Below are 328,256 nucleotides of genomic sequence, written 5' to 3'. Positions count from 1 at the left end.
GGTACGACAAACTCGCCGTCCGCTACGAAGCGACCGTGCTGGTCGCGGCCATCAACGAATGGCTGTGACCAGCACTTTCGCAACAGACCCTAGGCGGCCGGGCCGAAGTCGGGCCGTCGCTGTGTCCTGCGGCGCCCCTCCTCACCGGCGGGCCGGCCCTGGCCGGTGGCGCGGCCCCGGCGGCCCCGGCGGCTGCGGGACGGGGAAGACGCGGCGCGGGGACGTTCCACGGGCGGAGCGGCGATGACGACCGGAACGCCGGAAGGGGCCTGGGCGCCTGTGATGCGGCTCAGCTCCTCCTCACCCGAACGCACCTGCGTGATGTGGGGGGTGATGCCCGCCGAGGCCATCAGCCGGCTCATGTCGCGACGCTGGTCGGGGGTCACCAGGGTGACGACGCTGCCGGACTCCCCGGCACGGGCCGTACGACCGCCGCGGTGCAGGTAGTCCTTGTGGTCGCTGGGCGGATCCACGTTGACGACCAGGTCGAGGTTGTCGACGTGGATTCCGCGCGCGGCGACGTTGGTCGCCACCAGCACCGTCACATCCCCGCTCTTGAACTGGGCCAGGGTCCGCGTGCGCTGCGGCTGGGACTTGCCGCCGTGCAGGGCCGCGGCGCGGACACCGCTGCTCAGGAGGTGCTTGGTCAGCCGGTTCACCGCGTGCTTGGTGTCGAGGAACATGATCACTCGACCGTCCCGGGCCGCGATCTCGGTGGTCGTCCGGTGCTTGTCCGCGTCGTGCACATGGAGTATGTGGTGCTCCATCGTGGTGACCGCGCCGGCGGAGGGGTCGACCGAGTGGACGACGGGGTCGTGCAGGTAGTTCCGCACCAGCCGGTCGACGTTGCGGTCCAGGGTGGCCGAGAAGAGCATCCGCTGTCCGCCGGGACGCACCTGGTCGAGCAGGGCGGTGACCTGGGGCATGAAGCCCATGTCGGCCATCTGGTCGGCCTCGTCGAGGACCGTGATGTCGACGTCGTCCAGCAGGCAGTCGCCCCGGTCGATGAGGTCCTTGAGCCGTCCGGGCGTCGCGACGACCAGCTCGGCCCCGGCGCGCAGCGCACCGGCCTGCCTGCCGATGGACATCCCGCCGACGACCGTGACCGGCCGCAGGCCCACGGAGCGGGCGTACGGAGTGAGCGCGTCGGTGACCTGCTGGGCGAGCTCGCGGGTGGGGACGAGGACGAGGGCGAGCGGCCGTCGCGGCTCGGCACGCCGCCCCGCCGTGCGGGCCAGTACGGCGAGGCCGAAGGCGAGGGTCTTGCCCGAGCCCGTGCGGCCACGGCCGAGTACGTCACGACCGGCCAGGGAGTTCGGCAGCGTCGCCGCCTGGATCGGGAACGGCACGGTCACGCCTTCGTGGCCGAGCGTGGCCAGCAACCGTTCGGGCATGTCGAGATCGGCGAACGACTCGGCGGCGGGCAGCGCCGGCGTGATCGTCTTCGGCGGCGCGAACTCGCCTTGCACGGCCCGTCCGGCCGGTCGATTTCCGTAACCCTTGGAACGGCGCGGACCACCGGAACGGGGGGCGTTGGAGCGAGGCGCGCCGGAGCCTCCTCCGGAACGGTCATATGTGCGGGCACGCTTCATGCGGAACCTTCCTTGATGGGGCGCGTACCAAGGAATTCCCGCAGCACATGAGCGGCGCAGAGAATCTCGAGACGAGCCGAAACAGATGGGGGGCGAGCCGGGCCGACGGGGAAAGCGTCACCGGTCGGTGAAGTGGTGGAGTCTACCCGTCGCGCCCGGAAACGCAGCGAGCCGGGGCCCGCACCCAGAGGTGCGGGCCCCAGCCGCGAAGTACGCGTCGGCGCCGGTGTCAGGCGGGAACGATGTTCTCCGCCGTCGGGCCCTTCTGACCCTGCGCGATGTCGAACGACACCTTCTGGCCTTCCTGCAGCTCGCGGAAGCCCTGGGCGGCGATGTTCGAGTAGTGGGCGAAGACGTCGGGGCCGCCGCCGTCCTGCTCGATGAAGCCGAAGCCCTTTTCCGCGTTGAACCACTTCACGGTGCCAGTAGCCATGTCTTTTCTCCTTCGGAGGCGGTATCAGGAATTCACCCTGCGTGAATTCCGTGTCGCCGTGATGATCAACCCGTAGGAAATGAACCCTCTGGCAACCACACCTGCAACTGAGATCGACAGTAGCACGCTGCGATCAGCCCTGCGTGACCGACAATTCCGGTCCGGTCGACGGCCGGGGAATACGTATCGCGCCCCGCACCTATTCCTCACGTCGCGGACACAGATATCACTCTCCGCGGAGCACGGGATCCCTGCCGTGCGCTTCCGTCCGCACCCCTGTGACCTCCGACGACGGCGGAGGTACCGCTGCCACCGTCGCCGGTGGATCGCCCGCCGGCGAACGCGCCGGGTCCCCGTCACCGCGATGAAGGTCACATCCGCGGCTCCGGCCGGGGTCGGGGCCGCGGAGGAGGCGGTCGACCTCAGGCTGTGCTTCCGCGCCGAGCGGCTGTGCCGGGCCGGCGCGGGCGCGCCCGTGGTGTCCGGCCGCCACGCCCTCGACCCCGCCCGGTGGCGCGCCGCCGGGCGGGAGCACCGCGCCCTCGGCCGCCCGTGACGGACCGGCTCGTGACGGACCGGCTCAGGGGCTCAGCGCACCGGGAAGCCGAAGGAGTAGCCCTGCTCCTCGAGCCAGGGCAGGACGCGGCGCAGGGCTTCGACGGTCTGGGCGCGCTCGCCTCCCGCATCGTGGAAGAGGATCGTCGGCCCGTTGGAGATCTCTCGCTCGACGGTGGCGACGATGGCGTCGGTGCCCGGCTGCTCGAAGTCCTTGGTGTCCACGTTCCAGCCCAGCGGACGCATGCCCCGGGAGGCGGTCAGCTCGCGGCTGTAGGGGGTGAAGGCCCCGCCCGGCGCCCGGTAGTACATCGACCGTACGCCCCCGGACGCCTTGATGATCATGCGTTCGGCGTCGAGGATCTCCTTCTTCTGGTAGGCCTCGGACTTCTTGTCCATGGTGGTGTCGTGCGACACCGTGTGGTTGCACAGCCGGTGCCCGGCCGCGACCACCTTCTTCACGAGGTCCGGGTGGGCCTGCGCCTGCGTTCCCGTCACACAGAACGTGGCCTTCACCCCGTACTCCTCGAGTATGTCGAGCACTTGAGGGGTCCACGCGGGGTCGGGGCCGTCGTCGATGGTGATGTTGACGCCGCGCGGCCCCTTGTCCGAGGCGTGCACGATGGTCGCGTCGACCGGCTCGAGGTCGCCGCCCGGCGCGGCGGTCGCGGTCGCCTTCGGCGACGGACCGCCCACGGGGTCGGCCTGCGCGGTCCACACCGAGGCACCGACGGCGAGCACCGTCACCCCGAGCGCCGCCCCGACCATCTTGCCGTACCAGCCGCGCCCGCCACCGTGCCGTGCCATGCCCGCCCCGCTTCCACGCAGTTGTTCGCCGATCCCCGGTCACCTCGCGACCACCTGACAGGACGAGGGACGACGCCCACGGGATGCGTCCGTTACCGATCACGGACAATTCCGGGGGAGTTCGAGGACAACTCGACGAACACCGGCGACGGCACCCGGGGTGCCGGTGAACAGCACGCGCGTCTATGGTGATCCGATGTCGTCGATCAGGCAGGTCCAAGTCACCTTCGACTGTGCGGAACCCGAGCGCGTCGCCCGTTTCTGGTGCGAGGTGCTGGGGTACGTCGTGCCACCGCCGCCGGAGGGGTTCGCCACGTGGGACGACTTCGACCGCTCGCTGCCGCCCGAGCGCCGGAATTCGGCGTTCGCCTGCGTCGATCCCTCAGGTGTGGGCCCGCGGCTGTTCTTCCAGCGCGTTCCCGAAGGCAAGGCCGTCAAGAACCGGGTGCATCTCGACGTGCGCGCCGGCACCGGGCTCGTGGGTGAGGAGCGCCTCGCCGCACTCGAGGCCGAGTGCGCCCGACTGCTTGCTCTCGGCGCGGTGCACGTGCGCACACTGGTCGCCGACGGCTTCAACGAGTCGTGCATCGTGATGCAGGACATCGAGGGCAACGAGTTCTGTCTCGACTGAGGGGCCGTTCCCCCTCCCGTTCCCGGGACGGGAACCCGGAGCGTGCTCCTTCCGTCTTGCTCCCGACCGGCTGCTCCTTGGGAAAGCTGACAGAAGTTGAGACACATACCGCCGCAGAACTTTCCGCGAATACGCGAGAGACCCGAGTCCTCCGTACGGCGCCCGTCGCGGACCGCCCTCTGGACCCTGGCCGCCGTCGTGGCCCTCGGTTTCCTCGTCGCGCTGGAGTTCGCCGCGCGCCGCTACGGCACACCGGGGCCGATCACCCTTCAGGCGCGGGAGGTGATGTTCGCCCCCAAGTCGGGTGGCCTGCTGTACGCCGCCATGGCGTTGATGACGGTGGTGCTCACCTGGCGGGAGCGGTGCATCGCGGTGGCCACGGCGATCGGCGTCGACCTCGCCTTCCTGGTGGTCCGGTGGGCGCTCGACGCCGGGACGGACGGCGGCCACCCCTTCGGCATCGGCGCCCTGTGGGTGATCCTGGGCGCCGCGGTCGTCGCCGTCACCCGCCGCACCGGCCCGGAACGGGTCCTGCTGCTGAAAGGCGCCGGCCTGGCCCTGCTGCTGATGACCGGCCGCAAGACCGGTGACACCTGGCTGCTCATCACCTCGAAGACCCGCCCGGCGGTGCTCGACCAGTACGTGGCCACCGCCGATCACGCGCTGGGCGACCCGTCGTGGCTGGCGGGCCGGATCGTGACGGCCACCGGTCCCGTCGGCTTCAACCTCCTCGACTTCGTCTACGGCAACCTCGCGGTGGCCGCGGTCATCGCCGCGCTGTACCAACTGCGCCACGTGGCGGCCGAGCGCCGCTTCCCACGCCACCACCTGGTCCGCACGTTCCTGGTCATCGGCCTCGTCGGACCGGCCTTCTACATGATCTTCCCGGTGGTCGGACCGGTCTTCGCCTACGGCACCGGCGCCGAACACTGGTCGGCCGTCAGCCTGTGGGCGCCGGACATGCCGCCCAGCGCGCCCTGGGCCGTGGCCGACCTGTGGCCGCGGACACTGCCGCCGGTCACCGCCCCGCACCCCATGCCGTTCGACGGGATCACCCCGCGCAACTGCATGCCCAGCCTGCACACGGCGTGGGCGACCGCGATCTTCATCCATTCCCGCAAGGGACCCCGGCTCCTGCGCTACGCAGGAACGTTCTGGCTGATCGCCACGCTCTGCGCGACCCTGGGATTCGGCTACCACTACGGCGCGGACCTCATCGCCGGCGTGGTGTTCACGCTCACCATCGAAGTGGCCCTGCGCGCGTACGACCGCGGCTGGGACCGCGCAGGCATCCGGCTGGCCGTCTACGGGGCCTCGGTCCTCACCGCGTTCCTGCTGTCCTACCGCTGGCTGCCCCTGCAGATGGCGCAACACCCCTGGGCGGCCGGCCCCCTGCTCCTGCTGGCGACGGCCTCGGTGATCTACGGCTACGCACGCACCACGCAACTGTGGTCACGAGGGACCGCACCGGCGCGGCACCCCGAACCACAACCCGAGCCGATCTGAGCCGTGTCGCACCCGGCCGCGGGCCGGGGCACCGCCCGAGCGGGTCCCGGACCCGGCCGACGACCGGTCACGGGGTCGGGGAGGCGGTCAACGCGTCGACGAGCCGGGCGAACTCGGTGCGCTGCCGGTCGGTCAGCGTGGCGTAGAGCGGCGCCTGCGGCTCGTCGGTGCGTTGCTCGGCGCGCCGCCACCGGGGGACCAGGGAGGCGGCAACGGGATGTGGCTCCTGCCGGCCGTAGTGGGTGGCCTGCTCGACGCCGAGGTGGATGACCATCGCCTCCCGGGCGCTCAGCCCGGACAGGCGCACCGCCGCCAGATGGCAGGCGCCACGGTGTTCTCGCAGTACGTGGATCCGCTGCATGGCCGCACCGACCGGGTCGTCGGCGGGGCAGGGCTGCGCGCGCCGGCCGGCGAACAGGGGCAGGGCGTCGGCGTCGGCGGCGTCGATCAACTGCTGTGCCAAGCGGTTGAAGTGCTCCACGTCGACCTCGGCGGGGATGTTGGCGCGCCCCCATTCCCGGACGGCCCGTGCGTAACAGGCGGCGGCTTCCTCCGCCGGCGTCACGGCCCGTCCCGCCAGCCGGAATCGCGCGACGTGACCCGGATTTCCACGGCGCGGCGGGTGTCCGCAGACCGGGAAACCGCGCTCTCGACACCGCGGTACGTACAGGCGCATCCGGTACGACGACCGGAATCGGCACGCTGGGACGTCACGGGGAGCCCTCCGTGCCGGAGACCCTCCGCAGCAGCCCTCTCTCCATCGCCACCACCACGGCCCTCGTCCGGTCGTTCACGTCGAGCTTGGCGAACAGGCGGAGCAGGTGGGTCTTCACCGTCGCCTCGGCGATGACGAGCCGCCGCCCGATCTCCGCGTTGGTCAGGCCGTCCGCCACCGCGTTGAGAACGTCCGCCTCGCGGGCCGTGAGCGGGACCTGGGCGGGCTGCCGCATCCGGGCGACCAGCCTCTCGGCGACCCGGGGCGCCAGCACCGTCTCACCGCGGGCCGCCGCGTGGATCGCGTCGGCCAGCTGTTCACGGGTGGTGTCCTTGAGGAGGTAGCCGATGGCCCCGGCCTCCACTCCGCGCTCGATCTCCGCGTCGGTGTCGTACGTCGTGAGGATCAGCACCCGGGTACGCGGGAAGCGCGCCACGACCTCGGTCGTCGTGGCCACTCCGTCGAGCACCGGCATCCGCAGGTCGACCAGGGCGACGTCGGGCTCGTACCGCTCGACGAGTTCGAGGGCCGCCCGGCCGTCGCCCGCCTCGCCGACGATCTCGATGGTGCTCTCGGAGGCGAGGAGAGCCACCACTCCGGCCCGCATGACGGTGTGGTCGTCCACCACGATGATGCGGATCACTCCGCCGCCCACTCCGCCGCCCACTCCTGCGACCCGTCGGCCGGTCACGCCTTCGCCCCGCTCTCGTCCGGCGCCCGGAAAGCCATGGGAACCAACGCCAGTACCCGCGTTCCGTCCCCCACCGAACTCGTCACCGTCAGCCTCCCGCCCAGCTCCGCCAGCCTTTTGCGCATTCCGTCCAGACCGAAGCCCACCGACTCCTCGACCACGAATCCCGTCCCGTCGTCGGTGATCTCCAGTTCCACCCCGTACGCCTGCCGCGCCAGCACCACGCCGACCGTGGACGCGCGGGCGTGCTTGCGTACGTTGGCCAGGGACTCCTGGGTGCAGCGCAGCAGCGCGATCCGGGTCTGCTGGTCGCACACCAGGTCCTCCAGGTCGGCGTTCACGGTGAGCGCGGTGTCCTCGGCGAAGCGGTCCAGGGTCCGGCGCAGCGTCTGCGCCACCGAACCGGCCGCCATCTGGCCCGGCCGGTGCGCCGAGGCGACCAGTTCCCGTGCCTCGGTCAGGTTCTCCCGGGCCGTGGACTCGATCGACCGCAGCTGCTGGGCACTTCGCGCGGTGCCGGAGTCGAGCCCCGCCCGGGCCGCCTCGGCGAGCACGATGATGGAGGCGAAGCCCTGCGCGAGCGTGTCATGGATCTCCCGTGCCATCCGCTCCCGCTCGTCCGCCGCGCCCTGGCGCTGGTGCGCCTCGGACAGTTGCGCCTGGGTCCGCTCCAACTCGGCGATGAGCCGAGCCCGTTCCGCACTCTGCGCGACCACCGAGTGCGCCCACAGCCCGATGAGCACCCCCACGGCGACGACGATCAGCGTGGACACGAGCGTCTCGCTGAAGAACTCCACCGACCAGCCGTCCTGCCGCAGGACGCTCCCGGCCAGGGTGCCGGCCGTGGCGAGCCCCAGGAACGCCATCGAGGCCCTCGGGGTCCGCCCGAACATCCAGTAGTGCGGCAGCGTCACCATGAACAGCGCCGCGTAGTTGCCGCGCAGGTACGCGAGCCCGCCCAACGCCACCGCCAGCACCGAGAGGTAGACGTGCGGCCGTACGACGGGGTTGTCCGGGAAGCGGTCGAGGACCGCGTAACACAGCACCACACCACCCAGGAGCGCGAGCGCCGTGTACTTGCTCCCGCCGGGCCGGTCCATCGCCACGAGGCCGACGGCCATCACGGCGAACAGCATCCAGCACACCGCGTTCCAGCGGCGCAGTGACATGGCCCAGAAGGCGTCGGCGGTGGGCCCGGCGAGAGCGGTCATACTGATCAACGTACGGTGGCCGCTGAACGCGGGGTGGTCTTTTTCTCCGATGCGGTCGCCGCCCGCTGCGGGCGCGAGGGCCACCAGCTCGCCTCGCCCAGCAGCAGCATCGCCGACGGCAGCACCAGAATCCGGACCACGAAGGCGTCGAGCAGCACGGCCGCCGCCAGTACGAAGCCGATCTGCTTCATCTCGATGATGTGCAGGAAGACGAAGCTCGCGAAGACGGTCGTCATCACGACCGCGGCGCTGGTCACCACGCTCGCCGAGCTGCGGATCCCGTCGAGCACCGCCTGACGCGTGGGGACCCCGGCGGCCGCGGCCTCCCTGATCCGGCTCACCACGAACACCTGGTAGTCCATCGAGAGCCCGAACAGGATCACGAAGAGGAAGAGCGGGACCCGCGATCCGATCGATCCGGTGGAGTGGAAGTCCAGCAGCCCCTCGGCCCATGTCCCCTGGAAGACCAGGACGAGCAGTCCCAGCGCCGCCGCCGCGGACAGCAGGTTCAGCGCGACACCGATCAGACCGAGCACCACCGAGCGGAAGGCGTACACGGTCATCGCGAACGTCACCAGGAACAGCGCGCCGAGGACCAGCGGGAGCTTGCCGTTCTGGTGGGCGGGATAGTCGGCGTAGCGGGCGACGTCGCCGCTCACACCGAACTCCGCACCGTCGATCCCGCCCACCGCGGCGGGCACGTAGTCGTCCCGCAGCCGGTCGAGGGAGTCGTACGCCTGTTCGGAGTTGCCGAGGTGCGGCACCTTCAGCTCCAGGACACTGGTGCGGCGGTCGGCGGACGTCCGTATCCGCGGGGTGCCGGCGAACAGCGGGTCGGCGTCGGCCCGTCGGGCCACCGTGCGCAGGGCCGAGGTGACGTCCGCGGCGCGCGAGACGTCGGCGCGTACGACGACCTGGTGGGTGACCCGCTGCTCGGGGAACGCCTCGTTGAGCCGGTCGTACACGCGCATCGCGGGGATGTCGCGGGAGTGTGTGTCCCGGCTCATCTCCGTGATCTTCAGTCCGGCGAGCGGCGTGACGAGCGCCAGCAGACCGAGGACCGAGACGCACAGGGTGACCAGGGGATGCCGGGCGGCGGGCCGCAGCAGCGCGGCCCACATCCGGCCCCCGGCGCGCTTCCCTCCCACCCGGCGGACGGGCTTTCCGCCGTGTGCCCGCCGCAGTTCCTTGCGTTCCGCCCGCTTCCCGAGCTTGACGAGGAGTGCGGGCAAGGCCGTCAGCGAACTGGCCACCGACACCAGTACGACGACGATGGTGCCGGTCGCGAGCGAGGAGAAGATCACGTCGGAGGCCAGATACAGCGTCGCGGTGGAGGCGACGACCGCGAGCCCGGAGACCACGACCGCCCGGCCCGAGGTGGCGGCCGCCAGTTCCACCAGTGCCTCCGAGCCGAGCCGGCCGCCGGAGCGGGCCCGCTCCTCGCGCTCGCGCTTGAGGTAGAAGAGCGTGTAGTCGACGCCGACCGCGAGGCCGATCATCAGGATGACGTTCGTGCCGACGCCGGCGTCGGGGGAGATGTGTGAGACGACCATGGAGAGCCCGATCGCCCCGGCGATCGACGACAGCGCCAGCAGCAGTGGCACCCCGGCCATGGTGACCGACCCGAACACGACCATCAGCGTGATCAGCGTGACCGGAAGGGTGATCGCCTCGGAGAGCGCCAGGTCGTCGCTGCGCTGCTGACCGACCCCCTTGCTGATGGAAGGGCTTCCGGTCTCCTCGAGGAGCAGGCCGGGATGGCTCCGCTGCACCGCCGCGGTCTGCTCCACGAGCGCGTCGACCTTGTCCTTCGCGTCCCGCTCCTCACCCTTCAGCGTCACCTCGACCATGAGGATCGCGCGGTCGTCGGAGAGCAACGGGCCGGCCACGCCCGCGACATCGGGCAACCGCTCCATCCGCGCGGTGAGATCCTCCGCGGCGGCTTGTGCCGCGGCCCGGTCGAGAGCGCCCGACCTGGCGGAGATCAACACCTGCTCGGCGGCTCCGCGTTCCAGGTCTCCTTCAGCCGCCAGGGTCTCGGCGCGGCCGGCCTCACCGACCCGGTAGTCCGCGGTCTTCGCGCTGTTCATGCCGACAGCACTGCCGGCCCCCAGGCACAGCACCACGAACACCAGCCAGCCGACGATCGCCCACCAGGGGTGCCGCGCGCTCCAGCGAGCCATGCTCACAGAGAATGTTTTCATGCCCGAAAGCCTTGTTGAACAGGGCAGTCGCCGGACAGAGGTACTCGGTTGAACCCGTTGTCCACCGCTCGGTGGACAACGGCACGGGGGGAAACCCCACGTGCGTCGGGTTCCTTCACACGGGCCGCTCCGCGCCCGGCCGTCCCCGTCCGTTCCCCGCAGCCGCTCGGGATGCCTTCGGTCGGTTCCATCCGTCGGGCTCGGCATTCCGCCCTTCCACGCGCGAGCGCAGGGCCCGGCCACCGTGGTGGCCGGGCCCTGCGGGATGTAACGCGACTTCGGGACGTATCACCATCGATACCAGCGGCCGCGGCCACCGCCTGCCGAGGTGGAACGCATGACGAAGCCGAGCAGCCAGACCACCAGAACGGCGATGGCGATCCACCAAAGGACCTTCACGGCGAATCCCGCGCCGAAGAGGATCAGTGCGAGGAGCAGAACCAGCAACAGGGGAACCATATGTATCAACCTCCTGCGCCACCGTTTGCCCTGCGTCGGTGCCGTCATTCACTGATGACACCTTGTTTGTGAAGGAAAAGTGGGGGTACGCGGGCTCCACCACGACAGCGGCAAGGACGCTACGAGGAGGCGTGTTCCATGAGTGCCGGTGAGAAGGCCAAGGCGAAGACCGAGCAGGCCCGGGGCAAGGCCGAAGAGGCTTTGGGAAGCGCCGTCGGGAACGACCGGATGGCCGCCGAGGGGAAGGCCGAGAAGAGCACGGGAGACGCCCGCGAAGCCAAGGAGAAGGCCAAGGACGCCTTCAAGCACTGATGCCGCCATGGCGACGGGAAAGGGGGCTGTCCCGGAACGAGCCGGGACAGCCCCTTTCCCATGTGCTCGCGAAACCGCCGGGAATTCCCCGCCGGCCGCTGCTCGATCGGGCACGGCGGGGACACACGCGGCCCTCTCCCGCCGGCTCCGGCCTCCGGTACCGTTCCGCCTGCGGCCGTGGTTCAGAGATCGAGCTGGTACTCCAGGGCCTTGTGCGTGGGGACGTACCCCAGCGCGTCGTTGACGCGCCGCATGTGCGTGTTGCTGTCCGCCGTGTCGGTGACCAGGCCGGCGAGTGCGGGGTGGTCGGCGCGGGCGAGGCGGATCGACTCGGCCTTCATCCAGTGGCCGAGACCGCGGCCGCGGTGCTCGGGCAGTACGCCGGTGCCGTAGTGCAGCCCGTCCCCCTTGCCGTCACCCGGCACGACGAGCTCCGAGAAACCGACGATCGAGCCGTCCGACTCGCTGACGGCGACCACGGTGGTGAGCAGCTCCCCGCGGTCGGCGACGGCCTTGGCGGCGGCCAGAACCCGCTCGACGTCCCAGGCCACGACACCGTAATCGGTGTCGTCCATCGGCATGTCGTCCATCGCGCGGCGCGAGTCGGTGAAGGTCCCGGCCAGCTCCTCGGGGACGGCACCGCGCCAGGACGCGAGACGGTAACCGGGGTGCGGCCGCTCGACGATCGCGTTGATCCCGTCGGCCTTGCCGCTGTCCGGCCCGTCCAGCGCGAGCCGGGCATACGTCAGTGCCAGCACCTTGCGGAAGCCATGTGCGGCAAGGAAGTGATCGCCGGGCGTGCCCGCGTCGGCCTGCGCGACCACCGACCGCCTGTCCGCCTCCCGCGCGGCAGCCACCGCCGCCTCGAGGAGCCGCGACCCGACCCCCCGGCGCCGCTCCGCCGGGTGCACGTTCACCTGGAGCTCGGCCAGGTGCTCCTGGCCCTCCCGGGTGAACACCCGGAGGAACGCGGACCCGAGCGGATCACCGTCATCCCCGCCGGCCAGCCACGCGAGGCGATGGGCGGAAGGGGTGCGGTCGGGATCGGTGAGGGCAGTGATACGTATGGGCAAGGTGGCTCCGGTGAGGTCAAGGGGGTTGCGTACGACCACAGTTGACCATGCAACCGGCTGAGGGGCAGGGAGTTCATGGCCCCGGGGCCGGTGTACGACCGAGCTGTAACGGCCGTTCGCCGTGACGGCCGGCCTCGGGACCGGCGCCGGTCATACGGGCGGCCCGGTGACGAGGTCACCGTTCTCGTCGTAGGGCCAGGCGTTGGCGACGCACCCGTGCAGGCCCTTGATCTGCTGCATCATCACGGGGGCCAGTTGCCCGGCGCCCCCGCAGGTCACGTGTGAGTGGCCGAGGAAGTGCCCCACCTCGTGGTTGATGATCAGCGCCCGGTAGTCATGGATCGGCCCGTCGAAGGTGGGTGAGCCCTTGACCCAGCGCTTGAGGTTCACCACCACCCCTCCGGGAACCTCGCAGTTGTACTCGCCTCCGGTGTCCTGCTGGATGCCGGCCCAGCACAGGGCGTCCGCCGTCGCCGGTGTCGCGATCTTTATCGTGATGTCGTGCGGCGATCCCGCGCCCACCAGCTGGAACGCGTTGTCCGGGTCGTGGGTCCAGCCCCGCGGGGCGGCGAGTATCCCGGCGATCTCGTTCGCCGCCTGGGACGGCGAGATGTCGAGGCCGGTCTCGACCTTCACGACGTAGCGCACCGGGCGGGAGCCGCTGCCCACCTTCTCCCCACTGGCCTGCGCGGTGACGAACGTCCCGCTGCCCGTCGGGGGAACGTCGATCTCGGTCCGGCTCGCGGTGGGAGAGGGGGAGGGGGAGGAGGGGGGCGGTGTGGGAGTGGGGGTGACGTGCGTGCTCCGCGGGTGCGGCGCACCGTCCGACGCGTCGCTCCGCCCGCCTTCCAGCAAGTACGCCGCCGAACCCAGCAGGCCGGCGGTCACCAGCAGGCTGGTCAGCAGGCTCTGGCCCCGGCGGCGCGGCCGTTCCCGGCGTCGGTGACCGGCGCGGTGACCGGCGCGGTGACCGGCTGTGGTGCTGCCGGTGGCGGGTGCGGATTGCCGCTGTCGTGCCGAATGCATGGCAGCTCAATCTGGTGATCCCAGATGATCCCCATGAGCCGGTGCCGTCACGGAAAGATAACGACGCCCCGCGTTCCCCGGCCCATGTGATCGTTGTGTAACGGCGGTCGGAGAGGGACCTTCCTCGGGACGGTCACCTCGTCCGGTCTGCTTACACTGCCGAAATGCCACGGGTCCTGATCGTCGAAGACGACCTGGATGTCCGCAGGGCCGTCCAGCTGGGTCTGCGGCACCAGGGGCATGAGGTCTTCGCCGTGGAAACGGGGGAGGAGGGGCTGGAACAGCTCCGCCCCTTCCGGCCGGACGTCGTCGTACTCGATCTCATGCTGCCCGGCATGTCCGGCCTGGACGTGTGCCGCCGGATCAGGGACCGCGACCAGGTGCCGATCATCATCGTGACGGCCCGGGGGGACGACGTCGACGTGGTCGTGGGACTGGAGACCGGTGCGGACGACTACGTGGTGAAGCCCGTGCAGGCCCGGGTGCTCGACGCACGGATACGGGCCGTACTGCGCAGACAGGACGCGTCGCTGCCGGACGGCACCCGTCCCCGGGCGGAGACGCACGGCGAGCTGGTCGTCGACCGCGCCGGGCTCGTGGTGACGCACCGCGGCGAACCCGTCACCCTCGCCCCCTCCGAACTGCGGCTGCTGCTGACCCTGTCGGCCTCGCCCGGCCAGGTGTTCAGCCGCCAGCAACTGCTGGAAGCGGTCTGGGAACACAGTTACCACGGCGACATACGGCTCGTGGACGCCTGTGTGAAGCGACTGCGCAACAAGCTCGGCGAGGGCAGGAATCCCCGTTACGTGCAGACCGTACGCGGATTCGGTTACCGCTTCGGCACCTCATGAGCGACCGGAGGTCCGCCGCCGTACCGGGTGCCGGCCCCCGGTGGTTCCTCCGGGCGGCACTGGCGCGCATCCCGCTCCCCCTGCGCGGCCTGCGCCCCCGCCTGCTGACGTCCTTCGTCCTGGTGGCCATGGCCAGCTCCCTGGGCACCGGGGCCCTCGCCTTCCGCGAGGCGCGCACGGGGGTGCTCCAGCAGAGCCAGGACTCCGTCATCAACCGGTTCCGTACGAGCGTCGACGCCGTCGCGCCCTCCATCCCCCTTGCCCCGGACCAGTCGGACCTCCAGTTCGCGGTGGACCAGGTGCTGTACGCGAACCGTTCGTCGGGCTGGCGGATCATGGCCACGTACGGCGGCCACCGCGCCTGTGCGCCGAGCGCCGGTTTCGTCGAGCCGAGCCCCGAACTGCTCCGGTCCGTCCGGGACCGACGTGTCGCGGTGTTCCAGCGGATGAACGTCGACGGGCGTCCTCGTCTCGTCGTCGGCATGCCCGTCACGTACACCTCGGGCGAGGGCACGGAGCCCAGGCTCTCCGGGTTCGTGATGTACCTGGAGGTCCCGCAGACCACCGAAGAGGGGTACGTCGAGGCCATGGTCAGCGGCATCGAGCGGGCCACCCTGGTGGCCCTGTGCCTCGCCGTCGTCCTGGCGCTGCTCGCCGCGAGCGGCGTACTGCGTCCCGTACGGGCGCTGCGCCGGGCGACGCGCCGGATGGCCGCGGGGCATCTCGACGTCCGGCTGGACGTCACCGGCTCCGACGAACTGGCCGACCTCTCCCAGTCCTTCAACGAGACGGCGGCCGAACTGGAGCGAACCGTACGGGAGCTGCGTCGCCTGGAGGCCCAGGGGCGCCGCTTCGTGGCGGACGTCTCCCACGAGCTGCGTACGCCGCTGGCGGCGATGTCGGCGGTCACCGACGTGCTGGACCTGGAGGGGGAAGGGGAGACCGGTGAAGCGCTGCGGCTCATCAGCGAGGGAACGAACCGGCTGAGCGGACTGGTGAACGACCTGATGGAGATCTCCCGTTTCGACGCGGGGGCGGCCGAACTCAACCGGGACGAGATCGACCTGGCCGAGTCCGTACGGCGCACCGTCGCCTCCCGGTGGCGGCAGGAGCAGGTGGAGACCCGGCTGCCCGGACCGGGTGAGCTCCGCGCGCGCGTCGATCCGCGCAGACTCGACGTGGTGACGGCCAATCTGATCGGCAACGCGCTGCGGCACGGAGAGCCGCCCGTGCGGCTGACCATGGAGGTACGGGTGGACGGGGCGGGCATGGCGTGGGCCGTCATCGAGGTGACCGACAACGGGCCGGGGATCGCCGAGGAGGTCATGCCGCACATCTTCGAGCGGTTCTACAAGGCGAGCACCTCACGGGCCAGGAGCGAGAGCAACGGGCTGGGTCTGGCCATCACGGCGGAGAACGTGCGCCTGCACGGGGGGCGCATCCGGGCGGCGAACCTGCCCCGGGGCGGTGCGGTGTTCACGGTCGAACTCCCGCTGCACCGCGACGACACCGACACCGGTGCCGGCGGCGGGAGCACCCGGTGAAGGGCTCACGGACGGCAGCGCTGCTGTCCGGGCTCACGGCCGCGGTCGCGCTCACAGCGTGCGGAGTCCCCCCGTCCGGTGTCATCGAGGCCGGTGCGCCGGCGAGCGGCATGTTCTCCCCCAGCGCGGCACCACCCTCGACGCCCGCCACCGTCTCCCTCTTCTTCCTGCGCGACGGGGACCTGACGCCCTATCCCCGCCGGATCGACGACGCCGGAGACCTCGAGGCCGTCGTACACCTGCTGTTCGAGGGGCCGGCCGCGAACGGGACCGCGACGGCCACCACGGAACTGCCCCGCCTGACGGACGCGCCACGGGTGGTGGTCGCCGACGGTATCCTCTTCGTCCAACTCCCCGGCAAGACGGCTCCGCTGAGCCGTCGGGCCATGCTCCAGCTGACGTGCACGGTGAACCACGCGGAAGCCGACAGCGGCACCGCGCCCCGTTCCGCCATGTCCCTCAGCCTCCATGTGCTCGGGGACGGATGGACGATGACGCAGTCGGACCACGCGTGCCCCGTCGTGTCCCCTTCGCAGGAGCAACCGGAAGCACTGACCCCGTAGAAACCCTCCGGCTGACCACCGGACGGCCCCCGCTCGGGACCGGGACCGGAACCGGCCTTCCAGCCACGGTCGCCCGCCTGACCGCGCGGTGGCCACCACGGCGACGCTCCCCCTCGTGAACCACCCGACGATGCCGGCTACAGCACGATCGCCCGGCACGCGTCCGACCTGACCGAGCACAACATCCACGACGTCTTGCCTCGTCCCGCACGAGATCTGTGACTCACTCACGGCTCGTGCGCGCACCTCATACGGCCCGGAGACCCGTGTCACCTGATCACCGATGGGCAGGGCAACGGTGAGAACTCCGCGGTCGGCCGTGCGAGCGCTTCCGTCGGTCGGCGGGGTGGTGCAGGTCGCCAACCGCCCGCGCGCTCAGTCGATGTGTCGGTCCGGCTCTGCTCCGGTCCCGATCAGGAAGTCGGTCAGCGCTTCGGCGAGTTGTCCAGGCTGGTCCTCGGGGACGAGGGTGGACGAGTCGGCGATCTCGATCAGCTGGCCTTTCGGGTACAACTCCGCCAGTCGGGGGCCGTGTTCACGCGGCATCAATCGGTCTTCGGTCGCCCAGACGACCAGTACAGGGCGGTCGAAGTCACGCAGCCGCTCGCTCCATGCCAGCAAGGTTTCACGCTTGGGCGCCGAGGTGGCGAACTTGGCGAAGTCCCGGCGAATGGCCCTGCTCCGGGTCGCGGGAGCGAACCAGTCGTCCATGACCTCGTCCGGAATCCCCCGCAGGCTCATCCCGCCGTATCCTTTGCGGCTGTTCCGAAGCGCGGGGACACGCATCAGCCGCGTCAGAAGCCAGACGCCGCCGGGAACCCTGCACACGGTCGCCAACGCCTTGGCTGGTCCTGGGGGAAAGTTGTCGAACGCCTCGCAGGCCACCAGCACCAGCCGCGCGACCCTCCGGCCCTGCTCTTCCGACACCAGGAACTGGCCACCGCCCCAGTCGTTGAGGACGAGGGTCACTTCGTCCAGACCCAGCCGTTCGATGAACTCCCCCAGCAATCGCGCGACACCACGGTGGGAGAGGTCGGCGTCCGGGTTCATCGGCCGGCGATGACCGCCCAGGGGCAGCGTGGGCAGGATGCAGCGATACCCCTCCAGCAGGGGTACCACCTTGCGCCACTGTGTCTCGTTCATCGGCAGGCCATGACCGAACACCAGCACCGGCCCTTCGCCGCCGGTGTCCTGATAGTCGATCGGTCCGGACGACAGCGCGATCTCCGGCATCGTGCCCCCATTTGATAGATCGTTCTACTGTAATCTAGTGAAGGCCGACAGGACATGCCAAGACCGCGGTGCGGAAGGGGTGAAGAGTCATGACACAGGGACCGCCGGACACGCGGGCCAGGATTCAGAGTGCGGCCACGGTGCTGTTCCGGCGTAACGGCTACTCGGGCACCGGCCTGAAGCGGATAGCGACGGAAGCCGAGGCGCCTTTCGGGTCGATCTACCACTTCTTCCCCGGCGGCAAGCAGCAACTGGCCGAGGAAACGATCCGCACGTCCGGAGCCGCGTACGGCCGGATGGTGATGGCAGTGCTGGCCGGTGTTCCGGACCCGGTCGAGTCCGTCGTGCATGCCTTCGAGGCGGCCGCGGACGACCTTGCCGCGACCGATTATGCCGACGCGTGCCCGATCGCGACGGTGGCGTTGGAGGTTGCCGGTACCAATGAGGTCCTACGGGTCGCGACGGCGGAGGTCTTCGCCGAGTGGGTCAGCGCCGGTGAACAGTGGTTCGGTCGCTGGGTGTCCGACGAGAACGCGGCGCGGTCACTCGCCTACTCGATGATCATGATCTTGGAAGGGGCTTTCGTGCTCTCCCGGGCCGCCCGCGATCCGGAGCCCCTGCGAGTGGCCGGCCGGTCGATGGCCGAGTTGCTTCGCACAGCCATCGAGCAGACCCGCGAGAGCTGAATTCACTGAACGCGACAGGCGACCCGCCCCTGCCCAGGACAGTCGCACGTTCTCATAGGGGCTGAGCGCGGGATCGGCCGCGCGAAGACCCCACTGGCCGGGTGGAACGCTCGGGCAGCGCAGTTCGGGCCCTTGCTGATGCACGGGACCTGAGGGGCCGGCAGGCTGAGGGCTTCTCGTGTGGGAAGGCCCGCAATGTTCGGCACAAGACCCAGGTCGGCGACGCGTTCCGACGGCCGGAGTGGTGGGCCTGCGGCGTCCGCCCCGGCACTCGTGCCCCGGGTGTGCCCCATGTTCGCGTGGTTGCCGGGCGGGAATCGGCGAGGAAGCCTCGGAAACACCAAAACCCCAGGCTGCTGACCTGGGGTTTCATCATGGAGCGAGTGGCGAGAATCGAACTCGCGCTCTCAACTTGGGAAGCGACGGCGCCTGCGTAACCGGACACTTCTGGCCTGGTCGTTTGCTTCCGGCGTGGCCCCTGTGGGCGCAGGATCGCACCGTTGTCGACCGTGGTCGACCCGCCGTACGGGCACGCCATGGGCGCGCCGCCGACTCGGAGGCGCGGGAAGTTTTTCTGGGGAGTACCGCCGAAGCGCTGGAAGCGGCCCGCTCGATCGCGCCGCGCAGTCGATGCGCTTTCCCGGCCGGTCCGACGGGCGGATCAGCGCAGTCCGGCGAAGAGATCGTTCTCGGGTACGGCGGCGCCGGTGGTGTCCTTGACACGTACGAAGGTCTCCGTGCCCATCAGCTCACCGAACCTCTCCTTGCCCATCCTGAGGAAGAAGATGTTCTCGCCCTGACTCGCGTGCGCGGCCAGTGCGTCGAACTTCTGACTGCTGAACGCGGTCGTGTCCACCCACGTGGTGATCTCCTCGTCGGGGAGGCCGATCTCGGCCATCGCGGCGGCCTCGGCGGGATCCGGCTCCGGCATGTCCTCACCGAACTCGCGCATGATCTCGCCGAACCGCCGCATCCCCGAACGGGGCATCGTGGTCCAGTACACCTTCGGTGTCAGCGTGGTCATCTCCAGCGCCGCCATCGTGATGCGGTGGGCCTGGATGTGGTCGGGATGACCGTAGAAACCGTTCTCGTCGTAGGTGACGACCACATCGGGCCGGTAGTGCCGCATGAGTTCGGCAAGCCGCAGGGCGCCTTCCTCGACCGGGGTCCGCCAGAAGGAACCGGGGGCGTCGTTGCCCGGCCAGCCCATCATCCCGGAGTCGGCGTAGTCCAGCGTCTCCAGCTCGCTGACCTTCAGGACGTCACAGCTCGCCTCGAGTTCCTGACGGCGCATCAGGGCGACGGCGGCCGGATCATGCCCGGGGTCGCCCGGCTTGACGCCCCCCGGCCCGTCACCGCAGCCGCCGTCGGTACACGTCACGAGAACCGTACGGATGCCTTCCGCCGAGTACCGCGCGAGAACCCCTCCGGTTCCGGTGGCCTCGTCGTCGGGGTGGGCGTGTACTGCCATGAGCGTCAAGGGTCGGTCAGTCATGAAACAGTCCTCCTGCAGAGATATGTCGTGGAGCAGGCAGCGCGGCGGGCGTACCGCGATCCCCCGGGGCCCGGACCCTGACGGGACGACCTGCCGGCCTCCCCTCCGTGTCCCCCGCCGGCCCGGCGACGGCGCCCCCCATGCAACAGCGCCGCCCGGACCGGTTGTTCCCGCCACGACCGCTTGACCCGCACATCGGCGTTTCCACGCGCACGAGAGACGAACGCGCCCCGTACATGCCGGAGCCGGGGTTCGTGGCCGGGCCCGGGTCGCACCCCTGGTGACCGCAACCATGCCGGTCACGGCATGCCGGGTACCAGTCCGACCCGGTAGGCGAGGACGACGGCCTGGACGCGGTCGCGCAGGCCGAGTTTCGCCAGGATCCGCGACACGTAGGTCTTGACGGTCTCGGGCGTGATGAACATCGCCGCAGCGATCTCCGCGTTCGCCAGCCCTTCGGCGATCAGCTGGAGCACTTCCAGCTCGCGGGGGGTCAGCGCACGCACGACGTCCTGTCTGGCCGGCCGGGAGGCGTCGGCCGGTCGCAGATGCTGGGCGAAGTGGCCTATGAGACGGCGGGTGACGGCGGGCGCCAGCAGGGCCTCGCCCCGGGCGACGGTCCGGATGCCGTTGACCAGTTCCACCGGAGGCGAGTCCTTGAGGAGGAAGCCGCTCGCGCCGGCGCGCAACGCGTCGTAGACGTAGGCGTCGACGTTGAACGTGGTGACGACCAGTACCTTCGGCGCGCCTTCGGTATCGGGACCGGCCGGCACCCGCCGGGTCCGCGGACGCCGACTCGCCGGTCGCCTCCAGGACGCCGAGCAGGTACCGCAGCTCCGTCAGCGCCCGACGGCCGGTGTCGCTGACGGCCGCCAGTCCCTCGCCGGCGCGTTCCGGCGCGGACGTGACCAGGAACTGCGCCGCGTCGGCCTGGACCACCATGGCCGTCACGTGGTGGGTGACCACGTCGTGCAGCGGAACCATCTCCGGGAGAGGCGGGCATCCAGTTGGGGAGCGCCTTCGCGCATGCGCCGATCCCCGGCCCAGTCCCTCCGTCACCACAGACCGGTGGCCGAGGCTTCCACGGAACAGCCGAACGCCTGGCCCTCCGGGTTCATTTGCCGGGTTCTGGTCCGTACCACTGGAGTGCCTGGCCTGTGACGGCGGCGATGCATTCGAAGTCCCGGTCGCGGTGCAGGAGGGTCAGTCCCTGCAACTCGGCCGTGGCCGCCACCACGAGGTCGACGGCTCCGGCACTGCGGTGCTGTCCGCGTTGGGTGAGGATCTCCTGGACCTGCCAGGCGCGGTCGTAGGCGCGGTCGTCGACCGGCACCCAGCCGAAGAGCAGGCGCAGGTCCTCGATGCCTAGTGCACGGTCGGCGGCGGAACGCGCGCTGTAGAAGAACTCCAGCTCGGTGACGGGGCACGTGGCGATGAGCCCGGCTGCCGCCGCCCGGTCCCATCCGTATTGCTCGGCGTCGCCGCGCAGCAGACGGGCGAGTGCGCTGGTGTCGATCAGGAACTGAGCGGCGTTCACCGACGATAGTTCCCCTTGTCTTCAAGGAGATCGAGATCGAAGGCGCCCTCGGCGGCCGCCGCCCGCAGGCGGGTGAGGGCCAGAGCTCGCCGCCGGTTCTCCAGCACCTCGCGCAGCGCGGTGTTCACCGTCTCCTTCTTGGTGCTGGTGCCGAGGGCCTTGGCCACGTCAGCGACCAGTTGATCGTCGAGGTCTATCACGGTGCGAGTCATTGATGCACCTCCATGGATATATTGAGTGCCTTCAAGTATATACAAGGATGTCGCTCCTGCGGGATGGTGACCGCGGCCGGGCGCCGGTGCTCCCGTGCCCAAGGGTGACGGTGCGCGATGGAGAACAACCCCGGCGTGCCTGGCGGCGATCGTCTGATCACACGTACGCAGATCGCGGCCATGGCGGAGGTGACGCGAGCGGCCGTCACCACCGGGGAGCGGCGCGCGCCGGATTCCTCCGCTCCCCGGCGTACCGCCGGCCAGGACTACTTCCAAGGAGTCGGAGATCTTGAGCTGGCTCGACAGAAGGCGGGTGCCATCACACCACCGGGCGCAGGGAGAGGAGGAGCACAGCACCTACGGAGATCGGGCACGGCAGCGCGGATCGTCCAGTTCCGGGGCCCAGGAGAGTCCGACGGCGCACGACACCCGGCCGCATTCGGTCCACGGGAGAAGCCGTCTCCGGGTGATGTCGAGACCGTTCGCACGCTCATGGGTCTCCTGGCCGAAAGGGTAGGAGGCGCGGACATGTCCATCGGCTGTGTGAACCTGCTGGCCGCCCTGTATTTCTTGCGGATGACGAGGCCCGAGGGCCGGCAACGGGCGGTCGCCGGGCTCGACGACGACAACAAAGAACCCCCGGGTCACTGACCTGGGGGTTTCGCATGGAGCGGGTGACGAGAATCGAACTCGCGCTCTCAGCTTGGGAAGCGACGGCGCTTGCGTGAGCGTGAAGCTGCTGAACTGCGTGGATTCAATGTGCTGCGATAAGCGTGGGCGTCCTGTGGCACCGCTGTTGACCGTAGGTGTCCGCTCTGAAGGGCACGCTGTGGGCACGACACTGCGAGGTGGGCGACCACTGTGCTGATGTGGACTGCTCGGCGTGCGGGCTTGGGGGAGGCGCAGAGCGGCTGAGCGCGGCAGTTGCGGTCGCACATGGCTGCCGGGCCCTCGCCTCGGCTCGACCGAAGGACTAGGCACCTGGGTGTGTCGATCTGGTACATGGACTACCCTTGGTACATGTCCATGAAGCGCACGAACGTTTACGCCGACCCCGAAGACCTGGCGATCATCAAGGAGGCCGCGAAGCGCCGGGGGATAAGCGAGGCCGAGATCATCCGCCAGGGCATCCACCTCGCGGCCATGGCGAACAGGGTCTGGGACGAGCCGCTGTTCTCGCGCACCTTCGAGGGGTCGGGGCGCACGCCCTCCAGGTCGGAGGTCCGTGACACGGTCGCCGACGCCGTCCGTCGTGAGACCGGTCCGGATTCCGGAACCGCCGCGTGATCATCGTCATCGCCGACACGTCCGGCCTCCTGGCGGCCCTGGACTCGGCTCACCCGGAACACCGGGCGGCGAACGAGGCCATCATGGCGGCCGGCCTCCTGGTCATGTCCCCGCTGCTGCTGGCCGAGCTGGATCACGTCGCCACGCGTGAGCTGGGCAGGGCGGCCGCCCTCGGTGCGGTCGACGACCTCCGGCGCTGGATGGGCCGGGGGCGTGTCGTCATGCCGGAGATCACGGAGGACCACCTGGGCGCCGCCCAGTCCGTCCGTGTCCGCTACCGTGCGCTGGACCTCGACCTCGCCGACGCGGTCAACGTGGCGCTAGCCGCCGACTACGACACGGACGCGATCCTCACCCTCGACCGACGTGACTTCCGGGCCGTACGCCCCTTGGGCCACCACAAGGCATTCCGGGTATTCCCCGACGATCTCCCGCTCTGACCCAGGATCCTCCGCAGCCAAGCACCCCCTTCCGCAAGGGACATGCGGCCTCCCGTGACGAGTGCTCGGTGAAAGCGCGGATCGGTGCCGTGCAGCGGGGTGAGCGGCCTGGCGCATCAAGGAGCTCGTGTTCTCTGTACGCCCGATGATTCGGGTGCGGCAACGCCTGTGAAACGCGGCAACGGCGCCCCAACGAGCGAGCAGCCCCAGGCCGATGGCCTGGGGCTCGAAGAAGAGCGGGTGACGAGAATCGAACTCGCGCTCTCAGCTTGGGAAGCGACGGCGCTTGGGCGGGTCTGAGGCTGTGACCTGCGGTTTCGCTGGATACTGCCTGCGGACCAGTTGCCGGGAAACACCTTTACGAACCGCGGTTCTCCGTCCCTACGGGCACGCGGAGAGCACGCGGCCATCGTGGTCAGAGGGGTGAGGGGTCGAAGCCTTCGAGGTTCGGCTGTGAGCGGGTAGAGCGGCATACCTTCTATGTGTAGTTTGCGAGCGCGCATGGAGTGACCCGAGCCCGAATCGGTGGGCTTGATACTGGAACGGTGACCCATCTTGTTTCCGCCTACCACGCCGCCCTTCAAGGGCAGTGGGACAGACTCATCGGCTTGCCTGAAAGCTCATGGCTTGACGTAAAGAGCGGCATTTACCCCCTTGATGCCGATATTTCCATCGCCGAGCTATGCAAGGACGTCGCTGCGATGGCCAATAGTGACGGGGGCCTGCTGCTGGTTGGTCTACGGACCGAGCTGGTAAGCGGGCGCGAAGTCATCAGTGAGCTCAAACCGGTGCCTCAGGGACGCGTCGACCCCGGCCGCTATCGCAAGATCATCAATGAGCGTGTGCTGCCTCCTGTGCGGGACTTTCGTGCGGAATGGGTGGCCTGTGGTGAAGACAACGGAGTCCTTGTCCTCTATATACCTAGGCAATTGTCCGCCCATCAGCCCTTCGTGGTGCCCGCTGCAGACCCAAAGCGCCGCTTGGGTGTCGCTGTTCCAGTTCGGTCGGGCGACGATACATCGTGGATCACGCCGGCTGACTTGCAGCGATTGCTATCTCTTGGGTGGTCAGCGGATGGAGGGCTGTCTGAATTCCGACTGGCCGACCTTGCTGATCGAGCTACCGCCAAGCGCCTGCTGCGAGTGGTTCCGCTTGACGCTGTATGGCTCAAGCACCTGCGAGCAGGCGGCCCATTCCATCGGATCCCCAAGGTCGTCAGCGATGGCGTTCATGAGGCACAGGAGGCTTTGGACGGTGAGGTGCTCCGCTTTCGGAATCCTGACTTGATTGCTTCTACCGAAGATCTCAAGACTTCGGTACGTGAATTGAGCAACGTATTCGGTGGACTGCACGCACCCCTGGAGGGCCCCCTTACTTACTTTGAGGTACCGCCGGAGTGGAAGGGGAAATACCCAGAACGTTTCTATGGAGCTCTGAAACAGATTTCGGACGCGGCAGCCGCAGCACTTGAGGCGCACCAGGGCTGGGTGAACAAGCTGAATGAGCGTGGCTTCCTCGCTTGACGACTGAGCGGTGATCGAAATCGCGAGAGCAATGAGTTCTGCGTTCTCGGCCGCGCGATGACCAGACCCGGTCCGGAGCCGGGACCTCGCCCGGTTGGGCGAACGCCAGCTGGCTCGAGCGCCGCACGCATCGCACCAGCCGGCCGATCAGGCAGATCTGGATCAGCCTTGTTCCCCAGATCCTCCGGTGAGTGGCGGGTCATCGGCTATGGCGGAAGCGCTCAGAGGGGCACGATTGCGCAGTCGGCTGTGCAATCGTCTTGAAAGCGAGACCCTGCTATCGCCATTTGGCTCGTGACCGCTCGGCTATCCTTCGTGCACCGGAAGCATTCATTCGCATCCGCGCGAATTCGATGCTTACGTCAAAGTGCTGGGCAACTTCAGCGTCGGAGCGGTTCTTGAGGGCGGCCTTGATCGCAGCTGTTTTGGGAATGAGTAGTTCACCGGAAAGATGAACTGCCTCATTCTCTTGGGCCTTCATCGACGGATCCAAATTGCGACACCCGCCATCGCTGAACAGGGTCTCCGTGAACTCATGCTCCAAGAGGAGATGCGACATCTCGTGGGCGATGTTTGACCGGTGTCGCTGGGGAGTGTGTGAGGAGTTCACCACGATGAAGCGGGCGGTCCCCAGCGGGACCAAGGCGGCGGACCATTTACCGTCGCCAGCGGTGAGATGATTCACCGCTGCTTCGGAGCAGCCGTTGGCGGAGAGTTCGTCCATGTTGTAAACAGGAATGCCCCACTCATCGGTCAGGCGTTTCAGGTCAAGGCGAGACAGGGGGTCGCAGTCAATTCCCTTGCGCTCCTCGATCGCAAGGCCCTCGAGTGCCTTTTTGGTCCACCGCGATCCCATGCTCACTCCATAGCAGCTTTTCGCTCCGAGATGAATCGACGCATTGCTGCCCCGATCACTTCTTCCAGGTACCGAACATCGTCCTCCCCTAGGTCCCTGCGGGACCGAAGGAGGGGGGCGAGCTGTGCCAGAAGTTCCGGCTCTTCCGCTGAGTGGACGTCGGCGCCGTCGCCGGATTCGTCCACCATGAAGCTCTCCGCTGGAAGTGACAGCCACTGCACGAGCGCGGCGAAGGCGTCCACGTCTGGCCGGTGACCGTTGGCCAGACGGCTCATGGTCGAAGGGCTCACGCCGACCTGCCCCGCCAACTGTCGCCACGAGAGCCCTCTCGTGGTTCGCGCGGCGTCGAGGGCCGCGTACAGGGCGGCCACGTTCACGCGTGTCCTGGCCATCGTCCGCCTCCTTAGCAGTGTCGGTTGCTGTGCTCCCCCCTTTGTATCAGTGTTCGACTTCTCAAACACGCCGTGCTAGCGTGATCATGAGTGTTCGACATCTCAAACGGTGCGACGAACTCGGTTCAGCCATGCCGTCAGAGGGCGGCAGCGACCCCAGCAGAAAGGCAAGAGCGCAATGAGCACAGCCACAGGCCCCGAGGCCGGCCAGGACGAGCGCCAGCCCAAGACGGTCACGATCACCGTCAACAACCAGCCCGTGAACATGCCTGGTCGTGAGTTCGTCGGCCTGGAGGTCAAGCAGGCGGCAATCGCCCAAGGCGTGCCGATCGACCTTGGTTTCCAGCTCTCGATCAGGCACGGGAACGGCCGCTACGAGGTTGTCGATGACGACGAGGCGGTCCGGGTTCACCCCAACCAGGAGTTCCTGGCCGTGCCCCCGGACGACAACTCGTGAACGCCATCGCTTCGGTGATCACCGAAGCTGTCGAAGCCGTCCGGGTCCAGTTCGCCGATCATCGCGTCGACGTGGCTCCGGACGGCGCCGGCGGCGTCTTCATCACCATCCAGGACGTTTCGGTCGGTCACGCCTACGTTCCCCAAACCACCTGGCTGGGGTTTCACATCAGTGCCGCATACCCGGACGCTGACGTCTATCCGCACTACGTCGGACTGCTCACTCGAGTCGACGGCCAACGCCACGGGCCGGCGATCCAGGCTCCCGGCTGGCGCGGCCAGCCAGCACTGCAGATCTCCCGTCGCTCCAACCATCGTGACGCGGCCGTTGACAGCGCGGCGCTCAAGGCAGGGAGGATCCGCCGATGGCTGGCCGATCAGTGAACCCGCCTGCCGAAGGCTGGAGCCTGACCCTGCCCAGACAGCTCTGGGCGGACCTGTCCGTTCACCTTTTCGAGGCCGGTGGCGGGGCTGTGCTGCTGGCAACCGAGACCGAAGGGCCGCGCGGTCCGCGCCTGCTCGCCTACGAGATGATCCCGGCTGCCAACGGCATCGACTACATCCCAGGAGAGTACGGTCACCGGGCCTTGGCTCCGTCGTTCGTCCGGGACGCAGCCGTCCGTGCCCGGGATGAATCAGCGGTCTACCTTGCTGTGCATGCCCACGGCGGGCTGGAACGAGTTCGCTTCTCCTCGGTGGATCTCGCGAGCCACGAGCGCGGGTACCCAGCTCTCCAGCAGATCACCGGCCAGGCGGTCGGGGGAGTGGTCTTCACTCCGCATGCCGCAGCAGGGGACATCTGGCAACCTGACGGCAGCCGGGTGCCCTTGGCCGAGACCGTCATCCCCGGGGCCAACCTGATCCGCCTGCGGCCCATGCCAGCTACCGCTGCGCGGGCCGGAGCAGAGCACGAACGACAAGCGCGGCTTCTCGGCGATGCGGGCCAAGAGGCCCTCAGCCGGCTCCGAGTGGCGGTCGTCGGCCTAGGAGGAGTGGGCAGCATTCTCATAGAGGAGCTCGCCCGGCTTGGTGTCGGCACACTTGTCCTCATCGACGACGACAAGGTGGAAGCTACCAACCTCTCTCGTCTCGTCGCTGCTGAGTCGGACGATGTCGGCCAACTCAAGGGCGACCTTGCTGCTCGGAACGCGGCGCGCGCCAACGCCAAGGTCCGCCTGATCTCCATGTCCACTCGCGTGGAGAATCCCGCGGCACTCAAAGAACTGGCACGCAGCGACTGGATCTTCCTTGCCGCGGACAGCGCGTCCGCCCGGCACTGGGTGAACGCCACCGTGCAGCGATACCTCATCCCAGGGGTTCAGGTTGGAGTCAAGGTACCCGTTGATTCCGTCGGCCGCATCGGGCAGATCCACACCGCCACCCGGATCATGCTCCCCGGCGACGGTTGCCTGTGGTGCAACCGGCTCATTGACCGCACCCAACTCGCGATCGACATGCAACCCGAAGGGGAACGGGAGGCTGCTCACTACATACCCGACGTTCCGGCTCCCAGTGTGATCACGTTGAACACACTGGCGGCTGCAGAGGCGCTCAACTACTTCATGCTCGCCGTCGCTGGGCTTCACGACGACGATCACGACCGCGCCGCCGTGGTTCACCGTCCTCGGACTCGCCAGCGGGACCTTCAGGAACCCCGCCAGGACCCGGACTGTCGATGGTGCACATCCGCAGGACAACTGGGCCGGGCGGGTGGGGAGTCGCTGTGACACCACCTGGCGCTCACAGGGCCAAGTGGTGCACCGAGAAAGGGGCTGACAAGTCCCGATGAACGGGTGAGGCGCGCATCAGCTCTGCACGCCTCACCCGTTGCCACAGTGGGCTGATGACGGAGCGCTGCTGGCCTCAGCCCCGGCGACCGCCTGCGGGCTGGTGGGCGTCACCCCTGTCTGCCTTGGACGCTCTACTCAGGCTTGGCCAATGCGAGCAGCGACTCCCATGATCCCCTGGCGTCCTTGATGATCTTCTCCGTGGCGAAGAGGTATCGCCACGTACCGAACTCGCCGTAGTCCCGGACAAACCGCGCCCAATCCTCAGCGGCCTTCCGCTTGTCCAGCACTTCGGGATCGTTCGCCCGGTCGTTGGCCTTCCCCTCCACGACCCAATGGGTGCCCGCAGTGTCGAGGACGATGAAGTCCGGGTAGTACTTCTTCCCGTTGTCCCGCTCTATCCAGATGGGGCCCGGGTCGTAGTTGCGCAGCCACCACTGAACGCTTGGACTTGCGTCGAACAAGTGTGCAAGGGTGTACTCGGTGCTGCCTGCATCGAAGGAAGCAACAGGTTCGACCGAGTGCTCCCAACCCTCGTACCAGAGGTCCTTACGGAAGTTGGACCACTTGCTGACGACGTTCGAGGGCATGGGCGGCGGCGGAACGGTTGGAACGTCAACCAGCCGGAAAGCGTAGGTGGGCTGGAGCTTGCGGGTGTCGTAGGCGGTCTTGACCAGCTTGCCGAGGGCAGAGGCGGCCTGGGTGGCACGCAGTTCGCCCCACTCGTGCTCCTGGTCCTCCGCTGTGACACCAGCTCCCTTGAGGAACTCACGAACAACCCGTTCGGCTGCGCGGGACTCGGCGAGCGTCTCTTCCACGTAGCCGCTGCTCCAGATGCGCTCAAAGAGATCGTTACGCAGCTCGGAGATCGAGATGTGTTTCTGGGTGGCGTCAACGGACTCGGCTGCGGTGACCTGCATATCCACGCTGCTGTCCAGGCCACGTTGGGCGTCTACGGCCTGTCGGACCAACGGAATCTTGAACTCGTGCCTGTACGCAGCACCTTCGGACTGTGCGGCCGCGTTGTCGATGTAGCTGAAGGAGAAGCGAACCGGGAGGATCTCGCGTTCGCGCCTGGGGAAACGGATGTCAGGTGCACCGGGAACCTTGGCGCGAAGCGTGGCGACGGCCTTCCTGTCGCGTTCACCTTGCGCGAGCGCAGTGTCCATCGACTCGAACTGCATCAGCGTGGAGCCGTCCACCAAGTCGTCGCCAATGACACGCGGGCGAGAGGTGAAGGTCAGCATCTGCTGATGGTCGGCTTCGCTCGGCTGGTCTGGAACGGGGATTGGCTGCGGCCGACCCTCGTCCAAGCCGCCGCCGGCTGCGGGCAGGACATGCTGCAGCAGTGCGTCCTTGTTCGCCAGCAGTTGCCGGTAGGACTCATGGGCTACGAGGTCGACGGTGTCGACCATGGGAGTACCGACCCGCCGTCCGTAGGGAAGCCGCAGCCCTCGGCCCAGGACCTGCTCTGTCAGAGTCTCCGATGCGAGCGCTCGCAGACCAACGATGACCCCGATGTTCTTGACATCCCAGCCCTCCTTCAACTTGTTCACCGACACCACGACACGCACCGGTGAATCGGGTTCTTCTACCGCGGCCAGGGCGCGCAGCGCAGCGTCGCTCGACTGCGAAGTGATGGTGAGGACCTGGCCCTCGTCGGGGAACATGTCGTCCGCTGTGAGTCGATCCGCGACACGTTCGGCGTCAGAGATGTCGCGGCATACGACGAACAGGACAGGGTGCACTGGGGTCTTGTTCTGGGTCTCCGCCCACGCGGTCCAAGCGGCGTCCTTTATCCGCAGTAGGTGGCACGCATCGGCAAGTACCGTGCTCTCGTCCTTCCGCCCGTCCGGGCGATAGACGATCACAGGGATCTTCACGAAGCCGTCGGCGATGGCTTCCGCAAGGGAGTACTGGAAGATCGGCTTAACGCCAGACGCGGGCGTTGCGGTCAGACCGACGACGGCTCGTGCTCCAAGATCGTCGATGGCCTGGTTGAACGACTTGGCCTTTGAGCTGTAGACGTGGTGCTCGTCTGCGATAACGACGAGGTCGTCCACCTGCTGAAGGTGCTGATAGAGACCAGTTCCGATGAACTCGTCCTGTGCCCGGACCCGCCTGGACGTCTTGTCGCTGGGTCGGATCAACTGCTGGACGTTGAAGACGAACAGCTTCGTAACGGTGTCGTCGTGCAGGGCATCGCCTACCTGACCTCGGGAGAAGTTCTCCGAGGTGATCACCAACGGCTCGACGTCAGCACCGCTGACGAACTTCGCGTGCCCAGGGGTGAAGTTGGCGATCGTCTTCTCCTGGATGGTGGTTCCAGGAGTGACGACGAGGATGTTCCGAACTCCCTGTGCGGCCAGATAATCCACCAAGCCGGCCAGGATGTAGGTCTTGCCGACGCCCGTCGCCAGATCGCACACCACTTCACGGCCGTCCCCGTCCACGATCGCTTCGGCAACCGCACGGATGGCCGACGCGTTGGGTGCCCTGAGGTCCAGCCTTGCCGCGATGTCATCCACAAGCGAGGCGTCGTAGTCGATCCACGTCATCGCACGGCCTTCCCGCGGCGCACCAGATCGCGCGGAGCCTTCAGGACCTTGGACCCTCGGCTCAGCTCTGCTACGAGACTTTCAGCTTCGGGCGTGACGCCCCTGCCAACGATCACTGCTCGTTCCCCCTCGTCCAAATGCCCGATAACACCACGGGCCACGACCTCGTCCACGACACCGTCAACGACGGCCAGCCGTGCACGTCCCTTTGTGCCGCAGAACGGCCCCCTGTTGACGTCATCGGGCCGGAAGCCCAGCTGGGCCGCCACCACAGCGGCGAAGTCCTCGCCCTTGACCCAATCGGCAAGAAAGACCCGGCCGCCGACGATTTCGAACGCGGACGGGGAGGTCTTGAGGCTCCTGAAGCCGCCGCCGCCTTCCCATCCGACGGTCTTGGTGATGCCCCCCGGGTCATCGCCGGCGACGACCTTCTCCAAGCGGGGCTGGGTGAAGGTCTCCGCCGTCTCCTCAAGGATCTCGGCAGTGACCCAGCGGCGTCCCATCTTGTGCGCTACAGCAGCGGTGGTGCCGGACCCGGCGAACACGTCGACGACGATGTCGCCCGGGTCGCTGGCGATCTGAATCACGCGCTTCAGAAGCGCCTCAGGCTTCGGGGTCGAGAAGATCCGTGACCGGTCGAAGAGCTTGGTTACCTCGGCCTTCGCCTGTCGGTTGTCGCCGACCTCGTCATGGGTCCAGAAGGTGGTGGGTACGAGGCCACCCAGCTCCGACTGGAACCGCTTCCGGAACGGGAAGGTGCGCCCGGTCTTCCCCCACCAGAGCCGGTTGTCCTCGCGCAGGCTCTCGAATGTCTCTCTCGAACAGGACCACCAGCGGTTCCCCCGTGGGGAGAACACGTCCCCGTGCGGACCGACCACCTCGTAGCGTCCGTCCTCGTACGCGTGGGAGGCCGTGAGGTCGGACCTACGCCAAGGGCCGCGGGGGTCGTTGTCCGGGTTCCAGAACTCCTGGTCGCTCAACTCGGTGCGATCGATCTTGTTGAATACAAGATCGCTCTTGGAGCGGGCGTAGACGAGGAGGTAGTCATGCACTGATGAGAGGTGCTGGGCTGAGTTGTTGCGGGCGTGGATCTTCTGCCAGACAACAGTTCCGACGAAGTTGCCCCGCCCGAAGACCTCGTCCATGAGGACCCGGCAGTACGCCATCTCGGCATCGTCCAGATGCACCCAGACCGATCCTCCGGGGGCCAGGAGGTCACGGATGAGCAGAAGTCGGTCGCGCATCATGGTGAGCCATACGGAGTGCTCGAGCGCGTCGTCGTAGTGCTGGAACGCCTGCCCGGTGTTGAACGGCGGATCGATGTAGACGAGCTTCACCTTGCCGCAGTACTCATCGCGGTACTCGGGGTTGCGAACCAGAGCATGGAGGGCGTCGTAACTGTCGCCATGAATGAGGAGGTTGTCCGCCGCTGTTCCGGTGACGGTGCCGGTCTTGCCGGACTCCCACAGGAGACGGATTTCAGTGACCCGCGGATCTTGCCGTGAAACCCATTCGTATCCGCCGTCCGCCGTGTTCCGCAGGGCCTCACCCCTGCCGACCCACGACAGAGTCAGGCGCCCACTCGTCACCTGCGACCACTCCCTTGTACCTCGATCGGTCCGATGTCTCAGACCCGGACACCACCACTCACAGCAACGGTACCGGCCGCCGCCGACAGCGACCGAGGGTCGCGCGAGGGCGGTGCTGCTTCTCGGCGAGCAGGCATGGCTTTAGGGAGGCGGTGTGCGGTGCCTCACAGCCTGGCAGCTGTGCTGCGGTGCCCGGCTTCTGGGCACAGCCTCAGGTGAGGCAAGGCGACCGTGACGTGAGCAGCGCTGGGAGAAAGCGTGGCGCATCGCGCCACGACGTCCGGAAACCGATGGCGCTGGGACAGGCGGAGTGGTGCGGGCCAGGGATCCGACGTCGGTAACCTGTAGCTCATGTCTACTGCCCCGGTTCGCGTTCGTTTCGCCCCGTCTCCGACCGGCATGTTTCATGTCGGCGGTGCGCGGTCCGCTCTCTACAACTGGGCGGTGGCGCGACAGTCCGGGGGCACGTTCGTTCTGCGGATCGAGGACACGGACGCGGCCCGGAACAAGCCGGAGTGGATCGACGGGATCATCAGCGCGCTCGCGGCCATCGGGATCCACGGTGAGGACCCTGCCTTCGAGGGCCCGTACTTCCAGTCGCACAACGCCGACCGGCACCGTGAGGCGGCCCAGCAGCTGTTCATGGCCGGCCGGGCGTACTACTGCGACTGCACCCGGGAGCAGCTGAAGGAGCGCACCGGGTCGGAGCACCTCGGGTACGACGGGTTCTGCCGGGACCGGGGGCTGGCCTTCGAGGAGGGCCGGGCGCTGCGGTTCCGGACGCCGGACGAGGGCGAGACCGTGGTGGTCGACCTGGTCCGCGGGGAGCCGGCGTTCCCGAACAGCGCGATCGAGGACTTCGTGATCGCCCGCGGCGACGGCTCGCCGGTCTTCCTGATCGCCAACGTGGTCGACGACATGGACGAGGGGATCACCCAGGTCATTCGTGGTGAGGAGCACCTCTCGAATACGCCGAAGCAGCAGCTGCTGTGGGAGGCGCTCGGCGCGAAGCCGCCGGTGTGGGCGCACCTGCCGGTGATCGTGAACGAGAAGCGGCAGAAGCTGTCCAAGCGCCGTGACAAGGTCGCGCTTGAGGACTACCTGGCCGAGGGCTTCCTGCCCGAGGCGATGGTGAACTACCTGATGCTGCTGGGCTGGGGCCCGGGCGGCGACCGGGAGATCATGCCGTACGAGGAGCTGGAGCGGCTCTTCCGCGTCGAGGATGTCAACACCGCGCCGGCGTTCTTCGACGTGAAGAAGCTGACGGCGTTCAACGGCGACTACATCCGCGCCCTGTCGCCTGAGCAGTTCGCCGCGGCCTGGGCCCCGTGGCTGGTCGCCCCGTACGCCCCGTGGGCGCCGGAGGCGTTCGACAAGGACGTGTTCGAGGCGGTGGCGCCGCTGGCCCAGACCCGTCTGGCGCTGCTGTCCGAGATCACCAGCTACGTGGACTTCCTCTTCCTTGACGAGCCGGTGGAGGACGAGGCGTCGTGGAACAAGGCGATGAAGGCCGGCGCCGACGCCCTCCTCGCCGACGCCCGTGCCGAGCTGGCCGCCGTGGCGGACTGGAAGGCGGACGACCTGAAGGCCGTCGTGCTGGCCGTGGGTGAGAAACACGGGATGAAGCTGGGGAAGGCGCAGGCCCCCGTGCGGGTCGCGGTCACCGGCCGGACCATCGGGCTGCCGCTGTTCGAGTCGATGGAGCTGCTCGGCCGGGACCGGGTGCTGGCCCGCCTGGACGCGGCGGCCGGGAAGCTGGCCGCCGCCCAGGCGTAGTCCGAGGACGTCAGGCGACCTTCGCGAGGAGGTCGCCCCAGGCGTTGCCGAAGTAGTTCAGGTCGAAGCGGGCCAGGGCCTCGTGTGCGGCCTTGGTCTCGCCGTCCTGCACGGCGGCTCTCGCCCGGATCTGTGCGGCCAGGCGGCCGAGGTCGGGTGCGGGCTGGCCGGTCAAGGAGGCGAGGTCGCCGAGGCCGGCCACCGGGCGGATCAGGCAGGGCAGGCCGAGCAGGAGTGCTTCGGCGGCGCAGCGGCTCCAGCCCTCCCGCATGCGGGGAACGAAGACGCCGACGTCACAGGCGCGGAGGAGCCGCAGGTACTGCTCCCGATCCACGTCGTGGTGCGCGCCGTCGAAGCCGATGGTGTTGCTGCCGCTGGTGATCACGCGCAGCCCGGGAGCGTCGGCCAGAGCTGCCGCGACCTCCTCGACTCCCTTCCAGTGCACCGCCTTGCCGGCATAGACGCCGATCACGTCGTGGGTCAGCCCGAAGGCGGCGCGGCACTCGCCACGGTCGTAGCCGCGAGCTCTCTCGAGCTCGGCCATGTCGAAGGCGTTGTAGATCACCCGGACATTGCTGACGCCGTGGGTTCGGAGGAAGTCCGCCCAGTACGGCGCGACGCACACGACGGCGGCGCACTGCGGGAGGATCTGGAACAGCCGCTGCCAGAGCATCGCCTCGAACGGGGCGGAGTCGTGTTGCAGGGGCTCGTAGTGGTGGAGGACGAAGATCGTGCGGGCCCGCATTTCGGGGGTGAAGAGCAGCAGGCTCAGGTCGTCCCAGACGAAGACCCCGGAGGCGTCGGACAGGGAGCGGACGGTTGGTGCGAGGCGGGCGAGGTGGCGGAGCTTGCGCCAGCGCCTTACCCGGTAGGTGCGCTTGTGGTCCGGGACCGTGCGCCACTCGACGTCATCAGCGGTGGCCTCGTGGAGCATCCGGAGGTAGACCCGGCCGCCGGTCCGGCCGATCGGTTCCATCGAGTGGACGACCCGTTTCACGATGCGCCTCCTGTTGGCTTCGGGCGTACTCGGCGTGGAGCAGTGCGTTCATGGCCGCCAGGTGAGGGTTGAGGTCGCGGGCGGCAGCGGCGAGGGGGAGGTGGAAGTCCTCCAGGGTTCGGAGGAACCGGTCGCGGCGGCCGGTGTTCGGGGAGGCGGCCAGGTCCCGGAGGTTGTGGAGACGGTCGGCGAGGCGGACGAGGAGGTCCTCCGGGGGCAGCGCTTCCTGCTTGGCACGCCAGCGGGTTTCGTCTCCGTCAGCCTTGGCCCGTCGCTCCAGACGGTGGTCGGCGGTCAGTGCCCGGAGCCGTGCGGTGAACGGTGCACCGAGGCGGCGGGTGAGTTCTTCCTGTGCGTTCGGGGCAATCTCCAGGGCGTCGTGGAGGAGTGCGAGGAGGAGGGTTTCGGGGTGGGTGACGCGGATCTCCTTCCTGAGGATCGTGACGACAGCCAGCGGGTGTTCCAGGTAGGGAGTGCCCTGGTCACGGGTGTGCCCGCGGTAGGTCGTGAGGGCGAGGTCGCCGGCGATGCGGGCGCGAGCCCGTGCGTCCGTGTCCCAGGTGGTGCAGCCGAGTGCGGTCAGGACCTGGTGCAGGTGGAGGGAGCTCATCCGTTGCTCCTCGCGGAGAGAAGGGCCGAGGTGCGGGGGTCGGGGAGGTGGTCGGCGATGAGCAGCGTGTCTCCGACCGCGACGGCGTCCAGGCCGAGGTCCGCCGCGGCGGACACGGCCTGCTCGGCGGTTCGGAGGATCGGGGCGCCCTTGCGGTTGAAGGAGGTGTTCAGGAGCAGAGGCAGCCCGGTGCGCCGGTGGAACTGTTCGAGGAGTCCGCGCAGGCCCTGATGGTCGGCGGCGACGGTCTGGGCGCGGGCGGTGCCGTCGTGGTGGGTGATCGCGGCGACGCGGGACGCTTTGCAGCGGCGGACGGTGACGACGCGGTTCATGAAGGGGTCGCTGGCTGACATGAACCATTCGGTGGCGTGCTCGGCGAGGACGGCCGGGGCGAAGGGGCGGTAGGCGGCCCGCTTCTTGATGGTGTTGAGGCGGTCCCGTGTAGCGGTGTCGCCGGGGTGGGCGAGGATCGAGCGATGGCCGAGGGCCCTGGGCCCGAACTCGAGCTGCCCCTGCACCCAGCCGACGATGCGGTGCTCCGAGAGCAGCGCGGCCACCGTGGGGGCCAGGTCCGGGCCGAGGCCGGTCAGCGCCCGGTAGCCGGGCGGCGCTGCTTTGGCGGGCAGTGGGCCCGGGGGCGGGCCCCAGGCCGCGTCGGTTGGTGAGGGGAGGCGTTTGCGTCCGAGTTGGTAGTGCCAGCCGTAGAGCGCGGCGCCCACGGCGGTGCCGGCGTCGTGCGGCGCGGGTGCCACGAAGAGGGTGTCGAAGCCGCTGTCGGCGGCCAGCTGGCCGTTGAGGTGGGAGTTCAGTGCGCATCCGCCTGAGAACACCAGCGCGGAGGCCCTCGTGAGCCTGCGCAGGTGGCGGGCGATGTGGACGACCGACTCGGCGAAGACCTGCTGGACGGCTGCGGCCAGGTCGGCCCGCTCGTGGTCCGGGTGCTCCGTGACGTTGTCGGCGGTCCACGCGCGACCGCCGAGCAGCAGCGGGGTGCCGTTGTCTGCGGACCCCCAGGGGTGGACGATGCGGATCTCGCCGTCGTCGCCGAGTCCGACGAGTTCGCGGACCTGCGGCCCGTAGCGCTCGGGATCGCCGAAGGCCGCCAGCGCCATCATGCTGCCTTCCGGCTCGTCGCCGGGCGGGATCACCCGCCGGGCGAGGTTCCGGTAGAAGTGGCCGAGGGAGGAGTGGACGCGCCGGGGCCCGGCGGGGCCGGGGAGGACGGCCGGCATCCCTTGGTGGATGCGGTCGATGGCATCGGGCCGCAGGTCGTAGCCGGTGATGCGTTCACGGCCGGGTCCGAAGTCGGAGCCGAGGGAGGAACCACCGGCGTCGATGACGAGTCCGGCGGCGTGCTCGTGTTCGGAGAGCAGGTAGCCGGACAGCACGTGGGCGGTGTGGTGGGACATGAGCCGGAGGTGTTCGCCGAGCGGGGAGGGCAGGAGGGCGGCGAGTTCGTCGCGTTCCTCGGCCAGCCACCAGCCGGCGGCCGGGTTGGGGCGCATGGAGGCGGCCCAGACGGCGTCGATGTCCTGCGGTTCGAGGCCGGCGGCGTCCAGGCACCACTGGAGGGCGCGGGCCGGGGAGGTCAGGGTGCCCTTGCGGGAGGGGTGGTTGTGCTTGACGCCGCTCCAGCGTTCCTCTTCGGCCGCGTAGAGGCGGCCGTCGACGACCAGAGCGGCGCTGGTGTCGTGGTGGAAGTTCAGTCCGAGCACTGCGGGCATGGCTGTGTGCCTCCAGCCCGGATCAGGCGGTGAGAGCGGGCGCGGGGACGACCGCGGCGCCGGAGTCGGTGTATTCGTGGCAGCGCAGGCAGAAGCGGAAGTGGTGGGCGCGCGGGGCGAACACCTTGGTTGCGAAGTCCTCGTCCCAGACGCTGAATTCGCTGTCGTCCTTCGCCATGGCGTTGAAGCAGCGGTAGCAGGAGCCGTCCATCTCGATCATCAGGTGCTGGTCGAGGTAGCGGTCGCACAGGCCGCGCAGCTCGTTCGCCGGCTGGCCGACATCGACGTGGTGGACGTGGTTGGTGACGTGGATGGCTCCGGTCTTCTCGCACAGTGCGGCAAGCTGGGAGAGGCGGGCCGGGCTGATGCCTTCCAGCACGCTGTTGAGGACCACCGTCTTGCCCGCTTCTCGCAGGCGGGGCACGACGTCATGCACTTCGTCGTAGTTCTCGTGCTCGTCGTCGCAGCCGATGAGGACTTGGTCGTACGAGCGGAGGGTGGCCTCCATGATCCGCCGGTTGCGGGCCAGGGTGATGGCGTTCGTGCCCAGGACCATGACCTTGTCCGGCAGGCGGGTGCGGGCCGCGTCGCTGAGCGCCGGGAAGTCCCGGTGGACGGTGGGCTCGCCGCCGTTGATGTGCAGTTGCCGGAACGGGATCGTCTCCAGGCGGGACAGGACGGTCGAGAACAGCTCCATGGGCATGTTTTCGCCCTGGGCGCCGTCGGCGAAGATGCAGAAGTCGCAGGACCGGTTGCACTTCGTCGTGATCTTGATCTTCGCAGTCTTGAGAGTGCGGGGTAGGGGCGCATGCGCGGGCATGGCTGAACTCCTTGCGTCAGGGACGGAGGTCGGAGGCGGGGAAGCTGAGGAAGTCCTGGACGGTGGATCTCTCGCGGTGCCAGAGCGCGAGGGTGGCTCGCAGAGTCCCGGCGGTGGTCGGGCCGACGGGGATCAAGGCCGCCATGCGGGCGGCCAGTCGCTGGGCTTCGGCAGCCCCGGCCGCCGCGAGCGCGTGGAGCGTTCGGGCGGCGGCCTGGAGTTCCTTCGCCTCCCGCCGGATCAGGTAGCCGGTCTCCACACCGGGCGGCGGGGCCAGGTAGTAGAGCCAGCGGGCGACGCGGACGCGGAGCATCCCCGCGGTCATCACCCAGTCGGTACCGGCACGCCCTGCCCCGGGGAGCGCGGCAAGACCGCCGTCGGGAACGCGGCGCATCACAGCCTCCAGGGCGACGTGGGCCGTGCGCAGCAGATGGCGAGCGCTGCGGTGCAGGGCTTCGGGCCGGTCCTCGGCGTGCCGGAGGACCAGGTCGGCGTAACCGTCGAGCCCCGACGGACGCCACTGCGTGAGGGCGGCCGTCTTGCCCGGGCACCTGGTGCGGGTGGCGAGAGCGGCGGCGGCGAACCAGCACGGGGCGAGGTAGTGCCAGGCCACGCAGTGGCGGCGGTACCCGGCAAGATCCTCCACGACGTTGGCGGTGCTGTCCGCCGCGAGCCGGTACCTGCCGCCCAGCCGGCCCTGCAGGATCGCCCGGTAGAACCGCTCGTCGACGTCGCACCACGGTTCCATCCGGGCCCGGGACTTCCAGCGCTGGAGGTCGCGGCTGCTGCCGCTGATCAGCGACCACGTGGCGAGCTCGGGTGCGGAGACCAGCCGCCCGTCCGCCTCGGCGGTGGTGAACGCGAAGCCAGGCGGGTGCTCCAGGAGACGCCGGTGCAAACGCTCCCGGGTGACCGCGGCGGTGTGCGCGGCGGCCAGGCGCTGGTTCCATTCCTCCCAGTCCGCGGGCACGGAGGCCAGGAGCACACGGACGTCGAGGTCGGAGTGCGGGGCCAGCAGGTCGGCCGGCTGCCACTTGTGGGCCAGCATCACCGCACCGACGCCGTGGGCCTCCAGCTCGCGTTCGTACAGCGCGCCGAGACCGGAGTAGAGGGGAGGCGTTTCGACGGCGGTCATGGCTGCTCCCCGGTGGTGGGGCGGGTGCAGGAGGGCGGTGCCGAGTCGGTGGTGAGGATGGGGAGCAGGGGCAGGACGGGAGCGCCTTCGGGACGCTCCATTCGGTCCCAGCGCAGGTCGTAGTCGACGTAGTGGAAGCCCTGCCAGGCGTCGTTCGTGTTGCGGTCGAGCATGGCCTGGAAGAGGTGGGCGAACGCGTCGCCGAGGGTGCCGTCGGCGAGGTGGGGCTTCAGGGGGATATCGCGGTTGTGCAGGATGCAGGGGCGGGCCACCCCGGTCGGGGTGATCTTGATGCGGTTGGCGTCGGAGCAGGTGGCGCAACTCGAGTTGGAGATGAAGCCGATCGAGCCGGCCCAGCCGTCCGGGCGCAGGTACTTGCCGGGGCTGCGGACGCCGAGCTCGTCCCTGCGGACCTCGCCCGCGTCGGCGAACCACTCCTGAAGGCGGTCGCGGACCTCGGCCTCGCTGATGAATTCGCCGTCGAACAGGGCCTGCGCCGGTCCGATGTTCTGCAGCTCGATCAGCCGGACGGCGATCGGCAGCTCCCGGGCGAGCTCGGCCACGGCGAAGGCGTCCTGCAGGTACGAGCGCTGGAGCACGCAGTTGACCTTCACGCGCAGGCCGAGGGAGAGGGCCGCATCGAGGGTCCGACGGGTCACCCGTGGGTCGCCGCCGCCCATGATCTCGGCGGAGCGGGTGGGGTCGAGGCTGTGGAGACTGAGGTTGAGATACGTCAGCCCGGCCCGGTGGAGGCTGTCGACGCTCAGCCCGCGGCGCAGGTTGCCGTGGCTGGTCATGCCGATCGCCGCGTCGGGTCCGAGACCAGTGGAGAGGCCGGCGATCACGTCGAGGATGTCGGCCCGAAGGGTCGGCTCGCCGCCGGAGCAGTGGGCCTTCCTGATGTCCCAGGCGCCAGCTTCGGCGGCGATGGAAGCGTAGTCCGCGGCGGACAGAGGTCGATCCTTGTGCCCGTAGTCCGGCATGCAGCGCGGCTTGCAGAACACGCAGTCCAGGTTGCACAGCGAGTTGAGGGTGAAGGCCAGGTAGGGATGGTTGCGGCCCTTCGCCGCGAACGCGGCGACCAGGTCCTGGCGGAGTGCGGTGGGCATCGGTCAGCCTCCATCGAGGGGTGAGTGGACAGCGGGCAACTCGGCCACGCCGTCGAGCGGCCTGCCCGCGAGATACCGGCGCAGGTTGGCGGTGAAGAAGGCAACCGCCTCGTCCATGTACGTGCGGCTGAGCGTGGAACTCTTCGGCGTGATGACCACACGAGGGTGGTGCCGCAGAGGGTGGCCTTCCGGCAGGGGCCGCGGGTCGAAGACGTCCAGGCCGGCTCCGCGTAGCCGCCCGGTGTCGAGCGCGGAGAGCAGCGCCGACTGGTCGACCGTTGACGCGCGGCCGAGGTTCAGGAACACGGCACCGGCCTTGAAGGCGGAGAAGAGCTCCTCGTCGAAGAAGTCGGTGGTGGAGGCGGTGGCGGGCAGGAGGTCGACGACGACATCGGCGACGGCCACGGCCTGTCGTACGGCCGATGTGTGCACCCACGTGATTCCGTCGGCGTCCGTTTCGGGCAGCGTCCGGCGTACCCCGACGACCCGCATGCCGAAGCAGCTCGCTGCCCGGGCGAGGTGGCCGCCGATGCTGCCGCAGCCGACGATGGTCATCGTCGCGCCCGCCAGGTCGAAGAACTCCCCGGCCAGGTCGTCCTTCCACCAGGCCCGCTCCCGCTGGGCGCGCTGACTCGTGAAGAGGCCGCGGGAGAACCCGAGGACGAGTCCCATGGCGTGCTCGGCCATGGGTCTGCCGTGAAAGCCGTACGAGCGCGTCAGCACCACCCCGGCCGCGTGGGCCTCGGCGACGGGCAGGTGGTCGGTGCCTGCGGCCGGTGACGCGATCCACCTCAGCCGGGGCGCGGCCGGCAGCCACGAGGGATTGAACCGCCAGCCGAAGAACACCTGCGCCTCGGCCAGTTGCTGAGGTACCGCTTCCTCCGCGACAACGCGGAAGTCCACCTCAGGGAAAGCCTCAGCCAGGGTGCGCCTGTGCTCGGCGGACAACCGCCAGAACGCGTGCGGCGATTCCAGGTTGACCAGCACCGCCGGGTGGTTCACCGCGCACCTCCTGCCGATGCGGGAGCGAGCGCCCACGGGGCGAGGCGGCCGATGACGGAGCCGATGCTCGCCTCGTAGTCGTGTCGCGTACGCACCAGCTCCGCCCCGGCGCTCCGGAGCCGTTCGCGCTCTCGCGGCAGGACGGTCAGCGCCCGGTGCAGCGCTGCCGCCAGGGACTTGGGGTCCTCCGGTAGCGCCGTGAACCCGGTCTCGCCCTCGACGACGGTCTCCGCCAGCCCTCCCACGGCAGTCGCTACCACCGGGCACGACCCGGCCGCGAACGCCTCCAGCGGGATACGGCCGAAGGGCTCCTCTCGGGACGGGACGACGACCGCGCGCAGGGCGGGGCTGTGCAGCCAGGCCCGGATCGAGGGCGTGAAGCGCGTGATCAACGTGGCGTCCAGACCGTAGGCGTGGAGGCGCGCGGCCAGGGACGCCTGGTAAGGACTCGGGCGGTGATGGTCACGCTCGCCCGGGGTCACGGCGGCCAGGACCAGGTGCGGAGTATGTACCCCCCGTTCCTTGAGCAGCCGCAGAGCCTCCAGCAGGTCCTCGAAACCCTTCGACGGCACGGCGCGACCCATGGCGAGGAGAAATCCGGCGCGCGCCTTGAAGGGCAGCGGCGGGATGCTCACCGGCCTGGTGGTCTCCTCGCGGATCAGGCCGTTCGGAATACTCACCACGCTTGCTGGTGGGACGGCGCAGGTCTCGACGAGGTGGCTGCGCATGTGGGAGGAGATGGCACCGATCCAGCCACCCCGGGCGACGGCTGCCCGGAGGGAGTCCCGCTCCCAGCGGACCCGGGACGTGTCCTCGGGCCGCACCAGCGCCGTTGTCGACCGGGGCACCAGAAGCAGCTCCACGTCGGAGGACATCGTGCGGGCCAGACCGAGGAGGGGAGCGTCGAGACCGATGAGGAGACAGCGGCTCGCTCGCTCGGCGACCCGGACCGCCGCCTGACCGGCCTGCCGGCACAACTCCACCGAAGCACGGACCGAGTGCTGCGGCGCCTCGACCGCCGGGAGCGTGACGACCTCGGCCTCGGCCTGGCGCAGCATCTGCCGAACCTCACCGGCCCACCGCCCGTCGTGGCCGCCCGCACTCTCCAGAGCGCGTGGGGTCACCACGCAGAGCGAGCCGGGTGGAAGCAGGCGAGCGAGGGCGGTGAGGACCGCTCGGTTGCTGAAGCCGGTGCCGGACTCCGCGCCGTAGAAGCCCTCGTGGAGGGCGACGATGACACGGGGCCGACGGATGCCGGTCTCTCGCGTGGTCACGGGTGGTGGGGCGGTGTGGTCAGTACGCACGGGGTGATGCCTCCTTCGAGGACGGGTTGTGATCGCGCGAGTGGCATGCGGCAGCTGCCTATGGCCGTACCTCGCAGATGTCCGCCCCGAGGGCGCGGAGCTTTCCGGGCAGGTCGGCGTGGCCGCGCTGGAGTTGGTTGACTCCGCCGAGGGTCGTGACCCCACGGGCCACGAGACCGGCGACGAGCAGTGCTGAGCCGGTGCGGATGCTGACCGCCTCGATGCCGGCACCGTGCAAGCGCTGTGGGCCGGTGAGGCGGCACTGCGTCGGGGAGATCGCGTGGATGTCGGCGCCGAGGCGGGCCAGGTGGGGAAGCAGGCTGCCGTGGCGGTCCGGGTTGACGGAGTCGGCGAAGAGGTGGGTTCCCGGAAGCCCGAGCGCCAAGGCCATCAAGGGTGGTTCGAAGTCGGCGTCCAGGCCGCCCGGCGACAGGGAGACGATCGCTCGCAACGGGCGGCCGCTCAGCCGCGTGTTGTCCGCTCGGACGACGAGGGACTCAGCTTCCGCGGCCACCGGGACGCCGACTTCCTCCAAGGCATCGGTCAGGGAACGGACATCGGAGGCCCGCACCCCGTCGATGCGCCCGGACCCGCCGGTCGCGGCCAGGGCACAGGCGAGGACGCCGGCCTCGCTCTTGTCGCCCGGTACGGTCCACCTGACCGGTTCGTTTCCGCCCGTCGGCGGGGGCGTCAGCGAAAGAGTCGTGCCGCCGGAGTGGATCCCCCATCCCGCGGCTTGCAGGGCTTCCAGGACGCTGACCACTTCGGGGGAGAGGTTCGGCTGCCCCAGAGCTAAGGGCCGACGGGTGGCGACCGCCCGCAGCACTGCGGCGAGCGTTGCTCCCCTGGAGCGGAACGGCAGTACATGCGACACCCGGCCAAGCCGGGGCTTCCCCGCCTTGATCAGGTACGCGTCCTCGTCGGCGGTCACCTGGTCACCGAAGGCTTCGTACACCCGCAGGTGCGAGGCGAGTCCCTGGCCTGCGATCGGGCTACCGAGTGGCCAGTGCAGTCGTGCCCGGCCGTATGAGGTCAGCAGCGCGGGTACCAGATGGCCCGAGGCGTGGCCGTCCCCGGTGTTGGGAAGCAGAGGCGTGGCCGTGCCTCGGCGGCTCGGCGCGACCGTGACGACATCCGGGACGCCGACCGGTCCGCCGACATGCCAGCCGGCGCCGTGCAGCAACCCCAGCATGGTCTGGACGTCCGTGCTCGCGGGCACGTTGCTCAACTGAACGGTCTGGTGCAGTGCCGCCGCAGCAGCGATGAGAGCCAAGGCGGCGTTCTTGGACCCGTCGACCTTCACGGTGCCGGACAGGGGAGCGCAAGGTCGGACGGCGATCACCTCAGCAGGTCGGACGGACGCGTGGGCGATCAACGGCTTTCCTCTCGGACGGAACGTGCGGTGAACCCGGACCCACCCACGGGGCTCGTCGAACAGCCCAGGCCGTCGACAACGCCGAACTCGGCCCAGCAGCGCTTGCCGGGTGGCACATGTTCGGCACCCCAGCGATCAGCCAGAGCCGCAACGATGCACAGACCTCGCCCGCTCTCCTCGTCCAGGCCGGGCGACCGCCGTCTCGGCAGGGCGTCGCTGCTGTCGCAGACCTCGATACGCAGCACCGCACCGTCGAGCCGAACGACCACCGACGCCCCGCCCTGGCTGGCGTGGTCCACCGCATTGGCGAGCAGCTCCCCGGCCACCAGCTCGATGTCGTGCAGAGCTTCGGCGGGCAGGCTCAGCTGCCACACCCGCAGCTGCGCCGACAGCCGCCGGCGGGCGTCGACGACGGCCGAGGGCGTACTCGGGACGGAGAGACAGAGTTCCTTCGATGGCACCGGCGGCCTCCTGGTTCGGTGGAGCCACTCCAAGAAACCGGTGGCCACGTGGTGCCTGCGAGTCCGGATGCTGCCGCTGCATGACTTATGCACGTCCTGCATCGCAGCCAAGTGCACCACCAGTACGCTCGGTTGAAGAGGCAGGATCGGCGACGGCGGGAGGAGCCGTGGCACAGATGGCCGACACGCACAGCGAGGCCCGACGGATTGGTGAGGTGATCCGCCGAGCACGGGTTTTACAAGGCCGCTCGCAGGCGGAGGTCGCCCGCGGACTCGGTTACCACCAGTCCAAGGTGAGCCGCCTGGAGAACGGGCGTGGAACCGAGGACGTGCGCGTGCTGCGCGAGGTGGCACAGGTGCTGGGTATCCCGCTGCACAGCCTGGGCCTCACGGGTGTCCCGGAGGCCCGCACCGACGAGCCCGAAACCGAGGACATGCGCCGCCGCACCTTCCTTGCCGCCGCAGGCATGGCCGCCCTGGCCACTCCGATGCCCTCAGCGTCAGCTACGCATCTCGCACTGGTCGACTCGCTGCTTCCGGGCAACCTCCCCGAGAGCAGCGGGCCAGCCGTGGCGCAGACGGACCTGAAGGAACGGGTCACCTCGGTGCGCCGAATGTTCTACACCTGCGACTACGTCCAACTCGTGGCCGCACTACCGGGGTTGGTTGCCGACCTGCGACAGGCCGTCGGCGTCGCACCCAGCTCCGCGGAGCTGTCCGGTCTGCTGGCCACGACGTACCAGACAGCGGTGAGTCTGCTCCTCAAGCAGGGTGAGCACGGCAACGCATGGCTCGCCGTCGGCCGCGCCATGGCCGAGGCCGAGCGCTCCGGGGACCCCGTGGTGCTGGCCTCCAGCGTCCGCGTGCACGCACATGTCCTCGTCCGGGAGAAGCACGCCGCCCAGGCTGTGACGCTCGTCCGGCACACCGCCGACCAGCTCGCAGGCGCCTACGACCAGCGACCGCCCCGGTACCTCGCCGCACTCGGCCTCCTCCTGCTCCGGGGTGCGACCGCCGCCAGCGGCAGAGGAGACCGGTCGGCCACCAAGGACTTCCTGGCGGAGGCGAAGGAAGTCGCCCGGTACGTCAACCTCGATCAGCCGGACTCCTGGGCCAACTTCAGCCCCACGAACGTCGCCCTCCACGAACTCAGCGCCGCAGTGGCGTTCGGCGACGCCGGCATCGCGCTCGAGATCGCCCGCCCGCTCATGCGCCGGCACATCCCCGTACCGGAACGGCGAGCGGCACTGTGGGTCGAGTCCGCCCGCGCCTACAACCAGCAGGGCCGCCTCCCCGACGCCTACCAGGCGCTGCGCATCGCCGAGAGCTGCGCGGAGCAGGACGTACGCCGTCCGGCCGTCCGCGAACTGGTCGCCGACCTGGTCGCCCGGGACCGGCGCCGAGCGCTTCCCGAGCTACACCACTTCAGCCGCCAACTGGGAGTACCTGCGTGAACGAGCAGCCGAAGAAGCCGTTCCTGTATGTCGTCGTCTGTGCGGCAGGCATTGCCGGCGACGTGGGCAAGCTGCTCGCCGCTGCGCAGGATCGGGGCTGGGACGTGGGAGTGGTCGCGACTCCCAACGGTCTCGGCTTCATCGACGCGGCCGCTGTGGAGGAGCAGACCGGCTATCCCGTCCGCTCGGCCTGGCGCTCACCCGGTGATCCGCGACCGCTGCCGCGAGCCGATGCGATCGCGGTCGCTCCGGCCACCTTCAACACGATCAACAAGTGGGCCGCCGGCTTCGCCGACACGCTCGCCCTGGGCATTCTCTGCGAAGCCCAGGGTCTCGGAATCCCCACCGCGGCTCTCCCGTACCTGAACTCGGCGCAGGCCGCGCACCCCGCGTACTCGCGGAGTCTGCGCACGTTGCGGGAGATGGGCGTCCTGATCAGCTCGTACGAGCCGCACCCTCCGAAGAGCGGGGGCGGGGCGGATCGCTTCCGCTGGGAGGAGGCGCTGGAGTTGCTCGGGTCGAAGGCCGCCGTCTGACTGTCCGGGCTACGGACACATGGAGGGTACGCAGCTCCTCGGTCTGGGCAACGAAGAGATTCTGCGGCTTCTCAGGACTCAGAGCTTTCGAAACCTGGCAGTACGAAACGCTGGCGACTCCACCGGATTTCGCCGTGCTGTGAAGCGTAGAAGAGGCACGCAAACATCAGTTCCGTGTTGCTCGCGTGATGGCCGAAGGGAATGTTTTTTTCATTACCTTCATAAAGGGTGAAATTCGCCTCCCGGTCGCTATCGGTAAGCGTTGAGAAGTCGACGTCCAGCAGCTTGCAGATGTACAGGAACTCCTCGGTCTCCTTGCTGTCTCCGGATAGGTGTCGGTGGAGGCGGGCGGAAATATCGAGCATGGCTTGGCCTTTTTCAGTTACCCGGATCAGGCCGTGCGCGTTACCTTCCCGTGAGACCATCCCTGTCAATTCAAGCCTCAAAATTTCTTGCTTCAGGGTGGGGATGCCGATCATGTAACGCTTTGAGGCGCGGGTGTAATTGTCGAAGTACCCTTCTTGGCTGATCTGGTTAAGTATCCACACCGGGTACCCCAGATTGCCGGATGAGGCGAATTTCCTGACGTCTTCTGCTGTGATTCCGCCGAGGGCCACTCGCAACAGTAGGTCTTGATAGATGTCATGCCGAAGCCCATCACGTACTACCGCACGGGCCTGTTCGTCATCTGCAGTAAAGTCTGCCGGGACCCAGAAGATGCGAAGTTTTGCTAGGTGCGGTCGAAGAGGAGAGTTTCTGTAATCGCGGATAATCTCGTCCACGCGTCCGCGGGTGGCTACAGCGTCCCGGGCCACATATACGGTTGCTGACGCCTCATCGTCGGTCAGCAGCGTTCTAATGTCTTTGTCAATTCCGTCCCGGTTATGCATCCAGAGAGTTTGCCCAGATATGGCGCGCGTCCAGTCTCGTGTCAGGTTGCAGGAAAAGTCGAATCGCTTTCGACCGGACTCCTTACAATTGAAGAGTCGCGCATTGGTGGACCCTTCCATGATGTCGAGTGCGGTTTCGGAAAGGAACTTGTGCTCAACTGATTCGGCCATGCGTCCCCCTGAAGCATCTCGAATGCCGGCATCGTGCATGTTAGCAGCCGTGTCTGACACAGTACCGCTCATTGCCCTATTCAGGGGTGGTTATGCCAGGGGGAAACGTGAACCGCTGCGTTCCGAAATTGGTGTCCGCAGAGTTGGGCTCCTTCAGTTGACACCCGCCAGAGTGCGATCAGTGCTGTGGCGACGCCGAGGGGTGGCCCTCCAGCCGTGTTGGTGGGGCGGTTATGAGGCTGCGGCGGACGCGCGCGGGGGTAGCGCTGCGAGGATGGGCGGGGAGTTCCGCCGTGCGCCTGAGCCGCCAGGTCAGCACGTCGCTGACCCGTTCCGCTGTGTCGAGCTCGCGTCGCGCCGCGGCTTGGGCAAGGAGCGTGACGGGGTTGTGGCCTGCGGCTTCAACCTCTGTGAGGGTGGCGGCGAGGGCGGGCCAGCCAGCCTCGGTGAGAACGCGGTTCGCCAGTTCGGGCAGCGCGACGTGTAGGGCACGGGACTGACGTTGGCGTTGGTGTGCACGCAGGCGGCGGCCCTGCTGTTGCAGGTGGGCGAGTGGCTGCGCGGCGGTGGCTTGGTAGGCGGTGCGCAGGTGGGCGGCGGCTCGGCGGGCGGCCTCGGCTTGTTGGGCGTGGTGCTTCTTGGCGTGCCAGGTGGCTGCGGCGATGACCAGGAAGATCAGCATGTCCAGGGCCATGGCGGTGGTGGCGCTGTCTTCGCCTCTGCCGAGGGCCGGGCCGCTGTGGACGAGGTCGCGGGCGGCTTGGCGTAGGGCGCGGTCGTGGCCGTGCGCGGCTCGGACGTGGGAGCGGGAGGCGCGCTCGAAAGCGGTGGCGGCTTCCCGGAGGGCCTGCCGGGTGTGGGCCGCGGACGTGTCGGCCAGGGCGTCGAGGACTTCGCCGGTGGCGGAGACCTGGGCGGCGATGGTGCGGTCGTCACCCTGGTCGATGAGGAGGAGGGACTGCCAGGCGGCGGTTGCGACTCGGCGTCGGGCGGCGGCGGGTCCGGTCGCGGCACGCGAAGCCGGCCGAGGGCGATTGTCGGCGGGTTCTGTCCAGCGTTCCCGGAGGCGGGGAAGGGAGAGGTCCGGGGCGAGTTTGGAGCCGGAGTAGAAGACGGGTTGGCCGTCGCGGTTGTGGTTGCCGGGGAGGGCGACGGTGTAGCCGAGGGTGTCGCGCGAGGGAGCGGTGCGCCGACGGATGAGCAGGCCGGCCGCGGCGAGCCGGTCGAAGAACTCGTCCTCGGTGGTGGTGCCGGCGACCGCGCGGCGGACGGCTTCGCGGAGTTCTTCCCGCGTGGTGCGCTGCTGGTGGAGGCGTTGTGCCTTGTGCTGTTCGGCGCTGGTCGGACGCTTCGCGGCGGTGCCGTCACCGGCGGCCACGCGGTGGAGGTCGTAGTCGGTCTCGATGCGGCGGCATTCGGCCTGGGCGCGGGTGGCGGAGCGGTGATGGTTGGGTCGACGTCCGTCCTCGCGGACCAGGGTGGCGATGAGGTGGATGTGGTCGTCGGCGTGCCGGACGGCGGCCCAGCGGCAGCCTGCGCCGTCGCCCGGGTCGATGCCGGTGGCGGCGATGACGCGTTGGGCGATGTCGGCCCACTCGGTGTCGGTGAGGGGGCGGTCTCCGGGGGCGGCCCGGACGGAGGCGTGCCAGACATGCTTGTCGGGGCGGGCGTCGTCGGGGACCAGGTGTAGGGGTTCGTCCAGAAGCCGGGCGAGGTCGTCGAGCCTGGTAGCTGGGTCGCGGCCGGGGTCGGGGGTGAGGCCGTCGAAGGAGGCGACGAGGTGGGGGTCGGTGTGTTCCTCGCGGCGGCCGGGGCCGTAGAGGTAGGCGAGCAGGCGGACGGTGCTGGTGCCTTGCTTGTGGATGGAGGGGATCAAGCGGCGGGCCTTTCGGCGTGCGGGTCGGTGAGGCGGGCGGCGGCATGCCGGAGGTTGTCCACAGCGCTGTGGACGGCGGCGATCGTGGCGTCCAGGTCCTCGGGGTAGGTGCCGCTGTTCAGTGCACGGGCGGCCTGGTTCAGGTTGTTGTTCGCGTGGCCGAGCTGGCGCTGGAGGGCGAAGAGAGCGGCCAGGGTGTCCTGCTGGGTGGCGATAACGGCGGCGGTGCGGTCGAGGTCGCGTGCGGCGGCGAGAGCGCTGTGGGCGAGGAAGCCGGCGATGCTCATTCCGACGGCTTCGGCTCCGGCGGCGACGATCTCGTGCTCGCGCTCGCTGAGCCGCACGCTGTGTGCGCGGCGCTGAGTCCGGGCTCGAACCCGGGGCTTGGCCTGATGCCGCACCGACTGCTGCGGTCCGCCCTCGGCCGCAGCCTCCGCCTCCCGTGCCCCCTGGCTCGGGAGGACGCCCGTCACCCCTGGGGCGGGTGCCGGTTCGGACGCACCCCTCGCGGGGGAGTGTCCGAACCTCCAACTTGCTGCGCCAGCAGGTTGGTTGGCCTGCGGATTGTCGGCGGGTGAGGCGGTTTCCGGAGTCGTGCTCGGGTCTGTCATCAGGGTGCTTCCTTGTCGTACAGGGCGGACGGTGGTGGGACTGGTGGGGGCGCGGGCCGGGCATGGCCATGTGGTGAGGCGGGTCCAGGCCGGTCCCCAGCAGTTGAATGTCGGGGACCGGTCCCCGATGCGAAGCTTTCGCTCGGCCCGGGGCCGTTGCGGGAATGGAGGGGACGGTCCCCGTGACGATGCGTCAGCGGGACCGTCCCCCGAGGGAGCGGTCACTTTGCCGGTCCCCTGCATCAAGTGGGTTAAATGCCGGACTGTGCTGGGGCTATGCGGGGACCGGTCCCCACGGTCCCCGGCTCGCGGTCCCTGCTGCCACACGGGACCGGGGGAGATGCGGGACCGTAGGTCGGTTACTTCGTCCTGCTGCCGTTGCGTTCGAGTGCGGCGAGCAGGGCGGCGGTGTGTGCCTGGGCGCGGGTCATGCCACGCGGTGGAGCGGGTGAGGGGTTGCCGGGTGGGCCGTATGAGGCGCGACGGCCCGGCTGTGGGGCGCGCTCGCGGCTGATCCAGGCACGCCAGTCCGCAGCCCAGGCGGCGGCGCTGCGAGGCTGTGACGTCGCCCGGTAGGCGCGCCACTTCATATCCGCGGTGTGCAGGGCGGCCTCGCCGAGCCGGTCGAGATGGCCGTCGCGCTGCAGCCAGGCGCGGGCGTCGTCGTCGATCTGCCAGGCGTCGACGGGGATGGGCGCTGCTGAGCTGCTGCTACTACCGTTTGCCTTTGGTTCTCTTCTGTTCTGGGGGCCGGAATCCGTGCCCCCGAGGGTGCGGATTCCGGCACCCCCCGGGGCCGGATTGTGGCCCCCCGGGTCGGATTCCGGCCCTGCCGTCGGGCCGCCGGATGGGTCGGTTACCGACCCCCCGGGGGTCGGAATCTGACCCTTCGAGGGGTCGGTTACCGGCCCCTCGTCGACGCTTTGGTCGGCGAGGGCCCGGGCGGCCATCGGCAGGCAGTAGTACGTCTCGCCGCGAGGCCCCCGGCGGTCCGGAATCTGGACCAGCTCGCCGTCGGCGATCAGCTTGTCCAGCGCGTCGCGGACGGCGGTTCGGGACGCGTTCGCGCGCTTCATGAGGGCGGTCACCGACGCGTAGGCAATGCAGCGCCCATCGATGCAGCGGTCGGCGATCAGGGTGAGCACCATGCGGGCGGTGCCCTTGCTGCGGCTGTGTTCCCACACCCACTCACGGGCGTCATGACTCATGTGAAGGCGGCTCCAGGGACGAGGCGGTGGAGGGGTCGGTGTCCGGCACGGCCGGCGGCGGCTCGCAGAGGCGCGGCGCGGCCGATGGCTGGGGACAGCAAAGGAAGCCACAGGAATGTCGTAGAAGTCCAGTGCTTCTCCGAAGAACGGAACAGCCGAGCGCGAACACGCGCTGCGTCGCTTTTCAAAGACGGTAGACCCGGATCGCCGGTCGGAGAAATCGCGGCGGCCGGAGGGGTCGGAAACCGACCCCCCTGCAGACGCGGGCGAGGCGGCTGACAGCAGCGTTACCAGGGGCCGACAGCGTCCGTTCCGAGTGGTCTCGGGGCCCGCTGCCGGGCGCAACATAGCCGACGATCGCCGTTTAACCAAACCGGCAAACGCACGCTACAAACTTCGTCAGCGGTTCTGCGAAATGGGGTGGCCCATTCAAGGGTTATCGGCCACCGGTATGCGTACGAGCCGATCCGTCACAAAGCCTCGAGTAAGGAGATCTCGCCCGTGCATCAAACCGATCAACCTCTTGTCCCGGTGCCTGGCCGGCGAGTGAGGAAGGATCCGGCAGTACGTGGCTGACCGCCTCCTCACCGTTGCCGAAGCCGGGGAAGCGCTCGGCACGGGGGAACGCTTCATCCGTCGGCTCATAGCCGAGCGCCGTATCCGGTACGTCAAGCTGGGCCGACCGGTACGGATCCCCGCGAGCGCCCTCGACGAGTACGTCCAAGCACGCACCGTGGAACCGGCCGGTCGTCGCGGCCACCGGTGCGGAAGGGCGGCCTGATGGCAGGACGCACCCCACGCCGTCGGCGCGAGTTCGGGACCGTGCGGAAGCTTCCCTCCGGGAGCTGGCAGGCCCGCTACCTCGGCCCGGACGGTCAGCGTCACACCGCACCGGAGACGTTCGGCACCAAGACCGACGCGCAGAACTGGCTCAACCTCGTCCGCGCCGACATCGAGCGCAACCAGTGGACCGATCCCGACGCGGGCGCGATCAACTTCACCAAGTACACCGAACGATGGCTTCGTGAGCGCGGCCTTGCCCCGACCACGGTCGACCGCTACCAGGGCCTGCTGCGGCTCCACATCCTGCCTGCGTTCGGCGCCCTGGACCTCGACGAGATCGCGGCCCCCGCCGTCCGTGCCTGGCGGGCCGAACGACTGCAGGCGACCGGAGCGACCACCGTCGCGAAGTCGTACCGTCTGCTGAAGGCCATCCTCCAGACAGCGGTCGACGACGAGCTCCTTCGGACCAACCCATGCAGGATCAAGGGCGCCGGCACCGAGCATGCCGACGAGCGGCCGGTCGCCACCATCGAGCAGGTCTTCGCGCTCGCGGACGCCATGGGACCGCGGTGGCGGCTCATGGTGCTGCTCGGGGCGTTCGCCTCACTACGGCCCGAGGAACTCGCCGAACTCAGGCGCCACAGCGTCGACCTCGAGGAGTGCTCCCTGCGCATCACGCACGCCTCCCCGGAGCTGACCAACGGCCGGCGCGTCACAGGTCCCCCGAAGTCACGCGCCGGCCGGCGCACGGTTCACCTGCCGGACTTCCTGCTCCCCGAGCTACGCCGCCACCTCCAGTGGTTCGCCGAGAAGGAGCCCGACGGCCTGCTCTTCGTGGGGGAGAAGGGAGCACCGTTCCGGCGCTCGACCTTCGGCCGCAAGTGGCGCAGAGCCCGGGCGAAGGTCGGTATGCCGGACAGCTTCCGCTTCTACGACCTGCGGCACACGGGGAACACCCTCGCCGCGGATACCGGGGCCAAGCTGAAGGACCTCATGGTCCGCGCCGGACAGTCCTCCGAGCGCGCCCAGCTGATCTACCAGCACTCCACGGTGAAGCACCAGCGCAAGCTCGCACAAGGCATCGACGCGGCAGTGAGGCAGGGACTTCCGAAGGCTCCCTCGGCCGGGCCCAAGGTTCGCGGAATGTGACACGGCCCGTCAGGCCGCGTTCGCGCAAGCGAGTTTGCAGTGATGTGATGCAGGCCACATAAAATGCGTCTCATTATCCGAGACGATTGTGGGCAGAGCTGACTGCTGGGCGTTCAAGAGCCTGGTCTCGCACCTCGAATGAGGCGACTTAGGGCACGCGGAGGGCACGGAGCCCTAGAAGTGGTCTAGATAATAAACAAACCCCAGGCCGCTGACCTGGGGTTTCGATCTGGAGCGGGTGACGAGAATCGAACTCGCGCTCTCAGCTTGGGAAGCTGATGTTCTACCATTAAACTACACCCGCGTGATCCAGGACCCCGTAAACAGGTGGTGTCCGGACGCTCGGTCACTCTACCCCATGTCAGGCCCCCGGTGTTCGAGCCCGGGGGCCTGATGGTGTTTCAGGGGTGGATGCGGCTGCGGGGGGCAGAAGTTGGGGCGTACGGTGAAAGGGCGGGGTGCCGCCTGGAGTGCCGTTCCTTTGATCCCGTAATGTGGCTTTTGTCGTCAGGGCAGTTGGCCGGACGCGGCCTCTTGGGGAAGGGACTCTTGGACTTGATGGAGCGCACCGTCGTCCGCTGTGCCGATGGGCACGTGTTCACCGCCACCTCGTTTCCGATGCAGCAGGCCGAGCGACTCGGCCCCGGCCGGCTTCTGCGGTGTCCGCGCTGTACGCGGCTTCGCAGTGTCGTACCGGTGACCCTGCAGAAGCGGTAGCGCAGGAGAGACAGAGGACGCGGGCGCGTGGGGTGGCCGATGGTGGCCGGTCCGCGCGCTTTGCGTATTCTCGGGGCGTGCTTCTCTCAGACAAGGACATCCGGGCCGAGATCGACGCCGGACGGGTGCGGATCGATCCCTACGACGAATCCATGGTGCAGCCGTCCAGCATCGACGTACGCCTCGACCGCTACTTCCGGGTGTTCGAGAACCACCGGTATCCCCACATCGACCCCTCCGTCGAGCAGGCGGATCTCACCCGGCTCGTGGAGCCGGAGGGGGACGAACCGTTCATCCTGCATCCCGGTGAGTTCGTGCTGGCCAGTACGTACGAAGTCATCACGCTGCCCGACGATCTCGCCTCGCGGCTCGAAGGGAAGAGCTCGCTCGGGCGGCTCGGGCTGGTCACCCACTCCACCGCCGGGTTCATCGACCCCGGGTTCTCGGGGCACGTGACCCTCGAACTCAGCAACCTCGCGACGCTCCCGATCAAGCTGTGGCCCGGCATGAAGATCGGGCAGCTGTGCATGTTCCGGCTCAGCTCCCCGACCGAGCACCCGTACGGGAGCGAGCGGTACGGGTCGCGGTACCAGGGGCAGCGGGGGCCGACGGCCTCGCGGTCCTATCTCAACTTCCACCGGACGCAGGTGTGAGCGGCGTGCGCGAGAACCTCGGTTACGAGCAGTTCGGCGTCGCCGTCCGTGAGCTCGCCCAGACGATCGCCGACGACGGGTACGAGCCCGATGTCGTACTGAGCATCGCGCGCGGCGGTGTCTTCGTCGCCGGCGGGCTCGCCTACGCCCTGGACTGCAAGAACATCCACCTGGTGAACGTCGAGTTCTACACCGGCGTGGGGACCACCCTCGAGATGCCGGTCATGCTCGCGCCCGTGCCCGACGCCATCGACTTCACCGACAAGAAGGTGCTGATCGCGGACGACGTCGCCGACACCGGCAGGACGCTCAAGCTCGTGCGCGACTTCTGCCTCGACGCCGTCGCCGAGGTGCGCAGCGCCGTGGTCTACGAGAAGACGCAGTCGCTGGTGAAGTGCGAGTACGTCTGGAAGCGCACCGATGAGTGGATCAACTTCCCGTGGTCCGTCCAGCCGCCGGTCGTCAGGCGGTCCGGGCAGGTTCTCGACGCCTGAGAGCGACAGGAAAGAGGGGGCTCCCGGTACCGGGAGCCCCCTCTTCGTGCGTGCTCGCGTCAGAACGTGCCCAGCTTCACGATCGACAGCAGGGCGATCAGCTGGATCGCCGAGGCGCCCAGGGCCTTCGGCCAGGGGAGGTCGTGGGAGCGGCTGACCATGACCGTGAGCAGGGCGCCGGCCGCCACCCAGGTGGCCCAGCCGAGGATCTGGACGAAGGCGGCGTCACCGCCGGCGAACATGGCGAAGACCAGGCGGGGCGCGTCCGTGATGGACATGATCAGCATGGAGAGGCCGACCGTGGGCTGCCAGGCGCCGTCGCCGCCGAGCTGGCGGGCCAGGGTGTGGGTGACCACGCCGAGGACGAAGGCGCTGAGCGCCATCGCGACGGCGGTCGTCAGGACGATCGGGACGGCGTTCGACAGCGTGGCGTTGATCGCGTCCTCGCGCGCGGTGTCGAAGCCGAAGACGGCGAGCAGGCCGTAGAGGAAGGTGACGATGAGGGCGGGGCCCCACATCGAGTAGTCCCGCATCCGCAGGAACGTCTGGGCGGGGGACAGGACGATGCCCTTGAGCAGGTCCTTCCAGCGCAGGCGGGGGCCGGTCGGGCCGGCGGGCGGGGCCGCGCCGGCGCGGTAGGTGTCGCCCTGGTTGTAGGGGTCCTCGTTGATCGAGAAGGCCTGGGTGTGGCCCGGGTTGTTGGCCGCGTACGGGTCGTGCGGGCCGCCCTGGGCGCCGTGCGGGTACGCGCCGTCGCCGAAGTACTCGGGCTCGCCGTGACCGCCGTGGCCGCCGGGTACGCCCGGTCCGCCGTTCGCGTGCGGCCAGGGGCCGGCGCCGCCACCGCCGTACGACGGCTGTTGCGGGTACGGCTGCGGCGCCTGCGGGTAGCCGTACGACGGCCCCTGCGGCGTCTGCTGTCCGTGCGGGGGGTGTTGCGGTCGCGCGTGAGGAGCGCCGTTGTTGTTCCGGCCGCGTCCGATCCTGAATCCAGCCACGTCCTCGAACGTACCTGGTCCCGGGCGGCCGCGTGCCGGGCCCCGGCGTTCGGGCCCGGCTTTGCTGCCGAGCTGTGACATCCCCTAAGGGGACGTCAGCCGGGTCGTCCGTCCTCCGTAGGGCTCCGGGGCGGCCCGGTCCTACGGAGGACGGAGACCCGTGTCGGTCGGGGAAGGCGCCGCCGACCGCGGGCGGCGGTCAGCCGCCGAGGACCGTGCCGAGGTGCGGGGTGCCGGTGGCGGATACGCCCGTCGTTCCCGTGCCGAAGCTGATGGCGCCCGTGGTCGTCAGGCCGGTCGCCGAGCCGCGCAGGGACCAGACCGAGCCGTCGCCGGAGTTCTCGCCCGGCGCGGACAGGGACAGGTCGGCGCGGCCGTCGCCGGTGTGGTCGGTGAGGACGACGCGGGTGCCGAAGAGGTCGCCGGTCTCGGAGGCGCCGGGGACGCCCGCGGTGTTCTGGGTGAAGGACTGGGCGCCCTTGGTGGTGAGGCCCGAGGCCGAGCCGTACAGGACGGTGACGGCGCCGGTCCCGCTGTTCTCGCCCGCGGTGCCGACGGCGAGGTCGGCGTACCCGTCGCCGTTGATGTCGCCGAGGTCGACGCCGCTGCCGAAGCGGTCACCGGTCTCGGAGGCGCCGGGGACGCCGGCGGTGTCCTGGGTGAGGACGAGCGGGGCGCGGTCGGGGTCCAGGCCCTCCGGGCCGCCGTAGACGACCGTGACCTTGCCGCCCTTCGCGCCCTCGGCGTCGACGGAGGTCTCCCGGTCGTTGCCGACGGCGAAGTCGGGGTGGCCGTCGCGGTCGATGTCGCCGGCCGCGGAGACGTACCCGGCCGGCATCCGCTGCAGCCAGTCCGTGTAGTTGCCGATCCGCAGGTCGGCCAGGGAGGTGGCCGCGTCGCCGGTGTGCGCGGCGAGGCCGTGCAGGACCACCGGGCCGCTGCCGTCGCCGGGGGTGTCCGCGGAGGTGAGGTGGGTGACGCCGGGCGAGGAGGACCACCAGTCGTACTGCGAGCCGGAACCGCCGTTGTTCGTGCCGGACTTGGTGATCGGCCCGTCCACGACGGACAGGACGATCGGGCCGGTGGAGCCGACCGCGACGTCGAGGTCGCCGTCGTCGTCGAAGTCACCCGTGGTGAGGGCCTGGCCGTAGTGGTCGTAGTCCTCGTCGAAGAAGCTGAAGAGGGACCGGGCGCCGGACAGGCCGGACGCCGAGCCCCAGACGACGACGGCCGTGCCGCTGCTCGAGTCGCCGGTGACGTCCTCGCCGGGCGTGCCGATCAGGAGGTCGGCGTAGCCGTCGGTGTTCAGGTCGGCGGAGGCCAGGGCCGCGCCGAAGGCGTCGCCGGCCTCGGCGGCGCCGGGGACACCGGAGGTGTTCTGGGTGATCAGGGTGCGCGTCGAGGTCTTCGGGCCGCCGGCTCCGCCGTACACGACGGAGACCGCGCCGGCCTTCGGGTGGCCGCCGACCGTGGCGTCCGGGGCGCCGATCGCCAGGTCGGTGCGGCCGTCGCCGTTGAAGTCGTACGGGGTGGCGGCGGCCGGGGCGGCGTGCGCGGCGGGCGCGGTGAGGGCGAACGGGGCCAGGGTGGCCGCGACGAGTGTGACGGCGGCGGTGTGCAGGCGCATGGGGGACCTTGTGGTGGCGTGCGGAAGCGGACGGGATGTCACTGGGCGATCACCCAGGCGAAGTCGGCGCCGCCCTGGAGGGAGACGCCGCGGGCGGAGAGGAAGGTGGCGCCGGAGGTGGTCAGTCCGGAGGCGGTGCCGCGCATGACGGTGATGGCGCCGTAGCCGTTCTCGTAGCCGGCACCGGTGACGAGGTCGGCCTTGCCGTTCTTGTCGAGGTCGGCCAGGCGGACCGACATGCCGAAGGCGTCGTTGGTCTCGTTCGCGCCGGGGACGCCCGCGGTGTCCTGGGAGTACTGCTTGGCGCCCTTGCCGGTCAGGCCGGAGGCCGAGCCGAACAGGACGGTCACCGTGCCGGTGTCCTTCTTCGTGCCCAGGTCCTCGCCGAAGGCGCCGACCGCGATGTCGGCGTAGCCGTCGCCGTTGATGTCGCCCGCGCTCAGCGCGGCGCCGAACAGGTCGCCGTACTCGCCGCCGCCGGGCACGCCCTCCGTGTCCTGGTGGATCACGGCCGGCTTCTGCGCGGGGTCGGGTCCGTCCGGGCCGCCGTACCAGACGGTGATCTGGCCGCCCTTGTGGCCGTTGACCGAGTTGCCGTCGCTCGGGTCGCCGTAGTCGCCGAGGACGAGGTCGCCGTAGCCGTCCTTGTCGATGTCGGCGATCACGCCGTCGGCGCCGTCGGCGTGCGGGAGCTTGACGCGGGCGTAGTCCGACTCGGGGTGGGCGTCCCCGTTGCCGGGGTCGTGGCGGAAGTAGCTGATGTCGCCGGCCGGGTCGCCGTCGACGCCGAACGGGTAGACGCGCTCGGCCGTCCGGTCGCCGGTCATGTCGCCCGCGAACACCTCGTACGTCGAGCCGAGTTCGCCGACGTTCTGGTGGCTCAGGGGGGTGCCGGTGCGGGTGAAGGGGCCGTTGTAGAGGTGGGTGTGGCTCTGGCCGGTGACGGTCACGTCCGTGTCGCCGTCACCGTCGAAGTCGCCGGTCGCGATGCCGGAGGAGTAGCCGCCCCACTCGGAGAGGCCGGACGGCTGGGGCAGTCCCGCGCCGCCGGACAGTCCGGACTTGCCGCCCCAGAGGACGGTGACCGAGCCGATGCCGTCGCGTTCGCCGATGGCCTCGTACTGGGAGCCGACGACGAGGTCGGAGTAGCCGTCGCGGTCCAGGTCGGCGGCGGCCAGGCTGCCGCCGAAGCGGTCGCCGTACTCGGCCCCGCCCGGGACGCCGGTGGAGTTCTGGGTGATGATGGTCTTCTTCGCGGCCGAGACGCCGGAGGACGAGCCGTACAGCACGACGACGGCGCCCGCGTTCGACACGGAGCCCACGTCGGCGCTCGACGCGCCGATGGCGACGTCCCGGTATCCGTCGCCGTTGAAGTCGCCGGCCAGGCCGGAGGGGGCGGCGCCGGCCGACGGGGCCGACAGGGCGAGCAGACCGCCGGTGAGGGCGGCGGCGGTGGCGGTGGCCAGGGCGAGGCGCACGGAGCGCTGGTGCATGCGGAGTTCTCCTGCGGGTGCCGGACGCGGTCGGCGTGCCGGAAGGGTTCGGGGGGTGACATGCCGTGGTGCGGCGAAGGCGACGTACGCGCGGGTCGGGCGACCGGTGCGTACGCGCGGTTCATGATCGAGAACCGTAGGGGCCCTGCGCTCGTGGTGCGCGGGATTCTCGTGCGCTGCGGGCCGGGTCCGGCGACGGTCGCCGGACCCGGCCCGCGGCAGTGGCCGGGGCGGTCAGCCGTTGACGTGGAAGCCGAACATCGGGGAGCCCGTGCCCGACAGGCCGGCGGCGCCGAGGCCGATGCCGCGGCCGGTGGTGTTGATCTTCAGGCCGTCGGAGGTGAAGGCGACGGCGTAGCCGTTGGAGTCGTTCTCCCACGGCAGGCCGACGGTCAGGTCGGCCTTTCCGTCGCCGGTGACGTCGGAGAGGAGGACCTCGCCGCCGAAGCCGTCGCCCTCCTCGTTGCCGCCGGGGACGCCCGGGGTGTCCTGGTGCAGGGACTGGGTGCCGGTCTCGGAGAGGCCGCCGTTCCAGCCGTAGAGCACGGAGACCATGCCGGCGTCCTTGAACTCGCCCAGGTCCTCGCCCGGCGCGCCGATGACGAGGTCGTCGTGGCCGTCGCCGTTGATGTCGCCGAGGGAGACCTCGTAGCCGAAGTTGTCGCCGGTCTCGTTGCTGCCGGGCACGCCGGCGGTGTCCTGGCTGACCGTCTCGGCGGCGCCCTCGGGGCCGTACGACGTGCCGTAGACGATCTCCACGGCCCCGCCCTTGGCGGTGCCCGGGGTGTCCGTGGCGGGGTCCCACGAGTTGCCGATGACGATGTCGCCGTAGCCGTCGCCGTTCACGTCGCCGATGTCGGAGATGATGCCGGCGGGGAGCTTCTGGGCGCCCGAGGTGGTGGCTCCGGAGGAGGAGCCGGGCAGCCAGTAGTTGGCGTTGTACGAGTAGTCGCCGTCGCTGTCGCCCTCGTAGCCGTCGACCACCAGGTCGGTGCGGCCGTCGGCGTCGATGTCGCCGGGGGTGAGGTTGAAGATGTCGGTGCCCGGCACCTTGAGGATGGGCGCGGTGACGGTGTAGCGGCCGCCGGTGGAGCCGGACTTGGTGAAGCCGCCGCGGTAGATGTCGACCTTGTTGATGTCCGAGGCGATCGCGAGGTCGGCCCTGCCGTCGCCGTTGTAGTCGCCGGCGGCGACCACCTGTCCGAACCAGTCGTGGATGGAGCGGGTGGGGTCGGACACGGTGGTGCCGCCGGAGAGGCCGCCGGAGCCGCCCCACAGGATGACGACGGTGCCGCCGTTGGCGTCCGTGCCCGCGTCCTCGCCGGGGGCGCCCACGGCGAGGTCGGCGTAGCCGTCGCCGTTGAAGTCGCCGGGCGCGGTGTGGGCGCCGAACTGGTCGTCCTTCTCGGCGGCGCCCGGGACGCCCGCGCTGTCCTGGGTGAGGGTCTGGATCCTGCTCGCGCCGGCGCCCTCGGGGGAGCCGTAGAGGATCGTCACGGCGCCGGCGCCGCCCTTGCCGCTCACGTTGGCGAGCGGGGCGGTGACGGCGACGTCCCGGTAGCCGTCGCCGTTGAAGTCGCTGTCGAGGGCCGGGTCGGCGGCGGCCGCGGGGCCGGCCATGGCGACCAGCAGGCCGCCGGTGAGCGCGGCCGCGGTGGCGGTCGCGAGAGCGGTGCGGAGGTTCTTGTGCAAGGAGGTCTCCTGCGGTGTGCGGGACGGCCGCCGGGTTCGGCCGTCCACGGATGCTGGTGCGGTATGTCACCCGTGTTCGCCCCGAGTTGTCCTGTGGTTCACGGGTGATCGCCGATCAGGAGACCTCCGGGCCCCCCGGAGGGTTGTACGTGAGCATGACGAAGGGGCCGCCCGGTCGGACGGCCCCTTCGGTGAGGTGTCGCGTTACTTCACCGGCTCCGGTTCCGGGGCGCTCTCGCTCTCCTCGTCGCCCGCCGGGTCGGCCGGGGTCTTGACGGACTCCAGCAGCAGCTGGGCGACGTCGACGACCTGGACGGTCTCCTTGGCCTTGCCCTCGTTCTTCTTGCCGTTGACCGAGTCGGTCAGCATGACCAGGCAGAACGGGCAGGCGGTGGAGACGATGTCCGGGTTCAGGGACAGGGCTTCGTCGACGCGCTCGTTGTTGATGCGCTTGCCGATCCGCTCCTCCATCCACATCCGGGCGCCGCCGGCGCCGCAGCAGAAGCCGCGCTCCTTGTGGCGGTGCATCTCCTCGTTGCGCAGGCCCGGGACGTTGGCGATGATCTCGCGCGGGGGCGTGTAGATCTTGTTGTGGCGGCCCAGGTAGCACGGGTCGTGGTAGGTGATGAGGCCCTCGACCGGGGTGACCGGGATGAGCTTGCCCCCGTCGACCAGGTGCTGGAGCAGCTGGGTGTGGTGGATGACCTCGTAGTCGCCGCCGAGCTGCGGGTACTCGTTGCCGAGGGTGTTGAGGCAGTGCGGGCAGGTGGCGACGATCTTCTTCGCCGACTTGGGCTTCTTCGACTCCTCGGTGAAGTTGCCCTCGTCGTCCATCTCCTCGCCGAACGCCATGTTCAGCGCGGAGACGTTCTCCATGCCGAGCTCCTGGAACAGCGGCTCGTTGCCCAGGCGCCGTGCCGAGTCACCGGTGCACTTCTCGTCGCCGCCCATGATCGCGAACTTGACGCCCGCGATGTGGAGGAGTTCCGCGAAGGCCTTCGTGGTCTTCTTGGCGCGGTCCTCCAGGGCACCGGCGCAGCCGACCCAGTACAGGTACTCGACCTCGGACAGGTCCTCGATGTCCTTGCCGACGACCGGGATCTCGAAGTCGACCTCCTTGGTCCACTCCAGGCGCTGCTTCTTGGCCAGGCCCCAGGGGTTGCCCTTCTTCTCCAGGTTCTTGAGCATCGTGCCCGCCTCGGACGGGAACGCGGACTCGATCATCACCTGGTAGCGGCGCATGTCGACGATGTGGTCGACGTGCTCGATGTCGACGGGGCACTGCTCGACACAGGCGCCGCAGGTGGTGCAGGACCACAGGACGTCCGGGTCGATGACGCCGTTCTCTTCGAGGGTGCCGATCAGCGGGCGCTCGGCCTCCGCGAGAGCGGCGGCGGGCACGCCCGCCAGCTGCTCCTCGGACGCCTTCTCCTCGCCCTCCGTGGTCTTGCCGCCACCGGCCAGCAGGTAGGGGGCCTTGGCGTGCGCGTGGTCGCGCAGGGACATGATCAGGAGCTTGGGGGAGAGCGGCTTGCCGGTGTTCCAGGCGGGGCACTGCGACTGGCAGCGTCCGCACTCGGTGCAGGTGGAGAAGTCCAGCAGGCCCTTCCAGGAGAACTGCTCGACCTGGGAGACGCCGAAGACGTCGTCGTCACCGGGGTCGGTGAAGTCGATCGGCCTGCCGCCGGACGTCATCGGCTGCAGGGCGCCCAGGGCGGTCCCGCCGGTGGCCTCGCGCTTGAACCAGATGTTCGGGAAGGCCAGGAAGCGGTGCCAGGCCACGCCCATGTTGGTGTTGAGCGAGACCACGATCATCCAGATGAACGAGGTCCCGATCTTGATCATGGCGACCAGGTAGACCAGGTTCTGCAGCGCGGCGACCGACAGGCCCTTGAAGGCCAGGACCAGCGGGTACGAGGCGAAGTACGCGGCCTCGTAGTGGTCCACGTGGTGCAGTGCGCCCTCCAGGCCGCGCAGCACGTAGATCGCCAGGCCGATGGTGAGGATGACGTACTCGACGAAGTACGCCTGGCCGGCCTTGGAGCCCGCGAAGCGGGACTTGCGGCCGGGCCGCGACGGCAGGCTCATGAGCCGGATGGCGATGAGCACGGCGATGCCGAGCACGGTCATCACACCGATGAACTCGATGTACAGCTCGAACGGCAGGAAGCCGCCGATGACCGGCAGCACCCAGTCGGCCTCGAAGAGCTGGCCGAAGGCCTGGGCGAGGGTCGGCGGCAGCGTCAGGAAGCCGACCGCGACGAACCAGTGGGCGATGCCGACGACGCCCCACCGGTTCATGCGGGTGTGGCCGAGGAACTCCCGCACCAGGGTCACACTGCGCTGATAGGGATTGTCGGTCCGGGCGCCGGCCGGGACCGGCTGGCCCAGCTTGAAGTACCGGACGAACTGGCCGATCGCGCGTGCGAGCAGCGCAACGCCGACCACGGTCAGGACCAGCGACACGATGATCGCGGCGAGTTGCATGGGGGCTCCTCGGGCCTGCGAGGGGTGTGAAGAGGGATTTTCGGGACTTCGCCGGGGGCTCCATGACGGCTTCCCCGAGATTACTAAGCGGTAACTTATGCAGTCCGTTCGAGACTACCCTCATCCCCGGCCGCACTGTAGCCGGGCACGGAGTGATCTGGATCGCTGAGGGTCGCCTGTGGCGGAGCCCTCGGGGGCGTCCCGGATGGCGTCCGGGATCCGATCGTGTTATTCACGCTAAATCGGTCCATATGCCCCTAACTTATATCCGTGCTCTACGGGATCGCCGCCGCCGCCACCGCCCTGCTGCTCTCCGCCCTCCTCGCGGAACTGCTGCGGGTCCCCGCCCTGCGTCTGGGAATCCTGGACCGCAGACGCCGCTGGGCGCTGCCGCTGTCCGGGGGAACGGCCGTCGTGCTGGCGACCGGGCTGGTGGCGGGGCTCGGCGACCGCGCGGGACTCGCCCCGCTCGGCACCGGGATCGGGCGGCTGCTGGCCGCCGGGGCCTGGATCGGCGTACTCGGGCTGGCCGCCGACGCGTGGCGGCTGCGGTGGTGGATCCCGCTCGCCGGTACGGCCGTGGCGGCGGCGCTCGTCGTGCCGTACGGGGAGACCGGGGTGCCCGGGGGCGTGCTCGCCGTGGGGTGGATCGTGGCGGTCGCCGCCGCGTTCCGGGGGCTCGACCACGTGGACGGGCTGGCCGGCACCGTGGGGGCGGTGACCGCGTTCGGGGTGGCGGCCTGTGCGGCGATCGAGCTGATGGACGGGATCGCGGTCCTGCTGGGCGTGCTGGCCGCCGCGCTCGCCGGGTTCCTGCTGCACAACTGGCATCCCGCGCGGGTCGGCCTCGGGGCGGGCGGCTCGCTGTTCACGGGGTTCGTGGTGGCCTCGGCGGCGGTGTTCGTGCGGGCCGGACAGGGAATCGGGGCCGGTGCCGGGGTGTTGTTCGCCCTGACGGCCGTGGTGTGCGCCGACGCCGTACTGGTGGTCCTCGCGCGGCGGCTGTCCCGGTGGCCGGTGACCCGCGGCCGGCCGGATCATCTCGGGCACCGGCTGCGGCGGCTCGGGCTCGCCCCCCGGGCGGTGACCGTACTGCTCGGCGTCGGAGCGCTGGGCGGGGTGTCCGTGGGGGTGGCCGTCCACATCGGGCGGGTGTCCGGGGGTGCGGTGGTGTGGGTGGCGGCGGTGGCCGCGGTGGTCGTCCTCGCGTTCGTACGCCTTCCTGTCACCCCTGTTTTCCGTCCCCGCCAACGATCCTCCGAGGCATCGCCGCAGGTCACAGGGCGGTTGCGTGTAAGGAGTGGATAAGAGTTGAGCCTGCCCGACTCAGCTCTGTTGACCCCGCGCCGAGTGTCATGCATGCTTGAGTCCGTTCCACTCAAGTCAGTTGGAGGAATCGAAATGGCACGTGCGGTCGGCATCGACCTGGGCACGACTAACTCCGTCGTCAGCGTTCTGGAGGGCGGCGAGCCCACCGTCATCACCAACGCCGAGGGCGCCAGGACCACGCCGTCCGTCGTCGCCTTCGCCAAGAACGGTGAGGTGCTGGTCGGCGAGGTGGCCAAGCGTCAGGCGGTCACGAACGTCGACAGGACCATCCGGTCGGTCAAGCGCCACATGGGCACCGACTGGAAGATCGAGCTCGACGGGAAGCCCTTCAACCCGCAGCAGATGAGCGCCTTCGTGCTGCAGAAGCTGAAGCGCGACGCCGAGTCGTACCTGGGCGAGAAGGTCACGGACGCGGTCATCACCGTCCCGGCGTACTTCAACGACGCGGAGCGCCAGGCGACCAAGGAGGCCGGTGAGATCGCCGGTCTGAACGTGCTGCGCATCGTCAACGAGCCGACGGCCGCCGCCCTGGCGTACGGCCTCGACAAGGACGACCAGACCATCCTCGTCTTCGACCTCGGTGGCGGTACGTTCGACGTCTCGCTGCTGGAGATCGGCGACGGTGTCGTCGAGGTGAAGGCCACCAACGGTGACAACAACCTCGGTGGCGACGACTGGGACCAGCGCGTCGTCGACTACCTGGTCAAGCAGTTCCAGTCCGGCCACGGCGTGGACCTGGGCAAGGACAAGATGGCGCTGCAGCGCCTGCGTGAGGCCGCCGAGAAGGCGAAGATCGAGCTGTCCTCGTCCACCGAGACCACGATCAACCTCCCCTACATCACCGCGTCCGCCGAGGGCCCGCTGCACCTGGACGAGAAGCTCACCCGCGCCCAGTTCCAGCAGCTCACGGCCGACCTGCTGGAGCGCTGCAAGACGCCGTTCCACAACGTCATCAAGGACGCCGGCATCCAGCTCAGCGAGATCGACCACGTCGTTCTCGTCGGTGGCTCCACCCGTATGCCCGCCGTCGCCGAGCTCGTCAAGGAGATGACCGGCGGCAAGGAGGCCAACAAGGGCGTCAACCCGGACGAGGTCGTCTCGATCGGTGCCGTCCTCCAGGCCGGTGTGCTCAAGGGCGAGGTCAAGGACGTCCTGCTGCTCGACGTCACCCCGCTGTCCCTCGGTATCGAGACCAAGGGCGGCATCATGACCAAGCTGATCGAGCGCAACACCACGATCCCGACGAAGCGCTCCGAGATCTTCACCACGGCCGAGGACAACCAGCCGTCGGTGCAGATCCAGGTCTACCAGGGCGAGCGCGAGATCGCGGCGTACAACAAGAAGCTCGGCATGTTCGAGCTGACCGGTCTGCCCCCGGCGCCGCGCGGCGTCCCGCAGATCGAGGTCTCCTTCGACATCGACGCCAACGGCATCATGCACGTGACCGCGAAGGACCTGGGCACGGGCAAGGAGCAGAAGATGACCGTCACCGGCGGCTCCTCGCTGCCGAAGGACGAGGTCGACCGGATGCGCCAGGAGGCCGAGAAGTACGCGGAGGAGGACCACGCCCGCCGCGAGGCCGCCGAGTCCCGCAACCAGGGCGAGCAGCTCGTCTACCAGACCGAGAAGTTCCTCAGCGACAACGAGGACAAGGTCCCCGGTGACGTCAAGACCGAGGTCGAGACCGCCATCGCCGAGCTGAAGGAGAAGCTCAAGGGCGAGGACTCCGCCGAGATCCGCACCGCCACGGAGAAGGTCGCGGCCGTCTCCCAGAAGCTGGGCCAGGCCATGTACGCCGATGCCCAGGCCGGCCAGGCGGCCGGCGGCGCGTCCGCCGGTGCCGGTGAGGCCAAGGCCGACGACGACGTCGTCGACGCCGAGATCGTCGACGAGGACCGCAAGGACGGTGCGGCGTGACCGAGGAGACCCCGGGCTTCGACGAGCAGTCGCAGCAGCCCGACGTCCCCTCCGACGAAGCCGAGCCGAAGGCCGCCGCCCAGCCCTCCACGGAGGAGGGGGCGGCCCCGGCCGGGGACACGGGCCAGGAAGCGGCACTGGTGGCCCAGCTGGACCAGGCGCGCACGGCGCTCAGCGAGCGCACGGCGGACCTCCAGCGCCTCCAGGCCGAGTTCCAGAACTACCGGCGCCGGGTCGAGCGCGACCGGATCGCGGTGAAGGAGGTCGCCGTGGCGAACCTCCTGAGCGAGCTGCTCCCCGTGCTCGACGACGTCGGCCGCGCGCGGGAACACGGCGAGCTGGTCGGCGGCTTCAAGTCCGTCGCGGAGTCGCTGGAGACGGTCATCGCCAAGATGGGCCTCCAGCAGTTCGGCAAGGAGGGCGAGCCCTTCGACCCGACGATCCACGAGGCCCTGATGCACAGCTACGCGCCGGACGTCACCGAGACGACGTGCGTGGCGATTCTGCAGCCGGGGTACCGCATCGGCGAGCGCACCATCCGCCCCGCGCGGGTGGCCGTCGCCGAGCCGCAGCCCGGTGCGCAGACGGTCAAGCCGGCCGAGGAGAGCACCGAGGCGCAGGCCGATCCGGAGAACAAGGAGAGCGGTGGCCCGGACGAGGGCTGACGCGGGAGTCGACGCAGGGAAGGAGGGACGTCGGGGATGAGCACCAAGGACTTCATCGAGAAGGACTTCTACAAGGTCCTCGGCGTCCCCAAGGACGCCACCGAGGCCGAGATCAAGAAGGCGTACCGGAAGCTCGCCCGCGAGTTCCACCCGGACGCCAACAAGGGCAACGCCAAGGCGGAGGAGCGGTTCAAGGAGATCTCCGAGGCGAACGACGTCCTCGGCGACCCCAAGAAGCGCAAGGAGTACGACGAGGCGCGCGCCCTCTTCGGCAACGGCGGCTTCCGTCCGGGGCCGGGCGCGGGCGGCGGCTCCTTCAACTTCGACCTGGGTGACCTCTTCGGGGGCCAGGCCGGCGGCCAGCAGGCGGGCGGCGGCTTCGGCGGCGGTGGCCTCGGTGACGTCTTCGGGGGCCTGTTCAACCGCGGCGGCGCCGGGACCACGCGTACCCAGCCGCGGCGCGGCCAGGACATCGAGTCCGAGGTGACGCTCAGCTTCACCGAGGCGATCGAGGGTGCGACGGTCCCGCTGCGGATGTCGTCGCAGGCGCCCTGCAAGGCCTGTTCGGGCACCGGCGACAAGAACGGCACACCGCGTGTGTGCCCGACCTGCGTCGGCACCGGCCAGGTGGCGCGGGGTTCCGGCGGCGGCTTCTCGCTCACCGACCCCTGCCCCGACTGCAAGGGCCGCGGTCTGATCGCGGAGGAGGCCTGCGAGATCTGCAAGGGCAGCGGCCGGGCCAAGTCCTCGCGGACCATGCAGGTGCGCATCCCCGCGGGCGTCAGCGACGGCCAGCGGATCCGGCTGCGCGGCAAGGGGGCGCCGGGCGAGCGCGGCGGCCCCGCCGGTGATCTGTATGTCGTCGTGCACGTCGGCAGCCATCCGGTGTTCGGCCGCAAGGAGGACAACCTCACCGTCACGGTCCCGGTGACGTTCGTCGAGGCCGCCCTCGGCGGCGAGGTCCGGGTCCCGACGCTGGGCGGTCCGCCGGTCACGCTGAAGCTGCCGCCGGGCACGCCCAACGGGCGCACCATGCGGGCCCGCGGCAAGGGCGCGGTCCGCAAGGACGGTACCCGCGGTGATCTGCTGGTCACCGTGGAGGTGAGTGTTCCCAAGGACGTGGCGGGGAAGGCTCGTGACGCGCTGGAGGCGTATCGCGAGGCGACCGCGGACGACGATCCTCGGGCGGAGCTGTTCCAGGCCGCGAAGGGAGCTTGATCTGCATGGACGGCCGTCGACGCAATCCGTATGAACTGACCCAGGACACCCCGGTCTATGTCATTTCGGTGGCGGCCCAGCTCTCCGGCCTGCACCCGCAGACGCTGCGCCAGTACGACCGGCTGGGTCTTGTGTCGCCGGACCGCACGGCCGGCCGGGGCCGCCGTTACTCGGCCCGTGACATCGAACTGCTCCGTCAGGTGCAGCAGCTGTCGCAGGACGAGGGCATCAACCTGGCCGGAATCAAGCGCATCATCGAACTGGAGAACCAGGTCGCCGCCCTCCAGGCCCGCGCGGCCGAACTGGAGAACGCCCTCGACGGGGCCGCCGCGGCGATGCGCCAGCGCGAGGCCGCGGTGCACGCCTCGTACCGCCGTGACCTGGTGCCGTACCAGGAGATGCAGCAGACCAGCGCGCTGGTGGTGTGGCGGCCCAAGCGGCAGCAGCCGGACTAGGCGCGGATGTGAAGTGCGGTGGGAGGCCCGGAGGTTGAGTGAACCTCCGGGCCTCCCGGCTTATGCGCAGACACGTGTGTGACTATCGTATGGCTGCGTGTCCAGATGATCCTCGCCGGACATCCGCAGGTCTCTCACGAGTTCAGCGCACCGTGCTGTGTCCATCTCGTTAAGTGGCTGCCCTTGACGCCGGCGGGGGCTGAAGCGTTGGCTTTTCAGTCACATGGGCCGCAAAGCTGTGCCCACGTCCAAAACGCACCTGAAGTGAGCCCTCGCATGCGTCGTATCGCCATATCCGTGGCCGCCACCTCCATGTCCGTCATGCTCGCCGGATGCGGCGTGCTCAACGCGACAGGGAGCAGCGACGACGCGAGCCCGAGCAAGGGCGACGACGTCACCGTCGGCCTGCTGCTCCCGGAGAAGGCCAACACCCGGTACGAGCAGTTCGACTACCCCATCTTCAAGACGAAGGTGGAGTCGCTCACCAACAAGAAGGGCACCGTCGAGTACGCCAACGCCGAGGCGGACGCCGACAAGCAGGCGAGCCAGATGCAGCAGATGATCGACGACGAGGTCGACGTCATCGTGCTGGACGCGGTCGACGCGCACACCATCGCGGACAGCGTGCAGAAGGCCAAGGACGCGGGCATCCCCGTCATCGCCTACGACCGTCTCGCCGAGGGCCCGATCGACGCGTACATCTCCTTCGACAACGAGCTGGTCGGCGAGGTGCAGGGCCGTTCCCTGCTGGAGTCCCTCGGGGACGACCTCAGCATCACCGACAAGATCGTGATGATGAACGGCTCGTCGACCGACCCCAACGCCAAGCAGTTCAAGGCGGGCGCGCTCTCCGAGCTCAAGGGCAAGGTGACGATCGCCAAGTCCTACGACACCAAGGACTGGAAGCCGGAGAACGCCCAGGCCAACATGACCGAGGCGATCGAAGCGATCGGCGCGGACAACATCAAGGCGGTCTACTCCGCCAACGACGGCATGGCGGGCGGCATCGTCAAGGCGCTGGAGGCCGCCGGCGTGACCGAGATGCCCCCGATCAGCGGCCAGGACGCCGAACTCGCGGCGGTGCAGCGGATCCTCGCCGACGAGCAGTACATGAGCGTGTACAAGTCCTACCCGGACGAGGCCGAGAGCGCCGCGGAGATGGCCGTGGCGAAGGTCCAGGGCAAGGACATCCAGTTCGACGCGCTGACCCGCGAACGGGTGGACAGCCCCACGACCAAGGGCATCCCGGCGCAGCTCGTGCCCGTGATCGCGCTGACGAAGGAGAACATCGAGGACACCGTGGTCGCCGACGAGATCTACGACGTCTCGGACATCTGCACCGCGGCGTTCGCGGCGGCCTGCGAGGCGGTCAAGCTGAAGTAGCGACCCCGTCGATATCCGGCCACCCGCCGGTCCCCTGACCGGGGCCGGGTACCGGGGCCCGGTACCGGGCCCGGGCCGGGCTCGCGGACCCCGGCGCCCTCCTCCGCCCTGCGATGCTCCCCTCACTGCCTGAAGGGCGGGGGAGGTGCTCCCCCGCCGGCCCCCGCTCCCTGATCCGGCCACCCGCCGGTCTTCCGACCGGCGCCGGGCCGGGTCCGTGTTGCACAGCCGGTTCCGGCCGCGCATAGTTGCGCTGCGGAAAGTGGCTGAACCGGGGGTGGGATGGGCGATGGCCGGGCACGGGACGGACGGGCATCCACACGGTGCTGACCGACTGTGCGAGGCCGGGGATCGCGTGTATTCCCGGGCCGTACGGCGCGGACGGCTGCCGCGCCGGGACGCGGAGCCGGTGCCCTGTCTGCTGGAACTGGCTCTGCTGCACCCCGATCCCGACGACATGGACTGGCTCGTCCCCACCGCCCCGCAGGAGGTCATGACCCGGCTGCTGCGCGGGGTGTACGACGAGGTGAACGCGAGCCAGCGCCGGGTCGGCTCGGCCGTCGAGGCCTTCGAGCGGTACGCCGGCCTGGGCCGCCAGGTGCCCGCCTCGCCGTCGGCGGCGGAGGGCCCGGCCATCCGGGTGCTGGACGGGCTGGCCCGCATCCAGGCCGCGATGGACGAGGCGACACAGGCGTGCACCACCGAGGTGCTCACCGTCCAGCCGGGCGGCATCCGGCGCGAGGCGGAGCTGTCGGAGGGCCTGCACCGGGCGACGGCGCTGCGCGGCCGGGGCGTGCGCATGCGGGACCTGTACACGCACGTCGCCCGGCACGGGCACGGGCTGCTCAGCTATCTGGAGCTGATGGGCGACGCGGTGGAGGCGCGCACGCTGGACGAGGTGATCGAGCGGCTGATCCTCTTCGACCGCACGGTCGCCTTCATCCCCGCCAACACCGAGCGCACCATGGCGCTGGAGCTGCGCCACCCGGCGCTGGTGGAGTACCTGGGCACGGTCTTCGACCGGCTGTGGCGGCTCGCCATCCCGCTGACCGCCCCGCTGCCCGACACCGGCATCGAGGGCGTCTCGCACCGGGAGCAGTCCATCGCGGCCCTGCTCGCGGAGGGCCACCAGGACGCGGTGATCGCGGAGCGCCTGGGCATCAGCGTGCGGACCTGCCGGGCCCACATCGCCCGTCTGTCGGAGACGCTGGGCGCGGCCAGCCGTACGCAGCTGGGCGTGCGGATCGCCCAGGCCGGCCTGGACGGCTTCCGGCGCCCCGCCGTCACTCTGCCCGGTCGAGGATCCCGGACCGCCCGATGAGATAGCCCAGCTGCGCCCGGCTCCGGCTGCCCAGCATCGCGGCGAGTTTGGCGATGTGGACGCGGGCGGTGCGGATGTTCATCCCGAGCCGGTCGGCTATGACGGCGTCGGTGTGTCCCTCGACGAGCAGCTCGGCGATGGCGTGCTGGCGGGGCGTGACGCCGTTGACGGAGGGCTGCGGGACGGTCTCCGGGTACATGGGGGTGGCCAGGCGCCAGAGCCGGTCGAAGGTGGTGGCGAGGTACCCGACGATCGCCGGGTGCCGCATCTCCAGCGCCGCGGCGCGGTCGGCGCGGGCGGGGACGAACGCGACGGCGCGGTCGACGACGATGAGCCGCTCGGTGACCTCGTCCAGGCCGCGGGCCTCCACGTCACCGCGCAGCCGCTCGTAGCGGGCGGCGATCCCGGGGGCGTGCCGCAGCGTGTGCTGGTACAGGACACGGATACGGCCACCGCGGTCGAGCAGCGCCTGGTCGCGCCGGATCGCCGGCTCGTGGGAGGCCGGGGTGACGCGGGCGTACGTGCTGCGGGGCTGGATGGCCAGGAGTTCGCGGGCGTCGGTCATCGCCTCGTCGATGGCCTCGCCGATGTGTTCGCGCGTGGTGTGCAGCGTGAGCGTGGGCGTCGCCCGGGCGTCGTCGTGTCCGCCGGCCAGCAGCGGTACGAGCATCCCGGCCAGCCGCTCCTCCCGGCGCCGTTCGTCGGCGATCCGGTCCGCGGAGGCGCGCAGCAGGCGGTGCAGGCCGATGTGCGGCGCCACGGGCTCCCACGCGTCCCGGTCGTCCGCCGAGGGGTGCAGCAGGCCCAGGCCGGCCAGGCAGGGCGCCTCCCGCGCCTCCCGCGCGGTGACCCGTCCCTCCCGCAGGGCGCGTTCGTACAGGGCGGCACCCGGGGCGCAGAGCTCTTCCGCCCCGTGCTCCGCGTGCGCCGGCGAGGTCACCGCGGTGCTCCCTCCTGGTTGAGGATCCCGGACTCCGCGATGAGGTAGCCGAGCTGGGCCCGGCTGCCGCTGCCGAGGGTGGCGGCGAGTTTGGCTATGTGGGCGCGGCACGTCCGTACGTTCATGCCGAGGCGGCGGGCGATGGCCTCGTCCACGTGCCCCTCCACCAGGAGCTTGGCTATGGAGTGCTGTATCTCCGGTATGCCGTCGGGCGCCGTCTCGTAGGGGGTGCCGGCGGTCAGCGGGACCGCGCGGCTCCACATGAACTCGAAGACCTTGATCAGGTAGCGGACGAGGCCGGTGTGCCGCAGCTCCAGGGCGACCTGGCGGTCGTCGCGCACCGGGATGAAGGCGACCGTCTCGTCGCAGATGATGAGGCGCTCCACCAGCTCGTCGATGGTGCGGTACTCCGCCCTGCCGTTGGTGAACTGCTCCACGTAGGACAGGCGCTCGGGGTTGAACCGGGCGGTGTGCTGGTAGAGGGTGCGCATGCGCACGCCGCGTTCGGTGAGCAGCCGGTCGCGCTCGAATCCCTGCAGCAGACTGCGTTCGGGCCGGCGCCCGCTCGGCTGGACGGTGAGCATCTCCGTCCGGCACTGTGCGGTGGCCAGGTCCAGTGCGCTGTTGATGCGGTCGTTGCCCTCGAGCACCGTGATCGAGTGGGTGGGGGCGATCTCCTGGGCGCTCAGGGACATGAACGGCTCGAAAGTGTCGGCAAGTTCTATCGACAGGCGCCGGCGCTCGGTGATCTCCCGTTCTATGGGGCTCAATCGCTGGGACAGCGCGATCGAGGGAAGCACCGGACGCAACCACTGCGCATCGTCGGGATCCGGATGAAGGAGGGCGAAATCCATCAAGCAGGGCGCGGGTTCCACGTCCGCGCGGGTGATACGTCCCGCGCGGAGAGCATTCGCGTACAGTCGCACCCCCTCGTCGCACAGCTCGGTCACCGCGTGAGGATGTGCCGCCTTAGTCTGTTTTGTTCCCAAATCTCCACCCCACAGGGTCCTGAACATGCAGGAACATGATGCACCGATCGTGTGGCCATGATGTGCCCGAATGAGCCATCGTCGTACTCGACGGGGGACAGAGGGGACCTTCAAGTGAGGACGAAGCCGACTATGGGTAAGAAAATGCTTCGCTCGGTGCTTGTCGCCGCCTTCTCCGTCGGTGTGGCCTTCGGACTAGCGGGCGGCCTCTCCGGGGCGAAGGGAGACGTCCGGGCGGACAGCGTGTGGCCGCCGATCGTCGCGCAGGACACGGGCGCGGCCGACAGCGTGTGGGCGGCCGGCCCCGCGCGCACGGACGACAGCGTGTGGGCTTGACATGACTACTCCACCCGACGACCGCTCCTTCCGCAGGGAGATGGCGACCGCCTACCGATCAGGATGGCACTTCATCGATCTGGTCACCGCCATCCCCCACAGCGGCGACTCGTTGATGGTGACCGTCTTCGGTGAGCCGGTCGTCGTCACCCGCGACGAGGACGGGGACGTACGGGCGTACCGGTGCCTGCGGCGGCCCAGGGGGGCGCCGAAGCCCGTACGGTGTGCCATCCGGTACGGAATGATCTTTGTGAACCTGGACCAGCGGGACCATCGGCAGGTGGAGTCCGACTCCCCTGCCCCCCGGACCATCTCGGCCACCCCCCGCAGTGCCTGACGCGATTCCCCCGTCGTAAAAGATCGCGCAGGTGCTTCCCCCCGCAGCGGCGTCACCGTGACCTGAACACGGTGACGCCGCTGCAGTTTTCCAGGACATTTCCGGGTATCGGCCCGGTCGAGTGATGGCCGGAAGCCATCGCTCGGCGTACGAACCGTACGGCCGGCCTCACCCGCGCCCCATCGCGCGCGTGAGCGCGATCTCGATGACCACCCGGGACGGATTCGGCCGCGGTGTCCGCCCGTAGCGCTCCGCGTACCGCCGCTCCGCCTCCGCGACCCGCTCCCGCTCCGTACGGACCACCGCCCGCCCCTCCAGCGTCGCCCACCGCCGGCCGTCCACCTGGCACACCGCGACGGGAGCACCCCCGTCCCCCGCCGCCAGCACGTGCCGCACCTTCGCGCTCGACTCGTTCGCGACCACCCGGGCGAGACGCGCCCGGGGGTCGTACGTCACCGCGACGGGCACCACGTGCGGGGTGCCGTCCGGACGGAGGGTGGTCAGCGTGCACAGGTGCTTCTCGCGCCAGAAGCCGAGATACGACGCGTCCGGATCGCCCGGATCTACCGAGTACGTGGTGGCCATGGACCGGAACTTAACCGCCGTGGCCCTCCCGAGGCGCACCTTGAGTGGAATAGACTCAAGTTTGTGTACGCTGACCGAGTCAGCCACAAAGGCCGCTGAGGGTCACCGCAAGGAGGAGAACGGACACGTGGACGCCGAGCTGACCAACCGGAGCCGGGAAGCGCTGCAGGCCGCCGGGAACCGGGCCGTGACCGAGGGGCACCCCGACCTCACCCCCACCCACCTGCTGCTCTCCCTGCTCGCCGGGCAGGAGAACGAGAACATCACGGACCTGCTCGCCGCGGTCGACGCCGACCAGGCCGCCGTACGCTCCGGGGCCGAGCGCATCCTCGCCGGCCTGCCGAGCGTCACCGGCTCCACCGTCGCACCGCCCCAGCCCAACCGCGAACTGCTCGCCGTCATCGCGGACGCCCAGTCCCGCGCCCGCGACCTCGGCGACGAGTACCTCTCCACCGAACACCTGGTCATCGGCATCGCCGCCAAGGGTGGAGCCGCCGGCGAGGTGCTCGCCCGGCAGGGCGCCACCGCGAAGAAGCTGCAGGACGCCTTCCAGAAGACGCGAGGAGCCCGCCGGGTGACCACCGCCGACCCCGAGGGCCAGTACAAGGCCCTGGAGAAGTTCGGCACCGATCTCACCGCCTCCGCCCGCGAGGGCAGGCTCGACCCCGTCATCGGACGCGACCAGGAGATCCGGCGCGTCGTCCAGGTGCTGTCCCGCCGCACCAAGAACAACCCGGTGCTGATCGGCGAGCCGGGCGTCGGCAAGACCGCCGTCGTCGAAGGCCTCGCCCAGCGCATCGTCAAGGGCGACGTCCCCGAGTCGCTGAAGAACAAGCGGCTCGTCGCCCTCGACCTCGGCGCCATGGTCGCCGGCGCCAAGTACCGCGGCGAGTTCGAGGAACGTCTCAAGACCGTCCTCGCCGAGATCAAGGACTCCGACGGCCAGATCATCACCTTCATCGACGAACTCCACACCGTCGTCGGCGCCGGCGCCGGCGGCGACTCCGCGATGGACGCCGGCAACATGCTCAAGCCCATGCTCGCCCGCGGCGAACTCCGCATGGTCGGCGCCACCACCCTCGACGAGTACCGCGAACGCATCGAGAAGGACCCGGCCCTCGAACGCCGCTTCCAGCAGACCCTCGTCGCCGAACCCTCCGTCGAGGACTCCATCGCCATCCTCCGCGGACTCAAGGGCCGCTACGAGGCCCACCACAAGGTCCAGATCGCCGACAGCGCCCTTGTCGCCGCCGCCACCCTCTCCGACCGCTACATCACCTCCCGCTTCCTCCCCGACAAGGCCATCGACCTCGTCGACGAGGCCGCCAGCCGCCTCCGCATGGAGATCGACTCCTCGCCCGTCGAGATCGACGAACTCCAGCGCGCCGTCGACCGGCTGAAGATGGAGGAACTCGCCCTCGGCAAGGAGACCGACGCCGCCTCGCTCGAACGCCTGGAGCGCCTGCGCCGCGACCTCGCCGACAAGGAGGAGGAACTGCGCGGCCTCAACGCCCGCTGGGAGAAGGAGAAGCAGTCCCTCAACCGGGTCGGCGAACTGAAGGAAAAGCTCGACGAACTGCGCGGCCAGGCCGAACGCGCCCAGCGCGACGGCGACTTCGACACCGCCTCCAAACTGCTCTACGGCGAGATCCCCACGCTCGAACGCGACCTGGAGGCCGCCTCCGAGGCCGAGGAGGAAGCGACCGCCGTGGACACCATGGTCAAGGAGGAGGTCGGCGCCGACGACATCGCCGACGTCGTCGCCTCCTGGACCGGCATCCCGGCCGGCCGCCTGATGGAGGGCGAGACCCAGAAACTGCTCCGCATGGAGGACGAACTCGGCAAGCGCCTCATCGGCCAGACCGAGGCCGTACGCGCCGTCTCCGACGCCGTACGGCGCTCCCGGGCCGGCATCGCCGATCCCGACCGCCCCACCGGCTCCTTCCTCTTCCTCGGCCCGACGGGTGTCGGCAAGACCGAGCTGGCGAAAGCCCTCGCCGACTTCCTCTTCGACGACGAACGCGCCATGATCCGCATCGACATGTCGGAGTACAGCGAGAAGCACTCCGTGGCACGCCTCGTCGGCGCGCCCCCCGGCTACGTCGGCTACGAGGAGGGCGGCCAGCTCACCGAGGCCGTCCGCCGCCGCCCCTACAGCGTCGTCCTCCTCGACGAGGTCGAGAAGGCGCACCCCGAGGTCTTCGACATCCTGCTCCAGGTGCTCGACGACGGCCGCCTCACCGACGGCCAGGGCCGCACCGTCGACTTCCGCAACACCATCCTGGTGCTGACGTCCAACCTGGGCAGCCAGTACCTGGTCGACCCGCTCACCACCGAGACGGAGAAGAAGGAGCAGGTCCTGGAGGTGGTCCGGACCTCCTTCAAGCCCGAGTTCCTCAACCGCCTCGACGACCTGGTCGTCTTCTCGGCGCTGACCAGGCCCGAGCTGGAACACATCGCACGGCTCCAGCTCGACGGCCTGGCCCGCCGCCTCGCCGAACGCCGCCTCGCCCTGGACATCACCCCCGAGGCGCTGGCCTGGCTCGCCGAGGAGGGCATGGACCCCGCCTACGGCGCCCGTCCCCTGCGCCGCCTCATCCAGACCGCCATCGGCGACCGCCTGGCCAAGGAGATCCTGGCCGGCGAGATCAAGGACGGCGACACGGTCCGCGTGGACCGCTTCGAGGACGGCCTGCTGGTGGGGCCGGCGACGGGCAAGTCGCTGTAGCCCGCGGGTCCCGCCCCGGCCGAGGGGCCGGGGCGGGACCCGGTGCTCGTGCCGATGGCCGATTCCACGGCGGCTGTCGGCCGGGGCAGGTTGCCCGGCACGGGGCAAGAGAGAGAGGGTGGGATGTACGTCTGGTCTCAGCGACGGCCGGACGCCAGACGACGTAGGAGTGTCCCAGTATGACCATCGACCCGTCCTCGATTCCGAATTTCGGGGGCCAGCCCGAGCCGCAGCCGCAAGGACCGGCGGGCCCCGTCGTCCCGGATCAGGACCTCGTGAAGCAGCTCCTCGACCAGATGGAGCTGAAGTACGTCGTCGACGACGAGGGTGACCTCGCGGCGCCGTGGGAGCAGTTCCGTACCTACTTCATGTTCCGCGGTGAGGACGACCAGCAGATCTTCTCCGTCCGGACGTTCTACGACCGGCCGCACCAGATCGACGAGAAGCCCCAGCTGCTCGAGTCCATCGACGACTGGAACCGGCGCACCCTGTGGCCCAAGGTGTACACCCACACCCACGACGACGGCACGGTCCGCCTCATCGGTGAGGCCCAGATGCTGATCGGCATGGGCGTCAGCCTGGAGCACTTCGTCTCGTCGACGGTGAGCTGGGTGCGGGCCGCGATCGAGTTCGACAAGTGGCTCGTCGAGCAGCTCGGCCTGGAGCAGGAGATCGACGAGGCGGACGAGAAGCCCGAGGACGACGAGTAGTCCGTCCCCGGGCACGGCGTGGTGAGAGCCCGGTGCGGACAGCCGCTGTCCGCACCGGGCTCTCTCGTGGCCGGCTCTGTCACCTGCGCGGTCGTGGCCTGGAAACTTGTCAGCTCTCGTAGTGGTAGCGGCACTGCGCGATCAGGACGTTGTCCTCGGCGACCTTGTAGACCAGACGGTGCTCGTCATTGATGCGGCGCGACCAGTAGCCCCGGAACCCGTGCTTGAGTGGCTCCGGTTTGCCGATGCCCTCGTTGCCGTTCCGGACGATGTCCGCGATGAGAGTGTTGATCCGCTTCAGGGTCTTCCGGTCCTGAAGCTGCCACCACGTGTAGTCCTCCCAGGCGCGAGAGGAGAAGGTGATCTTCATGTGCGGCCTTCACCCGTCGGTCGTCAGCTCGCGTACGGTGCCGCCACCGTTTTCCAGCTCGTCGATGGACGCGAGCAGCCGCCGGGCGTTCGCCGGGCTTCGCAGCAGGTAGGCCGTCTCCTTCAGGGACTCGTAGTCCTCAAGGGAGACGATGACGACCGGCTCGTGTCCGGCCCGGGTGATGACGACCTCTTCGCGGTCGTCGGTGACGGAGTTGAGCACCTCGGCGTACCGCGCGCGTGACTCGGAATACGACATGGTCTTCACGATCGACCTCCTAAACGTACAAAAAATTGTACGTCGGTTTTGCGGTGAGGCAACCGTGAGACCCCGGGGCCGGGGCCGGGGCCGTTCACTCAAGGGCGGGCGCCTCCACGGATACGTCTGCCCATACCGTCTTGCCCACGGGGCGACGGGGCGCCGACCCCCAGCGCAAGGCCAGAACATCCACCAGGAGCAGCCCTCGACCGGACTCGCCTTCGGGACACGACGAGGGCGCGGACGCGGACGGCAGTCTCGCGGCGGCGGCGTCCGCCACCTCGACCCGCACCAGGCCCGCCGCCGCGTCGAGGGCGAGCCGCAGACCGAAGTCGCGCCCGGGAACCCGGCCGTGCCGCACGGCGTTCGCCGCGAGCTCACCGACGACGAGAGCGATCGCGCACGACACGTCCGACGCGGGCGGGTGGCCCCACGCCTCCATGCGACGAACGGCGAAACGCCGGGCGAGCTGCGCGCCGCGTGGTGAGGAGGTGAACTGCGCGGCAGCCGAGGTGGTCGTTCCTGTGAGCACGGCTTGGTCCGTCCCTCTCTGTCGATCTCGGGTCGTCTCGCGGCGTATGCGAGTCATCACGTTCCGTACTCAAGGTTCGTCCGATCGCTCTACGCTCAACAGAGGGCGCAGTATTACCTTTCAGGCCATAAGGACGGAAGTGACGCTTTGGCCAACGGAATTGACCCCAGTGCGTCGATGGCGGCGCTGTTCGGCGCGCGGGTACGCAGGCTCCGTACGGCGGCCGGGCTCACACAGGCAGAACTCGGCGCCAGGACGCACGTGGTGAGCACCCGGATCACGCAGATCGAGCGCGCGTCGGGAGCGAAGCCGACGCTGGAGCTGGCGCGTGCGCTGGATGCGGTCCTCGGTGCGGACGATCTTCTCGTCGAGCTGTGGCCGTACGTGTACCGGGAGGCGTTTCCGGACTGGTCGCGGAGGTTCATGGAGTACTTGGAACGGGCGGTGACCATCAGGCAGTACGCGGCTCATGTGGTGCCGGGTCTGTTGCAGACGGAGGATTACGCGCGGGCCGTTCTCGGCCTGGACGCTCTGCTGGACAATGGCGATCAACTGGAGGAGCGCGTAGCAGCCCGCATGGGACGGCAGGCACGGCTGGGCTCACCCGACCGGCCGGAACTGTGCGTGATCCTGGACGAGGCGGTATTGAGGCGTCCGATCGGCGGCCACGCCGTGATGCGGAAGCAGCTGGCGCGCCTGCTCGACGCTGCCGAGGAACGCCACATCACTGTGCAGGTACTGCCGTTCGACCAAGGCGGGCATGAGGCCATGGGCGGCTCGCTGACGATCCTGATCCTGCCGGACGGCTCGGAAGTGGCTTACACAGAGGGTTCGGACTACGGCCAGCTCATCGAAGAACCAGCCAACATCAGTCGCTACAAGGTGATTTACGATCGGCTACGGGCGGCAGCCCTGCCCCCGATCATGTCGCTCGACGTGGTCCGGTCCACGATGGAGGGCAACTACCGTGGCGCACTTCTTCCGTCCCGATCTGACCGGCGCCGCCTGGCGCAGGAGCAGCTACAGCAATCAAGCGGGGGGCGACTGCGTGGAGGTGGCCGACGGGTTCCGGGTCGTCGTGCCCGTTCGTGACAGCAAGGCCCCGTACGGTCCGGCGCTGTGTTTCGGGGCCGCCTCCTGGGCCGCCTTCATGGGCGGGTTGAAGTCCGGGCGGCACCGCGTCTGAGTCAACGGGGCACCGGTCGCAGGCCCTTGTGCGGGTCCGCCGGTGCCTCGTCCGCGAGGGTCCGGTGGGCCACTGACCTCCCCAAAGAACCGGGAGAAAGAAATACCCGCCCACCCACCCTCCCCGTCGGAAGGCCCGCGTCACCCGTCCGAGTGACCAGCTTGCAGGTGCGGGACGCGGGCGGTCACGTTCGCTGCGACAACCACAAACGAATACGGCCCCCGCCCAGGATTGCCGTCCCGGAACGAGGGCCTGACCGACCAGGAAGACGAACCCTTCCCAATGGCCGACTCGCAGTCTAACGCGCGCCTGCGCGCCGACGCCGGAGCTCCGACCTCCGGCGTGATCCACGTACGCACCCGCCTCACGACCGACTTCACCGTGATCGCCAACGCCCTCGCCCAGCGGCGCGGCAGCGCGGTCACCATCGGCGTCGCGGTCTACATCGCCTCCCTCCCCGAGGGCACTCTCGTGAGCATCGCCGCCCTGTGCGCGCACTTCACCGAGGGCGAGATCCTGATCTCCCGGGCGCTGAGGGAACTGGAAACTGCCGGATACCTGGAACGCCGCCGTGAACGCCTGCCCACCGGGCAGATCCGCACCCGGACGTACTTCTACGACGTACCGGGCGGCGATCCGCGGACGGACCCGGAAGGATCACCGAAGCCGCCCCGGCCCCGCAAGCCGTCCGCGGCCGAGCGCCCGGCTCCCTCCTCGGCGGCCGCGCAGGCAACTCCCGTACTCGCCCCGGACCAGCCGGTAGAACCGGCCGCGCTCGCGGACCCCGACCCGCGGGCAGTCGCCGTACTGGCCTCCCTCCGCCGGGTGGATCCACGTCTCGTCCTCTCCGAGCGGGAGGCCGCGCGTCTGGCACCGGCCGTCACCGCGTGGCTGGCGGCCGGCGTCTCCCCGTCCCAGATCAGGACATCGCTCACGGCGGGGCTCCCGGACCCGTTCCTGACCCGTCCGGTGGGTATCCTCGCCTTCCGTCTCCGGGAGACGCCGCTGCCCGCGCCACCCCCGGTCTCCCTCCCGCCGCTCCCCGCCCGCCCGGCCGTGCCGCGCTTCCAGACCTGCGACGGCTGTGAGCGCGCCTTCCGAGTCTGGAAGCCCTCCGCGCAGACCCGCTGTCGCGGGCCGACTGGAACCGTCGGCATCAGCTCCGCGGCAGGCATGCCGCCAGGGAGTGGAAGGGCTCCGAGCTGGAGCAGTGGGAGTACGAGATCACCAGCGGCGGCCGCGTTCGCTACCTGGTCGGCCCGGATACCTCGACCGTGATCCTGGTGTACGCCTCCCCGGGACACCCGAAGGACACCGAGTAGCCTCCGTCGCCCCACGTTCCTGAACCGCAGCTTCGCGTTACGGACGAGTCAGTGGAGCCGGGCAAGCCGCTTCACGGCCTCCTCCAGCACCCCCGTTCGCTTGCAGAACGCGAAGCGGACCAACGGGGCGCCCATGTCCTGGTGGTCGTAGAAGACGGCCGTGGGGATGGCGACGACGCCCGCGCGTTCGGGCAGGGCGCGGCAGAAGGCGATGCCGTCGGTCTCGCCCAGGGGGCGGATGTCGGCGGTGATGAAGTAGGTGCCGGAGGGGCGGTAGACGGTGAGGCCCGCCTCCTCCAGGCCGGAGGCGAGGACGTCGCGCTTGGCCCACAAGTCGTCCCGGAATCCGGTGAAGTACGACTCGGGCAGGGCGAGGGCCTCGGCGATCGCGTACTGGAAGGGGCCGGCCGAGACGTAGGTCAGGTACTGCTTGGCCGAGCGGACCGCCGTGACCAGGGGCGGGGCGGCCGTCACCCAGCCGACCTTCCAGCCTGTGAAGGAGAAGGTCTTGCCCGCGCTGGAGATGGTGACCGTGCGGTCCCGCATGCCGGGGAGGGTGGCCAGGGGAATGTGTTCGGCGTCGTCGAAGACCAGGTGTTCGTAGACCTCGTCGGTCACGACGAGCAGGTCGCGTTCCACCGCCAGCTCGGCGATCGCCGTCAGTTCCCCGCGGGTGAGGACCGTGCCGGTCGGGTTGTGCGGGGTGTTGATCAGGAGCAGGCGGGTGCGGTCGGTGACGGCGTCGCGCAGTTCGTCGAGGTCGAGGTGGAAGCGCCCGTCGCGCGGGCGGAGCGTGACGGGGACGCGGGTGCCGCCGGCCATGGCGATGCAGGCCGCGTAGGAGTCGTAGTACGGCTCGAGGGCGATCACCTCGTCGCCGGGCTCCACCAGGGCGAGCAGTGCGGCGGCGATCGCCTCGGTGGCGCCGGCGGTGACCAGGACCTCGGTGTCGGGGTCGACGGACAGGCCGTAGCGGCGCCGCTGGTGCGCGGCGACGGCGGTGCGCAGCTCGGGGATGCCGGGGCCCGGCGGATACTGGTTGCCGCGGCCGTCCCGCAGGGCCCGTACGGCGGCCTCCCTGACCTCCTCGGGGCCGTCGGTGTCGGGGAAGCCCTGGCCCAGGTTGATGGAGCCGGTCCGCAGGGCCAGGGCGGACATCTCGGCGAAGATCGTCGTCCCGAACTCGGCGAGCCGGCGGTTGAGGAGGGGGCGCGCGCTGGAGGTCATGGCGGTCATCCTGCGCCGAAGCTCTGGAGTTCCTCAACTCTGCTTTGGGCCGCGCGGGCGGAGGGCATCTCCCGGTCACACACGTGAGCGAGGTGCCCACGGGGGGCCGCTTCGGGGGATCACGGGGGAACGAGAGGAGGGTGACGTCATGGTCATCGGCATCATCCTGGTTGTGCTCTTCGCGGTGCTGGTCGCGGTCGTGAACGCGGCGCGCAGGCCCGCGCGGCGGGTGGGCGCCGGCCGTCGCGGCAGGGGTAGTGACAGCTGGTGGACGGGCGGTGGAGGCAGCGGCGGGTCCTGCTCGTCGTCGAGTTCCGGTGGGGGATCGTCCTGCAGTAGCGGCTCGTCCTGCGGAGGCGGGTCGTCCTGCGGGGGCGGCGGCGGATGCGGTGGGGGAGGCGGCTGACACGGGGCAGCTCGCCTCCACATCGGGGGATGACGTATCCGCGGCAGCGGGGTCCGCACCTGGGGCGGGCCCCGCTGTGCTGTTCCGGGACACCATGCACCGGCGTACGCCGTCACCTCGGGGCGTACGCCGAGGTTGAACAGTTGAGCTGAGGAGCCCCCCAGGGGATGGAAAGCCCACGAAGTTGGGTAAAAACGCTGTGGTGGCACCACAGTTCATGATTGCCTATAAATCACCGACGCAGCCCTCGGACTCCCCGCGGACCCTTCTTCCGGCCGGGTGACCGGGCTGACGGGCCGAGTTCCCCGGTGCGACCGGGGTGCGCGGACCCCCTTGTCTCCCTCTCCTTGTGTGCTCGCGGAGCCGATCCATGCTCACGACCCTGAACACCGCCTACTCCGACACGCGCGCGGCCGACCTCGCCTGGGCCCTGGGACGCGAGCCGCTTCCCGCGCTGGCCACACTCGATCTCGAACTGGCCGGAAGAAAGGTTCAGTTGAGATTGCTGGGGGCCTCTCACCAGGTGCTGCTGGAGGAGGAGCGGGGTCTCTGTTCGGAGACGGTGGCGTGCATCCCGGGCAGCAGTACGCCGCTTCCGCTGGGCGTGGCCAAGCGGGTGGACGACTGGGAGTACGAGTTCGCCGCCCGGGTGGAGGTGCTCTCCCCGGGCTCCTTCGCGGGCCGTGCCCAGGAGTTGCTGGCCCTGGTCTCCGACCATCCGCAGGGTCTCGCCGGGGTCTTCCCCGGCAGTCCGCACGCGTTCACGGCGATGCTCGCCCAGTCCCATGGGGGTCAGGTTCACTGGCGGACCTGGCACGCCTACCCGCAGGACGGGCAGTTGGTGGCGACGCGGACGAGGGTGGGGGTGCGGATGAGGTCGGCGGTGTGAGGCCGGCCGGGGAGATCGTTGCTCGTACCACTATCGGACAGGCGTAAACAAAGACCACACGTGTGGGTGACGTTGTGCGGTGGAGGCGTAACGTAACGTCGCTGGAGTGATCGAACCGCAAGCCCCCGCACCGCCCGGTTCCGCGCAGTCCTGGGACGGGCCGGGCGGGCCCGGTGGTGACGCGGGGAGTGCGCTGCGGCTGCCGGTGCGGCAGGGTACGGGGCGGTTCCTGGTCCTCGCGGGCGTGTTCGTCTGTGCGGCCTGTGGACTCGTGTACGAGCTGGAACTGGTCGCGCTGGCCACGTACTTGATGGGCGACTCGGTCGCCCAGACCTCCGTCGTGCTGTCCGTGATGGTCTTCGCGATGGGTATCGGCTCCCTGGCCGCGAAACGGCTGCGGCGGCATGCGGCGGCCGGATTCGGCGCCGTCGAGGCGACCCTCGCCCTCGTCGGCGGGTGCAGTGCGATGGCGTTGTACGCCGTGTTCGCCTGGACGGGCGGCTGGGGCGGGGTGTGGGCGAGCGGCCCGCACGCGCTGCTGGTCGCCTTCTCCCTGGCCACCGGGCTGCTGATCGGGGCCGAGGTGCCGCTGCTGATGGAGCTGATCCAGCGGATCCGACGGCAGGACGCGGGGGGAGCGGTGGCCGACCTGTCCGCCGCGGACTACGTCGGCGCGCTCGTCGGCGGGCTCGCCTTCCCCTTCCTGCTCCTGCCGCTGCTCGGCCAGTTGACCGGCGCGCTGATCACCGGCGCGGTCAACGCGGTCGTCGGCGGGGCACTGGTGCTCGGGCTGTTCCGGCAGGACCTCACGCGGCGCGCCCGCCGGCTGCTGGTCACCGCCAACGTGTGCGTGCTCGTCGTCCTCGCCTCGGCCGCCGTCCTCGTCGACGACTTCGAGCGGGCCGCCCGGCACGCCATGTACGGCTCCGACGTACGCGTCGCCCTGCAGACCGACGTCCAGGAGGTACTGCTCACCGGCGGGCGGGACGGGCGGCCCCTGAACCTGTTCCTCGACGGACGGCTGCGGGTCAGCGGCCGGGACGAACTCCGGTACCACGAGGCGCTGGTGCACCCCGCGATGACCGGGCCGCACACCCACGTGCTCGTCCTCGGCGGCGGTGACGGGCTGGCCGTCCGCGAGGTGCTGCGCCACACCGGCGTGCACCGGGTCGACGTCGTCGAGATCGACGCGGGCGTGGTGCGGCTGGCCCGCCGCGATCCGGCGCTGTCCGCGCTGAACGCGCACTCCCTCGACGACCCACGCGTACGGGTGACCACCGCGGACGCCTTCGACTGGCTGCGCGGGGCGCCCCCGGCGGCGTACGACGTCGTCGTCTCGGACCTGCCGCATCCCGGGATCACCGCGAGCACCAAGCTGTACGCGCAGGAGTTCTACGGGCTGGCCCGGCGGGTGCTGGCGCCCGGCGGCCGGCTCGTGGTGCACGGGGGTGCGGTGGTGTCCCGTCCCCGTGACTTCTGGACGGTGGACTCGACGCTCCGCACGGCGGGGTTCCGTACCTCCGCGTACCGGGTGAGCGGCCGGCGGACCGGTTTCGCCGCCGGACCCGACCGGAGTGCCACGGCCACCGCCCACGCCCACCGCGACTGGGGGTTCGTCCTGGCCGCCCGCAACCTCCCCGGGCCGCGCCTCGACCCCGCCGGACCACGTCCGCGCACGCTCACCGACGCCTCCCTCGCGGCGGACGTCCGGGCGGCGGAGCGCACCCGGGTCACCGGTCTGCCGCCGTCCACGCTGGTGCACCCCCGGTACACCGGCTGAGCCCCCTTACTACGTTCCGCGCCGACGCGCCGCGACTTCCCGCCGACGGGGGTGCAGCCCGGCGTCGCGTGGGTAGGCTCCGGACTCATGGAGCACGAGGTGTTCGTTCCGGTCGAGGCGGAGCGGCTCAGGGAGGTGCTGGACGATCCCGCGCGGGTCGCCCGGGCGGTGCCCGGGCTCCAGCACGACGCCGGTGCGGATCCCGTCGCCGGCCGGCTGAAGGTCCGCGTCGGCAGCCACTCCGTCACCTATCGGGGTGCCGTACGGGTGTCCGCACGGGACGACGGTTCCTACGCCGTCGAGGGTGATGCGGCGGAGACCCGCGGCAGCGGCTCGGTGAAGCTCGCGCTGCGGCTGCGCCTGCGGGACACGGAGGGCGGCACCACCCTCACGGTCGAGGGCACGGCGACGGCCGACGGCCGGGTCACGGAACTCCCACCGGACGCGGTGGCCTCGGCGGTGTCCCGCCTGCTGAACCGCTTCGCGGAGAACCTGGGGGCCGACGCGGCGGAGCGGGCCTTCGGCCCGGAGTCGCCCGAGCTCCTGTCGACGGGGGACTTCGAACCGCGGGCCACGACCGACTTCGAGACCACCCCGGACGCGGACGACGCCCCACCGCCCGCCCCGGACGTGGATGTCCCGTCCGTCTTCGAGGCGGAGGTTCCGCCGCCCTCCCTCGACGAGGACGACGACGAGGACGACGACGGCTCCGTCGCCGAGGCGGCGCACGCCCGGCGGACGATGATCGGCCGCAGCGCCGAGGAGGTGGACCACGCCCCGCCGCGCGGCCGCTACGCCCCCGTCCCCGCCCCGCAGACCGTCACCTCCGTCACCCCCCTGCGCTGGGCCGCACCGGCGGCGGCCCTGGCGGTCGCCTCGGCGGTCGTCGTGATCAGGGCGCTCCGCAGACGCCACTGAGCCCCTGACGGGCGGTCCTCGCGTCACCCGGGCCTACCTGTGCCGGTGGCCGCCGCCTCGCGTCGCGGGGGCCGCGCGGCCCGGCGCTTGCCGGGTGCCGCCCAGCCCCTTGAGGCATGGGGGGAGGCCCGACTGCCCGCGGAAGCGGGAGCGGGGGCGCGGTTGGCGGGGCGTGACTGCCCGCGGAGGCCGGGTGGGTGGGGAACCGTTGCGGCGACGCCCTCTTGATCACCCCAGTAGGGTCGTCACGTGAGTAACGAACACATCACGCTGACCGCGGGTGACGCGGAAGTGGACGTGCTGCCGGGGAACGGTGGGCGGGTCGGAGGGCTGCGGGTCGGGGGCGTCGAGCTGCTGCGGCAGGGGGAGCGGTTCGGGTGCTTCCCGATGGTGCCCTGGTGCGGACGGATCCGGGACGGACGGTTCCGGGACGGCGCGGCCGTGCGGCAGATGCCGCTCAACGCCCCGCCGAACGCCATCCACGGCACCGCCCGCGACGCCGCCTGGCGCACCGCCCGCAGGAACACCGACGAGGCCGTGCTCACGTACGACCTCGTCGAGCCATGGCCGTACGCCGGGCGCGTCACCCAGCAGATCGCGCTGACCGGGGACTCCCTGACGCTGACGATGGGCGTGGAGACGTACGAGTCGTCCTTCCCGGCGCAGATCGGCTGGCACCCGTGGTTCAACCGCGACCTCGGCAAGGAGGACGTGGTGATCGACTTCGCCCCCGTCTGGCAGGAGGAGCGCGGGGAGGACCACCTGCCGACCGGGCAGCGGATCGACCCCGAGCCGGGCCCCTGGGACGACTGCTTCGGCATGCCCGGCGGTGTCGACGTCACCCTCACCTGGCCGGGGCAGCTGGAGCTCAGGGTGACCAGCCGCCAGGAGTGGGTCGTGGTCTACGACGAGCAGCGCGAGGCCGTGTGCGTCGAGCCGCAGACCGGGCCGCCCGACGGGCTGAACACCCACCCGCGCCTGGTCACCCCGCTGGATCCGCTGGAGGCCTCGACGACCTGGACCTGGACCCGCCTCTAAGCTGGCCGTCATGAGTGACGTCAACGCAGTAATGCCGCCAGGCACACGCGGCGCGCTGCTGCAGCAGATCAAGGACAAGGCCGTGGTGCACGGCAAGGTGACCCTCTCCTCCGGTCTGGAGGCCGACTACTACGTTGACCTGCGCCGCGTCACCCTCGACGGCGAGGCCGCCCCGCTGGTCGGGCAGGTGCTGCTGGACCTGACCGACGGGCTGGAGTTCGACGCGGTGGGCGGGCTGACCATGGGTGCCGACCCGGTGGCGGCGAGCATGCTGCACGCCGCCGCCGCGCGGGGCCGGAAGCTGGACGCCTTCGTCGTGCGCAAGGCCGCCAAGGCGCACGGACTGCAGCGGCGCGTCGAGGGCCCGGACATCGAGGGCCGCCGGGTTCTCGTCGTCGAGGACACCTCCACCACCGGCGGCTCCCCGCTCGCCGCCGTCGAGGCCGTGCGCGAGGCCGGTGCCCAGGTCGTGGCCGTCGCGACGATCGTCGACCGGGCGACCGGTGCCGCCGAGAAGATCCAGGAGGGCGCCGGGGTTCCGTACCTGTTCGCCTACTCCAAGGACGAGCTCGGCCTCGACTGACCAGCCGGCCCCGACCAGCCCGCGGACAGCGGGATGGACCTTCCGGCCGAGTCTGGAAGGATGGGCGCGACAATGACGTCGCTTCCAAGGTTCCAGGTCAGGGCCGACAGCACGCAGTACGCCACACCGCACGCTTAAGGAGCGGACAGATGCCCATCGCAACTCCCGAGGTCTACAACGAGATGCTGGACCGGGCGAAGGCGGAGAAGTTCGCCTACCCGGCCATCAACGTCACCTCGTCCCAGACCCTGCACGCGGCACTGCGCGGCTTCGCCGAGGCGGAGAGCGACGGCATCGTCCAGATCTCGACGGGCGGCGCCGAGTTCCTGGGCGGCCAGCACAAGAAGGAGATGGTGACCGGCGCGGTCGCGCTCGCCGAGTTCGCGCACATCGTCGCCGAGAAGTACGACGTCAACATCGCCCTGCACACGGACCACTGCCCCAAGGACAAGCTCGACGGGTACGTCCGTCCGCTGCTCGCGGTGTCCGAGGAGCGCGTCAAGGCCGGCCGCAACCCGCTGTTCCAGTCCCACATGTGGGACGGCTCCGCGGAGACCCTCGCCGACAACCTCTCCATCGCCCAGGAGCTCCTCGAGCGCGCCCGCGCCGCGAAGATCATCCTCGAGGTCGAGATCACCCCGACCGGCGGTGAGGAGGACGGCGTCACGCACGAGATCAACGACTCCCTCTACACCACGGTCGACGACGCGGTCCGCACCGCGGAGGCCCTCGGCCTCGGTGACAAGGGCCGCTACCTGCTCGCCGCGTCCTTCGGCAACGTGCACGGCGTGTACAAGCCGGGCAACGTCGTCCTCCGCCCCGAGCTGCTGAAGGAGCTCAACGAGGGCGTCGCCGCCAAGTACGGCAAGCCGGCCGGCTCGCAGCCGTTCGACTTCGTCTTCCACGGCGGCTCCGGTTCCTCCCCGGAGGAGATCCTCACCGCGCTGGAGAACGGCGTCGTGAAGATGAACATCGACACCGACACCCAGTACGCGTTCACGCGTCCGGTCGCCGCCCACATGTTCCGCAACTACGACGGCGTCCTGAAGGTCGACGGCGAGGTCGGCGACAAGAAGACCTACGACCCGCGCACCTGGGGCAAGCTGGCCGAGGCGTCGATGTCGGCCCGCGTCCTGGAGGCCTGCCAGAACCTGCGCTCCACCGGCACCCGCATCAAGTAGCACGACGCGCGTCGAGCCCGGTACCCGCCGCGGTGCCGGGCTCTTCCGTATGCTCGCCGCATGCCCGACGTCCGGCTGTCCTCCCCGCAGGGCAAGTGGATCCTGCTCACCACGGTCCTCGGCTCCAGCATGGCCCTGCTCGACTCCACCGTGGTCAACGTCGCCCTCCCGCGCATCGGCCGCGACCTGGACGCCGACCTCGCCGCCCTGCAGTGGACCGTCAACGCGTACATGGTCACGCTGGCCGGGCTGATCCTGCTCGGCGGGGCGCTGGGCGACCGGTTCGGGCGGCGCAAGGTGTTCGTCGTCGGCGTGCTGTGGTTCGCGGCGGCCTCGCTGCTGTGCGGCCTGGCCCCCGACGCCGGCATCCTCATCGCCGCCCGCGCCCTCCAGGGCGTCGGCGGGGCGCTCCTCACCCCCGGCTCGCTCGCCCTCATCCAGGCCTCCTTCCACCCCGACGACCGGGGCCGCGCGGTCGGCCTCTGGTCCGGCTTCGGCGGCATCGGCGCGGCCGTCGGCCCCTTCGTCGGCGGCTGGCTGGTGGACGGGCCCGGCTGGCGCTGGGTGTTCCTGCTCAACGTGCCGCTCGCCCTGCTGTGCGCCCCCGTCGCCGTACGCCACGTGCCGGAGTCGACGGGCGGGAAGGCCGAGGGCCGGTTCGACGTCCTCGGTGCCGCGCTCGGCGCGATCGCCCTCGCGCTGGTGACGTACGCGCTGATCGAGGCCGACGAGGGCTCCCCGCTCGTCGCGGTCACCGCGGTCGCCGGCCTGGCCGCCGCGGTCGCCTTCGTCCTCGTCGAGAAGCGCCGCCCGCGCCCGATGATGCCGCTCGACATCTTCGCCTCCCGCCAGTTCTCGGCCGTCAACGTGGTCACGCTGTGCGTGTACGCGGCCTTCGGCGGGTTCTTCTTCCTCGCCGCGCTCCAGCTCCAGGTCGTCGTCGGCTGGTCCGCTCTCGCCGCCGGTACGGCCCTGCTGCCCACGACCGCCCTGATGCTGCTGCTCTCCGCCCGCTCCGGCGAACTCGGCGAGCGGATCGGCCCGCGCATCCCGCTCACCGTCGGACCGCTGCTGTGCGCCGCCGGGATGCTGCTGATGCTGCGCGTCGGCCCGGACGCCTCGTACGCCACCGAGGTGCTGCCCGCGCTGCTGGTGCTCGGCCTCGGCATGGTCACCCTGGTCGCACCGCTCACCGCGACGGTCCTCGCCTCCGTGGGCACCGAACGGGCGGGCCTGGCCAGCGGCATCAACAACGCCGCCGCCCGCGCGGCCGGCCTGGTGGCGGTGGCCGCGCTGCCGCTGCTCGCCGGGATGGGTCCGGAGGCCTACCGGCTCCCCGACGCCTTCGACGACGCGTTCCGGCGGGCGATGGTCCTGTGCGCGGGTGTCCTGGTGGTGGGATCGGCGATCGCCTGGGCGACCGTACGCCGCCCGGCACCGGACTGCCGGCACCCCGAGTGCCGCAGGCACGGGAGCGTGACGGTGCCGCCGCTGGAGGCGGGGACGGAAGTGGGGAAGGAGCCGTAGCGGTCCGGGTTACTGCTTGAGCGCGGTGTACGCCTCTTCGCTGCTGTCCCTGAGGAAGGTCCAGCACCGCTCGGCCTCGTCCGACTCACCGATCACCTCGGCCGCCCGCGCGAGCGCGGCGAGGCAGCGCAGGAAGCCGCGGTTGCCGCGGTGGCTCCAGGGGACCGGGCCGTGGCCCTTCCAGCCGGCCCGCCGCAGCGAGTCCAGCCCGCGGTGGTAGCCGGTGCGCGCGTACGCGTACGACTCGACCACCCGGTCGGCCTGGAAGGCGTCGTCGGCGAGCATCGCCCACGCCAGGGAGAAGGTCGGGTAGTCCGCCGCCACCTGCGCCGGCGGGGCGGACTCCTCGGAGAGGAGCGCGTAGGCCTTCTCGTTCTCGGGCAGGTGCGTCGGGTCCGGTCCGCCGAGGAGGTTCTGGTGCGTGGTCATGAGGGCCAGTCTGCCACCTCGTTGACGGACGCCGGCCCCGGACGCCGGTGGATGCCGCGGGCCGCCGCGGTGTGGTGGGCCACGAGGTCCGGGCGGCCGAGACGCCCGGCGAGGGCGGCCAGGACGAGGTGGGCCGGGCCCCAGGCCGCGGTGCCCATGCCGGCGACGACGAACTGGTCGGCGTGCGGGGCCAGCAGGTCGTAGAGGCGCCGGGGGTCGGGGGTGCCGAGGCGGGCGGCGACGAGACCCCACACGGGCAGCAGGAAGTCGGCCGTCCAGTCGTCCGCGACGTCCGTACCCCAGCGGGTGAGCAGCTCGTGGGCCTCGTCGGTGCGGCCGGCCTCGGCGACGGCCAGGACCGCGACCGGCCGCAGCGGCACCATGTCCGGCTCCCCGGCAGCCGCAACGAGGTCCCCGGCGAGCTCCGCGCCCCGGCCCTGGGCGCGCCGGCTGGTGTACGTGGTGACCAGGGTCCGCCACCGTGCGCCCCAGGGTGTGGCGGCGAAGCGGGTGGAGGCGTGGGTGCCGGCCAGTTCCTCCGCCTCGGCCCACCGTCCGTCGAGGGTGGCGCGGGCGGTCTGGGCGACCTTCACGATCGACTCCAGTTCCGGGCGGGGCGCCTCCTTGAGCAGCCGTCGGCAGCGGTCCAGTTCCCGTTCCCAGGCGGGCAGGTCGCCGGCGCGCAGCAGGCAGGCCATCGCGAAGGCGCGGGCGATCAGCTCGGTGGAGCGGGGCAGTCCGGGCAGTGCCGCCATCTCCGTCGCGGCGCGCAGGCGTTCGGCGTTGCGGCCCGGGGCGAAGCTCGCGAGGAGGTAGTTGCCGAGGGCGCGGGCGAGCAGCGCCGGGTCGTCGAGCCCGCGGGCCAGCCGGACCGCGTCGGCGGCGTGCCGCTCGCCCTCGGCGCGGCGCGGGCTGTAGTGCAGCTCGACGCCCAGGGCGCCGAGCAGTCCGGCCCGGTCGCGGTCGTCGAGCGGCCCGGCCAGCAGCTCCTCGATCGCTTCGACGACGGGCCGGTGGACGGTGCCGTACGGGCGCCAGTTCCACAGGGTGGGGGCGGCGAAGGCGGTGAGGATGCCGGTCAGGGCCCGGCGGTCGCCGGATGCGCGGGCCAGCTCGAAGGCCCTGTCCAGGTCCCGGCCGGCGCCGGTGGCGTCGCCGGTGGAGCGGCGGGCCTGGCCGAGCTCGGTGAGCAGCCGGGCGCGCTCCGCCCCGCCCTCGTCCGGCGGCAGTACGGACAGTGCCAGCTCCCACAGCTCCACGGCCTCGGCGTACGCCTGCTGCGCGGTGGCGTGCCGGGCGGCGGCCGACGCGTGCGCGACCGCCCGGGGCGCGCCGCCGACCCGGGCGGCCGCGGCGAAGTGCCGGGCCAAGGTGGCGGATTCGGCCGCGGGCAGCAGCGGTTCGAGCGCCTCGCCGATCCGCAGGTGCAGGCGGGCGCGGTCCGAGCGGCGCAGCCCGGCGTAGAGGGCGTCGCGGACGAGGGCGTGGCCGAAGCGGTAGTCGGGGCCGGCCGGCGGTTCGACGAGCAGACCGGTGGCGACGGCCGGTTCGAGCCCGTCCAGTACGTCCTCGACGGGGCGGCCGGTGACGGCCGCGAGCAGGTCGGCGTCCGTCTCGGCGCCGGCCACCGCGGCGGCGCGGAGCAGGTGGGCCGTCTCCTCCGGCAGGCGGGTCACCCGCCGCTCGATGACGTCCCTGACGCCCGCGGGCAGCGCGTCGTCGACCCCGCCCTCGCTCTGCCGCAGCCGCAGCACCTCGCCCAGGTAGAAGGGGTTGCCGCCGGTGCGGCGCAGCAGCGCCCGCGACAGGTCCTCCGCGAGACCGCGGGCGCGCAGGTACGCCGTCACGTCGGCGCCGGTGAACGGCCGCAGCTCCACCCGCGCCGCGCCTTCGAGGCGGGCCAGCGCGCCGAGGGTGTCGCGCAGCGGGCCGGGGTGGTCCCCGGGCTCGGGGCGGAGGGTGGCGAGGACGAGCACCGGCCGGCGCGCGACGGCGCCGGCGACGTGGGACAGCAGCCGCAGCGAGGAGACGTCGGCCCACTGCAGGTCGTCGAGGACGATCAGCAGCGGTTCACCGCCCGCGGGCAGCGCCGATACGACGCGCTCGTACCGCTCGTACAGGGCCGCGTCCGGGTCCGCCGCGGACACCCCGTCCGTCAGCAGGCCCCCGGCGGCCTCGCCGGCCGCTTCGCGCAGCACCCGGACCCACGGCCAGAAGGCGGGCGCGGTGCCGTCGACGCAGCCGCCGCGGGCCACCGTGAAGCCACGTGCCGTCGCCCGCTCCGCGACCTCGACGGCGTACCGGGTCTTGCCGATGCCGGCCTCCCCGGCCACCAGCAGCACGCCGCCGCTGCCGCGCCGCGCGGCGGCCAGCCGCTCCTCGGCGAGCGCCAGCTCGGTCTCCCGGGCGACGAGCCCGTCGGCCCGCGCGGCCGGCCGGGGCACCGGAGCGGGGGACGGCGGCTTCGGCGCCGGGAGCCGCAGCTCGGGCGCCTGCCCGAGCACCGCCTGCTCCAGGTCCCGCAGCTCGGGCCCCGGCCGCAGCCCCAGTTCGTCGTCGAGCCGGGCACGCACCCGGCGTAACGCGGCGAGCGCGTCGGCCTGGCGGCCGGTGCGGTACAGCGCGAGCACCAGCAGCGCCCAGCCGCGCTCGCGGTACGGCTGCTCTCCGGTCAGCGCCTCCAGGCCGGGTACGCAGGCGGCCGCCTCGCCCAGGGCCAGCCTCGCCTCGTAGCGGTCCTCCTCCACCGCCGCCCGCACCTCGGCCAGCCGTGACACCACCGGCCGGGCGAAGCGCTCGTCGGTGAACTCGCCCAGGGGCTCCCCGCGCCACAGCTCCAGCGCCCCGTCCAGTACCCGTACCGCCTCGGCGTGGTCCCCGCGCGCCAGCGCCGCACGCCCCTCGTCCGCGCCCGCGGCGAAGCGCTCCAGGTCGACCCGGCCGGGGGCGGCGGCGAGCAGATAGCCGGGCTCCCGGGTCAGCAGCAGCCGGGGCGGGGTGCGCGGCGTGCGGTCCGGCTCGAGCACCTTGCGCAGGTGCGCGACGTACGCCTGCAGGGTGCGGGTGGCCTGCGCGGGCGGTTCGCCGGACCACAGCTCGTCGATCAGCCGGTCCAGGGACACCACCCGGCCGGGTTCCAGCGCCAGCATCGCGATCAGGGCGCGCTGCTTGCGCGTGCCCAGATCCAGCGTCCGCCCGGCCGCGTCGGCGACCTCCACGGTCCCGAACAGCCGGAACTCGAGACGGTCCGACACGGTGTGCCCCCTTTCCGGGCCGCGGCCCGCGACCTCAACCCGATCCCAGCTCGACCCCAGACGGACGGGCCGAGGCTAGCGGCATCGCACAGCGGGACGGACGAGAGGGACACAACGATGACCATCGGAAACGATCTGCGGGCCGCCGTCAAGGGCCGGATCCTCACCCCCGGCGACGACGGCTTCGACGCCGCGCGCCGCCCCTGGAACCTCGCGGTGGACCAGCGGGTGGTGGCCGTGGTGGACGCGGCGGACACCGACGACGTCGCGGCCGTGGTCCGCCGGGCCCGCCTCGCGGGTCTCGCGGTCCTGGCCCAGCCCGGCGGGCACGGTGCCACCGGCGACACGGACGGCGCGGTCCTGCTGCGCACGGGCGGTCTGGGCGGCGTGGAGGTCCGCCCGGAGCGGCGGCTGGCCCGGGTGGGCGCGGGCGTGCGGTGGGGCGAGGTCCTGACGGCGGCGGGCCCGCACGGGCTGACCGGCCTCGCGGGCAGCTCCCCGGTGGTCAGCGTCACCGGGTACACGCTGGGCGGCGGGCTGAGCTGGTTCAGCCGCGCGTACGGCTTCGCCGCGAACAGCGTCCGCGCGTTCGACGTCGTGGACACCGAGGGCGCGCGCCGGCGGGTGACCGCCGGGACCGACCCGGAGCTGTTCTGGGCGCTGCGCGGCGGCAGCGGCGAGTTCGCCGTCGTCACCGCCGTCGAGTTCGACCTGCTTCCGGCACCCGAGCTGTACGGCGGGCGGATGCTGTGGCCGGCCGCCGCCGCGGCCGCCGTGCTCGACGCGTACCGCGAGGTCACCGCCGCCGCGCCGGACGAGCTCTCCGTCTGGTACGACCTGCTGCAGTTCCCCGGCGCCCCGGCGATGGTCGCCGTGGACGCCACCCATCTGGGACCGGCCGGGGAGGCGGCGGCGCTGCTGCGGGCGTTCGAGAAGATCGACGGCCGGATCAGTGACTCCCGGGGCCCGCTCCCGGTCGCCGAGCTGGGCACCATTACGGCCGAGCCGACCGACCCGGGCCCCGGTTCCTCCCGCGCGGAACTGCTGACCGGGCTGACCGACGACGTGGCGACGGCCCTGCTCGTCGAGCCGATCGACCCGCTGCTCAGCGTGCAGCTGCGCCACCTCGGCGGAGCGCTGTCCCGTCCCCCGGCGGACGCCGGTGCCTGCGGGGAGCTGACCGAGCCGTACCTGCTCTACACCTTCGGCATCCCGGCCACCCCCGAGAAGGCGGCGGCCGTCCAGGAGCGGCAGCGCGAGCTGGCCGACGCCCTCACCCCGCACACCAGCGGCCGCAAGCCGTACACCTTCCTCGCCCCCGGCGAGCGGGCCGCGAGCGCCTTCACGCCCGAGGCGCTGGGCCGGCTGCGCGCGCTGAAGCGCGAGCGCGACCCCCGCGGCACCTTCCGCACCAACTTCCCCGTCCTCGGCTGACCGCCGGACCCCGAAAGCACACCGTGAACCGCAACGGCACGGGAGACACCATGACCACCACCACACGCCGCAGTCCCGGCCGGACGCTGGCCCTGCTGGCCTTCGCCCAGCTGATCGTCTCCGTCGACTACAACATCGTGTACGTCGCCCTCCCCGAGATCGGTGCCGCACTCGGCTTCACCACCCACGGCCTGCAGTGGGTGATCAGCGGATACGCCGTCGCCTTCGGCGGATTCCTGCTGCTCGGCGGCCGGGCGAGCGACCTCTTCGGCCCGCGCCGGATGTTCGTCCTCGGCCTGTCCCTGTACGCGGCCTCCTCCCTGGCCGGAGGTCTCGCCCAGGACCCCCGGCTGCTCGTCGCGGCCCGTGCGGTGCAGGGCGTCGGCGGGGCCTTCCTCTTCCCGGCCACACTGACGCTGGTCGGCACGAGCTTCACCGAGGGACGGGAGCGCAACCGGGCGTTCGCCGTCTGGGGCACCGCGGGCGGCAGCGGCATGATCCTCGGCTCGCTGCTCGGCGGGGTGCTCACCGACGCCTTCGGCTGGGCCGCCGTCTTCTACGTCAACGTGCCGCCGGCCGCCCTCGCGGCCCTGCTCGCCCTCCCGCTGCTCGCCCCCGACGCGGGGCACCGCACGGCAGGCCGCCGGTTCGACGCCGCCGGGGCACTGACCGCGACCGCCGGGACGACACTGCTGGTCCTCGCCCTCGTCCAGGGCCCGGAGGCCGGCTGGACCTCGGCCGCGGTCCTGTCGGCCGCCGCCGCGGGACTCGTCCTGCTGACCGCGTTCGCCGCCGTGGAGAGGCGCGGCGCGGACCCGCTGACGCCGCCACGACTGCTGCGCAACAGCGACCTGAGCACCGCCATGGCCGTCACCTTCGCCTTCATGGCCACCCTCGGCACCCTGCTGTACTTCCTGACGGTCTACTTCCAGACCGTGCACGGCTACAGCGCCCTGCGCACCGGACTGGCCTTCCTCGTCCCGACGCTCGCGATCGCGGCGGGCTCGCAGACGGCGGGCCGGCTGGCCAACCGGTACGGGCTGCGCGCCACGATCGTCACGGCCCTCGCGGTCGCCGCCGCGGGCACGGCGCTGACCGCGCTGCCGATGGCGGCGGACGCCTCGTACCTCTCCCTGGTGCCCGGCCTGGTGGTGCTCGGCATCGGCCAGGGCGCCTGCTACAGCCTGATGTTCGGCGCCGCGGGCACCGGAGTGGCGGCGCACGAGCAGGGTGTCGCCGCCGGGCTGGCCTCCACCACGCAGCAGCTCGGCGGGGCGGTCGGGCTGGCGGTGCTGGTCGCCGTAGCGGGTCCGGCGGGCTCGGTGACCGGTCTGCGTACGGCGGTGTTCGCGGCGGCGGCGGGCACGGCGGTGACGGCCCTGGTGGCTCTGCGCTTCACCCGGCCCGCACCGTCCGCACCGTCCGCGCCCGTTGCGCGGGGCGCCTCGCCGAAGACGGCGTCCCGGGTCCCGGGCTGAGCCGGCCGTCCCGGGGCCCGCCTGTGAGCAGGCGGGCCTTGCGGTCGTGGGGGACGATTGCGCAGGATGCACCGTGGGGACCGGGGCCCCCGTGCCGGTAACGGCAGGGGCGGACCGCTACCCGGAGTACATGTACAGGAGACAGCGATGTCCCACGAGGCTCACGAGCAGCCCGAGACCCCGCATCTCGACTTCCAGGGCACGACCCCTTACGAGGACTACGTCAGGGCCGACGTCCTCACCCATCTGCAGCACCTCCTCTCCGACGACCCCGGAGAGATGGTCTTCCTGGTCACCACCCAGGTCATGGAGCTGTGGTTCACCGTCGTCGTCCACGAGTGGGAGACCGCGGCGAAGGCGCTGCGCGAGGACGACATCCCGACCGCGGTCGACGCGCTGAAGCGGTCCGTACGGGAGCTGGAGGCGCTGAACGCCTCCTGGAAGCCGCTGAGCGGGCTCACCCCGGCGCAGTTCAACTCCTACCGCGGCGCGCTCGGCGAGGGCTCCGGCTTCCAGTCGGCGATGTACCGGCGCATGGAGTTCCTGCTCGGTGACAAGTCCGCGTCCATGCTGGTCCCGCACCGGGGCGCGCCGCGGGTGCACGCCGAGCTGGAGAAGGCGCTGCACGAGCCGAGCCTGTACGACGAGGTGCTGCGGCTGCTCGCCCGGCGCGGGCACGCGATCCCGGACGACGTCCTGCGGCGCGACGTGTCGCGGAAGTACGAGCCCTCGGCCGAGGTGGAGGCCGTCTGGACGGCCGTCTACTCGGGCGAGGAGCGGGACGAGGTCGCCCGTCTCGGCGAGGCGCTGACCGATGTCGCCGAGCTGGTGTGGCGCTGGCGCAACGACCATCTGGTCGCCACCCGCCGGGCGATGGGCGCCAAGACCGGCACGGGCGGCTCCGCCGGGGTGGCCTGGCTGGAGAAGCGGGCGCAGAAGAGCGTGTTCCCCGAGCTGTGGACGGCGCGGTCGTATGTCTGAGTTCGCGATGAAGGCCGAGAAGCTGGACTCCTCCGACGAACTGGCTCCAAAGCGCGCCGAGTTCGTCCTCGACGACGTCGTCTACCTCGACGGCAACTCGCTGGGCGCGCTGTCGGTCGCCGTCCCCGGCCGGGTCGAGGACGTGGTGCGCCGGCAGTGGGGCGAGCTGCGCATCCGGTCCTGGACGGAGGGCGGCTGGTGGACGGCGCCGGAACGGATCGGCGACCGGATCGCGCCGCTGGTCGGCGCGGCGGCCGGGCAGGTGGTGGTCGGCGACTCGACCAGTGTCAACGTGTTCAAGGCCCTTGTCGGCGCGGTGCGGCTGGCGCGGCTGACCGGTACCGGGCGGGACGAGATCGTGGTCGACGCGACCACCTTCCCCACGGACGGCTACATCGCCGGGTCGGCGGCCCGGACGACCGGCTGCACGCTGCGTCCGGTGTCCCCGTCCGAGGTCCCGGCCGCGCTCGGTGAGCGTACGGCCGCCGTGCTGCTCAACCACGTCGACTACCGCACCGGGCGGCTGCACGACCTGCCGTCGCTGACGGCCGCCGTGCACGCGGCGGGGGCGTACGTCGTCTGGGACCTGTGCCACAGCGCGGGCGCGCTGCCGGTGGGGCTGGACGAGTACGGCGTGGACCTCGCGGTCGGCTGCACCTACAAGTACCTGAACGGCGGACCGGGTTCACCGGCGTTCCTGTATGTGCGCGCGGATCTGCAGGACCGCTTCGACTCCCCGCTGCCCGGCTGGAACTCCCACGCGGAGCCCTTCGGCATGCGTGCGGACTACGAACCGGCGGCGGGCGCGGCGCGCGGGCGGGTCGGCACCCCGGACATCCTCTCCATGCTCGCCCTGGAGGCGGCCCTGGAGGTCTGGGACGGGGTGACGGTCGACGCGGTGCGGGCCAAGTCCCTCGCGCTGACGGACTTCTTCCTGGAGTGCGTCGAGGCGTACGTCCCCGAGGGCCGGGTCGAGTGCCTGACGCCGCGGGCGCACGGGGAGCGGGGCAGCCAGATCGCCCTGCGCTGTCCGGACGCCGGTGACGTGATGAGGCGGCTGATCGAGCGGGGGGTGGTCGGCGACTTCCGCCACCCGGACGTGCTCCGCTTCGGCTTCACCCCGCTGTACGTCGGCTTCGCGGACGTGGAGCGGGCGGCGCGGGTGCTTGCGGAGGTTCTGGCGTAGGCGGGGTCCGGGGGCGATGTCGTACGAGATCGCCCCCGGGTCCGCTGACCGAGCGTGACATCCCCATGTCGGGGCACGTGGGCGTGCTGATACCGTCCCGGCCGAACGGCCGCGTTCCCTTCCGGTCCGTCACCCACGTTGCAGCGCTGAGAGGTTGAAGCATGACGGACGACGTCGCAGCCGCCCGGACCGCCGCCGAGGAGGAGTCGGCCTTCTCCCACCCACCCGTGGACCCCGATGTCACGGTGGCCTACGGCGACGACCCGGACCAGCTGATCGACTTCTACGCGCCGCGTGGGGAGGGCGGGCCCGCGCCTGTCGTGGTCGTCCTGCACGGGGGTGCCTGGCGCACGCCGTACGACCGGCGGCACATCAGCCCGTTCGCGGCCTTTCTCGCCGGGCGGGGTTTCGCCGTGGCCAGTGTCGAATACCGGCGCGGGGCGGGGGAGCCGGGCGGTGGCGATCCGGTCGCGGGGCGGTGGCCCGACACCTTCGACGACGTCACCGCCGCGATGGACGCGCTGCCGGGGCTGGTACGGGTGCACGTGCCGCAGGCCGACCCGCGGCGCGTCGTGCTCACCGGTCACTCGGCCGGTGGTCACCTGGCGTTGTGGGCCGCCGCGAGGCACGTCCTGCCGGCCGGCTCTCCCTGGCGCACGGACGGGCCCGCGCCGCTGCGCGGTGTGGTCGCCCTCGCGCCGATCGCGGACTTCGAGGTCGCCGACAAGCTGGGAGTGTGCGGTGGGGCGGGCCGCCAGCTCCTGGGCGGTGACGACCATTTCGCCGAGCGTCGGCCGCATGCCGACCCTGCGCTGCTGCTGCCCACCGGGATCGCCACCACCCTGGTGCAGGGGCGTACCGACGTCGTGGTTCCGCAGGCGGTCGCCGAGTCGTACGCGGAGGCGGCGGCGAAGGCCGGGGAGGTGGTGGGGGTGACGTTGCTGGAGGACGTGGGGCACTTTCCGCTGATCGATCCGGTGGCGGACGCGTGTGCGGTGGTGGCGGAGGAGATCGCCCAACTCGCCTGGTGAGCACTCTTGTTGCTCCACCCGGTCATACCCGTAGTACCTGAGAGCTACCCCGCAGGTGAGTCCCCCGGCGGGACGCGGGTTACGTACGCGGCTCCGTAACTTCCTTTCCTGGTAGGCCCGATGGGCGGGCTGAGGGGGAGGTACGACCACCATGGTGCGCGAGCGTGAGGGGTGCCCCGGCGGCACGACTGCCCGCGGGAGCGGTGGCACGACTGCCCGCGGATCGCGGGGGCGGCGGTGGTGGCGTGGGGTGCTTGCGGTGGCCGTCGCCTGCGCGGTGGCCGTGCCCCTCGCCGGGGCGGGTCGGGCGCGGGTGCCCTCGCCGGGGCCCGCCGTGCTCGCGGCGCCCTCCGCGGCGACCCTCGGGGGGATCTACGCCGCCAACCGGGGCAACGCCGAGGAGGCGGCCCGTATGGCCGACGAGTACGGGGACCGGGGGCGGGCCGCCGCCGACCGGGCCTTGGCCGGGCGGCAGTTGCTGGCCTTCGACGGGCGGGGGCCCGGGCTGGTCACCGAGGTGCTCGGAGATCTCGCGCATGCCGACCGCGTCGCCGTGCTCGTTCCCGGTTCCGACACCGGCATCGACACCTACGGCCGGTTCCGCGCCACCGCCCTCGCGCTGCACGAGCGGCTCGGTGCGGGTACCGCGGTCGTGGCCTGGCTCGGCTACGAGACCCCCGGCACCATCAGCACCACCGTCGCCACCACCGACCGCGCGGAGGAAGCCGCACCCCGACTGCGCGACGCGGTGAGCGACGTGCGTGCCGTCGCCGGACCGCGGGCCCGTGTCTCCCTCCTCTGCCACTCCTACGGCTCCGTCGTCTGCGCCGAAGCCGCCGACGGTCTCGACGTCGACGACATCGCCCTCCTCGGCAGCCCCGGCACCGGCGCCGACACCGCCGCCGCCCTGCACACCCGGGCCCGGATCTGGGCCGCCCGGGGCGCCGACGACTGGATCGGGAACGTCCCGCACCTCAGCGCCGACCTCCTCGGCACCACCGTCGGCTTCGGCACCGACCCCGTCTCCCCGGCGTTCGGCGCCCGGGTCTTCGCGGCCGGCGACGGCGGCCACAGCGACTACTTCGCCCCCGGCTCCGCCTCCCTGGCCAACCTCACCCGGATCGTCCTCGGCCAGACCCGGACGGTGACCTCATGAGCCGCCTCGCAGCCTCGGTACGCGACGCCGCCGGACGCGTCGACGCGGCCACCCCCGACCACCGCGACCGTGCCGTGGACGCCCTGCGCGCCGGCGCCGTCCTCGGCGTCGTCCTCGGCCACTGGCTGGTCACCGCCCTCGTCTCGGACGGCCGCACCCTGCGCACCGCCAGCCCGCTCCAGCACCTGCCGTGGCTGGCCCCCGTGTCCTGGGCGTTCCAGACCCTCGCCGTGTTCTTCCTGGTCGGCGGCCATGTGGCGACCCGTGGGTACGCCTCGTCCCGCGCCCGCGGCATCCCGTACCACCGCTGGCTGCACGGGCGGCTGGCCCGGCTGTTCAAACCGGTCGCCGCCGTCCTCCTCCTGTGGACGGTCGTCACGGTCGCGCTGCTGCTCTCCGGCGCCGAGTACGCCACCACCCGCACGCTGGTGAAACTGGCCCTGTCACCGCTGTGGTTCCTGCTGGTCTTCGCCGCCCTCACCGCCGCGACCCCGCTGCTGACGCGCCTCCATCCGCTGTGGCCGCTCGCCGTCGTCCTCCACGTCGACCTGTTCCGCTTCGGCCTCGGCGCCCCCGACCGGCTCGGCTGGCTGAACCTGGCGGCCGGCTGGCTGGTGCCGTACACCCTGGGCGCGGCCTGGACGCGCGGCGAGCTGGAACGCCGCAGGTCCGGCTGGATCCTCCTCGTCTCCGGTACGGCCGCGACGGCCGCGCTGGTCGCCTGGGCCGGCTACCCGGCGTCGATGGTCGGCGTCCCGGGCGCCGGGGTCTCCAACCTCAACCCGCCGACACTGGCCGCCGTCACCTTCGGCCTCGCCCAGTGCGGGCTCGCGCTGCTGCTGCGGGACCGGCTGCGCGGCGCGATGCGCGCACCGGTCGCGTGGGCGGCGGTGGCGATGGTCAACCTCTCCGCGATGACGATCTTCCTCTGGCACCAGTCCGCCCTGATGGCGACCACCGCCACCGGCCTCCTGGCCGGCCGCCTCCCCGGCCTGCACACCGTCCCCGACGGCCTCGGCTGGGTCGCCGCCCGGCTGGTGTGGCTGCCGGTGTTCGGCCTCGCCCTCGTGGTCTGCCGGTCCGCGTTCCGGTCCTGGGAGCGGGGCGGAGGCGGGCGGCGCGGGCGGTCCCGGGTGGTCCGCTCCCACCGGCCGGTGACGAAGGACGTACGGCATGTCTAGGCTGAACCGCGTGACAGACAAGGGGGCGGGGCTCGTCCGGCGGTGGCTGGGGGTCCTGCGGGACGACCTGTGGACCGCGCGGGTCGACCCCCTGCCGCCGTCGACCTGGCTGCGCTGGCTGCCGCACGGGATCGTGTGCCTGGCCGCGTTGGGCGTGCTGCTCGGTGACACGGCCCAGCTCGACGAGAACGGCGGGCTCGGCGGCATGACCGCCTTCGTGATCGCCCTCGCCGAGGCCGGCGCGATGGTGCTCGCGTTGTGGCGGCCGATTCCGGCGTGGTGGTTGTCGACAGGGGCCATGCTGCTCGGGCAGTTCGCGGTGCGGGCCCTGATGGCCGCCGGTGAGGACGAGTTCACCTGGCCCTGGACGGCGGCCGGGATGATCGCCCACCTGTTCGTCCTGCTGTTGCTCTCCCTGCGCGTGCGTCCCAGGGTGTCCCTGGAGACCCTGGCGCTGACGGCGCTCGCCACCTACCTCGTCGAGGGCGTGGTCGGTGCACCGAACTTCCAGCCGACCGGCAGACTCGCCGTCATCCTGTTCACGGTCGTCGTCATGTTCGGCATGGCCCTGCGCAGCCGCCGCGTGGCCCGCACGGCACTCGCGCGGCAGACCTCGCTCACCGCCGAGGAACGTGCCCGGCGCACCCTCCTGGAGGAGCGCAGCCGGATCGCGCGGGAGCTGCACGACGTGGTGGCCCACCACATGTCGGTGATCTCCATCCAGGCCCAGGTCGCCCCGCACCTCGTGCAGGACCCGACGGACGAACTCAAGGAGAACCTCGCCGGCATCCGGCAGAACGCCGTCGAGGCGCTCACCGAGCTGCGCCGCGTCCTGGACGTGCTGCGTTCCGAACACCCCGCCCCCGGCGAGCGCGCGGACGCCCCGCAGCCCACCCTCGACCGTCTCGAATCGCTGGTGGAGAACACCCGTGCCGCCGGACTGACCGTGACCACCGAGATCACCGGCGAACGGCGCCCGCTGCCGTCCGGCGTGGAGCTGTCGGCGTACCGGATCGTGCAGGAGGCGCTGAGCAACGTGCTGCGGCACGCGCCCGGCGCGACCGCCCAGGTCACCCTGGCCTACGATCCGCGGGGGCTGCGGGTGGCGGTCGTCAACACCGGCCCGGAGCGGGAGGCACCGCCGTCCTCCGGCGCCGGGCACGGGCTGCTCGGCATGCGGGAACGGGCCGTCATGCTGGGCGGCAGGCTGACCGTCGGCCCCTGGGCCGGCCGGGGTTACAAGGTCGACGCCTACCTCCCGGTCTCCGCTCCGCCCGCCACCGACCCCCTTCCCCAGGACGGCACCGCATGATCCGCGTACTCGTCGCCGACGACCAGCAGATGGTCCGGCAGGGCTTCACCGTGCTGCTCAACACGCAGCCCGACATCGAGGTCGTCGGCCAGGCGGTGAACGGAGTGGACGCGGTCGCACGGGTCGCCGAACTCGCCCCGGACGTCGTCCTGATGGACATCCGCATGCCCGAACTCGGCGGCATCGAGGCGACCGCTCTCATCACCACCGCCACCCCGCACATCAAGGTCCTCGTACTGACCACCTTCGACCTCGACGAGTACGTGTACGAGGCGTTGCGCGCCGGGGCGTCCGGGTTCCTGCTGAAGGACGCCTCCGCCGACCAGCTCGCCGAGGCGGTACGGGTGGTGGCGGCCGGGGACGCCCTGCTCGCGCCCGGGATCACCCGCCGGCTGATCGCCGAGTTCTCCCGGCTGGACGCCCGCCCCCGCACCCCGCTGAGACAGCGCGTCGGGGAGCTGACCGAACGCGAGACGGAGGTGCTCGCGCTGATCGCGCAGGGCCTGTCCAACGCGGAGATAGCGGTACGGCTGGTGGTGGCCGAGCAGACCGTGAAGACGCACGTCGGCCGCATCCTGGTGAAACTGGGCCTGCGGGACCGCACCCAGGCGGCGGTGTTCGCGTACGAGTCCGGGCTGATCCGCCCCTCCGGGTACTGACCTCGGGGTACTGACCTCCGGGTACCGACCTCCGGGTACTGAGGAGCAACGCGCCGTGACCCGCGTAGTACCTGAGACGGACGCCCGGGAACCCGCCTCAGCGGGGACGACCGCGACCACCCGGTCGGCCTACCGTGTGAGCGTGACCGAGACGACTCACCAGCAGCCCCCGGCCGCCCCGCGCGAGGACGGGGCCGGGACCCGCAGCCCCGAGTACCGGCTGGCCCGGAACTCCCTGCGGGGACTGCGCCAGGACCTGTTCCGCGACCCCTTCGCCTACCGCCCGCTGCCGCCCCGGCGCACGGACGGCCCGTTCGTCCGCCGGCTGCCCGCCCGGCTGCGGTCGGCCGCGCAGCACCTCCCGCACGCGGTGGTGGGGGCGCTGGCGCTGATCGCCCTGATGGCCGGCGCGCTGTCGAGCGGCCTGCCCGGCGGGGACGTGATGGCCCTGCTGATCGGTCTGCTGTGCGCGCTCCCGGTGCTCACCACGCTGATCCGGCCGGTCGGCGCGTTCTGGCTGTCCCTGGGGGTGACCCCGGTGGTCGCGCTGATCAAGAGCGGTCAGGGCGACTGGCCGTGGATGCCCGGCGCGTTCGTCTGCCACCTGGCGGTGCTGGTCGTCGTGGCGCTGCGCACCCGGCCCCGCACCGCCGCCTGGATGTGGGCCCTGACCGGCGTGTACGCCTTCCTCTCGGACGGCGTCCTCGGCGGGTCGTACTACTACACCAACAGCGCGCCCATGATGGTGACGTCCGCCTTCGCCCTGCTCGTGGTCTGCCTCTGGCACGTCCGTCGCACCGCCGAGCAGGAGGTGACCGCCCAGCAGACGGTGACCGCGCACGAGCGTTCCCGGCGCACGGCGCTGGAGGAGCGCACCACCATCGCCCGCGAGCTGCACGACGTGGTCGCCCACCACATGTCGGTGGTCGCCATCCAGGCCGAGGCCGCGCCCTACCGGGTGGAGAACCCGCCGCCGGAGCTGGAGCGCGCCTTCGCCACCATCCGCGAGAACGCGGTGGCCGCCCTCACCGAGCTGCGCCGCATCCTGGGTGTGGTCCGCGCCGAGGACTACGAGGCCCCGGACGCCCCGCAGCCCACCCTCGCCGACCTGGACGCCCTGCTCGTCAACGTGCGCGACGCCGGTCTCGAGGCGGAGAAGGTGGTGACCGGCGCGGTGCGGGAGCTGCCCCAGGGCGTGGAGCTGTCGGCGTACCGCATCGTGCAGGAGGCGCTGAGCAACAGCCTGCGGCACGCGCCCGGCGCGAGCGCCCGAGTGGAGATCGGGTACGTCCTCGGCGGACTCGGCGTGCGCGTCGTGAACGACCCGGCTCCCGAGCCGGACCTGATCAAGCCCTCGCCCGGCGCGGGCCACGGCATCACCGGCATGCGGGAGCGGGTCACCATGCTGAACGGCGAGATGACGGCCGGCCCGTCCGCCGACGGGGGCTACGAGGTCGCGGTGTTCCTGCCGGTCGCCTCGGTGAACGAAGGTGACGCATGACGATCCGTGTCCTGATCGTGGACGACCAGATGATGGTGCGCGAGGGCTTCTCGGTCCTGCTGGGCGCGATGCCCGACATCGAGGTCGTGGGCGAGGCCGTCAACGGCCGGGAGGCGGTGGAGCGGGTCCGCGAGCTCGCCCCCGACGTCGTCCTGATGGACATCCGCATGCCCGAGCTGAACGGCATCGAGGCGACGCGGGAGATCGTCGCCGCCGACGGCGCGGCGAAGGTGCTGGTGCTGACCACCTTCGACCTCGACGAGTACGTCTACCAGGCGCTGCGCGCGGGCGCCTCCGGCTTCCTCCTCAAGGACGCCTCCGCCCGCCAGCTCGCCGACGGGGTACGGGTCGTCGCGTCCGGGGAGGCACTGCTCGCCCCCACGGTGACCAGACGGCTCATCACCGAGTTCTCCAAGCTGTCCGAGGCCCCGCGCCTGATGCCGTCCGCGCAGGCGGCGTACGGCGATCTGACCGAGCGGGAGACGGAGGTGCTGGTGCTGATCGCGCAGGGCCTGTCGAACTCGGAGATCGCCGGGCGGCTGGTGGTGGCCGAGTCGACGATCAAGACGCACGTGAGCCGCATCCTGGTGAAGCTGGGCCTGCGGGACCGCACCCAGGCGGCGGTGTTCGCCTACGAGGCGCGGCTGGTCACCCCCGGCTGACCCTGGCCAGGGGGCGGGGCGCCGGGCTAACGTCCGTTCATGGCAGCCCTTCCCGACCTCGCGTTCGACCCGTGGGACCCCGCGTTCGTCGCCGACCCGTACCCCGCCTACGCCGAGCTGCGCGAACGCGGGCGGGTGCACTGGTTCGAGCCGACGGGCCAGTGGCTGGTCGCGCACCACGCGGACGTCTCGGCACTGCTGCGCGACCGGCGCCTGGGACGGACGTACCAGCACCGCTTCGGTCACGAGGAGTTCGGCCGCACCGCCCCGCCGCCGGAGCACGAGCCGTTCCACACCCTCAACGACCACGGCATGCTCGACCTCGAACCGCCGGACCACACCCGCATCCGCCGCCTGGTGTCGAAGGCCTTCACCCCGCGCACGGTGGAGCGCCTCAAACCGTACGTCCGTGATCTCGCGGACGACCTGGTGTCCGCGCTGGTCGAGGCGGGCGGCGGCGACCTGCTCAAGGACGTCGCCGAGCCGCTGCCGGTCGCGGTGATCGCCGAGATGCTCGGCATCCCGGAGGCGGACCGGGCGCCGCTGCGGCCCTGGTCGGCGGACATCTGCGGAATGTACGAGCTGAACCCGCCGGAGGAGACGGCGGCGAGGGCGGTCCGGGCGTCGGTCGAGTTCTCGGAGTACCTGCGCGAGCTGATCGCCGAGCGCCGCAAGAACCCGGGCGACGACCTGGTCTCGGGTCTGATCGCCGCCCACGACGAGGACGACGACCGGCTCACCGAGCAGGAGATGATCTCCACCTGCGTCCTGCTGCTGAACGCCGGCCACGAGGCGACGGTGAACTCCACGGTCAACGGCTGGTGGGCGCTGTTCCGCAACCCCGACCAGCTCGCCGCCCTGCGCGCGGACCACTCCCTGATCCCCACGGCGATCGAGGAGCTGATGCGCTACGACACCCCGCTCCAGCTCTTCGAACGCTGGGTCCTCGACGAGATCGAGATCGACGGCCGGGTCATCCCGAGGGGCGCGGAGATCGCGATGCTCTTCGGCTCCGCCAACCACGACCCGGCGGTCTTCACCGACCCGTCCCGCCTGGACCTGACCCGCGCCGACAACCCGCACATCTCCTTCAGCGCCGGCATCCACTACTGCATCGGCGCACCACTGGCCCGTATCGAGCTGGCGGCGTCGATGTCGGCCCTGCTGGAGAAGGCGCCGGGGCTGCGGCTCGCGGCGGAGCCGCAGCGGAAGCCGAACTTCGTGATCAGGGGTCTGGAGGGGCTGGCCGTGGACGTGGGGTGATCACCCGTTCGGATGATCACCGGCCGACTTCCGGTGATGGACGTGGATGACTCGTCAAGCTGGTGTCCGCCTGCGGAGGGAGGCACCATGACGGTTATGGCAGAACGCGCGTCATCCCAGTTGTCGGTGGACATGTTCGAGCGGATCGCCGAGTTCGCCGAGCGTGAGGACGAGACCGTCAGGTTCGAGTTCATCAACGGACGGATCGGGCTCAGGAAAGTGACCAACGGCAATCACGGCGCGATCATCATGTGGCTGATCCGTCAGTGCATGCAGGCCAGGCCCGAACTCGATCTCAGCCCGGTGCAAGGGCTGAAGGTGGAGTCCTACCGCAAGGGCCGGGCCCTTCCGGACGCGGTACTCGCCCCCGTCGCCCACTTCGCCGGACAGGGAGACTGGGCGGACATCGAGGGCGTGCTGATGACCGTGGAGGTCACGTCCTTCGACTCGGACACGCACGCTCGCGACCGTGTGGAGAAGCCCCAGGCCTACGCCGAAGCCGGGATCCCCGTCTATTTGCTGATCGACCGCGACCGCCGCTCGATTCTTGTGCACAGCGACCCGCACCCAGTGGCCGGCTACCGGAACATCCAGAAGCGCCAGCTGGGCGACAGGGTCGTGCTTCCCGAGCCCGTCGGTATCGAATTCGACGCCGAGGAGCTCAAGCCGTACATGGACTGACGACCCCGGTCACGCCGTCATGTCCCTCCGCCGCAACCCGGCCAGCCCCGCCCCGACCAGCGCCGCCGCGAGCGCCGTGAGGACCAGCACCGGCGCCCACGCCATCTCCCCGCCCGGCAGCTTCGGCAGATGACCGAAGGGCGACAGGTCCAGCACCGCCCGCGGTACGTCCAGCGCCGGCCCGACCCAGCCGATCAGCAGCACCGCACCGGCCACGCCCCACGCGACCGTCGCCGCCCGGGGCACCAGTCCGTACAGCAGGACCGCGACCCCACCGATCACCCACACCGCCGGGACCTGCACCAGGCACGCCCCCAGGATCACGCCCGCCTGCTCACCGTGGCCGAGCGCGAGGCCCACCCCCGCGAGCAGCATCAGCAGTGCCGCCCCGCCGAACGCCACCGCCAGATGCCCGGCCGCCCACCGCAGCCGTCCGACGGCCCCCGCGAGCACCGGTTCGGCCCGCCCCGAGGTCTCCTCGCCGTGCAGCCGCAGCACCGACGCCACGATGTACAGGGCGGCCACCAGGCCGAGCATCCCGGCCATCGCCGCGAGGAACGCGTCCGTCAGCCCCGACTGACCGCCCATCCGCTGGAAGATCTCCCGGGCGCCCTCGTTGTCGCCGACCAGATCGGCCGCACCCTCCGCCATCCCGCCGTACACCAGCCCCGCCAGCAGGAACCCGAGGCTCCAGCCGAGCACACCGCCCCGCTGCAACCGCCGGGCCAGCGCCCCCGCACCGCCCAGCCGCCCGGCGGCCGGCCCCGGACGGCTCGGCAGGAAACTCATGCCGAGGTCCCGGCGCCCGGCGAGCGCGTACGCCACCGCCCCCTGCACCAGCACCGCGCCCGCGAACAGCCCCAGCACCCACCACCGTTCACCGGCGAACGCCCGCAGGTTCGTCAGCCAGCCGAGCGGTGACGCCCACGTCAGCGGCGACGAGCCTCCCCCAGTGCCAAAAGCCTGGGAGGTGCCCCCATCGGTCGCCGAGTCGCCGCCCGCCCGCAGTACGAACGCCGCCCCCAGCACCGCCGCCGTCAGCCCCCGCGTGAGCCGCGCGCTCTCCGTCAACTGGGCCACGATCGCCGCCATCGTCGCGAACACCATCCCCGCTCCCGCGATCCCGAGCCCGAACGCGAGCGCGCCCGCCGCGCCCTGCCCGGCCAGGCCCGCCGTCACCAGCAGCGCCAGTACTCCGTTCGCGACGGCCGCCGCGAGCAGCGCCGCCGTCAGCGAGGCCCTGCGCCCGACCATCCCGGACGCCACCATCTCCTGACGTCCGCTCTCCTCCTCGTCCCTGGTGTGCCGTACGACGACCAGCAGACCGACCACGGCGGCCAGCGCCCCCGCGTACACCCCGACCCGCCAGGCGGTCAGCGCGCCGAGCGAATCGCCGAAGACGGGACCGACCATGGCGCGCAGCGAGGAGTTGCCGGCCATCTGGGCGACCAGGTCGGCGCGTTCGGCGGGAGTGCCGTACAGGCCCTTGAGCGTGTTCGGCATGGACAGCACCATCAGCGCGTTCACCGCGACCCAGACCGGGATCATCACCCGGTCCCGGCGCAGCGCGAAGCGCAGCAGGACGGCGGTGCCGGCGAGTTGGCGCGAACTCGTGGGCCGTACGGCGAAGGCGGCGGCGCTCATCGGGCGGTCACCTCGTCCTGGTAGTGCCGCAGGAACAGTTCCTCCAGCGTCGGCGGGGTGGACGTCAGCGACCGCACGCCCGACTCGCTCAGCGCGCGCAGCACCGCGTCCAGCTTGTCGGTGTCGACCTGGAGCCGCACCCGCCGCCCCTGTACGTCGAGGTCGTGCACGCCGGGCAGCCCGGCGAGCCCGTTGGGCGGCCCGGCGAGTTCGGCGCTCACGCTCGTCCGGGTCAGATGCCGCAGCTCGGCGAGCGAACCGCTCTCCACGGTGCTTCCCTTGCGGATGATGCTGACCCTGTCGCACAGCTCCTCCACCTCGCTGAGGATGTGCGAGGACAGCAGCACGGTCCGCCCGCGCTCCCGCTCCTCGGTGACACAGCGCTGGAAGACCTCCTCCATCAGCGGGTCCAGACCGGACGTCGGCTCGTCCAGGATCAGCAGGTCGACGTCGGAGGCGAACGCGGCGACCAGGGCGACCTTCTGCCGGTTGCCCTTGGAGTACGTCCGGCCCTTCTTCGTCGGGTCCAGCTCGAACCGCTCGACCAGCTCGGCGCGGCGGTGCGGGTCCAGGCCCCCGCGCAGCCTCCCGTACAGGTCGATGACCTCGCCCCCGGAGAGGTTGCGCCACAGCGTCACGTCACCGGGGACGTAGGCGATACGACGGTGGATCTCCACGGCGTCCGCCCACGGATCCCGGCCGAGCACCTGGGCGGCACCGGAGTCGGCGCGCAGCAGGCCGAGCAGGACGCGGATGGTGGTGGACTTCCCGGAGCCGTTGGGGCCGAGGAAGCCGTGGACCTCGCCGGTCTCGACGCTCAGGTCGAGACCGTCCAGCGCGTGGGTCCGGCCGAACGACTTGTGCAGTCCGGACACGGTGATGGCCTTCGTCATGTTTCGGAACGTACGCTTCTTTCAGAAATTTGTGAAGTTAAGGAAGCGTATGAATCGGCGACTAGACTTGATCACGGCGTCCACGGCGTCCACGGCGCCTGAGCAGGGGAGATGATCGGATCATGGCGGAACCGAGCGGGACGGCCCGGGACCCGGAGGCGGTCTCACGGTTCGTGGAGCACTTCGCGGCACAGATGGTGGAGGCCGGCCTCCAGCGCATGCCCGCCCGCGTCTTCAGTGCCCTGCTCGCCTCCGACGTCGGGGTCATGACCTCCGCCGAGCTGGGCGAACAGCTCAAGATCTCACCGGCCGCGGTCTCCGGCGCGGTGCGCTACCTGTCCCAGGTGCACATGGTGTCGCGCGAACGCGAGCCCGGCTCGCGCCGGGAGCGGTACCGGGTCCACGGCGACCAGTGGTACGAGGCCCTCACCAACCGCGAGGCCGTCATCAAGCGCTGGGAGGACGCCCTCCGGGAGGGCGTCACCAGCCTGGGCGCGGACACCCCGGCGGGGCGGCGGCTGACGGAGACGCTGGCCTTCTTCGAGTTCGTCGAGAAGGAGGTCGAGGCGATGATGGAGCGCTGGCGGGTGCATCGGGAGGAGCGGTTCGGGCAGGGGTGAGGGGCGGATCGGGAAGCTACCGCACGGGCACGATGAGCCCCCAAGCCGCCTCCCGCACCACCCACGTCCGCGTCCGCACCGGCCCCGACACCGCCGCGTCCGCCCGATAGCGGAAGTGCGCGCCCGACACGGTCACCGTCCGCCCCTCCGCCAGCAGCGGCGACGCCTCCGCCCCCACCGACGCCGGACGCACTTCCACCCGCGCCGTCCCGGAGACACCGGGCACGACCGAGACACCCTCCACCGGCTGCCCCAGATCGACGAGCGTCTCCCCGTCCACCTCCACCCGCAGCCGCGTCGGTCCCGCTTCCGGCGCGGAGACGGTTCCGGACGGCCGCGCCGGCACCAGGGTCCGTACCAGCGACCGGCACGTCCGCAGCCACGGGCGCCCCGCCCCGCCGCCCGCCTCCCGCACCCGTGCCGTGCCGCCGAGCGGCGGTATCCGCAGCGCACCGAGCACCACCCCGTCGCTGTCGTCCACCAGCAGGTCCATCCGCCGCTCCGCCCCGTCCAGCACCGCCCGCGCCGCCGCCACCGCACCCGCCGGCACCCCCAGCGACCGGGCGAGGGAGACCGCACCCCCCACCGGCACCAGCGACAGCGCGCAGTCGGCCAGTTCCCGCTGCCGGTGCAGCAGCTCCACCGCCCGCACCAGGGCCCGGTCGTCGCCCACCACCACCGGCCGCCGCGACCCGCGCCGCGCCAGCATCCGCGCGAACTCCTCCGGACCGTCCGGCAGACACACCTTCGTGCCCGCCGCACCCGCGCTGAGCACGTCTTTCGCGATCCGGACGGACTCGCCGTCCGCCCGTCGGGCGACCGGATCGATGACCACCAGGAGCTGATCGGACGTCGCGGAAAAGATCCTGGAAGTCGCCACCTCGGCCATGCCTCGCTTCCTCGGGTAGCATCTTTGTGCAAGAGCCCCTTGCGCTATTGCGCCAGGGGCTTCGTCTATTCCGGGGCATCCGGTCCGACGGTTGGCGGCCAACGATGGTCGCGGTGCACGCGGCGGAGATCCTCCGTGTGCGCCCTTGACCTTGGACATGCCCCGCCCGGAAGGGGTGTACGCGCGTGCCCGCACTTGTGCTGCTCGGTGCTCAGTGGGGTGACGAAGGCAAGGGAAAGGCGACGGACCTGCTCGGTGGTTCCGTCGACTATGTGGTGCGCTACCAGGGCGGCAACAACGCCGGCCACACGGTAGTCGTGGGTGACCAGAAGTACGCCCTCCACCTGCTCCCTTCCGGAATCCTGTCTCCCGGCTGCACGCCGGTCATCGGCAACGGCGTCGTCGTCGACCCGTCGGTCCTGTTCTCCGAGCTGAGCGGGCTGAACGAGCGAGGCGTCGACACGTCGAAGCTCCTGATCAGCGGAAACGCTCACATCATCACGCCGTACAACGTGACGGTGGACAAGGTGACCGAGCGCTTCCTCGGAAAGCGCAAGATCGGGACCACGGGCCGGGGCATCGGCCCGACCTACGCCGACAAGATCAACCGCGTCGGTATCCGCGTCCAGGACCTGTACGACGAGTCGATCCTCACCCAGAAGGTCGAAGCGGCCCTCGACGCCAAGAACCAGATGCTCACCAAGCTCTACAACCGGCGCGCGATCGCCGTCGACCAGGTGGTCGAGGAGCTGCTGGGCTACGCGGACAAGCTCGCCCCGTACGTCGCCGACACGGTGCTGGTGCTGAACCAGGCACTGGAGCAGGACAAGGTGGTCCTCTTCGAGGGCGGCCAGGGAACGCTGCTCGACATCGACCACGGCACGTACCCCTTCGTCACCTCGTCCAACCCGACCGCGGGCGGCGCCTGCACGGGCTCGGGCGTCGGACCGACGAAGATCAGCCGGGTCATCGGCATCCTGAAGGCGTACACGACCCGCGTCGGCGCCGGCCCGTTCCCGACCGAGCTGTTCGACGAGGACGGCGAGGCGCTGCGCCGCATCGGCGGCGAGCGCGGTGTCACCACCGGCCGTGACCGCCGCTGCGGCTGGTTCGACGCGGTGATCGCCCGCTACGCCACCCGCGTCAACGGCCTCACCGACTTCTTCCTCACCAAGCTCGACGTCCTCACCGGCTGGGAGCAGATCCCGGTCTGCGTGGCGTACGAGATCGACGGCAAGCGCGTCGAGGAGCTGCCGTACTCGCAGACGGACTTCCACCACGCGAAGCCGGTCTACGAGATGCTCCCCGGCTGGTCCGAGGACATCACCGGCGCCAAGTCGTTCTCCGACCTCCCGAAGAACGCCCAGGCGTACGTCAAGGCCCTGGAGGAGATGTCCGGCGCCCCGATCTCCGCGATCGGCGTGGGCCCGGGCCGTACCGAGACGATCGAGATCAACTCGTTCCTCTAGGTTCTCCTTCCCGGAGGCCCGGGGATCTGATGGGATGGCCGGTGCGGGGACCCCGGCCGGCCGTCCCGCTCGGGGGAGGCGCCCCCTGTGTCCGTCGTGAAGGAAGCGGGATGCTGCTGAGATTCCGGGTGGCCAACGTCCGGTCCCTGCGCGACGAGCAGGAACTGTCGTTCGTCGCGCCCGAGGACGACGAGAACGAGCGGGCCACCGCACGCGAGACGGAACTCTCCGACGGCCGGCGGCTCCCCGTCCACACCGTCCTCGGCGTCTTCGGCGCCAACGCCTCCGGCAAGTCGAACATGATCGCCGCGCTGCGGAACATGCGCCGCTGCGTGCTGCGCTCGTACGCCGACTGGACCTCGTACGACGGCACCCCCCGAGACGAGTTCGCCCTCGACCCCAAGGCCGCCGCAGAGACGTCCCTGTACGAGGCGGACTTCATCCTCGCGGACGGTGTGCGCTGGACATACGGATTCGAGCTCGGGCAGCGCAGGGTGGAGGCCGAGTGGCTGTACGCCTCCCCTCACCGGGGCCGCCGCGCTGCACCGCGTGGACAAGACGGCGATCAGTAATACCGAGTCTGCTCGGTTCGGCGTGAGCCCTGACCGTGTGCGGGTGTGGGCGGCCAACTACTCCTGCCCGGAACCCGCGTACGTCGATGCTCTCGCAGGCATGGCCAAGGAGCGGGCCGGCTCCCACTGGTGGGACGGGTACAGGGACTCCAACGCCTCGTTCATGCTTGATCTGGCGGAGCTGGAGCATCACGCCGTGGCTCTTCGCCACGTACAGATCACACATCTCCCCGGCCTGCTTCAGCATGAGGACCATGCACGGGCGGTGTTCGGTGAGGCTGTACCGCCGCTGTCCCCGGAGGCTCTGGACCTCCAAATTGATTTTCGGGTGCGTCGCCGGGCGCTGCTGGACCGCACGGACCCTCCGGCGTGCTCCTTCCTGCTCCATGAGGCCGCGCTGCGGATGCTCTTCGGAGGACCGGCCATCGTGAAGCGACAGTTGGAGCACCTGCTGGAGCAGTCCGAGCGCGAGGCCGTCACCCTTCGCGTGGTGCCCTTCTCGGCAGGCGGATTCCCGAGCGCGGGCAGCTCGACCATGTACGCCTGCGGTCCCGTCCGGCAGCTCGACACCGTTCAGATCGATGTGCCGAACGGTGTGACGTTCCTGGACTCGGAGACGCACCTGACGAACTACCGCTGTCGCAAGCCTGTGGTGGGCGGCGGCGGAGTTCACCGGCCGTAGAGTCGGATCTTCCGCGTGTGGGCGGCACGCCGATCGGGGGGTGTCGCCCACACGGCCGCAGACCACTCGTACCTCTTCGTCCTCCTGGTGCCTGCGGGTACCGTCGACAACACAGCGAATGTCCACCGACCAGGAGCATGCCGTGACCGCCCTGCCCGCGGAACCACAGGCCGACGAGCCGCTCATCCCCATGCCCGCGCTCACGCCGGGGGCGCTGCGGACCGCCGTCGAGACCCTGACGCCGAGCCGGATGCCGACGTTCGTGAGTGATCTCGTCGGCGCTACTACGCGCGCCCAGGAGCTCCAGTCGTTCGCGCCGCTGCGTACGTTCGTCCGTACCTGGGGTGTCCTCGTGGCCATCCAGCGCCACCCTTCGCGGGCTGCCCGCCTACGCCATCTGGAAGAGCTGGTGAGCGCTGGGGTGGAGGACCCGGTCGACGCCATGGCCGAGATCAGGAAGATCCACGCGGACGCCGAGGCTGAGGCCGGGCTATGCGTGACTGGAAATGGGACTACAACCCGAGCGAGGAGCACCTGACCGGTGGCCTTCCCGTCGGGGTGATCGCAGAGGTGGAGCGGATCGCCACCGAGTTGGCCGCGCTCGGACGTGACGCCGAGCTGGCGGGCAGCAGGCCGGAGGACAGGCCCGGAGGGTTGAGGAACTTCCCCCTGTTCGGTGGACGTGGTTTCCTCCAGTTCCTCGCCGTTCCTGGGCACGAGTGCGTCTACATCTGCAACATCGTGTGGTTCGGACAAACGTGAACAGCGCGCAGCTCATGGAAGGACCAGCCGATCTCATAAGGTTCCCATACGGCTGGTCGCGAGACGGTTGCGCGTTGACTGCTCGATCGCTGGGGACCCGGCAGGCGTCCGTAGGGCCCCCGCAGGCTGGTACCCCCGTGCCGGGCAGCGGTGGACGCGTGGACGTCTCCAGCCGTGGGCCGCGCGCATGGACAACCCCGAGCCGGAGATCCGTGTGCGCGACCTCGGACACCGGTGGGGAAGCTACCGCGCAGGGCCGGGGAACGGGGTGGTCTCCCTGTACTGGGCCACGTTCCAGCTCCCCATCCACCCGGTCGACTACGTGATCGCGCACGAACTCGCTCATGTACGGGTCTCAGGGCACGGTCCCGACTGCTGGAGGCTGCTGGGCCGGGCGCTGCCCGAGTGCCGACAGGTGAAGGCGGAGCTGGACGAGCCGGGGAGACGCGTCTGGATGGGTGATCTCGCCTCATGACTTGGGGTCGCTCTTTGAGCGCCCTACAGTCCCCTCGAAGTCAGGAATGGAACGGGCATACCCTGACATCAGGAGCGTGCATCGACACGGAAGAAGGTGAGTGCGATGCGCGTGATGCTCAAGGCGACGCTGGACACCGAGAAGGCGAACGAACTGCTCCGCAGCGGGAAGATGGCCGAGCAGGTCAAGGAGATCCTCGACCGGCTGCGGCCGGAGGCGGCCTACTTCGGTCCGATCGGCGGGCGGCGGACGATGGTGCTGGTCCTCCACATGCAGGACAGCTCGGAGATCCCCCCGGTGGGTGAGCCGTTCTTCACCCAGATGAACGCCGAGGTCGAGATGTGCCCCGTCATGAACGCGGAGGACCTGCAGAAGGGGCTCTCCGCGACGGGATGAGCCTCAGCTGAACACGATCATCGATCCCTGCGCCAGGCTCCGTGTCGCCGCCGCGTGCAGGCCCAGCCAGACGTGGCGTTCGCGGGCGAAGGGGCTGGGGTCGTACGGGGCGGGGACGGCCGGCTCCTCCAGCTCGGTCGGGCCGCGCGGGGGCTCGGGTGCGGCCGGGGGGTTCGCCGGGTCGATGCCGATGGACGGGGCGACCAGCTCCAGTTCCCGCAGCAGCGCGTGGGAGGAGCCCAAGGGGCCGCCGCCCGCGAGGAGTTCGTCGTTGGCGAGGGGGTGCGGGAAGTCGACGGGGACGTACGCGCCCGCGTGGTCGTAGTGCCAGACCAGGTGGGCCTGCTGGGCCGTCGTCTCGAACATCTCCAGCAACTGCTCGTAGTCACCGCCCAGTTCGTCCACCGGTGTGACCGGCAGCCCGCACACCTGGAGCAGGTACACCCGCCGCAGGAAGTGCAGCGCGTCGTAGTCGAAACCCGCGACCGGGGCCACCTCGCCGGTCAGCCCCGGCATGTACTGGTACACCGGCACCGGTGGCAGGCCGGCCTCGGCGAGCACCGCGTTGTACTGCGCGAGTTCCTCGGCGAACGGGTTGTCGGGCGTGTGGCACAACACGTCGACGAGCGGTACCAGCCACAGGTCACAGGCCAAAAGAGGACTCCTCGCACAGCGCGGTGGTCATGGTGGTCGGGGTGTTCGTCGTGGTCGGGGAAGCGTATCGGCGCCCGGCGCGGGCGGCTCCCCCCGTGCGGACCCTGGTGCAGGTCACTTACCCACACCACCGGCCGTCAGCCCCTCGATGAGGGAGAGGGAATGCGCGTTGTACGACTCGACGATCGCGCGGGCCGAATCGGTGTCACGGCGCGACAAGGCATCGACCAGATCGGTGTGTGCGGCCCACAGGTGCCCGCGCAGATCAGGCAGCCGCCGCAGATGCTGCACCACACACACCCACGTCTGGAGGCGCAGCCGGTGCAGGAAGTCGGTGAGGTACGGGTTGCCGAACACCGACCCGAGTTCGCGCCAGAAGCGCAGGTCGTAGCCGATCAGCACGGTGACCTCCCCGGCGAGGGCCGCGCGCTGCGCCTCCTCGCCGCGCCTGCGCACTCCGGCGAGGGCGGCGGCGACGCGGGGCTCGTCCGGCTGGAGGTGGGCCAGGTGACCGTCGGTCAGCGCGTGGAACATCCCGTCGGTCACCAGGGTGCGGGCCTCGATCATGTCCCGGAAGTCGTCGACGGAGTACTCGTGCACCCGGAAACCCCGGTGCTGGTCGGCGTCGAGCAGCTCCTGCGCCGACAGGTCGACCAGCGCCTCCCGGACGGGGGTCGCGGACACCCCGTACTGGTCGGCGATCTCCTTGACGGTGAACTCCTGCCCCGGCTGGAGCCGGCCGGCCAGCACCTCGTCACGGAGCGCGTCCGCGATCTGCTGCCGCAGGGTGCTGCGGGTCACGGCGCCGCCGCCGCTGAAGCCGGGCATGGTCGGGGCGTCTCCCTCGTCGCGTTCGAGTGGCGTGCACGCGGATGTCCACGGGCACGCCACCTTACGCGTTCGAACGGGCCCGGGGTGTTCGAAAGGGTGCGAGGCGGAGGCCTCCCCGCGCCCGCTCGCGCCGGCCTCCCGGGGTGGCTACTCCACGTAGCCGTCCGCCACCGACAGGGCCGCGTCCAGTGCCGCCAGCCCCTCCTTCAGCTCCGCCTCGCTCGCGTTGCACGGCGGCACCACGTGCGTCCGGTTCATGTTCACGAAGGGCCAGACGCCGGCCTCCTTCGCGGCGGCGGCGAAGGCCGCCATCGGGGCGTTCGCCTCACCGGCCGCGTTGTACGGCACCAGCGGCTCCCGGGTCTCCCGGTTCCGCACCAGCTCCAGCGCCCAGAACATGCCGGTCCCGCGGACCTCGCCCACGCTCGGGTGCCGCTCCGCCAGCTCCCGCAGTCCGGGCCCGACGACGGACGCCCCGAGGGTCGCCGCGTTCTCGACGACACCCTCCCGCTCCATCACGTCGATCGTCGCGACGGCGGCGGCGCAGGCCAGCGGGTGCCCCGAGTACGTCAGGCCACCCGGGTACGGCCGCTTCCCGAACGTCTCGGCGATCGCCCCGGAGATGGCGACACCGCCCAGCGGCACATATCCGGAGTTCACGCCCTTCGCGAAGGTCATCAGGTCCGGGACGACGTCGTACAGGTCCGCCGCGAACCACTTCCCGGTGCGCCCGAACCCGGCCATGACCTCGTCGAGGACGAAGACGATGCCGTACTTGTCGCAGATCTCGCGCACGCCCGCGAGGTAGCCGGCGGGCGGCAGCATGATGCCCGCCGTCCCCGGGATCGTCTCCAGGACGACCGCGGCGACGGTCGACGGCCCCTCGAAGGCGATCGTCGTCTCCAGGTGCTCCAGCGCCCGGGCGCACTCCTGCTCCTCGGTCTCCGCGTAGAAGCGGGAGCGGTACAGGAACGGCGCCCAGAAGCGCACGACCCCGGCCGTGCCGCTGTCGGAGGCCCAGCGGCGCGGGTCGCCGGTGAGGTTGACCGCCTGCTGGGTGCCGCCGTGGTACGAGCGGTACGCGGAGAGCACCTTGGGGCGGCCGGTGTGCAGCCGCGCCATGCGCAGGGCGTGCTCCACGGCGTCGGCGCCGCCGTTGGTGAAGAAGATCCTGTCCAGGTCCCCCGGGGTCCGCTCGGCGATCAGCCGCGCCGCCTCCGACCGCGCCTCGACGGCGAACGCGGGCGCGAACGTCGTCATCCGCGCCGCCTGCTCCTGGATCGCGGCGACGACCTTCGGGTGCTGGTAGCCGATGTTGGTGTAGACGAGCCCGCTGGTGAAGTCGAGGTAGCGCCGGCCGTCGTAGTCCCAGAAGTACGACCCCTGCGCCCCGGCGACGGCGAGCGGGTCGATGAGCTCCTGCGCGGACCAGGAGTGGAACACGTGCGCACGGTCGGCGGCCTTGACGGCGGCCCCGACCTCGGGGTTCGGCTGAGGGGTCATACGGCCGAGGGTAGGCCGGGGCCGCGGGGCCGCGACATCGGCGGCCTGTCTGCGGCGGGGGACTTTCCGCGACAGGTTGTCGACAGCAGTAATTGACAGGAAGCTGTCGTAATGACAAGATGCTGTCATCTGTTGGCGTACCCACAAGGGAGTGGTCATGACCCGCAAGCCCGTGCATCTCGCCCTCTACGACACCTTCGCCGACTGGGAGACCGGTCACGCCACCGCGCACCTCGCGCGCGCCGGCTACGAGGTGCGTACGGTCACCCCGGCCGGTGAGCCCGTCACCGGCATCAGCGGCCTCCGCGTCCTGTCCGACCTCACGCTCGACGAGCTGCGGCCCGAGGACAGCGCGCTGCTGATCCTCCCCGGCGCCGACCGCTGGGACGAGGGCGACGACCTCGCCCCCTTCGCCCGCACCGCCCGCGCCTTCCTCGACGCCGGTGTGCCCGTCGCCGCGATCTGCGGCGCCACCGCCGGACTCGCCCGCGAAGGGCTGCTCGACGAGCGGGCGCACACCAGCGCCGTCTCCTTCTACCTCGCGGCGACCGGCTACGCGGGCGGCGACCGGTACGTCGAGGCCGACGCGGTCACCGACGGCAATCTCGTCACCGCCGGGCCGACCGAGCCCGTCGCCTTCGCCCGCGAGATCTTCCGGCTGCTCGGGGTCTACGACGAGACGGTGACCGACGCCTGGTACCGGCTGTTCCACGACTCGGACCCCGAGGCGTACGCCGAGTACGCGAAGGCCACGGCCCGGTGAGCGAGGAACGTCAGGACCTGCTCAGCCGGGGCGCGCTCGGCACCTTCCGGCTGAACGGCCAGTTCCTCGCGGTCGCCGAGGAGCTGGCCCGGCCCGCCGGGCTCACCGCGGCCTGGTGGCAGGTGCTCGGCGCGGTCCTCGGCGAGCCGCTGCCGGTCTCCGGGATCGCCAGGGCCATGGGCATCACCCGGCAGAGCGTGCAGCGCATCGCCGACCTGCTGGTGGAGCGCGGACTCGCCGAGTACCGGCCCAACCCGGCCCACCGCCGCGCCAAACTCCTCGCCCCCACGGAGAAGGGCCGCACGGCGGTCAGCCGCCTCGACCCCGGCCACGCGGCCTTCGCGGAGCGGCTGGCGGAGGCGTACGGGGAGGCCGAGCTCGCCCGGGCCGTGGAGGCGCTGGAACGCCTGTCCAAGGTGCTGGACGCCCTCGGGCCGCCTGTTACGGAACCGTAGAGGTCGCCCAGCTCATCGGGTACCGGCCCCGCACTATCCTCGGGATGTTGCTCATTGGGGGGAGGCGGCGCGGCGATGGACAAGCTCGGGCCCGGGGATCCACAGGGAATCGGGGCGTACCGGCTGCTGGCGCGGCTCGGGGCCGGCGGCATGGGACAGGTCTACCTCGCCCGGTCCGACCGGGGGCGCACCGTCGCCGTCAAGCTGGTCCGCCAGGAGCTGGCCCAGCAGGAGGAGTTCCGGGCGCGCTTCCGCCAGGAGGTGCGGGCCGCGCGGCAGGTCGGCGGCGACTGGACGGCGCCGGTCCTCGACGCGGACACGGAGGCGCCCGTGCCGTGGGTCGCCACCGGGTACGTCGCCGGGCCCAGCCTCCAGCAGGTGGTCGGGCACGACCACGGGGCGCTGCCCGAGCGTTCGGTGCGCATCCTCGCCGCCGGTCTCGCGCACGCGCTGAAGGACATCCACGCCGCCGGCATCATCCACCGGGACCTCAAGCCGTCCAACGTGCTCGTCACCATCGACGGCCCGCGCGTCATCGACTTCGGGATCGCGCGGGCGCTGGAGACGGTGACCGACGGCGGGCTCACCCGCACCGGCGCGCTCGTCGGCTCACCCGGCTTCATGGCGCCCGAGCAGGTGCGCGGCGACCGCATCACACCGGCCTGCGACGTGTTCTGCCTCGGCTCGGTGCTCGCCTACGCCGCCACCGGCACGCTCCCGTTCGGCACCGCCAACAGCGGTGTGCACGCGCTGATGTTCCGCATCGCCCAGGAGGAACCCGACCTGGACCGGGTGCCCGAGGGGCTCGCCGATCTCGTACGCGACTGTCTGCGCAAGGACCCGGCGGCGCGGCCCACCCTCGACCAGGTGCTGGAGCGCACCGGCGCGGACGACACCGTCGTCGGCGGCCGCTCCCGCGACCCCTGGCTGCCGGGCGCCCTGGTCGCCCAACTCGGCCGCCACGCGGTCCGCCTCCTGGACGCCGAGGACCCGGAAACCCCGATGCCGCCCACACCGGCGGGCGCGCCTCCCGCCGCCCGGCCACCGGTACCGCCCGGGCCGGCCGGTAACGGCACGCCCGCCGGGCAGCCCGGCGGCCCGGCCGCCGCTTCGGCACCGGCAGCGTGGCCCTTCGGGCCGCCCGGGCCGGCCGAACCCGTTGCGCCCGCGCAAGGAGGCCCCGCCGGTGCGGCCGATCCCGCAGGGCAGCCCGGATCGGCCGCGTCCGGTGGGCCCGGACAGGTCGGTCCCGCGGGGCATCCCGGCGCGCCCGCCGCCGGGCAGCCGGGTGGCGTCCCCGCACCGGCCGCCGGGCAGCCGGTACCGCCCGGCGCGTACCCCGGCGCGCCCGCCGCCGGGCAGCCGGGTGGCGTCCCCACACCGGCACGTCCCGACGCGCCCGTCGGACCATCCGTGCCGCCTGGGGCGGGCCACCACGCCGGCACCCCCGAGCACGCCCGTGCCGCCGACGACTCCGCAGTGCCGCCCGCGGCCGGCACTGCCTCCCCGCCACCGTCCGGGCAGCCGGGGGCGAACCATCCGCCCACCCTCGTGGCGGGCCGGAACACCCCCGCCCCACCCCCGGCGCCGGGTCCGTACGGGCACCCCCAGCAGCCCGCGTACGGCTACCCCTACAACGGGTACGCCGCCGGCCGGACCCCGCCCTACGGGCCCCCGCCGTTCGGGCCGGGTCCGGCGCCGTACGGTCCGGCGTCCGAGCCGCGCCGGGACGGCCGCTCCACCGTGCTGCTCGTGGTGATCGCGCTGGTCGTCGCGCTGGCCGCGGGCGGCACCGTGTACGCCCTGATGAGCGGCGGAGACACCGACAACCGCGCCGGCGGCGACCCCACCACACCCTCGTCGCCCAGCGGCGCGTCCCGGAGTGCAGACCCCACCACCCCGGACGACCCACAGCCGACCGGCACACGGCGGCCCGGCACCTCCGCGCCCGCGGACGGGACCGTCCCCGCCGACTACCTGGGCAGCTGGTCCACCACCATCGACAACGCGAGCGGTGAGCACACCCGCAGGCTGACCCTCCAGCAGGGCGAGGTCGGTGACACGGTCATGTCCCTCGTCGCCGACGGGCCCACCGGCAGCGGCACCTACCACTGCGTCTTCGAGGCCCGGCTCACCGGAAGCTCCGGCGACCGGCTGGAGTTCGGTCCGTCCTCCGTGACGGTCGGGCAGCCGCGCAGCGCCTGCACCCCGGGCTCCGCCAGCGAGATCACCCTGCTCCCCGGCGACTCCCTCCAGCGCGTGAACACCGGCAACGGCGAACAGCTCACCTACACGCGGGACTGACGACCCGTACCGGACACGGCCGTCGAACGGGGCGGGTTCCTGCCCGTACCGGGAGGTCGAGCACGCCGTGACGAGCCGGCTCAGCGCGGCTCGGGCGGACGCTGCCGCGGCATGTTGGGGCGGGCCGACCCCTGCGGGGACGGGAAACGGCCGTGCGGGAGGGAGCCCTCCGGGCGCCCCGCACCCACCACCGCCGTCTGGATGCCCAGCGGCGCGCCACCCGTGCGGAACTCCACCATCCAGTCGGCCGTCTCGACCCGCACCAGCTCGGTGACGTCCTCCGAAAACCGCCGCAGCACCGACAGGCACCGTTCGGTCGCCTCGCTCGCCGTGCCGTCCGCCGGGCCGAGCACCTCGCGCACGCACTCCGACGCCCAGTCGAACTGGAAGGCGTGCAGCCGCCGTTGCACGGCCTGCGCGGTCGCCACGTCCCGCATCCAGCCGGACGTCATCCCGAAGAACCGGTCCCCGGCCACACAGGCCACCCCGAGCAGCAGCGCCAGATACCCCCAGGGCGCGGACCCGTCGGCCACCCCGGTCAGATCGAGCAGCGGCAGCGCGGCCCCGGTCAGCGCGCCCACGGCCGTCCCGGCCCGCAGCGCCCACGCGCACCGCCGCTTCCACACCCGGTCCGCGAGGTACCAGGCGGCCGTGTCCAGCGCGCCGCGCTCCACCCACCGGTACAGCTCGTCCAGCCGGAGCGCCGGCTCGCCCCAGTCCCCGAGCGGGAACTCCCGCCCCTCCAGGTCGCCCGGCCGGGGCCCGGCCGTCCCTTCGCCCCGCCCGTCCTGCGGCCGACCCTCGGGCTGCATCTCCGGCTGACCCACCCGGTATCTCCCTACTGACCCCTGCTGACTCCGCGTACTGTCCGTCCATGAAGTGTGACGCCAGGTGCTCACGCGCCTGACCCTTCCTACCGCCCAATGGGTGGCGGCGCCGGGGGTTCGGACTCTTTTCCGCTCGGAAGATGGCCGTGATCAGGTATAGGGCCCTGACCGTGACTCACTCGAAAGAGTGCCGGGGCGACGGTCCTCGTGACCACGTAGGCTCGTGCCGAACGGTAAAACCCTTACCGACGGACCGACCAAGGAGCCGAATCGTGATCCCCGGTGGTGGCCAGCCGAACATGCAGCAGCTGCTCCAGCAGGCCCAGAAGATGCAGCAGGACCTGGCCAGGGCCCAGGAGGAGCTGGCGAGGACCGAGGTCGACGGGCAGTCGGGGGGCGGCCTGGTGAAGGCCACCGTCACCGGCTCCGGCGAGCTGCGCGGCCTCGTGATCGACCCTAAGGCGGTGGACCCGGAGGACACCGAGACCCTCGCCGACCTGATCGTCGCGGCGGTCCAGGCGGCCAACGAGAACGCGCAGGCCCTCCAGCAGCAGAAGCTCGGCCCGCTGGCCCAGGGGCTGGGCGGGGGCGGCATCCCCGGTCTCCCCTTCTGACCTTTCCGACCTTTCTAAGACGGCCCGCGGGCCTCTACCGTACGTACTGAAGGAACACCAGGAAGGACGGCAGTCCGTTGTACGAAGGCGTGGTCCAGGACCTCATCGACGAGCTGGGGCGGCTGCCCGGCGTCGGTCCCAAGAGCGCGCAGCGGATCGCCTTCCACATCCTCCAGGCGGAACCGACGGACGTACGGCGTCTGGCGCACGCGCTGATGGAGGTCAAGGCGAAGGTCCGCTTCTGCGCGACCTGCGGGAACATCGCGCAGGAGGAGCAGTGCAACATCTGCCGCGACACCCGCCGCGACCCCGCGGTCATCTGCGTCGTGGAGGAACCCAAGGACGTCGTGGCCATCGAGCGAACCCGTGAGTTCCGGGGCCGCTACCACGTGCTGGGCGGCGCGATCAGCCCGATCGACGGGGTGGGCCCCGACGACCTGCGCATCCGGGAACTCCTGACCCGCCTCGCCGACGGCACGGTCACGGAACTCATCCTGGCCACGGACCCCAATCTCGAAGGTGAGGCCACGGCCACGTACCTCGCCCGCATGATCAAGCCCATGGGCCTGAAGGTCACCCGCCTGGCCAGCGGCCTCCCGGTGGGTGGCGACCTGGAATACGCGGACGAGGTCACCCTCGGCCGCGCCTTCGAGGGGAGACGACTCCTAGATGTCTGATGCCACGCTGCACGCGACGGACCGGAACCCGGACGACTTCGCGGTCCAGATCGCCGACCAGATCGAGAGCTTCCTGGTCGCCGTCACGGAGGTCGCCAAGGGCGACGAACCGGACTCGGCGGTCCCCTTCCTCCTCCTGGAGGTCTCCCAGCTCCTCCTGGCCGGCGGTCGCCTGGGCGCACACGAGGACATCGTCCCCGACGAGCGCTACGAACCCGACCCGGGCCCGGAGACCGACGTGGACGCACTCCGCGAGAACCTCGCCCGCATGCTCGACCCGATCGACGTCTACTCCGAGGTCTTCGACCCCTACGAGCCCCGCAGGGCCCCGGTCCCGGCCCGCATCTCCGACGACCTCACCGACGTCATCTCCGACCTCCGCCACGGCATGGTCCACTACCGCGCGGGCCGCACGTCGGAGGCCCTGTGGTGGTGGCAGTTCTCCTACTTCTCCAACTGGGGCTCCACGGCGTCCGCGGCGTTGCGCGCCCTCCAGTCCGTGGTCGCCCACGTCCGCCTGAACCAGCCCCTCGCCGAACTCGACGGCCTGGACACCGACCAGGGCATGGGCGACGACACCTTGGAGTTCGAGGCGGGCCAGGTCATGGCGGAGGAGATCGGGGAGCCGCTGGGCATGCGGCCGGTTCAGTGACGGCGGGTACCGCATACCGTTCCGTGAGAGCTGGTTCACTCGTCCAGCCGGGAAGGTAAGGAATCCCTTATGTTGCTTCGAGTCCTACGCTCGGACGCGAAGCACGAACTGGGAGATCAGCCTTCATCCCTCGGTGGAGTCAGGGCCGCTCAAACCGGCGGAGGAGGATCCGGTGTCCGCGGACCTCATTGAAACGGCGGTCGACAAGCTCGCGGACAGCGGACCTGTGCTGGGGAGCCCGCTCGTCGACCGGCTGTCCGGCTGCCGTACCCATGAATGACCAGTTGAAGTGGTTCAAGTCGAGCTACAGCGACGACGAAGGGGGCGACTGCGTCGAGGTCGCCGTGACCGACGCCGTCCACATCCGCGACTCCGAGAACCCCACCGGCCCCGATCTTCACATCACCGCGTCCGCCTGGTCGGCGTTCCTCGACGCAGTTCCTCCCGGAGTCTGAGCGGGAGGGCGCCGGTCGGGCCCGCGTGTGACGCGGGGCACTTTCCGAGTGGTCCGCCTCGCTTTGGGCATGAGCCCCCTGCACGGGCGGCCGGACGTCTCACCATGCGATATCGCGGAGGGGTTTTTCGGGCGCTCGATAGACTGAGCCGACCGCGTCGCACACATATGTGTGCGGACTGTGGAAAACGACGGACTGAGCGAGGAGCGCACGTGGGCCTTGTCGTGCAGAAGTACGGAGGCTCCTCCGTAGCCGATGCCGAAGGCATCAAGCGCGTCGCCAAGCGGATCGTGGAAGCCAAGAAGAACGGCCACCAGGTGGTCGCCGTGGTTTCCGCGATGGGCGACACGACGGACGAGCTGATCGATCTCGCGGAGCAGGTTTCCCCGATCCCTGCCGGGCGTGAGCTCGACATGCTGCTGACCGCCGGAGAGCGGATCTCCATGGCCCTGCTGGCCATGGCGATCAAAAACCTGGGCCACAACGCCCAGAGCTTCACCGGCAGCCAGGCAGGTGTCATCACCGACTCGGTCCACAACAAAGCCCGCATCATCGATGTCACGCCGGGCCGGATCAAGGCCTCGGTGGACGAGGGCAACATCGCCATCGTCGCCGGTTTCCAGGGCGTCAGCCAGGACACCAAGGACATCACCACGCTCGGCCGCGGCGGCTCCGACACCACCGCCGTCGCCCTCGCCGCCGCGCTCGACGCCGAGGTGTGCGAGATCTACACGGACGTCGACGGTGTGTTCACCGCCGACCCGCGCGTGGTGAGCAAGGCCCGGAAGATCGACTGGATCGCCTTCCAGGACATGCTCGAACTCGCGGCCTCCGGGTCCAAGGTGCTGCTCCACCGCTGTGTGGAGTACGCCCGCCGGTACGACATCCCGATCCACGTCCGCTCGTCCTTCAGCGGACTGCAGGGCACGTGGGTCAGCAGCGAGCCGATGAAGCAAGGGGACAAGCAGGTGGAGCAGGCTCTCATCTCCGGTGTCGCGCACGACACCTCCGAGGCCAAGGTCACGGTCGTCGGTGTGCCGGACAAGCCCGGCGAGGCCGCCTCGATCTTCCGCACGATCGCCGATGCCGAGATCAACATCGACATGGTCGTGCAGAACGTGTCCGCCGCGTCCACGGGTCTGACGGACATCTCCTTCACGCTGCCGAAGACCGAGGGCCGCAAGGCCATCGACGCGCTGGAGAAGAACAAGGGCACCATCGGCTTCGACTCCCTGCGCTACGACGACCAGATCGGCAAGATCTCCCTGGTCGGCGCCGGCATGAAGACCAATCCGGGCGTCACCGCCGACTTCTTCACGGCGCTCAGCGACGCCGGCGTGAACATCGAGCTGATCTCGACCTCCGAGATCCGTATCTCGGTCGTCACCCGCAAGGACGACGTGCCGGAGGCCGTCCGCGCCGTGCACTCCGCGTTCGGTCTCGACTCCGACAGCGACGAGGCCGTGGTCTACGGAGGCACCGGCCGCTGATGGCCGGGACCGCAGGACCCGGGCGTTCCGGGCGGCCGACGCTCGCGGTCGTGGGAGCGACCGGGGCCGTCGGCACGGTCATGCTCCAGATCCTGTCCCAGCGGGCGGACGTCTGGGGCGAGATCCGACTGATCGCCTCCTCGCGCTCGGCCGGCCGCAAGCTGGCCGTGCGCGGTGAAGAGGTCGAGGTCGTGGCGCTCACCGAGGAGGCCTTCGACGGGGTCGACGTCGCGATGTTCGACGTGCCCGACGAGGTCGCCGAGCAGTGGGCGCCCGTCGCCGCCGCGCGGGGCGCGGTGGTGGTCGACAACTCGGGCGCGTTCCGGATGGACCCGGACGTGCCGCTCGTCGTCCCCGAGGTGAACCCGCACGCCGTGCGGAGGCGTCCGCGCGGGATCGTCGCCAACCCGAACTGCACCACCCTGTCGATGATCGTCGCGCTGGGCGCGCTGCACGCCGAGTTCGGCCTGCGCGAGCTGGTCGTCTCGTCGTACCAGGCGGTCAGCGGCGCCGGACACGCGGGCGTGCGGACCCTGCGCGAACAGCTGTCCCTGGTGGCCGGTACGGAGCTGGGGACCAAGCCCGGTGACGTGCGGCGGGCCGTGGGGGACAACACCGGGCCGTTCCCGGAGCCGGTCGCGCTGAACGTCGTACCGTGGGCCGGTTCGCTGCGGGAGGACGGCTGGTCCTCGGAGGAGATGAAGGTCCGGGACGAGTCCCGCAAGATCCTCGGTCTGCCCTCCCTGCCCGTGGCGGTCACCTGCGTACGCGTCCCGGTGGTCACCACGCACTCCCTCACCGTGCACGCCCGCTTCGAGGCCGAGGTCACCGTCGACAAGGCGCGCGAGATCCTCGCCACGGCCCCCGGAGTGGTCCTGTTCGACAACCCGGCCGCGGGCGAGTTCCCCACCCCCGCCGACGTCGTCGGCACCGATCCGACCTGGGTCGGGCGGGTACGGCGGGCCCTGGACGACCCCACGGCGCTGGAACTCTTCGTGTGCGGGGACAACCTGCGCAAGGGAGCGGCGCTGAACACCGCGCAGATCGCCGAACTCGTGGCGGTTGAACAGTGAAAAGTTCTGGATCGCACAGGATTCGTTTGTAGGATCTGTGTGAGTCCTGTGCACCGGATTCCCGGTCGGGGCCTCTTGATCAGGTCGTTCCGGCAACAGAGGATGGAACGAGGCTCGTACGAGGATTCACCTCCCCGTTCTCCGCAACCGCGCGGAGGGCGGGGAGCGTCTTTGCGGTCGCCCCTACCGGGGGCGTGGAGGCGCTGCTCTCCGGACGTGGGGACGTCCGGAACCGGGCGTGGGGACGTCCGTTCATATGGGACACAGGGGAAGAGCGGGACGCATGAGGGCATTTGATGTGCTGTCGGTGGTGCTGCCCGACGCGGGCGGGCGGCCGGCCGCACCGGCCGCCGCAAAAGTGACGCCCGGCGCGTACAACCCTTACGGGGGGAAGCGTGTCCAACTGGCGTGGCTGAGGTACTCGATTTCACAGCGCCGCGCGGCACGGTCCTACGGCCGCCCCGCCCGGCTCGCCGACCCCGCATGTCCGGCGCGTCCGGCGGCGGCATGCCGGTGATCGCACCCATGCCCGCAGCGCGCCCCACCCGCATACCAGGTCAGCGTGACGGTACCGACGACGTCGTGGCGGCCGGTACCACCGTCGACCATCTCACCGAGACCTACCGCGCGCACTACCGCTCGTTGCTGGGTCTCGCGGCGCTCCTCCTCGACGACACCGCCTCCTGCGAGGACGTCGTGCAGGAGGCGTTCATCCGCGTCCACTCGGCCCGCAAACGCGTCCGGGACCCGGAGAAGACCCTGGCCTATCTGCGCCAGACGGTCGTCAACCTGTCCCGTTCCGCGCTGCGCCGCCGCATCCTCGGCCTCAAGCTGCTCTCCAAGCCCATGCCCGACATGGCGAGCGCGGAGGAGGGCGCCTACGACCAGCTGGAGCGCGACTCCCTCATCAAGGCGATGAAGGGCCTGCAACGCCGCCAGCGCGAGGTGCTGGTGCTGCGCTACTTCGCGGACATGACCGAGGCGCAGGTCGCCGAGACCCTCGGCGTCTCGCTGGGTTCGGTGAAGGCGTACGGCTCACGCGGTATCGCGGCGCTGCGGGTGGCCATGGAGGCACCGGTATGAGCGAGGGCAAGGACGCGCGACACGAGGAGCGCGGGCCAGAGGTCCGGGAGACCTCCGGTTCGTCCGCCGCCGCGCGGGAGCCCGAGGGGGTGCCCGAGTCCGAGGACGTACGGGAATCCGGCGACAAGAACGAGCCGAAGCACACGCACGCTGGGAACGGAACTGTGAACGACGGCCTGGACGAACAGAGCTCCGAGGGGCTCGACGCGGACGAGCTGGCACTGCGCACCCTGCTGCGGCAGGCGGTGCGGGAGGTGGAGCCGGGCGACGGCACCCTGGACTATCTGCGCCGGGCCGTGCCCGCCCGTCGGGCCCGCAAGCGACAGGCCCTCGTCGGCGCGGCCGCGGCCGCCCTCTTCCTCGGCACCGCCGTCCCCGCCCTCGTCCACGTCTCCGGTGTCACCGGCTCCGACGCCAACCCCTCCGCCGTCGGCCACGCCTCGCAGGCGCAGGGCGGCACCGGCCAGGGCAAGGACCCGGAGGGCGGCGAGAGCACCGCGGGCGGCGCCTCGGACCAGGTCGAGGGGACCGGCAAGGACGACAAGAAGGACGAGGACGAGGACGGGGCGAGCACCGGCTCCGGTACGGGTACGACGGAGGGGGCCGACCCCTCGGCCGGCGTCACCGCCGGGGTGCCCGCCTGCACCGCCGCCCAGCTCGGCCCGGCGGCCGCGTCCAGCGCCGCCCCCGACACCACGGGCACGGTCTACGGCTCGTTCCGGGTCGCCAACGTCTCCACCGCGAGCTGTACCGTCGAGGGCGCCGGCGTCGTGAGCGCGACCCCGCAGGGAGCGGCCGACGCCACCAAGGTGGGCTCGGCGCGGCATGTGGCGGGGGACGCGGCGGCCGGACTGCCCGACCCCTCCCTGGAGTCCGCGCAGCTGGTGCTCAAGCCGGGTGCGGCGTACGAGGTGAAGTTCGCCTGGGTGCCCTCCGAGACCTGCACCGCTCCGGGCGACAGCACGGGCGGCGGCACCGGCGGTCCCTCGCCCGACCCGACACCGACCGACAACCCGACCACGACGGCCGGTGCGTCCACGGGCACCGACAGTGGCACGGCCACCCAGCTGGTCAGGGAGGACGGCACGGTGGAGGGCAGCGTGACGGTGACGTACACGTCGGCCACGGGCTCGGGCCCGGCCTCCACGACGGTGAGCAACGCGTGCGCGGGCACGGTGTACTTCACGGGGCTGCTGACGGCGGTGTGACCGTACGACGGGGGCGGCCCCCGGCCCGTCGTCAGACCGCTGACGGACTCGACCGCTCCGGCTCCCGCTTTCCGTCCTCGTGCCCGTCCTCGTCCGGGGCCAGGCCCAGTTCCGCGTCGCGGGCGAACTCCAGCTCGCGGCGGAGCAGACGGAACCACATGAAGATCACGAAGCCCACGAAGGCGAACCACTCGGCGGTGTAGCCGAGGTTCTGGAACGCCTTCAGGTCCAGCCCGGTGCCGCTCGGCGCGGTCGCCGGCACCGCCTTCATCCCCGAGTCGCCGCGGTTGAGCGTGACCCAGGCGTCGTACACGTCGTACTCCACGAGGTTCACCAGCGACGCCGAGCTGATCGCCGCCGTCTGTCCCTGCGGCAGGCCGCCGCGGGCGCTGACACCGTTGTTGCCCGGTGTCTCGGACGCCTGGAGGGCGCCGGTGACGGTGACCTCACCGGTGGGCGCCGCGGGCACCTCGGCCGGGTCGGGGGTGCCGGGCAGCCAGCCCCGGACGACGGGCAGCGCCCGGCCGGTGTCGGTGCGCAGCAGGGCCAGGACGTAGTAGCCGTCCTTGTCGTCCAGCTTGCGGTCGGGCACCAGCAGCTGGGTGTCGTACCGGCCGCTCGCGGTGGTCTGCTTGCCGGAGGTCGCCTTGGTCACGGGCAGCAGGCCGTCCAGCGGCCTGGCCTCTTCCCGCTTGTCCGAGGTGACCCGCGCCTCGGCGTCGCGGTGGTCGTCCACCCGGTCCTCGAACCGGCCCAGCTGCCAGGACCCCATGAAAACGCAGAAGGGGATGGCGAGCAGCACGAAGACGTTGATCCCCCACCAGCGGGGCGTCAGCAGAAACCGGTACACGCCCTCAACGGTACGGGTCCGCGGGCGGTCCCCGTCCCGCGGGGGTCGGCTCGCCCACGAGGGGCCGGTGAAGGATCGGGAAGAAGTTGTCCACAGGCTGGGGGCCTCGGCGGCGCGATGCCCGCCGGGGCGGGCAGTATGGGGTCATGACTGAGAGCAACGGGTCCGACGCGCCGGGCCGGGCGGACCACCAGACCGAGCGAGTGGAACAGGGCGAGGGCATGCCCGACTGGGAGAAGCGCTTCCGGGCGCCCCGGGTGTCCCTGCCCGACTGGGCGGAGGACGCCCCCGACCGTTCCCTGTTCGTGTCGAACGCGACGGGGACCTACGAGCTGTACGCCTGGGACCGGGCGACGGGCGAGCAGCGGCAGGTGACGCACCGGCCCAACGGCACGACGGACGGCGTGCTCTCGCCGGACGGCGAGTGGATCTGGTGGTTCGACGACAAGGACGGCGACGAGTTCGGCGTGTGGCGCCGGCAGCGGTTCCCGGGCGGCGAGGACGAGCTCGCGGCACCGGGCCTCGACCCTTCGTACCCGGCGGGACTCGCGCTGGGCCGGGACGGCCGTACGGCGGTCGTGGGCCGTTCCACGGACGAGGACGGGACGACGATCCACCTGGTCCGCACGGGCGAGGGGCCCGTGGAGATCTACCGGCACCGCGAGTCGGCGGGCGTCGGGGACCTCTCCCACGACGGTTCGCTGATCGCGGTGGAGCACACCGAGCACGGTGACGCGATGCACTCCGCGCTGCGGGTGCTGCGGCCCGACGGTACGACGGTCGCCGAGCTCGACGACACCGAGGGCGGCACGCGGGAGCTGGGCCTGGAGGTGCTGGGCTTCGCGCCGGTGGCGGGCGACACCCGGCTGCTCATCGGTCACCAGCGGCGCGGACGCTGGGAGCCCCTGGTGTGGGACGTGGCGACGGGGGAGGAGAGGGACCTCGCGCTGGAGCTGCCCGGTGACGTGAGCGCCGAGTGGTACCCGGACGGTACGGGGCTGCTCGTCGTGCACGGCTTCGAGGCCCGCGGCGAGCTGTTCCGCTACGACCTGGCCGAGCGCCGGCTGGTGGAGATCCCCACCCCGCGCGGCGCGGTCTCGGGTGCGACGGCCCGGCCCGACGGCAGCGTGGAGTACCTGTGGTCGTCGGCGGCCCAGCCGCCGGCGGTGCGCTCCACGACGGGCGGGGTGGTCCTCGACCCGCCCGGGATGAAGTCACCCGGGTCGGTGCCGGTGGAGGACGTGTGGGTGGAGGGCCCGGGCGGGCGCATCCACGCCCTGGTCCAGAAGCCGGCCGGCGCGAGCGGTCCGCTCCCGACGGTCTTCGACATCCACGGCGGCCCCACCTGGCACGACAGCGACTCCTTCGCGGCCGGCCCGGCCGCCTGGGTCGACCACGGCTACGCGGTGGTCCGCGTCAACTACCGGGGCTCCACGGGCTACGGCCGTGCCTGGACCGACGCGCTGAAGCACCGGGTGGGCCTGATCGAGCTGGAGGACATCGAGGCGGTGCGGGAGTGGGCGATCACCTCCGGTCTCGCCGACCCGGCCCGGCTGATCCTCACCGGCGGCTCCTGGGGCGGCTACCTCACCCTGCTCGGCATCGGCACGCGGCCCGACGCGTGGGCGGTGGGCATCGCGGCGGTTCCGGTCGCCGACTACGTCACGGCGTACCACGACGAGATGGAGGCGCTGAAGGCGATGGACCGCACGCTGCTCGGCGGCACCCCGGAGGAGGTCCCCGACCGCTTCGAGGCGTCCTCCCCGATCACCTACGTCGACCGGGTGAAGACCCCGGTCTACATCTCGGCGGGCGTCAACGACCCCCGCTGTCCCATCCGGCAGATCGAGAACTACGTCAAACGCCTGGAGTCCCGGGACGCGGTCCACAAGGTCTACCGCTACGACGCCGGCCACGGCTCATTGGTAGTGGACGAACGCATCAAACAGGTCCGCCTGGAACTCGACTTCGCAGCCGAACACCTGCCCGCATAGCCGCGGGCAGCCGTACCGCTGGGGCGGCGCCCACCCTCCAGCGGCGGCAGGGCGCGCCGCTGTACCTCCGCAGCCGCGGGCAGGGCGCGCCGCTGTACCTCCGCAGCTGCGGGCAGTCGTGCCGCTGGGGGCGGCACGGGTGGGCGCAGCGGCACCCCGCGCACGCGGGCAAGTGAAGCCCACCCCCGTCCGGCGGCAGCTCCGCGCACGCGGGCAAGTGAAGCCCCCGTCCGGCGGCAGCGAGCCGGCGCACGCGCTACGTCGCGCTCCGCGCCCGCCGCCCCAGCAACTCCGCCAGCCCCCGCCGGGTGGCGGCCAGCACCACCCGGTCCTCGGCACGCAGCACGTACGTATCAGGGAGGTCCCACACCAGCCCGGAACCCGGCGCCCCCTCCCCGCCGGAGGCGGACCCCGCCGTGTCCAACGCCAGCACCCGCCAGGCTCCCGCCCGGAACGCCTCCCCCACCGTCCGCCCCTCCAACGGCGCATACCCGCCCACGACGACCGCCGCGAACAGCAGCACCCGCCGTTCCACGGGAATCGCCCCCAGAATCTGCCGCCCCATCATCGCCCCGGCGAACGCGGGCGCGGCCAGATGGGAAACACTCCGGCTCCGCGTCAGCGCCAAAGGGTGCGCGGTCCGCAACGTCCGGTACACCGCCTTCGCGAAGTCGTCGTCGTACAGCCGCAGCACCGCCCGCAGATCCGGCCGTACGGACCGCGCGTACAGCACCGCCTCCAGGTTCGTCGTGTCCGCGCTGGTCAGTGCCAGCAACGCGTCCGCACGGTGGATCTTCGCGGCCTCCAGCACCCCCTCCTGCGTGACGTCCCCCAGTACCACCGGAACCCGTAACCGCCGCGCCACGGCCATCCCCCGCGCCTCCGGGTCGGCCTCGACGCACACCACCGGAATGTGCAGCTCCCGCAGCCGTGTCAGCACCCGCGTCCCGATCTTGCCCAGCCCGAGCAGCACGACGTGCCCGCCCAGCCCGCGCGGCGGCTTCCGCAGCGTCGACGCCGTGCGGAACGTCCCCAGCGCCTCCAGTACGGCCGCCAGCAGCACCGGCAGCAGCAACAACCCCACCAGCATGGACAGCAGTTGCAGCACCTGCCGCCCGGTGGACTGGTGATGTGCGGGCTCGTTGATCGCGAAGAGGTCGAGCAGCGTGACGTACGTGGCGTGCAGCGGGTTGTCCTGTGTCACCACCGTCAGTGCGACGGCGAGGGCGATCACCGCCGCCACCAGCCCCGCCAGCGACCACCGCAGCCGTCGCGAGAACAGCGAGGCGAACGGCGGCCCGCCCCGCCCGGCCGGCAACGGCGGCCCGGAGTAAGCGAGCTGCTCCAGCACCACCGTCCCCCGCCCGGTCGCCGCCGCCACCGCCGTCGCGTCGGGCAGCAGTTGTGGCCCCTGCTCGCCGCTGTCCTCCGAACCCTCGTCGCCTGCGGGGTCGTTGCTGGTCGCGGAGAGCAGCGCGAGGGTGCACAGTCCCGGGTCGGCCACCTCACCCGGCCCCGGAGGCCGGCGCTCCACCGCCCGCAGCAGCAGTCCCTCCGCGTCGACGACCTTGCCGGTGCCGACGAGCGCGGTGGCGACCAGCGCGGGCGCGGCCGTGTCGGCGTCGGACAGCACGGTCGTGGCGATGTCGGCCCCGGCGCGTCCCGGCGTGCCACCACTGTCCGCCAACTCGGCTGCCTGATTGAGGAGTTCCTCGATGTGCTGTCCGAGCCGCCGGTTGTAGAGCCGGAGGACGAGCCGCAGCCGGGGGTTGAGCCGGCGGGCGGTCAGGGCGGCACGGATGTTGGTCTCGTCGTCGTCGTACACCAGCGCCAGCGCGGCGGCGTGTTCCACCCCGACCTCGGCGAGCACGGCCTCGGTCGGCTCGGCGGCCTCCACGATCCGTTCGCCGGGCGCCAAGGTGTCGTCGGACCCGCCGTTGCCCCGGTTGACGGCGGTCACGACCCGGTCGAGCAGGGCCGCGGAGGCCGCACGGGCCCGCCCGGCCATCGGCTGCCGCACGCTGCGCCCGGACGGCGGCACGACGAGGGTCACCTGTTCGCGGTACACACCGCGGAGTTCGCCGGCGAGCCGGTGCGCCAGCCCGTCGTCGCCGCACACCACCATGTGCGCGGACGGGTCGCCGGGCAGGGCCGGGTTGGGAAGGAGGCTCACCACAGGTGAAGAGACTGCCTCATCGTGACGGGTGGTTCCAGGCCGCGTCTGAACGGCCGCGCCCCGCCCTCCGTACCAAGGGGGAGGGACCCGAGCGCGGCCCCGCTCTCTCGCGCGCCCATCCACCGGAGGTGCACCCGGCCCGTGGCCATCACGAAACCGCCCCCGCGCGGCACCGCCGAGCCCGACGACGGCCGGGAGGAGGAGGCGCACGACGAGGAGTCCCGCCACCTCGACTCCTCCCTCCTGTTCACCCTGTTCCTGCTCACGGCCGTGATGTTCCAGGACCCTGTCCGCCGCGCCCTGGCCGCGCCGGTGATGCAGAGCTGGATGACGGTGTTCGTGGCGGTGGTCCTCCAGGCCCTCCCCTTCCTGGTGCTCGGCGTCCTGCTGTCGGCGGCGATCGCGGTGTTCGTCCCGCCGTCGTTCTTCGCCCGCGCCCTGCCGAAACGCCCCGCACTGGCCGTACCCGTCGCGGGCGCGGCGGGGGCGGTGCTGCCGGGCTGCGAGTGCGCGTCCGTACCGGTGGCGGGCGCACTGGTGCGCAGGGGGGTGGCGCCGGCGGCCGCCCTGGCGTTCCTGCTCTCCGCCCCCGCGATCAACCCGATCGTGCTGACGGCGACGGCGGTCGCCTTCCCCGACGAGCCCGGGATGGTCCTGGCCCGTTTCGTCGCGAGCCTGCTGGTGGCGTGCGCGATGGGCTGGCTGTGGCAGCGCCTCGGCCGCACGGACTGGCTGCGCCCGCCCGCTCGTTCCTCGTACGACGGTCGGAGCAGGGGTGCGGCGTTCTGGGGCTCGGTACGGCACGACGTGATGCACGCGGGCGGCTTCCTGGTGGTCGGCGCGATGGCGGCGGCCACGCTGAAGGCGGTGGTCCCGGCGGAGTGGCTGCGCGCGGCGGCCGGCAGCCCGGTGCTGTCGGTGCTGGCGCTGGCCGCCCTGGCGGTGCTGTTGTCGATCTGCTCGGAGGCGGACGCGTTCGTGGCGGCGTCGCTCACCCAGTTCTCGCTGACGGCCCGGCTCGCCTTCCTGGTCGTGGGACCGATGGTCGACCTGAAGCTCTTCGCCATGCAGGCGGGCACGTTCGGCCGCGCCTTCGCCCTGCGCTTCGCCCCCACGACCTTCGCCCTGGCGGTGGTCGTCTCGGCCCTGACGGGAGCGGTACTGCTGTGAAGCCGGCCCTGAACCACCAGGCCCAGGCGGCCCTGCTGTTCCTCCTCGGCGCGACCGTGCTGCACACCGGCCTGACCGACCTGCACCTGCGGTACGTCAAGGCGGGCCTGCGCCCGCTGCTCCTGCTGTCGGGCGCGGTACTGATCGCGACGGCGGCGGCGACGGCCCGGTACGCGTGGCGCCGCGGTCCGCGCCCGGGCCGGCCGCACCGGGAACCCCGTGTCTCCTGGCTCCTCGCCCTCCCCCTCTTCGCCCTGATCCTGGTCGCCCCGCCCGCCCTCGGCTCCTACAGCGCCACCCACACCGGTACGGCCCTGCAGAAACCCCTCGGCTACCCGGAGCTGCCCGAGCGGGGACCCCTGCGCCTGGGAGTCGGGGAGTACGCGGCCCGCGCGGTCTACGACCACGGCCGTCATCTGCGCGACCGCCCCATCGCCATCACCGGTTTCGTGGCCCTGGACGGCACCGGCGCCCCGTACCTGGTCCGGATGGGCCTCAACTGCTGTGCCGCCGACGCCCAGCCGGTCAAGATCGCCCTCACCGGGGGGATCCCCCCGGTGCTGCAACCGGACACCTGGCTGGAGATCACCGGCCGCTACACCCCGCGCCGCACGAAGGACCCCGTCAACGACGGCCCGGTCCCGTACTTCGAGGTCACCCGCGCCGAACCGGTCCCGGTCCCGCAGGACCCGTACGACGAGGCGTGGAGCGGCTAGGACCGCGACCGGCTACGACTGGTACGGCTGTTGCTGCGACTGCTGCCCGTACCCCTGCCCGCCGCCGACGGCCTGGGCCTGGAGCTGCTCGGCCTGCTCCCCGGTCACCTTCTGCTCCGCGCCGCAGAAGGTGCACTGGGTCGCGTACTTCGTCGAGACCGGGAACAGCGGCACGAAGAACAGGGTGAACTTGGTGACCCGCTTCCTGAGCGTGTGCGCGGAGGGATTCCCGCACTGCGCGCACACCAGCGTCAGTATCGCGAGCTGGTACAGATACCCCTTGGTACCAAAAATGATCATGTCGTCGTTCCTTCCCGGGCCTCGGCCCCCCGAACCACCCCACCAGATGGTGGCCGTGGTCGGCAACGTGACCGGCCACAACACTGCCGCACCCTGCACAAGCGCACCAGCCCCCGGTGTCGGCACGCTGAACCCGTGATCGAAGCCGGTGGTGACGCGGGTGTCGTCACGTAGGCAGTCCGCCCGGCCCCTGAAGAGAGAAGAGGCAACCGTGCAGATCACCGTCTCCACCGTGTCGCTCACCGTCGACGACGTGGCCGCCTCGCGACGGTTCTTCACCACCCACCTCGGCTACAAGGAGATCGCCGCCGCCGACGGATTCGCCTCACTGACCCGGGGCGACGCGGCCGTCGACATCGTCCTGCTGCGCCGGGGCACCGAGGTCCTGCCCGCCGACCAGCGCGACCGGCACGCCGCCGGAGTCATCCTGGCCTTCACGGTCACCGGCATCGAGGGCGAGGAGCGGCGGCTGCGGGAGCGGGGCGTGGCCATCACCATGCCGCTGCGCAAGGAGCCGTGGGGCGAGCGGCTCTTCCAGGTCACCGACCCCAACGGGGTCGTCGTCCAGTTCGTCGAGTGGGCGGCCCCCGAGGAGGCGGGCGCGGGCGGCTAGTCCTGTCGTCGGATTCCCGTCGTCCGCCCGGAGGGCGGGCCCCGCGGTGTCAGGTGCGTGCTCCCGGCGTGCCGGGCCCCGGCCCTCGTACCGGACGTGCCCGGGTCGGGGCCCGGTGCGTGCGGCGAGAGGGCGTGCACGGCGTCGTGGGACAGGTGGGAAGGTGACGGCAGGGCCTAGGGTGGACGTCGTACACCCGGACCGAGAGGGGATGGTGGAGATCACCGGGCAGGCCGATGCCGTCCACCGGACCCGCACCCCCCTGAGCAGGGCGCGGGTGCTGTCCGCCGCCGTCGCGCTGGCCGACGAGGGCGGGGTCGACGCGCTCAGCATGCGGAAACTGGCGCAGGTGCTCGGTGTTGTCCCCATGGCGCTGTACAAGCACGTGGCCAACAAGAACGAGCTGCTGGACGGCATGATCGACGTCCTCGTCGGCGAGATCGACCCGCCGGCCGCGGACACCGACTGGAAGACCGCGGTCCGGCTGCGGGTACTGTCCGCCCGCCGCATGCTGCTGCGCCATCCGTGGGCGTCCGGGGTCATCGAGGCGCGGACGAAGGCGCGGGCCGCGCCGACCCCCGCGGTGATGGCGTACCTGGACTCGATGATCGGGGTCTTCCGGGCCGGAGGCTTCTCGCTCGACCTGGTCCACCACGCGATGCACGTCATGGGCAGCCGGCTGCTGGGCTTCTCCCAGGAGCTGTTCGAGGACGGGGCCGGCCGTGAGCCGGACCCGGACGCGCCGTCGCCCGAGGAGATGGCCGCGCGCTACCCCCACATCACCGAACTGGCGATGGCGGTCGCCCACGACGAGGAGTCCGTCGTCGGCCGGGGCTGCGACGACCAGTACGAATTCGAGTTCGCCCTCGACCTGACCCTGGACGGTCTGGCCCGGCTGCTGCGCTGACCCCGGACGGTCCGGCCCGGCTTCCGGCCCGGTCCCTTCCCGGTCCCTTCCCGGTCCCTCCCCGGTCCCTCCCCGGTCCCTCCCCGGTCCCTCCCAGGCATCCGGCCCGGTTCCTCCCCGGCCCTTGCCAGGTGTACGGCGTACACCCATGATGGTGGGTGTACGCCGTACACCCATGAGGGGGATCCGGATGAAGGCGATCGTCCAGGACCGTTTCGGTCCACCGGACATCCTGAGGCTGGCTGACATCGACCGCCCCGAGCCCGGGGCCGGCCAGGTACTGGTGCGGGTGCACGCCGCCGCACTCAACCCCTACGACTGGCACATGATGCGCGGCGACCCGTACGCGGCCCGGCTGACGGCGGGGATGGGACTGACCCGGCCGAAGTCGCGGGTGGCCGGGCTCGACGCGGCCGGCCGGGTCGAGGCGGTCGGTGCCGGTGTGCGTGGGCTCCGGCCCGGCGACGAGGTGCTGGGCTTCTGCACGGGTGCCTTCGCCGAGTACGCGACCACCACCCCGGACCTGCTGGTTCCCAAACCCGCGCACCTGACCTTCGAGCAGGCCGCAGCCGTCCCGGTGGCGGCGGTGACGGCCCTGCGCGGCATCCAAACCGTGGGTCGGGTGCGGGCGGGACAGCGGGTGCTGGTCAACGGGGCCGGCGGTGGAGTGGGCACGTTCGCCGTGCAGATCGCCGCGAGCCTGGACGCCGAGGTCACCGGCGTGTGCAGCGCCCGCAACACCGACCTGGTGCGCTCACTGGGCGCCGCGCACGTCGTCGACTACACACGTGAGGACTTCACCGGCGCCCGCGCACGCTACGACGTCATCCTGGACAACGTGGGCAACCACTCCCTGTCCCGCCTGCGCCGGGCGCTCACCCCGACGGGCACGCTGGTGGGCAACGCCGGCGGTTCACCCGGCCGCGTGTTCGGCGCGATGGGCGCCACGCTGAGGCTGCTCGCGGCCGGCGCGGTCGCCCGGCAGCGGCTCCGGGTGATCCTTCCGGCGGTCCCGTCCGGTCCGGCCCAGGAGGATCTGCGGGCCGTCGTCGCCCTCCTCGGGTCCGGCCGCCTCACTCCGGTGGTCGGCCGGACGTACCCGCTGGCGGAAGCGGCGGCGGGTGTGCGCCGGGTGGAAGGGGGGCACGCCCGCGGCAAGGTGGTACTGACGGTGAGGTGAGGGCCGCCGTGGAGGTCGGACCGTGGGCTTCACCGCTTCCGGCCGGACGTCGTTGGCGAGGGTGCCGCCGAAGGCGCAGTCGGGGCGGGGTTCGCCGCACCCCCGCTCACCCCGGTCGTGCCGACGGAAGCGGACGGTGCGGCAGATCTCGCCGCCGCCGACGTTCAGGGCGAAGCCCAGCACGTCCGGGGCGTTCTTCTCCGGGCTGCCGATGGTGAAGTTCCTGCCGTCACCGGCGAGGTCCCGGAGGCCGCCTTCTTCGCCGACCGCACCACCCGGCGGGCGGCCGCCACCCTCGGCGTCCCCCGGGGCACGGTGAAGTCCCGCGTCCACTACGCCCCGCGCAGCCCCGGAACGGCCCTGGCGGAACGAGGCGTGCGCTGACCGCGGCTCGGGCGGTGCGGGGGAGCCTGTGCGGCCACGGGGTCAGGCCGTGCCGCACAGGCGGTCAGGCGACCGGCTCGGCCACGCGCGGCCGGTCCGAGGGGGTACGCAGGATCCCGGCCGCCGCGGCGGCGGTCGCGCAGAACAGGGCGGGGAGCAGGAAGGTGTGGTTGAGGGCCATGACGTGGGTCATCCAGCCGATGACGGCGGGGCCCGCGAGCATGCCGATGTAGCCGAGTCCGGCGACCCGGGAGACGTTGGTGCCGGCGGCCGCGGGGTCGGCGTGTCCGGCGGCGCTGAACAGTTGCGGGACGCAGCCGGACAGGCCCAGGCCGAACAGCGCCCAGCCCGCGAGTGCCGCCCAGATCCAGGGCGAGAGGGCCACGAGGATGATGCCGGCGGCGGCGAGGGCCGCGCCGTACCGCAGGACGGCGACCGGCCCGAAGCGCGCGGATATCCGGTCCGCCAGGAACCTGCCGATGGTCATGGTCGCCGCGAAGGCCCCGTAGGCGAAGGCGGCGGTGCTCTCCGACGCGCCCAGGACGGTCCTGAGGTGCAGGACGCTCCAGTCGTTGGCGGCCCCCTCGCACAGCATGACCAGCAGGGCGAGGACGGCCAGCAGCCAGATCCGGGCCGGAACGGCGCGCTTCTTCCCCTCGGACCCGTCATCGGCACCGGCCGCGGGGGCGTGCGGCACGGCGGGCAGCAGGCCGCGGGCCGACACCAGGGCGACGACGACGCCGAGACCGGCGGCGGTGGCCAGGGTCGGGAACGGGCCCCAGCCGACGTCGATGGCCGCGGCGCCGAGGAGGGCGGCCAGGACGCCGCCGACGGAGAACGTGGCGTGGAAGGCCGACATGACGGGCCGCTCGTACGCCTTCTCCACCTGTACGGCGTGCGCGTTCATGCTGACGTCGAGGGTGCCGTTGCCGAACCCGAAGAGCAGCAGGGCCACTCCGAGGGCCCATGGCTCCCGGGCGAGCCCGGGCAGGACCAGGGTCGCGCTGCACAGCACGCCGGCCAGCGGAACGACGGTGCGCGCGCCGAGCCGGTCGGACAGCCGTCCGCCGACCTGCATGCCGACGAAGGCCCCGGCCCCCAGCAGCACGAGGAACCCGCCCAGGGCCGCGTGACCGATGCCCACGCGTTCCTCGACAGCCGGGATCTGCACGACCCACAGGCCCAGCAAGGTGCCGTTGAGAACGAAATAGACGAACGTCACGGCACGGGCCACGCGCAGAGCTCTTTCCATGCGCGCACTCTAACGAACATGAGATCTGTTTGATAGATCCCTCTTCGCGCATCTTCATTGTTCGATGCGGGTGGTGTTGAATCACGGTATGACCACCGCGGAACGCCACCGTCTGATCGCCCATGCCGTCCAGGAGGCGGGAACGGCCACGGTCGCCGAACTCACCGGCCTGACGGGCGCCTCGGAGATGACCATCCGCCGCGATCTCGACCACCTGGCCGCGCAGGGCGTCCTCGAACGGTTCCGCGGCGGCGCCCGCACCCTGCTCCTGCGGGGGGACGAACCCCCCTTCGGCCTGCGCGCCCACGAGGCCGTCGACGCCAAGCGGCGCATCGCCGCCGAGGTGGCCTCCCTCATCACCGACGGCGAGACCGTCCTGCTGGACAGCGGCACGACCTGCCTGGAGGTCGCCCGCCTGCTGCGCGGACGACAGGTCACCGTGATGCCCCTGTCGCTGCAGGCGATCGACGTCCTCGGTGACGCCCCCGAACCGACCTCGCTGCTGGTCCCCGGCGGCCGGCCCCGCGCCGGCGAGGGAGCCCTCATCGGCCCCCTCACCCTCGCCTCCCTGTCGGCGCTGCGCTTCGACACCGCAGTCCTGGGCTGCTGCGGCCTGACCGCCGCCGACGGCCTGACCGCCTACGACCTCGACGAAGCGGCGGTGAAGAAGGCGGCCATCGCCTCGGCACGCCGTGTCGTCGCCGCCGCCGACGGCACCAAACTCGGCCGCACCGCCCACGCCCACGTCGGGCCGTCCGCCCTCGTCCACACCCTCGTCACCGACACCACGGCCCCCACCGACGAGCTCACCGCACTGCGGAACAACGGCACCACGCTGCGGACCGTCTGAACCCCGCCGCCGGTGCCGCCCCGCGGGTCGTCGGGCCGGGCCGGCGTGCCGGGCTTCACTCCCTCGTCCGGACGACGTTCAGCCCCCCTGAGCGTCGTCCACGAGGGTGGCGGTGTCCTCGGCCGGCGGGGCCTCGATGGTCACGGGCCGGTCGATGTCGAGGAAGGTGACGGTCAGGTCGAGCGGTCCGCCGCCGGTGCCGCCCTGTGCGCCATCGGTCTGCGCCTGCCAGCGGAACCGCTTGGCGCGGTTGTCGCCGTCGATCCACAGGTCCATGGTGAGGGCGTCGGAGACGCGCAGCCCCACGAACTGGTCGAGGCCCTCGATCCGGCGCTCCCGGGTCGCTTCGTCCGGGGCGGCGTCACGGGCGGCGCGCAGACCGTCGAAGGTGACCGTTCCCTCGTAGTGCGTGGTCCTGGTGCCGTCGACCGTCTCGGTCCCGACCATCCGCACGTCCTCGGACCCGGTCAGGAGGGTGGACTGCACGACCGGGCTGCTCTCCAGCTGACGGGGCAGGACGCCGTGGGAATTGTTGTCCACCGTGAGGCCTCCCCACGCGGCCGGGTCCGCTCTGAACCAACTCTTTCCCTTCACGGCCCTGCCGACGTACATCACCTCGTCGACGAACCGGACCGGCAGCCGGCCGCCCCCACCCCGACCGGCCGTGTCCATCTCCATGCTCATGGCCGGTGGTTCCGTCCTCATGAACGCGTCGGCCTCCAGCCGGCCCTTCTCCGGCAGGGTCCCGGTGATCCGGTAGTGGAGCGACACGATGTCCGCGGAGTTCGCCGCCGCCTTCGCCACCGCCGCCGCGGGCGTCACCCCGGACGGCTCCCCCTTCGCGGAACCACTCCCGCCGTCCCCTCCGCAGGCACCCGCTCCCCCGACGAGCAGCACGGCGGCGAACGCCGCGCCCGTCACTTTGCGCGGCACGGAACCACGCGACGAGATTTCCACAATTCCCCCCATGAGTCGGGCCGTTGAGCCACGTCAAGGCCGTGAGCGTATCCCGGTGCCGCCACCGCCGCCGCGCCGTGCGGGTGCTGCTCCGGAACCGTCGGCCGTGACGCTTCTGCGGCCGCACGGCCGGCTGACAGGTTCTTCAAGAGTTCTTCATCGGCTCCGTCCTACGGTCGGTCTGCCCGCCGCGTCCGCGGACGGGTTCGACAGGAGAGCGGGAGAACCGGTGAGGGCGAATCGGGTACTGCTGGCCGCGGCGGCCTCGGTCATGGCGCTGGCGCTGACCGGCTGTGGGGGCGACGAGGGCGAGCCGGAGATCCCGACGGCCGCGAGCGGCGGCGCGACCACGTCGTCCGCCGGCTCGGACGCGCAGGGCGGCGGGGACGACGTGGCCGCCTATGTGCGGGCGCAGCGCGAGTACGTGAAGTGCCTGCGGGAGAACGGGGTCGACGCTCCGGACCCGGATGCCAAGGGGAACATCGACTTCGGTGACAACCGGGCCCTGAAGAAGGACGCGAAGTTCCGGGCCGCCACGGAGAAGTGCGCCGACCACCTGGCGGCCGTGCCCGAGAGCATCGAGAAGGACAACCAGTCCAAGCTCACCGCCGAACAGATCGAGGTGAAGCAGCGGTACGCGAAGTGCATGCAGGAGAACGGGGCCGCCGACTTCCCCGACCCGGGCCCCGACGGCCTCGGGCAGGGGGACTGGGACCAGAGCTCCGCCGGTGCGAAGCGGGCCATCCGGATCTGCGGGCCGATCGTGGGCGTTCCGGAGTCCCCGGGCCCCGGCAAGGGCTGACCGTGACGGACACGGTGACGCAGACCGATGACGAGGCCGGAACGGTGTCCGAACCGCCGCGTGGCGGACGGGGACGGCGTACGGCGCTGATCGCCCTGGCCGTGGTCGTCGTGGCGGCGGTCGCCGTGGTGGGCGCCCTGGGCCTCGGCGGCGGCGGGGACGAGGGGCCGAGCGCGCCGCCCCGGGCCGGTTCGCTGGTTCCGGTGACCCGGGCCACGCTGACCGAACGCACCCAGGTGGACGGACAGCTGGGGTACGGCACGGAGATACCCCTGCCGGTCAAGGCGACCGGGACCGTGACCGGGCTGCCCGAAGCGGGGAGCACGGCGGAGCGCGGTGACACGCTGCTGCGCGTCGACGACCGCCCGGTGGTGCTGCTGTACGGGTCGCTGCCCATGTACCGGGACCTGGGGCTGACCACCACCGCGTCCGGGACCGGCACCGCGGACGGGACGGCCGGCACCGCGGACGGGGAAGCGGCCTCCGGCGGGCGCAAGCCGGACGGCGGGACCGGCGACACCGCCGCCGCGAACCCTTCCGCGACGCCGACGCCGACCGGGAGTGGGGACGGGACCGGGACCGGGTCCGTCACGGCGACGGAGCTCAAGGGCATGGACGTCCTGCAGTTCGAGACGAACCTGGCCGCACTCGGCCACACCGGCTTCACGGTGGACGAGATGTTCACCGCCAAGACCGCCGACGCCGTCGAACGGTGGCAGAAGTCGCTCGGGATGCCCGAGACCGGCACGGTCGGTATCGGTGACGTCATCTACTCCGCCGGCAAGGTGCGGATCGGCCGGCCGGGCGTCCGGCTCGGCGAAGCCGTCACCGAGAACGCCCTCACGTACACCGGGACGGCACGCAAGGTCGTCGTCGACGCCTCGGCCGCCGACGCCTCCTGGGCCGTACGCGGCACGGCCGTCCGGGTCCGGTTGCCGGACGGCAGGACCGTACGGGGCGAGGTGGCGTCGGTGGGCAGGCAGGCCAGTGCGCCCGAGGGCGGTTCCGGCGAGGACGGTTCGGGGCAGGGCGGAGCGACCGTGCCGGTGACCGTCACGATCAAGGACCAGAAGTCCGTGGGGCGACTGGAGAGCGGTCCCGTCACCGTCGAGTACGTCGGCCGTGAGGCCAAGGACGTGCTGACCGTCCCGGTCGCCGCGCTGGTGGCGCTGGCGGAGGGCGGACACGGGCTGGAGACGGCGGACGGCGGCTTCGTCGCGGTGAAGACCGGACTGTTCGCCGACGGCAAGGTGGAAGTAAGCGGTTCCGCGGTGCGCGCGGGACTGAAGGTGAGGATTCCGGAATGAGCGGCGGATCCCGGGCCGTCGTCGAGTTCGACGCCGTCTCGAAGACGTACCCGGGCCCGGTGGCCGCGGTCCGCGACGTGAGTCTGCGGATCGGACGCGGAGAACTGGTCGGGGTGGTCGGTCCGTCCGGCTCCGGCAAGTCCAGCATGCTCAACCTCATGGGCAGCCTCGACCGGCCCACCTCGGGCCGGGTCCTGGTCGACGGCTACGACGTGGCCGAACTGTCCGACCGCGAGGTCTCCGCGCTGCGTGCCACCCGGATCGGTTTCGTCTTCCAGCAGTTCCACCTCGCGGTCGGTGTACCCGTCCTGGACTCGGTGGCGGACGGACTGCTCTACGCGGGCGTCCCGATGCGGCGGCGCCGGGCCGAGGCGGCGGCGGCGCTGGCCCGGGTCGGGCTCAGCCACCGCGTCCGGCACCTGCCCCACCAGCTCTCCGGCGGTGAGCGGCAGCGGGTCGCCGTGGCCCGTGCCGTGGTCGGTGAACCCTCGGTCCTGCTCGCGGACGAGCCGACCGGCAACCTCGACTCCGCGTCGGGCGCGGCCGTACTCGCCCTGCTGCGCGAACTTCACGCGGCCGGCACCACCGTCGTGGTCATCACGCACGACCGTGAGATAGCCGCGCAGCTCCCGCGCCGCATCGAGATGCGCGACGGACGCCTGGTCGCCGACACGGCGGCCGGCGCGTCGATCGGGGCGACCCGATGACGGACGGCACCCCGAACTCCCACCGCGGCGAGCCGGGCGACCGGCTGCGGGCCGCCCGGCTCGGGCCCGCGGACGTCGTACGGCTCGGCGGTACGGGTCTGCGGACGCGTCCGCTGAGGGTCTTCCTCTCGGCGCTCGGCATCGCCATCGGCGTCGCCGCGATGATCGCGGTGGTCGGCATCTCCGGCTCCGGGCAGGCGGAGGTGGACCGGCGGCTCGACGCCCTCGGCACGAATCTGCTGCGGGTGGCTCCGGGCGAGTCCCTGACGGGCGAGAAGGCCCGGCTGCCGTACGAGGCCGTCCCGATGGTCCGTCGCATCCCGCCGGTGCGGCAGGTGGCCGCCACCGGCGCGACCGACGCGCACGTCTACCGCAACGACCACATCGCCGTCGGCCGGACCGGCTCGCTGACCGTGCTCGCGGCCGGCACCGATCTCCTGCCGGCCGTCGGCGGGCAGGTCCGCAGGGGACGCTGGCTGGACTCCGCGACCGACGAGTACCCGGCGGTGGTGCTCGGCGCCACCGCCGCCCAGCGGCTCGACGTGTACACCCCGGGCACCCGGGTCTGGCTCGATGGCCGCTGGTTCTCGCTGATCGGCGTCCTCGATCCGGTACCGCTGGCACCCGAACTGGACGGCGCCGCCCTGGTCGGATGGTCGGCGGCCCGGACCTATCTGCGCTTCGACGGCCATCCGTCGACGGTGTACGTCCGCGCGGAGGACAACCGGGTCGCGGCGGTACGGGCGGTGCTCCCGGCCACGGCGTACCCGGAGAAGCCGGGTGAGGTGCGGATCTCACGGCCCTCCGACGCGCTCGCGGCCCGCGAGGCCACCGAGTCGGCACTGACCGGACTGCTGCTCGGTCTCGGCGGAGTCGCTCTGCTCGTCGGCGGCGTGGGTGTGGGCAACACCATGGTCATCTCGGTACTGGAACGGCGTCCCGAGATCGGCCTCCGGCGAGCCCTCGGGGCGACCAGCGGCCAGATCCGCACGCAGTTCGTGACGGAGTCGCTGCTGCTGTCCCTCATCGGCGGTCTGGGCGGAACGGTCCTCGGGACACTGATCACGGCGGGATACGCCCTCAGCCGCGACTGGCCGACGGTGGTCCCGGCGTGGGCGAGCCTGGCGGGCATCGGCTCGACCCTGGTCATCGGCATGATCGCCGGCCTCTACCCGGCGGTCCGCGCGAGCCGGCTCTCCCCGACGGAGGCGTTGTCCGGCACATGAACGCCGCCGGATGTCCCCGGTCGGGGCCACCCGGCGGCGCGCGTCACTGCGTGGTGCCCGGTGCTGCGGAGGGTCCGTCAGAAACCGCAGTGGACGAAGCTGCCGCCGTCGCTCAGCAGGTCGTCACGGATCCAGCCGGTGACACCGGTGGCGTCGTTTCTGACGTACGTCCAGGTGTAGCCGTCGTTGCCGACGGTGTAGCAGTGGTAGTCCAGCGACTGCGTGTTGTAGGCGACGCCCTTGATGGTGCAGCCGGTGCTGGAACCGCTCCGCTCGTTGGCCCCGTTGGCCGTCTTGCCCCACGAACTGCCGTCCTTGTCGGAGACGTTCGTGCCGCACGAGGCGTGCGCGGCGGCCGGCGTCGCCAGCGACAGCGGAACAGCCACGGCGACGGCCGCGAGCACGGGTGCGAGAACCGCGAGTCGTTTCATGATGTACCCCCTGTGTGTGGTGTTGTCAGTGCCGCGTTCGCTGCCGGACGGGGCCGGAGCGGAGGCGGTGGCCTCTGCATCAGCAGGGATGCGCGCGGCCATATGTACGATCACACCGGAATTAAGGTGAAGAAATAATTCCGTTGGCGAGTGTCCGTTTTTCGTCCATGAGGGGCCCGAAAGTATCAAATTGATAGGAATAAGCCATTCCTTATGGGCGTTGGCCGATGACGCCCTCTTGAATTCCGAAAACGATTGAAGGAGGCACGGTGAGCTTTCGGATTCGCGTCCTCGGCATGCTCATGCTGGTGGCGTTGGCCGCCACCGCCGCCACCGCCTGGCTGACGCTGCGACAGGCCAACCGTCAGGTCCAGGAGACCGTCGCGGCCGGAGAGCAGGAGGTCTCCCGGATCACCGGCGCCCTGCGCGCGTACGGGTTCGCGCACGGCACCTGGGAGGGGCTCTCGCCCACGGTGACCGAGCTCGCCAGGGACACCGGCCAGCGCATCCGGGTCGTCACGGAGACGGACGTCCTGCTCGCCGACTCCGACGCCCTCGCCGGCCGGGCCCCCCGTGCGCCGAGCAGCCGGCCCGCGGTCCTGGTCGACCCGCGCCCCGCCCTGCGGTTCCCGGCGGGCCGGGCACCGCGGACCTCGGTGAAACTCACCGCCACGGCGATCGCCGACTACCGCGCGGCCGTGGCGTACGCGACCTGCCTGACCCGGGCCGGAGCGGAGCTGACGGCCGTCGCGGACGATGCCGGGATGCCCCGGATCAGCCCCGACCGGCGGCCCGCGCAGTGCGAGGAGCCGAAGCCGGGGGCGAACCCGCCGACCTCGCAGGACGTCGACGCGGTCAAGCCGTGCGGGACCGACCGACGGCCCACCGCCTGCCTGCAACGGGTGTTCGACGAACGGACCGCTTCCGTCGCCCCGCCCCGCCTGGAGATCCGCCTGGGCGTCCGCGACGAGTCACCCCCCACCCTGGCCGCCGCGCCCACCGTGGCCGTCGCGATGGGGGTCGCCCTCGCCGCCATCCTCGGCGCCCTGCTGCTGAGCAGGGCCGTACTGCGCCCCGTCCGGGCCATGACGCTGGCCGCGAAGGGACTCGGCGAGGGCGACCTGGAGCGACGGGTCCCCGTCTCCGGCCGGGACGAGATCGCGCAACTCGGCGGCGCCTTCAACCGCATGGCCGACTCCCTCCAGGCCGGCGAGGAGCGCCAGCGCCGCCTCATCGGTGACATCGCGCACGAACTGCGCACCCCGCTGGCCAATCTGCGCGGCTACCTGGAGGCCCTGCGGGACGACGTCGTCGAACCGACCCCCGAACTGCTCTCCTCCCTGCACGAGGAGGCGATGCTGCAGCAGCGGATCGTGGACGACCTCCAGGACCTCGCACTGGCGGAGGCCGGCGCGCTCACCTACCACCCCACCGAGGTCGACCTGAGGGAGCTGCTGGAAGCCGCCCGCACGGCCCATCACGCCCAGGCCGAGGCGGCGGGTGTCGCGCTCGGACTGGAGGCGGCCGGGCCCGTGTTCGTGACCGCCGACCCCGACCGCCTGCGTCAGGTCGTCGGCAATCTGGTCGGCAACGCGTTGCGGGCGACCGCGGCGGGCGGCAGCGTGACACTGGCCCTGGTCCCCCGGCGCGAGCTGGCCGTCGTGGAGGTGCGGGACACCGGCAGGGGGATAGCGGAGGAGGACCTGCCGCATCTCTTCGACCGCTTCTGGCGGGCGGACGCGTCCCGGGGCCGGGCGACCGGCGGGAGCGGCCTGGGCCTGTCCATCGCCCGCCAGATCGTGACCGATCACCGGGGAACGATCGAGGTGCGCAGCACGGTCGGGGCGGGCACGACGTTCACCGTCGTGCTGCCCGTGGTTCCGGGAGGCGGGCGTCAGGAGGCCGCGGATCCCGGACCGTCGTTGAGGCGGTAGCCCCGGCCGTACACCGTCTCCAGATGGCGCGGGTGCGCGGGGTCCGCCTCCAGTTTCCGGCGCAGGTTCATCACATGGGCGTCGACGGTCCGCTCCTGCACGCCGTGGTCGAAGCCGAAGACACGCTCGATGATCTGCGCCCGGGTGAAGACCCTGCCCGGTTCCCGGGCCAGTGCCTCCAGGACGGCGAACTCCTTGGCGGTCAGGGCCACGGGCTGCCCCGCCACCCGGACCTCGAAGCGCGCGGTGTCCAGCACCACCGCGCCGACCCGCAGCACCGCGGGCTCCGCCGAGCCGGCGGCCTTCCCCGACCGGCGCAGCAACGCCCTTACCCGCGCGGTCAGTTCGCGAGGGCTGTAGGGCTTGGTGAGGTAGTCGTCGGCGCCCAGGTCGAGACCGAGGAGCATGTCCTCCTCGGTGGTGCGGGCGGTGAGAAGGAGAATGGGAACATCCGATTCGGTCCGCAGAATGCGGCACACATCAAGTCCGTCGACCAGCGGCAGCATCACATCGAGGACGATGAGATCGGGTTTCGACGAGCGGGCCTTCTCCAACGCCGCCCGGCCGTCGCCCACGACCTGCACCGCGTTGCCTTCCCGCTCCAGATAGATCCGGACCAGCCGGGCCTGTTTCTCGTCGTCCTCGGCCACCAGAATCCGAGCGCTCACCGATTCTCCCCCAGCAGGATCCCGCGTACTCCCGAACGGTAGTGCACGACCCGTGACGACGCGCCGCCCCGCACGACGGCGGGAGCCGCACCTCGCCGGGGATCAGATCGAAGCCCCGTCGGCCGGCGAAGGCACGGTGCACGGACGCAGGACCATGAGCGAGTCCTCCAGGGCCGCCACCATGGCGAAGGGGAACCGGTCGAGCTCGAGACAGAGTGCGACGTCATCGGGATGGGATCCCTGGCGCACACCCTCCGCCAGCTCGGCGGCGGCGCGCGACGCGCCGGCGCGGCGGAGGAAGTCGGCCGCGTCCGTCCCGGCTCCGGTGGCCCTCCGGGCGATGTACTGAGCGCACGCCAGGTCTTCCTCGGCCCGCCCGTCCTCGCCCGTGACCACGAACGTGGCACTGCCGCATCCGCGAGTCCGCAAGAGCCGAGCCGTCGCCTCCGCCACCACGAAGCCGGCGCACAGCACCAGCGACGCCTCCTTGACCGCGAGGGCACCGACCGTCCCCGCCGTGGTCTTCTGCACGACGGTCCGTCCGCCGAGGTCGACGGACCGCAGCAGACCCGGCGAGTTGACGGCGTCGAACCCGGGCGCGGGCGGACCGTCCTTGAGCGCCGCCCAATCCGGGTGGCGGGCCTTGAGAGCCAGGGCTTCGTCCAGCGACTCGGCAAGGACGATCTTCTCCGCCCCCTGGGCAAAGGCCCAGGCGGCCACCGTGAAAGCACGCATGACGTCGACCACGACCGCCACGGACGGGACGTCGACCAGTTCGGTGATGCCGCGAAAACGGGCGTCCATTCCGGCCATGATTCCGCATGCCCGCCCCGAAGCGCCCGGAGAGTGACCCGCATCACGCCGACGGTCTCGGAACGCGACACCGCAAGACTGTGGAGACGACGACGCACCGGCCCGCCGTGCGAGTGATCCGCCTGGACGCCGCCGAGCGCGTGCCGCTCCTCCACCGGCGTGATCCGTTCGACGGGGCGGGCGTTGCTCCGGGAACCGCCCGGTGGCGGTGTCGAACCGGGCAGAGCGATCCGCGCCTGGCTGCGGCACCACCGGTGGCCGGCCGTCGTCCGTCGTCCGGTGCGGCGCTCAGGCCGCTGCGGACACCTTCCCGGCCGCGCCGGGCGCGGCTACCGGTCGCTCGTGATCGGTACCGGGGCCCACGTGCCGGGTATGCGCCGCCTGCTCACTGCGATCCGCCGTCGGGCCGAGACGGAGCCCCGGACATGACGCGGATCAGGGAACACGACGTACGCCGGATCACGGCTGAGGAATGACCGCGCCTTCGGGCCGGGTCCTGTGGCGGCGTCCATCGATTCCGGTGGGCCGGCGTCTTCGGGGTGTTTCCGCACGATGGCTCAGGCCACGAGGAGGCGCAGGCCCAGCTCTGCCGCGTCGAGGGCGACGAGGTCCCTGTTGCGTTCGGCCCACCGGCCCGAGGAAAGGTCGTCGCGCAGGCCCGCCACCGCCCGCTGCTCGGCCTGCGGCCCGACCCTGGTCCATACCGAGACCGCGCGGCGCACGTGTTCGTCCAGGTACGCCTCGGGGCGGCGCCAGTGGGCCTCGAAGAAGCCGTCGGCGCAGTCCCACGGGATGAGCACCGGCTCCGCGCGGCCCCCGATCGCACGGGTCATGTCGGCCAGTGAGGGCCAGTCGGCCAGAAGGCCGGCGAACTCGGGCAGGTAGTCACGGGTGAGCCAGAACCGCTCGAGCCAGCCGGGCGTACTGGCGTCGTAGGTGAAGACCACCACGCGGCGGGCCACCCGCCGCATCTCGCGCAGTCCGGCGACCGGGTCCGGCCAGTGGTGAACGGTGCTGACCGCCATCGCGGCGTCGAAGGACCGGTCGGGAAACGGCAGGCGCTCCGCACTGGCGGCCACGCACGGCGCCGCACCCGCGGGACGCTGCGCCCGCATCACCGCCGACGGTTCCACCGCCGTGACCTCGCGGTCCGTCGGCTCGTAGGAACCGGTGCCGGCCCCGACGTTCAGTACCGTCCGGGCGTCCCCGAGCGCTTCCCGGATCCGCGCGGCGATCCGCGGCTCGGTGCGCCGCGTCACCGGGTACGCCGACCCGATGGACTCATACAACTGCGCTCCGAACAGCTTCAGTTGATCCTCCGGTGTCGTCCTGACGCCCATGGCCCGTGCCTCCAGTTCCTCGTCGATGGCCGCCACCATGGCGGCGGTGCGATCGTGTTGTTCCCGCAGCAGGCCGCGCAGCCGCCGCAGACGCGCGACCGCGTCGATGGCCGGATCGTCCACCAGAGCCGCGATCTCGCGCAGTCCGAAGCCGAGGCGCCGGTAGCCGAGCACCTCCCGCAGCCGCTCCACGTCGCCGGCCGAGTAGGCCCGGTACCCGGCCGCGGTCCGCGCGGACGGCTCCACGAGGCCGATCTCGTCGTAGTGATGCAGCGTGCGGACGCTCACGCCGGCCAGCTCGGCCACGCGTCCCACGGTCAGGTGTTCCGCCATGGCACCGACCATGCGGCATGACGCCACGTGAGGGTCAAGCACGCCGCTCCCCGTACCGTGCCCGGCTCCACCGCGGCACCGGCCCGCTGCTCCGGGCTGCCGAGCGGTCATGGTGCTACTCGGTCCGCAGCGCGGTGGCCGTACGGGTCCAGGCCGCCCGGCCCGCCGGGACCAGCGCGCCCAGTACGGCGAGTACGACGCCACCGAGTCCCAGCAGGAGCAGCCGGGTCGGACCGTACACATCGAGCACGGACGACGGCATGGTGGTGCCCACGGCGCGCGCCGTCACCGGCATGACGAGGCGGTGCAGCACGTACCCCACCGGCACGCCCGTCAGCCCGCCGAGCCCGCCGATCGCGGCCACCGGGGCGAGCACGAGGCCCACGGTCTGCCGCGGCGTCATACCGATCGCCTTGCAGACGCCCAGGTCGTGGACGCGTTCCCGGGTGTCGAGGACCACGGAGTTGAGGACGCCGAGGCCGGCCACGATGACCAGCATGAGGGTGAGCAGCACGGCCATCGCGTCCATGATGAGGATGACCCCCTCCTGCTCCGCCGGGGGGACGGTCGTGGCGTCGCCCCCCAGCGGCCGTACGACCGACGCGAGCCTCCGGGCGTAATCGTCCGCCACGACACCGGGCTTCACCTCGACGAGGAACGTACTGGGCTCGGCAGAGGGGAAGTCGGCCATGTCCGCGTGGATCTCCAGCCGACTGCCCGAGGTGTCGAAGGACTCACCCACGATCTTCAGGTCGGCGCTCTCCTTGCCGTGGTTCACCCGTACGGTGTCGCCGACCTCGGTGCTGGTCCGCTCCAGGAAGCGGGTGGGTACCACGACCTGCCCCTCACCGGTGATCCAGTGCCCGGAGAGCATCTCGTAGCTGCCGTCGCGCGCATCGCCTTCGTAGAGGACGGCCTGGACCGAGCCGGAGACGCCGGCCACGACGACCTCGGTCCGGAGCTTGCCGTAGGAGGACGCCGAGCCGGGCTGGGACGTGACGGCGGCCCGGATCTTCGCCGGGTCCGCCCGCTCGGGCGCGGACGTGCCGGGCGTGCCGCGGCTCACGGGAGACGGGCTTGCCCCACCGCCCACGCCCGGTGGCGGCGGGGGAGCGACGGTGTCCAGCCTGGCCGTCGTGACCGTGACCGCAGCACGGCTCCCGGGGTCCTGCGAGGCACCGACCGCGCTCAGGGACGAGGTCAGTCCCACCGCGAAGGTCACCGCGACCGTGCCGAACGCCACCGCGAGCAGCATCGCAAGGGCACGGACCGGATGCGTGAACGGGGCGGCGAGGCCGTAGGTCACCGGTCGTGGCAGCGGCAGCCGCCCCAGCGCCCGGTGTGCCCACTGTCCGTGCCCCGCGCGCGGGGCCCTGCCGACCGCGAGGGCCTCGACCGTGTGCAGCTTTCCGGCCCGCCGCGCGGGAATCAGCGCCGCGAGCCCCACGACGAGCAGGGTGGCGGCCGGCACCGCGACATCCACCCACCAGGTCACCGAAAGGGGGACGGTGCCGTACACCGACTCCGTGTCGGCCGGCATCGACACGGCCAGGAGATTGCCGAGACCCACGCCTACGACGATGCCGACGCAGGCCGGAACCATGTGATGGGCCTGTTGGCGGCCACGGACCAGGAGAAGCCCGACGGCCTGGAGCCCCAGCCCGGGCTCACGCTGGTCGCGCGGGTACGCGCTGCCAGGACGCCGGTGAGCGTCGGGCTGTCGCTGCCGCCGCAACCGCTGCCCCCAGGTGTGGACCTCGCGGCGTACCGCGTCGTGCAGGAGGCGCTGACCAACACCGTCAAACACGCGCGCGGCGCGGAGGCGTCCGTCTCCATCGGCTACACCGGCACCGATCTGCAGATCGAGGTCACGGACACGGGCGGCGCGAAGGGCTCCCCGCCGGCGGAGGGCAACGGCCGTGGCCACCTGGGGCTGCGTGAGCGACTGGCCGTCTACGAAGGCGAACTGACGGCCGGACCGACACACGCCGGCGGCTACCGGGCCACGGCCCGCATCCCGCGGAGCGCGGCATGACGGCGGACAGGCCGCCGCTGCGCGTGGTCGTCGCGGACGACCAGGCCCTCGTGCGCACCGGCTTCAAGTTGATCCTGGCCGCGGACGGCATCGAGGTGACCGCTGAGGCGGCCGACGGGGCCGAGGCTGTCGCAGCGGTCCGTCGCACGCGGCCCGACGTCGTCCTCATGGACATCCGGATGCCGGAGACGGACGGCATCGAGGCCACCCGGCGCATCCTCGGCGGTGACGGCCCCCAGGAGACCCGGGTCATCGTCCTCACCACATACGACCTCGACCACTACGTCTACGCCGCGCTCACGGCCGGCGCCAGCGGCTTCCTGCTCAAGGACGTCTCCCCGGAACACCTGGTGGCCGCCCTGCGCCTGGTGCGGTCCGGCGATGCTCTCCTCGCCCCCACGATCACCCGCCGACTGATCGAACGCTTCGCCAAGCACGACGAACCACAGACCATCGCTCCGCACCGTGATCTGTCCGTCCTGACCCCGCGTGAACTGGAGGTGCTGCGTCTGCTCGCGACGGGCCTCAGCAACGCCGAACTCGCCTCCCGGCTCTTCCTCAGCCAGACCACGGTCAAGAGCCACGTCGGCCGCATCCTGTCGAAGCTGGACCTGCGCGACCGGGTCCAGGCCGTCGTCCTCGCCTACGAGACGGGACTGATCGCCCCGGAAGGAGGCGCCCCGGACCCGCACGGGTGATCACGCACGCAGCCCGACGACCAGAACCGCCGCCCTGCCCGTACGGCCCCCAGCTCGGCCCCCGAAACCACCCAGGGGCCCGACCCGCACTGCGGATCAGGCCCCTGACCTGGTACTTCACTGTCGGGGTGGCGGGATTTGAACCCACGACCTCTTCGTCCCGAAGCAACTTGGGCGGAGGCTCGACCTGCAGCGAGTGCGCCTCTCACCTGCGGCGATGATCCGCGAGTGTCCGTGCTTGTCCGCCGCTGTCCGTCGGCGTTGTCACGCAGTTAGACACTCACCGCGGATCGCACGATGCGGCACAGTCGTGGTCGGGTCGGGGGTGGCCCAGTAGAGAATGGCACGGTGGACGTAGCTGCGGAACTGCGCGCTCTTACTGGCTCTCTGTCGCGAGAAGGCGGGGTCTTCGGCCGCGTGGTCGACCAGGTCGGCGGATCCGTTTCGGGACTCGTTCGCCAAGTGGCCGCCGAGGCTGAAGAGGCTTGGAAGCAGTATGCAGTGGAAGGTGCAGTCGGCCCGGACACACCAGTAGAGATCGACGACGCACTCTTGCAGATCGACGCTGAGCGCGCAGTGGAGCTCTTGACCTACCTGGCGACCTACGACCTCGTGTTCCCGGGCCCAGCACGCCGAGGCCGCGCCCACGCCCGTAGAGCGGCGGAACGTGTTGTCCGTCTGCTGGGCTATGAGGCCGCCTGGTACACGAGTATCACTGAACTCGTGCCCGGAGCGCGAGCGTGGACCCCGGTCACCCGACATACCTTCGATGGGGTCGTTGCGGGACCGGCGGGTCCTTCACCGCGGTGTTGCTGCAGGTAGGCGAGGACTGATCCCCGCTGACACTCTGCCGCTGCCGCGTCAGAGGGCGCGACGCCGCCCCTGTCCGCTGTCGTCGATGTCAGCCATGGATGTCACCTCACACCGGCTGGGTCACTTGCGCCGCTTACGTGTCTTCGACTTGCGTTCGGCTTCCTTGCGCTTCTCAATGGTGTACGACGACCACTCGCCACGGTGCAGGTTGCATCGCGACGCACCGACCATCGCCAGCCGCTGGCACCGAGTGCCCTTCTCCGTGAGCGCTCCACACCTGGACTGCGTACGAGCCACGCTTCCCACCCCCGGTCTCGACCGTCGTGCGGACCATTGCAGGATTGCCGGGCACATGTCCTCTGTGGAAGGCGCACTGCTCCGCGCAGCGGTGCACGGTGGCCCAAGGCGGTTGCTCAAGGGAGCACGCTTTCCAACTGTGTTGGAGGGACGGCGAGCTGTGTGCAGAGGTGTTCACCTGCGTTCATGGGCTGCCCGCTCGTGGACTGCAGCCGACTCGTGGTCTCGCTTGAATGGCTGTGAACGGGGCTGAATGAGACGGAAACTGAGACGCCCGGGCGGGCTGGACTGGCTAGCATCCTCTGTGTCAAGGAGGAGCCATGGCACTGGGCCGCAAGGGATCACGACGCATCGTCGTTGACGGTACGGCCTATCGCTGGCGGTTGCGCCGCAGGCCGACCTACTTCCAGGCCCTTGCCTGGACACCGTGCACGTTCGTGGTTGAGCACGCAGACGTCCCCGGGACAACGCTCGTGGTCACGACCGACCAGCCGCACCCGAGCAACTGGTTCGGACGCGAAGCCAAGCCCGTACTGCCATCCGACGTTGCCCAGACCATCCAGCTTGCTCTTTGTGAGGGCTGGACCCCAACGGCTCCGGGCTCCCCGTTCCACCTGGACCTTTCCGCCGGCTTCACGCCGTCGCCCTGAACAAGCCAACAGGCTCTGAGCTTGGGAAGCTTGGGCTTTTGGTGACGGCTGCTGCGCTGACCTGCCGTGGGGTGGTGTTGAAGCCCGGAGCGGACTTGGCGCAAGTCCCCGCTGCTCCCTGCGGTTTCCCGCAGGATCTGGCACGCAAATGGCACGGACCCTTTGGGTGGGGAGCCGAAGGCGGGCCGTCGGGCGTCAATACCCATTGGCCTGCCTTCGGCCGCTCCAAGCCTCGCCGCCATCCGGGGTTACTCAGTCAAGAACTTCCTGAGGGCGAACCCCAGGGTGGCGACACCGATGAAAGTGGCACCTCCTGCCCCAAGTGAGGCGTATGCGGGTGCTCCCACCGTCCAGAGAGCGGCCGTGCTCAGCATTGCGACGACGAGCGCACCGAGCATGATGACCGCTGCCCAGAGGCCACGAAGCGATGAGTCGTGATCGGACAATCTGCATCAATCCCCTCATCAGTGGAGTCGCGGCAGCCTCTAAGCGGGCCGCTCTGCGATGTCCCGTGTGACTGACGACGATGCTGGCAGGCAGAAAATGGCAGGTCAAAAGGGGTGAATGTCGTCTGTAAAGGAGACGCCTGCGGTAGTGAAGGGCTTATTTCCCTTTGTGCTGCAGTGTGATGCGCTCTTGCTGTAGTCTCTCGACCGCTGTGGCGGAATCTATAGAAGACCCATGAACCCCCTGGTACCCCTGGTACCCCTGGTATCCCGGTTTCTCCTGCAGGAAGGCAAAAGACGTGTCGCCTGGTGAACGTCGGTCTGAGGCGCTCGGCTACCTCCGGGGGGCGGCGGACAGGGCGAAGAGACGGGGCTACATCCCGTTCCCGCCGGCGTTCGTCATAGCCCCTGAGGGTGACGGCGGACCTCCGCCTCTTGCTCGGCTCATCCAAGGCGGGCGTGGGGGCATGGTGCGCCTCCGGCTTTACATGTGCATCACCATGATGGCCACGAAGGAACCCTTTGATCTGCGGAAGCCGCCGGGCCCGAATGGCTGGACGCAGATGCTCGGACTCGACCCAAGGACGGGACCACGGCGAGTTGCCAGCAACTTGACGTGGCTGGCGGACAACAAGTTCATCGACCTCCAGCCGCAGTGGGGCCGGCCCTCAGCGATCACGCTGATGAGTGCCACCGGCGATGGAGGGGTCTACACACAGCCGAGAGAGGAAGGCCGGTACGTTGGCATGCCGGTCGAGTTCTGGACGCGCGGTTGGCTCCTTCAGTTGTCGCCGACGGCAACAGCCCTACTGTTTGCCCTCAGAGAGGCCCTCGGAGGACACTCGGAGCCGCAATACATCCATACGGCGAAGCGTCAGCGATACGGCCTGTCCTCGGACACGTGGACTAAGGGCCGCAACGAGCTCGAAGCGCAGGGACTGTTGACCGTCAAGCGCGAGCCGCAGGGCGACTTCTACGACTTCACGCGGCTGAGGAATGCCTATCAGCTCAACCTGGAGCGGCTGGACGACTCGCCCTCCTGGTCTTGACTGGGTTGCCGTTGCCTCTAACCTCGATCTTGCATGAGGGTCCGTCAGCTTGCTGACGGACCCTTTCAGCTTGTCCGCGGTGGTTATCTCTGCAGGTAGGCAGGTCGGTGGCCCGGCTGTCGCGTCGGGTGGGCGCCGGGTTCCACGGCTCCGGGTGGGTGGTGCTGCTCGTGGGGGCGGGGAGTTGCTGGTCAGCCGGGGTTCGGCAAGGCTGCGAGCCGTTGCAGGGCTTCGGTGATCAGGCCGGTCCAGGGCCAGTGCCTGGAGAGGCGGAGGATGCGGCGGCGTCCGGTGGTGACGAGCTGAGCGGCCGCGGAGAACAGCCGCAGCCGCAGGCGGCGGGGCTCCCACCTGCGGGCCTGGCCGGTGAGGGCGAGCATCGGCATCCAGGCCAGCAGCTCCAGGGCGATCTGGACGATCTCCAGCCAGATCTGGTTCTGCGCGGCGTCGTGAAGGGGGAGGTTGCGCAGGCCGGTGGCGCGGGCGGCACGGATGCGGTCCTCGGCGCGGGCCCGCTGCCGGTGCCGCAGCTCCAGTTCGGTGATCGGGGTGTTCTTGGTGTTGGTGGCGAAGCAGGTCAGGCGCATGCCGTCGGCGTCGGTGAGCCGCAACTGGGCGCCAGGGTGCGGCCGTTCCTTCCGAACGATCAGCCGCATCCCCTTGGGCCAGCCCTTGAGGCAGTCGCCCTCGATCTCGGCCACCCAGGCGCCGTCGCGGACTACGCCGTCGGGCTCGACGGCCGGCGTCCAGGCCGATGCCGGGACCTTCAGGACCGCGTGGTGGATGGCATCGGTGATGGTCATGCCGACCGAGTAGGACAGCCACCGGCCGCGGGCGGACAGCCAGTCGACGAACTCGTGGGTGCCCCCGCCGGAGTCGGTGCGGATCAGCGTCCGCCGTCCGCGCCGGTACTTCTTCGGCAGCTGCACCAGGGCGAGCCGGGCGGCTTCGATGTGGTCGGCGGCAGTGTTGCTGCCCGCGTTCCCGGGCCGCAGCAGGGCGGCCACCGGCTCCCCGGACCCGCCCCGGCCATGGTCGACGAACCCCATCAGCGGATGGTGCCCGAAGGTCTTCTTCCAGGTCGCGGCCGCGTCCTGCTTCTCGGAATGCGCGATGACCAGCACCCCGTCCAGGTCCACGACCACCTGCCCGGCCGCATCCGGTGCCGCGTCACCGGCCAACGTCCACACGTTCTCACGGACTTGAGCGCGGGCCTGGCGCAGTGCGGTCAGCGCACGCTTCCCGCCCGCTGCCAGCGCGTCGATCAGCCGGGAGACCGTGGGATCGGAGGCCACCGGCCCGAACACCGCCGGCTCGGCCCGCAGCATGCCCACATCGGCCAGGCAGTCGCCGCCCAGCGCGACCGCGAGCGCCACATCCAGCAGGACCTTGCCCGGATCATGGATCGCCCGTGGCTTGCGCCACGGCATCAGCGCCGCCGATATCGCCTGATCCAGACCGGTCTTGCGGACCGTCTCCACCAGCAGCACCCCGCCGGCCTGGGAAACCACCCCGTGACCACCGCCTTCGGTACGGACACGCGGGTAGAACCCGATACGCTTCTTCACCTGGAGAGTGCTTCTTTCACGCGACGACCTGGACCCTAGACAAGTCCCATCGTTGCAGGTCAGGAGCACTCTCCGTGTTTCTGATCAACCACCGGACGCCCTGCCACGTGAAAGCGCGAGGCTAACGCAGGTCTATCGCGACCAGCGTGAAACAACGAGGAGGAGCGGGAGCCAGTGAGACTGGGTCTCGCTCTCTTCTGTCGGCGTCCACCCTAGTCAGCGCTTGATTCCTGCCGAACCTCGGCGAGTGCCCCCGGCAGGGTCCGAACCTGCGCGAACGGCTCCGGAGGCCCTTTGGCTCTTCCGCACTGCCGCAGGTCATCGCCCTGCGCACGGTTGTCCGCGCGGGACGAGTCCACGGATAGTCCACGGCCGCGGAACACGGCTGTGGGACGTCCGGGGCCGGAAGAGCCGGTGCCGGTGCCGATGTTGCGGTACGCCTTCTGACTCCATATCTCTGTAGAGATTAGTCACCAACGCCATGACCGGAAACCCGCCAGATGGCTCATTGCGTCTGGTGGCATGGCGGGCACCCAGCAGGGGCGGGTATGGCCGCACTGGTGACGGTTCGCCGGCTTACCAAGCAGGAGGGGAGAAGCTGCAGCAGATCGTTCGCGGGGAAGCACCGATTGAGTGCGATTCCCATGGGGGATGATGCTGCTGACCTCGTCGGAAGGCAGTCCGGCCCCGTCGACAGCGCGAGAGCAATCCCGTGTGGCTGGTTGCCGGTGGCTCGGCCGCCGAAGGAGCTGTGGGGGCCCGCTCGGGAAGCGGTAAGCGTGGGCTCGTGCCGAGGCAGATGGCTGACAACACCCCAGAAGCTGACGAACTGACATGCGTGTAGCCGCACTCTTGGCACCGTTTGGCCACGCGATGCCACCGAATCAGCCAACAGCGCAGCCTCGTCACCCTCTCTGGCCGCCAGTAGCCGTGACGTGACGGCATGTCATCTGCTTCAATCAATGAACTTGTTTACAGTAACTGCGCAGGCGGGGGGCCAGGTTGACCAACACAAGGACGGACCCTGCCGTGATGGAGGGTGAGATGGGTCGCCCATCGGGGCCGAACGCCAGTAGAGCTGATGCGCAGCGGGTCCCCGCGCAGAGGGAGGGCCTGACAGAGCCTGGGAGCCCGCCACCCGATGGCGCCGAGGAGGATCTGGCTGCACGGCTTCGGGAGCGTGCTGCGTTAAGCCCTGAATTTTGGTCATTTATCGGCCGCTCGCGCCGTGAGGGTGGTCATGGCATTTTCGCTTACCCAGCAATGATGGTTCCGCAGCTACAGGGAGCCCTGCTGGAAGATGTGCAAGCAGTCGATCCAACCGTCTCGACCGTCCTCGACCCCTTCATGGGATCTGGCACGGTGATGCTCGAGTCGGCGCGGCGTGGACTGTCTTTTCACGGGACGGATATCAATCCCCTGGCGGTTCTTCTGGCGACCGTCAAGTCTCACATCTATGACCCTGAACTGCTTGCCAGGGTGCGCCAGCGCATTGCCGTGCGAGTAATAGAGGACGAAAGCCGCGAAATTATCGTCCACTTTACTAACCGAGATAAATGGTTTCGCGATGACGTGGCCATAGATCTGTCTAAGCTAAAAAGGGCTATCTCGGTCGAGCGCCCTAGGGTGGTCCGCCAGGCCTTCTGGGTTGCCCTGGCTGAGACCATCCGACTGGTGAGCAACAGTCGGACCTCCACGGTTAAGCTGCACTCGTACAGGCCCGAAGAAATTCAGGCGCGGCAGCTTAACGCGATCGATACGTTCCTGCGAATCTCTGCATCTCAAATTGAACAACTTGAGGATCAGGCTGTGGTTCTTGCGCAGGGATTGGATATGAATCCGAGCCTTTCCATCACCTGCACAGTCGCTGATGCTCGAAGTGCTGCAGGGGCAAAGTACCGCGCGACTGCGGACATTCTAATGACGTCTCCTCCTTACGGGGATAACGTTACGACAGTCACCTACGGGCAGCATAGTTACTTGCCATTGCAGTGGATCGACTCGGCTGACGTTCCTGGGATGAGGCAAGAGCTGCTTGAATATACGCGATCCATTGATTCAATCAGCCTGGGCGGAAAACTAAAAGGATCCCTCGATTGGGCCGACGAGTTGCGGGTCAAGTCGGCAGCATTCGCACAGTGTCTTGACCAATTGCACGGCCATCCACGCAACGCGCAGACCAGGATGGTTGCTTTCATTCGAGACCTGGATGAATCGCTTGACGCGATTGTCTCGCGTCTGCGTAGCAATTCCTGGATGTTCTGGACGCTTGGTGAGCGGAAGATTAGCGGTGTCCGCGTGCCTACGGTGGCCATCGTTCGAGACCTACTGGCAGCTCGCGGAGCTCGACACGTTGAAACGCTGGAAAGGAAGATCCCTGGTGGATCAAAGAGAATGGCGGCGCGGAACGCCAGCGTAGAGACGATGAACAGTGAAAGCGTCTTGGTCATGCGCGGCCCCTGTGACAACCATTGCGATTCCCGTTCGTGAAGGAAGGAGCCACGAATGTCTGAACCGCATGGACCCGAGGTGTTCCACCTAGAAGTCCACCCTTCGGTTGTCTTCAAGCTAGGTGAAGACCTCATCACGGACTCAATGCAAGCCCTTATCGAGCTTGTGAAGAATTCATATGACGCAGACGGCACCTGGGCAGAAATCACAATCGACACCGGTCTCTCTGCCGCAGGGAAGCAAGAGCAGCCTTCGATCAAGCTGAGTGACAATGGCTCAGGCATGACGATCGAGGATATCAGGCGAGGTTGGCTCACGATTAGCAATTCGGTCAAACGGGAAATGAAAGCTCGTGGGATAGCCACTGATCGCGGTAGGACACCTCTCGGAGACAAAGGACTCGGCCGGCTTGGTGCTCAGAGACTGGGCGATGTTGTCACTATCGTAACCCGCCCTAAGGGCGGGAACGTAGAGTATGAGCTGACCATTGACTGGCGTGAATTCCAGAGTAAGTCTTCACTTAGTGAAGTCGACCTGACTCTCTTGTCACGGCCAACCAGCAAGCGTCATGGTACGACACTAACTATTACTGACCTTCGTGAGCCAGAACAATGGCGCAGCGCAGCAATGAGCAGCACTGGCGAGGGCGCGTCCGCCCTCCAGAAGGACCTCTCAGTCATGATCTCGCCGTACGGTGATGAGAGAGGTTTAAAGATTCTCCTGAAGGTCGACGGCGAGCGCATCGACCTCTATGAGCTGCCCAAGCGGGTCCGCCAGGCAGCAGAACTTCGCTATTTCCTAGACTATGCCGATGGCACTCTAGAGATTGTTGGTGAAGCGGCCCTGAGCTATTGGGCGCCTCAAGATCGAGCGAGGCCAGAGGATAGAGCAGCTTTTGAAGCGTTGCTGCACAGTGATTCAGGCAATGCGTTTATGGATTGGCTGCACCAAAGTCGGGCTAAGCAGATGGAAGCCTTTGAGTGCCACCGGGCTGATTCTCCGTACCTGTTGCGAGCCCACCGGTCAATCCGGTTGGCAGATCTCGATAACGTGGCGCTACACGGGACGGGTGGAATCGGATCTGACAGTGCTCCTGCCGATCCAGGAAGATTCAACGGTGAAGTAGATTACGTGACTCTGGGGCAGGGGCAACCCGACGCGTTCGGCTCTCGAAGCGAGTTCCGAACGTATTTGAAGAGCTTGGCCGGCCTCCGCGTATACCGTGACGGGTTCGGCGTTCGGATGGATGAAGACTGGGTCGGGCTGCGGAAATCTCAGACGAGCGGTTCTTCTTTTTACGCGCTTCGGCCTGAGAACACGTTGGGCTTCATCGACATCTCCGCTCGCGATAACGGGCAACTGATCGAGACAACCGACCGCGAGGGTTTTGCTGACACGCCGCACTATCGCAACTTTATGGCACTTTTGCAGGCCTGGCGTTCCTTTACGGAGCAGTTTCAGACGTTCATTCGCCGTTCCTACAATGAGTATCGCCAGGAAACGAGTATCTCTGCGGCCGGGCTCGATCCGGAAGCCAGCACTGAGGTACTCATCCAACATGTCGAGAACACGCACAAGCACACTATTGTAACTGCGAAGCAACATATCAAAAGCATTCGGAAAGACGCAGACGAGGCCACCAAAGGCCACGAGCGGGTGGCTAGAGAGCTCGATGCAAGCCAGCGATCACTCTTCGCTGGCTCCGTAGATCCGGCCATTGAAAAAGAACTAACCAATCTGCGCGCTCGTGAAAAGCGAACTGAAGAGTCGGTCTCCGGGATCGAGGCAATTTTCGACTCCCTGGACTCAGAGCAAGCAGTGCTGGACGTACTTAAAAGTCAGTCGGAGCAGATTCGGTCTCAACTAGCACAAACCTGGGAAACAGTATCTCTGGGTCTCACGGCTGAAGCAGTTTCCCATGAGGTTGCACATGTCGCAGAGGGTATCTCCGTTAGGAGTACACAACTTCGCAGGTACCTCGTCGACGCTGAAATCGCGGACAGGCGAATCCTAAACTACGTGCAGTACATTCAGTCCGCCGCAAGTGCACTGAAGCGTCAATTGGGCCACCTAAATCCTGCGCTGCGCTACATGCGTGAGCGTCGGGAGCAGCTTTCAGTTTCCAGCTTCTGTGAGGAAATGGTTGGCTATCATCGTGAGCGATTGAGTAAAGGGCCAATCGCTATCGTCGTTTCGGTTGAACGCGATTTCGATGTTAAAGTGAACCGAGGGAAACTCACCCAGGTAATTGATAATCTCGTACTGAATAGCGAGTATTGGCTGCTCCAAGACCATCGGATGGGCGCGCAAGAGGCACCCGAGATCTCTATCAGAGTGAACTCGCCTGTGGTGACAGTTAGCGATAATGGTCGTGGAATCGATAGAAGCGTTGAAGCGACACTCTTCGAACCGTTTGTTTCTTTCAAGAAACGGGGAGAGGGTAGAGGGCTTGGGCTCTATGTCGTAACGCAGTTGCTCGATTCTGAGGGGTGCACAATCGAGCTAGCGTCCGAGCGTAATGTAAACGGGCGACTGTTCAAATTCCGTTTGGATCTAGGGGGGATGCGTGTTGAAGCGTGATGGGAACACCATGGAGGCCGCGGCGACTGGTGTCGACGCCAACGCGCCGGCCATCCCTGCGCAGCCAAGCTCCACGGTCGTTGTGCCCTTCGACGCCAAAGCGGCTTCACAGGAGCTGCTGACTCTTGCGCGAGTCGACCGGATTATCTGCGTCGATGACTGGTACGCCGAGCGTGAAGACGATGGTGAAGACGTCTTTGCTGCACTCGCCGATGGCCTGCTGCAGATGGCGGACTTACAGAAGATCGCTGAAACCATTCCGTCTTTGGAAGTCGATGAGGACTCCTCTACGCCACTGGAACTAGTCGCCGACGAGGTTAGAAAAGTATGGGGGAACCTAAACCAGGTCGAGCGTGCGCAGATCCGTTCCGCGGTCGACGGAGGGTTCGATTCTGACCCGCTAGAATCTTCGCCGGAAGAGGACGAGCCAGCCGCAGCGAATTTAAGGGAGTTGCTTGCCGACTCGCGAGAGTTCATCACTCTTTCCCTATCTTCCTGGCGCGAACAGCGGAGTGCCCTGCTAATCGACGGCAAGAGCACGTTGATTCTCTTTGACCGCGACTTCAGTAGAGAAGGGGCCTCAGAAGACGCCGGTGAGCGGGAAATCGCTGTTCTCCTGCATGATGCTCCAGAAAATTGGCGTATCGGTCTTCTGACTCACACAGTTGCCGATGCTGATGCAGAAATCGAAGTATGGAAGGCTCTTGCAAAGAAGTTTGATGCGGACTCCTCCCGATTTCTAGTCATCGCCAAAGGGCACCTGGCTGTTAGCCAGGTCGGCTTTCCCCGAATGCTGAAACTTACTCTGCTCGCGCCGGCGTTGGAGCGCATGCAACAGAGCCTTGCTGTTGCGGTGAAGGGTACATGGGGTGAGGCGATATCAAAGGTTGGGGACATCGACCCGTACACCCTGGAGGCCGCTCTGAACGGGGACAGGCTGACAGACGGGACATGGGGCCCTGAAACACTGCTCAGGATTGCCACAGCCTTCACCCAGGACTCAGTGCGTGCCAAACTGCGGGCCGATGAAAACGTACACAATTCGAACCGCATAGTGACGAAGCTGAGTCGGGTCAAATTGCCGAATTCGCCCGACCCTGACAGAGTCAGGAGAGAGCTTGCCGAGATTGAGCGGTTGGAATATTTCGAATCATCGGATCATTTGACGCAGTTGCATTTTCCACTAGAAGTGGGAGATGTTTTCTGCTTCCAGAAATTCATTGACAAGCCTCATTCTTTCGAACTGGCGAAGGGTGGGAAGAGCGGAGCTGAGAAAGAGGACGACTCTGCAGCTCGAGTGCCGAGGCAGGATGGCGCCGAAAACTACATGATCCTGCTGGCGCAGCCGTGTGATTTGGCAGTTCGACACAACGGTAAGAGAAACAATGACCTCGAATTTGTCAGGCTTGCGCCGTTAAAGCGCCCCGTCAATGGGCGAGTCATTGCGCAGCCCGGTGGGGGTAATGCGACTTCATTTGACCTCCCATTCTTCTTCTCGGAATCGGGTGGCGGTGTTGAAGTCAGGCTCAGTCAGCAGCAGTATGTGCCCCTGACGGCGCTTGATATGTGCGTGCTTAATGATCAAGGAGCTGGCTGGCTTTCCTCGGATCAAGCGATGCCTGACCACGTATTGCCAAATTGGCAGGAGCGTTTCAATATCTTGCGTTCCTGGGTTGTGAAGAAGGTGGCAGCGTACAAGGCTATGCAGCCTCACCGGATTGCAGGTAAAGGGGCCGATCAAATTACCGCCGCTCTGACTTGCACTGTGGCTTCGCCGGCCCTGCAGTCGCTCATCTCGATTGAGACCTCAACTGTGTTCTATGGTGTGAAAAGAGTTGGGCGCCTTCGAGAGCCTTATCGGTCGGCCTTGCTGTCAAGGATGTCGCAACGCGATTCTCGTGACGCGTTCGACCCGAGTCTTATTGACAAGGGTGATGCGTAGACTCGCTCGCCAGGCGGCACTTGCGTCAGACAGGAGCGAGGTCGGTGGAGCGGGTTTGGTCGGTGGCCTGCCCGGTTTGGGGTCGAGCATGATCAGGGGGCCGTACGCTGGTTGGCAACTCGGGCAGGCTTTGGGCCTGACCGCAATTAGCACGAGTGGCCCCCTGGTCTTGCTCGACGCGGGACCCTGACCGGGGAGGTGGCTAAAGCCGTGGAGCCGACCGCCCCAGCCACGATGCACCACTTCATTGGCGTCAAGGCGGCTGATCGCCATGAGCGTGGCACGGGCGCCGGCCGGGCTGGAGCGGGGCGGAGACAGGAGCGCAGGCCCGGCCGGGGGCCGGGCCGCGCGCGGTGAGCGGAGCGAGCCGCCTTGAACCAGTAGAGAAAGTTGTAACTCAAGTGGTGCTGAGGATGCGCCAGAGTGGAGCTGCGTACTGCTCCGGGCGCCTAGACAGCAGGAGTTGCCGCAGGTCGCCGCGCTGGGCGCCGTTGAGGTTCAGGACCTCGGTGAGGTGGCGGAACGTTGTGTGCGTGACTCCGCGGGCGTGGGCCTCTGACTCGAACTGGTCGAGTTGGCGCAGTACCGCTTCCGTGTCGAGTGCTGCCGGTGGCTGGTCCTTCAACCAGGTGGCCTTGTTGCGCTCGTAGTCAATCTCCGAGAAGCCGCAGATCTCGCGGCTGTGGGTCTCGGCTTCATCCAAGGACGTCGTCGCCATGATGGCTCGGGCCAGAGCGTTGTGGCTCAGTGCCTCGTCCAGGTCGACTTCGTGCAGCTGCGCGCTCGCGTCCGTGAGCGGCACAGGGAGGCCGGCGTCGCGTACCTCGCACGTGCCGCGCACTCCTCGGGCCGCCGCCGCGAGCATGCCCGTGGCTTCGGACGGGTGCCACTCCAGGACGCTGCTGATCGGGGCTACGTCCTCCGCTGTGAAGGTATGGACGACGGGGCCCAGCAGCGGGCAAAGATCGTCTGCTGACAGCTCGCCGTCCAGGCCGGGGCCGGCGACCAGGAGCCGGACAGTCGCTTCTACCCGGCAGCACGCTGCAAGGGTCAGTGCGTCGGCGAGTGGGCTCTTGAGGGTCGGTTCGTCGCCGCCGGCGAGGATGTCTCCGCCGACGTCCAGGAGGTCGATCGACTCCGGCGTCAGGTGGGTGACCAGCTCCTCCAGCTGGTTCGTCACGCCTTCGACTCCGCGCTGCGGGTCGAGAAGGGCGAACGTCTGGGGAAGCTCGGCTGCGAGGCGGGGAAGGGTAGACCCTACGGGAGCGATCGGACGGGCAGTCGCCGGTACTGACCGGACGGACCGGGTGACGGGTTCGAGGCCGGTGAAGTCGTGTGCGCTGCGGGGGCCCGCTACCGGGTCGACCAAGAGACGTTCCCACGCGTAGGTGAGGATCACCGCCTGGTCCTCGTCGCCGTACTGGGCGGCGTGAAGCATTGCGGCGGCGACTGCGTCGCCCCCTCCTCCTGCTGCGACGATCAACCGCGTCATGTGGTCAACATTACGGGTTCTGGTATTAGCCACTCACTCTATAGTGGCTAGAGGCCATAGCCACTTGGACGAGGAGGAGACGTGCCGCAGATCGAGGAGGCGCAGCCGAAGTACCTTCAGATCGCTCACCACATCCGCGATCAGATCCTTCGGGGCGACTTGCGAGCGGGTGACGAGGTGCCGTCGGAACGGCAGTTGGCCGCTGACTGGAAGGTTTCCCGCCCGACCGCGGCCCGCGCCCTGGAGGCACTGAGTCATCAGGGGCTCGTCGAGAAGCGGCAAGGCTCGGGTACGTACGTACGGAGCCTGGAAGTCAACCGGCGTGCGCGGGAGTTGTACGGCAGAGCTCGTCAGACCGGGAAGATCTACACGCCCGGTGAGTACGCGGTGATCACCTCGGCCGGGTGGATGGACGCTCCGGAACACGTCGCTGAGGCTCTCGGGCTGGTCAAGGATCGCCGGGCCGTGCATCGCCGGCGCGTGACCAACAACCAGGATGGGCCCATCACGTTGTCCACCTCCTGGTTCGCTCCCGATGTCGGTCAGCGCGCGCCCAAGCTCACGGATCCCGGGCGGATCCAGGAGGGAACCCTGATGTACGTCGAGAACATGACGGGACGGCAGGGGAGTTACGCCGAGGACCGTATGTGCGCTCGGGGTGCCACCGACGAAGAGGCCACCGACCTGAGTCTCGAACCGGGCTCTGCCGTGCTGGTCGTCCACCACGTCGTCTACGACATGCAGGACCGGCCCTTGGAGTTCGCCGAAGCCACGTACCCGCCGCACCGTTGGGCGTTCGAGCAGGGCTATCCGTTGACATGACCTGACAGGGCGTCAGTTGCGCGAACCGCTTGCGCGGCACAAGTGGCCAATGCCACTATCCAGTAAGTGGCTAAGGCCACTTACTGGAAGGGGGCACGGCGTGGCAGGTCGGCGACCGGATCAGGGCACGCGCTCAGCATGCCGAGGATGCCGGGGGCGCGGTTGGAAGCGCGTCGGTTCGCGTACGTCGGTGGCGCTCGCCACCTCCAACGACCAGCCCCGTGCCGCATCGAAGCGACGCTGCCTCGACTGCGACGGCAGCGGCAAGGAGTGAGCGCGGATGACCTACCGGCTCAACCGCTTTCCCAGCGAGGAATCACCGTGGCTCGGGGCGTTGACCCTGCATCCGATCCCGGAGTCAGTCCCCCGGGCTCGGCGCTGGTTCCGGAAGTTCATCGCCCCGTACAACCCGGCCTGCTCGGTCGACGACTGCGCGCTGATGATCTCCGAGCTGGTGACGAACGCCATCCTGTACGGGCGGGCCGACGAGGAGTGGTGCGTACGCGTGGAGTGGTTCCGGGAAGGAACCTCGCTGCGTGTGGAGGTGCACAACCCCGGTTTTCCGGTGAACGTGCGTCTTCGCCGGCCGGACGCCGACGACGCCCACGGGCGCGGACTGCTCTTGGTCGACTCCATCGCCGAGTCTTGGCACTCCGGGCCCAGCCGCTTTGGCGGGACGGTGGTCGCCTTCCTGATGGCCGATGCGTGGCCTGCCTGAGGGAGGCGTCCCCCGCTTCTACACCTGCCCGTGGATTGTCGCTAGTCTGGTTGACCAGTTGACTTGGCCAATCTCGACGGGCGGCGTGCATGGGATATGAGGTGGAGGCCCCCAAGTACGTGCGCCTCGCGCAGACCATTCAGGGCCGCATCGAGGACGGCACGTACCCGCCCGGCACCCGCGTTCCCAGCGAGAACCAGCTGGTGCAGGCGTTCGGGATGTCCCGGCCTACGGTCGTGCGGGCTTTGGAGCTGCTGAAGCGTGACGGCTGGCTGGAGTCTCGGCAGGGGTACGGAACTATCGTGCGCGGGCGTCCCGCAGACGTCGAGGAGAGGGAGCGCCGCGGGCGGGATGTGCTGACTCGGGACGAGTCGCAGACTCCCGGGCGACTCGTTGAGGTTGCGGAAGTCCCGGTGCCGACCCGTGTGTCCTCGGTCCTTGGTCTGCCCAAGCGCGCCAAGGTTCTGATGCGTCGCCTCCTGATCGAGGAGGACGGCGAAGCTGTTGAGCTGGTCTCCTCCTACTTCCCTGCCGGCCTGGTCGAGGGCACCGACCTGGCGAACGCCAACGTGCTGGAGTCCGGGACGCGGGCGCACCTGGAGGCACGTAAGAAGGTCCGCTTCGACCACGTGACGGAGCGCGTCTCTGCCCGGCTGCCCGACAATGCCGAACGTGAGCTGTTGGACCTGCCGGACGGCGTACCCGTCCTGAGCGTTCTCGTAATCGCCTGTGACGCCTCCGGGAGGGCACTCCAGGTCTCTGACGTGCTGCTGCCTGCCGACAGGCAAGAGCTGGAAGACACCTACCGCCTGAACTGACCCGGCTCGCGGGCGTGTTCACCCTTTCTCAGACTTGACAAGTCAACCTGTCATCCCTAGCTTCGAACTTGCTAAGTCAACTTGTCAGGTGACAGGTTGCCGACTCCGAAGGAGAAATCTGTGCGTGTGATCCGCATTGACGCCTCGTCCGCCACGGTCCTGCTCACCGAGCCGCCGGCCCCGAAGGTGCGGGACCGGAAGACCGGCGAGATCGCCAAGGACGCCGTGAGCGGCGAGGCACTGATGACGGTCGGCGTCGTCTACATCGACGAGGGCGAGTCGTCACTGATCCAGGTCACCATCCCGGAGAGCGGAGTCACGGACGGTCTGACCGTCGGTGCTCCCGTCTCCCTCCCCGGCCTGGTGGCACGTCCCTGGGAAAGCGTCTTCAACGGCCAGCAGCGGCACGGCATCGCCTACCGCGCCACCGCCGTCGCCGCGGGCGCCTTCCCGATGGCTCAGGCGGGCTGACCGACGTGATCGACCTGATGACGGTGGCCGAGGTAGGCGGGCCCCTCGCCGCGATAGGCGGCGCGGCCTACGCCCGGCACGCCCGTCCTGCCGCGTACTGGTCCACGGTCGGGATCCCGGCGTCAGTGGTCCGACTGCTGGCCTCGTACTCCTCGACCATGGACGCCTGCGGCCTGACCGTCGAACCGCCTCGCTGGCGGGCCTTGGCGGTCAAGGCCACCACCCGCCGGGAGATCCGGCCGGTCCCGCCTCGCCGGGGACTCATCCGGCCCACCGCGACCGGCCTGCGGTTGCGGCTCCGGCTCGCCCCCGGGCAGGAACCTGCCGACGTCGCCGCCTCGGCCGAGCGGTTGCGGCACGCCTGGGGCGTCCACGCCGTATACGTGCGCGACATTAAGCCCGGGGTCGTCGAACTGCGGCTCGTCGGCTTCGATGTGCTGCGCAAGGTACGGATGCCTCGCCGCTCCGGCGGCGGGTTACTGCGGGTGCCGGTGGCTCTGCGGGAGGACGCGACCGCGTTCGTCCGGGACTACCGCGCCGTACCCCATGAACTCGTGCTCGGTGCCACGCTGTCCGGCAAGTCCATGTACCTGCGCAACCTGATCGCCGGACTGGCGGCTCAGCCCGTGGTCCTGGTCGGCATCGACTGCAAGCGTGGCGTCGAACTGTCGCCCTTCGCTGCCCGCTTCACCGCGCTGGCCACCGACCAGCGACAGGCGGCCGAGCTGCTGCCCGTCCTCGTGAGCGAAATGGAGGACCGCTACGACCTGATCAAAGCACGGCAGGGCATCGCCCCCGGCACCCCCGATGAACTGATCACCTCGGATATCTGGGGAATGCCCGACGAGGAGCGCCCACCGCCCCTCGTGCTGTTCATCGACGAGGTGGCGGAACTCTTCCTCGTCGCGAGCAGAAAGGATGAGGACCGGCGGGACGAGATGGTCACCCAGCTCATCCGCCTCGCCCAGCTCGGCCGCGCCGCCGGCATCTATCTGGAGGTGTGCGGACAGCGCTTCGGTGCTGAGCTGGGCAAGGGCGCGACCATGCTGCGGGCCCAGCTCACCGGCCGTGTCTGCCACCGCGTCAACGACGAAGCCTCCGCCAAGATGGCCCTCGGCGACATCGCCCCGGAGGCCGTCTACGCGGCCTGCTCCATCCCCGCCGAACGGCCCGGCCTCGCCGCCGTGGGCGACACCTCCGGCGGCTGGTCCCGCATCCGCACACCGCACCTGACTCTCGCTGACGCGGCGGCCACCTGTCGCTCCGCGGCTCACCTCGCCCCGGACGTACCGGCACTTGCGCCCTTCCAGCCGTCGACCTCGACCGTGCCCGCTCAGTCACCTCAGCCTGTGACCGCACCGCACCCGGTCCCGTAGCCCCCGCACCGCTCCCACGGCCGGCGCGGCCGTCCCGCGCCAAGTCCCCACCCCCGCCATGCCTGAAGAAAGGAGAGCCGCCACCATGTGCCGCGACTGCGAGGACTTCGCCCGTACGGTCCTTCTGCTGGGCCATCTCGCCGCGTACGCCGAAACACCCGGCGCCGACGCGACCTTCGTGGAGGTCATGGGCTCCGCCTTGGCCACGTCGCTGCCGGAGCCTCCGCCGGGCCTCTTCCCCGGCGAGTCGGCCTGATGCCCCGCCCCACGGCCGTGCGCGCGGACGCGGTCCTGATCCAGGCAGTCATCGCCGGGGCCCTGTCCTTCGCCCACCTGCACGACCTCGCTGCCGCAGCCGGACAGACCGGATGGAAGGCGTGGGCATACCCGATCTCCGTCGACCTACTCCTCGTCGCCGCCTGGCACCGACTCCGTTCAGGAGCCGCGAAAGCGTCGGCCTGGTGCTGGTTCCTCGTCGCCCTGGTCGCCTCGCTCGGTGCCAACGTCGCGACCGCCGGCCTCCTCGACCTGACCGACGTACCCGACTGGCTGCGCATCCTCGTCGCCGGCTGGCCCGCGGTCGCCTTCCTCGGCGGGACCCTTCTCGCCCACGGAGCGCGGACGACACCGGACGAACCGAAAGCGACGCCGACCCCGAGGACAGAACCGGCCGCGTCAACAACTGCCGAGTCGCCCACCGCGCCCGTGCCGGACCCCGCCCAACCAGCCACACCCACACCCGCGCCTGTCCCACCCGCCCTCGTCGCCCTGGCTCGCAAGGTCGCTGAAGAACACAGGACCCGGACCGGCGCAGCCATCGACACCTCGACCCTTCGCGCCCGGCTCGGCGTCCCGATGCCGCTCGCGGAAGCCATCGCCGCGCAACTCACCTGATCACTGATCCACGGAGGTACTCCGACCGTGCGCCCGTCCACGCTCCGCGTGCTCAACCGCGCTGCCGAGCTGACCCGCCAGAACCGCCTCACCGAAGCGATGCTCATCGCCGAACCCGTGATCCTCACCGCCGACGCGTACGAGGGCGACGAGATCCGGCGCTGGCTCCTCGACCACGTCACCGACTTCACCGGAGAGAACGACGAGAGCTGGAAGGACCTGCCCTGATGCCCCGCACCCCGCGCTTCCGCCGAGTCGTCCGCATCGGCCCCGTACAGGTCGCCACCTACTACGACGGCCGTGGCCGCGAGCAGCACACCGCGGCCTGCACTGCTCCGCGCTGCGGCTTCGCCGCCGACTACGACAGCCGCGCCGCCGCCGAACTCGCAGCCCGCACCCACCGCTGCCGCGTCCGCTGAGGGAGCTCCCGTGACCGTCTCGCTGCCGCTCGTCCTGGTCCTGGGCCTCATCGCCTGGGGCGCGGTCCGGTTCCTCGGCGTCCGCGTCTGGATCGTCGTCGTGATCGCGCTCTTCGGCTTCCTGCTCTCCCGGACCTTCCTCGCCCCGGCCATCGACTCCGGTACCCGCTCCGGCGTCGACATCGTCAACGGCACCCGCGACTGACAAGGAGATACGCCGTGTTCCGTCCCAAGCTGCCCGACGTCCCGACCCCGACCGCCCTCAGCCACCACCACGCCCACAGCCCGGTGCCCTCCGCCGGCCGCACCCTCGCCCCCTACGTCGGCCCGGTCGCCGCGGTGGTCGTCGTGGGCGTCGTCCTCACCGCGCTCCTGGCGGCGGTCGCCGTCACGGCCGTGTCCGTGGCCATCGCCGCCGTCGTCCTGCGCTCCCTCGTCAGCAGCGCGAACAAGCGCTGACCGGCCGCCGGGGCGGCAATAAGCCGCCAAGCATCCCGCCGCCCCGGGGCCGTCCCTCCCAACTGCCGTAACAGCCGAAAGGAACCCCCATCATCACCCGGCAGACTCCGCCCCCGCTGGCGGAACTCTCCACACTGGCCTCCCTCGGCAACCTGCCCGAGCTGGCCCGCCAACTCTCCGGTCTGGGCGGATGCACGCACCCGATCCGTCTCGACGGCCACCGCACCGAGTACGCCGTCGACACCCGCACCGGAGAGATCGGCGCCGCCCTCCACCACCTCGACTCCACCGACCTCCCGGCCGGTCACCTACTGGTCCGCTGCAACAACCGCCGCACCACTCGCTGCGGGGCCTGCGCCGAGGTGTACCGCCGCGACACCTTCCACCTGATCACCTCCGGCCTGCGCGGCGGCAAGGGCGTCCCCGAACGCGTCTCCGCCCACCCCCGCGTCTTCGCCACCTTCACCGCCCCTGGCTTCGGCCCGGTCCACAACCGCCCCACCGGCCCGGCCCGAACAGTCCGTCCCTGCCGCTGCGGCGCCCTCCACGACCAGGACGACGCCGTACTCGGCACTCCGCTCAGCCCGGACACCTACGACTACGAAGCGGCCGTCTTGTGGAACGCGCACGCCGGCCTGCTGTGGCGGCGCTTCTCGATCTACCTGCGTCGGGAGGTCGCCAAGCGCGCCGGCCTCACCCAACGGGCTTTCCGTGAGCACGCGCGGGTGTCTTTCGCGAAGGTGGCCGAGTACCAGAAGCGCGGCGCGGTCCACTTCCATGCCGTCATCCGTATCGACGGCCCCACCGGCGGTGACACCTCACCGCCCGCCTGGGCCACTGCTGAGCTGCTCACCGACGCCATCCGCGCCGCCGCCACTGCCGCCCAGGTGGACGGCCCGACCATCGACGGCCGCACCCACACCTTCACCTTCGGCCGTCAGCTCGACATCCGCACCATCCGCTCCGCCGACTTCGACGACGGCCAGGAGCTGACCGAGCGGGCTGTGGCCGCGTACATCGCCAAGTACGCCACCAAGGGGGCCGAAACCGCGACCGGTGCACTCGACAGGCCGCTGAAATTCCTCGCCGAACTCGCCCAGCTCGACATCAGCGACCACGCCCGCCGCCTCGTCCGAACCGCCTGGATGCTCGGCGCCCGCAAAGAACTCGAACACCTCCGCCTGCGGGCCTGGGCCCACATGCTCGGCTTCCGCGGCCACTTCTCCACCAAGTCCCGCCGCTACTCCACCACCCTCGGCGCCCTCCGTACCGCCCGAGCCGAATACCGCCGTGCCCAAGCCGCTGCGGCGACCGAGACCGACACGGAGACGACCACGCTCGTCCTCGCCCACTGGATCTACGCCGGTACCGGCCTCACCGACGCCGAAGCCTGGCTCACCGAAACCCTCCAACCCGCTCCCGGAACCGAAGGAGAGCCGACGCATGCGTGACGACGAGCTGTTGACCGTGGGGGAGGTCATGGCTCGCCTGAAGGTGGGCCGGTCCACGGTCTACGAACTGATCCGTACCCGGCGTCTGCCCTCGGTCGCCATCGGCCGGTGCCGGCGCATCCCCGCCTCCGCCCTCGGAAACTTCATCGCGGGACAGATGGAGCGTGCTGCCTGATGACCAAGCGTCGTAGCCGCGGTGACGGCGGCCTCCATTGGGACGAGAAGAGACAGCGCTGGATCGCCACGGCGAACCTCGGCTTCGACCCGAGCGGCAAACGCATCGTGAAACGGGGGAGTGGCAAGACCAAGACCGAGGCGAAGAGCAAGCTCAAGGAGGTTCTACGGGACCACGAAGACGGTCTCGCGATCGCGCCGACGAACTACACCGTCGCCGACGCCGTGAATGACTGGCTGGCGTACGGCCTGGCGGGGCGAGACCCTGGCACCGTCGAGACCTGCACGCTCCTGAGTCAGAAGCACGTCATCCCGGCCTTGGGCGCACGCAAGCTCCGCGACCTCAGTGCGGAGGACATCGACCGCTGGTTGGCGACCAAGAGGCAGACCCTCAGTACGCGCACGTTGCAAGCTGTCCACTCCTGCCTGAACCGCTCGGTCAAGAGGGCCATGGCGCGGGACAAGGTGAAGCGCAACGTGGTCGAGCTGTGCTCGGTGCCCCAGGGGCAGGCTGGGCGGCCGTCCAAGGCGCTGTCCTTCTCTCAGGCCGAGGCAGTGCTGAAGGCGGCGGAGGGCACCTCCATGCACGCGTACATCGTCGTAGCTCTGCTGACCGGCGCCCGTACCGAGGAACTGCGGGCGCTCACCTGGGACCACGTCTTCTTGAAAGGACGGCCGGACGCCGATCCGCCCCAGCCTCCGCACATCGCCGTGTGGCGCTCGGTGCGGCGTGGCGGGGACACGAAGACACGGAAGTCCCGGCGCACGCTCGCCCTGCCGGCGCGCTGCGTGCAGGTTCTCTGGCAGCACTTCGAAGATCAGGGGTGGGAACGGCTCGCTGCTGGTGACAAGTGGGACGAGCACGGACTCGTCTTCTCCTCGGCCGTGGGCAAGCCGCTCGATGCCACGAACGTCCGGCGCGCCTTCCGCCAGGCACTCAAGGATGCCGAGGGCGTCAACGCCGACGAGTGGACCCCTCGGGAGCTGCGGCACAGCTTCGTGTCGCTGCTCTCCGACCGTGGCGTCCCGCTCGAGGAGATCTCCCGCCTGGTCGGCCATTCCGGCACGGCCGTGACCGAGGAGGTCTACCGGAAGCAGATCCGGCCCGTGATCCAGACCGGTGCCGTGGTCATGGACGGCATCTTCAAGCGCGCTCCAGAACGGTAGTCACGCAGATAGACACGCACACGAAACAGGTGAGGCACCTACTGAAATCAGTAGGTGCCTCACCTGGTGTTTCACTGTCGGGGTGGCGGGATTTGAACCCACGACCTCTTCGTCCCGAACGAAGCGCGCTGCCAAGCTGCGCTACACCCCGATTGTCACTGCTCTCGCGGCGACGACGTTTACTTTAGCCCACCGGGGGCCGGAGGCGAAATCCGGTTTTCGAGTGGTGGCGGACCGGGTTCGGGCGGATGTGGTCCAGGGCCACGAGGAGGACGGCCAGGGCGTAACAGGCGAGGCCCAGGAGGAGGGCGTCGGCGAGGACGTTCCTGTAGCCGTGCCGGGTGACGTCGAGGAAGGGGTAGAGGTAGCGGATGGGGGAGCCGGGGAGGAGTTCGCCCCGGGCCAGGGTGAAGGCCAGGTAGGCCAGGGGGTACAGCAGCCAGGTGGCGGCCTGGCGCAGGCGGGTGCGGGCCGGCGGGGAGAGGAGGAGCCAGTCCAGTACCGCGGCGACGGGGAGCACCGTGTGCAGGGTGTGGGCGGCGAGTGGCTCCAGCCAGGAGGCTCCGGCCGCGTCGCCGGTCATCGAGAAGCGCGGGGTCGTGTCCGCCAGGAGGATGTGGTGGACCAGGGACGCCGTGATCACGTACAGCAGGGCCGCTCCCGTGATCGCGCCCGGCAGGGGGTGGCGGGCGCTCCAGGCGCGGCGGGCCGAGGCGAGCATGACCAGGGCCAGGAGGACCGCGCTCTGGATCGCGAAGTGGCTCAGGCTCCGGGCCGGGCCGCCGAGGAGGGTTTCCACCAGCACCGCGCCCGCCGCCAGCAGCGCCAGGACCAGACGGTACATCGCTGTCAGCGGACGGCGTACCAGCGGGACGACGGCTCTGGCGGGGGCGAAGAGGGCGGCCGACGCCGGATGCGTACGCGGCAGGGCGGGGAGGTCCGGGAGGTCCCTGGGTATCGGGGCGGTCATGCACCCCAGCGTGGGCGGATGTCCGGTCCGGGGCGATGTGGGTGGGCCGGACGGGTTACCCGTTGGCGCCGCGTTCGCGGCCCACCAGGGTCATCAGCGTCGCCTCCGGGGGGCAGGCGAAGCGGACCGGGGTGTAGCGGCTGGCGCCGCATCCCGCGGAGACGTGGAGGTAGGACGTGCGGCCCTCGGACGTGTGCGTGGACAGGCCCTTCACGCGGTCCGTGTCCAGGTCGCAGTTGGTGACCAGGGCGCCGTAGAAGGGGATGCAGAGCTGGCCGCCGTGGGTGTGGCCGGCCAGGATCAGCGGGTAGCCGTCGGCCGCGAAGGAGTCCAGGACGCGCAGGTACGGGGCGTGGACGACGCCCATCGAGAAGTCCGCCCCGTGCGACGGGCCGCCCGAGACCTCCGCGTACCGGTCGCGCTTGATGTGCGGGTCGTCCAGGCCGGTCAGCTCGATCGACGTGCCCTCGATCTTCAGTGTGCCCCTGGTGTTCGTCAGGTTCAGCCAGCCCGCCGCGTCGAAGCCGTCCCGCAGGTCCTCCCACGGGTTGTGGATCACGCCGACCGCCTGCGCGTTGCCGTTCAGGCCGTGGCGGCCCTGGGCCTTCTCGAGCAGGTAGCGGGCGGGGTTGCGCAGGGTGGGGCCGTAGTAGTCGTTGGAGCCGAAGACGTACGCGCCCGGGAACTCCATCAGGGGGCCGAGCGCGTCGAGGACCTCCGGCACGCCCTCGGGGTCGGACAGGTTGTCGCCCGTGTTGAGCACGAAGTCGGGGCGCAGGCCCGCCAGGGAGCGCAGCCAGCGCTGCTTCTTGCGCTGACCGCCGACCATGTGGATGTCGGAGACCTGGAGCACGCGCAGCGGGCGCATCCCGGAGGGGAGGACGGGGACGGTCACCCGTCGGAGGCGGAACGAGCGGGCCTCGAAGCCCGCCGCGTACAGCAGTCCGGCGGCGCCGGCCGCCGTGATTCCCAGGGGGATTCCGTATCGCGCGCGCATGTGTCCATCGTGTCAGATCCGAGCGGGCGCTCCGAACGCCTGTGGATACAGGGGGCCTTAAATCGGCAGGCGTTCCTCGTCGCGCACCTGCGACAATCAAGTCATGACCACGCTCAAGTCGAAGCTGCAGGAAGACCTCAACGCCGCGATCAAGGAGCGCGACGAGCTCCGCTCCTCGACGCTCCGGCTGACGCTCGCCGCGATCACCAAGGAGGAGGTCGCGGGGAAGCAGAAGCGCGAGCTCTCCGACGACGAGGTGCAGAAGGTGATCACCCGCGAGGCGAAGAAGCGCCGTGAGGCGGCCGAGGCCTTCGCGCAGGGTGGCCGCCCCGAGCAGTCCGAGCGGGAGAAGGCGGAGGGCGAGGTGCTGGCGCAGTACCTGCCCAGGCAGCTGTCCGACGAGGAGCTGAACGCGATCGTCGGCCAGGCCGTGGAGGAGGCCAGGGCGGCGGGTGCGGAAGGGCCGCGGGCCATGGGTGCCGTGATGAAGATCGTGAACCCGAAGGTGGCCGGTCGGGCGGAGGGCGGCCGGGTCGCCGCCGTGGTGAAGAAGCTGCTGGCCGGCTGAGTACGGCCGACGGCCGGGCTCGCTCCCGGCCGTCGCCCCCCGGGGCCCGCGGGATGTCGTTGGCCGGTGTGATCCCCGAGGTGACGGACCCCGCCCGCCGCCCGCTACCGCTGAGGGACCCCTCTTTCGACCACGGTTCTTTCTCTGCGCGAGCGCAGCAGACCCAGTTCCTGGGCCCGTGCCCCGAGGGCCACCCGCCCGTTGGCCTGCAAGTGCTCCATGAGCCGTTGAACCCTGCGCTGCACGGTGCGGTGCCCCACGTCGAGTTGCCGGGCGATCGACGCGTCACTGAACCCCGCATACAAGAGGTTCAAGATTTTTCGGTCATTGGCGTCGATATGGGCAAGGCCGGAAAAAGGGTTCGGTCCGGTGGTCAAGATTTCCCCGATGCGGTATGTGGTCTTTATTTCTCCAGCATTTTAAATGGGGCCCGGCCGTGTGGGGAAGTTGAATCAAGCGGAATAAAAGGGGCGGGCGGGCCGGCGCCGTCGCGCCGTCCCGCCCGCCGCCGGTCGGGCCGTCGATGTGACGGCCCGGGGCCGGCTCAGTACCAGGGCGTGCAGCTCTGGTCGCCCGAGGGGTCTTCGACGCAGGCCCGCATCATGTGCGTCGAGGGGTTGTAGTACATCGGCGTGCGCGTCCAGTAGTAGTTCGTCCCGCCCGGGATCTTGGCGGTCCAGCCCGAGGCGCCGCCCTTCTTCAGACCGAGTCGCCAGTAGCAGGTGGACTGGTCCTTGGTGCACCGCTGCATGTACACGTTCCAGTTCTGCTCACCCGAACCGCTGATGTAGTGCAGCCGGGCCCAGCTGTACTGGTCGCCGTCGGTCTTGCCCCACCGCATCTCGTACAGGAACGAGTTGCCGAGCTGGTAGGGGCCGTGCGGGGAGACCGGCCCGGACTCCCAGCTCTGGATGTTCGGGTCGTGGCCGTCGCAGCTGAAGTTGTCACAGGCGAGGACACCGGCCGAAGCGGAACTCGGGACCATGAGGGCCAGGGCGAGCGCGCTGAACAGGGCGCCGAACATCACGCCGATCCGTGACCGGAGTTTCATTTCTCCTCCATGAGTAACAGCACGGGAAAAGAGCACCCGGACGAGCGGGGCCGCAGGTGACTATGTCATGGCCGGGGCCGGAGAAAGGCCCTTTTTTGCCGCGCTGGCGCAATCACGCCGATCATGTTTACGTTTGCGGGCGTTCGGCAATAAGAAACAAACGGTCCCTCGACCCCGAATCCGGGGGAGGGACCGTTCGTCGTATCGGGGCCGGCCGGTCAGTCGCGTCCCCCGGGGCCGTTGCCCGGGCCCTGGATGAAGCCCTCCGGGATGGAGAAGGTCGGGTCCGGCTCGTTGCCGCCGTTGCCGCCTCCGTCGTTGTTGCCGCCGTTGCCGCCGTTTCCGTTGCCGCCGCTGTTCAGGCCGCCGACGAGACCGCCGTCACCGTTGTTGCCGTCGCCGTTGTTGCCGTCGTCGTCCCGGTCGTCGTCTCGGTCCTGGTCGGGATCGGGGATGTTGACGAGGTTGAAGGACGGGGCCTCCTTGCCCGACAGGGCGCCGGTCATGGCGTCGCGCCAAATGGGGCCCGGCACCGAGCCGCCGTAGACCTTGGCGTGGGGCACACCGCCGATGGTGACGTTGACCATCTTGACCTGCTGGCTGGCGCTGCCGACCCACACCGCGCCCGACAGGTTCGGCGTGTAGCCGACGAACCAGGCGTTCTTGCGCTCGTCCGTGGTACCGGTCTTACCGGCGTTGGCGCGGTCCGTGAGGCCCGCCTCCTGGCCCGTACCGGAGTCGACCACGCCCTGCAGCAGGGTGTTCACCGTGTCCGCGGTCTTCTCGCTCATCGCCCGCGAGCACGTCGACTTCGGAACCTCCAGCGACTTCTGCCGGTCGCCGATCTTCTGGGTGATCGACTCGATGGCGATCGGCGTGCAGTACATGCCCCGGGAGGCGAACGCGGCGTAGGCGCTCGCCATCGTCAGCGGGGAGATGCCCTTGGAACCGAGGGAGACCGCCGGCACCTCCGGGAGCTTGTCGCCGTTGCCCTGCACGACGTGCAGGCCGTTGGTCATCTTCATCACCGGGCACAGGCCGATGTCGGCAACCATCTGCACGAAGTAGGTGTTGACCGAGAGGGCCATCGCCTCCTTCAACCGGTAGGGGCCGACCTCCGACTCGCTCTCGTTGGGAACGGTCTCGCCGCCCTCGTTCATCCAGGGTTTGCCGCTGCACGTCTGCACGGGCTCCGGGTAGGGCATCTCGTACGGCGACGAGTACTCCTGGGTGACCGGCCGCCCCTCCTCGAGCGCGGCCGCCGCGACGAAGGGCTTGAACGTCGAACCGGTCGGGAAGCCGAAGTTGGAGCCACCCATGCCGTGGTCGACCGAATAGTTGATCTCGGTCTCGTTCTTGTCGTAGCCGAACGGCTTCGACTGGCCCATGCCGAGGATCTTGCCGGTGCCGGGTTCGACCAGGGTGACCGCCGCGGCGACCGAGTCGCTCTTGTTGACGTGGTCGTCGAGGGAGTCCTGGACCGACTCCTGCGCCTGCGGGGTGAGCGTGGTCCGGATCGTCAGACCGCCCTGGTTCCAGATCCTGGCCCGGTCCTCCCGGGTCTTGCCGAAGACCGGGTCGTTCAGGAACACCTCGCGCACGTAGTCGCAGAAGAAGCTCGCGTCGTTGACCGCGGTGATGCAGCCGTTCTTCGGCTTGCTGATCTTCAGGCCCAGCGGGGCCTCCGCCGCCTCGGCGGCCTGCTCCCGGGAGACGTCGCCGACCTGGGCCATCCGCTGGAGGACGGTGTTGCGCCGCTTCTTCGCCTCCGCCTCGTCGTTGACCGGGTCGTAGCGGCTCGGTGACTGGACGATGCCGGCGAGGAGGGCGGACTCCTGGAGGTTGAGGTCCTTGGCGGGCTTGGAGAAGTAGCGCCGGGCGGCGGCCTCGACGCCGTACGCCTGCTGGCCGAAGAAGGTGATGTTCAGGTAGTTCTCGAGGATCTTCTTCTTGCCCAGCTCCTCCTCGACCTGGATCGCGTACTTCAGCTCGGCGATCTTGCGGCCGATGGTCTGCTGGGTGGCCTGCGCGACCTTCGTCGCGTCGTCACCCGCCTCCTCGACGAAGACGTTCTTCACGTACTGCTGCGTGAGTGTGGACGCGCCCTCGGAGACCTCGCCGCTGCGCGCGTTCTTGTTGAGTGCGCGCAGGACGCCCTTGAGGTCGACCGCGCCGTGCTCGTAGAAGCGCGAGTCCTCGATCGCGACGATCGCCTTCTGTATGTACGGCGAGATGTCCTTGAGGTCGACCACCGTGCGGTCGCGCGAGTAGACGGTGGCGATCTGGCCGCCGTCGGCGTCGAGGATGGTGGTGCGCTGGCTCAGCGGCGGCGTCTTGAGGTTGGTCGGGAGCTCGTCGAAGCTCTCGACCGATCCCTTGGCCGCCAGGCCGAGCGCGCCCACGGCGGGCAGCGCGATGCCGGCCATGACGGCCCCCGCGAGGACACTGACACCGAGGAACTTGGCGGCCTGCTGCGTGGAGGACAGACCACCGCCCGAGCGCTTCTTTGGCATGGGAGCAGCCTACGTTCTCATTCGCCGGACAAGCGTATATGCCTTGGCCTAAGCTGCTCTCGACTGTCACAGCAGTGAGGCCACGTATCAATACGTCCGGCGACCCCGAATCGTTCCGGATCTCCTCGATTTTTTCGTACGAGTTTGTGCCGAGGAGTGTTGAGTACGTGTCCGGATCCGCCTTGTGTGTCATGCGGTGCCCGTTGTGACGCAGCTGAAGTGCCCTGAAATGCCGGGTTCGTCGCGCATGTCGTCCCCTCACTCCCCCGGGTGATCTGCCGCTTACCCATAGTCCGTTCGGACCATTCAAGATTGGGCCCGCTGGGGGTGTTGCGCTGTGCCCACCTTCCGTAACGTCCTCAACTGGCGGCGGTGAATATGCCGCTGCCGCCGTGGGGGAGCCTCGATTCGGGAGAGGACGGCGCCGGTATGGGCTGGGTTACCGACTGGAGTGCGCAGGCCGCCTGCCGCACTACCGATCCGGATGAACTGTTCGTTCAGGGAGCAGCGCAGAACAGGGCCAAGGCGGTGTGCACCGGATGTCCGGTACGCACCGAATGCCTGGCCGACGCGCTCGACAACCGCGTCGAGTTCGGCGTATGGGGAGGCATGACGGAGCGTGAGCGCCGCGCACTGCTGCGCCGGCGGCCGACCGTGACCTCCTGGCGCAGGCTGCTGGAGACCGCGCGCTCGGAGTACGAGCGGGGGCCGGGTGTCGTACCGCTCGACGACGACGAGGTGTACGAGAACTACGCGGCGGTGAGCTGAGGGCCCTCGGGGGGTTCTCGGTCCCGCCCGGCTTCGGACCCAGGGTGTCGTCAGGGCGTTTCGGGCAGCTCCGGCCGGTTGGCCGCGAGCCGGTCGCCGATGTTCCGCAGCCCCGCGAGGTCGTGCACATCGCCGGGCAGCGCGGCCACCTCGGTCACCGCCACCTCGGGATGGAGCGCGGTGAAGCGGTCGCGTGTGCGCTGCTCGCGAGAGAGCAGCCGCATCCGCTCGGCGTGCAGCCTCAGCAGGCCTGCGGTGAGCCGGTCGACGGACCGATCCGCGTCCGAGTCCGCGTGCGCTTCCGTGTCCTTCGTGCCCGTGCCCTCGATGTCGTCCGCGGCGGCGGGGGAGCCTGTGCCGGGGACGTCCGGAGCCGGTGTCCCGGAAGCGGAGGATGAACCGGAGGGTTCTGAACTTCCGTACGTTTCGGGAGAGTTACGAAGTCCAGCTTTCCCGTCCTCCTGATCCACAATGCGGGAGTCCTCAAGATTTTCCGCGGCGGCCAGCGCCCGCTCGGCCGACAGCCGGTCCGCGCCGCTGCCGTGCACCCGGTTGAGCACCAGCCCGGCCAGCGGCATCTCCTCCGCCGCCAGCCGCTCCACGAAGTACGCGGCCTCGCGCAGCGCGTCCCGCTCCGGGGCCGCCACCACCAGGAACGCCGTCCCGGGCGCCTGGAGCAGCTTGTACGTGGCGTCCGCGCGCGTACGGAACCCGCCGAACATCGAGTCCATCGCGGCCACGAACGTCTGGACGTCCTTCAGCAGCTGACCGCCGAGCACCTTGCCCAAGGCGCCGGTCATCATCGACATCCCGACGTTCAGGAACTTCATCCCCGCGCGGCCGCCGACCTTCGCCGGGGCCAGCAGGACGCGGATGAGCTTGCCGTCGAGGAAGGACCCGAGCCGCTTGGGCGCGTCCAGGAAGTCCAGCGCGGAACGGGACGGCGGGGTGTCGACCACGATGAGGTCCCACTCGTCCCGGGACCGCAGCTGGCCCAGCTTCTCCATCGCCATGTACTCCTGCGTGCCCGCGAAGCCCGCCGAGAGCGACTGGTAGAAGGGGTTGCCCAGGATCGCGGCGGCCCGGTCGGGGTCCGCGTGCCCCTCGACGATCTCGTCGAAGGTGCGCTTCATGTCGAGCATCATCGCGTGCAGTTCACCGCCCGCGGAGTCGTCGACACCCTTCACCCGGCGCGGGGTGTTGTCGAGCGAGTCGATGCCCATGGACTGGGCGAGCCGGCGGGCCGGGTCGATGGTGAGGACCACCACCTTGCGTCCCCGCTCGGCCGCGCGCAGGCCGAGCGCCGCGGCGGTGGTCGTCTTGCCGACCCCGCCCGAGCCGCAGCACACCACGATCCGGGTGGCGGGATCCTCGATCAGCGGGTCGATGTCGAGCGTGCGGGCGGGGGAGAGACGGTGACGGGCCGGGTCCTGGGCCTGCGCCGGTTCCGGACGACGACTCATGACATCCCCTGCTTCCGGTGCTTCCGACTCGTGACGGGGCCGGTACGGCGGTGGCTGTGGTGGTGCGTGGCGGGACCGGTACGGCGGTGACGGCGGCGGAGGTGAGGGCCGCTGCGGGGCCGGGACGTACGGGCGCGGTGCTCGGTCATGACACGCCCTGTCCGCGCAGCTCCCTGGCCAGTTGGTACAGGCCGGCCAGGTCCATGCCCTCCGCGAACAGCGGAAGCTCGTGCAACGGCACGTCGAGGTCCGTCAGCACGGCGCGCTGCTCGGTCTCCAGCGCGTACCGCTCGGCGTACTCCTCCGCCTGCGCGAGCAACGGGTCCACCAGCCGCTCGGCGTGTCCCCCGCGCCGCGCGCCGCCGAGGCCGGCGGACGACAGAGCCCGCGCGACGGAAGAACGAGGGACCGCCGCCGCGAGTTCCAGGCCGTCCCCGTCCAGCACCTCCGGCCGGACCATGTTCACCACGACCCGCCCCACCGGCAACCGCGCGGCGCGCAGTTCCGCGATGCCGTCGGCGGTCTCCTGGACCGGCATCTCCTCCAGCAGCGTCACCAGGTGCACGGCCGTCTCCGGCGATTTCAGCACCCGCATGACCGCCTGCGCCTGATTGTGTATCGGGCCGATCCTGGCGAGTCCGGCGACCTCGTCGTTGACGTTGAGGAAGCGGGTGATGCGGCCGGTCGGCGGGGCGTCCATCACGACGTAGTCGTAGACGAACCGCCCGTTCCTGTCCTTGCGGCGCACCGCCTCGCACGCCTTGCCGGTGAGCAGGACGTCCCGCACGCCGGGTGCGATGGTGGTGGCGAAGTCGATCGCGCCGAGCTTCCTGAGGGCCCGGCCGGCGCTGCCGAGCTTGTAGAACATCTGGAGATAGTCCAGAAGGGCCAATTCGGCGTCGATGGCGAGGGCGTACACCTCGCCTCCGCCCGGAGCCACGGCGATCTTCCGTTCCTCGTAGGGCAACGCCTCCGTCTCGAAGAGTTGCGCGATGCCCTGGCGGCCCTCGACCTCGACGAGGAGCGTCCGCTTCCCCTCCGTGGCCAGGGCCAGCGCGAGGGCCGCGGCCACCGTGGTCTTGCCGGTTCCGCCCTTGCCACTGACGACCTGGAGCCTGCTCACGTCTTCGAGCCTAAATGCTTGCCCCACGACCCGGCGGCTCCGGGTGGCGGTTCCCGGACGCCGTGCCCCGCGCGAGGGGCGGGACGGGGGGCCGCGTCCCACGCGGGCGGGGGCTAGAGTCGGCCGCATGACCAAGTGGGAATACGCGACTGTGCCTCTGCTCGTCCACGCAACGAAGCAGATTCTGGACACCTGGGGCGAGGACGGCTGGGAGCTCGTCCAGGTCGTGCCCGGGCCGAACAACCCCGAGCAGCTGGTGGCCTACCTGAAGCGCGAGAGGCAGGCATGAGCGCCGTCGAGGCGAAACTGGCCGAGCTGGGCCTGAGCCTGCCGGAGGTCGTCCCGCCGCTGGCCGCGTACCAGCCGGCCGTGCGGTCGGGCCGGTACGTCTTCACCGCCGGCCAGCTGCCCATGGTGGAGGGCAAGCTTCCGATGACCGGCAAGGTCGGCGCGGAGGTCACTCCGGAGGAGGCGAAGGAACTGGCGCGCACCTGCGCGCTGAACGCCCTCGCCGCGGTCAAGTCCGTCGCCGGGGACCTGGACCGGGTGGCGCGCGTGGTGAAGGTCGTCGGCTTCGTGGCCTCCGCCGCGGACTTCACCGGCCAGCCGGCCGTCCTCAACGGCGCGAGCGAACTGCTCGGCGCGGTCCTCGGTGACAAGGGCGTCCACGCCCGCAGCGCGGTGGGCGTCGCGGTACTGCCCCTGGACGCTCCGGTGGAGGTCGAGATCCAGGTGGAACTCACGGAGGCGTAGCCCGCGCCGACGGGTCCCGCGAGGTGCGGGACCCGGTGATTCCGGCCCCGTCCCGGGGACCCCGGCGCCTGGCGTGATCGCGTGGCCCGGTGACTGCGGCCCCCGGTGTGCGGCGCCTCGGACCTGAGGCCCGGTGCGACGGCATGTCCCGGTGAGGACGGTGCCCTGTTGCGCGGGCGCCGGGGACACCGCTGCCCGGCCTGATGGACTGTTCCGGTGAGGGCGGCACCCGGTGCGAGGGCACACCCACGAGCCCCTGGCGCCCGGCGAGCGGATACCCGCGGGCGAGTCCCCGCGCGGCCGGGTTCGGTGGCCGGTGTGCCGGTGGGGGTGGTGGCGTGCGCCGTCCGCTGGGTCCGGTGTGAGAGGCGCGCGGCTCGTGGGGATGCCGTGCGGGCGAGTCCCCGCGCGGCCGGGTTCGGTGGCCGGTGTGCCGGTGGGGGTGGTGGCGTGCGCCGTCCGCTGGGTCCGGTGTGAGAGGCGCGCGGCTCGTGGGGATGCCCGCGTCCCGGGTCCCCGGGCGCGTGCCGTGCGGTCGCCGACGCATCCCGTCCGGTGGACCGCCGTGTCGTCCGCCGGTCCCGTCGGCCCCCGGGCACTCGAACATCCGCCCGTCACGGGATAGCCTCCGGCCATGGTGAATGCGCAGGCCGGCGGGCAGTGGTACCCGCCCGAGTGGCCGGAGCGGATCCGTGCGCTGGCGGGCGGCGGCCTCACGCCGGTCGCGCCGAAGCGCGCGGCCACCGTCATGCTGCTCAAGGACACCGGCGACGGGCCCGCCGTGCACATGCTGCGCCGGCGTACGTCCATGGCGTTCGCGGGCGGGGCGTACGCCTATCCCGGCGGTGGTGTCGACGCGCGGGACGACGACCGGCACGTGCGCTGGGCGGGCCCCACGCGCGCGTGGTGGGCGGACCGGCTCGGCGTCGACGAGACGGGGGCCCAGGCGATCGTCTGCGCGGCCGTACGGGAGACGTACGAGGAGGCCGGCGTCCTGCTCGCCGGGCCCACCCCCGACTCCGTGGTCGGCGACACGACCGGCGACGACTGGGAGGCGGACCGTGTCGCGCTCGTCGCGCGGGAGACGTCCTTCGCGGAGTTCCTGGACCGCCGGGGACTGGTCCTGCGCTCGGACCTGCTCGGCGCGTGGACGCGCTGGATCACCCCCGAGTTCGAGCCCCGCCGCTACGACACGTGGTTCTTCGTCGCCGCGCTCCCCGAGGGCCAGCGCACCCGCAACGCCTCCACGGAGGCCGACCGCACGGTGTGGATCACACCCCGCGCGGCGGCAGAGGCGTACGACCGGGGCGAGCTGCTGATGATGCCTCCGACCATCGCCACCCTGCGCCGGCTCACCGCGTACGGCACGGCCGCGGAGGCGCTCGAAGCGGCTCCCGCGCGGGACCTCACGCCGGTGCTGGCCACCGCGCGCCTGGAGGAGGGCGAGATCGTGCTCTCCTGGCCGGGGCACGACGAGTTCACCCGGCACATCCCGACCGGGGGAGCCCCCGTATGACGGACGCAAGCGCCCTTCCCGGCCGGCCACGGGGCGGCGTCCTCTCCGGACCCGCCACCGCGCGTGCCGTCAACGTACTGGCCCCCAACCCCTCCGCGATGACCCTGGACGGCACCAACACCTGGATCCTGTCGGAACCGGACTCAGACCTCGCCGTCGTGGTCGACCCCGGCCCGCTGGACGACGGACACCTGCGGCACGTCGTCGGGACCGCCGAACGGGCCGGAAAGCGCGTCGCCCTCACCCTCCTGACGCACGGTCACCCCGACCACGCCGAGGGCGCCGCCCGTTTCGCCGAGCTGACCGGCACGAAGGTGCGGGCACTGGACCCGGCGCTGCGGCTCGGCGACGAGGGGCTGGCCGCCGGGGACGTCATCACCGTCGGCGGCCTGGAGCTGAGGGTCGTACCGACCCCCGGCCACACGGCCGACTCCCTGTGCTTCCATCTCCCGGCCGACCGGTCGGTCCTCACGGGGGACACCGTCCTGGGCCGCGGTACGACCGTCGTGGCCCACCCCGACGGCCGCCTCGGCGACTACCTGGACACGCTGCGCCGGCTCAGGTCGCTCACGGTCGACGACGGCGTCCACACGGTGCTGCCCGGCCACGGCCCCGTCCTGGAGGACGCCCAGGGCGCCGTCGAGTTCTACCTCGCCCACCGCGCCCACCGCCTCGCCCAGGTCGAGACGGCCGTCGAGGACGGCCACCGCACCCCCTCCGAGGTCGTCGCCCACGTCTACGCCGACGTCGACCGCTCCCTGTGGCCGGCCGCGGAACTGTCCGTCCGCGCCCAACTCGAATACCTGCGGGAGCACGGCATCATCTAGCCGCGGAACGCGCTCACCACGCGCGTGTACGCCTCCCGCGCGGACACGACGGAGCCCCGCTTCCCGAGGGAAGCGGGGCTCCGGTGCCAGGTGTCAGCGGGAGCGCTTCGCGAGGCGTTCGACGTCCAGGAGGATCACCGCGCGGGCCTCCAGGCGGAGCCAGCCGCGCTGGGCGAAGTCCGCCAGTGCCTTGTTGACCGTTTCGCGGGACGCGCCGACCAGCTGGGCCAGCTCCTCCTGCGTGAGGTCGTGCACCACGTGGATGCCCTCCTCGGACTGCACGCCGAAGCGGCGGGAGAGGTCCAGCAGGGCGCGGGCGACACGGCCCGGGACGTCCGAGAAGACCAGGTCCGACATCGCGTCGTTGGTCTTGCGCAGCCGGCGCGCGACGGCCCGCAGCAGCGCCGTGGCCACCTCGGGGCGGGCGCTCAGCCAGGGCGTCAGGTCGCCGTGGCCGAGGGCGAGCAGCTTGACCTCGGTGAGCGCCGTGGCGGTCGCGGTGCGCGGACCCGGGTCGAAGAGCGAGAGCTCGCCGATCAGCTCGCCCGGACCGACCACGGCGAGCATGTTCTCGCGGCCGTCGGGGGACGTGCGGTGCAGCTTGACCTTGCCCTCGGTGACCACGTACAGGCGGTCACCGGGATCGCCCTCGTGGAACAGGGAGTCGCCCCGCGCGAGGGTCACCTCACTCATGGAGGCGCGAAGCTCGGCGGCCTGCTCGTCGTCGAGCGCCGCGAAGAGCGGATTCCGCCGCAGAACGTCGTCCACGAGTTCTCTCCTTGTCGGCCTGCTCAGGGGATCTTGTTCCCCCACGTACCAGGGGACCGTGGTTCCCATTTTGCCGGACGGTCCAAACAGTGTGATCTGTCACAAGGATGCCGTACGGGCCGGTCGGGGTATGCGGCAGGGGTCCAATTGGACGCCGGTCTTCGGGACCCGGGGCGGATGTCGGTGCCGGGTCGTAGGCTGGCCGGGTGTCCAAATCGCCGGTGAGAGCACAGGCCGAGGGAGCTGCGCGAGTGGGTGTACGTCGCGATTCCGCTGTGGGCGAACAGGGCTCCGATGGCGGTAGGGAAACGGCGAAAACGACAAAGAGGCCGCCGTTGAAGAAGAAACCGACGGCCCGTGAGAGCGGGGCGGCCGAGGGGGCGAACGTGCCGGCGAGCAAGCCGAAGAAGCCGGAGAGGGCCGCGGCCGGGAAGGCCGCCCCCGTCAAGAAGGCCGCGGCCGCCGGGAAAGCGCTCGTCGCGCCCCGGAAGGCGACCGCCTCCGTGAAGGCCGCCCCGGTGAAGGCCGTCGCCGAACCGGCCAGGGACGAGTCGCGCACCGCGCTGGTCCGCCGCGCGCGCCGGATCAACCGTGAGCTCGCCGAGGTGTTCCCGTACGCCCACCCGGAGCTGGACTTCGAGAACCCCTTCCAACTCGTCGTCGCCACCGTGCTGTCGGCCCAGACCACCGACCTGCGCGTCAACCAGACGACCCCCGCCCTCTTCGCGAAGTACCCCACCCCCGAGGACCTGGCCGCCGCCGATCCCGAGGAGGTGGAGGAGATCCTGCGCCCCACCGGTTTCTTCCGCGCCAAGACCAAGTCGGTCATAGGGCTGTCGAAGGTGCTGGCGGAGGATTTCGGCGGCGAGGTGCCCGGCCGGCTCGAGGATCTCGTCAAACTGCCCGGTGTGGGCCGCAAGACCGCCTTCGTGGTGCTCGGCAACGCGTTCGGCCGTCCCGGCATCACCGTGGACACCCACTTCCAGCGCCTCGTGCGCCGCTGGCGCTGGACCGGGGAGACCGACCCCGACAAGATCGAGGCGGCCGTCGGCGCGCTCTTCCCCAAGAGCGACTGGACCGACCTGTCCCACCACGTCATCTGGCACGGCCGCCGCATCTGCCACGCCCGCAAGCCCGCCTGCGGCGCCTGCCCCATCGCGCCGCTCTGCCCGGCGTACGGCGAGGGCGAGACGGACCCGGAGAAGGCGCGGAAGCTGCTGAAGTACGAGAAGGGCGGTCTCCCGGGCCAGCGTCTGAACCCCCCGCAGTCCTACCTCGACGCCGGTGGCAGGCCCGCGCCGCCGCTGGGGGCCGGATGACGGGGCGGTACACACGACGGCGGCCCGCGGAACGATCTCGGAGCCGCCGGGCGTTGGACCCGTGGGACGCGGCCGGACGACGGGGGTGGCGATGACGCGGACGAGCGGTACCCAGGGCGGTCCTGTGACGCTCAGCCGGGAAGGGCTGCCCTCCTGGCTGGACCCGGTGGCCCACGCGGCGGAGACGGTCGGGCCGAGACAGCTGAGCCGCTTCCTGCCCCCGGAGAACGGCACGGGGCGCCAGTCCGCCGTCCTCATCCTCTTCGGCGACGGCGAGCGCGGCCCGGAGCTGCTGCTCATGGAGCGGGCGAGTTCGCTGCGCTCGCACGCCGGGCAGCCGTCCTTCCCCGGCGGCGCCCTCGACCCCGAGGACGGCGACCCGCACGGCGACGGACCGCTGCGGGCCGCTCTGCGCGAGGCCGAGGAGGAGACCGGGCTCGACCCGGCCGGTGTCCAGCTGTTCGGCGTACTGCCGAAGCTCTACATCCCGGTCAGCGGGTTCGTCGTCACACCCGTGCTGGGCTGGTGGCGCGTACCCAGCCCGGTAGGGGTCGTCGACCCGAACGAGACGGCGCGGGTGTTCACCGTCCCGGTGGCGGATCTCACCCACCCGGACAACCGTGCGACCGCGGTCCACCCCAGCGGCCACCAGGGTCCGGCATTCCTGGTCGAATCGGCCCTCGTATGGGGCTTCACCGCCGGGGTCATCGACCGGTTGCTGCACTTCGCGGGGTGGGAGCGGCCCTGGGACCGGGACAGGCGGGTCCCACTGGACTGGCGGTCATGACAGGGTGGGCGCCGTGCTGGGTCGGACGAGGCGAGGCTTGAAGCGGTGAACGTGCTGGACATCCTGTTGCTCGTCGCCGCCGTGTGGTTCGCGGTCGTCGGCTACCGCCAGGGTTTCGTCGTCGGCATCCTGTCGGTGATCGGTTTCCTGGGCGGCGGTCTCGTCGCCGTCTACACGCTGCCCGTCATCTGGGACGCCCTGACGGACGACTCCGAGGTCGGTACGACGGCCGCCGTCGTCGCGGTCGTCGTCGTCATAGTCTGCGCCTCCGTCGGCCAGGCCCTGACCACTCACCTCGGCAACAAGCTGCGCCGCTTCATCACCTGGTCCCCGGCCCGCGCGCTGGACGCCACCGGCGGCGCCCTGGTCAACGTCGTCGCGATGCTCCTGGTCGCCTGGCTGATCGGCTCGGCCCTCGCCGGTACGACGCTGCCGACGCTCGGCAAGGAGGTCCGCGGCTCCAAGGTGCTGCTCGGGGTCTCCCGGGCGCTGCCCGGCCAGGCCGACACCTGGTTCGCCGACTTCTCCTCCGTCCTCGCGCAGAACGGCTTCCCGCAGGTCTTCAGCCCGTTCGCCAGCGAGCCGATCACCGACGTCCGGCCCCCGGATCCGGCCCTGGCGGGCAGCTCGGTCGCCCTCCGCGCGCAGCGCTCCATCGTCAAGGTGATGGGCACTGCCGCGGGCTGCGGCAAGGTCCTGGAGGGCACCGGCTTCGTCTTCGCCGAGCGCCGCGTCATGACCAACGCGCATGTCGTGGGCGGCGTCGACGAGCCGACCGTGCAGATAGGCGGCGAGGGCCGGAAGTACGACGCCACGGTCGTCCTCTACGACTGGAAGCGCGACATCGCCGTCCTCGACGTACCCGATTTGAAGGCGCCCGCGCTGCGGTTCACGACCGAGGACGCGAGCAGCGGCGACGGCGCCATCGTCGCCGGCTTCCCGGAGAACGGGGCGTACGACGTCCGCGCGGCACGCCTGCGCGGACGCATCACGGCCAACGGCCCCGACATCTACCACCGCGGCACCGTCCGCCGTGACGTGTACTCCCTGTACGCGACGGTCCGTCAGGGCAACTCCGGCGGCCCGCTGCTCTCCCCCGAGGGGGAGGTCTACGGCGTGGTCTTCGCGAAGTCGCTCGACGACGCCGAGACGGGTTACGCGCTCACGGCGGACGAGATCCAGGAGGACATCGCCGAGGGCCGCGCCGCGAACCAGCAGGTGGACAGCGACAGCTGCGCGCTCTAGTCCCGGGGAACAGTCGTACGGACCGTCAGCCGCGCGGGTGGCGCAGGCGGACGGACACCCAGCGGGCCCTGCGGCGGAGGATGCGGGGGATTCCCACCCTGAGGTCCGTACCTGCCATCTGTGGTGCACCGCCTCGCTGGTGGGAACCCATACCGCCCGCCGAGCGGCGGTCGCGGCTTGCGTCGCTGTAGTCGTGCGTCCAGCCCATACCCGGACGTCTGCCCCCGCCCCAAGGTCGATAACCACCTCACGCGCTCTCAATTGGCCTATGCGCCGGGCAATTGGCCGACCGTCAGACAAGCGCTCGATCCGGTCACCGATCGGGTTCGGGATCCTTCAGCCAATTGATCAGTTCCGTCGAGAAAGCGACCGGGTCCTCCTCGTGCGGGAAGTGCCCCAGCCCGTCGAACAGCCGCCAGCGGTACGGCGCTTCGACGTACTCCCCGGACCCCGCCGCACTGCGCGTGCGGACGACCGGGTCCAGCGAGCCGTGCAGATGCAGCGTCGGCACCCGCACGGGGCGCTTCATCCTGCGGTTGAACTGGATGCCGTCCGGACGTGCCAGGGAGCGCACCATCCAGCGGTACGGCTCGATCGAGCAGTGCGCCGTGGACGGGATGCACATGGCCCGCCGGTAGTTCTCCAGCGCCTTCTCGTCCGGCGGGTGCGGCCCGGACCAGTCCTGGATGAGCTCGGCCACCAGCGCCCCGTCGTCCGCGGTGAGCCGGCGCTCCGGGATCCAGGGCCGCTGGAATCCCCAGATGTGGGACAGGGCGGCCGACTGCCTGGCGTCGGAGAGCAGCGCCGAGCGCCAGCGCCGCGGATGCGGCATGGAGGTGACCGCGAGTCGCCGTACGAGCTTGGGGCGCATCGTCGCCGCCGTCCACGCCAGGTAGCCGCCCAGGTCGTGCCCGACCAGCGCGGCGTCCGGCTCGCCGAGGGAACGGATCACCCCGGTGATGTCCAGTGCGAGGTTGGCCGGGTCGTAACCACGCGGCGTACGGTCGCTGCCGCCGACACCCCGCAGATCCATGGCGACGGCCCGGAAACCGGCGTCGGCGAGCGCCGTCAGCTGGTGCCGCCAGGTCCACCAGAACTGCGGGAAGCCGTGCAGCAGCAGCACCAGAGGGCCGTCGCCCAGCTCCGCGATGTGGAAGCGGGCGCCGTTGGCGGCGACGTCCCGGTGCGTCAGTCCGGCGCCGCCGGGGATGTCGAGGCGTACGACCGAAGCGGGCTGCGCCGGAGGGGTGGCGGGATCCGTCATGAAGATGAGCGTGCCACAGCCTCAATGGCCTGGGGGACCCGGTCCTCGGGCAGCTCGGGGCGCGGGTGCGGCTTGGCCTTCTGCAGCACGCCCGCCGTCTCCTTCACCGAGGCGGCGACCTTCTGCGGGCCCCGGCCCTTCTTCGCCTTCTTCGCGAAGACGATGCCGATCAGCGCGAGGAGCAGCGCGATCAGCACGTTCGCCGCGAAGGAGAGCAGGAAGCAGACCGCGAGGTTCCAGTCGCTCCAGGTGCGGATGCCGTAGGCGAGCGCGAAGTTCAGCATCGGCAGGGAGAACAACAGCAGCACACCGGCCGCCGTGAACGCGCCGCCACTGGTCGCGCCCCGCTTGACGTCCTGCTTGAGCTGCGCCTTCGCCAGCGCGATCTCGTCGTGCACCAGCGCCGACATGTCGGCCGTCGCCGAGGCGAACAGCTGGCCGATGCTGCGTTCGGCGCCGACCGGGCTGCCGTCAGGTGCGCTCATCGCGGTCTCCCTCTTCTGCGTACGCTTTCGTGTCCGCGCGTACGGTTCAGTCTTTTGTACCGTCTCGTCAGATCATGCCGGACCGTGGTGCTCCTCGCTTGCCCCGCCCGTCACTTGGGTAAGCGCGTCCCGCTCGGCGGCCTTCTCCCGGGCGAGTCGTCGGTGCTCCGCGGCCTTCCGTTCGTGGATCTCCGCCATGCGCAGGTGGTACGCCGGGTCGTCCTGCTCGTAGACGTCCGGGACGCCGCTGAGGTCCTCGTCGCGCTCCTCTTCCTCGGTCAGTCTGCGGTATTTGGCGTTCCGTATCTTCAGCAGCACCGTCGCGACGGCGGTGGCGATCAGCGAGCCGGTCAGGACGGCTGCCTTGACGCTGTCGGTCATCGACGCGTCCTCCTCGAAGGCGAGTTCCCCGATGAGCAGCGACACGGTGAAACCGATCCCGGCGAGGGTCGCCACCGCGAACACGTCCGCCCAGGCGAGGTCGTCACTGAGCGAGGCTCGGGTGAAGCGTGCCGTCAGCCACGTACCGCCGAAGATGCCGAACGTCTTGCCGACGACGAGCCCGAGCACCACACCGAGCGTCTCGGGCTGCGTGAACACATCTGCGAGGGCCCCGCCGGAGATCGCCACGCCGGCGCTGAACAGAGCGAACAGCGGGACCGCGAGACCCGCCGAGAGCGGCCGGACGAGGTGCTCGACGCGCTCGCCGGGGGAGTGTTCCTCGCCCTCGTGACGATGGCAGCGCAGCATCAGGCCCATGGCGACACCGGCGATGGTGGCGTGGATGCCGCTGTTGTACATCAGCGCCCACACGACCAGCGCGAGCGGTACGTACACGTACCAGCCCCGTACGCCCTTGCGCAGCAGCAGCCAGAAGACGACCAGGCCCGCGACCGCGCCGCCGAGCGCCGCGAAGTTCAGGCCGTCGGTGAAGAAGACCGCGATGATCAGGATCGCGAACAGGTCGTCGACCACGGCGAGGGTGAGCAGGAAGGCCCGCAGCGCGCTCGGCAGGGAGGTGCCGATGACGGCGAGCACGGCGAGCGCGAAGGCGATGTCGGTGGCGGTGGGCACGGCCCAGCCCGCCAGGGAGCCACCGCCCATGCCACTGGTGAGTGTGTAGACCAGCGCCGGTACGGCCATGCCGCACAGGGCGGCGACGACGGGGAGCACGGCGGCCTTGGGGTCGCGCAGATCACCGGCGACCAATTCGCGCTTGAGCTCGATCCCCGCGACGAAGAAGAAGACCGCGAGCAGTCCGTCGGCGGCCCAGTGCGCCACGGACAGATTGAGCCCGAGGGCCTCGGGGCCGAAGTGGAAGTGGCTGACGCTCTCGTAGCTGCTGTGCAGACCGGGCACGTTCGCCCAGATCAGCGCGGCGACGGCGGCGAGGAGCAGCAGGACGCCGCCGACGGTCTCGGTGCGCAGCGCGTCCGTGACGAACGTCCGCTCGGGCAGGGAGAGGCGCCCGAAGGCCTTGCGGGGGCTGGGGGTGCGGGGCACGGTCACGGGAGTTCCTCTGGTCGGCGGGCAGCACGAATCGCGTGCCGACCAGACTTCCCGGCGCCCCATGAGACAGCTTTTTGTTTAGTTTAGCTAACGTGCTCCTGGGGCGCACCCGGAGCGCCTCGGGGCACCCTGCGCATGGCCGCGTAAGGTGCCCCGATCAGCCGCCGCCCGCTCAGTCCTCGCCGGGCGCCTGGGGCAGCTTGGCCTGGATGAGGTCCATGACCGTGCTGTCGGTCAGCGTGGTGACGTCTCCGAGCTGGCGGTTCTCGGCGACGTCGCGGAGCAGGCGGCGCATGATCTTGCCGGAGCGGGTCTTGGGCAGTTCGGCCACCGGCAGGATCCGCTGGGGCTTGGCGATGGGGCCGAGGGTGGTGCCGACGTGGTTGCGCAGTTCGCCGGTGAGGTCTTCGGTCTCGGTCGCGGTGCCGCGCAGGATCACGAAGGCGACGATCGCCTGGCCGGTGGTCTCGTCCGCGGCGCCGACCACGGCCGCCTCGGCGACCGAGGGGTGGGAGACGAGTGCGGACTCGACCTCGGTGGTGGAGATGTTGTGGCCGGACACCAGCATCACGTCGTCGACCCGGCCGAGCAGCCAGATGTCGCCGTCGTCGTCCTTCTTGGCGCCGTCACCGGCGAAGTACTTGCCTTCGAAGCGGGACCAGTAGGTGTCGATGAACCGCTGGTCGTCGCCCCAGATGGTGCGCAGCATCGAGGGCCACGGCTCGGTGAGGACCAGGTAGCCGCCGCCGCCGTCGGGTACCTCGTTCGCCTCGTCGTCGACGACGGTCGCGGCGATGCCGGGCAGCGGGGTCTGGGCGGAGCCGGGTTTGGCGTCGGTCACGCCCGGCAGCGGGGAGATCATCATCGCGCCGGTCTCGGTCTGCCACCAGGTGTCCACCACCGGGGTGCGGTCGGCGCCGATGTTCTTGCGGTACCAGATCCACGCCTCGGGGTTGATCGGTTCGCCCACCGAGCCCAGCACCCGCAGGCTGCCGAGGTCGAACTTGGCGGGGATGTCGTCGCCCCACTTCATGAAGGTGCGGATCGCGGTGGGCGCGGTGTAGAGGATCGTCACGCCGTACTTCTGCACGATCTCCCAGAACCGGCCCTGGTGCGGGGTGTCCGGCGTGCCCTCGTACATCACCTGGGTGGCGCCGTTGGCGAGCGGACCGTAGACGATGTAGGAGTGCCCGGTGACCCAGCCGACGTCGGCGGTGCACCAGTACACGTCGGTTTCCGGCTTGAGGTCGAACACCGACCAGTGCGTGTAGGCCGTCTGGGTCAGGTAGCCGCCGGAGGTGTGCAGGATGCCCTTCGGCTTACCCGTGGTGCCCGAGGTGTAGAGGATGAACAGCGGGTGCTCGGCCCCGAACGCCTGCGGGGTGTGCTCGGCGCTCTGCCGCTGCACCAGGTCGTGCCACCACACGTCGCGGCCCTGGGTGAAGGCGACGTCCTGGCCGGTGCGGCGCACCACGAGGACGTGCTCGACGGTGCCGGCCTTGGCGACCGCCTCGTCCACGGCCGGCTTGAGCGCGGAGGGCTTGCCGCGCCGGTAGCCGCCGTCGGCGGTGATGACGACCCGCGCGTCGGCGTCCTGGATGCGGGTGGCGAGCGCGTCCGCCGAGAAGCCGCCGAAGACCACGGAGTGCGCGGCGCCGATGCGGGCGCAGGCCAGCATCGCGATGGCGGTCTCCGGGATCATCGGCATGTAGACGGCGACCCGGTCGCCCGCCCGGACGCCCAGCTCCAGCAGGGCGTTGGCGGCCCTGGAGACCTCGTCCTTGAGCTGGGCGTAGGTGAGGGCGCGGCTGTCGCCCGGCTCGCCCTCGAAGTGGATGGCGACCCGGTCGCCGTGCCCGGCCTCCACATGCCGGTCCACGCAGTTGTAGGCGACGTTGAGCTCGCCGTCCTGGAACCACTTGGCGAACGGCGGGTTCGACCAGTCCAGGGTCTCGGTGGGCTCGGTGGCCCAGGTCAGCCGGCGGGCCTGCTCGGCCCAGAAGCCGAGCCTGTCAGCCTTGGCCTGTTCGTACGCCTCCGCCGTGACGTTGGCGTGCGCGGCCAGGTCGGCGGGGGGCGCGAAACGACGCTCCTCCTTCAGAAGGTTGGCCAGGCTTTCATTGCTCACGGCATCTGCCTTTCCCAGGGTGTCCGTTGTGTCCCAGGCCACAGCTCATCAGACCCGGGGGTGCGCTGACAAGGGCCGACGGGAAATTGGTTTAGACCTGTCGGGTGGGGTGGCGCGAGGTGCGCCACCCTTTCCCACGAGGCCCGGAGCAAGCCGGTTCAAGGTGTGTAACACCTCTCACACCCGGATGGGCCCCTCACATCGCCAGGTCCGCGGACCGCACCCGGTCGAACACCTTCTCCTCGTCCCGCTCGGTGAGGAGATACGCCTGGGCCTCACCCACGTGGAAGTACATGCCGTGCAGCTCCAGGGCGCCGTCCTTCATGGCCCGGACCACCGATTCATGGGCGCGCAGATGCTCCAGCTGTTGCACCACGTTCGTCAGACAGAGCTGCTCGACCGCGTCGGCGGGGGCCCGCCCGGCCAGCCGCGACGGGGGCCCGCTGCCGTCGCCCATACGCTGCAGGCTCGGCCGGCCGTGCCGCAGCCAGCGTCTCAGCGGGGTGCGGGCGCCGTCCGGCTCGGCGTCGAGCAGCGCCTGCATCGCACCGCACCCCGAGTGCCCGCACACCGTGATCGACCGGACCGCCAGCACCTCCACGGCGTACTCGATGGCGGCCGCCACCGAGTCGTCGCCGCTCTCCGCGCCGGGCGGTGGCACGAGGTTGCCGACATTGCGCACCACGAACAGGTCTCCCGGACCACTGGCCGTGATCATCGAGGTGACCACCCGGGAGTCGGCACAGGTCAGGAACAGATGTGCGGGCCGCTGTCCCTCGCGCGCCAGCCGGGCCAGCTCGCCGCGCACCAGGGGAGCGGTGTTGCGCTGGAACGCGCTGATGCCGCGCATCAGTTCGTGACCGCCGGTTTCGGCCGGCTCCGGTTCCTCCGCAACTGCTCCGTCCGTTCCGGCTGTTCTCTTCGTTCCGTCGGTCCCGCCTGGCCGTGGGTCGCCGTCCGGCACGGAGCGTGGGCGTTCGCACTGGTGGTTGCGCCAGGCCGTCCAGGGCCGGCAGCGGCAGCCGGCGTCGGACGCGTCGGCCTCCTCGCTCCTGTCGAACGGGTGCCCGGAGGTGAGGGCCGCGGGTTCGGCGATCCGGAGCCCGGCGCGGCGGCCGGTGATCTCGACGGTGCCGCCCCGCGCGGTGTGCGTGCTCTGCCAGTCCTGCAGCGTCTCGTACGCCGCGTGGTCCATGAAGGAGCCGTCCAACGTCACGACCACGTCGGCTCTTTGGGGGACGAGGTGCAGGGCCCGGCTGAGCCGTGGCACCGCGAGGAACGTCAGCTGACCTCGTACGTGTACGTGATGGGCTCCTTCCTTCTCCTCGTGCGTGATCCGGGTGCGGGTGAGCCGGTGCAGGGCCACACCGACGGCGACGGCGATGCCCAGTGCCACACCCTCCAGGACGCCGAGGGACACGACGCCGAGGGTGGTCACGGCGTAGACCAGGACTTCGCGGTGGCGGGTCACCGTGCGGATGTGGTGCAGGGACACCATCTGGATGCCGACGGCCATCACCAGGGCGGCGAGTGAGGCGAGCGGGATGGACTCCAGGAGCGGAACCATCAGCAGCGCGGCGATCACTACGAGAACGCCGTGCAGCATCGTGGAGTTCCGGCTCACGGCACCCGCTTTGACGTTCGCGGAACTGCGGACCGCCACTCCGGCCACCGGAAGTCCGCCGAGCGAGCCGGAGACGATGTTGGCCGCGCCCTGACCGAGCAGTTCACGGTCCAGATCGGAGCGCCCGACCTGGCCGGGGCCGGGGCGGCCGGACACCAGCTTGTCCACGGCCACGGCGCCGAGCAGCGACTGCACGCTGCACACCAGCGTCGTGGTGAGCACGGCAGCGGCGAGGCCGAGCACGGGTCCTTCGGGCAGCCCGGCCAGGGCGTGGTTGCGCCAGGACGGCAGATCCACCTTGGGCAGGACGAGGCCGGCCGCGGCGGCGATCGCGGTGGCTCCGGCGACGGCGACGAGCGCTGCCGGAACCGCGCGGAGAACGCGTCCGGCGCGGCCCGGGAGGCGGGGCCAGAGCAGCAGCAGGGACAGTGTCAGGAGGCTCACCGACAGGGCCGCGGGATGCAGGTTCGCCAACTGGGCGGGAAGGGCGAGGAGGTTGTCGGGGACGGAGCTCTGCGGGGTGCCGCCGAGGACGATGTGCAGCTGGGCGACGGCGATGGTGACGCCGATGCCGGCGAGCATGCCGTGCACGATCGCGGGGCTCACGGCGAGCGCGCCGCGCGCCACGCGCAGGCAGCCGAGGCCGAGCTGGGTGATTCCGGCGAGGACGGTGATGGCACAGGTCGTCCGCCAGCCGTAGTGCTGGATGAGGTCGGCGGTGACGACGGTGAGTCCGGCGGCGGGACCGCTCACCTGGAGCGGAGAGCCGCCGATCCGCCCGGCGACGATTCCGCCCACTGCGGCGGCGACCAGGCCGGCCTGGAGCGGCGCACCGGTGGCGAGGGCGATGCCGAGGGACAGCGGAAGGGCGATCAGGAAGACCGCGATCGAGGCCGAGAGGTCGGCTCCCGCGATACGCGGGCGTGGGGAGCCGGTCGGTGGCGGGCTGTGGGGCGGGTGGGCGCGCTCGGTCCGATCCGAGTCGGCGGCGCGGGCGGGAACACAGGCTGACATGGTTTCTCCTCTCCCGGATATCAACAATCCGTAAACAGATCGTAATTGAGAGTAAAGGACTGGCATAGGCTTTCCGGGCAAATGGGTGAATCAATCACTCCAGCGAGTGGCGTAGCCATTTCATCGGCTTGTCGTATTAATTCCTTCTTCGTTCCGTGCGACTTTGACGGCGCTGTCGGCATGGACCGGCACGGCACCAGGCAAAGCCCTCATCGAGCTCGGCCCGAGAGAAGGAAGAAGGTGGGCGAATGGCCGCCACCCACAGGATCGCCACGGGCACCGTGATCGTCGCGGTCTGCGTCGCCTCGCTCGCCGGCTGCGGAACCGGTACCGGCAACACCGGCGAGCAGACGCGTGACCAGGAGAAGGCCAAGCCGGCTCCGGCACCGAAGAACGTCGTCCGGCTGATCGGCGACGGCTCCACCGCGTACACTGGGGCACAGCCGCACCTACCCCGGCCCGAACGGCTGAAGCGCGGCGAAAAGCCCCCGCAGTTCGTGGTCTTCTCCTGGGACGGCGCGGGCGAGGACGGGCAGAAGCTCTTCTCGCATTTCCGTGAGGTCGCCAAGGAGAACAACGCGACCATGACGTACTTCCTGAGCGGCGTGTACCTGCTGCCGGAGGAGAAACGCGATCTGTACCGACCGCCGCAGCACTCCCCGGGCCGCTCCGACATCGGCTTCAACGACCGGGAGGGCATCGCCGACACCGTGAAGCAGCTGCGCCTCGCCTGGCTCGAGGGCAACGAGATCGGTACCCACTTCAACGGGCACTTCTGCGGCAGCGGCGGTGGGGTCGGCGAATGGTCGGTGGCGGACTGGAAGGACGAGATCGCCCAGGCCAAGCATTTTGTGAGGACCTGGAAGACCAACACCGGCATGAAGAACTCGGCCCCGCTGCCCTTTGATTACGACAAGGAGCTGATCGGTGCCCGCACCCCCTGCCTGGAGGGGCAGAAGAACTTCATGAAGGCCGCCCGCGACCTGGGCTTCCGCTACGACACCAGCGGGGTCGACAACCAGGTGTGGCCGAAGAAGAAGCAGGGCCTGTGGGACCTGTCGATGCAGCTCGTGCCCTTTCCCGGGCACTCCTTCGAACAGCTCACCATGGACTACAACTTCATGGTCAACCAGTCCGGCACCACCCAGGGTGACCCCGCCAAGCACGAGATGTGGGGCGACCAGATGCGGGACGGCCTCCTCCAGGGCTTCGAGCGGGCCTACAAGGGCAACAGGGCGCCCCTGATCATCGGCAACCACTTCGAGTCCTGGAACGGCGGCACCTACATGCGGGCCGTCGAGGAGGTCATCGAGGAGGTGTGCACCAAGTCCGACGTGCGCTGTGTCTCCTTCCGCCGGCTCGTGGACTGGCTGGACGCCCAGGACCCGGAGACCCTGGCGAAACTGCGCACGCTGAACGTCGGTGAGGCCCCGAAGAAGGGCTGGGAGTCCTTCCTGTCCGGCGGTCCCGCACCGGCCCCCAAAGGGGTGCCCGGAGCCCCGGCCGAGAAGCGGTGAGCGTCAGGCGGACGCCGTGACGTTCTCACCGAGCACGAAACCGGGGTCGATCTGGGCCGCCAGGTCGGTCCCGGTGCGCTCGTCGCCCCACGACCGGGCGTTCTTCAGATGGAAGTGCGCCATCTGGCGGGTGTAACGCTCGCGGTCGCGTGACTCGTACGTCGCGTCGGCGGCCGAATGCAGCAGGCGCAGCGCGTGCCGGTTGGGCTCCTCCAGGAGGTCGAACCGGGGTGGCCGGCCCTTCTCCATGGCCCGGACCCAGTCCGAGTGCCCCACCGTCACCAGCAGGTCCTCCCCGGTCTCCGCGCGGAGGAAGTCGAGGTCGTCCGGTCCCTGCACCTTGTTGCCGACGACCTTCAGGGTGACGCCGAAGTCACGGGCGTACTCCTTGTACTGGCGATAGACGGAGACCCCCTTCCGGGTCGGCTCGGCCACGAGGAACGTGATGTCGAAGCGGGTGAACATGCCGGAGGCGAAGGAGTCCGAGCCGGCCGTCATGTCGACCACGACGTACTCGCCGGGGCCGTCCACCAGGTGGTTCAGACACAGCTCCACCGCTCCGGTCTTGGAGTGGTAGCAGGCGACCCCCAGGTCGGCGTCGGTGAAGGGGCCGGTGACCATCAAACGGACGGCCCCGCCGTCGAGTTCCATCGGCCGCGCGCAGGCGTCGTAGACCGGATTGTCCTCGCACACCCGCAGCAGCCGGGAGCCCTCACCGGGCGGAGTGGTCTTGATCATCGTCTCGGCGGACGCGATGCGCGGATTGGTGCCGCGCAGATAGTCCTTGATCAGCGGCAGGTGCTCGCCCATCGCGGGCAGCGCGGCAGCCTCCGCCTCGTCCAGGCCCAGTGCGGCCCCGAGGTGCTGGTTGATGTCGGCGTCCACGGCGACGACCGGGGCGCCGACAGCCGCGAGATGACGGATGAACAGGGAGGACAGGGTCGTCTTTCCGCTGCCGCCCTTCCCCACGAAAGCAATTTTCATGTTCACCAAGCGTAATGGAATGATAGCTATAGGTGACAGCCGGGCGTGAAGAAGACCACTCCTTCGTGGGGTGGGCGCCGGGGGTGCGTAGGGTCGTACTCATGAGTACGACAGGTGCGACCGGCGACCCGCTCGCCACCCTGGGATCCCTGCCCGGAGTGGCCGACTCCGTGGAGTCCGTGCGCAAGGCCGTGGACCGGGTCTACGGGCACCGGGTCATGCGGCGGCGCAGCAACGAGATCACCTCCGAGGCGGCGCTGCGCGGCGCCCGCGGTTCGGCGGCCCTGTCGGGCGCGGACTGGGCCCTGGAGGAGGTGCGCCGGCGCAGCGACTTCAGCGGCGGTGACGACGCTCGCACGATGGGCGCGGCGCTGCGGCTGACCGCCGAGGCGGGGCAGTTGCTGTCCATCTGGCGGCAGTCGCCTCTGCGGGTCCTGGCCCGGCTGCACCTGGTCGCGGCGGCCGACAAGGCCGAGCAGGTCGGGCGGCCCCGGCAGGAGGGCGAGCCGGTCGACGAGCCCTTGATCGGGCTCGATCTGCCGAGCGCGGCGGAGGCGCACGGCCGGCTGGACGGGCTGTCCGAGCTGATCATCGCGGGCGGTTCCGCCCCGGCGCTGGTGACGGCCGCCGTCGTGCACGGCGAGCTGCTCGCGCTGCGCCCCTTCACCTCCCACAACGGCCTGGTCGCGCGTACGGCCGAACGCGTCGTCCTGGTCGGCAGCGGTCTCGACCCCAAGTCGGTCTGCCCGGCCGAGGCCGGACACGCCGAACTGGGCCGGGAAGCCTACTTGAAGGCGCTGAAGGGCTATGCCTCCGGTACCCCCGAGGGTGTGGCGGCCTGGATCGCCCATTGCGGGCGCGCGGTCGAGCTGGGTGCGCGCGAGTCGACGGCCGTGTGCGAGGCGCTTCAGCGTGGGGCCGCGTAAAAGGAGCCGGACGAAAACCGGGCAGGAATGCGGCGGTACGAATACTCGTACCGCCGCTGGCATGTCCACCGCGTTACCAAGCGTCCTCGATATGTGCCCATCAGGTCGGGAACTTCGCCCGTCACCTGGTGCGGCTGGCCCGTAATCGACGGGTCGACGTCGCGTGGGTTCTCGGTGTTCATACTCGGTCCGTGGGGCCACAAATGCGTCGGTGAAGGTGATCCTCGCGGATGTCCTTGGTCTCGCGGGCCGTTAAGTCCTTTGTACTCCGGGTTCGAAGCAAGCGGAAGTCCTCGCCCTGCTTCTTTACTTTTGGGATCAAAGCCGTCCGGAACGGGCGCCGACGGGGCGTTCGTGATCGGCGGGGGCGGCTCGCGCGGAAGGCGGTCAGGCCACCGTCGTGCGGCGTCGGCTCGCGTACCAGACGAGGCCCGCGGTGGCCGCCGCGGCGCCTATGGCGGCCGCCGCGACCAGGGCGGGGCGTGGTGGTACGGAGAAGGCGGGGAAGCGCTGCTTGAGCCGTACCGGCCGGTGGAAGTCGAGGATCGGCCACTCCCGTGCGAGGGCCTCCCGGCGCAGTGCGCGGTCCGGGTTCACGGCGTGCGGATGACCCACGGACTCCAGCATCGGCACATCGGTCACCGAGTCGCTGTAGGCGTAGCAGCGGGCCAGGTCGTAGCCCTCCGACTCGGCCAGTTCCCTGACCGCCTCGGCCTTGGTCGGGCCGTACGCGTAGTACTCCACCTCGCCGGTGAAGCACCCGTCGTCGCCGACGACCATACGGGTGGCCACCACCCGGTCCGCGCCGAGCAGTTCGCCGATCGGCTCGACCACCTCGGCGCCCGACGTGGACACGATCACGACGTCGCGTCCCGCGGTGTGGTGCTGCTCGATGAGGGTGGCGGCCTCGTCGTAGATGATCGGGTCGATCAGATCGTGCAGCGTCTCGGCGACGATCTCCTTGACCTGCTGGACGTTCCAGCCGCGGCACAGTGCGGACAGGTACTTGCGCATCCGCTCCATCTGGTCGTGATCGGCGCCGCCGGCCAGGAACACGAACTGGGAGTACGCGGTGCGCAGGACAGCCCTGCGGTTGATCAGGCCGCCTTGATAGAACGACTTGCTGAAGGTGAGCGTGCTCGACTTCGCAATGACCGTCTTGTCCAGGTCAAAGAAGGCGGCTGTGCGGGGCATCGAGTGGTTTTCCACGTCCTTGAGCATAGGCGCAGCCCATTCGGCGTAAGGTGGGGCGTGTGGGTTTGCCTGAGAGGGCTCTCGGGTACACCATGGAAGTCACGGATCGTTCGCGACCGTGCTAACCCGGTCCGACTCCTCCCCCCCCGAGTCGGCCGTGGGGACGACCCCCGCTCTCCCCCCCGGCGGGGGTCGTCGCATGTCCGGGTGGGTTTTCCTCATTCTCCTCGCGGTTGGCGCACCTTGCCGGTGCCACGCGTATCGCTGTCTGTCATGCACCTGACTGGTTACCCCCGGTAGTCGTCGGACTGCTCTACGGACGTCGCACAGGAGGTGCGCGGGACTCGCCGGTATGGGTGACCGCGATATTCACAGGCGTCGACTCGTCCACAGTTTTCGACCAAGATCCACACGTTTTTCCGGATCGCTGCACTGTGATTCCGACGCGCCCGCTCGCCGTGAGTTCGCACCCGGTCCCGTTTGTCGGGTCGCGTACGGCCGGTTTCCGCCGGCCGTTCAAAGAAGAACCGCTTGCGGGTTCTTCACACGTCTGGGAATCGCGGGGCCGCAGGGGCCGCGCGAGAGATGCAGCAAAGGGGGACGAACGTGTCCGGAACCATCACCCACGATCCGCCACCGGCCACCGGAGGAGGCCGACCGGGCGCACCGCTGATCGTCACCGAGGACGCCGGGCTCCTCGACGACCTGCTGCGCCTGTGCGCGGCGGCCGGTGTCACGCCGGAAGTCCATCACACGGCCCCGGAACCACGGGGCAGCTGGGAGGCCGCACCGCTCGTCCTGGTCGGGGACGACGCCGCGCGACGGGTGCGCGGGGCGGCGCGCCGGCCGGGAGTGGTGCTGGTCGGCCGTGACCAGGACGATCCCGGGGTCTGGCGGCGGGCCGTCGAGATCGGTGCCGACCACGTCCTGATGCTGCCCGACGGTGAGCAGTGGCTGGTCGACCGTATCGCCGACGTGGCCGAGGGCGTCGGACGGCCCGCCCTGACCGTCGGCGTCATCGGCGGCCGGGGCGGCGCCGGAGCGTCCACACTCGCGTGCGCGCTCGCCGTCACCTCCGCGCGTGAGGGACTGCGCACCCTCCTGGTGGACGCCGATCCGCTGGGTGGCGGACTCGACGTGGCCCTCGGGGGCGAGACGGCCAAAGGACTGCGCTGGCCCGCGTTCGCCGCGTCGCACGGCCGGGTCGGCGGCGGCGCCCTGGAGGAGTCACTACCGGAACTGCACTCGCTGCGGGTGCTCAGCTGGGACCGCGGCGACTGTCTCGCCGTACCGCCCCGGGCCGTACGCGCGGTGCTCGCCGCGGCGCGACGCGGGGGCGGCACCGTCGTGGTCGACCTGCCGCGCCGCGTCGACGACGGGGTCGCCGAGGTCCTCGCCCAACTCGACCTCGGGCTCCTCGTGGTCCCCGCGGAACTGCGCGCCGTCGCGGCGGCGGGCCGCGTCGCCTCCGCCGTGGGCATGGTCCTGCGCGATCTGCGGGTGGCGGTGCGCGGGCCGTACGCACCGGGACTGGACGACCGTGAGGTGGCCCGGCTGCTCGGGCTGCCCCTCGCCGGAGACGTACCCGTCGAGCCCGCCCTGGGACGCCCGTACGAGGCGGGCCGGCCGCCCGGGGCCTCGGGCCGGGGTCCGCTGGCCCGCTTCTGCAAGGAGTTCTGGGAGCGGGCACTGGTGGAGGCGAGGGCGGCATGAGGAGGCCGGTGACGAGCGCAGCGGTCATGCCTCCCGGTCTGCTCGACGGGGTGCGGCGGTGGCTGGCCGAGAGCGGTGCCGAGCCGACGCCCGCGCGCGTGGCGCAGGCGCTGCGGGACCAGGGGCGGGTGCTCGGTGACGCCGAAGTGCTCGGAGCGGCCGAGCAGCTGCGGTCCGAGCTGGTCGGCAGCGGGCCGCTGGAACGGCTCCTGTCCGAGCCTTCGGTGACCGACGTGCTGGTGTCGGCACCGGACCGGGTCTGGGTGGACCGGGGCGGAGGGCTGGAACTGACCGAGGTGGTCTTCCCCGACGAGACGGCCGTCCGGCGCCTCGCCCAGCGGCTCGCCGCCGTGGCCGGCCGACGCCTGGACGACGCCCGGCCCTGGGTCGACGCGCGGCTGCCCGACGGGACCAGACTGCACGCGGTGCTGCCCCCGGTGGCCGTCGGCTGTACCTGCCTGTCGCTACGGGTCGTACGACCGCGCGCCTTCACCCTCGACGAACTCGTGGCGGCCGGGACGGTCCCGCCGGGCGGGGACCGCGTGCTGCGGGCACTGCTGGACGCGCGGCTGTCGTTCCTCGTCAGCGGGGGGACCGGCAGCGGCAAGACGACCTTGCTGAGCGCGCTGCTGGGGCTGGTCGGGCCGGACGAGCGCATGGTCCTGGCCGAGGACTCGGCGGAACTGCGGCCCGATCATCCGCACGTCGTGCGTCTGGAGACCAGACCCGCCAACCAGGAGGGCGCGGGCCTCGTCACTCTCGAGGACCTGGTGCGGCAGGCGCTGCGAATGCGGCCGGACCGGCTGATCGTCGGTGAGGTGCGCGGCCCGGAGGTGGTCCATCTGCTGGCCGCCCTCAACACGGGCCACGACGGCTCGGGAACGGTCCATGCCAACGCCGCCACCGACGTACCGGCCCGGCTGGAGGCACTCGGTACGGCCGCCGGACTCGACCGGTTCGCCCTGCACAGCCAGGTGGCGGCCGCCCTCTCGGTGGTGCTGCACCTCGTACGCGACCGGAGCGGGCGGCGACGGATCGCGGAGGTGCATGTGCTGGAACGGGACCAGTCGGGGCTGGTACGGACGGTGCCGGCGCTGCGGTGGGGCCCGCAGGCCTTCACCCGGGAGCGGGGATGGCAGCGCCTGCGGGAGCTGCTCCGGAACGCGGACGCCGATGGACCGGGCGAGGGGGTCGGGGGATGAGTGGGATGACCGAGGTGTCGACGGGAGCGGCCTTGGTGTGCCTGGGGACCGCGGCCTGGCTGTTGGGCGGTGGGCATGCCGGGGCCGGGCGGGCGCGACTGCTGGCCGGCGGAGGCGCGGTGGGCAGCGGACCGCCGGGATGGCCCCGGATGACCCGAGCGTGGGAACGGATGCGCGGGCGGCTGCGGGCCGAGTGGTGGTCGTTGGCCGTCGGACTGGTTCCGGCGGTGCTGGGTGCGTCGCTGCTGCCGGTCGTCGCGGGGGCGGCCGGGGTGCTTTTGCTGCGGCGGGTGCGGCGGGCCGCCGGGGAACGCCGGGCGGGGGAGGGCCGCGGCGATGCGGTGATCGCGTTGTGCGGGGCGCTCGCCGGGGAGGTGCGCGCCGGGCGGCAGCCGGGTGAGGCGCTGCTGTCGGCCGCGCGGGACTCCGGCGGGCTCGGTGACATGCAGGCGACGGTGCTGGCGGCGGCGCGCTTCGGCGGGGACGTCCCGAAGGTGCTCGCGGAGGCGGCACGGCAGCCGGGTGCCGAAGGGCTGCGGGGACTTGCCGCGTGCTGGCGGGTGGCGGTGGACCAGGGAGCCGGGCTCGCGGCCGGGCTCGACCGGCTGGAAGCGGCGCTGTCGGCCGCACGGGACCAGCGGGCCGACCTGCGCGCCCAGTTGGCCGGCGCCCGCGCGACGGCGGTGCTGCTCGCCGGGCTCCCGGTCGTGGGCCTGGGGCTCGGTACGGCTCTCGGCGCCGGCCCGCTGCACATCCTGCTGCACACACCGTCGGGACTGGTCTGTCTGGCGGTCGGCGGGGTGCTGGAGGGCCTGGGGCTGTGGTGGGCACTGCGGATCATGCGGGGCGCCGAGGAGGAGACGGCATGAGCGGAGACCTTGTCCACAGGCTGGGGGTGGCGGTGGGGACGGTGTCCGCACTCGCCTGGCTGGCGGGGTGGTGGGCCCGCACGCGGCGCGGACGGAGGGCACGGCGACGACTGGCCGAGGTGCTGGCCCTGGAACGGACGGTGACTGCCTCGCACCTCGGACTGCTGCGTGCAGCGCGGAGTTGGCTGCCGTACGCGGGCGTGGCGGGTGCCGGGTGGGTGCTGGTGGGCGGTCCCGCCGGAGCGGTGGCGGGACCGGCCGTCGCGGCCGGACTGTGGTGGTGGCGCCTGCGGCGGACGGCGGCCGCTCCACACACGCGGGAGTCCGACACCGCCGGGGCGGAACATCAACTGCCGCTCGCCGCCGATCTGCTGTCCGCCTGCATCGCGGCGGGCGCCGGACCGGTACTCGCCGCGCAGGCCGTCGGAGAGACCTTGGGCGGGCCGGTCGGAGAGGCGCTGGCGCGGGGTGCGGCGGAGGTACGGCTCGGCGGTGAACCGGCCGCGGCCTGGGGCCGGCTGGCGTCGGTACCGGGTGCCCGGCCCCTGGCCCGGCTGCTGGAGCGGGCCGATGTGTCCGGACTTCCCCTGGCCGCTCCCATGGCCCGGTTCGCCGCCGAGGCCCGCGCGGAGTGGACCCGCGCAGCGACGGCACGGGCCCGGCGGGCGGCCGTCATGGTCAGCGCGCCGGTAGGGCTGTGCTTCCTGCCCGCGTTCATCGCGGTCGGAGTGCTGCCCGTGGTGATCGGGCTCGCGGGCGGGGTGCTGGGAGGGGGTGGGGCCTGACGGGAGACGACCGGCGGAAGCGACAAGAACCACAAGATCAATGCGACTTCTCCATACGGGGGTTGAGATGTATCAGGCGGTACGGGCACGACTGCGTGCCCTGGTGTGCAAGGTGCGTACGGCACGGAGGGACGCCGGAATGGTGACTTCGGAGTACGCGATGGGCATCGTGGCGGCGGTGGCGTTCTCCGTCGTGCTCTACAAGGTGGTCACCAGCGGACCGGTCGGCACGGCGCTGCGGAACATCGTGCAGCAGGCGCTCGATGGCCGGATGTGAGCGGCGTGCGGACCGCGGGTTCGTGACGGCGGAGTCGGCCATGGTGCTGCCCGTGCTGGTGATGTTCGCGACGACGCTGGTCTGGGGCCTGCTGGTGGTGGCGGCGCAGATCCAGTGTGTGGACGCGGCGCGCGCGGGCGCCCGCGCGGCGGCCCGGCAGGATCCCCCTGATGCCGTCGTAGAGGTGACCCGCGCGGCGGCACCGCCCGGCGCGAGAGTCACGGTGAACCGGGAGACCGAGCAGGTCCGGGTGGTCGTCGAGGCCAGGCTCCCGGTCCTGCACGGGCTGCCCTTCGACCTACGGGAGGAGGCCGTCGCCGCGGTGGAGGAGACGGCGGTGGAGGAGACGGTGGGGGCGGCGACGTGAGGGCCCGGTTCCGGGAGCGGCGGCCGACAGGCGGCCGACGGCGCGCGCGGTGTTCCGACCGGGGGTCGGCGACCGTCTGGAGCGTCGGTGCGATCGCCGTGCTGTGTGTGGTGTTCGGCGTCGTCCTCGCCCTGGGACACGCCGTCGTGGTCCGGCACCGGGCGGCCGGCGGCGCGGATCTGGTGGCGCTCGCGGCGGCGGACCACTGGACGGAGGGCGGTGCGGCGGCCTGCGCCCGGGCGGACCGGGTGGCCCGGGCGCAGGGCACGCGGCTCGTACGGTGCGTGGTCACCGGCGAGGTGTCGGACGTGTCGGTGGCGTCGGGCCGGGGGCCGTTCGGGGTGGAGATCAGGGCCAGGGCAGGCCCTGCCGGCCCGGCGGGACCTCCACTCCGGGCACCGGCCCCGGCTGGGCCCCGGCAGCATCGTCCGGCTTCTCCACCGGTGCGCCCTCCAGCAGCACCGTGAGCAGTCGGACCGCGCCCCGCTTGTGCAGAGGATCGTTGCCGTTGCCGCATTTGGGGGACTGGATGCAGGAGGGGCAGCCGGCGTCGCACTCGCAGGAGGCGATGGCCTGGCGGGTGGCGGTGAGCCAGGCGCGGGCGGTGTGGAAGGCGCGTTCCGCGAAGCCCGCGCCGCCCGGGTGGCCGTCGTGGACGAAGACCGTGGGCAGCAGCGTGTCGGGGTGCAGCGGGATCGAGACACCGCCGATGTCCCAGCGGTCGCAGGTCGCGAAGAGCGGCAGCATGCCGATCGAGGCGTGCTCGGCGGCGTGCAGCGCACCGCCGAGGATTTCCGGGTTGATCCGGGCCCGGTCCAGCTGGTCCTCGGTGACCGTCCACCACACCGCGCGGGTGCGCAGCGTACGAGGAGGGAGGTCGAGCTTCGTCTCACCCAGCACTTCGCCGGTGATGACCCGCCGGCGCAGGAAGGAGACCACTTGGTTGGTGACTTCGACGGAGCCGTAGCACAGGCGGCCGTCGCCCCACGGGATCTCGGCGTCCGTCTCCAGTACGGAGATCGACGTCGTGTCCCGGGCCACCGTCGTGTACGTCGGGGTCGCCCGCTCGACCAGGGCGACGGAGTCCTCCAGGTCGAGCGAGCGGACGAGATACGTCAGGCCCTGGTGCAGGTGGACCGCGCCCTCGTGGACGCTTGTGTGCGCCGCGCCCGCGTCGACCGTGCCGAGCAGCCTCCCCGTACCGGCCTCGACGACCTGGACCGGCCGGCCGCCCTGCCCCCGGATGTCGGTCAGGTCGGCGGCCCGCTCCCGGCGGGTCCAGTACCAGGCCCTGGTCCGCCGGCGCAGCAGCTTCGCGGCCTCCAGTTGCGGGAGCAGGTCCTCGGTGGCCGGGCCGAACAGGTCCAGGTCCTCCTCGGTCAACGGCAGTTCCTCGGCCGCCGCGCACAGGTGCGGGGCGAGCACGTAAGGGTTGTCGGGGTCGAGGACGGTGGACTCCACGGGCCGGTCGAAGAGGGCCTCGGGGTGGTGGACGAGGAAGGTGTCCAGGGGGTCGTCGCGGGCGACCAGGACGGCGAGGGCGCCCTGCCCGGACCGTCCCGCGCGCCCTGCCTGCTGCCACAGGGAGGCCCGGGTGCCCGGGTAACCGGCGATCACCACGGCGTCCAGACCGGAGATGTCCACGCCGAGTTCGAGGGCGTTCGTCGCGGCGAGGCCGAGCAGTTCGCCGGAGTGCAGGGCGCGCTCGAGGGCGCGGCGCTCCTCGGGGAGATAGCCGCCCCGGTATGCCGCGACACGCCGGGCCAGCGAGCGGTCGACCTCGCCGAGGCGCTCCTGGGCGATCACGGAGATCAGCTCGGCGCCGCGCCGGGAGCGTACGAAGGTGACCGAGCGGATGCCCTGCACGGTGAGGTCGGTCAGCAGGTCGGCGGCCTCGGCGGTGGCCGTACGGCGGACCGGTGCACCCTTCTCGCCGTGCAGCTCGGTCAGCGGCGGCTCCCAGAGGGCGAACACCAGTTCACCGCGTGGTGAGGCGTCGTCGGCCACCTCCACCACCGGCAGGCCGGTGAGGCGGCGTGCGGCGACCGCGGGCTCGGCGACGGTCGCGGAGGCCAGCAGGAACACGGGCGAGGCGCCGTAGCGGGCGCACAGGCGGCGCAGCCGGCGCAGCACCTGGGCGACGTGCGAGCCGAACACCCCCCGGTAGGTGTGGCACTCGTCGATGACGACGTACTTCAGCGACTTCAGGAAGGAGGACCAGCGGGAGTGGGACGGCAGGATGCCCCGGTGCAGCATGTCCGGGTTGGTCAGCACGTAGTTGGCGTACTGGCGGATCCACTCGCGTTCCTCGAACGGCGTGTCGCCGTCGTGGACCGCCGCGCGCACCGAATGGCCCAGTGGTTGTGAAAGTTCCTTCACGGATCGGCACTGGTCCGCCGCGAGGGCTTTCGTGGGGGCGAGGTACAGAGCGGTCGCGCCGCGGCCGTTCGGGGCCTCCGCGCCGTCCAGGAGTGCGGACAGGACGGGCAGGAGGTACGCCAGGGACTTGCCGGACGCGGTGCCGGTGGCGACCACGACGGACTCGCCGTCCAGGGCGTGCTCGGCGGCGCGTGCCTGGTGGGCCCAGGGGTGTTCGATGCCCGCGGCCTGCACGGCGGCCAGGACCTCCGGACGGATCCGGTCCGGCCAGACGGCATGACGGCCCTCGCGCGGGGGCAAGTGCTCCGTATGAGTGATGCGCGAAGCCCGGCTCGGTCCGGACGCGAGCCGGCCCAGGACCGCGCCCGGGGCGGGCCCGGACGGGAGGTCCGTCGGGGGTCGATCGGATCGGTGATTCTTGGCCATCGGCACCGAGTGTGTCACTGGCGTGACGGACAATGGGGCCAAGGCGTCGTGCACGCCTGCCGGTAAGTGATTGAATGCCATCGCGGCTGGCGAACCGTCCCGGGGGCTGAGCCGAGATGCCCCAAGGGCGACCGCTCGATAGCTAGGTGCTGGAGGATCCGTGGACCTGTCCCTGTCGACCGAGACCATGGGCGATCGCACGATCGTCAGGGTCGGTGGCGAAATCGACGTATATACCGCGCCCAAGCTGCGCGAGCAGTTGGTCGAGCTGGTGAACGACGGCAGTTTCCACCTTGTCGTCGACATGGAGGGCGTGGACTTCCTCGACTCCACCGGACTCGGCGTACTGGTCGGCGGCTTGAAGCGCGTCCGTGCCCATGAGGGCTCACTGCGCCTGGTCTGCAACCAGGAGCGTATTCTCAAGATCTTCCGTATTACCGGTCTCACCAAGGTGTTCCCGATCCACACCTCGGTCGAGGAAGCGGTGGCGGCCACCGACTGACCACCCCGTTCCCGGGCCGCGTGCCCGGGCGGCGGAAGAGAACCAAGAGGAGGGCCGGGCTTTTGGCGGCCCGGCCTCTCCACAGCACGCCCGTAGTCGCGAGGGGGATGCATGGCCACCGTCGAACTTCGCTTCAGCGCGCTGCCCGAACACGTCAGGACCGCCCGGCTCGTGGCGGCGGCGGTGGCGCGCAGGGCCGGAGTGGACGAGGCCGTCCTCGACGAGGTCAGACTCGCCGTGGGTGAGGCGTGCAGCCGAGCTGTGGGGCTGCACCGGATCGGCGGTATCTCGGCACCTGTGAAGGTGCTGCTGATCGAGGAGGAGAAGCAGTTCTCCATCGAGGTCGGCGACGAGGCGCCTCATGCGGTGCCCGGCGAGCGGGTGCCCGGCGAGGTGCCGGGCGACGCGGAGACCGAGGAGGACGAGATGGGCCTCGCGGTCATCAGTGGACTCGTCGACGACGTCGAGGTCAGCGCGGGGGAGCACGGCGGATCGATCCGCATGAGGTGGCCCACCGTGCCACCGGCCGCCCTCCTCGCCTGACCGCTTCACCCGGACGCCGACCGTTTTTCCGAAGGGCCCCCTCGTGGGGCCCTTCGTCATGTGCGGGTGTCAGTGCCCGCGCTTACAGTGGTCTCGTGCGGTTGATCGCGTGAATTCGTTCACGACCTGCCGTGCCATGGAAATGCGATCACGTGAATGCCCCGAAGGCATTACTGATTTCCGATCACAGGCCGTCCGGCGATCATTGGAGAAGAGTGCGTGCAGGACATTTACATTTCGCGCGCCCTGTTTTGATCAGCTTCCGGTACCTACAATCCCGTCCACATCTTGAGCTCAGCCCAAGCGTCAAGGAGGACGAATGGCGGGGCTTTCCAACACACAAGAGTCGGGCCAATCCACATCCCTCGCAGCTGCCGTGCTGACCGACGAGAACCGCCTGCTCGTGGTGGTCATCGGCGTGGTCGCGCTGGCGGCGCTGGTGGTCGCGGGAGTCCTGGTGCGCCAGGTTCTCTCGGCCGGCGAGGGCACCGACAGCATGAAGAAGATCGCGGCAGCGGTCCAGGAGGGCGCGAACGCCTATCTGGCCCGTCAGCTGCGCACCCTAGGCGTATTCGCCGTGATCGTGTTCTTCCTGCTCATGCTGCTGCCCGCGGACGACTGGAATCAGCGTGCCGGACGGTCGGTGTTCTTCTTGATCGGAGCGGCGTTCTCGGCGGCCACCGGATATATCGGTATGTGGCTCGCCGTGCGCAGCAATGTGCGGGTCGCTGCGGCGGCGCGCGAAGCGACTCCGGCGGAGGGTGAGCCGGAAAGGGATCTCACCGCCGTCTCGCACAAAGCGATGAAGATCGCTTTTCGTACGGGCGGTGTCGTCGGCATGTTCACCGTCGGCCTGGGCCTGCTGGGCGCCTCCTGTGTGGTGCTGGTGTACGCGGCCGATGCCCCGAAGGTGCTCGAGGGGTTCGGTCTCGGGGCCGCGCTGATCGCGATGTTCATGCGGGTCGGCGGCGGCATCTTCACCAAGGCCGCCGACGTCGGCGCCGACCTGGTCGGCAAGGTCGAGCAGGGCATTCCGGAGGACGATCCGCGCAATGCCGCGACCATCGCCGACAACGTGGGCGACAACGTCGGCGACTGCGCGGGCATGGCGGCCGACCTGTTCGAGTCGTATGCCGTGACCCTGGTGGCCGCGCTGATCCTGGGCTCGGCGGCGTTCGGCGACGCCGGGCTCGCCTTCCCGCTGCTGGTGCCCGCCATCGGTGTTCTCACCGCGATGGCCGGCATCTTCGCGGTGGCCCCGAGACGCGCCGACCGCAGCGGCATGAGCGCGATCAACCGGGGGTTCTTCATCTCCGCGCTGATCTCGCTCGTCCTGGTCGCGATCGCGGTGTTCATCTATCTGCCGTCGTCGTACGGCGATCTCGACGGCGTCACCGACGAGGCGATCCTGGGCAGGGACGGCGACCCGCGGGTCCTCGCGTTCGTCGCGGTGGCCATCGGCATCGTGCTCGCGGCCCTCATCCAGCAGCTCACCGGCTACTTCACCGAGACGACCCGGCGTCCCGTGCGGGACATCGGCAAGAGTTCGCTCACCGGGCCGGCCACCGTCGTCCTCGCCGGTGTCTCCCTCGGCCTCGAGTCCGCCGTCTACACCGGCCTGTTGATCGGCCTCGGCGTGTACGGGGCGTTCCTGCTCGGCGGTACGTCGATCATGCTGGCGTTGTTCGCGGTGGCGCTGGCCGGCACCGGGCTGCTCACCACGGTCGGTGTGATCGTCGCGATGGACACCTTCGGCCCGGTCTCCGACAACGCGCAGGGCATCGCCGAGATGTCCGGCGACGTCCAGGGCGCGGGCGCCCAGGTGCTCACCGACCTGGACGCGGTCGGCAACACCACCAAGGCCATCACCAAGGGCATCGCGATCGCCACGGCCGTGCTGGCGGCGGCGGCGCTGTTCGGCTCGTACCGGGACGCCATCACCACCGGCGCGCGGGACGTGGGTGAGAAGCTCAGCGGTGAGGGCGCGCCGATGAGCCTGATGATGGACATCTCCCAGCCCAACAACCTCGTCGGTCTGATCGCGGGCGCGGCGGTCGTCTTCCTCTTCTCGGGGCTGGCGATCAACGCGGTGTCGCGGTCGGCGGGTTCGGTGGTCTACGAGGTACGGCGGCAGTTCCGCGAGAAACCCGGGATCATGGACTACAGCGAGGAGCCGGAGTACGGCAAGGTCGTCGACATCTGCACCAAGGACGCCCTGCGCGAGCTCGCCACGCCCGGACTGCTCGCCGTGATGGCGCCCGTCTTCATCGGGTTCACGCTCGGCGTCGGTGCCCTGGGCGCCTTCCTCGCGGGCGCGATCGGCGCGGGCACCCTGATGGCGGTGTTCCTCGCCAACTCCGGTGGCGCCTGGGACAACGCGAAGAAACTCGTCGAGGACGGCCATCACGGCGGCAAGGGCAGCGAGGCCCATGCGGCCACCGTCATCGGCGATACCGTCGGCGACCCCTTCAAGGACACCGCGGGACCCGCGATCAACCCCCTGCTGAAGGTGATGAACCTGGTGGCGCTGCTCATCGCGCCCGCGGTCATCAAGTTCTCCTACGGCGCGGACAAGAGTGTCGGGATGAGGGTGCTCATCGCGGCCCTGGCGCTGCTCGTGATAGTCGGCGCGGTGTACGTGTCCAAGCGGCGCGGCATCGCGGTGGAGGACGAGGACGATCCCGAGCCGGAGCCCAAGTCGGCCGATCCGGCGGTGGTTTCCTAGAACCGGACGGCGGACACCGGATCAAGGTGCGGGCGGGCGGCGTGTTTTGACGCGCCGCCCGCCCTCTCCCGGCGTGCGGGGCCCATGCCGTGAGCCTTCTCTCGCATGGTGCAAATGGCTTCAAAAGTCCCTTACCGGATGTTCGACGGGTGGGTGTAGGCCATCCGGCGTGTATGTTCCGGGGCCGAAGGCCATGGAAGGGACCAATCCGGTGAACAAGAAGCTCGCGGCCGCACTGTCCGGCGGTGCGGTACTGGTACTGGCGCTGACGGGATGCGGCGGCGACGACGACAACGAGAAGCTGGACGCCTGGGCGAAGCAGGTCTGCGACGCGGTGCAGCCGCAGGCCGCGAAGATCAAATCGGCCAACGCCGCGATCCAGAAGGAGACCTCGGACAACAGCACGCCGGAGGAGGTCCAGAAGGCCGACTCGAAGGCCTTCCAGGACATGTCCGACGCCTACAAGGCGATCGGCGCCGCCGTGAACAAGGCCGGGGCGCCGGACGTCGAGGACGGGGAGAAGAAGCAGACGGACGCGGTCAAGGAGCTCAACGGCATCTCCGCGTCGTACGCCTCGCTGAAGAAGCAGGTCGACGGCCTCGACACGGACGACCAGGCGGAGTTCGCCGACGGTCTGAAGGACATCGCCGCCGAGCTGGACAAGCTCGGCAAGAGCGGCAGCGACGCCCTCAGCGCGCTGGAGGAGGGCGAGGTCGGCGAGGCGATGTCCCGGCAGCCCAGCTGTCAGACGGCCACCGCGACGGCGGAGGCCACCAAGAGCTGACGCCGTGCCGACGGCCACGGGACGCGCCGGGTGGGGGCGGCGGCCACAATGGAGGGCGTGAGTGACGCCAGCCTGCCGCCCCTGCCCTCGTCCGACCGCCCCGAAGCCGCCGCCCGGCTGCGGGACGCACTGCTCGGAGCCTCCTTCACCGCCGACGGACTGCTCGAACTGCTCGGCGCCCCCGCCTATACGGCGCTGGCCCGCAGCGAGACCGTGCCCGCCCTGAGGGCCACCCGCGGGAACACGCCGCTGGAGATGCTCGTACGGCTGTTCCTGCTGCAGCAGCCCGTGCCGCACGCGCGTATGGCGGACGTACTGCCCGTCGACGTCTGCCTGGAGAGCGGATGGCTGACGCGCGCCGGCGCGGACGAACTCACCGCGACCGTGGACGTACGGCCGTACGGCGGGCCGGGCGGCGAGGACTGGTTCATCGTGTCCGACCTCGGGTGCGCGGTCGGCGGCGCCGGGGGCATCGGCAGCCGCGACGAGGGTGTCGTGCTCGGCGTCGGCGGGGCGTCCACGACCCTGACCGGCATCACCGTCCGTACGCCCGTGGCCTCCGCGCTCGACCTCGGCACCGGCTCCGGCATCCAGGCACTGCACGCCGCCCGGCACGCCACGCGCGTGACGGCCACCGACGTCAACCCGCGCGCCCTGCACATCACCGCGCTCACCCTGGCCCTCTCCGGGGTCCCGGCCGCCGACCTGCGCGAGGGCTCGCTGTTCACGCCCGTCCGGGACGACGAGACGTACGACCTGATCGTGTCCAACCCGCCCTTCGTGATCTCGCCGGGCGCCCGGCTCACCTACCGCGACGGCGGGATGGGCGGGGACGATCTGTGCCGCACGATCGTTCAGGAGGCGGGGGAACGGCTGAACGAGGGCGGGTTCGCGCAGTTCCTCGCCAACTGGCAGCACGTCGAGGGGGAGGACTGGCAGGACAGACTCAGGTCATGGGTGCCTCGCGGGTGCGACGCCTGGATCGTGCAGCGCGAGGTGCAGGACGTCACCCAGTACGCCGAGCTGTGGCTGAGGGACGCGGGCGACCACCGCGGTGACCGAGCCGAATACCGGGCGCGGTACGACGCGTGGCTGGACGAGTTCGAGGCGCGCAAGGTGAAGGCGGTCGGCTTCGGCTGGATCACCCTGCGCAAGTCGGGCTCCGCCGTGTCGTCGGTCACGGTGGAGGAGTGGCCGCACCCGGTCGAACAGCCGCTCGGCGAGACGGTCCGGGCGCACTTCGACCGGCTCGACTATCTGCGGACGCACGACGACGCGGCGCTCCTCGAAGCGCGCTTCACGCTGGCCGCCGAGGTGGTGCAGGAGCAGGTCGGGCTGCCCGGTGCCGAGGACCCGGAGCACGTCGTGCTGCGGCAGAACCGCGGGATGCGCCGGGCCACCAAGGTGGACACGATCGGCGCGGGCTTCGCGGGCGTGTGCGACGGCACCATGGGCGCGGGCCGGATCCTGGACGCCATCGCCCAGCTCCTCGGCGAGGACCCCGTGCTGCTGCGCGACCGCACGCCGGCCCAGATCCGGCTGCTCGTGGAGCAGGGATTCCTGGAGCCCGTCGGCTGACAAGAGCGGCGGCGCTCTCGCGGGCGCCTCGGCGGGCCGGCCCTCATGAGTCACGTCACTGCCCTGTGTCGCATCCTTCACGCCGGCCACAGCCGCCGTCCCGGCCCTTTCACGTCGATCCGGAATTTCCGTGAAAGGGCCCCGGGCCGTTTCACGGACACTTGCTCCGGTCCGTAGCCCTCGCGTTCACCTCCGATTCGTCTGCCCGCTGCCCGGGCGTGGCAGCGTCACCCCGAGGCCGGTACCAGCGGACGGGAAAGAGGGCATCGGGCGACCATGGAGAGCGGACCGGCGATCTTCGCGGGGATGGTGTTCTGCCTGTTCGGAGGCGGATTGCTGGCCTGGACCGTGACCCGCGCGCGGCAGCACCGCCCCGTCGCCCAGGGTGTGAGCCCCGTCGCATCGGTCACCGTCGCGGGGCTGGTCGCGATGATCTCCCTGGCCCTCGGCACATGGTGCCTGACCCGCCTGTGAGAAGCGTGAAACCCCCACAGCTCCCGGTAACCGGTAGGTCGCGCTCCGCATAAGCGCGGGCGGAGTCTGGACACTCCGGGCGGCAGGAACGGCGGTAGTCGGGTTACCGTTCGAGTGGCCGTTGCGGGCTTTTCCCGTTTGACACGGGGGCGGGATGTACCGTCACACTCCGCAGCGTCACCATGACCCGACCCCGGGGGAGATCGCCTGGGGAGCCCCAAGCGTCGACCGGAGAGAAGAGCGAAGTTGTCCCCGACCAGCGAGACCGCGAAGGGCGGCCGCCGACTCGTCATCGTCGAGTCGCCTGCCAAGGCGAAGACGATCAAGGGCTACCTCGGCCCTGGCTACATCGTCGAGGCGAGCGTCGGGCACATTCGTGATCTTCCCAACGGCGCCGCCGAGGTGCCGGAGAAGTACACCGGCGAGGTCCGCCGCCTCGGTGTGGACGTCGACCATGACTTCCAGCCGATCTATGTGGTCAACGCGGACAAGCGGGCCCAGGTCAAGAAGCTCAAGGACCTGCTGAAGGAGTCCGACGAACTCTTCCTCGCCACCGACGAGGACCGTGAGGGCGAGGCCATCGCCTGGCACCTGCAGGAAGTGCTCAAGCCGAAGATCCCGGTCAAGCGGATGGTCTTCCACGAGATCACCAAGGACGCGATCCGCGCGGCCGTGGCCAACCCGCGCCAGCTCAACCAGAAGCTGGTCGACGCCCAGGAGACCCGCCGCATCCTCGACCGCCTCTACGGTTACGAGGTCTCGCCGGTCCTGTGGAAGAAGGTCATGCCCCGGCTGTCCGCCGGCCGCGTCCAGTCCGTCGCCACCAGGCTGGTGGTGGAGCGGGAACGCGAGCGCATGGCTTTCCGTTCCGCCGAGTACTGGGACCTGACGGGCACCTTCGCGACTGGCCGCGCGGGGGACCAGTCGGACCCCTCGTCGCTGGTCGCCCGCCTCCAGACCGTCGACGGGCGGCGGGTCGCGCAGGGCCGCGACTTCGACTCCCTGGGACAGCTGAAGAGCGCGAACACCCTCCACCTCGACGAGGCGAACGCCCGCGCGCTCGCCGCCGCCCTGGAGAACACACGGTTCGCCGTGCGTTCCGTCGAGTCCAAGCCGTACCGCCGCTCGCCGTACGCCCCGTTCCGTACGACGACGCTGCAGCAGGAGGCGAGCCGCAAGCTCGGCTTCGGCGCGAAGGCCACCATGCAGGTCGCGCAGAAGCTGTACGAGAACGGCTACATCACTTACATGCGTACGGACTCGACGACCCTGAGCGAGACGGCGATCGCCGCCGCCCGCGCCCAGGTCACGCAGCTGTACGGCGCCGACTACCTGCCCCCGCAGCCGCGCACCTACGCGGGCAAGGTCAAGAACGCGCAGGAGGCGCACGAGGCGATCCGTCCCTCGGGCGACCGTTTCCGTACGCCCGCCGAGACCGGGCTGACCGGCGACCAGTTCAAGCTCTACGAGCTGATCTGGAAGCGGACCGTCGCCTCGCAGATGAAGGACGCCACGGGTAACTCCGTCACCGTGAGGATCGGCGGCGCGGCGGCCGACGGCCGGGACGTCGAGTTCAGCGCGTCCGGCAAGACGATCACCTTCCACGGCTTCCTGAAGGCGTACGTGGAAGGCGCCGACGACCCGAACGCCGAGCTCGACGACCGCGAGCGCCGGCTGCCGCAGGTCGCCGAGGGCGACGCCCTCACCGTCGAGGAGATCACGGTCGACGGGCACGCCACCAAGCCCCCGGCCCGCTACACCGAGGCGTCACTGGTCAAGGAGTTGGAGGAGCGTGAGATCGGCCGCCCGTCGACGTACGCGTCGATCATCGGCACGATCCTCGACCGCGGCTATGTGTTCAAGAAGGGCACGGCCCTGGTGCCGTCCTTCCTCTCCTTCGCCGTGGTCAACCTGCTGGAGAAGCACTTCGGCCGGCTCGTCGACTACGACTTCACCGCGCGGATGGAGGACGACCTCGACCGCATCGCGCGGGGCGAGGCGCGGGCGGTGCCGTGGCTGAAGCGGTTCTACTTCGGCGAGGGCACGAGCAACGGTGACGCGGCCGACGCCGGCAACGGCGACGGGGACCACCTCGGCGGTCTCAAGGAACTGGTGACCGACCTGGGCGCGATCGACGCGCGCGAGGTGTCGTCGTTCCCGGTGGGCAACGGCATCGTGCTGCGGGTCGGGCGCTACGGCCCGTACATCGAGCGCGGCGAGAAGGACACCGAGCAGCACCAGCGTGCCGACATCCTCACGGACCTGGCACCCGACGAGCTGACCGTCGAGCTCGCCGAGGAACTGCTCGCCAAGCCGAGCGGCGACTTCGAACTGGGCACCGACCCGGCGACCGGTCACGCGATCGTCGCCAAGCACGGCCGCTACGGCCCGTACGTCACGGAGGTCCTTCCCGAGGGCACCCCGAAGACCGGCAAGAACGCGGTCAAGCCGCGTACGGCCTCCCTCTTCAAGTCGATGTCCCCGGACACGGTGACGCTCGACGAGGCGCTGAAGCTGATGTCGCTGCCGCGTGTGGTCGGGGCCGACGCCGAGGGCCAGGAGATCACCGCGCAGAACGGCCGCTACGGGCCGTATCTGAAGAAGGGCACCGACTCGCGGTCGCTGCAGTCCGAGGAGCAGCTCTTCACGATCACGCTGGAGGAGGCGCTGGCGATCTACGCCCAGCCCAAGCAGCGCGGTCGGGCCGCGGCCAAGCCGCCCCTGAAGGAGCTGGGCACCGACCCGGTCAGCGAGAAGCCGGTCGTGGTGAAGGACGGCCGGTTCGGGCCGTACGTCACCGACGGGGAGACCAACGCGACGCTGCGCTCCGGCGACAGCGTCGAGGAGATCACCCCGGAGCGCGGTTTCGAGCTGCTCGCCGAGAAGCGGGCGAAGGGCCCCGCCAAGAAGACCGCCAAGAAGACGGCGGCCAAGAAGGCGCCGGCGAAGAAGGCGACGGCCGCCAAGAAGACCGCGGCGAAGAAGACCACGACCGCGAAGAAGACGACGGCGAAGAAGACCGCCGCCAAGAAGGCGACCGCCTCGAACGCCGCGGAGGACTGAGCCCTCCGCGCGGATCTTCGCCAAGGGTTCGAAATGCGAACGCCCCGACAACACTTCGGTGTCGGGGCGTGTGCATGCCAGGCGCGTCGTGCCGGGCTGTCGGCGCGGGCCGATAGGCTGAACGCATGACGCGAGCCGAGCAGCCAACGGCCCCTCAACCGGCCCCCGACGACTCCCTTGTCGCGGACTCCCGCGAGCGTGCCGTCCGCGCCCTGCTGCGCCGACCGCAGCTGAAACGGCTGTGGAGTGCGCAGCTGGTGGGCGGGGTCGGTGATGTCCTCGCCCTCCTCGTCCTGGTCCTCCTGGCCCTGCAGGCGGCGGTCGCCGAGGGGGCCTTCGGCGGGGGCTACCGGGGTGCGGCGTTCGCAGTGGCGACCGTTTTCGGGGTACGCATCCTGGCGACACTGCTGTTCGGCGCCGTGCTCCTCGGCCCGCTCACGTCGCTCACCTCGCAGGACGGACCGCTGGACCGCCGCTGGACCATGGTCGGCGCGGACGGTCTGCGGGCCGCGTTGCTCATCGTGGCGCCGCTGTGGATCGACTGGGTGCCCGAGGACGCGCTGGCCGTCCTCCTCGTCACGGCCTTCGTGACCGGTGTCGCCGAGCGGTTCTGGACGGTGTGCCGGGAGAGCGCCGCGCCCTCGCTGCTGCCCGCCCCGCCCCCCGAGGGCGCGACGGTGCGTCCGCTGCCCGACCACATGGACGCGCTGCGCCGGCTGTCGCTGCGCACGAGCTTCGTGGCGATACCGCTCGCGGCCGTCGCGCTCGTCGTCGCGGCCCTGTTCAACAACCTGCTCGGCACCGGGATCGACTGGTTCGGCGAACACCGGGCGGCCCTCGCCTCGTACGTCGCGGCCGGGCTGTTCGCCGCGTCGCTGTCCGTCCTGACCTTCCTGGAACTGCCCGGCACCCGCACCCCGCGCGCACGGTCGCCGCTGGAGGGACTGCGCCGCCCGAAGAGCGCCACCGGCCCCGACAAGGGCCGCACCGGCGTGATGCCGCTGCTGGTGCTCGCGTCCGCGTCCGTCGCCGCCGCCGTGTCGGCCGCCGTCGCCGTGTCGGTGCTGCACGCCAAGGACCTGGGCGGCGGACCCGTGCTGTACGGCCTGCTGGTGGGCGCGCTGACCGGCGGTGTCGTCGTCGGCATCCGTACGGCGCCCGCCCTGCTGCCGGCCCTGTCCCGGCGCCGGCTGCTCGCGCTCGCGCTCGCCTTCACGGGTGTCGCGCTGCTGGCCGCCGGACTCGTGCCGGACGTCACCAGCGTGGTGCTGATCATGGCGCTGGCCGGTGTCGGCGCGGGCATGGCCGCCAACACCGGGCACACGCTGCTCGACCAGGAGACCGAGGACCAGCGGCGGGCCCGTACGACCGAGCACCTGCACGCGGTGGTGCGGGTCTTCGTGGCGCTCGGCGCGGTGATCGCCCCGCTGGTCGCCGCGGGCATCGGGCCGCACCGACTGGAGAACGGCCGGTTCGTCTTCGCGCACGGCGGCGCCGCCTTCACGCTGATGCTGGTCGGCGCGCTGCTGCTGCCGGTGGCCGCGTTGGTGCTGGCCAAGGTCGACGACCGCTCCGGCGTGCCGCTGCGGCAGGACCTGCGCGACGCGCTGCTCGGCGGCGACGACCCGGACCAGGCGGCCGCCGCCTCCGGCTTCTTCATCGCCCTGGAGGGCGGCGACGGCGCCGGGAAGTCCACCCAGGCCGAAGCCCTCGCCGAGTGGATCAGGGCCAAGGGCCACGAGGTCGTGCTCACCCGCGAGCCCGGGGCGACCCCGGTCGGCAAGCGGCTGCGGTCCATCCTGCTGGACGTCTCCAGCGCCGGCCTCTCGCACCGCGCGGAGGCACTGCTGTACGCCGCGGACCGCGCGGAGCACATCGACACGGTCGTACGGCCCGCCCTGGAGCGCGGCGCCGTCGTCATCACCGACCGGTACATCGACTCCTCCGTCGCCTACCAGGGAGCCGGGCGCGATCTGTCGCCGACCGAGATCGCCCGCATCAACCGCTGGGCGACCGACGGGCTGGTCCCGAATCTGACGGTGCTGCTGGACGTGGCCCCGGAGACCGCGCGGGAGCGGTTCACCGAGGCGCCGGACCGGCTGGAGTCCGAGCCCGCCGAGTTCCACGCGCGCGTGCGGGCCGGTTTCCTCACGCTGGCCGCGGCCGATCCCGGCCGCTACCTGGTGGTCGACGCGGGCCAGGAACCGGAGTCGGTCACCACGGTGATCCGGCACCGGCTCGACCAGGTGCTGCCGCTGTCCGAGGCCGAGATCCAGGCCCGCGAGGAAGCGCGCCGCAAGGCCGAGGAGGAGGCCCGCCGCAAGGCGGAGGAGGAGGCGGCCCGCAAGGCCGAGGAGGAGCGCCTGGAGCGCGAGCGCCAGGAGCAGCTCGCCCGGCTGCGCGCCGAGGAGGAGGAGCGCAAGCGGCGCGAACTGGAGGAGGCGCAGCGGCGCGAGGCGGAACGGCAGGCGGAGGAGGCCCGGCAGCGGGCCGAGGAAGCTCGCCGACGTGCGGAGGAGGAGCGGCAGCGGCTGCTCGCCGAGGAGAAGGCGCGCGCCGAGGAGGAGGCCCGCCGCAAGGCCGAGGAGGAACGCCGCCGCAAGCAGGCCGAGGAGGAGGCGCGGCTGCGCGCCGAGGCCGAGGCGCTGCGCCTGGAGAAGCAGCGCAAGGCCGAGGAGGCCCTGCTCCGTGCGGAACAGGCCCGACGGCTGGCCGAACAGGCGGCGGCCGCGGCGGAGGCGGGACCGAAGACGACGGGTGCCACCGATGCCGCACGTGGGCGCGCGGCTGACGAAGCGGTGACCGTACCGACGCCGGTGGTGACGCCGACGAACGCGTCGGGCGGGCCGGTCGACGAGACCGCCGTGCTGCCCCGGGTGCCGGAGGAGGACGCCGGGCGGCGGTCCGGGATGTCCGAAGCCGAGGTGACGACCGAGCTGCCGAAGCCGTCGGTGCCGCCGGGCGCGGTGGACGAGACGGCGGTGCTGCCTTCGGTCCGGGGAGACGAGCAGGGCCCCGCGGACCGGCGGGTGCCGTCCGGTTATTTCCGGGACGAGCGCCCGGCGAGCGGATCCGAGGGAACCGACGGCCCCGACGACCGCACGCGCGAGCTGCCCCGGATCGACCCGGAGGAGCCCCGCCGCCGGCAGCGTTCGGACTGGGCCGAGGAGACCCCGCTGGACGACCTGCCGACGTTGGCCGACGAGTTGCTGGGCCCGCAGGACGGCGGCCGGCACGACGACGAGCACGGTGACGGTGACGATGACGAGGACGGCGGCCGAGGCCGCCGGGGGCGTCGGCGCTGACCGGTCGCTCCACAGGTGCGGGCGTTGTCAGTGCCCACCCGCACAATGGACCCGGTAAGGCGGACGTGACGGAAGGACGGGCTGACCCATGACCGTGTGGGACGACCTCGTCGGGCAGGAGCGGGTGAGCGAGCAGCTCGCCGGCGCCGCCCGCGACGCGGACGCCTTCGTCACCGCCGTCGAGGCCGACGACCCGCTTCCCGAAACGTCGAGCATGACGCACGCCTGGCTGTTCACCGGCCCACCTGGCGCGGGAGTGGCACAGACGGCGCGGGCCTTCGCCGCAGCGCTGCAGTGCGTGAGCCCCGATCGGGCACTGGGCGGCGCTCCCGGCTGCGGCTTCTGCGACGGATGCCACACGGCGCTCATCGGCACCCACGCGGACGTCAGCACGGTGGTCGCCATGGGCGCGGAGATCCGCTTTCCGGACATGAAGGAGACCGTCCGCAAGTCGTTCACCTCACCCGCGAACGGCCGCTGGCAGATCATCCTCGTAGAGGAGGCCGAGCGGCTGAACGAGAAGTCCGGCAACGCCGTCCTCAAGGCCGTCGAGGAGCCCGCGCCCCGCACCGTCTGGCTGCTGTGCGCCCCCTCCATCGAGGACGTCCTGCCGACGATCCGCTCCCGCTGCCGCCACCTCAACCTGAGCACGCCGTCGGTGGCCGCCGTCGCCGACATGCTCGTACGGCGCGAGGGCATCGAGCCGGACGTCGCCGCCGCCGTCGCCCGCGCCACCCAGGGCCACGTCGACCGGGCCCGCCGTCTGGCCACCGACCCGGCCGCCCGCGCACGCCGGGCCACCGTGCTCAAGCTGCCGCTGCGGGTCGAGGACGTCGGCAGCGCGCTCAAGGCGGCCCAGGAGCTGGTCGACGTGGCGGCGGAGGACGCCAAGCAGCTTGCCGAGGAGATGGACAGCAAAGAGACCGAGGAACTGAAGGCGGCGCTCGGCGCGGCCCAGGGCGGCCGGCTGCCGCGCGGCACGGCAGGCGTGATCAAGGAACTGGAGGACGATCAGAAACGCCGCAGACGGCGCACGCAGCGCAACACCCTCGACGTCGCGCTGAGCGACCTGACCGGCTTCTACCGCGACGTCCTCGCCCTCCAGCTCGGCTCACGCGTCGCCATCGCCAACGCGGACTCGGAGGACGTGCTGGAGCGCCTGGCCCGCGGCAGCTCCCCGGAGTCCACGCTCCGCCGCATCGAGGCGATCGCGGCGTGCAGCAAGGCCCTGGACCGCAATGTGGCCCCGCTGCTCGCGGTGGAGGCGATGACGATGGCCCTCAGAGCGGGCTGACCGAGGGCATCCGCTCAGTGACTTGACGCGGTAACTCGTACGAGGCACAGCGTGCGCACAGAGCATCCATTGCGTTGCGCACAGTTACGCTCGCTGCATGCACACAAGGCGCACCCACCGCAGGACCCGTACCGGAACCGGAGTCGCTCTGCTCGCCGCCGTCGCGCTGCTGATCTCGGGCTGCTCCTCGGGGAACAGCCCGAGTACGGCCAGTGCGGCGGCGGGGGAGGCTGCGGCAGCCCTCGCCCCCCTGCCGCACTCCACACCAGCGGCCCTCACGCCGTACTACAAGCAGAAACCGGCTTGGCGTGACTGCGGAGTCCCCGGTTTCCAGTGCGCCACGCTGAAGGTCCCGCTCGACTACGCCGAACCGTCGGCCGGTGACGTGCGCCTCGCCCTCACCCGCAAGAAGGCCACGGGCCCGGGAAAGCGGCTGGGCTCACTGCTGGTGAACCCCGGCGGCCCGGGCGGCTCGGCGATCGGCTACGTCCAGGCGTACGCCGGGATCGGCTACCCGGCCGACGTGCGCGCCCGCTACGACATGGTGGCCGTCGACCCGCGGGGCGTCGCCGGCAGCGACCCCGTCGAGTGCCTGGACGGGCCCGGGATGGACGCGTTCACGCGGGCGGACGTCACACCGGACGGCGCGAAGGAGACCGGCGCGCTGGTCGCGTCCTACAAGAAGTTCGCCGAGGGCTGCGGGGCGGACGCGCCGAAGCTGCTGCGTCATGTGTCCACCGTCGAGGCGGCCCGGGACATGGACATCGTCCGGGCCGCGCTGGGCGACGAGAAGCTGAACTACGTCGGCGCCTCGTACGGCACCTTCCTCGGCGCGACGTACGCCGGGCTGTTCCCGGGCCGGGCGGGCCGGCTGGTGCTGGACGGCGCGATGGACCCCTCGCTGTCCGCGCGGCGGCTCAACATCGAGCAGACGGAGGGCTTCGACACGGCGTTCACCGCCTTCGCGAAGGACTGCGTGCGGCAGAGCGACTGCCCGCTCGGCGGCCGGGGCACCGGCGCCGGGCAGGTCGGCGAGAACCTCAAGGCGTTCTTCGAGAAGCTCGACACCCGGCCGATCCCCACCGGTGACGCCGACGGCCGCAGGCTCACCGAGTCGCTGGCGACGATCGGCGTGATCGCCGCGATGTACGACGAGGGCGCCTGGCAGCAGCTGCGCGAGGCGCTGACGGCCGCGATGAGGGAGAACGACGGAGCCGGACTCCTCCTCCTCTCCGACAGCTACTACGAACGTGACGCGAACGGCGACTACAGCAACCTGATGTTCGCCAACGCGGCCGTGAACTGCCTCGACCTCCCGCCCGCCTTCGACTCCCCGGACGAGGTGCGGCGGGCGCTGCCCGCCTTCGAGAAGGCGTCCCCGGTGTTCGGCGAGGGTCTCGCCTGGGCCTCACTGAACTGCGCGTACTGGCCGGTGCGGGCCACGGGTGAGGCTCAGCGCATCGAGGCGAAGGGCGCGGCCCCGATCGTCGTCGTCGGCACCACCCGGGACCCGGCCACCCCGTACCGCTGGGCCGAGGCCCTGGCCGGCCAGCTCTCCTCGGCCCGTCTCCTCACCTACGAGGGTGACGGTCACACCGCCTACGGCCGGGGCAGCGCCTGCATCGACTCCGCGATCAACGCCTACCTGCTCGCCGGCACCCCGCCGAAGGACGGAAAGCGCTGCTCGTAGCCGGTACGCCCGCCCCGGAGGCAGCCGCTCCGGCCCGCCTCCGGGGCCGGTACGAAGCACCCTCGGAAACTGTGTAGACTTACCGACGTTGCTGATCGCACCATGGGTGCGCAGCGTGCCGCCTTAGCTCAGATGGCCAGAGCAACGCACTCGTAATGCGTAGGTCTCGGGTTCGAATCCCGAAGGCGGCTCCGAGAAACCCCAGGACTCACTCGCCGTGACCTGGGGTTTTTCCTTTCCCTCGATCGGCTCTTGGTCTATTGATCAGAGACTCATGGGGTTCTCGTCCAGGGCGTAGCGGACGTGTGGGCCGCCGAAGCAGCCGCGGATGATGTGCGGCTGTCGCCGGCGTCTGTGGAAGAAACGGCGGGCCTCGGAGGCGAGTTCGGCCTGGTCGTGAGCCCGGTGCTGCTTGGGCAGGTTGTGCTTGAGGTCGGCGTTGACCGGCTCGTCGGGGTTCAGCTCGGGCGAGTACGGGGGCAGGAAGTGCAGTTCGACGTCGTCGGAGTGGGCGGCGAGCCAGTCGCGGACCTTCCTGGAGCGGTGGGCGGAGTGCCCGTCGACCACGAGATGGACCTTGTGGCCGAAGTGACCGGCGATCCGCTGAAGGAAGCGGCACATCACCTCGGCGGTGAAGCCTTCGGTGAAGACCATGAAGTGCGTCCGGCCCTTGGTGCTGATCGCCGACACCGCGTTGACCGGGAACCGTTTTCCGCTCCGACGCACCACAGGGGTCTTCCCCTTCTCACCCCAGGTGCGACCGGTGACCTGGCCGGACCGGATGCCGACCTGGTCGGCGAAGAGAATCCCGCCGCCGTCCTTCTTCGCCTTCGCGTGGATCTTCGGCCACGCCTCCTGCTGCCGGCGCGCCACGGCCTCGGGGTGCTGCTCGACGGTCCGCTTGTCGGGGCGTTGGAAGGACAGCCCCCATCGCTTGAGGTACTTCCCCACTCCCGGTTCGGTCAGCCGCACCCGGTACAGCTTCGCAACGAGGTCGCCCACCAGCCGCCGTGTCCACAACTGGCCGGAAAGCTCCAAGTCACAGGGCCGGTGATCGAGAACCGCCTGCCGCACGGCGGCCTGATCGGCCTCACCGAGCACCTGATGCACCCCTACCGGCTTGCCCCTCGGCCGCATGACCAGCGCCTCCCGACCGCCGGCCGGCCACTTCGCCCGCCACCCGTCGACCGCCTTCAACGACACCCCGAAGACCGCCGCCACGTCCTCACGGTCCCGCCCCGCCATTGACGCGGCCACCGCCCGCAGCCGCAGGGCCTCCTGCGCCGACGGCGACAGATGCCGCGCGTCCCCCACCAGTTCGAGCGGCGTCGTCTGGTGCATGTGAGGTCGTCATCCGCGTGGACCAGCAGGCTCGCCTGACGCGTGGAGCACATCGACGATCGCCGACGGGTGCGTGAACAGCACACTGGAGTACGCCTCGAGCCCTCGGCATCGCGCTCCGTCAGATCTTGAGGACGTGGACGCCGGGACCGCGCAGCATGTGGAGGTCCTCGGGGGGCCGACGTCAGGACGGTCACGGGGGAGGGGGAGACCAGGGCGGTGGCGGCCACGAGGGCGTCGACTCCGGGCTTGCCTTCCGGGAAAGTCAAGAGTTAACTTTCCCAGCAGGAAAGTGAAACGGGGAGGCGATGATCGTGAGTGCGTCGGTGGATGCCGAACAGGCGTGGAAGGACCTGCAGCGCATCCGGGTGCCGCAGGAGCGGGTGTACGACGAGGTGGAGCGGTGTGCGGCCGGTGGTGCCGGCGCGACCTACGTAACGGCCGCGATCATGTGGGTCTTCCTGGCCGGTATGGGCCTGGACCTGCCCCGGTGGGGTGTCTGGCTGGCCCTCGCCGGGTACGTCGCGCTGCTGGGCGGGGCGGCCGTGATCTTCCATCGCAGGAGCCGGGTGCGCCTGCACCGCACCCGCTACGACTGGCGGATGTCCGCCGTGTTCGTCGGGGGGATGGTCGTGACCGGCGGGACGGTTCTGCTGTCCGGCCGACTGGTCGAGGAACTGCCGTTGGAGCCGATGCTCGCCAGTCCGGTTCAGGCCACGGTCTCGGCGGCCGTGTTCGTGCTGTTCGTCAGGCCGGCCAACCGCTGGGCGGTCGGCTCGTTGCGCGGTCGCGGTGAACCGGCGGCCCGCGAGGAGTCGGGCCGATGAGCACCCCCGCCGGCTTCGACGAGCTGATCCATCCCGCCACCAGGCTGTCGGTGGTCGCACTGCTGGCCACCACCGAGTGGGCGGACTTCGCGTTCATCCGCGACAGCCTCTCGCTCAGTGACTCCGCGCTCTCCAAACAGCTGCACACCCTGGAAGAGGCCGGATATCTGGAGATCCGGAAGGAGGGCGGTGGCCGGAAGCGGCGTACCAAGGTACGGCTGACGGGCCGCGGCCGCATCGCCTTCGACGGTCATGTGGCGGCGCTCCGGGCGATCGTCGAGGGAGCCGGGCGCACGGCAACGGACGAGGCCGGGACGGAACAAGGTCAGCGCCATGCGGAGGCAGCACGATGACGGCACCCGCCGCAACCACCCGACCCGTCGTCCAGGCCCGCGATCTGACCATGGCGTACGGCGATGTCGCCGTCCTCCACGGCGTCGATCTGGACATCCACCGAGGCGAGGTGTTCGCGCTGCTCGGGCCCAACGGGGCAGGGAAGACCACCACCGTGGAGATCCTGGAGGGCTTCCGGCGGCGGTCGGCCGGGGAGGTCCGTGTCCTCGGTGCGGACCCGGAGCGGGGCGACGACGCCTGGCGGGGCCGTATCGGACTGGTCCTGCAGTCCTGGCGCGACCACCGCCGCTGGCGGGTCGCCGAGCTGCTGACGCACTTCGGACGTACTACCCCCGCCCGCGCGACCCGGCCGACCTGCTGGCCCTGGTCGGCCTCACCGACCAGGCCGGCCGGCAGGTGGACCGGCTGTCCGGCGGGCAGCGCCGGCGGCTGGACGTCGCACTCGGCATCGTCGGCCGCCCCGAGCTGCTGTTCCTGGACGAGCCGACCACCGGCTTCGACCCGGAGGCGCGGCACGAGTTCCACGTCCTGGTCGAACGGCTGGCCCGCGACGAAGGCGTCACCGTCCTGCTCACCACCCACGACCTGGCGGAGGCGGAGCGGCTCGCCGACCGGATCGCCATGCTGGTCGGCGGCCGGATCCGGGCCTGCGGCTCCCCGTCGGAGCTGGCCCGGCGGGCCGCCGCACAGGCCGAGGTCCGCTGGACGGCCGACGACGGGACGTACCGCCGTGAACGCACCGCGGACCCCTCACGGCTGGTCTGGGAACTCCACCGGGACGCGGACGGCCCGATCGCCGGCCTGGAGGTCCGCCGTCCGACGCTGGAGGACACCTACTTGCACATGGTCCATCAGAAGGACGGCAGCACGGACGGGGAGGCAGCGACCGCATGAGGGACACACAAGAGGACGCGCCGGGCGGGACGAGCGCCCCGCGCCGTCCCGCCCGCCACTACTGGCGTGCCGGATTCCTCCGCGGTGGCATCGAGCTACGGCACCTCCTGCGCAACCCCAAGGAGATGTTCGGCCATCTGACCAATGTGGCCGTCGCGCTGCTGGTCATCGCCTACATCAGCGACGACGTGCCCGGCACCCGGACCCCGATGGCCCATCTGATGCTCGCGGGGTTCGCCGCCTATCTGCTGTTCCAGATCGGGCTGCTCAATCTCCCGCAGATGCTCGTGACCGAGCGGGAGGAGGGCGCCCTGCTGCGGTTGCGCGCCACGCCCGGCGGGATACCGGCCTACCTCGTCGCCAAGTGTCTGCTGGTGGTCGTCACGGCGGTCGGTACCCTCGCCCTGCTCCTGGTGGCCGCGGCGCTGCTGGCGGGCGGGCCGCTGCCGCAGGGGCCGGGCGGCTGGCTGACGCTGCTCTGGGTCACCACGCTGGGGCTGCTCGCCGTCGTACCGCTGGGCGCGGCCCTGGGCGCCGTCCTGCCCAATCCGCGCGAGGCGCTGGCGTTGATCATGCTGCCCATGATGGGGTTGCTGCTCACCTCCGGAACGGTGTTCCCGATCACCTCGCTGCCGGTGCCGGTCCAGCAGGCGGCCTCCGTCTTCCCGCTCAAGTGGATGGCACAGGGCCTGCGTTCGGCGCTGCTGCCGGATGCCGCACGGGCCGCCGAGCCGGCCGGCTCCTGGGAGCTGCCCATGGTCGCCCTCGTGCTGACGGCCTGGGCGGTCCTCGGTTTCCTCCTCGCGATCCCCCTCCTGCGCCGCGCCGCCCGCCGCGAGTCCGGCTCCCGCCTGTCCGCCCGCCACCGCAAGGCGGAACAGAGCGGGGCGATGCCCGCATAGGTTCGGGCTGCTCGGACCCGGCCTGTGTCGTCCTACGTTCACCCGACCGAGGTCCGGACGCAACCAAGCGTGATCCAGAGTGGGTTGCGTGAGCTTCGGGCCCTTGGGACATGCCTGTGATCGACGGGGCCGGGTGGGTTGCGGTGAATGAGGAGCAGCGTTTATGCCACGTCAGCACGAACCTCCGGCCGGCGGGGCGACGCCGGCCGTCGCCGTCCGCCGTGCGGTTTCCGTGCCCGCGCCGGGCACGGACCCCGGCACGGATCTGAGACCGCGCGGCCCTGCTCCCGCTCCCGCACCCGAATCCGCCGCAGACCCGGACGCCGCGGTACCGGTACCGACATCCTCCGAGCGGCGCTCCCGGGCCGCCGCCGAGGAGGAACTGCAGCAGGAGCAACAGCAGCGGCAGGCGGCGGATTCCGACGGAGCGGAAGCCGAGGCCGCGGCCGGTGTGGTCGCGGCCGGAAACGGCGACGGCGGGAAAGCGGAGGCGGGCGCGGACGCCGACGAGACGGTGCCGGGGCGTCTGCGCGGGCCCATGGTGGCCGCGGCCGCCATCGTCGGGGCGGTGCTGATCTGCGTACCCCTGCTGGTACTTGGACTGAGCCGTGAGGACGAACGCACGGTCGGGACGGCTCCCGTCGGCGGAACGACGCTCGACCCCGGTATGTCCGACGACATTCCGGCCGCCGACTACCAGGCCGCCGCCCCGTCCCCCTCGGCGTCGCCGAGCGGAGCCCGGTCCCCGTCCGGTCCTCCGGCCGAGTCCGAGGTCAAGTCCGTTCCCTCGCCCTCCGGTTCGGGCGAGGCGGACGCCGAGGAGAAGGCCGCGCCCCGGGCCGGTACCGAGAAGAAGAAGGACGACGGCAAGGCCGCGCCGAAGGCGGAGAAGTCCCCCGCGATCACCGCCCGGCAACTGGCCAACGCCCTCTCCACCCGGGTCAACGCGCAGCTGAAGAACGTCGCGACCGGCAAGTGCGCCGACCTGCCCTACTTCGACATGGGGTCGGTCGACGGCCCGGTGAGCCAGTACAACTGCCGGCCCACCACCGAGGACAACCAGCTCTGGGACCTGGAGGTGGCCGACGCGGACGGCGGGCCCCAGGGGGCGAGCCTGTTCGTCGTCAGGAACCGCAAGGACGGGATGTGCATGGACCTGCCCGACTACGGCAGCGTCGCACCCGGGACCAAGGTCACCGAGTACCACTGCAGACCGGACGCGGACAACCAGCTCTGGTGGCTGGACCCGCGGTCGGGGGGTTACTTGATCCGCAACGCCGCGAGCGACCTGTGCATGAGCGTGGTCGGCGGCGGTTCCGCGGGGAACGACGCCAGGCTTCAGGTGGTGCGCTGCGGTTCGGGGGCGAGTGCGCTGCGCTGGTCCGTCGTCTCCGTCGTCAAGCCCTCCTGAACGCCCCCTGACGTCCTGCCCGGTGAACACCGTGCTGGACGAGATCGGCGACTGGCCCGCCGCGTTCTTCTTCGCGCACGAGGAGACCGACCTCGCCTGGCGGGCCGTCGACGCCGGATGGCGGATCCGCTACGCGCCCGAACTGCTGCTCCAGCACCCGAAGACCTCCCCCGCCCGGCACGCCATCTACTACCGGGTGAACGCCCGGAACCGGGTGTGGCCGGCCCGGCGGCGGCTGCCGCTCGTCCTCGTCCCCGTCCATCTCGGGGTGTGGATGCTGCTCACCCTGCTGCGGAACCGGTCGGCCGGCGGGCTGCGGGCCTGGTTCGGCGGGTTCGTGGAAGGGCTGCGGGAGCCGGCCGGGGAGCGGCGGGCCATGAGCTGGCGGACGGTGTGGCGGCTCACCCGGCTCGGACGGCCACCGGTCGTCTGACCCGATGGGCGAAACGACGGGGGGCGCTGCCGGTGACCCGGTCATTTGGCGTCCGCGTAGCAGTCCACCACCGCCGTCGTGAACGGGAACCGCACCGGGGTCTCGCCGAAGGTCAGCCGGCCGGCCAGGTCCGAGGCCCCCCGGATCGCCGACACCACCGTCTCCGCCTCCTCCTCGGGACAGTGCACGATCACCTCGTCGTGCTGGAAGAAGACCAGCTCGGCCGCCATGCCGTTCAGGGCCTGCCGCAGCGCGGCGAGCAGCAGCAGGGCCCAGTCGGCGGCGCTGCCCTGGACGACGAAGTTGCGGGCGAAGCGGCCACGGGCGCGGGCGTTGGTCGAGGCGTGGCCTGGAACCCACTGGCGGGCATCGGACTCCTGGTCCTCCTCCGCGACCGGGATGCCCGCCTCCTCCGTCGCGTCGTCCGTCGTACGGGCGGCAGGCGGGCAGGTGCGGCCCAGCCAGGTCCGTACGAGCCTGCCCTCCTCGCCCGCGCGGGCGGCCTCGTCGACGTAGGCCACCGCCCTGGGGAAGCGGCGTCGGAGCGCGGCGAGGTTCTTCAGGCCGTCGCCGGAGGTCTGGCCGTAGACCGCGCCGAGGACGGCGAGCTTGGCCTGTGCGCGGTCGCCGGAGAAGGCGCGGTCGGACACCGACTGGTACAGGTCGGTCTCCCGGCCTGCCACCTCCATCAGACCGGGGTCGCGGGAGATGGCCGCCAGCACCCGGGGCTCCATCTGGTCGGCGTCGGCGACGACGAGCCGCCAGCCGGGGTCGGCGACGGCCGCGCGGCGGATCACCTTGGGGATCTGCAGGGCGCCCCCGCCGTTGGTCACCCAGCGGCCGGTCACCGTCCCGCCGGCGAGGAACTCCGGCCGGAAGCGGCCGTCGCGCACCCAGTCCTGGAGCCAGGACCAGCCGTGGGCGACCCGGATCCGGTACAGCTTCTTGTATTCGATCAGCGGTTTGACGGCCGGGTGGTCGACGGACTCGATCTCCCAGCGGCGGGTCGAGGTGATCTTGACGCCGGCCTGCGCGAAGGCTTTCACCACGTCGGCGGGCAGGTCGGGCCGGACCCGGCGGCCGAAGGCGGCGGACACCTCGTCGACGAGCTCGGCGAGCCGGCGTGGCTCCCCGCCGCCCGCGTACCGCTCGCCGAGCAGGTCGTGCAGCACCGCGCGGTGCACGTCCGCCCGCCAGGGCAGTCCCGCGCGGTTCATCTCGGCGGCCACCAGCATCCCCGCCGACTCGGCGGCCGTCAGCAGCCGCATCCGGTTCGGGTGCGCGGTCGCGTCGGTCCGCCGCTGCTGTTCGGCGTAGACCGCGAGGAGGTCCGTCAGCGGCAGCCGGACGCCCTGGGGTTCGAACAGGGAGGACTGGGCGCCCGGTTCGGCCTGGCGCTGGGGCGGATCGGGCGGTACGGCGTCGCCGCGTAGCCGGGCCAGCGCCGCCGCGGCCGAACGGGGTTCCCCGTGCCGCCCCTCGTGGCCGAGGAGGAGCGTCTCGGCGGCCTCGATGTCGTAGGCCCGCTCCACCCGCACCCCCGCGGCGAGCAGGCGCGGGTAGACCTCGGCGGTGGACCGCCACACCCACCGCGTGACGCCGGGACGGCTCCGGACGGCCTTGGCGAGGTCCGCCTCCCACAACGCCGGAGCGGCGGGCAGCCCGTCCGGGCCGAGGGGGGCGAGGTCCACGCCACCGTCCTCGGCCGGAGCGAGTGCCCACCGGTCGGCCATGCTGCGAGTGTGGCAGGGGGGTCTGACAACGGCCCTCCTGATCGGTCCCCCGGGGCTCAGCCCTCCTGCTCGCCCTCGCTCTCGTCCTCCGTCCGGGTCTCGACGTACTGCGCCAGCATGTCGGCGACGTACCGCTCGGTGGCGGTCTTGTCGACGCCGAGGCCGCTGAGGAGGCCCTTGCCGTTCTCGTGCTCCAGCAGGGCGAGCAGGATGTGCTCGGTGCCGATGTAGTTGTGGCCGAGGCGGAGGGCCTCGCGGAAGGTGAGTTCCAGGACCTTCTTGGCCGCCGGGCCGTACGGCACCAGCTCGGGGGCGTCCTCGACGGCCGGCGGGAGCGCCGCGCGGGCGGCCTCGGCGACCGCCCGCGCGGTGACGCCCTGCTCGGTGATCGCCTTGACCGCCAGGCCCTGAGGGTCGGCCAGCAGGCCGAGGACCAGGTGTTCGGGCAGGCTCTCGGCGTTGCGCGCGGCCCGGGCCTCGTTGTGCGCGGACATGACCGTGTTGCGGGCGCGGGGCGTGTAGCGGTTGAAGCCCTGGTTCGGGTCGAGGTCGTTGCCCTCCTTGGGCACGAACCGCTTCTGGGCCGCCTGCCGGGTGACGCCCATGCTCTTGCCGATGTCCGTCCAGGAGGCGCCCGAACGCCGGGCCTGGTCCACGAAGTGGCCGATCAGGTGGTCGGCCACGTCGCCGAGGTGCTCACCGGCGAGCACCGCGTCCTGGAGCTGTTCCAGGGGTTCCTCGTGGACCTTCTTGATGGCCGCGATGAGGTCGTCGAGACGTACGGATGACTTGATGGCCGGGTTCGTCGTCATGTGTCAACCGTAAGTTGACAGTCCCTAGGCGTCAACCCGAAGTTGACACCTAGGGGTGAATCTCCGGGACATGGCACGATCGGCCCGTGAGTACGTCCAGCACCGTCGACCGCGCCTTCCGGGCGGCCCTCTACGACACCGGCGACACCGCCCTCGACACCGGCGCGTCCCTGCTCGCCGCCGACCCGGCGGCCGACGCCGAACTCGCCCGGCGGGGCCAGGAGTTCGTGGCGACCGCCTGGCGGCGCGGCTGGCAGCCCGCCGACGTCGTACGGATCGTCCGGCGCGAGCTGGACGACGTCCACGTACGGCTCGTCTCCGCGCTGATCCGCGCGCAGGCACCGCGCGACGACCGGCCGCGCGGGCCCCGCTGGAAGGCCCAGCTGGACGAGATCGGGGCGGACGACGCCCCGCGCGGCGACCGTTTCCCGTACGCCACGGCCGTCCTGGAGCTGTACCGCCTGCTGCTGCGCCTGCCCGCCCTCGAACCCCTCGACGAGAGGGCCGCCCCGGACCCACGGGACCGGCGGCCGGAGTCCCGCATGCTCGGCCGCATCCGCGCGCTGCTGGCCAAGGCGGAGGCGACCGGGTTCCCGGACGAGGCGGAGGCGCTCAGTGCCAAGGCGCAGGAACTGATGGCGCGGCACAGCGTCGACGAGGCGCTGCTCGCCACGCGAGAGCCCTCGGCCCCGACGCCGGGCGCCTGCCGGATCGGGGTGGAGCCGCCGTACGAGCAGGCCAAAGCGGTGCTGCTGGACGCGGTCGCCGGCGCGAACCACTGCCGGGCCGTGTGGAACGAACCGCTGGGCTTCTCCACCGTGGTCGGCTTCGCCTCCGACCTGGAGGCGGTGGAACTCCTCTACACCTCACTGCTCGTGCAGGCCTCCACGGCGATGAGCAAGGCGGAGGCCGCGCAGCGGGCGGGCGGACGCAAGCGGACCAAGACCTTCCGGCAGTCCTTCCTCGCCGCCTACGCGCACCGCGTGGGCACGCGTCTCGCGGCTGTCGCCGAGACCCAGGTGAGCGACGATCTGCTCCCGGTTCTCGCCTCCCGCGCGGTGGCGGTCACCGAGCGGACGGACCGCCTGTTCCCGGAGACGACGACCACCCGGCTGCGCGGGGTGAGCGACGCGGCGGGCTGGGAGGAGGGCGCCCGCGCGGCGGACGACGCACAGGTCAGGGCCCGCCCGCACCTCCCCTGAGCTGCTAGTCCCCCGCCTGCTGGTAGGCGCTCACGGAGATCTTGTGGCCGGACGGTCCGTCGGCCGCGACCGGGCCGTACGTCCAGCGGAAGCTGCGGGTGCCCGAGAGGACCACCTGCAGGTTCTCGGCGTCGAAGGCGCCGTCGCCGCGCGTGCCGCGTTCGTAGGTGAGGGTGAAGGACGCGGACTCGCCCTTGGCCAGGGTCAGCTTCTGGGCCGTGGCGCCCTCGGTGGACGGCACCTCGACGGTGGCGGAGTCACCGGCACCGGCCAGCCGCACCTCGGGGAAGCCGTCCAGGGTGCAGGCGGCGCTCTGGTTGGTGAAACTGACGGGAACCTCCCCGGTGTCCCCGGCGGCCGGCGCGATGCTCGCGGGCCCGACCTCCATGCTCACCGTGTCGACCGAGCAGGCGGTGTTCTCCCGCTTGCCGTCGCCGCCCTCGTCGCCGCCCCCGGTGTCGCAGGCGGCCAGCAGGAGGAGTGCGGCGAGGACGGTGGGGACGGCGATCGGCGTGGTGCGCATGAGTGATCCTCTGGGATTCGTGGAGGTGCCCACCGGTCATCATCACGCACCCGCCACCGATCCGCCCCGCGGACAGGCCCCGGGCCCTGTCGTCGAATTCCCACCCGCCCCGCGATGCCGTGCGCGCCCTCTCGCCGCGCCTGCCCCGCGATGCCGTGCGCGCCCTCCCGCCGCGCCTGCCCCGAGACGCCGTGCGCGCCCTCCCGCCGCACCGGGCCCCGACCCGAGTACGTCCGGTACGAGGACCGGGGCCCAACACGCCGAGAGCATGCACCCGCCCTCCGGGCTGACGGCGGGAATGTGACGAGAGGACCCAGGAGATGTCGTTTGGATCTTGCCGGGGTCGCGGGGTCCGGCACGCACGTCTGCGGCGTTGTCGTCGGTCCTCGACGCTCCGCGTCGACTCCCTCCTCCGCCTTGCGGCCGCACGCACCGGAACCCGCCCGGCTCGGCTGTGAGGCGCCGCCGCCTGAAACCGGCCTGATCCAAACGACACCCCCTAGGAGCCCAGCCCCGCCGTCGGCAGTCCCGTCGGGAGGGAGCCGCCCTCGGTCTTGGTGTACGTCTCGGTGCCGAGGGCGCCCTCCCAGGTGACCTTCAGGGAGTCCTTGCCGACGGAATCGACCGTGCCGCTCGCCCGGTCCTCGGTGCCGTCGGAGCACTTCAGGCGGATCGAGTGGGTCCCGGCCTGCTCCCGCGCGGTGCCGCTGCACACGGTGCCGCCCGTGGCGAAGAGGGCGGCCTCCTCGCCGTTGACCATCAGGGCCACGGCCTTGCCGTCGGCCGTGGTGAGCCAGCTGCCCTCCAGCTCGCCCGCCGGAGCCCGGCTCGCGCCGGAGCCCCCGGTGCCGCCACCGGAGTCCGCGGTCGCCGTGGCGGACGGGGTGGGACCGGTCGCGGAGTCCCCCGAGCCGTCGGAGCCGTCCCCGCCGCACGCGGTCAGCGCGAGCGCGCCGGCCAGCCCCACGGCCGCGACCGCTGCTCGTACGCGCCGGGAGCGCGGCCCGCGCGATGGCGGCGATGCGGGCGAGTACGTCACCGAAGCCTCCGAAGTCACTGCGAGCCCCCTAGCTGTGGCCGGCCCCGTCGGCCGGACGACCGTCGTCAGCTAACAGGACCCACCCGGCACCCCACCAGCCTCCGTGACAGACCTCGCACCGCATGTCCACGGCAGGTCGGTGGGCCGACGCGCAGGGAACGCGGAGAACACACAAGGGAACACGATGGAACAGAAAGGCCCCCGCGTGCGTCTCTTAGGAAGCGGGGTTCGGTAAAGCGTCCGTCAAAGCGGGCACGGCGCGACCGTCAAGGCTGTAATCGCGGGAACACCCCGCGTGCACGTGCATCTGTCCATGCATCTGCACATGAACAAAGCTATGATCCCGGTCAGTTGACTACTGCATCAATGGCCACACCAGCCAGTGCACCAGCGGGGAGCGACCTGTGGACCACGACGTGTACGACGGTGACCTGTATGACGGTGCCGACGCGTCCGGCGTGTACAACGGCATGGCGGCCACCGGGCTGGACGGCGTGGCCTGGCAGAAGAGCCGGCACAGCAACTCGCAGGGTTCCTGCGTGGAGTTCGCCCGGCTGCCCGGCGGAGAGGTGGCCGTCCGCAACTCCCGCTTCCCCGACGGTCCCGCGCTCGTCTACACCCGCGCGGAGATCGAGGCCATGCTGCTGGGCGTGAAGGACGGTGAGTTCGATCACCTGGTCGCCGGCTGACCGGCCTGCCGGGACGGACGAGGCGCCCCGGGGCGCTCCGGAAGGGACCGGAGTGGTTCAGGAGGCGCCGACGCGCGTAGAACCGCGGCGCCCGGAAGCGCCGCGGTTCTTCATGTGCCGGGACGGGGGTGGTCGACGGGGCGCGGGAGCCGGAACAGGGCCCAGACCACCTTGCCGCTCAGCGCGCCGGCCATCGGGTGCCAGCCCCAGCTGTCGCTGAAGGATTCGACCAGGAACAGCCCCCGGCCCGACTCGGCGGAGGAGTCGTCCGACTCGCGGGCGACGGGGCTGTCGCCGCTGGGGTCGCGCACCGCGCACACCAGCCGCTCGGTCCACCGCATCAGATGCAGCCGTACCGGCGGGTCCGGTGCCGTCGGCCGCGGGGTGTCGGCCGGCAGGCCGTGCCGCAGGGCGTTGGTGACCAGTTCGGAGACGACCAGGCACACGTCGTCGAAACGGTCGCCCAGGTCCCACTGGTCGAGTGTCTTGCGGGTGAACTGCCGGGCCTCGCGGACCGCTTCGTAACGGGCGGAGAGGGCGCAGGAGGCGGCGTCGGACGCGGCCGCGAGGTTCAGCGGCGGAAGGCCCTGCCGTAACGGCTCGAGCATGGTCGATCCATTCGTCCCCATGCGAGGCACTCCCGGGAATTCGCGGTCGTAGCGAGGCTGCGGTGGTGCGGAGACCATGGTTTCGGATGCGTACAGCAGATGCAAGGGCAGATGCACGTGCAGTTGACCGAAATCCTCCCTGCCGTACGGGTTTGTTGGCCAATTTTTCCGTCATCCTCCTGCCCTCTTCCGGTTGTTCCCTTACCTCCTCGTTGTCTCCTTCCTTCTCCTTCCGTGCCCGTTCCGTGCTCCTTCCTGATCGGAATCCTCGGCTGGATTCCGTTTCCGTAACCGGACGAGTACTGCTCGAAGTGTTTTAGTGGCAGACTGCGGGCCCTGGAGACGTTGGGGAGGCTGGCGAACGTGAGCGCGGGAGAGCCGGGATCGGTGGTGCGGCGCATGCTGCTCGGATCACAACTGCGGCGACTGCGTGAGGCGCGGGGGATCACGCGCGAGGCGGCGGGCTATTCGATCCGCGCCTCCGAATCGAAGATCAGCCGGATGGAGTTGGGCCGGGTGAGCTTCAAGACCAGGGATGTCGAGGACCTGCTGACGCTGTACGGCATCACGGACGAGCAGGAGCGCGTGTCACTGGTCTCCCTCGCCAAGGAGGCCAATGTGGCGGGCTGGTGGCACAGTTACTCGGACGTGCTGCCGAGCTGGTTCCCCACGTACGTGGGTCTGGAGGGCGCCGCCTCGCTGATCCGGGCGTACGAGGTGCAGTTCGTGCACGGCCTGCTGCAGACCGAGGAGTACGCCCGCGCGGTGGTGCGGCGCGGCATGAAGGGGGCGAGCGGGGAGGACGTCGAACGGCGGGTGACGCTGCGTCTGGAGCGACAGAAGTACCTGGTCGCGGAGAACGCCCCCGAGTTCCATGTCGTCCTCGACGAGGCCGCCCTGCGCCGGCCGTACGGTGACCGCGCGGTGATGCGCGGCCAGCTCCAGCACCTCATCGACATCTCCGAGCGGCCCAATGTCCGGCTGCAGGTCATGCCGTTCAGCCTCGGCGGGCACTCCGGCGAGTCGGGCGCGTTCACCATCCTCAGCTTCCCCGAGTCCGACCTGTCGGACGTCGTGTACCTGGAGCAGCTGACCAGCGCGCTGTATCTCGACAAGGCCGAGGACGTGGCCCAGTACGAGAAGGCGCTCAAGGAGCTCCAGCACGACAGCCCGGGTTCCGTGGAGAGCCGGGACCTTCTGCGGGGGCTGCTGCACATGTCCTGAGCACACCTCAACTCGCATGAAACACAAGTACGATGACGTTCGATCAGACCATGCAGTCGATCAGTGCTCCGCTGATGCAGCAAGGGATTGAGGGATCACATGTCGTCGTACTTCACCGACCTGGCTCAGCAGTACATCGACGGCGAATGGCGCCCGGGCACCGGCTCCTGGGACATCATCGACTTCAACCCGTACGACGACGAGAAGCTCGCGTCGATCACGATAGCCACGGTCGACGAGGTCGATCAGGCGTACAAGGCGGCCGCCCGCGCGCAGAAGGAGTGGGCGGCGACCAATCCGTACGCCCGTCGCGCGGTGTTCGAGAAGGCGCTCAGGCTGGTCGAGGAGCGCGAGGAGGAGATCGCCGAGGCGATCGTCGCCGAGCTCGGCGGTACGCGGTTGAAGGCCGCCTTCGAGCTGCACCTCGCCAAGGAGTTCCTGCGCGAGGCGGTCCACCTGTCGCTGCGCCCCGAGGGCCGGATCATCCCCTCGCCGGTGGACGGCAAGGAGAACCGCGTCTACCGGGTGCCGGTGGGCGTCGTGGGCGTGATCAGCCCGTTCAACTTCCCCTTCCTGCTCTCCCTCAAGTCGGTCGCCCCCGCGCTCGCGCTCGGCAACGGAGTGGTGCTCAAGCCGCACCAGAACACACCGGTCGTCGGCGGCTCCCTGATCGCGAAGATCTTCGAGGACGCGGGTCTGCCCGGCGGTCTGCTCAACGTCGTCATCACCGACATCGCGGAGATCGGCGACGCCTTCCTGGAGCACCCGGTCCCGAAGGTCATCTCCTTCACCGGCTCGGACGCGGTCGGCCGCCATGTGGCCACCGTCTGCGCCTCCCTCTTCAAGCGCTCGGTCCTCGAACTCGGCGGCAACAGCGCGCTGGTGGTCCTCGACGACGCCGACCTCGACTACGCCGTGGACGCGGCCGTCTTCAGCAGGTACGTCCACCAGGGCCAGGTCTGCATGGCCGCCAACCGTGTCCTGGTGGACCGGTCGGTCGCCGACGAGTTCACCGAGAAGTTCGTCGCCAAGGTCACGTCCCTCAAGGCCGGCGACCCGCGCGACCCGGAGACGGTCATCGGCCCGGTGATCAACTCCCGGCAGGCGGACGCCCTGTCCGGCGTGGTCGAGCAGGCACTGGCCGAGGGCGCCACCGCCCTGGTCCGGGGCGCGCGCAGGGACAACCTGGTCGAGCCGTCCGTCCTCACCGGCCTGCCCGCGGACTCGGCCCTGCTGCGGCAGGAGGTGTTCGGTCCCGTCGCCTTCCTCGTCCCGTTCGACGGCGAGGAGGAGGCCGTACGCATCGTCAACGACACCCCGTACGGTCTGAGCGGTGCCGTGCACACCGGTGACATCGAGCGCGGTGTGAACTTCGCCAAGCAGATCGACACGGGCATGTTCCACGTGAACGACGGCACCGTGCACGACGAGCCGATCGTCCCCTTCGGCGGCGAGAAGCACTCGGGCATCGGCCGGCTGAACGGCGACACGATGCTGGACGCCTTCACGACGACGAAGTGGATCTCGGTACAGCACGGGCGCAGCGGCTTCCCGTTCTGAGGCCCGACCTTCCGGGACATTCCCTTGCCGGGCCCTTGCGGACAGAACCTGGCCGCAAGGGCCCGTAGCGTCGTCGGTGTCAGGGGCAAGGAGCCCCGTCCGGCGAAAGGCGGCCCGTCATGGTCACTCACGTTCCCGCTGAAGCACAGGGCGACGAGCGCGGAGCGCTGCTGGCGTTCCTGGAGGAACAGCGCGGCGGCATCCGCCGGTCGGTGCTCGGTCTCACCGACGAGCAGGCCGCGGAGCGGCCCACCGCCGGTGAACTGTCCCTGGCCGGCCTGATCAAGCACGTCGCCGAGGTCGAACAGGGCTGGGTCGCCCGGGCCAGGGGCGAGGCGCCGGCGGTCGCGCGGGACGAGTCGAACTGGAACGAGTGCTTCCTGCTGGTCGGCGAGGAGACCGTCGCGTCGCAGCTGGCGTACTGGGAGAAGGTCGCCGCCGAGACGGAGGCGTTCATCCGCTCCGTGCCCAGCCTGGACGACACCTTCGCGCTGCCGGACCAGCCGTGGTTCCCGCCGGAGGGGCGCGTCTCCATGCGCTGGCTGGCCCTGACCCTGATCCGCGAGACCGCGCGGCACGCGGGACACGCCGACATCATCCGTGAGTCCCTGGACGGCGCCACCGCCTTCGAACTGGTCGCGAAGGAGCGGGGCAGCTCCTTCGGGTGAAGCCCGGCGTCCTACGCTGGAGCGCATGTCAGCGATCCGTCTCCTCGTGCTCGGCGCGGTGCGCCAGCACGGGCGGGCCCACGGCTACCAGGTACGCAACGACCTGGAGTTCTGGGGCGCGCACGAGTGGTCCAACGCCAAACCCGGCTCGATCTACCACGCCCTGAAGCAGATGGCGAAGCAGGGACTGCTGCACGCGCACGAGATCGCGCCCTCGACGGCCGGCGGTCCGCCGCGCACGGAGTACGAGATCACCGCGGCGGGTGTCGAGGAGTACTACGCGCTGCTGCGCGAGGCCCTCGTCGCCTACGACCAGAAGATGGACGTGAAGTCGGCGGCCATCGGCTTCATCGTCGATCTGCCGCGGCAGGAGGCGGTGGCGCTGCTGGAGGAGCGGGTCCGGCGCATCGAGGAGTGGCGGGCCGCGGTCACCGAGCACTACGTGCCCGAGGGCGGCCCCGAACCGCTGGGTCACATCGGCGAGATCATGAACCTGTGGGTCCACACGGCCGACGCCGAGGCCGAGTGGACCCGCGGGCTGATCGGACGGATCGGGTCCGGGGCCTACGTCTTCACCGGGGAGGGCGATCCGTTCGTCGGCGTCCTGGCCGACGACCAGGAGAACCCGTACGCGACGGGGGAGCGGCACCCGGGGGACGAGCGCTGAGCCGGCCGGTCCGGCCGCGCGCTAATCAAGTTTGACCAATGCCCGCGACGGAGTTACCTTGGTGGTGTAGTCAACTTTGACTAGCGAGGGAGTCCCAGTGGCCGACGCGGCGATCACCGTCGAGGACGCACGCAAGACATACGGCGGAAGCGGCGGGAGGAACGGCAAACCCGCACTGGACGGGCTCGACCTGACGGTCGCGCGCGGCACGGTGCACGGGGTGCTCGGCCCGAACGGCGCGGGCAAGACCACCCTGGTGAGGATCCTGGCCACCCTGCTGCGGCCCGATGCGGGCCGGATCGAGGTGGCGGGACACGACGTCGTGCGCGAGGCGTACGCCGTACGGCTGCGCATCGGCCTGCTCGGCCAGCACGCGGCGCTCGACGAGGAACTCGGCGGCCGGCAGAACCTGGAGCTGTTCGGCCGGCTGCACCACCTGGGTGCGCGACGCGCACGCGCGCGTGCCGGTGAACTGCTGGAGCGCTTCGAGCTCTCCGGCACCGGACACAAGGCGGTGAAGCAGTACAGCGGCGGCATGCGGCGCCGGCTGGACCTCGCCGCCTCCCTGATCACCGAACCGGAGGTGCTCTTCCTGGACGAACCGACCACGGGCCTCGACCCGCGCGGCCGCGCGGAGGTGTGGGAGTCGGTCCGCTCCCTGGTCGGCGGCGGTACGACGGTCCTGCTCACCACCCAGTACCTGGAGGAGGCCGACCAGCTCGCCGACCGCATCTGTCTGGTGGACGCCGGCCGGGTCGTCGCCGACGGCACGGCGGACGAGCTCAAGGCGGCCATCGGCGGTGACCGCATCGACGTCGTCCTGCGCGACGCCGGGCAGCTGGGCGCGGCCGTCGCCCTGCTCCCCGTACCCGAGGACGCGGTCACGGTGGACACCGACCGGCGGCTGCTGAGCGCCCCGGTCACCGACCGCATGGCGGCCCTGGCCGGGGTCGTCCGCGCGCTGGAGGAGGCCGGCGTCGAGGCCGAGGACATCGCCCTGCGCAGGCCCACGCTCGACGAGGTGTTCCTGCGGCTGACCGGGCACGACGACCGAGTGAAGGAGGCCGCGTGACCACCACGACGTACGCGCTGACCGACTCCTGGACCATGACCCGCCGTGAGCTGGCCCGCTGGGGGCGGCAGCCGGTGGCGGTGGTGGTGAACCTGGTCTTCCCGGTGATGCTGCTGCTGATGTTCGGCTACCTGGTCGGCGGCGGCCGGGGCGTGAGCGGCGAGTACCTCGACTTCCTGGTGCCCGGCATGCTCGCGCTCACCATGGCCTTCGGCCTGGAGGGCACGATGGTCGCGGTCACCCAGGACCTCAACAAGGGCGTCGTCGACCGCTTCCGCTCCATGCCCATGGCCAACGGCGCGGTCCTGGTGGGCCGTTCCGCCGCGGACATGCTCCAGTCGGCGCTCGGCCTGGCGGTGCTCCTCGCCGTCGCCGCCGCGCTCGGCTGGCGCGCCCAGGGCGGCCCGGCGGGCTTCCTGGGCGCCGTGGGGCTGCTCCTGCTGTTCCGGTTCGCCATGCTGTGGATCGGCATCCACCTGGCGCTGGTCGCAGGGAAGCCGGAACTGGTGCAGACCGTGCAGATCCTGGTCTGGCCGGTCGGCTTCCTGTCCAACGCCTTCGCGGCCCCCGAGTCCATGCCCGACTGGCTGGGCACGGTCGTCCAATGGAACCCCATGTCCCAGACCGCCACGGCCGTACGCGACCTGTTCGGCAGCCCCGGCGGCGAACCGGGGCATGTGTGGGCCGCCGTCGTATGGCCGCTGGCGCTGCTCGCGGTGTTCTTCCCGCTGGCGGTACGGCGGTTCTCGCGGCTCAGCCGCTAGCCGGTGTCAGTGGTGGAAGCCGGTGGCCGCGCTCCTGTCGTGGGTGAGGGGGTGCGGCTGCCGGCGCAGTTCCGGCAGCAACCGGGTCAGGTCCTCGGCGAACACGTCGGCGAGGTCCTCGGAGAAGCCGTTGCGGCACACCACCCGCAGCACCGACAGGTCCTCACGGTTCGCCGGGAAGGTGTACGCGGGCACCAGCCAGCCGTGCTCGCGCATCCGCCGGGACACGTCGAAGACGTCGTACGCCGTCACGTCGTCGGCGGTCGTGAACGCGAACACCGGGAGCTGGTCGCCCCGGGTCAGCAGGCGGAAGTCGCCGAGTGCCCCGATCCTTTCCGCGAGCCGTCCGGCCACGTCCCGCGCGGCCTGCTGCACCGCGCGGTAGCCGCCCCGGCCCAGCCGCAGGAACGTGTAGTACTGCGCCACGACCTGCGCGCCCGGCCGGGAGAAGTTCAGCGCGAAGGTCGGCATGTCGCCGCCCAGGTAGTTCACCCGGAAGACCAGTTCCTCGGGCAGCGCGTCCGCGTCCCGCCACAGCGCCCAGCCGACGCCCGGGTACACCAGCCCGTACTTGTGCCCCGAGGTGTTGATGGACGCCACGCGCGGGAGGCGGAAGTCCCACGCCAGGTCCTCGTCGAGGAAGGGCGCGACCATCGCGCCGGACGCCCCGTCGACGTGCACGGGGATGTCGAGGCCGGTGCGCTCCTGGAGCTCGTCCAGCGCCGCGCAGAGGTCGGCGATCGGCTCGTACGACCCGTCGAAGGTGGAGCCCAGTACGCCGACGACCCCGATGGTGTTCTCGTCGCACAGCCCGGCCGCGGCCCCCGGGTCCAGGTGGAACCGCTCGCCCTCCATGGGCACCTGGCGGGCCTCCACCTCCCAGAAGGCGCAGAACTTGTCCCAGCAGACCTGGACGTTGACACCCATGACGAGGTTCGGCCGGGCACCCGGCGCGGGATCGCGCCTGCTCCAGCGGCGTTTCAACGCCATCCCGGCGAGCATGCACGCCTCGCTCGAACCGGTCGTCGAACAGCCCACGGCCTTCGACGGGTCGGGCGCGTGCCACAGGTCGGCGAGCATCGCCACACAGCGCCGCTCCAGCTCGGCGGTGCGCGGGTACTCGTCCTTGTCGATCATGTTCTTGTCCCGGCACTCCGCCATCAGGACCCCGGCCTCCGGCTCCATCCAGGTGGTGACGAAGGTGGCCAGGTTGAGCCGCGCGTTGCCGTCCAGCATCAGCTCGTCGTGCACGAGCTGATACGCCGTCGAGGGCGCCATGGGAGCGTCGGGCAGCCGGTGCCTGGGTGGTGCCTCGGTCATGTCCCCGACCGGATTGGCCGGGCCCAGGAAGGGATTGACGGACATGGGGCGTTCGTCGCGCTGCGGGCCTTTGTGGAGCGGCACGAGTGCCTCCTGATCTCGGGGAGCGGGGGAGCGGGGGAGTGGAAGGGGGTCATCGCAGGGCCGTCCCGTCCTTCCGCAGTTGCATCAGCGGGCGCCCCGTCACCAGCAGCCAGGCCGGCAGCGAGGCGATGCACAGCAGGGCGATGACCGACGGCGCGGCGACCAGGACGGCGGCGACGAACAGGCTCACCCAGCCCTGCCGGGTGATGGCCAGCAGGACGCCCAGCACGCCCGCCGACACGCCCACCGCCGGCTGCACCCCGGGCACCAGGGCGTGCGCGCACAGTCCGAGCGCGGTGCCGACGAACACCGCCGGGAAGATCCGCCCGCCCCGGAAGCCACAGGACGCGGCGACGAGCAGCGCGGCCAGCTTCACCACCGTCATCGTGGCGAACCCGCCCGCCGACCAGCCGTCCGGATCGTGTGCCAGCTCCGCGATCTCGTCGAGTCCCTTGAACAGGGTCAGATGCCCGCCCAGGGCCGCCAGCAGGGCCAGCACCACCCCACCGGCCGGAAGCATCAGCATCGGGTGCCGCAGCCGCCGGAACACCCCGTGGACGAACGGGAACGCGTACACGGCACACATGCCGAGCACCGCGCCCACCGAGGCCACCACGAGGGACGCCAGCAGGTCGCCCCAGCCGGGCCGTCCGAACGGCGGCAGGTGAAGATCGAAACTCGGCTCCGACACCAGCGCGGTGGTGAGCGCACCGGCCCCCGCGGCGGCCAGCGGTGCGAAGAGGCTGTCCCACAGCCGTCCCTTGACCGGCTGCCCGGCCAGCGCCTCCGAGATGACCAGCGCGGCGGCCACCGGCGTACCGAACAGCGCGCCGATCGTGCCCGCCTCCGCCAGCGCCACCCAGCCGCGCTGCGGGGACTGCGGGAAGGCCCTGGTGCCCAGCCGGACCGCCAGCGAGACGTTCACGGCGATGATCGGGTTCTCCGGCCCCAGGCTCGGTCCGCCGGCCAGCACGAACGCGGTCGCCAGCAGCAGCCCCGGCAGCACCGAGGGCGGCAGCACCGGCGCGTCGAGGCCGGTGGTCGCCGGGTCGGGGCCCGCGTGGCCCGGTGCCTTCCACACCACCAGCCCGACCGCGATCCCGGTGGCGACGAGCATCACGGACATCCACAGCACGGAGTACCTGCCGACGCCGAAGGCGTCCGGTACGTCCTGCCAGAGCACGTCCTGCAGCTCCTCGGCCGCCGTGCTGACCCCCACCAGGACCAGGCTCGTCACCGCGCCCACGAGCAGCGCGGGAACGATGGTCGGCAGCAGGGCGCGTGCCGGGGCGGCGGGGGGTGCCTGCTGTGCGCTGTCCTGGGCCACGCGCACACGATAAACGGATGAAGCGGACAAATCAGTAACCGGATTGCACCTCACGTGGCGTGAGGACCCAGGGTGGAGCGTGTACCGAGAAGGGAGCGGAAGTGAGCCACTCCGTGGGACAGGTCGCCGGATTCGCCGGTGTCACCGTGCGCACCCTGCACCACTACGACGACATCGGTCTGCTCGTCCCGAGCGGGCGCAGCCACGCGGGGCACCGGCGCTACAGCGACACCGACCTCGACCGGCTGCAGCAGATCATGTTCTACCGAGAGCTCGGCTTCCCGCTCGACGAGGTCGCCGTCCTGCTCGACGACCCGGACGCGGACCCGCGCGCGCATCTGCGCCGCCAGCACGAACTGCTGACCGCCCGGATCGAGAAGCTGCGGAAGATGGCGGCGGCCGTGGAACACGCCATGGAGGCACGCAAGATGGGAATCGATCTCACACCCGAGGAGAAGTTCGAGGTGTTCGGGGACAAGGACCCCGAGCAGTACGCCGACGAGGCGGAGCAGCGATGGGGCGGCACCGAGGCGTACGCCGAGTCGCAGCGCCGCACGGCGAGCTACACCAAGGAGGACTGGAAGCGCGTCCAGGCCGAGGTCGACGACTGGCAGGAGCGGTACGCCGCCCTGATGGCCGCCGGGGAGCAGCCGTCGGGCGAGGCGGCCATGGACCTGGCTGAGGAGCACCGGCAGCACATCAGCAGGTGGTACTTCGAGGTGCCGTACGAGACGCACCGGTGTTTCGCGGAGATGTACGTCTCCGACGAGCGCTTCAAGGCGTTCTACGACTCCCTGCGGCCCGGTCTCGCCGCGCACCTCAAGGAGGCGATCCTCGCCAACGCCGCGCGGCACACCGCCTGAGCGTCGTGGCCCGGCTCACACCCGGGCCACGACCAGCGCGTATCCCGTACGGCGGTGGCTCACAGCTTTCTCCGGGGCGGGGCACAGGGCATCCTGGGTACCCCCGCGGAACCTGGGCCTCGACGGCTGCGTTCATAATTTGGGCAGCCAGCCCAGCCCTTACCCCCCAGCTGCAGGAGCCACATCCCCGTGACCACGCTTGCGCTCGGCCCTGAGTGGCTGAGCCCGGACTACCTGATCGAGACCTTCAGCCTTCCCGGCATCCTGCTGATCGTCTTCGCGGAGTCCGGACTCTTCGCGTTCCTGCCCGGTGACTCCCTGCTGTTCACGGCGGGTCTCTTCGTGGCCGAGGGCAATTACATCAGCCAGCCGCTGTGGCTGGTGTGCACGCTGATCGTGCTGGCTGCCGTCATCGGCGACCAAGTCGGTTACATGATCGGCAAGTTCTTCGGACCCAAGCTGTTCAACCGGCCGAACTCCAAGCTCTTCAAACAGGAGAACCTGGAGAAGGCGCACGAGTTCATGGAGAAGTACGGCCCCAAGGCGATCGTCCTGGCACGCTTCGTCCCGATCGTACGCACGTTCGCCCCCATCGTGGCCGGCGCCGGCCGCATGAAGTACCGCACGTTCTTCACGTACAACCTCATCGGCGGTGTCGCCTGGGGAAGCGGCGTCACCCTCGCGGGCTACTGGCTCGGCCAGATCGAGCTCATCAAGACCAACATCGAGCCGATCCTCGTCCTGATCGTCCTCATCTCCGTGGTGCCGATCATCATCGAGTACCTGCGCGAGCGCGGGAAGAAGAAGCGCGCCGCCGCCGAGACCCCGGCCGCCGCCCCGCAGGCCCCGGCCATGGACGACGCCACGACCCAGCTGCGCCGCATCACCCCGCCCGCCCCGCAGCAGCCCCAGCAGCAGCACTACGGCAACCAGGGCTACCCCCAGAGCAACCAGGGCTACCCCCAGCAGCCCCAGCAGCCGTACGGCGACCAGGGGTACCCGCAGCAGCAGCAGCCGCAGCAGCCGCAGCAGCCGCAGCAGCCGCAGCAGCCGTACGGCGACCAGTACTACGACCAGAACCAGCAGCAGCCGTACAACCGGGGCTACTGAAGCGCCCCGGAGGGCGCGGGGCCGTGTCGACATGCGGCTCCGCCGCGCGGGCGCGACCGGCCCCGTCCGGCCCACGGCCGCCGTTGCTCACCGGGCCCGCGCCGGACGGTGCCCGGAACCGGACGGCGCCCGCGCTAAAACCCCCGCGTCCGCTTGGCCGCCCGGCGCTTCTCCGCGGAGCCGATCCGCAGGAAGATCCGCGAGATCTCCGACCCGAGGTTCACCCCGATCGCGATGGCCATGGCCAACGCCACGGCCTTCGTGAGGGACGTCAGCCCCGAGTCGACCTCGTTCTGGGCGATGCCCAGCAGACCGAAGTACGTGGCGGAACCGGGCAGCAGCGGTCCGATCGCCGCCGTGGTGTACGGCAGCGCGGACGCGAACCGGTACCGGGCCAGCAGCTGCCCGAACAGGCCCACGAGGCCCGCCGCCGCGGTCGTGGAGACCACCGGCGAGATGTCGCCCGTGTAGTGCATCGCGCCGTACACCACCCAGGCGACCCCGCCGTTCAGGGTCGCCATGAGCACGGTGGACCGTTCCTGCTGGAGCAGCACCGCGAAGGCCAGTGACAGCAGCATCGACGCGGCGATCTGCCACAGCGGCTCGTCGGAGACGCCGAGCGCCGCGTCCGGGTTCAGGTTGGCGCCCAGCTGCACGCCGAAGTACAGCACCGTCAGCACCCCGGCCACGATGCCCACGAAGAAGTACAGGACCTCCAGCAGACGCGCGGACGCCGTGATGTAGAAGCCGGTCAGGCCGTCCTGCACACCGGCCACCAGCGCCCGCCCGGGCAGCAGGGCGAACAGCCCACCGGTGATCACCGCGGACGCCTTCACGTCCGCGTGCGCCAGCGTCAGCGCCACCCCGATCGCGGCCGGCGGCATCGCGGCCACCGTGAACTGGTAGAACTCCGGCAACCCGCGCCCCGCGCACAGCCAGGCCAGCCGGTCGCCGAGCATCGCGCCGATCGCGGCCGACACGAACACCAGGAAGCCACCGCCGACGAGCACCGATGCCGCCCCCGCGAGCAGCCCGCTCGCCGCGGTCAGCGCCCAGCCGGGGTACGGATGCCGGTTGCGGCGGATCTCCGCCAGCCGACGGTAGGCATCCTCCAGGGAGACGTGCGTCTCGTCGTCGCTGAGGTCGTCCACCAATTGATAGACGGCCGCCAGCCGGGTGTAGTCGGGGCTGCGGCGCCGCACCGTGCGCGACGCGGTCACCGGGTCGTCGACCAGGGACGGCTGGTAGGAGATCGACAGCAGGGTGAACGTGACGTTGGGTTCGCAGCGGTCCAGGCCGTAGGAGCGGCACACGGCGAACATCGCCGCCTCCACGTCCTCGGCGCCCTCACCGCCCGCCAGCAGCAGCTCACCGATACGCAGGGTCAGGTCGAGCACGCGCGGCACGGCCGGCCCGGCCTCGTCGTGCCGCTGCACCGGCTCCGGCGCCGGCCGTTCGGTCACCGGCATGCGCAGCATGGTGCGCATCCGGTCCTGCCACGGCACGTCCTTGGCCAGGCTGACCAGCGGAATCCCGCTCGCCGGAGTGAACGCGGCCGCCTGCTTCGCGCTGTAGGTGCTCGGCGTGCTGAACGCCGACCCCTCCGTCTCGGCCGGGGGCGGCGGCGGGGCCACCTCCAGACCGTCCGGAAGGGCGAATTCGGAAGTCGTCTCGGACTCCGTACCGGTCTTCGGGACGGCCAGCCCGTCGGGAACGGCGAACTCGGACGTCGTCGACGACTCGGCCTCGGCCGGTGCCGTGACACTGGTGGGAGGTATGAACACGCTCCTCGCCTCGTCCGACTGCGGCTTGCGGTCCTCCGCGTCCGTCACCTGCTCCGCTCTCCCTTTACGACACCGCCCGTAAGCCTGCCCCGTACAGCCTCAGTATGCGCACGCACAGCAGGACGGGCCGCACGCGCGCGTGCGGCCCGTCCTGCGTCTCGCAGCGGGAGGACTCAGTGGCCGCCCTGCTCCTCGAGGCGCTTGTAGGACCGCTCGATCTCCGCCTCGGCGTCCACCCGGCCGACCCAGTTGGCGCCCTCGACCGACTTGCCCGGCTCCAGGTCCTTGTAGACCTCGAAGAAGTGCTGGATCTCCAGGCGGTCGAACTCGGACACGTGGTGGATGTCGCGCAGGTGCTCCACGCGCGGGTCCGTCGACGGGACGCACAGCAGCTTGTCGTCGCCGCCGGCCTCGTCCGTCATCCGGAACATGCCGATCGCGCGGCAGCGGATCAGGCAGCCCGGGAACGTCGGCTCGTCCAGGATGACCAGCGCGTCCAGCGGATCGCCGTCCTCGCCGAGGGTGTTCTCGACGAAGCCGTAGTCGGTCGGGTAGGCGGTCGAGGTGAAGAGGCGGCGGTCCAGGCGGATACGACCGGTCTCGTGGTCCACCTCGTACTTGTTCCGCGAACCCTTCGGGATCTCGATCGTGACGTCGAACTCCACCGGACGCTCCTCCATGATCAGCACATAGTTCTGGTGGTTAAGTGTCCCTCACGCAGGTGTGTGATCGCGAAAGGGGCTGGTGGTCGTGCCAGAGCTGAGGCCTTGGCGGGCCGCGGGACCGCACGTCGTGCGGATCACGGACGCCGTACGACCTCGTCTCGCCAGGGCCGCGGAGACCGTACGGCCACGTCTGGCGCGCGTCGCCGCGGCCGTCGGACCACGGTTCGCGCGGCCGGACCGGCCGGGATCACCGCGGGCCGCGCGGCCGAAGACCTGGCAGTTCACCGCGACCGCCGCCACCGCCGGTCTGGCGCTGGCCGCGGGTGTGGTGACCGCCGCCGGTCCCTGGGACTCCTCGGGTCAGCGTACGGCCGAGCGGGACCGGGCCGTGGCCCTGGAAGCCGCGCGTGGCACAGATCACGGCGGCACCCGCGCCCACGCCGGTACGCCGCCCCGCGGATCCCAGGCCGTCCCGTCGGCGATCTCCGTGCTCACCGGCCTCGGCTCCACCGCCACCACCGTGAAGTCGGCGCCCGGCGGCAAGGCCCTCAGCGCCGTCCTCGGCCCGCTGCTGACGAACCCGGCGCTCGGCCACCGTTCCGCCGCCGTGGTCGACGTGTCCACCGGCGAACGGCTTTACGGCACCGGCTCCGGGGACGCGCTCATCCCGGCCTCGACCACCAAGATCGCCACCGCCGTCGCCGCGCTCTCCGCGATGGGCGCCGACCACCGCCTCACCACCCGCGCGGTGTACGAACCCGACACCGAGGAGGTCGTCCTGGTCGGCGGCGGCGACCCCACGCTCACCGCCCGCAAGGAGGCCGACGGCCTCGCGAGCCTGCGCGACCTCGCGGAGCGGACCGCCGCCGCCCTGGCCGGACGCGGGGTGCGCGAGGTGACGCTGTCGTACGACACGACCCTCTACAAGGGCACCACGATCCACCCGATCGGGGTCAACCCGAACATCGCCGCCGTCACCCCCCTCATGGTCGACGAGGCCCGCACCGACGGCTCCGCCGGCGGCCCGGCCCCGCGGGTCGCGGACCCGGCGGCCGCCGCCGCGCGGACGTTCGGCGACCTGCTGAAGGAACGCGGCATCAAGGCCACGCCTCCCGGCCCCTCGAAGGCCACCACCCGCGCCTCCACCCTCGCCACGGTCTCCTCGCCCCCGCTGGCCGCCCTCGTCGAGCGGATGCTGACCAACAGCGACAACGACCTCGCCGAGGCCCTCGCCCGCCACACCGCCCTGGCCACCGGAAAGAGCGCCGACTTCGCCGGCGGCGGCGCGGCGATCACCGCCCGTCTGAAGGACCTCGGTCTCCCCCTGAAGGGCGCCGGCATCGACATCAAGGACGGCAGCGGCCTCGACCGGCGCGACAAACTCACCGCCGACCTCCTCACCGCCCTGCTCGTCAAGGCCGGCGACCCGGCCCACCCCGAGCTGCGCCCCGCCCTCACCGGCCTGCCCGTCGCCGGCTTCACCGGTACCCTCGCCGGCCGCTACACCGACGGGGCGGCCGGCGTCGTACGCGCCAAGACCGGCACGCTCACCGGTGTGAACACACTGGCGGGCACGGTCGTCGACAAGGACGGCCGCCTGTTGGCGTTCGCCTTCCTGGCGAACGCCACCACCGCCCCGACAGCGGCCCAGTCCGCCCTGGACAAGGCAGCCACGGCCCTGTCGTCCTGCGGCTGCCGCTGACCGTCGGCGCCCGACCCGGAACCGGCGTCGGCTCAGAAGGGGCGCGGGGCCGTATCGACATGCGGCTCCGCCGCGTGGACGCGAAGGGGGTCCGGGGGCGAAGCCCCCAGGGACGGGAAGGGGCGCCGGGGAGGGCGAGAAACCGGAGGTACGACGAACGGCCGCGCGCCCCCGGGGCCGGTGACCGGCCGTCCCCGGGGTACCCCGGTCACCTCGCCGTCCTGCCCGAAACCGGGGCTCTCACGTACCGTTGACGCATGACGAGCATCGGTGGTGCTGCCTCTTCCGGGATGGTCGACTGGAATCTCGCGGTCGCGACCGCGACCCGGCTCATGCGGCCGGGCCCCGACGTGAGCCGCGACGAGGCCCGGGCCGTCGTCGCGGAACTGCGCCGGCACGCGAAAGCCTCGGAGGAACACGTCCGGGGCTTCACTCGTCTGGGCACCGAGGAGACCCACGACACCCCTGTCCTCGTCGTCGACCGCCCCGGCTGGGTCCGGGCCAACGTCGCCGGCTTCCGCGAACTGCTCAAACCGCTCCTCGACAAGATGCAGGAACGGCGCGGCACCGGCCCCGGCAACGTGGTCCTCGGTGCCGTCGGCGGCAAGGTCACCGGCGTGGAGCTGGGCATGCTGCTGTCCTTCCTCGCCTCCCGCGTCCTCGGCCAGTACGAGACCTTCGCCCCCGCCACCCGCGACCTCCCGGCCGGTGCGAACGGCGCCGGGAGGCTGCTGCTCGTCGCCCCCAACATCGTCCACGTCGAACGCGAACTCGACGTCGAACCCCATGACTTCCGTCTGTGGGTGACCCTCCACGAGGAGACCCACCGCACCCAGTTCACCGCCGTGCCCTGGCTGCGGGACCATCTGGAGGGCGAGATCCAGTCGTTCCTGGAGGAGACCGACGTCGACCCCATGACCGTCCTGGAACGCGTCCGCGAGGCCGCCCAGTCGCTCGCCGGCGGCCGTCCCGAGGGCGAGGAGGGCGACGAGGGGCGCTCCCTCGTCGAGATCGTGCAGACCCCCGCCCAGCGCGAGATCCTCGGCCGTCTCACCGCCGTGATGTCCCTGCTGGAGGGCCACGCCGACTTCGTGATGGACGGTGTCGGCCCCGAGGTCGTGCCGAGCGTCGCCGAGATCCGGGAGAAGTTCCAGCAGCGCCGCGCCAAGGGTGCCTCCCGCCTGGACATGGCCCTGCGCAAGCTGCTCGGCCTGGACGCCAAGCTCCGCCAGTACCGCGACGGCGAACGCTTCGTGCGCGCCGTCGTCGAGGAGGCCGGCATGGACGGCTTCAACCGGGTGTGGACCTCGCCCAACACGCTCCCCACCAAGGCGGAGATCGCCAAACCGGCGGACTGGATCACACGGGTGCACCGTAAACCGGAAGCCTGAGCCCCGCGCACCGTCATGCGCCGTACACGGCCGACGGCAGACAGACGCCCCTTCAATCACCCGTCCGAGGGACCGTGAGCCCTGAGTAGGCGTGCAATGCTCGGGGAACGGCCCGGTTCTGTCACCATCTACACACTCTGAGTGACCGAATCTCGGGCTCACCCCCCGAAAACTTCATGAAGGGAACCGGACATGGGTCCCCATCCTGCGGTCGCGGCGATACGCCTGGCGGTCCGCCGCGTCCTGAACGACATCCTCGACGACCACGGCCGAGCCCCCGGCCGCGCGACGCACGAGTGGCCCTCCTCCCCGCTCGTGCTCGTGGCCTGCTCCGGCGGCGCCGACTCCATGGCGCTCGCCTCCGCCCTCGCCTTCGAAGCCCCCCGCCTCGGCGTCCGCGCCGGCGGCGTCACCGTCGACCACGGCCTCCAGGCCGGCTCCGGCCTGCGCGCCGCCGACGTCGCCTCGCGCCTGAGCGAACTCGGCCTCGACCCCGTCGAGTCCGTCGCGGTCACCGTGGGCCGCGAGGGCGGACCCGAGGCCGCCGCCCGGGACGCACGCTACGCCGCCCTGGACGCCGCCGCCGAACGGCACGGAGCCACCGCCGTCCTGCTCGGCCACACCCGCGACGACCAGGCCGAGACCGTCCTGCTCGGCCTCGCCCGCGGCTCCGGCATCCGCTCCCTGTCCGGAATGGCCGCGGTCTCGGGGGCCGGCGGCCGTTACCGGCGCCCCTTCCTCCAGCTCGACCGGCAGACCGCCCGCAGGGCCTGCATGGTCCAGTCCCTGCCCGTCTGGGACGACCCGCACAACGCCGACCCCGCCTACACCCGCTCCCGGCTCCGTCACGAGGGCCTGCCCGCCCTGGAGAAGGCCCTCGGCAAGGGCGTCGTCGAGGCCCTCGCCCGTACGGCCCAGCTCTCCCGCGACGATGCCGACGCCCTCGACGCGTGGGCCGGCCGGGCCGAGGCCGGCGTCCGCGACGCCGACGGCCGCCTGGAGTGCGCCGCGCTGCACGCCCTGCCGCCCGCCGTACGCCGCCGTGTGCTGCGCCGGGCCGCCATCGAGGCCGGCGCGCCGGCCGGTTCGCTGTTCGCCCGCCACATCGAGGAAGTCGACCGGCTGATCACCGGCTGGCGCGGTCAGGGGGCCATCAATCTCCCCGGCCGGGTCGTCGCCCGCCGGCAGGGTGGCAGACTGGTGATTCGGCAGGGCTGAATCCGGACCCCACCGACCCGTACGAGTCGCGGGGCGGACCGGACCGGCCGGTGGGACGACCGAAAGTGATGCGGGTGGACGCGAAAGACATGGGTGCCGACCTCGAGAAGGTGCTCATCACCAAGGAAGAGATCGACGCCAAGCTGGTGGAGCTGGCCGCGAAGATCGACGCGGAGTACGCGGGCAAGGACCTGCTGATCGTCGGCGTGCTCAAGGGCGCGGTGATGGTGATGGCCGACCTCGCGCGGGCGCTGTCCACTCCCGTCACGATGGACTGGATGGCCGTGTCCTCGTACGGGGCGGGCACCCAGTCCTCCGGTGTGGTGCGGATCCTCAAGGACCTCGACACCGACATCAAGGGCCGGCACGTCCTGATCGTCGAGGACATCATCGACTCCGGACTGACCCTGTCCTGGCTGATCTCCAACCTCGGCTCGCGCGAGCCCGCCTCCCTCAAGGTGTGCACGCTGCTGCGCAAGCCCGATGCCGCCAAGGTCGCCATCGACGTGGAATGGGTCGGTTTCGACATTCCCAACGAGTTCGTCGTCGGCTACGGCCTCGACTACGCCGAGAAGTACCGCAACCTCCCGTTCGTCGGTACGCTCGCGCCCCACGTCTACGGCGGCTGAACCCGGGGACCCGGTCCGCCGTACGGTGATCGGGAACCCCGGCGGGCTCCGCGGCGTTGGAGCATTCGTGGACGCGATTGCCGGCTGTCCCCCGCAGCTTCGGGGGCCCATGCTGGGGTACCGTCCGAAGAACAGTCTTTATCAAACTCACTATGGCAGGAGGGACGGGGCGGCACCGCTCCGTATGGATGGACGTGAAGCGATACTTCCGTGGGCCGGTCATGTGGATCGTGCTGGCCGTCCTTGCCGTGGTCGTGTTGATGCAGGTCGTCGGCTCGTCCGGCGGCTACAAGACGGTGGACACCGGCGAGGTCGTCCAGGCGATCAATGAGAACAAGGTCGAGTCGGCCAAGCTGACCACCGGCGACGAGCAGACCATCAAGGTCCAGCTCAAGGACGGCGTCGAGGTCAAGGACAGCTCGAAGATCCAGGCGAGCTATATCGGCGACCAGGGCGTCACCATCGCCAGCACACTGCAGGACAAGTTCCAGAACAAGCAGATCCCGGACGGCTACACGGTCTCGCCGTCCAAGCAGAACCCGTTCGTGAGCATTCTGCTGTCCCTGCTGCCCTTCGTCCTCATCGTCGTGGTCTTCCTGTTCCTGATGAACCAGATGCAGGGCGGCGGCTCCCGCGTCATGCAGTTCGGCAAGTCCAAGGCGAAGCTCATCACCAAGGACACCCCGAAGACGACGTTCTCCGACGTCGCGGGATCGGACGAGGCGGTGGAGGAGCTCCACGAGATCAAGGAGTTCCTGCAGGAGCCGGCGAAGTTCCAGGCCGTCGGGGCGAAGATCCCCAAGGGCGTACTGCTCTACGGCCCGCCCGGTACGGGTAAGACCCTGCTCGCGCGTGCCGTCGCGGGCGAGGCCGGTGTGCCGTTCTACTCGATCTCCGGTTCCGACTTCGTCGAGATGTTCGTCGGTGTCGGTGCCTCCCGGGTCCGTGACCTGTTCGAGCAGGCCAAGGCCAACGCTCCCGCCATCGTCTTCGTCGACGAGATCGACGCGGTCGGCCGCCACCGCGGCGCCGGCCTCGGCGGTGGTCACGACGAGCGCGAGCAGACCCTGAACCAGCTCCTCGTCGAGATGGACGGCTTCGACGTCAAGGGCGGCGTGATCCTCATCGCCGCGACGAACCGGCCCGACATCCTCGACCCGGCGCTGCTGCGTCCCGGCCGTTTCGACCGCCAGATCGCGGTCGACCGCCCGGACATGCAGGGCCGCCTCGAGATCCTCAAGGTGCACCAGAAGGGCAAGCCGGTCGCCCCGGACGTCGACCTCTCGGCCGTCGCCCGCCGCACTCCCGGCATGACCGGTGCCGACCTGGCCAACGTGCTGAACGAGGCCGCTCTGCTGACCGCGCGCAGCGATCAGAAGCTGATCGACAACAAGATGCTGGACGAGGCGATCGACCGTGTGGTCGCGGGCCCGCAGAAGCGGACCCGGATCATGTCGGACAAGGAGAAGAAGATCACCGCGTACCACGAGGGCGGACACGCCCTGGTCGCGGCTGCTTCCCCGAACTCCGACCCCGTCCACAAGATCACGATCCTCTCCCGAGGCCGTGCCCTCGGCTACACGATGGTGCTCCCGGACGAGGACAGGTACTCGACCACGCGCAACGAGATGCTGGACCAGCTCGCCTACATGCTGGGTGGCCGCGCGGCCGAGGAGCTCGTCTTCCACGACCCGACCACCGGTGCCGCCAACGACATCGAGAAGGCCACCAGTGTGGCCCGCGCGATGGTCACGCAGTACGGCATGACCGAGCGTCTCGGTGCGATCAAGTTCGGTGGCGACAACACCGAGCCGTTCCTCGGGCGTGAGATGGCCCACCAGCGTGACTACTCGGAAGAGGTCGCCGCGCTGGTCGACGAAGAGGTCAAGAAGCTCATCGAGACCGCGCACAACGAGGCGTGGGAGATCCTCGTCGAGAACCGTGACGTCCTCGACAACCTGGTCCTGGCCCTCCTGGAGCGGGAGACGCTGGGCAAGGAGGAGATCGCCGAGGTCTTCGCGCCGATCGTCAAGCGCCCGCCCAGGCCCGCCTGGACCGGTTCCTCCCGCCGTACGCCGTCCACCCGCCCGCCGGTCCTCTCCCCCAAGGAGCTGGCCCTGACGAACGGGGCGAACGGCGCGACGCCGGCCATCACCACCGCCAAGAGCACCGCGGCGGACCCCGTCCCGGCGCCGGAGCGGACCCCGGAGGAACGCCCCGAGAGCTGATCCCGAGGCTCCCGGTGGCCCCACCGGGCCCGGAATGGATGCCGTGCCCCCCTGGTTCTAGCCTGGGGGGCACGGCATTTTGCGTACCCGCAGTGGAGACGCGTGCCCCTCACGCGTGAAGGCACAGGAACGAGGCATCTCACATGACCGACCCCGTGACGCTGGACGGCATGGCCCCCATCGGCGAGTTCGACGAGAAGCGGGCCCAGAACGCCGTACGCGAGCTTCTGATCGCGGTCGGCGAGGACCCCGACCGGGAGGGTCTCCTGGAGACCCCGGCGCGGGTGGCGCGGGCGTACCGGGAGATATTCGCGGGGCTGTGGCAGAAGCCCGAGGACGTGCTGACGACGACGTTCGACCTCGGTCACGACGAGATGGTGCTCGTCAAGGACATCGAGGTCCTGAGCAGCTGTGAGCACCATCTGGTGCCGTTCGTCGGAGTTGCCCATGTCGGTTACATTCCGTCCGTCGACGGCAAGATCACGGGTCTTTCGAAACTGGCTCGGCTCGTGGACGTCTACGCGCGGCGCCCGCAGGTGCAGGAACGACTCACCACTCAGGTCGCCGACTCCTTGATGGAGATCCTGGAACCGCGTGGAGTGATCGTTGTCGTCGAGTGTGAGCACATGTGCATGTCGATGCGGGGGGTGCGGAAGCCGGGGGCGAAGACGATCACGTCGGCCGTGCGGGGGCAATTGCGTGACCCCGCCACCCGCAACGAGGCGATGAGCCTGATCATGGCGCGCTGACGCGAGCGCGCCTCACGCCGCCGGGACCGTGCCCTGGCCGTTGGTGTCGTCGTCCTCCGGGAGCTTGCAGACGCGCTCCAGGAAGATGGCCGCCGCTATGACGCCGATGCCCGCCAGGACCGAGAAGCCGGCGTAGATGGCCTGGTCACGGCGGGCGGGAATGTCCAGGGACTCCAGCAGGAAGACGCCCGCGCCGCCGTACATGCCGGCGACGAGCGCGGCCACCAGGGCGCTGGCCTGCCCGAAGACGACCGCGCGGGCCGCCATCAGGGGGTCGACTCCCTTGGCGTCGGCCTGCCGCTCGCGCTGGGCCTTGAGGCGGGCGCGGAGGGAGAGCGCGGTGGCCGCGAGGACCACCGCGATCAGGGCGAGGACGATGGGCGCGGCCACGGGCACGCTCGGAAGGGTGCCCAAGGAGTTCCAGAGGCGGGCGCCGGCCCAGGACAGGATCCCGGCCACGACGAAGACGCCGGCCAGCACCCTGATGCGCAGCTCTTTCACGGTGTCCCTTCGCGTTCCCCGGACGGTGCCCCGGAATGTGGTCGTCTCGACCTTAACGGCTACTCGGGCAGCCGGAGTTCCAGATCCGCGCGGGGCGTGACGCCCTCACGGGTGACCGCGCCGAGGAGATCGGCGACCGGGCCGCGGCCGGGGAGCTCCGCCTCGGGGTCGACGTCGTGCCAGGGGGCGAGCACGAAGGCACGCTCGTGGGCGCGGGGGTGCGGGAGCGTGAGCTGCGGGTCGTCGGAGTGGTGATCCGCGTAGGAGACGATGTCGACGTCCAGGGTGCGCGGCCCCCAGCGCTCGTCCCGGACCCGGTGGAAGGCCTCCTCGACCGCGTGCGCCCGCTCCAGCAGGGAGGACGGGGGCAGGGTGGTCTTCAGGACCGCGACCGCGTTGAAGTACGAGGGCTGGCTGCCGGGCTCGACGCCCCACGGCTCCGTCTCGTACACGGGGGAGACGGCCTTGACCCGGATGCCGGGGGTGTCCTCCAGGGCGTCGACGGCCCCCTGGAGGGTCTCCAGGCGGTTGCCGAGATTGGCGCCGAGGGAGACCACGGCCCGTTTCGGATTGTGCAGGGTGGTGTCGGCGGCGTCGACCTGCTCGACCACGGAGGCGGGGACGGGCTGAACGGTCGGGTCGGTCTGGCCCTGGGTGGACGGCCTGGTCATACGCGGCTCCGGATGATGGTGACGGTCACGTCGTCGAAGGGCACGGTGATCGGCGCGTCCGGCTTGTGGACGCACACCTCGACCTCCTGCACCACGTCGTGCTTCAGACAGACCTGGGCGATGTGCTCGGCGAGCGTCTCGATGAGGTCGACGGGCTCGCCCTGGACGACCGCCACGACCTCCTCGGCCACGATGCCGTAGTGCACGGTCTTCGTCAGGTCGTCGTCGGCCGCGGCCGGCCGGGTGTCCAGGCCGAGGACGAGGTCCACGATGAAGGTCTGGCCCTCCTCGCGTTCCTTGGGGAACACACCGTGGTGCCCGCGGGCCTTCAGGCCGCGCAGCGCGACACGATCCACGCGAATCACTCCTGCAGTCGTCGGTCCGGCCGGTCGGTGCCGGTTCGGGCGGCACACCGGCCTGCACTTGAATCTACCCGCGGGCACCGACAGGGCCGGTGGCCCGGGGTGCGGGTACGGGCCGGCGGCCGGCGATGTCACCGCCCGTTCCCCGGGGAGGCCGGGGGTTCACGGTGTGGTGGCGGCCCCTGCCCGCCCCGTCGTGATTCCAGCCGCTTCCGGCGAGGGGGCGACGGGCCCCGAGGTCCGTCTACCCACTCAGGCCGGGGTGTCGTCGTCTTCGCCGTCCTCTTCCTCGGCGAGGACCGGGGAGGCGTGGTGGGACCAGAGCTTCCAGCCGGACGGGGTGCGCCGGAACACGTTGGTGGCGACGACGAGCTGGCCGACCAGGGGGCCGAGTTCCTCGCCGGCCTCGGGGGCGGGGCCGCCGCTGAGGATGTTCTCGGTGCAGGTCACCAGGGCGGTGTCGCCGGTGACGGAGACATGGGTGTCGGTGAGGAAGAACTGGATGTAGTCGGTGTTCGCCATGATCAGGGCGTACGACCTGAGTACCTCGCCGCGTCCGGTGAGCACGGGCCAGCCGGGGTGGACGCAGGAGACCACGCCGGTGTCCGCGGGGTCGTGGTACTCCTCGTCGACGCCGAGGTCGCCGGGGGTCAGCCAGAGCGACGCGACCTCTTCGAAGTCGCCCCTTTCGAGCGCCTCGTAGAAGGCGGTGTTGGCGGCCTCGACGTGTTCGACATCGGTGTGGGGTGCGCTCACCGGGCTCCTTCTGCGCCGTGCGCGCCGGGTTCGGAGGGTGCGGTGTCCGCCGTGCGCGCCTGCGCGAGGGCGCGCGTGACCCGTACGGCGTCCGCGGTGGCGCGTACCTCGTGCACGCGGACCGCCCAGGCGCCGGCCTGCGCGGCGAGGGCGGAGACGGCGGCGGTGGCCGCGTCGCGTTCCCGCGCGGGCGGGGCCGCGCCGTCCGGGCCGGCCAGGACGCGCCCGAGGAACCGCTTGCGGGAGGCGGCGACCAGCACCGGGTGGCCGAGGGCCAGGACGCGGTCGAGGCGGGCGAGGAGGGCCAGGTCGTGGTCGGCGCCCTTGGAGAAACCGAGGCCGGGGTCGACGATCACACGGTCGGCGGCGATTCCGCCTTCCAGGACGGCCTCCACGCGCGCGTGCAGTTCCTCGGTGACCTCCGTGACCACGTCGGCGTACACGCCCTCGATGTTGCCGCCTTCCAGGAAGCCGCGCCAGTGCATGACGACGAAGGGGGCGCCGGCGGCGGCGACGACGGGAATCATGGCGGGGTCGGCGAGTCCGCCGCTGACGTCGTTGACCAGGGCGGCGCCGGCCGCGAGGGACTGTTCGGCGACGGAGGCGCGCATGGTGTCGACGGAGATGGTGACACCCTCGGAGGCGAGGCCGCGGACCACGGGGATGACGCGCTTGAGCTCCTCGGCCTCGTCGACGCGGGTGGCTCCGGGCCGGGTGGACTCGCCGCCGACGTCGACCAGGTCGGCGCCCTGGGCGACCAGGTCGAGGCCGTGCTTGACGGCGGTCGTCGTGTCGAACCAGCGGCCGCCGTCGGAGAAGGAGTCGGGGGTGACGTTCACGACTCCCATGACCGCACAGCGGTCCCAGGGAGGAAGGCCCGCGACCTGGCGGCGTCCGCTGTGGTTGCTCATATGTTCAGCGTAGGCCCAGCAAGGGGCTGGGGTACGCCTCGGGCCGGGCGGGACGTCCAGGACCGTCCTCCGGGCCACGGACACGTTTCGCCCGGGTCCCGTAGCCGGCCGGGGAGGGAGGGATCCCGGACGTCCACCGCCGCCTCGTCGGCGAGTTCCAGGGCTTCCGGTCCGGTCTCCCGGGACCACACCTCGCCGCCGGTCCCCGAGCAGCCCATGACGGCGGGGGCCCGGGAGCGCGCCCCGGTCGGCGCCGCCCCGTTGACCACGCGGTGGGTGGCCGCCGCCCTGTCGCCGGGGGAGACGGCGACGGTTGTGCCGCGGCTTCGCGGCAAGTGGCCGGGGGAACCGCCCGGCACGTCCTCACCCGTCCCGGCCGACATCGTGCCCTGTGGTTTCGCGCGGGGCCCTCGTACCGGTGCCGATTCGGGCATCCGGCGACATTGCGCCCTCCAGGGCGGTGCCTTGGGGGCACTGTGTGCGGCAAGACGGCCGGGGATACGGGAGTTCACCGGGTGGAGTTCACCGGACGGAGTTCGGCGGGCAGTTCACGGGGCAATAAACGATCTTGATAATTGGGCAATACGTCTATTCACGTGGGACCCGCGTTCCCTGATGCCCTGTGAAAGCCTCGGTGCGGCTTTGTTTTTACGGGGCGGGGCACCATCATTCGCCTACGCGCGGTAAGTTTCTGGCCATGCCACGTGGACGTCACCGTCATTCCCCGCCCCTGCACAGGATGTTGCCCCCGTCGGCGATCGCAGGCATGTCCGTCGTCTGCGCCCTGGGGCCCTGGGTGTTCACGCAACCGATGGTGCTTCGTGTCCTGGCCGCGGCCGCCGCGGCCACGACGATCGCCGGCGCCGTCGTCATGCGGCACTGGGACGCCCAGGCGGGCAAACGCGTCGCCGATCTCACGCGCGCGCGTGCGAGCGACGAATGGCGTTTCGAGGAGCGGGTCGCCGAACTGGAGTCCGACCTCGAGGAGTCGCGCGAGCTGCGGGCGAAACTGGAGCAGCGGTTGCGCGCCAAGCGCGCGGAACTCGCCGGGCTGCGCAACGAGCACGCGGCCCTGCTGCGTCGGTACGCCGCGTCGGAGGTCGACCGGGCGAGCGTCCTGGAGGAACGCCGGGTGCTCGAGATAGAGGCCGCGGTTCCGGCCCACGCGCTGCCGGCGGGACCCTCGGCAGCGCCCGACGGCGCGGAGGCGCCCACGGAGGCGGTGCCCGGGACGGTGGAGCAGGACGAGGCCGTCACCGAGGAGACGCCGGAGGCTCCCTCCGTCTTCTCGCCCGAGGGGTCGAAGCTGTTCCTGCGCGCCGGCGCGGCGCTGGCGCGGCTCGCCGACGACACCGGCGCCGCAGAGGACGGCGCCGACACGGCCGTACGGACCGACCAGGCGTCCGGTCCTGCCGACGACACGCCGAAGGACGACGGCGCCCCCAAGGGCCCCGAGGACGACGGCCCCGAGCCCACGAAGCAGCCCGAGCGGGAGCAGGAGCAGGAGGACGAGGCCGAGGGGCAGACCGAGGCGGTCGACGAGCACGAGCGTACGACCGCCTCCCCCGCGCCGACCACTCCTCCGGCCCAGCCCGCGCGGCAGCCCTCCGGGCACTTCACCGTGCCGACGGCGGTGGCGGTCGTACCGCCGACCGCACCGGTACGGCGGCCCGTGTCCGGGGGCGGTTTCGACTTCTTCGGGACGAAGAAGGACACGGACGGCGCCGCCCTGGACGCCGTGCAGAACGAGGACCTGGCCGACGTCGTCGGCCAGGAGGCGCTCGCGCTGCACAAGGCGGAGGCCGAGGCGCGGTTCAAGCCCGTCGACGAGGAGGCACGCGGCGTCGGCCAGGTGATCGACCTGACGGCACACGACGAGACGGAACACATCGACGTCGAGGGCCTGCGCAGCGCGGCCTCCTGAAACACCGACCACCCCGACGGGCCCCGCGCACACCGCGCGGGGCCCGTCGGTCTTCCGCCGGGCCCGCCCGCGCGGGCGATGCCTCCCAGGGCCGGTGTGCGGCCTTCCACCGCACTCCGGGCCGCCGTCCGTCCCAGCGGCCCGGGCGGGCGTTTCGAGGCCTGTGCGGGGCCGGGCCGTCCAGTGGCCGGGGCGGGCCTCCCAGGGCCGGTGTGCGGCCTTCCGACCGCACTCCGCGTGCGCCTGCTCCCACGCACCGGGCAGGCGTTCCCGCACCCTGTGGCGGTCAGGCCATCCAGCGGTCCGGGAGGGCGTCCCTGCGGCCGGTGCGGGAGCGCTCCGCCTGGGACCGCAGGAGGGCCGCCGCCTCCGCGGCGTCCCGGAGGCGGGCCGTCACCGACTTGTTCGCGCCGGTGTCCACGTGGACGTCCGCGACGCCCAGGGCCCGCTTCCAGGGGCCCTGGACCAGCCGTACGCTCTGCACCTTGGCGTGCGGCACCAGGGACAGGCTGCGTCGCAGCAGCCCGTGCCGGGCGGCGAACACCGCGTCGGTGACGACGAGTCCGTGCCCCCGCCACCACAGCGGAACGCACCACCGCGCGCGGCGCGGCGGTGGTGAGAGCGCCTCGCGCGGGGGCACGCTCACCCCGGGCAGCACCCGCGCGACGACCGACTCGGCGAGCTCGCGCGGAGCGACCGGCAGCAGCAGGGAGTTGGACGAACCCGCCACGTCCAGTTCCACCCGCACCCAGTTGCGCCGCCGCCACAGCAGCGGCTCGACGAGCCGTACGGTCTGCACGCGCCCCGGCGGCACCGTCTCGTGCACCCGGTCCAGCAGCCCGTGGTCGATGCGCAGCCCGTCGGGCGACTCGCCCAGCGTCCAGTCGTACTCGGCGACGAACCGGCCCACACTGCTCGCGCCCACGGCGCCGAGCAGCGGCACGGCCGCGGCGAGCACCGTCCACAGGCTGTGGGTGGCCATCCACAGCAGCGGCACCGCCACGGCGGCGGCGAGGAGCCAGCCCCAGGTCGCCCCGGTCAGCAGAAGGGAGACGGCGAGGACGCCCGGTGGCACCCGCAGCATCTGCCGGGACGGCGCCTCGCCCACCTCGTGCGCGGTCTCCGGCGCGAAACCCGCCGCCCGAGCGAGGAGTTCCGCGCGCAGCGCACGTGCCTCGTCGGCGCCCAGGAAGGCGAGCTCGTCCTTCTTGTCGGTGCCTATGACGTCGAGTTTGAGCTTCGCCACGCCCGCCACCCGCGCGAGCAGCGGCTGGGTGACGTCGATGGCCTGGATCCGCTCCAGCCGGATGTGCGCGGTGCGCCGGAACAGCAGCCCGGTCCGGATGCGCAGCTCGCTCTCGGTCACCGCGAAGTGGGTGAACCACCAGGTCAGGAAGCCGTAGAGGGCGGCGGCCGGAAGGAGTACGGCGAGACCGATCAGCAGGGTCGTCGTCGTCAGCCGGGTCAGCTGGCGCTGCGCCTGGTCGGGGTCGTGCAGCGCCCACCCGAGCAGCACCGCGACGGGCGCCCACGCCCGCCTGAGCGGGGTGACGGGGTGCAACCGCCTCTCGGACACGGGCAGCCGGTCGCGTACGTCCTGGTGGACGTCGGGGGCCGTCACAGCCCCGCCGATCGGGCCTCACCGAGCTCGGTGAGCCGGTCGCGCAGCCGCTCCGCCTCCGCCGGGTCGAGGCCGGGAATGGTGGCGTCGGTCGCCGCTGCCGCCGTGTGCAGCTGCACGCTGGACAGCCCGAAGTGCCGTTCCACGGGCCCGGAGGTGACCTCGACCAGCTGCATCCGCCCGTACGGCACGACCGTCTCCTGGCGCCACAGGACGCCCCGGCTGATCAGCAGGTCGTCGGCGCGCTCCGCGTACCGCCAGGAACGCCAGTTCCGCCCCAGCAGCACCCAGCCCCAGATCAGCAGGGCCAGCGGCAGCAGCGCGAAGGCGGCCCAGCCGGGCCCGGCCAGCAGCCCCGGCACCAGCGCGGCGGCCAGGGTCAGCAGCCCCAGCCACACCACCAGCAGCAGCCGCCGCATCTTCAGCAGTCCCGGGGGCAGCGCGATCCACACCGGCTCCTCGCCGCCCGGGACCGCCGGCCCGCCCGTTCCCGCTGTCCCCGTGTCGTGCGGGCTCCCCGTCTCCATGGGCCCAGCGTACGTAGGGGAGACTGTGTTCATGACTCCTACGACGGAGACCATGGTCGGTATCGGCGGCGCGGCGGAGAGCACCGACATGGTGCTCAACATCGGGCCCCAGCACCCGTCCACGCACGGCGTGCTGCGGCTGAAGATCGTCCTGGACGGCGAGCGCATCATCCGCGCGGAGCCCGTGATCGGTTATATGCACCGGGGCGCGGAGAAGCTGTTCGAGGCCCGCGACTACCGCCAGATCATCATGCTGGCCAACCGCCACGACTGGCTGTCGGCGTTCTCCAACGAGCTGGGTGTGGTCCTCGCCGTGGAGCGGATGCTCGGCATGGAGGTCCCCGAGCGCGCGGTGTGGCTGCGCACGCTGCTCGCGGAGCTGAACCGGGTGCTCAACCACCTGATGTTCCTCGGCTCCTATCCGCTGGAACTGGGCGGCATCACCCCGATCTTCTACGCCTTCCGGGAGCGCGAGGAGCTCCAGCACGTCATGGAGGAGGTCTCCGGCGGGCGCATGCACTACATGTTCAACCGCGTGGGCGGCCTCAAGGAGGACCTCCCGGCGGGATGGACCACCCGAGCGCGCGCCGCCGTCGCCGACGTGCGCTCCCGCATGGACCGCTTCGACGGCCTGGTGCTCGGCAACGAGATCTTCCGCGGCCGCACGCGCGGCGTCGGCGTGCTGTCGCCGGAGGCGGTGCACGCGTACGGCGTGAGCGGGCCGATCGCACGGGGCTCCGGCGTCGACTTCGACCTGCGCCGCGACGAGCCGTACCTCGCCTACGGCGAACTGGGCGACGTCCTGAAGGTGGTGACCCGCGCGGAGGGCGACTGCCTCGCCCGCTTCGAGTGCCTCCTGGAGCAGACCCACAACGCCCTCGACCTCGCCGACGCCTGTCTCGACCGGCTCGCCGAGCTGCCCCCGGGCCCGGTCAACCAGCGGCTGCCGAAGGTGCTCAAGGCGCCCGAGGGGCACACGTACGCGTGGACCGAGAACCCGCTCGGCATCAACGGCTACTACCTGGTCAGCAAGGGCGAGAAGACCCCGTACCGGCTGAAACTGCGCTCGGCGTCGTACAACAACATCCAGACGCTCACCGAGCTGCTGCCGGGGACGCTGGTCGCGGACATGGTGGCGATCCTCGGGTCAATGTTCTTCGTCGTCGGCGACATCGACAAATAGGTCCCGTACGTCCGCGGTCCCCACCGGCTGCACCAGCCACCCGAAGTCGCCGAGTCCGCCCGGCGCGGTGAGCTCGGCGGCTTCCCCGGCGCACGCGAGGGCGCGTACGTATCCGGCCGGGTCGGTGGACGCCAGCGCGAGCGGGGGGCGTGCGCCGCTGATGCCCAGGGTGTGCAGGGCGTCCCGCTGCGACAGCAGGCGTGTGCCGGGGAGCGCGCAGGCCGCGGCGCACGCGTCCAGGGCGACATGGGCGGTGATGTCGCACGTCCCGTCCGGCACGGGCGTCGTCTCCCGCCCCTCCCGGAACGCCGTGAGCGTCCCGAACGGCGGTCGCGCGGTGGCCGTGTGCGCGTAGTCCACGGCGACGGCGAGTCCCCGCGCGAGCGCGCCGACGGCCGACGCCCAGGCCCGGTCCCGGGGCAGCCCGATCTCCGCGCGGAGCCCCTCCTCGGCCCTCAGCGGCCACCACCGCGCCAGCCACTCGGCCTCCGCACCCGCGACCGGCTCTCCGAGCCGCTCCGCCCCGTCCTCCCGCACCAGCACCAGCCGCGGTACGCCCGACGGGTCCACCTCGGCGACGTCCACGGGCACGTTGTCCAGCCACTCGTTGGCGAAGAGCAGTCCCGTGATCCTCTCCGGGGGCTCGGCCCGCCACTCGATCCGGTGATCCAGGCCGGCCGGCCGGCCGGCGAGCTCGACGGCGTACGCACGTACGCGCGGCGCCACGTCGGCGGGCAGCGCGGCGAGGACACCGGTGACCAGTTCGCCCCGCCCGGCCGCCATGTCCACGAAGTCGAGCACCGCCGGCCGCCCCAGCGCCTCGTCGACCCGGCACAGCAACCGCGCCACCGCGCCGGCGAACAGCGGCGAGGCGTGCACGGACGTACGGAAGTGCCCGGCCGGGCCCTCGCCGGGCCCGTGGTAGAAGCCGCCCGGACCGTACAGGGCGTCCTGAGCCGCCGCCCGCCAGCCCCGCCGGCCGCCGTCCGCAGCCCCTGCCGTCACCGGTTCCACGCTCCCGCCGCCGCCGTCGTCACCGGCCCAGGTTAAGCGGGCGGATATGCCGGGCCTCCACCTTGCGGAGTACACGTACCGGCCGGGGATCGGCCCTCCGGTTGACCCCTGCACGCATTTCGCTTCCCTACGCTGGGTTACGTGCAACGCCTCTATGACTTCCTCCGCAGACACCCGACGTGGGCCGACGGCTTCTGGGCCGTGGTCCTGTTCGGGATTTCGGTGTTCGGCGGAGCGACCGTGGAGGAGTCCCAGGGGACAGACCTGCCGGCCCTCACCGTGCCGGTCGCGCTGCTGCTGTCGCTGGTCGTCGCGCTGCGCCGCCGGATGCCCGAGCGGATGCTGCTCCTCGCCCTCGTCGTGGGCCTGGGGCAGCTGATCACGGACGTGGCGACGCTGCCCGCCGACTTCGCCCTGCTGGTGATCGTCTACACGGTCGCGGCGGTCGGCGCCCGCTGGGCCTCCCGCCTCGCGCTGACCGCCGGCCTGTGCGCGGCCCCGCTGGCGCAGCTGCGCTGGCCCAACGAGGACGTGGGCCTGGCGACCAACCTCGCCGTGATGGTCCTCCAGGCCGTGCCCTTCGCCCTGGCCTGGGTGCTCGGCGACTCCATCCGCACCCGCCGCGCGTACTTCGCGCAGCTGGAGGAGCGGGCCGCCCGGCTGGAGAAGGAGCGCGAGGCGCAGGCCAAGGTCGCGGTCGCCGCCGAACGCGCCCGGATAGCCCGGGAGCTGCACGACGTCGTCGCACACAACGTGTCGGTGATGGTGGTGCAGGCCGACGGCGCCGCCTATGTCCTCGACGCCGCCCCCGACCAGGCGAAGAAGGCCCTGGAGACGATCTCCTCCACCGGCCGTCAGGCCCTCGCCGAGATGCGCCGCCTGCTGGGCGTGCTGCGCACCGGCGAGCACCAGGAGGCCGGGGAGTACGTGCCCCAGCCCGACGTGCAGCAGATCGAGGACCTCGTCGAGCAGTGCCGGGGGTCGGGACTGCCGGTGGACTTCAAGGTCGAGGGCACTTCGCGCCCGCTGCCCAGCGGGGTCGAGCTCACCGCGTACCGCATCGTGCAGGAGGCGCTCACCAACACCCGCAAGCACGGTGGACCCGACGTGGGCGCCAGCGTGCGCCTGGTGTACTTCGACGACGGTCTTGGCCTCCTCGTGGAGGACGACGGCAAGGGCGCCCCGCACGAGCTGTACGAGGAGGGCGGTTTCGACGGCCAGGGTCACGGCCTGATCGGCATGCGCGAGCGGGTCGGCATGGTCGGCGGAACCCTGGACGCGGGCCCGCGCCCCGGCGGAGGATTCCGCATCAGTGTGCTGCTGCCGCTCAAACCCGCGCATTGACGCCCGCGCACGCCCCCTTGTTGACACCTGTCACACCCCTGAGACGACTTGACGACCGAATGGAAGAGGCCCCGATGACGATCCGCGTGATGCTCGTCGACGACCAGGTGCTGCTGCGCACCGGGTTCCGGATGGTGCTCGCCGCCCAGCCGGACATGGACGTCGTGGCGGAGGCGGGCAACGGCGTCGAGGCCCTGGAGGTGCTGCGGTCCACCGCCGTCGACGTGGTGCTGATGGACGTCCGCATGCCCAAGCTCGACGGCGTGGAGACGACCCGCCGGATCTGTGCGGACACCGATCCGCCGAAGGTGCTGATCCTGACCACCTTCGACCTCGACGAGTACGCCTTCTCCGGACTCAAGGCGGGCGCGTCCGGTTTCATGCTCAAGGACGTGCCGCCGGGCGAGCTGCTCGCCGCGATCCGCGCGGTGCACAGCGGCGACGCCGTGGTCGCCCCGTCCACCACCCGCCGGCTCCTGGACCGGTTCGCGCCGATGCTGCCCAGTACGGGCAAGCAGCCCGAGCACAAGGGGCTGGAACGCCTCACCGAGCGCGAGCGGGAGGTCATGGTGCTGGTCGCGCAGGGCCTGTCCAACGGCGAGATCGCGGCCCGGCTGGTGCTGTCCGAGGCGACCGTGAAGACCCACGTGGGCCGCATCCTGACCAAGCTGGGTCTGCGGGACCGGGTACAGGTGGTGGTCCTCGCCTACGAGACGGGTCTGGTACGGGCCGGCGGACACGGCTGAACAGCCGCCCGCGCGGTACGCGCCCTCAACGCAGGATCCCCTCCAGGAAGTCGCTGCCGAGCCGGGCCACGACCGTCACGTCCAGCTGGTGCAGCACGTACCGACCACGGCGGCGGGTGCTGATCAGTCCGGCCTTCTTCAGCACACCCAGGTGCCGGGATATCTCCGGCGCCGTCATGTCGTGCACCTGGGCCAGCTCACTGGTGGTGTACGCGCTGCGGGCGAGATGGCGGCACATGCGCATGCGGACCGGGTGGGACAGCGCGGTCATCCGCAGGGCGAGCTGGTCGACCGTCGGCGGGGCGGCCGGCTCGGGGGAGCCGACCGGATAATGCAGCACCGGCTGCCAGCCGTGCCGGTGCAGCACCATCAGGTGCGGCCAGCCGAGGCTGGTCGGGATCAGCAGCAGCCCGCCGTCGCCCGTGGCGGTACGGCCGTCGCCCAGCTTGTCCACGGTGATCCGGCCGGCCGCCTCGTCGAGCGTCACCGCGGGGGACACCGACGCCAGCGCCTCGGCCAGCCCCTTGTGCCGCAGCAGGTCGGTCTTGAGACGGGTGTCCGCGGTGAGCTGATGCCGCAGCCGGGTCCAGGTGCCGGCGAAGAACGCTTCGTCGCAGTCCTGGAGGAACTGCCGCAGCCAGGCCCTGATGTGTGGCGGGTCGGCGAGCAGCCGCTCGGTGAACAGCACCTGCCGGGGCCCCCGCGCGGCGGCCAGCTCCAGCGAGCGGCGGCGCAGCTCCTCGTCGGAGAGCGGGCCGGGGCCCGGGAGGCTGTAGGGGAGGGCGCAGGTGAACTCCAGGGCGGCGTCCACGAACTGCTCGTCGGACAGCTTGTCCAGCAGGTCCAGCTCCTCGGCGAGCGTCCCGCCCGGCAGCGCCCCGCGGCCGGGTATGCCGGCGCTCGGCAGGAACAGGTCCGAGAACGTCGTCCGCCACAGGAAGTCGGCCTCGCACATCCGGTCCGCCAGGTGCGGGTCGAGCCGCGCGGTCACACCCGTGACCCAGCCCTGGAGGCCCGGATGGTGTCCGGGCTCGGACAGCGCGTGCAGCGCCATGCCGAGCTCGGCCAGGGGCGAGGGCACGACGGCGACCCCTTCCGGCCGCAGCCCCGCGATGTCGATGTGCACGCTCATGCCCACATGGTGCACGAGCCCACTGACAATCCCGCCCCCTGGGCGAGGAGGGGGCGAGAGCCCGGAGCGGACCGGCGCACACCCGTGCGGGACCGTCAGGTACGGAGCAGGCGCCGCGCGAACTCCTCGGCCGCCGCCCGTACATCGTCGGCCGTCCACTCCAGGCCCGCGGAACGCACGTACACCTCCGTGAAGGACAGTCCCGGCCCCTTCGGGTCCCAGTGGTTGGCGAAGAGCACGGTCCCCGTCTCCTCGGCCGCCTCGATCGCCACCTCGGCGACCACATCCGCGTCGTACGGCAGCCATACCTGGAAGTCGTAGGTGTGCGGCACCTCGGGATGGACGCGGAACCAGGGCAGCCCCCCTGCCTCCAGGCCCTCGCGCAGCGCGGTGGACACCACGTGCGCGTGCCGGACGTACTCCGGCAGCCGGGGCAGCTCCCGTTCCAGGCCGATCAGCGCCGACAGCGCGGTCGGGAACTGCTGGAACACGTTGCCCCCGTACCGGTGCCGCCAGGCCCTCGCCTCCTCGGTCAGGCTCGTGGGACCGGCGAGGGCCGCGCCGCCGTAGGCGCCGAGGGACTTGTAGAACGACACGTAGACGCTGTCCGCGAGGCCCGCGATCTCCTCCAGCGGCCGGCCGAAGTGCTCGGTGCACTCCCACAGCCGGGCCCCGTCGAAGTGCACCACCGCCTCGCGTTCCCGCGCGGCGTCCACCACCTCGGTCAGCTCCTCCCACGTGGGCAGCACGAAACCGGCGTCCCTGAGCGGCAGTTCCAGCATCAGCGCCCCGAAGGGCTCCTCGAAGTCGCGCACCTCTTCGGCGGTGGGCAGCCGGGGCTCACTCGTCACCCGCACCGGCCGCAACCCGCTGACCTGGCTGAACGCGTTCCGCTCATGTACCTCGGGGTGGCTGAGCGGATGCAGGGCCACCGCGGGATCGCCGGTACGGCCCGCCCAGCAGCGCAGCGCCACCTGCTGGGCCATCGTGCCGGTCGGGAAGAACGCGGCGTCCTCGGTGCCGAGCAGCCCGGCGACCCGCTTCTCCAGGGCCTCCACGACACCGTTGCCGTAGATGTCGGAGGTCTCGTCGAGGTCGTACACGCTCCCCGCCGCCTCCAGCAGGGCCAGCCGCTCCGAGAGAGGGGCGAGGAAGCCGAGGCGCGCGAGCACGCGCGGGGCACCGCGCCAGGCGGCGATCCGCCGTTCGCGCAACGTCGGCCGCGACTCGCCGTCCGCCTCCGGACCGGGCCGCGGTTCGTCCCGCACCGCCGTTTCGTTGTTGCCGTCCGCCGTATCAGTCATGCCCGCGATCATCCCGCGCCCCCGTCCGCGCGGGCACCCTCATTTCCGCACGCGCGCGTGCCACGACGGCGCACGGAAACCCACAGCCTGTGGACAACCGGTCGCCCCCGGAACCGATCGCGTTAACATGACGAGAAATCGTCCGGTACCCCGAGCGGACTGGAACGGGAAGGCCGCCGTCGCGTGAACACAACCCCACAGCCCGATCCCCGGGACCGCCCCGCGCGGCTCACCGTCGGCGTCGTCGGCGCCGGACGCGTGGGCCCCGCCCTGGCCGCGTCCCTCCAGCTCGCCGGGCACCGTCCGGTGGCCGTCTCCGCCGTCTCCGACGCCTCCCGCAGGCGTGCCGAGCGGATGCTCCCCGACGTGCCGGTGGTGCCGCCCGCCGAGGTCCTCCAGCGGTCCGAGCTGGTCCTGCTGACCGTCCCCGACGACGCCCTGCCCGAGCTGGTCTCCGGACTCGCCGACACCGGCGCGGTGCGGCCGGGCCAGCTGCTGGTGCACACCTCCGGGCGGTACGGCGCGAAGGTCCTCGACCCCGCCCTGCGGGCCGGCGCGCTGCCGCTCGCCCTGCATCCCGCGATGACGTTCACCGGTACCCCCGTCGACGTGCAGCGCCTCGCCGGGTGCTCCTTCGGCGTCACCGCCCCCGAGGAGCTGCGGCTGGCCGCCGAGGCCCTCGTCGTCGAGATGGGCGGCGAGCCGGAATGGATCGCCGAGGAGAACCGCCCGCTCTACCACGCGGCCCTCGCGCTGGGCGCCAACCATCTGGTCACCCTGGTCGCCCAGTCCCTGGAACTGCTGCGCACCGCCGGTGTCGAGGCACCCGACCGGATGCTCGGCCCGCTGCTCGGCGCCGCCCTGGACAACGCCCTGCGCTCCGGTGACGCGGCCCTCACCGGTCCGGTCGCGCGCGGCGACGCGGGCACGGTCGCCGTACACGTCACCGAGTTGCGCCGGCACGCCCCGGGGGCCGTCGCCGGCTACCTGGCGATGGCCCGCGCGACCGCCGACCGCGCCCTGGCCCACGGCCTGCTGAAGCCGGAACTCGCCGAGGACCTCCTCGGGGTACTCGCCGACGGAGCGGACGGAGCGGACGGAGCCGACGGAGCCGACGGCACCGGAAGCACCCCGGGGGAGGACCGATGAGCGGCACGCCCCGACACCCCGCCCACCCCACCCGTACGACGACGCGCGCGTCCCGGAACGGAGTCGCCCGATGACCGCCACCCTGCTGCGCACCGCCGCCGAACTGCACGCACGCGCGCGTACCGGCCGCCGCGCCGTCGTGATGACCATGGGCGCGCTGCACGAGGGCCACGCCACGCTGATCCGCACCGCGCGGGAGACCGCCGGTCCCGACGGCGAGGTCGTGGTCACCGTCTTCGTCAACCCGCTGCAGTTCGGCGCGGGTGAGGACCTGGACCGCTACCCGCGCACCCCGGACGCCGACATCGAGCTGGCCGACCGGGCGGGCGCCGACGCCGTGTTCGCCCCCGCCGTGGACGAGGTGTATCCGGGCGGCGAACCCCAGGTCCGCGTCACCGCCGGTCCCATGGGCGAACGGCTGGAGGGCGCCGCCCGCCCCGGCCACTTCGACGGCATGCTCACCGTCGTCGCCAAGCTGCTCCACCTCACCCGTCCCGACATCGCCCTGTACGGCCAGAAGGACGCCCAGCAGCTCGCCCTGATCCGCCGCATGGTGCGGGACCTGAACTTCGGCGTCGAGATCGTCGGCGTCCCCACCGTCCGCGAGGAGGACGGGCTCGCCCTGTCCAGCCGCAACCGCTACCTCTCGGTCGCCGAGCGGCGCACCGCGCTCGCCCTGTCCCAGGCCCTGTTCGCGGGCCGCGACCGGCACGCCGCCCAGCAGGCGCTGCGCGCGCGTGCGAGCGAGGTGCCCGCCACGCGCGCGCGTGCCGAGGCGCTCAGCGCCATAGGGGAGTCCCGCGCGGCGGCCGACGCGCACGCCGTCGCCACGACCGCCGGCGGCCCGGCGGCCATCCGTGCCGCCGCCCGCCTGGTCCTCGACGAGGCCGCCCGCCTCACGCCGCCCCTCGCCCTGGACTACCTGGCCCTGGTCGATCCCTCCGACTTCACCGAGATCGGCGACGACTTCACCGGAGAGGCCGTCCTCGCCGTGGCCGCCCGCGTGGGTGCCACCCGCCTGATCGACAACATCCCCCTGACCTTCGGAACCTTCGGAGCCGCCTCGTGACCAGCACAGGCATACGACTGCACGCGCCCGCGTCCGGGTGGTCCATCGACGCGGACGTCGTGGTCGTCGGCTCCGGCGTCGCCGGCCTCACCGCGGCCCTGCGCTGCGAGGCCGCCGGCCTGACGACGGTGGTCGTCACCAAGGCCCGTCTCGACGACGGCTCCACCCGCTGGGCCCAGGGCGGCATCGCCGCGGCCCTCGGTGAGGGCGACACCCCCGAGCAGCACCTGGACGACACCCTGGTCGCCGGGGCGGGCCTGTGCGACGAGGAGGCGGTCCGCATCCTCGTCACCGAGGGCCCCGACGCCGTACGCCGCCTCATCGCGACCGGCGCGCACTTCGACGAGTCGACCGACGGCGGCCTGGAACTCACCCGCGAGGGCGGCCACCACCGCCGCCGCATCGCCCACGCGGGCGGCGACGCCACCGGCGCGGAGATCTCCCGCGCCCTGGTCGAGGCGGTCCGCGCGCGCGGGATGCGCACCGTCGAGAACGCGCTCGTCCTCGACCTCCTCACCGACGCCGACGGCCGCACCGCCGGCGTCACCCTGCACGTCATGGGGGAGGGCCAGCACGACGGCGTGGGGGCGGTCCACGCACCCGCCGTGGTCCTGGCGACCGGCGGCATGGGCCAGGTCTTCTCGGCGACCACGAACCCTTCCGTCTCCACGGGCGACGGCGTCGCCCTCGCCCTTCGCGCGGGCGCCGAGGTGAGCGACCTCGAATTCGTCCAGTTCCACCCGACGGTGCTCTTCCTCGGCCCCGAAGCGGAGGGCCAGCAGCCGCTCGTCTCCGAGGCGGTACGCGGCGAGGGCGCCCACCTGGTGGACGCCGACGGAGTGCGCTTCATGCAGGGGCAGCACGAACTCGCCGAACTCGCGCCCCGGGACATCGTCGCCAAGGGCATCATGCGCCGCATGCGGGAGCAGGACGCCGAGCACATGTACCTCGACGCCCGCCACTTCGGCGCCGAGATGTGGGAACACCGCTTCCCCACGATCCTCGCCGCCTGCCGTGCGCACGGCATCGATCCGGTCACCGAGACCGTTCCGGTCGCCCCGGCCGCCCACTACGCCTCCGGCGGCGTCCGCACCGACTCCCGCGGCCGCACCACCGTGCCCGGCCTGTACGCGTGCGGCGAGGTCGCCTGCACCGGCGTGCACGGCGCCAACCGCCTCGCCTCCAATTCCCTCCTCGAGGGCCTGGTCTACGCCGAGCGCATCGCCGCCGACATCGCACGTGCCGGGAACACCCTCCACGCGCGCGTGCCGCAACCGCTTCCCGCCACGGAACGCCCCGCCCACCCCCTCCTCCCCCCGGAGGCCCGTTCCACCATCCAGCGGATCATGACCCGGGGGGCAGGCGTACTGCGCTCCGCCTCCTCCCTCTCCGAGGCCGCCGACCGTCTTCATCGGCTCCACGCCGACGCGCGCGACGCCCTCGACGAGAACGGCAAGACCGCCGAGCCCGGCGTCGAGGCCTGGGAGGCCACCAACCTCCTGTGCGTGGCCCGTGTCCTGGTCGCCGCCGCGCAGCGGCGCGAGGAGACCCGTGGCTGCCACTGGCGCGAGGACCGTCCCGAGCGCGACGACACGACCTGGCGCCGCCACATCGTCGTACGGCTGAATCCGGACCGATCGCTGGCGGCGCACACCACCGAGACCACAGACTTCCCCCCGACCCTCACCCAGGCCCAGGAGCAGTGACAGCAGTGACCACCCCCGACCTTCCCCTCGTTCCCTCCGGCGGCTGTGGCGACGGCTGCGCCTGCGGCGCCGACGAGGAGACCTACCTGGAGTGCGGCCTCGACCCCGCGCTCGCCCAGCTCCTGGCCGACGCGGGCCTCGACCCCGTCGAGGTCGAGGACATCGCCAACGTCGCCCTCCAGGAGGACCTGGCCCACGGCGTGGACGTGACCACGGTCGCGACCATCCCGGAGGACGCCGTCGCCACCGCCGACTTCACCGCGCGGGAGGCGGGCACCGTGGCGGGCCTGAGGATCGCCGAGGCGGTCATGTCGGTCGTCTGCACGGAGGAGTTCGAGGTCGAACGCCACGCGGAGGACGGCGACCGCGTCGAGGCGGGCCAGACCCTGCTCTCCGTCACGACCCGCACCCGCGACATCCTCACCGCGGAACGCAGCGCCCTGAACCTCCTGTGCCGCCTGTCGGGCATCGCGACCGCCACGCGCGCGTGGGCGGACGTTCTCGAAGGCACCAAGGCGAAGGTCCGCGACACCCGCAAGACCACTCCCGGCCTGCGCAGCCTGGAGAAGTTCGCGGTGCGCTGCGGCGGCGGCGTCAACCACCGTATGTCCCTCTCGGACGCGGCCCTGGTCAAGGACAACCACGTGGTGGCCGCCGGCGGTGTCGCCGAGGCCTTCGACGCGGTCCGCGAACGCTTCCCCGACGTCCCGATCGAGGTCGAGGTCGACACCCTGCACCAGCTCCGCGACGTCCTGGACGCCGGTGCCGACCTGATCCTGCTGGACAACTTCACGCCCGGCGAGTGCGAGGAGGCGGTGGCCCTCGTCGACGGCCGCGCCGTCCTGGAGGCCTCCGGCCGCCTCACCCTCACCAACGCGAAGGCGTACGCGGACACGGGCGTCGACTACCTGGCGGTAGGGGCCCTCACCCACTCCTCGCCGATCCTCGACATCGGCCTGGACCTGCGAGCGGCGGAGTAGGACCGGTCATGCTGCTGACGATCGACGTGGGCAACACGCACACCGTCCTGGGCCTCTTCGACGGCGACGACATCGTCGAGCACTGGCGCATCTCCACGGACGCGCGCCGCACGGCCGACGAGCTCGCGGTCCTCCTCCAGGGCCTCATGGGCATGCACCCGCTGCTGGGCGACGAGCTGGGCGACGGAATCGACGGCATCGCGATCTGCGCGACGGTCCCGTCCGTCCTGCACGAACTCCGCGAGGTGACGCGCCGCTACTACGGAGACGTCCCGGCGGTCCTGGTGGAACCGGGCGTGAAGACGGGCGTGCCGATCCTCACCGACAATCCCAAGGAGGTCGGCGCGGACCGCATCATCAACGCGGTCGCGGCGGTCGACCTCTACGGCGGTCCGGCGATCGTCGTCGACTTCGGCACGGCGACGACGTTCGACGCGGTTTCCGCGCGGGGGGAGTACGTCGGCGGCGTCATCGCGCCCGGCATCGAGATCTCCGTCGAGGCGCTCGGCGTCCGCGGCGCGCAGCTGCGGAAGATCGAGGTGGCGCGTCCGCGGAGTGTGATCGGGAAGAACACGGTCGAGGCGATGCAGTCCGGCATCATCTACGGATTCGCCGGTCAGGTCGATGGTGTGGTCAACCGGATGGCCCGCGAGCTGGCGGACGATCCCGATGACGTGACGGTCATCGCGACGGGTGGGCTGGCGCCGATGGTGCTGGGCGAGAGCTCGGTCATCGACGAGCACGAGCCGTGGCTGACGCTGGTCGGGCTGCGCCTGGTGTACGAACGCAACGTGTCACGGATGTAGCGGGTGCACGGTCTCGGCGCGGGCCGGGGGCGGGGTGCGCGGCCCGTACCGACGGGGCCTCCCCATTCCCGGCTGCGCTCGAACAGGAGGGGCCCCGACCGCCCGTCCTCCCCTGCCCTCCCCATTCCCGGCTTCGCTGGAGCGGGGGGACCTCCATCGTCCTGGGGGTACCTCCCGGGCCCTCGAAGCACTGGGGGAGGCACGATTGCCCGCGGTGGACGCGGACAGGCACCCGCTGTTGTCGCCGGACGCCGGCCCACCCACCCGTCGGCTTCTTCCCGGCCGACGCCACACCCGTCCGTTGTGCGTTGTTTGTCCGATTAGCGCGTATCGTCGAGGGCATGCCCACGCCCTACGGACCCCGCGGCGGCATGGCGTTCGGCGCGGAGGAGCTGCGCGTGCTCCGCCGCGCCCTCGTCCTCGCCCTGCGTCCCACCCCCGCCTCGGCCGACGACCTCCAGGACTGCCTCCTCCTCGCCACGGACCTCGACGAGGCGACGCGGGAAAGCGCCCGGCTGCGCGCCTTCCTCCTGGCCGATCTCGGCCGCTACCGCGCCGCCCTCCCCGGCACCGCCGCCGGCTACCTCACGCTCCTGGAGGAGGCGCTGGGCGCCGGATACCGCCCCCGTCCCGACGACCTGGCCGCCCTCCGGGCCCTGAGCGGCAACCCCACCGCCGCCGCCCTCCTGCGCCACTGCCGGCGCACCTTCCTCCTGGCCCTCCCCGGGGGCCGTGCGGCCACCGAGGACCCGCAGAAGAAGCAGGACCCGGCCCAAAAGCCCCCCGCCACCCCCCACCCCGCCCCGCCGAACCCCGCCCCCGCCCGCCCCGTCCCCACCCCCGGCGAGGTCTTCCCCCGCCGCAAACCCACTCCGCCCCCGCCGGACCAGCACCTGGCCGTCGGCTGACGGCCCCCGCTGTCCTACCCTGGACCCATGGACTACGTCTCCGCGCTCCTCCCCCCGGTCGTCATGGCCGTCCTCTTCATCGCCGTGATCCGGGTGATCGTGAAGACCCAGGGCGGCGCCAACAAGACCAAGGAGGACGCCGCGGTCGACGCGGCCCTCGCGCGGGCGCAGGGTTCCCGGCCCGCCCCCGAAACCGAAGCCTGACCGCAGCGGCACCTCGGCCGCACGCGGCCGCACCCCGGCGTACGACCCAAGGTCGTACGCCCTTTTTGTTCACGTTCGCCAGTGGTCATGCCTGTCCGGCACGCCATTACCTGGATCCACCACTATTGTTCTGAGTTGTGCCTCGCCCATTGGGAGAACTCGAAGACGCGGTCATGACGCGGGTGTGGAAGTGGAACCGCCCGGTGACCGTTCGGGAAGTCCTGGAAGATCTTCAGAAGGAACGGTCCATCGCGTACACCACGGTGATGACCGTTTTGGACAATCTCCATCAGAAGGGCTGGGTGCGCCGAGAGGCGGAAGGCAGGGCCTATCGATATGAGGCGGTCTCCACTCGCGCCGCCTACGCCGCCGCGCTGATGAACGAAGCGTGGTCGCAGAGCGACAACGCAGCCGCCGCTCTCGTCGCGTTCTTCGGCATGATGAGCGAGGAACAGCGCCAGGCTCTCACCGACGCGGTCCGCATCGCCCAGCTCCCGGAAACCCCCGTCGACGAGAACCCCGGCTCCGCAGAGGGCCGGAGCGGACGATAGCGTCCGCACATGTCCGCAGACAGTCCCGAAGTCCCCGCAAAAGCCATCACGGTCAGACGGGCCCGCACCAGCGATGTCCCCGCCGTGCGCCGGCTCCTTGACGTCTACGTCCGCGGACGCATCCTGCTCGACAAAGCAACGGTGACGCTTTACGAGGACATCCAGGAGTTCTGGGTCGCGGAACGGGACGACAACGCGGAGGTGGTCGGCTGCGGCGCCCTGCACGTGATGTGGGAGGACCTCGCGGAAGTCCGCACTCTCGCCGTGAAGCCGGGCCTGAAGGGTGCGGGCGTCGGGCACCGGTTGCTGGAGAAGTTGCTGGAGACCGCCCGCTGGCTCGGTGTTCGGCGCGTATTCTGCCTGACCTTCGAAGTGGACTTCTTCGGCAAGCACGGCTTCGTGGAGATCGGTGAGACGCCCGTCGACACCGATGTGTACGCGGAGTTGCTGCGCTCCTATGACGAGGGCGTCGCGGAGTTCCTCGGCCTCGAACGCGTGAAACCGAACACCTTGGGCAACAGCCGGATGCTTCTGCATCTGTGATCTGCGCACGGTGGCCTATGTCCGAAACGCGCACGTTTCCGTGCCGGGTGCGGGCAGCGGGTCCCTGCCAGGGGTTTGTGTTTTTACGGCAAAAGCGGTTTGCTTTCCGGAGTACTGCAGTACTGCATATAACAAGGGGCGGCGATACGGCGGACGCCGGCACACCCCGGCCCTCAAGTTATCGATGAAAGGAAATCCGGTGGCACAGAAGGTTCAGGTCCTTCTTGTCGACGACCTCGACGGCGGCGAGGCGGACGAGACCGTGACGTTCGCGTTGGACGGCAAGACCTACGAGATCGATCTCACCACCGCCAATGCGGACAAGCTCCGCGGCCTTCTCGAGGCTTACGTGAAGGGCGGTCGCCGTACCGGAGGCCGTGCTTCGGGCGGTCGCGGAAAGGCGCGTGCTTCTTCCGGCGGCAGCCAGGACACCGCGGCCATCCGCGCCTGGGCGAAGGAGAACGGTTACGAGGTCAACGACCGCGGCCGTGTCCCCGCGTCCATCCGCGAGGCCTACGAGAAGGCCAACGGCTGACCGTCGGTCTGTACGGCGGCCGCACCCGCACGCCGCAGCCGGACCCGGTGGATCTGTGTCGCCACCGTGTTCACCAGCCGCACGAGATCCGGGGGGCCGTCACCGTCCCCCCTCACACCCCTCGTGCCCATCGCCGACAGCGTCGGCAGCGAGGCCCCGGCCCCGCGTCCCGGATCGGGGGGCCGCAGCCACACGGCGGCCCCCTGCGATCCACCACGGTCCAGGGGGAGCGGCCGGGTGGTGGGGCCGGTATCGCCGCCGACGGCGACGCCAGGGGGGCAGGGGGCGTCCATGAGGCCTCCCGCGCCGATCGCCACCAGGTCCAGCTCCAGCGCGCCCCAGTCCAGCCACTCCAGCAGCCCGGGCAGCTCCTCCGCGCTGCCCGCTGCCACCAGCAGCCGCATCCGGCTGTCCCCCAGGGCCACCGGGAGCCCCCGCCCGAGCCCCCCCGAGCGCCCCAGGCGCTCCAGCGCCGCGCGTCCCGCCTCGGCGGGCATCTCCAGGACGTCGAAGCGCACCCCCACCGCCAGCCGCACCGGTGCCCCGGGCACGGTGGGCCACCCCAGCGCGTTCTCGTACCAGAGCCGCACCTCGTCGTCGCTCGGCGTGAGCGGCCGGCAGGGGAACGGCACTGCGGGGGTGACGGTCCGGACCATGCCCGGCGCAACGCCTCCACACCCTCCGGGTTACGCTGGGTGCTCGTGCGTGAGCGAGGGGTGTCGAACAAGGGGGCGTGCGGGGGTGCGTGGAGGCGCAAGGTTGTTCGCCCGTAGCGGAGGGAACCCGTGCACTCGGCATGGACTGTCCGTAGCAGCGGGTAAGACATCCCTAGTGAGAGGGGGCGACACGCAGGGCGGGACGTCTCCCGTTCGCCATGGGCGTACTGGCGAAGGGGGTAACTGCCTGGCCTGCGGGAACATCGTCTCGCACCATCGGGTTGGAGCAGATGTCGGCGTGAGCGGGGTCAGGAGGCCATCGACGGTGTCGGCAGTTGGAATGAGCGGTCCCCGCTCGCGGGACTAAGCTGCGGAAGGACAGGGAGGGGAAGTTCCCCCCACTGCCTGACCGCTCTGAGGAGCGATTAACGATGTTCGAGAGGTTCACCGACCGCGCGCGGCGGGTTGTCGTCCTGGCTCAGGAAGAAGCCCGGATGCTCAACCACAACTACATCGGCACCGAGCACATCCTCCTGGGCCTGATCCACGAGGGTGAGGGTGTCGCCGCCAAGGCCCTTGAGAGCCTCGGGATTTCGCTCGAGGCGGTCCGCCAGCAGGTGGAGGAGATCATCGGGCAGGGCCAGCAGGCCCCGTCGGGTCACATCCCCTTCACCCCCCGTGCCAAGAAGGTCCTGGAGCTGTCGCTCCGCGAGGCCCTTCAGCTGGGCCACAACTACATCGGCACGGAGCACATCCTGCTCGGCCTGATCCGTGAGGGCGAGGGCGTCGCCGCCCAGGTCCTGGTCAAGCTGGGCGCCGATCTGAACCGGGTGCGGCAGCAGGTCATCCAGCTGCTCTCCGGTTACCAGGGCAAGGAGACCGCCACCGCCGGCGGTCCTGCCGAGGGCACTCCCTCCACGTCCCTGGTCCTCGACCAGTTCGGCCGGAACCTCACCCAGGCCGCTCGTGAGTCCAAGCTCGACCCGGTCATCGGGCGCGAGAAGGAGATCGAGCGGGTCATGCAGGTGCTGTCCCGCCGTACCAAGAACAACCCGGTGCTGATCGGTGAGCCCGGCGTCGGCAAGACCGCCGTCGTCGAGGGCCTCGCCCAGGCCATCGTCAAGGGCGAGGTGCCCGAGACCCTCAAGGACAAGCACCTCTACACCCTGGACCTCGGTGCCCTGGTCGCCGGCTCCCGCTACCGCGGTGACTTCGAGGAGCGCCTGAAGAAGGTGCTCAAGGAGATCCGCACCCGCGGCGACATCATCCTGTTCATCGACGAGCTGCACACGCTGGTCGGTGCGGGTGCCGCCGAGGGCGCCATCGACGCCGCGAGCATCCTCAAGCCGATGCTGGCCCGCGGTGAGCTGCAGACCATCGGTGCGACCACGCTGGACGAGTACCGCAAGCACCTGGAGAAGGACGCGGCCCTGGAGCGCCGCTTCCAGCCCATCCAGGTCGCGGAGCCGTCCCTGCCGCACACGATCGAGATCCTCAAGGGCCTGCGCGACCGGTACGAGGCGCACCACCGCGTCTCCATCACCGACGAGGCCCTGGTGCAGGCGGCGACGCTCGCCGACCGCTACATCTCGGACCGCTTCCTGCCGGACAAGGCGATCGACCTGATCGACGAGGCCGGCTCGCGGATGCGCATCCGTCGGATGACCGCGCCGCCGGACCTGCGCGAGTTCGACGAGAAGATCGCCGGTGTCCGCCGCGACAAGGAGTCCGCGATCGACTCGCAGGACTTCGAGAAGGCCGCCTCCCTGCGCGACAAGGAGAAGCAGCTCCTCGCCGCCAAGGCGAAGCGGGAGAAGGAGTGGAAGGCCGGCGACATGGACGTCGTCGCCGAGGTCGACGGCGACCTGATCGCCGAGGTCCTCGCCACGGCGACGGGCATCCCGGTCTTCAAGCTCACGGAGGAGGAGTCGTCCCGCCTGCTGCGCATGGAGGACGAGCTCCACAAGCGGGTCATCGGCCAGGTCGACGCCGTCAAGGCGCTGTCCAAGGCGATCCGCCGTACCCGTGCCGGCCTGAAGGACCCGAAGCGTCCCGGTGGCTCGTTCATCTTCGCCGGCCCGTCCGGTGTCGGTAAGACCGAGCTGTCCAAGGCGCTCGCGGAGTTCCTCTTCGGCGACGAGGACGCGCTGATCTCCCTCGACATGTCGGAGTTCAGCGAGAAGCACACGGTCTCGCGTCTCTTCGGTTCGCCCCCCGGCTACGTGGGCTACGAGGAGGGCGGCCAGCTGACGGAGAAGGTGCGCCGCAAGCCGTTCTCGGTGGTCCTCTTCGACGAGGTCGAGAAGGCCCACCCGGACATCTTCAACTCGCTGCTGCAGATCCTGGAGGACGGTCGCCTGACCGACTCCCAGGGCCGGGTCGTGGACTTCAAGAACACGGTCATCATCATGACGACCAACCTCGGCACCCGGGACATCTCCAAGGGCTTCAACCTGGGCTTCGCCGCCGCGGGCGACAAGAAGACCAACTACGAGCGCATGAAGAACAAGGTCCAGGACGAGCTCAAGCAGCACTTCCGGCCCGAGTTCCTCAACCGCGTCGACGACGTGGTGGTCTTCCCGCAGCTCACGCAGGAGGACATCCTGCGGATCGTCGACCTGATGATCGACAAGGTGGACGAGCGGCTGAAGGACCGGGACATGGGCATCGAGCTCTCCCCGTCCGCCAAGGAGCTGCTGTCCAAGCGGGGCTACGACCCCGTGCTGGGCGCCCGGCCGCTGCGCCGGACCATCCAGCGGGAGATCGAGGACTCGCTGTCGGAGAAGATCCTCTTCGGTGAGCTGCGTCCCGGTCACATCGTGGTCGTGGACACCGAGGGCGAGGGCGAGTCCCAGACCTTCACCTTCCGCGGTGAGGAGAAGTCGGCCCTGCCCGACGTCCCGCCGATCGAGCAGGCGGCCGGCGGAGCCGGTCCGAACCTGAGCAAGGACGCGTAGCCGCCGCGCTCGGCCCGAACGGGAAAGGGGTCTGCCCCGGGACACACGTCCCGGGGCAGACCCCTTTCCCGTGGCTGCGGCCGGTTCAGGACAGCTGACCGTCGTAGTCCGGCAGCTTGAACGTCTTCTCGGCGTGGCCGCCCGACAGGTCGGTGGCGCTGTTGCCGATGTTGGCGATGATCGTGTAGCCCTTGGCCTCGATGTGGACGCGCTGGGCGGTCTTGTAGTCGGCGACGTTCTTGAACAGGTCGAAGAACCCGCGGACGTACAGGCCGGAGGACCCGTAGCCGGCGTGGTCGAGGTTCCAGTCGGTGGGCGCGTGGATGATGCCCGGGCGGGCGGTCACGAAGAACACGGCGACGCCGTGCTCCTGCGCGTACTCCGCGACCGCCAGGACCGGCTCGTTGGCGGGCTGCGGGAAGCTGAACCCGAAGTCGGTCTCCAGTGCGGTGTTGTCGACGTCGAGGACGATCGCCTGCTTCTCGCCCGGCCCGGTGTCCCCGATCCGCTGCTTCAGATAGGGCAGGGCCCGGTCCATGACCGCCTGGCAGTCCCGCTGCCAGGTGTCGTAGTCGACGTCCGCCGCCGCGGTGGTGGCTGCCACCGGGGAAACGGCGGGTGAAGCGGGGGCCGTGGCCTCGGCCGGTGCGGCCAGGGCCACCAGGGCGGCCGCGGAGACGGCGGTGACCGATGCGCGGATCGGCCAGGAGCGTCGGCTTCTCATCTCGTGGGGGGTCCTCTCACGTCCGTAACGCTGCCAACATGTCGTGTGCATGCTCGTCTGCGAGGGTGACGCGAGGTGAACCGTAGGGTTACCGGGCGGTAGGCGCCTAGAGGTCTGCGCCACTTTTATGGAATGGCCGAACCCGGTCGCCGGTGACATGGTGCACAGGCGCTTTGTCCGGTACTAGCCGGAATAGTGGCTAAAGCCCTCTCACGAAACGGACATTTGCCCCAAGATTCTGATCGATCAGCTCTAAATGGGGGTTTCACCCCGTAAGGGGGCTGTGTCAAGAGACCTGCATCTCAGTACAGATCTACGACTTTCCGTCGTAGATCACACCTTTGCGCCGTTATGGCCGGAGGGGCTACCAATGAATCACCACCGAGGCGCGGATCCGTCCGCCGGGTGGTTTTCCCACGCCCCCTTCCTGATGAGGTTGAGATGTCCCAGCGCGTCACGCCCCGTTCGCTCCGTACGTCCCAGATCCGCACCCGCGCGGCCGTGCTGGCCGCCGGTATGGGGGCCTCGGTCGTGATGGGAGCCGGGGTCGCGGCCGCCGCCGACACCACGGCCGCGTCCGGCGTCGCCGACGCCGTCCAGGCACAGGCCGCCGCCCAGGCCAAGGCCGCGAAGGCCCAGGCCGCCCAGGTCGAGAAGGCCGCCGAGGCGAAGGCCGCGAAGGCCGCCCAGGCGAAGAAGGCCGCCCGGGCCGCCGTCAAGAAGCAGGCGTCCTGGATCGACCCGGTCAAGAGCTACAAGCTGTCCGCGAGCTTCGCCCAGAACGGCGGCATGTGGGCGCACAAGCACAGCGGTCAGGACTACGCCGTCCCGACCGGCACCACGGTGAAGGCCGCGCACGGCGGCACCGTCGTCAAGGCCGGCGGCAACGGCGCCGGTGACGGTCCGGCGTACGGCAACGCGATCGTGATCAAGCACGGCAACGGGACGTACTCCCAGTACGCCCACCTGTCGCAGGTCAACGTGAAGATCGGCCAGGTCGTCAAGACCGGTCAGAAGATCGCCCTGTCCGGCAACACCGGCAACTCCAGCGGTCCCCACCTGCACTTCGAGATCCGCACCACCCCGAACTACGGCTCCGCCGTGGACCCGGTGAAGTTCCTGCGCGCCAAGGGCGTGACGGTCTGACCCGCCGCGCACACGGCGCCTAGGCGCCCCCGGAACCCCGGTGGGCCTGGGTGATCAGATCGATGGCGACCTCGAGGACGGCCTTGCGCTTCTCCTCGGGGTCGCTTTCGACGTCCTGCAGGACGTGCATCCCCGCGTGCATGGTGAACAGGGCGCTGACGCAGCGCACCTGGTCGACCAGGTCGGCGTTTGGGTCCATGAGGATGTCCCGCAGCCCGAGCATGCGGGTCTTGAACATCTCGCCGATGCGCAGTTCGCGGATCGTCGCCTGGTTCTCCTGCATGAAGCGGAACAGCGGGGCCGCACCCGCCAGCGCCTCGCTGTAACGGCGGATGATCTCCTGCTTGGTCTCCAGCGAGTGCGGCTGCTGCCGCCCCCACTCGATCAGGTCCTCCATCGGCCGGGTGAGGGCCTCGAAGATGCCGACGAGGATCTCTTCCTTCGACTTGAAGTGGTAGTACAGCGCCGCCTTGGTGACGTCCAGACGCTCGGCGATCTCGCGCAGCGAGGTCTTCTCGTAGCCCTGCTCGGCGAAGAGTTCGAGCGCCACGTCCTGGATGCGCTGGCGGGTGTCCCCGCGGCGCCGTTGTTTGGTGCCGTCCATGGTGCCGCCCATCCTCCTACTCGACCCCTCTTGACGAAAACTTACTTGACGCCCGGCTAGTTCCGCGACTAGCTTCCGAGTGTAGTGAACTAGCCGGGCGGCAAGTAAGTAGCAGTGGCCACGCAACCGTGGCCGGGGGAGAAGGAATCATGGCGGACACAGCGACGGCGGGGGCCGTGGAGACGGAAAGCGGCAAACAGCCGAAGAGCGTGCGGGTGGTCCTGCTCGCACTCATGATCGCGATGATGCTCGCGATGCTCGACAACATGATCATCGGTACGGCGATGCCGACGATCGTGGGCGAGCTGGGCGGCCTTGAGCACCTGTCCTGGGTGGTCACCGCCTACACCCTGGCCACCGCGGCCTCCACCCCGGTCTGGGGCAAGCTCGGCGACATGTACGGGCGCAAGGCCACGTTCATGACGTCCATCGTGATCTTCCTGATCGGCTCCGCGCTCAGCGGCATGGCCCAGAACATGGGCGAGCTGATCGCCTTCCGCGCGGTGCAGGGCCTGGGCGCCGGCGGTCTGATGGTCGGCGTCATGGCGATCATCGGCGATCTGATCCCGCCCCGGGAGCGCGGCAAGTACCAGGGCATGATGGCCGCCGTGATGGCGCTGGCGATGATCGGCGGACCTCTGGTCGGCGGCACCATCACCGACACCTGGGGCTGGCGCTGGGCCTTCTACATCAACCTGCCGCTCGGCGTGATCGCGCTGGCCGCCGTCGGCGTCGTACTGCACCTGCCGAAGAAGCGGTCCAAGGCCGGTATCGACTACCTCGGTGTCGCGCTGCTGACCGTCGGCATCACCTCCATCGTGCTCGTCACCACCTGGGGCGGCACGGAGTACGCCTGGACCTCCGCGCGGATCATGGAGCTGATCGGCCTCGGTGTCGCGTCCCTCGTGGGCTTCGTGTTCTGGCAGACCAGGGCCGCCGAGCCGGTGCTTCCGCTGCACATCTTCCGCAGCCGCAACTTCACCCTGATGTCCGTCATCGGTTTCATCGTCGGCTTCGTGATGTTCGGCGCGACCCTCTTCCTGCCGCTCTACCAGCAGGCCGTGCAGGGCGCCTCCGCCACCAACTCCGGTCTGCTGCTGCTGCCGATGCTCGGCGCGATGCTGGTGACCTCGATGGTCGCGGGCCGGGTGACCACCAACACCGGCCGGTACAAGATCTTCCCGTTGGCCGGCAGCGCGCTGATGATCGTCGGCCTGTACCTGCTGTCCACGATGGACACCGGGACCTCCCGCTTCACCTCCGGCGTCTTCATGGCCGTGGTCGGTCTCGGCATGGGCTGCCTGATGCAGATCACCATGCTGGTCGCGCAGAACAGCGTGGAGATGAAGGACATGGGCGTGGCGTCCTCGTCCACCACCCTGTTCCGCACCCTCGGCTCGTCCTTCGGCGTCGCGATCATGGGCGCGCTGTTCAACAACCGCGTCCAGGACGTCATGGCCGAGAAGGCCGGCGCGCTGGGCTCCAGGATGACCGAGCAGTCCGCCCAGCTGGACGCGGAAAGCCTGGCGAAGCTGCCGGACGCGGCCCGCGAGGCCTACCAGCAGGCGGTGTCCTCGGGCACCCACTCGGCGTTCCTCCTGGGTGCCGTGATCGTGGTGATCGCGCTGGTGGCGGCCGTGTTCGTGAAGGAGGTCCCGCTGAAGGGCGCGGGCCCCCGGAAGAACGACACCGACGACGGCGCACCGGCGGCGGCGGTGACCGAGCCCGTCTGACTCCCCGAGCGGAACGGAGGCCCCCGGAGGCGTGTGCGCCGCCGGGGGCCTGCGCGCTGTCGGACGAGCCGCTCGGTCACTGCGGCAGTACCGGATAGCTCCCGGTGTTCGTCGGCGCGTGTTCGGGCAGCCACAGCACGGCGACCGCGCCCTCGGCCGGTACGCCGTCCGAGGCCCCCGGCGGCCGTACGTTGCGGAAGGTCAGCCGCGCGCCCAGGACCCGGGCCTGCCCCGCCGCGATGGTCAGGCCCAGCCCGTGACCGCGGCCGGCCCGATCCGCGCTGCCGGTGCGGAAGCGGCTCGGCCCCTCGGCGAGCAGGGCCTCGGGGAAGCCCGGCCCGTGGTCGCGGACCCGGATGACCCGGCCCTCGACGGTGACCTCGATGGGCGGCCTGCCGTGCCGGGCGGCGTTGGCGAGCAGGTTGAACAGCACGCGCTCCAGGCGCCGCGGATCGGTGGTCACCTCCGACTCGTGCACCACCCGCACCGTGACGTCCGGGTCCCTGGACCCTCCCGTCCGGGTCAGGCCGGACTCGTGGTCCCCGGCACCGTTCCCCCGCTCTTCCCGGTTCCGCCCGAACGGGGGGACCCTCACCGCCGCGTCGTCGTCGGTCTCCAGGGCCCCGCCCCGGCCCCCTCCTCCGCCTCGCGATCCACGGGACCGGACCCCGTTCCCCGATCCGGCCCGGTCCGGACGGGAGGACCTCGCCCTGACCCGCCGGGCGACGAACTCGCCCAGCAGGATGTCCTGCAGTTCCGCCCGTTCGGAGGCGCTGTCCAGCCGGGCCACCTCCAGGACGTCCTCGACGAGGGTGCGCATCGCCTTGGCCCGGTCCAGCACCAGCTCGGTCGGCCGGCCCGGCGGCAGCAGCTCGGCGGCGGTGAGCAGACCGGTCACGGGGGTGCGCAGCTCGTGCGCGATGTCGGCGGTGACCCGGCGCTCGGCCTCCAGCCGCTGCCGCAGCGCGTCCGCCATGGCGTCCACCGCGCTGGCCAGGTCGTCGGTCTCGTCGCGCACCACCCCGCCGATGGCCTCACGCACCCGGACGTCCGTCTCGCCCTTCGCGACCCGGTTGGCGGCCGTGGCCGCCTTCCGCAGCCGCCGCGACAGATGTCCGCCGATGAGCACCCCGAGCGCGCTGCCGCCCAGCACGACCGCGATGGAACCGATCACCAGGGCCTGGTCGAGGTCCTTGAGGATGTCCGAGCTGCGGTCCGTGAAACCGGAGTGCAGGGACATCACATGCCCGTTCTTCAGCGGCACCGCCGCCCAGATGTCCGGCGCCCCGCCCGGCCGGTCCACCACGTAGGTCGCCCGTCGGCCCCCCTCGACCTTCTCCCGCAGCTCCTTCGGCAGCTCCGGGTCGTCGATCTTGGTGTTGGGGAAGTTCAGCCGCCCCGACAGCTCGTAGTTGCGCTGGGCGATCATGATGCGCTCGTCCGCGAGGTCGCGCGCGTTGTCCAGCATCGACACCCGGGCCGCGTTGTGCACGACCAGGCTCAGCGCGACCGCCACCAGCGCCCCGACCAGCGCGATGGCGGCGCTGAGCTTCCACCTGAGACCCGTACCTATGCCCACCCGGTCGACACACGCCGCCACCAGGCGCCTGAAGTACCCCCGCATCGACTTCTCTCAGGCCTTCAACTTGTAGCCGAAGCCGCGGACCGTCTCGATACGGTCCTGGCCGATCTTCGTACGCAGCCGCTGTACATGGACGTCGACGACCCGGGTGTCGCCGCCCCAGCCGTACTCCCACACCCGTTCGAGCAGCTTGTCGCGGGAGAGCACGGTGCCCGGCGCCGCGGAGAACTCCAGCAGCAGCCGCATCTCGGTCGGCGTCAGCGCCACCGGCTCCCCCGCCCGGCGCACCTCCATGCCCCCGGTGTCGACCTCCAGTTCGCCGAACGCCAGCACGCCACCGTCGTCCGGGCCGTCCGCGTCCTCCCGGCCGCCGTTCGCGCGCCCGAAGCGGCGCAGCACCGCGCGGATCCGGGCCACGAGCACGGCACTGTCGAACGGCTTGGTCACGTAGTCGTCGGCGCCCGCCTCCAGGCCCAGCACCACGTCGATGGCGTCGGCCCGCGCCGACAACATGATCACCGGCACCATCGACTCGTCCCGGATGCGCCGGCACAGGCTGACCCCGTCGAGCCCGGGAACCATGACGTCGAGCAGCGCGATGTCGGGACGGTCCGTGCGGAACGCCTCCAGGCCCGACAGCCCGTCGGGCATCGCGGTGACCGCGAAGCCGTCCCGCTCCAGGGTGAGCTGGGTGGCCTCGCGGATGACGTCGTCGTCCTCGACGAACAGGACGTGGGTCTGGTCTGCCATCCCGGTGCTCTCAGTCCTTGTGTGATCTCGGGTCGGTGTGCGCGTGTTCTTCTCGTCCACCACACGGACGCGGGGACCGTGCCGCGGGTTCACCCGTTCATCGGTCCGGACGGCCCCGCCGGTTCACGCCGTGAGCCATGTCTCAGCCGGCGGGCGCCGGTGACGGCTCCGCGCCGGCCACCTGCCCGTAGTCGTTGTGCGTGCGGTACTTCTCGGCGAACCGGCCCGAACTCCAGCGGTACGTGATCACGTTCTCCCCGGACGGGCTCGACACCGGGTCGCCCCGGTCGTACACCTGTTTGGACACCACCAGGTCCCCGCGGTCGATCTCCGCGTACACCGGGGGCGCCTCGGCCGAGAACACGTTCACATACGCGCCACCCTGCTCGCGGTACACATACGAGCCGACGCCCACCATGTCTCCGCAGGTCAGCACGTTGACGACGACGTCGTCGACGGCTCCTCGGGTGAGGTTGCCGTAGCTCACGTCGACGGGGTACTGGTCGGCGACGCACGGCTGCAGCTCCCGTTTGACCTCCGCCGAGACCTCCGGGTCGGCCTTGATCAGCCGGACCGCGTCCACCCGGTCGGGGGTCCGCGAGGGTTCGGCCGACGCCGCGGCGGGGGCGCTCGCCACGGAACGCGCGTGCGCCGGGCCCTCGTCCCGCGCGCCGGTGCCGCCCGTGCCGCAGCCGGCGATGAACAGGACGACGGCGGCGAGCACGGCCGTCGCCGTACTCGCCGCCCGGGCGGTGGTCCGGGCCCAGGTGGGCCCCGCGCCGGTCAGGCCGCGCAACGCTCCCGCTCCTCACGCTCCAGCGCACGTGCGTCCAGGTCGCGCGCCTGAAGCTCCTCGCGGAGCCGGGCGAGCGCCCGGTGCAGCGTGCTCTTGACCGTTCCGGCCGACATACCGAGGGCGGCGGCCGTCTCGTCCGTGGACATCTGCTCCCAGTGTCGCAGCACCACGACACTGCGCTGCTTCGGGGCGAGGACCTTCAGGATGTCCATCAGCAGGGCGCGGTCGGCGTGCTGCTCGGTGGAGTCGTCCACACAGGCGTCCGGGAGCTGCTCGGTGGGCACCTCCTCCAGCTTGCGGGCCCGCCACCACTCCGTCCGCGTGTTGATCATGACCCGGCGCAGATAGGCGTCGGCCAGCCGCTTGTCCTCGATGGTCTCCCAGCGGCCGTACGTCCGGGCCAGCGCGGTCTGCAGCAGGTCCTGCGCGTCCACGGGGTCCGGGACCAGGCGGCGGGCACTGCGCAGCAGCGCGTCCTGCCGGGTGCGGACGTACTCCTCGAACTCGAGCACCTCGCCCCGCGCCATGTCCTGCGCCATGGTGAACCGCCTCCCGCTGCCCGTGCCGGCCCGCCCGCGCGGGCCGGTGGTCCTGCCTGTGATCCGTCGTCGCGTGCCCTTGTCGAGCACGTGATCGAAGGTACGGAGGCGTTGTCACGGCGCTGTCCGAAGCAGCCTGCGGGAAGCCCTCGGCTGTCCGTCGGTTGTGTAACAGAAGGAGGAACGGGGTATAGCGGGCGACTGGTTGAGGGTGTTATGGAGCCATATGGCCCGCTGTACTGATGTGGCGTGTGTGAACCGGCTGTATCCGACGCCAGGTGCGTGTGTGAACCGGCTGTGGGAGACGTCAGGTCATCGGCAGCCGGTACAGACTGCCCGGCAGCGGCTCCACCAGACCGTCGGCGACCAGACCGTCCAGCGCGCGGGCACGCTGCACCGGCTCGTGCCATACCCGGTCCAGCGCGGCCTGCGGCACCGGACCGTGCGCCTCACGCAGCACGGCCAGCAGCCGCCCGCGGACCTGACGGTCCGTGCCCGCGTACGTCTGGCCCCGGCGCGGCGGACCGTCGTGGGCCGGCTTGCCCGCCAGCCGCCAGGCGCACTGCGCGGCGATCGGGCAACGCTCGCACGACTCGTTCTTCGCCGTGCACACCAGCGCGCCGAGCTCCATGGAGGCGGCGGCCCACCGCGCGGCGGTCGAGGCGTCCTCCGGCAGCAGGGTCCGGGCGAGCCGGCGCTCGGCGGCGGTGGTGGCGTTCGGCGGGTACTGCGCACCGGCGACCGCGCGGGCGAACACCCGGCGCACGTTGGTGTCCAGCACCGCGTGCCGCTGCCCGTACGCGAACGACGCCACCGCCGCGGCCGTGTACTCCCCGATGCCGGGCAGCGCCAGCAGCTGGGCGTGGTCGGCCGGCACGTCGCCGCCGTGCCGTTCCGTTATGGCGACGGCGGCGCCGTGCAGCCGGAGCGCGCGGCGCGGGTAACCGAGCCGGCCCCAGGCGCGCACCGCCTCGCCTGGCGCCTCCGAGGCGAGGTCGGCGGGGCGCGGCCAACGGGCCAGCCACTGCTCGTAGACGGGCAGGACCCGGTTCACCGGGGTCTGCTGCAGCATGAACTCACTGACCATCACCCCCCACGCACCGGCCTCCGGACGCCGCCACGGCAGATCCCGGGCGTGCTCGTCGAACCAGTCGATGACGGGGGAGTGCAGCGGCTCACCGGGAGCACGCTCGGACACGGAATCGGCGGCGTTGCCGTACGGGGGCTTAGTGGGAGCAGTCATGGCCCCTCGATCCTCCCACGCCGGTACCGGCCCGCGGTGGGAGCGCCACGGCGGGCCTCCCACAGAGTGACGGCGCACCTGACGATCGGCAGCGGTGCCGCACCCCCGTCCGCTTGTAGCGTCGGGACCATGGAACGTGCCCGTCCCGCCGCGCTCGGCAAGGGCTGCCTGCTCTGGGCGGCCCTCGCCCTGCCGGCGGTCTGCGCCGACCGGCTCGGGCTGAACGAGCCGCGTCCGCTCCGGCAGCAGCTCGCCGGACTCGGCGTGCTCGCCGTCGCCACCGCCGTGGCCCGGCACCGGCCGACGGTCGCCCTCGGACTGGCGGCCGCACTGGGCCTCGCCGCCGCCCCGGCACTGTTCAGCCTCTCCTACGGCCCCGCCCTCGGCGTGTTCGCGCTGCTGCTCGGTCTGCGGACGCCCCGTACGGCCCCCGCGGCGCTGTGTTTCGCCGCCGTCGCCTGCGCCGGCACCGTGAGGATCGCGCTCGTGGGGCCCGATCCGGTACCCGAATGGCTGGTCCTGACCGGCAGCCTCCTCTTCCTCTGTGTCCTCCCCTGGCTCGGCGGGCGCTACTGGAGGCAGAGCCGCGCGCTCACCGCGGCGGGCTGGCTGCGGGCCGCCCGCCTGGAGGAGGAGCAGCGCCTGACCGAGGAACGCGCCCGGCTGCGCGAGCGGGCCAGGATCGCCCAGGACATGCACGACTCCCTGGGCCATGAGCTGAGCCTGATCGCCCTGCGCGCGGGCGCCCTCCAGGTCGCCCCCGACCTTCCCGGCCACCACCGGGCCGCCGCGGCCGACCTGCGTGCCGCGGCCGCCGACGCCACGGACCGGCTGCACCGGATCATCGGCGTCCTGCGGGAGGACGACGACGAGCCGCTGCCGCTCGCCCCGGCCGGCGAGAACGTCGAACAACTCGTCGCCCGCGCCGCCGAGTCCGGCCTGCCGGTGCGCTGGGAGGCCGGCGGGCGGGGCGCGGCCGTGGCACCCGGCGGGATCGCCGAGCGGCTGCTGCACCGGGTGACCAGGGAGGCGCTGACCAACGCGGCACGGCACGCACCGGGCGCGCCCGTCGTCGTGGCGGTGGCGGGGGACGACATACGAGGAGCGACCGTCACCATCTCCAACGGACGGCCGGCCGTGGAGAGTTCCCCGGCCCCCGGAGGCGGTTCGGGACTGCTCGGACTGCGCGCCGCCGTCACCGCGGTCGGCGGCACGTTCGAGGCGGGCCCGCACGCCGACGGGTTCCGCGTCCGGGCGTACGTCCCCGCGCGGGCGGCCACGGCGCCCGCGCCACCACGTCCCGCCTCCGCCCCCTTCACCCGCGCCCGCCGCCGCGTCGCCGCCGGTCTCGGTGCCGCCGCCTGCGCGGGCGTCGTCCTGGTCGGCGCGGCCTTCGGCTGGTACGCGTACACCGAGACGCGCTCGGTGCTGCCCCCGAGCGCGTACGCGAAGCTGCGTCCGGGCACGCCCTACGACGAGATCGCGCCCGTGCTGCCGGACCGCGAGGCCCACGACCCGCCCGTCGAACGCGCCGCCGCCCCGCCGACGGGCACCGACTGCCGCTACTACCGGGCGAGCGGCGAACTCCTGGTGTCCATCGACCACTTCCGGCTCTGCTTCGACGAGCGGGAATGGCTGGTCACCAAGGACGTCATCCCCGGTGTCGGCCTGCCCGACGAGGAACGCGAGCGATACGAGGAGTCCGTACGGTGATCCGGGTCCTGCTGGCCGACGACGAGGCGATGGTGCGCGCCGGGGTGCGCGCCATCCTGGCGAGCGGCGGTGAGAGCGAGGTCGTCGCCGAGGCGGGCGACGGACGCGAGGCGGTCGAACTGGCCCGGGCCCACCGTCCCCACGTGGCCCTGCTGGACATCCGCATGCCCCGGCTGGACGGCCTCACGGCGGCCGAGGAGATCGTACGGACCGTCCCCGGCACCGCCGTCGCCATGCTGACCACGTTCTCCGAACAGGCCTACGTCGCCCGCGCCCTGGCCGCCGGTGCCACCGGTTTCCTCCTCAAGTCGGGAGATCCCTACGAACTGATGGCGGGCGTACGGGCCGTCGCGGAGGGCGCCGCCTTCCTGTCCCCGAAGGTCGCCCGGTACGTCATCGAGGACCTCGGCAGGGGTGGTGGCCGGCTCGCACGCGAGGAGCACGCACGCGCCCGCGTGGCGGGTCTGAGCCCGCGCGAACGCGAGGTCCTCGGCCTGGTCGGGGCCGGACTGTCCAACCCGGAGATCGCCGCCCGGCTGCATCTCGTCGAGGGCACGGTGAAGGCGTACGTCAGCGCGGTCCTCGACCGGCTCGGCGTACGCAATCGCGTACAGGCGGCGATCGTCGCCCACGAGGCGGGCCTGGTGCCGGGCTGAACCCGCTCAGTGGCGCCGGTGCCTGGCGTACGGCGGCACCGCGCGGGCGACGGTTTCCGGTCCCGGCCCGGTGAGCCACCGCGCGGTGGACGCCGACGAGGCGCGCAGCGCCTCCGCGAGCCGTACCGCCGGACGCGTGCCCAGGCGTACGACGGTGAGGGCGACGGCCGTGCCGAGCAGCAGGCCCGCGGCCACGTCGTGCGGGTAGTGCACACCGACGAACACCCGGGAGAACGCCATGAGCAGGGCCAGCGGGACCGTCAGCCGGACGAGTGCGCGCCGGACCAGGACCAGCGCGAGGGCCGAGGCGCCCGCGATCGTGGCGTGGTTGCTCGGGAACGACCAGTCTCCGTGCGGCGGGCACTCCGCAAGCGACGGCGCGGCACCGGTGACCGCCCGGCACGGACGCTCCTCCGTCACAACGGACTTGAGCACCTCGCTGCACACGTACGCCACAGCCGTGGCCAGAGGTGCAAGGGCCGCGATCGCGAACGCCCGGGTGCTCGCGTGCCGAGCCCGCCACCAGCCGGCCACGAACAGCGCGACGAACACCAGCAGTCCGGCCTCCGTCCCGATCTCGGCCGTGTGCCGCACCCACGCGGGGGCGTCGTGCGCGTGGTCGGTGATGTCGCGGTAGAGCCCGCTGTCCACGAAGTCCATGGTCACGGACGGTAGGCGAGGCGCCGATACGGTCACACCCCGCGATCGTCGGGTGCCGTCCCTGACGAAAGACAGGGGTGGGGGGCCGGTTACCGGGATGATGATCCGGAAAAGTTGGGTTCGGAGCGGCGGGTGGGACAAGCGAACGCGCCGATCTCTCGTACAGTTTGCGCCGTGGGATCTCTGCGCAATCCGGTCGGGCCGCTTCCCTCCACCATCTACTGGCGTCGGAGGGCCGTACTGCTGTCCGTGCTGGCCTTGTTGGCGTTGTTGACCACCTGGATCGTCGTCTCCGGCGGCGGGGGTGGCAGCGACCGCGACAACGGGGCCAACGGCAAGAATCCCGCGCCCTCCATCACTCCGGGACCGTCGGGTTCGGGACCGGCGATCAGTCAGGCGCCGGGCGGCCGCGACGAGTCGGGGGACGGCGGTTCCGACGGCTCCGGTGGGTCCGGTGGCTCGTCGTCCGGGTCCGGTGACGACGGGGCCAACGGTGATCCCGCGGACTCCGGCGGCGCCGGGGGATCGGGCGGCGGTACCGGGGGCAGCGCGGGCGGTGGTTCCGAGGGCGGTACGTCGGCGGGGGTCGGCGCGGGTGACGCGTTGCCGGCAGGATCGGGGTCCTCGTTGCCCAACTGCACGGCGAACGCGGTGAAGTTCAGTCTGCGCAGCTCCCACAACGCCTACGAGCCGGGACGGACGCCCACGTTCCTGCTCACCGCGCGGAACATCTCCGGTGGCGACTGCAAGGTCGATCTCGGGCCGGACAACGCGGTGTTGACGATCACTCCGGCGAGTGGCGACGACGCTTACTGGGCGTCGGACGACTGTCCGAAGGGGGCGCGGAGCCTGGTGTTCCGGGTGCCGGCGGAGGACAGCATCACCTACACCGTGAAGTGGGACCGCAGGGCGAGTGCGCCGGAGTGCGCGACGCCGAAGGCCGGTGCGGCCGGTGCGGGCACCTACCTGGTGGAGGCGAAGGCACCGGGATTCGAGAAGGTGCGGACGTCGTTCGTACTGAAGGCGGACTAGCCGTAACTGCGGGCAAGTCGTGCCTCCCCGGTGCCTCAAGAGCCTGGGAGGTGCCCCCGGGCGGCACGGGTGGGCTGGGGGTACCCCCTCCGGGGGAGGCACCCCGCAAGCGCGGGTGAGCGAACCCGCCCCCGGTCCGCAGCCACGCGCTAGACGTACCGCTCGAGGATCGAGCTCTCCGCCAACCGCGACAGACCCTCGCGCACGCTCCGCGCCCGCGCCTCGCCGACCCCGTCCACCGTCTGCAGATCGTCCACGCTGGCGGCGAGCAGCTTCTGCAGCCCTCCGAAGTGCTCCACCAGCCGGTCGATGATCGCCCCCGGCAGCCGCGGCACCTTGGCCAGCAGCCGGAACCCGCGCGGGGACACCGCCGAGTCCAGCGTCTCGGGCGAGCCGGTGTAACCCAGCGCACGGGCCACCGTCGGCAGCTCCAGCAGCTCCGCGTGCGTGAGCACGTTCAGCTCGTGCAGCGCCTCGTCGACCGTGCGGGAGCGCTTGGCGGTGGGCTCGGGCACGTAGTCCCGCACGACCAGTTCACGCTCCGGCTCCACGCCCGCGATCAACTCGTCCAGCTGAAGGGCGAGGAGACGGCCGTCGGTGCCCAGTTCGACCACGTATTCGGCGATTTCGGTGGCGATGCGGCGCACCATCTCCAGCCGCTGCGCGACCGCCGAGACGTCCCGGACGGTCACCAGGTCCTCGATCTCCAGCGCCGACAGCGTGCCGGCGACCTCGTCGAGGCGGAGCTTGTAGCGCTCCAGGGTGGCCAGCGCCTGGTTGGCGCGGGACAGGATCGCCGCCGAGTCCTCCAGGACCCGGCGGTGGCCGTCGACGTACAACGCGATCAGGCGCATCGACTGGGAGACGGAGACGACCGGGAAGCCGACCTGCTTGGAGACGCGGTCGGCGGTGCGGTGCCGGGTGCCGGTCTCCTCGGTGGGGATGTTCGGGTCCGGCACCAGCTGGACGCCCGCCCGCAGGATCTTGGACAGGTCGGACGAGAGCACGATGCCGCCGTCCAGCTTGCACAGCTCACGCAGCCGGGTCGCGGTGAACTCGACGTCCAGCACGAAGCCGCCGCTGCACAGCGTCTCGACGGTCTTGTCGAAACCGAGCACGATGAGCCCGCCGGTGTTGCCGCGGAGTACGCGCTCCAGGCCGTCACGCAGGGCGGTGCCGGGTGCCACGGCGCTCAGCGAGGCGCGCATCAGGCCATCGGAACCGGCACTCCCACCGGACTTTCCGGGAGCTGCTGCCCGGTCGTTGGCTGCCACTGCACTCCTCCGGTCGCAGGTTCTGGGGCACCGTCGTTTCGCACACTCGGTTCGTACGGACGGGCGAGACCTGGGCAAAGTCTACCGGCGGTCCTCCGTCTCCCGTGGGGCCTCTCGCCGACGGGAGCGCGGAAGGACCCGCAGGGCGTCTCCCATGTCCGCCACTTCCAGCACCTTCATGCCCGGCGGGACCTTGCCCGGATCGCTCGGCACCAGGGCGTGCGTGAAGCCCAGACGGTGCGCCTCGGCGAGCCTGCGCTGGACGCCCGTGACCCGCCTCACCTCGCCTGCCAGGCCGACCTCGCCGATCGCGACCAGGTTCTTCGGCAGGGGGGTGTCGCTCGCCGCCGACGCCAGCGCCAGCGCGACGGCCAGATCCGCGGCCGGTTCCGAGAGCTTCACCCCGCCCACCGTCGCGGAGTAGATGTCCCTTTTGCCCAAGGCGGTGATCCGGCCGCGCTGTTCCAGCACCGCCAGCATCATCGACACGCGTGAGGTCTCCAGGCCGGACGTGGTGCGCCGGGGCGAGGGGATCTGCGAGTCGACCGTGAGCGCCTGCACTTCGGCGACCAGGGGGCGGCGGCCCTCCAGGGTGACGGTCAGACAGGTCCCTGGGACCGGTTCGGCACGGCGGGTCAGGAAAAGTCCGCTGGGGTCCGCGAGGCCCGTGATGCCCTCGTCGTGCAGCTCGAAGCAGCCGACCTCGTCCGTCGTGCCGTAACGGTTCTTGACGCCGCGCACCAGGCGCAGGCGCGCGTGCCGGTCGCCCTCGAAGTGCAGGACGACGTCCACCAGGTGCTCCAGCAGGCGCGGCCCGGCGATCGCGCCGTCCTTGGTGACATGGCCCACGAGGAGCGTGGACATCCCGCGCTCCTTGGAGGCCCGGATCAGCGCGCCGGCCACCTCGCGGACCTGGGCCATGCCGCCCGGGGCGCCGTCGATCTCGGGGGATGCCACCGTCTGCACCGAGTCCATGATCAGCAGGGACGGCTTCACCGCGTCCAAGTGGCCGAGCACGGCGGACAGATCCGTCTCGGCGGCGAGATACAGGTGGTCGTCGATGGCGTGGATGCGGTCGGCACGCAGCCGGACCTGGCTCGCCGACTCCTCCCCGGTGACGTACAGCGTGCGGTGCTCGTCGCTCGCCGCCTTGGCCGCCACGTCCAGCAGCAGCGTGGACTTGCCCACACCCGGCTCACCCGCGACCAGCACCACCGCGCCGGGCACAAGGCCGCCGCCGAGCACCCGGTCCAGCTCGGGCACGCCGGTGGAACGGGCGGTGGCCTGGCGGCCGTCGACCTGGCCGATGGGCAGGGCGGAGGTGGTGACCCGGCCGGGCGCCGTCGTACGGACCGCGGGCGTGCCGTACTCCTCGATCGTCCCCCAGGCCTGGCACTCGGGGCAGCGGCCGAGCCACTTGGCCGTCTGCCAGCCGCACTCGGTGCAGCGGTAGGACGGTCGGTCCTTGGACGTCTTGGTACGGGCAGCCATGCGGAAAAGGTAACGGCACGCACTGACAACGGGACCGCCGCACCCCGGTCTGTCGCACGGGGCCGGGCGCGTCCAGCCGGCCCGGCACTCGAGGACGGGGCCGTGCGGGCCGGAGCGGGCCCTGGGCGGCGGCCCCGGGGGAGAGGGCAGCTCACAGGCCGGTGAAAGGTTCCTGTCCCCTATAGAGGGATCGTTTCACCCGTACGGATTAAAAGTGCGCAGGGCGCCGGAAGGCGCCGCCCCGGGCCGCCTACGGTCGCCGGATGACGAGCAGCGGCCCGGAGACCTCGACCCGCACGACCGGAGCACACCGGACGCACCGGGAAGTGCGCGACCGCGGGGCCGCGCGCACGCTGGCCCAGCGGCCGGCCACCCGGTACGAGTCCCATCTGGACGGCCTGTTCACCTACTGCCTGTCCGTGCTGTGCGACCACGACGCGGCGACCGCCGCCCTGGCCGACGCCCTCGTGCTCGCGGAACGCCGCGTCCGGCACGTCCCCGACGAGCTCGGGAGCCGCAGGGCCTGGCTGTACGCCCTGGCCCGCTGGGCGTGTCTGCGCGAGCTGGCCGAGGCCGGGCGGAAACGTCGGGCCACCCACTCCGTGGGCCGCGCCGGCCGGCGGCGGGCGGCCGGGAAAGCCCCCGTCCCGGCCGTCTCCGAGGACGTCCAGGAGCAGCGCCGCCGCGAACTGGCCGAGCTGGCCTGGCCGGAGGCCGCCGGCACCGCGCCCGAGCAGCGCGAGGCGCTCGAACTCGCCGTACGCCACCACCTCGCCGCCCACGAGGTCGCCGCCGTGCTCGGCATGCAGCCGGCCGCCGCGCGTGCGCTGCTCGCCGCCGCGGCCTGCGAGGTGGAACGCACCCGCGCGGCGCTCGCCGTCGTCGAGACCGGTGCCTGCCCGGGGGTGGCGCACCTCACCGGCGACCGGCGGCTCGTGCTCAGCGCGGCCCTGCGCCGGGAGCTCGTCCGGCACGTCGACGACTGCCCGCGCTGCCGCCGTACCGCCGAGCGGGCCGTTCCCGGCCGCTGGCCCGGCACCAGCCTCACACCGGACGCGCTGCCCGTCCTCCCGGCACCCGGAGCGGCCCTGCACGCCGCCATGGCGCACCGGCCACGCACGCGCGGCGCCGCTCCCCGCTTCGACCGGCGCGGCTTCCCGATGGACCCCAAGGACCGCGTCGCCCGGCGGGACCGGCTGCGCGCGCGTGCCGTCACGACGACGGTCGTCGCCACCGTCGTCGCCGCGCCGGTGCTCGCCCTGTGGGCCGCCTACCGGAGCACCCCCGTGGGCGAGGCCCAGGACGGCCGCTCGGCCTCCGCGCGGGAGGACGGCGGTCCCCTCGACCTCGACGGCGAGGGAGCGGGCGGCTACGAGAACACCGGCAACACGAGCACACGGCCCGGAACCGGGTTCGGCGGGAACGGTGAGCCGGACGTGTCCGTGGAGGTCGTGAGCGTCGCCGGAGCCGGGCACAAGGCCGCCGGCGCGTTGGGCGTCACGGCCGACCACAGCGGCGACACCACGCTGATCACCCTGACCGCGAAGGGTGCCGGACCGGTCCGCTGGTCCGTGTCGACGGGAGCGTCCTGGCTCTATCCGAGCCGGTCGTCGGGAACGCTCGCGCCCGGAGAGTCGGTGACGGTCAGGGTGTACGTCGACCAGCTGCGCGAGCCGTCCGGCCACTGGAGCGCGACCGTGGCGATCTCGCCCGCCGGTTCCGTCGTGACCATCGACGGTCACGGTCCCGTCCCCTCGGCCCCGGGCGGCGGCTCGCCCTCCGGCCACCCCGGCGGCCCGGGCACCGCGCACCCCGGTGCGCCGAGCGGCCCGCCTCCGTCGTCGCCCGGACCGGAGCCGACGCCCACGACACCGGCGCCCCCGCAGCCCACGCCGAGCGACCCGCCGTCCTCACCCGGCCCGGACCCCACGACGGGCGGCCCGACCCCCACCGGCCCGACCCCCTCCGGACCGGTGCCGACCGGCCCCGAGGACGCGCCGCCCGCCGACGGGGGAGCCCCGGGCCCGGTCACGTCCTCCTAGGCCCTGTCGTCACACTCCCACCTGCCCCGCGACGCCGTGCACGCCCTCTCGCCGCAGTGGGCCCCGACCCGGGTACGCCCGGTACGAGGACCGGGGCCCGGCACGCCGGGGGCACGCACCCGGCATCGCAGCGCCCGCCCTCCGGGCGGGCGGACGGACGGCGGGAATTCGACGACAGGACCCGGGGCGTCAGACGGGGTCCGCCGGATGCGGGGCCAGCAGGGGCAGCCGGGAGGCCAGCCGTTCCTCGCACAGCTCGACCAGACGGTCGTAGCCCGCCTTGCCCATCAGCTCGGTCAGCTCCGCGCGGTAGGAGACGTACACCGGGTCCCCGGCGCCGTGCGCCGAGGTGGCCGAGGTGCACCACCAGTGCAGGTCGTGGCCGCCGGGGCCCCAGCCCCGGCGGTCGTACTCACCGATCGACACCTGCAGCACGCGCGTGTCGTCGGGCCGGTCGATCCACTCGTAGGTCCGCCGGACGGGCAGCTGCCAGCACACGTCCGGCTTGGTCTCCAGCGGCTCCCGGCCCTCCTTCAGGGCGAGGATGTGCAGCGAGCAGCCCATGCCGCCCGCGAAGCCGGGCCGGTTCTGGAAGATGCACGAGCCCTGGAACGGACGGGTCTGACGGTCGCCGTCCTCGTCCTCCGAGACCCAGCCGTTCCTCGTGCCCTCCGCGTGGTGCTGCCAGATGTCCGGAGTGAGCCTCGCCACATGCCCGGCGACCCGCTTCTCGTCGTCCTCGTCCGAGAAGTGGGCGCCCAGGGTGCAGCAGCCGTCCTCCGCGCGGCCCGCCTGGATGCCCTCGCAGCCGCTGCCGAAGATGCAGTTCCAGCGAGAGGTCAGCCACGTCAGATCGCAGCGGAAGACCTGTTCCTCGTCCGCCGGATCAGGGAACTCCACCCACGCGCGGGCGAAGTCGAGTCCCTTCTCGTCGCCCACCGGCGCCCGCGGCGCTGTCACCCGCGAAGAACCCTCGGCCGACCCGGCCTTCTTGTCCTTCTTGGCCTTCTTGTCCGGCTTTTCGGTCTTCGCCTTTTTCGTCTTTGGCACCCGTCCAGGGTAAGTCGCCCACGCCGCCCGCCGGGACCGGCTCGGCCACCGCAGAAGGGGCATCACACCGTGCGGCGGGCAGTAGCGTTCCGTACATGAGACTCGGTGTCCTCGACGTGGGTTCGAACACGGTGCATCTGCTGGTGGTGGACGCGCACCCCGGCGCGCGCCCGCTGCCCGCGCACTCGCACAAGGTCGAACTGCGCCTCGCCCAACTCCTCGACGACAACGGGGCCGTCGGCCCCGACGGGGTCGACAGGCTGGTCTCGGTCGTCCACGACGCGCTCCGGGCCGCCGAGGACAAGGGCGTCGAGGAACTGCTGCCGTTCGCGACCTCCGCGGTGCGCGACGCGTACAACGCCGACGACGTGCTCACGCGCGTGCGCGAGGAGACCGGGGTCGAGCTGCAGGTGCTCAGCGGCGACGAGGAGGCCCGGCTCACCTTCCTCGCCGCCCGCCGCTGGTTCGGCTGGTCGGCCGGGAAGCTGCTCGTCATCGACATCGGCGGCGGCTCCCTGGAGATCGCCTACGGCATGGACGAGGAGCCCGACGCCACGGCGTCCCTGCCGCTCGGCGCCGGCCGCCTCACCGCCGCCCGGCTGCCCGGTGACCCGCCCGGGCCGGACGGCGTACGCGCGCTGCGCCGTCATGTCCGCACCGAGATAGCCCGCACGGTCGGGGAGTTCAGCCGCTTCGGCGCGCCCGACCACGTGGTGGCCACCTCCAAGACCTTCAAGCAGCTCGCCCGTATCGCCGGCGCCCCCGGCTCCGCCGAGGGCCTCTACGTCCAGCGCGAGCTGAAGCGGGAGTCCCTGGAGGGCTGGGTGCCCAGGCTCGCCGCCATGACCGCCGCCGAGCGCGCCGAACTGCCCGGCGTCTCCGAGGCCCGCGCGGGCCAGCTGGTCGCCGGGGCCCTGGTCGCGGAGGGTGCCATGGACCTGTTCGGCGTGGAACGCCTGGAGATCTGCCCCTGGGCCCTGCGGGAGGGTGTGATCCTCCGCAGACTGGATCACATGGGCCAGGGGTAGCGGCCCTCCGCCTATGGCAAACGCCACAACGGCGAGCGGGCACCCCGCACCCACCCGACCCCACCCCGTAACCTGAGGCTCGTGGCAGAACCAAGGGACGTAGTCCGCATCCCGGATGCGAAGGTCGCCCTGTCGACGGCCTCCGTCTACCCGGAGTCGACGGCGACGGCCTTCGAGATCGCCGCGCGCCTCGGGTACGACGGCGTCGAGGTGATGGTGTGGACCGATCCGGTCAGCCAGGACATCGAGGCCCTGCGCAGACTCAGCGACTACCACCGCATCCCCGTCCTGGCCGTCCACGCGCCCTGCCTGCTCATCACGCAGCGCGTGTGGTCCACCGACCCCTGGACCAAGCTCCAGCGGGCCCGGGCCGCCGCCGAGAAGCTCGGCGCCGGCACGGTCGTCGTCCATCCCCCCTTCCGCTGGCAGCGGCAGTACGCCCGCGACTTCGTGGAGGGCGTCTGGCGGATGGCCGGCGAGACGGACGTGCGGTTCGCCGTGGAGAACATGTACCCCTGGCGCTACCGCGACCGCGAGATGCTCGCGTACGCCCCCGACTGGGACGTCACCAAAGAGGACTACCGCCACTTCACGATCGACCTCAGCCACGCCTCGACCGCCCGCACCGACACCCTGCAGATGATCGACCGCATGGGCGACCGTCTCGGCCACGTCCACCTCGCCGACGGCCGGGGCTCCGCCAAGGACGAGCACCTGGTGCCCGGCCGCGGCGACCAGCCCTGCGCCGAGGTGCTGGAGGGCCTCGCGTCGAGCGGCTTCGACGGCCATGTCGTCATCGAGGTCAACACCCGCCGGGCCATGTCGAGCGCGGAGCGCGAGGCCGACCTGGCCGAGGCGCTGGCGTTCACCCGCCGGCATCTGTCCTCCGCCGCCTCCGCGATCGAGGTGCCGCGGCGATGACCGGCCGCACCGCGAGCGACGGCCCGGACGCCTCAGCCGCCTCGGCCGCTTCCGATGCCGCCGCCTCCGCGCGGAGCAACGGCACCGCTCGGCGCCGCGGCCGTCCCTCTCGTACGGAATCGGCCGGCACCCGGGACCGCATCCTCGACGCGGCCCGCGCGGAGTTCTCCGAACGCGGATTCGAGAAGACATCCGTCCGGGGCATCGCCAAGTCGGCCGGGGTCGACTCCGCGCTGGTGCACCACTACTTCGGCACCAAGGAGCAGGTGTTCGAAGCCGCCGTGGAGGTCGCCTTCGCGCCGGTGCTCACCGCGCGGGACACGGTTCTCGACGGACCGCTCGACGAGGTGGGCGAACGGATGACACGGATGATCATCGGACTCTGGGAGAGCCCGGTCACCCGGGCCCCGCTGCTCGCGATCGTCCGCTCCGCCGTGAACAACGAGATCGCGGCCGGTGTCTTCCGCCGTCTGATCGCCAGCCAGCTGCTGCGCCGGATCGCCGGACAGCTCGACGTCCCGGACGCGGAGCTGCGCGCCGAACTCGCCGCCGCCCAGCTGGTCGGCGTCGCGATGATCCGGTACGTGATCAAGGTGGAGCCGCTGGCCTCGGCGGACGCCGAGCAGATCATCGGCCGGGTGGCACCGGTCGTGCAGGGACATCTCACCGGGCGCTGAGACATTCGTCCCGCATTCCGGACACCCTGTCCCGCTCCCTGGATGACCGGCGTACGCTCGACGACAGTCATGACTCTCCGAAGGAGCGAGCGACGATGCCCGAGCTGAGGTCCCGCACAGTCACCCACGGCCGCAATATGGCGGGCGCCCGCGCCCTTATGCGTGCCTCCGGTGTACCCGGTGCGGACATCGGCCGCAAGCCGATCATCGCGGTCGCCAACAGTTTCACGGAGTTCGTCCCCGGCCACACCCACCTCGCCCCGGTCGGCCGGATCGTCAGCGAGGCGGTGACCGCGGCCGGCGGCATCCCGCGCGAGTTCAACACCATCGCCGTCGACGACGGCATCGCGATGGGCCACGGCGGCATGCTCTACTCCCTGCCCTCCCGCGACCTGATCGCGGACAGCGTGGAGTACATGGTCGAGGCGCACCGCGCGGACGCCCTGATCTGCATCTCCAACTGCGACAAGATCACCCCGGGCATGCTCAACGCGGCCCTGCGGCTGAACATCCCCACGGTCTTCGTCTCCGGCGGCCCGATGGAGTCCGGCCGCGCCACCCTGGTCGACGGCACCGTCCGCACGCTGGACCTGGTCGACGCGATGTCGGAGGCGGTCAACGACAAGATCTCCGACGCGGACATCCTCCGGATCGAGGAGAACGCCTGCCCCACCTGCGGCTCCTGTTCCGGCATGTTCACCGCCAACTCGATGAACTGCCTGACCGAGGCCATCGGCCTCTCCCTCCCCGGCAACGGCTCGGTCCTGGCCACCCACACCGCCCGCAAGGCGCTCTACGAGAACGCCGCGCACACGGTGATGGACCTGACCCGCCGCTACTACGAGCAGGACGACGACTCGGTCCTGCCCCGCAGCATCGCCACCCCCGCGGCCTTCGAGAACGCCATGGCCCTCGACATCGCGATGGGCGGCTCCACCAACACGATCCTGCACCTGCTGGCCGCCGCCCAGGAGGGCGAGGTCCCCTTCGGCCTCACCGAGATGGACGCCCTCTCGCGCCGCGTCCCCTGCCTGGCCAAGGTCGCGCCCAACGTCGCCAAGGACCGCACGTACTACATGGAGGACGTGCACCGCGCGGGAGGCATCCCCGCCCTCCTCGGCGAGCTGCACCGCGCGGGCCTGCTCAACGAGGACGTCCACTCCGTCCACAGTCCGTCGCTGGCCGACTGGCTCAAGACCTGGGACGTGCGCGGCGGCTCCCCCTCGCAGGAGGCCGTCGAGCTGTGGCACGCGGCCCCCGGCTGCGTCCGCTCCGCGGAGGCCTTCTCCCAGTCCGAGCGCTGGGACTCCCTGGACGAGGACGCCGAGGGCGGCTGCATCCGCTCCGCCGAGCACGCCTACTCCAAGGACGGCGGCCTCGCGGTGCTGCGCGGCAACCTCGCCGTGGACGGCTGCGTGGTGAAGACGGCCGGCGTCGACGAGTCGATCTGGACCTTCGAGGGCCCGGCGGTCGTCTGCGAGTCGCAGGAGGAGGCCGTCGAGAAGATCCTCACCCAGCAGGTCAAGGAGGGCGACGTCGTCGTCATCCGCTACGAGGGCCCCAAGGGCGGCCCCGGCATGCAGGAGATGCTCTACCCGACCTCGTACCTGAAGGGCCGCGGCCTCGGAAAGGCCTGTGCCCTGATCACCGACGGCCGCTTCTCCGGCGGCACGTCCGGCCTGTCCATCGGCCACGCCTCCCCGGAGGCGGCCTCGGGCGGCACCATCGCCCTGGTCGAGGACGGCGACCGCATCCGCGTCGACATCCCGAACCGCTCGATCGACCTCCTGGTCGACGAGGCCGAGCTGACCCGTCGCGAGCAGGCCCTGAACGGCCGGTACGCCCCGAAGAGCCGCGACCGCAAGGTCTCCGCCGCCCTGAAGGCGTACGCGGCGATGGCCACCAGCGCGGACAAGGGCGCGGTGCGGGACGTCAGCAAGCTGGGCTGACCGCCCGGCGGGGTCACCAGTCGGCCGGGTCCCGCCCCGTCACCCCGAACACGGTCCCGTCGGGCGCGCCGGCGTAGACGTGGCCGCCCGCGGGCACGGGCACGGGCAGCGAGGCGGGGACCCGGTCGGAGTCGGCGCCGAGCCGCGGCCGGGTCTGCCCGAGGAGCTTCCCCTCGCGGGCGTCGACGCCCAGCAGCCGCCCGTCGGGAGCGGTGACGTACACGTGCCGTCCGTCGGAGACGGGCACCGAGCCCCGGCTCACGCCCGTCTCCAGCCGCCACCGCTGCTTCCCCGCCGCCATGTCGACGGCCACCAGCGAACCGCCCGCGCCCATGAGGTACACGGTGTCCCCGTGCACGCCGGCCTCCGCCTGCGCGACCGGCACGGGCAGCGTCACCCGGCGGGTGGCCCCGGTGCCGGGCGTGTAGCGGAGCACGGCCTTCGCGTCCCCGTAGACGGCGCCGTCGGCGAGGAGGTACACGGCCCCGTCCGCCGCCCCCACGGGCGTCAGCGCCCCCTCCAGCTCGGCGTCCCACCGCACGTCCCCCGTCGCCGGATCCACCGCGGTGACCCGGGTCCTGCTCCCGTCCCCGGACGGACTCGTCGCGTACGCCGACTGCTCCCCCTGCTCCTCCGTCTCCCCGGCGAACGAGGAGAAGTACGGCACGGCCTGCCCCGGGATCCGGTGGGACCACCTGGTCTCGCCCGAGGCGCTGTCCACGCCCGTGACCGTCCCGTCGGAGCGGGTCAGCAGGAGCATGTCGCCGACCGCCCGCACTCCGTCGTACTCGGGCGTGTCCTCCTGCCACACCGGCTTGCCCGTGGCGGGGGCGAGCGCCTCCATAGCACCGATCCGGTCGAGGGAGGGCTGGACGAGGCCGCCCGACACGACCGGCGGTTCGCTCCGCGTCGTCCCCGCGACGTCGTGCCGCCACAGTGTGCGGCCGTCGGCCGGATCGAGGGCGAAGACCAGGCCGGGCCGCGCACACAGCAGCTTCTCCGCCCCGTACGAGCACTGGGGCATGCCGCCACCCTCCGAGGCGGGCACCGCCTCCCACACGCCGAAGCCGCCCGGCACGCTCTGTGCGGCCGTGGTCTCCCGCGCCGGTTCCGTGCCGCCGAACACCTGAACCGCCGTGAGCCCACCGAGCACGGCGAGGCAGAGCACCCCGGCAACCAGAACCGTCCGCCTGCCGAGGCGCCGCGCGGGCCGCTCCTCGGGTGCGTCCACCAAGGGCTCCGGCGCGGCCTCCTCCCGTGCTTCGGGCGTCCGCGGCGCCGGTACGAACACCTGCGTGTCGTACGCCGCCGACACCGACCGCAGCTCCCGCATCAGCTCGTCCGGCGTGGGCCGGCCGTCGGGCTCCTTGGCGAGACACCGCAGCACCAGCGGCGCGAGCGACTCCGGTACGCCGGTCAGATCGGGTTCGTCGTGCACGACCTGGTAGGCGACGACGTACGGGCTGTCGGAGTCGAACGGACCACGCCCCGTCGCCGCGTGCACCATGAGCGACCCGAGCGCGAACACGTCGGCCGCGGGGCCCACCTCCCGGGGCCGCCGGAACTGCTCGGGCGCCATGAACGGCGGCGTACCGATCAGCTTCCCCGTCTCGGTGCGCAGTTCGCTGTCCTTCGGCCGGGAGATGCCGAAGTCGATGACCTTCGGTCCGTCCTCGGCGAGCAGCACGTTGCTGGGCTTCAGATCCCGGTGCACGACTCCGACGCGGTGGATGTCGCGCAGCGCCTCCGCGAGTCCGGCCATCAGCCGACGTGCCTGGTCCGGGTCCATGGGCCCGTTCCGCTTCACCTGCTCGGAGAGCGTCGGACCGGGGATGTACAGGGTGGCCATCCAGGGCCGCACGCCCTCCGGATCGGCGTCGACGACCGGCGCGGTGAAAGCCCCGCTCACCCGCCGCGCCGCGGCCACCTCCTGCCGGAACCGCCCTCTGAACTCGGGGTCCATGGCGTATCGGGCGTGTACGACCTTCACCGCGACCCGCATCCCGGAGGTGCCGCGGGCCAGATGCACGACACCCATGCCACCCGAGCCCAGACAGGACTCCAGACGGTAGTGACCGGCGTACTCCGGAAGTTCCGCTTCCGCGCCCGCTCCGGCGTTCCGCTGCGGCGCCATGGAACCACCCCCGTGCTGTTCGTTCGCGCGCGCGACGTTCGGAGCCTAGTCGATGGCGCGTACGGGACCGAGGCGGCTTGCCCGCCTCCGCGTACGAGTCACGAACTGGTGTTTCGTTACGTGTTCCAAGGGAATCAACGTGGCCCCACGACAGTCGTGGGGTGCAACGGGGGAGGTTTTTCCATGTCTGTCGACCGGACCCAGGACATCGCGGACGGGGACGAGAAGGCGACCGCGGAGGTCGTCACCACAGTGGCCGCGGCCGCGAGCTCCTACCCGGTGGCGCCGGGCTACCAGCTGAACGTGCGCAGCGGTCCCGGCACCGACTATTCGGTCGTACGGGTCCTGTCCGAGGGCGCCAGGGTCGCGATCAACTGCCAGACGCCGGGCACCTGGGTATCAGGCCCGTACGGCACCTCGAACATCTGGGACAACATCGCCGGCGGCCAGTACGTCTCCGACGCGTACATCCGCACCGGCAGCGACGGGTACGTGGCTTCCCGCTGCTAGTGACGCCCCTCCGCCGGCAAGGCGCCGGCGGAGGGAGTCCGGCACGGGCTCACCGGTCGGCGTCCCCGGCCGCGGCCCTGGGGAGCGCGAGCATCACCAGGGCCGCCACGACGTGGAGCACCGCGGAGACGACGAGGACGACGCCGAGCGCGTGACCGTAGTCGGCCAGGCCCGGCGCGCCGGTCGCCGACTCGGTGACGGCGGTGAAGAAGACCGTGCCCAGAACAGCGATGCCGATGGCGGAGCCGATCTGGTTGACGGTGGAGAGCACACCGCCCGCAGCGCCCGCGTTGCGTCCGGGGACGCCGGCGAGGACGACGCCGACGAGAACGGGGGCGGCAAGGCCGAGACCCAGGCCGCCGAGGAGAAGGGCGAGGGCGAGCGACCAGTAGCCGGGATCGTCGCCGTCCCTGACGACCGTCCACAGGACCGACTGGGACGCGGCGATGGTGAGTGAGCCGGTGATCAGCAACGCTCTTCCGGCCTTGGCGGCGAGAGCGACTCCGAGCCCTGAGGTGACGATCGAGCCGAACGCGTAAGGCAGGATCACCAGGCCTGTCTCCCACGCGGTGCGGCCGGTGCCCGCCTGGAGGTAGACCGACAGCGTGAGGAAGAACGCCCCGAGGCCGCCGAAGAAGAGCACGGACGCGCCCAGGCCGATCGCGAAGGCGCGGATGCGGAGCAGAGCCGGATCGAAGACGGGCTCGCCCCCGCGTCCGGTCAGACGGCGCTCGTGGACGAGGAAGAGCGCCAGCACGACGATCCCGGCGGCGAGGAGGGCGTAACCGGCCGTGCTCCATCCCCAGGTCTCGGTCTGGATGACCGGCAACAGCAGGAGCAGGACGCCCGAGGCCGCGAGCAGCGCGCCCCGGAGGTCCAGCCGCGCGGTCGAGGCGGAGCGGGACTCCGGCAGGACCTTCGCGCCGAGGACGAGCGCCAGGACCGAGACGGGCACGTTGATCCAGAAGATCGTGCGCCACCCCAGTCCGAACAGGTCGGCATCGACGAGCAGCCCGCCCAACAGCGGCCCCGCGACCGACGCGAGACCCTGGACGGCCCCGTAGGCGCCGAACGCCTTGGCACGCTCGCCGGGAGCGAACGAGGCCCGGATGATCCCGAACACCTGCGGGACCATGATCCCCGCGGCCAGTCCCTGCACGGCGCGCATACCGATGAGCACTCCCGGACCGGCGGCCAGCGCGCAGAGCGCGGAGGTGAGCATGAACCCGCCCAGCCCGGTCATGAACAGGCGCTTGCGGCCGTACTGGTCACCGAGCCGCCCGCCGGTGATCAGGCCCGCGCCCAGCGCCAGGACGTAGGCGGCGATCATCCACTGGATCTGAGCAGTGCCGGCCCCCAGGTCCCGGGCGATCGCCGGGGCCGCGACGGTGACGATCGGCGCGTCGAGGAGGTCCAGGAAGGAACCGAAGAGCACCACCAGGAGTGCCGCGCTCGCGCCCGCACCGGAGACGAGCGATGGAATCATCCGGACCCAGGCTCTCACTCCGGGGGAGTCCATGGCCTTCGTCGAGGAGCTGTTGGGAGAACTGTGAAGGGCGCAACGGAACTGACGTGGGTCAAGAGCACCTACAGCAGCGGTGAGGGTGGCCAGTGCGTCGAGGTGGCCGCCTCCTCCCACACGGTCCGTGTGAGGGACTCCAAGGATGTCGCCCGCCCCGGGCTGGCCGTCGGCCGGAACGCCTGGGGGATGTTCGTCGGGTACGCCGTCGAAGAGATCCGCTGAGCCGACGCCGTACGCCCGTGCCCTGGGGCCTCGTCCGGAGCCGCGGGGCACGGGCGCACGAGCGGTGGCGGGGGCCCGGCGGGGAGGGGGATCCGCGTTCACCCGGGAGAGGGGACACAATCGACCCGTGAGCGCAGCAGAGAACGACACGAACGGCACCCCCGCCGGCCCCCGGCCCGAGCCCATCCGCTTCTTCGGCACGACCTGGGTCGACCACTCCGGCGGCTACACCGCCCGCCGCCTCGGCGTCGCCGTCGGCTCCCTCGCCGCCGCTGCCGCCGCCTGCTTCGTCCTGCGCATCGCCTACGACGGCCTCCGGATCGCCGACGTCGGCAGCTTCGTCTCGCTGCTCATGGTCGTGATGTTCGCGATCTGCAGCTCGCTCGCCTTCCGCCACACCTGGTCCGCCTTCACCACCCGCCCCGACCCCGACCGCCAGGCCTCCCTGCGCGGCCTGCTGGCCATCGGCTTCGTCGGCTCCCTCCTCGCCTACTTCTTCCGCACCTTCACCGAGGCCCCGGGCGAGAAGCTCCACCGCGCCGAGTACGACAAGGCCCGAGCGGACTACGAGAAGCGCACCACCCGCCGCACCGACAACCCGTCGAAGAAGCGCCGCCGCCGCTAGCGCCTGCGCGGCGGCCCCGACGACCGCCCGCCGCGCCGCAGGCCCGGGCGGCCGGCTCCGGTGGCTGCCCGCCGGGACGCCCCCGACGACCGCCCGCCCCGAAAACCCCCGCGTGTCAGAGCCGCCCGGCCACCATGGCCGTATGACGACACCCAGAGCCGACCGGACCACTCACGCCACCCGAGCCCACTCCTTCAACGCGGCCGCCGCCCGGTACGCCGCCAACCGCCCCTCCTACCCGCCCGCCCTCTTCGACGCGATCGAGGAGCTGACCGGCCGCCCCCTCGCCGGTTCCCGGGTCGTGGACGTCGGCGCCGGTACGGGCATGGCGACCGCCCGCCTGCACGCGCGCGGCGCCCACGTGATCGCCGTCGAGCCCGGTGACGGCATGGCGGCCGAGTTCCGCCGCACCCTCCCCGACGTGCCGGTCGTCCGGGGCGACGGCAACGCCCTTCCCCTCGCCGACCACCGCGCCGACCTCCTCACCTGCGCCCAGGCCTGGCACTGGACCGACCCCGCCCGCGCCGTTCCGGAGGCGGTACGGGTCCTGCGGCCGGGCGGCGCACTCGCCCTGTGGTGGAACACCGACGCGCTCGACGTTCCCTGGATCGCCGAGGAAGCCGAACGCACCGCGCGTCACTTCGGCGTGAACCTCGCCGCCGAGCGGCGCGACACCAACGCCCGCGCCGCCGACCCCACCGGCCTCCTGCACTTCACCCACCGGGAGATCCGCTGGAGCCGCCGCGTCCCGATCGACACCCACCTGGCCAACCTCGCCAGCCACTCGGTCCTCCTCGTCGACGGCGAACGCGCCGCCGCCTTCCTCGCCGAGCAGCGCGAGCACCTCACCGCCGCCTTCCCGGACGGCACCGTCGAGGAGACCTACGACGTCATCCTGCTCCTCGCGAAAACACCCCCGTCTCCGACGGCTTGACGCCGCCCGCGACCCGGGAGGAGTATTCATCACGTGATGAATTACTCCTCCCGGCCACCGGGGGAACCGGCCGTCCACGCCCAGGACCTCACCGTCGTCCGAGGCCCCCGCACCGTCCTGCGCGACCTCGACTTCACGATCCCGCGCGGTCGGATCACCGGCCTCCTCGGCCCCTCCGGCTGCGGCAAGTCGACCCTGATGCGGGCCGTCGTCGGCACTCAGGCCAAGGTCACCGGTACCCTGGACGTCCTCGGCAGCCCCGCCGGCCACCCCACCCTGCGCACCCGCATCGGCTACGTCACCCAGGCGCCCTCGGTCTACGACGACCTGACCGTCCGCCAGAACCTCGATTACTTCGCCGCGATCCTCGACCCCGGCCGCGCAGCCGCCGACCGCCGCCGCGAGAACGTCACCCGCGCGATCGCCGACGTCGACCTCACCACCCACGCCGACGCCCTCGCCGGCAACCTCTCCGGCGGCCAGCGCAGCCGCGTCTCCCTCGCCGTGGCCCTCCTCGGCGCCCCCGAACTCCTGGTCCTCGACGAACCCACCGTCGGCCTCGATCCTGTCCTGCGCCGTGACCTGTGGCAGCTCTTCCACACCCTCGCCACCGAACGCGGCGTCACCCTGCTGATCTCCTCCCACGTCATGGACGAGGCCGAGCGCTGCCACCGCCTCCTGCTCATGCGCGCGGGCGAGATCCTCGCCGGGGGCACCTCCCGGCCGGAGGCTGGGGGAGACACCCCCGACGCCCTGCGCGCCCGCACCGGCTCCGACACCGTCGAGGCGGCCTTCCTCCACCTGGTCGACGAGGCGACCGCGGCAGGCCGTACGAAGGAGACGACCCGATGAGCACGATCACCCCCGCCCCGCCGCGCGCCCTCGACGCCGCCCGCACCACCGCCACCGCCGCCCGGGTCCTGCGCCAGCTCCGCCACGACCCGCGCACGATCGCACTGATGGTCCTCGTCCCCTGCGTGATGCTGTTCCTGCTCCGCTACGTCTTCGACGGCAGCGCGCGCACCTTCGACAACATCGGCGCGTCACTCCTCGGGATCTTCCCGCTGATCACGATGTTCCTGGTCACCTCGATCGCCACCCTGCGCGAACGCACCTCCGGCACCCTCGAACGTCTCCTCGCCATGCCTCTCGGCAAGGGCGACCTCATCGCCGGCTACGCCCTCGCCTTCGGCATCCTCGCGATCATCCAGTCCGCCCTCGCCACGGGCCTCGCCGTCTGGGTCCTCGGCCTCGACGTCACCGGCAGCCCCTGGCTGCTCCTGCTGATCGCCCTGCTGGACGCACTCCTCGGCACCGCCCTCGGCCTCTTCGTCTCGGCCTTCGCGGCCTCCGAGTTCCAGGCGGTCCAGTTCATGCCGGCGGTGATCTTCCCCCAGCTCCTCCTCTGCGGCCTCTTCGCCCCACGCGACACCATGCACCCGGCCTTGGAGGCCCTCTCGAACGTCCTCCCCATGTCCTACGCCGTCGACGGCATGAACGAGGTCCTGAAGCACCCCGACATGACGCCGGCCTTCGTCCGCGACACCGCGATCGTCGCGGGCTGCGCGCTGCTGGTCCTGACCTTGGGCGCGGCCACCTTGAAACGCCGGACGGCATGAACCAGCCCGTCCGGCGTTCGAGGACGAGACCCGTTCGGGGCCGATGGGGGTCCGGGGGCGCAGCCCCCAGGGACGGGGCGGGAAAGGGCGGCGGGGGCGAAAAACCCTCGACAGCCACCCACCGCCGACATTCCGCCCACTGGACGCCCCGCCCCACCCCGCCCCCGGGATGCGAGGATGACGAGGGACGACCCACCCCCGAAGGGCACCAACAGCCATGACCCAGAAAGTCGCAGTCCTCGGCACCGGCAAGATCGGCGAAGCCCTGCTCAGCGGAGTGATCCGCGCCGGCTGGGCCCCCACCGACCTCCTCGTCACCGCCCGCCGCCAGGAGCGAGCCGACGAACTCCGCACCCGCTACGGAGTCACCCCGGTCTCCAACCAGGAAGCCGCCAAGACCGCCGACACCCTGATCCTCACGGTCAAACCGCAGGACATGGGCACCCTCCTCGACGAGCTCGCCCCCCACGTCCCCGCCGACCGCCTGATCATCAGCGGCGCCGCCGGCATCCCCACCGCCTTCTTCGAGGACCGCCTCGCCACCGGCACCCCGGTCGTCCGCGTCATGACCAACACCCCCGCCCTCGTCGACGAGGCCATGTCGGTCATCTCCGCCGGAAGCCACGCCACCGCCGACCACCTCGCCCACGCCGAGGAGATCTTCGGCGCCGTCGGCAAGACCCTCCGCGTCCCCGAGTCCCAGCAGGACGCCTGCACCGCCCTCTCCGGCTCCGGCCCGGCGTACTTCTTCTACCTGGTCGAAGCCATGACCGACGCCGGCATCCTGCTCGGTCTGCCCCGCGACAAGGCCCACGACCTGATCGTCCAGTCCGCGATCGGTGCCGCGACGATGCTCCGCGACAGCGGCGAACACCCGGTCAAGCTCCGCGAGAACGTCACGTCCCCCGCCGGCACCACCATCAACGCCATCCGCGAACTCGAGAACCACGGCGTACGAGCCGCCCTCATCGCCGCCCTCGAAGCGGCCCGCGACCGCAGCCGCGAACTCGCGAGCGGCACCAAGGACTGACGACCGAAGTGAGTCCCCGCACGGGGACTCACTTCGCGGCGGTCAGGACGTCCCCCGTCGTCACCACCGCCGCGAACCCACCCCCGTGCAGCGACACGGCCGACGCACGCGCCAGTTCGTCCGCGCTCCGTCGCCAGCCGAAGGGCCCCTCCAGGCCGAAGGTGTACGTCGCGTCGAACGCGACCACGACCTCGTACCCGAGGTTCCCGCCCATCCGCGCCGTCGTCTCGACGCACATGTTCGTCTGGATCCCGGCCAGCACGACCTGCGAGATCCCCGCCTCCCGGAGCCAGGCCCCCAGGTCCGGCGTCCCGAGGAACGCCGAGTTCACACTCTTGGTGACCAGCAGCTCGGCCCCGCTCCCCTTCCCCCGCCGCCGCTCCACGTACTCCTTGAACCCATTGCCCTCGTACCCGGTCCGCAACGGCGACCCGGGCTTGGCCGAGTCGTGCCGCACGAAGACGACCGGCCGACCGGTCGACTGCCATACGTCGATGAGGGCGGCGATGTTGTCGTCCGCCGCCGGGTTGTTGCGCGTTCCCCAGAAGTCGGCCTCCCCGAAGCCCTTCTGCACGTCCACGACCACCAGTGCTGCGTTCTGCGTGATGTCCATGTACACGATCGTGCCGCCCGGACCAGCGCATCGCCGCGGCCCAGCGCCTCCTCGAACGCACCGACCTCCCCATGCCCGAGGTCGCCCGCCGCGCGGGCTTCGGCAGCGAGGTCACGATGCGCCAGCACTTCGCATCGCGCCTCGCCACCAGCCCCCGCGCCTACCGGGCCGCGTTCAGCACGGGTGCCCCGGTGTCGGAGCTCGCCGGCAGCAAACCGATCGCCCTATAAGCGGAATCCACGGTCGGTCGAGCCATGCCCCGCGCCCGCTCCGCACCATCCCGCAGCACCCCCTCCACATAGCCAGGATCCGCGCACAACTCCTTGTGCCTCTCCTGCACGGGCCTCAAGACCTCGACCACCGCCTCCGCGGTGTCCCTCTTCAGATCCCCGTACGACTCATATACACCGGCCAACGCCTCCGGGTTCCCATCCGAACACGCGGCGAGAATCTCCAGCAGATTCGCCACCCCCGGCCGAGACTCCCTGTCGTACACGACCTCCCGCCCGCTGTCGGTCACCGCACGCATGACCTTCTTCCGCGCCACGTCCGGCTCGTCCAGCAGATAGACGATCCCCGGCCCGGTGTCGTCGCTCTTGCCCATCTTCGACATCGGGTCCTGCAGATTCATCACCCGCGCCGCCACCGACGGATTCGTCGCCCGCGGCACCACGAACGTGTGCCCGTACCGCTGGTTGAACCGCACCGCGAGATCCCGCGCCAGCTCCACGTGCTGCGTCTGGTCGTGCCCGACCGGCACCTCGTCCGTCCCGTACGCCAGGATGTCGGCCGCCATCAGCACCGGATACGTCAGCAGCGACAGCCGCACGCTCCCACCCCGCCGCTGCTCCCGCGCGGCCTTCTCCTTGTACTGGATCATCCGCCGCATCTCACCGTCCGTGGCCACGCACTCCAGCAGATACGACAGCCGCGCGTGCTCGTCCACGTGGCTCTGCACGAACACCGTGCACAGCGCGGGGTCCAGCCCGGCCGCCAGCAGCAACGTCGCCGCCTGCCGGCTCAGCCTGCGCACCCGCGCGGGATCGTGGTGCACGGTCAGCGCGTGCAGATCGACGACGCAGAACAGCGCGTCCGCCTGGTGCTGGTCGACCGCGGCCCACTGCCGCATGGCTCCCAGGTAGTTCCCCAGCGTCAGGTGCCCGGTCGGCTTGATCCCACTGAAGACCCGTGTCATCTCTTCTCTTCTCCGTCTCCGGTCCGAGACCGCCGTCCCCGGCCGGCCGCCCCTCGGAGTCCTGGAGGGAGAAACGAAAACGGCCGCCGAGGCGGCGGCCGTTGAATGCATACGTAGAGGGCGGCCGCCGTCAGGCGGCCCACCAGAACTGGCTGTACGTACGCGTGGTCATACGGACCAGAGTACGTCCCGGGGGCGGGACGGGGCAGCGGGTTGACACGACCCGGCCGCATCCGTACTGTTCTCCGAGTTGTCCGACGTGAGCGCCGACTCCGGTCGGTCCCCGGACAGCCATTCCGCAAGCACCACCACTGTTCGAGACAGTAGTCTGTCTGCTGTCACGTCCTTGGTATGCGTATTCGCGAAATGAGGAATCCGCACCCGAAAGGGAGCAGGACCCCGATTAGGTCGGGGGCCGGGAATCCGCTAAAGTCTCACTCGTCGGAACGGCCCAACGGCCGGGAAGACAACCCGCTCTGACCGGGAATCAGGACCGAAAGGATCTGATAGAGTCGGAACCGCCGGAAAGGGAAACGCGAAAGCGGGAACCCGGAAAGCGCCGAGGAAATCGGGTCGGAAAGATCTGATAGAGTCGGAAAAGCAAGACCGAAGGGAAGCGCCCGGAGGAAAGCCCGAGAGGGTGAGTACGAAGGAAGCGTCCGTTCCTTGAGAACTCAACAGCGTGCCAAAAGTCA

The 328,256-nt window shown here is 70.9% G+C and carries 306 protein-coding genes, 3 tRNA genes and 6 pseudogenes; 192 read left to right on the top strand and 123 right to left on the bottom strand.

Features of this window, described 5'->3' with window-relative positions:
- Window positions 1-89: 89 nt before the first annotated feature.
- Entirely contained in the window at window positions 90-1,592 is a 1,503-nt protein-coding gene (locus tag ACH4VX_RS15410; protein ID WP_398367885.1) for a DEAD/DEAH box helicase, read from the bottom strand.
- Window positions 1,593-1,821: 229 nt separating this feature from the next.
- Window positions 1,822-2,025: a cold-shock protein gene (locus ACH4VX_RS15405; RefSeq protein WP_030939356.1), complete on the bottom strand. Its 204-nt coding sequence runs from the start codon at window positions 2,023-2,025 to the stop codon at window positions 1,822-1,824.
- A gap of 364 nt (window positions 2,026-2,389) precedes the next feature.
- Between ACH4VX_RS15405 and ACH4VX_RS15400 the strand changes: the two genes are divergently transcribed.
- The gene (locus ACH4VX_RS15400) at window positions 2,390-2,581 is read left to right on the top strand and encodes a hypothetical protein (protein ID WP_398367884.1); all 192 of its coding nucleotides are present in this window, start codon (window positions 2,390-2,392) and stop codon (window positions 2,579-2,581) included.
- A gap of 32 nt (window positions 2,582-2,613) precedes the next feature.
- On the opposite strand, the gene ACH4VX_RS15395 is transcribed toward ACH4VX_RS15400, so the two are convergent.
- Window positions 2,614-3,387, bottom strand: a complete 774-nt coding sequence (locus tag ACH4VX_RS15395) for a polysaccharide deacetylase family protein (RefSeq protein ID WP_398367883.1) — start codon at window positions 3,385-3,387, stop codon at window positions 2,614-2,616.
- A 196-nt stretch (window positions 3,388-3,583) separates the two neighbouring features.
- Between ACH4VX_RS15395 and ACH4VX_RS15390 the strand changes: the two genes are divergently transcribed.
- Window positions 3,584-4,018 (top strand): VOC family protein, encoded by a 435-nt coding sequence (locus tag ACH4VX_RS15390; RefSeq protein WP_398367882.1) that lies wholly within the window; start codon window positions 3,584-3,586, stop codon window positions 4,016-4,018.
- Between the two features lie 186 nt (window positions 4,019-4,204).
- Complete coding sequence (locus tag ACH4VX_RS15385) at window positions 4,205-5,524, top strand: phosphatase PAP2 family protein (RefSeq protein WP_398367901.1); 1,320 nt, start codon at window positions 4,205-4,207, stop codon at window positions 5,522-5,524.
- Window positions 5,525-5,591: 67 nt separating this feature from the next.
- Here ACH4VX_RS15385 and ACH4VX_RS15380 read toward each other — a convergent pair whose 3' ends face one another.
- The 5 genes from ACH4VX_RS15380 to ACH4VX_RS15360 form a co-directional block, all read right to left on the bottom strand.
- Window positions 5,592-6,200, bottom strand: coding sequence for a hypothetical protein (locus ACH4VX_RS15380; protein WP_398367881.1), 609 nt, complete (start codon window positions 6,198-6,200; stop codon window positions 5,592-5,594).
- 34 nt (window positions 6,201-6,234) lie between these two features.
- Window positions 6,235-6,894: a response regulator gene (locus ACH4VX_RS15375; protein WP_398367900.1), complete on the bottom strand. Its 660-nt coding sequence runs from the start codon at window positions 6,892-6,894 to the stop codon at window positions 6,235-6,237.
- Between the two features lie 32 nt (window positions 6,895-6,926).
- Entirely contained in the window at window positions 6,927-8,141 is a 1,215-nt protein-coding gene (locus ACH4VX_RS15370) for a sensor histidine kinase (protein WP_398367880.1), read from the bottom strand.
- 5 nt (window positions 8,142-8,146) lie between these two features.
- The gene (locus tag ACH4VX_RS15365; protein ID WP_398367879.1) at window positions 8,147-10,345 is read right to left on the bottom strand and encodes an MMPL family transporter; all 2,199 of its coding nucleotides are present in this window, start codon (window positions 10,343-10,345) and stop codon (window positions 8,147-8,149) included.
- Between the two features lie 288 nt (window positions 10,346-10,633).
- A complete protein-coding gene (locus ACH4VX_RS15360) occupies window positions 10,634-10,804 on the bottom strand; it encodes a hydrophobic protein (protein ID WP_398367899.1) in 171 nt (56 codons plus the stop codon).
- A 138-nt stretch (window positions 10,805-10,942) separates the two neighbouring features.
- On the opposite strand from ACH4VX_RS15360, the gene ACH4VX_RS15355 reads away from it, so the two are divergent.
- On the top strand, window positions 10,943-11,116 hold the full coding sequence (locus tag ACH4VX_RS15355; protein WP_398367878.1) for a CsbD family protein: 174 nt from the start codon (window positions 10,943-10,945) through the stop codon (window positions 11,114-11,116).
- Window positions 11,117-11,298: 182 nt separating this feature from the next.
- Here the strand turns inward: ACH4VX_RS15355 and ACH4VX_RS15350 are convergent, their stop codons facing one another.
- Together ACH4VX_RS15350 and ACH4VX_RS15345 are read right to left on the bottom strand one after the other, a co-directional pair.
- Window positions 11,299-12,189 (bottom strand): GNAT family N-acetyltransferase, encoded by an 891-nt coding sequence (locus ACH4VX_RS15350; RefSeq protein WP_398367877.1) that lies wholly within the window; start codon window positions 12,187-12,189, stop codon window positions 11,299-11,301.
- Window positions 12,190-12,339: 150 nt separating this feature from the next.
- Window positions 12,340-13,215, bottom strand: coding sequence for a DUF3152 domain-containing protein (locus tag ACH4VX_RS15345; protein ID WP_398367876.1), 876 nt, complete (start codon window positions 13,213-13,215; stop codon window positions 12,340-12,342).
- Window positions 13,216-13,379: 164 nt separating this feature from the next.
- On the opposite strand from ACH4VX_RS15345, the gene ACH4VX_RS15340 reads away from it, so the two are divergent.
- From ACH4VX_RS15340 to ACH4VX_RS15330, 3 genes are read left to right on the top strand one after another with little or no spacing between them, the layout of a single operon-like run.
- Entirely contained in the window at window positions 13,380-14,066 is a 687-nt protein-coding gene (locus tag ACH4VX_RS15340; protein WP_398367875.1) for a response regulator, read from the top strand.
- On the top strand, window positions 14,063-15,610 hold the full coding sequence (locus ACH4VX_RS15335) for an ATP-binding protein (protein WP_398367874.1): 1,548 nt from the start codon (window positions 14,063-14,065) through the stop codon (window positions 15,608-15,610). Before ACH4VX_RS15340 ends, ACH4VX_RS15335 begins: the two co-directional genes overlap by 4 nt.
- On the top strand, window positions 15,607-16,173 hold the full coding sequence (locus tag ACH4VX_RS15330) for a hypothetical protein (RefSeq protein WP_398367873.1): 567 nt from the start codon (window positions 15,607-15,609) through the stop codon (window positions 16,171-16,173). Before ACH4VX_RS15335 ends, ACH4VX_RS15330 begins: the two co-directional genes overlap by 4 nt.
- 375 nt (window positions 16,174-16,548) lie before the next feature.
- Here ACH4VX_RS15330 and ACH4VX_RS15325 read toward each other — a convergent pair whose 3' ends face one another.
- Window positions 16,549-17,406 carry an alpha/beta fold hydrolase gene (locus ACH4VX_RS15325; RefSeq protein ID WP_398367872.1) on the bottom strand — a complete coding sequence of 286 codons (858 nt, stop codon included), beginning with the start codon at window positions 17,404-17,406 and terminating at the stop codon, window positions 16,549-16,551.
- A gap of 89 nt (window positions 17,407-17,495) precedes the next feature.
- Between ACH4VX_RS15325 and ACH4VX_RS15320 the strand changes: the two genes are divergently transcribed.
- The gene (locus tag ACH4VX_RS15320; RefSeq protein WP_398367871.1) at window positions 17,496-18,092 is read left to right on the top strand and encodes a TetR/AcrR family transcriptional regulator; all 597 of its coding nucleotides are present in this window, start codon (window positions 17,496-17,498) and stop codon (window positions 18,090-18,092) included.
- Between the two features lie 661 nt (window positions 18,093-18,753).
- Here ACH4VX_RS15320 and ACH4VX_RS15315 read toward each other — a convergent pair.
- The 5 genes and pseudogenes from ACH4VX_RS15315 to ACH4VX_RS15295 all read right to left on the bottom strand — a co-directional run bounded on the left by ACH4VX_RS15315 (window position 18,754) and on the right by ACH4VX_RS15295 (window position 21,336).
- A complete protein-coding gene (locus ACH4VX_RS15315) occupies window positions 18,754-19,587 on the bottom strand; it encodes a PIG-L family deacetylase (protein WP_398367898.1) in 834 nt (277 codons plus the stop codon).
- Window positions 19,588-19,886: 299 nt separating this feature from the next.
- Window positions 19,887-20,363: pseudogene (locus tag ACH4VX_RS15310) on the bottom strand (LuxR C-terminal-related transcriptional regulator); the annotation flags it as partial.
- Between the two features lie 88 nt (window positions 20,364-20,451).
- Window positions 20,452-20,529: pseudogene (locus tag ACH4VX_RS15305) on the bottom strand (hypothetical protein); the annotation flags it as partial.
- 172 nt (window positions 20,530-20,701) lie between these two features.
- The gene (locus ACH4VX_RS15300; RefSeq protein ID WP_398367870.1) at window positions 20,702-21,124 is read right to left on the bottom strand and encodes a PIN domain nuclease; all 423 of its coding nucleotides are present in this window, start codon (window positions 21,122-21,124) and stop codon (window positions 20,702-20,704) included.
- Entirely contained in the window at window positions 21,121-21,336 is a 216-nt protein-coding gene (locus tag ACH4VX_RS15295; RefSeq protein ID WP_046249112.1) for a type II toxin-antitoxin system VapB family antitoxin, read from the bottom strand. The genes ACH4VX_RS15300 and ACH4VX_RS15295 overlap by 4 nt, the downstream gene beginning before the upstream one ends.
- A gap of 528 nt (window positions 21,337-21,864) precedes the next feature.
- Between ACH4VX_RS15295 and ACH4VX_RS15290 the strand changes: the two genes are divergently transcribed.
- The 4 genes from ACH4VX_RS15290 to ACH4VX_RS15275 all read left to right on the top strand — a co-directional run bounded on the left by ACH4VX_RS15290 (window position 21,865) and on the right by ACH4VX_RS15275 (window position 24,586).
- Window positions 21,865-21,987: a hypothetical protein gene (locus ACH4VX_RS15290; RefSeq protein ID WP_398367869.1), complete on the top strand. Its 123-nt coding sequence runs from the start codon at window positions 21,865-21,867 to the stop codon at window positions 21,985-21,987.
- Window positions 21,988-22,356: 369 nt separating this feature from the next.
- Window positions 22,357-22,623 carry a CopG family transcriptional regulator gene (locus tag ACH4VX_RS15285; RefSeq protein WP_398367868.1) on the top strand — a complete coding sequence of 89 codons (267 nt, stop codon included), beginning with the start codon at window positions 22,357-22,359 and terminating at the stop codon, window positions 22,621-22,623.
- Entirely contained in the window at window positions 22,620-23,063 is a 444-nt protein-coding gene (locus tag ACH4VX_RS15280) for a PIN domain-containing protein (RefSeq protein ID WP_398367867.1), read from the top strand. The genes ACH4VX_RS15285 and ACH4VX_RS15280 overlap by 4 nt, the downstream gene beginning before the upstream one ends.
- Before the next feature lie 545 nt (window positions 23,064-23,608).
- On the top strand, window positions 23,609-24,586 hold the full coding sequence (locus ACH4VX_RS15275; RefSeq protein WP_398367866.1) for a helix-turn-helix domain-containing protein: 978 nt from the start codon (window positions 23,609-23,611) through the stop codon (window positions 24,584-24,586).
- A 277-nt stretch (window positions 24,587-24,863) separates the two neighbouring features.
- On the opposite strand, the gene ACH4VX_RS15270 is transcribed toward ACH4VX_RS15275, so the two are convergent.
- Window positions 24,864-25,442 (bottom strand): ImmA/IrrE family metallo-endopeptidase, encoded by a 579-nt coding sequence (locus ACH4VX_RS15270; RefSeq protein ID WP_398367865.1) that lies wholly within the window; start codon window positions 25,440-25,442, stop codon window positions 24,864-24,866.
- Between the two features lie 2 nt (window positions 25,443-25,444).
- Window positions 25,445-25,834 (bottom strand): helix-turn-helix domain-containing protein, encoded by a 390-nt coding sequence (locus tag ACH4VX_RS15265; protein ID WP_398367864.1) that lies wholly within the window; start codon window positions 25,832-25,834, stop codon window positions 25,445-25,447.
- Window positions 25,835-26,012: 178 nt separating this feature from the next.
- On the opposite strand from ACH4VX_RS15265, the gene ACH4VX_RS15260 reads away from it, so the two are divergent.
- Genes ACH4VX_RS15260 through ACH4VX_RS15250 form a run of 3 tightly spaced genes read left to right on the top strand, consistent with a single transcriptional unit; the run spans window position 26,013 to window position 28,017 of the window.
- Window positions 26,013-26,291 carry a multiubiquitin domain-containing protein gene (locus ACH4VX_RS15260; protein ID WP_398367863.1) on the top strand — a complete coding sequence of 93 codons (279 nt, stop codon included), beginning with the start codon at window positions 26,013-26,015 and terminating at the stop codon, window positions 26,289-26,291.
- On the top strand, window positions 26,288-26,674 hold the full coding sequence (locus tag ACH4VX_RS15255; protein WP_398367862.1) for a hypothetical protein: 387 nt from the start codon (window positions 26,288-26,290) through the stop codon (window positions 26,672-26,674). The genes ACH4VX_RS15260 and ACH4VX_RS15255 overlap by 4 nt, the downstream gene beginning before the upstream one ends.
- Window positions 26,656-28,017 carry a ThiF family adenylyltransferase gene (locus ACH4VX_RS15250; protein ID WP_398367861.1) on the top strand — a complete coding sequence of 454 codons (1,362 nt, stop codon included), beginning with the start codon at window positions 26,656-26,658 and terminating at the stop codon, window positions 28,015-28,017. The genes ACH4VX_RS15255 and ACH4VX_RS15250 overlap by 19 nt, the downstream gene beginning before the upstream one ends.
- 194 nt (window positions 28,018-28,211) lie before the next feature.
- On the opposite strand, the gene ACH4VX_RS15245 is transcribed toward ACH4VX_RS15250, so the two are convergent.
- Together ACH4VX_RS15245 and ACH4VX_RS15240 are read right to left on the bottom strand one after the other, a co-directional pair.
- Window positions 28,212-30,635, bottom strand: coding sequence for a DEAD/DEAH box helicase (locus ACH4VX_RS15245; protein WP_398367860.1), 2,424 nt, complete (start codon window positions 30,633-30,635; stop codon window positions 28,212-28,214).
- Complete coding sequence (locus ACH4VX_RS15240; protein WP_398367859.1) at window positions 30,632-32,224, bottom strand: site-specific DNA-methyltransferase; 1,593 nt, start codon at window positions 32,222-32,224, stop codon at window positions 30,632-30,634. The genes ACH4VX_RS15245 and ACH4VX_RS15240 overlap by 4 nt, the downstream gene beginning before the upstream one ends.
- Before the next feature lie 399 nt (window positions 32,225-32,623).
- Here ACH4VX_RS15240 and gltX point away from each other — a divergent pair, with 399 nt between their 5' ends.
- On the top strand, window positions 32,624-34,000 hold the full coding sequence (gene gltX / locus ACH4VX_RS15235) for a glutamate--tRNA ligase (protein ID WP_398367858.1): 1,377 nt from the start codon (window positions 32,624-32,626) through the stop codon (window positions 33,998-34,000).
- 10 nt (window positions 34,001-34,010) lie between these two features.
- Here the strand turns inward: gltX and ACH4VX_RS15230 are convergent, their stop codons facing one another.
- From ACH4VX_RS15230 to ACH4VX_RS15185, 10 genes are read right to left on the bottom strand one after another with little or no spacing between them, the layout of a single operon-like run.
- On the bottom strand, window positions 34,011-34,997 hold the full coding sequence (locus ACH4VX_RS15230; protein WP_398367857.1) for a glycosyltransferase: 987 nt from the start codon (window positions 34,995-34,997) through the stop codon (window positions 34,011-34,013).
- The gene (locus ACH4VX_RS15225) at window positions 34,912-35,607 is read right to left on the bottom strand and encodes an HD domain-containing protein (RefSeq protein ID WP_398367856.1); all 696 of its coding nucleotides are present in this window, start codon (window positions 35,605-35,607) and stop codon (window positions 34,912-34,914) included. Before ACH4VX_RS15225 ends, ACH4VX_RS15230 begins: the two co-directional genes overlap by 86 nt.
- Window positions 35,604-37,331, bottom strand: a complete 1,728-nt coding sequence (locus ACH4VX_RS15220) for a carbamoyltransferase C-terminal domain-containing protein (RefSeq protein WP_398367855.1) — start codon at window positions 37,329-37,331, stop codon at window positions 35,604-35,606. The genes ACH4VX_RS15225 and ACH4VX_RS15220 overlap by 4 nt, the downstream gene beginning before the upstream one ends.
- 22 nt (window positions 37,332-37,353) lie before the next feature.
- On the bottom strand, window positions 37,354-38,151 hold the full coding sequence (locus ACH4VX_RS15215) for a radical SAM protein (RefSeq protein ID WP_398367854.1): 798 nt from the start codon (window positions 38,149-38,151) through the stop codon (window positions 37,354-37,356).
- A 16-nt stretch (window positions 38,152-38,167) separates the two neighbouring features.
- Window positions 38,168-39,286 carry a hypothetical protein gene (locus ACH4VX_RS15210; protein ID WP_398367853.1) on the bottom strand — a complete coding sequence of 373 codons (1,119 nt, stop codon included), beginning with the start codon at window positions 39,284-39,286 and terminating at the stop codon, window positions 38,168-38,170.
- Window positions 39,283-40,395 (bottom strand): radical SAM protein, encoded by a 1,113-nt coding sequence (locus tag ACH4VX_RS15205; protein ID WP_398367852.1) that lies wholly within the window; start codon window positions 40,393-40,395, stop codon window positions 39,283-39,285. Before ACH4VX_RS15205 ends, ACH4VX_RS15210 begins: the two co-directional genes overlap by 4 nt.
- Window positions 40,396-40,398: 3 nt before the next feature.
- Window positions 40,399-41,397, bottom strand: a complete 999-nt coding sequence (locus ACH4VX_RS15200) for a D-2-hydroxyacid dehydrogenase (RefSeq protein ID WP_398367851.1) — start codon at window positions 41,395-41,397, stop codon at window positions 40,399-40,401.
- Window positions 41,394-42,701: a glycosyltransferase family 4 protein gene (locus tag ACH4VX_RS15195; RefSeq protein ID WP_398367850.1), complete on the bottom strand. Its 1,308-nt coding sequence runs from the start codon at window positions 42,699-42,701 to the stop codon at window positions 41,394-41,396. The genes ACH4VX_RS15200 and ACH4VX_RS15195 overlap by 4 nt, the downstream gene beginning before the upstream one ends.
- 58 nt (window positions 42,702-42,759) lie before the next feature.
- Complete coding sequence (locus ACH4VX_RS15190; protein ID WP_398367897.1) at window positions 42,760-44,043, bottom strand: UDP-N-acetylglucosamine 1-carboxyvinyltransferase; 1,284 nt, start codon at window positions 44,041-44,043, stop codon at window positions 42,760-42,762.
- 29 nt (window positions 44,044-44,072) lie between these two features.
- Window positions 44,073-44,537, bottom strand: coding sequence for an ATP-binding protein (locus ACH4VX_RS15185; RefSeq protein ID WP_398367849.1), 465 nt, complete (start codon window positions 44,535-44,537; stop codon window positions 44,073-44,075).
- A 176-nt stretch (window positions 44,538-44,713) separates the two neighbouring features.
- On the opposite strand from ACH4VX_RS15185, the gene ACH4VX_RS15180 reads away from it, so the two are divergent.
- Together ACH4VX_RS15180 and ACH4VX_RS15175 are read left to right on the top strand one after the other, a co-directional pair.
- Entirely contained in the window at window positions 44,714-45,991 is a 1,278-nt protein-coding gene (locus ACH4VX_RS15180; RefSeq protein WP_398367848.1) for a helix-turn-helix domain-containing protein, read from the top strand.
- Window positions 45,988-46,527 (top strand): flavoprotein, encoded by a 540-nt coding sequence (locus ACH4VX_RS15175; RefSeq protein WP_398367847.1) that lies wholly within the window; start codon window positions 45,988-45,990, stop codon window positions 46,525-46,527. The genes ACH4VX_RS15180 and ACH4VX_RS15175 overlap by 4 nt, the downstream gene beginning before the upstream one ends.
- 71 nt (window positions 46,528-46,598) lie before the next feature.
- Here the strand turns inward: ACH4VX_RS15175 and ACH4VX_RS15170 are convergent, their stop codons facing one another.
- The 4 genes from ACH4VX_RS15170 to ACH4VX_RS15155 all read right to left on the bottom strand — a co-directional run bounded on the left by ACH4VX_RS15170 (window position 46,599) and on the right by ACH4VX_RS15155 (window position 51,283).
- Window positions 46,599-47,648, bottom strand: coding sequence for a hypothetical protein (locus ACH4VX_RS15170; RefSeq protein ID WP_398367846.1), 1,050 nt, complete (start codon window positions 47,646-47,648; stop codon window positions 46,599-46,601).
- 118 nt (window positions 47,649-47,766) lie between these two features.
- On the bottom strand, window positions 47,767-49,464 hold the full coding sequence (locus tag ACH4VX_RS15165; RefSeq protein ID WP_398367845.1) for a mobilization protein: 1,698 nt from the start codon (window positions 49,462-49,464) through the stop codon (window positions 47,767-47,769).
- On the bottom strand, window positions 49,461-49,808 hold the full coding sequence (locus tag ACH4VX_RS15160) for a plasmid mobilization protein (RefSeq protein ID WP_398367844.1): 348 nt from the start codon (window positions 49,806-49,808) through the stop codon (window positions 49,461-49,463). Before ACH4VX_RS15160 ends, ACH4VX_RS15165 begins: the two co-directional genes overlap by 4 nt.
- Window positions 49,809-50,434: 626 nt before the next feature.
- Window positions 50,435-51,283, bottom strand: a complete 849-nt coding sequence (locus ACH4VX_RS15155) for a helix-turn-helix domain-containing protein (protein WP_398367843.1) — start codon at window positions 51,281-51,283, stop codon at window positions 50,435-50,437.
- Window positions 51,284-51,851: 568 nt separating this feature from the next.
- On the opposite strand from ACH4VX_RS15155, the gene ACH4VX_RS15150 reads away from it, so the two are divergent.
- Window positions 51,852-52,064, top strand: coding sequence for an excisionase family DNA-binding protein (locus ACH4VX_RS15150; protein WP_398367842.1), 213 nt, complete (start codon window positions 51,852-51,854; stop codon window positions 52,062-52,064).
- Window positions 52,064-53,215: a tyrosine-type recombinase/integrase gene (locus ACH4VX_RS15145; RefSeq protein ID WP_398367841.1), complete on the top strand. Its 1,152-nt coding sequence runs from the start codon at window positions 52,064-52,066 to the stop codon at window positions 53,213-53,215. Before ACH4VX_RS15150 ends, ACH4VX_RS15145 begins: the two co-directional genes overlap by 1 nt.
- A gap of 230 nt (window positions 53,216-53,445) precedes the next feature.
- Here the strand turns inward: ACH4VX_RS15145 and ACH4VX_RS15140 are convergent.
- Window positions 53,446-53,519: transfer RNA gene (locus ACH4VX_RS15140), tRNA-Gly, on the bottom strand.
- Between the two features lie 490 nt (window positions 53,520-54,009).
- Between ACH4VX_RS15140 and dcd the strand changes: the two genes are divergently transcribed.
- Together dcd and ACH4VX_RS15130 are read left to right on the top strand one after the other, a co-directional pair.
- Window positions 54,010-54,585 carry a dCTP deaminase gene (gene dcd, locus ACH4VX_RS15135; RefSeq protein ID WP_184967545.1) on the top strand — a complete coding sequence of 192 codons (576 nt, stop codon included), beginning with the start codon at window positions 54,010-54,012 and terminating at the stop codon, window positions 54,583-54,585.
- Window positions 54,582-55,079 carry a phosphoribosyltransferase gene (locus ACH4VX_RS15130; RefSeq protein ID WP_398367840.1) on the top strand — a complete coding sequence of 166 codons (498 nt, stop codon included), beginning with the start codon at window positions 54,582-54,584 and terminating at the stop codon, window positions 55,077-55,079. Before dcd ends, ACH4VX_RS15130 begins: the two co-directional genes overlap by 4 nt.
- A gap of 59 nt (window positions 55,080-55,138) precedes the next feature.
- On the opposite strand, the gene ACH4VX_RS15125 is transcribed toward ACH4VX_RS15130, so the two are convergent.
- The 5 genes from ACH4VX_RS15125 to ACH4VX_RS15105 all read right to left on the bottom strand — a co-directional run bounded on the left by ACH4VX_RS15125 (window position 55,139) and on the right by ACH4VX_RS15105 (window position 63,376).
- Window positions 55,139-56,158, bottom strand: coding sequence for a Yip1 family protein (locus ACH4VX_RS15125; protein WP_398367839.1), 1,020 nt, complete (start codon window positions 56,156-56,158; stop codon window positions 55,139-55,141).
- Window positions 56,159-56,276: 118 nt separating this feature from the next.
- The gene (locus ACH4VX_RS15120) at window positions 56,277-57,704 is read right to left on the bottom strand and encodes a hypothetical protein (protein WP_398367838.1); all 1,428 of its coding nucleotides are present in this window, start codon (window positions 57,702-57,704) and stop codon (window positions 56,277-56,279) included.
- 38 nt (window positions 57,705-57,742) lie between these two features.
- The gene (locus ACH4VX_RS15115) at window positions 57,743-59,197 is read right to left on the bottom strand and encodes an FG-GAP repeat protein (protein WP_398367837.1); all 1,455 of its coding nucleotides are present in this window, start codon (window positions 59,195-59,197) and stop codon (window positions 57,743-57,745) included.
- Window positions 59,198-59,431: 234 nt separating this feature from the next.
- On the bottom strand, window positions 59,432-60,889 hold the full coding sequence (locus tag ACH4VX_RS15110) for an FG-GAP-like repeat-containing protein (protein ID WP_398367836.1): 1,458 nt from the start codon (window positions 60,887-60,889) through the stop codon (window positions 59,432-59,434).
- A gap of 204 nt (window positions 60,890-61,093) precedes the next feature.
- Window positions 61,094-63,376 (bottom strand): (Fe-S)-binding protein, encoded by a 2,283-nt coding sequence (locus ACH4VX_RS15105; protein ID WP_398367835.1) that lies wholly within the window; start codon window positions 63,374-63,376, stop codon window positions 61,094-61,096.
- Window positions 63,377-63,646: 270 nt separating this feature from the next.
- Between ACH4VX_RS15105 and ACH4VX_RS15100 the strand changes: the two genes are divergently transcribed.
- From ACH4VX_RS15100 to ACH4VX_RS15070, 7 genes are all read left to right on the top strand, one after another.
- On the top strand, window positions 63,647-64,684 hold the full coding sequence (locus tag ACH4VX_RS15100) for an MraY family glycosyltransferase (RefSeq protein WP_398367834.1): 1,038 nt from the start codon (window positions 63,647-63,649) through the stop codon (window positions 64,682-64,684).
- 93 nt (window positions 64,685-64,777) lie between these two features.
- Window positions 64,778-66,622 carry a molecular chaperone DnaK gene (dnaK, locus tag ACH4VX_RS15095; protein ID WP_398367833.1) on the top strand — a complete coding sequence of 615 codons (1,845 nt, stop codon included), beginning with the start codon at window positions 64,778-64,780 and terminating at the stop codon, window positions 66,620-66,622.
- A complete protein-coding gene (gene grpE, locus ACH4VX_RS15090; RefSeq protein ID WP_398367832.1) occupies window positions 66,619-67,287 on the top strand; it encodes a nucleotide exchange factor GrpE in 669 nt (222 codons plus the stop codon). The genes dnaK and grpE overlap by 4 nt, the downstream gene beginning before the upstream one ends.
- Window positions 67,288-67,323: 36 nt before the next feature.
- The gene (gene dnaJ / locus ACH4VX_RS15085) at window positions 67,324-68,505 is read left to right on the top strand and encodes a molecular chaperone DnaJ (RefSeq protein ID WP_398367831.1); all 1,182 of its coding nucleotides are present in this window, start codon (window positions 67,324-67,326) and stop codon (window positions 68,503-68,505) included.
- Window positions 68,506-68,510: 5 nt separating this feature from the next.
- Window positions 68,511-68,960, top strand: coding sequence for a heat shock protein transcriptional repressor HspR (locus tag ACH4VX_RS15080; RefSeq protein ID WP_398367830.1), 450 nt, complete (start codon window positions 68,511-68,513; stop codon window positions 68,958-68,960).
- Between the two features lie 276 nt (window positions 68,961-69,236).
- Window positions 69,237-70,343 carry a sugar ABC transporter substrate-binding protein gene (locus ACH4VX_RS15075; RefSeq protein WP_398367829.1) on the top strand — a complete coding sequence of 369 codons (1,107 nt, stop codon included), beginning with the start codon at window positions 69,237-69,239 and terminating at the stop codon, window positions 70,341-70,343.
- 289 nt (window positions 70,344-70,632) lie between these two features.
- Entirely contained in the window at window positions 70,633-71,664 is a 1,032-nt protein-coding gene (locus ACH4VX_RS15070; protein ID WP_398367896.1) for a LuxR C-terminal-related transcriptional regulator, read from the top strand.
- Here the strand turns inward: ACH4VX_RS15070 and ACH4VX_RS15065 are convergent.
- Window positions 71,627-72,604: a LuxR C-terminal-related transcriptional regulator gene (locus ACH4VX_RS15065; RefSeq protein ID WP_398367828.1), complete on the bottom strand. Its 978-nt coding sequence runs from the start codon at window positions 72,602-72,604 to the stop codon at window positions 71,627-71,629. The genes ACH4VX_RS15070 and ACH4VX_RS15065 overlap by 38 nt on opposite strands.
- A complete protein-coding gene (locus tag ACH4VX_RS15060; RefSeq protein ID WP_398367827.1) occupies window positions 72,601-73,620 on the bottom strand; it encodes a helix-turn-helix transcriptional regulator in 1,020 nt (339 codons plus the stop codon). The genes ACH4VX_RS15065 and ACH4VX_RS15060 overlap by 4 nt, the downstream gene beginning before the upstream one ends.
- 310 nt (window positions 73,621-73,930) lie before the next feature.
- On the opposite strand from ACH4VX_RS15060, the gene ACH4VX_RS15055 reads away from it, so the two are divergent.
- Window positions 73,931-74,266, top strand: a complete 336-nt coding sequence (locus tag ACH4VX_RS15055; protein WP_019524256.1) for a hypothetical protein — start codon at window positions 73,931-73,933, stop codon at window positions 74,264-74,266.
- Between the two features lie 168 nt (window positions 74,267-74,434).
- On the opposite strand, the gene ACH4VX_RS15050 is transcribed toward ACH4VX_RS15055, so the two are convergent.
- Window positions 74,435-74,851 carry a pyridoxamine 5'-phosphate oxidase family protein gene (locus tag ACH4VX_RS15050; RefSeq protein ID WP_398367826.1) on the bottom strand — a complete coding sequence of 139 codons (417 nt, stop codon included), beginning with the start codon at window positions 74,849-74,851 and terminating at the stop codon, window positions 74,435-74,437.
- 127 nt (window positions 74,852-74,978) lie between these two features.
- Here ACH4VX_RS15050 and clpB point away from each other — a divergent pair, with 127 nt between their 5' ends.
- Together clpB and ACH4VX_RS15040 are read left to right on the top strand one after the other, a co-directional pair.
- The gene (gene clpB, locus ACH4VX_RS15045) at window positions 74,979-77,579 is read left to right on the top strand and encodes an ATP-dependent chaperone ClpB (RefSeq protein ID WP_398367825.1); all 2,601 of its coding nucleotides are present in this window, start codon (window positions 74,979-74,981) and stop codon (window positions 77,577-77,579) included.
- 179 nt (window positions 77,580-77,758) lie between these two features.
- Complete coding sequence (locus ACH4VX_RS15040; RefSeq protein ID WP_398367824.1) at window positions 77,759-78,289, top strand: YbjN domain-containing protein; 531 nt, start codon at window positions 77,759-77,761, stop codon at window positions 78,287-78,289.
- Between the two features lie 109 nt (window positions 78,290-78,398).
- Here ACH4VX_RS15040 and ACH4VX_RS15035 read toward each other — a convergent pair whose 3' ends face one another.
- The 3 genes from ACH4VX_RS15035 to ACH4VX_RS15025 form a co-directional block, all read right to left on the bottom strand.
- A complete protein-coding gene (locus ACH4VX_RS15035) occupies window positions 78,399-78,659 on the bottom strand; it encodes a Txe/YoeB family addiction module toxin (protein ID WP_398367823.1) in 261 nt (86 codons plus the stop codon).
- A 9-nt stretch (window positions 78,660-78,668) separates the two neighbouring features.
- Window positions 78,669-78,926: a type II toxin-antitoxin system Phd/YefM family antitoxin gene (locus ACH4VX_RS15030; RefSeq protein WP_398367822.1), complete on the bottom strand. Its 258-nt coding sequence runs from the start codon at window positions 78,924-78,926 to the stop codon at window positions 78,669-78,671.
- An 85-nt stretch (window positions 78,927-79,011) separates the two neighbouring features.
- Window positions 79,012-79,449, bottom strand: coding sequence for an ATP-binding protein (locus ACH4VX_RS15025; RefSeq protein ID WP_398367821.1), 438 nt, complete (start codon window positions 79,447-79,449; stop codon window positions 79,012-79,014).
- Window positions 79,450-79,626: 177 nt separating this feature from the next.
- On the opposite strand from ACH4VX_RS15025, the gene ACH4VX_RS15020 reads away from it, so the two are divergent.
- The 3 genes from ACH4VX_RS15020 to ACH4VX_RS15010 all read left to right on the top strand — a co-directional run bounded on the left by ACH4VX_RS15020 (window position 79,627) and on the right by ACH4VX_RS15010 (window position 81,913).
- Complete coding sequence (locus ACH4VX_RS15020; RefSeq protein ID WP_398367820.1) at window positions 79,627-80,541, top strand: helix-turn-helix domain-containing protein; 915 nt, start codon at window positions 79,627-79,629, stop codon at window positions 80,539-80,541.
- Window positions 80,498-80,635: a DUF397 domain-containing protein gene (locus tag ACH4VX_RS15015; protein WP_398367819.1), complete on the top strand. Its 138-nt coding sequence runs from the start codon at window positions 80,498-80,500 to the stop codon at window positions 80,633-80,635. Before ACH4VX_RS15020 ends, ACH4VX_RS15015 begins: the two co-directional genes overlap by 44 nt.
- 282 nt (window positions 80,636-80,917) lie before the next feature.
- Window positions 80,918-81,913 carry a hypothetical protein gene (locus ACH4VX_RS15010; protein WP_398367818.1) on the top strand — a complete coding sequence of 332 codons (996 nt, stop codon included), beginning with the start codon at window positions 80,918-80,920 and terminating at the stop codon, window positions 81,911-81,913.
- A 92-nt stretch (window positions 81,914-82,005) separates the two neighbouring features.
- Here the strand turns inward: ACH4VX_RS15010 and ACH4VX_RS15005 are convergent, their stop codons facing one another.
- Entirely contained in the window at window positions 82,006-83,193 is a 1,188-nt protein-coding gene (locus ACH4VX_RS15005; protein ID WP_398367817.1) for a pyridoxal phosphate-dependent aminotransferase, read from the bottom strand.
- 767 nt (window positions 83,194-83,960) lie between these two features.
- Between ACH4VX_RS15005 and ACH4VX_RS15000 the strand changes: the two genes are divergently transcribed.
- The 7 genes from ACH4VX_RS15000 to ACH4VX_RS14970 all read left to right on the top strand — a co-directional run bounded on the left by ACH4VX_RS15000 (window position 83,961) and on the right by ACH4VX_RS14970 (window position 91,506).
- Window positions 83,961-84,479, top strand: a complete 519-nt coding sequence (locus tag ACH4VX_RS15000; protein ID WP_398367816.1) for a DUF2617 family protein — start codon at window positions 83,961-83,963, stop codon at window positions 84,477-84,479.
- A 106-nt stretch (window positions 84,480-84,585) separates the two neighbouring features.
- Window positions 84,586-86,259 carry a polyamine aminopropyltransferase gene (locus ACH4VX_RS14995; RefSeq protein ID WP_398367815.1) on the top strand — a complete coding sequence of 558 codons (1,674 nt, stop codon included), beginning with the start codon at window positions 84,586-84,588 and terminating at the stop codon, window positions 86,257-86,259.
- A gap of 87 nt (window positions 86,260-86,346) precedes the next feature.
- Window positions 86,347-87,177: an SRPBCC domain-containing protein gene (locus tag ACH4VX_RS14990; protein ID WP_398367814.1), complete on the top strand. Its 831-nt coding sequence runs from the start codon at window positions 86,347-86,349 to the stop codon at window positions 87,175-87,177.
- A 249-nt stretch (window positions 87,178-87,426) separates the two neighbouring features.
- Window positions 87,427-88,215, top strand: coding sequence for an aldose 1-epimerase (locus ACH4VX_RS14985; RefSeq protein WP_398367813.1), 789 nt, complete (start codon window positions 87,427-87,429; stop codon window positions 88,213-88,215).
- 10 nt (window positions 88,216-88,225) lie between these two features.
- Window positions 88,226-88,798 (top strand): orotate phosphoribosyltransferase, encoded by a 573-nt coding sequence (pyrE, locus tag ACH4VX_RS14980; RefSeq protein ID WP_398367812.1) that lies wholly within the window; start codon window positions 88,226-88,228, stop codon window positions 88,796-88,798.
- Between the two features lie 149 nt (window positions 88,799-88,947).
- The gene (gene fbaA, locus ACH4VX_RS14975; RefSeq protein WP_398367811.1) at window positions 88,948-89,979 is read left to right on the top strand and encodes a class II fructose-bisphosphate aldolase; all 1,032 of its coding nucleotides are present in this window, start codon (window positions 88,948-88,950) and stop codon (window positions 89,977-89,979) included.
- A gap of 60 nt (window positions 89,980-90,039) precedes the next feature.
- Window positions 90,040-91,506, top strand: a complete 1,467-nt coding sequence (locus ACH4VX_RS14970; RefSeq protein ID WP_398367810.1) for an MFS transporter — start codon at window positions 90,040-90,042, stop codon at window positions 91,504-91,506.
- A 9-nt stretch (window positions 91,507-91,515) separates the two neighbouring features.
- Here ACH4VX_RS14970 and ACH4VX_RS14965 read toward each other — a convergent pair whose 3' ends face one another.
- Window positions 91,516-91,935 (bottom strand): DUF3151 domain-containing protein, encoded by a 420-nt coding sequence (locus ACH4VX_RS14965; protein WP_398367809.1) that lies wholly within the window; start codon window positions 91,933-91,935, stop codon window positions 91,516-91,518.
- Window positions 91,932-95,189 (bottom strand): BTAD domain-containing putative transcriptional regulator, encoded by a 3,258-nt coding sequence (locus ACH4VX_RS14960; protein ID WP_398367808.1) that lies wholly within the window; start codon window positions 95,187-95,189, stop codon window positions 91,932-91,934. Before ACH4VX_RS14960 ends, ACH4VX_RS14965 begins: the two co-directional genes overlap by 4 nt.
- Window positions 95,190-95,306: 117 nt before the next feature.
- Between ACH4VX_RS14960 and ACH4VX_RS14955 the strand changes: the two genes are divergently transcribed.
- The 13 genes from ACH4VX_RS14955 (at window position 95,307) to ACH4VX_RS14895 (ending at window position 109,714) form a co-directional block, all read left to right on the top strand.
- Window positions 95,307-96,623 carry an FAD-binding oxidoreductase gene (locus ACH4VX_RS14955; protein WP_398367807.1) on the top strand — a complete coding sequence of 439 codons (1,317 nt, stop codon included), beginning with the start codon at window positions 95,307-95,309 and terminating at the stop codon, window positions 96,621-96,623.
- Between the two features lie 50 nt (window positions 96,624-96,673).
- Window positions 96,674-98,101 (top strand): MFS transporter, encoded by a 1,428-nt coding sequence (locus tag ACH4VX_RS14950; RefSeq protein ID WP_398367806.1) that lies wholly within the window; start codon window positions 96,674-96,676, stop codon window positions 98,099-98,101.
- Between the two features lie 147 nt (window positions 98,102-98,248).
- Window positions 98,249-99,082 carry a tryptophan 2,3-dioxygenase family protein gene (locus ACH4VX_RS14945; protein WP_398367805.1) on the top strand — a complete coding sequence of 278 codons (834 nt, stop codon included), beginning with the start codon at window positions 98,249-98,251 and terminating at the stop codon, window positions 99,080-99,082.
- On the top strand, window positions 99,075-100,268 hold the full coding sequence (gene kynU / locus ACH4VX_RS14940; RefSeq protein WP_398367804.1) for a kynureninase: 1,194 nt from the start codon (window positions 99,075-99,077) through the stop codon (window positions 100,266-100,268). Before ACH4VX_RS14945 ends, kynU begins: the two co-directional genes overlap by 8 nt.
- Before the next feature lie 161 nt (window positions 100,269-100,429).
- The gene (locus ACH4VX_RS14935; protein ID WP_398367803.1) at window positions 100,430-101,299 is read left to right on the top strand and encodes an alpha/beta hydrolase; all 870 of its coding nucleotides are present in this window, start codon (window positions 100,430-100,432) and stop codon (window positions 101,297-101,299) included.
- A 151-nt stretch (window positions 101,300-101,450) separates the two neighbouring features.
- Window positions 101,451-102,455, top strand: coding sequence for an alpha/beta hydrolase (locus ACH4VX_RS14930; protein WP_398367802.1), 1,005 nt, complete (start codon window positions 101,451-101,453; stop codon window positions 102,453-102,455).
- Window positions 102,452-103,636 carry an acyltransferase gene (locus ACH4VX_RS14925; RefSeq protein WP_398367801.1) on the top strand — a complete coding sequence of 395 codons (1,185 nt, stop codon included), beginning with the start codon at window positions 102,452-102,454 and terminating at the stop codon, window positions 103,634-103,636. The genes ACH4VX_RS14930 and ACH4VX_RS14925 overlap by 4 nt, the downstream gene beginning before the upstream one ends.
- Window positions 103,629-104,948 carry a sensor histidine kinase gene (locus ACH4VX_RS14920; RefSeq protein WP_398367800.1) on the top strand — a complete coding sequence of 440 codons (1,320 nt, stop codon included), beginning with the start codon at window positions 103,629-103,631 and terminating at the stop codon, window positions 104,946-104,948. Before ACH4VX_RS14925 ends, ACH4VX_RS14920 begins: the two co-directional genes overlap by 8 nt.
- Window positions 104,945-105,607, top strand: coding sequence for a response regulator (locus ACH4VX_RS14915; RefSeq protein WP_398367799.1), 663 nt, complete (start codon window positions 104,945-104,947; stop codon window positions 105,605-105,607). The genes ACH4VX_RS14920 and ACH4VX_RS14915 overlap by 4 nt, the downstream gene beginning before the upstream one ends.
- Before the next feature lie 142 nt (window positions 105,608-105,749).
- Entirely contained in the window at window positions 105,750-107,108 is a 1,359-nt protein-coding gene (locus tag ACH4VX_RS14910; RefSeq protein WP_398367798.1) for a sensor histidine kinase, read from the top strand.
- On the top strand, window positions 107,105-107,770 hold the full coding sequence (locus ACH4VX_RS14905) for a response regulator (RefSeq protein ID WP_398367797.1): 666 nt from the start codon (window positions 107,105-107,107) through the stop codon (window positions 107,768-107,770). The genes ACH4VX_RS14910 and ACH4VX_RS14905 overlap by 4 nt, the downstream gene beginning before the upstream one ends.
- A 39-nt stretch (window positions 107,771-107,809) precedes the next feature.
- Window positions 107,810-109,033, top strand: coding sequence for a cytochrome P450 (locus ACH4VX_RS14900; RefSeq protein ID WP_398367796.1), 1,224 nt, complete (start codon window positions 107,810-107,812; stop codon window positions 109,031-109,033).
- Between the two features lie 87 nt (window positions 109,034-109,120).
- On the top strand, window positions 109,121-109,714 hold the full coding sequence (locus ACH4VX_RS14895; protein ID WP_398367795.1) for a Uma2 family endonuclease: 594 nt from the start codon (window positions 109,121-109,123) through the stop codon (window positions 109,712-109,714).
- A 9-nt stretch (window positions 109,715-109,723) separates the two neighbouring features.
- Here the strand turns inward: ACH4VX_RS14895 and ACH4VX_RS14890 are convergent, their stop codons facing one another.
- Window positions 109,724-111,358, bottom strand: a complete 1,635-nt coding sequence (locus ACH4VX_RS14890) for an ABC transporter permease (RefSeq protein ID WP_398367794.1) — start codon at window positions 111,356-111,358, stop codon at window positions 109,724-109,726.
- Window positions 111,355-112,251 (bottom strand): ATP-binding cassette domain-containing protein, encoded by an 897-nt coding sequence (locus ACH4VX_RS14885; RefSeq protein WP_398367793.1) that lies wholly within the window; start codon window positions 112,249-112,251, stop codon window positions 111,355-111,357. Before ACH4VX_RS14885 ends, ACH4VX_RS14890 begins: the two co-directional genes overlap by 4 nt.
- Window positions 112,252-112,373: 122 nt before the next feature.
- Between ACH4VX_RS14885 and ACH4VX_RS14880 the strand changes: the two genes are divergently transcribed.
- Window positions 112,374-112,871: a GbsR/MarR family transcriptional regulator gene (locus tag ACH4VX_RS14880; RefSeq protein ID WP_398367792.1), complete on the top strand. Its 498-nt coding sequence runs from the start codon at window positions 112,374-112,376 to the stop codon at window positions 112,869-112,871.
- A gap of 16 nt (window positions 112,872-112,887) precedes the next feature.
- Here the strand turns inward: ACH4VX_RS14880 and ACH4VX_RS14875 are convergent, their stop codons facing one another.
- Window positions 112,888-113,760: a diacylglycerol kinase family protein gene (locus tag ACH4VX_RS14875; RefSeq protein WP_398367791.1), complete on the bottom strand. Its 873-nt coding sequence runs from the start codon at window positions 113,758-113,760 to the stop codon at window positions 112,888-112,890.
- Between the two features lie 185 nt (window positions 113,761-113,945).
- Here ACH4VX_RS14875 and ACH4VX_RS14870 point away from each other — a divergent pair, with 185 nt between their 5' ends.
- From ACH4VX_RS14870 to ACH4VX_RS14840, 7 genes are all read left to right on the top strand, one after another.
- Window positions 113,946-115,229, top strand: coding sequence for an adenylosuccinate synthase (locus ACH4VX_RS14870; protein WP_398367790.1), 1,284 nt, complete (start codon window positions 113,946-113,948; stop codon window positions 115,227-115,229).
- Window positions 115,230-115,339: 110 nt separating this feature from the next.
- Entirely contained in the window at window positions 115,340-115,801 is a 462-nt protein-coding gene (locus tag ACH4VX_RS14865) for an ATP/GTP-binding protein (protein ID WP_398367789.1), read from the top strand.
- On the top strand, window positions 115,779-116,483 hold the full coding sequence (locus tag ACH4VX_RS14860; RefSeq protein ID WP_398367788.1) for a DUF5753 domain-containing protein: 705 nt from the start codon (window positions 115,779-115,781) through the stop codon (window positions 116,481-116,483). Before ACH4VX_RS14865 ends, ACH4VX_RS14860 begins: the two co-directional genes overlap by 23 nt.
- A gap of 118 nt (window positions 116,484-116,601) precedes the next feature.
- The gene (locus tag ACH4VX_RS14855; protein ID WP_398367787.1) at window positions 116,602-117,021 is read left to right on the top strand and encodes a DUF6247 family protein; all 420 of its coding nucleotides are present in this window, start codon (window positions 116,602-116,604) and stop codon (window positions 117,019-117,021) included.
- Window positions 116,976-117,245, top strand: a complete 270-nt coding sequence (locus tag ACH4VX_RS14850) for a hypothetical protein (protein WP_398367786.1) — start codon at window positions 116,976-116,978, stop codon at window positions 117,243-117,245. The genes ACH4VX_RS14855 and ACH4VX_RS14850 overlap by 46 nt, the downstream gene beginning before the upstream one ends.
- The gene (locus tag ACH4VX_RS14845) at window positions 117,160-117,720 is read left to right on the top strand and encodes a YgjP-like metallopeptidase domain-containing protein (RefSeq protein ID WP_398367785.1); all 561 of its coding nucleotides are present in this window, start codon (window positions 117,160-117,162) and stop codon (window positions 117,718-117,720) included. Before ACH4VX_RS14850 ends, ACH4VX_RS14845 begins: the two co-directional genes overlap by 86 nt.
- 105 nt (window positions 117,721-117,825) lie before the next feature.
- A complete protein-coding gene (locus ACH4VX_RS14840; RefSeq protein WP_398367784.1) occupies window positions 117,826-118,116 on the top strand; it encodes a hypothetical protein in 291 nt (96 codons plus the stop codon).
- 3 nt (window positions 118,117-118,119) lie between these two features.
- On the opposite strand, the gene ACH4VX_RS14835 is transcribed toward ACH4VX_RS14840, so the two are convergent.
- From ACH4VX_RS14835 to ACH4VX_RS14825, 3 genes are all read right to left on the bottom strand, one after another.
- Window positions 118,120-118,770, bottom strand: a complete 651-nt coding sequence (locus tag ACH4VX_RS14835) for a hypothetical protein (RefSeq protein WP_398367783.1) — start codon at window positions 118,768-118,770, stop codon at window positions 118,120-118,122.
- Window positions 118,771-118,884: 114 nt separating this feature from the next.
- Window positions 118,885-119,598 carry a GntR family transcriptional regulator gene (locus tag ACH4VX_RS14830; protein WP_398367782.1) on the bottom strand — a complete coding sequence of 238 codons (714 nt, stop codon included), beginning with the start codon at window positions 119,596-119,598 and terminating at the stop codon, window positions 118,885-118,887.
- 150 nt (window positions 119,599-119,748) lie between these two features.
- Window positions 119,749-121,104, bottom strand: coding sequence for an aspartate aminotransferase family protein (locus tag ACH4VX_RS14825; protein WP_398367781.1), 1,356 nt, complete (start codon window positions 121,102-121,104; stop codon window positions 119,749-119,751).
- Window positions 121,105-121,261: 157 nt separating this feature from the next.
- Here ACH4VX_RS14825 and ACH4VX_RS14820 point away from each other — a divergent pair, with 157 nt between their 5' ends.
- From ACH4VX_RS14820 to ACH4VX_RS14810, 3 genes are all read left to right on the top strand, one after another.
- A complete protein-coding gene (locus tag ACH4VX_RS14820; protein ID WP_398367780.1) occupies window positions 121,262-121,867 on the top strand; it encodes a type 1 glutamine amidotransferase family protein in 606 nt (201 codons plus the stop codon).
- Window positions 121,864-122,322: a MarR family winged helix-turn-helix transcriptional regulator gene (locus ACH4VX_RS14815; protein ID WP_398367779.1), complete on the top strand. Its 459-nt coding sequence runs from the start codon at window positions 121,864-121,866 to the stop codon at window positions 122,320-122,322. Before ACH4VX_RS14820 ends, ACH4VX_RS14815 begins: the two co-directional genes overlap by 4 nt.
- Before the next feature lie 75 nt (window positions 122,323-122,397).
- Window positions 122,398-124,626 carry a protein kinase gene (locus tag ACH4VX_RS14810; RefSeq protein ID WP_398367778.1) on the top strand — a complete coding sequence of 743 codons (2,229 nt, stop codon included), beginning with the start codon at window positions 122,398-122,400 and terminating at the stop codon, window positions 124,624-124,626.
- Between the two features lie 80 nt (window positions 124,627-124,706).
- Here ACH4VX_RS14810 and ACH4VX_RS14805 read toward each other — a convergent pair whose 3' ends face one another.
- Window positions 124,707-125,453: an SLATT domain-containing protein gene (locus tag ACH4VX_RS14805; protein WP_398367777.1), complete on the bottom strand. Its 747-nt coding sequence runs from the start codon at window positions 125,451-125,453 to the stop codon at window positions 124,707-124,709.
- A gap of 272 nt (window positions 125,454-125,725) precedes the next feature.
- Between ACH4VX_RS14805 and ACH4VX_RS14800 the strand changes: the two genes are divergently transcribed.
- The 8 genes from ACH4VX_RS14800 (at window position 125,726) to ACH4VX_RS14765 (ending at window position 132,705) form a co-directional block, all read left to right on the top strand.
- Window positions 125,726-126,067 (top strand): YbaB/EbfC family nucleoid-associated protein, encoded by a 342-nt coding sequence (locus tag ACH4VX_RS14800; RefSeq protein ID WP_351998020.1) that lies wholly within the window; start codon window positions 125,726-125,728, stop codon window positions 126,065-126,067.
- A 77-nt stretch (window positions 126,068-126,144) separates the two neighbouring features.
- Window positions 126,145-126,744, top strand: coding sequence for a recombination mediator RecR (gene recR, locus ACH4VX_RS14795; RefSeq protein ID WP_398367776.1), 600 nt, complete (start codon window positions 126,145-126,147; stop codon window positions 126,742-126,744).
- Entirely contained in the window at window positions 126,737-127,396 is a 660-nt protein-coding gene (locus ACH4VX_RS14790; RefSeq protein ID WP_398367775.1) for a DUF5063 domain-containing protein, read from the top strand. The genes recR and ACH4VX_RS14790 overlap by 8 nt, the downstream gene beginning before the upstream one ends.
- A gap of 272 nt (window positions 127,397-127,668) precedes the next feature.
- Window positions 127,669-127,851: a DUF397 domain-containing protein gene (locus ACH4VX_RS14785; RefSeq protein ID WP_398367774.1), complete on the top strand. Its 183-nt coding sequence runs from the start codon at window positions 127,669-127,671 to the stop codon at window positions 127,849-127,851.
- A 212-nt stretch (window positions 127,852-128,063) separates the two neighbouring features.
- Window positions 128,064-129,341, top strand: coding sequence for an aspartate kinase (locus ACH4VX_RS14780; protein WP_398367773.1), 1,278 nt, complete (start codon window positions 128,064-128,066; stop codon window positions 129,339-129,341).
- The gene (locus tag ACH4VX_RS14775) at window positions 129,341-130,414 is read left to right on the top strand and encodes an aspartate-semialdehyde dehydrogenase (RefSeq protein WP_398367772.1); all 1,074 of its coding nucleotides are present in this window, start codon (window positions 129,341-129,343) and stop codon (window positions 130,412-130,414) included. The genes ACH4VX_RS14780 and ACH4VX_RS14775 overlap by 1 nt, the downstream gene beginning before the upstream one ends.
- A 408-nt stretch (window positions 130,415-130,822) precedes the next feature.
- A complete protein-coding gene (locus ACH4VX_RS14770; RefSeq protein ID WP_398367771.1) occupies window positions 130,823-131,497 on the top strand; it encodes a SigE family RNA polymerase sigma factor in 675 nt (224 codons plus the stop codon).
- A complete protein-coding gene (locus ACH4VX_RS14765; protein ID WP_398367770.1) occupies window positions 131,494-132,705 on the top strand; it encodes a hypothetical protein in 1,212 nt (403 codons plus the stop codon). Before ACH4VX_RS14770 ends, ACH4VX_RS14765 begins: the two co-directional genes overlap by 4 nt.
- A 31-nt stretch (window positions 132,706-132,736) precedes the next feature.
- On the opposite strand, the gene ACH4VX_RS14760 is transcribed toward ACH4VX_RS14765, so the two are convergent.
- Window positions 132,737-133,555: an SURF1 family protein gene (locus tag ACH4VX_RS14760; RefSeq protein WP_398367769.1), complete on the bottom strand. Its 819-nt coding sequence runs from the start codon at window positions 133,553-133,555 to the stop codon at window positions 132,737-132,739.
- Between the two features lie 146 nt (window positions 133,556-133,701).
- Between ACH4VX_RS14760 and ACH4VX_RS14755 the strand changes: the two genes are divergently transcribed.
- Window positions 133,702-135,549, top strand: a complete 1,848-nt coding sequence (locus ACH4VX_RS14755) for a S9 family peptidase (protein ID WP_398367768.1) — start codon at window positions 133,702-133,704, stop codon at window positions 135,547-135,549.
- A gap of 256 nt (window positions 135,550-135,805) precedes the next feature.
- On the opposite strand, the gene ACH4VX_RS14750 is transcribed toward ACH4VX_RS14755, so the two are convergent.
- Entirely contained in the window at window positions 135,806-137,674 is a 1,869-nt protein-coding gene (locus ACH4VX_RS14750; RefSeq protein ID WP_398367895.1) for an NAD-binding protein, read from the bottom strand.
- 192 nt (window positions 137,675-137,866) lie between these two features.
- Between ACH4VX_RS14750 and ACH4VX_RS14745 the strand changes: the two genes are divergently transcribed.
- Entirely contained in the window at window positions 137,867-138,895 is a 1,029-nt protein-coding gene (locus ACH4VX_RS14745; protein WP_398367767.1) for a permease, read from the top strand.
- Window positions 138,896-138,903: 8 nt separating this feature from the next.
- Window positions 138,904-139,611, top strand: a complete 708-nt coding sequence (locus tag ACH4VX_RS14740) for a TIGR03943 family putative permease subunit (protein ID WP_398367894.1) — start codon at window positions 138,904-138,906, stop codon at window positions 139,609-139,611.
- A gap of 12 nt (window positions 139,612-139,623) precedes the next feature.
- On the opposite strand, the gene ACH4VX_RS14735 is transcribed toward ACH4VX_RS14740, so the two are convergent.
- Window positions 139,624-139,911 carry a zinc-ribbon domain-containing protein gene (locus ACH4VX_RS14735; protein ID WP_398367766.1) on the bottom strand — a complete coding sequence of 96 codons (288 nt, stop codon included), beginning with the start codon at window positions 139,909-139,911 and terminating at the stop codon, window positions 139,624-139,626.
- A gap of 211 nt (window positions 139,912-140,122) precedes the next feature.
- Between ACH4VX_RS14735 and ACH4VX_RS14730 the strand changes: the two genes are divergently transcribed.
- The 4 genes from ACH4VX_RS14730 to ACH4VX_RS14715 all read left to right on the top strand — a co-directional run bounded on the left by ACH4VX_RS14730 (window position 140,123) and on the right by ACH4VX_RS14715 (window position 142,995).
- On the top strand, window positions 140,123-140,524 hold the full coding sequence (locus ACH4VX_RS14730) for a VOC family protein (protein ID WP_398367765.1): 402 nt from the start codon (window positions 140,123-140,125) through the stop codon (window positions 140,522-140,524).
- Window positions 140,525-140,735: 211 nt separating this feature from the next.
- Window positions 140,736-141,431 carry a TetR/AcrR family transcriptional regulator C-terminal domain-containing protein gene (locus ACH4VX_RS14725; RefSeq protein WP_398367764.1) on the top strand — a complete coding sequence of 232 codons (696 nt, stop codon included), beginning with the start codon at window positions 140,736-140,738 and terminating at the stop codon, window positions 141,429-141,431.
- A 190-nt stretch (window positions 141,432-141,621) separates the two neighbouring features.
- Window positions 141,622-142,611 carry an NAD(P)-dependent alcohol dehydrogenase gene (locus ACH4VX_RS14720; protein WP_398367763.1) on the top strand — a complete coding sequence of 330 codons (990 nt, stop codon included), beginning with the start codon at window positions 141,622-141,624 and terminating at the stop codon, window positions 142,609-142,611.
- A gap of 117 nt (window positions 142,612-142,728) precedes the next feature.
- Window positions 142,729-142,995, top strand: a complete 267-nt coding sequence (locus ACH4VX_RS14715; protein WP_398367762.1) for a sigma factor-like helix-turn-helix DNA-binding protein — start codon at window positions 142,729-142,731, stop codon at window positions 142,993-142,995.
- A gap of 64 nt (window positions 142,996-143,059) precedes the next feature.
- On the opposite strand, the gene ACH4VX_RS14710 is transcribed toward ACH4VX_RS14715, so the two are convergent.
- Window positions 143,060-144,247 (bottom strand): MFS transporter, encoded by a 1,188-nt coding sequence (locus ACH4VX_RS14710; RefSeq protein WP_398367761.1) that lies wholly within the window; start codon window positions 144,245-144,247, stop codon window positions 143,060-143,062.
- An 88-nt stretch (window positions 144,248-144,335) separates the two neighbouring features.
- Between ACH4VX_RS14710 and ACH4VX_RS14705 the strand changes: the two genes are divergently transcribed.
- On the top strand, window positions 144,336-145,097 hold the full coding sequence (locus tag ACH4VX_RS14705; RefSeq protein WP_398367760.1) for a DeoR/GlpR family DNA-binding transcription regulator: 762 nt from the start codon (window positions 144,336-144,338) through the stop codon (window positions 145,095-145,097).
- 78 nt (window positions 145,098-145,175) lie between these two features.
- Here ACH4VX_RS14705 and ACH4VX_RS14700 read toward each other — a convergent pair whose 3' ends face one another.
- Window positions 145,176-145,919: a hypothetical protein gene (locus ACH4VX_RS14700; RefSeq protein WP_398367893.1), complete on the bottom strand. Its 744-nt coding sequence runs from the start codon at window positions 145,917-145,919 to the stop codon at window positions 145,176-145,178.
- A gap of 364 nt (window positions 145,920-146,283) precedes the next feature.
- Here ACH4VX_RS14700 and ACH4VX_RS14695 point away from each other — a divergent pair, with 364 nt between their 5' ends.
- The 4 genes from ACH4VX_RS14695 to ACH4VX_RS14680 are packed head-to-tail and all read left to right on the top strand — an operon-like array spanning window position 146,284 to window position 150,096.
- Window positions 146,284-146,856, top strand: a complete 573-nt coding sequence (locus ACH4VX_RS14695) for a hypothetical protein (protein WP_398367759.1) — start codon at window positions 146,284-146,286, stop codon at window positions 146,854-146,856.
- Window positions 146,857-146,858: 2 nt separating this feature from the next.
- Window positions 146,859-148,163 carry a peptidoglycan-binding protein gene (locus ACH4VX_RS14690; RefSeq protein WP_398367758.1) on the top strand — a complete coding sequence of 435 codons (1,305 nt, stop codon included), beginning with the start codon at window positions 146,859-146,861 and terminating at the stop codon, window positions 148,161-148,163.
- Window positions 148,160-148,870: an ABC transporter ATP-binding protein gene (locus ACH4VX_RS14685; RefSeq protein WP_398367757.1), complete on the top strand. Its 711-nt coding sequence runs from the start codon at window positions 148,160-148,162 to the stop codon at window positions 148,868-148,870. The genes ACH4VX_RS14690 and ACH4VX_RS14685 overlap by 4 nt, the downstream gene beginning before the upstream one ends.
- Window positions 148,867-150,096 carry an ABC transporter permease gene (locus ACH4VX_RS14680; RefSeq protein WP_398367756.1) on the top strand — a complete coding sequence of 410 codons (1,230 nt, stop codon included), beginning with the start codon at window positions 148,867-148,869 and terminating at the stop codon, window positions 150,094-150,096. Before ACH4VX_RS14685 ends, ACH4VX_RS14680 begins: the two co-directional genes overlap by 4 nt.
- A gap of 77 nt (window positions 150,097-150,173) precedes the next feature.
- On the opposite strand, the gene ACH4VX_RS14675 is transcribed toward ACH4VX_RS14680, so the two are convergent.
- Window positions 150,174-150,527 carry an SH3 domain-containing protein gene (locus tag ACH4VX_RS14675; RefSeq protein ID WP_398367755.1) on the bottom strand — a complete coding sequence of 118 codons (354 nt, stop codon included), beginning with the start codon at window positions 150,525-150,527 and terminating at the stop codon, window positions 150,174-150,176.
- Between the two features lie 269 nt (window positions 150,528-150,796).
- Between ACH4VX_RS14675 and ACH4VX_RS14670 the strand changes: the two genes are divergently transcribed.
- Window positions 150,797-152,461, top strand: a complete 1,665-nt coding sequence (locus ACH4VX_RS14670; RefSeq protein WP_398367754.1) for an ATP-binding protein — start codon at window positions 150,797-150,799, stop codon at window positions 152,459-152,461.
- On the opposite strand, the gene ACH4VX_RS14665 is transcribed toward ACH4VX_RS14670, so the two are convergent.
- The 4 genes from ACH4VX_RS14665 to ACH4VX_RS14650 all read right to left on the bottom strand — a co-directional run bounded on the left by ACH4VX_RS14665 (window position 152,422) and on the right by ACH4VX_RS14650 (window position 157,185).
- The gene (locus ACH4VX_RS14665; RefSeq protein WP_398367753.1) at window positions 152,422-153,129 is read right to left on the bottom strand and encodes a response regulator transcription factor; all 708 of its coding nucleotides are present in this window, start codon (window positions 153,127-153,129) and stop codon (window positions 152,422-152,424) included. The two genes, ACH4VX_RS14670 and ACH4VX_RS14665, sit on opposite strands and share 40 nt — an antisense overlap.
- A gap of 102 nt (window positions 153,130-153,231) precedes the next feature.
- Window positions 153,232-153,933 (bottom strand): 2-phosphosulfolactate phosphatase, encoded by a 702-nt coding sequence (locus ACH4VX_RS14660; RefSeq protein ID WP_398367752.1) that lies wholly within the window; start codon window positions 153,931-153,933, stop codon window positions 153,232-153,234.
- 566 nt (window positions 153,934-154,499) lie between these two features.
- Window positions 154,500-155,615: a MerR family DNA-binding transcriptional regulator gene (locus ACH4VX_RS14655; RefSeq protein WP_398367751.1), complete on the bottom strand. Its 1,116-nt coding sequence runs from the start codon at window positions 155,613-155,615 to the stop codon at window positions 154,500-154,502.
- A 115-nt stretch (window positions 155,616-155,730) separates the two neighbouring features.
- On the bottom strand, window positions 155,731-157,185 hold the full coding sequence (locus tag ACH4VX_RS14650; protein WP_398367750.1) for an FtsX-like permease family protein: 1,455 nt from the start codon (window positions 157,183-157,185) through the stop codon (window positions 155,731-155,733).
- A gap of 36 nt (window positions 157,186-157,221) precedes the next feature.
- Here ACH4VX_RS14650 and ACH4VX_RS14645 point away from each other — a divergent pair, with 36 nt between their 5' ends.
- The 4 genes from ACH4VX_RS14645 to ACH4VX_RS14630 all read left to right on the top strand — a co-directional run bounded on the left by ACH4VX_RS14645 (window position 157,222) and on the right by ACH4VX_RS14630 (window position 161,603).
- Window positions 157,222-157,650 carry an ATP-binding protein gene (locus tag ACH4VX_RS14645; protein ID WP_398367749.1) on the top strand — a complete coding sequence of 143 codons (429 nt, stop codon included), beginning with the start codon at window positions 157,222-157,224 and terminating at the stop codon, window positions 157,648-157,650.
- The gene (locus ACH4VX_RS14640) at window positions 157,647-158,348 is read left to right on the top strand and encodes a response regulator (RefSeq protein WP_398367748.1); all 702 of its coding nucleotides are present in this window, start codon (window positions 157,647-157,649) and stop codon (window positions 158,346-158,348) included. The genes ACH4VX_RS14645 and ACH4VX_RS14640 overlap by 4 nt, the downstream gene beginning before the upstream one ends.
- A 1,430-nt stretch (window positions 158,349-159,778) precedes the next feature.
- Window positions 159,779-160,108 (top strand): hypothetical protein, encoded by a 330-nt coding sequence (locus ACH4VX_RS14635; protein WP_398367747.1) that lies wholly within the window; start codon window positions 159,779-159,781, stop codon window positions 160,106-160,108.
- A gap of 913 nt (window positions 160,109-161,021) precedes the next feature.
- On the top strand, window positions 161,022-161,603 hold the full coding sequence (locus tag ACH4VX_RS14630; protein WP_398367746.1) for a hypothetical protein: 582 nt from the start codon (window positions 161,022-161,024) through the stop codon (window positions 161,601-161,603).
- Window positions 161,604-161,794: 191 nt separating this feature from the next.
- Here ACH4VX_RS14630 and ACH4VX_RS14625 read toward each other — a convergent pair whose 3' ends face one another.
- Window positions 161,795-163,171, bottom strand: coding sequence for an IS1380 family transposase (locus ACH4VX_RS14625; RefSeq protein WP_398367745.1), 1,377 nt, complete (start codon window positions 163,169-163,171; stop codon window positions 161,795-161,797).
- Window positions 163,172-164,203: 1,032 nt separating this feature from the next.
- Between ACH4VX_RS14625 and ACH4VX_RS14620 the strand changes: the two genes are divergently transcribed.
- From ACH4VX_RS14620 to ACH4VX_RS14610, 3 genes are read left to right on the top strand one after another with little or no spacing between them, the layout of a single operon-like run.
- Window positions 164,204-165,661 carry a hypothetical protein gene (locus tag ACH4VX_RS14620; protein ID WP_398367744.1) on the top strand — a complete coding sequence of 486 codons (1,458 nt, stop codon included), beginning with the start codon at window positions 164,204-164,206 and terminating at the stop codon, window positions 165,659-165,661.
- 15 nt (window positions 165,662-165,676) lie between these two features.
- Window positions 165,677-168,202, top strand: a complete 2,526-nt coding sequence (locus tag ACH4VX_RS14615) for an ATP-binding protein (RefSeq protein ID WP_398367743.1) — start codon at window positions 165,677-165,679, stop codon at window positions 168,200-168,202.
- On the top strand, window positions 168,189-170,144 hold the full coding sequence (locus ACH4VX_RS14610) for a hypothetical protein (protein ID WP_398367742.1): 1,956 nt from the start codon (window positions 168,189-168,191) through the stop codon (window positions 170,142-170,144). Before ACH4VX_RS14615 ends, ACH4VX_RS14610 begins: the two co-directional genes overlap by 14 nt.
- A gap of 397 nt (window positions 170,145-170,541) precedes the next feature.
- Here the strand turns inward: ACH4VX_RS14610 and ACH4VX_RS14605 are convergent, their stop codons facing one another.
- On the bottom strand, window positions 170,542-171,636 hold the full coding sequence (locus ACH4VX_RS14605; RefSeq protein WP_398367741.1) for a DUF1152 domain-containing protein: 1,095 nt from the start codon (window positions 171,634-171,636) through the stop codon (window positions 170,542-170,544).
- 81 nt (window positions 171,637-171,717) lie between these two features.
- Between ACH4VX_RS14605 and ACH4VX_RS14600 the strand changes: the two genes are divergently transcribed.
- The 14 genes from ACH4VX_RS14600 (at window position 171,718) to xerC (ending at window position 180,405) form a co-directional block, all read left to right on the top strand.
- The gene (locus tag ACH4VX_RS14600) at window positions 171,718-172,458 is read left to right on the top strand and encodes a GntR family transcriptional regulator (RefSeq protein WP_398367740.1); all 741 of its coding nucleotides are present in this window, start codon (window positions 171,718-171,720) and stop codon (window positions 172,456-172,458) included.
- A 280-nt stretch (window positions 172,459-172,738) separates the two neighbouring features.
- Window positions 172,739-173,176, top strand: a complete 438-nt coding sequence (locus tag ACH4VX_RS14595) for an ATP-binding protein (protein WP_398367739.1) — start codon at window positions 172,739-172,741, stop codon at window positions 173,174-173,176.
- An 89-nt stretch (window positions 173,177-173,265) separates the two neighbouring features.
- A complete protein-coding gene (locus ACH4VX_RS14590; protein ID WP_398367738.1) occupies window positions 173,266-173,994 on the top strand; it encodes a GntR family transcriptional regulator in 729 nt (242 codons plus the stop codon).
- Between the two features lie 120 nt (window positions 173,995-174,114).
- Window positions 174,115-174,465 carry a hypothetical protein gene (locus tag ACH4VX_RS14585; RefSeq protein WP_279564180.1) on the top strand — a complete coding sequence of 117 codons (351 nt, stop codon included), beginning with the start codon at window positions 174,115-174,117 and terminating at the stop codon, window positions 174,463-174,465.
- A 5-nt stretch (window positions 174,466-174,470) separates the two neighbouring features.
- The gene (locus ACH4VX_RS14580; RefSeq protein WP_398367737.1) at window positions 174,471-175,841 is read left to right on the top strand and encodes an FtsK/SpoIIIE domain-containing protein; all 1,371 of its coding nucleotides are present in this window, start codon (window positions 174,471-174,473) and stop codon (window positions 175,839-175,841) included.
- An 85-nt stretch (window positions 175,842-175,926) separates the two neighbouring features.
- On the top strand, window positions 175,927-176,097 hold the full coding sequence (locus ACH4VX_RS14575; RefSeq protein ID WP_398367736.1) for a hypothetical protein: 171 nt from the start codon (window positions 175,927-175,929) through the stop codon (window positions 176,095-176,097).
- Window positions 176,097-176,735 (top strand): DUF2637 domain-containing protein, encoded by a 639-nt coding sequence (locus tag ACH4VX_RS14570; protein WP_398367735.1) that lies wholly within the window; start codon window positions 176,097-176,099, stop codon window positions 176,733-176,735. The genes ACH4VX_RS14575 and ACH4VX_RS14570 overlap by 1 nt, the downstream gene beginning before the upstream one ends.
- 48 nt (window positions 176,736-176,783) lie before the next feature.
- The gene (locus ACH4VX_RS14565) at window positions 176,784-176,963 is read left to right on the top strand and encodes a hypothetical protein (protein WP_398367734.1); all 180 of its coding nucleotides are present in this window, start codon (window positions 176,784-176,786) and stop codon (window positions 176,961-176,963) included.
- The gene (locus ACH4VX_RS14560; RefSeq protein ID WP_398367733.1) at window positions 176,963-177,154 is read left to right on the top strand and encodes a mobile element transfer protein; all 192 of its coding nucleotides are present in this window, start codon (window positions 176,963-176,965) and stop codon (window positions 177,152-177,154) included. The genes ACH4VX_RS14565 and ACH4VX_RS14560 overlap by 1 nt, the downstream gene beginning before the upstream one ends.
- Before the next feature lie 10 nt (window positions 177,155-177,164).
- Complete coding sequence (locus tag ACH4VX_RS14555) at window positions 177,165-177,359, top strand: hypothetical protein (protein ID WP_333757797.1); 195 nt, start codon at window positions 177,165-177,167, stop codon at window positions 177,357-177,359.
- A gap of 14 nt (window positions 177,360-177,373) precedes the next feature.
- Window positions 177,374-177,613, top strand: coding sequence for a SpdD protein (locus tag ACH4VX_RS14550; RefSeq protein WP_398367732.1), 240 nt, complete (start codon window positions 177,374-177,376; stop codon window positions 177,611-177,613).
- A gap of 152 nt (window positions 177,614-177,765) precedes the next feature.
- Window positions 177,766-179,064: a replication initiator gene (locus ACH4VX_RS14545; RefSeq protein ID WP_398367892.1), complete on the top strand. Its 1,299-nt coding sequence runs from the start codon at window positions 177,766-177,768 to the stop codon at window positions 179,062-179,064.
- Entirely contained in the window at window positions 179,057-179,239 is a 183-nt protein-coding gene (locus ACH4VX_RS14540) for a helix-turn-helix domain-containing protein (protein ID WP_398367731.1), read from the top strand. Before ACH4VX_RS14545 ends, ACH4VX_RS14540 begins: the two co-directional genes overlap by 8 nt.
- Entirely contained in the window at window positions 179,239-180,405 is a 1,167-nt protein-coding gene (gene xerC / locus ACH4VX_RS14535) for a tyrosine recombinase XerC (protein WP_398367730.1), read from the top strand. Before ACH4VX_RS14540 ends, xerC begins: the two co-directional genes overlap by 1 nt.
- A gap of 77 nt (window positions 180,406-180,482) precedes the next feature.
- On the opposite strand, the gene ACH4VX_RS14530 is transcribed toward xerC, so the two are convergent.
- From ACH4VX_RS14530 to ACH4VX_RS14520, 3 genes are all read right to left on the bottom strand, one after another.
- Window positions 180,483-180,556: transfer RNA gene (locus tag ACH4VX_RS14530), tRNA-Pro, on the bottom strand.
- 33 nt (window positions 180,557-180,589) lie between these two features.
- Entirely contained in the window at window positions 180,590-181,375 is a 786-nt protein-coding gene (locus ACH4VX_RS14525; protein ID WP_398367729.1) for a Pr6Pr family membrane protein, read from the bottom strand.
- 55 nt (window positions 181,376-181,430) lie between these two features.
- Complete coding sequence (locus ACH4VX_RS14520) at window positions 181,431-182,372, bottom strand: metallophosphoesterase (RefSeq protein WP_398367728.1); 942 nt, start codon at window positions 182,370-182,372, stop codon at window positions 181,431-181,433.
- 103 nt (window positions 182,373-182,475) lie between these two features.
- On the opposite strand from ACH4VX_RS14520, the gene ACH4VX_RS14515 reads away from it, so the two are divergent.
- On the top strand, window positions 182,476-182,940 hold the full coding sequence (locus ACH4VX_RS14515; protein ID WP_398367727.1) for a GatB/YqeY domain-containing protein: 465 nt from the start codon (window positions 182,476-182,478) through the stop codon (window positions 182,938-182,940).
- Between the two features lie 104 nt (window positions 182,941-183,044).
- Here the strand turns inward: ACH4VX_RS14515 and ACH4VX_RS14510 are convergent, their stop codons facing one another.
- The 3 genes from ACH4VX_RS14510 to ACH4VX_RS14500 all read right to left on the bottom strand — a co-directional run bounded on the left by ACH4VX_RS14510 (window position 183,045) and on the right by ACH4VX_RS14500 (window position 186,504).
- Window positions 183,045-183,317, bottom strand: a complete 273-nt coding sequence (locus ACH4VX_RS14510) for a LuxR C-terminal-related transcriptional regulator (RefSeq protein WP_398367726.1) — start codon at window positions 183,315-183,317, stop codon at window positions 183,045-183,047.
- A gap of 167 nt (window positions 183,318-183,484) precedes the next feature.
- Window positions 183,485-183,991 carry a hypothetical protein gene (locus ACH4VX_RS14505; protein WP_398367725.1) on the bottom strand — a complete coding sequence of 169 codons (507 nt, stop codon included), beginning with the start codon at window positions 183,989-183,991 and terminating at the stop codon, window positions 183,485-183,487.
- 218 nt (window positions 183,992-184,209) lie between these two features.
- Window positions 184,210-186,504, bottom strand: a complete 2,295-nt coding sequence (locus ACH4VX_RS14500; protein ID WP_398367724.1) for a transglycosylase domain-containing protein — start codon at window positions 186,502-186,504, stop codon at window positions 184,210-184,212.
- 429 nt (window positions 186,505-186,933) lie between these two features.
- Here ACH4VX_RS14500 and wblA point away from each other — a divergent pair, with 429 nt between their 5' ends.
- Window positions 186,934-187,272 carry a transcriptional regulator WblA gene (gene wblA, locus ACH4VX_RS14495; protein WP_398367723.1) on the top strand — a complete coding sequence of 113 codons (339 nt, stop codon included), beginning with the start codon at window positions 186,934-186,936 and terminating at the stop codon, window positions 187,270-187,272.
- A gap of 50 nt (window positions 187,273-187,322) precedes the next feature.
- On the opposite strand, the gene ACH4VX_RS14490 is transcribed toward wblA, so the two are convergent.
- Together ACH4VX_RS14490 and ACH4VX_RS14485 are read right to left on the bottom strand one after the other, a co-directional pair.
- The gene (locus tag ACH4VX_RS14490; RefSeq protein WP_398367722.1) at window positions 187,323-188,735 is read right to left on the bottom strand and encodes an ArsA family ATPase; all 1,413 of its coding nucleotides are present in this window, start codon (window positions 188,733-188,735) and stop codon (window positions 187,323-187,325) included.
- A 145-nt stretch (window positions 188,736-188,880) separates the two neighbouring features.
- On the bottom strand, window positions 188,881-189,858 hold the full coding sequence (locus ACH4VX_RS14485) for an ArsA family ATPase (protein ID WP_398367721.1): 978 nt from the start codon (window positions 189,856-189,858) through the stop codon (window positions 188,881-188,883).
- A 127-nt stretch (window positions 189,859-189,985) separates the two neighbouring features.
- Between ACH4VX_RS14485 and ACH4VX_RS14480 the strand changes: the two genes are divergently transcribed.
- The 4 genes from ACH4VX_RS14480 to ACH4VX_RS14465 all read left to right on the top strand — a co-directional run bounded on the left by ACH4VX_RS14480 (window position 189,986) and on the right by ACH4VX_RS14465 (window position 192,954).
- Window positions 189,986-190,147: a DUF4177 domain-containing protein gene (locus ACH4VX_RS14480; protein ID WP_010986011.1), complete on the top strand. Its 162-nt coding sequence runs from the start codon at window positions 189,986-189,988 to the stop codon at window positions 190,145-190,147.
- Complete coding sequence (locus ACH4VX_RS14475; RefSeq protein ID WP_398367720.1) at window positions 190,144-190,611, top strand: RidA family protein; 468 nt, start codon at window positions 190,144-190,146, stop codon at window positions 190,609-190,611. Before ACH4VX_RS14480 ends, ACH4VX_RS14475 begins: the two co-directional genes overlap by 4 nt.
- Window positions 190,612-191,245: 634 nt before the next feature.
- Window positions 191,246-192,127 (top strand): NUDIX hydrolase, encoded by an 882-nt coding sequence (locus ACH4VX_RS14470; protein WP_398367719.1) that lies wholly within the window; start codon window positions 191,246-191,248, stop codon window positions 192,125-192,127.
- A complete protein-coding gene (locus tag ACH4VX_RS14465) occupies window positions 192,124-192,954 on the top strand; it encodes an MBL fold metallo-hydrolase (protein WP_398367718.1) in 831 nt (276 codons plus the stop codon). Before ACH4VX_RS14470 ends, ACH4VX_RS14465 begins: the two co-directional genes overlap by 4 nt.
- A gap of 93 nt (window positions 192,955-193,047) precedes the next feature.
- Here ACH4VX_RS14465 and ACH4VX_RS14460 read toward each other — a convergent pair whose 3' ends face one another.
- On the bottom strand, window positions 193,048-193,722 hold the full coding sequence (locus ACH4VX_RS14460; RefSeq protein WP_004928297.1) for a Crp/Fnr family transcriptional regulator: 675 nt from the start codon (window positions 193,720-193,722) through the stop codon (window positions 193,048-193,050).
- 386 nt (window positions 193,723-194,108) lie between these two features.
- On the opposite strand from ACH4VX_RS14460, the gene nth reads away from it, so the two are divergent.
- The 3 genes from nth (at window position 194,109) to ACH4VX_RS14445 (ending at window position 197,073) form a co-directional block, all read left to right on the top strand.
- Complete coding sequence (gene nth, locus ACH4VX_RS14455) at window positions 194,109-195,041, top strand: endonuclease III (protein WP_398367891.1); 933 nt, start codon at window positions 194,109-194,111, stop codon at window positions 195,039-195,041.
- A gap of 91 nt (window positions 195,042-195,132) precedes the next feature.
- Window positions 195,133-195,828, top strand: a complete 696-nt coding sequence (locus ACH4VX_RS14450) for an NUDIX hydrolase (RefSeq protein ID WP_398367717.1) — start codon at window positions 195,133-195,135, stop codon at window positions 195,826-195,828.
- A gap of 45 nt (window positions 195,829-195,873) precedes the next feature.
- Window positions 195,874-197,073, top strand: a complete 1,200-nt coding sequence (locus ACH4VX_RS14445) for a MarP family serine protease (RefSeq protein ID WP_398367716.1) — start codon at window positions 195,874-195,876, stop codon at window positions 197,071-197,073.
- Between the two features lie 25 nt (window positions 197,074-197,098).
- Here the strand turns inward: ACH4VX_RS14445 and ACH4VX_RS14440 are convergent, their stop codons facing one another.
- The 6 genes from ACH4VX_RS14440 to ACH4VX_RS14415 form a co-directional block, all read right to left on the bottom strand.
- The gene (locus ACH4VX_RS14440; RefSeq protein ID WP_254396688.1) at window positions 197,099-197,281 is read right to left on the bottom strand and encodes a hypothetical protein; all 183 of its coding nucleotides are present in this window, start codon (window positions 197,279-197,281) and stop codon (window positions 197,099-197,101) included.
- Window positions 197,282-197,386: 105 nt separating this feature from the next.
- Window positions 197,387-198,337 carry an alpha/beta fold hydrolase gene (locus ACH4VX_RS14435; protein ID WP_398367715.1) on the bottom strand — a complete coding sequence of 317 codons (951 nt, stop codon included), beginning with the start codon at window positions 198,335-198,337 and terminating at the stop codon, window positions 197,387-197,389.
- Entirely contained in the window at window positions 198,334-198,822 is a 489-nt protein-coding gene (locus ACH4VX_RS14430) for a phage holin family protein (protein ID WP_398367714.1), read from the bottom strand. Before ACH4VX_RS14430 ends, ACH4VX_RS14435 begins: the two co-directional genes overlap by 4 nt.
- 72 nt (window positions 198,823-198,894) lie before the next feature.
- On the bottom strand, window positions 198,895-200,331 hold the full coding sequence (gene nhaA, locus ACH4VX_RS14425) for a Na+/H+ antiporter NhaA (RefSeq protein ID WP_398367713.1): 1,437 nt from the start codon (window positions 200,329-200,331) through the stop codon (window positions 198,895-198,897).
- Between the two features lie 172 nt (window positions 200,332-200,503).
- Window positions 200,504-202,459, bottom strand: a complete 1,956-nt coding sequence (gene acs, locus ACH4VX_RS14420; RefSeq protein WP_398367712.1) for an acetate--CoA ligase — start codon at window positions 202,457-202,459, stop codon at window positions 200,504-200,506.
- 196 nt (window positions 202,460-202,655) lie between these two features.
- Window positions 202,656-205,097, bottom strand: a complete 2,442-nt coding sequence (locus tag ACH4VX_RS14415) for a SulP family inorganic anion transporter (RefSeq protein ID WP_398367711.1) — start codon at window positions 205,095-205,097, stop codon at window positions 202,656-202,658.
- Window positions 205,098-205,345: 248 nt separating this feature from the next.
- On the opposite strand from ACH4VX_RS14415, the gene ACH4VX_RS14410 reads away from it, so the two are divergent.
- Entirely contained in the window at window positions 205,346-206,614 is a 1,269-nt protein-coding gene (locus tag ACH4VX_RS14410; protein WP_398367710.1) for a hypothetical protein, read from the top strand.
- Window positions 206,615-206,617: 3 nt separating this feature from the next.
- Here ACH4VX_RS14410 and ACH4VX_RS14405 read toward each other — a convergent pair whose 3' ends face one another.
- Window positions 206,618-207,598 carry an ATP-binding protein gene (locus ACH4VX_RS14405; protein WP_398367709.1) on the bottom strand — a complete coding sequence of 327 codons (981 nt, stop codon included), beginning with the start codon at window positions 207,596-207,598 and terminating at the stop codon, window positions 206,618-206,620.
- Between the two features lie 101 nt (window positions 207,599-207,699).
- Here ACH4VX_RS14405 and ACH4VX_RS14400 point away from each other — a divergent pair, with 101 nt between their 5' ends.
- Window positions 207,700-208,524 carry an oxidoreductase gene (locus tag ACH4VX_RS14400; protein ID WP_398367708.1) on the top strand — a complete coding sequence of 275 codons (825 nt, stop codon included), beginning with the start codon at window positions 207,700-207,702 and terminating at the stop codon, window positions 208,522-208,524.
- 387 nt (window positions 208,525-208,911) lie between these two features.
- Here the strand turns inward: ACH4VX_RS14400 and ACH4VX_RS14395 are convergent, their stop codons facing one another.
- On the bottom strand, window positions 208,912-209,745 hold the full coding sequence (locus ACH4VX_RS14395) for an HAD family phosphatase (protein WP_217127976.1): 834 nt from the start codon (window positions 209,743-209,745) through the stop codon (window positions 208,912-208,914).
- Between the two features lie 558 nt (window positions 209,746-210,303).
- On the opposite strand from ACH4VX_RS14395, the gene ssd reads away from it, so the two are divergent.
- The 7 genes from ssd (at window position 210,304) to ACH4VX_RS14360 (ending at window position 215,398) form a co-directional block, all read left to right on the top strand.
- On the top strand, window positions 210,304-211,431 hold the full coding sequence (gene ssd, locus ACH4VX_RS14390) for a septum site-determining protein Ssd (protein WP_398367707.1): 1,128 nt from the start codon (window positions 210,304-210,306) through the stop codon (window positions 211,429-211,431).
- Complete coding sequence (locus ACH4VX_RS14385) at window positions 211,428-212,633, top strand: TadA family conjugal transfer-associated ATPase (protein WP_398367706.1); 1,206 nt, start codon at window positions 211,428-211,430, stop codon at window positions 212,631-212,633. Before ssd ends, ACH4VX_RS14385 begins: the two co-directional genes overlap by 4 nt.
- Entirely contained in the window at window positions 212,630-213,502 is an 873-nt protein-coding gene (locus ACH4VX_RS14380) for a type II secretion system F family protein (RefSeq protein WP_398367705.1), read from the top strand. The genes ACH4VX_RS14385 and ACH4VX_RS14380 overlap by 4 nt, the downstream gene beginning before the upstream one ends.
- On the top strand, window positions 213,499-214,287 hold the full coding sequence (locus ACH4VX_RS14375) for a type II secretion system F family protein (protein ID WP_398367704.1): 789 nt from the start codon (window positions 213,499-213,501) through the stop codon (window positions 214,285-214,287). The genes ACH4VX_RS14380 and ACH4VX_RS14375 overlap by 4 nt, the downstream gene beginning before the upstream one ends.
- 67 nt (window positions 214,288-214,354) lie before the next feature.
- Complete coding sequence (locus ACH4VX_RS14370) at window positions 214,355-214,564, top strand: DUF4244 domain-containing protein (RefSeq protein ID WP_386019280.1); 210 nt, start codon at window positions 214,355-214,357, stop codon at window positions 214,562-214,564.
- Window positions 214,551-214,931 (top strand): TadE family type IV pilus minor pilin, encoded by a 381-nt coding sequence (locus tag ACH4VX_RS14365; RefSeq protein ID WP_398367703.1) that lies wholly within the window; start codon window positions 214,551-214,553, stop codon window positions 214,929-214,931. The genes ACH4VX_RS14370 and ACH4VX_RS14365 overlap by 14 nt, the downstream gene beginning before the upstream one ends.
- Window positions 214,928-215,398, top strand: a complete 471-nt coding sequence (locus ACH4VX_RS14360) for an Rv3654c family TadE-like protein (protein ID WP_398367702.1) — start codon at window positions 214,928-214,930, stop codon at window positions 215,396-215,398. Before ACH4VX_RS14365 ends, ACH4VX_RS14360 begins: the two co-directional genes overlap by 4 nt.
- Here the strand turns inward: ACH4VX_RS14360 and ACH4VX_RS14355 are convergent.
- Complete coding sequence (locus tag ACH4VX_RS14355) at window positions 215,280-217,817, bottom strand: DEAD/DEAH box helicase (RefSeq protein WP_398367701.1); 2,538 nt, start codon at window positions 217,815-217,817, stop codon at window positions 215,280-215,282. The two genes, ACH4VX_RS14360 and ACH4VX_RS14355, sit on opposite strands and share 119 nt — an antisense overlap.
- A gap of 79 nt (window positions 217,818-217,896) precedes the next feature.
- On the opposite strand from ACH4VX_RS14355, the gene bldG reads away from it, so the two are divergent.
- The 11 genes from bldG to ACH4VX_RS14300 all read left to right on the top strand — a co-directional run bounded on the left by bldG (window position 217,897) and on the right by ACH4VX_RS14300 (window position 233,885).
- Window positions 217,897-218,238: an anti-sigma factor antagonist BldG gene (gene bldG, locus ACH4VX_RS14350; RefSeq protein WP_003991900.1), complete on the top strand. Its 342-nt coding sequence runs from the start codon at window positions 217,897-217,899 to the stop codon at window positions 218,236-218,238.
- A gap of 111 nt (window positions 218,239-218,349) precedes the next feature.
- Entirely contained in the window at window positions 218,350-218,781 is a 432-nt protein-coding gene (locus tag ACH4VX_RS14345) for an ATP-binding protein (protein WP_398367700.1), read from the top strand.
- 319 nt (window positions 218,782-219,100) lie between these two features.
- The gene (locus ACH4VX_RS14340; protein WP_398367699.1) at window positions 219,101-221,506 is read left to right on the top strand and encodes a sodium-translocating pyrophosphatase; all 2,406 of its coding nucleotides are present in this window, start codon (window positions 219,101-219,103) and stop codon (window positions 221,504-221,506) included.
- A gap of 193 nt (window positions 221,507-221,699) precedes the next feature.
- Complete coding sequence (locus ACH4VX_RS14335) at window positions 221,700-222,290, top strand: small secreted protein (RefSeq protein ID WP_398367698.1); 591 nt, start codon at window positions 221,700-221,702, stop codon at window positions 222,288-222,290.
- 48 nt (window positions 222,291-222,338) lie between these two features.
- The gene (locus tag ACH4VX_RS14330) at window positions 222,339-223,868 is read left to right on the top strand and encodes a methyltransferase (RefSeq protein WP_398367697.1); all 1,530 of its coding nucleotides are present in this window, start codon (window positions 222,339-222,341) and stop codon (window positions 223,866-223,868) included.
- A 276-nt stretch (window positions 223,869-224,144) separates the two neighbouring features.
- The gene (locus tag ACH4VX_RS14325; protein WP_398367696.1) at window positions 224,145-224,342 is read left to right on the top strand and encodes a hypothetical protein; all 198 of its coding nucleotides are present in this window, start codon (window positions 224,145-224,147) and stop codon (window positions 224,340-224,342) included.
- 246 nt (window positions 224,343-224,588) lie between these two features.
- On the top strand, window positions 224,589-227,405 hold the full coding sequence (gene topA / locus ACH4VX_RS14320) for a type I DNA topoisomerase (RefSeq protein ID WP_398367695.1): 2,817 nt from the start codon (window positions 224,589-224,591) through the stop codon (window positions 227,403-227,405).
- 125 nt (window positions 227,406-227,530) lie between these two features.
- Window positions 227,531-230,710, top strand: a complete 3,180-nt coding sequence (gene tmk / locus ACH4VX_RS14315; protein ID WP_398367694.1) for a dTMP kinase — start codon at window positions 227,531-227,533, stop codon at window positions 230,708-230,710.
- A gap of 88 nt (window positions 230,711-230,798) precedes the next feature.
- A complete protein-coding gene (locus ACH4VX_RS14310) occupies window positions 230,799-232,004 on the top strand; it encodes a DNA polymerase III subunit delta' (RefSeq protein WP_398367693.1) in 1,206 nt (401 codons plus the stop codon).
- Between the two features lie 97 nt (window positions 232,005-232,101).
- Complete coding sequence (locus tag ACH4VX_RS14305; protein WP_398367692.1) at window positions 232,102-233,694, top strand: alpha/beta hydrolase; 1,593 nt, start codon at window positions 232,102-232,104, stop codon at window positions 233,692-233,694.
- Between the two features lie 117 nt (window positions 233,695-233,811).
- Window positions 233,812-233,885: transfer RNA gene (locus ACH4VX_RS14300), tRNA-Thr, on the top strand.
- Between the two features lie 73 nt (window positions 233,886-233,958).
- Here ACH4VX_RS14300 and ACH4VX_RS14295 read toward each other — a convergent pair.
- On the bottom strand, window positions 233,959-235,035 hold the full coding sequence (locus ACH4VX_RS14295; protein WP_398367691.1) for an IS630 family transposase: 1,077 nt from the start codon (window positions 235,033-235,035) through the stop codon (window positions 233,959-233,961).
- Between the two features lie 308 nt (window positions 235,036-235,343).
- On the opposite strand from ACH4VX_RS14295, the gene ACH4VX_RS14290 reads away from it, so the two are divergent.
- The 6 genes and pseudogenes from ACH4VX_RS14290 to ACH4VX_RS14265 all read left to right on the top strand — a co-directional run.
- Complete coding sequence (locus ACH4VX_RS14290) at window positions 235,344-235,862, top strand: hypothetical protein (protein ID WP_398367690.1); 519 nt, start codon at window positions 235,344-235,346, stop codon at window positions 235,860-235,862.
- Window positions 235,859-236,215 carry a transcriptional regulator gene (locus tag ACH4VX_RS14285; RefSeq protein ID WP_398367689.1) on the top strand — a complete coding sequence of 119 codons (357 nt, stop codon included), beginning with the start codon at window positions 235,859-235,861 and terminating at the stop codon, window positions 236,213-236,215. The genes ACH4VX_RS14290 and ACH4VX_RS14285 overlap by 4 nt, the downstream gene beginning before the upstream one ends.
- Window positions 236,212-237,110, top strand: a pseudogene (locus tag ACH4VX_RS14280) (ABC transporter ATP-binding protein). The gene ACH4VX_RS14285 and the pseudogene ACH4VX_RS14280 overlap by 4 nt, the downstream one beginning before the upstream one ends.
- Window positions 237,107-238,012, top strand: coding sequence for an ABC transporter permease (locus tag ACH4VX_RS14275; protein WP_398367688.1), 906 nt, complete (start codon window positions 237,107-237,109; stop codon window positions 238,010-238,012). Before ACH4VX_RS14280 ends, ACH4VX_RS14275 begins: the two are co-directional and overlap by 4 nt.
- Window positions 238,013-238,175: 163 nt before the next feature.
- Entirely contained in the window at window positions 238,176-239,423 is a 1,248-nt protein-coding gene (locus tag ACH4VX_RS14270; protein ID WP_398367687.1) for an RICIN domain-containing protein, read from the top strand.
- Window positions 239,424-239,454: 31 nt separating this feature from the next.
- Window positions 239,455-239,856: pseudogene (locus ACH4VX_RS14265) on the top strand (glycosyltransferase family 2 protein); the annotation flags it as partial.
- Window positions 239,857-239,897: 41 nt separating this feature from the next.
- On the opposite strand, the gene ACH4VX_RS14260 reads toward ACH4VX_RS14265, so the two are convergent.
- Window positions 239,898-241,589, bottom strand: a complete 1,692-nt coding sequence (locus tag ACH4VX_RS14260) for a bifunctional 3'-5' exonuclease/DNA polymerase (protein ID WP_398367686.1) — start codon at window positions 241,587-241,589, stop codon at window positions 239,898-239,900.
- Between the two features lie 56 nt (window positions 241,590-241,645).
- Window positions 241,646-242,401 (bottom strand): Clp protease N-terminal domain-containing protein, encoded by a 756-nt coding sequence (locus ACH4VX_RS14255; RefSeq protein ID WP_398367685.1) that lies wholly within the window; start codon window positions 242,399-242,401, stop codon window positions 241,646-241,648.
- An 86-nt stretch (window positions 242,402-242,487) separates the two neighbouring features.
- Between ACH4VX_RS14255 and ACH4VX_RS14250 the strand changes: the two genes are divergently transcribed.
- Window positions 242,488-243,603: a DUF2786 domain-containing protein gene (locus ACH4VX_RS14250; RefSeq protein ID WP_398367684.1), complete on the top strand. Its 1,116-nt coding sequence runs from the start codon at window positions 242,488-242,490 to the stop codon at window positions 243,601-243,603.
- A gap of 4 nt (window positions 243,604-243,607) precedes the next feature.
- On the opposite strand, the gene ACH4VX_RS14245 is transcribed toward ACH4VX_RS14250, so the two are convergent.
- Window positions 243,608-244,126 (bottom strand): DUF4232 domain-containing protein, encoded by a 519-nt coding sequence (locus tag ACH4VX_RS14245; protein ID WP_398367683.1) that lies wholly within the window; start codon window positions 244,124-244,126, stop codon window positions 243,608-243,610.
- Window positions 244,127-244,625: 499 nt separating this feature from the next.
- Window positions 244,626-245,183: a hypothetical protein gene (locus ACH4VX_RS14240; protein WP_398367682.1), complete on the bottom strand. Its 558-nt coding sequence runs from the start codon at window positions 245,181-245,183 to the stop codon at window positions 244,626-244,628.
- A gap of 386 nt (window positions 245,184-245,569) precedes the next feature.
- On the opposite strand from ACH4VX_RS14240, the gene ACH4VX_RS14235 reads away from it, so the two are divergent.
- Window positions 245,570-245,854, top strand: a complete 285-nt coding sequence (locus ACH4VX_RS14235; protein WP_398367681.1) for a DUF397 domain-containing protein — start codon at window positions 245,570-245,572, stop codon at window positions 245,852-245,854.
- A 110-nt stretch (window positions 245,855-245,964) separates the two neighbouring features.
- Here ACH4VX_RS14235 and ACH4VX_RS14230 read toward each other — a convergent pair whose 3' ends face one another.
- The gene (locus ACH4VX_RS14230) at window positions 245,965-246,462 is read right to left on the bottom strand and encodes an ATP-binding protein (protein ID WP_398367680.1); all 498 of its coding nucleotides are present in this window, start codon (window positions 246,460-246,462) and stop codon (window positions 245,965-245,967) included.
- 399 nt (window positions 246,463-246,861) lie between these two features.
- Here ACH4VX_RS14230 and ACH4VX_RS14225 point away from each other — a divergent pair, with 399 nt between their 5' ends.
- The 6 genes from ACH4VX_RS14225 (at window position 246,862) to ACH4VX_RS14200 (ending at window position 252,417) form a co-directional block, all read left to right on the top strand.
- Entirely contained in the window at window positions 246,862-247,686 is an 825-nt protein-coding gene (locus ACH4VX_RS14225; protein ID WP_398367890.1) for a helix-turn-helix domain-containing protein, read from the top strand.
- 99 nt (window positions 247,687-247,785) lie between these two features.
- Window positions 247,786-249,246: an aldehyde dehydrogenase family protein gene (locus ACH4VX_RS14220; RefSeq protein WP_398367679.1), complete on the top strand. Its 1,461-nt coding sequence runs from the start codon at window positions 247,786-247,788 to the stop codon at window positions 249,244-249,246.
- A 119-nt stretch (window positions 249,247-249,365) separates the two neighbouring features.
- The gene (locus tag ACH4VX_RS14215) at window positions 249,366-249,914 is read left to right on the top strand and encodes a DinB family protein (protein ID WP_398367678.1); all 549 of its coding nucleotides are present in this window, start codon (window positions 249,366-249,368) and stop codon (window positions 249,912-249,914) included.
- Between the two features lie 25 nt (window positions 249,915-249,939).
- Window positions 249,940-250,581, top strand: a complete 642-nt coding sequence (locus tag ACH4VX_RS14210; protein WP_398367677.1) for a PadR family transcriptional regulator — start codon at window positions 249,940-249,942, stop codon at window positions 250,579-250,581.
- A gap of 97 nt (window positions 250,582-250,678) precedes the next feature.
- Window positions 250,679-251,653 (top strand): ATP-binding cassette domain-containing protein, encoded by a 975-nt coding sequence (locus ACH4VX_RS14205; protein WP_398367676.1) that lies wholly within the window; start codon window positions 250,679-250,681, stop codon window positions 251,651-251,653.
- 35 nt (window positions 251,654-251,688) lie between these two features.
- The gene (locus ACH4VX_RS14200) at window positions 251,689-252,417 is read left to right on the top strand and encodes an ABC transporter permease (protein WP_398367889.1); all 729 of its coding nucleotides are present in this window, start codon (window positions 251,689-251,691) and stop codon (window positions 252,415-252,417) included.
- Between the two features lie 6 nt (window positions 252,418-252,423).
- Here ACH4VX_RS14200 and ACH4VX_RS14195 read toward each other — a convergent pair whose 3' ends face one another.
- Both ACH4VX_RS14195 and ACH4VX_RS14190 read right to left on the bottom strand, forming a co-directional pair.
- Entirely contained in the window at window positions 252,424-253,821 is a 1,398-nt protein-coding gene (locus ACH4VX_RS14195; RefSeq protein ID WP_398367675.1) for a glutamate decarboxylase, read from the bottom strand.
- Window positions 253,822-253,870: 49 nt separating this feature from the next.
- Window positions 253,871-255,148: an ion channel protein gene (locus tag ACH4VX_RS14190; protein ID WP_398367674.1), complete on the bottom strand. Its 1,278-nt coding sequence runs from the start codon at window positions 255,146-255,148 to the stop codon at window positions 253,871-253,873.
- A 101-nt stretch (window positions 255,149-255,249) separates the two neighbouring features.
- Between ACH4VX_RS14190 and ACH4VX_RS14185 the strand changes: the two genes are divergently transcribed.
- A complete protein-coding gene (locus tag ACH4VX_RS14185) occupies window positions 255,250-256,011 on the top strand; it encodes a MerR family transcriptional regulator (RefSeq protein ID WP_398367673.1) in 762 nt (253 codons plus the stop codon).
- A 189-nt stretch (window positions 256,012-256,200) separates the two neighbouring features.
- Window positions 256,201-257,121, top strand: a complete 921-nt coding sequence (locus ACH4VX_RS14180; protein WP_398367672.1) for a DedA family protein — start codon at window positions 256,201-256,203, stop codon at window positions 257,119-257,121.
- Window positions 257,122-257,255: 134 nt separating this feature from the next.
- Here ACH4VX_RS14180 and ACH4VX_RS14175 read toward each other — a convergent pair whose 3' ends face one another.
- Complete coding sequence (locus tag ACH4VX_RS14175; protein WP_398367671.1) at window positions 257,256-258,953, bottom strand: threonine/serine exporter ThrE family protein; 1,698 nt, start codon at window positions 258,951-258,953, stop codon at window positions 257,256-257,258.
- A gap of 125 nt (window positions 258,954-259,078) precedes the next feature.
- A complete protein-coding gene (locus ACH4VX_RS14170) occupies window positions 259,079-259,570 on the bottom strand; it encodes an inorganic diphosphatase (protein ID WP_398367888.1) in 492 nt (163 codons plus the stop codon).
- Between the two features lie 79 nt (window positions 259,571-259,649).
- On the opposite strand from ACH4VX_RS14170, the gene dacB reads away from it, so the two are divergent.
- From dacB to folE, 6 genes are all read left to right on the top strand, one after another.
- Complete coding sequence (gene dacB / locus ACH4VX_RS14165) at window positions 259,650-261,272, top strand: D-alanyl-D-alanine carboxypeptidase/D-alanyl-D-alanine-endopeptidase (protein WP_398367670.1); 1,623 nt, start codon at window positions 259,650-259,652, stop codon at window positions 261,270-261,272.
- Between the two features lie 257 nt (window positions 261,273-261,529).
- On the top strand, window positions 261,530-262,663 hold the full coding sequence (locus tag ACH4VX_RS14160; protein WP_398367669.1) for a zinc-dependent metalloprotease: 1,134 nt from the start codon (window positions 261,530-261,532) through the stop codon (window positions 262,661-262,663).
- A 192-nt stretch (window positions 262,664-262,855) separates the two neighbouring features.
- Window positions 262,856-263,881 carry a tRNA lysidine(34) synthetase TilS gene (gene tilS / locus ACH4VX_RS14155; protein WP_398367668.1) on the top strand — a complete coding sequence of 342 codons (1,026 nt, stop codon included), beginning with the start codon at window positions 262,856-262,858 and terminating at the stop codon, window positions 263,879-263,881.
- Window positions 263,882-263,949: 68 nt separating this feature from the next.
- Window positions 263,950-264,510 (top strand): hypoxanthine phosphoribosyltransferase, encoded by a 561-nt coding sequence (gene hpt, locus ACH4VX_RS14150; RefSeq protein ID WP_030828096.1) that lies wholly within the window; start codon window positions 263,950-263,952, stop codon window positions 264,508-264,510.
- A 188-nt stretch (window positions 264,511-264,698) separates the two neighbouring features.
- Complete coding sequence (ftsH, locus tag ACH4VX_RS14145; RefSeq protein WP_398367887.1) at window positions 264,699-266,738, top strand: ATP-dependent zinc metalloprotease FtsH; 2,040 nt, start codon at window positions 264,699-264,701, stop codon at window positions 266,736-266,738.
- Window positions 266,739-266,881: 143 nt separating this feature from the next.
- Entirely contained in the window at window positions 266,882-267,487 is a 606-nt protein-coding gene (folE, locus tag ACH4VX_RS14140; RefSeq protein WP_398367667.1) for a GTP cyclohydrolase I FolE, read from the top strand.
- 12 nt (window positions 267,488-267,499) lie between these two features.
- On the opposite strand, the gene ACH4VX_RS14135 is transcribed toward folE, so the two are convergent.
- The 6 genes and pseudogenes from ACH4VX_RS14135 to ACH4VX_RS14110 form a co-directional block, all read right to left on the bottom strand.
- Entirely contained in the window at window positions 267,500-267,988 is a 489-nt protein-coding gene (locus ACH4VX_RS14135; protein WP_398367666.1) for a DUF3180 domain-containing protein, read from the bottom strand.
- A 59-nt stretch (window positions 267,989-268,047) separates the two neighbouring features.
- On the bottom strand, window positions 268,048-268,659 hold the full coding sequence (gene folK, locus ACH4VX_RS14130; RefSeq protein WP_398367665.1) for a 2-amino-4-hydroxy-6-hydroxymethyldihydropteridine diphosphokinase: 612 nt from the start codon (window positions 268,657-268,659) through the stop codon (window positions 268,048-268,050).
- Entirely contained in the window at window positions 268,656-269,015 is a 360-nt protein-coding gene (gene folB, locus ACH4VX_RS14125) for a dihydroneopterin aldolase (RefSeq protein WP_398367664.1), read from the bottom strand. The genes folK and folB overlap by 4 nt, the downstream gene beginning before the upstream one ends.
- A gap of 258 nt (window positions 269,016-269,273) precedes the next feature.
- Window positions 269,274-269,777 carry a nuclear transport factor 2 family protein gene (locus ACH4VX_RS14120; protein WP_398367663.1) on the bottom strand — a complete coding sequence of 168 codons (504 nt, stop codon included), beginning with the start codon at window positions 269,775-269,777 and terminating at the stop codon, window positions 269,274-269,276.
- Window positions 269,774-270,688: a dihydropteroate synthase gene (gene folP, locus ACH4VX_RS14115; protein ID WP_398367662.1), complete on the bottom strand. Its 915-nt coding sequence runs from the start codon at window positions 270,686-270,688 to the stop codon at window positions 269,774-269,776. Before folP ends, ACH4VX_RS14120 begins: the two co-directional genes overlap by 4 nt.
- A 104-nt stretch (window positions 270,689-270,792) precedes the next feature.
- Window positions 270,793-271,035: pseudogene (locus tag ACH4VX_RS14110) on the bottom strand (hypothetical protein); the annotation flags it as partial.
- A gap of 350 nt (window positions 271,036-271,385) precedes the next feature.
- Between ACH4VX_RS14110 and ACH4VX_RS14105 the strand changes: the two are divergent.
- Window positions 271,386-272,612, top strand: a complete 1,227-nt coding sequence (locus tag ACH4VX_RS14105) for a hypothetical protein (RefSeq protein WP_398367661.1) — start codon at window positions 271,386-271,388, stop codon at window positions 272,610-272,612.
- Window positions 272,613-272,898: 286 nt separating this feature from the next.
- Here the strand turns inward: ACH4VX_RS14105 and ACH4VX_RS14100 are convergent, their stop codons facing one another.
- Window positions 272,899-274,233: a PH domain-containing protein gene (locus ACH4VX_RS14100; RefSeq protein WP_398367660.1), complete on the bottom strand. Its 1,335-nt coding sequence runs from the start codon at window positions 274,231-274,233 to the stop codon at window positions 272,899-272,901.
- On the bottom strand, window positions 274,230-274,760 hold the full coding sequence (locus ACH4VX_RS14095; protein WP_398367659.1) for a PH domain-containing protein: 531 nt from the start codon (window positions 274,758-274,760) through the stop codon (window positions 274,230-274,232). Before ACH4VX_RS14095 ends, ACH4VX_RS14100 begins: the two co-directional genes overlap by 4 nt.
- 31 nt (window positions 274,761-274,791) lie before the next feature.
- Here ACH4VX_RS14095 and ACH4VX_RS14090 point away from each other — a divergent pair, with 31 nt between their 5' ends.
- Window positions 274,792-275,943 carry an NADH-quinone oxidoreductase subunit D gene (locus tag ACH4VX_RS14090; protein ID WP_398367658.1) on the top strand — a complete coding sequence of 384 codons (1,152 nt, stop codon included), beginning with the start codon at window positions 274,792-274,794 and terminating at the stop codon, window positions 275,941-275,943.
- On the opposite strand, the gene ACH4VX_RS14085 is transcribed toward ACH4VX_RS14090, so the two are convergent.
- The gene (locus ACH4VX_RS14085) at window positions 275,908-276,957 is read right to left on the bottom strand and encodes an SAM-dependent methyltransferase (RefSeq protein WP_398367657.1); all 1,050 of its coding nucleotides are present in this window, start codon (window positions 276,955-276,957) and stop codon (window positions 275,908-275,910) included. The genes ACH4VX_RS14090 and ACH4VX_RS14085 overlap by 36 nt on opposite strands.
- 141 nt (window positions 276,958-277,098) lie before the next feature.
- Between ACH4VX_RS14085 and ACH4VX_RS14080 the strand changes: the two genes are divergently transcribed.
- Together ACH4VX_RS14080 and ACH4VX_RS14075 are read left to right on the top strand one after the other, a co-directional pair.
- Window positions 277,099-278,301 (top strand): sensor histidine kinase, encoded by a 1,203-nt coding sequence (locus tag ACH4VX_RS14080; protein WP_398367656.1) that lies wholly within the window; start codon window positions 277,099-277,101, stop codon window positions 278,299-278,301.
- A 74-nt stretch (window positions 278,302-278,375) separates the two neighbouring features.
- A complete protein-coding gene (locus tag ACH4VX_RS14075) occupies window positions 278,376-279,047 on the top strand; it encodes a response regulator (RefSeq protein ID WP_398367655.1) in 672 nt (223 codons plus the stop codon).
- Window positions 279,048-279,072: 25 nt separating this feature from the next.
- Here the strand turns inward: ACH4VX_RS14075 and ACH4VX_RS14070 are convergent, their stop codons facing one another.
- Complete coding sequence (locus tag ACH4VX_RS14070) at window positions 279,073-280,179, bottom strand: DUF5937 family protein (protein WP_398367654.1); 1,107 nt, start codon at window positions 280,177-280,179, stop codon at window positions 279,073-279,075.
- Window positions 280,180-280,274: 95 nt separating this feature from the next.
- The gene (locus ACH4VX_RS14065) at window positions 280,275-281,495 is read right to left on the bottom strand and encodes a threonine aldolase family protein (protein WP_398367653.1); all 1,221 of its coding nucleotides are present in this window, start codon (window positions 281,493-281,495) and stop codon (window positions 280,275-280,277) included.
- 171 nt (window positions 281,496-281,666) lie between these two features.
- Between ACH4VX_RS14065 and ACH4VX_RS14060 the strand changes: the two genes are divergently transcribed.
- The 10 genes from ACH4VX_RS14060 to ACH4VX_RS14015 all read left to right on the top strand — a co-directional run bounded on the left by ACH4VX_RS14060 (window position 281,667) and on the right by ACH4VX_RS14015 (window position 289,934).
- Window positions 281,667-282,632 carry a Rossmann-like and DUF2520 domain-containing protein gene (locus ACH4VX_RS14060; RefSeq protein WP_398367652.1) on the top strand — a complete coding sequence of 322 codons (966 nt, stop codon included), beginning with the start codon at window positions 281,667-281,669 and terminating at the stop codon, window positions 282,630-282,632.
- A gap of 70 nt (window positions 282,633-282,702) precedes the next feature.
- The gene (gene panC / locus ACH4VX_RS14055; RefSeq protein WP_398367651.1) at window positions 282,703-283,701 is read left to right on the top strand and encodes a pantoate--beta-alanine ligase; all 999 of its coding nucleotides are present in this window, start codon (window positions 282,703-282,705) and stop codon (window positions 283,699-283,701) included.
- Window positions 283,698-285,407, top strand: coding sequence for an L-aspartate oxidase (locus tag ACH4VX_RS14050; protein WP_398367650.1), 1,710 nt, complete (start codon window positions 283,698-283,700; stop codon window positions 285,405-285,407). Before panC ends, ACH4VX_RS14050 begins: the two co-directional genes overlap by 4 nt.
- Before the next feature lie 5 nt (window positions 285,408-285,412).
- Entirely contained in the window at window positions 285,413-286,387 is a 975-nt protein-coding gene (gene nadC / locus ACH4VX_RS14045; RefSeq protein ID WP_398367649.1) for a carboxylating nicotinate-nucleotide diphosphorylase, read from the top strand.
- An 8-nt stretch (window positions 286,388-286,395) separates the two neighbouring features.
- Window positions 286,396-287,193, top strand: coding sequence for a type III pantothenate kinase (locus ACH4VX_RS14040; protein WP_398367648.1), 798 nt, complete (start codon window positions 286,396-286,398; stop codon window positions 287,191-287,193).
- A gap of 341 nt (window positions 287,194-287,534) precedes the next feature.
- Window positions 287,535-288,101, top strand: a complete 567-nt coding sequence (locus ACH4VX_RS14035; protein WP_398367647.1) for a hypothetical protein — start codon at window positions 287,535-287,537, stop codon at window positions 288,099-288,101.
- Between the two features lie 27 nt (window positions 288,102-288,128).
- Complete coding sequence (locus ACH4VX_RS14030) at window positions 288,129-288,305, top strand: hypothetical protein (RefSeq protein WP_398367646.1); 177 nt, start codon at window positions 288,129-288,131, stop codon at window positions 288,303-288,305.
- 173 nt (window positions 288,306-288,478) lie between these two features.
- On the top strand, window positions 288,479-288,856 hold the full coding sequence (locus ACH4VX_RS14025) for a BlaI/MecI/CopY family transcriptional regulator (RefSeq protein ID WP_398367645.1): 378 nt from the start codon (window positions 288,479-288,481) through the stop codon (window positions 288,854-288,856).
- 9 nt (window positions 288,857-288,865) lie between these two features.
- Window positions 288,866-289,399 (top strand): amino-acid N-acetyltransferase, encoded by a 534-nt coding sequence (locus ACH4VX_RS14020; protein ID WP_398367644.1) that lies wholly within the window; start codon window positions 288,866-288,868, stop codon window positions 289,397-289,399.
- 199 nt (window positions 289,400-289,598) lie between these two features.
- Window positions 289,599-289,934 (top strand): Lsr2 family protein, encoded by a 336-nt coding sequence (locus ACH4VX_RS14015; protein WP_030224930.1) that lies wholly within the window; start codon window positions 289,599-289,601, stop codon window positions 289,932-289,934.
- Here the strand turns inward: ACH4VX_RS14015 and ACH4VX_RS14010 are convergent.
- The gene (locus ACH4VX_RS14010; protein WP_398367643.1) at window positions 289,913-290,590 is read right to left on the bottom strand and encodes an SCO3374 family protein; all 678 of its coding nucleotides are present in this window, start codon (window positions 290,588-290,590) and stop codon (window positions 289,913-289,915) included. The two genes, ACH4VX_RS14015 and ACH4VX_RS14010, sit on opposite strands and share 22 nt — an antisense overlap.
- Window positions 290,591-291,021: 431 nt before the next feature.
- Here ACH4VX_RS14010 and ACH4VX_RS14005 point away from each other — a divergent pair, with 431 nt between their 5' ends.
- Window positions 291,022-293,547: an ATP-dependent Clp protease ATP-binding subunit gene (locus tag ACH4VX_RS14005; protein WP_398367642.1), complete on the top strand. Its 2,526-nt coding sequence runs from the start codon at window positions 291,022-291,024 to the stop codon at window positions 293,545-293,547.
- 85 nt (window positions 293,548-293,632) lie between these two features.
- Here ACH4VX_RS14005 and ACH4VX_RS14000 read toward each other — a convergent pair whose 3' ends face one another.
- Window positions 293,633-294,271, bottom strand: coding sequence for an HAD family acid phosphatase (locus tag ACH4VX_RS14000; RefSeq protein ID WP_398367641.1), 639 nt, complete (start codon window positions 294,269-294,271; stop codon window positions 293,633-293,635).
- Between the two features lie 441 nt (window positions 294,272-294,712).
- Between ACH4VX_RS14000 and ACH4VX_RS13995 the strand changes: the two genes are divergently transcribed.
- Entirely contained in the window at window positions 294,713-295,417 is a 705-nt protein-coding gene (locus ACH4VX_RS13995; RefSeq protein WP_398367640.1) for a M23 family metallopeptidase, read from the top strand.
- 19 nt (window positions 295,418-295,436) lie between these two features.
- Here the strand turns inward: ACH4VX_RS13995 and ACH4VX_RS13990 are convergent, their stop codons facing one another.
- A complete protein-coding gene (locus tag ACH4VX_RS13990; protein WP_398367639.1) occupies window positions 295,437-296,021 on the bottom strand; it encodes a TetR/AcrR family transcriptional regulator in 585 nt (194 codons plus the stop codon).
- A 149-nt stretch (window positions 296,022-296,170) separates the two neighbouring features.
- Between ACH4VX_RS13990 and ACH4VX_RS13985 the strand changes: the two genes are divergently transcribed.
- Complete coding sequence (locus tag ACH4VX_RS13985; protein ID WP_398367638.1) at window positions 296,171-297,754, top strand: MDR family MFS transporter; 1,584 nt, start codon at window positions 296,171-296,173, stop codon at window positions 297,752-297,754.
- A 76-nt stretch (window positions 297,755-297,830) separates the two neighbouring features.
- Here ACH4VX_RS13985 and ACH4VX_RS13980 read toward each other — a convergent pair whose 3' ends face one another.
- The 5 genes from ACH4VX_RS13980 to ACH4VX_RS13960 form a co-directional block, all read right to left on the bottom strand.
- Window positions 297,831-299,378, bottom strand: coding sequence for an ATP-binding protein (locus tag ACH4VX_RS13980; RefSeq protein WP_398367637.1), 1,548 nt, complete (start codon window positions 299,376-299,378; stop codon window positions 297,831-297,833).
- Between the two features lie 9 nt (window positions 299,379-299,387).
- Complete coding sequence (cseB, locus tag ACH4VX_RS13975) at window positions 299,388-300,086, bottom strand: two-component system response regulator CseB (RefSeq protein ID WP_398367636.1); 699 nt, start codon at window positions 300,084-300,086, stop codon at window positions 299,388-299,390.
- Between the two features lie 142 nt (window positions 300,087-300,228).
- Window positions 300,229-300,882: a hypothetical protein gene (locus tag ACH4VX_RS13970; RefSeq protein ID WP_398367635.1), complete on the bottom strand. Its 654-nt coding sequence runs from the start codon at window positions 300,880-300,882 to the stop codon at window positions 300,229-300,231.
- A complete protein-coding gene (locus tag ACH4VX_RS13965) occupies window positions 300,870-301,409 on the bottom strand; it encodes a SigE family RNA polymerase sigma factor (protein WP_398367886.1) in 540 nt (179 codons plus the stop codon). The genes ACH4VX_RS13970 and ACH4VX_RS13965 overlap by 13 nt, the downstream gene beginning before the upstream one ends.
- A gap of 319 nt (window positions 301,410-301,728) precedes the next feature.
- A complete protein-coding gene (locus ACH4VX_RS13960; protein WP_398367634.1) occupies window positions 301,729-302,664 on the bottom strand; it encodes an A/G-specific adenine glycosylase in 936 nt (311 codons plus the stop codon).
- 129 nt (window positions 302,665-302,793) lie between these two features.
- Here ACH4VX_RS13960 and ACH4VX_RS13955 point away from each other — a divergent pair, with 129 nt between their 5' ends.
- Window positions 302,794-304,377, top strand: a complete 1,584-nt coding sequence (locus ACH4VX_RS13955) for a sensor histidine kinase (protein ID WP_398367633.1) — start codon at window positions 302,794-302,796, stop codon at window positions 304,375-304,377.
- Window positions 304,374-305,033 (top strand): response regulator, encoded by a 660-nt coding sequence (locus tag ACH4VX_RS13950; RefSeq protein ID WP_398367632.1) that lies wholly within the window; start codon window positions 304,374-304,376, stop codon window positions 305,031-305,033. The genes ACH4VX_RS13955 and ACH4VX_RS13950 overlap by 4 nt, the downstream gene beginning before the upstream one ends.
- Before the next feature lie 6 nt (window positions 305,034-305,039).
- On the opposite strand, the gene ACH4VX_RS13945 is transcribed toward ACH4VX_RS13950, so the two are convergent.
- Window positions 305,040-305,693, bottom strand: coding sequence for a phosphatase PAP2 family protein (locus tag ACH4VX_RS13945; protein WP_398367631.1), 654 nt, complete (start codon window positions 305,691-305,693; stop codon window positions 305,040-305,042).
- A 174-nt stretch (window positions 305,694-305,867) separates the two neighbouring features.
- Between ACH4VX_RS13945 and ACH4VX_RS13940 the strand changes: the two genes are divergently transcribed.
- Complete coding sequence (locus ACH4VX_RS13940; RefSeq protein ID WP_398367630.1) at window positions 305,868-306,725, top strand: hypothetical protein; 858 nt, start codon at window positions 305,868-305,870, stop codon at window positions 306,723-306,725.
- A gap of 149 nt (window positions 306,726-306,874) precedes the next feature.
- Here ACH4VX_RS13940 and disA read toward each other — a convergent pair whose 3' ends face one another.
- Window positions 306,875-307,999, bottom strand: a complete 1,125-nt coding sequence (disA, locus tag ACH4VX_RS13935) for a DNA integrity scanning diadenylate cyclase DisA (RefSeq protein WP_398367629.1) — start codon at window positions 307,997-307,999, stop codon at window positions 306,875-306,877.
- 81 nt (window positions 308,000-308,080) lie between these two features.
- On the bottom strand, window positions 308,081-309,490 hold the full coding sequence (gene radA, locus ACH4VX_RS13930) for a DNA repair protein RadA (RefSeq protein WP_398367628.1): 1,410 nt from the start codon (window positions 309,488-309,490) through the stop codon (window positions 308,081-308,083).
- 263 nt (window positions 309,491-309,753) lie between these two features.
- On the opposite strand from radA, the gene ACH4VX_RS13925 reads away from it, so the two are divergent.
- A complete protein-coding gene (locus ACH4VX_RS13925; RefSeq protein WP_398367627.1) occupies window positions 309,754-311,532 on the top strand; it encodes a hypothetical protein in 1,779 nt (592 codons plus the stop codon).
- A 189-nt stretch (window positions 311,533-311,721) separates the two neighbouring features.
- Here the strand turns inward: ACH4VX_RS13925 and ACH4VX_RS13920 are convergent, their stop codons facing one another.
- Window positions 311,722-312,582: a hypothetical protein gene (locus tag ACH4VX_RS13920; protein ID WP_398367626.1), complete on the bottom strand. Its 861-nt coding sequence runs from the start codon at window positions 312,580-312,582 to the stop codon at window positions 311,722-311,724.
- A gap of 95 nt (window positions 312,583-312,677) precedes the next feature.
- On the opposite strand from ACH4VX_RS13920, the gene ACH4VX_RS13915 reads away from it, so the two are divergent.
- The 4 genes from ACH4VX_RS13915 to ilvD all read left to right on the top strand — a co-directional run bounded on the left by ACH4VX_RS13915 (window position 312,678) and on the right by ilvD (window position 317,157).
- Window positions 312,678-313,610 (top strand): Ppx/GppA family phosphatase, encoded by a 933-nt coding sequence (locus tag ACH4VX_RS13915; protein ID WP_398367625.1) that lies wholly within the window; start codon window positions 312,678-312,680, stop codon window positions 313,608-313,610.
- Window positions 313,611-313,691: 81 nt separating this feature from the next.
- Window positions 313,692-314,531, top strand: a complete 840-nt coding sequence (locus ACH4VX_RS13910; protein WP_398367624.1) for a sugar phosphate isomerase/epimerase family protein — start codon at window positions 313,692-313,694, stop codon at window positions 314,529-314,531.
- The gene (locus ACH4VX_RS13905; protein ID WP_398367623.1) at window positions 314,528-315,208 is read left to right on the top strand and encodes a TetR family transcriptional regulator; all 681 of its coding nucleotides are present in this window, start codon (window positions 314,528-314,530) and stop codon (window positions 315,206-315,208) included. Before ACH4VX_RS13910 ends, ACH4VX_RS13905 begins: the two co-directional genes overlap by 4 nt.
- A gap of 95 nt (window positions 315,209-315,303) precedes the next feature.
- Window positions 315,304-317,157, top strand: coding sequence for a dihydroxy-acid dehydratase (gene ilvD, locus ACH4VX_RS13900; RefSeq protein WP_398367622.1), 1,854 nt, complete (start codon window positions 315,304-315,306; stop codon window positions 317,155-317,157).
- 13 nt (window positions 317,158-317,170) lie between these two features.
- On the opposite strand, the gene ACH4VX_RS13895 is transcribed toward ilvD, so the two are convergent.
- Window positions 317,171-319,291, bottom strand: coding sequence for a serine/threonine-protein kinase (locus ACH4VX_RS13895; RefSeq protein WP_398367621.1), 2,121 nt, complete (start codon window positions 319,289-319,291; stop codon window positions 317,171-317,173).
- A 183-nt stretch (window positions 319,292-319,474) separates the two neighbouring features.
- Here ACH4VX_RS13895 and ACH4VX_RS13890 point away from each other — a divergent pair, with 183 nt between their 5' ends.
- Window positions 319,475-319,801: an SH3 domain-containing protein gene (locus ACH4VX_RS13890; RefSeq protein WP_398367620.1), complete on the top strand. Its 327-nt coding sequence runs from the start codon at window positions 319,475-319,477 to the stop codon at window positions 319,799-319,801.
- A 49-nt stretch (window positions 319,802-319,850) separates the two neighbouring features.
- Here ACH4VX_RS13890 and ACH4VX_RS13885 read toward each other — a convergent pair whose 3' ends face one another.
- Window positions 319,851-321,287, bottom strand: a complete 1,437-nt coding sequence (locus ACH4VX_RS13885) for an MFS transporter (protein WP_398367619.1) — start codon at window positions 321,285-321,287, stop codon at window positions 319,851-319,853.
- A gap of 63 nt (window positions 321,288-321,350) precedes the next feature.
- On the opposite strand from ACH4VX_RS13885, the gene ACH4VX_RS13880 reads away from it, so the two are divergent.
- The 6 genes from ACH4VX_RS13880 (at window position 321,351) to proC (ending at window position 325,753) form a co-directional block, all read left to right on the top strand.
- Window positions 321,351-321,545, top strand: coding sequence for a DUF397 domain-containing protein (locus tag ACH4VX_RS13880; protein ID WP_398367618.1), 195 nt, complete (start codon window positions 321,351-321,353; stop codon window positions 321,543-321,545).
- Between the two features lie 127 nt (window positions 321,546-321,672).
- Window positions 321,673-322,170, top strand: a complete 498-nt coding sequence (locus ACH4VX_RS13875) for an EamA/RhaT family transporter (protein WP_398367617.1) — start codon at window positions 321,673-321,675, stop codon at window positions 322,168-322,170.
- A 142-nt stretch (window positions 322,171-322,312) separates the two neighbouring features.
- A complete protein-coding gene (locus ACH4VX_RS13870) occupies window positions 322,313-323,104 on the top strand; it encodes a class I SAM-dependent methyltransferase (protein ID WP_398367616.1) in 792 nt (263 codons plus the stop codon).
- Between the two features lie 33 nt (window positions 323,105-323,137).
- Window positions 323,138-323,956, top strand: a complete 819-nt coding sequence (locus ACH4VX_RS13865; protein ID WP_398367615.1) for an ABC transporter ATP-binding protein — start codon at window positions 323,138-323,140, stop codon at window positions 323,954-323,956.
- Window positions 323,953-324,723: an ABC transporter permease gene (locus ACH4VX_RS13860; protein ID WP_398367614.1), complete on the top strand. Its 771-nt coding sequence runs from the start codon at window positions 323,953-323,955 to the stop codon at window positions 324,721-324,723. The genes ACH4VX_RS13865 and ACH4VX_RS13860 overlap by 4 nt, the downstream gene beginning before the upstream one ends.
- A 217-nt stretch (window positions 324,724-324,940) precedes the next feature.
- Window positions 324,941-325,753 carry a pyrroline-5-carboxylate reductase gene (gene proC, locus ACH4VX_RS13855; protein WP_398367613.1) on the top strand — a complete coding sequence of 271 codons (813 nt, stop codon included), beginning with the start codon at window positions 324,941-324,943 and terminating at the stop codon, window positions 325,751-325,753.
- 28 nt (window positions 325,754-325,781) lie between these two features.
- On the opposite strand, the gene ACH4VX_RS13850 is transcribed toward proC, so the two are convergent.
- Window positions 325,782-326,366, bottom strand: a complete 585-nt coding sequence (locus tag ACH4VX_RS13850; RefSeq protein ID WP_398367612.1) for a cysteine hydrolase family protein — start codon at window positions 326,364-326,366, stop codon at window positions 325,782-325,784.
- 20 nt (window positions 326,367-326,386) lie between these two features.
- Between ACH4VX_RS13850 and ACH4VX_RS13845 the strand changes: the two are divergent.
- A pseudogene (locus ACH4VX_RS13845) lies at window positions 326,387-326,596 on the top strand (helix-turn-helix domain-containing protein); the annotation flags it as partial.
- On the opposite strand, the gene trpS reads toward ACH4VX_RS13845, so the two are convergent.
- Entirely contained in the window at window positions 326,527-327,561 is a 1,035-nt protein-coding gene (trpS, locus tag ACH4VX_RS13840) for a tryptophan--tRNA ligase (protein ID WP_398367611.1), read from the bottom strand. The pseudogene ACH4VX_RS13845 and the gene trpS sit on opposite strands and share 70 nt — an antisense overlap.
- Between the last annotated feature and the right edge of the window lie 695 nt (window positions 327,562-328,256).

The organism is Streptomyces sp. NPDC020731 (assembly GCF_044334705.1).
GTDB lineage: Bacteria > Actinomycetota > Actinomycetes > Streptomycetales > Streptomycetaceae > Streptomyces.
Note: the sequence above shows the minus strand (reverse complement) of the source record. Positions and strands in the feature narration are given on the sequence as shown.

Coding starts and splice junctions, on each gene's coding strand:
- ACH4VX_RS14900 (WP_398367796.1), top strand. CDS start 107,810: ATGGCAGCCCTTCCCGACCTCGCGTTCGACCCGTGGGACCCCGCGTTC.
- ACH4VX_RS14380 (WP_398367705.1), top strand. CDS start 212,630: ATGAGTGGGATGACCGAGGTGTCGACGGGAGCGGCCTTGGTGTGCCTG.
- ACH4VX_RS15180 (WP_398367848.1), top strand. CDS start 44,714: ATGGCCGACACGCACAGCGAGGCCCGACGGATTGGTGAGGTGATCCGC.
- ACH4VX_RS15370 (WP_398367880.1), bottom strand. CDS start 8,141: ATGACCGCTCTCGCCGGGCCCACCGCCGACGCCTTCTGGGCCATGTCA.
- ACH4VX_RS14000 (WP_398367641.1), bottom strand. CDS start 294,271: ATGAGAAGCCGACGCTCCTGGCCGATCCGCGCATCGGTCACCGCCGTC.
- ACH4VX_RS13925 (WP_398367627.1), top strand. CDS start 309,754: ATGACGAGCAGCGGCCCGGAGACCTCGACCCGCACGACCGGAGCACAC.
- ACH4VX_RS14615 (WP_398367743.1), top strand. CDS start 165,677: ATGTCTGAACCGCATGGACCCGAGGTGTTCCACCTAGAAGTCCACCCT.
- ACH4VX_RS14680 (WP_398367756.1), top strand. CDS start 148,867: ATGACGGACGGCACCCCGAACTCCCACCGCGGCGAGCCGGGCGACCGG.
- ACH4VX_RS14635 (WP_398367747.1), top strand. CDS start 159,779: ATGGCACTGGGCCGCAAGGGATCACGACGCATCGTCGTTGACGGTACG.
- ACH4VX_RS15295 (WP_046249112.1), bottom strand. CDS start 21,336: ATGACTCGCACCGTGATAGACCTCGACGATCAACTGGTCGCTGACGTG.
- ACH4VX_RS14705 (WP_398367760.1), top strand. CDS start 144,336: ATGACCACCGCGGAACGCCACCGTCTGATCGCCCATGCCGTCCAGGAG.
- ACH4VX_RS15120 (WP_398367838.1), bottom strand. CDS start 57,704: ATGCGCCTGCACACCGCCGCCGTCACACTCGTCGCGGCCACCCTGGCC.
- ACH4VX_RS15320 (WP_398367871.1), top strand. CDS start 17,496: ATGACACAGGGACCGCCGGACACGCGGGCCAGGATTCAGAGTGCGGCC.
- ACH4VX_RS15205 (WP_398367852.1), bottom strand. CDS start 40,395: ATGCCCACCGCACTCCGCCAGGACCTGGTCGCCGCGTTCGCGGCGAAG.
- ACH4VX_RS14075 (WP_398367655.1), top strand. CDS start 278,376: ATGACGATCCGCGTGATGCTCGTCGACGACCAGGTGCTGCTGCGCACC.
- ACH4VX_RS14400 (WP_398367708.1), top strand. CDS start 207,700: ATGAGTACGACAGGTGCGACCGGCGACCCGCTCGCCACCCTGGGATCC.
- ACH4VX_RS14395 (WP_217127976.1), bottom strand. CDS start 209,745: ATGCTCAAGGACGTGGAAAACCACTCGATGCCCCGCACAGCCGCCTTC.
- ACH4VX_RS14415 (WP_398367711.1), bottom strand. CDS start 205,097: ATGTCAGCCTGTGTTCCCGCCCGCGCCGCCGACTCGGATCGGACCGAG.
- ACH4VX_RS14880 (WP_398367792.1), top strand. CDS start 112,374: ATGGCGGAACCGAGCGGGACGGCCCGGGACCCGGAGGCGGTCTCACGG.
- ACH4VX_RS14215 (WP_398367678.1), top strand. CDS start 249,366: ATGGTCACTCACGTTCCCGCTGAAGCACAGGGCGACGAGCGCGGAGCG.
- ACH4VX_RS14570 (WP_398367735.1), top strand. CDS start 176,097: ATGCCCCGCCCCACGGCCGTGCGCGCGGACGCGGTCCTGATCCAGGCA.
- ACH4VX_RS14855 (WP_398367787.1), top strand. CDS start 116,602: ATGTCCACCGACCAGGAGCATGCCGTGACCGCCCTGCCCGCGGAACCA.
- ACH4VX_RS15060 (WP_398367827.1), bottom strand. CDS start 73,620: ATGTTCAGGACCCTGTGGGGTGGAGATTTGGGAACAAAACAGACTAAG.
- ACH4VX_RS14775 (WP_398367772.1), top strand. CDS start 129,341: ATGGCCGGGACCGCAGGACCCGGGCGTTCCGGGCGGCCGACGCTCGCG.
- ACH4VX_RS13965 (WP_398367886.1), bottom strand. CDS start 301,409: ATGGCGCGGGGCGAGGTGCTCGAGTTCGAGGAGTACGTCCGCACCCGG.
- ACH4VX_RS14895 (WP_398367795.1), top strand. CDS start 109,121: ATGACGGTTATGGCAGAACGCGCGTCATCCCAGTTGTCGGTGGACATG.
- ACH4VX_RS14275 (WP_398367688.1), top strand. CDS start 237,107: ATGAGGGACACACAAGAGGACGCGCCGGGCGGGACGAGCGCCCCGCGC.
- ACH4VX_RS15325 (WP_398367872.1), bottom strand. CDS start 17,406: ATGCCGGAGATCGCGCTGTCGTCCGGACCGATCGACTATCAGGACACC.
- ACH4VX_RS13980 (WP_398367637.1), bottom strand. CDS start 299,378: ATGCGGGGGTACTTCAGGCGCCTGGTGGCGGCGTGTGTCGACCGGGTG.
- ACH4VX_RS14540 (WP_398367731.1), top strand. CDS start 179,057: ATGCGTGACGACGAGCTGTTGACCGTGGGGGAGGTCATGGCTCGCCTG.
- ACH4VX_RS14675 (WP_398367755.1), bottom strand. CDS start 150,527: ATGAAACGACTCGCGGTTCTCGCACCCGTGCTCGCGGCCGTCGCCGTG.
- ACH4VX_RS15365 (WP_398367879.1), bottom strand. CDS start 10,345: ATGAAAACATTCTCTGTGAGCATGGCTCGCTGGAGCGCGCGGCACCCC.
- fbaA (WP_398367811.1), top strand. CDS start 88,948: ATGCCCATCGCAACTCCCGAGGTCTACAACGAGATGCTGGACCGGGCG.
- ACH4VX_RS14340 (WP_398367699.1), top strand. CDS start 219,101: ATGGCGGGGCTTTCCAACACACAAGAGTCGGGCCAATCCACATCCCTC.
- ACH4VX_RS15290 (WP_398367869.1), top strand. CDS start 21,865: ATGTCCATCGGCTGTGTGAACCTGCTGGCCGCCCTGTATTTCTTGCGG.
- ACH4VX_RS14560 (WP_398367733.1), top strand. CDS start 176,963: ATGCCCCGCACCCCGCGCTTCCGCCGAGTCGTCCGCATCGGCCCCGTA.
- ACH4VX_RS15010 (WP_398367818.1), top strand. CDS start 80,918: ATGGCCGACTCGCAGTCTAACGCGCGCCTGCGCGCCGACGCCGGAGCT.
- folK (WP_398367665.1), bottom strand. CDS start 268,659: ATGACCAGGCCGTCCACCCAGGGCCAGACCGACCCGACCGTTCAGCCC.
- ACH4VX_RS14590 (WP_398367738.1), top strand. CDS start 173,266: ATGGGATATGAGGTGGAGGCCCCCAAGTACGTGCGCCTCGCGCAGACC.
- ACH4VX_RS15005 (WP_398367817.1), bottom strand. CDS start 83,193: ATGACCGCCATGACCTCCAGCGCGCGCCCCCTCCTCAACCGCCGGCTC.
- ACH4VX_RS14070 (WP_398367654.1), bottom strand. CDS start 280,179: ATGAGCGTGCACATCGACATCGCGGGGCTGCGGCCGGAAGGGGTCGCC.
- ACH4VX_RS14200 (WP_398367889.1), top strand. CDS start 251,689: ATGACCCGCCGTGAGCTGGCCCGCTGGGGGCGGCAGCCGGTGGCGGTG.
- ACH4VX_RS15285 (WP_398367868.1), top strand. CDS start 22,357: ATGTCCATGAAGCGCACGAACGTTTACGCCGACCCCGAAGACCTGGCG.
- ACH4VX_RS15055 (WP_019524256.1), top strand. CDS start 73,931: ATGACTACTCCACCCGACGACCGCTCCTTCCGCAGGGAGATGGCGACC.
- ACH4VX_RS14785 (WP_398367774.1), top strand. CDS start 127,669: ATGAATGACCAGTTGAAGTGGTTCAAGTCGAGCTACAGCGACGACGAA.
- ACH4VX_RS14255 (WP_398367685.1), bottom strand. CDS start 242,401: ATGACGACGAACCCGGCCATCAAGTCATCCGTACGTCTCGACGACCTC.
- ACH4VX_RS13985 (WP_398367638.1), top strand. CDS start 296,171: ATGGCGGACACAGCGACGGCGGGGGCCGTGGAGACGGAAAGCGGCAAA.
- wblA (WP_398367723.1), top strand. CDS start 186,934: ATGGGCTGGGTTACCGACTGGAGTGCGCAGGCCGCCTGCCGCACTACC.
- ACH4VX_RS13955 (WP_398367633.1), top strand. CDS start 302,794: ATGGAACGTGCCCGTCCCGCCGCGCTCGGCAAGGGCTGCCTGCTCTGG.
- pyrE (WP_398367812.1), top strand. CDS start 88,226: ATGAGTGACGTCAACGCAGTAATGCCGCCAGGCACACGCGGCGCGCTG.
- panC (WP_398367651.1), top strand. CDS start 282,703: ATGACCGCCACCCTGCTGCGCACCGCCGCCGAACTGCACGCACGCGCG.
- ACH4VX_RS14655 (WP_398367751.1), bottom strand. CDS start 155,615: ATGGCGGAACACCTGACCGTGGGACGCGTGGCCGAGCTGGCCGGCGTG.
- ACH4VX_RS13945 (WP_398367631.1), bottom strand. CDS start 305,693: ATGGACTTCGTGGACAGCGGGCTCTACCGCGACATCACCGACCACGCG.
- ACH4VX_RS14470 (WP_398367719.1), top strand. CDS start 191,246: ATGGTGAATGCGCAGGCCGGCGGGCAGTGGTACCCGCCCGAGTGGCCG.
- ACH4VX_RS14630 (WP_398367746.1), top strand. CDS start 161,022: ATGGTGCGCCTCCGGCTTTACATGTGCATCACCATGATGGCCACGAAG.
- trpS (WP_398367611.1), bottom strand. CDS start 327,561: ATGACACGGGTCTTCAGTGGGATCAAGCCGACCGGGCACCTGACGCTG.
- ACH4VX_RS14970 (WP_398367810.1), top strand. CDS start 90,040: ATGCCCGACGTCCGGCTGTCCTCCCCGCAGGGCAAGTGGATCCTGCTC.
- ACH4VX_RS15355 (WP_398367878.1), top strand. CDS start 10,943: ATGAGTGCCGGTGAGAAGGCCAAGGCGAAGACCGAGCAGGCCCGGGGC.
- ACH4VX_RS14945 (WP_398367805.1), top strand. CDS start 98,249: ATGTCCCACGAGGCTCACGAGCAGCCCGAGACCCCGCATCTCGACTTC.
- ACH4VX_RS15270 (WP_398367865.1), bottom strand. CDS start 25,442: ATGGGATCGCGGTGGACCAAAAAGGCACTCGAGGGCCTTGCGATCGAG.
- ACH4VX_RS15115 (WP_398367837.1), bottom strand. CDS start 59,197: ATGCACCAGCGCTCCGTGCGCCTCGCCCTGGCCACCGCCACCGCCGCC.
- ACH4VX_RS15040 (WP_398367824.1), top strand. CDS start 77,759: ATGACCATCGACCCGTCCTCGATTCCGAATTTCGGGGGCCAGCCCGAG.
- ACH4VX_RS15225 (WP_398367856.1), bottom strand. CDS start 35,607: ATGAGCTCCCTCCACCTGCACCAGGTCCTGACCGCACTCGGCTGCACC.
- ACH4VX_RS14640 (WP_398367748.1), top strand. CDS start 157,647: ATGACGGCGGACAGGCCGCCGCTGCGCGTGGTCGTCGCGGACGACCAG.
- ACH4VX_RS14950 (WP_398367806.1), top strand. CDS start 96,674: ATGACCACCACCACACGCCGCAGTCCCGGCCGGACGCTGGCCCTGCTG.
- ACH4VX_RS14210 (WP_398367677.1), top strand. CDS start 249,940: ATGTCAGCGATCCGTCTCCTCGTGCTCGGCGCGGTGCGCCAGCACGGG.
- ACH4VX_RS13860 (WP_398367614.1), top strand. CDS start 323,953: ATGAGCACGATCACCCCCGCCCCGCCGCGCGCCCTCGACGCCGCCCGC.
- ACH4VX_RS14090 (WP_398367658.1), top strand. CDS start 274,792: ATGACTCCTACGACGGAGACCATGGTCGGTATCGGCGGCGCGGCGGAG.
- ACH4VX_RS14755 (WP_398367768.1), top strand. CDS start 133,702: ATGACTGAGAGCAACGGGTCCGACGCGCCGGGCCGGGCGGACCACCAG.
- ACH4VX_RS14355 (WP_398367701.1), bottom strand. CDS start 217,817: ATGGCATTCAATCACTTACCGGCAGGCGTGCACGACGCCTTGGCCCCA.
- ACH4VX_RS14885 (WP_398367793.1), bottom strand. CDS start 112,251: ATGACGAAGGCCATCACCGTGTCCGGACTGCACAAGTCGTTCGGCCGG.
- ACH4VX_RS14710 (WP_398367761.1), bottom strand. CDS start 144,247: ATGGAAAGAGCTCTGCGCGTGGCCCGTGCCGTGACGTTCGTCTATTTC.
- ACH4VX_RS15265 (WP_398367864.1), bottom strand. CDS start 25,834: ATGGCCAGGACACGCGTGAACGTGGCCGCCCTGTACGCGGCCCTCGAC.
- ACH4VX_RS14230 (WP_398367680.1), bottom strand. CDS start 246,462: ATGCTCGAGCCGTTACGGCAGGGCCTTCCGCCGCTGAACCTCGCGGCC.
- ACH4VX_RS14440 (WP_254396688.1), bottom strand. CDS start 197,281: ATGGGCTGGACGCACGACTACAGCGACGCAAGCCGCGACCGCCGCTCG.
- ACH4VX_RS14385 (WP_398367706.1), top strand. CDS start 211,428: ATGAGGAGGCCGGTGACGAGCGCAGCGGTCATGCCTCCCGGTCTGCTC.
- ACH4VX_RS14890 (WP_398367794.1), bottom strand. CDS start 111,358: ATGAGCGCCGCCGCCTTCGCCGTACGGCCCACGAGTTCGCGCCAACTC.
- ACH4VX_RS15080 (WP_398367830.1), top strand. CDS start 68,511: ATGGACGGCCGTCGACGCAATCCGTATGAACTGACCCAGGACACCCCG.
- hpt (WP_030828096.1), top strand. CDS start 263,950: ATGCGGGTGGACGCGAAAGACATGGGTGCCGACCTCGAGAAGGTGCTC.
- ACH4VX_RS15260 (WP_398367863.1), top strand. CDS start 26,013: ATGAGCACAGCCACAGGCCCCGAGGCCGGCCAGGACGAGCGCCAGCCC.
- ACH4VX_RS14645 (WP_398367749.1), top strand. CDS start 157,222: ATGGGCCTGTTGGCGGCCACGGACCAGGAGAAGCCCGACGGCCTGGAG.
- ACH4VX_RS14450 (WP_398367717.1), top strand. CDS start 195,133: ATGACGCGGACGAGCGGTACCCAGGGCGGTCCTGTGACGCTCAGCCGG.
- ACH4VX_RS14735 (WP_398367766.1), bottom strand. CDS start 139,911: ATGATCATTTTTGGTACCAAGGGGTATCTGTACCAGCTCGCGATACTG.
- tmk (WP_398367694.1), top strand. CDS start 227,531: ATGACGCGAGCCGAGCAGCCAACGGCCCCTCAACCGGCCCCCGACGAC.
- ACH4VX_RS15075 (WP_398367829.1), top strand. CDS start 69,237: ATGCGTCGTATCGCCATATCCGTGGCCGCCACCTCCATGTCCGTCATG.
- proC (WP_398367613.1), top strand. CDS start 324,941: ATGACCCAGAAAGTCGCAGTCCTCGGCACCGGCAAGATCGGCGAAGCC.
- ACH4VX_RS15220 (WP_398367855.1), bottom strand. CDS start 37,331: ATGCCCGCAGTGCTCGGACTGAACTTCCACCACGACACCAGCGCCGCT.
- ACH4VX_RS15020 (WP_398367820.1), top strand. CDS start 79,627: ATGGCGGCGCTGTTCGGCGCGCGGGTACGCAGGCTCCGTACGGCGGCC.
- ACH4VX_RS15410 (WP_398367885.1), bottom strand. CDS start 1,592: ATGAAGCGTGCCCGCACATATGACCGTTCCGGAGGAGGCTCCGGCGCG.
- radA (WP_398367628.1), bottom strand. CDS start 309,490: ATGGCTGCCCGTACCAAGACGTCCAAGGACCGACCGTCCTACCGCTGC.
- ACH4VX_RS15155 (WP_398367843.1), bottom strand. CDS start 51,283: ATGAGTCATGACGCCCGTGAGTGGGTGTGGGAACACAGCCGCAGCAAG.
- ACH4VX_RS14830 (WP_398367782.1), bottom strand. CDS start 119,598: ATGCCCGGCTTCAGCGGCGGCGGCGCCGTGACCCGCAGCACCCTGCGG.
- ACH4VX_RS14520 (WP_398367728.1), bottom strand. CDS start 182,372: ATGCGCGCGCGATACGGAATCCCCCTGGGAATCACGGCGGCCGGCGCC.
- ACH4VX_RS14365 (WP_398367703.1), top strand. CDS start 214,551: ATGGCCGGATGTGAGCGGCGTGCGGACCGCGGGTTCGTGACGGCGGAG.
- ACH4VX_RS15360 (WP_398367899.1), bottom strand. CDS start 10,804: ATGGTTCCCCTGTTGCTGGTTCTGCTCCTCGCACTGATCCTCTTCGGC.
- ACH4VX_RS14875 (WP_398367791.1), bottom strand. CDS start 113,760: ATGGCCGAGGTGGCGACTTCCAGGATCTTTTCCGCGACGTCCGATCAG.
- dnaJ (WP_398367831.1), top strand. CDS start 67,324: ATGAGCACCAAGGACTTCATCGAGAAGGACTTCTACAAGGTCCTCGGC.
- ACH4VX_RS14850 (WP_398367786.1), top strand. CDS start 116,976: ATGCGTGACTGGAAATGGGACTACAACCCGAGCGAGGAGCACCTGACC.
- ACH4VX_RS14505 (WP_398367725.1), bottom strand. CDS start 183,991: ATGAAACTCCGGTCACGGATCGGCGTGATGTTCGGCGCCCTGTTCAGC.
- ACH4VX_RS13870 (WP_398367616.1), top strand. CDS start 322,313: ATGACGACACCCAGAGCCGACCGGACCACTCACGCCACCCGAGCCCAC.
- ACH4VX_RS15125 (WP_398367839.1), bottom strand. CDS start 56,158: ATGTCACAGCTCGGCAGCAAAGCCGGGCCCGAACGCCGGGGCCCGGCA.
- ACH4VX_RS14515 (WP_398367727.1), top strand. CDS start 182,476: ATGACCACGCTCAAGTCGAAGCTGCAGGAAGACCTCAACGCCGCGATC.
- ACH4VX_RS14525 (WP_398367729.1), bottom strand. CDS start 181,375: ATGACCGCCCCGATACCCAGGGACCTCCCGGACCTCCCCGCCCTGCCG.
- folP (WP_398367662.1), bottom strand. CDS start 270,688: ATGAGCAACCACAGCGGACGCCGCCAGGTCGCGGGCCTTCCTCCCTGG.
- ACH4VX_RS14595 (WP_398367739.1), top strand. CDS start 172,739: ATGACCTACCGGCTCAACCGCTTTCCCAGCGAGGAATCACCGTGGCTC.
- ACH4VX_RS15315 (WP_398367898.1), bottom strand. CDS start 19,587: ATGACTGACCGACCCTTGACGCTCATGGCAGTACACGCCCACCCCGAC.
- ACH4VX_RS14865 (WP_398367789.1), top strand. CDS start 115,340: ATGCTGCTGAGATTCCGGGTGGCCAACGTCCGGTCCCTGCGCGACGAG.
- ACH4VX_RS14490 (WP_398367722.1), bottom strand. CDS start 188,735: ATGAGTCGTCGTCCGGAACCGGCGCAGGCCCAGGACCCGGCCCGTCAC.
- cseB (WP_398367636.1), bottom strand. CDS start 300,086: ATGGCAGACCAGACCCACGTCCTGTTCGTCGAGGACGACGACGTCATC.
- ACH4VX_RS14020 (WP_398367644.1), top strand. CDS start 288,866: ATGTCCGCAGACAGTCCCGAAGTCCCCGCAAAAGCCATCACGGTCAGA.
- ACH4VX_RS14295 (WP_398367691.1), bottom strand. CDS start 235,035: ATGCACCAGACGACGCCGCTCGAACTGGTGGGGGACGCGCGGCATCTG.
- ACH4VX_RS14725 (WP_398367764.1), top strand. CDS start 140,736: ATGGTGGAGATCACCGGGCAGGCCGATGCCGTCCACCGGACCCGCACC.
- ACH4VX_RS14065 (WP_398367653.1), bottom strand. CDS start 281,495: ATGATCGCGGGCATGACTGATACGGCGGACGGCAACAACGAAACGGCG.
- ACH4VX_RS14305 (WP_398367692.1), top strand. CDS start 232,102: ATGCACACAAGGCGCACCCACCGCAGGACCCGTACCGGAACCGGAGTC.
- ACH4VX_RS14010 (WP_398367643.1), bottom strand. CDS start 290,590: ATGGTCCGGACCGTCACCCCCGCAGTGCCGTTCCCCTGCCGGCCGCTC.
- ACH4VX_RS15335 (WP_398367874.1), top strand. CDS start 14,063: ATGAGCGACCGGAGGTCCGCCGCCGTACCGGGTGCCGGCCCCCGGTGG.
- ACH4VX_RS14480 (WP_010986011.1), top strand. CDS start 189,986: ATGACCAAGTGGGAATACGCGACTGTGCCTCTGCTCGTCCACGCAACG.
- ACH4VX_RS13905 (WP_398367623.1), top strand. CDS start 314,528: ATGACCGGCCGCACCGCGAGCGACGGCCCGGACGCCTCAGCCGCCTCG.
- ACH4VX_RS14820 (WP_398367780.1), top strand. CDS start 121,262: ATGACCCGCAAGCCCGTGCATCTCGCCCTCTACGACACCTTCGCCGAC.
- ACH4VX_RS13990 (WP_398367639.1), bottom strand. CDS start 296,021: ATGGACGGCACCAAACAACGGCGCCGCGGGGACACCCGCCAGCGCATC.
- ACH4VX_RS14410 (WP_398367710.1), top strand. CDS start 205,346: ATGGCCGCCACCCACAGGATCGCCACGGGCACCGTGATCGTCGCGGTC.
- ACH4VX_RS14040 (WP_398367648.1), top strand. CDS start 286,396: ATGCTGCTGACGATCGACGTGGGCAACACGCACACCGTCCTGGGCCTC.
- ACH4VX_RS14720 (WP_398367763.1), top strand. CDS start 141,622: ATGAAGGCGATCGTCCAGGACCGTTTCGGTCCACCGGACATCCTGAGG.
- ACH4VX_RS15000 (WP_398367816.1), top strand. CDS start 83,961: ATGCTCACGACCCTGAACACCGCCTACTCCGACACGCGCGCGGCCGAC.
- ACH4VX_RS14245 (WP_398367683.1), bottom strand. CDS start 244,126: ATGCGCACCACGCCGATCGCCGTCCCCACCGTCCTCGCCGCACTCCTC.
- ACH4VX_RS14105 (WP_398367661.1), top strand. CDS start 271,386: ATGCCACGTGGACGTCACCGTCATTCCCCGCCCCTGCACAGGATGTTG.
- ACH4VX_RS14465 (WP_398367718.1), top strand. CDS start 192,124: ATGACGGACGCAAGCGCCCTTCCCGGCCGGCCACGGGGCGGCGTCCTC.
- ACH4VX_RS15070 (WP_398367896.1), top strand. CDS start 70,633: ATGGCCGGGCACGGGACGGACGGGCATCCACACGGTGCTGACCGACTG.
- ACH4VX_RS14430 (WP_398367714.1), bottom strand. CDS start 198,822: ATGAGCGCACCTGACGGCAGCCCGGTCGGCGCCGAACGCAGCATCGGC.
- ACH4VX_RS15380 (WP_398367881.1), bottom strand. CDS start 6,200: ATGCGCCTGTACGTACCGCGGTGTCGAGAGCGCGGTTTCCCGGTCTGC.
- ACH4VX_RS15345 (WP_398367876.1), bottom strand. CDS start 13,215: ATGCATTCGGCACGACAGCGGCAATCCGCACCCGCCACCGGCAGCACC.
- ACH4VX_RS14325 (WP_398367696.1), top strand. CDS start 224,145: ATGGAGAGCGGACCGGCGATCTTCGCGGGGATGGTGTTCTGCCTGTTC.
- ACH4VX_RS14260 (WP_398367686.1), bottom strand. CDS start 241,589: ATGGCCGACCGGTGGGCACTCGCTCCGGCCGAGGACGGTGGCGTGGAC.
- ACH4VX_RS14405 (WP_398367709.1), bottom strand. CDS start 207,598: ATGAAAATTGCTTTCGTGGGGAAGGGCGGCAGCGGAAAGACGACCCTG.
- ACH4VX_RS14160 (WP_398367669.1), top strand. CDS start 261,530: ATGACGAGCATCGGTGGTGCTGCCTCTTCCGGGATGGTCGACTGGAAT.
- ACH4VX_RS14920 (WP_398367800.1), top strand. CDS start 103,629: ATGTCTAGGCTGAACCGCGTGACAGACAAGGGGGCGGGGCTCGTCCGG.
- ACH4VX_RS14905 (WP_398367797.1), top strand. CDS start 107,105: ATGACGATCCGTGTCCTGATCGTGGACGACCAGATGATGGTGCGCGAG.
- ACH4VX_RS14575 (WP_398367736.1), top strand. CDS start 175,927: ATGTGCCGCGACTGCGAGGACTTCGCCCGTACGGTCCTTCTGCTGGGC.
- ACH4VX_RS14005 (WP_398367642.1), top strand. CDS start 291,022: ATGTTCGAGAGGTTCACCGACCGCGCGCGGCGGGTTGTCGTCCTGGCT.
- ACH4VX_RS14500 (WP_398367724.1), bottom strand. CDS start 186,504: ATGCCAAAGAAGCGCTCGGGCGGTGGTCTGTCCTCCACGCAGCAGGCC.
- ACH4VX_RS14965 (WP_398367809.1), bottom strand. CDS start 91,935: ATGACCACGCACCAGAACCTCCTCGGCGGACCGGACCCGACGCACCTG.
- ACH4VX_RS13960 (WP_398367634.1), bottom strand. CDS start 302,664: ATGACTGCTCCCACTAAGCCCCCGTACGGCAACGCCGCCGATTCCGTG.
- ACH4VX_RS14825 (WP_398367781.1), bottom strand. CDS start 121,104: ATGACCCCTCAGCCGAACCCCGAGGTCGGGGCCGCCGTCAAGGCCGCC.
- ACH4VX_RS14990 (WP_398367814.1), top strand. CDS start 86,347: ATGGAGCACGAGGTGTTCGTTCCGGTCGAGGCGGAGCGGCTCAGGGAG.
- ACH4VX_RS13850 (WP_398367612.1), bottom strand. CDS start 326,366: ATGGACATCACGCAGAACGCAGCACTGGTGGTCGTGGACGTGCAGAAG.
- ACH4VX_RS14290 (WP_398367690.1), top strand. CDS start 235,344: ATGATCGTGAGTGCGTCGGTGGATGCCGAACAGGCGTGGAAGGACCTG.
- ACH4VX_RS14285 (WP_398367689.1), top strand. CDS start 235,859: ATGAGCACCCCCGCCGGCTTCGACGAGCTGATCCATCCCGCCACCAGG.
- kynU (WP_398367804.1), top strand. CDS start 99,075: ATGTCTGAGTTCGCGATGAAGGCCGAGAAGCTGGACTCCTCCGACGAA.
- ACH4VX_RS14270 (WP_398367687.1), top strand. CDS start 238,176: ATGCCACGTCAGCACGAACCTCCGGCCGGCGGGGCGACGCCGGCCGTC.
- ilvD (WP_398367622.1), top strand. CDS start 315,304: ATGCCCGAGCTGAGGTCCCGCACAGTCACCCACGGCCGCAATATGGCG.
- ACH4VX_RS15395 (WP_398367883.1), bottom strand. CDS start 3,387: ATGGCACGGCACGGTGGCGGGCGCGGCTGGTACGGCAAGATGGTCGGG.
- ACH4VX_RS14030 (WP_398367646.1), top strand. CDS start 288,129: ATGGACTACGTCTCCGCGCTCCTCCCCCCGGTCGTCATGGCCGTCCTC.
- ACH4VX_RS15340 (WP_398367875.1), top strand. CDS start 13,380: ATGCCACGGGTCCTGATCGTCGAAGACGACCTGGATGTCCGCAGGGCC.
- ACH4VX_RS15215 (WP_398367854.1), bottom strand. CDS start 38,151: ATGCCCGCGCATGCGCCCCTACCCCGCACTCTCAAGACTGCGAAGATC.
- ACH4VX_RS14620 (WP_398367744.1), top strand. CDS start 164,204: ATGGAGGGTGAGATGGGTCGCCCATCGGGGCCGAACGCCAGTAGAGCT.
- ACH4VX_RS15390 (WP_398367882.1), top strand. CDS start 3,584: ATGTCGTCGATCAGGCAGGTCCAAGTCACCTTCGACTGTGCGGAACCC.
- ACH4VX_RS14915 (WP_398367799.1), top strand. CDS start 104,945: ATGATCCGCGTACTCGTCGCCGACGACCAGCAGATGGTCCGGCAGGGC.
- ssd (WP_398367707.1), top strand. CDS start 210,304: ATGCAGCAAAGGGGGACGAACGTGTCCGGAACCATCACCCACGATCCG.
- ACH4VX_RS14955 (WP_398367807.1), top strand. CDS start 95,307: ATGACCATCGGAAACGATCTGCGGGCCGCCGTCAAGGGCCGGATCCTC.
- ACH4VX_RS13995 (WP_398367640.1), top strand. CDS start 294,713: ATGTCCCAGCGCGTCACGCCCCGTTCGCTCCGTACGTCCCAGATCCGC.
- ACH4VX_RS14435 (WP_398367715.1), bottom strand. CDS start 198,337: ATGACGGATCCCGCCACCCCTCCGGCGCAGCCCGCTTCGGTCGTACGC.
- ACH4VX_RS15405 (WP_030939356.1), bottom strand. CDS start 2,025: ATGGCTACTGGCACCGTGAAGTGGTTCAACGCGGAAAAGGGCTTCGGC.
- ACH4VX_RS14930 (WP_398367802.1), top strand. CDS start 101,451: ATGGTGCGCGAGCGTGAGGGGTGCCCCGGCGGCACGACTGCCCGCGGG.
- ACH4VX_RS14335 (WP_398367698.1), top strand. CDS start 221,700: ATGGAAGGGACCAATCCGGTGAACAAGAAGCTCGCGGCCGCACTGTCC.
- ACH4VX_RS14345 (WP_398367700.1), top strand. CDS start 218,350: ATGGCCACCGTCGAACTTCGCTTCAGCGCGCTGCCCGAACACGTCAGG.
- tilS (WP_398367668.1), top strand. CDS start 262,856: ATGGGTCCCCATCCTGCGGTCGCGGCGATACGCCTGGCGGTCCGCCGC.
- ACH4VX_RS14810 (WP_398367778.1), top strand. CDS start 122,398: ATGGACAAGCTCGGGCCCGGGGATCCACAGGGAATCGGGGCGTACCGG.
- gltX (WP_398367858.1), top strand. CDS start 32,624: ATGTTTCATGTCGGCGGTGCGCGGTCCGCTCTCTACAACTGGGCGGTG.
- ACH4VX_RS14225 (WP_398367890.1), top strand. CDS start 246,862: ATGCTGCTCGGATCACAACTGCGGCGACTGCGTGAGGCGCGGGGGATC.
- ACH4VX_RS13885 (WP_398367619.1), bottom strand. CDS start 321,287: ATGATTCCATCGCTCGTCTCCGGTGCGGGCGCGAGCGCGGCACTCCTG.
- folE (WP_398367667.1), top strand. CDS start 266,882: ATGACCGACCCCGTGACGCTGGACGGCATGGCCCCCATCGGCGAGTTC.
- ACH4VX_RS13915 (WP_398367625.1), top strand. CDS start 312,678: ATGAGACTCGGTGTCCTCGACGTGGGTTCGAACACGGTGCATCTGCTG.
- ACH4VX_RS14935 (WP_398367803.1), top strand. CDS start 100,430: ATGACGGACGACGTCGCAGCCGCCCGGACCGCCGCCGAGGAGGAGTCG.
- ACH4VX_RS14025 (WP_398367645.1), top strand. CDS start 288,479: ATGACGCGGGTGTGGAAGTGGAACCGCCCGGTGACCGTTCGGGAAGTC.
- ACH4VX_RS15250 (WP_398367861.1), top strand. CDS start 26,656: ATGGCTGGCCGATCAGTGAACCCGCCTGCCGAAGGCTGGAGCCTGACC.
- ACH4VX_RS14750 (WP_398367895.1), bottom strand. CDS start 137,674: ATGGTGGTGTGCGGCGACGACGGGCTGGCGCACCGGCTCGCCGGCGAA.
- ACH4VX_RS15210 (WP_398367853.1), bottom strand. CDS start 39,286: ATGACCGCCGTCGAAACGCCTCCCCTCTACTCCGGTCTCGGCGCGCTG.
- ftsH (WP_398367887.1), top strand. CDS start 264,699: ATGGACGTGAAGCGATACTTCCGTGGGCCGGTCATGTGGATCGTGCTG.
- ACH4VX_RS14790 (WP_398367775.1), top strand. CDS start 126,737: ATGTCTGATGCCACGCTGCACGCGACGGACCGGAACCCGGACGACTTC.
- ACH4VX_RS14370 (WP_386019280.1), top strand. CDS start 214,355: ATGTATCAGGCGGTACGGGCACGACTGCGTGCCCTGGTGTGCAAGGTG.
- ACH4VX_RS14605 (WP_398367741.1), bottom strand. CDS start 171,636: ATGACGCGGTTGATCGTCGCAGCAGGAGGAGGGGGCGACGCAGTCGCC.
- ACH4VX_RS14685 (WP_398367757.1), top strand. CDS start 148,160: ATGAGCGGCGGATCCCGGGCCGTCGTCGAGTTCGACGCCGTCTCGAAG.
- xerC (WP_398367730.1), top strand. CDS start 179,239: ATGACCAAGCGTCGTAGCCGCGGTGACGGCGGCCTCCATTGGGACGAG.
- ACH4VX_RS15050 (WP_398367826.1), bottom strand. CDS start 74,851: ATGGCCACCACGTACTCGGTAGATCCGGGCGATCCGGACGCGTCGTAT.
- ACH4VX_RS14330 (WP_398367697.1), top strand. CDS start 222,339: ATGGAGGGCGTGAGTGACGCCAGCCTGCCGCCCCTGCCCTCGTCCGAC.
- dnaK (WP_398367833.1), top strand. CDS start 64,778: ATGGCACGTGCGGTCGGCATCGACCTGGGCACGACTAACTCCGTCGTC.
- ACH4VX_RS15245 (WP_398367860.1), bottom strand. CDS start 30,635: ATGACGTGGATCGACTACGACGCCTCGCTTGTGGATGACATCGCGGCA.
- ACH4VX_RS15105 (WP_398367835.1), bottom strand. CDS start 63,376: ATGCAACTCGCCGCGATCATCGTGTCGCTGGTCCTGACCGTGGTCGGC.
- ACH4VX_RS14765 (WP_398367770.1), top strand. CDS start 131,494: ATGAGCGAGGGCAAGGACGCGCGACACGAGGAGCGCGGGCCAGAGGTC.
- ACH4VX_RS14925 (WP_398367801.1), top strand. CDS start 102,452: ATGAGCCGCCTCGCAGCCTCGGTACGCGACGCCGCCGGACGCGTCGAC.
- ACH4VX_RS14375 (WP_398367704.1), top strand. CDS start 213,499: ATGAGCGGAGACCTTGTCCACAGGCTGGGGGTGGCGGTGGGGACGGTG.
- ACH4VX_RS15400 (WP_398367884.1), top strand. CDS start 2,390: ATGAAGGTCACATCCGCGGCTCCGGCCGGGGTCGGGGCCGCGGAGGAG.
- ACH4VX_RS14035 (WP_398367647.1), top strand. CDS start 287,535: ATGCCCACGCCCTACGGACCCCGCGGCGGCATGGCGTTCGGCGCGGAG.
- ACH4VX_RS13890 (WP_398367620.1), top strand. CDS start 319,475: ATGTCTGTCGACCGGACCCAGGACATCGCGGACGGGGACGAGAAGGCG.
- ACH4VX_RS14660 (WP_398367752.1), bottom strand. CDS start 153,933: ATGGACGCCCGTTTTCGCGGCATCACCGAACTGGTCGACGTCCCGTCC.
- ACH4VX_RS15035 (WP_398367823.1), bottom strand. CDS start 78,659: ATGAAGATCACCTTCTCCTCTCGCGCCTGGGAGGACTACACGTGGTGG.
- ACH4VX_RS15145 (WP_398367841.1), top strand. CDS start 52,064: ATGGCAGGACGCACCCCACGCCGTCGGCGCGAGTTCGGGACCGTGCGG.
- ACH4VX_RS14220 (WP_398367679.1), top strand. CDS start 247,786: ATGTCGTCGTACTTCACCGACCTGGCTCAGCAGTACATCGACGGCGAA.
- ACH4VX_RS14475 (WP_398367720.1), top strand. CDS start 190,144: ATGAGCGCCGTCGAGGCGAAACTGGCCGAGCTGGGCCTGAGCCTGCCG.
- ACH4VX_RS14310 (WP_398367693.1), top strand. CDS start 230,799: ATGACCGTGTGGGACGACCTCGTCGGGCAGGAGCGGGTGAGCGAGCAG.
- ACH4VX_RS14095 (WP_398367659.1), bottom strand. CDS start 274,760: ATGGAGACGGGGAGCCCGCACGACACGGGGACAGCGGGAACGGGCGGG.
- ACH4VX_RS14840 (WP_398367784.1), top strand. CDS start 117,826: ATGCGCGTGATGCTCAAGGCGACGCTGGACACCGAGAAGGCGAACGAA.
- ACH4VX_RS13895 (WP_398367621.1), bottom strand. CDS start 319,291: ATGGCGCCGCAGCGGAACGCCGGAGCGGGCGCGGAAGCGGAACTTCCG.